General features: G+C 32.1%; 412 protein-coding genes, 1 tRNA gene and 3 riboswitches (1 of these 416 only partly in view). Of the genes, 153 read left to right on the top strand and 260 right to left on the bottom strand.

Going from position 1 to position 461,373, the window contains the following annotated elements:
- From M4I23_RS08095 to M4I23_RS19930, 8 genes are all read left to right on the top strand, one after another.
- A partial coding sequence (locus M4I23_RS08095; protein ID WP_249754501.1) for an IS3 family transposase occupies positions 1 to 120 on the top strand: 120 nt, incomplete at its 5' end.
- A gap of 183 nt (positions 121 to 303) precedes the next feature.
- Positions 304 to 555, top strand: a complete 252-nt coding sequence (locus tag M4I23_RS08100) for a hypothetical protein (RefSeq protein WP_249754064.1) — start codon at positions 304 to 306, stop codon at positions 553 to 555.
- A 129-nt stretch (positions 556 to 684) separates the two neighbouring features.
- Positions 685 to 1,119 (top strand): hypothetical protein, encoded by a 435-nt coding sequence (locus tag M4I23_RS08105; protein WP_249754065.1) that lies wholly within the window; start codon positions 685 to 687, stop codon positions 1,117 to 1,119.
- A 341-nt stretch (positions 1,120 to 1,460) separates the two neighbouring features.
- Positions 1,461 to 1,703: a hypothetical protein gene (locus M4I23_RS08110; RefSeq protein WP_158851280.1), complete on the top strand. Its 243-nt coding sequence runs from the start codon at positions 1,461 to 1,463 to the stop codon at positions 1,701 to 1,703.
- A gap of 78 nt (positions 1,704 to 1,781) precedes the next feature.
- Positions 1,782 to 3,374, top strand: coding sequence for a DUF5060 domain-containing protein (locus M4I23_RS08115; protein ID WP_249754066.1), 1,593 nt, complete (start codon positions 1,782 to 1,784; stop codon positions 3,372 to 3,374).
- 9 nt (positions 3,375 to 3,383) lie between these two features.
- Positions 3,384 to 4,286 (top strand): DUF1080 domain-containing protein, encoded by a 903-nt coding sequence (locus M4I23_RS08120; RefSeq protein ID WP_249754067.1) that lies wholly within the window; start codon positions 3,384 to 3,386, stop codon positions 4,284 to 4,286.
- Positions 4,287 to 4,405: 119 nt separating this feature from the next.
- Positions 4,406 to 5,167 (top strand): hypothetical protein, encoded by a 762-nt coding sequence (locus tag M4I23_RS08125; protein WP_249754068.1) that lies wholly within the window; start codon positions 4,406 to 4,408, stop codon positions 5,165 to 5,167.
- Positions 5,168 to 5,236: 69 nt separating this feature from the next.
- Positions 5,237 to 5,359 (top strand): integrase core domain-containing protein, encoded by a 123-nt coding sequence (locus tag M4I23_RS19930; protein ID WP_368736177.1) that lies wholly within the window; start codon positions 5,237 to 5,239, stop codon positions 5,357 to 5,359.
- Positions 5,360 to 5,641: 282 nt separating this feature from the next.
- On the opposite strand, the gene M4I23_RS08130 is transcribed toward M4I23_RS19930, so the two are convergent.
- The 22 genes from M4I23_RS08130 to M4I23_RS08235 all read right to left on the bottom strand — a co-directional run bounded on the left by M4I23_RS08130 (position 5,642) and on the right by M4I23_RS08235 (position 26,281).
- Positions 5,642 to 6,466, bottom strand: coding sequence for a phosphodiester glycosidase family protein (locus tag M4I23_RS08130; protein WP_249754069.1), 825 nt, complete (start codon positions 6,464 to 6,466; stop codon positions 5,642 to 5,644).
- Between the two features lie 78 nt (positions 6,467 to 6,544).
- Positions 6,545 to 7,648, bottom strand: a complete 1,104-nt coding sequence (locus M4I23_RS08135; RefSeq protein WP_249754070.1) for a toxin-antitoxin system YwqK family antitoxin — start codon at positions 7,646 to 7,648, stop codon at positions 6,545 to 6,547.
- 228 nt (positions 7,649 to 7,876) lie between these two features.
- Positions 7,877 to 8,632, bottom strand: coding sequence for a hypothetical protein (locus M4I23_RS08140; protein WP_249754071.1), 756 nt, complete (start codon positions 8,630 to 8,632; stop codon positions 7,877 to 7,879).
- 365 nt (positions 8,633 to 8,997) lie between these two features.
- A complete protein-coding gene (locus tag M4I23_RS08145; RefSeq protein ID WP_249754072.1) occupies positions 8,998 to 10,074 on the bottom strand; it encodes a hypothetical protein in 1,077 nt (358 codons plus the stop codon).
- A 23-nt stretch (positions 10,075 to 10,097) separates the two neighbouring features.
- Entirely contained in the window at positions 10,098 to 10,871 is a 774-nt protein-coding gene (locus tag M4I23_RS08150; protein WP_249754073.1) for a hypothetical protein, read from the bottom strand.
- A 255-nt stretch (positions 10,872 to 11,126) separates the two neighbouring features.
- Positions 11,127 to 11,615, bottom strand: a complete 489-nt coding sequence (locus tag M4I23_RS08155) for a hypothetical protein (protein ID WP_249754074.1) — start codon at positions 11,613 to 11,615, stop codon at positions 11,127 to 11,129.
- A gap of 53 nt (positions 11,616 to 11,668) precedes the next feature.
- Positions 11,669 to 13,825: a toxin-antitoxin system YwqK family antitoxin gene (locus tag M4I23_RS08160; RefSeq protein WP_249754075.1), complete on the bottom strand. Its 2,157-nt coding sequence runs from the start codon at positions 13,823 to 13,825 to the stop codon at positions 11,669 to 11,671.
- A gap of 182 nt (positions 13,826 to 14,007) precedes the next feature.
- Entirely contained in the window at positions 14,008 to 15,660 is a 1,653-nt protein-coding gene (locus M4I23_RS08165) for a hypothetical protein (protein WP_249754076.1), read from the bottom strand.
- 7 nt (positions 15,661 to 15,667) lie between these two features.
- Positions 15,668 to 16,081: a hypothetical protein gene (locus M4I23_RS08170; RefSeq protein ID WP_158851304.1), complete on the bottom strand. Its 414-nt coding sequence runs from the start codon at positions 16,079 to 16,081 to the stop codon at positions 15,668 to 15,670.
- Positions 16,082 to 16,287: 206 nt separating this feature from the next.
- On the bottom strand, positions 16,288 to 17,022 hold the full coding sequence (locus tag M4I23_RS08175; protein WP_158851306.1) for a LytTR family DNA-binding domain-containing protein: 735 nt from the start codon (positions 17,020 to 17,022) through the stop codon (positions 16,288 to 16,290).
- Positions 17,019 to 18,728: a histidine kinase gene (locus M4I23_RS08180; protein WP_249754077.1), complete on the bottom strand. Its 1,710-nt coding sequence runs from the start codon at positions 18,726 to 18,728 to the stop codon at positions 17,019 to 17,021. The genes M4I23_RS08175 and M4I23_RS08180 overlap by 4 nt, the downstream gene beginning before the upstream one ends.
- Positions 18,697 to 20,025: an ankyrin repeat domain-containing protein gene (locus M4I23_RS08185; protein WP_158851310.1), complete on the bottom strand. Its 1,329-nt coding sequence runs from the start codon at positions 20,023 to 20,025 to the stop codon at positions 18,697 to 18,699. Before M4I23_RS08185 ends, M4I23_RS08180 begins: the two co-directional genes overlap by 32 nt.
- A 27-nt stretch (positions 20,026 to 20,052) precedes the next feature.
- Positions 20,053 to 20,688, bottom strand: a complete 636-nt coding sequence (locus tag M4I23_RS08190) for a hypothetical protein (RefSeq protein ID WP_249754078.1) — start codon at positions 20,686 to 20,688, stop codon at positions 20,053 to 20,055.
- A 218-nt stretch (positions 20,689 to 20,906) separates the two neighbouring features.
- On the bottom strand, positions 20,907 to 21,527 hold the full coding sequence (locus tag M4I23_RS08195; RefSeq protein WP_158851314.1) for a hypothetical protein: 621 nt from the start codon (positions 21,525 to 21,527) through the stop codon (positions 20,907 to 20,909).
- Between the two features lies 1 nt (position 21,528).
- Complete coding sequence (locus M4I23_RS08200) at positions 21,529 to 21,798, bottom strand: hypothetical protein (protein ID WP_158851316.1); 270 nt, start codon at positions 21,796 to 21,798, stop codon at positions 21,529 to 21,531.
- A gap of 410 nt (positions 21,799 to 22,208) precedes the next feature.
- Entirely contained in the window at positions 22,209 to 23,069 is an 861-nt protein-coding gene (locus M4I23_RS08205; protein ID WP_158851318.1) for a hypothetical protein, read from the bottom strand.
- Positions 23,070 to 23,227: 158 nt separating this feature from the next.
- Positions 23,228 to 23,788 (bottom strand): hypothetical protein, encoded by a 561-nt coding sequence (locus M4I23_RS08210; RefSeq protein WP_249754079.1) that lies wholly within the window; start codon positions 23,786 to 23,788, stop codon positions 23,228 to 23,230.
- Positions 23,789 to 23,831: 43 nt separating this feature from the next.
- Positions 23,832 to 24,485: a hypothetical protein gene (locus M4I23_RS08215; RefSeq protein WP_249754080.1), complete on the bottom strand. Its 654-nt coding sequence runs from the start codon at positions 24,483 to 24,485 to the stop codon at positions 23,832 to 23,834.
- 117 nt (positions 24,486 to 24,602) lie between these two features.
- Complete coding sequence (locus M4I23_RS08220) at positions 24,603 to 24,845, bottom strand: hypothetical protein (RefSeq protein ID WP_249754081.1); 243 nt, start codon at positions 24,843 to 24,845, stop codon at positions 24,603 to 24,605.
- Positions 24,846 to 24,878: 33 nt separating this feature from the next.
- Positions 24,879 to 25,148: an immunity 17 family protein gene (locus M4I23_RS08225; protein WP_249754082.1), complete on the bottom strand. Its 270-nt coding sequence runs from the start codon at positions 25,146 to 25,148 to the stop codon at positions 24,879 to 24,881.
- A gap of 56 nt (positions 25,149 to 25,204) precedes the next feature.
- The gene (locus M4I23_RS08230; protein WP_249754083.1) at positions 25,205 to 25,951 is read right to left on the bottom strand and encodes a DUF2185 domain-containing protein; all 747 of its coding nucleotides are present in this window, start codon (positions 25,949 to 25,951) and stop codon (positions 25,205 to 25,207) included.
- A 105-nt stretch (positions 25,952 to 26,056) separates the two neighbouring features.
- The gene (locus M4I23_RS08235; RefSeq protein WP_158851329.1) at positions 26,057 to 26,281 is read right to left on the bottom strand and encodes a hypothetical protein; all 225 of its coding nucleotides are present in this window, start codon (positions 26,279 to 26,281) and stop codon (positions 26,057 to 26,059) included.
- 446 nt (positions 26,282 to 26,727) lie between these two features.
- Here M4I23_RS08235 and M4I23_RS08240 point away from each other — a divergent pair, with 446 nt between their 5' ends.
- From M4I23_RS08240 to M4I23_RS08250, 3 genes are read left to right on the top strand one after another with little or no spacing between them, the layout of a single operon-like run.
- Positions 26,728 to 27,318: a hypothetical protein gene (locus M4I23_RS08240; RefSeq protein WP_158851331.1), complete on the top strand. Its 591-nt coding sequence runs from the start codon at positions 26,728 to 26,730 to the stop codon at positions 27,316 to 27,318.
- Positions 27,319 to 27,361: 43 nt separating this feature from the next.
- Positions 27,362 to 27,994, top strand: coding sequence for a hypothetical protein (locus M4I23_RS08245; protein WP_158851334.1), 633 nt, complete (start codon positions 27,362 to 27,364; stop codon positions 27,992 to 27,994).
- A 33-nt stretch (positions 27,995 to 28,027) separates the two neighbouring features.
- The gene (locus tag M4I23_RS08250; RefSeq protein ID WP_249754084.1) at positions 28,028 to 28,852 is read left to right on the top strand and encodes a hypothetical protein; all 825 of its coding nucleotides are present in this window, start codon (positions 28,028 to 28,030) and stop codon (positions 28,850 to 28,852) included.
- Positions 28,853 to 28,954: 102 nt separating this feature from the next.
- On the opposite strand, the gene mnmE is transcribed toward M4I23_RS08250, so the two are convergent.
- Positions 28,955 to 30,352, bottom strand: coding sequence for a tRNA uridine-5-carboxymethylaminomethyl(34) synthesis GTPase MnmE (mnmE, locus tag M4I23_RS08255; RefSeq protein WP_249754085.1), 1,398 nt, complete (start codon positions 30,350 to 30,352; stop codon positions 28,955 to 28,957).
- A 329-nt stretch (positions 30,353 to 30,681) separates the two neighbouring features.
- Here mnmE and M4I23_RS08260 point away from each other — a divergent pair, with 329 nt between their 5' ends.
- On the top strand, positions 30,682 to 31,110 hold the full coding sequence (locus tag M4I23_RS08260) for a hypothetical protein (protein WP_158851338.1): 429 nt from the start codon (positions 30,682 to 30,684) through the stop codon (positions 31,108 to 31,110).
- Here the strand turns inward: M4I23_RS08260 and M4I23_RS08265 are convergent.
- The 5 genes from M4I23_RS08265 to M4I23_RS08285 all read right to left on the bottom strand — a co-directional run bounded on the left by M4I23_RS08265 (position 31,102) and on the right by M4I23_RS08285 (position 35,859).
- Entirely contained in the window at positions 31,102 to 31,932 is an 831-nt protein-coding gene (locus M4I23_RS08265) for a S1 RNA-binding domain-containing protein (protein ID WP_158851340.1), read from the bottom strand. The genes M4I23_RS08260 and M4I23_RS08265 overlap by 9 nt on opposite strands.
- 143 nt (positions 31,933 to 32,075) lie before the next feature.
- Positions 32,076 to 32,414 (bottom strand): DUF2853 family protein, encoded by a 339-nt coding sequence (locus M4I23_RS08270; protein WP_158851342.1) that lies wholly within the window; start codon positions 32,412 to 32,414, stop codon positions 32,076 to 32,078.
- Between the two features lie 86 nt (positions 32,415 to 32,500).
- The gene (gene menD, locus M4I23_RS08275; RefSeq protein WP_249754086.1) at positions 32,501 to 34,261 is read right to left on the bottom strand and encodes a 2-succinyl-5-enolpyruvyl-6-hydroxy-3-cyclohexene-1-carboxylic-acid synthase; all 1,761 of its coding nucleotides are present in this window, start codon (positions 34,259 to 34,261) and stop codon (positions 32,501 to 32,503) included.
- 51 nt (positions 34,262 to 34,312) lie between these two features.
- Positions 34,313 to 35,434, bottom strand: a complete 1,122-nt coding sequence (locus tag M4I23_RS08280) for a chorismate-binding protein (RefSeq protein WP_249754087.1) — start codon at positions 35,432 to 35,434, stop codon at positions 34,313 to 34,315.
- Between the two features lie 2 nt (positions 35,435 to 35,436).
- Complete coding sequence (locus tag M4I23_RS08285) at positions 35,437 to 35,859, bottom strand: PaaI family thioesterase (protein WP_158851348.1); 423 nt, start codon at positions 35,857 to 35,859, stop codon at positions 35,437 to 35,439.
- A 131-nt stretch (positions 35,860 to 35,990) separates the two neighbouring features.
- On the opposite strand from M4I23_RS08285, the gene M4I23_RS08290 reads away from it, so the two are divergent.
- Positions 35,991 to 36,563, top strand: a complete 573-nt coding sequence (locus M4I23_RS08290; protein ID WP_249754088.1) for a GNAT family N-acetyltransferase — start codon at positions 35,991 to 35,993, stop codon at positions 36,561 to 36,563.
- A gap of 76 nt (positions 36,564 to 36,639) precedes the next feature.
- Here M4I23_RS08290 and M4I23_RS08295 read toward each other — a convergent pair whose 3' ends face one another.
- Positions 36,640 to 37,797 carry a class I SAM-dependent RNA methyltransferase gene (locus M4I23_RS08295; protein ID WP_158851352.1) on the bottom strand — a complete coding sequence of 386 codons (1,158 nt, stop codon included), beginning with the start codon at positions 37,795 to 37,797 and terminating at the stop codon, positions 36,640 to 36,642.
- 245 nt (positions 37,798 to 38,042) lie between these two features.
- Here M4I23_RS08295 and M4I23_RS08300 point away from each other — a divergent pair, with 245 nt between their 5' ends.
- Both M4I23_RS08300 and M4I23_RS08305 read left to right on the top strand, forming a co-directional pair.
- Positions 38,043 to 38,774 carry a bifunctional 2-polyprenyl-6-hydroxyphenol methylase/3-demethylubiquinol 3-O-methyltransferase UbiG gene (locus tag M4I23_RS08300; protein WP_158851354.1) on the top strand — a complete coding sequence of 244 codons (732 nt, stop codon included), beginning with the start codon at positions 38,043 to 38,045 and terminating at the stop codon, positions 38,772 to 38,774.
- Between the two features lie 81 nt (positions 38,775 to 38,855).
- Positions 38,856 to 39,530: a ZIP family metal transporter gene (locus tag M4I23_RS08305; RefSeq protein WP_158851356.1), complete on the top strand. Its 675-nt coding sequence runs from the start codon at positions 38,856 to 38,858 to the stop codon at positions 39,528 to 39,530.
- Between the two features lie 112 nt (positions 39,531 to 39,642).
- Here the strand turns inward: M4I23_RS08305 and rlmF are convergent, their stop codons facing one another.
- Both rlmF and M4I23_RS08315 read right to left on the bottom strand, forming a co-directional pair.
- A complete protein-coding gene (gene rlmF / locus M4I23_RS08310; RefSeq protein WP_368736179.1) occupies positions 39,643 to 40,518 on the bottom strand; it encodes a 23S rRNA (adenine(1618)-N(6))-methyltransferase RlmF in 876 nt (291 codons plus the stop codon).
- A gap of 5 nt (positions 40,519 to 40,523) precedes the next feature.
- Entirely contained in the window at positions 40,524 to 40,949 is a 426-nt protein-coding gene (locus tag M4I23_RS08315) for a DUF3995 domain-containing protein (protein WP_249754090.1), read from the bottom strand.
- 93 nt (positions 40,950 to 41,042) lie between these two features.
- On the opposite strand from M4I23_RS08315, the gene M4I23_RS08320 reads away from it, so the two are divergent.
- On the top strand, positions 41,043 to 41,699 hold the full coding sequence (locus M4I23_RS08320) for an HAD family phosphatase (protein ID WP_249754091.1): 657 nt from the start codon (positions 41,043 to 41,045) through the stop codon (positions 41,697 to 41,699).
- A gap of 315 nt (positions 41,700 to 42,014) precedes the next feature.
- On the top strand, positions 42,015 to 43,163 hold the full coding sequence (locus M4I23_RS08325) for a hypothetical protein (protein ID WP_249754092.1): 1,149 nt from the start codon (positions 42,015 to 42,017) through the stop codon (positions 43,161 to 43,163).
- 144 nt (positions 43,164 to 43,307) lie between these two features.
- Here M4I23_RS08325 and M4I23_RS08330 read toward each other — a convergent pair whose 3' ends face one another.
- The 15 genes from M4I23_RS08330 to M4I23_RS08400 form a co-directional block, all read right to left on the bottom strand.
- Entirely contained in the window at positions 43,308 to 44,132 is an 825-nt protein-coding gene (locus M4I23_RS08330; RefSeq protein WP_249754093.1) for a universal stress protein, read from the bottom strand.
- Positions 44,133 to 44,141: 9 nt separating this feature from the next.
- On the bottom strand, positions 44,142 to 44,531 hold the full coding sequence (locus tag M4I23_RS08335) for a hypothetical protein (RefSeq protein ID WP_249754094.1): 390 nt from the start codon (positions 44,529 to 44,531) through the stop codon (positions 44,142 to 44,144).
- A 29-nt stretch (positions 44,532 to 44,560) separates the two neighbouring features.
- Complete coding sequence (locus M4I23_RS08340) at positions 44,561 to 44,965, bottom strand: hypothetical protein (RefSeq protein WP_249754095.1); 405 nt, start codon at positions 44,963 to 44,965, stop codon at positions 44,561 to 44,563.
- Between the two features lie 11 nt (positions 44,966 to 44,976).
- Positions 44,977 to 45,396, bottom strand: a complete 420-nt coding sequence (locus M4I23_RS08345) for a GreA/GreB family elongation factor (RefSeq protein ID WP_249754096.1) — start codon at positions 45,394 to 45,396, stop codon at positions 44,977 to 44,979.
- Between the two features lie 15 nt (positions 45,397 to 45,411).
- Entirely contained in the window at positions 45,412 to 46,713 is a 1,302-nt protein-coding gene (locus M4I23_RS08350; RefSeq protein WP_249754097.1) for a Glu/Leu/Phe/Val dehydrogenase, read from the bottom strand.
- Positions 46,714 to 46,734: 21 nt separating this feature from the next.
- On the bottom strand, positions 46,735 to 47,097 hold the full coding sequence (locus tag M4I23_RS08355; protein WP_249754098.1) for a hypothetical protein: 363 nt from the start codon (positions 47,095 to 47,097) through the stop codon (positions 46,735 to 46,737).
- An 18-nt stretch (positions 47,098 to 47,115) separates the two neighbouring features.
- Entirely contained in the window at positions 47,116 to 47,301 is a 186-nt protein-coding gene (locus tag M4I23_RS08360) for a hypothetical protein (RefSeq protein ID WP_249754099.1), read from the bottom strand.
- A gap of 184 nt (positions 47,302 to 47,485) precedes the next feature.
- A complete protein-coding gene (locus M4I23_RS08365; protein ID WP_249754100.1) occupies positions 47,486 to 48,814 on the bottom strand; it encodes a sigma-54 dependent transcriptional regulator in 1,329 nt (442 codons plus the stop codon).
- A 3-nt stretch (positions 48,815 to 48,817) separates the two neighbouring features.
- On the bottom strand, positions 48,818 to 49,912 hold the full coding sequence (locus M4I23_RS08370; RefSeq protein WP_249754101.1) for a sensor histidine kinase: 1,095 nt from the start codon (positions 49,910 to 49,912) through the stop codon (positions 48,818 to 48,820).
- 58 nt (positions 49,913 to 49,970) lie between these two features.
- The gene (locus M4I23_RS08375; protein ID WP_249754102.1) at positions 49,971 to 53,624 is read right to left on the bottom strand and encodes an AAA family ATPase; all 3,654 of its coding nucleotides are present in this window, start codon (positions 53,622 to 53,624) and stop codon (positions 49,971 to 49,973) included.
- A 12-nt stretch (positions 53,625 to 53,636) separates the two neighbouring features.
- Positions 53,637 to 54,839 carry an exonuclease subunit SbcD gene (gene sbcD / locus M4I23_RS08380; protein ID WP_249754103.1) on the bottom strand — a complete coding sequence of 401 codons (1,203 nt, stop codon included), beginning with the start codon at positions 54,837 to 54,839 and terminating at the stop codon, positions 53,637 to 53,639.
- A 104-nt stretch (positions 54,840 to 54,943) separates the two neighbouring features.
- The gene (locus tag M4I23_RS08385; RefSeq protein ID WP_158851368.1) at positions 54,944 to 56,398 is read right to left on the bottom strand and encodes a lipopolysaccharide biosynthesis protein; all 1,455 of its coding nucleotides are present in this window, start codon (positions 56,396 to 56,398) and stop codon (positions 54,944 to 54,946) included.
- Positions 56,399 to 56,456: 58 nt separating this feature from the next.
- The gene (locus tag M4I23_RS08390; RefSeq protein WP_249754104.1) at positions 56,457 to 57,746 is read right to left on the bottom strand and encodes a glycosyltransferase family 4 protein; all 1,290 of its coding nucleotides are present in this window, start codon (positions 57,744 to 57,746) and stop codon (positions 56,457 to 56,459) included.
- Between the two features lie 32 nt (positions 57,747 to 57,778).
- Positions 57,779 to 60,199 (bottom strand): YfhO family protein, encoded by a 2,421-nt coding sequence (locus M4I23_RS08395; RefSeq protein ID WP_249754105.1) that lies wholly within the window; start codon positions 60,197 to 60,199, stop codon positions 57,779 to 57,781.
- A 114-nt stretch (positions 60,200 to 60,313) separates the two neighbouring features.
- A complete protein-coding gene (locus tag M4I23_RS08400) occupies positions 60,314 to 60,565 on the bottom strand; it encodes a DUF4834 family protein (protein ID WP_158851374.1) in 252 nt (83 codons plus the stop codon).
- A gap of 169 nt (positions 60,566 to 60,734) precedes the next feature.
- On the opposite strand from M4I23_RS08400, the gene M4I23_RS08405 reads away from it, so the two are divergent.
- Entirely contained in the window at positions 60,735 to 61,742 is a 1,008-nt protein-coding gene (locus tag M4I23_RS08405; RefSeq protein ID WP_158851376.1) for a transporter, read from the top strand.
- Positions 61,743 to 61,767: 25 nt separating this feature from the next.
- Positions 61,768 to 62,886: a GNAT family N-acetyltransferase gene (locus M4I23_RS08410; protein ID WP_249754106.1), complete on the top strand. Its 1,119-nt coding sequence runs from the start codon at positions 61,768 to 61,770 to the stop codon at positions 62,884 to 62,886.
- 65 nt (positions 62,887 to 62,951) lie between these two features.
- Here the strand turns inward: M4I23_RS08410 and M4I23_RS08415 are convergent, their stop codons facing one another.
- The 3 genes from M4I23_RS08415 to M4I23_RS08425 all read right to left on the bottom strand — a co-directional run bounded on the left by M4I23_RS08415 (position 62,952) and on the right by M4I23_RS08425 (position 67,765).
- The gene (locus tag M4I23_RS08415; protein ID WP_158851380.1) at positions 62,952 to 64,211 is read right to left on the bottom strand and encodes an aminotransferase class I/II-fold pyridoxal phosphate-dependent enzyme; all 1,260 of its coding nucleotides are present in this window, start codon (positions 64,209 to 64,211) and stop codon (positions 62,952 to 62,954) included.
- Between the two features lie 299 nt (positions 64,212 to 64,510).
- Entirely contained in the window at positions 64,511 to 65,551 is a 1,041-nt protein-coding gene (locus tag M4I23_RS08420; protein WP_158851382.1) for a PLP-dependent cysteine synthase family protein, read from the bottom strand.
- Between the two features lie 78 nt (positions 65,552 to 65,629).
- Positions 65,630 to 67,765, bottom strand: coding sequence for a S9 family peptidase (locus tag M4I23_RS08425; RefSeq protein WP_158851384.1), 2,136 nt, complete (start codon positions 67,763 to 67,765; stop codon positions 65,630 to 65,632).
- Positions 67,766 to 67,843: 78 nt separating this feature from the next.
- On the opposite strand from M4I23_RS08425, the gene M4I23_RS08430 reads away from it, so the two are divergent.
- Positions 67,844 to 68,167: a YbaB/EbfC family nucleoid-associated protein gene (locus M4I23_RS08430; protein WP_158851387.1), complete on the top strand. Its 324-nt coding sequence runs from the start codon at positions 67,844 to 67,846 to the stop codon at positions 68,165 to 68,167.
- A gap of 2 nt (positions 68,168 to 68,169) precedes the next feature.
- On the opposite strand, the gene M4I23_RS08435 is transcribed toward M4I23_RS08430, so the two are convergent.
- A complete protein-coding gene (locus tag M4I23_RS08435) occupies positions 68,170 to 69,186 on the bottom strand; it encodes a low specificity L-threonine aldolase (RefSeq protein ID WP_249754107.1) in 1,017 nt (338 codons plus the stop codon).
- 94 nt (positions 69,187 to 69,280) lie between these two features.
- Between M4I23_RS08435 and prfB the strand changes: the two genes are divergently transcribed.
- From prfB to M4I23_RS08455, 4 genes are all read left to right on the top strand, one after another.
- A protein-coding gene (gene prfB / locus M4I23_RS08440) for a peptide chain release factor 2 (protein WP_158851391.1) occupies positions 69,281 to 70,391 on the top strand; the annotation gives its coding sequence in 2 pieces (ribosomal slippage) (positions 69,281 to 69,343 and positions 69,345 to 70,391; 1,110 coding nt in all).
- A 73-nt stretch (positions 70,392 to 70,464) separates the two neighbouring features.
- A complete protein-coding gene (gene arsC, locus M4I23_RS08445; protein ID WP_249754108.1) occupies positions 70,465 to 70,806 on the top strand; it encodes an arsenate reductase (glutaredoxin) in 342 nt (113 codons plus the stop codon).
- Between the two features lie 47 nt (positions 70,807 to 70,853).
- Complete coding sequence (locus M4I23_RS08450; RefSeq protein WP_158851395.1) at positions 70,854 to 71,312, top strand: GNAT family N-acetyltransferase; 459 nt, start codon at positions 70,854 to 70,856, stop codon at positions 71,310 to 71,312.
- A gap of 152 nt (positions 71,313 to 71,464) precedes the next feature.
- Positions 71,465 to 73,876: an outer membrane beta-barrel family protein gene (locus tag M4I23_RS08455; protein WP_249754109.1), complete on the top strand. Its 2,412-nt coding sequence runs from the start codon at positions 71,465 to 71,467 to the stop codon at positions 73,874 to 73,876.
- Between the two features lie 139 nt (positions 73,877 to 74,015).
- Here the strand turns inward: M4I23_RS08455 and M4I23_RS08460 are convergent, their stop codons facing one another.
- Entirely contained in the window at positions 74,016 to 74,192 is a 177-nt protein-coding gene (locus M4I23_RS08460; protein ID WP_199269889.1) for a hypothetical protein, read from the bottom strand.
- 93 nt (positions 74,193 to 74,285) lie between these two features.
- Positions 74,286 to 74,927 carry a peroxiredoxin gene (locus M4I23_RS08465; protein WP_249754110.1) on the bottom strand — a complete coding sequence of 214 codons (642 nt, stop codon included), beginning with the start codon at positions 74,925 to 74,927 and terminating at the stop codon, positions 74,286 to 74,288.
- Between the two features lie 182 nt (positions 74,928 to 75,109).
- Between M4I23_RS08465 and fumC the strand changes: the two genes are divergently transcribed.
- Positions 75,110 to 76,507, top strand: a complete 1,398-nt coding sequence (gene fumC, locus M4I23_RS08470) for a class II fumarate hydratase (RefSeq protein ID WP_158851401.1) — start codon at positions 75,110 to 75,112, stop codon at positions 76,505 to 76,507.
- Positions 76,508 to 76,953: 446 nt separating this feature from the next.
- Here the strand turns inward: fumC and M4I23_RS08475 are convergent, their stop codons facing one another.
- Entirely contained in the window at positions 76,954 to 77,805 is an 852-nt protein-coding gene (locus M4I23_RS08475; protein ID WP_158851403.1) for a DUF2911 domain-containing protein, read from the bottom strand.
- A gap of 324 nt (positions 77,806 to 78,129) precedes the next feature.
- On the opposite strand from M4I23_RS08475, the gene M4I23_RS08480 reads away from it, so the two are divergent.
- A complete protein-coding gene (locus M4I23_RS08480; RefSeq protein ID WP_042498369.1) occupies positions 78,130 to 78,345 on the top strand; it encodes a hypothetical protein in 216 nt (71 codons plus the stop codon).
- Positions 78,346 to 78,494: 149 nt separating this feature from the next.
- Here the strand turns inward: M4I23_RS08480 and ccsA are convergent, their stop codons facing one another.
- Together ccsA and M4I23_RS08490 are read right to left on the bottom strand one after the other, a co-directional pair.
- Positions 78,495 to 81,683 (bottom strand): cytochrome c biogenesis protein, encoded by a 3,189-nt coding sequence (gene ccsA, locus M4I23_RS08485; protein WP_158851405.1) that lies wholly within the window; start codon positions 81,681 to 81,683, stop codon positions 78,495 to 78,497.
- Positions 81,684 to 81,882: 199 nt separating this feature from the next.
- Positions 81,883 to 82,272 carry a group III truncated hemoglobin gene (locus M4I23_RS08490; RefSeq protein WP_158851407.1) on the bottom strand — a complete coding sequence of 130 codons (390 nt, stop codon included), beginning with the start codon at positions 82,270 to 82,272 and terminating at the stop codon, positions 81,883 to 81,885.
- A 385-nt stretch (positions 82,273 to 82,657) separates the two neighbouring features.
- Between M4I23_RS08490 and M4I23_RS08495 the strand changes: the two genes are divergently transcribed.
- From M4I23_RS08495 to M4I23_RS08540, 10 genes are all read left to right on the top strand, one after another.
- Positions 82,658 to 83,428 (top strand): Rossmann-like and DUF2520 domain-containing protein, encoded by a 771-nt coding sequence (locus tag M4I23_RS08495; RefSeq protein ID WP_158851409.1) that lies wholly within the window; start codon positions 82,658 to 82,660, stop codon positions 83,426 to 83,428.
- Positions 83,409 to 83,939 carry an HAD family hydrolase gene (locus tag M4I23_RS08500; RefSeq protein WP_158851411.1) on the top strand — a complete coding sequence of 177 codons (531 nt, stop codon included), beginning with the start codon at positions 83,409 to 83,411 and terminating at the stop codon, positions 83,937 to 83,939. The genes M4I23_RS08495 and M4I23_RS08500 overlap by 20 nt, the downstream gene beginning before the upstream one ends.
- 87 nt (positions 83,940 to 84,026) lie before the next feature.
- Positions 84,027 to 84,944, top strand: a complete 918-nt coding sequence (locus M4I23_RS08505; RefSeq protein WP_249754111.1) for a geranylgeranylglycerol-phosphate geranylgeranyltransferase — start codon at positions 84,027 to 84,029, stop codon at positions 84,942 to 84,944.
- Between the two features lie 108 nt (positions 84,945 to 85,052).
- Positions 85,053 to 85,649, top strand: coding sequence for a Maf-like protein (locus tag M4I23_RS08510; protein ID WP_249754112.1), 597 nt, complete (start codon positions 85,053 to 85,055; stop codon positions 85,647 to 85,649).
- A gap of 67 nt (positions 85,650 to 85,716) precedes the next feature.
- Positions 85,717 to 86,262: a mechanosensitive ion channel domain-containing protein gene (locus tag M4I23_RS08515; RefSeq protein WP_158851417.1), complete on the top strand. Its 546-nt coding sequence runs from the start codon at positions 85,717 to 85,719 to the stop codon at positions 86,260 to 86,262.
- A 33-nt stretch (positions 86,263 to 86,295) separates the two neighbouring features.
- On the top strand, positions 86,296 to 87,363 hold the full coding sequence (gene corA, locus M4I23_RS08520) for a magnesium/cobalt transporter CorA (protein ID WP_158851419.1): 1,068 nt from the start codon (positions 86,296 to 86,298) through the stop codon (positions 87,361 to 87,363).
- Positions 87,364 to 87,490: 127 nt separating this feature from the next.
- Positions 87,491 to 90,016 (top strand): PIG-L family deacetylase, encoded by a 2,526-nt coding sequence (locus tag M4I23_RS08525; protein WP_249754113.1) that lies wholly within the window; start codon positions 87,491 to 87,493, stop codon positions 90,014 to 90,016.
- A 116-nt stretch (positions 90,017 to 90,132) separates the two neighbouring features.
- A complete protein-coding gene (locus M4I23_RS08530; RefSeq protein WP_158851423.1) occupies positions 90,133 to 91,845 on the top strand; it encodes a sodium:solute symporter in 1,713 nt (570 codons plus the stop codon).
- Positions 91,823 to 92,809 carry a Gfo/Idh/MocA family protein gene (locus tag M4I23_RS08535; RefSeq protein WP_249754114.1) on the top strand — a complete coding sequence of 329 codons (987 nt, stop codon included), beginning with the start codon at positions 91,823 to 91,825 and terminating at the stop codon, positions 92,807 to 92,809. Before M4I23_RS08530 ends, M4I23_RS08535 begins: the two co-directional genes overlap by 23 nt.
- Before the next feature lie 144 nt (positions 92,810 to 92,953).
- The gene (locus tag M4I23_RS08540; protein ID WP_249754115.1) at positions 92,954 to 93,166 is read left to right on the top strand and encodes a hypothetical protein; all 213 of its coding nucleotides are present in this window, start codon (positions 92,954 to 92,956) and stop codon (positions 93,164 to 93,166) included.
- Positions 93,167 to 93,303: 137 nt separating this feature from the next.
- Here M4I23_RS08540 and M4I23_RS08545 read toward each other — a convergent pair whose 3' ends face one another.
- The 4 genes from M4I23_RS08545 to pdxH all read right to left on the bottom strand — a co-directional run bounded on the left by M4I23_RS08545 (position 93,304) and on the right by pdxH (position 97,044).
- Entirely contained in the window at positions 93,304 to 93,828 is a 525-nt protein-coding gene (locus M4I23_RS08545; RefSeq protein WP_249754116.1) for a hypothetical protein, read from the bottom strand.
- Between the two features lie 163 nt (positions 93,829 to 93,991).
- Positions 93,992 to 95,227 (bottom strand): glycoside hydrolase family 88 protein, encoded by a 1,236-nt coding sequence (locus M4I23_RS08550; protein WP_249754117.1) that lies wholly within the window; start codon positions 95,225 to 95,227, stop codon positions 93,992 to 93,994.
- 501 nt (positions 95,228 to 95,728) lie between these two features.
- The gene (locus tag M4I23_RS08555) at positions 95,729 to 96,223 is read right to left on the bottom strand and encodes a CAP domain-containing protein (RefSeq protein WP_158851433.1); all 495 of its coding nucleotides are present in this window, start codon (positions 96,221 to 96,223) and stop codon (positions 95,729 to 95,731) included.
- 173 nt (positions 96,224 to 96,396) lie between these two features.
- Complete coding sequence (pdxH, locus tag M4I23_RS08560) at positions 96,397 to 97,044, bottom strand: pyridoxamine 5'-phosphate oxidase (RefSeq protein WP_158851435.1); 648 nt, start codon at positions 97,042 to 97,044, stop codon at positions 96,397 to 96,399.
- A gap of 218 nt (positions 97,045 to 97,262) precedes the next feature.
- Here pdxH and M4I23_RS08565 point away from each other — a divergent pair, with 218 nt between their 5' ends.
- Positions 97,263 to 97,448, top strand: a complete 186-nt coding sequence (locus M4I23_RS08565; protein ID WP_249754118.1) for a hypothetical protein — start codon at positions 97,263 to 97,265, stop codon at positions 97,446 to 97,448.
- 83 nt (positions 97,449 to 97,531) lie between these two features.
- Here the strand turns inward: M4I23_RS08565 and M4I23_RS08570 are convergent, their stop codons facing one another.
- The 7 genes from M4I23_RS08570 to M4I23_RS08600 all read right to left on the bottom strand — a co-directional run bounded on the left by M4I23_RS08570 (position 97,532) and on the right by M4I23_RS08600 (position 102,623).
- Positions 97,532 to 98,440 carry a ribonuclease Z gene (locus M4I23_RS08570; RefSeq protein WP_158851439.1) on the bottom strand — a complete coding sequence of 303 codons (909 nt, stop codon included), beginning with the start codon at positions 98,438 to 98,440 and terminating at the stop codon, positions 97,532 to 97,534.
- Between the two features lie 4 nt (positions 98,441 to 98,444).
- Positions 98,445 to 98,915: a DUF3291 domain-containing protein gene (locus M4I23_RS08575; RefSeq protein ID WP_249754119.1), complete on the bottom strand. Its 471-nt coding sequence runs from the start codon at positions 98,913 to 98,915 to the stop codon at positions 98,445 to 98,447.
- Position 98,916: 1 nt separating this feature from the next.
- Positions 98,917 to 99,249 carry a ribonuclease Z gene (locus M4I23_RS08580; RefSeq protein WP_158851443.1) on the bottom strand — a complete coding sequence of 111 codons (333 nt, stop codon included), beginning with the start codon at positions 99,247 to 99,249 and terminating at the stop codon, positions 98,917 to 98,919.
- Positions 99,250 to 99,251: 2 nt separating this feature from the next.
- Positions 99,252 to 100,181 (bottom strand): aspartate carbamoyltransferase catalytic subunit, encoded by a 930-nt coding sequence (locus M4I23_RS08585; RefSeq protein WP_159021004.1) that lies wholly within the window; start codon positions 100,179 to 100,181, stop codon positions 99,252 to 99,254.
- An 80-nt stretch (positions 100,182 to 100,261) separates the two neighbouring features.
- Positions 100,262 to 100,801 (bottom strand): bifunctional pyr operon transcriptional regulator/uracil phosphoribosyltransferase PyrR, encoded by a 540-nt coding sequence (gene pyrR / locus M4I23_RS08590; RefSeq protein WP_158851447.1) that lies wholly within the window; start codon positions 100,799 to 100,801, stop codon positions 100,262 to 100,264.
- A gap of 246 nt (positions 100,802 to 101,047) precedes the next feature.
- A complete protein-coding gene (locus M4I23_RS08595) occupies positions 101,048 to 101,584 on the bottom strand; it encodes a hypothetical protein (protein ID WP_249754120.1) in 537 nt (178 codons plus the stop codon).
- A 154-nt stretch (positions 101,585 to 101,738) separates the two neighbouring features.
- Positions 101,739 to 102,623, bottom strand: a complete 885-nt coding sequence (locus M4I23_RS08600; RefSeq protein ID WP_158851450.1) for a chromosome partitioning protein ParA — start codon at positions 102,621 to 102,623, stop codon at positions 101,739 to 101,741.
- 177 nt (positions 102,624 to 102,800) lie between these two features.
- On the opposite strand from M4I23_RS08600, the gene M4I23_RS08605 reads away from it, so the two are divergent.
- A complete protein-coding gene (locus M4I23_RS08605; RefSeq protein ID WP_158851451.1) occupies positions 102,801 to 103,265 on the top strand; it encodes a GNAT family N-acetyltransferase in 465 nt (154 codons plus the stop codon).
- A gap of 114 nt (positions 103,266 to 103,379) precedes the next feature.
- Positions 103,380 to 103,907 (top strand): hypothetical protein, encoded by a 528-nt coding sequence (locus M4I23_RS08610; protein WP_158851453.1) that lies wholly within the window; start codon positions 103,380 to 103,382, stop codon positions 103,905 to 103,907.
- A 37-nt stretch (positions 103,908 to 103,944) separates the two neighbouring features.
- On the opposite strand, the gene M4I23_RS08615 is transcribed toward M4I23_RS08610, so the two are convergent.
- On the bottom strand, positions 103,945 to 104,322 hold the full coding sequence (locus M4I23_RS08615) for a hypothetical protein (protein WP_158851456.1): 378 nt from the start codon (positions 104,320 to 104,322) through the stop codon (positions 103,945 to 103,947).
- A gap of 229 nt (positions 104,323 to 104,551) precedes the next feature.
- Here M4I23_RS08615 and M4I23_RS08620 point away from each other — a divergent pair, with 229 nt between their 5' ends.
- The gene (locus tag M4I23_RS08620; RefSeq protein ID WP_249754121.1) at positions 104,552 to 105,205 is read left to right on the top strand and encodes a sterol desaturase family protein; all 654 of its coding nucleotides are present in this window, start codon (positions 104,552 to 104,554) and stop codon (positions 105,203 to 105,205) included.
- 315 nt (positions 105,206 to 105,520) lie between these two features.
- On the opposite strand, the gene M4I23_RS08625 is transcribed toward M4I23_RS08620, so the two are convergent.
- A complete protein-coding gene (locus M4I23_RS08625; protein WP_249754122.1) occupies positions 105,521 to 107,416 on the bottom strand; it encodes a peptidase M61 in 1,896 nt (631 codons plus the stop codon).
- Positions 107,417 to 107,608: 192 nt separating this feature from the next.
- Between M4I23_RS08625 and M4I23_RS08630 the strand changes: the two genes are divergently transcribed.
- The 6 genes from M4I23_RS08630 (at position 107,609) to M4I23_RS08655 (ending at position 113,799) form a co-directional block, all read left to right on the top strand.
- Entirely contained in the window at positions 107,609 to 108,616 is a 1,008-nt protein-coding gene (locus tag M4I23_RS08630) for a glycosyltransferase family 2 protein (RefSeq protein ID WP_249754123.1), read from the top strand.
- A gap of 92 nt (positions 108,617 to 108,708) precedes the next feature.
- A complete protein-coding gene (locus tag M4I23_RS08635; RefSeq protein ID WP_249754124.1) occupies positions 108,709 to 110,634 on the top strand; it encodes a BatA domain-containing protein in 1,926 nt (641 codons plus the stop codon).
- On the top strand, positions 110,631 to 111,887 hold the full coding sequence (locus M4I23_RS08640; RefSeq protein WP_158851463.1) for a dihydroorotase family protein: 1,257 nt from the start codon (positions 110,631 to 110,633) through the stop codon (positions 111,885 to 111,887). The genes M4I23_RS08635 and M4I23_RS08640 overlap by 4 nt, the downstream gene beginning before the upstream one ends.
- 5 nt (positions 111,888 to 111,892) lie before the next feature.
- Positions 111,893 to 112,225: a hypothetical protein gene (locus M4I23_RS08645; protein ID WP_158851465.1), complete on the top strand. Its 333-nt coding sequence runs from the start codon at positions 111,893 to 111,895 to the stop codon at positions 112,223 to 112,225.
- Between the two features lie 85 nt (positions 112,226 to 112,310).
- On the top strand, positions 112,311 to 112,964 hold the full coding sequence (locus M4I23_RS08650) for an alpha/beta hydrolase (RefSeq protein ID WP_249754125.1): 654 nt from the start codon (positions 112,311 to 112,313) through the stop codon (positions 112,962 to 112,964).
- A 277-nt stretch (positions 112,965 to 113,241) separates the two neighbouring features.
- Entirely contained in the window at positions 113,242 to 113,799 is a 558-nt protein-coding gene (locus tag M4I23_RS08655) for a hypothetical protein (protein ID WP_249754126.1), read from the top strand.
- A gap of 329 nt (positions 113,800 to 114,128) precedes the next feature.
- Here M4I23_RS08655 and M4I23_RS08660 read toward each other — a convergent pair whose 3' ends face one another.
- From M4I23_RS08660 to M4I23_RS08720, 13 genes are all read right to left on the bottom strand, one after another.
- Entirely contained in the window at positions 114,129 to 114,833 is a 705-nt protein-coding gene (locus tag M4I23_RS08660; RefSeq protein WP_249754127.1) for a response regulator transcription factor, read from the bottom strand.
- 3 nt (positions 114,834 to 114,836) lie between these two features.
- Entirely contained in the window at positions 114,837 to 116,402 is a 1,566-nt protein-coding gene (locus M4I23_RS08665) for a sensor histidine kinase KdpD (RefSeq protein ID WP_249754128.1), read from the bottom strand.
- Between the two features lie 70 nt (positions 116,403 to 116,472).
- Complete coding sequence (coaE, locus tag M4I23_RS08670) at positions 116,473 to 117,066, bottom strand: dephospho-CoA kinase (RefSeq protein ID WP_158851475.1); 594 nt, start codon at positions 117,064 to 117,066, stop codon at positions 116,473 to 116,475.
- Complete coding sequence (locus M4I23_RS08675) at positions 117,063 to 118,019, bottom strand: CdaR family protein (protein WP_249754129.1); 957 nt, start codon at positions 118,017 to 118,019, stop codon at positions 117,063 to 117,065. Before M4I23_RS08675 ends, coaE begins: the two co-directional genes overlap by 4 nt.
- Entirely contained in the window at positions 118,016 to 119,023 is a 1,008-nt protein-coding gene (locus tag M4I23_RS08680; RefSeq protein WP_249754130.1) for a glycosyltransferase family 2 protein, read from the bottom strand. The genes M4I23_RS08675 and M4I23_RS08680 overlap by 4 nt, the downstream gene beginning before the upstream one ends.
- A 66-nt stretch (positions 119,024 to 119,089) precedes the next feature.
- Positions 119,090 to 119,911 carry an enoyl-ACP reductase gene (locus M4I23_RS08685; RefSeq protein WP_158851479.1) on the bottom strand — a complete coding sequence of 274 codons (822 nt, stop codon included), beginning with the start codon at positions 119,909 to 119,911 and terminating at the stop codon, positions 119,090 to 119,092.
- A 167-nt stretch (positions 119,912 to 120,078) separates the two neighbouring features.
- Complete coding sequence (gene recN, locus M4I23_RS08690) at positions 120,079 to 121,731, bottom strand: DNA repair protein RecN (protein ID WP_249754131.1); 1,653 nt, start codon at positions 121,729 to 121,731, stop codon at positions 120,079 to 120,081.
- Between the two features lie 64 nt (positions 121,732 to 121,795).
- Positions 121,796 to 122,683 carry a DUF4835 family protein gene (locus M4I23_RS08695; protein WP_249754132.1) on the bottom strand — a complete coding sequence of 296 codons (888 nt, stop codon included), beginning with the start codon at positions 122,681 to 122,683 and terminating at the stop codon, positions 121,796 to 121,798.
- Entirely contained in the window at positions 122,676 to 123,887 is a 1,212-nt protein-coding gene (gene coaBC / locus M4I23_RS08700) for a bifunctional phosphopantothenoylcysteine decarboxylase/phosphopantothenate--cysteine ligase CoaBC (RefSeq protein WP_158851485.1), read from the bottom strand. The genes M4I23_RS08695 and coaBC overlap by 8 nt, the downstream gene beginning before the upstream one ends.
- Before the next feature lie 105 nt (positions 123,888 to 123,992).
- Positions 123,993 to 124,322, bottom strand: coding sequence for a DNA-directed RNA polymerase subunit omega (locus M4I23_RS08705; RefSeq protein WP_158851487.1), 330 nt, complete (start codon positions 124,320 to 124,322; stop codon positions 123,993 to 123,995).
- Positions 124,323 to 124,336: 14 nt separating this feature from the next.
- A complete protein-coding gene (locus M4I23_RS08710; protein WP_249754133.1) occupies positions 124,337 to 125,137 on the bottom strand; it encodes an outer membrane protein assembly factor BamD in 801 nt (266 codons plus the stop codon).
- A 137-nt stretch (positions 125,138 to 125,274) separates the two neighbouring features.
- Entirely contained in the window at positions 125,275 to 126,153 is an 879-nt protein-coding gene (gene dapA / locus M4I23_RS08715; protein WP_249754134.1) for a 4-hydroxy-tetrahydrodipicolinate synthase, read from the bottom strand.
- Complete coding sequence (locus M4I23_RS08720) at positions 126,146 to 126,673, bottom strand: hypothetical protein (RefSeq protein WP_158851493.1); 528 nt, start codon at positions 126,671 to 126,673, stop codon at positions 126,146 to 126,148. The genes dapA and M4I23_RS08720 overlap by 8 nt, the downstream gene beginning before the upstream one ends.
- A 58-nt stretch (positions 126,674 to 126,731) precedes the next feature.
- Here M4I23_RS08720 and M4I23_RS08725 point away from each other — a divergent pair, with 58 nt between their 5' ends.
- Both M4I23_RS08725 and M4I23_RS08730 read left to right on the top strand, forming a co-directional pair.
- On the top strand, positions 126,732 to 127,490 hold the full coding sequence (locus tag M4I23_RS08725) for a 5'-nucleotidase C-terminal domain-containing protein (RefSeq protein WP_249754135.1): 759 nt from the start codon (positions 126,732 to 126,734) through the stop codon (positions 127,488 to 127,490).
- A 1-nt stretch (position 127,491) separates the two neighbouring features.
- Entirely contained in the window at positions 127,492 to 128,409 is a 918-nt protein-coding gene (locus M4I23_RS08730) for a bifunctional UDP-sugar hydrolase/5'-nucleotidase (RefSeq protein WP_249754136.1), read from the top strand.
- A 154-nt stretch (positions 128,410 to 128,563) separates the two neighbouring features.
- Here the strand turns inward: M4I23_RS08730 and M4I23_RS08735 are convergent, their stop codons facing one another.
- The 4 genes from M4I23_RS08735 to M4I23_RS08750 form a co-directional block, all read right to left on the bottom strand.
- Complete coding sequence (locus M4I23_RS08735) at positions 128,564 to 129,310, bottom strand: hypothetical protein (RefSeq protein ID WP_158851499.1); 747 nt, start codon at positions 129,308 to 129,310, stop codon at positions 128,564 to 128,566.
- Positions 129,311 to 129,387: 77 nt separating this feature from the next.
- A complete protein-coding gene (gene ligA, locus M4I23_RS08740; protein WP_249754137.1) occupies positions 129,388 to 131,391 on the bottom strand; it encodes an NAD-dependent DNA ligase LigA in 2,004 nt (667 codons plus the stop codon).
- 58 nt (positions 131,392 to 131,449) lie between these two features.
- Entirely contained in the window at positions 131,450 to 132,304 is an 855-nt protein-coding gene (gene prmC, locus M4I23_RS08745) for a peptide chain release factor N(5)-glutamine methyltransferase (protein WP_249754138.1), read from the bottom strand.
- Between the two features lie 103 nt (positions 132,305 to 132,407).
- Positions 132,408 to 132,899 (bottom strand): GNAT family N-acetyltransferase, encoded by a 492-nt coding sequence (locus M4I23_RS08750; RefSeq protein WP_249754139.1) that lies wholly within the window; start codon positions 132,897 to 132,899, stop codon positions 132,408 to 132,410.
- Positions 132,900 to 132,952: 53 nt separating this feature from the next.
- Between M4I23_RS08750 and M4I23_RS08755 the strand changes: the two genes are divergently transcribed.
- The 4 genes from M4I23_RS08755 to M4I23_RS08770 are packed head-to-tail and all read left to right on the top strand — an operon-like array spanning position 132,953 to position 135,682.
- Positions 132,953 to 133,408, top strand: a complete 456-nt coding sequence (locus M4I23_RS08755) for an LEA type 2 family protein (RefSeq protein ID WP_158851507.1) — start codon at positions 132,953 to 132,955, stop codon at positions 133,406 to 133,408.
- Between the two features lie 2 nt (positions 133,409 to 133,410).
- Positions 133,411 to 134,463 (top strand): bifunctional diaminohydroxyphosphoribosylaminopyrimidine deaminase/5-amino-6-(5-phosphoribosylamino)uracil reductase RibD, encoded by a 1,053-nt coding sequence (gene ribD / locus M4I23_RS08760; RefSeq protein ID WP_249754140.1) that lies wholly within the window; start codon positions 133,411 to 133,413, stop codon positions 134,461 to 134,463.
- A complete protein-coding gene (locus tag M4I23_RS08765) occupies positions 134,456 to 135,067 on the top strand; it encodes an HAD family phosphatase (protein WP_249754141.1) in 612 nt (203 codons plus the stop codon). The genes ribD and M4I23_RS08765 overlap by 8 nt, the downstream gene beginning before the upstream one ends.
- Before the next feature lie 6 nt (positions 135,068 to 135,073).
- Positions 135,074 to 135,682 carry a YigZ family protein gene (locus tag M4I23_RS08770; protein ID WP_158851513.1) on the top strand — a complete coding sequence of 203 codons (609 nt, stop codon included), beginning with the start codon at positions 135,074 to 135,076 and terminating at the stop codon, positions 135,680 to 135,682.
- Positions 135,683 to 135,699: 17 nt separating this feature from the next.
- Here M4I23_RS08770 and M4I23_RS08775 read toward each other — a convergent pair whose 3' ends face one another.
- Entirely contained in the window at positions 135,700 to 136,104 is a 405-nt protein-coding gene (locus M4I23_RS08775; RefSeq protein ID WP_158851515.1) for a thioesterase family protein, read from the bottom strand.
- A 182-nt stretch (positions 136,105 to 136,286) separates the two neighbouring features.
- On the opposite strand from M4I23_RS08775, the gene dnaA reads away from it, so the two are divergent.
- From dnaA to M4I23_RS08790, 3 genes are read left to right on the top strand one after another with little or no spacing between them, the layout of a single operon-like run.
- Positions 136,287 to 137,714 (top strand): chromosomal replication initiator protein DnaA, encoded by a 1,428-nt coding sequence (dnaA, locus tag M4I23_RS08780; protein WP_158843823.1) that lies wholly within the window; start codon positions 136,287 to 136,289, stop codon positions 137,712 to 137,714.
- 12 nt (positions 137,715 to 137,726) lie between these two features.
- On the top strand, positions 137,727 to 138,182 hold the full coding sequence (locus M4I23_RS08785) for a low molecular weight protein-tyrosine-phosphatase (protein WP_233267580.1): 456 nt from the start codon (positions 137,727 to 137,729) through the stop codon (positions 138,180 to 138,182).
- A gap of 1 nt (position 138,183) precedes the next feature.
- Positions 138,184 to 138,900: an SAM-dependent methyltransferase gene (locus tag M4I23_RS08790; RefSeq protein ID WP_158843825.1), complete on the top strand. Its 717-nt coding sequence runs from the start codon at positions 138,184 to 138,186 to the stop codon at positions 138,898 to 138,900.
- A gap of 14 nt (positions 138,901 to 138,914) precedes the next feature.
- Here the strand turns inward: M4I23_RS08790 and M4I23_RS08795 are convergent, their stop codons facing one another.
- From M4I23_RS08795 to dapF, 5 genes are all read right to left on the bottom strand, one after another.
- Positions 138,915 to 139,577 (bottom strand): peptidoglycan-binding protein LysM, encoded by a 663-nt coding sequence (locus tag M4I23_RS08795; protein ID WP_158843827.1) that lies wholly within the window; start codon positions 139,575 to 139,577, stop codon positions 138,915 to 138,917.
- A 110-nt stretch (positions 139,578 to 139,687) separates the two neighbouring features.
- Positions 139,688 to 140,599 carry a DUF2279 domain-containing protein gene (locus tag M4I23_RS08800; RefSeq protein WP_233267581.1) on the bottom strand — a complete coding sequence of 304 codons (912 nt, stop codon included), beginning with the start codon at positions 140,597 to 140,599 and terminating at the stop codon, positions 139,688 to 139,690.
- On the bottom strand, positions 140,599 to 141,642 hold the full coding sequence (gene mltG / locus M4I23_RS08805) for an endolytic transglycosylase MltG (RefSeq protein ID WP_158843829.1): 1,044 nt from the start codon (positions 141,640 to 141,642) through the stop codon (positions 140,599 to 140,601). The genes M4I23_RS08800 and mltG overlap by 1 nt, the downstream gene beginning before the upstream one ends.
- Positions 141,643 to 142,167, bottom strand: coding sequence for a GNAT family N-acetyltransferase (locus tag M4I23_RS08810; RefSeq protein ID WP_249754142.1), 525 nt, complete (start codon positions 142,165 to 142,167; stop codon positions 141,643 to 141,645).
- Complete coding sequence (dapF, locus tag M4I23_RS08815; protein WP_249754143.1) at positions 142,164 to 142,937, bottom strand: diaminopimelate epimerase; 774 nt, start codon at positions 142,935 to 142,937, stop codon at positions 142,164 to 142,166. The genes M4I23_RS08810 and dapF overlap by 4 nt, the downstream gene beginning before the upstream one ends.
- Positions 142,938 to 143,248: 311 nt before the next feature.
- Here dapF and M4I23_RS08820 point away from each other — a divergent pair, with 311 nt between their 5' ends.
- From M4I23_RS08820 to rplS, 5 genes are all read left to right on the top strand, one after another.
- The gene (locus tag M4I23_RS08820) at positions 143,249 to 144,658 is read left to right on the top strand and encodes a trypsin-like peptidase domain-containing protein (protein ID WP_249754144.1); all 1,410 of its coding nucleotides are present in this window, start codon (positions 143,249 to 143,251) and stop codon (positions 144,656 to 144,658) included.
- A 423-nt stretch (positions 144,659 to 145,081) separates the two neighbouring features.
- On the top strand, positions 145,082 to 145,696 hold the full coding sequence (locus M4I23_RS08825; RefSeq protein WP_158843837.1) for a tRNA (guanine-N1)-methyltransferase: 615 nt from the start codon (positions 145,082 to 145,084) through the stop codon (positions 145,694 to 145,696).
- A gap of 139 nt (positions 145,697 to 145,835) precedes the next feature.
- Positions 145,836 to 146,513, top strand: a complete 678-nt coding sequence (trmD, locus tag M4I23_RS08830) for a tRNA (guanosine(37)-N1)-methyltransferase TrmD (protein ID WP_158843839.1) — start codon at positions 145,836 to 145,838, stop codon at positions 146,511 to 146,513.
- A gap of 111 nt (positions 146,514 to 146,624) precedes the next feature.
- Positions 146,625 to 147,350: a tRNA-uridine aminocarboxypropyltransferase gene (locus M4I23_RS08835; protein WP_262922248.1), complete on the top strand. Its 726-nt coding sequence runs from the start codon at positions 146,625 to 146,627 to the stop codon at positions 147,348 to 147,350.
- Positions 147,351 to 147,695: 345 nt separating this feature from the next.
- The gene (rplS, locus tag M4I23_RS08840; RefSeq protein ID WP_158843843.1) at positions 147,696 to 148,046 is read left to right on the top strand and encodes a 50S ribosomal protein L19; all 351 of its coding nucleotides are present in this window, start codon (positions 147,696 to 147,698) and stop codon (positions 148,044 to 148,046) included.
- 732 nt (positions 148,047 to 148,778) lie between these two features.
- Here rplS and M4I23_RS08845 read toward each other — a convergent pair.
- A complete protein-coding gene (locus M4I23_RS08845; protein WP_249754146.1) occupies positions 148,779 to 152,216 on the bottom strand; it encodes a methylmalonyl-CoA mutase family protein in 3,438 nt (1,145 codons plus the stop codon).
- Between the two features lie 147 nt (positions 152,217 to 152,363).
- Between M4I23_RS08845 and purU the strand changes: the two genes are divergently transcribed.
- The 3 genes from purU (at position 152,364) to M4I23_RS08860 (ending at position 155,438) form a co-directional block, all read left to right on the top strand.
- A complete protein-coding gene (purU, locus tag M4I23_RS08850) occupies positions 152,364 to 153,218 on the top strand; it encodes a formyltetrahydrofolate deformylase (protein ID WP_249754147.1) in 855 nt (284 codons plus the stop codon).
- Positions 153,219 to 153,381: 163 nt separating this feature from the next.
- Complete coding sequence (locus tag M4I23_RS08855; protein WP_158843849.1) at positions 153,382 to 154,476, top strand: OmpA family protein; 1,095 nt, start codon at positions 153,382 to 153,384, stop codon at positions 154,474 to 154,476.
- A 311-nt stretch (positions 154,477 to 154,787) separates the two neighbouring features.
- Positions 154,788 to 155,438: a hypothetical protein gene (locus tag M4I23_RS08860; RefSeq protein ID WP_249754148.1), complete on the top strand. Its 651-nt coding sequence runs from the start codon at positions 154,788 to 154,790 to the stop codon at positions 155,436 to 155,438.
- A 172-nt stretch (positions 155,439 to 155,610) separates the two neighbouring features.
- Here M4I23_RS08860 and M4I23_RS08865 read toward each other — a convergent pair whose 3' ends face one another.
- Entirely contained in the window at positions 155,611 to 156,735 is a 1,125-nt protein-coding gene (locus tag M4I23_RS08865; RefSeq protein ID WP_158843853.1) for a TlpA disulfide reductase family protein, read from the bottom strand.
- Positions 156,736 to 156,877: 142 nt separating this feature from the next.
- Between M4I23_RS08865 and M4I23_RS08870 the strand changes: the two genes are divergently transcribed.
- The gene (locus M4I23_RS08870) at positions 156,878 to 157,585 is read left to right on the top strand and encodes a DUF4197 domain-containing protein (RefSeq protein WP_158843855.1); all 708 of its coding nucleotides are present in this window, start codon (positions 156,878 to 156,880) and stop codon (positions 157,583 to 157,585) included.
- Between the two features lie 187 nt (positions 157,586 to 157,772).
- Positions 157,773 to 157,967 (top strand): Lacal_2735 family protein, encoded by a 195-nt coding sequence (locus M4I23_RS08875; RefSeq protein WP_158843857.1) that lies wholly within the window; start codon positions 157,773 to 157,775, stop codon positions 157,965 to 157,967.
- 63 nt (positions 157,968 to 158,030) lie between these two features.
- Here M4I23_RS08875 and M4I23_RS08880 read toward each other — a convergent pair whose 3' ends face one another.
- The 25 genes from M4I23_RS08880 to M4I23_RS09000 form a co-directional block, all read right to left on the bottom strand.
- Complete coding sequence (locus M4I23_RS08880; RefSeq protein WP_249754149.1) at positions 158,031 to 160,112, bottom strand: T9SS type A sorting domain-containing protein; 2,082 nt, start codon at positions 160,110 to 160,112, stop codon at positions 158,031 to 158,033.
- A 193-nt stretch (positions 160,113 to 160,305) separates the two neighbouring features.
- A complete protein-coding gene (locus tag M4I23_RS08885; RefSeq protein WP_249754150.1) occupies positions 160,306 to 162,252 on the bottom strand; it encodes a hypothetical protein in 1,947 nt (648 codons plus the stop codon).
- Positions 162,253 to 162,260: 8 nt separating this feature from the next.
- Positions 162,261 to 163,091 carry a DUF1080 domain-containing protein gene (locus M4I23_RS08890; protein ID WP_158843861.1) on the bottom strand — a complete coding sequence of 277 codons (831 nt, stop codon included), beginning with the start codon at positions 163,089 to 163,091 and terminating at the stop codon, positions 162,261 to 162,263.
- 66 nt (positions 163,092 to 163,157) lie between these two features.
- Positions 163,158 to 165,710, bottom strand: coding sequence for a beta-glucosidase (locus M4I23_RS08895; RefSeq protein WP_249754151.1), 2,553 nt, complete (start codon positions 165,708 to 165,710; stop codon positions 163,158 to 163,160).
- A 25-nt stretch (positions 165,711 to 165,735) separates the two neighbouring features.
- Positions 165,736 to 166,461 carry a GDSL-type esterase/lipase family protein gene (locus M4I23_RS08900; protein ID WP_158843865.1) on the bottom strand — a complete coding sequence of 242 codons (726 nt, stop codon included), beginning with the start codon at positions 166,459 to 166,461 and terminating at the stop codon, positions 165,736 to 165,738.
- A gap of 12 nt (positions 166,462 to 166,473) precedes the next feature.
- Positions 166,474 to 168,147 (bottom strand): FAD-dependent oxidoreductase, encoded by a 1,674-nt coding sequence (locus M4I23_RS08905; RefSeq protein WP_249754152.1) that lies wholly within the window; start codon positions 168,145 to 168,147, stop codon positions 166,474 to 166,476.
- 9 nt (positions 168,148 to 168,156) lie between these two features.
- Positions 168,157 to 170,457, bottom strand: a complete 2,301-nt coding sequence (locus tag M4I23_RS08910) for a heparinase II/III-family protein (RefSeq protein ID WP_249754153.1) — start codon at positions 170,455 to 170,457, stop codon at positions 168,157 to 168,159.
- A 415-nt stretch (positions 170,458 to 170,872) separates the two neighbouring features.
- The gene (locus M4I23_RS08915; protein ID WP_249754154.1) at positions 170,873 to 171,823 is read right to left on the bottom strand and encodes an SGNH/GDSL hydrolase family protein; all 951 of its coding nucleotides are present in this window, start codon (positions 171,821 to 171,823) and stop codon (positions 170,873 to 170,875) included.
- Positions 171,824 to 171,916: 93 nt separating this feature from the next.
- Positions 171,917 to 173,284 (bottom strand): alpha-L-fucosidase, encoded by a 1,368-nt coding sequence (locus M4I23_RS08920; RefSeq protein ID WP_249754155.1) that lies wholly within the window; start codon positions 173,282 to 173,284, stop codon positions 171,917 to 171,919.
- 6 nt (positions 173,285 to 173,290) lie between these two features.
- Positions 173,291 to 175,657, bottom strand: coding sequence for a PDZ domain-containing protein (locus M4I23_RS08925; RefSeq protein WP_249754156.1), 2,367 nt, complete (start codon positions 175,655 to 175,657; stop codon positions 173,291 to 173,293).
- 1 nt (position 175,658) lies between these two features.
- Complete coding sequence (locus tag M4I23_RS08930; RefSeq protein WP_249754157.1) at positions 175,659 to 176,558, bottom strand: alpha/beta hydrolase; 900 nt, start codon at positions 176,556 to 176,558, stop codon at positions 175,659 to 175,661.
- Entirely contained in the window at positions 176,548 to 179,355 is a 2,808-nt protein-coding gene (locus tag M4I23_RS08935; RefSeq protein ID WP_249754158.1) for a heparinase II/III family protein, read from the bottom strand. The genes M4I23_RS08930 and M4I23_RS08935 overlap by 11 nt, the downstream gene beginning before the upstream one ends.
- A gap of 5 nt (positions 179,356 to 179,360) precedes the next feature.
- The gene (locus M4I23_RS08940; RefSeq protein WP_249754159.1) at positions 179,361 to 182,036 is read right to left on the bottom strand and encodes a hypothetical protein; all 2,676 of its coding nucleotides are present in this window, start codon (positions 182,034 to 182,036) and stop codon (positions 179,361 to 179,363) included.
- A 94-nt stretch (positions 182,037 to 182,130) separates the two neighbouring features.
- Entirely contained in the window at positions 182,131 to 183,804 is a 1,674-nt protein-coding gene (locus M4I23_RS08945; protein ID WP_249754160.1) for a sulfatase, read from the bottom strand.
- 26 nt (positions 183,805 to 183,830) lie between these two features.
- Complete coding sequence (locus M4I23_RS08950) at positions 183,831 to 185,231, bottom strand: hypothetical protein (protein WP_249754161.1); 1,401 nt, start codon at positions 185,229 to 185,231, stop codon at positions 183,831 to 183,833.
- An 85-nt stretch (positions 185,232 to 185,316) separates the two neighbouring features.
- The gene (locus M4I23_RS08955; RefSeq protein ID WP_249754162.1) at positions 185,317 to 186,789 is read right to left on the bottom strand and encodes a right-handed parallel beta-helix repeat-containing protein; all 1,473 of its coding nucleotides are present in this window, start codon (positions 186,787 to 186,789) and stop codon (positions 185,317 to 185,319) included.
- Positions 186,790 to 186,814: 25 nt separating this feature from the next.
- Positions 186,815 to 189,622, bottom strand: coding sequence for a heparinase II/III family protein (locus M4I23_RS08960; RefSeq protein WP_249754163.1), 2,808 nt, complete (start codon positions 189,620 to 189,622; stop codon positions 186,815 to 186,817).
- Between the two features lie 14 nt (positions 189,623 to 189,636).
- Complete coding sequence (locus M4I23_RS08965; protein WP_249754164.1) at positions 189,637 to 191,115, bottom strand: sulfatase-like hydrolase/transferase; 1,479 nt, start codon at positions 191,113 to 191,115, stop codon at positions 189,637 to 189,639.
- 6 nt (positions 191,116 to 191,121) lie between these two features.
- Complete coding sequence (locus M4I23_RS08970) at positions 191,122 to 191,940, bottom strand: alpha/beta hydrolase family protein (RefSeq protein ID WP_249754165.1); 819 nt, start codon at positions 191,938 to 191,940, stop codon at positions 191,122 to 191,124.
- A 13-nt stretch (positions 191,941 to 191,953) separates the two neighbouring features.
- Positions 191,954 to 193,276 carry a sugar porter family MFS transporter gene (locus M4I23_RS08975; protein ID WP_158843897.1) on the bottom strand — a complete coding sequence of 441 codons (1,323 nt, stop codon included), beginning with the start codon at positions 193,274 to 193,276 and terminating at the stop codon, positions 191,954 to 191,956.
- A gap of 39 nt (positions 193,277 to 193,315) precedes the next feature.
- Positions 193,316 to 194,404, bottom strand: coding sequence for a glycoside hydrolase family protein (locus M4I23_RS08980; protein WP_249754166.1), 1,089 nt, complete (start codon positions 194,402 to 194,404; stop codon positions 193,316 to 193,318).
- A 12-nt stretch (positions 194,405 to 194,416) separates the two neighbouring features.
- Positions 194,417 to 196,189, bottom strand: a complete 1,773-nt coding sequence (locus M4I23_RS08985; RefSeq protein WP_249754167.1) for an alpha-L-fucosidase — start codon at positions 196,187 to 196,189, stop codon at positions 194,417 to 194,419.
- A gap of 241 nt (positions 196,190 to 196,430) precedes the next feature.
- Positions 196,431 to 197,291: a S9 family peptidase gene (locus M4I23_RS08990; protein WP_249754168.1), complete on the bottom strand. Its 861-nt coding sequence runs from the start codon at positions 197,289 to 197,291 to the stop codon at positions 196,431 to 196,433.
- A gap of 13 nt (positions 197,292 to 197,304) precedes the next feature.
- Positions 197,305 to 198,171, bottom strand: coding sequence for a hypothetical protein (locus M4I23_RS08995; RefSeq protein ID WP_249754169.1), 867 nt, complete (start codon positions 198,169 to 198,171; stop codon positions 197,305 to 197,307).
- A 17-nt stretch (positions 198,172 to 198,188) separates the two neighbouring features.
- Positions 198,189 to 199,394: a glycoside hydrolase family 88 protein gene (locus tag M4I23_RS09000; RefSeq protein ID WP_249754170.1), complete on the bottom strand. Its 1,206-nt coding sequence runs from the start codon at positions 199,392 to 199,394 to the stop codon at positions 198,189 to 198,191.
- Between the two features lie 490 nt (positions 199,395 to 199,884).
- On the opposite strand from M4I23_RS09000, the gene M4I23_RS09005 reads away from it, so the two are divergent.
- From M4I23_RS09005 to M4I23_RS09020, 4 genes are all read left to right on the top strand, one after another.
- A complete protein-coding gene (locus tag M4I23_RS09005) occupies positions 199,885 to 203,115 on the top strand; it encodes a SusC/RagA family TonB-linked outer membrane protein (protein WP_249754171.1) in 3,231 nt (1,076 codons plus the stop codon).
- Positions 203,116 to 203,159: 44 nt separating this feature from the next.
- Entirely contained in the window at positions 203,160 to 204,911 is a 1,752-nt protein-coding gene (locus M4I23_RS09010) for a RagB/SusD family nutrient uptake outer membrane protein (protein WP_249754172.1), read from the top strand.
- Positions 204,912 to 205,892: 981 nt separating this feature from the next.
- Positions 205,893 to 209,135, top strand: coding sequence for a TonB-dependent receptor (locus M4I23_RS09015; RefSeq protein ID WP_249754173.1), 3,243 nt, complete (start codon positions 205,893 to 205,895; stop codon positions 209,133 to 209,135).
- A gap of 24 nt (positions 209,136 to 209,159) precedes the next feature.
- The gene (locus tag M4I23_RS09020) at positions 209,160 to 211,052 is read left to right on the top strand and encodes a RagB/SusD family nutrient uptake outer membrane protein (RefSeq protein WP_249754174.1); all 1,893 of its coding nucleotides are present in this window, start codon (positions 209,160 to 209,162) and stop codon (positions 211,050 to 211,052) included.
- A 575-nt stretch (positions 211,053 to 211,627) separates the two neighbouring features.
- Here M4I23_RS09020 and M4I23_RS09025 read toward each other — a convergent pair.
- A complete protein-coding gene (locus tag M4I23_RS09025) occupies positions 211,628 to 212,026 on the bottom strand; it encodes an ankyrin repeat domain-containing protein (protein WP_249754175.1) in 399 nt (132 codons plus the stop codon).
- A gap of 253 nt (positions 212,027 to 212,279) precedes the next feature.
- Between M4I23_RS09025 and gpmI the strand changes: the two genes are divergently transcribed.
- The 7 genes from gpmI (at position 212,280) to M4I23_RS09060 (ending at position 217,696) form a co-directional block, all read left to right on the top strand.
- On the top strand, positions 212,280 to 213,791 hold the full coding sequence (gene gpmI, locus M4I23_RS09030) for a 2,3-bisphosphoglycerate-independent phosphoglycerate mutase (protein ID WP_158843917.1): 1,512 nt from the start codon (positions 212,280 to 212,282) through the stop codon (positions 213,789 to 213,791).
- Between the two features lie 44 nt (positions 213,792 to 213,835).
- On the top strand, positions 213,836 to 214,240 hold the full coding sequence (locus M4I23_RS09035; protein WP_158843919.1) for a BT0820 family HAD-type phosphatase: 405 nt from the start codon (positions 213,836 to 213,838) through the stop codon (positions 214,238 to 214,240).
- 81 nt (positions 214,241 to 214,321) lie between these two features.
- Positions 214,322 to 215,140, top strand: coding sequence for a type I methionyl aminopeptidase (map, locus tag M4I23_RS09040; protein WP_158843921.1), 819 nt, complete (start codon positions 214,322 to 214,324; stop codon positions 215,138 to 215,140).
- An 8-nt stretch (positions 215,141 to 215,148) separates the two neighbouring features.
- A complete protein-coding gene (locus M4I23_RS09045; protein WP_249754176.1) occupies positions 215,149 to 215,934 on the top strand; it encodes a DUF3050 domain-containing protein in 786 nt (261 codons plus the stop codon).
- Between the two features lie 6 nt (positions 215,935 to 215,940).
- A complete protein-coding gene (locus tag M4I23_RS09050) occupies positions 215,941 to 216,705 on the top strand; it encodes a class I SAM-dependent methyltransferase (RefSeq protein WP_158843925.1) in 765 nt (254 codons plus the stop codon).
- A gap of 28 nt (positions 216,706 to 216,733) precedes the next feature.
- Positions 216,734 to 217,102 carry a DUF423 domain-containing protein gene (locus M4I23_RS09055; RefSeq protein ID WP_158843927.1) on the top strand — a complete coding sequence of 123 codons (369 nt, stop codon included), beginning with the start codon at positions 216,734 to 216,736 and terminating at the stop codon, positions 217,100 to 217,102.
- Positions 217,103 to 217,189: 87 nt separating this feature from the next.
- Positions 217,190 to 217,696 (top strand): hypothetical protein, encoded by a 507-nt coding sequence (locus M4I23_RS09060; protein ID WP_158843929.1) that lies wholly within the window; start codon positions 217,190 to 217,192, stop codon positions 217,694 to 217,696.
- A gap of 25 nt (positions 217,697 to 217,721) precedes the next feature.
- Here M4I23_RS09060 and M4I23_RS09065 read toward each other — a convergent pair whose 3' ends face one another.
- From M4I23_RS09065 to M4I23_RS09075, 3 genes are all read right to left on the bottom strand, one after another.
- On the bottom strand, positions 217,722 to 218,717 hold the full coding sequence (locus tag M4I23_RS09065) for an FAD:protein FMN transferase (protein ID WP_249754177.1): 996 nt from the start codon (positions 218,715 to 218,717) through the stop codon (positions 217,722 to 217,724).
- Positions 218,718 to 219,095, bottom strand: coding sequence for a Na(+)-translocating NADH-quinone reductase subunit F (locus M4I23_RS09070; RefSeq protein ID WP_158843933.1), 378 nt, complete (start codon positions 219,093 to 219,095; stop codon positions 218,718 to 218,720). It lies immediately after the preceding gene.
- A gap of 65 nt (positions 219,096 to 219,160) precedes the next feature.
- On the bottom strand, positions 219,161 to 220,030 hold the full coding sequence (locus tag M4I23_RS09075; protein WP_249754178.1) for a DUF4846 domain-containing protein: 870 nt from the start codon (positions 220,028 to 220,030) through the stop codon (positions 219,161 to 219,163).
- 109 nt (positions 220,031 to 220,139) lie between these two features.
- On the opposite strand from M4I23_RS09075, the gene M4I23_RS09080 reads away from it, so the two are divergent.
- Positions 220,140 to 220,598 carry a Na(+)-translocating NADH-quinone reductase subunit F gene (locus tag M4I23_RS09080; RefSeq protein WP_249754179.1) on the top strand — a complete coding sequence of 153 codons (459 nt, stop codon included), beginning with the start codon at positions 220,140 to 220,142 and terminating at the stop codon, positions 220,596 to 220,598.
- 13 nt (positions 220,599 to 220,611) lie between these two features.
- Here M4I23_RS09080 and M4I23_RS09085 read toward each other — a convergent pair whose 3' ends face one another.
- The 9 genes from M4I23_RS09085 to M4I23_RS09125 form a co-directional block, all read right to left on the bottom strand.
- A complete protein-coding gene (locus M4I23_RS09085) occupies positions 220,612 to 222,480 on the bottom strand; it encodes a YfiR/HmsC family protein (RefSeq protein ID WP_306799991.1) in 1,869 nt (622 codons plus the stop codon).
- A 184-nt stretch (positions 222,481 to 222,664) separates the two neighbouring features.
- Positions 222,665 to 223,039 carry a response regulator gene (locus tag M4I23_RS09090; protein ID WP_158843947.1) on the bottom strand — a complete coding sequence of 125 codons (375 nt, stop codon included), beginning with the start codon at positions 223,037 to 223,039 and terminating at the stop codon, positions 222,665 to 222,667.
- Positions 223,040 to 223,041: 2 nt separating this feature from the next.
- Positions 223,042 to 223,470 (bottom strand): response regulator, encoded by a 429-nt coding sequence (locus M4I23_RS09095; protein WP_158843949.1) that lies wholly within the window; start codon positions 223,468 to 223,470, stop codon positions 223,042 to 223,044.
- Between the two features lie 231 nt (positions 223,471 to 223,701).
- A complete protein-coding gene (nqrF, locus tag M4I23_RS09100) occupies positions 223,702 to 225,009 on the bottom strand; it encodes an NADH:ubiquinone reductase (Na(+)-transporting) subunit F (protein ID WP_158843951.1) in 1,308 nt (435 codons plus the stop codon).
- A gap of 1 nt (position 225,010) precedes the next feature.
- Positions 225,011 to 225,724 (bottom strand): NADH:ubiquinone reductase (Na(+)-transporting) subunit E, encoded by a 714-nt coding sequence (gene nqrE, locus M4I23_RS09105; RefSeq protein ID WP_158843953.1) that lies wholly within the window; start codon positions 225,722 to 225,724, stop codon positions 225,011 to 225,013.
- A gap of 76 nt (positions 225,725 to 225,800) precedes the next feature.
- Positions 225,801 to 226,448 (bottom strand): NADH:ubiquinone reductase (Na(+)-transporting) subunit D, encoded by a 648-nt coding sequence (locus M4I23_RS09110; RefSeq protein ID WP_158843955.1) that lies wholly within the window; start codon positions 226,446 to 226,448, stop codon positions 225,801 to 225,803.
- 3 nt (positions 226,449 to 226,451) lie between these two features.
- Positions 226,452 to 227,201: a Na(+)-translocating NADH-quinone reductase subunit C gene (locus M4I23_RS09115; RefSeq protein WP_249754181.1), complete on the bottom strand. Its 750-nt coding sequence runs from the start codon at positions 227,199 to 227,201 to the stop codon at positions 226,452 to 226,454.
- Positions 227,202 to 227,203: 2 nt separating this feature from the next.
- Complete coding sequence (locus tag M4I23_RS09120) at positions 227,204 to 228,430, bottom strand: NADH:ubiquinone reductase (Na(+)-transporting) subunit B (protein WP_158843959.1); 1,227 nt, start codon at positions 228,428 to 228,430, stop codon at positions 227,204 to 227,206.
- Entirely contained in the window at positions 228,430 to 229,782 is a 1,353-nt protein-coding gene (locus tag M4I23_RS09125; RefSeq protein ID WP_249754182.1) for a Na(+)-translocating NADH-quinone reductase subunit A, read from the bottom strand. Before M4I23_RS09125 ends, M4I23_RS09120 begins: the two co-directional genes overlap by 1 nt.
- A 167-nt stretch (positions 229,783 to 229,949) precedes the next feature.
- On the opposite strand from M4I23_RS09125, the gene M4I23_RS09130 reads away from it, so the two are divergent.
- Both M4I23_RS09130 and apaG read left to right on the top strand, forming a co-directional pair.
- Positions 229,950 to 231,200 carry a type IX secretion system plug protein domain-containing protein gene (locus tag M4I23_RS09130; protein ID WP_249754183.1) on the top strand — a complete coding sequence of 417 codons (1,251 nt, stop codon included), beginning with the start codon at positions 229,950 to 229,952 and terminating at the stop codon, positions 231,198 to 231,200.
- A gap of 135 nt (positions 231,201 to 231,335) precedes the next feature.
- Positions 231,336 to 231,722 carry a Co2+/Mg2+ efflux protein ApaG gene (apaG, locus tag M4I23_RS09135; protein WP_158843965.1) on the top strand — a complete coding sequence of 129 codons (387 nt, stop codon included), beginning with the start codon at positions 231,336 to 231,338 and terminating at the stop codon, positions 231,720 to 231,722.
- Between the two features lie 200 nt (positions 231,723 to 231,922).
- On the opposite strand, the gene M4I23_RS09140 is transcribed toward apaG, so the two are convergent.
- The gene (locus M4I23_RS09140; RefSeq protein WP_249754184.1) at positions 231,923 to 234,130 is read right to left on the bottom strand and encodes a S41 family peptidase; all 2,208 of its coding nucleotides are present in this window, start codon (positions 234,128 to 234,130) and stop codon (positions 231,923 to 231,925) included.
- 307 nt (positions 234,131 to 234,437) lie between these two features.
- Here M4I23_RS09140 and M4I23_RS09145 point away from each other — a divergent pair, with 307 nt between their 5' ends.
- Complete coding sequence (locus tag M4I23_RS09145; RefSeq protein ID WP_158843968.1) at positions 234,438 to 234,701, top strand: hypothetical protein; 264 nt, start codon at positions 234,438 to 234,440, stop codon at positions 234,699 to 234,701.
- Between the two features lie 77 nt (positions 234,702 to 234,778).
- Here M4I23_RS09145 and M4I23_RS09150 read toward each other — a convergent pair whose 3' ends face one another.
- On the bottom strand, positions 234,779 to 235,963 hold the full coding sequence (locus tag M4I23_RS09150; RefSeq protein ID WP_158843970.1) for a pyridoxal phosphate-dependent aminotransferase: 1,185 nt from the start codon (positions 235,961 to 235,963) through the stop codon (positions 234,779 to 234,781).
- 32 nt (positions 235,964 to 235,995) lie between these two features.
- The gene (locus M4I23_RS09155; protein ID WP_249754185.1) at positions 235,996 to 237,090 is read right to left on the bottom strand and encodes an acyl-CoA desaturase; all 1,095 of its coding nucleotides are present in this window, start codon (positions 237,088 to 237,090) and stop codon (positions 235,996 to 235,998) included.
- A gap of 142 nt (positions 237,091 to 237,232) precedes the next feature.
- On the opposite strand from M4I23_RS09155, the gene rsmG reads away from it, so the two are divergent.
- The gene (gene rsmG, locus M4I23_RS09160; protein ID WP_249754186.1) at positions 237,233 to 237,862 is read left to right on the top strand and encodes a 16S rRNA (guanine(527)-N(7))-methyltransferase RsmG; all 630 of its coding nucleotides are present in this window, start codon (positions 237,233 to 237,235) and stop codon (positions 237,860 to 237,862) included.
- 126 nt (positions 237,863 to 237,988) lie between these two features.
- Here rsmG and M4I23_RS09165 read toward each other — a convergent pair whose 3' ends face one another.
- Complete coding sequence (locus M4I23_RS09165) at positions 237,989 to 239,452, bottom strand: aminoacyl-histidine dipeptidase (RefSeq protein ID WP_249754187.1); 1,464 nt, start codon at positions 239,450 to 239,452, stop codon at positions 237,989 to 237,991.
- Positions 239,453 to 239,694: 242 nt separating this feature from the next.
- Here M4I23_RS09165 and M4I23_RS09170 point away from each other — a divergent pair, with 242 nt between their 5' ends.
- The 3 genes from M4I23_RS09170 to M4I23_RS09180 all read left to right on the top strand — a co-directional run bounded on the left by M4I23_RS09170 (position 239,695) and on the right by M4I23_RS09180 (position 245,141).
- Positions 239,695 to 240,756 carry a DUF3810 domain-containing protein gene (locus M4I23_RS09170; RefSeq protein ID WP_249754188.1) on the top strand — a complete coding sequence of 354 codons (1,062 nt, stop codon included), beginning with the start codon at positions 239,695 to 239,697 and terminating at the stop codon, positions 240,754 to 240,756.
- 91 nt (positions 240,757 to 240,847) lie between these two features.
- Positions 240,848 to 243,829, top strand: coding sequence for an amidohydrolase family protein (locus tag M4I23_RS09175; RefSeq protein ID WP_249754189.1), 2,982 nt, complete (start codon positions 240,848 to 240,850; stop codon positions 243,827 to 243,829).
- A gap of 10 nt (positions 243,830 to 243,839) precedes the next feature.
- On the top strand, positions 243,840 to 245,141 hold the full coding sequence (locus M4I23_RS09180) for an amidohydrolase family protein (protein ID WP_249754190.1): 1,302 nt from the start codon (positions 243,840 to 243,842) through the stop codon (positions 245,139 to 245,141).
- A gap of 64 nt (positions 245,142 to 245,205) precedes the next feature.
- Here M4I23_RS09180 and M4I23_RS09185 read toward each other — a convergent pair whose 3' ends face one another.
- A complete protein-coding gene (locus tag M4I23_RS09185) occupies positions 245,206 to 246,006 on the bottom strand; it encodes a DUF6503 family protein (protein ID WP_249754191.1) in 801 nt (266 codons plus the stop codon).
- Between the two features lie 190 nt (positions 246,007 to 246,196).
- Here M4I23_RS09185 and M4I23_RS09190 point away from each other — a divergent pair, with 190 nt between their 5' ends.
- Positions 246,197 to 247,624: a hypothetical protein gene (locus tag M4I23_RS09190; RefSeq protein WP_249754192.1), complete on the top strand. Its 1,428-nt coding sequence runs from the start codon at positions 246,197 to 246,199 to the stop codon at positions 247,622 to 247,624.
- Here M4I23_RS09190 and M4I23_RS09195 read toward each other — a convergent pair.
- On the bottom strand, positions 247,602 to 248,123 hold the full coding sequence (locus M4I23_RS09195; protein WP_249754193.1) for a hypothetical protein: 522 nt from the start codon (positions 248,121 to 248,123) through the stop codon (positions 247,602 to 247,604). The two genes, M4I23_RS09190 and M4I23_RS09195, sit on opposite strands and share 23 nt — an antisense overlap.
- A gap of 1 nt (position 248,124) precedes the next feature.
- Complete coding sequence (locus M4I23_RS09200; RefSeq protein WP_249754194.1) at positions 248,125 to 249,351, bottom strand: hypothetical protein; 1,227 nt, start codon at positions 249,349 to 249,351, stop codon at positions 248,125 to 248,127.
- Positions 249,352 to 249,551: 200 nt separating this feature from the next.
- Here M4I23_RS09200 and M4I23_RS09205 point away from each other — a divergent pair, with 200 nt between their 5' ends.
- From M4I23_RS09205 to M4I23_RS09235, 7 genes are all read left to right on the top strand, one after another.
- Positions 249,552 to 250,352, top strand: a complete 801-nt coding sequence (locus M4I23_RS09205) for an RNA methyltransferase (RefSeq protein ID WP_249754195.1) — start codon at positions 249,552 to 249,554, stop codon at positions 250,350 to 250,352.
- Positions 250,353 to 250,420: 68 nt separating this feature from the next.
- Positions 250,421 to 251,653: a M48 family metallopeptidase gene (locus tag M4I23_RS09210; protein WP_249754196.1), complete on the top strand. Its 1,233-nt coding sequence runs from the start codon at positions 250,421 to 250,423 to the stop codon at positions 251,651 to 251,653.
- A 28-nt stretch (positions 251,654 to 251,681) separates the two neighbouring features.
- Entirely contained in the window at positions 251,682 to 252,479 is a 798-nt protein-coding gene (locus M4I23_RS09215; protein ID WP_249754197.1) for a hypothetical protein, read from the top strand.
- Positions 252,480 to 252,824: 345 nt separating this feature from the next.
- On the top strand, positions 252,825 to 253,547 hold the full coding sequence (locus M4I23_RS09220; protein WP_249754198.1) for a HEPN domain-containing protein: 723 nt from the start codon (positions 252,825 to 252,827) through the stop codon (positions 253,545 to 253,547).
- Positions 253,548 to 253,903: 356 nt separating this feature from the next.
- On the top strand, positions 253,904 to 255,736 hold the full coding sequence (locus tag M4I23_RS09225; RefSeq protein WP_158843996.1) for a DEAD/DEAH box helicase: 1,833 nt from the start codon (positions 253,904 to 253,906) through the stop codon (positions 255,734 to 255,736).
- A gap of 660 nt (positions 255,737 to 256,396) precedes the next feature.
- Positions 256,397 to 257,176: a carboxypeptidase-like regulatory domain-containing protein gene (locus tag M4I23_RS09230; protein ID WP_158843998.1), complete on the top strand. Its 780-nt coding sequence runs from the start codon at positions 256,397 to 256,399 to the stop codon at positions 257,174 to 257,176.
- Between the two features lie 268 nt (positions 257,177 to 257,444).
- Positions 257,445 to 258,221, top strand: a complete 777-nt coding sequence (locus M4I23_RS09235; RefSeq protein WP_249754199.1) for a hypothetical protein — start codon at positions 257,445 to 257,447, stop codon at positions 258,219 to 258,221.
- Here the strand turns inward: M4I23_RS09235 and M4I23_RS09240 are convergent.
- Positions 258,218 to 258,874: an RNA methyltransferase gene (locus tag M4I23_RS09240; protein WP_158844002.1), complete on the bottom strand. Its 657-nt coding sequence runs from the start codon at positions 258,872 to 258,874 to the stop codon at positions 258,218 to 258,220. The genes M4I23_RS09235 and M4I23_RS09240 overlap by 4 nt on opposite strands.
- Positions 258,875 to 258,999: 125 nt before the next feature.
- Between M4I23_RS09240 and M4I23_RS09245 the strand changes: the two genes are divergently transcribed.
- From M4I23_RS09245 to M4I23_RS09255, 3 genes are all read left to right on the top strand, one after another.
- Positions 259,000 to 259,683, top strand: coding sequence for an NAD-dependent deacylase (locus M4I23_RS09245; protein ID WP_249754200.1), 684 nt, complete (start codon positions 259,000 to 259,002; stop codon positions 259,681 to 259,683).
- A 183-nt stretch (positions 259,684 to 259,866) separates the two neighbouring features.
- Positions 259,867 to 260,655, top strand: coding sequence for a transglutaminase family protein (locus tag M4I23_RS09250; RefSeq protein ID WP_158844006.1), 789 nt, complete (start codon positions 259,867 to 259,869; stop codon positions 260,653 to 260,655).
- A 189-nt stretch (positions 260,656 to 260,844) separates the two neighbouring features.
- Entirely contained in the window at positions 260,845 to 261,291 is a 447-nt protein-coding gene (locus M4I23_RS09255) for a KTSC domain-containing protein (RefSeq protein ID WP_158844008.1), read from the top strand.
- On the opposite strand, the gene M4I23_RS09260 is transcribed toward M4I23_RS09255, so the two are convergent.
- Together M4I23_RS09260 and M4I23_RS09265 are read right to left on the bottom strand one after the other, a co-directional pair.
- Positions 261,288 to 262,523 carry a glycosyltransferase family 4 protein gene (locus M4I23_RS09260; protein ID WP_249754201.1) on the bottom strand — a complete coding sequence of 412 codons (1,236 nt, stop codon included), beginning with the start codon at positions 262,521 to 262,523 and terminating at the stop codon, positions 261,288 to 261,290. The genes M4I23_RS09255 and M4I23_RS09260 overlap by 4 nt on opposite strands.
- A 64-nt stretch (positions 262,524 to 262,587) precedes the next feature.
- The gene (locus tag M4I23_RS09265) at positions 262,588 to 263,061 is read right to left on the bottom strand and encodes a heme-binding domain-containing protein (protein ID WP_249754202.1); all 474 of its coding nucleotides are present in this window, start codon (positions 263,059 to 263,061) and stop codon (positions 262,588 to 262,590) included.
- A 37-nt stretch (positions 263,062 to 263,098) separates the two neighbouring features.
- Between M4I23_RS09265 and M4I23_RS09270 the strand changes: the two genes are divergently transcribed.
- The gene (locus tag M4I23_RS09270; protein ID WP_249754203.1) at positions 263,099 to 263,662 is read left to right on the top strand and encodes an adenylosuccinate lyase; all 564 of its coding nucleotides are present in this window, start codon (positions 263,099 to 263,101) and stop codon (positions 263,660 to 263,662) included.
- On the opposite strand, the gene M4I23_RS09275 is transcribed toward M4I23_RS09270, so the two are convergent.
- A complete protein-coding gene (locus M4I23_RS09275; RefSeq protein ID WP_249754204.1) occupies positions 263,663 to 264,646 on the bottom strand; it encodes a DUF1028 domain-containing protein in 984 nt (327 codons plus the stop codon).
- Positions 264,647 to 264,738: 92 nt separating this feature from the next.
- On the opposite strand from M4I23_RS09275, the gene purB reads away from it, so the two are divergent.
- Positions 264,739 to 266,082 (top strand): adenylosuccinate lyase, encoded by a 1,344-nt coding sequence (purB, locus tag M4I23_RS09280; RefSeq protein ID WP_158844016.1) that lies wholly within the window; start codon positions 264,739 to 264,741, stop codon positions 266,080 to 266,082.
- 257 nt (positions 266,083 to 266,339) lie between these two features.
- On the opposite strand, the gene M4I23_RS09285 is transcribed toward purB, so the two are convergent.
- From M4I23_RS09285 to M4I23_RS09300, 4 genes are all read right to left on the bottom strand, one after another.
- Entirely contained in the window at positions 266,340 to 266,882 is a 543-nt protein-coding gene (locus M4I23_RS09285) for a DUF4252 domain-containing protein (RefSeq protein WP_158844018.1), read from the bottom strand.
- 75 nt (positions 266,883 to 266,957) lie between these two features.
- Entirely contained in the window at positions 266,958 to 267,515 is a 558-nt protein-coding gene (locus tag M4I23_RS09290; protein WP_249754205.1) for a DUF4252 domain-containing protein, read from the bottom strand.
- 43 nt (positions 267,516 to 267,558) lie between these two features.
- Positions 267,559 to 268,050, bottom strand: coding sequence for a hypothetical protein (locus M4I23_RS09295; protein ID WP_249754206.1), 492 nt, complete (start codon positions 268,048 to 268,050; stop codon positions 267,559 to 267,561).
- Positions 268,037 to 268,546, bottom strand: a complete 510-nt coding sequence (locus M4I23_RS09300; protein WP_249754207.1) for an RNA polymerase sigma factor — start codon at positions 268,544 to 268,546, stop codon at positions 268,037 to 268,039. The genes M4I23_RS09295 and M4I23_RS09300 overlap by 14 nt, the downstream gene beginning before the upstream one ends.
- Positions 268,547 to 268,913: 367 nt before the next feature.
- On the opposite strand from M4I23_RS09300, the gene M4I23_RS09305 reads away from it, so the two are divergent.
- Positions 268,914 to 270,401: a S41 family peptidase gene (locus tag M4I23_RS09305; protein WP_249754208.1), complete on the top strand. Its 1,488-nt coding sequence runs from the start codon at positions 268,914 to 268,916 to the stop codon at positions 270,399 to 270,401.
- 356 nt (positions 270,402 to 270,757) lie between these two features.
- Here M4I23_RS09305 and M4I23_RS09310 read toward each other — a convergent pair whose 3' ends face one another.
- From M4I23_RS09310 to M4I23_RS09320, 3 genes are all read right to left on the bottom strand, one after another.
- A complete protein-coding gene (locus M4I23_RS09310) occupies positions 270,758 to 271,729 on the bottom strand; it encodes a T9SS type A sorting domain-containing protein (protein ID WP_249754209.1) in 972 nt (323 codons plus the stop codon).
- A gap of 120 nt (positions 271,730 to 271,849) precedes the next feature.
- Positions 271,850 to 272,905 carry a YncE family protein gene (locus tag M4I23_RS09315; RefSeq protein WP_158844030.1) on the bottom strand — a complete coding sequence of 352 codons (1,056 nt, stop codon included), beginning with the start codon at positions 272,903 to 272,905 and terminating at the stop codon, positions 271,850 to 271,852.
- A 10-nt stretch (positions 272,906 to 272,915) separates the two neighbouring features.
- Entirely contained in the window at positions 272,916 to 274,763 is a 1,848-nt protein-coding gene (locus M4I23_RS09320; RefSeq protein ID WP_249754210.1) for a TonB-dependent siderophore receptor, read from the bottom strand.
- Between the two features lie 30 nt (positions 274,764 to 274,793).
- Positions 274,794 to 275,007, bottom strand: a riboswitch (cobalamin riboswitch).
- A gap of 215 nt (positions 275,008 to 275,222) precedes the next feature.
- Between M4I23_RS09320 and M4I23_RS09325 the strand changes: the two genes are divergently transcribed.
- From M4I23_RS09325 to M4I23_RS09335, 3 genes are read left to right on the top strand one after another with little or no spacing between them, the layout of a single operon-like run.
- Complete coding sequence (locus M4I23_RS09325; protein ID WP_249754211.1) at positions 275,223 to 276,365, top strand: ABC transporter substrate-binding protein; 1,143 nt, start codon at positions 275,223 to 275,225, stop codon at positions 276,363 to 276,365.
- 31 nt (positions 276,366 to 276,396) lie between these two features.
- Positions 276,397 to 277,422: an iron ABC transporter permease gene (locus M4I23_RS09330; RefSeq protein WP_249754212.1), complete on the top strand. Its 1,026-nt coding sequence runs from the start codon at positions 276,397 to 276,399 to the stop codon at positions 277,420 to 277,422.
- A 24-nt stretch (positions 277,423 to 277,446) separates the two neighbouring features.
- Positions 277,447 to 278,241: an ABC transporter ATP-binding protein gene (locus M4I23_RS09335; RefSeq protein WP_249754213.1), complete on the top strand. Its 795-nt coding sequence runs from the start codon at positions 277,447 to 277,449 to the stop codon at positions 278,239 to 278,241.
- A gap of 7 nt (positions 278,242 to 278,248) precedes the next feature.
- On the opposite strand, the gene M4I23_RS09340 is transcribed toward M4I23_RS09335, so the two are convergent.
- Both M4I23_RS09340 and M4I23_RS09345 read right to left on the bottom strand, forming a co-directional pair.
- Positions 278,249 to 278,497 (bottom strand): hypothetical protein, encoded by a 249-nt coding sequence (locus M4I23_RS09340; protein WP_249754214.1) that lies wholly within the window; start codon positions 278,495 to 278,497, stop codon positions 278,249 to 278,251.
- Between the two features lie 117 nt (positions 278,498 to 278,614).
- Positions 278,615 to 278,908: a hypothetical protein gene (locus M4I23_RS09345; protein ID WP_249754215.1), complete on the bottom strand. Its 294-nt coding sequence runs from the start codon at positions 278,906 to 278,908 to the stop codon at positions 278,615 to 278,617.
- A gap of 474 nt (positions 278,909 to 279,382) precedes the next feature.
- Here M4I23_RS09345 and M4I23_RS09350 point away from each other — a divergent pair, with 474 nt between their 5' ends.
- The 3 genes from M4I23_RS09350 to M4I23_RS09360 all read left to right on the top strand — a co-directional run bounded on the left by M4I23_RS09350 (position 279,383) and on the right by M4I23_RS09360 (position 283,082).
- Complete coding sequence (locus tag M4I23_RS09350; RefSeq protein ID WP_249754216.1) at positions 279,383 to 280,891, top strand: reverse transcriptase domain-containing protein; 1,509 nt, start codon at positions 279,383 to 279,385, stop codon at positions 280,889 to 280,891.
- A gap of 57 nt (positions 280,892 to 280,948) precedes the next feature.
- Positions 280,949 to 282,340 carry a DNA recombination protein RmuC gene (gene rmuC, locus M4I23_RS09355; protein WP_249754217.1) on the top strand — a complete coding sequence of 464 codons (1,392 nt, stop codon included), beginning with the start codon at positions 280,949 to 280,951 and terminating at the stop codon, positions 282,338 to 282,340.
- A 205-nt stretch (positions 282,341 to 282,545) separates the two neighbouring features.
- The gene (locus M4I23_RS09360) at positions 282,546 to 283,082 is read left to right on the top strand and encodes an acyl-CoA thioesterase (RefSeq protein ID WP_249754218.1); all 537 of its coding nucleotides are present in this window, start codon (positions 282,546 to 282,548) and stop codon (positions 283,080 to 283,082) included.
- Between the two features lie 102 nt (positions 283,083 to 283,184).
- On the opposite strand, the gene M4I23_RS09365 is transcribed toward M4I23_RS09360, so the two are convergent.
- Entirely contained in the window at positions 283,185 to 284,027 is an 843-nt protein-coding gene (locus M4I23_RS09365; RefSeq protein ID WP_158844044.1) for an SHOCT domain-containing protein, read from the bottom strand.
- 423 nt (positions 284,028 to 284,450) lie between these two features.
- Between M4I23_RS09365 and eno the strand changes: the two genes are divergently transcribed.
- Positions 284,451 to 285,743, top strand: coding sequence for a phosphopyruvate hydratase (eno, locus tag M4I23_RS09370; RefSeq protein ID WP_158844046.1), 1,293 nt, complete (start codon positions 284,451 to 284,453; stop codon positions 285,741 to 285,743).
- 202 nt (positions 285,744 to 285,945) lie between these two features.
- Here the strand turns inward: eno and M4I23_RS09375 are convergent, their stop codons facing one another.
- The 4 genes from M4I23_RS09375 to M4I23_RS09390 are packed head-to-tail and all read right to left on the bottom strand — an operon-like array spanning position 285,946 to position 290,605.
- Complete coding sequence (locus M4I23_RS09375) at positions 285,946 to 286,713, bottom strand: hypothetical protein (protein WP_158844048.1); 768 nt, start codon at positions 286,711 to 286,713, stop codon at positions 285,946 to 285,948.
- 35 nt (positions 286,714 to 286,748) lie between these two features.
- The gene (locus tag M4I23_RS09380; protein WP_249754219.1) at positions 286,749 to 287,486 is read right to left on the bottom strand and encodes an MIP/aquaporin family protein; all 738 of its coding nucleotides are present in this window, start codon (positions 287,484 to 287,486) and stop codon (positions 286,749 to 286,751) included.
- Positions 287,487 to 287,518: 32 nt separating this feature from the next.
- Positions 287,519 to 289,015: a glycerol kinase GlpK gene (gene glpK, locus M4I23_RS09385; protein WP_158844051.1), complete on the bottom strand. Its 1,497-nt coding sequence runs from the start codon at positions 289,013 to 289,015 to the stop codon at positions 287,519 to 287,521.
- 30 nt (positions 289,016 to 289,045) lie between these two features.
- Positions 289,046 to 290,605, bottom strand: a complete 1,560-nt coding sequence (locus M4I23_RS09390) for a glycerol-3-phosphate dehydrogenase/oxidase (RefSeq protein ID WP_249754220.1) — start codon at positions 290,603 to 290,605, stop codon at positions 289,046 to 289,048.
- 307 nt (positions 290,606 to 290,912) lie between these two features.
- Between M4I23_RS09390 and M4I23_RS09395 the strand changes: the two genes are divergently transcribed.
- From M4I23_RS09395 to M4I23_RS09410, 4 genes are all read left to right on the top strand, one after another.
- Complete coding sequence (locus tag M4I23_RS09395) at positions 290,913 to 291,680, top strand: DeoR/GlpR family DNA-binding transcription regulator (RefSeq protein WP_158844055.1); 768 nt, start codon at positions 290,913 to 290,915, stop codon at positions 291,678 to 291,680.
- A gap of 343 nt (positions 291,681 to 292,023) precedes the next feature.
- Entirely contained in the window at positions 292,024 to 292,320 is a 297-nt protein-coding gene (locus tag M4I23_RS09400) for a hypothetical protein (protein ID WP_249754221.1), read from the top strand.
- Positions 292,321 to 292,400: 80 nt separating this feature from the next.
- Positions 292,401 to 293,126 (top strand): hypothetical protein, encoded by a 726-nt coding sequence (locus M4I23_RS09405; protein WP_158844057.1) that lies wholly within the window; start codon positions 292,401 to 292,403, stop codon positions 293,124 to 293,126.
- A gap of 39 nt (positions 293,127 to 293,165) precedes the next feature.
- On the top strand, positions 293,166 to 293,858 hold the full coding sequence (locus tag M4I23_RS09410; protein WP_249754222.1) for a hypothetical protein: 693 nt from the start codon (positions 293,166 to 293,168) through the stop codon (positions 293,856 to 293,858).
- A 393-nt stretch (positions 293,859 to 294,251) separates the two neighbouring features.
- Here M4I23_RS09410 and carB read toward each other — a convergent pair whose 3' ends face one another.
- Both carB and rpmH read right to left on the bottom strand, forming a co-directional pair.
- Positions 294,252 to 297,104 carry a carbamoyl-phosphate synthase large subunit gene (gene carB / locus M4I23_RS09415; RefSeq protein WP_158844061.1) on the bottom strand — a complete coding sequence of 951 codons (2,853 nt, stop codon included), beginning with the start codon at positions 297,102 to 297,104 and terminating at the stop codon, positions 294,252 to 294,254.
- A 113-nt stretch (positions 297,105 to 297,217) separates the two neighbouring features.
- Complete coding sequence (gene rpmH, locus M4I23_RS09420; RefSeq protein ID WP_042495769.1) at positions 297,218 to 297,379, bottom strand: 50S ribosomal protein L34; 162 nt, start codon at positions 297,377 to 297,379, stop codon at positions 297,218 to 297,220.
- A gap of 289 nt (positions 297,380 to 297,668) precedes the next feature.
- Here rpmH and M4I23_RS09425 point away from each other — a divergent pair, with 289 nt between their 5' ends.
- The 8 genes from M4I23_RS09425 (at position 297,669) to M4I23_RS09460 (ending at position 309,454) form a co-directional block, all read left to right on the top strand.
- On the top strand, positions 297,669 to 298,244 hold the full coding sequence (locus M4I23_RS09425; RefSeq protein ID WP_249754223.1) for a DUF2892 domain-containing protein: 576 nt from the start codon (positions 297,669 to 297,671) through the stop codon (positions 298,242 to 298,244).
- 301 nt (positions 298,245 to 298,545) lie between these two features.
- Entirely contained in the window at positions 298,546 to 299,223 is a 678-nt protein-coding gene (gene folE / locus M4I23_RS09430; RefSeq protein WP_158844065.1) for a GTP cyclohydrolase I FolE, read from the top strand.
- A 153-nt stretch (positions 299,224 to 299,376) separates the two neighbouring features.
- Complete coding sequence (gene cysS / locus M4I23_RS09435; RefSeq protein WP_249754224.1) at positions 299,377 to 300,858, top strand: cysteine--tRNA ligase; 1,482 nt, start codon at positions 299,377 to 299,379, stop codon at positions 300,856 to 300,858.
- A 66-nt stretch (positions 300,859 to 300,924) separates the two neighbouring features.
- Positions 300,925 to 301,179 carry a membrane protein insertion efficiency factor YidD gene (gene yidD, locus M4I23_RS09440; protein ID WP_249754225.1) on the top strand — a complete coding sequence of 85 codons (255 nt, stop codon included), beginning with the start codon at positions 300,925 to 300,927 and terminating at the stop codon, positions 301,177 to 301,179.
- 493 nt (positions 301,180 to 301,672) lie between these two features.
- Positions 301,673 to 307,018 carry a CHAT domain-containing protein gene (locus M4I23_RS09445; RefSeq protein ID WP_249754226.1) on the top strand — a complete coding sequence of 1,782 codons (5,346 nt, stop codon included), beginning with the start codon at positions 301,673 to 301,675 and terminating at the stop codon, positions 307,016 to 307,018.
- 5 nt (positions 307,019 to 307,023) lie between these two features.
- Entirely contained in the window at positions 307,024 to 307,374 is a 351-nt protein-coding gene (locus M4I23_RS09450) for a hypothetical protein (protein WP_249754227.1), read from the top strand.
- A 4-nt stretch (positions 307,375 to 307,378) separates the two neighbouring features.
- Positions 307,379 to 309,001: an FAD-linked oxidase gene (locus M4I23_RS09455; RefSeq protein ID WP_249754228.1), complete on the top strand. Its 1,623-nt coding sequence runs from the start codon at positions 307,379 to 307,381 to the stop codon at positions 308,999 to 309,001.
- A gap of 12 nt (positions 309,002 to 309,013) precedes the next feature.
- Positions 309,014 to 309,454 carry a hypothetical protein gene (locus tag M4I23_RS09460; protein WP_158844077.1) on the top strand — a complete coding sequence of 147 codons (441 nt, stop codon included), beginning with the start codon at positions 309,014 to 309,016 and terminating at the stop codon, positions 309,452 to 309,454.
- Between the two features lie 15 nt (positions 309,455 to 309,469).
- Here the strand turns inward: M4I23_RS09460 and M4I23_RS09465 are convergent, their stop codons facing one another.
- The 6 genes from M4I23_RS09465 to M4I23_RS09490 all read right to left on the bottom strand — a co-directional run bounded on the left by M4I23_RS09465 (position 309,470) and on the right by M4I23_RS09490 (position 315,043).
- Complete coding sequence (locus tag M4I23_RS09465) at positions 309,470 to 310,429, bottom strand: tetratricopeptide repeat protein (RefSeq protein ID WP_249754229.1); 960 nt, start codon at positions 310,427 to 310,429, stop codon at positions 309,470 to 309,472.
- A gap of 111 nt (positions 310,430 to 310,540) precedes the next feature.
- Positions 310,541 to 310,882: a VOC family protein gene (locus M4I23_RS09470; RefSeq protein ID WP_249754230.1), complete on the bottom strand. Its 342-nt coding sequence runs from the start codon at positions 310,880 to 310,882 to the stop codon at positions 310,541 to 310,543.
- A 73-nt stretch (positions 310,883 to 310,955) separates the two neighbouring features.
- Positions 310,956 to 312,203 (bottom strand): RNA polymerase sigma factor, encoded by a 1,248-nt coding sequence (locus tag M4I23_RS09475; protein WP_249754231.1) that lies wholly within the window; start codon positions 312,201 to 312,203, stop codon positions 310,956 to 310,958.
- Positions 312,203 to 312,550, bottom strand: coding sequence for a YciI family protein (locus tag M4I23_RS09480; RefSeq protein ID WP_249754232.1), 348 nt, complete (start codon positions 312,548 to 312,550; stop codon positions 312,203 to 312,205). Before M4I23_RS09480 ends, M4I23_RS09475 begins: the two co-directional genes overlap by 1 nt.
- Positions 312,551 to 312,883: 333 nt before the next feature.
- On the bottom strand, positions 312,884 to 314,512 hold the full coding sequence (gene pruA, locus M4I23_RS09485; protein WP_158844087.1) for an L-glutamate gamma-semialdehyde dehydrogenase: 1,629 nt from the start codon (positions 314,510 to 314,512) through the stop codon (positions 312,884 to 312,886).
- Between the two features lie 219 nt (positions 314,513 to 314,731).
- Complete coding sequence (locus M4I23_RS09490; RefSeq protein WP_249754233.1) at positions 314,732 to 315,043, bottom strand: helix-turn-helix domain-containing protein; 312 nt, start codon at positions 315,041 to 315,043, stop codon at positions 314,732 to 314,734.
- A gap of 119 nt (positions 315,044 to 315,162) precedes the next feature.
- Between M4I23_RS09490 and M4I23_RS09495 the strand changes: the two genes are divergently transcribed.
- The 3 genes from M4I23_RS09495 (at position 315,163) to M4I23_RS09505 (ending at position 317,510) form a co-directional block, all read left to right on the top strand.
- Positions 315,163 to 315,675, top strand: a complete 513-nt coding sequence (locus tag M4I23_RS09495; RefSeq protein ID WP_158844091.1) for a lactoylglutathione lyase family protein — start codon at positions 315,163 to 315,165, stop codon at positions 315,673 to 315,675.
- 124 nt (positions 315,676 to 315,799) lie between these two features.
- Entirely contained in the window at positions 315,800 to 316,525 is a 726-nt protein-coding gene (locus M4I23_RS09500; RefSeq protein WP_158844093.1) for an NRDE family protein, read from the top strand.
- Entirely contained in the window at positions 316,518 to 317,510 is a 993-nt protein-coding gene (locus tag M4I23_RS09505) for a DUF6695 family protein (RefSeq protein WP_158844095.1), read from the top strand. Before M4I23_RS09500 ends, M4I23_RS09505 begins: the two co-directional genes overlap by 8 nt.
- Here M4I23_RS09505 and M4I23_RS09510 read toward each other — a convergent pair whose 3' ends face one another.
- The gene (locus M4I23_RS09510) at positions 317,511 to 318,464 is read right to left on the bottom strand and encodes a lipopolysaccharide assembly protein LapB (RefSeq protein WP_249754234.1); all 954 of its coding nucleotides are present in this window, start codon (positions 318,462 to 318,464) and stop codon (positions 317,511 to 317,513) included.
- A 140-nt stretch (positions 318,465 to 318,604) separates the two neighbouring features.
- Between M4I23_RS09510 and M4I23_RS09515 the strand changes: the two genes are divergently transcribed.
- A complete protein-coding gene (locus M4I23_RS09515) occupies positions 318,605 to 324,700 on the top strand; it encodes an alpha-2-macroglobulin (protein WP_249754235.1) in 6,096 nt (2,031 codons plus the stop codon).
- 94 nt (positions 324,701 to 324,794) lie between these two features.
- Here M4I23_RS09515 and M4I23_RS09520 read toward each other — a convergent pair whose 3' ends face one another.
- Both M4I23_RS09520 and pafA read right to left on the bottom strand, forming a co-directional pair.
- On the bottom strand, positions 324,795 to 325,604 hold the full coding sequence (locus M4I23_RS09520; protein ID WP_249754236.1) for a DNA/RNA non-specific endonuclease: 810 nt from the start codon (positions 325,602 to 325,604) through the stop codon (positions 324,795 to 324,797).
- Positions 325,604 to 327,241: an alkaline phosphatase PafA gene (pafA, locus tag M4I23_RS09525; RefSeq protein WP_158844103.1), complete on the bottom strand. Its 1,638-nt coding sequence runs from the start codon at positions 327,239 to 327,241 to the stop codon at positions 325,604 to 325,606. Before pafA ends, M4I23_RS09520 begins: the two co-directional genes overlap by 1 nt.
- A gap of 105 nt (positions 327,242 to 327,346) precedes the next feature.
- Here pafA and M4I23_RS09530 point away from each other — a divergent pair, with 105 nt between their 5' ends.
- Both M4I23_RS09530 and M4I23_RS09535 read left to right on the top strand, forming a co-directional pair.
- Complete coding sequence (locus tag M4I23_RS09530) at positions 327,347 to 328,087, top strand: ABC transporter permease (protein WP_158844105.1); 741 nt, start codon at positions 327,347 to 327,349, stop codon at positions 328,085 to 328,087.
- Positions 328,084 to 328,851 (top strand): ABC transporter ATP-binding protein, encoded by a 768-nt coding sequence (locus M4I23_RS09535; protein ID WP_158844107.1) that lies wholly within the window; start codon positions 328,084 to 328,086, stop codon positions 328,849 to 328,851. Before M4I23_RS09530 ends, M4I23_RS09535 begins: the two co-directional genes overlap by 4 nt.
- A gap of 45 nt (positions 328,852 to 328,896) precedes the next feature.
- Here the strand turns inward: M4I23_RS09535 and M4I23_RS09540 are convergent, their stop codons facing one another.
- The 3 genes from M4I23_RS09540 to M4I23_RS09550 form a co-directional block, all read right to left on the bottom strand.
- Positions 328,897 to 330,354, bottom strand: coding sequence for a DUF389 domain-containing protein (locus M4I23_RS09540; protein ID WP_158844109.1), 1,458 nt, complete (start codon positions 330,352 to 330,354; stop codon positions 328,897 to 328,899).
- Between the two features lie 31 nt (positions 330,355 to 330,385).
- Positions 330,386 to 331,456, bottom strand: coding sequence for a mannose-1-phosphate guanylyltransferase (locus tag M4I23_RS09545; RefSeq protein ID WP_158844111.1), 1,071 nt, complete (start codon positions 331,454 to 331,456; stop codon positions 330,386 to 330,388).
- Between the two features lie 78 nt (positions 331,457 to 331,534).
- The gene (locus tag M4I23_RS09550; protein ID WP_158844113.1) at positions 331,535 to 332,128 is read right to left on the bottom strand and encodes a SprT-like domain-containing protein; all 594 of its coding nucleotides are present in this window, start codon (positions 332,126 to 332,128) and stop codon (positions 331,535 to 331,537) included.
- 360 nt (positions 332,129 to 332,488) lie between these two features.
- Between M4I23_RS09550 and M4I23_RS09555 the strand changes: the two genes are divergently transcribed.
- From M4I23_RS09555 to M4I23_RS09565, 3 genes are read left to right on the top strand one after another with little or no spacing between them, the layout of a single operon-like run.
- Entirely contained in the window at positions 332,489 to 333,931 is a 1,443-nt protein-coding gene (locus M4I23_RS09555) for a circularly permuted type 2 ATP-grasp protein (protein WP_158844115.1), read from the top strand.
- A gap of 21 nt (positions 333,932 to 333,952) precedes the next feature.
- Positions 333,953 to 334,873, top strand: a complete 921-nt coding sequence (locus M4I23_RS09560; RefSeq protein ID WP_158844117.1) for an alpha-E domain-containing protein — start codon at positions 333,953 to 333,955, stop codon at positions 334,871 to 334,873.
- Between the two features lie 19 nt (positions 334,874 to 334,892).
- Entirely contained in the window at positions 334,893 to 335,861 is a 969-nt protein-coding gene (locus M4I23_RS09565) for a transglutaminase family protein (RefSeq protein ID WP_158844119.1), read from the top strand.
- Positions 335,862 to 335,863: 2 nt separating this feature from the next.
- Here the strand turns inward: M4I23_RS09565 and M4I23_RS09570 are convergent, their stop codons facing one another.
- From M4I23_RS09570 to rsgA, 10 genes are all read right to left on the bottom strand, one after another.
- Positions 335,864 to 336,841 (bottom strand): polyprenyl synthetase family protein, encoded by a 978-nt coding sequence (locus tag M4I23_RS09570; RefSeq protein WP_249754237.1) that lies wholly within the window; start codon positions 336,839 to 336,841, stop codon positions 335,864 to 335,866.
- A gap of 111 nt (positions 336,842 to 336,952) precedes the next feature.
- A complete protein-coding gene (rlmN, locus tag M4I23_RS09575; protein WP_158844122.1) occupies positions 336,953 to 337,993 on the bottom strand; it encodes a 23S rRNA (adenine(2503)-C(2))-methyltransferase RlmN in 1,041 nt (346 codons plus the stop codon).
- Positions 337,994 to 338,329: 336 nt separating this feature from the next.
- A complete protein-coding gene (queA, locus tag M4I23_RS09580) occupies positions 338,330 to 339,379 on the bottom strand; it encodes a tRNA preQ1(34) S-adenosylmethionine ribosyltransferase-isomerase QueA (RefSeq protein WP_158844124.1) in 1,050 nt (349 codons plus the stop codon).
- Between the two features lie 111 nt (positions 339,380 to 339,490).
- Entirely contained in the window at positions 339,491 to 340,717 is a 1,227-nt protein-coding gene (locus M4I23_RS09585; protein WP_249754238.1) for a 3-phosphoshikimate 1-carboxyvinyltransferase, read from the bottom strand.
- Between the two features lie 33 nt (positions 340,718 to 340,750).
- Positions 340,751 to 341,077, bottom strand: coding sequence for a nucleotide pyrophosphohydrolase (locus tag M4I23_RS09590; RefSeq protein WP_158844128.1), 327 nt, complete (start codon positions 341,075 to 341,077; stop codon positions 340,751 to 340,753).
- The gene (locus tag M4I23_RS09595) at positions 341,077 to 343,062 is read right to left on the bottom strand and encodes a DUF3857 domain-containing protein (RefSeq protein ID WP_249754239.1); all 1,986 of its coding nucleotides are present in this window, start codon (positions 343,060 to 343,062) and stop codon (positions 341,077 to 341,079) included. Before M4I23_RS09595 ends, M4I23_RS09590 begins: the two co-directional genes overlap by 1 nt.
- 9 nt (positions 343,063 to 343,071) lie before the next feature.
- Positions 343,072 to 344,979, bottom strand: a complete 1,908-nt coding sequence (locus M4I23_RS09600) for a DUF3857 domain-containing transglutaminase family protein (protein ID WP_158844132.1) — start codon at positions 344,977 to 344,979, stop codon at positions 343,072 to 343,074.
- A gap of 64 nt (positions 344,980 to 345,043) precedes the next feature.
- Positions 345,044 to 345,571 (bottom strand): metal-dependent hydrolase, encoded by a 528-nt coding sequence (locus M4I23_RS09605; protein ID WP_249754240.1) that lies wholly within the window; start codon positions 345,569 to 345,571, stop codon positions 345,044 to 345,046.
- Positions 345,571 to 346,023, bottom strand: a complete 453-nt coding sequence (gene dtd, locus M4I23_RS09610; RefSeq protein ID WP_249754241.1) for a D-aminoacyl-tRNA deacylase — start codon at positions 346,021 to 346,023, stop codon at positions 345,571 to 345,573. The genes M4I23_RS09605 and dtd overlap by 1 nt, the downstream gene beginning before the upstream one ends.
- 112 nt (positions 346,024 to 346,135) lie before the next feature.
- Positions 346,136 to 347,080: a ribosome small subunit-dependent GTPase A gene (gene rsgA / locus M4I23_RS09615; RefSeq protein ID WP_158844138.1), complete on the bottom strand. Its 945-nt coding sequence runs from the start codon at positions 347,078 to 347,080 to the stop codon at positions 346,136 to 346,138.
- 86 nt (positions 347,081 to 347,166) lie between these two features.
- Here rsgA and M4I23_RS09620 point away from each other — a divergent pair, with 86 nt between their 5' ends.
- Complete coding sequence (locus M4I23_RS09620) at positions 347,167 to 347,817, top strand: hypothetical protein (RefSeq protein WP_158844140.1); 651 nt, start codon at positions 347,167 to 347,169, stop codon at positions 347,815 to 347,817.
- Positions 347,818 to 347,907: 90 nt separating this feature from the next.
- Here the strand turns inward: M4I23_RS09620 and M4I23_RS09625 are convergent, their stop codons facing one another.
- The 4 genes from M4I23_RS09625 to M4I23_RS09640 all read right to left on the bottom strand — a co-directional run bounded on the left by M4I23_RS09625 (position 347,908) and on the right by M4I23_RS09640 (position 352,016).
- Positions 347,908 to 348,990, bottom strand: a complete 1,083-nt coding sequence (locus M4I23_RS09625) for a bifunctional 3-deoxy-7-phosphoheptulonate synthase/chorismate mutase type II (RefSeq protein ID WP_249754242.1) — start codon at positions 348,988 to 348,990, stop codon at positions 347,908 to 347,910.
- 96 nt (positions 348,991 to 349,086) lie between these two features.
- Positions 349,087 to 349,938, bottom strand: coding sequence for a prephenate dehydrogenase (locus M4I23_RS09630; protein WP_249754243.1), 852 nt, complete (start codon positions 349,936 to 349,938; stop codon positions 349,087 to 349,089).
- A 105-nt stretch (positions 349,939 to 350,043) separates the two neighbouring features.
- Positions 350,044 to 351,192, bottom strand: coding sequence for a pyridoxal phosphate-dependent aminotransferase (locus M4I23_RS09635; protein ID WP_249754244.1), 1,149 nt, complete (start codon positions 351,190 to 351,192; stop codon positions 350,044 to 350,046).
- Positions 351,189 to 352,016, bottom strand: a complete 828-nt coding sequence (locus tag M4I23_RS09640; RefSeq protein ID WP_158844148.1) for a prephenate dehydratase — start codon at positions 352,014 to 352,016, stop codon at positions 351,189 to 351,191. Before M4I23_RS09640 ends, M4I23_RS09635 begins: the two co-directional genes overlap by 4 nt.
- Positions 352,017 to 352,403: 387 nt before the next feature.
- Between M4I23_RS09640 and gldA the strand changes: the two genes are divergently transcribed.
- The 3 genes from gldA to M4I23_RS09655 all read left to right on the top strand — a co-directional run bounded on the left by gldA (position 352,404) and on the right by M4I23_RS09655 (position 356,729).
- On the top strand, positions 352,404 to 353,297 hold the full coding sequence (gene gldA, locus M4I23_RS09645) for a gliding motility-associated ABC transporter ATP-binding subunit GldA (RefSeq protein ID WP_249754245.1): 894 nt from the start codon (positions 352,404 to 352,406) through the stop codon (positions 353,295 to 353,297).
- Positions 353,298 to 353,446: 149 nt separating this feature from the next.
- Positions 353,447 to 355,537 (top strand): phosphate acetyltransferase, encoded by a 2,091-nt coding sequence (gene pta, locus M4I23_RS09650; protein WP_249754246.1) that lies wholly within the window; start codon positions 353,447 to 353,449, stop codon positions 355,535 to 355,537.
- A gap of 4 nt (positions 355,538 to 355,541) precedes the next feature.
- Positions 355,542 to 356,729 carry an acetate/propionate family kinase gene (locus M4I23_RS09655; RefSeq protein ID WP_249754247.1) on the top strand — a complete coding sequence of 396 codons (1,188 nt, stop codon included), beginning with the start codon at positions 355,542 to 355,544 and terminating at the stop codon, positions 356,727 to 356,729.
- Here the strand turns inward: M4I23_RS09655 and M4I23_RS09660 are convergent.
- From M4I23_RS09660 to M4I23_RS09760, 21 genes are all read right to left on the bottom strand, one after another.
- A complete protein-coding gene (locus M4I23_RS09660; RefSeq protein WP_249754248.1) occupies positions 356,715 to 357,461 on the bottom strand; it encodes a head GIN domain-containing protein in 747 nt (248 codons plus the stop codon). The two genes, M4I23_RS09655 and M4I23_RS09660, sit on opposite strands and share 15 nt — an antisense overlap.
- Positions 357,458 to 358,561, bottom strand: coding sequence for an acyloxyacyl hydrolase (locus M4I23_RS09665; protein ID WP_249754502.1), 1,104 nt, complete (start codon positions 358,559 to 358,561; stop codon positions 357,458 to 357,460). Before M4I23_RS09665 ends, M4I23_RS09660 begins: the two co-directional genes overlap by 4 nt.
- A 64-nt stretch (positions 358,562 to 358,625) precedes the next feature.
- Positions 358,626 to 359,582 carry a methylenetetrahydrofolate reductase [NAD(P)H] gene (metF, locus tag M4I23_RS09670; protein WP_158844158.1) on the bottom strand — a complete coding sequence of 319 codons (957 nt, stop codon included), beginning with the start codon at positions 359,580 to 359,582 and terminating at the stop codon, positions 358,626 to 358,628.
- A 159-nt stretch (positions 359,583 to 359,741) separates the two neighbouring features.
- On the bottom strand, positions 359,742 to 362,414 hold the full coding sequence (metH, locus tag M4I23_RS09675; protein WP_158844160.1) for a methionine synthase: 2,673 nt from the start codon (positions 362,412 to 362,414) through the stop codon (positions 359,742 to 359,744).
- Complete coding sequence (locus tag M4I23_RS09680) at positions 362,414 to 362,695, bottom strand: antibiotic biosynthesis monooxygenase (protein ID WP_158851539.1); 282 nt, start codon at positions 362,693 to 362,695, stop codon at positions 362,414 to 362,416. The genes metH and M4I23_RS09680 overlap by 1 nt, the downstream gene beginning before the upstream one ends.
- A 12-nt stretch (positions 362,696 to 362,707) precedes the next feature.
- Positions 362,708 to 363,709, bottom strand: coding sequence for a homocysteine S-methyltransferase family protein (locus tag M4I23_RS09685; RefSeq protein ID WP_158844162.1), 1,002 nt, complete (start codon positions 363,707 to 363,709; stop codon positions 362,708 to 362,710).
- A 154-nt stretch (positions 363,710 to 363,863) separates the two neighbouring features.
- Positions 363,864 to 364,000: riboswitch (SAM riboswitch) on the bottom strand.
- Positions 364,001 to 364,170: 170 nt separating this feature from the next.
- A complete protein-coding gene (cysM, locus tag M4I23_RS09690; RefSeq protein WP_249754249.1) occupies positions 364,171 to 365,061 on the bottom strand; it encodes a cysteine synthase CysM in 891 nt (296 codons plus the stop codon).
- Complete coding sequence (epsC, locus tag M4I23_RS09695) at positions 365,048 to 365,788, bottom strand: serine O-acetyltransferase EpsC (RefSeq protein WP_158844165.1); 741 nt, start codon at positions 365,786 to 365,788, stop codon at positions 365,048 to 365,050. The genes cysM and epsC overlap by 14 nt, the downstream gene beginning before the upstream one ends.
- 180 nt (positions 365,789 to 365,968) lie before the next feature.
- Positions 365,969 to 367,024, bottom strand: coding sequence for an NAD(P)/FAD-dependent oxidoreductase (locus tag M4I23_RS09700; RefSeq protein WP_249754250.1), 1,056 nt, complete (start codon positions 367,022 to 367,024; stop codon positions 365,969 to 365,971).
- Between the two features lie 21 nt (positions 367,025 to 367,045).
- The gene (locus M4I23_RS09705; RefSeq protein WP_249754251.1) at positions 367,046 to 367,627 is read right to left on the bottom strand and encodes a bifunctional precorrin-2 dehydrogenase/sirohydrochlorin ferrochelatase; all 582 of its coding nucleotides are present in this window, start codon (positions 367,625 to 367,627) and stop codon (positions 367,046 to 367,048) included.
- Positions 367,628 to 367,630: 3 nt separating this feature from the next.
- A complete protein-coding gene (gene cobA / locus M4I23_RS09710; protein WP_249754252.1) occupies positions 367,631 to 368,392 on the bottom strand; it encodes a uroporphyrinogen-III C-methyltransferase in 762 nt (253 codons plus the stop codon).
- A gap of 13 nt (positions 368,393 to 368,405) precedes the next feature.
- The gene (locus M4I23_RS09715) at positions 368,406 to 370,496 is read right to left on the bottom strand and encodes a HEPN domain-containing protein (protein WP_249754253.1); all 2,091 of its coding nucleotides are present in this window, start codon (positions 370,494 to 370,496) and stop codon (positions 368,406 to 368,408) included.
- A 47-nt stretch (positions 370,497 to 370,543) separates the two neighbouring features.
- Entirely contained in the window at positions 370,544 to 371,791 is a 1,248-nt protein-coding gene (locus M4I23_RS09720; protein WP_249754254.1) for a sulfate adenylyltransferase subunit 1, read from the bottom strand.
- Positions 371,792 to 371,873: 82 nt separating this feature from the next.
- Entirely contained in the window at positions 371,874 to 372,779 is a 906-nt protein-coding gene (gene cysD / locus M4I23_RS09725; RefSeq protein ID WP_249754255.1) for a sulfate adenylyltransferase subunit CysD, read from the bottom strand.
- Between the two features lie 74 nt (positions 372,780 to 372,853).
- Positions 372,854 to 373,474, bottom strand: a complete 621-nt coding sequence (locus M4I23_RS09730; RefSeq protein ID WP_249754256.1) for a phosphoadenosine phosphosulfate reductase family protein — start codon at positions 373,472 to 373,474, stop codon at positions 372,854 to 372,856.
- A complete protein-coding gene (locus tag M4I23_RS09735) occupies positions 373,474 to 373,731 on the bottom strand; it encodes a DUF2061 domain-containing protein (RefSeq protein ID WP_158844179.1) in 258 nt (85 codons plus the stop codon). The genes M4I23_RS09730 and M4I23_RS09735 overlap by 1 nt, the downstream gene beginning before the upstream one ends.
- 161 nt (positions 373,732 to 373,892) lie before the next feature.
- Positions 373,893 to 374,312: an Rrf2 family transcriptional regulator gene (locus M4I23_RS09740; protein WP_249754257.1), complete on the bottom strand. Its 420-nt coding sequence runs from the start codon at positions 374,310 to 374,312 to the stop codon at positions 373,893 to 373,895.
- Positions 374,313 to 374,369: 57 nt separating this feature from the next.
- Entirely contained in the window at positions 374,370 to 375,575 is a 1,206-nt protein-coding gene (locus tag M4I23_RS09745) for a polysaccharide lyase family 7 protein (protein ID WP_249754258.1), read from the bottom strand.
- Positions 375,576 to 375,648: 73 nt separating this feature from the next.
- Complete coding sequence (locus M4I23_RS09750; protein ID WP_158844185.1) at positions 375,649 to 376,821, bottom strand: PLP-dependent aspartate aminotransferase family protein; 1,173 nt, start codon at positions 376,819 to 376,821, stop codon at positions 375,649 to 375,651.
- Positions 376,822 to 377,085: 264 nt separating this feature from the next.
- Positions 377,086 to 380,484 carry a bifunctional aspartate kinase/homoserine dehydrogenase I gene (gene thrA, locus M4I23_RS09755; RefSeq protein ID WP_249754259.1) on the bottom strand — a complete coding sequence of 1,133 codons (3,399 nt, stop codon included), beginning with the start codon at positions 380,482 to 380,484 and terminating at the stop codon, positions 377,086 to 377,088.
- A gap of 131 nt (positions 380,485 to 380,615) precedes the next feature.
- Positions 380,616 to 381,890, bottom strand: coding sequence for an O-acetylhomoserine aminocarboxypropyltransferase/cysteine synthase family protein (locus M4I23_RS09760; protein WP_249754260.1), 1,275 nt, complete (start codon positions 381,888 to 381,890; stop codon positions 380,616 to 380,618).
- A gap of 132 nt (positions 381,891 to 382,022) precedes the next feature.
- Positions 382,023 to 382,147, bottom strand: a riboswitch (SAM riboswitch).
- A 382-nt stretch (positions 382,148 to 382,529) separates the two neighbouring features.
- On the opposite strand from M4I23_RS09760, the gene M4I23_RS09765 reads away from it, so the two are divergent.
- Positions 382,530 to 382,979, top strand: coding sequence for a hypothetical protein (locus M4I23_RS09765; protein ID WP_249754261.1), 450 nt, complete (start codon positions 382,530 to 382,532; stop codon positions 382,977 to 382,979).
- A gap of 99 nt (positions 382,980 to 383,078) precedes the next feature.
- Here M4I23_RS09765 and M4I23_RS09770 read toward each other — a convergent pair whose 3' ends face one another.
- The 4 genes from M4I23_RS09770 to M4I23_RS09785 all read right to left on the bottom strand — a co-directional run bounded on the left by M4I23_RS09770 (position 383,079) and on the right by M4I23_RS09785 (position 388,395).
- The gene (locus M4I23_RS09770) at positions 383,079 to 384,500 is read right to left on the bottom strand and encodes a sulfatase (RefSeq protein WP_249754262.1); all 1,422 of its coding nucleotides are present in this window, start codon (positions 384,498 to 384,500) and stop codon (positions 383,079 to 383,081) included.
- Between the two features lie 2 nt (positions 384,501 to 384,502).
- Complete coding sequence (locus M4I23_RS09775; protein ID WP_249754263.1) at positions 384,503 to 385,285, bottom strand: sialate O-acetylesterase; 783 nt, start codon at positions 385,283 to 385,285, stop codon at positions 384,503 to 384,505.
- 232 nt (positions 385,286 to 385,517) lie between these two features.
- Positions 385,518 to 386,957: a hypothetical protein gene (locus M4I23_RS09780; RefSeq protein WP_249754264.1), complete on the bottom strand. Its 1,440-nt coding sequence runs from the start codon at positions 386,955 to 386,957 to the stop codon at positions 385,518 to 385,520.
- 16 nt (positions 386,958 to 386,973) lie between these two features.
- Positions 386,974 to 388,395 (bottom strand): sulfatase, encoded by a 1,422-nt coding sequence (locus M4I23_RS09785; RefSeq protein ID WP_262922253.1) that lies wholly within the window; start codon positions 388,393 to 388,395, stop codon positions 386,974 to 386,976.
- Between the two features lie 954 nt (positions 388,396 to 389,349).
- On the opposite strand from M4I23_RS09785, the gene M4I23_RS19935 reads away from it, so the two are divergent.
- Positions 389,350 to 389,433 carry a hypothetical protein gene (locus M4I23_RS19935; RefSeq protein ID WP_368736180.1) on the top strand — a complete coding sequence of 28 codons (84 nt, stop codon included), beginning with the start codon at positions 389,350 to 389,352 and terminating at the stop codon, positions 389,431 to 389,433.
- 131 nt (positions 389,434 to 389,564) lie between these two features.
- Positions 389,565 to 390,095, top strand: coding sequence for a hypothetical protein (locus M4I23_RS09795; RefSeq protein ID WP_249754267.1), 531 nt, complete (start codon positions 389,565 to 389,567; stop codon positions 390,093 to 390,095).
- 289 nt (positions 390,096 to 390,384) lie between these two features.
- On the opposite strand, the gene M4I23_RS09800 is transcribed toward M4I23_RS09795, so the two are convergent.
- Complete coding sequence (locus M4I23_RS09800; protein ID WP_158844203.1) at positions 390,385 to 392,589, bottom strand: ATP-dependent DNA helicase RecQ; 2,205 nt, start codon at positions 392,587 to 392,589, stop codon at positions 390,385 to 390,387.
- A 205-nt stretch (positions 392,590 to 392,794) separates the two neighbouring features.
- Between M4I23_RS09800 and M4I23_RS09805 the strand changes: the two genes are divergently transcribed.
- The 8 genes from M4I23_RS09805 to M4I23_RS09840 all read left to right on the top strand — a co-directional run bounded on the left by M4I23_RS09805 (position 392,795) and on the right by M4I23_RS09840 (position 398,006).
- Positions 392,795 to 393,760 (top strand): SIS domain-containing protein, encoded by a 966-nt coding sequence (locus M4I23_RS09805; RefSeq protein WP_199269897.1) that lies wholly within the window; start codon positions 392,795 to 392,797, stop codon positions 393,758 to 393,760.
- Positions 393,760 to 394,593 carry a twin-arginine translocase subunit TatC gene (gene tatC / locus M4I23_RS09810; protein WP_158844205.1) on the top strand — a complete coding sequence of 278 codons (834 nt, stop codon included), beginning with the start codon at positions 393,760 to 393,762 and terminating at the stop codon, positions 394,591 to 394,593. The genes M4I23_RS09805 and tatC overlap by 1 nt, the downstream gene beginning before the upstream one ends.
- On the top strand, positions 394,577 to 394,933 hold the full coding sequence (locus M4I23_RS09815; RefSeq protein WP_158844207.1) for a carboxymuconolactone decarboxylase family protein: 357 nt from the start codon (positions 394,577 to 394,579) through the stop codon (positions 394,931 to 394,933). The genes tatC and M4I23_RS09815 overlap by 17 nt, the downstream gene beginning before the upstream one ends.
- A 71-nt stretch (positions 394,934 to 395,004) precedes the next feature.
- Entirely contained in the window at positions 395,005 to 395,745 is a 741-nt protein-coding gene (gene lptB, locus M4I23_RS09820) for an LPS export ABC transporter ATP-binding protein (RefSeq protein WP_158844209.1), read from the top strand.
- Positions 395,746 to 395,819: 74 nt separating this feature from the next.
- Positions 395,820 to 396,263 carry a hypothetical protein gene (locus tag M4I23_RS09825; protein WP_249754268.1) on the top strand — a complete coding sequence of 148 codons (444 nt, stop codon included), beginning with the start codon at positions 395,820 to 395,822 and terminating at the stop codon, positions 396,261 to 396,263.
- A 208-nt stretch (positions 396,264 to 396,471) separates the two neighbouring features.
- On the top strand, positions 396,472 to 397,332 hold the full coding sequence (locus M4I23_RS09830) for an SPFH domain-containing protein (protein WP_158844211.1): 861 nt from the start codon (positions 396,472 to 396,474) through the stop codon (positions 397,330 to 397,332).
- A 3-nt stretch (positions 397,333 to 397,335) separates the two neighbouring features.
- Positions 397,336 to 397,830, top strand: a complete 495-nt coding sequence (locus M4I23_RS09835; RefSeq protein WP_249754269.1) for a hypothetical protein — start codon at positions 397,336 to 397,338, stop codon at positions 397,828 to 397,830.
- Positions 397,831 to 397,832: 2 nt separating this feature from the next.
- Positions 397,833 to 398,006, top strand: a complete 174-nt coding sequence (locus tag M4I23_RS09840; protein ID WP_158844213.1) for an Arc family DNA-binding protein — start codon at positions 397,833 to 397,835, stop codon at positions 398,004 to 398,006.
- On the opposite strand, the gene M4I23_RS09845 is transcribed toward M4I23_RS09840, so the two are convergent.
- The 3 genes from M4I23_RS09845 to M4I23_RS09855 are packed head-to-tail and all read right to left on the bottom strand — an operon-like array spanning position 398,007 to position 400,179.
- Positions 398,007 to 398,603, bottom strand: a complete 597-nt coding sequence (locus M4I23_RS09845) for a hypothetical protein (RefSeq protein ID WP_158844215.1) — start codon at positions 398,601 to 398,603, stop codon at positions 398,007 to 398,009.
- Between the two features lie 9 nt (positions 398,604 to 398,612).
- Positions 398,613 to 399,419: a TerC family protein gene (locus tag M4I23_RS09850; RefSeq protein ID WP_158844217.1), complete on the bottom strand. Its 807-nt coding sequence runs from the start codon at positions 399,417 to 399,419 to the stop codon at positions 398,613 to 398,615.
- A gap of 7 nt (positions 399,420 to 399,426) precedes the next feature.
- Positions 399,427 to 400,179 (bottom strand): phosphatidylcholine/phosphatidylserine synthase, encoded by a 753-nt coding sequence (locus M4I23_RS09855; protein WP_249754270.1) that lies wholly within the window; start codon positions 400,177 to 400,179, stop codon positions 399,427 to 399,429.
- A gap of 262 nt (positions 400,180 to 400,441) precedes the next feature.
- Here M4I23_RS09855 and M4I23_RS09860 point away from each other — a divergent pair, with 262 nt between their 5' ends.
- Entirely contained in the window at positions 400,442 to 401,428 is a 987-nt protein-coding gene (locus M4I23_RS09860) for a PorV/PorQ family protein (protein WP_249754503.1), read from the top strand.
- Between the two features lie 12 nt (positions 401,429 to 401,440).
- Complete coding sequence (locus tag M4I23_RS09865; RefSeq protein ID WP_249754271.1) at positions 401,441 to 402,613, top strand: DUF4105 domain-containing protein; 1,173 nt, start codon at positions 401,441 to 401,443, stop codon at positions 402,611 to 402,613.
- A 59-nt stretch (positions 402,614 to 402,672) separates the two neighbouring features.
- Here the strand turns inward: M4I23_RS09865 and M4I23_RS09870 are convergent, their stop codons facing one another.
- The 35 genes from M4I23_RS09870 to M4I23_RS10040 all read right to left on the bottom strand — a co-directional run bounded on the left by M4I23_RS09870 (position 402,673) and on the right by M4I23_RS10040 (position 439,942).
- On the bottom strand, positions 402,673 to 404,064 hold the full coding sequence (locus tag M4I23_RS09870) for a sugar transferase (RefSeq protein ID WP_249754272.1): 1,392 nt from the start codon (positions 404,062 to 404,064) through the stop codon (positions 402,673 to 402,675).
- Positions 404,065 to 404,118: 54 nt separating this feature from the next.
- Positions 404,119 to 405,129, bottom strand: a complete 1,011-nt coding sequence (locus M4I23_RS09875; protein ID WP_249754273.1) for a glycosyltransferase family 4 protein — start codon at positions 405,127 to 405,129, stop codon at positions 404,119 to 404,121.
- Positions 405,083 to 406,438, bottom strand: a complete 1,356-nt coding sequence (locus M4I23_RS09880) for an O-antigen ligase (RefSeq protein WP_249754274.1) — start codon at positions 406,436 to 406,438, stop codon at positions 405,083 to 405,085. The genes M4I23_RS09875 and M4I23_RS09880 overlap by 47 nt, the downstream gene beginning before the upstream one ends.
- Positions 406,435 to 407,517 (bottom strand): glycosyltransferase, encoded by a 1,083-nt coding sequence (locus tag M4I23_RS09885; RefSeq protein ID WP_249754275.1) that lies wholly within the window; start codon positions 407,515 to 407,517, stop codon positions 406,435 to 406,437. The genes M4I23_RS09880 and M4I23_RS09885 overlap by 4 nt, the downstream gene beginning before the upstream one ends.
- Positions 407,518 to 408,639, bottom strand: a complete 1,122-nt coding sequence (locus tag M4I23_RS09890) for a glycosyltransferase (RefSeq protein ID WP_249754276.1) — start codon at positions 408,637 to 408,639, stop codon at positions 407,518 to 407,520. It abuts the gene before it with no gap.
- Positions 408,639 to 409,631, bottom strand: a complete 993-nt coding sequence (locus tag M4I23_RS09895; protein ID WP_249754277.1) for a glycosyltransferase family 2 protein — start codon at positions 409,629 to 409,631, stop codon at positions 408,639 to 408,641. The genes M4I23_RS09890 and M4I23_RS09895 overlap by 1 nt, the downstream gene beginning before the upstream one ends.
- A 1-nt stretch (position 409,632) precedes the next feature.
- Complete coding sequence (locus M4I23_RS09900; RefSeq protein WP_249754278.1) at positions 409,633 to 411,165, bottom strand: glycosyltransferase family 2 protein; 1,533 nt, start codon at positions 411,163 to 411,165, stop codon at positions 409,633 to 409,635.
- Entirely contained in the window at positions 411,146 to 412,306 is a 1,161-nt protein-coding gene (locus M4I23_RS09905) for a glycosyltransferase family 4 protein (RefSeq protein WP_249754279.1), read from the bottom strand. The genes M4I23_RS09900 and M4I23_RS09905 overlap by 20 nt, the downstream gene beginning before the upstream one ends.
- A gap of 45 nt (positions 412,307 to 412,351) precedes the next feature.
- Positions 412,352 to 412,915, bottom strand: coding sequence for a serine O-acetyltransferase (locus M4I23_RS09910; RefSeq protein WP_249754280.1), 564 nt, complete (start codon positions 412,913 to 412,915; stop codon positions 412,352 to 412,354).
- A complete protein-coding gene (locus tag M4I23_RS09915) occupies positions 412,912 to 414,321 on the bottom strand; it encodes a UDP-glycosyltransferase (RefSeq protein WP_249754281.1) in 1,410 nt (469 codons plus the stop codon). Before M4I23_RS09915 ends, M4I23_RS09910 begins: the two co-directional genes overlap by 4 nt.
- A 6-nt stretch (positions 414,322 to 414,327) precedes the next feature.
- Entirely contained in the window at positions 414,328 to 415,161 is an 834-nt protein-coding gene (locus tag M4I23_RS09920; protein WP_249754282.1) for a GNAT family N-acetyltransferase, read from the bottom strand.
- Complete coding sequence (locus tag M4I23_RS19940) at positions 415,158 to 415,502, bottom strand: polysaccharide deacetylase family protein (RefSeq protein ID WP_368736178.1); 345 nt, start codon at positions 415,500 to 415,502, stop codon at positions 415,158 to 415,160. Before M4I23_RS19940 ends, M4I23_RS09920 begins: the two co-directional genes overlap by 4 nt.
- 390 nt (positions 415,503 to 415,892) lie before the next feature.
- Entirely contained in the window at positions 415,893 to 416,072 is a 180-nt protein-coding gene (locus M4I23_RS09930) for a hypothetical protein (RefSeq protein ID WP_249754283.1), read from the bottom strand.
- 3 nt (positions 416,073 to 416,075) lie between these two features.
- Complete coding sequence (gene neuC, locus M4I23_RS09935) at positions 416,076 to 417,203, bottom strand: UDP-N-acetylglucosamine 2-epimerase (RefSeq protein WP_262922255.1); 1,128 nt, start codon at positions 417,201 to 417,203, stop codon at positions 416,076 to 416,078.
- Entirely contained in the window at positions 417,196 to 418,236 is a 1,041-nt protein-coding gene (locus M4I23_RS09940) for an N-acetylneuraminate synthase family protein (protein WP_249754284.1), read from the bottom strand. The genes neuC and M4I23_RS09940 overlap by 8 nt, the downstream gene beginning before the upstream one ends.
- A 22-nt stretch (positions 418,237 to 418,258) precedes the next feature.
- Entirely contained in the window at positions 418,259 to 419,329 is a 1,071-nt protein-coding gene (locus M4I23_RS09945; protein WP_249754285.1) for an acyltransferase, read from the bottom strand.
- A gap of 12 nt (positions 419,330 to 419,341) precedes the next feature.
- A complete protein-coding gene (locus M4I23_RS09950; RefSeq protein WP_249754286.1) occupies positions 419,342 to 420,019 on the bottom strand; it encodes an acylneuraminate cytidylyltransferase family protein in 678 nt (225 codons plus the stop codon).
- A 25-nt stretch (positions 420,020 to 420,044) separates the two neighbouring features.
- The gene (locus tag M4I23_RS09955) at positions 420,045 to 421,328 is read right to left on the bottom strand and encodes a hypothetical protein (RefSeq protein ID WP_249754287.1); all 1,284 of its coding nucleotides are present in this window, start codon (positions 421,326 to 421,328) and stop codon (positions 420,045 to 420,047) included.
- Positions 421,329 to 421,655: a hypothetical protein gene (locus M4I23_RS09960; RefSeq protein WP_249754288.1), complete on the bottom strand. Its 327-nt coding sequence runs from the start codon at positions 421,653 to 421,655 to the stop codon at positions 421,329 to 421,331.
- A gap of 148 nt (positions 421,656 to 421,803) precedes the next feature.
- Positions 421,804 to 422,526 (bottom strand): hypothetical protein, encoded by a 723-nt coding sequence (locus M4I23_RS09965; protein WP_249754289.1) that lies wholly within the window; start codon positions 422,524 to 422,526, stop codon positions 421,804 to 421,806.
- Between the two features lie 50 nt (positions 422,527 to 422,576).
- The gene (locus M4I23_RS09970; RefSeq protein ID WP_249754290.1) at positions 422,577 to 423,830 is read right to left on the bottom strand and encodes a UDP-glycosyltransferase; all 1,254 of its coding nucleotides are present in this window, start codon (positions 423,828 to 423,830) and stop codon (positions 422,577 to 422,579) included.
- A gap of 34 nt (positions 423,831 to 423,864) precedes the next feature.
- On the bottom strand, positions 423,865 to 424,794 hold the full coding sequence (locus M4I23_RS09975) for a glycosyltransferase family 2 protein (protein ID WP_249754291.1): 930 nt from the start codon (positions 424,792 to 424,794) through the stop codon (positions 423,865 to 423,867).
- 131 nt (positions 424,795 to 424,925) lie between these two features.
- Positions 424,926 to 425,894: a hypothetical protein gene (locus M4I23_RS09980; protein WP_249754292.1), complete on the bottom strand. Its 969-nt coding sequence runs from the start codon at positions 425,892 to 425,894 to the stop codon at positions 424,926 to 424,928.
- A 5-nt stretch (positions 425,895 to 425,899) separates the two neighbouring features.
- On the bottom strand, positions 425,900 to 427,354 hold the full coding sequence (locus M4I23_RS09985) for an MBOAT family protein (RefSeq protein ID WP_249754293.1): 1,455 nt from the start codon (positions 427,352 to 427,354) through the stop codon (positions 425,900 to 425,902).
- A gap of 24 nt (positions 427,355 to 427,378) precedes the next feature.
- The gene (locus tag M4I23_RS09990; RefSeq protein WP_249754294.1) at positions 427,379 to 428,302 is read right to left on the bottom strand and encodes a glycosyltransferase family 2 protein; all 924 of its coding nucleotides are present in this window, start codon (positions 428,300 to 428,302) and stop codon (positions 427,379 to 427,381) included.
- A 46-nt stretch (positions 428,303 to 428,348) separates the two neighbouring features.
- Positions 428,349 to 429,194 carry a bifunctional 2-polyprenyl-6-hydroxyphenol methylase/3-demethylubiquinol 3-O-methyltransferase UbiG gene (locus tag M4I23_RS09995; protein ID WP_249754295.1) on the bottom strand — a complete coding sequence of 282 codons (846 nt, stop codon included), beginning with the start codon at positions 429,192 to 429,194 and terminating at the stop codon, positions 428,349 to 428,351.
- Positions 429,195 to 429,253: 59 nt separating this feature from the next.
- Positions 429,254 to 430,093 (bottom strand): glycosyltransferase, encoded by an 840-nt coding sequence (locus M4I23_RS10000; RefSeq protein WP_249754296.1) that lies wholly within the window; start codon positions 430,091 to 430,093, stop codon positions 429,254 to 429,256.
- Positions 430,094 to 430,105: 12 nt separating this feature from the next.
- Positions 430,106 to 431,272, bottom strand: coding sequence for a glycosyltransferase (locus tag M4I23_RS10005; RefSeq protein WP_249754297.1), 1,167 nt, complete (start codon positions 431,270 to 431,272; stop codon positions 430,106 to 430,108).
- 2 nt (positions 431,273 to 431,274) lie between these two features.
- A complete protein-coding gene (locus M4I23_RS10010; protein ID WP_249754298.1) occupies positions 431,275 to 432,279 on the bottom strand; it encodes a glycosyltransferase in 1,005 nt (334 codons plus the stop codon).
- A complete protein-coding gene (locus M4I23_RS10015) occupies positions 432,252 to 433,409 on the bottom strand; it encodes a glycosyltransferase family 4 protein (protein ID WP_249754299.1) in 1,158 nt (385 codons plus the stop codon). Before M4I23_RS10015 ends, M4I23_RS10010 begins: the two co-directional genes overlap by 28 nt.
- Positions 433,399 to 434,652 (bottom strand): polysaccharide ABC transporter ATP-binding protein, encoded by a 1,254-nt coding sequence (locus tag M4I23_RS10020; RefSeq protein WP_249754300.1) that lies wholly within the window; start codon positions 434,650 to 434,652, stop codon positions 433,399 to 433,401. The genes M4I23_RS10015 and M4I23_RS10020 overlap by 11 nt, the downstream gene beginning before the upstream one ends.
- Complete coding sequence (wecB, locus tag M4I23_RS10025) at positions 434,646 to 435,764, bottom strand: non-hydrolyzing UDP-N-acetylglucosamine 2-epimerase (RefSeq protein ID WP_249754301.1); 1,119 nt, start codon at positions 435,762 to 435,764, stop codon at positions 434,646 to 434,648. The genes M4I23_RS10020 and wecB overlap by 7 nt, the downstream gene beginning before the upstream one ends.
- Before the next feature lie 18 nt (positions 435,765 to 435,782).
- Entirely contained in the window at positions 435,783 to 436,649 is an 867-nt protein-coding gene (locus tag M4I23_RS10030) for an ABC transporter permease (RefSeq protein ID WP_249754302.1), read from the bottom strand.
- 62 nt (positions 436,650 to 436,711) lie between these two features.
- A complete protein-coding gene (locus tag M4I23_RS10035) occupies positions 436,712 to 439,147 on the bottom strand; it encodes a polysaccharide biosynthesis tyrosine autokinase (RefSeq protein ID WP_249754303.1) in 2,436 nt (811 codons plus the stop codon).
- Positions 439,148 to 439,150: 3 nt separating this feature from the next.
- A complete protein-coding gene (locus M4I23_RS10040; protein ID WP_249754304.1) occupies positions 439,151 to 439,942 on the bottom strand; it encodes a polysaccharide biosynthesis/export family protein in 792 nt (263 codons plus the stop codon).
- A 105-nt stretch (positions 439,943 to 440,047) separates the two neighbouring features.
- On the opposite strand from M4I23_RS10040, the gene M4I23_RS10045 reads away from it, so the two are divergent.
- A complete protein-coding gene (locus tag M4I23_RS10045) occupies positions 440,048 to 441,913 on the top strand; it encodes an ABC-F family ATP-binding cassette domain-containing protein (RefSeq protein ID WP_249754305.1) in 1,866 nt (621 codons plus the stop codon).
- Between the two features lie 72 nt (positions 441,914 to 441,985).
- Here M4I23_RS10045 and M4I23_RS10050 read toward each other — a convergent pair whose 3' ends face one another.
- Positions 441,986 to 442,591, bottom strand: coding sequence for a DUF1684 domain-containing protein (locus tag M4I23_RS10050; RefSeq protein ID WP_158844288.1), 606 nt, complete (start codon positions 442,589 to 442,591; stop codon positions 441,986 to 441,988).
- Complete coding sequence (locus M4I23_RS10055; protein WP_158844290.1) at positions 442,591 to 443,118, bottom strand: DUF4252 domain-containing protein; 528 nt, start codon at positions 443,116 to 443,118, stop codon at positions 442,591 to 442,593. The genes M4I23_RS10050 and M4I23_RS10055 overlap by 1 nt, the downstream gene beginning before the upstream one ends.
- Positions 443,119 to 443,413: 295 nt before the next feature.
- Here M4I23_RS10055 and M4I23_RS10060 point away from each other — a divergent pair, with 295 nt between their 5' ends.
- Together M4I23_RS10060 and M4I23_RS10065 are read left to right on the top strand one after the other, a co-directional pair.
- Positions 443,414 to 444,631: an MFS transporter gene (locus tag M4I23_RS10060; RefSeq protein ID WP_158844292.1), complete on the top strand. Its 1,218-nt coding sequence runs from the start codon at positions 443,414 to 443,416 to the stop codon at positions 444,629 to 444,631.
- A complete protein-coding gene (locus M4I23_RS10065) occupies positions 444,628 to 445,005 on the top strand; it encodes a VOC family protein (protein ID WP_249754306.1) in 378 nt (125 codons plus the stop codon). The genes M4I23_RS10060 and M4I23_RS10065 overlap by 4 nt, the downstream gene beginning before the upstream one ends.
- Positions 445,006 to 445,010: 5 nt before the next feature.
- Here the strand turns inward: M4I23_RS10065 and M4I23_RS10070 are convergent, their stop codons facing one another.
- Positions 445,011 to 445,451, bottom strand: coding sequence for an Lrp/AsnC family transcriptional regulator (locus M4I23_RS10070; protein WP_158844296.1), 441 nt, complete (start codon positions 445,449 to 445,451; stop codon positions 445,011 to 445,013).
- Positions 445,452 to 445,573: 122 nt separating this feature from the next.
- On the opposite strand from M4I23_RS10070, the gene M4I23_RS10075 reads away from it, so the two are divergent.
- A complete protein-coding gene (locus tag M4I23_RS10075; RefSeq protein ID WP_158844298.1) occupies positions 445,574 to 445,969 on the top strand; it encodes a hypothetical protein in 396 nt (131 codons plus the stop codon).
- A gap of 69 nt (positions 445,970 to 446,038) precedes the next feature.
- Positions 446,039 to 446,124 (top strand) — tRNA-Leu (locus M4I23_RS10080).
- A 23-nt stretch (positions 446,125 to 446,147) separates the two neighbouring features.
- Here M4I23_RS10080 and M4I23_RS10085 read toward each other — a convergent pair.
- Both M4I23_RS10085 and sucC read right to left on the bottom strand, forming a co-directional pair.
- Positions 446,148 to 447,110, bottom strand: a complete 963-nt coding sequence (locus M4I23_RS10085) for a D-2-hydroxyacid dehydrogenase (RefSeq protein WP_249754307.1) — start codon at positions 447,108 to 447,110, stop codon at positions 446,148 to 446,150.
- A 179-nt stretch (positions 447,111 to 447,289) separates the two neighbouring features.
- Positions 447,290 to 448,480: an ADP-forming succinate--CoA ligase subunit beta gene (sucC, locus tag M4I23_RS10090; RefSeq protein ID WP_158844302.1), complete on the bottom strand. Its 1,191-nt coding sequence runs from the start codon at positions 448,478 to 448,480 to the stop codon at positions 447,290 to 447,292.
- Positions 448,481 to 448,673: 193 nt separating this feature from the next.
- On the opposite strand from sucC, the gene lysA reads away from it, so the two are divergent.
- Positions 448,674 to 449,909 (top strand): diaminopimelate decarboxylase, encoded by a 1,236-nt coding sequence (gene lysA, locus M4I23_RS10095; protein ID WP_249754308.1) that lies wholly within the window; start codon positions 448,674 to 448,676, stop codon positions 449,907 to 449,909.
- Positions 449,910 to 450,046: 137 nt separating this feature from the next.
- The gene (locus tag M4I23_RS10100; protein WP_158844306.1) at positions 450,047 to 450,985 is read left to right on the top strand and encodes a sterol desaturase family protein; all 939 of its coding nucleotides are present in this window, start codon (positions 450,047 to 450,049) and stop codon (positions 450,983 to 450,985) included.
- Between the two features lie 38 nt (positions 450,986 to 451,023).
- On the opposite strand, the gene M4I23_RS10105 is transcribed toward M4I23_RS10100, so the two are convergent.
- The 5 genes from M4I23_RS10105 to M4I23_RS10125 form a co-directional block, all read right to left on the bottom strand.
- The gene (locus M4I23_RS10105) at positions 451,024 to 452,034 is read right to left on the bottom strand and encodes a T9SS type A sorting domain-containing protein (RefSeq protein ID WP_249754309.1); all 1,011 of its coding nucleotides are present in this window, start codon (positions 452,032 to 452,034) and stop codon (positions 451,024 to 451,026) included.
- Between the two features lie 164 nt (positions 452,035 to 452,198).
- Positions 452,199 to 452,753, bottom strand: coding sequence for a hypothetical protein (locus M4I23_RS10110; protein ID WP_249754310.1), 555 nt, complete (start codon positions 452,751 to 452,753; stop codon positions 452,199 to 452,201).
- A complete protein-coding gene (locus M4I23_RS10115) occupies positions 452,754 to 453,227 on the bottom strand; it encodes a type II secretion system protein GspG (protein WP_249754311.1) in 474 nt (157 codons plus the stop codon).
- Positions 453,228 to 454,640, bottom strand: coding sequence for a M20/M25/M40 family metallo-hydrolase (locus M4I23_RS10120; RefSeq protein WP_249754312.1), 1,413 nt, complete (start codon positions 454,638 to 454,640; stop codon positions 453,228 to 453,230). It lies immediately after the preceding gene.
- 208 nt (positions 454,641 to 454,848) lie between these two features.
- Positions 454,849 to 455,715 (bottom strand): PPK2 family polyphosphate kinase, encoded by an 867-nt coding sequence (locus M4I23_RS10125; protein ID WP_249754313.1) that lies wholly within the window; start codon positions 455,713 to 455,715, stop codon positions 454,849 to 454,851.
- A gap of 201 nt (positions 455,716 to 455,916) precedes the next feature.
- Here M4I23_RS10125 and M4I23_RS10130 point away from each other — a divergent pair, with 201 nt between their 5' ends.
- The 3 genes from M4I23_RS10130 to M4I23_RS10140 all read left to right on the top strand — a co-directional run bounded on the left by M4I23_RS10130 (position 455,917) and on the right by M4I23_RS10140 (position 459,116).
- A complete protein-coding gene (locus M4I23_RS10130) occupies positions 455,917 to 456,669 on the top strand; it encodes a hypothetical protein (protein ID WP_249754314.1) in 753 nt (250 codons plus the stop codon).
- Between the two features lie 256 nt (positions 456,670 to 456,925).
- Entirely contained in the window at positions 456,926 to 458,539 is a 1,614-nt protein-coding gene (locus M4I23_RS10135) for a M1 family metallopeptidase (protein ID WP_249754506.1), read from the top strand.
- Positions 458,540 to 458,543: 4 nt separating this feature from the next.
- On the top strand, positions 458,544 to 459,116 hold the full coding sequence (locus tag M4I23_RS10140) for a YdeI family protein (protein ID WP_249754315.1): 573 nt from the start codon (positions 458,544 to 458,546) through the stop codon (positions 459,114 to 459,116).
- 14 nt (positions 459,117 to 459,130) lie between these two features.
- Here M4I23_RS10140 and M4I23_RS10145 read toward each other — a convergent pair whose 3' ends face one another.
- Together M4I23_RS10145 and M4I23_RS10150 are read right to left on the bottom strand one after the other, a co-directional pair.
- On the bottom strand, positions 459,131 to 460,411 hold the full coding sequence (locus M4I23_RS10145) for a glycosyltransferase (RefSeq protein ID WP_158844320.1): 1,281 nt from the start codon (positions 460,409 to 460,411) through the stop codon (positions 459,131 to 459,133).
- Positions 460,412 to 460,435: 24 nt separating this feature from the next.
- On the bottom strand, positions 460,436 to 461,373 hold the 3' portion of the coding sequence (locus tag M4I23_RS10150) for an HAD-IIB family hydrolase (protein ID WP_249754316.1). It continues 1,150 nt past the right edge of the window; the window shows 938 of its 2,088 coding nt (coding positions 1,151-2,088); the start codon falls outside the window, past its right edge; the stop codon is at positions 460,436 to 460,438.

The following is a 461,373-nucleotide window of genomic DNA, read 5'->3' on the forward strand; positions in this document are numbered from 1 at the left end:
ATATCTCAGTTAAAAAAAGAGATTAAAGTCTATATAAAATATTATAATAATGAGAGAATTAAACAAAATTTAAATGGTATGAGCCCGATTGAATATCGAGCTAATTATTATCAAAATTAATTATAAATTTGTCTAAACATTTGGGTGCACTTCACTTTTGATTTGGCATTTATAATAGAAAAGATAAAAGCAAAATATTTATATTTAGATAAGTAATAAACCTAAACGATAGTGCTTATCACCTGCATTGCGTTTCTTATACATGAACGTAAAAAAAAGCACCAAATAAAACCCTTTTATAAAATGAAAAAAAATATTTTATTATTAGCTATTTTAATAACAAGCATCTCTTTTATAAATTGCGAAAATGATCCCTGCGATGAAGGCTATACTCAACTCGATAATGGAGTTTGTGTGCCAGATTATATAACAGGAATAGAACAAAAAACCGAATTAGGCAACGTGTTTTTTTATTCAGAACTAGGTGCTGTAACATACAAAAATGGCAGTTGGTTTGATGAAAATAATTCAGTTATCAAGAACATTAATAATTAAAAAAATATAAAAAAAACGCTTACTCTTTTAGCCATTCTATCATTTCTATTTATCAATGCACAATCTAAGAAAGGCACTATTTATTTAAAAGACTCAACAGAATTAAAAGGTTTAGTTAAGGTCAAAATGTTGGGAGGTATTAAATATAAAGCAAATTTAAATTCAGATATTATTCATTATGAAAATAGCCAACTAAATGGTTATGATATAGAAAGAGAAGATAAGAGTGTAGAGCGATATAGATTTAAACTGGTGCAAGGAATTTCTCGTAAAATGAAAATAGTACAATTAGGAAAAATTAATCTATATAGTGTTTTTGTTACAAATTCAGGCTCTGCAATGGGAATGGGAATGGGTGCAGGAATGAGCTTCCCTACATCGTCTGGTTATGTTTATTTTTTAGAAAAAAATAATGTAACAATAAGAACAGGAGCTTGGCTTAAAAAACGAAAATTTAATCTAATTGAAGATTGCCCTACCTTAATAGATAAAATAAAAAAGAAAGAATTTAAGAAAAAGCAGGTGGTTGATATTATCAATTATTATAATAAAGAATGTGTTTAAAACATCGACTCGTTTTAGTTTACCAAATGCGTAACTAAATATATCCAGAACTATTCGTCACAACTCAAAAATGACATTTAAAAGAGACCATCTTGAGAACAAAAAGACTTTTTATACCCTTCTTATATTTGTTGAAGTTGGTTTATATCTCTCATTGTTTTACTTCAAAATTCATTGGATATTTATCTTATTAATATTTCCTTTTTTATTGATTGAAATTATATCAAACATAAGATGTTTAAATCGTCAAAAAAGCTTCATTAAAGCCATAGAATTTAAAGAAAAAGAATTAGTTTGTACTCATTTTAATGGTAAGAAAACTAAAATAAGTTACAACAATCTTGTCTATTTCTTTTAGAGAAATTAAATTTGAAAAAGCCAAGTCGGAAATTGAAATAAAAGAAAAAAAACGAATTAAAAATAAATTAATTGGTCGACTTAATATAAAAGATTGGCAAACCATTTTTGAAATAAAAAACGCATTAGCCGAAAAGAAAATGAAACGAATAGAGTTTCAACCAGAAGGATTCTGGAGCAAGTACGGTTGGTGTTTATCAGAAATTACATTAATTGAAATGCAGTAGATATAAGTAAATTTCAATAATTTAACAGGGAATACATAAACACGGTAAATGAGTTCTAAATAAAACCAGACATAAAAAATGAAAAAGTTATTAGTATGCTCATGCTTCTTTTTATTTATACTGTGCAATTCTTTTGGCCAAAACGGTATCCAAGCTTATAAATGGGAAACGGTAGATTTATCGTTTAAAGTAAAAGGAAACATTGAGAAGCCTTTTCAGGTGGAAATATCTTGTAAGTTTAAAGCACCCAACGGTTCTCAAATTACCGTGCCTGGTTTTTACAATGGTAACAATGAATGGCTTGTACGCTTTAATCCAAATATAGCAGGTACTTGGACTTCTGTAAGCTCTGCTTCACTTAAAAAAATAAACGGTATTACCCATATTATTGAAGTCGCGCCTGCAAAAAAAGGAATTCGCGGTGGTATAACAATAAGCGACAAGGATGCTCAGAAACTTATTTACGAAGATGGCACACCATATAATCTGGTTGCTAACGAGGTGGATTGGTTGTTTGCTCTAGATTATGGCAACCCAGATTTAACAAAAACAAAAAAGTTAATTGAGGCCATTTCTGCTAATGGTTTTAATCAAATTATTATGAATGTTTACGCTTATGATTTGGATTGGAACCAAAGTAAAAACATAGATCCTAAGTGGAATTTTGGATCAAAAAAAGATATATTCCCGTTTTTAGGAGATAATGATAATCCAGATTATTCAGCCTTAAATGTAGAATTCTTTAAGCATTACGATCGCGTTATTAACTTACTTGAGGAACATGGCATTGTTGCTCACATTATGATTTACGTTTGGAACAAAATGGTGAACTGGCCAAAAGCAAATTCGGAGGCCGATAATATGTATTTTGATTATGTGGTAAAAAGATACCAAGCCAAAAGCAACGTAATTTGGGATATTTCGAAAGAAGCGCTACGTTATGGATATGACGATCCGAACTATATTACCGAGCGCATAGACAGGCTAAAAAACCTAGATATGTATAACCGATTGGTAACGGTACACGATTTTGATTATTGCGAAGCCAAACCTGATAAAGTCGATATTATCTCTGCCCAGTTTTGGCATTCTGACATCTACAGTAAAATGCTTAAACTGAAAGAAGAATACCCGAACAAACCCATTATTAATCTAGAAAATGGCGCTTATGAAAAATGCCAGTATGATATTTTTCTGGATAGTAATTATGATGATCCAGTCTCGGGTATAGAAAGAAATTACAAATGTGCTTTTGCCGGCACTTACACCAGCTACTACTGGCAAGGTATGGCGTGGAATATAGTAATTTACGATCCTTTTACTGAAGATGTAACGGTTCAACCCAAATTTGAATACTATAAATACTTTCATGAGTTTCTAAACAATATTAACTTTGATAAACTCCAACCAACTGATCGCCATAGTTCTAGCGGTTATTGTTTGACAAATAATGAAGACGGAGAATACGTATATTACATGCCTAAAGCTAATAGTGCGCTAGCTGTAAAAGGTTTACCTAAAGCTGAAAAACTACAAATACAATGGTTTAATCCGCTTACCGGATTATATACTGAGCCTTACGAAGTAAACTATAAAAGTTGGTTAGTATTGAATCCCGAATTTGAAGGCATTGACAATGTTATTATTGTGAAATTAATTAATAGAATTTAAATTATAAATATGAAATCTAATTTGAAATTAAGAATCTTCCCAATAGCAGTTATTCTACTTTGCCTCTCGCTGAATTCCTGCAATTCGAAAAAATCTACAAACCAAGACTGGGAACCCCTACTAGATATGGAATTAAGCCAATGGGACGAGTTTGTTGGCGCACCTCACTACAGCGTAGCTATTGAAGGTTACGAAAAAGGTAATGGCATGGAAGAAGGAACACCTCTTGGGTTAAACAACGATCCCTTAAACGTTTTTTCGGCTATTGAAATGGATGGAGAACCTGTGTTGAAAATTTCAGGAGAAATCTATGGCGCAGTAACCACAAAAAAAGAATACGAAAACTACCATTTAAGCCTTATGTTTAAGTGGGGCGATAAAAAATATGCGCCTCGTTTAGATAAACCCATGGATAGCGGGATTTTGTATCATGCTATCGGTGAGCAAGGTGCTTTTTGGAACTGTTGGATGCAGTCTCAAGAATTTCAGATTCAAGAAGAAGATTGCGGAGATTACTACACTATTGCTGGTACAGGTGCCGACATAAAAGCTATAAAGAAAGAAAATCCAGATTCGGCTTGGGATATTTTCACCTACAATCCAGACAGTACTTACAAACAATTTAAAACCGGAGAAGACGGCCGATGTAGAAAAAACGTCAACTATGGGAAATTGGAAGGATGGAATCAGATTGATTTGGTTTGTATAGGGGATAAAGCCTACCATATTGTTAATAGAAAAATAGCTCTTGTGGTAGAAAAATCTGTTACTTATGGTAAAAACGACATCGCCAAGCCTTTAACCAAAGGTAAAATCCAACTTCAAAGTGAAGGTGCAGAAGTGTACTATAAGGATGTTAAAATTAGACCTATTAGTGAGCTGCCAGCTGAATTTTCTAGTCAATTAAACTAACGTTTATGCTTATGCCGTATAAAATTAATTGCTTATTTTAGACGTTGCAAAAAACCGCAGTATTCTTAATACATAACCGCTGTGTGTAAGCCAAAATAAACGCCCAAAATTCAAAATAAATGGAAAAAATTAAAGCAACTTTATTAATTATCTCATTATTTATTCTAACAAGCTGTGAAATTGTTCAAGAAACAAAATTTGAATCTGATGGAAGTGGAAAATATAGCTTAGGATTTGACTTATCTGAAATGATGAAAATGGGGCAAGACACTAAAGAAGGAACTAATGAACAGTTAGACACTTTAATTGTTTTTTCTGAATTTTTAGAAATAAAAAAAGACAGTATTTCAAAACTAAGTAAAGAAAAACAAGATAAAATAAAGCAATTAGAAAATTTTAGCTTGTATATAAAAACAGATTCAATATCTAATAAATTTGAAATGAAAATTAATTATGATTTTGACAACTTATCAGAATTAAAATTATTCGGGGAAAAATTAAAAGAACAGGATATTAAAGAATTAGAATTGTTATCTAGCAAAACAAAAGACATGAAAAACGGCGAAGATAATGGCATACCTGATTTTAATAAATCTTACAATACCGTTTTCAATAAAGAACTATTTTCTACAAAAATAAGTTCCGAAGGATTGTTAGAAGCAGAAAAAAATAAAGATACAACGATGACTAAAGATAATCCTATGGCAGATATGATTAGATTTAAAACAAAATATTTTTTTCCATATAAAATCAAAAAAGTAAATAATAAAAATGTTAGAGTTTTACCCGATTTTAAAGGTATTGAAATTACTGGAAATTTATTTGAAATAAATAACGATCCAAAATATTTTGATGTAGATATAGAATTTGAACAAGAGTAAAAAGAAGAAATAGGAACTCCTAAATATGTGAGGTGTGATAATGGCCCAGAGTTTATCTTTAAGACATTTATGAACTGGTGTAAAAAGAATTTTATTAAAATTAAGTATACACAACCTAGTAAACCTATGCAGAACGGATATATAAAAAGATTTAATCATTTCTTTAGAGAAGATATATTAGATGCCTATTAATTTTATGACATTTACCTGCTCCAAAAAATTAGCGATAACTGGAGAGAGGTCTATAATTTTAATCATCCACATAAGTATTTAGGGAACATATCTACTAAAGAATATAAGTCCAGATTTGATGAAGAATTTAAATTCTTCATCAAATCTGGACTTAATAATAATTATTTATCGAATTTTAAGATGTCCTAAAAAAGGGAAGCTTACAATATTTGTTAAAAGTGAACACTTTAATTACAAATATTATTTTTAATTTTTCAACTAAAAATAACGTTCTTCAATCAATTATTTTTTTGAAATTCCAATGACATTCGGGATTCTCCAAAACTGATTGTTGTTATCGTTTTCATTGAAGCCCGTTTCATAACTTCCCATCTTTTCAATGGTTGTTTTGTTATGATTGAGGTAAAAAGAAGCTTCTGGTCCACCTTCTAAATACATTAAATTATGTAGGTTTAATGAAGATTTAGAGAGTATATCAATAAAATCGTGCACCGAATATGGCGATCTAGAAAAGATAAAAAGAACATTATCTTCCTTATCCTTGCCAATAACCACCATACTCCATTTTTTACTTTGCTGACTCCATCTATTTTTCTGGTTGCAATCCATCATCCTAATAGATTGTGAGAATGAATTGTATTGTGTTTTTAAAACCTCCCAATCTTGACATGTTAAATCTATGATTTGAAATTCTGGAACACTATCCGTTTTTCTATTAAAAGCAGCAATGGTGTTATCACTATTTAACCTTCCATTATTAACAACATTAAAATTTTTCATGAAACCAACATTTGTTAAATGATCTGCTCTGTACATGCCTGCATTTATTACTGCAATTTGATTTTCTTGCTTAGACCAATCTTTGGCTGTTTTAGAGCTACCTCCTTTTTCTTTGGCACTCAATAAATTGAAATCGTATAATTTAGAAGAAATTTTTAAAATATCAATTTTACTATCGCTATGACTTGACTTTAAAGGTGAATTGTATTCTGCATAATACAAGCCTTCGTCCATTTTCTTCCAACTTATTTTATCCTCTGGCAATGTATTAGACAACAGAAAACATGCAATTATTGCTACTAGAACTACGAATAAAACATTTTTCATCTTGTTAATTATTTATTATAAAATTCAAACTTATTGCAATCTATTATCAATGTGCTTTTATTCTGAAATTAAGCCCTATTAATTATATTCCTTTTCAGAGATTATTTTATCGTTTTTGTATTCTATCTCTTTTTCAATTTTCCCGTTTAATTTATAGTATTTCCATAAACCAGTTCTTTCATCCTTTGCGTATAAACCTTCACTATAGACATTACCAGCTGCATTGTAACTTTTATAAATACCATTCTTTTTACCATCTACAAAAGTTGTGGTGTTTTGAAGCATTTGGTCGCTTGTATAAGCTGTCCAAACACCAGTTTGATACCCAATTTTATATTGTCCTTCTAAGGTTAAATCGCCTGTTTTAGAATATTTTTTGTAAACACCATCCTTGTAACCATCTTTAGAATCTACAACTTCTTTTTTATTTCCGTTGGCATAAAAATTAGTTTCAGATTTTAAATAACCTTCTGCATATTTCTTTTCACTTAATAAAATGCTTGAAGAATCAAAATACGTACTAACACCATCTAATTTACCATCTTTATAGGTTTCTTCTGATGCTAATTTGCCATTAACATGGTATTCTTTTTTAATGTAGTCTTTTGCTGCTGTGTAATCTTTCTCCCAAATCATACGACCATCTTCAGTCTTCTGTGACCAAGAACCTGTAGGTTTGTTATTTTTGTAAAACGTGGTTTCAATTAATTTTGTTCCTAATCTTGCATCCTTTAAATGCACCACCCATTTTCCTTCTTTTAAATCATTTTTATAAGATTCTGTTCTTTGCAAGTCTCCTTTTTTATTGTAGGTTTTCCATTCGCCTTCCTTTAAACCATCCTTATATTTAAAATCTTCGTTTACGGTTCCGTCAGAATAATAAGTAATGCTTTTTCCGTTAGCTTGTCCCTTGTCATTAAAAGTCATTTCTTGTTCTAGTTTTCCAGACATGTCAAAATCCTTCTTAACACCAATCATTTTACCGTTTTTAAAACTGACTTCGGTATAGGCACCACTGCTTTCTGCTATTTTGTAATCGCCTTCTAAAAATTTATTGTCATTTTTAAATAAAACATCTTTACCAAAACGTTGTGTTTCGACATCGTTCCACATTAAATAGGTTTCTTGAGCACTTAATTTTGATATAGTAATTAAGCAAATTATTACGATTAACTTATACATATTTTATCCGTTTTAAAAATTTATGATTGATACTGATGTAAAGATATATGAGGTATAACAAAAATTAAATGGGCAATCTATATTCGTTAGGGTTGCGTTTATATTAGTAAGATATAATGTAAGTACTTGTTAAATCTAGTTCTTTAATTGCAAAAAACGAGTTCAATAACTAATACTCGGATGGTATAAGGCTATTATTAGCCTAAGGTACTATTAGAGTATAGGTTTTTATTCTGCTGAGACAGTACTTTCTCTATTCTTATTTAAACTGTATTCAACATAAATCATTATAAGATTAAAACCAATAAAAGCAATGGGCTCAAAGTTAAAAGACTTATCATCCATACCGAGAAAATGAATAGACAACATTGTTATGGGCACTAAAGGAACTAATACAAATAATGATGCTATACTTATTGAAAACGATTTTATGACTCTAAATATATTTTCGACTACAAATACATCGGCATATTTAATCATACGATAAGTGACATTTAAAATAAAGAACAACAAAGCAATGTCTATACCTTTAAGGACTAAATTATCTTGTAGAAAATTAGAAAACACCAACCAATCTTTATAAATAAAATATAAAATAACCAAAATACATGCTAACAGCCTTGAATAAAATAAACCTTCATTATTGTTAAGGATACGATGTAACGTTTTATTATTAATGTTACTTTTTACACGCTCCGGAATCCTTAAAAACGGATTTAAAACTCCTATAATACTAAATAGAATAGCAGCATTAAATTGAAAAACTAAATCGTCATAAAAACGATCATAATAAGAGTTATTATATGAGGCTAAGTTAAATTGAGATAGAATGATATTTAATAGTATTAAAACAACTAGAAAAATATGAAAATACATAGGATTGTAAAAAACATTATGACCAGTGGATTGTAATCCACTTTTTCTAGAGTTAAGAATTTTAGTTAATATAGCCTGTGAGCTTCCTAAAATTTTAACTTTTTTCATCAAAAAAACAATACCGATTAGCATGAACACCAAGGCAAACGAAATAAAAACATAAAAGAGCATTATTTTGGGTTCCTGAAATACAATTGAGAGTATAATGACTAAACAAAAACCACCTAATAAGGTATATAAACCTCTACGTATTAAAATTCCTTCATTATTATTTATCTTTTTTTTACTCATAAACACTGCCAAATTCACCAGTTATAATCTGATATATTAAACGGATTATTTTCTAATCCTAAAACATAAACTTTTGTTGATTTACCATAATCATTATTTGAGCATAGCTATGTGCAGTCCAAATTGAAACTAGAAAAAATAAAATGACTCTAAATTTCTTCATAATTATATTCTATACGTTTTTATTTAAACGGCTTAATAATTACCTCTTCCGTAATACTTTCATTCTCTTTGGTATTATAATAAAACAACACCTCTTCTATATCACCATAATAACAATTATTGGTATAATAATCGTATTCAAAGTTAGTATCTGGTAATTGCTTCATCGCTTCCATGAGTTGTTCTTTTGTTGTAATCTCTTCAGTATCTACTTTATTTTGTGTGGTTTTTATAATTTCTATAGTTTCTTTTAACTCTTTCATTGAGCTATCATTAAGTACTGGATGACTAGAACTAGAAATCACTTCTAAATTTTTCTTAGACTTATGTATAGCTCCAATTTGTTGTGAATCATCTAAGCTTAAAAATTCAGTGTTTTTTTGGGGCACTATAATCTGAACTTTATTTTCTTTGAAACGTACTTCAATACTTTCATCTCCTTCCGTTATTTTTTGATAATCTTCAGTTATTTTATAGACTTTGAGTTTTGGGTATTCTATAGTCAAAGTCATTTTTAGCTCTACAATCTCTTTGATTGTATCGATTTCGAAACTTAGGTCATTAAACACGATTTCATCTTGTGAGCTAGAACCATCTTTATATTTAATGTTATGAATTGTAGTTTTAAAAGCTATATTGGAATATTCTTGATTAGCAAATAACATCAGGTTTTCAACATTTAAAATTAGCTGAACTATAGAACCATCCATTCCAAAAGATTGCTGAAAAGAGATATCTTCTGAAATATTAACAATCAATGAGACTGCTTTTGGTTTATCAAATGTAGTCGTCGTCTCAAAACTTTCAGTTGTAAATTTTAGTTCGTCTTGATCATTATCTTCATTACATATAAAACCTCGTTTCAGTGTTTCATTTTCTATAATTGAAGGTGACCTATCTACAAAATCTTTTTGAGTTACTACAAATTCTTCAAAACTACTAGACTTTAAATCATTTATCAACTCTTGTTTAAGTGTTGGTCTTTGTGCATTAATGGTTGTAAAACCAAAGAAAGCGCATATTATACCTAGTTTAACAACATTACTAAAATTGAGGGTTTTATAGACCATGCTGTTTCTGTTTGTATGTTTATTCATATTATTTTTTATTAGTTTTATCTTTATTTTAACTGATGATATGTAATGGTTTCTTTAGATTGGTCACAGCTGTGTTCTTTAATCTCTATGACGTCATTTTCAAATATTTTAGACTGAACACCACAGTAGGCATCACCTTTCATCGTAGAAGAATAAACAAGAATAGGTGCGTCATTTTTATTTAAAATTAAATATGCAAAAAGCCTATGTTCTTTCCAGTTTTGAACAATTACCAATTGTTTATTTCCATTAAAATTATCTGTTATAAAATAATTATCATGCCTATTTTTTGTCGTATAAGTATATGGTATTTTATAAGTACTTAAATCTTCTTTTGTTATTTTTTCAGCCTCATGCATTTCATGCATTATCGTAGGGAAATCTACAGTAAACACATTACATGGACTAAACCTTTGGTTTTCATAATTCTCTAAAAGCTTTTTTAATCGCTTGTTTTCTAATTTTAAATCTTGATGAGCTATATAATCTTCTACTATAATCTTATTTATTTCCTCCATTTTACTGCTGTCTTTATGGAAATCCAAGAATCTTAACTCAACAAGACCTCTGTCTATTAAACTTTTCAGAAAGGGTTGAGCATATTCTGGATTATCTAAAAGTTTAAAATTTTTATGTACATCTTGCAACGTACTTAGCATTTCGCTCTGCCTTTCTGCTTCTAATTCTAGTAATTCTGCTCGTTCTTCAAGTTGATGATTTTTCAAAAAATAAACACCTATTGCTGTGCCTATTAAAACACAAATAGCCAGTATGGTAAATGCTAGTTTATTTTTCATGTTAACAATTGTTTTAAGAGATATAGCTTATATAATTAGGAAACTTTACAGTATGTTGAAAAACCAACTGATTGTTATCTGTAAATAATTTATAAAACGCTGGTGTATGGTAATGGTAACATTCACTTGCGTGCATTGTTACAGTGTATAACAACAAGAATATATATGTGATTTTAAAAATGAACTTCATTTCAATCCTATTTTAAATAAAAATAGTAAAATGATGTTGTGACCTAAAGCGCCAATCTATATTCGCTAGTGTTCATTCTTTTTTTGATGCTTCTTTATGTGATGTAAGAGTTCATTTAAGGTATTTCCTTTTATAAAGTTTTCATTGATACCCATAGTACTGCCATCTAAAAATTTTAGTTTCACCTTTTTAAATCGTAGATAGTTACTCCTTTTAGCATAAATAGCCAAAATAAAAAAGGCTCTATTAGACATTGAAAAATCTACGGATTTTATTTTAAAACTTACCAATGTACTCAATTTACGCTCTTTTGTAATAAGACCTAAAAAACGATGAGTTTTAAAAAAATCATCTTCAATCTCGTAAGTTTTAATATTCCAAAGACCAAAAAAAACAACTATGACACCTAAAAAGCACCACCAAAAACTGATACTTTCTGTTTTAAAGAATTCAATATATAATCCTATGATTAATAAGATAACTCCAAGAATAATAGGCTCCAACTGAACGTTATAATCTATTTTAGTTTTTATATGCGTTTTGGTGACCTTCATTGATTATTTAAACTGGAGTGTTATATAATGATATTCATCGTTTTAAGAGTATACTACTTATACCTCGTTTTCTCTATCACTTTACCCTTTTCGTTATATAACTTCCAAACGCCTTTCTTTTCTCCTTTTTCGTAGAATTTTTCTTGTTTTATGGTTCCGTTTTCAAAATATAATATCCACGCACCATCAGCTTTAGAAAACACAAATTTTCCTGTTTTTTTAACCGTTCCATTTTCGTGATATACTATTAAAGTGGATGTACGTCCTTCTTTATAACTCACACCAATAAAGCTCTCCTTTAAAATATTACTTGGGTAATAATACTCGTACTCCTCAAAAGGACCTCGTGCTTGATCTGTAACGTAATTTTGTTTTTGTTTTAGCTTTCCATCTCTATTATAATAACTCCAAAGCCCCTCTTTTTTATCAACTTTATAATAGCCTTCCACTTCTAATTGACCATTAGAAAAATACCGCTGATAAAGTCCTTCTTTTTTGCCATACTGGCCGTATGTGGTTTTCTTTTCCGTCTTGAACTCTCTTAATTGACCATTTTCGTAAAAATCTTTATCTATAGTAGTACCAAAAAAAGATTCATTTTCATTTAATGGATTTAGTAGTTTATCTTCTTGAATTATTATTGAAGATAGTTGCCCTTCATTTCTATAGTAATAGTCAATTCTTTTTGAAGGAAAACAACAATCACCAGAATAAATATCGTCGCTTACAATTTGTCCGGCTTCATTATACTCTTTCCAATTACCACTTTTAACGCCTTCTTTTCTATAACTAACAGATTCTAATTGTCCGCTTTCGTAATATTCTTTTATCTCTCCATGTAAATTTCCTTTTTTATATGAAGCACTGAATTTTAATTGGCCATTTGGATAATATATTTTTTTAGTACCTTCCTCTCTTAAAGTATTATACTCTGTAATAGACTTTAGGTTTTTACTCTCTTTATAATATTCCTTTTTTGTATTGACATGAGATTCTTCATTGGAAAAATCAACTTTTTTCGTCAGTTTTCCATTTCTATCAAACGTTTGCCAAATACCAGTTTTAATACCATCTTGGTAAGTGCCGGATTGGATAATAATTTTGTTTGAATCCATTTTGCCTAAAGCAACAACCTTTTTATAATCTTGTAAATAGGTTGTAAACTGTCCCGTTAATTCTCCTTGTTCATTGTAACTACCTTCATCTAAGACATAGACTTGTGGATTAGCACCTTCAGTATTATAACCTTCTGGTGTGTATTTAAAAGCGCCTGATTTTTTTCCTTTTACATAATTGTATTCATAAAACAACAAACCATCATCATTAAACTTTGCATGCTTACCGTTTTTTATGCCTTTAGTGTAGTTTATGGTTTCTTTTAATTGACCTTTATAATCATAAAATTCTTGAGCACCTTCTAACGTGTCATTACGTTTGCGCTCTATTCTCTCTATGGTTTCATCATTATGCTTATATGTATTCTCAATAATATCACCTTCTGGAGTTTTTAATATTTTGGTGTCTATATCATTGTAATCACCATCGATTATGGTATACGTTTTCTTTAATTTTCCTGTTTTTAAATCATAACTTTTTAAGGTTCCGTTACCATTTTTTAAAGTTCCGTGATTTAACTTATGACCTTCTTTATCGAAAAATGAAAGTATATTATAAACTTTACCGTCTTTATATGTTGCAGAAGAATGTAATTGACCATTGCTGAAAAAGGTTTTTACATTTCCCGTTTTTTTACCTAATAAATTAGTTCCTTTCTCTAATATTTCACCATTTTCATGGTAATATAAATAGTCGCCATCAGCCTGATCTTCGTTATAATTAATAGTAGCTTTTAATGATCCATTTTTAAAAAAGAAAGACCAAGCACCATTTTTTTTACGCGAAGCACTTCTTCCAAAAAAACCTGTACCATTTGTTCTTATAAAGTTTCCTTTTGAATTTAAATGTCCTTCTGAATCGTAAATTAATATTTCTCCAATTTCTTTGTTTTCTTTAGTAAAAACAGTGTCTAAAGTAAATATTATTTTCTGTCTTAAGACATTATTTTTATAATAGAGTAATTCTTCTTTTGCTGCACCATAAACCTCATGATTAATAACATTTGTTTCTGTACGCTGTGCAAAACTAGCTGAAACACTCATTGCAAACATTAAAATGAAAATTGTACTTTTATTAATTATTTTTAATTTCATGTTCTTTTTTAACTAAAATTATTCACGCGAAAAGTTGTTCTGCAAAAACACCACTAATAAAACCTTCAACAACCATAACGGCAACCAAAACAATTATTGCTTGTAACTAAAGTACAATAGATTAATTTACTACAGAATAGTTATCCCATATTTGTAAGCCTTCAATCTATATTTGAAAAAAATTAGTCTTCCGATTTTTTAAAAGTGATTGTTTTTACCTGTTTTGTTTGTAGTGTTACTAATTTATCGTCTTGATCGTAAATAGCAAATGTACCAGCATCGTTCGTTACCAATAAATCATCCGTATAACGTGAAGCTATAAAATTTGTAAAAGTTTCTTCTGATAATAATTGATTTTTTTCAGTAGATATAAGTTTTAAACCTTCTTCATTTTTAAGCCTAGCAGTAAATATAGAAGGACTTACATAATCTATACGAGAATAAGGAAGTTCTGTAATCCATTGGTTGTCTTGATTTAGGAAATAATATATATTTCTATCATAATCTTCAGTTTTCACATAGAAATATTTATCAGAATAGTTTTGCGTTTTAGAGTTATAAATAAACGAAACTTCTGATGGAAATGACTTAATGACTTTTCCCTTTTTATCTATAAAATCTGTTTTATCATTTAGTTCGTGAACATAAACATTTTTTATAGGTTCAATATTTTTTAGTGTTGGTAAAAGTGTAAGTGTATCTCTTCTATTTTCTAAATACAGCGTAAATGAATCTACATTGCCTTTTAAAACTTTTTTGTTCACTTTTCTAGACCTATCATCCTGATTTTTAAATTTTAAGTCCATATACTTGAATGTAAGAAAAAGATCTTCATAGGTATGTGCATTGTACACATACTCATAAATTTCTTTTTTTAAGTCTAAATATTCCACATAGCTTTCTTCTGGAGTTTCATTGCCACAATTACTAATTCCGAATTCGGTATCTAACACATTTCCTTCTTTATTAAAAAAGATTTCTTCTAAAACGGTGCCTTTATGATAAGGATAGTAATCACTTGGCAACTCATATTCTACATAATTATCTTCCATCTTTAGAAGCTTAATATTACCTTTTTGAACACCAATTTCATCTTTATTAAAATGAACAGAGTCAATCTTTGCTAAATACTTTAGTTTAATTTCTATTTTAAAACTATCTATTGGTTTTATAGTTTCAATTGGAATTGCGTTTAATGGAAACGCATGGACATCTACTGCTACAGCATTATTATCTTGAGTGCCATCATAATAAAAGATGTCCATGATTGTTAAATCCTCTTCAGAATCAAAATTAATGGGATAATAAGGTCTATAGGAACTATTTTCTGTATATCTAAAAGCGGCTGCACCATTATATCTGGTCACTGCTCTTATTGATGATTTGTTGTTTTCAAAATATTGATTAAAATAAACCCCTTTATTGATACTATCTCTAAATGATAAGTGATTATTATTAACTAATTTTTCAAAAACATTTTCTCGAGTATTAAACCTTTCTTCATCTGGTAAATAAGATTTAGTTAGACTTTTAAAATGATTATTTTCATCTTTATCCGCAGCCGTAAAATTGTCAATAATATCCGCTTTATTGTTTAAATAAAATTCATAATTAGTTTTAATTTGATTTTTCACCTCTTCAACACTTGTTGTATCAAGATAAGCTGTAATGTCGGTTTCAAACTGTTTAATCTTATAAGTACTATGACATAAACTTTCTTGTTCTTCAACCATTTTTGGTGTTACAACTTTTAGAGGATCAACCTTCTCAATTTGAGAATTGCAAGACATTAATGAAATACCAGTAATAACTAACCCTATTTTATATTTTCTCATGCTTTATTTACTTAATTGTAATACCACGACCACCATATAAATGAACGGCTAAAAAGCTGAATTCTTCGCCTAATTCTTGCTTTTTTAAATTGTTCCTTTTACTATTTTCTATTATTAGATTTTTTAATTGACTTAATTTAGACATTGCAATACCAGCAATTATAAAAACGGCAAGGATAATTACACCTACTATAGACAACTCCACAGCCATAATAGTATCATAAGTATCTAACTCATAACTATTACCTGCAATAAATATATTATGCACCAAAATAAGTATAAATATAACCGCAAAACATAGTTTAGCATAGGTTTCCATACCTAATGAAACGACATAGAGACTAAGCATTTCTTGAGTTTTATCTGTTGGCACAGCATCTAAAGACTTTAATTCAATTTCTAGTGTTGTATCGTTTTCCATAATTTAGCTATTTTGAATTACTAAAGTAGAATAGATAATAGTAATAAAAACTAGATAATTTATATTCGATAAGGTTGAGTTAATATTCGCGAACTAAATTTGCAACGTTTAATTATAGATTTTGTTCAAAATTACTTTTTTAGAAAAGTTGATGCTGTTTATTGTGGCTGAATTTAAAACTCAGAAAGTGGATCCATAAAAATTTATTAGCCTTTAATCAACTTAGAAACAAAATCGTCTTTTCTTCGTGACGCCACAGGGATTTTTTCGCCGCTCTTTAGATATATATACCCATTTTTATCATATTTATCGATAAAACTCATGTTAACGATAAAAGATTGATGTGTACGGATAAAATTATCTTCTGGTAATTGACCTTCGTATTCTTTAATAGGTTTTGAAGCTAAAAAAGATTTTCCGTTAGATAAGAAAAACGTGGTATAACCCTTATCAGACTTACAATACAACAACTCTTTAAAATCAATAACCTGGTAGCCTTCTTGCAAGCTCAAAACAAGTTTATTTTTATCTTTGTTTATTAACTGATCTTTTACAATTTGAATTTGTTCTTCGAGTACAGACTTGTCTGTAACTAATGCTTTATCTATGGCCTGCTCTAGCTCTTCTATATCTACTGGTTTTAAAATATAATCAATCGCTCCATTTTTTATAGCTTGCAAAGCGTATTGCTCATAAGCGGTTATAAAAACAACTTGAAAATCTAGGCTTCCAACTTGCTCTAAGAAATCGAAAGCATTGCCGTCTCGCAAATTAATATCTAAGAAAATAAGGTCTGGTTTACACGCATTGGCTACGATAACAGCTTCTTTTACAGATTCGCATTCGCCTAAAATTGTAATATCCTTATCTAAACTATTTATCATAGCTAGTAGTCCTTTTCTAATATATAATTCGTCTTCTACTATTAATGCCTTCATCATAATGTTTCTATTTTATATGGAATCATTAGTGTAACTTGAGTTCCTTTTTCATTGTATTTTCCTCTGTCTTCGAGAATAAGATTCGATTCGATTTTAAAATTTTTAGAGAGCATTTTTAAACGCTCTGAAGTAATCTTTGTTGCAAGCGAACTTTTATGACTTTTAGTTGTGCTTTTGGTAGCATTAAGACCAATTCCGTTATCTTTTATAGTACAAATAAGCACATTTTCTTTGCTTGTTAAATGTATCTTAATTTCCGGATTATCTATTTGTTCTTTAAATCCGTGTTCTATAGCATTTTCTATAAAAGGTTGAATTAACATTGGTGGAATAAGGATCTCTTCTACATTTATAGATTCATCAATTTCTACACTATATTTAAACGGTTGTAATCTGCTTAGATTCTGCAATTCCACATAACTTTGCATAGCTAAAAGTTCTTCTTTTACTACCACTAATTTTTCTCTTGAACTTTCTAAAATTAATCGTAATAATTTAGAGAATTTAGACAAATACTTAACTGCTTTTTTATCTTCCTTATTTAATATCATACCCTGAATTACAGACAACGAATTAAAAATAAAATGAGGTGTCATTTGGGAACGTAGAAGTTGTTGCTCTGTGACAGATTGCTCATGAGCAGCCTTTACATTTTTATATTTAAAATAGAAAATAGTACTTATAAAACCTATTAAAGCCAATAACGAAACAATAGCTCCCCAAAGTTTTTGTTTTTCTGATGCTCTAAACTTCTCTTTTAATTGGTCTTCTCTTCTATTGGAAGTCTCTAAAGCATCGATTTCTTCATTGATTTTTGCTCTGTAAATATTTTCGTTTACTTGTGAAATTAATTCTAAATAACGGGCAGCCTTGTCCTGCTTTCCTTGAATTTGATATAATTTAAAATAATTGGTGTAAATTCCTTTTTTTGCTCGTAACGGACTGTCATTATTTAAGACGCTAGCAGCTGAATCTAAATACACTTTTGATTGTTCCCACTTCCCTTGATGCATATAAACAACTGAAATATTAGAGTAGTTAAAATTTAAGCGCTCCGTGTTATTGCTAGACTTATATTGTTTAATCGATTTTTTAAAATAGAATAAAGCTTCGTCCCATTTTTCTAAACCCATAAGGGTTAAAGCGTAATTATTTTTAAATAGATTTAGATTTCTATATTTGGGTAAAGTAATTTTATTGTAGGTTTCGTAAGCTTTTTGATATTGGTCTGTATGGTAATACATCATTCCCCATTTAAAACATAATTTTTGAAATTCGATGGAATCTTGTTCTCTAAAAACTGGGCTTACCTTTTCACAAAATATAAGACCATCATTATAGCCACCAGAATCTATTAAGTTTTCAGCCTTTAAATTAAAGGCTTTTATCAAATTTGTAGTGTCTTTTTCTTTTAAGCTTTTGCCAATCATCTCGTTAGAGTAAATTAAACCATTGGCATATTGTTGGTTACGACCATAAGACTTTGTTAATAAAAAATAGTCGCGTAATGTGAGTGGTTCTTTAGCTTCTTTTTCGCTTAAAATCTCTATAACCTTAGCATATTCTCTATTTGTAAAAAGGTCTTCTACATTATTTTGTCCGCTAAGTTGTGTTGCACAATGCAACATAAAAAAACAGGCTATTAGATATTGTATTTTCACTTTTAAATAGGTTTTAATACCCATATATGTTTTTATTATTCGCATTACTTTTATTAATGTTATCCATCATTCTGCTTGATTTACTAGATTGACTTTCTACAAAGGGTTTTGATTCTTTTGCACCTTGTTCCTTTAAATAATCTATCACTTTTGGGTTAAAGGTAGATTCGGCAATATAGAGCGCATTTTCATTATCTTTATTAGTATAATCAAGGTTGGCATTATTAGCAATTAGTAATTTTACACAAGCCAGACTATTTTCCGCATTTTTATCGGCACTAGTTTCAAAGTTTTTCAAAAATACTGGATTCATAGATATTTGAATACCTCCAATTTCTTGATTCATTATAAGAGGATCGTATAATTTTGATGCTTGCATTAGCGGACTCCTTTTTTTCTCACTTATCTTATTGATATTAGCACCATTTTTTATTAAAAAAGTTAACATATTAACATTTCCACTAATAGCTGCATTATTAATTGCGGCATAACCATATTGCGCTGAAACGGTATTAATATCAATTCCGTTTTTTAATAAATAAGCAGATATAGCAGGATATTTGGTAAATACAAAACCTTCTTTTAACGTCTTTTTTAAAACCCATTTTTGACCTAACCACTGCTCCAAATTAGTTGTTAAACTATCTTGAATAATTGTATTGTAAAGTAAAACATTTTTTTCTTCATTTGAAAAATCATCAAAATACATATTTACTATTTTAGTATTTACAGATTCTAGCGCTAGCATTTTTGCAGTATCGTCATTAACATCTGTAATGGTATCTATTGCATTTTTAGACTTAAAATAAGCTACAAGTTCAGCATTTTCCATTTCAATACTTAAATGCAAAGGTGTACTATTCATTGATCCCGTTTTAGAATTAATATCAGCACCGTTTTCTACCATTCGCTTTACCAAATCATTATTCTCTTTCAAAATAGCATAATGAAATGGTGAATATCCATTATCGTCTAAAATATTTAAATTACTGCCATTGTCCACCAATAATACCGATTTTTCATTATGATCTTCTAGAATTGCTATATGCAAAGCCGTATAACCATAATCGTCTATTGAGTCTTGTAGTTTGCTGTTTTCTATTAAATATTTAGACACTTTTGTTGCGCCTCTTAAAATAGCAACTTGTAAAATATTTCTTCCGTCGTAAAACCTTAATGTATCAATATCTACTTTTTGTAAAAGTTGCTTAACTTTTGCGGTATCATCTTTCCATAAAGCATCTTCTATTGCTTTTTCTGAGTATTTAGTTTCACAGGCCGTAAACAAACAAAAAAGTAAGGTTGCTACTACTATAAAATGTGATTTTTTTACTTTATTCATAATTCATTTATTCATTTATTGAAGTTTTTATTTCTTACTTGTTTTTGTTATTATTTGTTCCTCTAATTTAACTATTTTATTGTCCTCATTAAAAGTTATATTCAATTTAATTAAACTATTATCATCAGTTTCAATAGTGATGACATACTTGTTTTTTAGATTTTCTAAAACTATGTTATTGCATTTTTTAAAGTTTAAAACTACCCTATAGTCATCATTAGAAATAATATTAGTATTCACTTCCCCTCTAACAGTGAGATTATTAAACCCATACAAAACGATGCCATAGTCTAAATAATAACTTTGAGGCGCTCTTTTAATTGACTCTACACGACTAGCCCAAAACTCGCTAGTTTCTTCAATGCTAAGTTCTTTTTCTAAATTTCCTAATGTAAAATCTAATGTTTCACACGTAATTACAACTTCTGTATTATTACCTAAAGCTGCAAAAAAATCTTTGACATTATTAACCTTCTTGATTGTTTTAATTTCACTTGAAAAAACCTGAAAACAATTTAATATTATAAGAATGAAGCCTATCGATTTTTTCATGATTTTATGTGAAGCTGGGTATTTAATTAAGTAAAAAGTGTGCCCATTATCAATTTCAATTTTTAAAATATAAAAACTTTTATTTACCCCTTCATACACATCTAAAGACATTTTACGAGCAGTATCACCGACATACTTTTTAGAATAATGTTAAATCTTTAAAGCCTCGTCTTTTATTTTAAGATTTAAAAAAGATTCACCAATAGTAAGATTATCTATTTCAATTTAGAACTCAGTATATTTTCTTTCGTTGCTTTTTGTCCGTTACACGCAGAAAACAATAAAGTAAAAAGCACTAAAGTGACTATTGATTTTTTCATAAAATAGATTTACATATAAGCATTTATAGTACTTTGTCCTTTTTTGTATTTTTTATAAGTCCAAAAAGCTAACCCAAGTGTTATTGCAGTACCTAATAAGATGGTGTTTAATGTTCCTAAATTTTCTGCTATAGCAAGCATAATTCGCTTTAATCCTCGTCTCCCACCTGAAATAGTAACTCTTTTACCAGCTTCAATATCTTTAGCTGTCATCGTAATTGCCAATGTAAAAATCAAAGACACTAAGGTATAAGCTGCTTGTTTTATCCAAGTAGATATTGACTTACTTTGTATAGTTTGTAATGATAAATGATTGGTCTTAGTTATTATATGTTGAAGTGTTTCTGTATATTCTTCAATAGAATTTAATTCTAAATAAGTTTTCTCTTTTTTCTCTTTTTCAACAAAGAAAAGTTGAATTCCATTTTCGTTTTCAAAAGGCACTATTTTAGTTATTTTAGAATATGCAATAACATGCTGCGTATCTAAAAACCCTTTTTTTTCTGCATTTATCTTTTCTAAAAATACATCTTTTGTTTTGTAATCTTCATCCGACAGTTTTAAACTATCATCCGTAATTAAGATATTCTTTATTAAAGTCGCTTTTGTATTAATTATAAATTTTTCCATTTTAGTTAAGCTTAACAGATTCTTGTTGTTTCAATTTTTCTAAAATCACAAAAGCAACTGTCGCTGATATTAAAACGGCAGGTATCATAACTACTAAGATTCCATCACTGTCTACATCAAAAAACGCAAATGCAATGATGAAAATTAATATTTCAATGGCAAACCAAGATATAAACGTGGCTGCAATCCACTTACCTGGTTTAATACCTTTTTCTGCTGCGATTTTTCTAATTTGCTTGGCAAAATAACCGAGTGCTAATATTTCTAACATAATATTTGATTTGTTTAATACAATGTTACAATACTAATACTGTGTTTTAAAGAGTGAACATTTATTCGTTAGGGAATAGTTAATATCTGTCCTTAATATCTCTACAACTTAGAATGATGTGAATTTAATTGTTAGCCTACGAATTTCATTTCTTAGTGTGTATTCTTTTTTTGTTGCTTTTTTATAATTTCTAGTAGTTGATTAAGTTTATTTCCTTTTATAAAGTTTTCATTAATTTGTATTGTGGAATCGTATATGAATTTTAGTTTCACTTTTCTGAAACGCAGATAGTTGCTTCTTTTGGCGTAAATGGCTAAAATGAAAAGAGCGGAAGGTGAAGATGCCATATCTATTACTTTTATTTTAACTTACCAATGTACTCCTAGCTTTTAATCTAAATTTATTTGGAACTATTTTGACATCAACCTTAATTTTAATTCTATTTTTGTATTCACTTTTTCTTCATTTTTAAAGCCTGCTTCTAACAAATCCTGATTTCCTAAAATACCACGTACTATAGCATCTTCGATATCTTTAGATTCATTGGTTTCTTTTGAAGAAATTTGACGATTATTTTTATAGACATTGTACTTAGCCTTTATATTAACATTACAAATCTTACCTGTTTTATCTATTATAAAATCGATATAAAAACTGGTGTCTTCAGCTACTTTTGAAAAATCAATGTAATAATTAAGCGCAGAATATAATGATGTATAGAGGCAATCAATTAAACAGTTCTCTTCAAATTGAACATTTTTAAATTTAGGTGGTGTATCTAAATCATTCATAGAATAGACTTCTTCATCATCGCATTCTATATTCTTTATTTCTGAAGTTTCAGTATATGTAGCTGGTAGTTTTTTGAGTTTTAATTTAGAATTCTTGTAGTCTTCAATCTTTTCGATTTGAAACATTATGTTGTGCAACAGAAAGAAATAATTATGATCTCTTATTAAAAAATCATAATAGTCGTTATCAATTAAAAGCTCATTTCTATCGGATAAAATGTATTTTTTATTTTCTAAAAAACTGAAGTCTTTTGGCTTGTTGGTTGAAAAGGTTTGATCTTCTTTAAAATTTAAAATTAAATCATTGACATGCTCATTCATTTCTGCTCGTTCATCGTTATTTAAACTTCTCCCTTGCGTTATATAGGTCCAGTCTATTACTTTCCATTTTCCCTCTAGCTTAATATTGCTATCATCTTGAGCTGTGCATGAAAACGTTAGAGATATGCTTAATAACATTAAAAAATTAAAAATTCTCATGGTTTTTATTTTAAATAATTTAACTTTTTTTTTAATGAATTTGGTTTGTGTAAAATGTTATTAATCCAACAATCCTTTAGCTCTATCCCAAAGCCCCTCATCTTCAAAACAACTAAAAATTATTATGGCTAAAAATGCTAAGATTGAATATTTCATAATTATATTTTTTGATGTTGTAGGTTGTAATAAGAATGATTGTCTTTTATGAAACTAAAAAAGTAATAATTTGTGAATTCAATTTTTCTAGAATCAGTAATAACGTTATTATTATTATTGAGCAGGCCAATTCTAAATTTTGAAGAGTGATATTGATTAAGAAGTATTGCTGGTAAAAAATACCCTTTTCTGTTTTGTTCAAAATAACCCTTTTTAATTTTACCTTTAATCAGGTAAGACTTTATATAGGTTTCATTGACATGCAATGTGGCACTAATTCTTTTTTTATTTATGACTTTTAAGGTAATATAGTAACATGGTTTTTCTTCCAATTTCATGTCGTAAATAATCCTAGATTCCTTGCTTTTAAAATATGAACCCCAAAAATAATCTAGGTATCCAGCGCTTTCAGCTTCATTATTCTCATAAGTCCCATCGAGTAAGTGTAAATTTTCTTTCGTTAATTCTATTTTGTTTTCAATAACTTCAGTTTGCTTTAATGTGGCGCAAGAAGACGTTAATAGGATTACACAAGTATATAGTAAAAGCTTATGTAATGGCATTTTAAAATTCATTTTTTGGTTTATGGCTATATGGTTTATAGTACTAGTGAAATAAATCAACCATTACTGTTTTATAAATAGTATGACTAAATACAATAGAACTATTGGATAAAATATTTGAATTTACCAAACCTGTTTGTTGACTATTGAGAGTAATGCTTACATTCTTGATGGTGCTTTCGGAATCCATTAAATAAGATTTTGGTATTTTATATTCACCATGTTTTGTTTTTAACGAATCTATGGTAACACCATCATAGGCATTTGATGTAATATTATCTGCTGGCTTAGGCTTTTCAATGAATTTATTAAATTTTAATTGATGTGAAGTAAGAAGGTTAGTCCATTTTATACGCATACTGTTTGCATCATAAATCGTATCTGGTATTTCAAATTTTGTTAGATTATATGCTTCATTTGGTTTTATAAAAGCCAGTGCATGTTTGGTGCTATCTGGCAATATAATTTCAAAATAGTAGGATGCTTTTTTAGACAAACTATCAGTAGTGTAAAATGATGTTTTGGTGTAATACAAGTCATTATGCACATACAATTCCATAGGTATATTGTTGACCAGGATTTTTACTTCGTCATTAATAATTTGCTTATCTCTATCAGATAGGGAAACTTTAATTTGTCTTAAATCCTCTTTTTTATTATTGGTTTCTATTAGGAGGATCGCTTTATATTTAGACAAGTCATTTGCATCTTTGCCTCCAAGTGTTGAAACATCACAACTACTAAAAATCAGTAATAAAAGTAATAGCTTTAAATTTTTCATTTCTATCTGTATGATGAATAACTGTATTTAATATTAGTAACTATAAACTATTAAACCTATTGCTAAAGCAACTATCATAATTGTAAAATAAATTATAGCTGTTACCATTTTACCAGAGAGTTTATTATTTGTTTTATCTCCTAGTTTTCTTAATACTTTTTTTTCGCCCTTAGAGTATAAAAAATGTTCCTTAAAAAAGCCACTAAACACCAATAGTACCATAAAAACACCAGCAAGTATCTTCTTAATCGGTAGCGTATTTAAAAAATATTCCATAGCTTTTGATCTGTTTAAACAATAAAATTTTAATTAAACATTATACAGTTCTGGGTTATAGGAAAAAAAACCATATACAAAGAGTAATACCACTAAAAACAGTAATAAACCAAATACTATCCGTACCCTTTTACGTCCAAAGACTTCTATAAAATAGGCCATATTAAAATAACCACCACCTGGTTCTAAAACCCAATCCCAATCTAATATAACTCCTAAAATTATAAATAGAAACGCAGCTGCGCCAAATAGGTAACCATATTCTGGATTAAGCTCCATAAAATTTGTAAATTCTTCTACCATTGATTTGTAATTTTTAATGTTACTTCTCTTTAAAATTTCTAAAATTGTACTTTATACTATTTGTTTATTTTCTCTATAGACTTCCAAGTTTCTAAAGCCCATTCAATATCCCTTGCTTCATCAAAGTAGAAAAAGCTTTGTAATACTTCATTATCTATACTACTGAAGGTGCACAATAGATTGTAAGTGTAATCTTTGCGTTCATCATACTCTTTAATGTGATAACCTATTTTATTAAAAGAGTCTTCATGAAACTCGTAGCGTTTTAAAATAGTGTTAGCCTCGTTTCTAGTATCAATATCTTCTTTTTGGGATTTTAAAATTTCAGATTTTATTTTGCCATCGTAATTCCAAATTGCAAGTCGTATCGTTTTATCTCCAGTAGTAAACATCAAATCCTTAGCATCTGCGTTTTTTTCAAATAGATTATTTATGGTTATTCCCCAATTTTTTGAAAGCTGATGTTTTACTTCAAAATCATCCTCTAACGGATAATCAAAAACCTCTTCCCAATCTGCATTTTCTTCTCTTTCCCAAACGCTTCCATATCCTTTGTATAGTAATAATTCTGAAATACTATTATCTACTTCTAAAATTGTTTTGGCATCGTAAAACCCAAAATTATCTGCATTGTTCGAGTACTCATCACTTTCAAAGCCAGAAAACATTCGCCAACCACTATCATTATCATTAGAGGGTTTTTCTCTAAAAATAAAATGTGGTTTCATATCATCTTTAAATAGCATTGAAGAAGCCATTACAGCTCCTATATTAGGAAAGTCTTCAATTTTAATTTTTTTCATATTGCTATACTTTTAATTTATCCTAAACGAGTATTAGAAACCAGATTTTTTCTATTCAAATTCTACACTTCTTTTGCATCAGCCTCAATTTATAAATCTAATAATCTATTGTAAACCTTCTCTATTTTTATATGCCATCACATTTTTATAGAGTAGAAAAATTCTGTAAATATTTTTTCCGTTTCTAATTATTTCATTAAAATCTTCCCCATAAGTAACAGATGACAAAATTAATACGCCTACACATTTAATGTCGTTTCCGTAAGTTAATAAATCTGTGCCTTCGTTATAGTGATTCCTATTTAAAAATGTATTTCTATAATTTATCAATTCATATTTCTGTAAGAATCAATATTAACACTTTATCTAAAGTCTAAAGAACATCAATTAATATTCGTTGGCTGTGAGTTAATATTTGAAAAAAAGGGGATAACACCTCATATTAAAACATTCAAAATAAGCCTATAGCTTTAATAACAAGCTTATTGAACTATTCACATACGCCATAAACGATTACAAAACTGACACATCGTCTATAGATTTAGAAGCATTAAAGTATGCTACTCATATAAAATTCAAATTAATATTATCAAATATAGACTGACAACTAACGAATATAGATTGAGGCTATTATTCTCTTAGCTATTCATGTAATCTTGTACCGAACAAATAAATATTAATGAACAATTATTAAAATACAACCATTTATAGTTCAAAACAAAAACACATTTTTAATTTAATCGCTAATATATTTAGCGAAAAACAAACTAACAATTATGAAAAACATTTTAAAAACCTTTTTAGCCGTTTCAGTATTAACATTATCATCTTGTGGTATGGATTCTTTAGTTCCAAAAAACTTGAATGACGCTGATGACATTGCAGTAATTAAAGCTACCGTTGAAGAAAAACTTGGAGCTGACAAGATGGTTAACAAATTAACCCTTAGAGCAGATGATTATCTATCTAGTCAATTTGAAAGAGCTCAAATAACCTATATGAGAAATGGTAAAGAATATTCCCAAGATTATTTTTTAAAAGTCGTTAACGATCCTAAAAAATCAATGTTTCAAAGAAATTCACATGATGGTGCTATAAAAATATCTGAATTCAATTTTGAGCAGATTCCTCCAAGTTTTAATAAAGCCGTTGAAATGATAAAAGCAGAAACGGATGAATACCATGATTTTGTAATGTACGAATGGGAGTTTGTTGTAGACAAAAACAATGAGGTAACATCTACTTTTGAACTAAATGGTACTAAGAAATCTGAAGGAAGCCATATGGAAGGTAAATCTATAGTAACAAACTATTATGAATTTAAATTTACGTCTGACAAGGATGGTAATCTACAACTTAAAATGTAAGGTTAAACACTGTATACTATAAATTAATCAAAACTAGAATTATATGAAAACTACATTATTAGCCAGTTGCGCATTTCTATTTATTTTTCTTCAATCTTGTGGATCAGGAGGAAGCGATACTTACCTACTAAACAACTCAGAAGGCCTAAAAGGACTGCAAACTAATTTAATAGAAGAATTTGGTGGAGACAGAGCCGTATATGGCTTAGGCTTAACAACAAAAGACCACTTAACAAGTGAATTTGAAATGGCAACCATAACTTACGTAGAAAATGAAAAAGCTTATTCTCAATCTTATATAACGGGTCCATATGGTGTGAAGATAGAACCTACAGAAGTTAAAGATATTGTAAAAAATGAATCATTCTTTAAAGACAAAAAAGGGAAGATAAAGATTAAGGATTTGGATTTGACAGTAATTTTAGAAAACTACAACAAAGCCATTAAAATGATTGAATCTACAACCGACCAGTTTTCTAATTTTCATATGAAAGATTTCAATATCGATGTTATAAATGACAATAAGGTAAAGGTTAGATTTGTTATAGAAGGGGAAAAACCAGATGGTAAAACTACGTATTATGGAGAACGTGTAAGAAATACTAATACTTTTCAATTTGAATTTAAAGCAGATGAAAATAATGTTCTAAAATCTACCGAAGGATTAGAGGGTTAAGAAACAAATAATTACAAACTAAAAAACATAAGTATGGGATTTAAAGACATGTTTTCAAAACTATTAAAAAGCGTAACACCCGAATATGATTTAGAAGAACTCTCTTACGAGAAGTTGAAAAAAATGGAAGGTCAAGGCTTTGACGTTAAAGAACTCCTTGAAAAATACGAGAAAGGTGAGAATAAAAATCAACTTTTGGCTCGTATAAGATTTGAAGATGTTAACATAGATCTGAGCAAAATACCCAATGCTACTGATGTTAGTTTGTTAAAACCTTATATAGATTCTAAACTCGATCCAGATTCCGATTTTATAAAAAAAAGCATGTCTGCTCCATTAATGGGAAAAGATAGCTGGAAACAGAAAGTAAAAGAAGGCGAAGTGATAATAGCTACAGTTATACAATGTGCGCCTCAATTATGGGAAACACACGAAGATGTTGGGTATGGTATGCTAGTTTGTGCGTTGGTTGAAAAAAACGAATACAAAAACAATCCTCTATTTTTAAAATCTATAAGTGAACTACTTAATAACTTTAGAGATGAAGATAATTTGCCTGCAGGTTTATCACAAAGAATGACTAAACTTCATAGTGATTTGGATAATCCGAATTCTACATTCGATATTAATTTAGATCAAAGTTTATTAGATGCTTACGATTTTCAATTTGAAAACAAACGTGTAATGACTTCAGATATTAGAGTTGCAACTATTGGTTTCTCTGATAGCCAAAATGATAAATTGCCAAGAAAAGCAATAGGTTCTGATGGTTTGTTACCATTTATTGCTTTTGATAACAGAAAACAATTTCATGTTAACAACTATAAGGTAGTAAACGGAGAACTTTACAGTATATAAGTATTACTCAATAATAAAAGTTTAAGTCTCATAAAATAAATTTTATGAGACTTTTTTATAACTATAATGTGTGTTTTTTCTGAAAACTATTGGTTTATTAATCTATTTCCCGATACAGAAATTAGCAAAAATATTCCCCAGCAAATCATCATTAGTAATTTCTCCGGTTATTTCACCAAAATAATACAACGCCTGACGAATATCTATCGCCATTAAATCTCCCGATAAACCTATTTCTAAACCTTCTTTTACTTTTCCTATTTCTTCAAAAGCTTTTAAAAGCGAATCGTAATGTCTGGTATTGGTAACAATAGTATCGTTATTTCTCAATGCGCCGGTATTTACAAAGCTTAAAAGTTTATCCTTTAATGCTTCGACACCCGTACCTGTTTTAGCGGAAAGTAGATGGATATTTTCAATTTCGGCCTTAACGATATCTATTTCTTTATCATCAAGCTTATCTACTTTGTTAGCAACAATAAGTAATGGTTTTAACGGATATTTATTTTTAATTTTTTCAATTTCAATTTTAAAAGATTTCAGAAAAGAAGTTTCCTTAAAGTTACTACCATCAGCAAGAAAAACAACTACTTGAGCCTGATCTATTTTTTCAAACGTCTTTTTAATACCAATACTCTCAACAACATCGGTTGTTTCTCGAATACCAGCGGTATCAATAAACCTAAAGCCTATTCCTCCAATAGAAATTTCATCTTCAATAGTATCACGCGTAGTTCCTGCAATTTCAGAAACTATGGCACGTTCTTCATTTAAAAGCGCATTTAACAGCGTAGATTTACCTACGTTTGGCTCTCCAACAATAGCTACAGGAATTCCGTTTTTAATCACATTTCCAACTGCAAAGGAATCAATCAATCGCTTTAATACAAACGTAATACGTTCGGTTAAATCTTTAAACTGAGACCTATCGGCAAACTCCACATCTTCTTCTGCAAAATCGAGTTCTAACTCTATTAACGAAGCAAAATTCATAAGTTCTTCACGAAGCTTTGCTATTTCCGAAGAAAAACCACCTCGCATTTGTTGCATAGCTATTTGGTGAGACGCTTCGTTATCACTAGAAATTAAATCTGCCACAGCTTCTGCCTGACTTAAATCTAATTTTCCGTTTAAAAAAGCACGTAATGTAAACTCTCCAGGCGATGCCATACGGCAACCTTTCCGGATAAATAACTGTATAATTTCTTGTTGAATATAATTAGAGCCATGACACGATATTTCTACCACATTTTCTCCTGTGTAAGAATTCGGGTTTTTAAAAACAGATACTAAAACCTCATCTATAGTCCGTTTATCATCAATAATATGACCTAAATGAATAGTATGTGTTTTTTGTGTTAAAAGTGACTTATTACTCTTAACAGATTTAAAACTTTTATCGGCAATAGTAATGGCTTCTTGTCCAGATAATCGAATTACAGCAATGGCTCCTGCTCCCGAGGGTGTTGCTAATGCTACTATGGTATCGTCATTTATCATTCTGCAAAAATACTAAAATTGTAAAAGGTTATGGCTATAACTTTTGACTCAAATAATAGCTTCAATATTTATTTTTAGTGTTCTATATAAATAAACCATGTTACACTTTTCTGATTACTGTTTTTTAAAATTAAAAAACAGTAATCAGAAATTAAACGAAATGAAAAACGCAATAAAACACATGCAAACATTATGAAAATGCTAAGACTTCTTATCAAAACCCAACAATAATATTGAAAATCTATTAAAAAAATGTGACTATTTAATTTTAAGAGTGTCTTAATAACGAGTCCCTACAGCTCATACTAAACTTTAATCCATTATAAATTATGAAAACTATTGAATCTGAATTCTCAAAGCATATTGTAAAATCTGAACAAATGCCGTTGGGAGATATTCACTTTTTTAACCATATAGCCATTATAGAATTTAAAGAAGGCGTACATGTAGATATTTATAACGTTTCTGGAATTTATAAAGAATTATTGTCCTTCTACGGAATATCGAGACCATTCGGTATTATTGCAAACAGAGTGAATTCTTACTCCATTAACTTATTAGACATAAGTAGTTTTAAGAAAATAATGAAAAATCTTTGCGCTTACAGCGTTGTAAGTCATAATTTAGCAAGTGCTATGAATGCCAAAATTGAAAGTAATTTCTGTTCCCCAGAAAATATTCATTTCGAAGACATTAACGAAGCTGTTAATTATGTTTTCAGTAAGGTAAAAACCAACGTCTCAATTTCCTTAAACTAAATAAATTCCGTCAGGTTTAATTTCAATCAAGCGCTGTCTATAAAGCGTTCCAACGGCCTTTTTAAAATTCTTTTTACTCATTTGTAATTGATCTTTTATAGCTTCCGGGCTAGACTTATCGGTTAAGTTTATAAAGCCACTATTATCATGTAACTCATGCATGATTTTTTCGGCGTTAGGCTCGATATTTCTGTAACCTATTTGCCCTAAAGTAATGTCTAATTTATTTCCAGGACGAATTTTTTTCACAATCCCTTTAAGTCGATCTCCAATACTTAAATCTTTAAATATTTGATCTTTATAAATTAAACCTATATGTTTTTTATTTACAATCACATTCATCCCAATATCCGACGGGTGCGATACAATTAAATCTACCTCATCAAATTCAGCAACAGTTAATTCCGTATTATCTAAAAACCTATTGGTTTTACTAGATGCTACTAAACGTTCTGTTTTTTCATCTAAATAACAATGCACCAAATACCAACCTCCCGGTTTCATTTTAAATGCTTGCTCTTGAAACGGACAAAACAATTCCTTTACCAAGCCCCAATCTAAAAAGGCACCGTAATCGTTAACTTCATTACAACGTAAAAGTGCAAAACCATCACGCATTACATACGGCATATCCGTAGAAGCAACAGGGCGTTCGTCGTTATCTAAATACACAAAAACCTCAAGTTTCTCCCAAATTTTAAATTCCTTCGGAACGTATCTGTTTGGTAACAAAACCTGGTTATCTTCATTATCAATTAAATAAGCACCGTGCTCACTTTCGCGAAGAATTTCTAATGTATTTACTTGTCCTAAATGTATCATGCAGCAAAGGTAATGATATTAGAAAAAAGAATCTAGATTTAAATAATTAGAAAAGATAAAATTTTAGAAGAACATATACTTAATGCAAAAAGGCGCTACATAAATGTAACGCCTTTTAATCTATAGAGTATTATTCTGTAATGTTAGTATACAGATTCTTTACTGAAATGTTTTGTTAATAGGTAATAAACAACAGCCCTGTACTTATTACGATTCGATTTTCCGTATTGCTCTAACACAGCATCGATAGCTGAATCTAATTTAGCATCATCAGCTAATCCTAATTTTTTAATTAAGAAATTGTTTTTTACAGTTGCTAATTCAGATGCGTCTGAACCTGAAACTGTAGAAGAGTCCTTGTTATAAATAGATGGTCCACAACCAATGGTTACTTTTTTTAATAAATCCATGTCTGCTTCTACGCCACATTTTTCTTTTAAATCGGCTGCATACTTTACAATTAATTCGTCTCTTTTACTCATGTTTAGAATGTTTTAAATAGGGTTAATAAATTAAGTTATTAAGATAACTATTTTTAAGACACAAAATAAATCGATAGGTCACATAATTATTTTATTTTCTTGAAATAATTTAATAAAACCTCGTCGTTAATAGCCTTAGGTGTAAACACTTCTAGTAATTTTGGTTGCTCTCCGCTTTCATAAAATGAATTTAACGTCTCCTTTAATTCCAATTTATTTGAGGCTGAGCTATAATCTAAACCATACATTTTACATAAATGCTCCGCAGTAAGGCTGTGCTTTGTTTCAAAATAAGTATCAAAATTCTCAGTATTTTTATGTCCAGGCAATATTCTAAAAATTCCACCACCTTGATTATTCACAATAATTATTCTAAAATTTTTAGGTATATAATTATTCCAAAGTGCATTGCTATCATATAGAAAACTTAAATCTCCTGTGATAAAAACAGTTGGTTTATTATTCGCCACAGCCGAACCTATTGCAGTGCTAGTGCTACCATCGATACCACTTGTGCCACGATTACAAAACACCTCTAACGTTTTATTTAGGTTGAATAACTGCGTATAACGAATGGCAGAACTATTACCAACTTGCAAAATAGAATTATCGGGAATCGATTTTAAAATTTTGCTAAATACTGCAAAATCCGAAAAGGGGATCTCCTTTAAATATTGCTTATGCTTTTCTAATCTGTTTTGTTTTTCGGCAGCCCAAAAACTATTATAATTACTTTTTACATAATGTGTTACTTTCGGTAAAAACTCCGAAAAAAACTGATTTGGAGAAGCTTCAATATGATTATTTAAACTAAAAAAAGTATCGTTCGCATCCTTTTCATCAATATGCCAATGTTGTTTAGGTTTATACTTTCGTAGGAATTGTTTAATCTTTTTCGAAACAATTAAACCTCCAAACGTAACTAATATCCCTGGTTGAAGTTGTTTTTGCTCTTCTTCTGATAAAGGCGCTATTAATTGATCGATACTATTAAAAAAACGAGGATGATGTAAATTTGAAGTGCTTTCGGTTAAAACAATAACACTATCATCTTCCGATAATTCATCCAACCATTTTTGCTCAATAGTATTGGGTTGATTTACACCAACTAAAATCATTTTTTTTGTAGCCGAGTTCCAATCCTCGAAACACGATTTTAAAAGATGTTCTTCAATTTCGGTTTCTTTAAACGGAATTTCTATAACCTTTGGAGAAACACTCAATGTTTCAACCATTTCATAAAGAGGCTCATCAAAAGGAATATTAATATGAACAGGTCCTTTTTTTAATTTTGAAATATTAATGGCCGTATTTATTTCTTCTTCGTTATAAGTTTGAATACCTTTTTGCAAACCTAGTAAACGTTCAAATTTATCCTCTAAATTTTTAAATATTGGAAGTTCTTCGGCGTTAGGCACATTTTTTTCATCCTTTAAATCCAACTTTAAATTAGCTGAATATAAAATGTGATTTTTAAATACATTTTTCTGATTAATAGTCTGTCCATCACCTATACCAATCAAGTGCTTAGGTCTATCGGCCGATAAAACGATCAACGGAATATTACTAAAAAAAGCCTCGGCAACTGCAGGATAATAATTAAGCAATGCACTACCCGAAGTACAAACCACAGCCGTTGGTTCTTGTGTTTTTTGCGCAATTCCTAATGCAAAAAATGCCGCACAACGTTCATCAACAATACTATAACTTTTAAAAAAAGGATTGTGAGAAAAACCAATGGTTAAAGGTGCATTTCTGCTACCTGGAGATAATATTATATGTTTAATTCCTTTAGCTTTACACAACTGAATAACCGTTTGCGCAAGCGGAATTTTTGGATACATCATAAAAATTTAAAATATCCTCAAAAATAAGAATTACTACAAGAAATTAAGTGCTTACAACACCTTTTTAATCACTAAAGATTTAGAAACCGTTTCTTCCCATTCGCTTTCAGGGCAAGAGCTTTCCGTAATTCCACCACCAACATAAATAATGGCGTTGTTTTCTTTTAATTGCATACAACGCAAATTTACGTACAATTGTGTACTTTTTTTAGTTGTAGCATATGCCCTATTTTCAATATTACGTTTTCCAGAACGTGGCGCCAATATTACGTCTAAATTCAATTCTCCTAAAAAACCAGTGTAAAATTCACGATTATAACTTTCATTTTTTAATATGAATTGCTTAGCATCCAATTTTGGTAAACCACATACAGCTGGCGTAGGATGTAAACTGTAAAGTAAATCTTTTAAGCTAATAGCATTTGGCCTTAAAACACCCCAAATCTTAGTTTTTAAATGCAGTAAATTTCCAGCTTTTACCGTTTCAACTGCAGATATTTTTATATTATCAATAGTCGATTTTATATTATTTAAAATAAAATCGGTAACATATTGCTGTTCTTGCAATTCTTTATCTTGCCATTCTACATCAAGGCTCCCATTATAATTTTGTGTACCAGCCAATGCCATAATTGAAAAACGTTGACCTTCAATTTTAACCAAAGTTTCTGGTGTTGCACCCAACCACAGTCCAACTTTTGGATGATACCAACAATACACAAATGCCGAAGCATAATGCTCTAATAGTTTTTTAAAAATAGAAAGTGGATAATTATCAGAAAGTAAAACCGTTTCCGAACGTGACAAAACCACTTTTTTAAACTCATTATTCTTAATAGCTTCTACCCCACTTTTAACGAGGTTAATATGTATTTCCTTTTCGGAATTATTCTGAGTTTTTGGTTCGTTATTCGATGTCACTATATCGCTTAATACCGTATGAGCTGTCTTAAATTTTTCAGAAAACTCCAAAGGCATTAAAACCGATTTTTCGGTATTATCAAAAGGAGAGAATACGAAGCCTTTTTCCGTGAAATCTTGAGTAAATATTAAATCGTCTGTTTTTTGAAGTAACGCATTTATGCTATTTTCATTTGGCTTTCTATAAACAACAAATGGCAATTCTACGTTGTATTGACTTTCAATACGATTAAAAAATTCGTTAAAAGTCATTCTTATCTTTTAGGTAAAGAAATAGTAGATAAACGACAAATAGAAATTAAATTATCATCATCGTCCGTTACTCTTATATCCAATAATTGCGTGGTTCTCCCCTTATGTAAAAAGGTTGCTTTAGCATATACAAATCCGCTTTTCACACTTTTTAAATGGTTTGCTGTAATTTCTAAACCACGAACAAAAAGGTTATCCGTATTAACAAATACGTGCGTTGCAAAACTACCTACACTTTCTGCCAAAGCTGCTGTTGCTCCACCATGTAACACGCCATCTGGTTGGTGCACTCGAGAATCTACAGGCATTCTAGCCGTTAAATAATCATCACCAAAATCTACCATTTCAATGTTTAATGTTTCCATTAATGTATTTTTACAAGCTGTATTAGCTTTTTCTAAAACTGCTTTTTTAGATAATTCCATAAGAAATTGTATTTTTAATCGCGTTTGCAAAAGTACAAAATAATAAGAGTCTTTGTCTCGAGTTTACTCAGGCTTTTTATTGCCTTGAGAACCAAAGAATATTAAAATATTTAAACCGCATTACTTTATATATGAATACACTCATTTTAGAAAACAACCGAGTAAAACTAAGCCTTTTAACTTTAGATAATTATTTTGAAATCCTTAAAATAGGTCAACAAAAAAACTTAGTACAATATTCACCAAGTAAAGTGGCTACACCAGAAGATTTAAAAAATTATGTACAAACGGCCGTTAAAGGGTATCAAAACAAAACCGTTATTCCTTTTTTAATTTTTGATAAAAAAACGAATGCTTATGCTGGCACAACCCGTTTTGCAAATATTGATTCGCATAATAAATTATTACATATTGGTTGGACGTGGATTGGTCACGAATTTCAAGGCACAGGTTTAAATATAAATATGAAATTTTTAATGCTTCAATATGCTTTTGAAACTTTAAAGTTTGATAAAGTAGAATTCCGAGCCGATGAACGTAACATAGCATCTAGAAAAGCTATTGAAAAAATAGGTGGTAAACTAGAAGGTATTCTTCGGAAAGATATGCTGATGCTCGATGGTTTTAAACGAAATTCTTGTTGTTATGGTATTTTAAAGGAAGAATGGCTAGCTATTAAAACTTCCGTTTTTAAAGATTTTTAACATGAATATAAACGAAAAAAACTCAGATATTATCTGAGTTTTTTTCTTAATAATTATAATTTAAACAGCTTAACGGCTATTTCATATATTTTCCTTTTTTACTGCCCTCATACATCACGTATTTTACTAAACGTGATTCTAATTTGGCATTAAAAAGATGAATTTTTCTTGATGGACGTAAACCCACATGTTTTAAAGCCTCGAGGTTAGATGTAATAAACCACGCATCGGTACCAGGATAACTTTGTTTAAGCGTATCTCCAATGTTAGCATAAAACTCCTCCATATCAATATTTAATCGCTCACCGTATGGTGGATTAAAAACCATGTGTAATTTTTCGTCGCCTCCTTTTTGAGTTTTAAAGAAATCTTCATGTTTAATTTCTATAAAATCTTCTAGCTGAGCGTTTATAACGTTTTCTTTAGCTTTAGTTACAGCACTTGGTGCTTTATCGTAACCAATTATTTTATGATGAAAATCGCGAGTCTTTTTAAGTAGCGACTCTTCAATTTTTTCGAATAACTCTACATCCCAATCACTCCAACGCTCGAATGCGAATTCTTTACGCATCAAGTTTGGCGGTATGTTACAAGCAATCATAGCGGCTTCTATTAACATCGTTCCCGAACCACACATTGGGTCCATGAAATCTGTTTGCCCGTCCCATCCAGAAAGCATAATTAATCCTGCTGCTAAAACTTCGTTTATTGGTGCAATGTTTGTTGCTGTTTTATAACCACGTTTATGTAATGAATCTCCAGAAGAATCTAAAGATATGGTACATTTTCTACGATCTATGTGTACGTTTATTTTTAAATCGGGAAATTTTAAATCTACATTTGGACGTACACCTTCGGTATCTCTAAATTTATCGACAACGGCATCTTTCGTTTTTTGAGCAATATAGAGCGAGTGCGTAAATAAATCTGAATGAATAGTAGCATCTACCGCCAAAGTTCCTGTGGCTTTTAGATACTTAGACCAATCCATGGCATAAATTTTATCGTATAATTCTTTTTCGCTGTTTACAGTAAAACTATGAATGGGTTTTAAAATTTTTACGGCAGTACGCAAACCTAAGTTACACTTGTACATAAAACCTTTATCACCTGAGAAAGAGACGTTTCTAATGCCTTTTTTTACGTGATGTGCGCCTAACTGCGTAAGTTCGTCTGCTAATAAATCCTCAAAGCCAAATAAGGTTTTGGCAACCATGTTGAAATTTTCTTCCATTTTTTTCGTCTACGTCTAATAGATTGCAAAAATAACTTAATTTTGCAGAACGCAAGAGATATTAGCGGATAATGGGTTAGGGATTGCAGCGGCATCCTTTTTGCAAAGATTTTAAGACCAAATTTTAAGTTAAACCTTATGTTTTATTGATGTCTGATTCTTTAAATAAATTAAGAACGCTTAGCAAAAAGATATAGCGGAAAGCCCGACCTCGCCTAAAGGCGTGGTAACCTCCAAAAAACAATATGGAAAAACAAGAGACAGAATGGTTTGCTTCGTGGTTCGACACGGTGTATTATCATATTTTATACAAGGATCACGATGATACGGAAGCGCAGGCGTTTATGGAAACGTTGAGCAATTATTTAAACATGCCTGAAGGTGGTAAAATTTTAGATTTAGCTTGCGGAAAAGGTAGGCACTCTCGATATTTGAACAAAATTGGTTTTGATGTTACTGGTGTAGATTTAAGTAAAAACAGTATTAATTACGCGAAACAATTTGAAAACCACAGGTTAAAATTTGAGGTTCACGATATGTGTAACCCTTACCCAGAAACATTTGACGCGGTTTTTAATTTATTTACCAGTTTTGGATATTTTGATGATGAAGCCGATAATTTAAGAACGATAAAAGCTATAAAAGCAGATTTAAATGAATTTGGTTTTGGTGTTATCGATTTTATGAATTCGGAGTTCGTGATTGATAATCTAGTGCCTGAGGAAGTAAAAACGGTAGATGGTATTGATTTTTATTTGAAGCGTTACGTGGAAGATGGTTATATTATTAAAGATATTGCGTTTACTGCGGATGGCAAGGCTTATAAATTTCAGGAGCGTGTACGTGGCTTTACTTTAGCCGATTTTGAAGCACTTTTTGAGCAGGCCGATGTGTATTTATTAGATGTTTTTGGAGATTATAAATTGGGTAAATTTAGTAGAAAATCTTCGGAACGTTTAGTGATGATTTTTAAATAGTCGACTTGTAATCGACATTTATATTTACAGTTGTTTTTTTAATAGAAAACACTTTAACACTCATTTTTGAGCTTATTTTAGATGAATAAATTTATTTTACCCATAATTGCCGTTATAATAGGTGTGCTTATAGCAACCATTACCAAGAGTAATAAATCTTGGAACATGAAGCTTATGCTATCTTTTAGTGGTGCATTTTTATTGGCCTTAACCTTGTTTGAATTACTCCCGGAAGTTTATGAGCATTTACCTTCTAAACAAACGGGATTGTTTATAATGTGCGGAATTTTATTGCAGATTTCTCTGGAGTTATTTTCGAAAGGTGCCGAACATGGGCATGTACATATCCATAAGAACGAAACGGCTTTTCCTTGGTGGTTATTTGTTAGTTTATGCATGCATAGTTTTCTAGAAGGCTTCCCAATACATGAGCATAACGATATGGTTTATGGGGTTTTAGTTCATAAAATTCCGATTGCCACGCTTATAAGTATGTTTTTATTTCAGTCAAGTTTTAGTAAATCTAAAATTGCTATTTTCTTAGTTATTTTTGCTTTAATGACACCGTTAGGAACCTTAATATCGAATACAACAACTTTATCCGAATCGTTTACTCAAAGTATTAATGCCATGGTTATTGGTATATTTTTTCATATTTCGACAACCATTTTATTTGAAAGTAGTGACGGGCATAAATTTAACCTGAGTAAATTTGTAGCTATTATCTTGGGTGTTGGGATTGCTTACTTGATTTAAGAAGCGATAGAAACCTAAATACCAACCACTTAGAATTATGCCTAATTCAAAAAAACACTTTAATGTTTCAATTTGAATTAGACAAAACCTATTTAATACTCTTTATTGATTTTTAAAACCTCCAGGCTAGAATTCGTGATATCTTATTCCCCTGCCCCATACTTATAACTTTAACTTCTGTAGCTCCAAGTTTTTTAAGCGACTTTTGCATCCCTTTTACTAAATCCTTTTTTGAAACTAAGGTTGTAAACCATTCGCAATTTTCTTTATGGAGAGAACTCTCGTATAAATAAGTATGTAAAAATGCTTTTTCGCCTCCTTTATAAGCGAGTTCTGTATTTGTACCCGAAAAATTTCTAACTAATTTATCAGTGCTTTTACCTAAGTTTTTTAATTTTCTTGTAGTCGCTTCATCGGCCTCTTCTTCAGAATTAAAAAATGGTGGATTACAAATGGAAATGGAAAAAGCATCATCTTCCTTTAAAATACCATTAAAAATTTGTGAACTATCTTTCTGATGGCGTAAGACTATAGAATCTTGTAATTTATTTTTATCAATAATTTTTTGCGCATTTTTTAATGATTTTTCATCAATATCTGTAGCAACAAAATTCCAGTTGTACTCAGCATGACCCAAAAGCGGATAAATACAGCTTGCTCCTGTACCAATATCTAATATTTTAATAGCGTCCTTTTCTTTTACTGTTTTTAGTAAATGAACTATATGATGGATATAATCTACACGACCAGGAATTGGTGGACATAAATTCTCCTCTGGAAACTCCCAAAATTTTATACCATAATCTTTAAGTAATAAAGCCGTATTAAGCGCTTTTACCGCTTTTGGTTTAGCGAAATCTATAGTTATAGTTTGATGTCTGTTTTCGAAAACAAATGGTTTTAATTCTGGATATACATTACACAAAGCATCTAAATCGTAACCCGATTTATGTTTGTTTTTTGGGTGAAAGTTTGGAGTAGTTTTGATAATTTTTAATTTAAAGTTTCTATTAAGATACCAACAATACTAATAACTAAGCACAAGGGTGCAAAATAGGCTGTATCCATTTCGCCAAAAGTAGTCTGTTTTACCTTCTTAAAAAAGCCGACATATTTAAAATCTCCAATAGCACGAATAAAAAATAGAATGGAAATAATCCAACCAGTGTATTGCATAATCCAATTAGGCAAATATAGCGCCGTTACAGCCGATTTATAAAAGTAAAAACAGCAAAATGAAAGTAATGCTAAACCAACAATGGCGCTATCTATTTTTTTAGGGTTTAAAACGCGTTCGCCATTTTCTTTTGTTGGTAACGACGCTTCGAAACCAAATTGCCCTCCAAAAAACCAATTAAAATGAATAACCGCGAGCACAAGAAAAACGATACTTAATAGTAAGGAAAAAACAGTTATCATAATTCTTTAATTTAGGGTGCAAACTTAATAATTTCGATCTCGTTTTAATTATTGAAACGATTTCTTTTATCTTCGCCATAAATAAACTTTAAGATGTTAAAAGCTGCAATTTTCGATATGGATGGTGTTATAATAAATAGCGAACCGCTACACCACGCTGCCTACCACAAAATGTTTAGTGATGTTGGTGCTAACATGACTAGTGAACTATACGAATCTTTCACTGGGCAATCTACTTTAAATGTTTGTAAACAAGTTAAAGATCATTTTAACTTGAATGAAAGTCCCGAAACTTTAGTTGCTATAAAACGTAAACATTATGAGTACATTTTTGAAAACGATAAAGATTTCGATTTAATTGATGGCGTTTTAGATTTAATTAAAAATTACCATGCCAATGGCCTTACGCTAGTTTTAGCATCATCAGCTTCTATGCCTAGTATAGAGCGTATTTTTAAACGTTTCGATTTAAACCCATATTTTAAAGCCAAATTAAGTGGTGCCGATTTAAAAGCATCGAAACCTCATCCAGAAATTTTTATAAAAGCAGCCGACGCATCTGGTTTTAAAACTTCGGAATGTATTGTTATTGAAGATTCGACTAACGGTATAACTGCGGCAAATGGCGCCAATATTTTTTGCGTTGGTTATGATAGTGTACATTCAAAAAACCAAGATTACAGTAATGCTAATTTAAAAATTAAAGATTTTACGGCTATCACTTTCGATAAAATCTCAGCTCATTTTTAAGTGTTAACTTATTTATCTTTCTTATTAGGTATAATTATAACCTAAAAATCAATCCTAACATTTCCTTTATTAATATTAGGGATATACTTCTTTGTGCTCTAATGCCAATTATTAAATCTTCATCAATTCTTATCAAATTTTGTATCTATATTTATTATAGCTAACCGTTAAATCTAGCTTATTATAAATTCAAAAAGAGCGTTTCAACTTAAAAAATAAAAATAACTAACTCAATACCAACACACTAAACCCCTTTCGCGTTTTTTGGCACGCTGTTTGCAAATACCTAACTGTATAACATTAAAACATACAGATATGAAAAAGTATATATTCTTATTAGCCGGATTAGTCCTTGCAGGATTCACCGCTAGTGCAGACACAACAACCGCCAACCAAACAAACGAAGCATCAAATATTAACAGAGGTTACGGCAGCTCTTTCATATTTGTTGAAAACGGAATAGAATTTTCGATTTTTGCCGATGGTCAATTCGATTTTAATTTACAACGACAAACATCAAATGTAAATGTATCTTTACATTCTAGAAATCTAGATTTAAGTTTTAACTCTGGATACGATTATAATGCATACGTGCAGTACGATGAGTTTGGTGCAATTATTCAAATAGAAAACACACCTATTTATTACGATTATTACGGTAGAATTTCGCAAGCTGGAAACGTAAACATAAACTACAACAACAATGGTTACATATCTAACGTTGGCGGACTATATGTGCACTACGATCGTTATAACAGATATTCTCACTATACTGGTTTTATAAACGTATATAACCGAGGTTATATTTACCGTCCATGGCACAATTATTACCGCGCGCCATTAGTTAATTTTCGTGTAGTATTTAATCGTCCTTACCGTCAAAATTATGCTCCAGTGCGTTATGTGTACAACCGTCCGTTTTACAACAACCACCGTCCATCATCAGCTATATATAGTCGTCGTGGAAACACTGTTGCCAGAAACCGTAATTACGCTACAGTAAATAGAAGTTCTAGAAACGTTACCAAAATTAACCGTAACACACAAACCAGACGTAATGCAACAACAAATAATAACCGTCGTTACACTACAACATCACCAAATAGAAACTCTAATGCAAAAAGTACAAACCGTAATTATACACAACGCGATAATAGTCGTGTAGCAAGAACAACACCGAACAGAACGGTTACTAAAACAACAACAACAACTACTAGATCTACAAGACCTAGTGCAAACAGCACAAATACTAGAAATGTAAGCCGTGCGAAAATAAATACGGTTTCTAAAAATCCAAAAACATCTAACGCACGTACATATAATAGAAACAGCAATAATACTAGAAGCACGAAACGTGTAGCTACCGTTACTAAAGCACCAAGAACAAGCAATAGTAAAGCCACACAAAGTAGTCGTAAATCTAGCAACAATACAAGATCGACAACCACACGTAGACGATCGTAAAAATTTTGGTTGGTTAGTACGAAAAATCCCTGTGAACCGTTTGCTTCAAAGCAACATCACGGGGTTTTTCATTTTTAATAGTTTGGGGTTGAGATTTGACATAGTTTGATTTTAAACGAAAACGAACTATGCCTAATTATAATTTTATTGATGAATTGTTAAAACTGGATTGCTATGAAGTTTTTCTATAGTTGAAATAATTTTAGATTTACATAAGCCTACCTTTCTAAGTAAATCTGGCTTTTTATCAACCACACACATAATACTACTAAGGTGAGAAATAGCATATTCTTTTAAATTACTTGGCTTTTCGGTAAACTCTAGCCCTACTGATTTATTCGAATAATTTTTTAAATGATTCCTTAACAATTTTATATTTCTACTAGTTTTAACCGTTATAACATCTTTTTTGCCTAGAGCTAAAATATTGATTTCAAAATTGGTGTTTTTAAAGGTTTCTAAAAAAATATCTATTTCTAAAGTTCTTACTGCTTCTTTAAAGGTTGAAGCAATTGTTAGGTTTAGTGTTTTATTAATAGATGCACATGGCGGAACAATTAGTACAGGGCAAGTTCTTATTTCTCCAATAATACTTTGAATATTTTTATTAGGTTTAGCATTACCTTTTAATACTATTAAATCTGCATTTACAGTTTCTATATGTTTTTTAATAGCTTTAACTAAACTTAACCCTTCGGAAATGACATAATATTCATGCTTTGTATTATATCTATTTACGGCATATTCGTCCAGTAAATCACCTAATTGTTGCAAAGAATCTTCTTTAGGTTTTTCAAACCAATCATCATCTGCCTGGAGCATTTCTATAGCGTTTAAACTACCTGTTTCGTAGATATAAACATTAAGAAAATAGAACGAGCAAGCTTCATTCTTGAAGAGTTCTGTTATATAATCTATAGCTTTATAACTATTTTCAGAGAAATCTGTTGGAATTAATATCTTTTTCATCTTTTCTAATTATTTAAGTTTAAACCTCATTAACAATTTATAAATATGCGTTTCGAAAGCTGTACATTCCTGTAATAGGGATTTATACTGTTCTCGCTTTTTTTCATGCAATTTAGATCTTGCTTCATTATATTCTGTTTTGCCATATTCAAATTCATTTTTCAATTCTTGACTGTACTTACAAAATGTACCCATGATTAAAACATTTTTCCGTCGTAATGCTTTAATTAGATTTGAAATAGAAGAACTCTGAATAAGCTGTTTTTCTAATACATTAAAGCAATCTAATTTGTTATTAAATTGCTCTAATGTATAGAGCCAAAGATTTAATTCTCTTAAATCTTTTTGAATGCAAAGTCGCCTTTGATTGTCTATTCTATGTATTAAAATATTATCCAAAAATTATATAAATTAGGTAGTAGGGCTTCTTATAGTGTAAGTCTATCATACATTATACTATAGAGTTCACTTTTTAATCTTCGGTATTTATCAATGTGATATAGATAGCTTCTTCGGTAACTTTCATGCTCTGTGATGTAAACCATATCGCACTGCATATCATCACATTCAATTAAATTAGAACGTACTAAAACATATTTATTCAATGCGTTTAGCAATGTTTCATTTTCTGCCTGTTTTTTAAAAAGCTTATTCAAAATAGAATCGTCCTCAAGTTTTGGGGTTATTACTTTATAAATCCCCGAAAGGTTAACTAATTCTTTTTCAATATAATTTATATGGCAAATCCAATTATCTAACTCGGTTGTGTTAGCCTTGTGAGAGATATCAACATCGGAATCATGATCGTATATTTCTAAATATTGTGCTTTCATTTTTACAGATTTTAAATTACTAGATTTAAACCTTTAACGGTTTCTTCCTGATTTACTCCGGCTATTTTTAAATGATGTTTACCCCCTGGGAAATCCCAAATAATAGTATCACCTTCTGCATAACCAATTAACGCTGCTCCCATTGGAGCTAAAATTGAAATTTTATGCTTTTTAACATCTCTATCGGTAGGGATAACTAATTGTAATGTTTTTTCTAAACCATTCTGGAAAACTAAAGAGACCTTGCTATTAAATCTAATAATATCGATCGGCATATTTTCGTTATCGACTACCTGAGCCTCTTTAAGCTCCTCACTAAGTTTTTGCAAAGAGTTTTGAGTTTCAAAATCTCCTGCGTAACCAGACACATTGAGTATACGTTTTAAATAAACGTATTCCTTTTTCTCTAAAATTAAGCTTCCGTATCTCATTTCATATTTTTTAAATTATGGAAATATTCCTCTTAAAACATAAGCCTTCTCTATACGTTCTATAGCAATACAGTACGCAGCAGTTCTCATGTCCATGGCTTCTCGTTTAGAATATTCATAAACTTTATTAAACGATTCTTTTAATTTTTTATCAAGTTTCACAATAACTTCATCCAATTGCCAAAGCTCGCCATTTCGATTTTGCAACCATTCAAAATAACTCCCAATAACCCCTCCAGAATTACATAAAATATCTGGTATTATAGTCACTCCTTTTTCAATTAAAATTTGCTCACCTTCAACATTTATTGGTCCATTGGCTCCTTCTGCAATAAGGCTTGCTTTTATTTCTGAAGCATTATCTTGTGTGATTTGATTACCCAAGGCAGCAGGAATTAAAATATCGCAATCTATTCCAAAAAAGGTTTCATCTTTAACATAATTAGCTATTGGAAAACCTACAATACTTCCATTATTAGATTTAACGTAACTAAATAAGTTTTCTACTCCAATACCGTTTTTATTTTCTATACTACCAAAAGCGTCTTGCACTGCAACAAGAATGGCTCCCTCCTGCTCTAAAAAATAAGATGCCCAATACCCCACGTTTCCAAAACCTTGCACAATAAACTTTTTGCCTTTTAGTTCTGTTTCATTTTTCTCTGCCCAAAACTTAATAGTTAAAAATACGCCGTAACCTGTTGCCCTATCCCGACCTTCTAAACCACCACTACCTGCAGGTTTTCCAGTAACTACGTGTAAATTAGCCGAACGTTCTGCTGGCGGACGCGTACTCATGTAAGTATCCGAAATCCATGCCATAGTTTGACTATTGGTATTAACATCTGGTGCCGGAATATCATGTTCTGGACCAATATTATCTGCCAAAGCAAAGGTGAAGCGTCTTGTAATACGCTCTAATTCTGTAGTTGAATATTTTGCAGGATCTATCTGAATACCACCTTTACCACCACCGTAAGGCAATCCAGCTAAAGACGTTTTCCAAGTCATCCACATGGCAAGAGCTCTCGCTGCATCAATATCTACAGTTGGATGGTAACGTAAACCTCCTTTATAAGGCCCTAATGCGTTATTATGTTGCACCCGATATCCCGTAAAAATTTCAACCTCGCCATTATCCATTTTTACAGGAAAATGTACAATAATTTCGTTATTGGTTATGCTCAATATTTTTCGAATATTTGGATGTAAATCAATTTTATCTGCCGCACTATTAAACTGATTCATGACATTATCCATCATGCCTCTTAATGGTTTTTTTAGTGCTTTTTCACTTAATTCTGCTACTTCTATCATTATTTTAAATTTTAGGAAGAATTATATTTTTATTTCGTTAGCGGCTAAAGCTTTTTCTAAACTTATAGAAATATTATATACCGTGTTAAAAAATCGCTTACCATCTTTACGCTTTACACTAACTCTTGTATTTCCATCGTTAATTGTTTCCACATCTGTTACAACAACTTCTTCTCCTAAAGCCCCTTTATAATCTGCAACTCCATTTCTTTTTATTATGAAATTTGCTCGTGGAAATTTGATATATTTATACTTACTTGTTGAAGGATTTCCAATCTCAATAACATCGCCTACTTTTAAAGTTACCGATTTACTCATAGCATCTTGAGCATTCATACTTAAGCTACCTAAGGCTATAAAACCTGCTAATACATACTTTTTCATTATTAATTGTTTTTAAAATTAAGCCATCATCAATGGTGATGGATTTTTAGAAGTTTCATCTACATCTCTTTGTAGCATGATAATAGTTTCTGAGTTTTCCTCATCGTACTCACTACAAGACCAAACTTTATCCTTTTGCGCTGTTAATACACAGGTGTTTTGATGTATACAGCTTGGACATATATTAAATCGATTTGCATTCATTTCTATTATGTTTTGTATTACTATTCCATAAAAGGCAACGTTTGTGCCATTAGGATTAATAAAAAACATGTAAATACTTAAAGCCCTTATAAACAAAGAGCTTTATTGATTTTTTTTATAAAAAGTATGATTTTTAATCGGTACAAAATTCCCCAACCGAGAGAAAATGTATCAGTAAGAAATTTTATTCAGATAGCTTTTGACGAATCGTTTTTCTATCTATTTGAAGAATTTGGGCTGCTTTAGTTTTATTATTACCTGTTGCTCGCAACACTTTTTCGATGTGTTTTTTTTCGATAACCTTAAGAGGCTCTAAGGTGTCATCTATTAAATCTAAAGTGTATTTTAAATGCTCTGGCAAATGCTCCAAATCTATAATTTTATCGCACATAATGACAGCACGCTGAATTACGTTTTCTAGCTCTCTAATATTACCAGGCCAATTGTAACGGTTTAAAACAGATAGTGCTTCGGGCGTTATTTTTATAAATCTATCTTTATACTCCACTCCATATTTAAAAAGAAATTTATCTACTAATAAAGGGATATCTTCCTTACGTTCTCGTAACGGAGCAACATGTATTTCAACCACTGTTAATCTATAAAATAAATCTTCTCTAAAGGTTTGTTTCTTTATCATTTCGCGTAAATTGCCATTGGTAGCTGCGACAATTCTAACATCAATTTTTTCAGCCTTTTGGGCACCAACTTTAACAACTTCTTTTTCCTGTAAAACACGCAACAATCTTAACTGAGCTGCAACCGAAGCATTCCCTATTTCATCTAAAAAAATGGTACCACCATTAGCAGCTTGAAAAAAACCATCCCTATTAGCATCAGCACCTGTAAAAGCACCTTTTACATAACCAAACAATTCAGCTTCCAATAGGTTTTCGGGTATAGCACCACAATTCACAACAATAAAAGGTGCTCTAGAAAATTTACCTTCATAGTGTATAGCGCGCGCAACGAGTTCTTTTCCCGTCCCACTTTCGCCATTTATAAAAACGGTAGCTTTATTGTTTTTTACGCGTTCAATAATTTGAATAACATCATTTATTTTTTCCGAATTCCCTATAATATCTCCATACGCTTTGTTTTTTTCTTCGGAAGATTTAATCACTTTTGGATTATAATCTTCAGATGTTGCCATAGATTTATTTATAGCCGTTTTCAGCTCATCCCTAGTGAATGGTTTCGTTAAATAATCTACTACTCCAGATTTTATAAACGACAGCGAATCTTGAACAGAAGGATAACCTGTAACTACTAATTTTGGTAATTTAGGATAATGCTCTGAAACAAATTTTATTAACTCCGCTCCATCTATTTCGGGCATTTTTAAATCTGTTATTAGTAAATCAATCTTTGTATCTCGTAAAATAATTACCGCTTCTTTTACCGAAACTGCTTTATAGGTATGGTAATTCCAAGATTGCAAATGGCGTTGTAATAGTTCTAAAATATCAACATCGTCATCAACAATTAATATGTTTTCTTTACGTAAATGCATGCCTTAAGTTTTTGGTAACGTAATTGTAAATATAGCACCTTTACTCGATCTATTCTCCGCTTTCAGGGTTCCTTTATGAGAAGAAACAATACCATGAACTACACTTAAGCCAAGACCAGACCCATCTTCCATTGACTTTGTAGTGAAAAAAGGTTGAAACACTTTTTCTAATGCTTCGGGGGTAAACCCTGAACCTTCATCTGAAATTCTCAGAATAATATCAGTTTTAGTTTGTAAAGCTTCCATAGTTACCAAACCTTCTTTCGGGGAAAAATAAATAGCATTCATTAATAGGTTGAAAAGAATTTGGGTAAGTTGGATAGGATCTGCTTTAAGCCATAAAGTCTCATCTTCAATTTTCACAAGATATTTAACCTGCTCCTTTCTAAAGGACGCATCTAGTAAATCGATAGCGCTTTTAATAATAGGCACAAGATTAACGCGTTTCATTTCTTGAGGCATTTCGCAAGCAAAAAACATCAACTTTTTTAAAACTTCTCTCGAAAAAATAGCATTATCAATAATTTTATTTAAATCTCCAGAAACTTCTTTATTGCTTTCAAAATTAGATTTTAATAACTCCGCAAACCCCAAAATATTAGCTAAAGGTGTATTTAATTCGTGTGCAATTCCTGCGGTTATTTCTCCAAGTATCCCTAAACGATCGGCATGTTCCATGCGTTTTTTTAAAGCCGCTTCACTATTTTGAATCTCGATGCGTTCAAATAAATCCCCCACCTTTAAGGCTATATTATCGAGTAATAATTGTTCTTCTTTTAAAAAATCTTCATTTTTAAAGATGGTATCGTTTAAAGTGCAAACTATGCTTCCTTTAACTTCATTAAATATTTTAATTTCAGATTTAATTAAAACTCTACTTTCTGTGTGTTTTTTCGTCTGTATGGATAAAGATTTAACCGTGATACAAACTCTTGTTTTTTCAGGATGTAAAAATGCTTTTTGAAGACTTTTTGCAATAACTTTTAAAGTAATCTCGATATCCTCGAAATTTGCATTACTTATACTAGATGAAACCTCGTAGAGACAAGTAAGTTCTTTTATCCGTTCCTTTAATGCTTCATCTGTTGTATTACTCATTTTCTGAAATTTTTATTAAAAAAGAAAACCTCTATCCAATACTATTGTTTAGTAGCTCCTATAATATATCCACCACACTCACTCCATTATTCTTTTTAGTAATTTGAATTTGGGTAGAAATACGCTCTTTTAAATTTTCAACGTGAGATATTATACCAATCATTTTACCCTGCGATTGCAAAGTTTCTAAAGTAGAAATAACCGTTTCTAAAGTGTTTTTATCCAAGGTTCCGAAACCTTCATCAATAAACAACGAATCGATTTTTACGTTTTTACTAGCCAAATCAGACAAACCAAGAGCCAAAGCCAAACTAATAATAAACTTCTCACCACCACTCGATGTATCTACTAATCTAGCCTGATCCGTTTGGTAATGGTCTATTAAATTAAAATTAAGTTCCTCTTTAGGTTTGTAAGCCTCTTCCATTTTTAAAGAATAGCGCTTATTTAATTTAAACAAATGCACATTGGCTAAATCTAGTAAGTGCTTTAAAGTTAAGCGTTGCACATATACGTTAAAGGCATCTTTAGAATTCCCTATAATTTTAAATAGCTCTCTCCAAACGTTACAAACCGTTTCTTGAGCATCTATTTTTTTATAGATTTCTTTATTACGATCTCTAATTTCTTTATCCTTTCTAAATGCTTGTTTAATTTCTCCTTTTTCGGATAAAAAAGCTTTATTTTTAGCGTGTAAACCTTCTAAAGCGAGCTTACTTTCCTCTTCCGATATTTCGAAGTTTTTAGATGTATCTAAATCCGCTTTTGCTTTTTCGTTCGATTCTTTATAAGCTTTTAAACGAAGTTGCTTTTCCTTTATAGCTTCTTTATTTTTTGTGAATCTCACCAGAACCTCTTCTGGCAATAACGCTTGCTGAACAGCCTCACGTTTATCAAAATCACTGTTTTTTAATTGTGTTTCAAAGGCTGAATTTAAAGTTTCAAATTTCTCCTTTAAAACCAATTGCTCTTTATTATTCACTATTTTTAAAGCTTGCTTTTTGTTTTGTAAATCTAAAAACTCTTGTTGTTTTTGCTTACTTACTTCAACTTTTTTAGCTAAAGTTATTCGCTCTGTTTGTAAAAGCTTTCGCTTATGCTCTACGGAAATATTAATAGATAAAAGCGCTTTACGCTGGGTTGTTAATTCCTCTATTTTATCCACACTTAGCGCTATAGTTTTAGTACAATCCTTTTCAGCTTTAAGCTGTACTTCTAACTTTTCCTTACTGTTTTCTAATTTGGTATGTATTACTGTGACCCCCGATTTTAATTCCCCTAAATTCTTCTCCTTTTTATTAAAATTAGCAATTAAATTTTTAAGGTTTTCAATAAACACATTATTATTTTCAAAAGCTGGCAACTTATAACCAAACTTAGATAACTTAGTTGTTAATTCCGTTTCTAATGTATTGCAAGCCGCCTGCAAAACAATAATAAGCTTTTGTTTTTCTACAATATCATTGCTGCTATTTTTGTTCTTTTCAACAAGTGTAACGACACCAGTTTTTATCTTGTTAAGCGCCTCACTTTGTTTTTTAAAAGTGTCGACTAGTTTATTTTTTTCCTCTTGTAATTGTTGAGCTACTTTTAACTTTTCGTCTAATAATAAAATGTCTTGTGTTACTTGTTTAACTTCACTTTCAATTTGAGCGGTATTCGATAACTCACAGTCTATATTTAATTGTTTTGCCGATACTTTTAACGCCTTTATTTCTTCAATAATTAAACCATTTCGTTGCTTTAAACCATCGACAGTTGTAAGTATTGCGACTTCGTTTTTATCTAATTCATTTAATGATAAATTTAAAGTTTGAAGTTTATCTTTTCGTTTATTGAGTTCTAATTGTGATTCTGACACCCCAATAGACTTTAAATTCTCTGTAAACGGATGTTCTAATGAACCGCACAAACCACAAGGTGTTCCTTCAGTTAAACTCTGACGATCAGCTTCATATTTAGAAATACTTTTCTCTAAGTTTAAAATTTTATCCGCATCTGCAACCGACTTTTCTTGAGCTTCAATTTGTTGATTAACCGCTTGTATTTCCTTTTTACTAACCTCTAATGCCTTTGCAAGCGCTTTTTGTTTAGTTAATAAATCGGTTTGTTCTTTTTCAACTTTAAGTATTTGCTCAGAAAGTGTTTTAAACTGTTTCCAGTTTGTTTCTTTAGTAGCTAATTTGGTTTTAGTCGCTAGTAAATCGGTTAAATTATTTTTAGATAATTTTAAAGTGATCTCAGCTAATGACTTTTCTGTTTTTTCAATTTCGGCAGTTTCAACTTTTAGTAATTTATTCCCCTCTTTTAAACGAGCTTCTGTTTTTTCTACCTCTTCTTTTTTAACAGAAACAAAATCTTGAGCTTCTTTTAAACTTTCTTTTTTAGCTTTTAAAGCAGTTAATTCACTTGCCCAATTGGATATTTGTAAATCAACATCCTTCAATAATTTATGCTCAGAAATAAAGCTTTGATCTATTTTTATTTTAGCTTCAGTATCCGCTAAATCTTTATTCAATTTGGTTTGCTCTTCTCTTAAAAGCTTAATTTGTTTGGCTAACGCTTCTAATTCTAAAATTGATTTTTGCTTATTTTCAGCTTCATTTTTAAGTTTACCATCTAAGCTATTTATAGCATCAAATTTTGGTAACCAATCCGCAAACGTTTTGTCTGCCACATTTAGCAAATCCGTTTCTTTTTGAGTTTGTGAACTTAATTTTTCAATCTCTGGTTTTAAGGTTTTAAGTTCAGACTCTAAACGTTCTAATTGTTTAGATTTATCGACAGACTCTTGCTCTGTTCTATTTAAATTCTGAAGTAACTCTTTAAAAGGTGCTGCCTTTTCATTTAAATCTAACTGTTCTAATTCTTGTTTATGCTTTTCAACAAATAAATTTACCTCCTTAGATTCTATTTCTAACTTTTCCGATTCATCAAGTATTTTCTGGAATTTCACATACCATTCTACAATATTTTGAGTGGTTTTTATCTCCTTTTCAATCTTTAAAACTTCGGTATCGAGTGCTTTATCTTTTTGAGTTAAAGCAATGTTAGCTTCTTCTGATAAAACATCATCAGAATTAATTCTAGACTGAATATCTTTAAGCGCATTTTCTTCTTTAGCTTTTCGTTCTTGAATGCCCTGCCCTATTTTTTTATATATTTCTTCGCCTGTGATTTGCTCTAACAACTTCCCTTTCTCCGGGCCTTTAGCTGTTAAAAATGAAGCGAATTCACCTTGAGCCAACATTACAGAACGTAAAAACTGATTGTAATCTAATTGGGTTACTCGAACTACTTCCGATATTAAACTTCTTTTCTGACTGGCTAAAATATCGCCCGTTGTTAAATTCTTTAAACTAACTTCTTCCTTCGGATTCTTATACTTTTTACCAGATTTATCGGCAACCTTCATACCCCAAAAGGCATCGTAAATTACATTATCGTTTTCAAAAGTAATTCTACTAAAAGCATCATGAGCCCCATGACTCACAACATCTATTAATGATCCTTTTGTTCCATTAAACCTTGGTACATTGTGATATAGCGCAATAGTTACAGCATCTAAAATAGTTGTTTTACCCGCTCCAGTAGAACCAGTAATCGCGTATAGACCAACATCTTTAAACTGTTCACTTTCAAAATCTATTACTATAGAAGAATCAGATTTTAAAGAATTTATATTTTGTAATTCAATTTTTAAAATTTTCATATCTGTCTGCTCTTACTGATTTTTAACAGCGTGTAAAATTTCATTAAAAGCATCTTCTACTTCAGGCCTACTTTCTAAATCGAAACCAATTTCTTTACATTTCAACTTGAAAACTTCAGTTGGTAATAATTCTTTAATCGATTTTGTTTCTTCTAACAACTCCTCTATTCCTTTTTGTTTTCGTAGATTTTTTAGAGCTGTTTTTAATATTTCAAAAGGATATTTTTCGGCGGCTTTATTTAGATCTTCAGTATTAACAGTATGTGTTTCATTTAATACAATTTCTACCCAAGGTGTTAATTCATAAGTATTAGAAGTAATACTTGGAAACTCATCAATACATTCAGGTATGCTACCTGTTAGCTTATAAAACTCCCTAAAACGTGGAACTATAACATCTTTAATGGTACTGATTTTATTGCCTTCAACAGTTAAAATAACAATCTTTTTATCATAATTAATTTCACTGAAACTTAAAATATTTGGAGATCCAGAATAGCGTACTTTATCATTCCCACCAATAATTTGGGGTCTGTGTAAGTGTCCTAAAGCTATATAATCGAAATAAACGGGGAAATCCTGAGCACCTATATGGCCCAGTGTTCCTACGTAAATATTTTGCTCACTATCCGAAACCGAGCCTCCTGTTGCAAATAAATGCCCCATAGCTATAACAGGAGCATTACTCATATTTATCAATTTACATTGCTCGGCAGATGCCTTATAATGATTAATTAGTGCTGTTTTGTATTTATCGGTGAGCTCATCGAAAGATTCTCCTGCAACGGCACGCCTAATATCACCATCACGTAAATAAGGAACGGCTCCTATAATTACTTTTTCACCATTAACATCAACTTCAAAAACCTCATCTTCAATATTTTCCGTAGCTTTTCCTACTACTTTTATTGCCAAAGCATTTAATATATGTTTGGGTGCATTTAAAGTACCTGCCGAGTCGTGATTTCCGCCAGTAATAATTATTGATTTGCAACTTGTCGTTTTTAACTTCACTAAAAAACTATAGTACATTTCTAAACTCTGGTTGGATGGTGAACCTGTATCGAAAACATCTCCAGAAATTAAAAGTACATCTATATTTTGTTCAATGATGTACACTTCAATCCAACTTAAAAACAAAGTTTGTTCGGCAACTTGAGATTGTTCATGCAATCTATGTCCTAAATGCCAATCGGCTGTGTGAAGTATTTTCAAATGATTTATATTTTTAGCGTATTCAAAATACTATGATATAAATAATTTCATACCATCGTTATTCAACGAATTTAGAGAAATAAAAACTCAAAATCAAGTTTATTCTAAACCTTCAAATACTTTTGAAGTAACTTAGAAATATCTTCAGAAAATTTAAATTTAAAAACAACAAAGCCATAAAGAACAGCTATTAAAATGGACTTTAATGCAATGTTTAAAATAGGATGAAATGGAAAATCCCAGAAATAAAATATTAAAGTACAAGCACCTATAAACAAACCTATTTGAAGTGTTTTAGCAGAAAATGGTGAGATTTTAAATTTCTTATAAACAAAATATAATTTAATAGAATTGTATAAAAACACAGCTAAAAATGTAGCTAATCCTGCTCCATTAATTCCAAGAACCGGAATAAACAACATATTAAAAACTACCATAACAATTACCAAAATAACACCTAAAACAAGTACCATTCTATAATAATCACTATTAAAAAGAATAGCGTTATTGCTTCCTAAAAGGGAATCGTAAAGTTTTACAACACTAATCATAAAAACCACATAAAGCCCCTCATTAAATTCCTCTGGAATTATTAGATATAACTGATTAATATTTAAAACTATTAATAAAAAAATGAAACCACCAACAATAAATAGGTTTAACGAACTACGTTTATACAAATCTTCTAGAGTATCATAATCGCGTTCATTTAATAACTTAGCCGTCATTGGCATTAATAATTGATGCATAGACCGTTGTGGTACCGCAATAACTGCAGTTATAAAAATAGCTACATTATAATACGCAATTTCTTTAATTTGAATATAGTGGCCGAGCATCACTTTATCAACGTCTAAAAGAGAGGTAGCAATGGCTCCTGCTATAATTATTAATCCAGAATATTTTAAAATCCGGCTTAAATTTTTAATCTTTTTAAAGGTTAATTTTGGAAATTTTAAAGTGAAAGCATACACCTTCATAATCAACATTCTAATAAAATAAATAACAGCCAAACCAGCCATAAATTGCTCTAAATCTATATACTTATAATAAAAAGCAAATAGTAATAACATGCTACCTACACGATGAAAGACTTCTTTCATAAAGTTACCAAAAACAGTTTGCATTTGCACTTTCGCCCATGAAAAAAACAATTCAAAATAAGCTAGTGAAATAGCAATAACAACCGTATGCCATAAATATTTTTTGATTATCGGGTTTTTATTCGCCAATAAATCGCCAATAAAATCATAACCGAAATATGTGAGTAAAACAATAGGAATAATGACCGCAATAGGCATTAACAACATGAGTGTTAAAAAACTATTTAATGATTCTCGTGTTTTAAAAGTAGTATAAAACTTAACCAAAGAATTATACGCACCAAAAGACATTAATGGCATAATAACATAGGCTAAAGAAAGCATATAGCCAACCATACCATAGTTATCGTCGCTTAAAATTTTGGTGTAAAGAAATAAGGTATTTATTGCTCCAATTAAAAACCCCAAATAGGTAGAAACTATATTTTTAAAAGATTGAGAAGCAACTATGCCCATTATTTTTATAAAATTTCAATGTTAAAACTATAAATACCGATGTTTATTATATAGATTCTCAAGGCTTTTTTAAAACCGAAACTAGTTTGGAAGTTAAGTTTTTTCTACTATATTTTTGCAAGCCAATAGCATGCATCTGCAAACTTTTATTTTGATAGCTCTTATAATACGCGAAGATAGTCGATTTTAAGGATTTATAATCTGTGTAATAAAAGTAGTTTCCTGTATTGGTTTCTTTAATGATGCTTTCCACATCTGTATCTTTTGGACCTAAAGCCAAAATTGGACGATTAGAAACCATGTATTCAAACAATTTACCAGGAATAATACATTTTGTTTCTTCGGAATCAATTTCAACTAATAATAAAACCTGTGAACTTTTTTGATAAGTAATTGATTCTTTATGTGATACATAACCAATGTTATTCACGTAATCAGTCAGTCCATTTTTTTCAATAGACTTTAAAACGGTTTCGCTAACGGCTCCAACAAAATTTAACTGAAAATCTTTAGAAAACATTTCGTTCTCATTTACTAATTCTGCTAAAACTTGCCATAAAATTTCAGGATTCCGTTTAGACAATAATGACCCAATATGTGCTATTGTGAATTTAGTATCTAGTGGTTTAGTTTCAGCCGTTTCATAATCGTAACCATTCGTAATGACTTCAATTGGCTTATCTGTTATGCTTTCAAATTCAGTTTTTGTAACCGAACTTGTCACTAAAATATCATCGGCTGTTTTTAAAACCTGTTTTTCTAAAGCCTTATGTTTTAGCTTAGAAGTTTCTGTTAATTTTAATTGCTTGTGATAACCAATAGTTGTCCATGGATCGCGAAAATCTGCAATCCATTTCACACCACATTTCTCTTTTAGTTGCAAACCTATAAGGTGTAAACTATGCGGTGGGCCGGTAGTTATTATAGTCGAAATATTTTCTTTTTCAATATAATCTAAAAGATAGGCTACGGATGGTTTTACCCAACTTTTACGAGCATCGGGAATAAAGAAGTTTCCACGAATATAAAGCATCGATTTTTCAATAAAACTTTGAGTTTTTTGTTCTGGAATAATGCCTTTACTAATGGTATTAGATGATTTTTTTGAAAATAAACTAGCCAATTTATACGGTTCGTTTATAGGCTGTTTTAAAATAGTAATGTCTTTTGAAACTTCCGGAATTAAGCTCTCATCAATTAAAGGATAATTTGGGTTTTCTGGAATATAAACAATAGGCTCAACATCAAATTCTGGCAAGTATTTTACAAACTTTAACCAACGTTGCACTCCTGGCCCACCTGCTGGCGGCCAATAATACGTTATAATGAGTACTTTTAATTTCTTCATTTTTTAGAGTTCCACATAAACGAAAATAAAAACTATTCTTTTTTAAATCCGTAGAAAAGTCCGCCTAGCAATAATAACCCAAATAAAACAGAACTAGCAAGAGCAATGGTACTTCCTGTTTTTACAACATCGGGATCAAATTTAAATATAATTTCATGTTTACCTGCAGGAACTTCTAAACCACGTAAGGTGTAATTTACTCGTATATGCTGCGTTTCTTCTCCATCGATAAATGTTTTCCAACCATTTCCATAATACACTTCAGAAAATACAGCAAAACCGTTATTTGCATTATTAGAGGTATACTTTAAATAATTAGGTTGCTGCTCTACAATTTTAATACTAGCCAAAGAATCGACAGTAAATTGTTTGCTTTCCGTTGGAATTAACACATCGCTTCTTTTAGCAAAAACAGCAATATGTTTATTATCTAAACTATCTAATGCTTTAATCTCTTCGTTTGCAGAATTAACCATTTTCAAATCATTAACAAACCAAGCCGCTCCATTTGCATCTCTATTTGTGTATGGAAATGTTTCTCCTTTTTCACCTTGAGCAATAATATATTTCGTGTTAAACATATTAAGCACATTCATATTGTTCTTCGAAATATAAAAATCGAAAACTTCTCGATACCGTTTTAATTCAGCAGCATTATAACCATTCATAGAATTATGAAAATAGGATGGTTTTGATGGACCCGAAACTAAATCGTAGACACGATAATAACTTTTATCTTGTAAAATAGCTTTATCGACAGCATTTGCCTCAAAAGGTTTATTCATTTTAATTGATGATACAAAATCGTCATTATTTACATACCGTTTATCAACCCCAACTAAATCGAACAATAAAAGCACAGCAAAGGCAACAACCAATAAATTTTCTTTTAGCTTACCTTTTAAATACGCGAAAATTAATCCAGCTGAAAGCAATACTAAAACTAAACTTCTTAAAGTGTCCAATGTAAAAACACTCTTTCTATCCTCTTTTAATGCATCCACAAATTCTGCTCCGTAATTCTGACGATAATAACCATCATTCATACCAACAAAATCAAATAAGGACGATTTCAACATTAAAAACAAAAGAGCTAAACCGCCTGTAATTATTGTGGCATATTTTAACGCCTTTAGCTTTTCATCTTCCTTCTCATATTTATTAAACAAGCGTACTAAACCAAAAACGCCTAAAACAGGAATACACAATTCTAATAAAACTTGTATCGAAGTTACCGCTCTAAACTTGTTGTAAAGTGGTACATAATCAATAAAAAAGTTAGTTAAAAAGCCTAAATTCTTTCCGTAAGACAACAATAAAGAAAATAATGTTCCACCAACAAGCCACCATTTTAAACGCCCTTTTACCAAAAACAAAGCGAATACAAATAGAAATAAAATAACAGCGCCAACATAAGCTGGTGCTTCCACTATGGGTTGATCTCCCCAATATAATGGTGCATGTTTAGCTTCTTCGGCAGCTTGTGTTGTTGTAGCTCCTAATTTTCTAAAAGCTTCATAAGTAGCTGAATCTTTTCCAACATTTTCACCATTACCACCACCCATAAACCGAGGAATAAACAGGTTAAATGTTTCAGCAAAACCATAACTAAACTGCGTGATATAATCTTTATCTAATCCGTTTGAAACTGCTTTTGGAGAACCATCGGCATTAATCGTTAGTTCCGTTTTTCCTCTGGTACTTTCCTTTACATATTCATTTGTAGCCATAACGCTAGTTGCGTTTAAGGCAATAGAAAGAATAACAGCTGCAAACAAAATACCTACGGATTTAAAAAAATGAGGTAATGCTTGTTTCTTATAAGCATCTACTAAATAAGCGAGTCCCAAAATAAGCACCAACAGCATTAAATAATAAGTCATTTGAAAATGATTCGACACAATTTCTAAACCCATTGCCAATACCGTAAGCAAAAAACCTGCTATATATTTCCGCCTAAACGTGAGTATAATACCGCTTAGTACCAAAGGCATGTATGCTATAGCATGTGCTTTACTATTGTGCCCAACTCCCAAAATAATGATTAAATAAGTTGAAAAACCAAAGGCAATAGCTCCAAGCGCAGCGAGCTTAAAATCGACTTTTAGTACTAATAACAAAACGTAAAAACCTAATAAATATAGAAATAAATAATCAGCTGGGCGAGGTAAAAAGCGCAGTGCCAAATCTATTTTTTTAATGTAATTATGTGGGTATTCGGCTCCCAATTGGTACGTTGGCATACCTGCAAAGGCTCCGTTTGTCCAATAGGTTTCTTCTCCAGTTTGTGCTTTAAAATCTTTTTGTTGCTTGCTCATGCCAATAAACTGAACAATATCACTTTGATAGATTTCTTTACCTTGTAAAACAGGACTAAAATAGGCCAATGATAATATTACAAACCCTAAAAGAACTAAGATATGTGGAAGTATGCGTTTAATTGTAAATTGCATGAAAGTATTTTATAACAATGAATGTGAAAATTAGTTATTATTTTCTTAGCATCGAAGTTTATCTTTTATTAAAAAAAATTAACGCTTTCGCGGAAATAAAAAAAAGAATTCACCTTAATCGACTTCTTCATAATCCACGTAATCACCAACATCTTTATTGGATGTTTTTATATTCGGAATTTTATCAATAGTAACCTTCCCTTCCTCTTTAACAGGCTCTTGCTGCTTCTTTTGAAACTGACCACCAAATCGCTCTTCAGCTTTTTTTACGGCAAACTTCATCAAAAAAGGCGCAAATATTCTTGAAAGCACTTTGAATAAATAATAAACTAAAACAATTATAAATATGGTTCTTAATAAACCCATAACTGAAACTTTTGATTAAAACTAACAACAAAAATACAATTCTATACGTTTAAAAAACATTGAAAAATGATAAAAAATATATAAAATATCTATATTTGACAACCCTTTATCATTAGCACATTAAAATATAAAATCCACGCACACTAAGAATGCGTTAAAAATTTCAAATATGAAAGCCATCAAATCGATTTTAATTATCCTACTAAGTTTTGTTTCAACTCAAGCTTTTTGCCAATATACCGATGTTATAAATTCTAATCGACCAGGCGTTTCACGAAGTGCCTTTTCTGTAGGAACAAACGTTGCGCAATTTGAAGTTGGCCCATACATTATTGAAGAAGAACGTACGCCGGCAATTGGTTATAAAGTTTCAGGTTTTGGAGCAGATTTTGCTATACGTTACGGATTATTATGGGAACCATTGGAACTTAATTTTGAAGGAAACTATCAAAGTGATAACAAATCTTTTTCGACAGATTTATCTAATAAAGACCGACGTTCAAATTTTAAATACCTAACACTTGGTGCCAAATATTTAGTATATGATCCTTATAAAAATGCTGAAGAGGACAAGCCTAATTTATTCAGTTGGAAAGCTAACCACAGATTTAAATGGAAGTCTTTAATTCCTGCAATAGCGGTTTATGCTGGTGCAAATTTCGATACGCCAGACAATCCTTACACAGCCGATGCCATAGAAGGAGTTAGCCCTAAAGTGATGATTGCTACCCAAAATAATTTTTCTGGAGGTTGGGTTTTTGTAATGAATTTAATTAAAGATCGTATTGGCACAGAGCAATCGGACTTTCAATATATATTAACCTTAACACATTCTTTTAGTCCGCAGTGGGTTGTTTTTGGAGAAACTCAAGCTATTAAAAGTGATTATTATGCCGATAATTTGTTTAGATTTGGTGGCGCTTATTTGTGGGGCAAAGATTTTCAATTAGATACAGCTTTAACCTTTAATACTAAAGACACACCATCCGTTTTTAGTGTGAATTTTGGAATGTCTTACCGATTAGATTTTCATAAAGACAAAGAAATGGACAATGGCACATCCGTTGAAGATTCCATGAAACGAAAAGGAAGTAAGAAGAAGAAAAAGAGTGGTAAAAAAAGTACTAAAGAAGAAACAAAAAAACAAAAACGTGACGCTATAGATTTTGAAGATTAATCGGAGAAATTTAGTATAAAAGCATATGATTACACTAAAAGAAGTAAAAACTAAAAAAGATCTAAAAGCATTTGTAAAATTCCCTTTTACATTGTACAAAGATTGTGAATACTGGACACCTCCGATAATTAGTCAGGAAGTAAAAACATTTGATAAAAATGAAAACCCTGTTTTCAAAGATGCCGAAGCTCAGTTATTCTTAGCATACAAAAACAATAGTATTGTTGGACGAATAGCTGCAATTACTAACAATTTAGAAATAGAAGATCAAAACATAAAAAAAATGCGTTTTGGTTGGTTCGATTTTATTGACGATTTAGAGGTTTCTAAGATTTTACTTAACAAGGTTTCTGAAATAGGAAAAAGTAAAAATTTAGAATATACTGAAGGTCCTGTTGGATTCTCTAATTTAGATAAAGTAGGTGTTATGACAGAAGGCTTTGAGAGCATCGCTCCTATGGTCACCTGGTATAATCATGCCTATTATGTAAAACATTACGAAGCTGCCGGTTTTGAGATTGAAAAATCTTATTCTGAAAGTCGTTTCCCTTTTGAAAACGTTAAGCCAGAATTCTTTAAAAAAGCACAAGAGCTTATAAAAAGACGTTATCAACTAAAAGCTTTAAAGTTCACTAAAACGAGTGAAGTAATGCCTTATGTTGATAAAATGTTCGATTTATTTAACGAAAGCTACGCTTCATTATCATCGTTTGTTGCGATAAATGATATTCAAAAAGCATATTTTAAGAAGAAATTTATAAGTTTTGTTAATCCAGAATATATCAAATTTGTAGTTGATAAAGATGATAAACTAGTTGGTTTTGCCATTGTAATGCCAGCCTTTGCACAAGCTTTAAAAAAGATGAATGGTAAACTTTTTCCTTTTGGTTTCCGCCATATTTTGAATGCCAAAAAGAATAGTAAAGATGTTATTTTCTATTTAATAGGAATTCATCCAGACTACCAAAACAAAGGTGTACATGCCGTTATTTTTAACGAATATTACGAAACGTTTAAAGAAAAGGGTATTGAGACTTGTTTTAGAACCCCAGAATTAGAAGATAATCATGCCATCCACCAAATATGGAAGCATTTTGATCCTGTGGTTTACAAACGAAGAAAAACGTATAAGAAGCTACTTTAGTTATAAAAATAAAAAAACCGATTCAATTAAAATTGAATCGGTTTTTTTAATATATTTTATTGTAATTATTCGCCCATTGCTGCCATAACAGAAGCAGATAAACGTTTGTACGTTCCATTTTCTAAACGCTCTCTAATAGCATCAAATGCATTTAAAGTCTCAGTTACATCTTCCAAAGTATGTGTTGCCGTAGGAATTAATCTTAATAAAATTAGTCCTTTTGGAATTACAGGATACACTACTATAGAACAGAAAACACCATAGTTTTCACGTAAATCCTTAACTAAAGCCATGGCTTCTGGAATACTTCCTTTTAGATATACTGGCGTTACACAACTTTGCGTTGTACCGATATCGAAACCTCTTGCTTTTAAACCAGATTGTAATGCATTTACATTTTCCCAAAGTTTAGCTTTAAGTTCTGGCATTGTTTTAAGCATATCTAAACGCTTAAGAGCTCCAGCTACTAATTGCATTTGCAAAGATTTTGCAAACATTTGAGAACGTAAATTATATTTTAAATAATCGATTATTTCTTTATCACCGGCAATAAAAGCACCTGTACTAGCTAAAGATTTAGCAAATGTTGCAAAATACACATCAATATCATCTTGCACACCTTGTTCTTCACCTGTTCCTGCTCCTGTTTTCCCTAAAGTTCCAAAACCATGAGCATCATCAACAAATAATCTGAAATTAAATTTCTTTTTAAGAGCTACAATTTCTTTTAAACGACCTTGTTCACCACGCATTCCAAAAACACCTTCAGAAATCACTAAAATTCCTCCGCCTGTTTGTTCTGCCATTTTAGTAGCACGCTCTAAATTTTTCTCTAAACTAGCTACATCATTATGTTTATATGTAAAACGTTTCCCCATGTGTAAACGTACACCATCAATAATACAAGCGTGAGCATCAACATCATAAACAATAATATCATGTTTAGACACTAAAGCATCGATAGTAGATACCATACCTTGATATCCAAAGTTTAATAAATATGCTGCTTCTTTACTTACAAAAGATGCCAATTCATTTTGAAGTTTTTCGTGTAAATCAGTGTGGCCAGACATCATTCTAGCTCCCATTGGATAAGCAGAACCGTATTGTGCAGCTGCCTCAGCATCTACTTTACGTACTTCTGGGTGATTGGCTAAACCTAAGTAGTCATTAATACTCCAAGTGATTACGTCTTTTCCTTGAAACTTCATTCTATTAGAAATTTCACCTTCCAATTTTGGAAACACAAAATAACCTTCAGCCTGAGACGCCCACTTTCCTAGTGGTCCTTTGTCTTTATAAATCTTTTCAAATAAATCCTTCATCTATTATAAATTGGTATTGCTATTAAACTTGAGATATAACTCCAACTAGAATAAAACTGCTTTTTAGGAACACAAACAATATAAGTTGCTTATGAAAGAATAAAGAATGCTTTTGTTTTAGTTAGTAGCTGCAAAATTAAATATTTATATGCATTGAACATAATTTTTTACCATGCATTTACGAAATATAGACAATAAAGTTAAAAAAATCATCTATATCGATTTTTCGAAGCATAAAAAAAGTCCATATTTCACAATTTAGTAAAATATGGACATATAATATGTTATAATATTCTTAATTATTTTATGTATTGTATGCTCTGCGCTGCTGCTTCATTTTGCGAATCGAAAAACCCTTGATCACTCATCCACTTATCGCTATACACTTTACTCATATATCGAGAACCGTGATCCGGATAAATAACAACAATTTTATCTCCTTCTTTAAACTCGCCTTGCTCACCCAATTGCTTAATAGCCTGTGTAGCAGCTCCAGATGTATAACCTACAAACAAACCTTCTGTTCTAGCTATTTCTCTAGCAGTATGAGCACTTTCTTCATCGGTTACTTTTACAAATTCATCTATAATATCGAAATCTGTAGCACCTGGTATTAAATTTTTACCTAAACCTTCTATTCGATAAGGATAAATTTCCTTTTCGTCGAATTCTCTAGTTTCGTGGTATTTTTTAAGTACCGAACCAAAAGCATCAACACCTATCACTTTTATGTTAGGATTTTGCTCTTTTAAGTATTTTGCTGTTCCAGAAATAGTTCCTCCTGTTCCACTACAAGCGACTAAATGCGTTATTTCTCCTTCTGTTTGTTTCCAAATTTCCGGACCTGTAGAATTATAATGTGCATCAATATTTAATTGATTAAAATATTGATTAATGTAAACTGAACCTTTTAATTCTTCATGAATACGTTTTGCAACTTGATAGTAAGATCTTGGATCGTCTGCACTAACATGCGCTGGACAAACATAAACCTTAGCGCCCATGGTACGTAACATATCAATTTTATCTGGAGAAGACTTTGAACTTACCGCCAAAATACATTCGTATCCTTTAATGATACTTACCATCGCAATACTAAAACCGGTGTTTCCAGAGGTTGTTTCTACAATAGTATCGCCTGGTTTTAAAACACCTTCTTTCTCGGCTTGTTCTATAATGTAAAGTGCTATTCTATCTTTTGATGATTGCCCTGGGTTAAAACATTCTACTTTAGCGTAAAAATCTCCTTCGAACTTAGAGGTTATTCTATTTAGCTTTACTAAAGGAGTATTGCCAACTAACTCTAATACATTATCAAATACTTGATTTCTGTGTTTCATAAATTCATTTTACAAGTTGCTCTAATTTTATAAATCAAAACTTCTCAAAACTTGACAAAAATAAGACATTTTTTTTTATTAGCGGTTAATTCCTTCCAAATCTAGCAAAAACGCGTATTCTAGAGCAACTTCTTTAAGACTTTCAAAACGCCCAGAAGCCCCTCCATGCCCCGATTCCATATCCGTTTGAAGCAGTAATTTATTCGTGTCTGTTTTTAATTCTCTAAGCTTCGCAACCCACTTTGCTGGCTCCCAATATTGCACTTGAGAATCGTGTAAACCAGTTGTAACCAACATATTCGGATAGTTTTTAGCCTCTACATTATCATAAGGTGAATACGATTTCATGTAATGGTAATAAGTCTCATTATTTGGGTTTCCCCACTCGTCATACTCTCCAGTAGTTAAAGGTATAGAGTCGTCTAGCATAGTAGTAACCACATCTACAAATGGCACAGCCGCTAAAACACCGTTGTACAATTCTGGATTCATATTAATTATTGCTCCCATTAGCAAACCACCAGCAGAACCGCCGTAAGCATATAAATGTTTGTTTGACGTATAATTTTCTTCAATTAAGAATTTAGAACAATCTATAAAATCTGTAAATGTATTTTTCTTGGTTAGCAGTTTTCCTGTTTCGTACCAATTGCGACCTAAATATTCACCACCTCTAATATGCGAAATAGCATAAACAAAACCTCGATCTAGCAAGCTTAAACGAATGGTAGAAAACGAAGGATCTATGGTTGAACCATAAGAACCGTAAGCATATTGCAATAATGGATTTGTTCCATCCAATTTAATTCCTTTTTTATAAACTAAAGAAATTGGCACTTTTACACCATCGCGAGCGGTTGCCCAAACACGCTTAGATTCGTAGTTTTCCTTATTAAACTTCCCGCCTAAAACCTCTTGTTCTTTTTTAATTTCACTAGTTTTGGTCTTGAAGTTATAATCCATTACCGAACTCGGGTTGGTTAACGAATTAAAACCATAACGCATAACATCACTATCAAAATCTGGATTATTACCAATGTAAGATGTATAAGTTTCAGAATTGAAAGGTAAGTAATAATCTTCACTACCATCCCAGCTTATTATTCGGATGTTGTTTAATCCGTTTTCACGTTCATTAACAACTAAATAATCTTTAAAAATCTCAATATCCTCTAATAAAACATCTTTTCTATGAGGCAGTAAATCTTTCCAATTTTCTTTCTCTGTAGCTGTTTCACTCGTTTTTAATAGCTTGAAGTTTGTAGCACCATCGCAATTAGAAATAATATAAAAAGCATCATCATAATGAGCGATACTATATTCCATATCGTCTGTTCTTTCTTGAAATATTTTGAATGCAGCATCAGGAGTATCGGCACTTAAAATTTGATATTCCGAAGATAATGTACTCGACGAACCAATGATAATATATTTTTTAGATTTAGTTTTATAAACAAAGGTATTAAAGGTCTCATCGGCTTCATGATAAACCTCAACATCATCTGTGGAATCACTACTTAATTTATGCTTAAATATTTTATGAGAACGCAAAGTTATCTCATCCTTCATGGTATAAAACAACGTTTTATTATCGTTTGCCCATGTAGCACTTCCAGTAGTATTTAAAATTTTATCATCTAAAATAGCACCGGTTTCAAGGTTTTTAATTTGAACCGTATATTGCCTTCTACTGACAGTATCGGTAGAAAAAGCTGCCATTTTATTATCTGGACTTATGGAAATACCTCCTAAACTAAAGTATGAATGATCTTTTGCCATTTCATTACAATCGAATAGAATTTCTTCTTTAGCATCTAAACTTTCTTTTTTACGCAAATAAATAGGGTAATCTTTTCCTGTTTCGTAACGCGTAATGTACCAATAGTCGTTTAATTTATATGGTAATGATGAGTCGTCTTCTTTAATTCTCCCCTTCATTTCTTCAAATAAATCCTTCTGAAACCCCTCTGTATGCTTCATTAATGCCTTTGTATAATCATTCTCAGCATTTAAATAATCAATAACCTCAGGATTTTCACGATCGTTTAACCAATAATAATTATCGATTCTAACATCATTATGCATTTCTAATGTTTTCGATATTTTTTTAGCTGAAGGAATAGTTACTTCATTTATAGATTTACTCATATTTATATTTTTACACGAAGCGGCAAAAGTAAAACTTACGCTTAAAAGAATGGTTGCTATTTTCATTTTTCGTTTAAAATACAATAAATTGGCTTAGTATTTGATAAATTTGCATTTACCAACCCCCTTAAAAAATATAAAAATATGTTTGGAGATATGATGGGCATGATGAGCAAACTCAAAGAAGCCAAGAAAAAAGTAGAAGAAACAAAAGAACGTTTAAATACCGTTTTAGTTGATGAAGCTAGTAACGATAATAAACTTAAAATTACTTTAACGGCCAATAGAACTATTAAATCTATTGATATAGACGATGAGTTATTAAAAGATAAGGAACAACTTGAAGATTACCTTGTTTTAACACTAAATAAGGCTATTGAAAAGGCAACCCAAATTAATGAAGCTGAACTTGCTGCAGCTGCAAAAGATGGAATGCCTAATATTCCTGGAATGGATATGTTTAAGTAAATTTAAAATTTTCTTAATTCACTCAAAAGTTTATCGTGCATAACATTGGTGTAATCCAAATGCGTAACCATACGTAATTTATTACCGCCCATACCTATAATATGGATGTTTTTATCGGCTAATTTTTGAGTGAATTCATTTTCGTCCGCTCCACCAATTAGTTCAAATATTACGATATTCGTTTCTATAGGTTCTACAGATTTAACAATTGAAAGATCACCTAAAACAGCTCCAATTTCTTTTGCTTTTTTATGATCTTCAGCCAATCTTTCAATATTATTATCCAAGGCATACAAACCTGCCGCAGCTAAATACCCGGCCTGGCGCATGTTTCCACCAAATATTTTACGGATTCTAATAGCGTTTTGCATAATAACTCCGTCACCAACTAAAACGGAACCAACGGGACAACCTAAACCTTTACTTAAACACACAGAAATGGTATCGAACACTTTTCCATATTGCTCCGTAGTTTCATTTTTTTCAACTAAAGCATGCCATAAACGTGCACCATCTAAATGAAATCCTAGATTATTTTCATCGCAAACTTTTCTAATTTTCTGTATTTCATTAAAATCCCAACATGAACCTCCACGCCTATTTGCCGTATTTTCAATTTCTACTAAACTCGTTTTACTATAATAATAAGCTTCTGGATTTATGGTTGTCAAAACATCACTTGCCGTAAACATGCCGTTATTTATATCTAATAAATTACAAGACACTCCACTATTAAAGGATGCTCCACCAGATTCGTAGTTAAAAATATGAGCATATTTATCGCAAATTACTTGATCTCCAGGATTGGTATGCAATTTTATAGCTGTTTGGTTTGCCATGGTACCACTCGGAAAAAACATTGCAGTTTCCTTACCAAACATTTTTGCAATTCGGCTTTCAAGTTCGTTTACTGTTGGATCTTCTCTAAACACATCATCGCCTACAGATGCTTGCATCATGGCCTCTAACATGGATTTTGATGGCTTTGTAACGGTATCACTTCTTAGATCAATAATCATATCTTTAATTTGTGTATAAAGCTATAAAATTATATTCAGAATTGTTTTCTGCTGGGGTAAAGAAATCTTATTTTTGTTTCAAATAAAATTATACATGATAACTTCCGATCAAATTAAAGATCTAAATACCCGCCTCGATAAACTTAGGCACTATCTTTGACATAGACGCCAAACTGATAGAAATACAAAACGAAGAAGAACAAACTTTCGACCCCAATTTCTGGAACGACTCTAAAGCTGCAGAAATTATAATGAAATCACTTCGTGTGAAGAAAAAATGGGTGGGAGATTACAAAACAGCAAAAACGCGATACGAAGACCTTGAGGTATTATACGAATTCTATAAGGAAGATGAAGCCACGGCCGAAGATGTAGAAACGCAATACAATTTATTAGCAACCCAGCTAGAAGATATTGAGTTTAAAAACATGCTCTCGGAAGAAGGAGATAGCCTTAGTGCTGTACTACAAATTACAGCCGGTGCCGGCGGAACAGAAAGTTGCGACTGGGCAAGTATGCTTATGCGTATGTACTTAATGTATGCAGAAAAAAGTGGTTTTAAGGTGAAGGAACTTAACTTTCAAGAAGGTGATGTTGCTGGTATAAAAACTGTAACTCTAGAAATTGAAGGTGACTTTGCTTTTGGTTGGCTAAAAGGTGAAAATGGCGTACACAGATTAGTACGTATTTCTCCGTTTGATAGTAATGCCAAACGCCATACCAGTTTTGCTTCGGTTTACGTATACCCCCTTGTTGATGATACTATTGAAGTTGAAATAAACCCTGCCGATATCGAGATTACAACGGCACGATCTAGTGGTGCTGGTGGACAAAATGTAAATAAAGTTGAAACCAAAGTTCAGTTGTTGCATAAACCTTCAGGAATTCAAATTCAATGTTCTGAAACACGTTCTCAACACGATAATAGATCGCGTGCTATGCAAATGCTTAAATCGCAATTGTATGAAATTGAACTTCAAAAACAATTGGCACAGCGTGATGATATTGAAGCTGGAAAAATGAAAATTGAATGGGGAAGCCAAATTAGAAACTACGTGATGCATCCTTATAAATTAGTGAAAGATGTACGTACAGCACACGAAACCGGGAATGTAGATGCCGTGATGGATGGTAATATAGACAGCTTTTTAAAGGCCTATTTAATGATGATGGGACAAAAGGTTGAAGATGATGGGCAACTGTAAAATATAATTAAAAAAACCTATTAGGCTTAAAAGCTTGGTAGGTTTAATTTTAAACAAAAAACATTTAATTAAAATGATAAAAATTTATCATAATCCACGTTGCTCAAAATCGAGACAAGGTCTAGAAATTCTAGAAAACTCGGGAAAACCATTCGAGATTGTAAAATATTTGGACGATACCCTTTCCGCGGAAGCGTTAGAAGAAATAATAAGTCTTTTAAAAATAAAACCTATAGAATTAGTTAGAAAAAACGAAGCCATTTGGAAAAGTGATTTTAAAGGTAAAGACTTAACTGATACCGAAGTTATTGATGCCATGGTGCAAAACCCGAAGCTTATTGAACGCCCAATTGTTGTTAATGGAAAGAAGGCTGTTATTGGAAGACCACCAAGCTTGATTGTTGATATTGTTTAGTTAGGATTCACTAAAGATTATATGTGAAATTGTAATAAAATACTAATTTGGAAATCATAGAAGTTCATAAAAACGAATACACCGTTTCAACCGACAAGAATAAACTTGACGTTGCTGTTATTCACAAATTCCTTGCAAACGAAACCGACTGGAGTAACGGGATTCCACTAACCACCTTAAAAACATCTTTTGAAAACTCTTTAAATTTTGGGCTTTATTACAAAAATCAACAAATAGGATATGCTCGAATAATTTCAGACTATTCAACCATTGCATATTTAGGAGATGTTTTTGTTCTAAAGGAATATAGAGGAAAAGGGTTGAGCAAATGGCTTATAAATGAAATCATGAATCACCCAAATCTTCAAGGATTAAGACGATGGATTTTATTAACAGATACAGCAGAATGGCTTTATAAAAAATTTGGATTTACAGAATTACCTAATCCTGAGTTTTATATGGAAAAACATAATCCAAATGTTTACAACGGAATAAAAAAAACATAATATTTTGTCCTGCAGCTTCAATATAAGCTTTAAGCTTTCCTCTTCCGCAGACGTTAATTTTAGTCATGTTAATTAACAAAGCTTTAACTGAAACAAGTTAAACCAACTCATAAATTTGCAGTCTAATTTTTTCAACCAATTAATAGACCTTTATGGTAAAACAATTATTTTTATTTACAATTTTCAGCCTATTTTCATTATTTGTAATCGCACAAAAAGAAGTTACAATTAGTGGAAAAGTAATAGATAAAGAAACCAACCAACCTCTAGAATACGCAACAATAGCTTTCTTCAATAAAAAGGCAAATAAAATGGAAACGGGTGGGATTACCGATTTAAAAGGAAATTTTTCTATCCCAGTTCCTGTTGGTTTTTACAATATTACTATCGAATATATTTCGTTTAAAACGATTACTATTGCTGATAAACAAATTAGTAAATCGGAAAATATTGGATCTTATTCTTTAGAAATCGATACAGAATCTTTAGGTGAAGTTGAAATAATAGCAGAACGTACCACTGTTGAAATTAAGCTCGATAAAAAAATATATAACGTTGGTAAAGATTTAACCGTAAGCGGTGGATCGGTTAGTGATGTTCTTGACAATGTACCATCGGTTTCTGTAGATGCTGAAGGGAGTGTTGCTTTACGCGGAAACGATAATGTACGCATTTTAATAAACGGAAAACCATCGGGACTAGTAGGCTTAAATTCAGCGGAAGCTTTACAACAATTACCTGCTGATGCTATTGAAAAAGTAGAAGTTATAACTTCGCCATCGGCAAGATATGAAGCTGAAGGAACTGGAGGAATTATCAATATTATTTTACGCCGTAGTAAACTCTTAGGTTTTAACGGTTCTATAACTACTAACGTTGGAAATCCTGATGCCGCTGGAATTTCGGGGAATATTAATTATAGAACGGGTAATGTAAATATTTTTAATACCACATCATACAGGTACACAGAAAGTGTTGGTAGGTGGTATAACGATGTGAAAAATTTTGATATTACTAAACCCGATTTAGATGAAAAAAGGAACTGGAATGATACCAGAAAAGGTATTACAACAAACACTGGTATTGAATGGTATATTACCGACTCTGCATCGATAACAAACTCCATTGTTTTTAGCGACAATAGCAGCGAAAACAACTCCGTAAACAACCTTTTATCTCTAAATAAAGAAAACAATACCACTTCAAAAAGTGTAAGGAAAGACCCTGAGAATAGCGATAGTGGTACCTTTCAATATGCTTTAAATTTTACAAAAGATTTTAAAACAGACGGACATAAATTTTCTTTCGATTTTCAATTTGAAAAATCGAATGATGATGAATATTCATTAATTAATAATGATGGTATCGATACCGATATTTTACAAACTTTGGAAGATGAACAACAAGTATTACTGCAAACCGATTATGTTTTACCTTTAGGTGATAATAGCCAGATTGAAATGGGATACCGTGGAGATTTTAGCACTACAGATACAGATTATCAAGTTTCATTACTTAACGATTCTGGTGCATTTGAATTAAACACCAACCTATCTAACGTATTTAATTTTAAACAATATTTAAATGCTGCTTATTTTCAGTTTGGAAGTAAAATTGATGATTTTTCATATTTGTTAGGTCTACGTTTGGAAAACACTAAAACCACGCTAGACCAGCCTACTTCTGGCGATTTTAAAAGAAAAAACTTAACAGGCCTATTTCCTACGGTAAACGTAAGTTATAAGTTTAGCGACGATGAAAGTATGACGATTGGTTATAACCGACGATTACGCAGACCACGTGGTTTTATGCTTAACCCCTTCCCTTCTCGATCAAGTTTAACTAATGTTTTTCAAGGAAATCCAGATTTGAACCCAACGTACTCTAGTGTTTTTGATATTGGATATTTAAATAGATTTGGAAAATTCACTTTAAGCTCATCTATTTATTATTCAAACTCAACAGATGTTATGTCTTTTGTGAGTAGAAAGAATGGAGAAAGTGTTGAGATAAATGGTGAAACATTTGATGTTATTCAGCGAGGCCCTGTTAATTTAGCTACCGATAATCGCTATGGTTTTGAGTTTAACTTAAACTTTAGCCCATCAAGAAAATGGCGTGTAAATACCGATTTTAATATTTACAAATTAGAACGAGATGGTAGCTTTGAGGATATTGACTTAACAGCAAACAATTTAACCTGGAATGCGCGTTTAACAAACAAGCTAACACTTCCATATGCTATAGATTGGCAAACAAACTTAAATTATCGAGGTCCTAGTGAAGACTCACAAAACGATAGACAAGGAAGCGGAACAGTTAACACAGCGCTTAGTAAAGATATTTTAAAAGATAAGGCATCGATAGCCTTTAATGTTAGAGATGTATTTAACTCTGGTGTTCACAGAAATGATATCACCACAGATACTTTTACAGCATACCAAGAAATTCAATTTAGAGGTGGTACAACTTACAATTTATCGTTTACCTACCGTTTTAACCAACAAAAGAAACAAGAACGTTCTGGAGGCCGTGGAGAAGGTGGCGACAGTATGGAAATGTAATATGCATTACTTAAAACCTGATAATAAAAAAACCTCAAAAATTATTTTGAGGTTTTTTTATTTGTAAGAATTAAATAATTCAAACAAAAAAGGTAGCTCGTTGAGCTACCTTTTTTGTAAATATATTTTCAATTAAATTTTAAGCATTTAATCGTTTTGCTTTCTTTTCTTCTTTAATTTCTTTTATTCTTTCAATTAAAGCACCTCCAATCCAGTAAGGGACTACAAAGGTTATTAAGAAAATCATTAACCAAAACCCTAAAGTTAATATTCCTAAAAATGCTAAAAAGCCTAAATATTGATCAAAATCAAACATAATTGTTGGTGTCTTTTATAAATATGCCACAAATATAATATAAACCATTTTGTTTTCCAATAACAATGTTAACATTTATCAACAGGTTATTCACTAATCTAAATTAGGTTGCGGCGTCATACGTAAATAAGGTTTGACTTCCTTAAATCCTTTTGGAAAAACAGAAGGAATATCTGCCGTTGCAATTGCGGGCACAACTACACAATCATCACCATTTTTCCAGTTTGCTGGAGTTGCCACTTTATAATAAGCCGTTAGCTGAAGAGAATCGATAACCCTCAATAATTCGTCAAAATTTCTACCAGTAGAAGCAGGATAAGTAATTATCAATTTCACCTTCTTATTATTATCAATTACAAAAACCGATCGCACGGTAAGCTTACTATCTGAGTTTGGGTGAATCATATCATAAAGTTCAGAAACCTTTCCATCTTCATCTGCAATAATTGGAAAGTTAACAGTTGTATTTTGTGTTTCATTAATATCTTTAATCCATCCTCGGTGAGATTCTAAACCATCTACACTTAATGCTACAACTTTTACATTACGCTTTTGAAACTCATCTGTATATCTTGCAACGGTTCCTAACTCGGTAGTACAAACAGGTGTATAATCTGCTGGATGCGAAAATAGTATTCCCCAACTATCACCTAACCATTCATGAAAATTAATTGTTCCTTCAGATGTTTCTGCTGTAAAATTTGGAGCTTCATCTCCTAATCTAATTGTTGCCATTTCTGTTTTGGTTTAAAATTAATCACTATTTAAATTCATTATAAAGATAATTAATTTTTAACGAGACAAATAATTTAAAATCTTATCAATTTGTTAAAAATTAGGCATAATAACTCATCTTTTAAAAGGATAAAACGGCTAAATAAATTAACTTTGTAATTCATAATTAAATCATTATTGCCATGAGTTACAGAATAGAAAAAGATACTATGGGCGAGGTAAAAGTACCAGCCGATAAACTTTGGGGCGCTCAAACAGAACGCTCAAGAAATAACTTTAAAATTGGACCTTCTGCGTCTATGCCGTTAGAAATTGTTTACGGCTTTGCTTATCTAAAAAAAGCTGCCGCTTATACAAATTGCGAATTAGGTGTTTTAGATATTGAAAAAAGAGATTTAATTGCACAAGTTTGCGATGAAATTTTAGAAGGCAAGCTCGACGACCAATTTCCGTTAGTTATTTGGCAAACGGGTTCTGGTACACAGAGTAATATGAATGCTAACGAAGTAATTGCGAATAGAGCACACCAATTAGCTGGAAAAGTTGTTGGTGAAGGCGAAAAAACGATTCAACCGAATGATGATGTAAACAAATCACAATCATCTAACGATACCTTCCCTACCGGAATGCATATCGCAGCTTATAAAAAAATAGTTGAAACTACTATTCCTGGAGTAAAACAATTAAGAGAAACTTTAAAGAAAAAATCTGAAGCTTTTAAAAGCGTTGTAAAAATTGGACGTACGCATTTAATGGATGCAACACCGTTAACTTTAGGACAAGAAATTTCGGGTTATGTAGCACAATTAGATTACGGCTTAAAAGCTTTAGAAAACACTTTAGCACACTTAAGCGAATTAGCTTTAGGAGGAACAGCGGTTGGAACAGGCTTAAACACTCCAAAGGGTTATAGTAAACGTGTTGCCGAATATATTGCAGATTTTACTGGATTACCTTTTATAACTGCTCCAAATAAATTTGAAGCCTTAGCTGCACATGATGCTATAGTTGAAACACACGGTGCATTAAAACAACTTGCCGTTTCTTTAAATAAGATTGCAAACGATATTAGAATGATGGCTTCTGGTCCTCGTTCAGGTATTGGAGAAATTATAATCCCTGCTAACGAACCAGGAAGTTCTATTATGCCAGGAAAAGTTAACCCAACACAATGTGAGGCCTTAACAATGGTTTGCGCTCAAGTTATAGGTAACGATGTTGCTATTTCTGTTGGAGGTATGCAAGGCCATTATGAGCTAAACGTTTTTAAACCTGTTATGGCTGCAAACTTTTTACAATCGGCACAATTAATTGGCGATGCTTGTAAAAGTTTTGAAGAAAACTGTGCTTCTGGTATTGAACCAAACCAAGAAGTAATTACTAAATTAGTAAACAACTCATTAATGCTTGTTACTGCTTTAAACACAAAAATTGGTTACTACAAATCTGCTGAAATTGCTAATACAGCTCATAAAAACGGAACAACTTTAAAAGAAGAAGCCGTTAATTTAGGTTATGTTACAGCCGAAGATTATGATGCTTGGGTAAAACCAGAAGAAATGGTTGGTAGCTTAAAATAATTACCAGTAATATATAAATTTTAAAACCCTCAAGATTGATTTTCAATTCTGAGGGTTTTTTATTATAAAATTATTTCTGAATTAAAAAAGCAAACTCAACCAGCTACAAAATTAAGCATCTACCCTATTCTCGGTTTTTTCGCTCTTTTCCCTGTATTTAATTTGTAGGTATAACTTAGTATAATGTAACGTCCTAAACTTTCCGAAATGGTTCCTTCAAAATAGTTTTATTAAACTGATATTTTTAAAATTCATGAAGATAATTTTAATGGCTAAAATTGGAAGACTTCATAAATAACAATGACATACCACCAAGATTGTATGCCTAAATAAATTACACACAAAACTTATAGTACATTTTGAAACAAAAAAGCCCAACGATATAACACCGTTGAGCTTTTTTTGTTTCAAAATAGTTGGCTCTAATTAAATATCAATAGAGTTAATTATAGTGCTCCCCATTCTTTTAGAGATTCCGTATTCATTTTGATATAACCATCATTTCCTGCTTCTTTAGAAAGAATTAAAGATTGTTTAGCTGCTTTAATTGCACCTTCCTTATCTCCGTTTGCTGCATGAATTAATGCTTGTCTACGTAAATAATAAAAACGAGGTTTCCCTTTTGTCATATCCACAGCTTTATCAATCCATTCTGTAGCTTGTTTCATGTCTTTCCCTTCAGCTAAGTAGTATGCTGCCGCTGCATAGTAATCTCCTTCGCCTGGACCATTCATTACTTTATCAATACCTGCTAAAACAATTTCTTCAGTAGGAACTGTAAAAGGTAAAGCCGCATAAGAATTCTCCCAAAGAAGTTCTAGAGTTGCTCCATTATTTGTAATATTGTTAATATCAATAGTAAAAGTTTCTACTACAAAAGGAATAGGTTCAACAACTACTTTCGCAGATGCAACAACTTTAGTATCATCCCATTTTTTTGGAGTTCCCCAATTACTTGTGTCATTGTAAAAAAGAAATTCCCATTCTGTTGCTGAAATTAATCGAGTAAATAAGGCATAAGAACCAGCTTTAACTCTTTTACCTGCAATCTTTATATCATCGCTAAAGGTAATTATAGTATTCTCATTAGCACCTGTTCTCCAAATTGTTCCAAAACTTTCCAAGTCTCCAAAAACTTTACGCCCTTTAACACCTGGTCTAGAATACTCGATAGTTACATCTGTTAATCCAACTTTTTGTTCAAACTTAGCTTTTGGACTAGGTTGTGGAGTTTCAATCTGTGCATTTACAGTATAAACTGTAGTAAATGCTAATAAAATTAATAATAGTTTTTTCATTTTAGTTTTAATTATTTATAAGCTATAAAATTACACATCAAAATACTGATTATTGTTAACAAAAGCTTAAAAAAGCGAAGTAATAAAAAACAAGGTAAACAACCGAAAAACGGCAATTATCAAAACATTAAAAAGAATCCTTGTTTTTCATTAAAAACTAAAAAATAACCAAAATCTAACATATAAAGTACTCAATCATTAAAATTTAGCTAAATATTTACTATTAATTCAAGAAATTTATAATATTTTATTATATTGTCGAATTGTGAATAATACACAGCGTGTTTTATTACAAAAAATTTATTAGAAAAACGATTATTACATATGGAACTTATTGAAAAAGCGGTTGAATTTGAACAACGCAAACATACTTTTAAAACTACAAGTGAAAGAATAGAAGCTTCAAGAGAAGTTAAAGACCTTATTTTGAGCCTAAACGACGTATACAAAGTTGACAAAGACCAAGAAATCATGGACTTAATGAAGCGATTGACGGCGGTAAAACAAAAAATAGAAAAAAGATTAAAAGGAAGGCCATAAACCAACCTAACTCCTTATTAGTACTATCATAATAGAAAATGCTAATCAAGGAATAATTTACTTTATAAAAAAAAACAGTATTTCATAATTATGAAATACTGTTTTTTTTATTGGCAAAAATTAAGTTTTTGCTATATATATTCTTCTAATTACTTTTTATAATACTTCACATGTCCTCGATAAGCGAAAGCTCCTAAAACAGCCACAATACCACAAGCAATAACAATAAATTTAACACTCACAATTTGATCACCACTAGCGTAACTATGTAGCCCTGCTAAGTAGAAATTCACTCCAAAATAAGTCATTAATATACTAGCAAAAGCTATTATAGACCATAGGTTAAAGAACCAACGCCCTCTTAATCCTGGCACCAAACGCATGTGTATAACAAAAGCATAAATCATAATACTAATAAGCGCCCAAGTTTCTTTTGGATCCCAGCCCCAATAGCGCCCCCAACTTTCGTTGGCCCACATACCTCCTAAAAAGTTTCCTATGGTTAGCATAACCAAACCTACGGTTAAAGCCATTTCGTTTATTACCGTTAGCTCCTTAATGTTGAGTAACATTTTATCTTTATTATCCTTATTGGTGAAAATCATTAAGAATAAAGATACTACTCCTAAAATCATTCCTAAAGTAAAAGGCCCATAACTCGCTACAATTACCGCAACGTGAATCATTAACCAATAACTATTTAATACGGGTTGTAAATTTGCTATTGCTGGATCCATCCAGTTCCAATGTGCAATCATTAAAATCATTGCTGTTACAAATGCAGTTGACGCCATGGTTAAATCACTTTTTCTACCAAAAAGCAATCCAAATAGCATAGTAGCCCAAGCCACATAAATCATAGATTCGTAAGCATCACTCCATGGTGCATGGCCAGATAAATACCAACGTACAATTAAACCTGCTGTATGCAATATAAACAAACCAATAACTATAAACTTAAAGACTTTAATAGCCGTATTTAAACCTTTACTGTGTGATTTAAATATTTGAATAATTAATAATACAAACATTAACGTACCTGCGTACATATACCAACTAAATAATTTTTTAAAAATATCATATTTGTTATATAATACTTCTGTTTTCACCTTTTGATCACTTAACATAACCGAACCACCGTACCTATGTTGTGTATCTTTAAAAGCTTTTAGCAGTTTTGAAGCTTGAGAGAAATCACCAGATTTTTTAGCTGAATTTAAAGTGTATAAATATGCTAAGAATCCACTTTTTACAAAATTATTGTAAAGTGAATCTTTTATAACCGTTGGATCTTCTTTATAATCGAAATTAGAAATCCATTTATGGTTATCATCATTAGGAATTGGGAATATTTTTAACGAACGTCCTTCAACCGTATTGAATAATAAATTTACACGTTGATCGGCTTCTTTAAATTCTTTCTGAAAACCATTTGGCACTTGCGCTTTGTATGCTTCATCTAAATAAGGTGCTAAAATATACTCTCCCCTTTCGGTGAAAAAATCGGCTAGAGTGGCATATTGTTCATCTAAATCCACACCAATCATATGGCGTATAGAATCTGCCTTTTTAGTTTTTAAGTAAATTATAGGCACATTGTACCATAATTGTGGACTCTCCTGAATTGATAAAAACACTTGGTTGGCATCAAAATTTTCGTAAGAATCATGCTTACTTAACTTTCTCAGCATTTCCGAAGCGTAAGTATTTATAGGCATCATACGCCCGCTTAAATCCTGAATCACCAAATTCCCAAATTCTGATGCATGTGCTTTAGGAGTAATATTAGCTCTTAAAACAGAATCTATTTGTGTTTTTGTAGGTTTGTTATTATGGTTATGCCCGTCGTTTGCCGAATGCTCTTGAGCAAACCCTTGTAATCCAAAACACAGCATAACAACTGCTAAGGTCTTGGCTTTTTTAGCTTTTAACTTTTCGAGTTGCTTTTTTAAATCACCAAAACGAGAATGCTTAGAAAACAAAATCGACATCATTCCAAAATACAGCATAAAATAACCAATATAAGTGATTAACGAGCCCCAATAATCATGATTTACAGAAAGTATAGTTCCTTTTTCATCTGGATCGAAACCTGATTGAAAAAAGCGATAACCACCATGATCTAAAATATTATTCATAAAAATTTTATAATCAAAATCACCTTCTTTTTCATCCAAAACAGTTACTTCACTAGAATAAGCAGAATATCCTCTTTCTGTTCCTGGATAACGTTCAGCTTCAAAATCGTTCAATTTAATTGAAAAAGGCAATTCTAATTTCTTAGAACCGTACTTAAAAGCGAAATCTAATCCACCAACTTTTATTTGTTTAAAACTACTGTTTGATCCTTTTCCTCCAAGTAACCCTACATTTTGAGTTTCACCATTAGCAGTAACTTTTAAAACTAGACCATCTTCATTATTTTTAAGGAATTCTGCTTTTTTAACTACATCAAAAACACCTTTTACAACAGGTTTTGGAAATACAATTTGCATGTTACCAATAGAATACCCAGAACGTAAATGTAAAGGCTGTATGCTATCTTTTACAAGTAAACCTTTAGCACGCGTTGCCATAGTCATGTATTCCCCATCAAAAGGAGAATTAATGGTTAGGTTATCGTTTTCTAAAGTAATATTTATAGCGCCATCGGTTGGTTTATTTAATGCAAATAATACGTTGTGAACACTAGATACTTGACCTACTTTTAAGAAATGATTATGCGGACCACTAGTTCCTGCTTCTACTATTTTTAAATAAGATTCGCCGTTTTCGTCTGGAATAATATCTTCCTCTGCTCCAACAATAAATTTTTCTAGTTGAATATTTATTGGCTTTTTATTGTACTCGCTGTTTATGTTAAAATCATTATCTAAACGTCCAGAGAAATCGACTTCATTTTCCAAAACACGACGTTGAGCAACGCCATCTATTTTAAAATCACCATCAATATATGCCGTTATATATGTTTTTTGAGAAAGAAATGAATTTTCAGTTTCACCTTCACGAATGGCCATCATGCCTTCAAAACTGGCATATCGCGTAATAAATGCACCTAAAAGAATAAAAATGAAAGCTAAATGCAGAATGAAAGTTGCCCATTTTTCTTTTTTGTATAATCTAAAACGAAAAATGTTACCAACAAAGTTAATTACAAAAAACACCATAATGCCCTCGAACCACCAAGTGTTGTAAATTAAATTACGTGTATATGGCGTTGGAGACATGTCTTGTCCGGCATCTAAAAAGGTACCTGTTGCCATGGCTGCGGCAAAAGCAAGAAATAATACAGATGTTAAACGCGTTGAAAAAAGTATGTTAGCTATTTTTTTTTGCATAGTTAGGCCTTTTTAAGGTCGTGCAAATTTAATGATTTAAGTTTATTCTAAAGTGTTAAAACTGTGATAAAAAATTGATAAGAAACCATTGAAATATGATGAGAACTACACACCTAAAAATAAAATATTTCTTACAAAAAAAATTAAGTTTTATCATTAAACTCAAGTAAAACAGAAACATTAAGGTCTTAAAATCGAGCTACTTCCCCATTCTAGCTTCAAACATTTTTAAATATAAGAATGATCCCATTTTTCGGGCTTTAAATTTCGCGTTTTGTGCAAAGTCGCCTTCAAAAAGCTCATCGATGGTTTCTAACCAGAGGTTTAGCCAAAGTCCGAAATGGCGTTCACTAATTTTATTTTTATTATCGGCATCTACTTTTATATGAGTTTCAAGCGGATTACCTGTGTATTTTGTTTTTAGAAATAAAGAGGCCTCCCAGAAAGTTGTAAGACGTTCGAGATGGGCATCCCAATCTTTTATAACGTCGTTAAAAAAAGGCGATAAAACTTTATCTTGCCTCACTTTTTTATAAAATGAAGAAACAAGTAAATATACATCTTCGCGGGTTTCGAGATCTTTTTTCATGTTTCAAATTTACTGCTTATTTTATTATTACTGAAAGGTTGACGGCGCTTACATTGATTTTTTTTGATTTAAAAAGAGGTCTAAATAAAAATAAAAAAGCTCCTTCTTTTTTAATTATGAAAAACTAACGGGTAACTGCTAATAAAAATTAATATATAAACTAAAATTTTGTGGCAAGAACTAAATTTCCGAATACATCTGTAAAGAATTGAACGACCTGTTTGAGATCCCCGACCAAAGGAAGGGAGCGAGTAGTGAAATATTTATATTCATGAGTTCTTTAATTTAAAATAGAAATCAACGAATAAAGTCCGACCCTTGGGGTACGCGCAAATTATTTTGATTTATTAATTTGTTATTGATAATTGGTTAGTATTTTTGCAAGATGATTTCAGTAGTAATTTTAGGGGCTGGCAATGTGGCTAGCCATTTGTATAGAGGATTTCGAGAGGCAGATAATGTAACTGTTTCTCAATGGTATAACAGGAGTTTAGATTCGATTTCGGAGCATAGCAACGAGGTTGATATTACAGACGATTTAACGAATTTAAAGCTTGCCGATGTTTATATTTTGGCAGTTAGTGATGACGCTATTGGTGCGCTATCGGAACAACTTCCCTTTGAAGACCGTGTAGTTGTGCATACTTCGGGTGGTGTTGGTGTTTACGATTTAGATAAAAAACACAGACGTGGCGTGCTGTACCCGCTGCAAAGTTTTACCAAGGGTGCGGAATTGGATTTTGCCGATGTACCAATTTGCATTGAAACGATTGATAAAAAAAGTTTCCCGATGTTAAAGGAATTAGCCTTAAGTTTAGGTGGCCCGATACAGAAGGTTAATAGCGACCAACGGCGTGTGCTACATTTGGCGGCTGTTTTTGTGAATAATTTCACGAATCAGTTATATAGAATTGGCCATGAAATTACAGAAAGTGAAGGAGCAGAATTTGATATCTTGAAACCGTTGATATTAGAAACGGCAAAAAAAATAGAGCATTTATCGCCATTTAGAGCGCAAACTGGACCTGCTATTCGCCGTGATAAAAAAACGATTAAAAAGCACTTGAGAATTTTAGATAATAATATTGAGCATAAAAAGATTTACGAACTACTAACATCGTCAATACAGAAAACACATGGAAGAAAAAAGTTATAAAGAATATTTGGAACACATTACAACCTTTGTTTTTGATGTTGATGGGGTACTTACTGATGGTACCGTTTCAGTTTTAACAAACGGAGAAATGCTAAGAACTATGAATGTTAAAGACGGTTATGCCATTAGAGCTGCTGTTGATAAAGGTTATAACATGTGTATTATTTCTGGAGGTAAAAATGAGGGCGTGCGCAAACGATTAGAAGGTTTAGGTATTAAGGATATTTATTTGGGGGCGCAAAATAAAATTGAGCAATTGAATGATTATTTCACGAAAAATGATATTAAATCGGAAAACGTACTTTTTATGGGTGACGATATTCCAGATTACCCTGTAATGAAAGGGATTGGCTTACCTTGTTGTCCGCAAGATGCCGTACCAGAAATTAAAGGTATCTCTAAATATATTTCGCATAAAAAAGGTGGTAAAGGCGCTGTTCGTGATGTTATTGAACAGGTTTTGAAGGTGCAAGGGAAATGGAGTGGTTTTTTCTCTGCTCAGTTTGACTAAAAAAAGAAGACGATTTTCGGGTATGCTTTCTCTCTAAGACTATTGTTCTGTGCCTTTATTCATTTTAACTATTTATTTAATTGATAGATGCTTAACTTATTAAACCTTATTCGTTGGAAGAATTTATTAATGATTGCTCTAGCTCAATTATTATTAAAATACGCACTTTTAGAGCCTTTTGGAGTAGCGACGAGTTTGGATGGTTTTGGTATTTTTCTTTTAATTTTTGCCACAATTTGCATTGCTGCAGCGGGCAATATTATTAACGACATTTATGATGTGGAGACCGATTTTGTAAACAAACCACATAAACTTATTGTTGGTAATTCAATTTCGGAAAAAACGGCTTACAACCTATTTATTATTTTTAATATTATTGGTGTTGGTGTTGGATTCTATATTTCGCATTTAGTTGGGAAAAGTCCATTTTTTTCACTTTTTGTTATTATTTCTGCTTTGCTTTACGTTTACGCTACTTATTTAAAACGCACGCTTTTAATAGGAAATATTGTTATTTCAATCTTAGTTGGTTTAAGCGTCTTAATTGTTGGGATTTTCGAATTACTACCTGTACTTACTTTAGAAAACAGAGCCATTCAACTCACTTTTTTTAAAATTATTCTAGACTATGCTATGTTTGCATTTCTGCTTAATTTATTGCGAGAAATCGCCAAAGACTTAGAAGATATCGACGGTGACTACAAAGCAGGAATGAATACTTTACCCATTGCTATTGGTAGAGATAGAACCACTAAAGTCTTATTTGTTTTATCGATAATACCGATATTTTTGATAATTTATTATGTTGTAAATTCGTTATATACAGATATTTTTGCTGCTGGTTATTATATATTTTTTATTATAGGCCCCTTAATCTTTACGAGCATTAAATTGTTTAGCGCTAAAACTAAAAAAGATTATCATTTTATTAGTGATTTATTAAAATTGGTTATGTTTTTTGGAGTGCTTTCACTGTTAATTTATTATTTTAATTTGAAAGCTTAACTGTTCTAAATAGTCTACAAGGCCTTTAAAAAACAGGAAAAATACTTTGAATTGAATATAAAATTCATAAGTTAACCCTTTATCATTTCTCAATAACACTATCTAAATATGTTAAAAGAAAAATTAAAAAACTATAATATTATTCTTGCTTCTGGCTCACCACGCAGGCAACAATTTTTTAAAGACTTGGGTTTAGATTTTAAAATTAGACTTAAGCCTGTAAAAGAAGAATATCCAAATCGATTAACTCATTTTGAAATTAGTAATTATTTAGCACAACTAAAAGCACTTCCTTTTAAAGAAGAATTACAAAAAAATGATATTTTAATTACCAGCGATACTATTGTTTGTAACGATAACAAAGCACTTGGAAAGCCTAAAGATGAAGCCGATGCTTTCAATATTTTAAAATCATTAAGTAATAAAACTCACGAAGTGATTACTTCGGTCTGCTTTACCACCAAAACATCCGAAAAAACACTATACTCTATTACTAAAGTTACTTTTAAAGACTTTACAGATGAAGAAATTACTTATTATATAAAAACATCAAAACCTTTTGATAAGGCAGGTGCTTACGGTATTCAAGAATGGATTGGACAAATTGGTGTTACCAAACTAGAAGGCTCTTATTTTAATGTTATGGGTTTGCCAACGCACTTGGTTTACCAAACACTGAATAACATTGCCAATAAACCATTTTAAAAGTAAAATAAAAACACTTGCTGTGCTTTCCAACGTATATTTGCAGCGAATTTTAAAACCTTAAAACATGCAGTTTTTGGATACCTTTCAAAATGAATTAATAAGTACAGCAATTGTACTTATCGTTTTGTTCATTATTAGATATTTAATTCATTTTGCCATTACCAAAATTGGACGTAAAAGCGGTATAAATGACGCCCGAGTTCGCTTAATTCGTCGTTATATTACCGTAACCTTGTTTTTAATAGCAATTTTAATAGAATCTTTTATATTTGGAGCACAAGTCCACGATTTGGCAGTTGTTTTTTCTTCCGTTTTTGCTGTTATTGGTATTGCGCTGTTTGCTATTTGGTCAATTTTAAGCAACATAACTTCTGGTATTATTATGTTTTTCAACTTCCCATATAAAGTGGGTGATAAAATTGAAATTCACGATAAAGATTTCCCTATAAGAGCCATTATTGAAGATATTAGAGCTTTTCAAATTCATTTAAGGTTGGATAATGGCAATTTAGTAACCTACCCTAACAATCTAATGTTACAAAAAGCCGTAACTTTAATTCAAAAAGATGCCATTGATGAGGCTCATGATGACGGCGTAGATGCTATTTAAATAATCTATATCTTTATCTAAATATTTTTCCTAATGGCAAAAACGAGAAAACACAATTATAAAAAAAAGGCAGGCCAAATACCGGGAACAGCTATTTATACCGGTTCAAAATCTTCAGAAAAACTATTTATTGAAGTATTTGATTACAATGAAAAAAGATTTACTGAAAAACATTTAACCGATGTTTCGGAAACCATCCAATACAAAGGAAGTGATTCCATTACTTGGATAAACATAAATGGCTTAAACCATGTTGAAGAAATTGAAAAACTTTCTACGCACTATGAATTTCATCCGCTTGTTTTAGAAGATATTGTAAACATTTCTCAACGCCCAAAAATTGATGAATACGACAATTACTTTTTTATTGTTTTAAAGATGCTTTATTATGATAAGGACGAAAAAATAATCTCGGAGCAAGTCAGTTTTATTTTAGGCAAAGACCATGTATTGTCTTTCCAAGAATCTGAAGGTGATGTTTTTGATGCCGTTAGAGAGCGCATTAGGCATGGAAAAGGAAGAGTTAGAAACATGAATTCCGACTATTTACTTTATGTATTAATAGATGCTGTAGTGGATTATTATTTCAATATTATAGAAATATTAGGCGATAAAATTGAAGATTTTGAAACTGATATTTTTAATGGAAATGCTACGGAAGATGTAAGTCAGAACATTCAAAATTTAAAACGTGAAATTTTAAAAGTGCGCCGCGCCATTTTCCCACTTCGCGAAGTTATAAACCGTATTGAAAAAACAGACAACGAATTAATTTCAAAACAAACTCTAAATTATTACAGAGATGTTTACGACCATTTAATTCAAGTCGCTGAAAACATCGATATTTACCGCGAAATGATTTGGAGTTTAATGGATATGTACATGACTACCATTAGCAATAAAATGAACGAAGTAATGAAAGTACTTACTATTATGGCTTCCATTTTTATTCCGTTAACATTTATTGCAGGCATTTACGGCATGAATTTCGAAAACATTCCTGAGTTACACTACCACAATTCCTATTACATTCTTTGGTGCGTTATGATTGCTATTTTTATTGGAATGATTATCTATTTTAAACGAAAAAAGTGGCTTTAACTTCAATAAACACATATTAAAACCTATTAGCGACAAACACGGAAAAACATAAAGTTAAAGAAACATTAAAACCGTCATATACCCTTTCAATCTTTGTTATATTTGATGCTTAGCTAACTATATATTTATGCAAAGTCCAAAATATTATCTTTTATTACTAGTTTTAACTGTTTCCCTTTCACAGGCACAAAAACCAAAAACACCAGCATCTAACGAGGTTTACGAATCTATCCAAAAACTTAATTTTTTAGGTTCAGTTTTATATGTTGCAGCTCATCCCGATGATGAAAATACAAGATTAATCTCATACCTTTCTAACGAGGTAAAAGCTAGAACAGCCTATCTTTCTTTAACACGTGGCGATGGTGGTCAAAACCTAATTGGCCCAGAAATAAGAGAATTACTAGGCGTTATTAGAACTCAAGAATTATTAGCAGCTAGACGCGTTGATGGTGGAGAACAATTTTTTTCTAGAGCCAATGATTTTGGTTACTCTAAACATCCAAACGAAACTTTACAAATTTGGAATAAAGATCAAGTTTTAAGCGATGTTGTTTTGGCAATCCGCCAGTTTAAACCCGATGTTATTATTAATAGGTTCGATCACAGAACTCCTGGAAGCACGCACGGTCACCATACTAGTTCTGCCATTTTAAGCTTAGAAGCCTTCGATTTAGCAAACAATAGCTCCTCTTATCCAGAACAATTAAAACAAACTTCTTTATGGCAACCAAAACGCATATTTTACAACACGAGTTGGTGGGCTTACGGTAGTGAAGAAAAATTTAATGCAGTCGATAAAAGCAACATGTTAACTTTTGATATTGGCGTATATTATCCGTTAAAAGGTCTGTCTAACAACGAAGTTGCTGCACAAGCTAGAAGCCAGCATTTATGTCAAGGTTTTGGGCGCACATTAGAGCGCGGTTCGCAAACAGAATATATTGAATTTTTAAAAGGAGATCCATTAAGTGAAAACAAAGATATTTTTAATGGAATTGACACCTCATGGAATCGAGTAAAAGGAGGAAAAGCCATTGGTGATATTTTATATGAAGTTGAAAATAATTTCAATTTCAAAAACCCTTCAGAACATATTCCGCAATTAATTGAAGCCTATAAATTACTTCAGAACATAGACGACGACCATTGGAGAGCTCAAAAAACTAAAGAATTAAAATCTATTATAGAAATGTGTGCTGGTTTGTATTTAGAGGCATCGGCAGAAACGCCTTGGGCAACCCAAAACGAAATAGTTAAATTAGATATTGAAGTTTTAAACCGAAGTAATCAAAACATCACTTTAGAAAGTATTAAAAACGCAAACACTATAAATATTGCAAAACATATTGAATTAAAAGAAAACACAAAATTCAACTTCAAAGAAACCTTTAAAATAGGAAGCCATCAACAACCAACAACACCATATTGGCTTACTAAAAAAGGAACTTTAGGTATGTACCAAGTGGATGATACAAATTTAATAGGCTTACCCGAAACACCACGAGTTTACAAAGTGGATTTCAATCTTCTTATTAATAACACACCCATTACATTCACAAAAAATGTGGTGTATCGATTTTCTAAACCAGATAAAGGTGAGTTGTATCGTCCATTTGAAATTATCCCAGAAGTTTCGGCAAAAATCACAGAAAATGTTATTATTCTAAATTCCAATGCCCAGCATGATATTTCAGTAATTGTAAAAGCTGGACGAGATAATTTAGAAGGATCGGTAGAAGTTTGCCATCCTAAAGATTGGAGTATATTTCCAAAAAATCAAAAAATTTCAATTAAAAATAAAGGAGAAGAACAAACTTTAGTATTCACCGTAATTCCTCCTAAAACTCAAAGCGAAGGTATTATTAGCCCTATCGTACATATTGGCGATAAAGATTATACCAAAGAATTAATTTCAATTGATTATGATCACATTCCTTTCCAAACGGTTTTACTACCAAGCGAAAGTAAAATTGTGCGCTTAGATATTAAAAAGAAAGGCGAAAATATTGCTTATATTCAAGGTGCTGGCGATGTGGTTCCTGAGAGTTTGCAACAAATTGGATATAATGTCCGTATTTTAAAACCCGACGAAATTAATGCAGAAACATTAAGCCGTTTTGACGCTATTGTTGTAGGAATTAGAGCTTATAACACCGTTGAAGAATTAAAGTTTAAGCAAGAATTACTGTTTGATTTTGTCGCTCAAGGCGGAAATATGATTGTGCAATACAATACCAATCGTCGTTTAAAAGTTGACAATTTAGCACCATTCAGATTAGAACTTTCTCGTGATAGAGTTACCGATGAAACCGCCGATGTTACTTTTCTAAATCCAGAGCATCCTATTTTAAATTACCCAAATAAAATTACCCAAAATGATTTTGAAGGATGGACGCAAGAACGTGGGCTTTATTTCCCTAATAAATGGGCGCCCGCCTTCACTCCTATTCTATCAATGCATGATAAAGGTGAAACAGACAAAAAAGGAAGCTTACTCGTTGCAAAACATGGTAATGGCTATTTTATTTATACTGGTTTAAGTTTTTTTAGAGAATTTCCGGCAGGAGTTTCTGGAGCTTATAGACTGTTTGCTAATATGCTTTCTATTGGTAAAGAAGATTTAAAACAAGAGGCAAAACTAAACGATTAACTATGGAAGAAAAACAACCAAAAAAACAAGTTTGGCTAAAATTATATTCTTTAGTTCTAATTGCCAACGCTATCTATTTCGTCCTTTTTTACTTAATAACAAAAGCCTTTTAATTTATGCAAACTTTAAATTGGATCGATTGGGTAGTGCTTTGTGTAACTTTAATAGCTATAGTAGCTTACGGCACGTACCAAACCCGAGGTAGCCGTAATGTACAAGATTATTTAAAAGGAGGAAATACATCAAAATGGTGGACCATCGGTCTTTCGGTAATGGCAACCCAAGCCAGTGCCATCACCTTTCTTTCAACACCTGGGCAAGCTTTTAACGACGGTATGGGCTTTGTACAATTCTACTTTGGCTTACCTATTGCCATGGTAGTTATCTGCATGGTTTTCATTCCATTATACCACAGATTAAAAGTTTATACAGCATACGAATTTCTAGAAAACCGCTTCGACTTAAAAACTCGAACATTAACGGCCATTCTGTTTTTAATACAACGTGGCTTGGCAGCAGGAATTACCATTTTTGCACCTGCAATTATTCTTTCCGTAGTTCTTAAATGGGATTTACTGACACTAAATATTGTTATCGGGTTTCTAGTCATTATTTACACCGTTTCCGGAGGAACACGCGCTGTAAACGTAACTCAAAAACACCAAATGGTCGTTATTTTTATCGGGATGCTTGTTGCTTTCTTTTTAATTGTTAGCAAGCTTCCGCAAGATATTACATTCAGTAAAGCACTTGATATTGCTGGAGCTAGTGGTAAAATGGAAGTTTTAGATTTTTCATTCAACTTAAATAATCGTTACACTTTTTGGAGTGGTATTATTGGCGGTACGTTTTTAATGTTATCCTATTTCGGGACCGATCAAAGCCAAGTACAGCGCTACCTTTCTGGCAAATCTGTTAAAGAAATGCAACTTGGTTTAATTTTTAATGGCCTTTTAAAAATACCTATGCAATTCTTTATTTTATTGGTAGGCGTTATGGTTTTCGTGTTTTATCAATTTAATGAAGCTCCTGTAAATTTTAATCCAACAGCAACAGAAGTTGTTTTAAATTCTAAATATGCCGATGAATTTAAAACCCTTCAAAATGAACAAAAAACAATTTTTAACGATAAGCAAAATATCATTAAATCTTTTTTAAATTCTGATAATCCAGAAGCATCAAAACAAATCGCATTAGCCAATGAAGCCAATGATAAATTACGACAAAAAGCTAGAGATTTAATTGATAAAGCTTCGGAAAGTGAAAGTATAAAAATAGAAAGCAACGATAAGGATTATGTTTTTATTCATTTTATTCTGAATAATTTACCACGCGGACTAATCGGTTTACTTTTAGCAGTAATTTTAAGCGCAGCCATGTCGAGTACTGCAAGTGAATTAAACGCTTTAGGTTCTACAACAACCATAGATTTATACAAACGAAATACTAGCGAAAAGACAGAAGAAGAAATGGTAAGAGCCTCACGTTGGTTTACATTTGCTTGGGGAATTATTGCTATAGGTGTAGCTTGTGTTGCCAATTTAGCCGAAAACTTAATTCAGCTTGTAAATATTATTGGATCTATTTTTTATGGCAACGTTTTAGGTGTGTTTTTGTTAGCTTTTTTCTTTAAATTTGTAAAAGGAAATGCCGTATTTATAGGAGCCTTAATAACGCAATTTATTGTAATTGCATTATATCTTTTAGACTTAAACAATCTTATTAACTTGCCATTTTTATGGTTAAATTTTGTGGGTTGTGCTATTGTAATCGCAATTTCATGTATAATTCAAATACTTATTCCAAATGAAAAACCAATCACAAGTTAAAACAATAAACTGGGGTATTATTGGCTTAGGAAGTATTGCTAATAAATTTGCAACAGATTTATTAACTATTCCAGATGCTAAACTTTACGCTGTAGCATCGCGATCACAAGATAAAGCAGATCTTTTTGCTGATAAATATAGCGCTACCAAAGCATATGATAGTTATGAAGCCTTGGCAAACGACAAAAATATAGACGCCATTTACATTGCCACACCTCACGCTTTACATAAAGAAAACACCTTGTTATGCTTAGAAAAAGGCATAGCAGTTTTATGCGAAAAACCTTTTGCTATGGACGCTCAAGAAGTGAGTATTATGATAGCGAAAGCCAAAGAAAAAAACGTGTTGTTAATGGAAGCGCTTTGGACTTACTTTTTACCGCATTATCAGTTTGTTTTAAAGGAATTGAAAAATGAAACTTACGGTAAGCTTTTAAAAGTGGAAACCGATTTTGGTTTTCATCGTGATTTTGATAATTCAGCAAGATTATTTAATAAATCGCTCGGTGGTGGAAGCCTACTCGACATTGGGATTTACTCAATTTTTACAGCCTTATCAACTTTAGGTATTCCAGAAAAAATGGAAGCTGATGCTACGTTTTTTAAAAATGGTGCAGATTCATCTTGCAATATTTCCTTTAGTTATAAAAATGGTAAAACCGCGAAACTAAAAAGCACACTTTTGGAAGATACTCCAACCGAAGCTATTTTTTATTGTGAAAATGGAACTATTAAAATTAATACCATGTTCCACATGCCTACCACGGTAACTGTGATCGCTAATGGAGAAGAAAAAACTTTAGATTTTGGGTATAAAACCATTGGGTATAACTACGAGGCTATTCACTTTAATGAATTGATCCGTGCTGGAAAAACAGAAAGTGATATTATGACTTTCGAGTTTAGTGAAAAACTTATAAATACTCTAGATACCGTTAGAAACCTTATTAAACTAGAATATTAAAATCATATTTTCTTTAATAAATTACAAATCTGTCCGATAAGTTCAAAATTAACTTATCGGACATTTTTATTATATGGCTTAATCAAAACTTAGTGTAAAGCATGATCTTTAACTTGTGTAAACTATATCACTTAACAAACAGCAATGAAACCGAAGTACACATATAAAAAAAATCGAAATTTATTGAAAAATATAAATTTTGAATACTTTGAAACTTATTCTCTTCAGCGAGGAGAAAAGCTTGAGAAGAAAATCAAATCTTTAGAATCTGAATTTGATAAAATTAAATCCAAAACTGACCGAAATGAAACGCTAAAAAATAGATTATCTGAATTTCACTCAAGTAATTGTCAATAAGAAAGGAGAATCTCATTTTTCAGCAATAAATTTCAGAACAAAATAAATAATTTCTATATCTAAACGGGTTGAAAAGAAATATACTTTTCAACCCGTTTATTTTACTTGTATTTAGAGCTAATCCTATTATACTTCAATTAAATACTTTCAATTTTTTTTATGTAAATTCCATTAAAACAATCGTCTGCACAATTTTCATGAACATAACCGCATGTTGAAATTAATCCATCATTTTCAGTTTCAAAATAAACCTTGGAATCATCTCTATCAATCAACCATTCATTTTCGGCTTTATCATAAACTTCATCTAACGTTAAAGCTTCCGCTCCAGCGTATTTGTGATCCCCTATTTCATCCTCATTTTCGGTCCACTCCAATTCTTCATCTGTAATATCTTCAGATAAATCGTCAGTAATAAAATATTCAAAGTGTCTTTTAATTATTACACCATTAGAAACGGTGATAGTAGTCTCCGAATACCAACCAACCCAAGAACTTTTAGTAACAATATACTTATATGAATTATTGTTAGATATTTTAAATTCCTCTAGAACTTGATGACTAACTTCAAAACCATTTTTATGCGAAATATCATCAGATTCACAAGATAACATCAGGTTTCCCAATAAAATTAATGCGATAAGATAAATTTTGTTATTCATACTTTTGAGTTTTATTTTCTAGATACACCTTTTTGAATTTGGTTGCGTAAGAAAACATAAAAAACTAATGTATTAAACAACTTGAAGTAGAATTTATAAAATGATTACGGAGAGTATAAAAAAGGAGATTTTTAGGACTAGCTCAAAAATCTCCTTTACTAAATTATATTTTATGCAAAGGCTCCAATAAAGGAATACCCTCATTTAACTTCTTTAATCTTAATAAAGCTTCAACATAATAGTAATCGGCATAAATAATAGAATAATCAATTTCTGAATTAGCAGGTGCATGACCTGTTGAATGCAATAAACATGCCGTATTAACGTCTTTACTTTGGTAGTTTTTCGACAACTCTTCTAACATCTTCTCTCCCTTTTCTCTATATTCTTTAGCTAAATTTTCATCTTTAGTAAAGGTTGATAATTCTAGGATGGCAGAAGCCACCACAGCGGCCGCAGAAGCATCTCTTTCTACGTTTGGAATATTTGGATCATCGAAGTCCCAATAAGGTATTAAATCCTCAGGTAAACGGTCTAAATACACTTGAGTTACTTTTTGTGCAAAATCTAAATATTTAGGATCTTTTGTTTCTCTATAAACCATAGTGTAACCGTAAATAGCCCACGATTGTCCACGAGCCCACATACTGCTATCACTATAACCTTGGTGTGTTACTGCTTTAATTTTCTCACCTGTATCTTTATCGTAAATCACAACATGATAAGAACTATAGTCTGGTCTAAATTGATTTTCCATAGTTACATCGGCATGACTAACAGCCATGTCATACAACGCTTTATTATCACCATTTTTAGAAGCCCAGAATAGTAATTCTAAGTTAATCATGTTATCCATAATGGTGTTATGCTGCGGCCATTCCATATTAGGCACATCTCTTGGCCATGACAAAATAGTTCCCACATTAGGATTAAACAACGTTGCCAATGTATCTGCCGTTTTTAATATAACATCTTTATATTCTGGATTTTTAGTTAAACGATAACCATTACCGTAACTATTAAATACTTGAAAACCTAAATCGTGATCTAAAGCAGGTGTTACAGAAAGAGGTTTAAGATATTCTGTAAATTTATCTGCAGTTTGCTCCCATGTTTTTTCATTATTAAATTCATATAAATACCAAAGTTCTCCTGGCCAAAAACCGCTAGTCCAATCTTTATAATCTACATAACGCCATTCTTTACTACCTGGTGCAATATTTCTTGGAATATCACCTTCGGCTGGAACCAATTTTAAAGCACTCGAAGCCTGACCAACGCAATATGCTAATTGAGCATCAACATCAAAACTAGTTTCTAGTGCTACTTCACTTTTATTTTTGCCACAATTTATCATTAGAAGTGTTACAAAGAGCGCACCTAAAATTTGTAATTTCATATTCCTCATATTTAATATCTATAATTTTCTTACTTAATTTTTCAAGTTTCGATCATCTAATTATTGCGATTAAATTTCAATCGCAGACTACTTAATTTTATAATTCAATATTAGTAAGAATAAATATTTAACATCATAAATTATAGCGCAATTAGTATAAATTATAGTCGTATTTAATATAAAAGTGCTGTAAAATCAACAGATATCGAATTATCTCTATAAAATTTGACCTATTAAAAACTTACGGCCTGTTATATTTATTAAGCTTACCAAATACTCATAAATGAAAATTTTTAGATTAATAACAACAGAAAAGACACTCAAATATTAACAGGGTATTATTTTAAATTTACGCACAAAAAAATCCCCTGATTAACTCAGAGGATTCTTTTATCTCAAATTAAATAACAACACTTCAATTTGTTATTAATTTACCTGTTTAATTCATTATGGCTATTAATTAGTAAATAAACAAGGTATCATTAAAGTAACTACGTTACTTTATTTTTTTATAAAAATATTGGTATAATACCATCTTCCATTTTCATTTTGTTCTGCAGATATATCAAAGTTTGTAAAATCTCCTTCAATATTATGGCGATGTCCTTCACTCTCTAACCAAGCTGTTACTAATGTTTTAGCCGAACTATAACCATAAGCAACATTTTCTGAGACTCTTTCTGCTCCTGTATGAGATTTTAAATACTCACTTCTTTTAAAAAAATAATCGTGTGAAATTTTATTATTTTCAAGCATATAATCGGTATGGCTATAAGCCACAGATTTTACAATATCCATATCCTCCAAAGGGTTTAATCCTTTAGACAGCCTGTAATCATTAATTAATTCCAAAGTTTCAACTTCAATTGTTTTGGATTCCATGGTAACTTCACTAATCACGATTGTTCCAGAATCATCATCCATACGCTCTGTAGAACAAGAAAAAGCAAACATGGCTATAAAAGCAAATAACGGAAGTTTAAAAAATGATTTCATAAGTAGGTAGGTTAAAAATTGTTGACTTGGTTCAACAAAGTTATACGCCTACTTAAAAGAAAATGTTAACGAAATGTTAAAATCGATAAAAAACAAGCCTTTCATCGATTTTAAATGCTTTTTATCGTTGAAATACATATTTAATAAATCTAAAAATGTATTTCACCGACATTTTAAGAAGATAAGCGATTAACCAACCAATTATAATCCTCTTGAAGTTGATATCGAATTCTATCGTGTAATCTATTAGGTCGTCCTTGCCAAAATTCTATTTCAATAGGTTTTACAATATAACCTCCCCAATATTTAGGTCGCAAAATAGGTTTGCCTTCATATTCCTTTTCTAATTCAGACAGTTTGTTCTCAAGATAAGCACGATCGGGAATAACTTCACTCTGGTGAGAAACTAAAGCTCCTAACTGACTCCCAACTGGACGCGACTCAAAATATCCGTCGCTCATGTTCTCTGCTATTTTTTCAGCTTTACCCTTTATAATAATTTGCCGCTCTGCACCATGCCAAAAAAAAGACAAACAAACATTTGGATTTACTGCAATAGCTTTTCCCTTTTCACTTTCATAATTTGTATAAAAAATAAAACCTTCATAAGTATAGCGTTTTAATAGTACAACCCTATTTTTAGGATAACCATCTAATCCAAAAGTTGAAACCGTCATGGCATTTGTTTCATCTTCAGTAAAATGTAAATCTACCTCATGAAACCATTTTTGAAATAATTCCATTGGGTTTTCGGGCACTTCTTTTAAAAGCAATTCGCCTTTATCATAAGATTTTCTATAGTTACTTAAATCATTTTCCATAGATACAAAATAACAAAAAAAAATAATTCTATAAACTTTTTTAACGTAAGATTTTCCGAATATTAAGAGTGGTAAATAATAAAAAATACAATTCAAAATATTTTAATAACATGATGCATAAGAAAATAAAACTTTCCTTCGGAACATACTATTTTTGTAACAAAATTATAATTTCAGAATTAAATGAAGGCGTACATTTTGATTGAAAAAAAGGCTACATGATGATTAATAAAATCTTAGTGTTTTATGGTGAAGATGCTAAAGTTGGTTTTATATCAAATAAAATAAACAATTACTCTGTAGACCCAAATAATTGGGTGAGAACGCTTACCGAATATAACTTTATGGTTACAAGCGCAATAAAGTACTACACTAGAAAAATACTTTTCTCAAAAAAAAACTAAAACGCTGCTTATATCTAAAAAAAGCCACTACCTAGCTATTAAAATTTAAAAAACTGAAAGTGTAATTATTAAAATTACTACAATTAACCAAAATCGAACACTTTACCATCTGCACTTAACTCCACATTATCAAAAACTTCCTCAGCTTCGGTTTTAAAGCCTTCTAAACCTCCATAGCGCGTAGAAAAATGTCCTAACACCAAAGTACCTACATTGGCCTGCTTAGCAATCCTAGCTGCTTCTTTTGCTGTAGAATGTTTTGTTTTTGGACCTAAGTGTGCGTGTTTTTCCAAAAACGTAGACTCGTGATATAACACATCTACATTTTTTATAATAGGCACAATATCTTCCTTATAGACCGTATCACTACAAAAAGCATAACTTTTAGGTTTTTCGGCAGGACTAGTAACAGATTCATTTCTTATTAAAACACCATCCTCATTTTCAACATCAAAACCTTGTTTTAATTTACGATAATACGCCACATTTATATTGGCTTCTTCAGCTAAATAAGCATTGAGTTTACGTTCGCCTATTTTCTCTTTAAAAAGGTAGCCATTGGTATAAACACGATGTTCTAATGGAATGGTATGTACTTCTACCACATCATCTTCATAAATTAATTCCGATTCTTTGGATGTTAATTCATGGAAATACAAATTATAATTGGTCCAAGAATCGGCCAACTTCATCTGTAATGTTACTATTTCTTTAATACCTTTTGGTCCATAAACATGTAAATCGGCTTCTCGTTTTAGCAGTCTAAAAGTAGAGATTAAACCTACTAATCCAAAAAAATGATCGCCATGCAAATGCGAAATAAACACATGCTTTATACGGTTGAATTTAATTTTATGCCTACGTAAATGTACTTGAGTACCTTCTCCACAATCTATTAAAAACATGTGGTTGTTAATTTCTAAAACCTGTGCTGTTGTGTTCGTTAAAGCTCTTGGAGTTGCGCTATAACAGCCTAAAATTGTGAGCTTCATAAATTTATTTTATTAGTTTGTAATGTAAAGCTTCTTCAACAGAAAATTTACTTTTAAAGGTGAACGCATAAGGCGTTTCGCCATGTATATTTAAGTAATCTAATCGATCTTTAGCGTCTTGAAACGTTGGTATATAACCCTCAGGAATATACCAGAAAGCCATGTGTAGCATTTTCATTTTGCTAAACCATTCTTTTTTACGCTTAAAAACCTCAATATGTCCAGAGCTATAGGTATAATTAAAAAGTGCTTCTCTGCTTTCCCAAACCGATATATTAATGATTAAAGTATCATCTTTAAAAACAAGTACAGCCGCATCCTTATCTTCATCCTTTAAACGCCAAATAAAACCATCACTAACATCCGCAATAGCATTCATTTTATCCACATTATCTACAAAACCTTGCATAACGGGATCACTTAAAGGCGCCAAACATTTAGCTATATTTACTTGAGATAAAAAATACCGACTCATATTAAAGTCCTAAATCGCGCTCCATAACTTCCATTTCAATAAGATCATGAGCTTCTTGCAAAGTTGGCACAATAGCTAACTCCTCTGGAGCTTCGTCTAAATCAATCTTACCCGAAACAATAACAAACGAATGGTTTGCTGCACGATGCGTATTCGAAATTTGTAAAAACTCACTAACCTCAGCCTTACTTATTGCATCTAACGACGTTAAAGCTATAATTATGTTATTGTTTTTAAACTTAGGGTATAAAGCTTGTATTTTTTTTATCAATTCTATACTCGTAGCTTTTACTTGAGTAATAATGGATGTATTTTCTTTTTGATTTATTATCATAATTACTGTTTTATTTTAGATGCCAATAAATAAATTACTGCCATACGCACCGCTACTCCATTCTGCACCTGATCTAAAATAATAGCTTGGTCAGAATCGGCAACATCACTGGTTATTTCAACACCACGATTTATTGGGCCAGGATGCATGATGGTAATTTCCTTATCTAGCGAGTTTAGTAAATCTTTAGTAACACCAAACTGTTGTGTATATTCTCGAGTGGATGGAAAATAACTAATATCCATACGTTCATTTTGCACACGCAACATATTAGCAACATCGCACCAATTTAAGGCTTTTCTTAAATCGGTCTCTACTTTTACTCCTAATTTATCAATATATTTTGGTAACAACGTTTTTGGCCCACAAACCATAACCTCTGCGCCTTGCAATTGTAATGCAAATATGTTAGATAGTGCTACCCTACTATGTAAAATATCGCCAACAATAACCACTTTTTTTCCTTTTACGCCGCCTAGTTTTTCACGAATAGAATACGAATCTAACAAGGCTTGTGTTGGATGCTCATGCGCGCCATCACCAGCATTTATAATACTAGCCTTAACGTGTTTAGATAAAAATACACCAGCGCCAGGGTTTGGGTGTCGCATAACAACCATATCCACTTTCATCGATAAAATATTGTTTACCGTATCGATTAAAGTTTCTCCTTTTTTAACCGATGATTGCGCCGAAGAAAAATTTAAAACATCGGCCGACAAACGTTTTTCTGCCAGCTCGAACGATAACTTTGTTCGTGTAGAATTTTCGAAAAATAGGTTGGCAATCGTAATATCACGCAGCGAAGGCACTTTTTTAATTGGTCGGTTTATCACTTCTTTAAAATGATCGGCCGTTTCAAAAATAAGTTGAATATCCTGTTTGTTCAGGTATTTAATACCTAATAAGTGGTTTACACTTAATTCGCTCATGATTTTACATATTCAGTTGGCCCCAATAGTTGCCAGTTGTTCAAATTGTATATTGTCTAGCTTCTTCTAAAACTAAAAAACTATTTTTCAATTAAATAAACCGCATCTTCACCATCTTGCTCCGTCCAGTTTACTTTTACTTTTTCATTATTAATTACATCAACCTGTCGGCCACGATAATCGGGCTGTATTGGTAAATGCCTACTAAAACGTCTATCTATAAATGTTAAAAGTTCAATTTCTTGAGGTCTCCCAAAAGACTGTATAGCAGTTAAAGCTGCACGAATACTACGTCCTGTATATAAAACATCGTCCACAAAAACGACATTTTTATCTTCAACTAAAAAATTAATTTTAGTAGCATTGGCCTCCAACGGTTTATCGCTTCGTCTAAAATCGTCGCGGTAAAAGGTAATATCCAATCTACCTAGTTTAATATCTTTAATTTTATAATCTTCGGTTAAAATTTTAGCCAATCTACTGGCTAAAAATACGCCACGTGGCTGTAAACCAATTAAAACGGTATTCGAAAAATCGTGATGTCGTTCAATAAGTTGGCAAGCCAATCTGTGAAGAATGATATTTATGGCTTTAGCGTTAAGTAAAACTTTTTGACTCATATGGTGTTCCAAACGTATTTGGTAAACAAAGGTAATGCAAAAAAAGATAAGTAGAAACCCTAGTCAATAACTTTATTTTGGGCGCAACCCTATCGGGTCGGGCTATACGTTGCAAGTCCTCGTAATCCCGATTATCATCGGGCTTACTGTGGGCTTTTCACTACTATCCCTTGCGCATAGTTCGCAGCGGTAGTTTTTAAACTAAAATTCCGTTTTTTTTATCAGCAATTATCAACTAAAGTAAATCTATAATCCTAATATTTTGGCATCTACAAAGAAGGTGGAATTTACATCAATATTATGGTCTTCTGTAATCAATTCATCTGTAACCGTTTCTACTCTTAAAGTATAGGTGTCACTTTTTATATAGTTTTTTAAATCGTCTGAAGTTGTTTCTAAATTCAAAACATTCTCCGAGTTTTCAGGAACTTCATTCAACCAAGCAATAATAACCTCTTCTTCATTTTCAGCAGAAATATAAATCTTAATGGAATTTAAAAAATCAAAATCACCAGTTTCAGGAGCTGTAATATCCAATTCCATAGCAGTTAATTCAATAGATTCTATTAAATCCTTATTCGTATTATTACTTTCAAAAGTAGATTCAGAATTAGAAGTAACTTCGGGTGTTCCTGCATTAAAAGGCAAATTTATAACAGTAGCAGATTCTATTACAATTTCTTCCGTATAGTTTATTTCAAATTTGGTTAATTCATCTAGTGCATCACAGCTAAAAAATAAAATTATTAATACAGCGCTAGCAATTAATTTAATGGTTCTCATAGGTTTAAATTTGGGAATTTAATTATTTTATGTTTTCAAATATAAGATAAAACAACAACTAACCTATTTTAAAAATAACCAGCCTTTTAATAAAACAAAAAAAACTCAAGTTTTTTAAACTTGAGTTTTTTCTATTAAGCATTAATTAACGAGTCTATTTTAACCTAAACTCAGAGCTTGATACTAAATCTTTTTCATTATAAACGTTAACAATATAACGTCCTTTTTCAAATTTCTCTTTTCCTTTAGATGCAACAAACTCACATACATTAAGAGAAGCGTTTTCATAATTAAATTTACTAATCATACTATAGTTCAATATAGTTTCATCAAACTGAACTTGCTCATTTAAACCTAAAGTATGATTTAAAGGATCTATAACTTGTACATAAAGTTCCTGATCGCCACTCTGCACTAAGGTGTTTTTAGCAACCGTGTAACATACTCTTATTTTATCGGTACGGCTAGCACGTTCTGTTGGTATTAATTTTCCAGATGCACGTTCTATAACTCCAAAGCCTTTTAAACCAAAAGCTCCTAAAACAGATGCGCTATTAACCACTTCTGCCAATGCAGTATTTTGTATAAGTAAAGAGTCTGTAAAAATAGTACGTTCCTCTAAACGCACTCTAGTACTATCTAAAGATGTAGCTAAATAAGAGTTTTCAACACGTAATGAATCGTTTTGTGCCATTAACACATCCATTTCTTTCTGTAATGATGTATACTTTTGTTTATATCTCCACAAGCTTTTTACGTTAGTTTCAGATATTTGCAAAGAATCCATTAAACCCTGAATTCTTCCACGAGCATCAATTAAATTTTTATTCGAAATTTGATTTTCACTAATAGCCTCGTCATATTGCTTAGCCATAGTATTAAGGTCATTCATTACCAAACGTTTTTGCTCGGTTAAATCTTTTTCAACTTCGTTACTTTTCTTATTTAGGTTCATAGCATAAAAACCAGTTGCTAAAAACAAAACCAATGCAATGCCTAAAGCAACTTTAAGCCCTGTACTACTACTATTATTTTCCATATTTCTTACTTTTGTGTTTAATTTTAAAATACTAATGTATTCTCGATATTTGCTTTATATACGAACTTCTTTTTATTTTGGACGTATTACATTGTTAAAATAAATATTACGTAATTTAATTACCTATTTAAATTAAGGTGAATATTAAAACATAAATTATTGGTTGCTTTAAATTTTATGAAATTACAAATAATCCCTTTTGAACAGCAATACGCAAAAGATTTTTACAACTTAAACATAGAGTGGTTGCAATCTCTTTTTTATGTTGAACCTTACGATGATGTAGTGCTAAGTAACTCCAAAGAACATATTATAGACCAAGGTGGATATATATTTTTCGCTAAACTTGATAACGATATTATTGGCACGGTGGCTCTAATGAAGACGAAAGATACTGATAATTTTGAATTAACCAAAATGGCCGTTTCCCCAAAACATCGCGGATTAAAAATTGGCCAGAAATTAATGCATCATGTCATAGAGTTTGCGAAAACAAAACAGATTTCTAAACTTATTATTTACTCTAACCGAAAGCTAGAAAATGCTATTTACATTTATGAAAAAAATGGTTTTATTGAAATCCCGTTGGAAGAAAACAACCAATATAACCGAGCAGATATTAAAATGGAATTAGTATTTTGAATATGTAAGATTTTATCTTTTTTTATTGATTAGAATAACTAAAATTTACTTTGATTTTTTCAAAAAAACAATTAACTTCGTTAAGTATTTCTATACCAAATCATTCTGAATCAATTGAGACGAACAAAAATTCATACTACCAAAAAGTTAGAAAAGTTAGTTAAGAAACTTATCTCAACAGACAAAGAAACTGATTGCGGAATTTTAGGAAAATGGAATGCTACAGTGTTTTATGTAGACAGAAAAAAATGTTGGTTAATTACAAACGGATATACTAAATACAATGTAATTTTGACTGATATAAAAGCATCGGAATTAAGCAACATTGAAGAAATTTTTAAGGATGCTCTTTTCGGACAGCTAATTTATGATGGAATAATAATTGACTTTGAAAACCTGAATTCAATTATTGGTAGTCTAGATTTTCTTCCAACCGATAATGACCGAAGCACTACAGGATTCCAAAATCAACGACTTGAACAATTGGATTGGTGGAAAAATGATTTTGGATCTTTAGAAAAAATGCCAATAAAAGATTTAGCCAACCGAATGAACAATAGTCCAATTCACATTGGGAAAAGTAAAAAAATGTCTGATTTTACCTATTCTATTGAAGAAATAAAAAAATTATTAATGGAATAAAAACCTCTATCAACATCAATAGAGATTATTGATATTCTTATGATTCTAATGGTATTTCTGGTAATTTATTTTTAAAACTTGGAGCTGTCTCTCTATAAGAAACAACTTTCTTCTTAGAAATAATCACTAACAAATCTTCACTTAAAGTAAATAGAGTTCCTGTTCTAAAAGATTCCATTAGCAATGTTTCCAATTCGGCAATGGCCTCCTTTAAAGTAAACTGTTTGTAAAGCTCTTCTTCCGTATAACGGTATTTAAATTGAAAAACTTCTTTACCATCAACTACAAATAAACGCATGTATACATTTGATAAACTTTCACTTCGTTTAACAGGTTTACTTAGTGTAAGTTTTACAAACTCATCCTTTATTAGGCTTTGTTGTAATTTTTCGAAATATTCTTTAAATTCACTCATGCTGCAAAGATAAAAAACTATTTATATTTTACTCATAAACTCTAGCACGCAAATATGTTCAAAACCCGAAATTTAGATACTGTTTGATTAAATACTCAAATAAAAAAGCTTTTGACTTTCTAAAACAAAACAGTTAACTTCGTTTTACATTAAAACCCTTTCACAAAAAATCATCAGTAAACATGAAGTACATTAGCCGCTAACTGAAACAAAAAACACTAAATAGAATATGGACTTAAAAAATCCTTTCACATTTTTCCCTTTACTAATAATAACAAATATTGCAGCATATGTACTAACCATTGTTATTAGCAAGCTTTGGAATTACTTCTATAATCATCAAGAAATGCTACCTAGAGAGGAAATAATTGGTTCAATAATTATTTTATGCATAAATATTGTAATAGCGATACCAGGATATTTATTATGGCTTAATGGTATTATTACATTTTCTGAATCTAGTGTTTGGGTCTCTTTTATTAGTGTGTTTTTGTTAATGGATTTTTTAATGTATGTTTTACATTACCTATCTCATAGCTTAGGAATATTAAAGAAAATCCATGCAAAGCATCATGAACATACCGATAGGTTTAACTCGGTTAGTTTATACCATATGTCTCCATGGGAATCTATATTTTTTGGACTTTTACTAACTATGATAACCATATTGTTTCAATTTAATATTTATGGTTTTATTTTATTTCTGTTTTTTAATTGGGTTTATGGTTTAATAACTCATTTAAATGGGAACACTTATAAACCATCTTTATTTATTTTCACGACAAATACATTTCATAAAGCGCACCATAAACTCAACAATAAAAACTTTGGGTTTTACACCTTTTTTTGGGATAAATTATTTAAAACTGAAGTAAAAAATTAAACCTTAAACAGGTTTTTAAAAGCTTAGTAAAAACAAAACGTCTACAAGCTTTCTCTCACACTAGCCTAAAAAAAACCTCTGCAAACACCCGCGTTAGGGATTGATGCGGCATCCTTTTTTGTACTAGCCTTAATATTCTATAAAATAACGAAACTTATGCATTGCCTCTACCTAATTAAGATGCCAAAATAATTGAGTACAAAAAAGATACAGCGGAAAGCCCGACCCATTTTCGGGTAACGCCATAAAAAAAAACGATTGATAAACTTAACAGCTTATCAATCGTTTTTTAAAATTAAATATTTCTTTAAAATATTAGCCTTTTAACCAAGCTTCACGTAATGCTTTTTGAGCATCGGTAGCATCGGCTTTTTCGAAGATACCGTCGCCTATAGTGTAAGATTTTGTGGTTGTGGTGTTGATTTCAATGTCTTTACCATCGCGCTCCAAGGTAACGTGTATATCTGTTCCTGGAGACCACATAAACATTTTTTGCAATAAATCGTTAGCGTTTGCCATAGTGAACAGCTCGCCATCTATGGCTTTTAAAACATCGTTTGCTTGCACACCTTGCTCGTTCCAGAAACTATTGCCTTTTACGGCATCTATAAAAAACACTTGTCCTTTTTCTGGATTAGCACCAAATAAAAGTGTTCCTGCATTATGCACGTAGCTGGTTTCGACTTTTCCTTCGCCAATTTCTAAGCCTACTTTGTTTAAAAACTGGTTGTAGTTAATTGGAATATCCCCAATAACATGATTATCGAAAAAATCGCGTAACGACGGGTAAGTCATGGCTACAATTTCGTCTATTAATTTATCGTCTTCGAAAGGTTTATCCTTTCCGTATTTATTAGAAAGTTCTTTCATTAGTGATAAAATACCGCGATGTCCATTACTTTCTTCTCGCATCATAATATCGATACACATGCCTATTAATGCGCCTTTTTGATACACATTTAGGTATTGATCTTTGTACGGTGCTTTTAATACGTTTTCGCTCATTATGGTAAAGCTCATAGCATCGTTTAGGTTTTTAGATGCTTGTACTTTTTCCATTATTTTATTAAAAAATTCATCTTCTGTAACTAAACCTTCACTAACTTGAAATAAGGTTGCAAAATATTCGGTAACACCTTCGTACATCCATAAATGCTTAGAGAATGTTGGGTTGTTATAATCAAAATAATGAACATCCTCGGAATGCACGCTTAATGGCGTTACAATGTGGAAAAACTCGTGAGATACTACATCTGTCATGCTGCTTGCAAGCATTTCTTCGTCCATGTCTTCTGGTAATACCACTACGGTAGATGTGTGGTGCTCTAATGCGCCAAAACCTTTAGGAGAATCGTCTGCACCATCAGATAAATACAAATAAATATCGTAACGTGGTGTTGTATTTATATCTCCTAAAAAGGCTTTTTGCGCTTCCATCATTTTAAAAATAGTCTCTTTTAATGAAGCTGCGGTATGTACCTTATTTGGAGAATATACGCTTAATACAATTTTAATATCGCCAACCATAAACTCTTCGACATCTAAATCGCCGTACATCATTGGGTTATCGGTAATATCGAAATAACGTGGTGCAAAATAGCTAGTGGTTATGCTTTTACCATCTTCGCTAGTTTTAGAATCTACAGTTTGTAATGCCGAAGTACGAACAAAATCTGCAGGACCTGTAATATCTACTTTATATTGGTTGTTTTTTAAAGTATCGAAATACCCAATAAAACCGTGCAAATTAAGCACATAGTTTTCTGGTTCTATATTTGTTCCAGATGGTGAAAATGGCTCTTCGCCACCTATACCGCCTTTGGTTTCAATATCGAAAGTATCGTTTACCAAATATGTTATTTTATCTAGTTGTTTTGCATTTGCTATAGTCCAAGTATTAGCATCGACCTTAACTACTGGCATGCTTTCTCCTTTATAGTTAATGGCTTTAAAATCGTCTATATATTTCCCGAAATCACTTACCGAATAGGTCCCCTGCACTACTCTTGGCAGCCTATAGGTAACGCTCGATACTGTAAAACGTCCAGGATTAATAATTACTGGTGCTTTATCGTTAGTAACGTTGTTTAAATTAATAGAAGTTTCTATTGGTAAACTTACGGCTAAATCGTTTTTAGCATTTTTTGTAGAACTACAACTTGATAATAAAATCCCCATCATGACAGATGCGGAAAGGAACTTGATATTCATATATTACTTTTAATTTAATTATAGATTGCCATAGATTTAGTGTGGTACAACCTAGATTTATAATTACTTAATTTTAACTAAACACATAGAATGTATAGCAAATTAACGCTAATGGCTTAGTTATAAACAAGTGACGTCGAAAATACTATTATGTTGCATATTAATCTCCTAAGGTTTTGTTAAATTCGCAGCATGCAAAAACCATTAGTTAGCATTTTAATTCCGTTTAAAAACACGGAAATCTATTTAAAACCATGCTTAACCTCTATTATTGAGCAAAGTTATCCCAATTGGGAATTACTTATTATTGACGACGGTTCTACGGACCAAAGTTTCGATATTGTAAATTCTTTCGCTCTAAAAGATAAAAGAATTCAACTTTTTAAAAATTTTGGAAACGGTATCATTGATGCCTTAAAACTGGCTTTTTCTAAAAGTAGCGGTGAACTTATTACCCGCATGGATAGTGATGATATTATGCAACCTAACAAAATTGAGGTTCTAGCAAATAACTTGTTAACCCACGGAAAGCAACATGTTGCCGTTGGCTTGGTGAATTACTTCTCGGAAGATGGCATAAAGGACGGTTATAAAAGTTATGAGGTTTGGTTGAATAACTTAACTGAAAAAGGTTCTAATTTTTCTGAAATTTATAAAGAATGTGTTATTCCCTCGCCTTGTTGGATGCTTTACCGAAGTGATTTAATTGCTTGCAATGCCTTTAACCCAAACTTATATCCTGAAGATTATGATTTAGCTTTTCGGTTTTACAAGCATGGTTTTAAATGCATACCATGTGCTGATGTTTTACACAATTGGCGTGATTATAACAGTAGAACCTCACGCACGCATTTGCATTATGCCGAAAATCATTTTATTGATATTAAACTGAAGTATTTTTTAGAACTCGATTATGATAAAGACAAAACCTTGGTGATTTGGGGTGCTGGAAAAAAAGGTAAAACCATTGCAAAAAAACTGATTGAAAAACAGATAAAATTTGAATGGATTTGCGATAACCCAAATAAAATAGGTCGTGATATTTATGGTGTTATTCTCAAGCCTTTTAGTTATTTAAAAGACGAAGGAAACGCACAAAGCATTATTACTGTTGCCAATAAAATCGAGCAAAAAGAGATTTTAATTTATATGAAGAATTTAAACCTGAAACAGATTGAAGATTATGTTTTTTTCTGTTAATCTTTATTTTTGATATCTATTATTAGAAAAACATGCGGGAAGTTGTGGCAATATTTTTTTCATTCTCTATATTTGTCTAATTATAAAAAAACATGCAGTTTAAACACCCCGAACTTCTTTACGCCTTATTTTTACTGCTTATCCCTATTATTGTTCATTTATTTCAATTACGGAAATTTGAAAAAGTAAACTTTACCAACGTTGCCTTTTTAAAAGAAGCCAAACTTCAAGCCCGGAAAAGTTCTCAGATAAAAAAATGGCTTATTCTCTTTACAAGATTATTACTTTTAGCCTGTATTGTATTGGCTTTTGCACAACCTTTTACAACAAAAACAAATGCTTTTAAATCTAAAAAGGAAACCGTGATTTATTTAGACAATTCCTTTAGTATGCAAGCCAAAGGTAGTCAAGGCCAACTTTTAAAACGTGCCGTACAAGATATTATAGAGCATGTTCCCGAAGATGAAAACATAACCTTTTTAACCAATAATTCGGTTTTTAAGAATACAACGATTAAAACTATAAAAAACGAACTACTGCAACTGGATTATGCCGCTACACCACTTACAACACAAGCTGCATTTTTAAAGAGTAATACTTTTTTTAGTAAAGAAAAAAGTAGTTTAAAAAACTTAATTTATATATCAGATTTTCAGGAAAGCAACAATAGATTTTCAATTGAAAAGGATTCTTTAAAAACAAATTATTTTGTTCAACTAAAACCTGTAAATACTGAAAACGTAGCGATTGATAGTGCTTTTATTTCTGAAAAAACAGCATCCGAAATTCAATTAACCGTGCTTTTAAAGAACAACGGAAAACTTATTGAAAATCTACCAGTTTCTCTTTTTAATAACGATACCTTAATTGCAAAAACATCGGTTAGTATTGAGAAAGCAGCGAATACTACATTCACCTTACCAACAAACAAAATAGTAAACGGTAAAATAACTATAGACGATGCGAGTTTACAGTTTGATAACAGCTTGTTTTTTAATATTAATAATACATCTAAAGTTAATGTTTTAACCATAAATGAAGCGGATGACAATTTTTTAAAACGTATTTACACCGCTGATGAATTTAATTATACAGCTTCGGAATTAAAACAATTAAACTATAATATTTTAGAGGCTCAGAATCTTATTGTTTTAAATGAAATAAATACAATCCCGAGTGCGTTAATTACCGCTTTAAAACAATTCGCAAGTCAAGGTGGTGCATTGGTTATTATTCCTTCTAACAGCATTACAATAACATCTTATAACGATTTGTTGCAAAACTTTCAATCTACTTTTAAAGATTTTAATAAAACCGAAAAACGCATCACGACTATAAATTATGCGCATCCGTTATTTAATAATGGTGTGTTTGAAAAAAAGGTGAGCAATTTTCAATACCCTAAAGTAAACGGGCTTTATAATATTAATGCAGCCAACTCGTCTTCTATTCTTAAATATGAAGATAACAGCCCATTTCTATTTCAAAATAAAAACACGTTTGTGTTTACGTCTGCTTTAAATAGTGATAATTCAAACTTTAAAAATTCGCCCTTAATTGTTCCAACACTTTATAATATTGGAAAGTTTAGTTTTAAAATTCCCGAATTGTATTACACCATCGGGAAAAACAATAGTTTTGAAGTAAACACGCAATTGCAACAAGATGCTGTTTTAACTCTATCTAACACAACTGTAAACATGATTCCCGAACAGCAACTTTTTAATAATAAAGTGCTTATAAAAACTTCGGAAACGCCTAATACTGCGAGTATTTATCAAGTGAAAAACAAAACAGAAATTATTAAAAACGTGAGTTATAATTATGATAGAACGGAAAGTAATTTACTTTACACCAATTTATCGAACACAGAAAACATCAATCTCAACAACTCTGTTGCTCAAGTTTTTGACACCATAAAAAGTGATGCAAAAATTAATGCGCTATGGAAATGGTTTATTATTTTTGCACTAGCGTTTTTACTTACTGAAATGTGCATATTAAAATATTTTAAATGAACATACTTATAAAATCGGCCACGATAATAGATTCTAAAAGCGAGTTTCATAACAGTACTCAAGATATATTAATTGAAAATGGCGTGATTACTTCCATTGCGAAGTCTATTAAAAACCCAAACAAATATCAAGAAATTCAACTTGATAATTTACATATTTCTCAAGGGTGGTTTGATAGTAGCGTCTGTTTTGGAGAACCTGGTTATGAAGAACGTGACACAATAGCAAACGGTTTAAAAACTGCTGCAGCTTCTGGTTTTACAGCCGTAGCAATGAACGCGAATAGTAATCCCGTTATCGACTCGAACTCTAATATTACCTTTGTAAACGCCAAAGCTCAAAACCATGCCGTAAGCTTATTACCTATTGGTGCTTTAACCGTTGGAAGTAAAGGTGAAGATTTAGCCGAATTATTTGATATGACATCTGCCGGAGCAGTTGCTTTTTATGATTATAAAAAACCGATTTCTAATCCCAACTTAATGAAAATTGCGCTGCAATACGCAAGTAATTTTAACGGATTAGTCTGCGCCTTTCCTCAGGAAAATAAAATTGCTGGCCGTGGTGTAATGAATGAAAACGTAACAAGTACAACTCTTGGTTTAAAAGGTATTCCCGCTATTGCGGAAGAATTACAAATAACTCGTGATATATTTCTATTAGAATATACAGGCGGAAAGTTACATATCCCAACTATATCAACAGCTAAATCTGTAGATTTAATTCGTGAAGCGAAAAAGAAAAAATTAGATATTACTTGTAGTGTAGCCATCCATAATTTATACTTTACAGATGCCGCATTAAACGATTTTAACACACATTTTAAAGTATTACCTCCATTACGTATACAAAGTGATGTGGACGCTTTAATTGAAGGTGTAAAAGACGGTACAATAGATATGGTTACCAGCGACCATAACCCTATAGATATTGAGCATAAAAAAATTGAATTCGACCATGCCAAATATGGCACTATTGGTTTAGAGTCTGCTTTTGGCGCGCTTCAATCCTTATTCACCATAAAAAAATCTATTGATATTTTAACCAAAGGAAAATCTAGATTTGGTTTAGAAAACACACCTCTAAACATTGGAAACAAAGCAAATTTATCGTTATTTAATCCTGATACTAAATACACGTTTTCTAAAAACGACATCATATCAAAATCTAAAAATGCCATTTTTGAAGGCGAATCTTTAAAAGGCAAAGCATATGGTATTATTTCTAACAATAAAATTTCTATAAACTCATAATTTAAATGACAACACAAGATATTGAAACCGGCCGTAAAAACGCCATAATTAGCTACCTAACCTTAATTGGAGTTATTATTGCTTATTATTTAAACAATGAAAACAAGAGTGCTTTTGCTAGTTTCCATATCCGCCAATCTTTAGGGTTATGGCTTACTTTTTTTGCATTAGGACGCATAGCGGGAAGTTTTGATAGCTGGTATATAAGCTCTGGTTTTTATTTGTTTTTTGCGGTTTTATTCATTTTTGGTTTTTCTAATGCTATTGGTAAAAAAGCAGAACCAGTTCCTCTTGTTGGTAATTTATATCAAAAACTCTTTGCTAAGCTTGGGATGTAAATAATACGATTATATTAAAATTTCCTAAAAAAATACAAACCTCAAAATATCAAGTTATTTCTTGATGTATTAAATTCTCTTTATAATGAATACGTCTCTTTCTTTAAAACATATTATCCGTAAATCATCGTTAACCGAAAATGCGCCGTTATTAATTTTACTACATGGTTATGGTAGTGATGAAAACGATTTATTTTCGTTCGCGGGTGAATTACCTGAAGAACTTTTTATCATTTCAGTAAGAGCACCATACCCAATGCAACCTTCTGGAAATGCTTGGTACGCTATTAATTTTGATGCTGAAAAAGGAAAATGGAGCGATAATGAACAAGCTATCTTATCCCGTGATTTAATTGCTAAATTTATTGATGAAGCTATTGAAACGTATCCTGTAAATAAAAATAACGTATCGCTTTTAGGTTTTAGTCAAGGTTCTATTTTAAGTTATGCTGTGGCACTTACTTATCCAGAAAAAATTAAAAACATCGTTGCTTTAAGCGGTTATATTAATCCAGATATTTTCCCGAAACCTATTCAAAAAGAAGATTATGCGCATTTAGATTTTTACTGTTCTCATGGTAGCGTAGATCAAGTTATACCTGTAGATTGGGCAAGACAAAACGCACCTTATTTGAGTAAATTAAACATAAAGCATAAATATTCGGAATTCCCTGTTGGGCACGGTGTTGCTCCGCAAAACTTCTTTGAATTAAAAGAATGGTTAACTGCTCGTATCTAAAATTAGGTTATAATAAAATTAATTAACAACTAAACTCTTCATTATGGAGAGTTTTTTTTGTTTTAAAATCGACAACTTAATCGTTAATTTTTAACCATATCGATAAATTAAGATGAAAAAATTTAAGCCATTTGTAAAAAGGCTTTTTATCTCTATTTTTGAAAGAAAAAGCAACTTTTTAGATGAAACTTTTACTCGATAAAATGTACATTTGTACATAATATTTTCATAAAAACATACTTTAATTAAGTAATTTAACCCCTATAGTATAATTATTATGAAACTTAAATCCCCCTTATTTAAAAGCTTACTATTTACAATTTTACTAGTCTGTATTGCCTTAACGTCTTGTGAAGACGATGATACATCTGACGATTGTTTTAAACCCTCCTTCACTACAGAACATACTTCTGGAACCACTTATGTGTTTTCTCCAGAATTTGAAATATTAAATGGAACCGAAATTAAAGAAGGCTATATCTTAAAGTTTTTTGTTGACGGAGAATATAAATATCAAGCCTTAGGAGCTGCATGGGATGAAGGCGAGTTTAGAACTACTTTAGAGCCTGGTAGTCACGAAATTTGTTTTGAATTAACCACAAACGATTGTAGCGAAACGAGAAACAGTTGTGAAACCATTGAAGTTGGAGATTGCTTTAATCCAGATTTTACCATTTCGTTATTTTCTGAAGGTTATTACCAAATAAAACCCGATTTTGAATTATTAAATGGTACAAGTATTAAAGAAGGTTATATCTTAAAATATTACTTAGACAACGAATACAAAGCTACAGCTTGGGGTGAAGCTTGGGATCAAGGAAACTTTTTTGTATAACTAAAGCCCGGAACTTACGAGGTGTGTTATGGACTAATTACCGATGCTTGCCCAGAAGAACAGTTTAGTTGCCAAACTGTAACTGTTCCTGCCTTATAATTCATAAAATAAAAGATTCTGAATACTAAATTTTGTTAGAGCTTAAACAACATAAAAACACCCTCACTAAATTCAAATTTTAGTGAGGGTATTTTCTTTTAAACTTCTTATAAAACCTAATCACAATAACCATTGGGAATCAATTTCCGAAGTAAAACAGAAAACATAAAAAAACCTGTCGAATTTTATAAAAACTGACAGGTTTTAAATATGTTAATTAGGCTGAAATTTTAATTATTCACAACCAATCTGAATCCTTCACCATGTATGTTAAGTATTTCTACTTTCGGATCTAATTTTAAATACTTACGAAGCTTTGCTATGTAAACATCCATACTCCTAGACGTAAAATAATTATCGTCTCTCCATATTTTAGTCAGTGCTAATTCACGAGGCATTAAATCATTTTCATGTAATGCTAATAAACGTAACAATTCGTTTTCTTTTGGTGATAATTTTACAGGATCTGTACCATTATGACTTAAAAAACGAAGTTTAGAGTTTAAATCGAAGCCTCCTATTTTAAATTCAAATTGCTTACTATCAGAAACTGTTTCAGTAGCTTTTCTTTGAATAATAGCCTTAATTTTCATTAATAACACCTCACTATCAAACGGTTTGTTTAAATAGTCGTCTGCTCCTACTTTATAACCTTTAAGAACATCTTCCTTCATGGTTTTAGCAGTTAAGAAAACAATAGGCACATCCGTATTTTTTTCACGTATTTCTTTAGCTAATGTAAAACCATCTTTATAAGGCATCATAACATCTAAAATACACAAATCGAAATCGTCCTTTTTGAATTTTTCAAAACCTTCCATACCATTTTTAGCATGGGTTACGTCATAATCATTCATCATTAAATAATCCTTAAGTACAGTTCCAAAATTTGGATCATCTTCTACTAATAAAATTCTCTTTTTATGCTCTTCCATAATTTACGATATTAACGGAAGCCTTACGGTAAAGGTACTTCCTTTGTCTTTTTCACTTTCTACTGTTATATGACCTTGGTGATCATCTACTATTCGTTTCACGTATGCTAAACCCAGTCCATGGCCTTTAACATTGTGTATATTTCCAGTATGTTCTCTATAAAACTTTTCGAACACACGTTTCACGGCAGCTTTACTCATTCCGCTACCTTGATCTTTAATTTTTAATAAAATGCTGGTTCCAACATTTTCTGTATACACATCTATCTTTGGTGCTTCTGGTGAATATTTTATAGCATTATCCAAAATATTAACTACCACATTTGTAAAATGTGTTTCATTTGCTAAAATACATGTGCTTTCGGCATCAAGATGTGTATGTATATAACCTTCTCTATCTTCAACAATAAGCTGAACATGCGTAATAGCATCTTCAATTAATTCGTGAAAATCAACACGTTCTTTACTTATATTAAGCTCGTTTTTCTCAAGCTTAGAAATACGTAATACATTTTCAACCTGAGCATGCATACGTTTATTTTCTTCTTTAATCATGTTTAGATAACGGATTACCTTATCACGATCCCCAATAATTTTTGGGTTTTTAATAGAGTCTAAAGCCAAATTTATTGTTGCTATTGGCGTTTTAAACTCATGCGTCATGTTATTTATAAAATCGGTTTTAATTTCCGAAATTTTACGCTGTTTCATTAACTGATAAAGTGCGCCTGAATAAGCCATAATTATAATTAACGTAAACACAATAGATAACAAAATCATACCTATTATAGTCGATAAAATAAACTTACCATCTTCCGGAAAATTAACTAATAATTTATACGGACTGCCTGTATTCATATTAGAAAAAATGGGAACAGAAAAAGTCGATTTCTTATCATATTCAAACGAATCACTTTGTATTTTTGTTGCCAAATCATTACTATAAATAGCAAATTCAAATTTGATATTTATAGAATCTTCTTTAAGCTTTCTAGTCAACATATCTTCAATAGTTTCTCGTGAAACTCTTTGATGTATTGGTCGTCTTTGTGCAATATCCTTATAAAGATCTTCAAATAAAATTTTATCGGTTGTAGACATTTTCTCCAAAACCAACAACTTATCATTAGAACTTAAATCAAAATCCGATCCTTTATTGCTATACACTCTCGTTTGGCGTTCATTATAAATGCGTTTTACATTTATAGTATCCAACCCCATGTCAAAAAGCGGTGAGCTCAACTTATAATTTTCCTCTAAAATACCACTGCTATAAACTACAATTTCTTTAGAGTCTGAGTCCTCTTGAATTATATTTAAATTACGAATAGCCGCCGTATCTACAGCAACACCTTGTAAAACTAAATTCTGAAGTTTATATACATACTCCGATTCTTCCTTTGTTTCAATTGTATTCGAAACATAATAAAGTGCCGTTTTAACGCTACTTCTAAAACGCTCCTTTTCGTTCTTAACAGAATTGTTAATATAGTAAGCCTGAATTGAAATTATACCAATTAAGGATAAGCTCATTAACAATATTAAAACAAAAATTATGCGTTTACTCATTAGTCAAAATTAACATTTTAACATTTACTAAAACAGCTTTTAACCTTACATTAACAAAAATGTTAAAATTCTATGATTTCTGTATTTTCTTAAGGATTTGTGCATGCACAGAAGATACCTGATTTTTAGTTTTTTCCAAGTCTACATTTTCAATTACAAAATGTGAAAGTTTCACTTTTTCTGCATCACTCCATTGATTCTTCATGATTGCAATAATTTTTTCTTCGGAAGTATTATCGCGAACCAAAACACGCTTTATTTTAGCATCTTTTGGTGCTGTTACAGCAATTACGTAATCGCAAAGTTTATCACCACCATTTTCAAACAAAATAGCCACTTCCTTTATTACATAAGGCGTATTTTGCTTTTTCGCCCATTTCTCGAAGTGCCTAGCCACTCTAGGATGTATAATAGCATTCATTTGTTTCAGCATATTTTTATCAGTAAAAATAATACTGGCAATAAATGGTTTATTCAAATTATTATCAACATAGGCTTGCTCGCCAAATAATTGGATAAGTTTTCGTTTAATGATTTTAGACTTACGCATTAGCTTTTTGGCTTCATCATCGGCTATATAAACCGGAACGCCTAATGTCAAAAACATTTTCGCCACCGTTGTTTTACCGCTACCAATACCGCCTGTAAGTCCTACTACAATCATTTTGTTATAATAAATTCTATAAGTTGTTGATTAATTTTTGCGTTTTTAACCTGTGCTGGAATCTTTACCAATTCTGGAGTTAAGGTCGATGCTTTTGCTACTTTACTGTAATCGCAAACCACTTTAAAATCCTTTACCGTAACACTATTAAAATTCTTTAAACTCACGTAATAAGATACGTTAATTTCTTTTGGAAAATATTTGATTTTCAAAGAATCGGGGCTATTAATAATTTGAACAGGAACTTTCAATTTCCCTTCAGTAAACTTTTCAACTTTTGCCTTTAAAATAGATGTTTTAGTTGAAAATTTTAAATCAGCCAAATTCGGAAGATTTAATTCTAATTTTTTAGTAATATCAGTTTTAACATCAATTAAATTTACAGGTTTTGTTTCTATAAAATCCAATTTTGAAACTAAAACATTTGGTCCAATTATAGTAATTGAATCTGGTTGTAACTTATAATCTCCAGAAACATCGTAACCTAACGAAAAACTTACTTCCGATTTCAACCTAACAGGTACTTTTTTAACCATATTAACACCATACTTAAAGTAAAGCGTATCTGGAGAGATGTTTAATAATTCCACCTGACTTTCAAATTGCGTATTTGCCAAATATTTAATCGATTTATGCCAAACATAAGCGGAGTCTTTTCTGTAAACATCTTTAGAAAAATCAATTTTAACCTTAGGCGTGCTCATGTAATAATTCAACCATTTAAAACCATGCGTTTTTAAGGTTATAGCCAAAACATTAGTGCTATCGTTTAAGATAACATGCTCTTGTGGCACGTTTTCCATCTCTATATTAAACACCAAAGTATTAGTATATTCTTTAGATAATTTATTAAAAATTAAGATAATAAAAGCCGACACCAAAAAGAGCAGAAAAATATTAATTTTTTTACTTTTTATGGAAGACAATAAATGGGACTTTAATTTTTTTATCATTTCGATTTAAAAAATAATTTAGGAAAATGATTCTCAGGATCTTTATTTAATACTGAAACTGCTATTGTCGATTTTAAAAACCCATAGCCATATCCAAAAAACTGAATAATTATTGCAGGGATTGCCAAAATAGAAACTATAATATTTTTTGTTGAAAATAATGCTAAAATAAACGCTATTCCGAAGTAAAACAAATAAGCATTAAGTGGAAAATTTATATTAACGAAGTTCAACAAAATAGAACCTAAAAATCCTAAACAAAATAAGGTAGGAAACCAATAGGTTATTTTTTTAGTTGAAGGATGCCAGCTATTTAAAATAGGCCGTACCATACCAAATTTATTTACTTGCTTATAAAAATTACTCCAAGAAATTCGGCGTTTATGATACACGAAAGCTTCGGGAATTAAAGTAGTTTTAAAACCCAAATCCCATAAACGAATAGATAAATCGGGATCTTCCCCAGGATGTATACGTCCAAAACCTTGCGAAGCTAAAAAGGCTGCTTTAGAAAGCCCCATATTAAAACTCCTTGGCTGAAAAGCATCTACACTATTTTTATTTCCACGAATTCCTCCTGTTGTTATAAATGAAGTCATCGAAAAATTAATCGCTTTTTGCAAATTAGTAAACGATTCGTGAGCCGCATCTGGCCCGCCAAAACAATCTACATAGTTTGCATCCAATCCTTTTTCAACTTCCGATAAATACTGCTCTGGTAAAATACAATCGGAATCTAAAATAATAAAATAATTACCTTTAGCCTTTTGCATGCCATAATTTCGAGAATCTCCAGGTCCTGAATTTTCTTTAAAGTAGTATGAAATATCTAACTTATTTTGAAACTCCTCTACAATAGTTTTTGATAATAAAGTAGATCCATCTTCAACAATAACTATTTCAAAATCTGTATCCGTTTTTAAGCCCACAAAACTCTCCAAAAGTTCTTGGGTTTCGTCTGGACGGTTATAAACCGGAATTATGAATGAAAACTCTAATTGCATAACACAAAAGTAACAAAAAAGCCACCCTTTTACAGGTGGCTTTTCATAATATAAAAAATATATTTTCTATTTTTCTTGAGCGTCTACAAAAGCACTCATTACCTCGTCACTAACACCCATGTTGCTAAAACCACCATCATGAAATAAGTTTTGAAGCGTTACACGTTTAGTTAAATCACTAAACATAGATATTGTATAGTTTGCACAATCTAACGCCGTAGCATTACCAAGTGGCGACATTTTATCTGCATAAGCAATAAAACCATCAAAACCTTTTACTCCGCTACCTGCAGTAGTTGGTGTTGGCGATTGAGAAATAGTGTTTACACGTACGTTTTTATCTCTTCCAAAGAAATATCCAAAACTACGAGCTACACTTTCTAAATATGCCTTATTATCAGCCATATCATTATAATCAGGAAATACACGTTGTGCAGCCATATAAGTTAAAGCAACAATTGATCCCCACTCATTCATAGCATCTGCTTTGTAAAGCGTTTGCATTACTTTATGAAAAGACATTGCAGAAACATCTGTTCCTTTTTGTGTCCAAGCATAATTCTGGTCGGTATAATGCTTCCCTTTACGTACGTTAATAGACATTCCGATAGAGTGTAAAACAAAATCAATTTTACCTCCAAGAATTTCCATAGATTTCTCTACTAAATTCTGTAAATCTTCTTCCGAAGTAGCATCAGCTGGAATAATTTGAGAACCTGTTTTTTCTGCCAATTCACTAATTTGTCCCATTCTCATGGCAACTGGTGCATTTGTTAAAACAAAAGTTCCGCCTTCTTCATGAACACGTTCTGCTGTTTTCCAAGCAATTGAATTCTCATCTAATGCTCCAAAAATAATTCCTCTTTTTCCTTTTAGTAAATTGTACATATTAATTGGTTTATTTCCCTTATTTAACAAAATCTTAATTCAGATTTTCCTCATTGCTATTCCTTTTTTAGAAATATAATACGGGAAGTATTTTTTAGGTTATTGATTAATTTAACGGCGCAAAAATACTAAACTTTAAACTTTAAAACTTAAAACCTTAAGTTTTTTTAATTCAGTAGCTCCTTAGCGTGTGCTATAGCTGATGATGACATCTCTATTCCACCCAACATTTGTGCAATTTCCACAATACGCTCGTCGTGGTTTAACTTCACTAAATTGGTCCTAGTAACATCGTCCACATCCTCTTTATACACTTTAAAATGCGAATGTCCTTTAGCTGCGACCTGCGGTAAATGGGTTATAGAAAATACTTGCATAGTTTTACTCATATCCTGCATAATATCGCCCATTTTGTTTGAAATCTCACCAGAAACACCAGTGTCAATCTCATCGAACATAATAGTTGGTAATTGAATATAGTTTGATAAAACCGATTTTATAGCTAGCATAATTCGTGATAGCTCACCACCCGATGCTGCTTTTTTAAGTTCATTGAATTGCCCTCCTTTATTTGCAGAAAACAGGAATATTAACTCATCTTGTCCATTTGCAAAAAAGGCCTCTTTAAGATGAACTTCAATTTTAAACTGCGCATTAGGCATACCTAAACTTGCTAAAATAGTTTCTAACTCTTGTTTTAACTGAGGAATTACAGCAATACGTGTTTTATGAATTTCTTTAGAAACTTTATTTATCTGCTTCGTTTTAGAAGAAATTTCATTTTCTTTTTTCTGAATATTTTCATCTAAACTCTCGGTAGCCGAAACTTTTTCTTCTAGTGTATTTTTAATTTGAATAAGCTCTGCTACATCTTCAGCAACATGCTTTTGCATTAAATTATGAATAGTTTTAAGTTTTGCATCTACCACTTCTAATCGTGCAGGATCGGCATCTAGTTCTTCTTGCAAAGCATCTACTTCACTAAAAACATCGTCCATTTCAATGAGACTACTATTAACACGATTAAACAAATCCTCATATTTTGAAGATAATCCAGAAAGCTTTTGAAATACATTTTTTAAGTTCGTTAAACTCCCTAAAACACCTACTTCTTCTTCTGTTAATAATTGATGTGCCTCCGATAATTTTTCTTGAATACCCTCTATATTATTAAGGGTTTCGTATTCTCCTTCTAGTGATTCCACCTCACCATCAACTAAATTAGCTTCAACTAACTCATTCAATAAAAAGGAATTGTAATCATGTTCTTTTATAGCTTCCGCCTGAAAAATTAAAAGTTCTTTTAACTCCTTCTGAAGTTTTTTATATCCTTTTAATCCTAATTTATATTCTTGTAAAACGGAATCGTTATTAGCTAAAGCATCGATAATTTGAAACTGAAAACCATTATCAGTCAACTGCATGGTTTGATGCTGAGAATGAATATCGATTAAACGTTCTCCCAAAACTTGTAAACCTTTTAAATTTACAGGAGAATCGTTTACAAAAGCTCGTGATTTCCCCGAAGGTAATATTTCACGACGAATAATAGTCTGCTCCTCATAATCAAAGTCTTCAGCTTCAAAAAGTCCTTTCAGATTATAATTCGACACACTGAAAACAGCCTCAATAACACACTTTTTCGTAGCTTCTTTCAAACTACTTAAATCGGCACGTTTTCCTAGAATTAAGGATAAACCACCAAGAAGTATAGATTTTCCTGCTCCAGTTTCACCTGTGATTATAGAAAACCCATCGTTAAAATTAACCTGTAAATAATCGATTAATGCGTAATTTTTTATAGAAAGCGATGTTAGCATTTTTTGTAGTCTTTAATTTTAGACTTTAATGTTTAGTTATTAGTATCAAGATCAAGGCGTTATTCTAAAACTTAATGTTATTCCATTTAGTACTATGCATAGGAGCAATACGCTGTAATGTTTCTTTTAAGCTTGCGATATTTACATTTGGACCATCGCTAAAAATTTGTTCTAACTCGTCCGCTTTTGCATCAAAAAAAGTTCGTAATAAAAAAGAATTCGGTCTACGGCTATTCATTTCTTTAAAAGTAGAAAGAGCCGATACTATTTCTTCTTTTCCTTGCTTTGCGTTTTCAGACATTATATCCATACCATTTCTGTGGTACGAATAAATTACAGATCGAAATTCTTTAAATGTTGGCGATAAAATGTTATCAATAAGAACGAAACGGCTTTGTAAACCATCTTCTAATTTCCAACCAATGGAGTTACTTTGCTGAGAATAATTTGTAATAATTTGAGCTTGTTTAAAATGTGGATCGCCACCTTTTTCGGCAAACGAATCGGCATCTAAACCGAGTACCATATATACATGAAATGCTAAAACAGAGACTAAATTAGATTCGTATTGTGAAGGATTATATATTAAATTCTGAAACTCTAAATATCTAAAATTAAAATCTTTATCGTTAAAATTATAAATAGGTGAACTGTATGAAGATCCATAAACAGGACGAGAAGATTGCACTTGCAACGTTGCTTTAAACGATTCGCCACTGTACTCAACAACATTAATAAACATACTACAATCTATACGCTCTTGAGTTGCAAACTTTTGGTTAGTCCATGTGGTTTTGTTTACAAATTCGGTAAGTTGTTTTTCTAAAGTTTTAAAAATAGGAAAATTTTCGTTTCCTGTTTGTTGCGCATTAACAATCACTTTACAATTTAATTCTTGCGAAATACCTGTAAAACTTATTAATACTAATAAAACAACTAATATATTACGCATATATATTTTCAATAATTTTATTTAATAAATCCGACGCTACATCAGTTTTAGATTTCAGACTGTTTTCTGTAATATTTCCAGCTTCATCAATAAAAGTAACTTTATTGGTATCACTTTTAAATCCAGCACCTTTATCGTTTAACGAATTTAAAACAATTAAATTTAAATTCTTTCTTTTTAATTTTCCTTTTGCATTTTCGAGCTCGTTATCGGTTTCTAAAGCAAAACCAACTAAATATTGATTTGTTTTAACCTCGCCTAACGATGCTAAAATATCTTTAGTACGCCCTAACTCTAAAGTTAACGTATCTGACTTCTTTTTTATTTTCTTATTAGAAACTTCTTTTGGTGTAAAATCTGCAACAGCGGCAGAAAGTATGGCTATATCAACATTTTCAAAATGCTCATGAACCGCCTGATACATATCGGCAGCGCTTACAACAGGTACTACATTAATTAAACTATGATTTACTTTTTGATGTGTTGGACCAGTTATTAAAACTACTTCAGCTCCAAGATTTGCAGATGCTTTAGCTATTTCAAAACCCATTTTTCCACTAGAATGATTTCCAATAAAACGAACAGGATCAATAGCTTCATACGTTGGACCTGCTGTGATAAGCACCTTTTTTCCGCGTAAAAGCAATTTCCCTAAAATATCCTGCTCAATGAATGTAACAATATCTTCAGGTTCTGCCATACGTCCCTCTCCTATTAATCCGCTTGCTAACTCTCCACTTCCAGCCGGAATCATAATATTTCCAAATTCCTGAAGCTTCTCAAAAGATTCCATTGAAGATGGATGCTTATACATATCTAAATCCATAGCTGGCGCAAAATAAACGGGACATTTAGCAGATAAATAAGTTGCCAGTAATAAATTATCACTCGTACCGCCCATCATTTTAGATAAAGTGTTTGCTGTAGCTGGAGCAACAACAAAAACATCTGCCCATAGCCCTAAATCAACATGACTGTTCCAAATAGCATTATCATCATCTTCATTTGTAAATGTTGAATATACCGGGTTTTTAGAAAGAGTAGATAAGGTTAAAGGTGTTATAAAATTTTTAGCCGCTGGCGTCATCACAACTTTTACATCCGATCCGGATTTAACAAATAGCCTAACTAACTCGGCCGTTTTATAAGCAGCAATACCACCTGTAATACCTAATAGTACATTTTTACCTTTTAGAATACTCATAAAAAATGTGTGTGTTTTTTTTATATTTACCTAATAACCTAAGAAACTCCAAGCCTATTGTTATAATTGGTTTGGAGTTTAAATATTGTAAAGAAATTAAAGAATTTACTCTTGAGAATCTTCCTCTGTATTTCTAAAATAAATTTTATCTGTTAACCATTCTTGGACAGCTAAAGAATGAGGTTTTGGTAATTTTTCGTAAAATTTAGATACCTCAATTTGCTCTTTATTTTCAAAGATCTCTTCAAGACTATCGTTATAAGTAGCAAATTCTTCTAACTTATCAATTAATTCTTTTTTAATCTCTGTATTAATTTGCTCCGCACGTCTTGCTATGATTGAAATTGACTCATAGATGTTCTCTGTAGGCTCATCTATTTGATTTCTATCATACGTAATCGTATTAACGGGAGCATTGGTTTTCTTTAAATCCATTTTGATCTTGTTATTTAACTTTTTTTGCTATAATTTTCTAAAGCGCCATCTAATTCAACTGCCATATTATCAACTTCTGAAATATACTCAGAATTCACATAAGATTTTTTAAAACTTTCGTAATAATCTTTGGCTTGTTTTAAACGCACTTCTTTTTTTCGTTCTACACTATTCATTGCTAATTGATATGCAGAATCTAATCTGTAAAACAAAGCTTTTTCACGTAAAGATGATCCTGGGAAATCGAAAATAAAATTATCAAATGATTTTATCGATGCCTCAAAATCTGATATTGTATTGTATTGCTTCGCTATACTATATGCTTTATTCTCTAATTTATAATCTAAAGCTTGAACCAATGTATTAGCATCAGCAACATATTTAGAATCGGGGAATACATTAATAAACGTTTGCAACTTCTCAATAGCTTCAATTGTTTGTTTTTGATCTTTAGTGTAAGCAGGGGAAAGCATTGAATAACTTTTCGCAGATAAAAACGAAGCTTCTTCTTGCTTTTCACTATTTGGATAACTAGATGCAAAACGTTCAAACTGATAACCTGCAACATAATAATCTCCCATTTCATAGAAAGAATTAGAATACAAATACATCAATTTTTCCGCTTGCGGTTTACCTCTATAATTGGGTACAATTTGCGCAAACAATCTATTCGCTTTTGCAAACTTACCTTCGTTATATAAATCTTCACCCATTTTAAACTTCGACGCAATATCTTCAGCTTTCAAAACCTTTTGATACTCGCTACAACTACTTAAAACAGTGAATACTAATAAAATGTAAAAAAACTTTTTCATAAATATAAAAGAGGATGCAAAATTAGGTTAATAATATGGATATTAAAAATATTATTTTCAATCCAAACTTTTGCTAAAATAGAGGCTTAAACCCAGTAATCATAAGGTTTAAGTAATATTTAACACTGAAAAAATAATTAATAAGCTTCTACAAAATCTTTTATTTTTTGCTTTAAAGCATCTGTTGCGGGCACTAATGGCAACCTCACAGTATCTTCACATAGATTTAAAACTTGAAAAACGGCTTTAATTCCCGATGGGTTATTTTCTTCAAAAATATAATTGGTAACATCCATTAATTTAAAATGAAGTTTATATGCCGCTTTGTTATCTCCTTTTAATCCCAAACGAATCATTTCAGAGAAATCTTTAGGAAAAGCTTGGCCAATTACAGAAATAACACCAGATCCACCAGCTAAAACAATAGATAAAGCTAAATCGTCGTCACCAGAAATCACTAAAAAATCTTCCGGTTTATTCTTTATTAACTGTAAATACTGAGCGACGTTGTTCCCTGCTTCTTTTACGGCTATAATATTTTTAAAATCGTTTGCCAATCTTAAAGTGGTATTTACATCCATATTTTTGGATGTTCTTCCTGGTACATTATAAAGAATAATATCAATTGGTGAAGCTTCTGAAATAGCTTTAAAATGCTGATAAATCCCTTCTTGCGTTGGCTTACTATAATAAGGAGAAACTGATAAAACAGCGTCTATACCGCTTAAATCTGTTGTTTTTATTTCTTCAACAACTTGCATAGTATTATTTCCGCCAATACCTAAAACCAATGGTACACGCCCGTTATTTGCTTTAGAAATGGTTTCAACAATCGCTTTCTTTTCATCTTTAGTAATGGTTACACTCTCAGCAGTTGTACCGCTAATTACCAAATATTCTGTACCATTATCTATATTGAAGTTAACAATATTGGTTAATGCTTCATAATTCACCGTTAAATCGGCATTAAAAGGCGTTACCAATGCCACTCCAGTTCCTAGAAACTTACTATTCATCCTTAATTTTATTTAATATTTTTAAGTATTTAAAAGTTTCAGTTTTAAATAAACCGAACTCTTTTAAGCTTGTTTTTATAATTAGATCGTTTATTCTTTCGTCACTTTGCAATATCCCAACTTTAAATTTTGCCTTAGATTTTGCCGTTATTAGTTTCAACTCTAATATATCGGTATCGTAATAACTTACTAAAACATCAAATTCAGTCTTTAAAAACTCCTGTAATTCGGGGTTTTTAATTTTGCCCCTCCAACCAAAATCTTTAGGGTTATAGCAATCATCCCAAGTATTCAAATCTTCTTTTTTACTTTGAGAAAACGCTATGATTTTCAATCTATTAGACTTCACTTTTAAAAGTTTAGCTAATGAATTAAATAATTCAAAATCGTCTATTTCATCTATATTTAAGATAACACCTAAACTATTAACATCGCTATCAGTAACCGCCATCTGGCGCTCCGACAACAATTTGTTTAAGTATTTTTTATTAGATTTTTCTTTAAAACCCTTTAAAATCATTTACCTTTATCGTTTGCGCAAAGGTAGCAAAAGTACATTCAAAAAATTAGTTTAATATATGAGGATTACATATTTATTTATTTTGTTAAATATTTTTGTCTTTTCAGGATGTAAAGAGCATAACTTACATCTTACAAAAATAGAAGGAAAACAAATTGCTATTACCGATTCTATTGAGGCAAACAAAGAAATTGATGCCTATATAAAACCGTTTCGTGATAGAATTGAAAGGGATTTAGATAGTGTTTTAGCTTACTCGGTAGATACTTATTCTAAAAATGATGGAGAATACAATTCAGCAGTTGGGAATTTTATGGCCGACGCTGTTTTTAGTGAATCCAATCCTATTTTTAAAAGCCGAACAGGTAAAGATATTGATGTAGTTTTACTAAACTATGGTGGTATCCGTTCTATTTTATCTAAAGGAAATGTGACTAAAAGAACCGCTTTTGGATTAATGCCTTTTGAAAACAGCATTGTTGTAACCGCTTTAAAAGGAGTACAGATGGATAGTATGATAAATTATTTATCTCGCGCAAAAAAAGCACATCCTATTTCCGGTCTAAAAATAAAACTAGACAAAAACTATAAAATTCTTGAGGCAAAAGTAAATGGTAAAAACATTGAAAACGATAGAACCTATTACGTTGCGACTAACGATTATTTATACAATGGAGGTGATAACATGTCCTTTTTCAAAACAAACGACAGTCTTTATATTTTAGACTACAAAATAAGAAATGCGCTAATTGATAAGTTTATAAAGTTGGATACCATTAATCCTGTTATAGACGATAGATTCACACAAATTAAATAATATGAAACGCAGAGATTTTATACAACAAGCCACAGCTGGAACAGCTTTAGTTACACTTGGCAGCATGGGACTTCAATCGTTTACTACTCTTGGAAAAACATCAAAAATAACTATTCTACATACTAATGACGTACATAGCCACATTGATGCTTTTGGCCCAGAAGATGGAAGAAACGCCAACAAAGGCGGTGTAGCTCGAAGAGCAACCTTAGTTGATAGGCTGAGAAAAGAAAACCCGAACACCTTATTATTAGATGCTGGTGATATTTTTCAAGGCACACCTTACTTTAATTATTATGGGGGTGAATTAGAGTTTAAATTAATGAGTAAATTAAAATATGATGCCGCTACTATTGGAAATCATGATTTTGATAATGGCATAGACGGCCTATACGCACAATTACCACATGCCGATTTTCAGTTTATTACCGCAAATTACGATTTCTCTAACACCGTAATGGATACACATACCAAACCTTATAAAACATTTATAAAAGATGGTATTAAAATTGGAGTTTTTGGTTTAGGTATTGAACTTTCTGGCCTAGTAGACAAAGGTATGTTTAAAGAAACAAAGTATTTAGATCCTATTGAAATGAGTCAAGAAATGACACGTATTTTAAAAGAAGACGAACACTGCGATTTAATTATTTGCCTATCACATTTGGGATATCACTACAAAAACAATCCGAACAAAATAGACGATTTAAAATTAGCTGAAGCCACAAAAAATATTGATTTAATTATTGGAGGACATACCCATACATTTTTAAAGAAACCTACTATTGTTAAAAATGCTGAAGGAAAAAACACGCTAGTTAACCAAGTAGGATGCTATGGCATAAACTTAGGGAAAATTGATTTTTATTTTGATTCTGATAAAAACAAATCGGCTAACGGAACCTCTATTATAGTTTAATTCCAGAAACCCCAACGACACTATAATTTAAAAAAATCTAATAAGAGTAAAATATTTTAGATACCAAGGAAAACGTTGAACCTATAAATAGCAACTATTAGATCTTTAGCTACTGGAATTATAAATATTACGGTTTAGATATAAAGCAAAATGATTACTTAAGGCTTAAGTCGGGATAATTGAGATCGTCCCGATGGCTAATATTAGATAATTTTGATTGCTCGTAGAAAAAGTAGAAAGCCCCTAAAACCAATGTTGTTGAAAGAAAATTCAATAAACTGCTTTCAGAAATGAAGATATTAGCAACGTCTATTATTTCGGAAAAAACTAAACATAGAACTCCAAAAAATAAGAAAAGCGATTTTTCATTATCACGATAAAAATAGTTTAATAATGAAATTGCCAACACCATTAAAATAACGATATTATATGCATTCTCTAAATAATAATCGATAGACGTACCAACTTCTGGCTTTTCAATGGTGTGTAAAACATAAATTAAATAAGAGTTCAAAATAGCTAAAATAAATAAATGAATCTTCAAGTTCTTTAATATATATCTAAAATTAATCGACTTACAAATCCTAACAAACAAGATAGTATATGCTAAAATATACAAGCAATTACCAATGTAATACACGTATTCATAGTAGATAGAGTTTTCATCTAAATAAACAAATTTATCTATAACACCCAATAAATCAGATAGCCCAAAAAACACTAAGAACAATAAGAACAACTTGTTTTTAGGTTTTACAAAAATTAAATAACGAACAACTACCAATGGCACTATTAGCGACTCAAAATAAAGTGCTAATTTAGAGTTTCCACTAAATTCGAAAACAACAAATAGCACATAAACCGCCACTATTAATACTACAAAAAATTTTGATTTGTACATATTTACCACTAAAACAGAGGCAAATATAAACAAATAACACAATTAAACAGGATTAAAATGTATTTAATCGATATTCATTACCCCATACTTACCATTTGCAAGAATTCAGCCTCGGTTATTAAATCAATATTTAATTTTTCAGCTTTCTCTTTTTTACTTGGCCCCATTTTATCACCTGCTACAATAAAACTAGTTTTAGAAGAAATAGAACTACTTACCTTACCTCCATTATCTTCGATAAGTTTTTTTAACTCATTTCTAGAAATCGTTTCAAAAACACCTGTTACTACAATAGACTGCCCTTGAAGCAAAATTGTTTTACCCACCAATTCCTCTGCCGACATTTCTAACTGAACACCAAAGGATTTTAAACGATTTATAGTCTCATTATTTTCTTCGGAAGTAAAAAATAAACAAACGCTTTCTGCTATCTTAATTCCAATTTCATCAACATTTTCTAACTGTTCTTGTGTAGCTTCACGAATAGCATCAATACTTTTATAATGTCTTGCTAATTTTTTAGCAACGGTTTCACCAACATAACGAATACCCAAAGCAAAAAGCACACGCTCGAAAGGGATGTTTTTAGATTGTTCAATGCCTTCTATTAATTTTTCAGCACTTTTTTCTGCCATACGCTCCAAAGGAATCACTTGCTCTTTTGTCAATTCATATAAATCAGAATAATTAGTAATTAGTCCTTCATTAACCAAAAGCGCAACCGTTTCACCTCCTAAACCATCAATATCCATCGCTTTTCTGGAAATGTAATGTTGAATTCTCCCTATAATTTGCGGATTACAACCATTATAGTTCGGACAATAATGCTGTGCTTCTCCTTCTTTACGCTCTAATAAGGTATTACATTCGGGACAATGCGTAATATATTCGGTTGGTTTAGAGTTTTCTGGTCGCTCACTTAAATCTACACCTAAAATTTTAGGAATAATCTCACCGCCTTTTTCCACATAAACCATATCGCTAACCCGGATATCAAGTCTTTCTATTTGATCTGCGTTATGCAAGGAGGCTCGTTTAACAGTAGTTCCTGCCAACTCTACAGGCTCTAAATTAGCGACAGGCGTAATCGCTCCTGTTCGGCCAACTTGATACGTTATACTATTTAAACGAGTTGAAACCTGCTCGGCCTTAAACTTATATGCCATAGCCCAGCGAGGTGCCTTGGAAGTAAACCCCAATTCTTCCTGCTGTTGCAGATCGTTAACTTTTACAACCACACCATCTGTTTCAAACGGTAAATTGTGTCGGTGTATATCCCAATAATTTATGAATTCTAAAACCTCGTCAATAGAATTTGCTAATTTCGCAACTTCTGGAACTTTAAATCCCCATTCACGAGCTTTCTCTAAACTTTCAAATTGACTAGTAACACCTAAATTCGTGCCCGTTAAATTATACAATAGACATTCTAATGGGCGTTTAGCAACCTCTGCGCTATCTTGTAGTTTCAAACTTCCGGATGCCGTATTTCTCGGATTCCTATATGGTTCTTCACCTATTTCAATCCTATCTTCATTCATTTTATTAAACCCATCGAAAGGCAAAACAATTTCTCCACGAATATCAAATGTTTCTGGATAATCACCTTTTAATTGCAATGGCACAGATTTAATTGTTTTAACATTAGCAGTTACATTATCGCCCTGAAAACCATCGCCTCGTGTTACAGCTTTAATCAACTTACCATGCTCGTAAGTTAAACTAATAGATGCGCCATCATATTTTAACTCGCAGGTAAATTGCACATCACCATCTATTAACTTCTCAATTCTGGTTTCCCAATCAAGTAGATCTTCTTTAGAATAGGAATTCTCAAGAGAGTACATTCGATAGGCATGCTTAATCGTTTCAAAATTTTTAGTTACCGTTCCTCCTACCCGCTGGGATGGTGAATTAGCGTCAAAAAATTCTGGATGTTTAGCCTCTAATTCTTGAAGTTCTTTGAGTTTTATATCAAAGTCATAATCAGAAATAGTTGCACTATCAAGCACATAATAATTATGATTATGCGTTCTTAACTCGCTTCTTAATGCTTCTATATGTTCTTGAATATTGCTCATGTATCTTTTTATTCTTGACTAGAATTTATTTTTTAGTTGAAAAAAAATCTTCCAATTATTAATTAAAAGTTCCTTTTATCATTCTATCTTTTTTGAAAACATCTTGTTTCAATTGAATATTTTTAAAATTATTCGACTTTAAAAGCTGAATCATTTCACTACCTAAATATTCATTAATTTCAAAAAACAAAACACCTTTTTCTGTTAAGTTTTTAACTGCGAATTCAGTTATGGCTTTATAAAATTTTAATGGATCTTCATCATCAACAAACAATGCCAAGTGTGGCTCGTTTTCTAAAACATTCGGTTGCATTAATTGTTTTTCTTTATTTCGAACATATGGCGGATTCGAAACAATAATATTAAATTTAAAGTTTTTATCAAATTTAGAATTACAAACAGATAGAATATCTTGATTTATAAATTTAATTTCAACTTCGTTTAATTCGGCATTTTGCTTTGCCATTTCCAGAGCTCCTATACTTACATCTAAAGCATACACATTAGCATTTGGTAAGTGTTTTGCAATAGAAATAGCTATACAACCACTTCCTGTACCAATATCTAAAATATTTATTTTTTCGGTTTTAGATTTCATTTTTAAAACCCAATTCACCAATTCTTCAGTTTCTGGCCGTGGTATTAAGGTGTTTTCATTAACCTTAAACTCTAAACCGTAAAATTCAGTTTCACCTAATATGTACTGGATAGGTTTTTGATCTTTTAGTAATTGCAATGCATCTAAAATTAGTGCTTCATTTTCAACCTCCAAGCTAGAATCCATTGCTAAATTCAATCTTGAAATCTTATAATAAGCTTCAATCAACATATAAAAAAAACTATCCACTTCCTCTAAAGGGAATAAATTGTCCAATTCTTGATGGAATTTATTTTTAATATCTTTCAATTTCATTTAGCAAATTTATATTTTTTAGCTACGAATACACAAATTATTACTCAGAAATACAATGTTTAAAAAAGCTTAAAACAGTAAACCAATTAATATCTCATTGTTTTTATAAATCCTTTAACATCCAAACACCACAAGAAAAGTGACCTGTATCACCCAAAGCCCTTTCTAAATGTTTAAACCCATTAATTTCGTAAATATGTATTGCTGCTTTTAATTGCGTAGCCGATTCAATATAACACTGCTTATAGCCTAATATTTTAGCTGTTTCTAAACATTTTTGAAATAATAGCTTACCATAACCTTTACCTCTAATTTTTGGAGAAAAGTACATTTTCTGAATTTCACAAACCGAACTTTCAAAATCCTTCAAAGGCTTTACTCCACCGCCACCTAAAATTTCACCATTTACATCAATAACAAAATATGCATCGTTTTCATTTTGGTAAGCCTCAAACAATTGTTTAGTTTCTGGGTCGGTATAAGCCGTACCTTCCAACGGGATTTTAAATTCATGAAAGCACCCACGGATAACTTGTTCCATTTCTGGGTTATCTTCACATCTAATTTCTCGAATAACTATAGTATCTTTGCTCATAATTAATCATCTTTTTAGATAGGTGAAGATACAGTAAATCATAAATATCATTAATGAAGAAACTCATAATTTTATCAACACTCCTTATCTCATTTTTGAGTTGTACCGTTACAGAAAAACCTACTTTCGTTGGTGTACAAAATATTAAAGTTATAGAAAGCACCTCTAGAAACATAACATTTGTGGCCGACGCTTTATTTTTGAACCCAAATGATATTGGTGGAGAATTGCAAACCGACGGTATTAAGATTTTTGTAAACAATAATGAAATGGGACATGTCTCCGCAGATAATTTTGATGTTCCAGCAAAAAAAGAATTTACAATTCCTTTAAAAGCTATTATTCCAACCGATAGTATTTTTAGTAATAAGAATCTAAGCAGTTTACTTGGTAGCTTATTCAGTAAAAAAGTAAAAGTGCAATATACAGGTGAAATAAATTATAAGGTTTTTGGTTTTTCGCATAGCTATACCGTTAACGAAACTGAAGATGTTAAAATAAAATTATAGTATTGAACACCCACGAAACATATATTAAACGTTGTTTAGAAATCGCTAAAAACGGCTTAGGATCAACACAACCAAATCCCATGGTTGGTAGTATTATTGTATTAAACAATAAAATTATAGGCGAAGGTTTTACCAGTAAATACGGTGGAAACCACGCAGAGGTTAACGCTATTAATTCTGTTAAAGATAAAAGCCTTTTAAACAAATCTACTATTTACGTCACGCTAGAACCTTGCTCGCATTATGGAAAAACACCTCCTTGCAGCGATCTTATTATTAAACACAAAATACAGAAAGTAGTGATTGGCTGCGTTGACGATTACGAAAAAGTTGCAGGCCAAGGTATTAAAAAGTTAAGAAGTTCTGGCGCCGAAGTTATTGTTGGAGTTTTAGAAAAGGAATGCAAAGCACACCACAAACGGTTCTTTACATTTCATAATAAAAAACGCCCTTATATTATTTTAAAATGGGCACAATCTGCCGATGGATTCATTGCGCCAACAACAAAAAACGAACAAAAACCTGTTTGGATTACAAATACCTTTTCCAGACAATTAGTTCATAAATGGCGTGCTGAGGAACAAGCTATTTTAGTAGGAACAAATACTGTACTAGCAGATAACCCAACACTTACAAGTCGTGATTTTGTTGGTAAAAACCCTATTCGGGTTGTTTTAGATAAAACTAGTAAATTATCAAATAACCTTGCTGTTTTTAATAATGAAGCCAAGACTATTATCATTTGTGAAAATGATGAACTTAAGCTAACTGAGGTTGAAAACAAGAAACAAGAAACAATCAACTGGAATTTAAAATCCAAAATTGCACAGCAAATAGCTTCTGTTTTATTCAATAACAACATAAATTCTGTAATTATAGAAGGTGGAGCACAAACACTTCAAACTTTTATAGATGAAAACCTTTGGGACGAAGCTAGGATTTTTACAGGAAAAACGCAATTTAAAACAGGCGTGAAAGCACCAAGATTTTCAGGTTGTTTAATTTCCGAAGAAAACATTTTAACAGATACATTAAAAATTTACAACAATGATTAAAACCTTGATTTTCGATTTCGGAAACGTATTTATAAATCTTGATATTGAAGGCGCTGCAAAATATGCTTTTGAAACTTTAGAAATAGATTCCTTTTCGGAAGAAATGACTGCTTTTAATAGTTTTTATGAGCAAGGGTTAATTTCAACCGATGAGTTTTTAGAGTTTTATGCCGAAAATTTCCCTAAACTTTCAAAAGAAGAACTTATCTATACATGGAATTACATGTTGAAACATTTTCCTAAAACTAGGTTAGAATTCATAAAAGAACTAAAAACTTCATCTAAATACAAACTTATTTTATTGAGTAACACCAATGAGCTTCATATTGATTCAATAAAAGAAAGCATTTCATTTTTCGAAGAATTTAAAAATTGTTTTGACGCATTTTATCTTTCTCACGAGATTAACTTAAGAAAACCAAATGATGATATTTTTGAGTTCCTTCTAAAAGAAAATAATTTAAAGGCCGAGGAATGCCTTTTTATAGACGACAATAAAGATAATATTGAAACTGCCAATAATTTGAATTTTAAAACCTGGCATATTAATCCAGAAACTGAAGATGTTTGTACTTTATTTGAAACCAAAAGCAGCTTATTTTAAATACGTTTGATAGAAAAAGATACATATAGAACTATTGATGTAGCTCCAGAGCCAGTCTTATTCAAAGATAAAAACAGTAAATTTTTCGGCTACACCTTTCCCGTTTTTAATGAAGATGATGTGAAAACTCATTTAGAATTATTAAAAAAGGAACATCATTCTGCGCGTCATTGGTGCTATGCTTATCAATTTGGAACAGAAACCATAAGTTATCGTGCAAACGATGATGGCGAACCAAATAATAGTGCAGGCATGCCAATTTATGGTCAAATTCAATCCTTCGATGTTACTAACATCTTAATCGTGGTTGTTCGATATTTTGGTGGCGTAAAATTAGGTGTCGGCGGTTTAATAAATGCTTATAAAACCACTGCCCTATTAAGTCTTGAAGCATCTAAAATATTAGAAAAAACGATAAACATTGATTATCTAATCACTTTCGATTACAAAAACATGAATAAAGTGATGCGAGTAATCAAAGAACGGAACTTAAATATTACCAATCAAAAACTAGAACTAGATTGCCAAATTACAATTTCCGTTCGAAAAAAAGATTCAGAAGCTGTTTTTGAAACTTTTAATCATCTTTTTGAAATACACATCAAGCAAATTTAATACGAACATAAAAAAAATTAAGCTTCAAGTATATCTAAAATATATTGTGGCGCTTTTGTTGGTCGTTTGGTTTTCATGTCTACAAATACCAAAATTGTACTTGCTGTAGATAAAAGTTCTCCTTTCTGATTTGTGATTTCATACTCAAATTCTATTTTGGCAGTGGGTCTTTTTTTGAGTTGTGTTTTCACATTAATTAAATCATCATAACCCGCTGGCTTTTTATAATTTACATTCAAAGAAACGACGGGTAACATAACCCCATTTTCTTCCATAGTTTTATAAGAAACACCAAGTTTACGTAGCCACTCAATACGTCCCATTTCTAAATATAACGCATAATTCCCGTGATACACAACCCCCATTTGGTCTGTTTCACCGTATCTCACTCTTATTTGTATTTCATCGGATTTCGGAAGCATATTTCAATATTTTTTTGTAGTTTCGACAAGTGCTTAAACTTGAGGAAAAAATTCTAATTATTCAATAGTAAATGATTTTTTTTTTAAGAATTTTGTTCACATCTTTGCCGAACGCAAAATGGAGGGATATGGAAAATTCGTTTTTCATCCATAATAATTAACAAACAACAAGAGTATTTAAAATGAGTATAACTGCGCAAACGGTATGGAATAGTTGTCTAAAATTCATAAAGGATAATATCCAGCCGCAAGCCTATAAAACATGGTTTGAACCAATAATAGCAGTTAAACTAGCTGATAACGCTTTAAGCATTCAGGTACCTAGTAAATTCTTTTACGAATGGCTAGAAGAACATTATGTTAAAATATTAAAAGTATCCCTAACTAAAGAATTAGGAGAAAAAGCCAAACTAGTTTACATTATTAAAATGGAAAACACTTATGGCAATAAACAACCTTTTACCGAAAAAATCCCGAGTTCAAACAGAAGTGGTTTAAAATCACAAGATGTTGATATTCCTTTAAACAATAAAAATCCAGAATTACGTAATCCATTTGTAATTCCAGGAATTAGAAATGTTAAAATTGAATCGCAATTAAACCCAAATTATAGTTTTGAAAACTTTTTAGAAGGCGACTCTAACCGTTTAGCTAGAAGTGCAGGATTAGCTGTTGCCGCTAAGCCCGGTGGAACATCTTTTAATCCATTATTAATCTTTGGAGGTGTTGGTCTAGGTAAAACACATTTAGCGCACGCTATTGGTGTTGATATTAAAGATAAATATCCTGAAAAAACCGTTTTATATATTTCAGCTGAAAAATTTACGCAGCAATATATAGATTCTGTTAAGAAAAATAATAGAAACGATTTTATTCATTTCTATCAAATTATAGATGTTTTAATTATTGATGATGTGCAATTCCTAACAGGAAAAACAGGAACTCAAGATGTTTTCTTCCACATTTTTAATCATTTACATCAAAATGGAAAACAAGTTATATTAACAAGTGATAAAGCACCTGTTGATATGCAAGATATTGAACAACGCTTATTATCTCGTTTTAAATGGGGACTTTCAGCAGAGTTACAACATCCTGACTTTGAAACTCGAGTTTCTATTTTAAAGAATAAATTATATCGTGATGGTGTTGAAATGCCAGAGGACATTATTGAGTATGTTGCTAAAAACATAAAAACAAATGTTCGAGAATTGGAAGGTGCTATTATTTCATTAATTGCACAGTCTTCTTTCAACAAAAAAGAAATCACTATTGATTTAGCTCGCACTATTGTTGAGAAATTTGTAAAAAACACAAAACGCGAAGTTTCTATAGATTATATTCAAAAAGTAGTATCAGATTATTTCCAAATGGACATCGATACACTTCAATCTAAAACTAGAAAACGCCATATTGTACAAGCTAGACAATTAGCCATGTTTTTTGCTAAAAAACTAACAAAGGCATCTTTAGCCAGTATTGGTTCTCAAATAGGTAAACGTGATCACGCCACGGTTTTACACGCTTGTAAAACGGTAGACAATTTATCCTCAACAGACAAACAATTTAGAAAATACGTTGAAGATATCACTAAAAAACTTTCTGTTTAAAACTGTTTTAAAATGACTAAAATTCTGATGGTATGCTTGGGAAACATTTGCCGTTCTCCACTTGCCGAAGGTATTTTAAAATCTAAACTATCCAACAACTTCATTGTTGATTCTGCCGGAACAGCAAATTACCATACAGGTAACTCGCCAGATTCGCGATCTATTGCGGTGGCTAAAAAATATGGTCTAAATATTTCAAATCTAAAAGGAAGACAATTTTTAGTTTCCGATTTTGATACATTTGACATCATTTACGTGATGGATGATTCTAATTTCAAAAATGTAATCAAACTTGCCAGAAACAATCAAGATATCTCTAAAGTTAACTTTATTTTAAATGAAGTTTATCCCAACAAGAATTTTAATGTACCAGACCCCTATTACGGTGGTAACGATGGTTTTGAGAACATATATAACATGCTAGATGAAGCATGTACTATTATTGCAAATAATTTAACTTCGGAATAAAATGACATCAGCTAAAGGCCAACTTTTTTTAATACCAACTACTTTAGGCGATAATAATCCGCTAGATGTTTTACCTATAACTGTAAAAAATACCATAGATAAAATTGATGTTTTTATTGTTGAAAACGAAAAAACAGCACGCCGTTTCATAAAAAAGATTTGTCCAGAAAAAGCACAACCTTCACTACAGTTATTTACTTTAAACAAACGAACAGAAGCTAGTGAATTACCCGCTTTTTTAAACCCGTGTTTAAATGGAATTAACGTTGGACTTCTATCTGAAGCTGGCTGTCCAGGCGTTGCGGACCCTGGAGCCGATGTTGTAAAAATAGCACATGAGAAAAACATAAAAGTAATCCCTCTTGTAGGACCATCATCTATTTTAATGGCTATGATGAGTTCTGGAATGAATGGGCAAAGTTTTGCATTTAATGGCTACTTACCTATTGATAAAGGAGAAAGAAAAACAGAAATAAAGCGATTAGAGCGCTTATCTTTTGAGCATAACCAATCGCAACTTTTTATTGAAACACCTTACCGGAACAATAAAATGCTAGAAGATTTAAGTACCGTTTTAGAAAACAACACCGATATCTGTGTAGCCTGTGATATTACTTTAGAAACTGAATTTATAAAAACAAAGAGCGCCAAAGCATGGCAAAAAAATAGCGTTGACCTTCATAAAAGACCAACGCTATTTATTATACATAAAAGCTAATTTTAAAACCCCTTTTAGATTGCCTTAGCACGCCTATCTGGTTTTACAAATGAAGTGTCATAACCAGAAAAACGTTTCATATAATATCCAACTGTGGTTCCAAAACCATCAGCAAAATTATCTAAACCGTAGCTTCTTAAATACGTTTTCACACTGCCAGGACCTGCTAAATGTGCTGCTGCCAAAATACCAGATTCTGTTACAACCACACCATTAATACGTCGTCCTACAAAATTTTTAATGTCGCGACGTAAAATCCATTTATTTCTTGCGGCATTAGCAATAAACGCTTTTTCTTGTAGCTTAGGACTCTTTAAAAACTGAGCTGGATTATTAATCCCAATCATTTTTAACGTTTCTCTCCCAAACTGATATTTGCCTAAATAACCAAAAGTGTTTACTGTTGTGTAATTACCTCTCGATTCCTTAAAGCCTATAGCTTCTTTAAATCCTACAAATGATTTTCCCAAATATGGAGAAAATACATTGTTCTCGTCATTCGACACTAAAACATCTTCTTTGATGTCTTCGTCGAGGCTTACAGTATAATCTAACTCTAAACCTGCTGTTGAATACTTACTTAAATCTTCTATCGAATTTTTTGATGAAAACGACACACTTAACATAATTACTGTTAAAAGTGCTAAGACTAAATAACTTGCAATATTCTTTGTCATAATTTCTAAATTCTTCAGTGAATTTACAATTAAAAATCACTTGAAATTTTGAGCGTGCAAAGATACTCAATATTATAACACCAACAAAATTAATCGATTAACTACACTAATCAAATGTAGAATGGATGAAAAACACACCCTTTTTTATTAAATTCGAGAGTCGGAAACGGTATTTTTATCATACTAAAAACACTAAAAATCGTTTTCAGAAAAGGCGAATTTGTTTTTATTTTATCCAAATTAACATCGAAACTAAGAAACATTTGCCTGTAAGGCGAGTTATTTATTAACATTTGGTTATCAACACTTTCCACTCCTCTAAGCATACCTTCCCCACCATAACCAACAGCAATATTGAGCCATTTAGGGATTTTACTTTTCTTAAAAAAAGATTGCAAATTTGCGCTTAACCAGTAAGTTTGTCCGTTGTAATCCTTTAACACCTCTTCTAAAATACCATTCCCGAGCTTATCAGGGTTCCGTTTGGCGTATTTTGTTTGATGAAAACTATACTTTAAAGCAATTCTTTGTTCCTTCCACAATAATTCTTGCCCAATATACAAACTTGTACCTGATGCATTAGCCAAAATATCACCCCAGGAAAAACCCCATTCTTCAGAATAACCGTCTAAAATTTCAACAGCAGAAAGGAAACCAAATCCCAATGTAGCTCCATAAATAAGTTGATCCTTTTCACCTACACCACTCCAGTTTAAAACTTGCGCACCATGTTTCCCTATTTGATAAGCAGAAAACGCATGCCCAAACTTATCCATTTGCAACCATTCATTATTATCATTTAAAGTATGCAATTTAGAACGCTCGTAATCCGCATACCATAATTGGTTTAAACCAACTAAAGTTATGCCTGCAAGTGCAGCTTCAGAAATAACAACAGTATTACGTCTTGAAATATTTAAAGAATCACTAGGTATAAAAAATGAATTGAACTTCGTTTGAGAAAAAGCTAGCGACGAAACCAAAATTAGAAACAACGCATATTTCACTCTAAAACCATCCACTATTTATTAATGCCTTGAGCAGAAAGATAACGCTGATATTCACGTGCGTTTACATTATGCTGTGCTAAAGTTTTAGCAAAATTATGATACCCCATTTTTTTAGCATTCGCAGCAAAATAAAGATATTTATGCTTTTCAAAATTTAGAACCGCATCGATAGCAGAGATATCTGGCATAGCAATTAATCCAGGAGGTAAGCCTCTATTTTTATAAGTATTGTAAGGAGATACAATATCTTTATGCACATTTAAAACACGCTTAATAATGGTGTTTTTATATTTTGGTAGTTGGTAAGCAGCAAATTTTAAGGTAGGATCTGCTTGTAATGGCATACCTATTCTTAATCTATTCATATAAACACCAGCTATCCTTGGTTGTTCGCTAGCTTGTTTAGATTCTTCGTAAACTATAGATGCTAATGCAATAACTTGATTTTGAGATAAACCAATAGCTTCCGCTTTTTTAGTTCTTGTATCATTCCAAAAACGATTGTATTCTATTAGCATACGGTCTCTAAAACCTTCAGCATCGGTGTTCCAGAAAAACTCATAACTATTAGGTAAATACATTCCTAAAGCGGTTGCTTCACTAAATTTATTTTCAGCTAAAAAAGTTTTTTCTGTCATGGCTTTCAATAGAGACAAACTATCGGCTTCAATTTCTTTTGAAATGCGCCCCGCCAACTTTTCTAAAGTCGACTGGTTGTTAAACGACACTTTTATAGGCACATTACCACTTCGTATAGAATTGATAATATCGTTATTTGTCATTCCCTTTTTAATAGCATACTTACCTCCCTTAATGTTAGAGGTATATTTTTTACGGTCAGCTAAATCATCAAACGAACCTATATCATCCAACAGCGGCTCTAATTGACTTCTCACTTCATCATAATCAGCCTTAGACGAAATATAAACATAAGCCGTTTCATTATTAAAGGCTGTATTAGGCCTCAGCATAGCTTTGTAAACAAAATTGGCAAAAAATCCGGCAACAACAAGTCCGATTACTAAAATGGCAAGAAGTATTTTTTTTATATACATTTAATTTTTAATAAGCTGAAATAAATATTCGTTTTTATAAGAACCATTTACATAGTTCCAATCTTTTTTAAGTCCAATTTGTTTAAAACCTTGATTTGTAAACAGCTTGATACTAATAGTGTTTTCTTCGGAAATATTACAATACAGTTGATGTAAATCTAAATGTGTAAAACTATAATTCACTAACAAAGACAAGGCTTCTTTACCTGCTCCTTTACTTCTATCAACTTCATCTTTAACTAAAACACCAATACCTGCTCTTCCGTTTTTAACATCAAAATCGAACAAATCTATGAGCCCAATGGCTTCATCTTGATGATTAGAAATCACTAATCTTAGTTGCTTTACGTCGTAAATATCACGGTGAGCTTCCTCTAAATACTGCTTAATTAAAAACTTAGAATATGGAGTTTGCGTGTTACTAATTTCCCAAACAGCTTCATCGTTTTCAATGGCATGAATAAATTCTAGATCTTCAGGCTCTAAAGCGCGCAAATAGATATGTTCGCCTTTTAAAGTAATCATATCTCGCCTTTAAACACAAATTTAGCTGGCCCAATAAGCCAAACATTTTTGTAAGTACCGTTTTCAATATCAAAACTCACATTTAATTTTCCGCCTTGAACATTTAATTTTATTAAAGTTTCAGGCGTTTCATTAATAGCGTGCATAGCAATTGCAACAGCAGTAACTCCAGTTCCACAAGATAAGGTTTCATCTTCAACACCACGTTCGTAAGTTCTAACTCTAAAAACTTCGTCGTTTACTTTTTTAACGAAATTTACGTTTGTACCTTCATTAAAATATGGTTCACCATTTCTAATTTTAGATCCTTTATCTTTTATATCGAAATACTCAATAGCATCTTCAAATTGCACATGATGAGGAGATCCTGTATTTAAAAACACGTGATCGTCAAACTTTTCAACAACATCAACATCCTGCATTTGAAGTTTCACAATATCTGCTTCAATTTCAGCATGATGTAAACCATCTATTGCTTCAAAAACTGCTTTATCGTCAATAACACCTAATTGTTTTGCAAAAGCCACTAAACAGCGACCTCCATTTCCACACATGGTACTCTCGTTTCCATCAGCATTGAAATACACCATTTTAAAATCTAATGTATCATGATTTTCAAGAAGAATAAGCCCATCTGCTCCTATTCCAAAACGTCTATCGCATAAAAAAGCAATGCGTTTGGTGTCTCTTTTATTGAACGTTTGCTCACGGTTATCAACCATTACAAAATCGTTACCTGTTCCTTGGTATTTATAAAAAGTCTGTTGCATAATATGCTGGCAAATATATGAATAAAGAATCTAATTTTCTGTCCACAAATACAGGAATTAATCTATAAAAACATCAAATCTAGTACATCAATAATAAGATCTTACAAACCTTATCATTTTAACACAAAACACTAACAAACATAGCTTTAATTATTCAATAACAATAAAACAAGACGTTTGCACCCTCTGTTAAATAGGAGTTAAAGTGCACGTTAAAAATCGTTAAAAGTAAATTTAATGTTCAATAAATATCTAATTTTAATCATTAAATAGATTGAAATAAATTTTAAACTCTCAAAACAATATATAATATGAAAAAGATTTTAACCTTAGTAATGGTATCCATATTAGGAGGTGTTATAACGCTTGGCTCTTATAAACTCTTTTTAGAAAAAGACAATACTGTCGTAGTTGCAACAAGTAATGAAAAGCCTACTTTTCTACCAACAAATAATTTAAACATGGCATTGAATGCTGCCGAAAACACAGATTTTACAACGGCTGCAGATAATGCAGTACATGCAGTAGTTCACGTTAAAAACGTAACTATTAGTTCTGGACAAATGACATTACAAGATTTCTTTTCTGGAAGAAGCCCGCAACGTGCACAAATGGGCACAGGCTCTGGCGTAATTATTAATGCCGATGGTTATATTATCACCAATAACCACGTAATAAAAAACGCTAGCGAACTTTCAGTAACCTTAAACAACAACAAAACCTATACTGCTGAAGTAGTTGGAACCGATCCAAAAACCGATATCGCTTTACTAAAAATTGATGCCGATGAAGATTTACCCTATGTTACTTTTGGAGATTCCGATAGCGTACAAATTGGCGAATGGGTATTGGCCGTTGGTAACCCTTTTAATTTAACATCTACCGTAACGGCGGGAATTATAAGTGCAAAATCTAGAGATTTAACAGGGCAAAGTTCGCAATCCTTTTTACAAACGGATGCTGCTGTAAACCCTGGGAACTCAGGTGGTGCATTAGTAAACACCAATGGAGAATTAATTGGTATTAATACGGCTATATCATCGCAAACAGGATCTTATGTTGGATATTCCTTTGCTGTACCGAGTAATATTGCTCGAAAAGTTATTGAAGATATTATGGAATTTGGTAACGTACAAAATGGTGTTTTAGGTATCCAAGGAGGCACGCTTAATAGCGCTGTAGCGGAAGAAATGGGTGTTAATTATGCCGAAGGTGTATATGTTGCCGAAGTTGTTAAAAGTTCCGGAGCTGAAAAAGCTGGTATTAAAAAAGGAGATATTATTAAGAAATTAGACAATATCGAAATATCGAAATTTGAAGATTTAAGTGGTTATATTAAAACAAAACGCCCTAATGATGTTGTGAATGTAGAACTATTTAGAGATAATGATATAAAATTGGTTTCTGTAACACTTACAAAAACAGAGCTGTTTACTGTTAATTTCATGAAAATGGAATTACAAGATTTATCAGATTCTTTTAAAGAAAAGTATCAAATTAATTATGGAGTAATTGTTAAGAAAACAGAAAACGAATGGTTATACTCTAATTTAGGTATTTCTGAAGGTTATATTATTACTGGAATTAACGATAGTAAAATTGAAAGTATCTCGGATATTTCAAAATTAAAAGAAAAATACGGTGAAGATATTTTAGATCATATTAAAAAATTAGAATACATAAACACTCGAAAAGAGAAAAAAGAAGTTCTTTTCAAATAATTATTGTTTGAATTTGTGTTAGTGAACCCTTTAAAGTTAAAAACTTTAAAGGGTTTGTTTTTTTACATTAGCTATACCGAACAAAACATTAAAAACTATATTTCGTGATTTTAGCAGAAAAACATAAGCGCTATTCATTGTGTTCAATGCAATAATAACAAGATAACTTTCCTCAGAAAATAACCAAAATACTCGACTATATATATGGTCCAATAATAAATATAACGATAGCTATTAGCTTATTAAGTTAATGAAATATGCTTCTAAAACGAGCATTTTACTTATTACAAAATAAAAACATCTAAAATAAAATGTTACCCGTATATAAATTAGCCTCATTTTAAAGAGGCTTTATAACTAATTATAATCATATTTTCTTAACTTCGTCAACCGAATTCAACCAATTAAAAATTATTTTTAGAAATGAATTTTACTAAACAACTGTTTTTCATAGCATGTGCGTTTTTATTTACGCTTACTTCTTTTTCTCAAACCAATGCAACACAAGAAGAAGATAAATTATCATTAAACAGCGGCTCAATAGATAACCAATTTGAATTTGTTATCAGACGTTCGAACAGCTGGCAAGATTATAAAACCGTAAAAAAGACATGGCTTTACGCGCTTAAAGCACATACTTTAGATTCTTTAAAGGCGGTACATAAAGATCTAGCCGACACACAAGTAGTTGTTAAAAACCAAGGAAAAGAAATTTCTGACTTAAAATTAAACTTATCTAATACGCAAACCGATTTAGACAAAACCAACACTGAAAAAAACAACATGTCTTTGTTTGGTTTACAAATGAGTAAATCGAGCTACAATGTACTTATGTGGTCTATTATTGGGGGATTATTAGTGTTATTACTTTTCTTTATTTATAAATTCAATAATAGCAATGCGATAACTCGTGCTGCAAAGAAGAGTTTAGCCGAAACTGAAGAAGAGTTTGAAGAACACCGAAAAACAGCACTAGAACGCGAACAAAAAGTGCGCAGACAATTGCAAGACGAAATTAATAAACAGAAAAAAGCTTAAAAACTGCTCTTTATAATATTAAAAAATCCGCAATGTTTATTGCTGATTTTTTTTGTTGTTAACCGAACGAAACACTTGGTAAATCTTAATTAAAAATACCGAACAATTAATTTATCTTTGTAGCAGATAAAAACAAGCCATGCGTATAGATATTATTACCGTTTTACCAGAATTATTAAAAAGTCCGTTTGAGGCTTCTATTTTAAAACGTGCTATTGAAGCCGGTTTGGTTGAAGTTCATTTTCATAATTTACGCGATTATACTACCGATAACTATAAATCTATTGATGATACTCAGTTTGGTGGTGGAGCAGGCATGGTAATGATGGTAGAACCTATTGATAAATGTATAACCGATTTGAAATCGCAACGTGAGTACGATGAAGTTATTTATATGACGCCCGATGGTGAAACCTTAAAACAAGGTATTGCAAATCAATTATCGATGCATGAAAATATAATAATTTTATGCGGACATTATAAAGGTGTGGATCAACGGGTGCGCGATCAATTTATTACGCGCGAAATTTCTATTGGAGATTATGTGCTTTCGGGTGGCGAATTGGGTGCAGCTGTGCTTTGTGATGCGATAATTAGATTAATACCAGGGGTTTTGGGTAATGAAACTTCGGCCCTAACCGATTCTTTTCAAGATAATTTATTAGCGCCTCCTATTTATACAAAACCTAGAGAATATAAAGGATGGAAAGTTCCTGAATTACTATTTAGTGGTAATTTCCCTGAAATTGAAAAATGGAGAGAAGAACAAGCTTACCAGCGTACTAAAAAATTGAGACCAGATTTATTGGATGAATAAAAAGGTTGTGGTGCGTACTTTAGTTGTGACTTGTGAGTAAAAAAAACATATAAGAAGTAGTTAGACAATTCGATCAATTTTAAAAATTGAAAAACAAAAACGATTCCCATATTGCAATCAGAAATAACAAACCCAAGAATAACATGTTACAAATGCATGAGACCCTCAAGTACATGTGTTTGCGAGCACATTAGTCCTTTAAAGACTAAAACTCGTTTTATTATCCTTATGCATCCTAAGGAATACAAAAAAGAAAAAAACGGAACGGGACATATAACGAATCTTCAACTTGAAAATTCCGAAATTATAGTTGGTGTTGATTTCACCAATAATAAGCGTGTAAACGACATACTGGCTAAAGAAAACAGTTCTTCTTTTTTACTTTACCCAGGGAAAGATAATTTCAACTTATCGATAAGAGAAAGTTCAGAAATAAATTCTTTTATGGGCAATAATGCAAACCTATTTCTTATTGATGGCACCTGGCCTTGCGCTCGTAAAATGCTTAAACTAAGCAGGAACTTGCAGAAATTAAAAAGAGTGAGTTTTGATAATACAATAAAATCAAAATTTATTATCAAGCAACAACCAGAATCTCTTTGCCTTAGTACTATTGAGTCGGTTTACACAGTCTTAAATTTACTTAAAGATGGTGATTTAGAAGAATGCGACACAAAGGACTTTCTTATTCCTTTTGAAAAAATGATTGAGTATCAACTGGAATACATGTTAAACCCAAATAATAAGAACTATTGTTCTACTATGAACAGAGCAATTACTCCTAAGACGATGTATAAGAAGAATACTGAAAGGAATATTATTTTTGAACAAGAATAGATGTAATTTCTATATAGATGGTTTTATGCCTTCTGGAGATCTAAATGTTGGCAGATGGTTGTGTTAAGGATAGCAGCGGCATCCTTTTTGAGAAACTTAAAAGAGACTTAGTCTATAATATTACTTGTAAAAAGAAGAAAACCACAACAACACAGCTAAAAACTTCGCAAAAAGATATAGCGAATAGCCTGACCCGCAGGGAAACACCATAATAAGTGGTGTAAAAATTTATTATTTTAATTGTGAGTTTTAAATTATTAAGTATCTTTGCACCCAATTTCGGGTTAACCTCTGGCGAAAATCGTGAATGTTGTTCTGAATTAATAATTTAATAAATATAAAGATATGCAATCTTTAATAAAATTTGTTCAAGACGAGTTTGTAACAAAAAAAGATTTTCCAGAATTTGGAGCTGGAGATACAATTACTGTATTCTACGAAATTAAAGAGGGTGCTAAAACACGTACTCAGTTTTTTAGAGGAGTAGTAATTCAAAGAAGAGGGTCAGCTTCAACTGAAACTTTTACAATTAGAAAAATGTCGGGTACTATTGGTGTGGAACGTATTTTCCCTGTTAATTTACCTGCATTACAAAAAATAGAAGTTAACAAACGTGGTAAAGTACGTAGAGCTAGAATCTACTACTTTAGAGGTTTAACTGGTAAAAAAGCCAGAATTACTGAACGTAGACGTTAATTACAAAACACTGTTTTACAGTAAGTTAAAAGCCTTGAGATATATCTCAAGGCTTTTTTTATTAACAAAAGTTAATAACTACAGTTCATAAGATGTTGATAACTAGATTCTTAAATATTTCGAAAATAGACATTCTGGTTGTATCTTAGCTGTAAGGATAATGACAACGAAAGTTGGTTTCACTTCAACACTGAATTTACATTTTATTCTAAATAAGATAACGTTCTTACAAATTATTGTTTTTTAAGATTTTGTTACTTCAGGTGTATGCGTGAGTAGCAAAAAACAAGGGCATTTTAAAGTATTAAAAGATGAAAATTTTGATATCTTAATAATGAACTACTTATAAAGTATATAAAAACGAAAGTTTAAGTAAATTTTATAAGTTCTGCTAATTGTGGAATATAAGCGAAAGCAAATATTAAAAACATTAGCATCAAGAAAAACAATTACCACGATATATTAGTGTAATAGGTCAATACATTTTGAAAATTACAGTAGTATGTCAATTGAAATAGCAGACTTGAATTGAAAAGGTTTTGATGAAAATTCGAATCGACTTAGTAAATTTTACTAAATTCAAGAAACAAGAAAAACTATTTCAAAAAAGCCATATCAAAGGAGATTAAGTTCTGCAGTGATATGGCTTTTGTTTTTTATAAATGTTTGATTGAATCAAGGCCAAAAGTGGTTGGGTTCTAAAATATCCCAAAACCCGTTAGAATAAATAGCCTACATGTTTCGGCGATACTGCCCTCCTACTTCAAACAACGCGTGCGTAATTTGACCTAGAGAACACACTTTACAAACTTCCATTAAGGCTTCAAATATATTTTCGTTATTCACTGCTTTATACTGAAGTTCCTTTAATAAAACCTCTGAACTATTTGCTGCATGCAGATTTTCTAATGTATTAATCTGAAATTGCTTCTCTTCTTCGGTAGCACGAATAACTTCCGCAGGTAAAACCGTTGGAGAACCTTGGCTACTCAAAAAGGTATTAACTCCAATTATTGGAAAATCGCCATTATGCTTTAAAGTTTCGTAATACAAGCTTTCTTCTTGTATTTTACTCCGCTGGTACATGGTTTCCATAGCTCCTAAAACACCTCCACGCTCCGTTATTCTATCGAACTCTAGTAAGACGGCTTCTTCTACTAAATCGGTTAATTCTTCAATAATAAACGAGCCTTGAATTGGGTTTTCGTTTTTATTTAAACCTAACTCTTTATTAATGATAAGCTGAATAGCCATAGCACGACGAACAGACTCCTCTGTTGGTGTTGTAATTGCTTCATCGTAAGCATTAGTGTGTAACGAATTACAATTATCATAAATAGCATATAAGGCTTGAAGTGTAGTACGGATATCATTAAAATCGATTTCCTGAGCATGTAAACTTCTCCCAGACGTTTGAATATGATATTTAAGCATTTGCGCTCTTGCGTTGGCTCCATACTTGTGCTTCATCGCTTTTGCCCAAATTTTTCGGGCTACACGACCAATAACTGCATATTCTGGATCAATTCCGTTGGAAAAGAAGAATGACAAGTTTGGCCCAAACTTATTAATATCCATACCACGGCTTAAATAATATTCCACGTAAGTGAAACCATTAGATAAAGTCAATGCTAATTGTGTAATTGGGTTCGCTCCTGCTTCGGCAATATGATATCCAGAAATAGAAACCGAATAAAAATTACGCACATTATTATCAATAAAATATTCTTGCACATCGCCCATAAGTCGCAATGCGAACTCCGTTGAAAATATACAGGTGTTTTGTGCTTGATCTTCCTTTAAAATATCGGCTTGTACCGTACCACGAACTTGTGAAATAGTACTCTTCTTGATATCTTGGTAAACATCTGCAGGTAAAACCTGATCTCCGGTTACACCTAAAAGCATTAAACCTAAACCATTATTACTTTCGGGTAAATCACCATTATATTGTGGACGTTCTTTTCCTTTATAAATTTCTGCTATTTTAGCTTCAACTTCATTTTCTATTTTATGTTCTTTAATATAAATTTCGCATTGCTGATCGATAGCTGCATTCATAAAAAAACCTAACAACATTGGTGCTGGCCCATTAATCGTCATACTAACCGATGTCATCACATGTGCTAAATCGAAACCAGAATATAATTTTTTAGCATCGTCTAAACAACAAATAGAAACCCCTGCATTTCCGATTTTCCCGTAAATATCTGGACGTAAATCTGGGTCATTTCCATATAGCGTTACACTATCAAAAGCGGTAGATAAACGCTTGGCGGGCAATCCTGCACTTACGTAATGAAACCTTTTATTAGTCCGTTCTGGCCCTCCTTCTCCCGCAAACATTCTCGCAGGGTCTTCACCTGTTCTTTTAAAAGGATACAAACCTGCAGTGTATGGAAATTCTCCTGGTACGTTTTCTTGTAGACACCATTTTAAAACATCTCCCCAAGCTTGATACTTTGGTAAAGCGATTTTCGGAATCTGTAAATGCGATAAAGATTCTGAATGTGTTTCAATTTTTATTTCCTTGTCTCTTACTTTAAAGCTATAAATAGGGTTTTTATATTTATTAATTTTTTCGTCCCAAGTGGTAATAATTTCCCAATTATAAGGATCTAGGTTTAATTTTACACGATTAAATTCTTTTACCAAAAGGTTTAAAAACTCCTTATCCGTATCGTTTTGAGCTTCCCCAAGAATTTGCTCCTCCTCTAACCCAAATTTCCCCAGATGAGATTTCTCATTTTCGTTCGAAATTACCGCCACAGAACAAATGGTTTTATAAATTCCGTATAATTTCTGAGCCACCTCAAACTGTTCTAAGCCTTTTTTATCGTAAGCACGGTTGTTTTCAGCAATTTCAGATAAGTAACGTGTTCTATTTGGTGGGATAACAAAAATCTTTTCACTCATCTCGTTCGAAATTATGAAAGTCGATTTCAAATCGGCACCAACTTTTTCAACCAAAGTATCCATAATTGCTTTGTAAAGCGTATTCATACCTGGATCGTTAAACTGCGAAGCTATAGTTCCAAAAACAGGTAAATCGTCTTGATGCGTATCCCACAAATTATTATTACGCATGTATTGTTTTTTCACATCACGCAAAGCATCTAGTGATCCCCGTTTATCAAACTTATTAATGGCTACCAGATCGGCAAAATCGAGCATATCAATTTTTTCAAGTTGGGTTGCAGCACCAAATTCAGGCGTCATAACATATAAGGATACATCGGAATGTTCGATAATTTCGGTATCACTCTGCCCAATTCCCGAAGTTTCTAATATAATAAGGTCGAATTCTGCAGCCTTTAAAACCTCTACAGCTTGGTTCACATGTTTTGAAAGTGCTAAGTTAGACTGCCTTGTTGCTAAACTACGCATATAAACGCGGGAATTATTAATGGCATTCATACGGATTCTATCTCCCAAAAGAGCACCTCCCGTTTTTCGTTTTGAAGGATCTACAGAAATAATACCAACAGTTTTCTCAGGGAAATCTATTAAAAACCGACGCACTAACTCATCTACCAAACTAGATTTTCCTGCTCCACCAGTACCAGTAATTCCTAAAACACGTGTTTTTGAATCTTTATTTTTAATATGAATTTCATCTAAAATCGATTTTGAAACCTCAGGAAAATTCTCTGCCGAAGAAATAACTCTTGCTATAGCTTTAGAATTTTTATCTTTTAATGCATTCACATCAACATCAATTTGGTCACCAATGGCAAAATCTGATTTTTCAACCAAATCATTAATCATTCCTTGTAGTCCCATTTCGCGACCATCATCGGGCGAATAGATTCTACAAATACCATAATCCATCAATTCTTTTATTTCAGAAGGTAAAATAACACCGCCGCCGCCGCCAAAAATTTTAATATGTTCGCCACCTCGTTCCTTTAATAAATCGAACATGTATTTAAAATATTCATTATGTCCACCTTGATACGATGTTAAACAAATAGCATTAACATCTTCTTGTATAGCTGTATTTACAACCTCTTCTACACTTCTATCATGTCCTAAATGAATCACTTCCACGCCCGTAGATTGAATAATTCGGCGCATTATATTAATTGAGGCGTCGTGACCATCAAAAAGTGATGCTGCGGTCACTATTCTTACTTTATACTTAGGTTTATAGGAAGAAATTTGTTTCATTCTTAAAAAATATTAGGATTACAGGTGCGAATTTACATAATATTCAAAAAACCATGCTGTTTTCAAAAAATAATCTATTTTTAAAATACAAATCTTAATTTATCTAATTTTAACTTACTTTTAACAAAAATTAAGAAGTCCATTTAAATGAATAAAATAACCCTCCTCATTCACTGTAAAGATTTACCTGGTATTATTGCATCGGTAACCAACTTTATTACTGAAAAACAAGGTAATGTTATTTACTTAGATCAACATGTAGATCGGGAACAGAACATATTTTTCATGCGTTTAGAAAGTGATTTTCAAAACGTTAATTTTTCAACAGAAACCTTTAAAGATTGTTTTAAAACTGATATTGCTGAAAAGTTTAACATGAAGTGGCGCATTTATTCTTCTGAAAAGAAACCTAAAATGGCACTTTTTGTTTCTAAATACGACCATTGCCTGTATGATTTACTAGGTCGTTACAATTCTGGGGAACTTAATTTAGAAATTCCATTCATTATAAGTAATCATAATGATTTAAAACCTATTGCCGATAGTTTTAAGATACCATTCTACCATATTCCAGTAACTAAAGACACTAAGGTAGAGGCAGAAGCCAAACAATTGGAATTGTTAGAAACCCATAATATCGATTTTATTGTGTTAGCACGCTATATGCAAATAATATCTGGCACATTAATTAATAAGTATCCAAATAAAATAATAAATATACATCATTCCTTTTTACCTGCTTTTGTGGGAGCCAAACCTTATCATTCCGCTTACAAACGTGGTGTTAAAATTATTGGAGCTACAAGTCACTACGTAACCGAGGAATTAGATGCAGGACCAATTATTGAGCAAGACGTAGCACATGTAACACACACATATACTATAGATGCGCTTATTGCCAAAGGACGAGATTTAGAGAAAATAGTTTTAGCAAACGCCATAAAAGCACATTCAAACCGAAAAGTAATGGTTTATAAAAATAAAACTATAATTTTTTCATAACCTCATAAACCACTAAAAATCAGCGTTTATAAACAACAAATTACATTTATAAACACTAGCAACGAGAACTTTTTTAATATTTTTACAAATAACTTGTGACTTATCAGTTTTTCCAGTGTCTTAATAGTGTGGAAAAATAACCATTAACTAAATTTTAATTTTTATGAAAACAAATTTATTTTTAAGCCTAGCTTTAATTTTCGGAATCGGATTTACTCAAGCTCAAAACTTACCTGCAAATCCTGATCCAGGAAAATGCTACGTAAAATGTATTACAAAAGATGAGTTCAAAGACATCGAAGAAACTATCGAAGTATATCCTGCATATACAGTATTAGAAGTTGTTCCTGCAACTTACAGAACAGTAGAAGATCGCGTATTAGTGAAAGAAGCTGCTAAGAAGTACACGTACGTTCCTGCAACTTACGAAACTGTAGAAGTACCTTACGTAAAGAAAGAAGGAAGAACGGATTTAAACATCAATCCTGCTACTTTCGGTTCTAGTTCAAGAACTTTTGAAACATATCCTAAAACATCAGGATGGGAATACAAAGATACTGCTTGTGATTCTCCTAACAAGGAAGATTGTGTAGTTGCATGTTTTGTTGAATACCCTGCTCAATCTAGAGATGTAAGCTTTACAACTTTAGCTACAGATGCTTCAACTAGCCAAGTGCCTGTTACAGAATTAAACACTGTATACAAAAAACGTGTTGTTAAAACTCCAGCAAGAATGGACGAAATTGAAATTCCTGCAGAATACTCAACTATCAAACGTCAAGTTGTTGCAACTCCTGCATCTACAAGAAACGTAACTGTACCTGCAAAAATGCAAACTGTTACAAGAACTATTTTAGCTAAAAAAGGTGGAATTACTACTTGGGAAGAAGTTGATTGTGGATTATTAAAATCTAACGTATTACCAATTTTTTACGAAACAGGTAGCGCACGTATCACTCCAGCATCTAAGAAAACTATCGACGAAACTTTATTACCTTTATTAAACAGCAAACCAGTAAGCATTGAATTAATGTCTCATACTGATGCAAGAGGAAATGATGATTTCAACATGTCTTTATCTCAACAACGTGCTAACTCTGTAGTTAACTACTTAGTATCTAAAGGAATCTCTAGAAGCCGTTTAACTGCAAAAGGATATGGTGAAAGTAGATTAGTAAACAAATGTGCTAATGGTGTAGAATGCTCAGACGCTCAACACCAACAAAACAGACGTACAGAATTTAGAGTTATTCAATAAAATGAGTAAATTCTATTATTAAACTGAGGGGTTAGTTTAATTATCGAAAAAGGCATCTTTTAATTAAGGTGCCTTTTTTATTTTATAATATTTTGGGCGTTACCACAAGGGTCGGGCTTTCCGTTGCAAATCCTCACGCCACCGATTTCCATCGGCACCGCTGTGGGTTTTACTCTGCAATCCCTAACGCACAAATCTATTATCTTCAGTGCATATCAAAATAGCATACCGCCTTGCTTAAAGGATTATTGAAAAAAAACATATACCGTATCTTAAAACTATTTATATTTATTCAATCTATAAAAACAATAATGAAAAAAGCAATTCTATTTCATATAATTATATTATTATTTACTTCTAAACTAGTAAGCCAAAATAACGAAAAGAATGGCACTACAAAGGAAACAAGTTATTTAACCCACGATTATAAAGATATGAAAGCTCTTTTTAACTTGAGCCCATTATCAATATTTAATGAAACTACCGAAGGCATAACCCTTTCCGAAAAAAAAGAATTACTCAAAAAAGGAGAATCAACTTCTTGGAAAATCACCAATAAAAATAAGACAAAGCTAACCATACAAAACAAAAACCTTTCAAGCCAGGTTACCCTATATTTTTTAAAGAATAAAGATAATTTGGATGGTGTATTATTTACTGAAATAGAAAATGGGAGAAACAACAATATTCATTCTTGGAAGTATATCAATAAAAGTGAAACCCTTCAAAAGATTAACATATTAAAAAAATATAGTGCAAATGATTTTGTTCGTAAAGAAGAAAAATTACCCGATTCATACCAACCTCTATTGTATTATCTTTTTATTGATGATCAAACAATAGAGGTATCCCTTCATACTTTTATGGAAAAAGAGTTTGAAACCCGTGAAATCATTAATAAAATATTTTTAAAATGGAATGGGGAAAATTTTGTAGAGAAAATCGAAAGAATTAAGGAATAAGAGCAAAATAAAACAATAACTAACATACATCAAGTTTTTGATACTTACCCAAAAATAAAGCTAAAACCCAGAACTTGACCCAAGCGCAAAACTAAAAACTAACTACTTTTAATCTATGCACTAACCATAATTGAGACGTTTTGTTTTTTAATGATAGCGAAAAACTCTTCGCCTACCTCTTATTATAAACATATTCAGGGTAAGCCATCACTTTCTTTTCAACTTTTATACCGTATTCCCCAAGATTAGAAGCCATAAACTCAAAATATTTATAGTGAATTTGCCAATCGTGCAATTCTTCATTTTTAAATTTCTTATCAAAAACAATAGGTGTTTCTAATAAAAAAGATAATTGATACGCAATATCACTTACCGAAGTATTATCTGCTTGTATATCCGAATCGCCAATTAAATATTTAGGATTATTTATTCCCCAATCTATTTGGGTAGTATCCCAAAACTTAGCATTATCAATATTTAGGACCAATACATCACCCTCTTTCTCATATTCTTTACGGCGTAACTTTAAAGCTTTCGCAATACTATTTTCCTTATTTTCAAAGGCTTTAGATCCTTCTGAAAAATACATTTTATAATATTTATTTACTGCTTCAGGAATTTTAATTTGCGATTTATTACTATGTAACGCATAAGCCATGATATCTTGCAAACGCCCTTCAATCTCTAAATAACCATTTCTATTTACAGCTTGAATTCCAGAATTGATACCATGATCTTCTTGAATTTCTAAAAAATCGAAATCTTTTCTTCTCTTTATAGGATTCTCTATAGCGACTTCTTGCTTATATTCTTCAAGTTTTAAAAAATCATCTACCGAAATCGTTTTTTGATTTCTAGCTAAAAATCCACCAATTTTATAAGCTTTTAAATCGGCAGCATGCCCTTCCCACAGTTTTATACCATCGGCATTAAACAAAATTCCATAAGGTAAACTTGCTATATTATTTTCAGCAAAGGTTTCACCTTCATAATCTGTAGCTACGGCTAATCCTGTGTTATGCTTAATCATAAATTTATTTACAACCTCCGCACTTTCCTGTGTTAAAGACACTATATAAAAGTTTTTAGGAAACTGTTGTTGTAACGATTCTAAATATTTAGAAACATGAATACAAGGGCCGCACCAAGTTGCCCAAAAATCTACAAAATACAGCGCATTCTCATCTGTCGTTGCAATCGAAGATTTTTTAATATTCTTTGAAATATGTATCTGCCCGAAAAACAAGGTCGAACTTAAAACACATATCAAACAAAGTACTAATTTTCTTATTTTCATTATAATACAGCTTAATATCTAGTCAATTTAATAATATATTGTTATACATAACAATAATTGTGCTAAAATAGTATTTTAAAAAATAGAATGCTTTTTCATTTGTAAAATATATCTTTGTGCTTTAATTAAAAACCCAAAAAACATGATACGTAAAGGTCTCGCTTTCTTATTAATATTTAATTTAACCGCTTGTGCGGAACTTCAGCAAGTAGTTGATAACTTACCGCAAACAAGTAGTGTACTTGGCAATACCGAAATAGCATCTGGCCTGCGTGAAGCATTAGAATTAGGTATAGACAAACAAGTAACAAAACTTACACAAACCGATGGTTTCTTTAAAAATGATTTGGTTAAAATTTTACTACCAGAAGAATTACAAAAAGTAGATAAAGCACTTAGAGACATAGGCTTAAGTAGTCTTGCTGACGAAGGTTTAAAAGTTCTAAACAGAGCAGCTGAGGATGCTGTAAAAGAATCTACACCAATTTTTATTGATGCTGTAAAAGATATTACGTTTGCTGATGCTAAAGATATTTTATTAGGAAGTAATGATGCTGCTACACAATATTTAACATCGAAAACAGAAACGGCTCTTTACGCTAAATTTAACCCGGTAATCAAAAGCTCTTTTAGCAAAGTTGGTGCCGATGAAATTTGGAGCAATTTAATTAACAAATACAATGCTTTACCATTTACAAGTGATGTAAACCCAGATTTAACAGACTACGTAACTGGAGAAGCTTTAAAAGGTGTTTTTACTATGATTGCAGTTGAAGAAACTGAAATTAGAACAAAAACAGCATCTAGATCTACAGACTTATTAAAAAAGGTTTTTGCTTTGCAGGACTAACTTTTATAAACATATTAAAAAGCCGAATACAGTTTTGAATTGTATTCGGCTTTTTTATGCTATTATTTTTAATAATAATGTATTTCTTACAAAATAAAACCTACTTACCTGAAAATCAAAACAAAAGCACTTACTTTATTCAACAAAAAAATGTATATTTAGGTTTCCTTAATTCACTATAACTGATATGAATCGAACTGATAGTATTAAAATTAACCAGTACAGGTTAAGCCAACGCTATAAAGAACTTATAGAACAAGCTTATAATTTCCGACAAACAGACTCTGCTTTAAGTGATATTTCTGAATATAAAGCTATAAAACTTCTCAATAAATTGAATCGATTAAAATACCTCGCTAGGGAAACAACACATCACATATAATTTTTTCAACTAATATTTTATAATAAAAAAAGTTCAGTTATTACGCCGAGCTTTTGTATCTAATTATAATTTCACAATCTTTCGAGTGATGGTAACATTATTATCACTAATACTTAAAAGGTATAGACCGCTGTTTAAATGTGACAGGTTCAATTTAATCTCATTTAAATTTTCTGATTTGGTTTCCAAAACCTTCTGACCATTAATATTATATAAAGTGATTTTTGTTTTATCCACATTTAAATTAGTATTAACTAAAGAAATTTTAAGATCGTTCAAAACAGGATTAGGATATAAGCTTATAGGATTAATTACATCATTAATAGATAAAGCTGTTGAAAACACTTGTACTTCAGCCAAGGATAAAGCCACTGTATTATCTAATTGAACTATTTTCACTGTTTTCCCTAGTACTCCGCCAGCATCAATAGTTTTTGAAGGGTTTGGAGGATTGTTCGTAAATGTTTGCTTAAACATTTCTGTTCCGCTAGCATCATAGACATAAACGGCAAAATCCGAAAGTCTGTCTATATAGCTTTGCTTTCCTGTTCTATTGAAAATAACAATATCTCCTATAGCTTGCTCTGAAGATAAATTTACTAGCCACCAAGTTGGAGTATCTGAGGGATCAGTATGCGTTACAGAGTTATTTGAAAAACTCCCATTAGTATTACCGTCAATAGCACGACTTCCTATGCCTCCGTAAGCTGTTGAAGATTGAATGGCTGCTCCTGTTAATGCTAAGTTATCCGAATCACAATCTATAGTTGCAATAGTATTATTATTTCCATTATCTGTTATATTACCCGTGTCGCAGGCCCGAACAATAATGTTTTCACTATCAGAATGTAAAAGCAAAGGGAAATTAGTTAGATTTCGGATACTAATATCAGTCGATGTTAAATTATTTTGATTTGGGTTTGCACCATTAATCATTCTAAGATTTTGTAATTCACCTGATACCATTATTTTTAAATCACTTGGAAAGTCTACAATATCTGAACGAAAAGTTAAATCGTGATTACTTCCTCCAACATAAGCTACAGCTTTATGCCCATTATAATAAGCACCACTTGGAGGTAAAATAGTAATATCGGCATTATAACCGTTATCACTACTATATGTACTTTGAAAAACAGGTCCGTAAATAGCATCTGCTCCACAGTTAATAACCGTACCGTTACCTATAGAATATCCGTTTTCACTACCTAATACCGTACAGCCTTCAACATATTTTTTACCAGAGGCATGAGCTAAGGTAACACCTGTTCTAGCATTCTTTACTGTACAATTTAACACCGTAGGATTATCTGTACCTCGTTCAATCTCTACCCCATCGATATAGGTTGTTCCTGCATTATAGGCTCGTATCCCTGCTTCTTGCAAACTCATCATATAACCTGCTGGGAGCGTGTAACCCCATACAGTCATAAAGTCTTTATCAAAAGCTGGACCAGATGTTTCAGCTAACATATCATCAGTTTTACGCATTTCACCTTCTATATAACAGCCTTCAATTATTGGATAACTAGCAGCTTGCATAAAAACAATATGCCCGTAAGAGCGTGAAATAATGGTACAATCTTTAAGGTGATTTCGTAAACCTCTCACTAAAATCCCCGAGTGTTTCCTATGGCTTATAACAGACCCACCTCCTTTACCAAAGGCATCACCATATCCATAAGGGTAAGATCCACGTATGGTTAAATGCCAACCTTCTATCCTATTATCCCTACCATCTATAACAATACTTTGGGCTCTTTTACGAGGCGGCGTATCTCCAGTATCTTCCATCGTTAAATTTCTAAGGACATTCTCATTTCCCAATATTTGCATTTGGTTAACATCTACATTACCAAAAGCCGTAAGCACATCGGTTTCTATCTTTATAGTAACTCCTGTAAAATCGTAGGTACTATTAGATCCTTCAAAAAGAAATAGTGGATTACTAAATTTTCCATCAGCTATATCCTGAGCAGTTATAGTATATGTTCCTGCCGCAAGCTTAATATCTGCGCCGTTATCATCTAAATAAGGCAACAAATCTGCCAATGAGGTTACCGTAGTTTGTTGGGCTTGTATAAATTGGACACAAAATAAGGCCAGTAATAATAAATGTAGATTAGTTTTGTAAAGTTTAGTCATCAATGTTTATTTTAAAGTTTAATTAAAACAAAAGAAACATTTATTATAGAGATATATGATAAGCTATCGGTAAAAACCTATAACTTATAACTCTTTAAGGAGTTATAAAACAAGAATTTACTTTATTATAAAAAAGGAACAATCTAAAGTCTAGATTATTCCTTTTCAGTAAAAAAAACAATAAAATATATTTTTAAAATATTGGTGTGTACTTAACTTTTATGTGTCCACTACTTACAGGTTTAATAAAATCGACACCAATTCTAATGGCACCTTTACCTTCTCGCAATGCTTTTACAGGTACAGGTTCTGGGGTTATTTTAATAGCGCCACCTTCACTGGTAATTTCAACCTTTAATTTTTCGTTTTTATTGGTTAAAATTAAAGTGTGGGCATCTACAATCTCATACTTAGAATACGTCATGATAGTTGTTCCAAAACTAACAGGTTTTGTAGTTTTAAAATCGTCTTGAATCGTTATAACTCCCTGTCCCGACTTTGCATTTACCATCGTTCTTTTCAAGGTTTCTAATTCTGAAATTTCATAAGCCGGTTTTAAATCCATAACCACTTTATCCATATTTTCTTGAAAATCGGTTTCCAAAATAACACCTTTAAACTCCCTTCCATTAGATTGTAGTGTATTATTTATTCTTGGTACCGGATGTCCCCAAGAGCTGCGAGCAGGGTTCGTTTTAGAGAAAGATCCCGCGGTATATGATGGCGCTCCAATATCACCAGAAATTAAATCTTTATTTAAAACAATAATATAAGTCCCCACATCACTATGGTTATGATTCTCTGCATTGTGTCCCGCTTTTATGGCTATTGAAAAAGGCACCTTTTGTTTACCACGCGATATAACCATTCCAAAATCGTCGAAATACGTATGTCCCTCTAAATCTGAATTTTGTTTTTCATTTGAGCTATTCACACTAAAAAGTTCTGGATTATTCCAAGCAATAAGTTGTTCTACAGCTTCCTCCATTCTAATTTCCGAAGGTTTTATAGCTCCATAATATTTTGATGATAACACTTCTGCAAAATTACTTCCGCTACTCGATGTATGAGACACACCATCGGCAAAGGGTGCACAGGTTCCTTTTTGTATTTCGAAATGCTCTGGAAAATTCCCGACTCTTTTTAATTTTTCAGGATTATCAAAATTAAATAAATTAATTTTTTCATCCGAATAATCATATAGCATTTGAGCTATATATAAATAATGATTAAAACCATAACCCCAATAGCCTAAACCTTCCGAACAATATCCATCATCTCCAAAACCGCTTATATAATATTTCATACTATTTATTGAAGACCCAACCGCTGCTAAACGCTCCTCATAACTTCCAGAATTGGTAATAGAAACTAACAAAGCTCCACTTGTACATACCGAATTCCAGTTACTAGTGCCATCAATCCAATGATTATTTCTATCAGAAATTTTACAACTTTTTAAATAGGTATCCGTAATACGCCATTGCAATTGTTTTTTAATTTCAGTACGTAATTCCTCCGAAATGGTTTGATCTAAAAGTGATTCTGCTAAAGCCAAAACACCACCAAATTTACGTGCTCCTAAATCTATTGAAACTCTTTTTCCTTCTAAAACACTGTTATTGTTATCATCATGATTAGGATGCATCCACGATTTCATATCCATAATAGCTTGTATATAGGTATTTATTTGAGGTAAAAAACGTCCTTTATTTTCTAAACATTCCGCTAGAATAAAACGTTCTAATCGATCCATAGTACGGTAATATCGAGGTTTATAAATACCCCGATTGCCTTCCTTATTGGCGCGTTTATAAATCTCGTCGGAAATTGGCACTTCTGGTTCTTTATCTAATTCTGCATTTGCTTTTTCAAGATAATCTTGAGCCGATTTTGTAGCAGCGACCTTATCCCAATACACTCTATCAGATATTTTTGGAGCAGGTTGATAAGCTTCAACTGGCATCACGGTTTTAAGTAGTTCTATTTGTGCTTCCGATGGATAAATTTGATCTCCATCAGCCTGTTTTAAATAGGCTATTATATCTAACTGCTCTGTTTTTAATTCTTGCTTTTCATTACAACCTATCAAGGATAATGACAGAAACAAAAAACTATACTTTAAAAGATTTTTTATCATTGCATTTTTTATTTTTCTATAAAAGCTTCTATAGGAATTACTTCATCAAATTCTTTAATTTTTATATTTCTATAATAAATCTCGGCAGTTTCCGATTGAAACCCAATAATACCCTCACTTGGTTTTAAATTAAAAGCCATGTTTACAATCTCTCCGTTTAGTTTATGAATGGTATATTCTCCTCCCATTACAATAATTTCGCATACATTCCACTTATTATTTAAGGCATTAAAATTGGTTGTTGGAGACGCTAAATGCATCCAATCGCGTTTAATTTCCGGCACACCACCGTTCTCCGGACTTAAAAAACTTTTACCATCTTTAGTACAATACCAATCATAATCTGCTCCCGACGGACGAATTAAATCACCAGTATGATTCAAGCCTGTTTTATGATTGTAACGAATTTGATATTCAATACCAATAGGCCAAACTTTATCGTCTGTAACGTGGTAATAAACACCTGCATCGTATTGCCAACGATCAAAATTATTCGTTATTTTTTCACCCCATTTATATTCAAATCTAAGAATGTATTTACTATATTTTTTGTTGGTATAAAAAAGTCCGTGTGTTGCGTTTTCACCTGTATTAAGATTTAAACTATCGGGCATATCTTTAAAAACATGCACGCCTTTTTTTTCAATGGCATATACTTGTTTAGCCATTTCTGCATCGCCATTTTTTAATTTAAGATGCCACCCCTCCCAATTTTTACCATTAAAAATTTTATGGAATCCTTTCTTTGATAACGGGTTCGGTTGCGCATTTGTAACTCCAGTAATTAAAGTTAGTATTACCCCTATAAGCATTGACTTTAGTGCTGTTTTTATGTTCATTTAGTTTAAATTTGGTGATTACAGTTTATTTAAAATCCCTTTTAACAGGAGCTTCTTTTTATCGGTTTATTTTATAGTTATAATCTGCTTCGCTACAATTTCTGCTGAAGACTTCCCTATTTGAATTTCATAACGTCCAGGATTCATTACATATTTTTGTTTTTTAACATCCCACCATGTCATATCATCCATTGAAAAATTCAATGCAACTTTTTTAGTTTTCCCTTTTTCAATAGAAACTCTTTTAAAAGCTTTTAGTTGACGAATGGGTTGATAAACTTCAGAATCCAGATTGCTAACGTATAACTGAACCACATCATCGCCATCCATAGCTCCAGTATTCTTTACATCGAGTACAGCTGTTACTTGTTTTTTATCCTGTGTCACCTTTAATTCTGAATAATCAAACAATGTATAGCTTAAGCCATAACCAAAGGGATAGGTCACATTATCCTTCATATACATATAGGTTCTTCCTTTACTAATTTCGTAGTCTTCAAAATCTGGTAATTTATCGGGATCTGTATAAAATGTAATTGGAAGATGCCCAGAAGGATTTACTTTACCAGTAATTAATTCGGCCAAAGCATAACCACCTTCTTGCCCGGGAAACCACTGTAAAAGAATAGAAGGCACCAGCTCATTAAGCTCAGACAACTGCACTACCGTACCACCATTAAGCACCACCACCATATTAGGATAAATTGCGGCCAATGCTTTAATTTCTTTCATTTGATCTTCTGGCATAATAGAATTCATTCTATCATGAGATTCTTTGGACATTCTCCAAGTTAAACCACCCACATAAATTAATAACTTATCTTCTGGATTTTCTATATTAACTTCCTCTTGTGGTTCAATCCACTTTAATAATGCACGAGCAGGCTCTACCTCATCATTGTAATATTCCACCTTTAAATCCACTGATTTTCCAGCTTCTAAATACAGCCCTTTGGACTCTATAGTATTAGAAGCTTTACTGTGCCAATTATCAAGTACTTTTTCTTCATTTATCCAAACACGCGCTCCACTTAAAGCTGTCATTGAGAAATAATGAATTCCTGTACGATTTGGAGTTAATTGAGCCGTCCAACGTGCGGAAAAAGTTGGTTGTGGAATTTCGGGATCAATATGTGCCAATGGTTTTGGTAAATCTAAATTAACAGAGCGATCTGTTCTCACAGAAATAGGTTCACCTGCAAGTTTTTTACCTGCAAAATATTCCCCTTTTACACCTTTAGTATTTGGTTTTCCTGGTACATTTAAATTCCCTTCAGGGATAAATAACCACTTTCCGCCTAACTGACTTTTAATTTCATAACGATCCCCTGCTAAGACTTTCATTCCTAACATAGGCGTTGCAGCAATACCTGCAGCATTTCCGCTATAAGCCCCAAAAGGCGCATCGTTCACATAAGGTCCGGCAAAAAGAATAGATTTATATTTTTCCGGTGAAGCAGGAAGTACATTTTTTTTATTTTGTAATAGCACGGCGCCTTCACGAGCTATTTGTCTGGCAATTGCGAGATGATGCTCTGACCCAATAACATCTGTTGATATTTTAGTATAAGGATTATCTTCATCCGAACGTAAAAGTCCTAATTTAATACGGCTTGCTAGATTACGAATTATTGCTTGATCTAAATCCGATTCTTTCATCAAACCTTGTTGAACCGCTTGCTTAGACCATTCCCTCTCGTTTACTTCCGAAGCTCTATCCGAGCCTGAATACAAATCGACACCAGCAGTAATCATCATCATAGCAGCTTCTGCCCCATCTTTAGCATATTTATGTTTTTCAACCATATGCCCAGGCACTCCAACATCGGTTACCACCGTACCATTAAAGCCCCACTCATTACGTAAAACATCTGTTAACAACCATTTATTAGCCGAACAAGGCACGCCATTTAAACCATTATACGAAGACATTATGGATTCTACATCTTCTCGTGCAATGACATCTCGATAGGCCGGAAAATAATATTCACGCAATGCACGTTCTGATACATCTGGACGCACATGCAAACGATTATGCTCTGTGTTATTCACTACAAAATGCTTAATAGTTGCTACAGTTTTTAAATAATTTGGATCATTTCCTTGCAAACCATCTACAAATGAACACGCTAACTCAGTGGTTAAAAAGGGGTCTTCACCATAGGTTTCTTCGGTACGTCCCCAACGCGGATCCCGCGCCATATTAATAACAGGGCTCCACAAAGTTAAACCGTGGTAACGTTTTGTTTTATCGGCTGTCGAATCGGCATTATTTAATGCGCGAGCTTCATCACTAATTGCCGTAGTCATGTCTTTAATCAAATTAGGATTCCAACCAGAAGCCATAGAAAGCGGCACAGGAAACTGAGTAGCTTCTCCACGACGCGCTACCCCATGTAAAGCTTCATTCCACCAATTATAGCCTGGAATATCTAGACGCTCTATAGGCAAACTATTCATTTCAATTAACTTGACTTTCTCTTCTAAAGTCATCTGCTTTACTAGTTTTTTTGCTTGCTTAGTTGCACTAGCATGGAGTGCTGTTCGATCTTGAGCCACAACGGACTTTACGACAAACATAGCAACACAATAGACTACCATCAGAATATATTTTCTCATAACTATTTTATTTATAATACTTTTATCATTTCCTAATATTTGCATCAATAAGACTTTGGAGCACTCCTGGGTATGCCTGCACTTTGTCTTTTACACCACTCCCATTTGTAATAGAATCTCCTAAACAAATAATTTTATTATAGGCCTCTAAAAGACTATTCTTTTTTAAATATTGAAAAACCAATTCAGCTATAAAGTGATACCCTAATACTGTAGGATGTACACCATCTCTCGCGCCACTATTCATAGCGTTTCTAAAGAATAGGTCTTTATTATGTTTTGGCACATTTAAATTAACAAAAGCCTGATAAACGTCTAAAAAATAGACTTGTTTATCCAATGCTATTTTAGAAACAATACCTCTAATTTTATTTAATTTCTCGTTTGGAGATTCCTTAAATATTTCTTTATTATGACGTTCAAAAAGGTACACTGAATCTGCAGGTGGTGATGACATTAAAAGTACATCACTTCCAGATTTCTTAATTTTATCAACGAGCACCTTCATATTTTTGCGATACGTTTTATAAGAAATCATTTTTTTTGAATTCAACATATCGTTTGTTCCAACCATTAAAATCACCAAATCGGGCTTCTCATTTAAAACATCTTTTTCTAATCGTTTTAAAATGTTTGTTGTTGCGTTTCCTCCAACACCAGCATTTATAACAACCTGAGCATTAACAATAAAATTCGGTATAATACAAAAAACACTATATAGTATAACTTTAAAAATTTTCGTTTTTATCATTTGCACTTTCGATTAATAACTTAACACTTGCCCGTCGGCGATTAGTTTCTCTTTCAATTCATCATAAGACACTTCGTGAATATCTATATCTTCATCAAGAGCTAACGCAGCCAACGTTCCCGCGCTTTGACCTAAAATCATGAAAACAGGTTCCATACGAATAGAACCAAATGCAATATGTGAACTCGATACTGCTAATGGTACAATTAGATTTTTACATTCCTTTTGTTTTGGCAAAATGGTTCCTAAATGAATTTGATATGGTTCTTCGGCATCGACACCTAAATCTCCTTCGTTTTGAACATAACCATCTTTAGTAATATAACGTTGCACATTATGGGAGTCCATGGTATAAGACCCCATACCTATAGGTTTATCGACTTTACTTCTTCCTAAAATTTCATTTTCCGTCATTACAAAATCCCCAATCATACGTCTAGCTTCTCGCACATAAATTTGATACGGCCAATGATTATTATCCTGAAATTCATCTTTAGCAAGCCCCCATTTTTTAATGCTTTTTCTAAAGCGTTCTGGCACACTCTCATCATGTCCCCAGAAGTAAAGTAACCCTTTATGATAGTTAATATGCTCTTCCAAAATTACTTTACGTTCTTCATAGGATGCTTCTGGATATTCATAATTCATACCAATATTATCTGAACTAAAAGGGCCTACATTATTAACATCTCGTTTATGATTTGGAATTTCACCTCCACCAAACATAGAATAGCGTCCCCCTTTAAACACACGCCTTAGTAGTTCGTATTCTGCTGGATCGTAATCCTTCGGTTTTTCAAAAGGAACAACATTTCCTTCTGCATTTGTTGTACATAATCTGTAATTATAAGCTTGTACTCGGTTATCTCCAGAACCTTGTTCTCCCGGAGGAGCTGTTGAAATACGCGGTAAAACACCACTTGTGGAGTCTCCTGGAATAACATAAGGGCTAATGTTTAACTCTTGAAAATTATGACTGTGATGATACACACCTTTCTGCACACCATTCCAAGTTTCATTATAAACACTATTAGCCTCCCGACCTACATGGTAATTTACATTAGCGGCAGCCATTAAATCACCTTCGTAAGTACCATCTACAAATATTTTACCTGTATATTTTTCACCTGTCAACATCGTGATGGACACTATTTTTCCATCTAATAATTCCACACCATTATCACGATCCAACCATTTATTTCTAATAACTTTAATATCATTATCGGTAACCATTTTTTCGAAAATATTCTCAGCTACGTGTGGTTCAAAAGTCCACATAGTTTTTAAATCATCATCAATAGCTGTTGTCCCTTGTCCTTCGTTTCCATATTCATTTCTAGGTTGCCAGTTCCACGCTGCTTCATCTTGATAATGGTTATAAACGCTTGTATAAAATTCTTTTGAAATACCACCAATCACTTCTTTATTTCCAAGATCGGTAAAACCTAAACCACTTGAAGATAGTCCGCCGATATGCTTTTCCGGACAAACAATTAATACAGATTTATGCATACGCTTTAATTGCACTGCTGTTGTTATCGCGGCCGAAGTTCCACCGTAGATAATAACATCGGCATCATATTCTTGTTTTTCTTCGGAAGACCCACAACTTACTTGAATTAAACTCACAACTAACATGAGTAAAAGCACTATTTTATTCCTATTCTTTACATTAAAATTGATCATAATTTCTTCCTATTTATTATCTCTAATTAATAATTTGATTGTCTTTTTAGAATCATTATAATCTCCATTTTTATTAGCATCATTTAACTTTAAGCTATTGATGTTTTTTGGACTATAAAGATTAACGGTTGCATTGGGTTGTCCTTGAAAAATTAAATTAGGTTGCGCTCCAAAGTTTTCAACTAAGGCGGTATATTTAGATAACGCATGAATTAGCACTTGCCCATCACGACGCAAATAACTACCATGACCGATAAAGACTTCATTAACATTATTTATATTTGTTTTATCTGCACCTTCATCAAATTTTAAAACGGTGATATAAGCATCGGTTTCCCAGCCATCGATATTAATTAAGCTGTTTCTATGTTTTAAACTTCCATCTGCTAATAAATTAAAATATACTTCGGTCGTCTCACCTTTTTGAGTGATGGATACTTTTAAATAATCTTTGGTTTCATCTCGGGTAATCACCGGTAGATTATTTTCATTGTCATCATTCTCTAAAATAATGGCAGAAATAAATTTAGTTCTTGCTGTTTCTTCAAAATGACTGATAGACCAAAAAGGTTTTTCTTCTTCAGGGTGATGATCTTCATGCCCTATTTTTTGCGTTAATAACATGTGCTCAGGAAAATCGTGAGGACGTTCGCCTCCTGGAGGAAACGTATTTGGAAAAAGCGGACGTACTCTTATTTTAGCATCTTCATCTTTAATGGTTAAATCAATACCTCCTTTTAAGGTAGATTCCCCATTGTAATGTAAAAACCATTCAAATTTCCCAGGTTCAAAAGCTAATAAATCGTCTATCACTAATATCACATCGCCTACCCAAATAAAATTTCGATAATTACGAGTTAAAATGTGTGAATAAGGTCCTGTAGCGTTTGCTAATAAGTATTTAAAATTATCGCCTTCAACTAAATTGTGCAACGACCCAGGATTAACATTTCCGAAATATGGATCCTTTCTGTTTTGCGCTTTTCCGTTGAAAAAAATCACATTATGAGCCTCACTTTGGCAATAAAACTCGGTATACAATGGACTTAAATAACTAGCACCACCAGAATCTATTATTAAATTTTTACCATTATGAAATAAAATATACGATCCAGCATCGGCATGTGCGTGGTTCCAAGTAAATCCAGATTTCACGGCTAACATAGTCGCATTATCATCCCAAGAATTTCTCATGGTTGCCCAGCCCATATCTTTATATAGATGAGATTTAGGACGGTTTTTTGAAAAACTTAAATTGTTAGATTTAAAATCGGGATTTAAAATTAAAGCTTCAGCCGAACTCGAATCTCTATTCTCACCGTTACTTATATGATTCATGTAATATTGATACCCTTCATTTTGATATCCTAAATTCCAAAGTAATCGCACTATTCTATCTCCAGTAGCAATAAGCCCAGAGTCCCCAAAATTAACAGCAAGATCTTCCCCACTTTTGACATAATAGGTTGTATTGATGAAAAAATCACCAATTTTATCAAGTATTGGAGATTTATATATAGGGGTATTTGGCCACACATTTTGATAAGCAGATAAAAACAACAAATATTGCGAAGCTGCATACGAAGCATAATTTATACTTTCATAAAAGCCGCCATCTTGATCAAAAGTGGGTGGTTTATTTTGCAATACACTTCCTGTATAATTAATCCACTCTATAGCCGATTCCTGAATTTCTTCGGCCCATTTTGTAGCCTCAGGAATTTCATTACGTACCGATAAAGACGTTAATCCAGTCATATAAACACAGGCACTCCACCAGTTATGCCCCATAGTATCGTAGGTATGCATATTTTTTTCTGGCTCTAACCAATCCTCTCTTGCAGGTGTTATCCCCAAGCGCACAATATCTTTCGCGATGTCTTGCCGTTCTGTTTCCGATAGATAATTATAAATACAATCGAACCCCATAGCGATATCATAACTGGTATGCGAGGTTCCTAAACCAGCTTTCCATGCTGGTGTTCTTTTTAGCAACGTAGCGCCTTCCCAAGTTTTTCTGGAGGTATAACTAAGAAGTATTTCTTTTAATTTACTAGCAAATTTTTCTTCACCAGTCATTCTATAAACTAAGCCTAATAAAAGGCCATCCTTTGACTTTAATTTATCTTTTTTAAGTAAATCTTTGGCCTTTTTATACTGTGTATTCCAATGGTCCTTTACAGACTTATCATTAGAAATTTGATTTTTTAGTTTAGAAATATTGCTATCTGTGTACAATAAATAATTTCTTTCTTGAGCTGTTATACCAATAGTTAAAAAGTACAAAAAAATTAAAAGGAGTTTTCTCATTTGTTTGAAAAGAATATATTATTAAAATTTAATTTGATATTCAATAATACATAAAATGAAAAACAAACTCTATAAACCATTATCCATACACTATAAATTATGATTGATTATCGGAAGATAACTTTAAAACGAAATTTACACAAGCCAATCTCTTGCTCCGATTTCTTTAACTAACCAATAACATCACTTAACTTTTAGTTAATAACTATCTCCTATTTATCTAATGTTATTTATTAGTTTTAGAGAAATATGAAAACTATTACCCACTGAATTGAGATCATAAACCATTCGGGTAGATTTCGATGTTATTACTCATTAAATTGCATAAAAAAAGTCAAGATGTACTAAAAGTGATTTTAGTACATCTTGACTTAATATTAAAACTTACGAGCTAAAACAGAACTTGTTATTGCTTCTATAAAGCTTTTTTTATGGCTGCATTTACCAAAGGCTCCATAATATCGTAACCATCACCATTGGGATGTACAGTATCTCTACCTAATTCCATCTTCAAACCTTTATCTTCATTAACCATTGGCGTGTAATAATCTAAATAAATAATCTTATTCTTTTTAGCATAGGCTTTTATAAGTTTATTTAATTCCACAATTTTATCTGCTGGTTCAATGGATGGACTCCAAGAATAACTAGAAGCTGGTAACACAGAAGCTAAAATAACTTTTATATTATTTGCTTTCGCCAATTCTGCCATAGAAAATATATTTGCAGCAATACGCTCTAGACTGATATAACCTCTATTACCAGCAATATCATTAGTTCCTGCGGAAATCACAACAACTTTTGGTTGTAACTCAATAACATCTGGTTTAAACCTTAACAGCATTTGCGCACTAGTTTGACCGCTAATTCCTCTATTTACATAGGTAGGGTTCGCCTCAAAAAATGATCCGTGATCTCTTGTCCAATTATCTGTAATAGAATTCCCTATAAACACCACTCTTTTTTCATTTTTAATGGGTGCTCTTAATTCGGCATTAGCCTTTCTATATCGTTTTAAGTTTGCCCAATCTTCTGTAGGTATTAATTGTATTCTCACAACTGAAACCTGTGCATCAGGAGCATTCTCAGGTAATAAAACAGTTAATTTACCATCAATTAATTTTATTTTTATTTTTTTATCTGGTTCAGAAAGCAATCTTGCCTCTCTTGGTTTAATCGTTCTGTCTATAACCAATTTACCATCTTCTGGCCAATTAACAACATGTGCCAATAAAAAACCTTCTTCTCCTTCTGTATAGGCTCCCCATTCTGGTTTTTCATAAGGAATTGTTTGAGAAAACCCTATACCAATATTTAAAACAAAAGCAATTGTAAAAATTATTAGTTTCTTGTAAACATTCATCATTTTCTATATTTAATATTACTTTAGATTAAACAGCCAAACACTCCAAAAGCTCTTTGTCTGTTCATTCCTTTTTTTAATCAATCAATTCTATAATTAATTTGCTAACTCTATCTTTACAACAGAAACAGGAAGATCTGGTGCCAACATAGGCACTTCAACTATTACTTCTCTAGATGTTCCTAATGCTTTTAATTCTGTATCAGGATCAGTTAATAAAGTTACTTTTTTAAACTTAATATCTTTGTTAAGCTTTAACAATCCATCTTTTGGCCAGTCGAAAACATGAGCATAAACCACTCCATCTTTTTGAGTATAACGTCCCCATTTTGGTTTTGCGTATGGACTTGCTGAAGCGCCATAAATAGCTTCACCATTTTTCTTAGTCCACTGCCCCATTGCGTCTAAACGACGAATACTTTCAGCTGGAAATCTTCCGAAACCATCAGGTCCAATATTCAATAAAAAGTTACCTCCTTTAGAAACAATATCCACTAATTTTTCAATAAGATCTTCGCTACTCTTCCAGTTATTATCAGATGGCTTGTATCCCCAAGTTCCATTCATAGTCATACAAGCTTCCCAATCCGTATCAATACCTGTATCAGGAATTTCTTGTTCCGGTGTTCCAAAATCTCCTGCAAACTTTCCTGGGTGATTGTTCATACCATCCATTCCAGTTCTTCCTTTATCAACTCTATTATTTACAATAGTATTAGGTTGAATATCACGAATATATTTATAAAGATCCTTACCCATTTCTGTAGTATAATCAGAAATCCAATCGCCATCAAACCAAACCACACCAATATCGCCGTAATTTTTTAATAATTCACCTACTTGAGGTTTCATATAGTTTTCATAATATTCAGGAAATTCCGGATTTACAACCGATGGATCATCATGTTGCGAAATGTTGTAATTAGGGTATAAATTCCCTTGTGCTTGTGGATGATGCCAATCTACAATAGAGTAATATAAACAAAACTTAATACCTTGTTTTTTACAAGCTTCAGATAATTCTTTAACAATATCACGTTTAAAAGGAGAGGTATCCATAACATCATAATCAGATACTTTTGAATCCCATAGAGCAAAACCTTCATGATGCTTAGACGTTAATACAATATACTTCATCCCAGCATTTTTAGCCATAGACACCCAAGCATCTGCATCAAATAATTGAGGATTAAACATTTCAGGAAACTTCTCATAATCCTCAATCGTATAATCTAATTTATCCATCGCCCATTCGGCACCACCTCCGGCAATTTTAGTACCGCGTTCACCTCCAATTATAGAGTAAGCCCCCCAGTGAATAAACATCCCGAATTTAGAATCGCGCCACCATTCCATACGCTCGTCATCAGATAATTTTTTCTTACTGGAACTTTGAGCAAAACCTACATTGGTGTTTAACGCAACCACCAATGCTAGCAATAGTATTTTGTTTAAATTTTTCATTTTCTTTTATTTAGTGTTTATAGTTATTTTTTGTTCCGACTGATTACGCATGATAACCAAGTCTAATTTATCCGTTTTATTTTCAACATTAATTTGAAAAAAATCTTTTACCGTTTTTACTTTCTTACCAGCAGCCTCAAGAATCACATCGCCTTTTTTAAGTCCGTTATTTTTAACAGCAGGGCTACCCGACCAAACTTTTAAAAGAATAACGCCTTCTGGAGTATTTAATCCGTAAGCCGATTGTTCTTGTTCAGATTCTACACTTTTCAATTCGTTACGCAACCAAGCCAAAACAAGAGCTCCTTTTTTATTTTCTTCGGAAGGATCTCTCATCACTGGAATTTCTGGTGTTTTAGCTATTTTCTTCAACTCAGCATTCTGCACTCCAAATTGATCCATTGGAAAGTTTTTGAAACCTATTTTTAATGCAGGAGAATTTTCAGCAACCGAAAAATCTAATGATGAAGGATCTTTAAACATGGGATCACCAAAGGCACTATGTAAATCTCTATCGTAAATTTGAGATTTCAACATCGATTCTTCATTCGGAAAAAAGTTGTAATCCATCTCTTTTCCCCAACCAGATAATCGTACATCTTGATAGCCTTTCTGAACGATATTGTGTTTAAAAACATCTTCACTTTTAGCAAACCAAACATGTGGATGTAAAGAATTATTTACCATAATATTATTTTCGGCAACACGATTAAAACCTTCACGCAGTTTTAATCCGTTATTTAATAATAAATTATTATAAATATGATAATTCGATGAACCATCGTCTAAATCGATATCCCAACCATGATCGCAACGAAAACGGTTATTTCTAATAATGGTTGTTTTTATCGCATCCCATTTTGGCATATCTGGATTTGCCGTAGTTAAGCTATCCATAATACGACGGTTTGGGTGCCAAAAGCGATCTCTTCCCCAAGAATTAAACGAGCCATGATCACTAGTTTCTAAAACAGTATTGAATACATCATTAAATTCTAAAATATGTCCGCCCCAAGTACCATCTCCAATATTAATACCTGCTCTCGGTACATCGTAAATACTATTATGTCGAACCATAATATCCATCGCCATTGAAATTTGAACACCTGCCGTTTGCTTTTCAACACGGCCAATACGGTGAATTAAATTATTTTCAACCAAACATTCTCGCGGATACAATTCACCTTTTGGTCCCGAAACCGTATCCATTTCTGCTACTGGAACAAACTCTCTATAAGTTAAAGCCGGCGATCTTACAGCCGAAACATCTCCCACTAATGAAACAGCACTTGCTCCACAATCGTGAATATAATTATCTTTAATTTCTAACCCTTTATTGTATCTACTAGCCATAATAACGTTTCCACCCAAATTGGTGAATTCACTATGTTCAACTTTACAATTTTCTGTACCTTCAAAGAAGACAACAGCTCCACGATAAATAGTCCAATCACTACGCAATAACGGCTCGAAATCTTCCATAAATGTACGTGTAGTATTTTCGAATTTAATACCTGATATAGTTACGTTTTTTACAGGATTTTCTAAAGTTCCAACCACTTGTATTAAATCTTTTAATACTGAAACTTCAAAGTTTAAATCATTAATAGCACTTATACTTTCTGGCCAATAATATAATTTGTTTCTTTTTTTATCCAAAAACCACTCGCCTGCACTATCAAGCTCTTCAAACACATTTTCTACCATACGGTATTCTTCGTGCGGTTTTGAACCTCTATTGTTTTGTTGTCCTCCACTTAAAATGGGTGTTCCATCATCATTAACTCCTGTTATTTCAAAATGAAAACCGCCCCATCTTCCGTTGTGTAATGCATTAAAAATTGCACCTTCAGGATTTGCCCAAGTTGCAACGCGCTCTTTAGAAATAGCATCGGCAGCATAGCCTTGCCAATATTGAGCACTCTCATCATAATTTGGATAACGTGCTAAAATTTGTGGTTTTCCGTTTACTAAAAACTGATCGAAATCTAAACCTGCAGGAACATTAGTTACAAAAACATTATTGCTAAAAGTTTTCCATTTAGCCTCTAAAACCTGAGATCCTTTTATACTAACTTCCGAAGCATTAGTTCCTTTTATAGTTAAACCACTTAACGATGCTGGTATTTTTATAGCTTCGGATAAATGATATTGCCCTGGTAAAATATTGACAACAACCTCAGCGTCCGCATTGGTCGATTTTATTTCAATCGCTTTTTTTATAGCTTCAGAAATATTAAAAAAAGGCGCTTCTTTACTTCCATCTGCATTTGCTACTTCATTTTGAGAAACATAAATTTCTATAATGTCTGTTGCTGAAGAACAGGACGCCAATAACACAAAAAACACAATAATTACACTTAGTTTTTTCATCTTAGATTTTAGTTTTGGTTATAGTTGCTTTTCCTTTTAAATACCCTAGAGACTGTAAAAACAAATCGGCTTCATAAACGGTTTCATAATAGTATTTACCTTTGTTTTTAGACTTATTAAAAAAACCATGCTCTTGCCCTTCATATATAAAAAGGTCGCATCGACTTCCTACCGCTTCCATTCTAGACTTATATTCCTTTCCTGTAGCCACCGGTATGTGTTTATCATTATCTCCTAAAAAGAAAATAGTTGGTGGTGCGCCTTTTGTAATATTATGCATTGGTGAAATTTCCATATAACGATCGCCAATACGCTCGTAACCATAACCGCCTTCTCCATTATCTATTACGGGGTTAAACAAGATTAACGCACTCGCTTTTGGACTTACCGCAAGATCATCCGTAGATTCGTTTAAACCAGGAAGCAATGTTGTTGCAGCCGCTAAATGTCCTCCTGCAGACCCTCCAGAAGCAACCATTTTATTTGTATCGATTCCGAAGTCTTTGGCATGAATTTTTAAATAACGCATAGCCGACTTCGCATCTTTTACAGCTTCAAAAGGCGATGTTTTATTACGGTTTTTTATACGATAATCTACAACAACGGTAACCATACCTCGAGATGAAAAATATTTAGATTGATCTTCAAACTGACTAATAGATCCACTATTCCATCCGCCTCCAAAGAAGAAAACTATGGTCGGGTATTTTTTTCTTTTTTTAAATTTTTCGGGAAAATAAACACGAAGCATTAATGAGTCGTTATTAACCACTTTATAGATAACATCTTTAGATACTGGCTCCCACTTTTCTTGACCATAAGATGATACAAAAACAAGTAAACCTAATACTGTAAATATTATTTTTTTAAACATACTGCCTAATATTTTTCTATTTTCCATTCAATATAATTTCAGCTTTATCGTACCCTTTCTCTATTTTAAAGACTAACTGGGCATCATTATTTCTGTTTGTTGTTCCTTTTCGGCTAGCAACCAATTTACCACTTTCATAAAGTCTTAATTCAGCTGGCTTATCACCTTTAATAAAAGGCATATTTATTGTAATTGCCTCGTCTGTTTCAAATGTAAACCCTTCTTTTATTTTTTCAATTGAAAAAGTAAAAGGATTCCCTGAAGATACAATATCCCAACCATCATTTTCATATTTATACATCCCTGAAAGGAATAAAAAATCGAGCGTTTCATTTTCTAATGCCTGCCTTTTTATTGAAAGTAAGCCTTTTTGATAAAAGTTCTCATTTTTAGCAATATCAACATCGGAAGCATTAACTACAATATGATCGCTAGTTATTTTATCACTTAATAAAACATCAATAACCTGCGTACTTGGATATTTTTCGAATGATTTATACGAAACATTAGTAATAGGATTTTCTCCGCCTTCAAAATATGGATTGAAAACAACTGCAAATGGGTTTTGCCAAGCGGCAGCATTTCTCTTTAAAATTAAAGTTGGCGTAGGTTTTTTAAGAATTTCTAATGGAGCTGTTCCTTTTGAAATTGCATTAGATGCTGGTGAATTCACTTTATAAATTGTTTGACTCTCGCTCCCTTTTACCCACAATTTCATTAAATTATCAGGATTATTTTCAGTTTTTAATGTAAAAACAGCCTGAACAGCACCAGATGTTTGTGCTTTAAATTTATCGGTAAAATAATTATAACCTTTTAAATCTCCTTTCTTAGAACTTAAATCTGAAGTTTTATCAAGTTTTAAAACGGTATTCTTAGAATCTGTAATTTCTAACGACTGTCCTAAATTATGATAAATATACTCGTGTTTCTGTGGTCCGGCTTCTTGTTTTTTAGACCTAAATACATCGATAATATAATTTTTAGCTGTATTCGATTTTATAATAGCGGTAAAGCGTTGCTGATTGGAAACCGTTGCAGGCTCTAAAAACACCACTTTAGAAAACGTGATTTTATCAAAACTTGGTGTTTCTCCCGTTTTTGGATAACTATTTTCTAATTGATATGGATTAAACGAACGCATGGCACTATAATCAGATTTACCATCGACAATAACCGTGTTATGCGCAGGAAATCTCGAATTGAATTCACGATGCGTTGGATGCCAATAACTCGGCCCTTTTCCCATATCTGGTCCTAATGCATAATTGTTTGCAAAAAGTTCCATAGAAACACCGTTAGCATGTGCATGATTACCGTAAGACCCAACTGTAGATACCATTACAGCATTATCCTTATCACCCATTCGCTGGTTAAACATACTCACATTAGACGCATAAAATGTAGGAGATGTTAAGTTTTTAATACTCGGAGACACTTCGTTTTTATTCAATTTTAATTCATCTGCATAAAAGAAAAGTTGAAAGAAATCAGATGCTTTTCGAGTATATAAATCATCGGAAATCATTTTAGAAAGGATTCCAGAAATTAATACTTCTTTCTCTGTCTTATCATATTTTTGATAATTAGAAATTAAAAGCTCGAAGTTTTCAGGTGGTAAAATTTTATGATTGGCATCTCCAAAACCTATAGTATATCCATTTGGAAATAAATATTGAAATGATGCCAAAGCAGCTTTTTCAACTATGGGATAATTTAAAAACTCGTCTTTATTAGTTGAGTTATCTAAAAGTGTAAAAATGCGTAAGAGCGTGGTAATTACGTGTACAGAATACGATGGCGATTCTGGCCAAATACCATTTTTATGATCGTAAACTAATAAAGATTCCTTTATCGCCAACTGTCTATCCGTTGATGTTTCGAAAGTGTGATCTAAATAATATTCGCGTCCTTTTCCATTTTTATAAGTTGAATCACTTTCTAAAACTAAACCGATATAAGTTAAAAAACGCGCTTGGAATAAATTCCAATTATTATCTGGAATTCCGTTTTTTATAATTTGATCTCCCCATTTCTGAAACACAGCAACCGAATGATCTAAATTCGTTTCATTAGCTTCAAAATAGTTATACATAAAATCGTAAACCGTTACTAGAGATACTACTATTCCTTCATGAATAACCTCGAAAGTGGCTAAACCAGATATTTTTTGTTGAATAGTTTTCTTTAAATCGATTGGCGCATCACGATAAAACATACCATCCATATAAGTCAAAAAAACAGGTGCAGCAAAATCTGCATATTTTTTATCATTTGTTAACCAATACAAAAATGCAGCATCTTCTGCCAATGCCATAATTTGTTCATTCACTTTCTCTATAGCAAAACCAGCTTTAGACGGATGAATCCATTCCATTTTCTTGGTTTTCTTATTCTCTAAATACAAACCTTTAGGATCGTCTAAATAAGGAATTACATCTTCCAATTTAGGTCTATTATAATCTGTAGCCCAATCTCGAGTTCCCGAATATCTAACAGTTGCAACTGGAGCAGAACCTTCGGAATGAGAAAAATCGCCAGCGTTCAAATAGACTTTATCATGTTTTGTTTTCCAGTTCATTTGTAGCCGTGAAACTAACCAACTTGGATCTTTTTCAACATATTCAAGATATTTCTCTAGGTTTTTCTTTTTCTTTTCAACTAGATCTTTCTTCCAAGAAACCTCTTCTAAAGTTTTTAGAAAAGCGTCTTTAGATTCATTGTTGGTATAAATTCTTGGATGTTTTACACTTTGTCCTAAAACGGAAAGCGACACCATCAATAAACAAATCGATATATAATTTTTTACTGCTCCTTTTATCATTTTAATTATTTAATTTCAATATTATAACCCGCTGGAAATTGTTTTGCTTTCATTGTTTTAGTTTGAATGAAAACAGGTTTATCAGAAGAATAAAAATAACTTCCGTTATCAAACTTTAACTCTGCGGAAACGGCTTCTTTTACTGCTTCAATTTTAAAATCACCTTTTTGAAGGCTTTTCCCCTTTCCTAAATATAGATATTCAAATTCATTATTTTTTTCTGAAACAATTCCAAAAACTCCTTGAAATTTTAAACCCCTAATAGGCTCGTATAGCTTATTATCAATAGCATTACAGATATATTGCTTACTATTTTTAGAAGTAACGGAGATGCTAACAAAGTTATCAGATGCTTTTAATTTTGAAATATTATATATAGATTTATCACCTGTTTCATACGTTTCAAAAACAGAAACAAATGGATATTTTTTTCCGTTAATATCATTTTGACGTACAATTAATGTTGGTGTAGTTTCAGGACTTTTGTTTACCAACCCAGGTGTTATATCTGCTCTTAAAGTTGTTGGAGGCGCATCTACCACATACAACTCGCGATTATTTTGTCCCATCATCCACAGATTAACATGCAATGCAGGAGATACCGCTGTTGTGGTCCAATTCGCATTAAAATCTTTTGAATAATCTATTTTTCTTTGATTTTTAAAAAACGAATAACTTTTATCATACTTCACTCCTAAATCATTCACGTTCTCTAAACTCAAAAGTGTATTTAATTCACTTTTAAGTATTACTGAATTCCCTAAATTATGATGAACATAATCATTATCTGATTGATCCGATCTAAAAACATCAACATAATAGCCAGTAGTTTCAGAGGTTCGAACCATAGCTACCAAACGACGTTTTTCGTCTGCAGACACATCTGAGAATGATACCTTTTCGGAAGTTTCGGAAGCATTATAAAACCCTATATTGGTATCTACTACAGGATCCATGGCATTTATAACAATATCTCCACTGCTATATCCTGGTAAAATGGTATTCGACCCTGTAATTCCTCTATGATAAGGAGCATCTTTAGACCAATAAGATTCGTATGCAGAAGCATCCGGAGCCATAGCCCAACCCTTTCCGTAGAATTGCATAGCTAAACCATTTGCTGTTAAATGAGATTTATGTTTTCCGCCGTACAGTGTGAACATCATACCATTATTTTCATCGTTTCCATTTCTCATAATAATATGTTTATGAAATGGAGAATATGCCGCTTTATGAAATGGCAAATCACTTCCCGAACCTAACAAAGGTTGGTTAAAAATAATGCCTTGCCAATCTGATGCGTTTCTGTCATACTGTCCCGAAGCGATATTTTTACGAATTACCGTAGCCATTTTTTTTGCTGTTTCGGTATCTCCTTCCCAAGTAGAATAGGTTAATAAAGACTCGAAAGACGATATATTTGCCGGTCCGCCCCGCATATCGCCAAAAACTACTAAGTTCCCACGAGCATCTAACCAACCTAAATTTGCTAATGCTGCTTTAGTAATAATTGGGTTTCCAGCTAACGTATTCACACCAGATTTATACAATTTTACGCCCATATCTAAAACCAAAGGAATCATGCCTGACGCATAACCCGGAGATTCCGGCCACAAACCTGTTGTTTTGTTATAATAGTCCATGATTACAGGTAATCCTGCAAAATATTCGGACGGTTTATCTTTCGTATAAAACGGAATATAATATTCTCGTCCTTTTCCATCTTCATAAAAATCGTTAGATTCTAAAACAAGCATGCTATTCAATATATTTTTATAACGATTCACATTCCAGTTTCCTACTTTACCACCTCTTATTAAATCGATTTCTATAAAACGTTTAAACACATCTCCAGCAACTTCTGTTGTGGTTTTGCTTAATGCTTTTAAGTGTGGATGCGGATGCGCATTTAAATAATCATACAAAAAATCGTAAGCAGCAGCAGCAGGAATTTGTCTGTCGTCATGAATAACTTCATAATCATAAAACCCCATAATACCACCAGGTTCGTAGCCTCCAGCTCCTTTAGTAGACTTATTAGGATCTAATGGTGGCTCCATATAATAGGTTCCTAACATCCAAGTCCATAAAATATCTGAAGAAAATTTCGCATACTTTTCATCTTCAGTTACAAAATATGCAAAAGCGGCTTTTTCGGCTAGCTTTAAAATCTCCATGTTGTTAGCACGAATCATGTGTCCTGTTTCTTTATAAGGAATTAATACAGGCGTTTTATCGGCACTCGATCTACTAATACCTAATAAATCTCCAGATTCACTATAAGGAATTCTATCTTCTAATGGCACATTTAAATAATCGTTCCAAGTACGCATACCTGGTAATCTAACGGTTGGTACAGGTGCATTACCTTCCCCATAATCCCAATTTTGATTTTTAATATAGCATTGTGTAAAATGCGCCCCTTCTTTCCAATACATTGCCAATCTAGAAACAATCCATTCTGGATCGGTGATATGACGCGTTACGTACGGATTAATTTCTTCTTGTAATGCATTCCAAGAAGCTTTAGCCCAAGCTTCATTTTCAATTTTAGATAAAACCTCTTGCCTATCAGATTTATTTACAAATACTTGAGGATGACTTCCTTCTTTTTGCCCATAAATAGGGCTTTCTATTAAAAATAAAACGATTAATAATGGTACTAATTTTGATAATTTCATCTGAATAAAAAACTATTTTATGACTATGATTCTTATATAAGAATGTCTAAATTTCAATTTAAAACAAAAACTCAGACGTAATTTTAATTACTTTTTAATGAAGCGGAACAGTTTCAATATCTGGGTTGTTTTTGGCTTCAAGGTATTTTCTAAGCACTTCTTGATCTAGCTCCGAACTATCTCCATAAAACTTACGCATATCTTTAAGTTGTTGTTTTAACTTCACAACTATATCTGCATAGGCAGGATCATCTATAACATTAGTCATTTCTTGAGGATCTTTTTTACGATCGTATAATTCCCATTCATCTACATCGTAATAAAAATGCGCCAATTTATATTCTTGAGTAATAATAGCATAATGCCTTTTTACCATGTGAATTCCTGGGTATTCGTAATAATGGTAATACACGGCATCTCTAGTCCATTCTTCGTCGTTTCCTAATAACAAAGGAATTAGACTTTCACCTTGCATATCAGAAGGCGGAACAATGTGTGCTGCTTCTAAAATAGTTTGAGCAAAATCTAAATTCTGAACCATTTCGGTATTTGTAGTTCCAGGTGTAATTACATTTGGCCATTTAATTAAAAGCGGTGTTTTAAAAGATTCATCGTAAACAAAACGTTTATCGAACCAACCGTGTTCTCCTAAATAAAATCCTTGATCGGAGGTGTAAATAATAATGGTATTTTCATCCAACCCGGTATCTTCTAAATAATCTAACAAACGTCCTACATTTTCATCAACAGCAGCAATACATCCTAAGTAATCTTGCATGTATCTTTGGTAGCGCCATTTCATTAATTCGGTGTCGTTCATTTTTGGGTATTGCTTTTTAAAGTCTTCCATCATTGGTCTGTAAACCGAATCCCAAACGGCTCTTTGCTCAGCATTCATAGCACCAACTTCACGTTCAAAAGCTTCTAAATCCCATCCAGATTTATCTTTAATGCCTAATTCTGCCATCATTTCAGGATATAACTTAGAATCTCCAGCCCAGTTCATGTGAGTTAATAAATTCATTTCTGCCGTTTTAGCTGCGGTTCCGCGTCCTTCGTAATTATCAAATAAAGTTTCTGGCTCTACAAAGGTTTTCTTGGTGTATTCCTTAAAATGGCGAGGAGCTGGTAACCACTCTCTATGAGGTGCTTTTTGCATTGAGAATAACATAAATGGCTGTTCGTCATTCTTATTTTCTTCTAACCAATCTAAGGTCATATCCATAATAATATCGGTTACATAACCTTCAACCGTAATTTGTCCGTCATTGGTATCAAAAATAGGATTGTAATAGCGACCCTGACCTGGTAAAATTTTGAATTCATCAACACCTTTTGGATTGTTACCGAAGTGTAATTTCCCAAACATGGCTGTTTTATATCCAGCTTGTTGCATTAACTGCGGAAAGGTAACTTGCGATTCATCGAAAGGAAATACGTTATCTACTTTACCATGAATATGGCAGTGTTTACCGGTTAAAATAGTTGCTCTTGACGGTGCACAAATGGAATTAGATACACAGGCGTTTGTAAACTTAATACCTTCGTCTGCTATACGATCTATATTTGGAGTTTCAATTAAATGATTACTATACGCACTAATAGCCTGATACGCATGATCATCGGACATCATAAAAATAATGTTTGGTCGCTTTACAGGCAATTCTTTTTTAACAACAGCAACCTCCTTGTTTTCTTTCGATTTACACGACACCATGCCTATTAAAAAGAAAACAGTTAACAATTTTAAAATAGTTAGATTTTTCATAATTGTATTATAATGATAATTTTTAATTAGATATTTAAAATGACAACAGCTAATGAATTACTTGGAATTTCAACTTTTATGCCTTCGCCATTTTCTATTTGACATTCGTAAGCCTGCGCTTCATCTTTAGTGTTTTGAATAAGTACATAAATTTTTCCTTCATGCTTTATTGAAATTAAATCGGCTCTAGAAAAGTTAGCAATTCGTTTAGCTCCTGGCACCAAATACTGACTCATAAAACCAATAACCGCATAATCTGGATTATAAGTTACTTGTTTTGTATTTCGATCTATATTAATAAGTGAATTTTGTTTCCAATCCCAACCACTTTCGGTAGTTTCATTTAAAATCATGTTCCAATAACAATAATTTGGTACACCTCTATTAATATAGTTAGCAATCTCTCTTAATCTGTTTGATGCTTGTCCCCAATTATTTTTTCCATCATCGCAGTTTCCTTCTGTGTGCATTAAGTTTACTTCTGGATAAACATCTTTGGTTTGTTGAATATAAATTCCACTGGTATATTGAATTCCTATACCATCATACAAGTTCCTATAGTCCTCGTTAGCTGCAATTTCAATGGCATCTAAACGCCCGTAGGTTCTAAAAGTTCCTGCCCAAATTTCAGTGTCGATATTATCTTTTTCAAACTGTGGACGTAAATAAGATTTTACTAATTTATTCATTTGAGCCACCGACATATCATTAGACGGATATTTAGTATTGGCATCATTTTCATTTTGAATAATTAACCTATCCACAGTAATGCCTTTTTTCACGTAAGCTTGAATGTATTTAGAAAAGTACAACGCATAAGCTTTATAGATTTTAGGTTCATCTTTTAGTTGGTTCTTCTCAGGAAACTCTTCACCTCTATCCATTAAACCAGAATATTTCATCCATGCTGGCGGGCTCCACGGTGAAGCAAATAATTTTAAGTCTGGATTTGCTTTAAATGCTTTTTGAAGATAAGGAATAACCGTAGTTTCTTCTCTTTCTATTGAAAAATGCTTCATCTTATAATCGTCTACTTTTTCAGCATAACTATACGCATCAATTCCAAAATCGCTAGCACCAACAGCAGTTCTATTAAACACAAGTTTCGCCCCTAGATCTAAGCTAAAAAGGTTCGCTATAACTTGATCTTGTAATTCCGATGGTAATGACATTAAGGCTTCTCCTCCTATTTCATTAAAAGCACCACCAAAACCTTCAAGCGTTTGAAACTCAACGTTTGGATATAATTTTATTTTATTCTTTCGGTTAATAGGCGTTTCCACATCTTTTCCTACGGATTTATTTACAATAATTTCTCCATTCGGTATTTCTCCTGATAATTTAATAGCATGCACTTCTACATTATTTTGAGACCATACAGTTATCATAGATAAAAGACAGAAAAGTAGCGGCGTTAACTTTTTCATATTTATTTAGTTTTTGTTATTTGAATAGCAAAACCATTGTTACTATTACTCTTTGTATTTATTTGAATTAACCTGTTTGAAATGATTAATTTATAATATTCGATTCCCCTTCATCTACAACCTCACCCACACTTGTAATAATACTTGTTTTTGAATATGTCCCTAATAGTACTGGATTATTAGTCTCGTTATTCAATTCAATACTGGTAGCACTATAAGTGTTTTTTAAATCTTCCTCAGTACGTTCGTCATTATCTCCCCAATCTTCTGCAACTCCAATCCAAATAGGGCGTAAGTTTTCATTTGGTTTTGTTCCCTTATAAGTGAATTTAACCTGATGTCCACTTCCCGTAATTTGTGCAAAAGGATGATTGCCCATAGTAACTTCAGAATCTATCAATTCCAATTCAATATCAGAATTTTTCTTATGATCATAAGGTAACATCAATAACGGACCAAAGGCTGTATTACCTTTACAGTTTTTAACAACAGCATTAGAAGGAAAGCTATAAGCATGTTCGCAATTTACTACTGTATTGTTTGATACATTAGAAGCTCCAGAACCAATAGATAAGGTAATTCCACCACGCATTTTATCTACAAAACAATTTTCGACTGTAATATCTCCTGTTCTACGATTAACACCATTAACATCATCACCATCTAAATAAGCTCTTATTCCATCTTCTGTTAAACTAATCATCTCTCCTTTTCGAATAGGCAAACCTCTTTCCAATTCTGGGAAATATATTTTAAAACCATAATCATAAGCAGGACCAGAAGTTTCTTCATAAATTTCGTCTGTAAGTCGTCTAGCTCCTTCCATAGTAACGTTACGTATTATGGTGTTTTGCGATCCATGAATATGAATTCCGTGTCCAAAAGAAAACACTTTAAAATCGCATCCATCTACCAAAACATCATCACCTAAAATAGACATTGCGGAATGTTTATACAGCCCTACATAATGATCTGAACCTTTACCATACAAATCACCATAGCCATAAGGCGCCGACCCTTTTATAATAAAATTACAACCAAGAAAAGAGATGTCATTACCGTGTACCTCAAATTCTGCAAGGCTTTTATAAGGTCGTTCCTCTCCTGTATTTTCAAAATTCCCTCCATTAAAAACAAGATTGCTACCGTCTATTCGATACGTAGCAAATTCATGCGTATTTCCAGGCCCCATATTTCGTAAAACACTGGTTGGGATTATAATAGTTACTCCTTCAAAATTAAATACGTTATTAGATCCACTAAAATGAAAAATAGTTTTCGGGTCTTCAGGCATGGTACCAGATACAACATATTCCCCGGCTTTCATATTAATGGTTTTACCAGATAATTGAACCGCTTTTCTTAATTCGTCAATTGTAGAAATAGCAAGCACATCATCGTCATAATTAAGTACAACTTCCTCCTCTATAACTTCTTCCTCTTTTTCGATAATGGTATCATCTTTTTCCTCCCCACTATCACAGGATGTAATAAAGCATAAGGAGAATAAAATAATTAAACCGAAAAGGTATTTAGGTAATAATTTTAGTTGTTTCATGGTTATTTAGTTTTAGTTTATCTTCCTATTTTAAACCTATAACAATGTCTTGAAAAGGCATTGGTGGCACTTTAAAGGTTATTAGTTTTTTTCCGTTTACTATATGGCGATCCCCATTTAACTGTTTAAACCCAAAGCTCATAACGACGTTTCCTTTACCATAAACATCCGGAACCGTTAGTAAAATTGGATCATCGCAAGTCAATTGCATTTGTTCACCATAAACTAAAGTCGCTGTTCCATATTTTTTACCTAAAATTTCGATATTATATCCGTTTTCTTCAAGCCTTTTTCCGGAACCTAGAAAAAGAGTTATTTTACCTTTTTCGGTAGTTACTACCCCAAAAGCACCGTCAAATCTTATATTCTGAAACCCATAAGTCCCGAATGTATCAGATGAAAACACATAATCTATTCTATCCGAAAGACTTTCTATTTTTAAGCCAACAAAGCTTTTATTTGAAGCCGCATCAAAAGTCTCAATATGTTTTATTCTTGAAGGTTCACTAGTTGTTGAAGGTTCATAAACCGCCACAAACGGACGATTCCATGCTTCACCAGTTTGGCGTACTACAATAGTAGGCTGTAATGCCTTAGCTATTTCTTCGGGAACCATAGCTTCTCTCATAGCCTCAGAACGTAGTGATTTTACTTTGAATATTTCACGATTTTTATTCCCGCTCATCCACATATTCATGCTAACTTTTTCTTCTCCTTTAATAGATAAATTAAAAATGGCGTTAAAATCTGAATCTGTTTTTACTGAAGTTTCATCTGTGATATAATCGTAAGCCTTAATATTACCTGCTTTTGAAGTTAATTTAGAACTCGTGTCTAATTTTAGAGTTTGATTGTTTTTGGTTGAAATATTTAACTCTTGACCTAAATTATGATAGAAATAATCATGATATCCATCCTTTCCGTCTTTTTGCTTAGAACGAAAAATATCTACATAATATCCAGAAGTTTCACCGGTACGTACAATACTCATCACTCTATTTTGATCGGAATTTGTACTCGGTTCATTAAAATAAACATCAGAAAAATTGATATTTGGATAATAGCCTGATTTTCTTTCCGAAGTTGGATACAATGCATTCACCTGAAAAGGATAGTAACTACGCATTTTATTGTACTGTGATTTTCCATTTACAGAAACCGTATTATGTGCAGGGAATTGCGAATAATACTCACGATAATCTGGCTGAAAATAACTCGATCCACGTCCCCCTTCCGGAGCTAAAACATAATTTTTACCATACAATTCCATAGCAATACCATTGGAATGAGCATGATTCCCTAAAGACCCAACTTGAGAAATCATTAAACCATGTTTTGCATCCAACCCATTTCTCATAGCTACCCAACTCACTGTTGGCGCGTAAAAAGAACTCGTCATGTAATCACTCTTAATTGCAGGAGCAATAGTTTCATCTAAAAGAACTGTAGAATCATGTAAAAAGTTGGAAAATGCATTTTTCTTATTTCCTTTCGTATTCTGCACTTTTTCACCTTCTATTAAATATAGTAATCCAGTAAATTTTTCTTCTTGTTCTCTATTATTAAACTGCTGTGCATTACTAATTAAATCGTAATACGGGTTAGATTTCAACGGTCCATAATGCGAATCACCAAAAGCAACAATGTTATTATTAGGATATAAATACTGAGGCATAACCGCCACAGCTTCTGGAATTACTGGCATAAATTGCATAACATCTACACCCAATGAGTTTTGAACAACTCTTGCCAAATGCGTGTACCCTTCGGCCACGCTTAAAGCATAACTTGAACTCTCATTCCAAACACCATTTTTTTGATCGTAACCATAATCTAAAACATCTTTAACAGACCATTGTCGAACTTCCGATTCGTTAAATACACGGTTTAAATAATACTGACAGCCTTTGCCGTCGTCGTACATTTTATCTTCATCTAAAACCAAAGCAATTTGAATTACAAAATTGGCTTGATGTAGATTCCAGTTATTATCTGCTACACCATTTTTTATAATTATTTCTGCTAATTTCTTTAAAGATGTGGCATAAATTTGATTTTCCTTTTTATGTTTTTTTTGAATATAATCGTAAAGAAAGTCGTAACACTCAGCCAATTCATCTACAATATTTTCTTTAATAACTTGAAAAGAAGTTAGTCCAATTATATTTTGAACATTTCCTTTTTTCATGTCTATAGGTTCGTTTCTATAATACAAACCCTGCATATACACATCGAACAAATGTGCTGCTAATTTTGCGTAATCGGCATCACCTTCAACATAATAAACCAACGCTGCATCACGAGCAATTCTCATAATATTTTCGTTAGTATTTTCTATTATCCTTCCTGTTTTAGCAGGATTTACCCACTCCCATTTATCGGTTTTTTTATTCTGAAGAAATAAACCACGCGAATCTTCTAAATATGGCTTTGCATCTTTTAAACTTGGCATTTTATAATCTGTAACATAATCCCGTTGCCCTGTAAAACGTACCGTTGGCACAGGCGCATAACCTTTGGCATGATCGTAAAACTCCCCTTTCACAAAAATATCTGTAGCATGAGATTTCCAATACATTTGATATCTTGATGATAACCATTCGGGTTCAGTTTTATACTGCTCGACGTATTTTGAAATTTTACTTTTTATAGCTTTATAAGATTGCTGAACATCATTTGAAGTTTCTATTTTTTGAAGAATATCTTCTTTAGAAACTTTAGACGATATTAAACGCGGATGTACTCGTTCAATATTCTTAGGAAATACAAATTGTGCATAAGTCAACTTTCCAAAAAACAAACTAAAAGTAATTAAAAAAACTATTTTCTTCATCCTTTTCATATCTCCTATTCATTACGCACCCAAATATGGCTTCCGTCTAAAAGTTTTTTATATTGAATTTCGAATTCCGTTTTTATCTTCTTAAAAACTTCTGGTTCTTTTAAAGCTAAATTTTCAGATTCACTGATGTCGTTTTTCAAATTAAACAATACAAAGTCGGTCAATTTTGCACTTTTTACAAACTCTTCATTTCCATCATATAGATTATGAATATGTGGTAATTCTTCATTGTTGACATCTAATCTCCCCATAATTTTCCAATCGCCACTCCTCATAGCCACTCGACGTTCGTTAATAGCATCATAAAAAGCCCAAATCAACGGTTTTTCACGTGTTAATTTACCCGAATCTAAAAAGCTTTTAATGGATTGTCCATCTAAGGTTCTTTTTGGTAATTCTGCCCCTGCTAATTCGGTAAATGTGGGTAGAAAATCTAATGCTGAAACCACTTGATCCGAGGTTCCTGAAAAAGTTTCTTTCCCCATCCAATTTACAATACACGGTACTCTAAAACCAGCTTCGTTAGTCCATAACTTCATCCCTTTTAAGGCACCTGGTGTACCATAAGAATGCTTGGCTCTACTATAACGCATAAAGGTTTCTGGCCCATTATCGGAAGTGAAAACGATTAATGTATTCTCACTATTATGTTTTTCTAAATAAGCTACTAAACGGCCTACTGCAATATCTACATTTTCAACATTAGCAAAATATTCTGCTTGCTGACGGTTTTCTGCCAATGGTAAATATTTTTGAACTAAATCTTCTGGTGAAGCAATAGGTTCGTGTGGTTCATGAAAAGCTACTTCAAGAAAAAATGGTTTATCATCTTTTTTGGTTTTCAACCAACTAATAGCTTCATCGACAACAATTTGACTACTAAAACCTTCTATCTCACCAACCTTTTCACCATTACGAATAAAATTATTCGGGTTATGATGGCTAGGCGCTGCATTGTTATGTGTAGCAAACCAATGGTCAAAACCAAAATCATTTGGTTGAGGTTGTGCTGCATTATTAAAACGAGAATTACAATGCCATTTACCAGATAAACATGTGGCATATCCAGCAGATTTTAAAATAGCAGGAATGGTAACCTCATCGGCTTGAAGATGCACTAAATCTCGATTATCTTCACTTTTTTTATACCCCGGAATAAAATCGTAAACACCCGCTCGGTTTGGACTCCTCCCTGTTAACAACCCAACTCTTGAAGGTGAACAAACTGGAGCTGTGGAATAAAAATTGGTGAGTTTAATTCCGGTTTTTGCCAGTTTATCCAAATTATCTGTTTTAATAATAGGATGCCCAAATGCTGCTAGATCTCCATAACCTAAATCATCACATAACATAACAACAATATTAGGCTGTGACGATTTTTCAGTTTGAACAGTATCTTCTTTTAATAAAGAATTTTCTTTTGATTTACATGAAATGCCTAATAAGACAACCACGCATAACATATATTTTATTACTTGGATCATTTTAATCTATTTTGATTTATTAAAAAAGTCGCTAAAATAAAGCATGTGGTATTTTATAGAATTACTCCAGTATTTATTGGTATGCCCACCTGGACGTTCAATATAATCGTGTGGAATATTGCGTTCCACTAATTTATCATGAAGACGAACATTAGCATCGTGAAAAAAATCGTCTACACCACAATCAAATAAGAAATTTAGATTTTCACCATCTAGTAAATACACTAAATTAATTACACTGTTTTTTTTCCAGATTTCAGGATTTTCGGCATAAACACCTAATCTTTTAGAAATATCCCAACGCAATGGAAATGGCCTAATATCGACACCTCCACTCATACTTGCTGCTACTCCCCAAATATCATTATGTTTAAAAGCCAAATACAATGCTCCATGGCCGCCCATACTGTAACCAGAAATGGCACGGTTTTTATTATTAGCTTTTGTATTGTACGTTTTATCAATTTTAGAAACTAATTCTTTCGAAATATAAGTTTCATACTTCATGGTTTCATCAATTGGACTATCAAAATACCAACTTGTTTTAGTACCATCAGGACACACAATAATTACATTATATTGGTCGGCATAAGCTTTAATCTTAGGAGCTTTTCCTAACCATGCTTTGTGGTCGCCTCCTGCTCCATGCAGCAAATAAACTACAGACAAAGCTTCTCCATTTTTTTTATAAGAATCGGGAGTAATTATTACATTTTTTATGTCTTTATTCATACTATTACTATGCACAACTAGCGTATCAATTTTTGACGCATAAAGTGATAATGACAAACAAAAAACGAGTAAAAACCCAACTAACTTTTTCATATAAACTGATTTATTATTTTTTCTTTAACATGATATCTTCTAATTCTTCTAATGTTTTCCCTTTAGTTTCTGGCATCATAAACGCAACAAATAATAATTGAAAAACCATCATTACGGCAAACACAAGAAAAACAACTCCTCCTCCAACTAGTTTTAATAAGAAAGGAAATAATGAAGGAATAAGTGCTGCTAAAACCCAGTGGGTTGAACTACCGAAAGCTTGACCGGAGGCACGTAAATGATTCGGGAAAATTTCTGAAATAAACACCCAAATTACTGCACCTTGGCCTACTGCATGAGCTCCAATAAATAAAAACAAGAAAATTGGTACCGCCATACCTGTCCATTCTAATAAGAAAGCAGCAGCTAAAAGTCCTAATGAAACAATATACCCTACAGAACCAATATACATTAACGTTTTTCTTCCTAATTTATCAATTAAGAACACCCCTAATAATGTAAAAACAAGATTAGTAACACCTAAGCCTATACTATTTAATAATGCTGAATTTTCTCCTAATCCTGCCTCTTCAAAAATACGTGGCGCATAATATAATACTGCATTAATTCCTGAAAACTGGTTAAAAAAGGCTATAAAAAAGGCTAACATTAACGGAAATCTATATTTTTTAATGAAGATAGTTTCAGATTTATCACTTTTTTCTGCATGCGAATTAAACTCTCTTATTTGCTCTTCAACATCAGCCTCAGGCTCTATTATTTTTAAGACCTCTCTCGCTTCATCCTCTCTAGATTGAGATAATAACCAACGTGGGCTTTTAGGTAATTTTAAAGCGAATAAAATATATAACACTGCAGGAATAGCTTCTACACCAAGCATCCAACGCCATGCATTGTCACCAATATCACTTAATAAGTAATTAGATAGATAAGCTATCATGATACCAAAAACTATATTAAATTGGTACATAGCAACCAAACGGCCTCTATCTTTTGCTGGTGCAATTTCAGAAATATAAGCTGGAGCTGCAATAGTAGATGCACCTACTCCTAATCCTCCAATAAAGCGAGCAAAGGCAAATACATACGGATCATTCGACAAAGCCGAACCTATGGCTGAGACAGCAAATAAAACCCCAATAACTATTAGGGTATTTTTACGTCCGTATTTATTAGTTGGAATACCTCCAAAAATAGCACCTACAACAGTTCCCCAAAGTGCCATTCCCATAACTACTGCGCCATGAAAAGCTTCTGAAGACCCCCATAATGCTTGTAATTTTTTATCGGCACCAGAAATTACGACAACATCAAATCCAAATAAAAAACCTGCAAGTGCTGCGGTAATGGACCATAATAATATTTTTTTGTTCATGTTATGTTTGTATTAGTTTTATTAAAATATTTAATTGTATTATTTTTTTAGAGGAATAACCATATTCCATGTTTTTGTTCCATTGCCAAAACCACCAGGACCATCCATGGTGGCGAAAAATATATGAGTTGGTTTTCCGTCTTCAACTAAAACAAAAGGACGTTCTAACTGTCCTTGTTTAATAGTTTTTCCGTTATTCCATTTTACCATTTTGGTATATGCTCTCGGGTTATCATCTACCACCCAATTTATCCCATCTGTAGAATGTGCTAAAAGCCCATCTCCATGTCCGCCAGTAATAGCTCCTCGTTGGTCTTTAGCAATCATGTGATATCCTTTAGCGTCTCCCCATAAATGCGGATCTTCAACTTCACCAAAATGTTCTATTGAAAATAAAGGTTTATCACCAATTACAGTATATTCTCCATCGAAAGTAGGCGCCGTAGCTACGCCAATACTCATATCACTATGTGTAATCCCGTCTTCTTTATACGACCGGCCTTTAAATAATAAAACTACCGAGCCATCTTCTTTTATTAACGGAGAAGGATTAGAGGTTAAAAAACTGTAATACGAATTTGGTTTCACATCTAAAACAGGAGCGTCTCGTCGTTTCCATGGTCCATTCGGACTCTTTGAAGTTGCTATCCCAACACGTTTTCCCCAACGGGCTGCAATACACCATTTACTAGATAAATTGAATTGGTCTACATTACCTTCTGTAACATCCTCAAATGGATGGGTAGACCCCATATAATAAAGAATATAGGTGTCTTTATATTTTACAATTTTTGGATTGTGACAAGATTTCCCATCCCAATACTGCGTTCCACGATTACCTAAAGCAACATCTTTAAATTGATACGGACCATCTGCCGTTTTAGAAGTAGCATGTACAATTTCCGATTGAATCATCCAACCTGGATGAAACGGTAAATATTTTGGCCAACGTGATGCATACATGTGATATAAACCATCTTCGCCTTTAATTACAGAACTTCCCCAAACCCAATAATCGTCCATTTGTAGTCCGCCATTAATTGGTGCTTCTTCTAAATTATCGAAAATGGCATTCTGTGCATTAGTACACGCGATAACCCCAATAAATAAAAGAATAAAATATTTCATCTAAAAAAGTATTTAGTTTTTGTTTGGTTTTAAGGTTACATCTTTCAAGTTAATAGCATTCCATTTTCCTGCTACAGGCATTATAGAAAACTGATACTTCCCAGCTTTTTCAACTTTGAAATTACTTAAATCTGTTGTTTTAAATCGTTTAGGATTAGACCCTGTTTTTGGGATTTTAACGGTTTTGGTTTCTCCGTTAAATGTTATTGAAATTTCGGAATCTTCTGCTGCAGAATACCCTAAAATCCCATTAAAACTGCCTGGTTTATCTATTTGAAAAGACCAATATACTCTAGCCGTTTCACTATCCCAATTAGAAATACAATCCCATTCCTCTTTATATAACGCGCCTGGACCTTGTAAGTTTTCATATTGCGCTCTAAATGCAGATAAGACCGCAACTCCAGCTTCATCCTGTCCTAATGGTTTTACAGGTAAAGCATTTGGCTTTTCTTTCAGCTTTAAAACAATTACAGAAGCAATACTATCTGGTGCTTCTCCTGTTAATTTTACTTGAATACCATCGTCTACCGTTTCCGTTTTAAATGTTCTATTTTTATCAGTTAATAAATAACAAGATTCTACACTGTTTTTTAATCGGATAGGTAATGATGCGCCATCTTCCCAGTTGTAAACGTGTAAATAAAGCAAGCCTTTATCGTCAACCGTTTTCATAGTAATACGTCCCCAATCTGGCTCGGTACTCGTTGGGCTAGCTTGTGTTCCGTATATAGCTTCGGAATTTTTAGACATCCAAGCGCCAATAGCTTTCATACGTTCTACCGCTTCAGGTTTTAAAATCCCTTCACTAGTTGGACTCACATTTAATAAATAATTCCCGCCTTTACTACTTTGGTCTATCAAATTATGGATTAAAGTAGGAATCGATTTGAATTTGTTATCATCGCTACGATAGCCCCAACTTCCACTAACGGGTTGGCATAATTCCCAATATTTTGCTTCAGGTTGATGTCTAGGTCCGTTTCTTTCAAAAGTTTTATGATCTCCAGGATAATCGTCGCCCAAACGGTCGTTTGTAATTATTCGTGGTTGTAATGCTGTTGTGATGTGGTGTAAACTATCTACTACCGATTTTGTCATTTCTCTAGGCGTATCCCACCAAAAGATAGCGATTGGCCCGTATTCTGTTAGCAATTGTTTTACTTCAGGCAATGCTTTTTCGTAAACATACGCGTCGCTACTAACACGTTTTAAATCTTTATCCCAAGTATTTCCTAAACCACCTGGATGATGCCAATCTTGAGCTTGTGAGTAATAAAACCCAAATTTTATGCCTTGAGCCTGACATTCTTTAGCTAATTCTTTTAAAACATCGCGTTTAAATGGCGTGGCATCTACAATATTATAATCGGTTGCTTTAGAATCGAACATTGAAAATCCATCATGATGTTTGGCTGTTATCACCATATATTTCATTCCAGCTTCTTTGGCTAAAGACACAAACTCTTTGGCGTTGAATTTTGTTGGATTAAACTCGTCTGCAAATTTTTCGTATTCGACAATTGGAATCTGCCCTTTATTCATAATCCATTCGGCACTATTAGAAATTTCTTTGCCTTTATAAAACCCTGCAGGAACAGTGTAAATCCCCCAGTGAATAAACATACCAAAACGGGCTTCTTCCCACCATTGCATGCGTTCTTCATCTGATATATTTTTCGAATCGATATTCTCGTTAGTAACTATAGACTTTTCTGCTTTAGTTCCACATGCTGTTCCTAAAATAAAAACAAACAACATTGCCCAAACACCTAATTTTCTCATCCTTGTTTTTTTATTATTTATTCTAAAAAAGTATAACATATACAATAATAAAAATTATAGAGTTTTTACGGTATAAATCATGAGCCTTTCCATATAAACTATAGCTTATTTATGCGCTATATTAATAAAATAGGCTATTAACAAATAATTGGACGATTACAAACACGAATAAAACCCCTCAATTTACATGAGAATCTGTAAACTATTTTAAGACATATTTATAGTGAAAAACGAGATTAAATTAATGGCTAGTTTCCTTTAAAATAAAATCCACAATTGGTTTTGGATCTTTTAAAGAATGAGGATGATGCCCTACTTCTGGCTTGCGAATCATGTTTAATTCCCAACCCAAACTATTTAGTCGTTGCTCTAATAACGCGCTATTTTCTGCAACAGGAACCACCTTATCGGCATCACCAACAATAATTAAAATAGGCACTTTTTGAACAGCGATATATTCCATATGATTTATTGGATTTCCTGAAAATTGAGTTGCAATTTCTTCAGAAAAACCATAACTCACTAAGCAGGCTTGCCATGCTTTTTTAGAGCCATCGCCAGTACCTTGCCCAGCAGGCCAACTTTTAAAATCACAAACCGGAGCATCTGCATAAATACAAGCTACTTTTTCGGCATTTTGGTTGGCCCAATTAAAGATAATTAAACCACCTCTACTCATACCTTCTAATACAACTTTAGGATTCAATTTATATTTTTTTATAATGAATTTGTAAAAACCATCCCAGATTTTCACAGCCTTTGGACTTCCGAATAAATTAGCGACTTCAATATACACCACATGAAAACCTGCGTTTAAAAGTGCAATATCGGTTTGTGGCTCGTGACCCCAAAATCGGGCGCGCCAAATCCAGTTTTTACTTGCATTCGCTTTTTTAGGAAACACCACTTTATAAGCCACGCCATTTAAGGTCGCTTCCTTTATTTTAAAACCATTCCATTCCTTTTTTACGGCTTCGTTTTCTTTGGAAATATCTCTAATTGAAGTTTCAATATTAACGTTTGCTTCCGCAGAAATTATTTCAGAAGGAAAACAGTAAAAACTGTAAAATAGGATAATAAGTAAACTTAAATTTCTTTTCATTTTTTAATATAGTTTAATGTATTGGGTTTTCGATAATTTCTCTTGCATCTTCAGGGCTCGTTTTTTCGTTTCCGGTTAGCAAATAAATAACCATACCAGCATCCGATGGATCGAAATCACCTTTTTTAACACAAGTTAATTGCCTTTGATACAACCAATCTAATTGGCTTTTAGCTTCTTCGGAAGTATTTCTTATTGGCGAGGTTTTTATCCAATCGAACATGGCTTTTGGAGCTTTCATACCTTCGTAATCTTTCCCTCCATTTTGATCGGTTATTCTATCGCAAATAAGTCCGAAGGACTCAAAATTCGCTTTAATTTCGTTCCAAGTCCAACCAGAATGATCTTCCCAATCGTAAGGTTTATCAGAATGTTTATCGTTCCAATTAGAATGAGAAATAATTCTAACATATTTCAACTTTTCTTTTTTAGATTGTGAAATTGCAGATCCCACAACATGCATTGGTCCAGCGGCCACAATAGTTAATGGATTACTTGCCTTAGATTTATTAATTTCTTTTACAATGGCATTAATAGCTTTTGTAGAATCGGCAACCGCTTCTAAGAAATTACTTTTTTTAAAATTATATATTTTTTGCCCTTCTAAAGCACTGATTAACATTTCGGCTTTTCCCTTTTTCATTTGGTGATCACTGCCCCAAATATGATCGCTAAAAGTATAAACCGTAAGTTTATCTTGAAGTCCGCTTGCAGCCAACAGCGCTAACGAAAAAGGTGTTGCCGCCCAATCGTCGTGATCATGCTCATTACCATCAGAACTCACCACAATACGTCCAATAGAATACGGTATGATCTGCGCGAAAAGATGAGAACTCAAAGTTAATGTTATACAAATAAGAACAAAACGAAGTTTTTTCATTTTAAATGTGGTGTTTGTTAAATATTTTCTAGTTTCTTTAATCGCAATAAGGCTTCCATATAATAGTAATCGGCATAAATAATTGGTACGTCCATTTCTTTATTCTTAGGGTGATTCCCTGTGGAATGCAATAGCAAGGCATCATTTTTAGCATGACTCAAATAAGCACTAGATGATAGATTTTCAACCAATGTTTTACCTGCGTTGAAATATTTAGATTTTAACTTTTCATCTTGAACCAAACCCGATAATTCCATTAAGCCACATGCTGCAACTGCTGCCGCAGAAGCATCTTTTGGTACATTAGGAATTTTAGGATCGTCGAAATCCCAAAACGGAATACCATCTTCCGGTAAACGCTCTAAAAATTTATCTGAAAGTTTTATGGCAGTATTCAAAAAATTAGAATCACCAGTTTCACGATATGCCATTGCAAAACCATAAATTCCCCAACCTTGCCCTCGCGCCCACATGGATTCGTTAGCATAACCTTGATGTGTATAACCTTGTAAAAACGCTCCTGTTTCTATATCAAAAGATCCAACATGAAATGCAGAACCGTCTTCCCTAACCAAATGCTTCATAGTTTGTTCTGCATGACTTTTAGCTATATTGTACAAACTTTTATCTCCACCATTTTTAGCTGCCCAAAAAAGCAACTCTAAATTCATCATATTATCTATAATGGTGTTGTGCTTGTATCGCTTAATTTGAGAAGGCCAAGATAAAATACTACCAACTTTCGGGTTGTATAATGTTGCCAATGTATCGGCAGCGGCCAACAAAACCTCTTTGTAATTTTGGTTTCCTGTTAATCTATACCCATTACCATAACTACAATATAACTGAAAACCGATATCGTGATTTCTCGCAGAACTGTATGCAATAACCTTAAGTGGTTCTGTGAAATTTACAGCCTGTTTCTTTAACCCCTCATCTCCTGAATATTCGTAAGCATACCACAACATACCTGGATAAAAGCCGCTACACCAATCTGTAGTTTTAACAAAACTCCATTGGGTATTGTTTTTATTAACGTGTCTCGGAAAACTATCAAAACGTGTATAAGTTTGTGCTACTGTTTTTATTTTTTCAACATTATTTTTTAGTATATTCTCTATATTAAACTTAGAGACTTCATTTAACGACCTTTCTTTTTTTGCAGAATTACAAGCAAAAACTAAACTCAACACTAAAAATGACACTAACTTAACCACACGCATTCTTTTTCGGTTTTAAAATATTCAACATAACGTTTTCAACAATCTGGCAAAACTTATTCCATTGCAAGTTATTATTTATTGATTTTATGATCGTTAAATTATCAATCAAAAGCTATAAATTATTGCTTAATTAAAGAGATAATTTCAATCTTACTAAAAAACAACGTTTTTATACTTGTAATTTCCTTATTCATCTGAACAAAAATGTTCCTAACCTTCAATTTAAATATTAAAAACTGATTAAGAACACTTTAATTAACTTCAAATTGAAAACACCTACTATACCTTAATTCTTTTATAAGGCAATTTATTTCGGAAAATAAGTCATAATTTATAATGTTGAAGCGATAAATTATACACATTGGTCTAAAATATAAATAACATTGTTAAGACTAAAACCACTTTAAGTACCTTTTTATTAAATATGTTTTAAAACATCAACTTCAAAACATTTTAAAACGGGTATTTAAAATTAACAAACTAAACTTTTATGATGAAAAAAACCAAACCTCAGACAAGTCTGAAAAAACCAGCAAATCTATTTTGGCTTATAGGCCTTCTAGTTTGCTGCATGACTACATTAGGGCATGCAAGTGCAAATCCTATTATTGAACAAAACAAAACTATTACAGGAACTGTTGTTAGTGCCGAAGATAACATGGGTATTCCCGGCGTAAACGTTATCGTGAAAGGTACTTCTATAGGAGCTGTAACAGATTTTGATGGAAATTACAGTATTACAGTACCTAACAACAATTCAACTCTTGTGTTTTCTTACATCGGTTATGTTTCTCAAGAATTGAATACGGGAAATAAATCGACTATTAACGTATCTTTAGAATCTGATGTTTCTGCCTTAGACGAGGTTATTGTTGTAGGTTATGGTACTGCTAAAAAAGAAACATTAACAGGTGCTATCGAACAAGTAGATTCAGAAGTATTTCAAGATCGAGCAGTAACTAATGTAGCATTAGCATTACAAGGACAATCACCTGGTCTAGTTGTTAACAGAAACACAGCAAGACCTGGTAATGAAAATGTCAACTTACAAATTAGGGGAGCTACTTCAGTTAATGGAGGAAGTCCATTAATTGTAATAGATGGTGCACCAGCATTTGATGATAATGAGTTTTTTCAAATGAATCCAGATGATATTGAATCAATAAGTGTTCTTAAGGATGGGGCTGCTTCAATATATGGTTCTAGAGCTGCCAATGGTGTGATTTTAGTTACAACAAAAAAGGGTAAAGGGAAAATGAAAGTTGAATTTAATTCTATGATTAGAACCAATTTTATTGGTCTAAACCCTCCTGTTCCAACAATGCAACAATATGGGCAATTATGGCTAGATGCAGGAGAACAAGACACCACTCCTAATTATTGGAATTGGACGGAAGATACTGTACGTGGCTTTGCTGCAGGAGAATCTAGATTTTATCAAACCACTCCTCCTGGATGGGGCTATGACGGACTTACCTACATGGCACCTGCAAATAGGTTAGATGAATTGTATGGAACGAATACCGGTCATCAAGAAAGTTTAAGTCTTTCTGGAAGTTCTGAGCAAGCAAGATACAGATTATCTATGGGGTTGTCTGAATCTGAAGGTGCTTTAAAAACAGCTTATGATGGTATAAAACAATATTCTATTAGATTAAATACGGATTTTGATATTTCAGAAAAATTAAACTTGGGCGCTAATGTTTCCCTACAAAAAAATATTACATCTAGTCCATCATCATCATTTGGACAAGCACTTCTTTCTCAAGATGCCCCAGTATTCCCTTCAAAAAACCCACAAGGGCAATGGTACGCAAATTTTGGCGTAGGAAACACAAATTCTATAGCTGGTACTCAAGATGGAGGTAGAGATAATACTGAAGAAAACATTGTTAAAGTTGCTCTAAACTTAAATTATGACATAGGCCATGGATTTAGTACAAATGCAACAGCAACTTATAACCATGTAAATAGCAGACAAGACCTTACAATGATAGAAGTTCCTCTTTATAACTGGAACGGTGAATTAGAAAACTCAATAAATAATAACCCAAGTATTGAAACCGAACATATTACAAAATCATATCAAACATACGGTGCTTTTTTAAACTATGAAAAGAACTTAGACGTTCATAATTTTAAAGCAATGGTTGGTTTAACTGCTGAAAAGAGTGAATTTCAAGGCTTATGGGCAAAAAGATTAGGTTTTGTAGATGAAGGTGTATATGATATACTCGTTGCTACTGGTACTCAGACAAATGGAGGAACAGGAAATAATAATACAAAAGGACAAGAACATGAAGGACTATATTCTTATTTAGCAAGGATTAATTATGACTACAGTGAGAAATACTTACTTGAGGTAGTTGGCAGACGCGATGGTTCTTCAAGGTTTGCTCCTGGATTTAAATTTAATAATTACGGAAGTGTATCTGTTGGTTGGAATATTCATAAAGAAAGCTTTTTGGAAAACTTTGATGTTTTAAACAATTTAAAAGTTAGAGCTAGTATTGGTACTAGTGGTAATCAAGTAGGTATTGGACCTTACGATTATGTATCTACAATAGGAACAGGCACCGAACTTTTTGGTGAAGGAGGAACATTAAGTCCAACATCTTACATTAATGGATTAACGACAACTACGCGTTCTTGGGAAAATGTTGAAATGAAGAATATTGGAGTTGATTTTAGTTTTTTCAATAGCAAGCTTTCTGGTACTTTTGAAACCTACGAAAGAAAGAACAACGGTATGCTTGTATCTGTAACATATCCTGAAATTCTGGGTGCTACTGCTCCAGAAACTAATTCTGGAAACTTACTAACGACAGGCTGGGAAGCGATGTTAAACTGGAAAGATCAAAAAGGTGATTTCTCATACAACATTGGGCTAAACATGAGTGATAGCAATAACACTTTAGTTAATCTAGAAGGAGGAAATGCTATACAAGCAGGTTTACGTGAAACTGTTGAAGGTTATCCTCTAAATTCTTATTTCGTTTGGAAAACAGATGGACTGTTCCAGACACAAGAAGAAGTAGATGCTTATAATGCAGAATATGTTGGTTCAGGATCGGAAGTTCCAACAGGTGCATCAGCTATCCGTATAGGAGACACTAAAAAAGTAGATTTAGACGGTAATGGCGTTATTAATGACCAAAATGCAGACAATGATAAAGGTCAAGGTGATGTTAAATTTGCAGGAGATGCACAAGCACATTATACTTTTGGTATAAACCTAGGAGCAAAATATAAAGGGTTCGATTTTACCGCTTTTTTTCAAGGCCACCTAGAACAAACACTTATTAGATCTGGGGTTGATGCTTATCCTTTTTTTAATCCTTGGCCTAACCAAACTATTGCCTATAATGGCCTAACATACACTCCTGAGAACACTGGAGCAACATACCCAAGATTAACCGCTCAAAGAAATTTAGCACGTTGGAACTGGGGTGATACAGACGTATTTGCACAAAACAATAAATATATTCGACTTAAAACACTAGTTATAGGCTATTCATTACCTTCTGATGTTCTAGAAAAATTAAATATGACTAAAATACGGGTTTATATGTCTGGAAATGACCTTTTTGAACTCAGCTCTTTAGTCGATGGTTTTGATCCTGAATCGGCAAAGACCTTAGCGGAGAGTGATGCTAATACGCAAAGATCCGTATATCCATTTCAACGTACTATTGCTTTTGGAATTAATTTGGCGTTTTAGTCAATATGAAAAAGCCATCTTTTATTAACGAAAAAAATATAAAAATGAAAAAAATAATTATTCTATTTACTATAGGCTTATGCTTGGTAGGCTGTGAGGATAAATTTCTAGACTTAAATGATTTAGATAGTATTACAGAACAAGTGTATTTTGACGAACCACAAAATTTCATAGATGCCTCTAACCGTTTTTACAGAACGCTGCATTCACCTGCCGGCACTAGTGGTGATGGTTTTGCGGAAATTTCAGATTACGGAACAGAATTTAGTGGGTACTTACAAGATTATGGACAAGGAACCAACAATGCTACCGATACCGATATTTATTGGAATAACCCATATACGTATCTTAGAGAAGTAAACATTTTGATTAAAAAAGCAGACGAGTATGTAGCCAATGGTGGTAGCATGTCTGACATAAGCGAATCAGTAGCAGCGGCCTATTTCTTTAGAGCCTATAACCACTTTAGGCTATTAAAACGATTTGGAGGCGTGCCTATTGTGACAGATATAACTAATGTAGACTCAGATGTTCTCTTTGCTCCTAGAAACAGTAGATATGAAGTAGTAGAACAAATTCTTGCAGATTTAGATTTAGCCATTGCAGGCTTACCAGAAACAGCAACAGGAGCTGATTTAGGAAAAATGTCTAGCGCTGCTGCATTAGCATATAAAGCACGTGTACTTTTATTTGAAGGTACTTGGGAAAAGTATGTAGGTACAGCGACTGATTTTGAAGGATCTGGAACTGGAAATAATTCAGCAGAGTATATTGCTCAAGCCGTTATAGTAGCAAAAGCTGTAATGGATATTGGTCAATATGAAATTTGGAATAAAAACGACGATCCTCTTATGGAAAACAATTCTTATAAATGGTTGTTTTCTATAGAAGGTGCAGATTCAAACCCTGGAGGTTACACTAAATCTTCAAATAAAGAATTCATTATACAGACCATATTTGACTTTGATTCAGGAAATAGAATAGGAAACCTATTTACTCAAATAAACGCCGGTAGAAATGCTCCTACGCAAATAGCATTGGATATTTACTCATGTTTAGATGGATTACCTATAGCCAAATCTACTCAATTTGAAGGCTACGCTACTCAAGATGTTCAGTTTATAAATAGAGACCGAAGAATGTGGGCCAATTATGGTAGACAGGTAATCGAGAATGGATCACGTCCAATACTTCCTATTTCAGCCGTAAATAACTCAAATTTAGAGAATGGGAAATTTAAAACTTGGAATGATTACAGATCTGTAAATGAAGAATCTTATAATTATTCACATCTTAGATATGGTGAAGTTTTACTTACATATGCAGAAGCTTTATATGAGCGTGATGGTTCAATTTCAGATAATGATTTAAATATATCTGTTAACCTACTTAGAGATAGAGCAAGTATTGCTCCTTTAACAAATACTTTAGCTAATGATAATAACCTTGATATGCTAGAAGAAATAAGAAGAGAAAGAACAGTAGAGCTCTATATGGAAGATAATAATCACTGGAATGATATACGTCGCTGGAATACAGCCGTAGATTTACTTAACGCAGATATAGTTGGATACGTCATAGAAGGTACTGAGTATGATACTGATATTAATCTTTTTGACCCATCAATTGCTATTTATGGTTTTGATGATGATTACCCATCTGGAGTAGGACCTGTAAAGGCCTTGATTATTGATTCTAAAGAAAACAGACCCTTTAATCTAAAAAATTACTTATGGCCATTACCAATTAATGAAACTGTAATAAATACAAGTTTAAAGCAAAACCCTGGCTGGTAACTATAGCTAGTTAATTTTAAATAATATCTAAAACTGCAAATCGAAAATTCGATTTGCAGTTTTTTTATTCCACATTGAAATAATTGATATATCATTCCCCATTAAATTCAATTAAAGGTATAGAATTGTTTTTAACAAGAGCAATTCGATAATAAATCTAATTATGACAAAAAACTATAATTTCATCTTAAACATCCTAAAATAAATGATAATTTATACATATTGAATCATAAATTATATCCAATTTATTTAAAATACTATAATATTGTAAGAGGAAGCCTGGAACATTTGTTTTAGAGAAAATGTATTTTATGGCAACCTATTTTCATATTAGTTACAAATATATTTATAGTTTAAGTTAGTTTTTTTTAAATTAAAAAAAAGCAGTTATAATTTTATAACTGCTTTTTTTATGTCTATAAATAATTTCACTTCATATTAAAACACAAAATATCACCATTAACGACGGACTTTCACAGAGAGACGGACTAAAAACAATTATATATGCTAATAATTATTTTTCCGTTTTTGTAACTGAAATTCCATTTTAATATATAAGTAGTAGTAGTAGTGTCATGAATTTTAGTATAATTAGCAGCTGTCATTTTTTTAGAATTTTTCGTTTTAAAAGCTGCTCCATGTTTAATCAAAAATTCCAAAATTTTAGTCTTGCAAAAAACAACGTCTATATACTTAAAATTTCATTTTTTACCTTAAAAAAGATCTTAAATACTGATTAATAGACCTTAATATATTTTGAGCTCAAAACACCTCTTTTCCTTAATTATTATTGAAGGCAATTTATGACAAAAAATGAATCATAATTTATCATTTTGAAGTGATAAATTACACTAAATTATCTAAAATATAAATAACATTGTAAGACTAAAAATCACTTTAAAAATTTCTTAATTGAAAACGTTTTAAAAGTTCAATTAAGAAGTTTTTTAGAGGGAAATATTATAGAACAAACAAAATTTTATGATGAAAAAAACAAAAACTCAGACAGGTCTGAAAAAAACAGCAAATCTATTTTGGCGTATAAGCCTTTTAGTTTGCTTCATGACTACAATGGGGTATGCAAGTGCAAATCCTATTATTGAACAAAACAAAACGATTACAGGAACGGTTATAAGTGCCGAAGATAACATGGGGATTCCCGGAGTAAATGTTATCGTGAAAGGTACTTCTACAGGAGCTGTAACAGATTTTGATGGAAATTATAGTGTTAAAGTACCTAACAACAATTCAACTCTTGTATTTTCTTACGTAGGTTTTATGACACAAGAATTAATTGTAGGAAACAGTTCTACTATAAATGTATCACTAAAAGCCGATGTTGCCGCTTTAGACGAAATTATTGTTGTTGGTTTCGGTACACAAAAAAAAGCTACGCTTACGGGATCTGTAGCACAAGTAAAAGGGGACGATGTTGTAAAAGGTAAGGGTACTTCTAGTGCCGTTTTAGCTTTACAAGGTGAGGTTCCTGGTTTAGTTGTTACACGTACATCTACCCGTCCTGGTGTAGAAGGAACATCTATTAATATTCGTGGAGATATTTCTGTAAATAGTATAAGTCCGCTTATTTTATTAGATGGTGTTGAAATTTCACAAAGTGATTTGGCTGCTATTAATGCAAACGATATTGAAACGTATTCTGTTTTAAAGGATGCGTCTGCTGCAATTTTTGGTACTAAAGCTGCAGGAGGTGTTATTTTAGTCACTACTAAAAAAGGTAAATCTGGTAAAATGAAAATCTCTTATAAAGGTGAAACACAATTAAACTTTGTAAAAGACTTTCCCGTAGCTAATATGAAAGAGTTTGCAGAGGCTTGGTTGGTCGCTGGAAGAAATGATGCTATTGACTTTGTAGATGGGACCGGAAATCAACAAACAGCAGCAACAAGTTTTAGATTTTTTACTGAAGATGAATTTATGAATATGGCCAATGGCACATTGCCTACAGCTCCAGATTCTTATTATTGGGCAGGAAAAGATAATTATTTTTCTGACACAAGCCAATTTGATGCCGTTTACGGCACAACTATTACAGAAAGACACGATTTTTCACTTTCTGGAGGTAATGAAAATGCAACCTATAGAACATCTTTTGGATATGCCAACGAGCGTTCTCCTATATCAGTAGTATACGATGGGCAAAAACGTTACAACTTCCGTACAAATGTGGGGTATAAGGTTAGTGATTTAGTAAAAACAGATTTTAATATATCATACAATAGTAATATAATTGATACTCCAACTCAAGGTATTGGATATGGGATTCAAGATATGAATATATTCCCATTGTATAATCCAGATGGACAGTTTTACGATAATTTCGGAGGAAACAATCCACTAGCATATTTAAAAGAAGGTGGTCGTGTAAAAAATAGAACTAATGTGTTTCGCTTAGGAGGTAAAGTTACATTAGACTTAGATAAGTATGTTGAAGGTTTATCTTTCTCTTACTTTGGAAACATAGCAATGACACAAAGTAGAAAAAATAAAACATGGAAACCTGTAACCATGTACGATTGGCAAGGTATTGAAACAAGTACTCCAACAACTTTAGGAAATGCTAAACTAGAAGTAACTGAAGCCGATTACGTATTCCAAAACCATATTTTCCAAGCAAATTATAATCGTTCTTTCGGAAAACATAATTTAGGAATTATGGTTGGATATACCGCAGAACAATCAGAAACAGACAAGTATTTCATGTCTCGTTCTAATTTAGTTGATGCCTCTTTAAACGATTTAAATGCTTTTGACGCTACTACGCAAACAAATAGTGGTGGTAGTAATGTTGTTGGTTTAGTATCTTACCTAGGAAAAATAAATTACGATTATAATGGTATTTATTTATTAGAAGTATTAGGTCGTCGAGATGGATCTTCTCGTTTACACCCAGATTACAGATGGAAAAACTTCCTTGGTGCATCTGGAGGTATTGTATTTTCAGAAATGTCATTTATGGATGATAGTACTATTAATCTATTAAAATTACGTGCTTCTTATGGAGAAACAGGATCGGTAACAGGTATCGGTGCTTACGATTATTACTCTAGCATTGGTAATGGCACTGTATTATTTGGTAGTACTCCACAATTAGCTGTAACATCGAATATTAGTGGAATGACTTCTTTTCAACGTTCTTGGGAACGTGTATCAACAAGTAACATTGCATTAGATTTTGGATTATTAAATAATAGATTAACAGGTACTGCAGAATATTTTATTCGTAAAAATGACGATATGTTAATTAATATAACATATCCCCAAATATTAGGTGCTACGGCTCCAAAAACGAATAGTGGTAATTTTGAAACTAAAGGTTACGAATTGTCTTTAAACTGGAGAGATCGTATAGGAGACGATTTTACATATCGTGTAGGACTTGCATTTTGGGATAACGATAGTGAAGTTACCAAAATGGAAGGTAAAAGCACTATTGCTTTGGGTACAAACGATATTCTTGAAGGGAAACCATTAAATGCAATATATGCGTATAAAACAGATGGCATATTATCTTCAGAAAGCGAAGTGTTAGAATACTATAATCAATATGGATTTGCAGATCCTGCAGACCAAACAAACATGAAAAATGGTACAAAATTGCCAAATTATAGAAGTGCAGATCGTTTAGTTCCAGGAACCGTTAATCGTGTAGATGTTAGTGGAGATGGTGTTATTGATGAAGATGATTTAGTGTACATAGGCGATGCAAATCCACATAAAAGTTTTGGTGTTAATTTAGGGTTCTCTTATAAAAACTTCGATTTTAGTGCGTTCTTCCAAGGAGTTGCAGAAGTAAATATCGTTAGAACGGGATCTCTTTCTTATCCATTTATGCAATGGTGGACAAACCAAAACCCAATTTTCACAAACAAGACCTGGACAGAAGATAATCAAGATGCTGAATATCCTGCAGCTTTCGTTAATGGAGCTAGAAAAAAATGGAATTATGGAGATTTAAACGATAGAAATGTTATTAAAGCCTCTTATTTAAGAGCTAAAACAATATCTGTAGGATACAGGTTACCAGAAACTGTTTTAGATAGAATGGGAATGGACAAAGTACGTTTCTCTCTAACAGGTAGCGATTTATTTACAATTTCGAACATAAAAGATGGGTTAGATCCTGAATTTGGTGAAGGAACTAGACAAGGGAATATGGTGCCTTTTTCATCTGCATTGACCTTTGGAGTTGAACTAGCATTTTAATTAAGAACTTTTAATTTAAAGAATATGAAAAATATACATTATAATATAAAACGAATAGGGCTAACAGCCGTAGTTTCAGTATTCATGTTTACTGGGTGCTCAGATTATTTAGATCAGGAACCACTGGATTCTGTTACCGAAGCAGTGTATTTTAACACTGCAGAACAGTTTGAAAATGCTGCAAATTATTTTTACCGTGCATCTTTAGGATATGATGCCGGAGATGAATCTTCAGATTTATCAGGAAATCTTGCCACTTCTCCGTCTTATGGACAAGGACAATCATCTATTCCTGTTACAGATGCTGTTTGGTCAAGTAATTATGGTCAATTAAGAGAACCAAATCAATTAATTGAAAAAGCCGCAGAATACAATGGAAATCAATCAGAAATTGCTGGATCTGTTGCTACAGCTTACTTCTTTAGAGCTTGGTGTCATTACAATTTATTACAACGTTTTGGAGGTGTACCAATAGTTACACGTTCTTTAGATGTAGATTCAGAAGAATTATATGAAACAAGAAACAGTCGTTACGAAGTGGTAGATCAAATTCTTAGCGATTTAGACGTAGCAATAGCAGATTTACCTTCAGAAAATAGTATTCCAGATTCAGGAAAAGGTAAACTTTCAACAGAAGCGGCTAGAGCATTTAAAGCACGTGTTTTATTATACGAAGCAACTTGGGAAAAATACGTAGGTACAACTACAGATGGTGACGGCATTAGCACAGGTGCTGGGTCTAATAAACCAGCAAATTATCCTAGTGTAGACGAAATGTTTACAGAAGCAAAAGAACAATCTTTGGCAGTAATTAATAGTGGAGCTTATGAATTATGGGATCACCGTGATGAATTTGGCGATAGAAACTTATTTTATCTATTTAATTTAGAAGATGAGGGATCTAATCCTGCTGGCTTATCTAAAGCAAATAATAAAGAATTTATAATTCAAACCGTTTATGATTATACATTAAGAAGTATAAATAAAAACCTAACACACTCTAAAACTCATACTCCATCTCGTAAATTAATGGATATGTACTTATGTACAGATGGTTTACCTGTTCAACATTCTTCAGTATTTGAAGGCTATGATTTAATGAATTCAGAATTTCAAAATCGTGATTATCGTTTAACTAGTTTTGTTAGCGAACCTCTAAAAGAATACTGGGGTTGGGGAAATAGCGTAGAAGGTGGAGGAGCACAATATGGTGTAGACTTCGCAGACGCAGGTACTAATTATGATTATAGATATGTGCCGGAATTAACAAGCCCAGGAGCCGGACGTAATATTGGTTATAGAGGTGTTAAGCTTACCACTGAATATAAATTAAGAGAAACCAAAGATGAAGCTTTTAATTATCCACATTTACGTTATGCTGAAGTACTATTAACATATGCTGAAGCAGCTGTAGAATTAGGAGGAGGAACAATTTCAGATGGTGATTTAAATATCTCTATCAACAAAATTAGAGAACGTTCTAATGTAGCTCCTTTAACCAATGCTTTAATTGCACCATTTTCAGACTTAACTATGTTAGGTGAAATACGTAGAGAGCGTGCTATCGAGTTATTTGGTGAAAATCAACGTTTCAACGATTTAAAACGTTGGGGTATCGCAGAAGAAGAGCTTGGTCATACTGTAGCAACCACTTATGTAGATGGTACAGAGTTTGAAACAGCTACCAATCCAAAGAATCCAACCTCTACAATTTATCTTCCAAGTGCGTTTTCTTATGGAACAACAACCTCAGAAGAATCTGTATCTTCTTATTCAGGTATTGCAACAACAAAACCAGGAGCTTTAATTTTAGATATTGCAGGAAATAGAAATTTCTCTATAGATAATTATGTAGATCCTATTCCTTCCGGTCAAATAGATCAAAATTCAAACTTATTACAAAACCCAGGTTGGTAATACTAAAAACATTTTTTTTAAATTAGTTGTTTTACAAACTGCGGATTGATTTTATCAGTCTGCAGTTTTTTTTATGCTTAAATACAACTATTTAGATTGAAGACCGTATTTATTTAATATGAGTAAATTGGACATCTTTTTATTCAGTTGGAAACCATCAAGATCTATTTTCTAATACATTGCATCAAAAAAACACTAATAAAATACTGTTTTCATATAAAAATTAAAAAACAGATATTTTTTACGAGGCAAAAACCCCTAAAATAACTGATAATTTATAGTAATAGAACCATAAATTATATCCAATTTCTTCAAAATACTATAATATTGTACAAGGAAGTCTTAGAGATTTGTTTTGGAGAAAATAAATGTTATGGCAACCAATTTTCATATTAGTTACAAATATATTATAGTTTGAGTTAGTTTTTTTTTAATTAAAAAAAAGCAGTTATACATTTATAACTGCTTTTTTTACGTCTATAAGAATTTCACTTCTTGTTTAAAAACAAAAAAGCCACCATTAACGGCAGCTTTTTACAGAGTGACTAACTCAAAATAATTATATATGTTAATAATTATTTTTTCTTTTTCTCAGCTAAAGTTTCTTTTATTATAACTGCTGCATCGGTAGCGCCATGAATTTTAGCATATTTAGCAGCTGTCATTTTTTTTGAATTTTTCGCTTTTAAATCTGCTCCATGTATAATTAAAAGTTCCAAAATTTCAGTTCTGTTAAACTTAGCGGCATACATAGCCGGCGTCATCCCATTAGAAACCTGATTAACATCTTCACCCAAAGATAACAACTTCATTACAGTATCAATATCACCTAAAGCGATAGATACACAAAAGGAGTTTACTTTAAAATACCGAACATTTACTAAAGTGTAATCGGTTGAAGTTACAGGTGTAGCATTTACAGTTCCTAATGAAAAGCATAATGCGATTGCGGAAATAATGATTGATTTTTTCATGATGAAAGATTTTTGATTTGATTAAATTGATTATGTTTTTTGATATACTTAAAAGACGATGGAATCTTAAAAATGTTACAGAGAAAATAAAAATTATCAAGATTTTAGTATTTAATTTTGATATAATTAAAGAAAACCTACATTTTCAAACAAATTATCAACCCCCTTATAAAACCCTATTTTCAAGCTAATTTTAATGGTCACTTAGACCAAGTTATGTATCTTTGTAATGATTATTAAAATTTTCAAAAAAATGAATAAAAAAGTCATCTTAATGATTCTAGACGGTTGGGGAAACTCTCCAGACCCAAAAGTTTCTGCTATCGATCATGCAAACACACCTTTCATAGATTCACTATATAAAAAATATCCATTCGCGACATTAAGGACCGACGGTTTACATGTTGGTTTACCAGAAGGGCAAATGGGAAATAGTGAAGTTGGCCACATGAATTTAGGTGCCGGTAGAATTGTGTATCAAGATTTAGCTAAAATTAACTTAGCGATTGAAAAAGATACTTTAAAAGACGAAAAAGTATTAATTGATGCTTTAAAATATGCATCGGATAATAATAAAAAAGTACACTTTTTAGGTTTATTAAGTAATGGTGGTGTTCATGCACATACTAGCCATTTAAAAGGGTTTATTGATGCAGCCAACAAAGCTGGTGTAAACTCTTATGTCCATGCATTTACAGATGGTCGTGATGTTGATCCAAAATCTGGTAAAGGTTATGTTGAAGATTTACAAAAATATATTGAAGGCACAAAAGCAAAAATAGCAACTATTACTGGTCGTTATTACGCCATGGATAGAGATAAGCGCTGGGAACGGGTAAAACTAGCTTACGATGCTATTGTAAACAATGTGGGAACTAAAACAGATAACCCAGTTGCCGAAATTCAGGCTAATTATGATAATGATGTTACCGATGAGTTCATCAAACCTTTAATTATTACTGAAAATAATGAAGCCATAGCTAAAGTAGAAAAAGATGATGTTCTTATCTTTTTTAATTTTAGAACAGATAGAGGTCGTGAGTTAACAGAAATGTTAAACCAAAAAGATTTTCCAGAATACAATACTAAAAAATTAGACTTATACTATGTAACCATCACAAACTACAGCGATGCTTTTAAAGGTATAAAAGTTATTTTTAATAAAGATAATATAACCGAAACCTTAGGTGAAGTTTTATCTAAAAACGGTAAAAAACAAATTAGAATTGCCGAGACAGAAAAATACCCACACGTAACATTTTTCTTTTCAGGAGGGCAAGAAACCCCATTTGAAGGTGAATCTCGAATTTTGAAAAACTCGCCTAAAGTAGCGACTTACGATTTGAAACCAGAAATGAGTGCTTTTGAATTAACAGAAGCGTTAGTTCCTGAATTACAAAAAGGAGAAGCAGATTTTGTTTGCTTAAACTTTGCCAATGGCGATATGGTTGGACATACAGGTGTTATGGAAGCAGCAATTAAAGCTTGTGAAGCTGTTGATACTTGCGTGAAAGAAGTTGTTACTACAGGTTTAGCAAATGGGTACACTACCCTATTAATTGCCGATCACGGTAATTGTGAAACTATGATTAATCCAGATGGTTCGCCAAATACAGCACACACAACAAACCCTGTGCCTGTTATTTTAATAGACAACGAATTAAAAAGTATTAAAGATGGTGTTTTAGGAGATATGGCTCCAACCATTTTAAAACTTATAGGTGTAGAACAACCAAAAGCAATGACGCAACACCCTTTGGTTTAAAATCTAATACTCTAGCTTAGGTTTTATAAGCTACCGTTAATAAGATGAATTTTAACAACACAAAAATAATTGCTGTCGATTTTGATGGCACAATCGTAGAAGATGCTTACCCAAAAATAGGGAAGCCTATGATATTTGCTTTCGAAACATTAAAAAAACTTCAAGAAGAAGGGCATCGTTTAATTTTATGGACCTACAGATGTGGTAGTAGATTAGACGAAGCCGTTACTTTTTGTGAAGAAAATGGTATTAGCTTTTACGCTGTGAATAACAGTTTTGCAGGTGAAGAATACACAACAGATATTAGTCGTAAAATAAATGCAGATTTATTTATAGACGATAGAAATATTGGCGGTTTTATTGGTTGGGGTAAAGTTTATCAAATACTTACAAATGAAACACCAGTAATACCCAAACAAAAAAAAGGTTTTTTTAGTTTCTTAAAATAGGTTAAATCTTGAGTAGCTTTATTTTAAGCAAAAGCAAAGACTTCTAATTAAAGCATCTTTGCCATTATTTTTTTTATAATTATGATAGTAATAAAAACAAAAGAAGAAATAGAATTGATGCGTGAAAGTGCATTAATAGTATCTAAAACATTAGGCGAAGTTGCCAAAGCAATTAAGCCAGGCGTTACTACGCTTCAACTTGATAAAATTGCAGAAGAACATATTAGAGACCATGGTGCTATTCCTGGTTTTTTAGGCCTTTACGATTTCCCAAACACCCTTTGCATGAGTCCGAATACGCAAGTAGTACACGGTATTCCTAATAATACACCTTTAGTTGAAGGCGATATCATTTCTATAGATTGTGGTGCATTAAAAAACGGATTTTATGGAGATCACGCTTATACATTTGCAGTAGGTGAGATTGATCCAGAAACTGAAAAATTACTTCAAGTTACCAAAGAATCTTTATACGTTGGTATCCGTGAGTTTAAAGCGAACAACCGTGTTGGCGATGTTGGTTATGCCATTCAAAAATATTGTGAAGATCATGGTTATGGCGTGGTTCGTGAGCTAGTTGGTCATGGATTAGGCAGCAAAATGCATGAAGATCCAGAAATGCCAAACTACGGAAAACGTGGTAGAGGCAAGAAATTTATTGACGGTATGGTGGTTGCCATTGAGCCAATGATTAACTTAGGGACACACCGTATAAAACAACACAGAGACGGTTGGACAATTACAACTTTAGACAATAAACCATCTGCACATTTTGAGCACGATGTGGCTTTAGTTGATGGAAAACCTGAGTTGCTTTCAACCTTTGCGTATGTATATGATGCTTTAGGAATTAAAAGTAATGAAGAAGATGAATTTCGTCAACAAGCATTAGTTCTCTAAAACAACGCATGAATACATCTATTGAATCTATAGAACTCGCGTTAAAACCATTACGCGCAGAACTTAATTCTCATAAACTATATAGCAACTTAGCATCGGTTAAAGACATAAAAACCTTTATGGAGCAACATGTGTTTGCCGTTTGGGATTTTATGAGTTTGCTAAAAGCGCTTCAAAATCATTTAACTAATACTTCTGTGCCCTGGATTCCTGTTAAACATCCTTCTACAGCTCGTTTTATTAATGAAATTGTTTTAGGAGAAGAAAGTGATATTAATGAATTGGGAGAACCTAATAGTCACTTTGAAATGTACTTAGATGCTATGCACCAAATTGGAGCAAGTACAACTAATATAGAAAAATTTATAATACAAATAGAAAAAGGTATTTCAGTTTCCGAAGCGATGACGGCTTTAAACTTACCTAAAGCAACTAGAGATTTTGTAGACTTTTCATTTAAAATAATAGCAACCAATGCATCGCATAAAATAGCATCTGCATTTACTTTTGGCAGAGAAGATGTAATTCCTGATATGTTTTTTCAAATTATTAAACAATCGGAACAAAACAATAAAGCATCTTATAGTAAGTTAACTTATTATTTAGAACGCCATATTGAATTGGATGGAGATGAACATGGCCCACTGTCACTAAAAATGGTTGAAGAATTATGTGGAAACGACCAAACTAAATGGAATGACGTATTAGAAACAGCCAAAGATGCATTAAAATATAGGATTGCGCTTTGGGATGGTATTTCAACTTTAATTTTATCGAATACGGTATTAGCCTAGCAAAATTTGAAAAAGCTCTTTAAACTCATATTAAACACCATTCCAAGACCTTTGTTAATAAGGTTAAGCTATGTTATTCGTCCGGTTTTAGCTTTCTTTTTAAAAGGCGACACTTTTACCGACCCTATAGATGGAAAAAGCTTTAAAAGTTTTCTCCCTTATGGTTATGGCAATCAGCGTAACAACGTATTATCACCTTCTACTTTAAGTTTAGAGCGCCACCGATTACTTTGGTTGTATCTTAAAAATGAAACCGATTTTTTTACAGCACCAAAAAAAGTACTTCATTTTGCTCCCGAACAATGTTTTTTAAAACGTTTTAGAAATCTTAAAAACTTAGATTACACTACAACCGATTTACTTTCTCCTATTGCAGACGTAAAAGCAGATATTTGCGATTTACCTTTTGAAGATAATAGTTACGATATTATTTTTTGTAATCATGTTTTAGAACATATTCCTGATGATACCAAAGCGATGCAGGAATTATATCGTGTTTTAAAACCTGGTGGTATGGGTGTTTTTCAAATTCCCCAAGATTTATCTAGAGCAACCACTTTTGAAGATGATTCGATTACCGATAAAGTTGAACGCGCTAAAATATTCGGACAATACGATCATGTTCGTGTTTATGGCCAAGATTATTTTGACAAGCTTCGAGGTATAGGTTTTAAAGTAAAGGAGGTTGATTATACCGCAAATCTTTCCGCGGAAGCGATAGAAAAATACTGTTTAGCCAAAGGTGAAATTATTCCGGTAGTTTATAAATAAAAATTTCAAACTAAATATTTATTGAATCATGACACAACAAGTTATAATTGCTACTGGTGCTATTTTTGGGATGTTATCCGTTATTTTTGGTGCTTTTGGAGCACATGCTTTGAAGAAAATCTTATCTAACGACCAATTGCATAGTTTTGAAGTTGGTGTAAAATATCAAATGTATCATGCCATTGTTTTGGTAGCACTCGGTTTAAATTTTAAATATATAACGATACCTATTTACTGGTGCTTTACCTTGGGTATTATCTTGTTTTCTTTCAGTATTTATGGTTTAATTTTATCTGATGCAAAAGGAAGTAAGTTGAAATTTTTAGGCCCTATAACTCCGCTAGGTGGCTTGCTTTTTGTTATTGGCTGGTTACTTTTGTTAATTAATGTTTTATAGAAAGAATTTACGCTTATCTATTTTCTATTGTATCTAATTTGACGCAACCTAATTAGATATTTATCATCTAACAATAAACTAGAAAACATGAGGCATTTTATTTTTACATCTATAATGATTCTAACCTTCTTTTCTTCTTGTAAAAGCGACGAAAATGAAAACGATTGTTATCCCGAAATGATAATATCAAATTGGGTTTCTGAAAAGGAAATAATAGTTGAATTCGATACTCAGTTTAAAAGAAATAATTATAATATAATTAATGGAAATAAAATATTGTTTAAATACAATCTTAACGGAGCGCAATGTGATAATATAATAGATGATGAATGGGGAGAAAACTTAATTTTTCAAATCGAAAACAATAATACTGACTTTGAATTTATAGATAATGAAATCCTTTCAACAAACTGCTTTTACCAACAGTATGGGGCTTGGGTAGCTCATAACAAATATGAAGTAAAAAATGGTATAATAAAAGGGGAGAAAATATCAAAGACCGAGTGGGAAATAACTGTAAATATTGAAACAACGCCTATATTTGAAAATGAACCATCTAAAAATATTATTTTTACAGAAATATTTAAAGAATAAAAACAACAGATACCAAACCTATAAATTACTCACCAAAACCATTAAAAGTTAAAGTTTCAAACTCCTTTTCATCATTTTCAAAAATCAGGAAAACTTTTAATTCTGAATGATTTTCTAAAAAAATTTTTACTTTTTCTATTCCCATAGCCTTAAAAGCTGTTGCGTAAGCATCTGCCGTCATACAATTATCAGCAATTACAGAAATGCTTAATAAGTTAGTTTTACTAGGATAACCTGTTTTAGTATCGATAATATGTGCATAGCGATTTCCATTTTCGTCAACCTTAAATTTTCGATATGTTCCTGATGTTGCCATGGACTTATCTTTAAGAAAAAGCACTTTATTTATAGATTGCGTTCCATTAAAATTTGGGTTCTCTACACCTACTGTCCAAACCTTTCCACTGGCTTTATTAGAACCTCTTGCACGTAGTTCTCCTCCTATATTTATTAAATAGTTTTTAACGTTTTTACTTTCCAAAAATCTACCTACAACATCAACCCCATAACCTTTTGCGATAGCGTTAAAATCCAAAAACGTTCCTTTTGGTTTTATAATTTTAGAATTAACCAATTCAACTTTATTTAAACCTACGGATTGCATTAAATTATTAATCTTAAGGCTATCTAAGTCAATTATTTTTCCCTCCGGGCCAAAATCCCATGCGTTAACAACCGCTCCAATTGTAGGGTCGAAAGCACCATTGGTAGCTTTGTAAATAGCTTCGGAATTTTCGAAAACGGTTTTAAAATGGTTATCAATATCAATAATTTCATTTCTGTTTAATTTCGAAATATCAGAATCAGGAATATACGTTGACATCGACTTATTAATTACAAAAAACAAACTATCGAGCTGTTTTTCATAATTCACATCTGTACCGTAAGTAACTTGATAAAAGGTTCCAAAAACAGAACCTTCGAGTCGTGTATTTTCAGGATTAATTATTTCTTTACTTGAAGCTGATTGCTTGCATGCAGCAAACATCAAGCATAATATCACAAATTTAAGCTTATTCATTTAGTTCAAATTTGTTTCTAAAACCTGAATTCCGTTATATTCTAATAAGTATTCTTCGTTTAAATAAAGAGGTTCTTTTTCACCATTAACACTACCTACTCCAACACCTGCATACAATACTTTAGCATCATTTTCTCTAGCGTGCTTTTTAAAGCTTTCCATCCAAACTACATCGTAATTATTAGGGTTTTCTGGTAAAATTACGGCACGAACAATTACAAAAAAGTACTGCTTTGTTTTATCCATACAAACAAATTGGGGATGTTTTTTAAGTTTACTATTTATGGCTATAAAATCGAAACCACGATTTTCTAAATCTTTCCCAACGTGGTTCATGGCCAAATTGTGAAGTTCTTGTTTTGATAATGCTTTACTCATATTGCAAAAATACAATATTACTCGTATTTTAAAAACTAGATTATAACAAAGTACTTGACAAAAAGTTATTTAAAACGAACAAATTTGGAATTATTAAAGGTATAATTTGAAACAGGTATAACAACATCTTGCTCCAGTTTATACCACGGAGAAATTACGCTATTCTCAAGATTTTTAACCAAATGCACACTTTGCGCAGGCGTATTTCCTTGAAACAGTAAAAATAGTTTTTCACCATTTTCATTTATCACTTCATCACAAAGCATAACAATATGCCCTGGAGAACCACCTCTTATAAGCATATCTCCAATTTTCAAATCTTTTGAAGATGTTATTTTTGGTAATTCATTGTATAATGACAATGTGCCTGAATACATGTAAATAAGATTCAAATATTTATAAAAATTTTCTTTTGAATAATTCTTCCCCGCGGTTTTATAAAAAGAGACTTTATTGCCTTTAATTTTAGGCCGATATCCTTCAGCATATTTAAGCCAAGAACAGTAATGTCCACTTGTGAAATTAAACCCTATTTCTGATTTTCTACCGGTTTCCCATAAGTATTCGCTACGTATTCTAATTAATGCATCGGCACATTGTTGTAATCCGTTTTTAGGAACAGGAATTTCTAAAATTGCTATGTGGCCACCTTGCCAAAAATATTCAGAATTATCATAATTAATAATTTTACTTCCAAAAGCTTTCAATTTATAATTCCGAAGATAATTTTGAAAAGTTCTTTCAGAATAATTTACACGTTTATAGCCATCAGGAACATTTACTCTTGAAACAATAGTAAAACTATCTTTATCAATTAGGTTTACTTTATCGGTAGCTCTAACACTGTTTTTTAAATTCTTATGAGAAGATGTTATCTGAAAGAATAAAACAGCAACAACGCCGGTGAAAATGGTTAAAACGATAGTTTTTTTCATGTTTTTATAACGAAGAAACATATAGTTTGGTATAAATAGAATTGGTAAAGAAAGTCCATTTTAAAGAAACTGCTTTTTTTTTCGTAATTTAATATCAAAATTAACCGATATGCAAACTACTCCACGATTAGAAGCCGCTATAAATAAACTATATATTGCTTTTCATAATAACAAATTGAATCCCGAATGTTGCAAACAATGTGCGGTTGGAAATATTTTAGACCAAATGGATAGTTGGAAACATCTTTCTGACCATCATGGGGCAACAGCGCTTAATTATGTTGGCAAAGTACATCAAAATTTAGAACGAAAATTTAATGGATATTCCCCTTTAGAATTACTTCAAATAGAAGCAACTTTTTTGAAGTCTTGCGGATACAAATTACCACTTCATTATAAAAATGAAAAACCTACAAATCCAACAGATAAAGATATTTTATTTAAAGGGTTGTCTGAAGTGATAAAACTTTTGTGCGATTTAGACAAAATCGATAATGTTATGGATTATACCAAATTATTTGAATTTAAAAACGATAAATCTAAAGTAGAATTACATCTTTTTAGTTGAAAAACAAATAAGTTTAAGCTTTCACTGGAATAGAAAAAGAAAAAGTTGTTCCGGCGCCTTCTGATGATGTAAACCATATTTTACCAGAATGAGACTCCACAATTTTTTTGCAATGTGCTAAGCCTATTCCCGAACCTTCATAGTCTAATCTTGAGTTCAACCTTTGAAATATAGCAAAAACACGATCTTGATATTCTTGAGCTATACCAATGCCATTATCTGCAACAGAGAACTGCCAGAATTTTTGTTCTTCAACATCGCCTTCTTCTATTTTGGAAATTTCGGTACAATAAATATCTATTTTAGGCTTAACTCCAGGTTTTGTAAATTTAATCCCATTAGTTATCAGGTTTTGGAAAAGTAATCTTAATTCTACCTCATTACCTTTTATTTTTGGCAAATCTTTATAATTAACAACGGCTTCACTGCGGTTTATGACACTTTGTAAATCTCCTGTCAATACATTTAATAACGGCATACAGTCAACATCATCAATTATTTTTGTTCTTCCTAACCTAGAATATTGTAAAAGTGCATCGATTAACTTTTTCATTCTCACACTACCTTCTTTTATAAAACCAAGCATTTGTTTTCCATCATCATCAAAACTACTGTTGTACTCAGAATCTATAACATCTATAAAACTAGATATGGTATTAAGAGGTTCTTGTAAATCATGGCTTGCGATATAAACAAATTGTTCTAATTCTTTATTTTTTGAAACCAATTGTTTAGACTGGTGGTTAATTTCAACATGCTGTGCCTTTAAGCGAAAATTTAATTTTTTATTCTTAATATAAGCCACTAGCAATGATATACTCACTATGAATAATAAACAAGACAAAATGGATAATAATATATTGTATTGTCTTTGTGTACTTATTATTATATTTTTTTCTGCAAGAATATCTTCCTTTTCTTTTATATGAATGTTTTGGACCGTTAAAACCTTTTGTTGATTTTGAATTTCAAGATTAACAGAATCTATTTCTAATTGTTGCGCATTTATTTTATATAACTGTTTTTCAAGCTTTTCTTCTAATTCTAGCTCGAATACAAGACTTTCTTCTAGCCTCTTGTTTTTCAATTCACTTTCACGAGACAAATTAGTTATAGAATGTTCTTTATCTATAATAACTTTATCTTTTTTATTAATATCATCTATTTGACTTCCAATTGTTTTTATATGAGTTTCTATAATTTTTTTCTGCTCAGCTTTTTCCCTATTGGCTATATATAAGTTTTGCTCTACTTTTTTATATAATTTATCTTTTATTTCTTTTGAAGTTACAGCATAACTAGCTAATACTGGAGTAATTTTAAGATTAGCTTCTCTAATAAACTGCCTATTGATATCATATTCATAAGTATCACCAACCTGCACCATATTAATCATTGAGCTGTGCGTTGGATACCCTTCTGTTATTATCAGAATCTCCTTCCCCTTTGTACTATTTAAAATTGCTTTTATTAAATATTCATAGGTGCTATTTACATAAACCACATTGCAATATTGAATATCATCAACACTGTTTATTCTTTTAACTTCAATAAGTTTATCATATATGCGTCTATTATTTGAAATATCAAAAAGACTCTTTTTAATAGTATCTGGCCCCATAACTCCTATTTTCAAGGTAGTCATTTGTTTTATTTTGGGCCACTTAACTTGTTCACACAAATTAAAAACCATTATTGCGCGTTGCTCCAGTATAGAAGATTCTCTGTTTTTCTCTGAATTCTGGCTAAAAGACAGATTAGAGTACAAGGAAAATACAACTAATAATATTAAGGTTTTTAAATTTAAACACTTTGAATTATAAGTCAGTATAATTTTCTTAAGCACAGATTTACTTAGATCCCTATATGATATATTTCCCATTTTTAAACAACTCTATTAAACAGCATATAACCCTAAGAACAGTGTTCTAATGGTTTATTTATCTGTTTAGACATAAAAGATATTATATATCTTTAGTTTATTATTAAATTTAGAGGGAATGAATGGATTATTTTACAATTAACCTAAAGCAAAAAATTAAGCTCTTATCGTTAACTAATACTTACTAGATATTTACATAATTATTAATATATTCTACTGTTAGCATTTTTCCTTTTTTAATCTCAACTTTACGAACGGCAGTTAACCTTTCAAATTTTTCTTCTGATAAATCTACACTTATCATAGCATATACCACGACTTTATCAAATTTATCATTAGAACATTTTTGGACTTCTTCTAAAAATTGAATACCATCCATAACAGGCATATTTATATCTAAAAAAATAATATCTGGAACATCAATATTTTTCAAATAATTAAGTGCTTTTAAGCCATTCTCCAGCATTACTATTTCACAATTGATAGCACTTTTTTTAAAAATATAATGATTATAAAAATTGGTCGCTTCATCATCATCAACTAAAAGTATTTTTTTCATAATTAATATGATGAAGTATTATTCTTAACTTTCATTAATGCAGAATTAAACACCTGTTTATCTAGAGGCTTCCTTATAAAATCTAAAAGTGTATCATAATTATTGAATTTTGTTAAATCTTTTGGATCATTAGATGACGAAAGAATAATAACGTTAATATCATCGACTAAATCCTTACCCAATGCATAAAAATTTTCTAAAAACTCCCAACCATTCATGGCTGGCATATTAATATCTAAAAAGACTATATTGGGTTTTTCTTCTTCGTTTTTTAAACAATTCTTAATATAAGAGATTCCTTCAAAACCACTATCTAATAACACTATAGAACTAATATTATCATTATTTTTAGCGATATGTTTATTTAAAAAATTAGTTGCTTTATCATCATCAATGAATAAAACTTTTAGATTCTTTTCTTTATCAACCATTATAGAGCGATTATATTATAATAATGAAAGGTTTTATCTACGCTTATTGTTGCAATTTAATTATTTTATCGATATAATAACACATTTTTACGACATAATACATTGTGTATTTCTAATTCAACAAAAAAATATTAAAATAAAAACTTTATATTTTAATATTTAATAAAAATTAGAAGCTAAAAAAGCCCAACACTTTCGTATTGGGTTTTTTATATATTTCAAATTTAGAGACTATCCTCCAAAATCATCAAATCGAATGTGTTCATCTGGGATACCAAAATCTTCACCCATTTTTTGAACAGCTTTATTCATTAATGGAGGTCCACAGAAGTATAATTCTATATCTTCTGGAGACTCATGTAATGACAAATAATTATCGATAACACAGTTGTGAATGAAACCTACAAAACCATCACCTGGGGCATCAATATTTTCTTTTACTTTCCAGTTATCTTCTTCCATTGGTTCAGATAATGCTAAGTAAAATTTAAAATTAGGAAAATCTTTCTCTAACTCACGGAAATGCTCTAAATAGAATAACTCACGTTTAGAACGTCCACCATACCAATAAGTCACTTTTCTTCCAGTCTTTAAAGTTCTGAATAAATGATATAAATGAGAACGCATTGGAGCCATACCTGCACCACCACCTACGTATAGCATTTCGCTATCAGATTCATTAATAAAGAATTCACCGTAAGGTCCTGAAATTGTTACTTTATCTCCTGGTTTTTGGTTGAATATGTAAGACGAAGCTATACCTGGATTTACATCCATCCAACCACCTTTGGCGCGATCAAACGGCGGGCAAGCCACACGTACGTTTAACATAATCTCACGTCCTTCAGCAGGGTAAGAAGCCATAGAATAGGCTCTTTCAATTGTTTCCGTATTCTTCATGACCAATGGCCATAATTTAAATTTTTCCCATTCTGCTTGAAACTTATCTGGCGTTTCATGTTCTTCAGGATGCGCTGTAATATCCATATCAGAATACTTTACTTCACATGGAGGAATTTCAATTTGAATATATCCACCTGCTTTGTAACCCATATCTTCCGGGATCTCAACTACAAATTCTTTAATGAAAGATGCCACGTTATAGTTACGCACTACAACAGCTTCCCATTTCTTAATTCCAAATACTTCTTCTGGAATAGTGATATCCATGTCTTGTTTCACTTTAACTTGACAAGCTAAACGAACACCATGTTGTAATTCCTTTCTTGTAAAGTGAGGCACTTCGGTTGGTAAAGCTTCACCTCCACCAGAATTTACGTGACATTCACATTGAATACAAGTTCCACCACCACCACAGGCAGATGGTAAAAATATTTTAGCATTCCCTAACGTGGTAAGTAAACTAGCTCCAGAAGCTACTTCTATTTCCTTTTCACCATTAATCGTTATTTTTACTGGTCCTGATGGTGATAGTTTTTGTTTTACAACTAATAATAAACCAACTAGTAAAAGCGTAATAATTAAAAAAGCAATTACTGTTACTACTATTGTTCCTGTTGTACTTGCGGCTAATATCATATTACTCGTTTACTTTTATGTTGTTAGCTAACACTTCTTTGTTATCCTTTGTAGAATCTACTTTTGCAGTTTTTTCTTCTTTTGGTGCTTCTTCATCACCTCCAGTTAACATTCCTCCAAAACTCATGAATCCAATCGCCATTAAACCAGTAATGATGAATGTAATTCCTAAACCTCTTAATGCTGGTGGCACGTTAGAATATCTAATTTTTTCACGAATAGCGGCTATCGCTAAAATCGCTAAAAACCATCCAATTCCAGAACCTACACCGTAAACAGTTGCTAATCCTAAAGTTGGTATTTCACGAGATTGCATAAATAATGAACCTCCTAAAATGGCACAGTTTACAGCAATTAATGGTAAAAATATACCTAATGAATTGTACAATGATGGAGAGAATTTCTCGACCACTATTTCTACTAATTGTACCATGGTTGCAATAGTTGCAATAAACATGATAAACGATAGGAAACTTAAATCGTAACTTGCATACTCCTCACCTAACCAAGATAAAGCACCTGGTTGCAATAAATACTGATCTAATAACCAGTTTAAAGGCACGGTAATAGCCAATACAAAAATTACGGCTGCTCCTAAACCTACAGCTGTACTCACTTTTTTAGATACCGCAAGGTAAGAACACATTCCTAAGAACGTGGCAAATACCATGTTATCGATAAATATTGATTTAAAAAATAACTCTATATGTTCCATATTTCTTTAGTTATTGGTTATTTAATAATTGTTACTTGTTATAAAAAAACCCGTCACAACCACTAATAACCAAATTTTAATGATCTTCTACTAATGCTGTATTTCTACTACGTTGAATCCAAATAATAATACCAACTACAATTAAAGCCATTGGAGATAATAACATAAAACCGTTATTCTCGTAACCTAAAGCATATAATCCTGTTTTTTCGATTGGATCTCCTAAAACTTTAAATCCTAATAGTGTTCCAGAACCTAAAAGTTCTCTAAAGAATCCTACTAGAATAAGAATTAAACCGTAACCAGCTGCATTACCAATACCATCAAGGAAAGATCTCCAAGGTTTATTTGCCAGAGCAAAAGCCTCAAAACGTCCCATAATAATACAGTTTGTAATAATTAATCCAACAAATACCGAAAGCGTTTTACTTAACTCGTAAGCAAATGCCTTTAATACTTGATCTACTATAATTACCAAAGCTGCAACAACAACCAATTGTACAATAATTCTAATTTTTGAAGGAATAATATTTCTCATTAAAGAAATAACAACGTTCCCAATAGCTAACACGGCCATTACTGAAACAGCCATTACAATAGATGCTTTTAACTCAGCAGTAATTGCTAAAGCAGAACAAATACCAAGAACTTGAATAGTAATTGGGTTATTATCCGCTAATGGATCTGTGATTAACTTGGCGTCTTTTTTTGATAAAAGTCCCATAAATTAATTGTTTTTTAAGTTTTTGAAGAACGGTACGTAAAGCTTTAAATCGCTTTTTATCATTGCTGAAACACCATTACCTGTAATAGTAGCCCCTGCAATAGCATCGACTTCGTTATCTGTTTTATCCTCGTTTTTTGGATCGGCATTACTTTTAGAAACATCAATACCTTTAAAACGATCTGAGTTATCTAACAAATGCTCACCAATAAAATCGTCCATAAAAAAACGTTGCTTAATATTAGCTCCTAAACCAGGCGTTTCTCCTTTGTGATCAAAATAAGCACCTTGTATTACCATGTTTTCGTCCATAGCAACGTAAGCCCAAATAGCATCCCAAAGACCTTTACCACGAATTGGCGCAATGTAAAATGTTTTACCATCCTTTACACCTTCTAATAAAGGTAACCGTCTAGCAATACCAGCTTTCGCATTGGTTTGTTCTTTTTTAACATCAATTAAATAAGCTTCATCATCCTCGGTAACTTTACCATCTTGAATAACCAATTGTTTTTTAATGTATTTTTTAAACAAGTCTGGCGCTTTATCTGTTGATACAAAATTAGCACTAGTTTCATCATTCTCATTTACGCCCATAGCATACAAAATATTTTGTTGCTTTTCTAGACGTTTGTTTTCATCAATATTAGGTTTTAAAGATGATGCTGTAAATGCTAATAATGAACCTACAACCAACACCATAACAACGGCGAAAATTATAGTATATGAATTTTTATCTGTTCTATTTTCCATCGTTATGCAACTTTAGCTTTTAAACGTTTCATTCTTTTCTTCACATTTCCTTGAACCACATAATGGTCAATAGTTGGAGCAAACACATTCATTAATAGAATAGCTAACATCACACCTTCTGGATATGCTGGATTGAATACACGAATCATAATAGAAAGAAACCCTATTAAGAAACCATAAATCCATTTTCCTTTATTGGTTTGCGACGCCGTAACTGGGTCGGTAGCCATAAACACGGTACCAAAAGCAAAACCACCAATAAGTAAGTGATGCCAAAATTCAGTACTCATTAATCCATAAAACTTACTTGTTTCAGTAATCCAACCAGAACTTACAACACCATTAAAAATTAAGCCCATAACTAATGCGCCAACACATGATGATAACATAATTTTCCAGCTTCCAATTTTAGAAAACACTAAAAACAAACCACCTAAAATAATAAGTAGTGTTGAAGTTTCTCCAACTGAACCAGGGATAAAACCAAAGAACATATCGGCAACAGAATGCGTAACCGCTTTCCCTTGTGCTAAAGTCCCCAAAATAGTTTCTCCAGAAATGGCATCTAAATTAGCTCCAGCAGCAATTTCTTTTGTTCTTTCAACTGCACCTTCAACCCAAACTTTATCTCCAGACATCCAAGTAGGATATGCAAAGAATAAAAAGGCTCTAATTGTTAATGCTGGATTTAAGATATTCATCCCAGTACCACCAAAAACTTCTTTTCCGATAACAACACCAAAGATAACAGCAACGGCCAACATCCATAAAGGAATATCAATTGGCACAATTAATGGCACTAACATACCTGTTACTAAATAACCTTCTTCAACTTCGTGATTTTTTATTACCGCGAATAAGAATTCAATTCCTAAACCAACACCGTAAGAAACAATTACTAAAGGAATGATTTTCCAAAAACCAATAATAAAGTTATCAAAAGCCCAAAATTCTGGACTAAAGAAACCTGCCGTTACAGCTTGAACTTCTCCAACCTGTAAGTTATGTTGATAACCAGCGTTAAACATACCAAACAATAAACATGGCACCATAGCCATAATTACTGTATTCATAGTACGCTTTAAATCGTCGGCTGCTTTTATATGAGTTCCATTATGTGTGGTCTCATTTGGTAAGTATAAAAAGGTATGGATTGCATTAAATGCAGGTGCCATTTTTGTCCCTTTATACTTTTGCTTTAATTTATGTAAATTATTTTTTAAACCCATTATCCTATTTCTTTAAGCATTAAGTCTAAACCTTCTCTAATAATTTTTTGATGCGGTTGTTTAGATACACATACAAACTCGGTTAAGGCGAAATCTTCAGGTGCAACTTCGTACATTCCTAAAACTTCCATTTCATCTAAATCTTTATACATACAAGCTTTTAAAATTTGCATTGGATAAATATCTAAAGGAAAAACCTCTTCGTAAACACCTGTAGTAACAAAAGCACGATGCTCACCATTAGTGTTGGTGTTTAAATCGTATTTTTTTGTTTTACTTAACCAAGAAAATGTTAAGGCTCTTGACGTAGAAATTTTATTGAAGACAGGTTTAGTCCATCCAAAAAACTCATAATCATCACCTTCAGGAATAACAGATATTACATTACTGTAATAGTCTAAATTTCCGTCTGGTTGAATTTGTTTTCCTGATAACACATTTCCAGAAATAACACGATCGTTACCTTCTTTAGAAACACCTTTATCGTAAATAATGGTAGAAATTTCACTACCAATAATAGTTTTAAAATATCTTGGTTTTTCAACCGAAGAGCCAGCTAAAGCTACAATACGTTCTGCATTAAACTTACCAGTTAATAAAAGTTCCCCAATAATAACCAAGTCTTGAGCGTTTACCGTCCAAACCACTTCGCCTTTATTTACAGGATCCACTTTATTAATTAGTGTACCAACATTCCCAGATGGGTGTGGTCCAGAAACTTTATGAGTAGTAACACCTGTTAAACCAGCAAGAGGTGAACTAGAGGTGCCAACTGAAATATGCACAGCACCTTCCGTTAGCTTACCTAAAGCAGTTACCGCAGCTTGCAATTCAGCTTCTTTACCTTTTAAAGTAAAGTCTAAATCGGCAGCTAATGGCGCACTTGCATAACCCGAAATAAATATCGCTTTTGGCGATTTATTTGGATTTGCAATAACATCATAAGGGCGTTGTTTTACAAACGGCCAGCATCCTGATGCTAACAAATGTGCTTTTACAGATTCCGCTGTGGCACTACTTAAATCAAATTTCCCTAAATCTGCAAAAACTTGCGATTTATCAGCTTCAATTTTAATAGCATCTATGCGTCGTTTTGGTCCACGCTGTACTTCAATCACTTTCCCTGAAACTGGCGATAAAAACATTACCGAGTCTTGAGATTTATCGAAAAACAAAGTATCCCCAGCTTTTACTGAAGTACCTTCTTTTGCAACAAGTTTTGGAATTACGCCGTGAAAATCCTCTGGCCTTATAGTGTAGTAGTTACTAATAATCGCTTGTTCAACGGTTTTATCAGCTTCACCTATAAGTTTAATGTCCAGACCTTTTTTAATACGAATGTCGTTTGACATATTTATTTTTATTGAAATTAGTTGTCTAAAAATCGGTGCAAAAATACAAATAAATACCTAAAATCTTCATCAAAAAAAAGCATATCATTTATTTATATCGATTCTAAATAAACAGATTTAATTAGGCATAGATTTTGTTTATATTTACACATAAAATTATAGCAAATATGAAATCTAAGGTAATAAAAACATTTCTTATAGCACTCCTCCCCTGTCTTATTTTTTCTCAAGTTGAAGAAGTAAGTCCTCCTGATTTCATTAAAACCATCAATTTTAAAAGTAACACACCCGAAACCCAATTACCTATTTTAAAACTAGGCGAATATGTTGTTTTAGAATTCGACGCCTTAAATGGCGAAGAGGCAGACTACTACTATAAAATTGAACATTACAATTTCGACTGGACACCTTCCAACCTTATAAAATCTGAATTCTTAAATGGTTTCGATAATCAGCGTATTCGTGATTACGAAAATTCACTTAACACCTATCAAATATTTTCACATTACAAACTCACCATCCCAAACCAATTTACAAAAGGACTAAAAATTTCTGGGAATTATATGATTTCTATTTTTAATGACGACGACGAATTACTATTCTCTAGAAAATTCATGATTTATGAAGACAAAACCGCCGTTGGTGTAAGCGTAAAACGATCAAGAAATATTGAATTCATTGAAGAAAAACAACGAATAGAACTCCTAATTACCTCAAACAACATCCAGCTAAATAACCCAACACAAACTGTAAAAGCCGTCATTATTCAAAATAATAATTTAAACAACGTAATCGCGAATATTAAACCACAATACACCATTGGCAGCAAGCTTATATATAAATATGATAACGAAACTAGCTTTTGGGCCGGCAATGAATTTCTCTTTTTCGAAAATAAAGATGTTCGCGCAGCCAACACCGGTATTCAGTTTATAGACCTTAAAGATATTTACCATAATTACCTTTACACCAACATGGAACGCGCCAGTAAACCATACACATATAACCCAGATATTAACGGAAATTACTTAATAACCAATGTTGATGCAGATGACGCTAGCATTGAGTCAGATTACGTTTGGATGCATTTTTCACTATTAGGCGACGACTTTTTAACCAATAAGAACGTACATATATATGGAAACTTTAATAATTACGCGATAAACGATAGCACACGTATGATTTTCGATGAAGCAAATAACCGTTTTACAAACACCATGCTACTAAAGCAAGGGTTTTATAACTACAAATATATTGTTGTCAACGATGACGGTACAATAAATGAAGGTGCCGTAAGCGGTAATTTCTGGCAAACCGAAAACAATTACAAAGTTCTAGTGTATTATCGCGATTTAGGCGCTCGATACGATAAAATCATTGGTTTAGGAGAAGCCAGCTCAGTGAACATCACAAATTAATACGCTAATTTTAGAAATTCAGCAAAATATAGGGTAAGAAATGCATTTCAACTAATTTATCAATCAAACCTGTTAAAATCGCTCACTAACTCTTTAATATTTATTATTTTAGCAACGTAAATTGCTTAATCACATATGGTACAACAAGTTACATGCGGCATAAAAATTTCGGTAGTTACAAACTTCGAAGGCTCATTTTATAAAAACTATAAAATGCAATATGCCTTTGCCTATACCGTAACCATAGAAAACCAAAGTAAAGATTCCGTACAACTTTTTGCCCGCCACTGGGAGATTCTAGATGCCTTAAATAATGTAGAAACCGTAATTGGCGAAGGTGTAATAGGTAAAAAACCTGTTTTAAAACCAGGAGAATCACACACGTACACATCTGGCTGTTTGCTTAAATCGCCTTTTGGCGCTATGCAAGGGCACTACAACATGGTCAATTTTACAACTACAAAAAAATTCCAAGTAACCATCCCTACATTTAAGTTGAGTGCTACTTTTGCTATCAATTAATTTCTGAATTTATCTTATTTTGGCGTTACCCAAAAGGGTCAGGCTTTCCGCTATATCTTTATTTGTGCTATATTAATTACAGCTTTTAATAAACAAGCGTTAAAACCCCAATTATATTCCTTTCAGCAAAACAAAAGCTTAGCACAAAAAAGGATGCCGCATCAATCCCTAACGCAGGTTTCCACAGTGGTTTAATTATATTAATAATTTAATATTTCAATTGCTTTTTCCAATACTTCATCTCTCCCCTTTTTAATTCCTTCAACAGTTGGCCTAATCACCACATCGGGAACAATACCAATTCTTTGAGTTTCTGCACCATCTGGATAATAAATACCATTTCCAGAAATTCTAGTTAATAATCCTCCTGGTAAATATATATCAGAAACACTACCATCTGCTCCAGCTGTAGTACTTCCAACAATAGTAGTGTTCTCTCCTGCTCTAAATGCCATAGCAGTAAATTCCGATTGACTTTGCGAATATTCATTAACCAAAACAACCAACTTGCCTTTATATGTTATAGTATCGTTTTCGAGATTCAAAGGTTCCGAAAAATTAAATTCCCCAGGGTTATCTTTATTAAATTTAGCTATTTTAACAAAAGGGGTTCTTGACGAAACAAAATAAGAACCTAATTTATAAGGCACAAAAGCCGAAGGATAGTTTCTTATATCAATAATAATACCTTTTGTGTTTTCAAAAGTTTCTTTTAATATCGGTATGTCCTCAGTTTTTATCGATTTTAAAGTTACATAGCCAATATTATTTTCTAATAATTTATAACTTTTTTCACCCGTCCATTTATACCACTTCGTATTCAATTGCTCCAAAGGATAAAACGATATAAACTCGTGCTTTTTGATTTCATTAGAAATAAAATCAATATCAATATTTTTTTTATTGAAACGTAAAAGATCTTTAGAAATATCTCTCATTTTCGCAGCGCCATTTGATGCTGGATAATAAGGACTAATACTATCCACAATAAACTCAACAGATTTATTATTAATATGTGTAATCACGTCCCCAACTTCAACCTTCGAAGTTTCTTTTAACTCAGGATTATAATAATCTGTAACTACTAATTTATCTTCGACAAATTCAACTTTAAAAGGTGGGTAAAACTCACCTCGTTTTTTAGTTACATTATTAAAACCAACTGAAGTTGTTGCATGAGTATCATTAATGTCACTTATTAATAAAATACATTTTTTTTCGTATTCTAATTTACCCTCTGATTTTATAAACTCTGGAATATATTCTTTTAAAACTTTACTCCAGTCTTTATCTGTTAAATGTTTATAAGGAAAAAAATAATGAATCATATTCCAATATCGATAAAGAGCTAATAATTTAAATCCATCATCATTATACAACATGGAATAGTAATATTTTTCATTTACAAAATTCGGATTCCCAGTAGGACCTTTATCAATATAATAATGCTTTCCTTGAAATCTATTTTTATAAATATAATTTATTTTATTTTTTAATTCTGAACTCAAACTAAACCCTTCCAACCATAACATATCAGGCTTTACAAAACTAACAGCTTTAGTATCTATACATTTTGCACACGCATCAATTTCTCCGTATTTTTTAATCCATTCGAGAATCACCTTATCTCTTTCTAAGTTACCTTTAACTTTTAAAAAGTTTGGTAATATTCTAAAAAGCTCAAAATCCCAATTATAATTTCCTTTACCTACCTCCGGATGATTGTATTTCAAAAACCCCCAAACTTTACCTAATAATTCTAAATTACTAACAAGTTCTTCATTAAGCTCAGGGAATTCAATCTTAGAGTTCAAGTCAAATTCATTATCTAAAGTTGCTTTATAAACGGGTTGTTCTATTTCTTTTAAAGTTTGAACATCCTGGCCATCTATAGTTAAAACAAATTCGTCAAACCATGCCTCACCTGTGCCACTCATTATCCCCGCCACAATAATATTTTCAGCATTTTCGGGATATGTTAACGTTACAGTGTATTTTTGCCAATCTTTTGTACCATGGATATTTTGTTTTTCCATATTATCGCCCGCTAATATTTTTTTACCACCATCTATTCTCAGCATAAGACCTGCATACCCTTTTTCAATATTTTTGGTTTTCATGTAGCCTTCAAGTTTAATAGACTCTCCCTTATAATTAGCAGGAATACGGTAAGCAATACAACCAAAAGAATTGGCAACATTTTCTTTAGAAGTTATTTTGGATGCATATCTGCCTGAATGCACATTAACACTATCTACATTTAAGCTATAATCTCCCCATTCAAACCATTTCTCCGGAAATAATAGTAATGAATCATAAGTTTCAAAATCTAAATTAAATCTCTTTTTTGTTTGAGATGTACAGGTTATATAAAAAAGCGATACAATAACTAAAACCGTGTATTTCATTAGTTTCATTTTTTATAAAAATATCTATTTAATATAACAGAGACGACAACCTTTTCTTAAGGCTCCAAACAAAGTTAATAAAAAACTGATAATGTTTACATTAACTCTTAAATAGCACTACTTAATCTTCACAATTCAGAATATATTCTATCAACTAAATATAAAACCATCAAAATGTAACATTTCAACAAAAAACGACACCTATATATAAAGTAGCTACTTTTCATTTACAAAGATTTAGATCAAGTAATCTTTCACACTCTTGTTGACTATTTCAACAGAGTTTCACTAAAAACATTCAGAAATTATGGGAGGAGAAGGCTCAATGATGGCTGCTAACCTGTCGTTAAAAAACAACAGAAGTATAGCGTCAAAACGAAGAGAAAACAGCGCTTTATCTGGTAGCTACTCAAAAATTAAATTAAAAAAATTTCCTAAAGCCACACCAGAACAACTAAAAGAAATAAAGGAGAAAACAATAAGAGAAAACAGAAAAACGCTATTAATAAATATTGGCTTATTTATAGTAACATGCATTGGCTTATTTGTTGCCATCCAATATTTATTCTAAAAAAAAAGATCCTTCAGATTTAAAAAACCTGAAGGATCTAATATTATATAAAGTTTACTATTTAAACGTAAATCTATCTAGCTCACTACTTCTTTAATACGCTTAATAGCTTCAATAATTTGTTCTTGCGAAGCTGCATAAGAAATACGAATACAATTAGGATTACCAAAAGCAGCACCTGTAACGGTTGCAACTAAAGCTTCTTCTAATAAATATAAAGAAAAATCAGTAGCATTATTTATTTTTGTACCTCTTAATGTTTTTCCGAAGTAATAAGATACATCTGGAAATACGTAAAAAGCACCTTCTGGCGTGTTTGAGTTAAAACCTTTAACATCGCTCAATAAATCTAAAACTAAATCACGACGCACTTTAAACTCGTCGATCATATATTTAACAGCACTCGGCTCTGCTTGTAACGCTGTAATTACTGCACGTTGTGCAATACAGTTAGCACCACTAGTAATTTGACCTTGCATTTTATTACATGCACGAGCAATTTTTTCTGGAGCACCAATAAAACCAATACGCCATCCCGTCATAGCGAAAGCTTTCGATACACCGTTTACCGTAATTGTATTATTGTACATATCATCAAATTCTGCAATACTTGAATGACCAGAACCGTAGTTAATATGCTCATAAATTTCATCTGAAACCACATAGATATTAGGATATTTAACCAATACATCGGCTAAAGCTCTTAATTCTTCTCTACTGTAAACAGATCCACTTGGGTTACAAGGTGAACTAAACCACATCATTTTGGTTTTTGGCGTAATAGCCGCTTCCAATTGTGCAGGAGTCATTTTAAAATCTGTATCAATAGATGTTGCAACCTCTACTGGCACACCATCGTTTAATTTTACAATATCAGAATAACTTACCCAATAAGGACAAGGTAAAATAACCTCATCTCCTTTATTCAACATAACGCTAGCAATATTTGCCAATGATTGTTTAGCTCCTGTAGAAACAACAACTTGAGGTAAAGTATACGTTAAGTTATTATCGCGTTTAAATTTCGCAATAACTGCCTCTTTTAAATCTACATAACCATCTACTGGAGAGTACGAATTGTAATTATCATTTACAGCTTGAATGGCTGCATCTTTAATAAAATCTGGTGTGTTAAAATCTGGTTCCCCAAGACTTAAACCAATAATGTCTTTGCCTTCGCCTCTTAATTCGCGCGCTTTGGCAGCCATAGCTAACGTTGCCGATGTAGCCATGTTTAAAATTCTATCAGATAGTAATTGCATGAAATGTGTTTATAAGTAAATATATAGTTAGTTTATGCTAAATCAGGATTTTTCCCAAGCACTTTTAATTGATTATAATGTTCTGAAACTGCTTTCCAAAATGTGTTGTATTCATTATATGGTAAACTGAACTCGCTTGCTGTTTCTTTAACTATTTTCGCTATTTTACTATAATGCACGTGGCTAATATTAGCAAATAAATGGTGCTCTACTTGTCGGTTTAAACCTCCAGTATAAAATTCAGCTAACCAGCTTTTAGGTGAAAAATTACAAGTTGTAAATAATTGGTGAATAGCCCAAGTGTTTTTCATATTACCATCCTCATCAGGCAAAGGCATAACAGTGCTAGGAACCACGTGTGCCAATTGAAAAACAACACTTAAGATTATTCCAGCTGTGTAATGCATAATTAAGAACCCTATTAATACTTGCCACCAAGCAAAACCTAAAATTAATGGTAAGGCCACCCAAAGAGAATAATACACAATTTTACCAATAATAAGTTTAGTCCATTGTGTTGCAGGACTTGGTAACTTACCATAAGCTAATTTACGTTTTAGGTATTTATAGGTTTGTATAAAATCTGTTGTAATAGCCCAGTTTGCAGTTAACAGTCCGTATAAAAAGAATGCATAATACTTTTGGTATTGATGAATTTTAAACCATTTTGAATGTTTTGAAAAACGGATAATTCTACCCGCATCAATATCTTCATCATGTCCTTGAATATTGGTATATGTATGGTGCAATACATTATGTTGTACTTTCCAATTGTAGTCATTTCCAGCTAAAATGTAAATACTACTTCCCATTAATTTGTTCACCCATTTTTTACTGGAGAATGAACCATGGTTAGCATCGTGCATCACATTCATGCCTACTCCTGCCATACCAATACCAACAACTACCATGCATAAAGCTTGTAGCCATCCAGACATGGGTACTGTTAAAATTAATACTGCTGGAACAATTAGTAAAGCAAACATTATGATGGCTTTATTATATAATTTCCAGTTTCCTGTGCGTTTAATATCGTTCTCCTTAAAGTAATCATTAACACGTTTATTCAACGTTTTAAAGAACTTAGCAGGGTCTTTTCTCGAAAATGAGACGGTTTGTTTAGTCATGCAATAAATTTTAATATGATTTCTAAAATATTTTTTTGATCATACCTAACTGCAAAGATATGAATAAAGCTATTTAAGTTATCCCAATTTTTTGTAAAATTATGCGCCTAAAAAGTATATTTTTGTTGAAAATTTAACAGAAATGAAACTGCTTTTAAAATATTTCCCCGACTTAACGGAAGACCAAATTGAAAAATTCACCCAATTAGAAACCTTATATCAAGATTGGAATTTAAAAATAAATGTAGTTTCTCGAAAAGATATCGATGAGCTTTATTTAAGACATGTATTACATTCTTTAGGAATAGCTAAAATAATCCAATTTAAAGATGGTAGCCATATTCTAGATGTTGGAACAGGTGGTGGATTTCCAGGAATCCCTTTAGCTATAATGTTTCCCGAATGTTCATTTCATTTAGTAGATAGTATTGCTAAAAAACTAAAAGTGGTTAACGAAGTTGTTGAAGGCTTGGGTTTAACCAACGTAAAAACAACACATAGCCGCGTTGAAGAAACCAAAGGGAATTACGATTTTATTGTAAGCCGTGCCGTTGCTGCTATGCCTACTTTTGTACATTGGGTAAAAGGAAAAATTGCAAAAGAGCAAAACCACGAACTAAAAAATGGTATTCTATATTTAAAAGGTGGCGATCTAACCGAAGAGCTAAAAGATTACAAAACCACTACTATTTTTGATTTATCTGACTATTTTGATGAAGATTTCTACGAAACAAAAAAAATAGTACACTTACCTTTAAAGTATCGCGGGTAATTTATAACGGATTATAAGAAAAGTAAAAGCCATTAAAAATCATAATTATGATTTTTAATGGCTTTTACTTTTCTTAATTGTAATTTTTTCTAGCTTAAAAACAACAATCTTTACTATGACTAGAACCTAAGCCTTCTCAGGAATTTGCTTTAAAATTTCTAATACAAAGTTCCAATATTTTTGAGCAGATGAAATTTGAGCACGTTCATCTGGAGAGTGCGCTCCTTTTATAGTTGGACCAAAACTAATCATGTCCATTTCTGGATAATTTGTTCCAAGAATCCCGCATTCTAAACCAGCATGACATGCCGCTACGTGTGGTTTTTCGTTATTTAATTCTTCGTAAAGTTTCTCCATTATTTTTAAAATAGTAGAATCCATATTTGGTGTCCACCCTGGATAATCGCCTGTACACTCTACTTCGCAACCCGTTAATTCGAAAACAGAACGTAAAGTGTTTGCTAAATCCCATTTAGAACTCTCTACAGAAGAACGTGTTAAACAACCAATTTTTACATGGCCATCTTTAATAATAACTCTAGCAATATTATTTGATGTTTCTACTAATTCAGGAATATCTGCACTCATACGATACACACCATTCCATGCGGCATAAATAGCTCGTGTTAATCCTTCTTGAACTCCTAAATCCATTATTTTTTCTGGAGTTTCAACTTTAGAAACTACAACTTCTAAATTAGGCTCCATCGTTTTTAATTCCGTCTTTAAAACTTCTTCTTGCTGTTTTATCTCTAAAAGAAAAGCTTCTTCATGAATAGCATCGATTGCAACAATAGCATTACTTTCTCGAGGAATAGCGTTACGTAAACTTCCTCCGTCGATTTCCGAAATGCGTAAACCAAAATTCTCAAAACCATCAAAAAGCACACGGTTCATTATTTTATTCGCATTACCTAATCCTTCATGAATTTGCATTCCTGAATGACCACCTTGTAATCCTTTTACTGTAATTTTATAACCTATTTTGAATTCTGGAGTTTCCTCTTCCTCATATGTTCTCGTTGCTGTTACATCGATACCACCGGCACAACCAACACCAATTTCATCATCTTCTTCAGTATCTAAATTTAAAAGAATTCCGCCAGTAAGTAAGCCACCTTTTAATCCTTCCGCTCCTGTCATCCCTGTTTCTTCATCTATAGTAAACAAAGCTTCAATCGCTGGATGCGGTATATCTGTACTTTCTAGAATAGCCATAATAGTGGCAACTCCTAACCCATTATCGGCTCCTAACGTAGTGCCTCTTGCACGAACCCAATCCCCTTCTACATACATTTCTATACCTTGTGTATCGAAATCGAATTCTGTATCATTATTTTTTTGATGAACCATATCTAAATGCGACTGCATCACGATAGTCGTTCTATTTTCCATACCTGCTGTTGCTGGTTTTTTGATAATAACATTACCAACCTCATCTTCGATAGTTTCAAAACCAAGGTTCTTACCAAAGTCTTTCATAAATGCGATAACACGTTCCTCCTTTTTAGATGGACGTGGTACGGCGTTTAAATCGGCAAATTTATTCCAAAGTTCTTTAGGCTCTAGGTTTCTTATTTCTTGACTCATGTCTTTTTATATTTTAATGCAAAGTTAGTAAAAATACACAGATATTGGCAGCTACTCCTGATTGATGTGGCATCCTTTTTTTGTTGTTAAATAGTTTGCAAAAAGTCTAAACGATTATAATTAAGTTTAACTTTACTTTATACTGAAACAAGTATATCAAAAAAAAGATATAACGGAAAGCAGGAAGAAACCTTTATAAATATACCCGACCTTTGGGTACAAATTTTTACTATTTTTGATTTATGTTGAAAGATAAAAAAACGATTATTGCGCTGCTGTTGATTCCGCAGTATTTTTTCGTGAAGTTTTTAGGGAATTATCCAGAATTTGTAGATGCGTATTACAGTAATGGGCTCTATATATATGTATCGAAAATGTTTCGGTTTTGTTTAGGGTGGTTGCCATTTTCATTTGGAGATTTGGTCTATGCTGTTGGATTAATTTATATAATTAGATGGTTTTTTAAAAATTGGAAACGTTTAAAAACGGATACAAAGCAGTGGTTTGCTGATGTGTTTTCTGCCGTTTCGGTGCTTTATTTTGCATTTCATTTATTTTGGGGTTTTAACTATTACCGATTACCGCTGTATAAAAGTTTGAATTTGAATCCTGAATATTCTACAGAGCAACTTGTAAAGGTGACAGAACAGCTTATTTTTAAAGCGAATGCATTGCATTTGGAAATCGCGAAAAATGATTCATTAAAAGTAGAGATTCCGTTATCTAAAAATGAAATTTTAAAGCTTGCGCCAGACGGTTATTTAGGGCTGAAGCAGGTGTTTCCTAATTTGGAATATTCGCCACAGAGTGTAAAAAAATCGTTGTTTAGTTATCCGCTAACTTATATGGGTTTTAGTGGTTATTTGAATCCGTTAACCAATGAAGCGCAGGTTGATGGATTGATTCCGAAGTTTAAATTTGCGACCACAACAACGCACGAAATAGCACATCAATTAGGCTTTGCAGCAGAAAATGAAGCAAATTTTATTGGTTGCTTGGCAGCTATAAATCATGAGAATATTTATTTTAGATATTGCGGTTATACTTTTGGTTTACGCTATTGTTTAAATGAAATTTACCGAAGAGACGAAGCACTTTACGAGGAAGTTGTTAAAAACCTAAATATCGGTATTTTAAAGAATTACGAGGAAGTTCGTGTGTTTTGGGAGGCTCACCAAAACCCAACTGAGCCTTTATTTAAAAGTTTTTATAGTGGTTTTTTAAAAGCTAACAAACAAACTAAAGGCATGGAAAGTTATAGTTACGTTGTTGCTCTATTGGTAAATTATTTTGAAGAAAAATGAGAAATTCTTAAAGATTACAACTTTATATGTAAAGGAACTTTGATTCTAGATAGATATCCGTATTTTTAGCTAAAACTAACAGATTGTATCTATGATTAAAAAATGTATTGGAATCCTGAGCTTCTTTTGCTGCAGTTGCTTATTTAGCCAAGATTATTTTCCAAAAAATGATGGTGTTAAAACTACAAACACCAACTACACAGCATTCACGAATGCAAAAATCCATGTTTCTAGCGGAAAAATTATTAACAAAGGCACCTTGTTAATACATAATGGAAAGGTAATTTCTACCGGAACAAATGTTTCGATTCCAAAAAACACTAAAATTATTAATATTGAAGGTAAAAGCATTTACCCTTCTTTTATTGATATGTATTCCGATTTTGGTATTGAAAAACCAAAAGCCCAAGCAAGAAGCAGAAGTCAGGCTCCCCAATACGATGCTAGCAGAACGGGATATTATTGGAACGACCATGTGATGCCAGAAAACGAGGCGCTTACTAAATTTAGCTACGATTCTAAAAAAGCTAAAGAATTACTAAATGCCGGGTTTGGCGTTGTAAACACACACATACAAGACGGTATCCATAGAGGAACCGGTACTTTAGTGGCTCTTAATAATAAAGAAGGTAATGAAACACGTATACTAAAAGAGAACTCTGCACAATACTTATCTTTTGATAGAAGCGCCTTATCTCGACAAGCTTACCCAAATTCTATAATGGGTAGTATTGCTTTGTTACGTCAATTATATAATGATGCGGCATGGTATAAAAAAGGACTTAGTAAAACGAAAGATTTATCTATTGAAGCCTTAAACAGAAATCAAGATTTAGTTCAAATTTTTGAAGCTGGAAGTAAAGCCAATGCACTAAGAGCCGATAAAATTGGAGATCAATTTGGTATTCAATATGTAATTTTAGGTGGTGGTGATGAGTACGAGCGTATTGATGAGATAAAAAACACGAATGCTGCATTTATACTACCCATTAACTTTCAAGATGCTTATGATGTTGAAAATAGTTTTTTAACAAGTTCATTAGCACTTAGCGATATGCGTGCATGGAGCCAAGAACCAACAAACCCAAAGGTTTTAGCCGATAACAACATCCATTTTGCATTAACGACACACGCTTTAAAATCGCCAAGTGAATTTAAAGGCAAATTAATGCAAGCTATTAAAAACGGACTTTCTAAAGAGAAGGCTCTAGAAGCATTAACGCTTATTCCTGCACAATTACTTGGGCAATCTACAGCAATAGGAACACTTAACAATGGTGCTTATGCTAACTTTTTAATTACCTCGGGCGATATTTTTGAAAAGAAAACCAAGCTTTACGAAAACTGGGTACAAGGCCAGCAACATATTGTTACCAACATGAACACTATAGATATTGTTGGTGATTATGAGTTTAGCGTATATAATACGGCTTATAAAATGACTGTAGAGGGCGACATTAAAAAACTGAAATCTAAAATTACAAGCGAGACTAAAACCTTAGGTTCAAAAATTAGTTATACTAATGACTGGGTTCAAATCTCGATGACTACAAAAGATTCTACGTCGCAAGATTTTATTCGTATTGTAGCTCATGTTGAAAACGACGCTGCTTTAAAAGGGAAAGCTACTTTACCTAATGGTAATGAAATTCCATTTTCAGCCAAAAAGAGTACAAAAGCCGAAGACGATTCCGAAGAAAAAGATAAAAAAGACGATGATTCTAAAAACAACATAGCCTCTATCTCCTACCCTAACACTGCTTACGGATTTAAAACACTACCAAAACAGGAAACGCTTCTGTTTAAAAACGCAACGGTTTGGACTAACGAAGCCGATGGTATTTTAGAAAACACAGACGTGCTTATTAAAAACGGTAAAATAATTAAAATCGGTAAAAACTTGAGCGACGGAAAAGCTCAAATTATTGATGCAACCGGCAAACATTTAACGGCTGGCATTATAGACGAGCATTCGCACATTGCAACAGCTTCGGTTAACGAAGGCGGGCAAAACTCGTCTGCAGAAGTAAGCATCGAAGATGTTATCGATAATGAAGATATTGGCATTTACCGCAACCTTGCTGGTGGTGTAACCTCAATACAAGTATTGCACGGTTCGGCCAACCCAATTGGTGGACGTTCGGCTATTATAAAATTAAAATGGGGCGAATCTGCCGATAATTTAATTTATAACGATTCACCTAAATTTATAAAATTTGCTTTAGGCGAAAATGTAAAACAAACCAGATATTCTAATGGTGTGCGTTTTCCACAAACCAGAATGGGTGTCGAGCAAGTTTACATCGATTATTTTACACGCGCTAAAGAATACGATGCTTTAAAGAAAAGTGGTAAACCTTATAGAAAAGACGTCGAAATGGACGTGCTTGCTGAAATTTTAAACAAAGAGCGTTTTATTTCTTGTCACTCTTACGTTCAAAGTGAAATTAATATGCTTATGAAGGTTGCAGAACAATTCGACTTCAATATTAATACATTCACTCACATTTTAGAAGGTTATAAAGTAGCCGATAAAATGGTTGAACATGGTGTTGGTGGTTCTACCTTTAGCGATTGGTGGGCTTACAAATATGAGGTTAACGATGCCATTCCATACAATGCTGCCATTATGCACAATGCAGGCGTTACGGTTGCTATAAATAGTGACGATCCAGAAATGTCTAGACGTTTAAATCAAGAAGCTGCAAAAACTATTAAATACGGCGGTATTAGCGAAGAAGAGGCTTGGAAGTTTGTTACTCTAAACCCTGCTAAACTTTTACACATCGATAACCGTGTGGGAAGTATAAAAGTTGGTAAAGATGCCGATGTTGTTTTATGGACCGATCACCCAATGTCTATTTATGCTAAAGCAGAAAAAACAATTATTGAAGGTGTCACTTATTTCGATTTAGAACGTGATACTATGCTGCGTTCGGAAATTAAAGAAGAAAAAAACGAGCTTATCAACCAAATGCTAAAAGCTAAAAACAAAGGCTTAAAAACGCAACCTATTAAGAAAAAGGAAAAAGTAGATATGCATTGCGATTTTATTGGCAATCAAATTAACTAAAACATAGAAAATGAAATATTTCAATTTATATATAGCGTGTGCCTGTCTCCTATTTTTCGGATCCATACACGCCCAACAAACTCCAGCAGACAAACAAAGCAAAGCCATATCTATAGAAGGTGCCACGGCGCATTTAGGTACAGGTGAAGTTATTGAAAATGCCCTTATTATGTTTAATGAAGGTAAAATCACTTTCGTAGGAAGTGCTAATATGAAAATTGCGCGAATTGGGGACGTTATCGACGGTAAAGGTAAACACGTCTACCCTGGTTTTATTATTCCGAATTCAACTTTAGGCTTAGTTGAAATTGATGCTGTAAAGGCCACTGATGATGATTCTGAAATAGGAACATGGAACCCAAACATTAGAAGTATTATTGCCTATAACGCGGAATCTAAAGTTGTAGAATCTATGAGACCAAACGGGGTTTTACTCGGGCAAATTACGCCACGAGGCGGTCGTATTTCAGGAACCTCATCTGTAGTACAATTTGATGCTTGGAACTGGGAAGATGCTGCTGTAAAAACCGATGACGGGATTCATATCAATTGGCCAAGCAACTTCAAAAGAGGACGCTACTGGTTAGGCGAAGATCCTTCATTAAAAGTGAATAAAGAATACGGCAACCAAATTACAGAAATAGAAGATTATTTTAATAACGCTAAAGCCTATTTAAAAGCAAGCCCTTCTATCACCAACCTATCTTATAAAGCATTAGAAGGTATTTTCAATGGTTCTAAAAAACTTTACATTAATGTAGATGATGAAAAAGGCATTATCGATGCTGTAAATTTCATAAAGAAAAACGCCATTCCAAACATGGTTGTTGTTGGCGGAGCGGAAGCTTATAAAGTAACCGATATTTTAAAATCGAATAACATATCTGTAGTTTTAAACCGTATACACTCGCAACCAAGCCAAACTGATGACGATTACGATTTACCATATAAATCGGCAAAATTATTAGTAGATAATGGCATTACAGTAGCCTTACAAGCTAACGGACAAATGGAACGCATGAATTCTAGAAACTTACCATTTTACGCAGGTACAACCGTAGCTCATGGATTAACAAAGGCACAAGCACTACAACTAATTACTCTAAACCCAGCAAAAATATTAGGTATCGATGCGCAGTATGGATCTTTAGAAACTGGTAAAAGCGCTACCTTGTTTATAAGTGAAGGTGATGCCTTAGATATGCGTACCAACATTATTTCTCATGCTTTTATAGACGGACGCTTAATTAGTCTAGAAACGCACCAAACAGAATTATGGAAACGCTATTCCAAAAAATATCAATCCAATTAATACCAACAAAAAAAAGGAAGCCAATAGGCTTCCTTTTTAATTTAATATATTTTCTATATCTAATTTACTTTGCAATTGTAGCGCCTTCAGGAACATCAAAAAGTGTAGCATCAGGAATCTCTTTAGATAGTTTTACATTTACAAAAGTATCTTCTCTACTCATTTTTGTTGGTACATTATTCTCCGTGGCGTAACCTGCCATAGTTGCTGGTAATTGCAAACCGCTTACATCTTGCCAATTTTGATAACGTCTAAAATGTAAATCTTTACTTTTTTCTTTAGAAAAATAAGTTACCGTATAAGCCAACCATTCCATTTTATAAGTTTCAGGGTTGTAATAAAGTACATATTCATCTCCAGACGATTCACCTACACCATATTCATAAGAAATTTTAATTCCAGGATATGTTTTCCCTTCAAACACTAAAGGATCGGCATCACCATAAATAATACCATCATCTGCCAATATAAAAGGCATAGAGTAAAAGTAAAACATTAAATTATAGAAAAACTTTGGTTTTCCTTTATAAGCTTCCTCTCCTTTATTCTTTAACCAAATATCTTTGCCATTAGAACCAATAGCATACTTAGGCATATCTACCAAAATTTTTCTATTTTTTAAGTTGGTAGTTGTAACATCGTTCCCGCCTTCTTTTACCTGAGCAAATGTTAATGAGTTCATACTATTCCAAGTATCTAAACCACCATGTGCATCAAAAATTTTAACTAAGGTTTCTGGGTAATGTTTTTTATTTTCAACTTGCTTTTCTACAGATGGTTCTGGGGATTTTACTGTTTCATTTTTTGTTTCATTCTTACAAGAAAGAATTGAAATTGTAATAAATAAAAATAGAATATTTCTCATGGTAAATTTTTAATTTACCATGAAGTCGTAATTATCTACTTAAAATTACAATATTTAAATTATTAATAAATAAAACAGTTCGTTCAACTAAAATAAAAAATGCGATAACGTATTATAAACCAATTGGATTTAATAAGTTTGAAACTTAGAGTCCAGAAAAAAAACCATTTTAACAAAATTAAGATAATAAATGAATTCAAATTTCACTGTGTCAACAAATAAGGTGTTTTTAAAAATTCCTTTATTCATATTAATTTTAACTGTTCTGCATATCTTTAGGTTTATTGTTTATGAATACACACCAGATACCGCACTGTATATTTTAGTTTGGAAACTTGTAATTGCAAGCATTACGGGCTTTTTTTTTAGTTGGTATTTTTATCTGAATAAAAAATGGACCTTAGGTATTATTACACATTTACTATTCATTCTTTTTGCATTTCAAACTAATTTATCAAATTTAATAGATTATTATTTTAGCATTGATAACAGTAGCTCCATAAGGACCTCTTTACAAACTATTCTGTTTCTAGTATCTGCTTCGTGGTTTGCTTTTGGATTTTTTAAAACTGAAAAGGTAAGGCCAAAGAAAAAAGCATTTGCAAAAGTTTTCCTTTTAGTAATTGCAACCTATTTTGTTCTTGCTAGTGGATTAGGAAAACTTAGCGAACTCTTTCAACAAATAATTAGTAGCGATTCTAGTTTTTTCGAATATCTAGTTCAACTACTCGTTATATTAACGCGTGTACTTAAATGTTTTGTATTATTAATTGGGTTTTACTACCTATTATCTAAAATTATAAATACAAACAAGCAAAGTAATATTTTAGCACCTCAATATATTTCTAAATCGTTTTTCAGTAAAGGTTTTGCCATTTCATACACATTAATTTTCCTTGTATTTTTTAGTGTTTTAGAAAATATTGTCGCATTTGTTCTGTTCAGTTTTTTCTCTAGAAACTCTTTTGATTTTTACGAAAACATTCAATTACTATCTAATTTCGCCTATCTACTTTATGCTGTTTGCTTTTTAGGCCAACTTATGCAATACAGAAGTTATTCTTTGAAACATTTTTATGGCATATTTTCGGCTGTAGCCTTATTTCCAATATTAAATACGGTATCACTATTTGTTCTTAGACACAAAAGAAAAGTAAAATCTGTATCCGATTTTATAAAAAACGCACCTAAACAAAGAAACATTCATCTTAGTATTTATGCTGTTTTAATGATTGCTTTTATCCTTTTTATAAATAAAGATGAGTTAACCAATGAAGATGAGTTAGCTTGGATTTTCGCAGGTATTATTCTGCATTGCATTTGTTTATTTATCGTTTCATTAAACAAAAAATACGTTTATATCGCACCTGCTATAATTACGCTTTTATGGATTATTAAAAATTACAGCTCCTTTTCTTTTATAGAAACTATTACAGAACATGTATTTGATATCAGTATACTATCTCAAGGCATTTTTATTATAACCATTTACTATTTAACCTATTATTTATTGTTTTACATCTACCATAAAGCCTTTTATGTTAACACAAATGAAGAACAAATAAAAGTAGAGTTAGACTCCCATTTCTCTGCTACTAACGAGTCCGAAGTTTTATAGAGAAGCGTCCTCTTGAATAAAAACTTATATTATCTTTTGAGTATAGTTTAAAACTAAAACTATAGTTCCCATCTTCTGGAACTACATAAACTCCAGACTCGGCCTCATACTCACTTGTTACACGTGTAATATCGACTTCTTCCTCTTCGTTGTCGTCATTGTATCTTGTTTCTGTATCCGATTCTTCTTCTTTTGAAGATTTAATAAAATGAGAAAAAACCAATGGCAAATACCGATCTACCAACATCGAGTCCTTATCTTTTTCTATGTAATACTTTATAGAATAATCGTCAAGGTCTGGAGATTCGTATGTTTTATATTCTAAGCTAGATTTTGTCCAAATTACAACCTCTTCTCCTTTTTTCAAAGACACATTATCTATAGTAGAAATTGAGGAAGTCGATAAGCCTACTTCTTTTTCTAAATCATTACCAACAACATTACAGGAATGTAACATCCCTAAAAATACTAAACAATAAAAATATTTTATATACCGCATTTTATTCAATCATTAAAGTGTTATGTTCCATTTGATAATCAAGCATTTTTTTATAAAAATCTGCCGAGTTTTTATCCACGCCCTCTTTTCTAAAATAAAATACTTTATTGTGCTTTTCTATTCGATAGTAAAAATGATCTGCATAACTAGTTTCACCATCATAATTTTTGCTATCTTTAGTAATTACATAGGCGTTGCCTTCATGCTTTACATTAACCATAAAACCATCACTTCTAAATGTTCGCCTTCTAAACTCCCACTCGGTCTTACCATCATTTACCTGTTTCACAAGGTTTTTATCGAGCATAGCTCCTTTTTTCAGGGAATTAATAATATTTAAAAATGACGTGTCGAATTTTTTAGAAGCATAATAAAAATCGAAAGTTTTATAATTATATAAACTTCTTAAATCAATTTCTTCATTTTCTTCCATAAAAACTCTCATCTCTTTATCGATATCTTTAAGAGCAAAATTATAGGCTTTTATAGTAACAGCAGGATACGTATCTATATAGTCTGCCCAAGACTTAACAGCTAAATCTTCATTATTTTTAGGTTCCTTAGTTAAATTCTTAGCCATACCTAAAGAAAAAAGAGCCATTTCAAAATTCTCTTTTCTATTTAAGTCCATCATATCGATTACAGCTTCATAAACAATAAAATACTCGTGTATCTCATCATATTCAAAATACACAACATTAAAACCATCTCTTTCGGAATAAATAACGCTGTTTGCATCTTGATACTCTACAATTAAATCTTCCCAAACTTTATCTTCGGCATCACTTATATTTTTTTTAATTTTCTCAAAAGTAATCGCATCTTTATCTTTAGATGGTAAGAGTACAATACCCTCAGAAATCCCATAAGCATCATAATCCTCTCCACTTTCAATATCAATTGCTACAGCTCTGTCTTCTCGTATTGTTAAATCTCCCCAAATATATTCTTCATAATCACTGGCCTCATAATCTTCAAAAGCATCCTCAACTGTAATATCATACTCATAACCAACTGGTAACGAAATCTGTGGATATAGTGTGCTATCGTTTAAATATTGAATTGAAAGAAGATCTATTTGCCTATTTAAAATAGACGCTATTCGTTCTTTAGATAACAGTTCTTTTGGTGTATCTACAATTTCAATCTGATTGCTTTCCTCTTTTTCCTGACATGAAAAAAGAGTAAGAAAAACGCAAAAAAATGTTTTCACTAAATATTTCATCATTATTTATTTAAAAATTCTAAAATACTCAAAATTAAAACGGTTTTAGAGTTCAATTCCATTTTTTAAAAACAGACTACAAATTAAAAAACCTAATTATAGAATTCCCGAAAGTAAAAAGAAGAAGCACAAGAATAAAGCATCTCCTGCTTATTGTATATAAAAGTGTAAATTTGCAGCTATAGATTTTGCCATAAAGCGATATGAATTACAAAGAAATATCTAGTACACAAAACCCATATATTAAACAACTTGTTTTATTAAAAGACAAATCGCGTGAACGTAAAAAGTCAGGTTTATTTTTAATTGAAGGCGTTCGCGAAATAGAATTAGCCATAAAAGGTGGTTATGTATTAGACACCGTTTTATTCTACCCAGGACTCTTTTCTGAAAACGAACTCGAAGCGTTAACTACAAGCCAGAATACAACTATTGAAATATCTAAAGACGTTTACGAAAAACTCGCTTACCGAAGCACTACAGAAGGTGTTCTAGCGGTTGCCAAACCAAAAAGCCACCTAATAAGTGATTTAAAATTTGACACCCAAACACCACTAATCTTAATTGCTGAAGCTCCAGAAAAGCCAGGTAATATTGGCGCCATTTTACGTACTGCCGATGCTGCCAATGCCGATGCTGTAATTATTGCCAATCCAAAAGGCGATTTATACAACCCAAATATTATTCGTTCTAGCGTAGGTTGTGTATTTACCAATACTATTGCAACAGGTTCTACTACCGAAATTATAGAGTTTCTAAAATCGAAAAACATTGATATTTATTGCGCTATTTTACAATCTGCTATTCACTATCACGAGCAAGATTTCACCAAAGCAACCGCTATTGTTGTTGGTACAGAAGCTACAGGCTTAAGCGAAGAATGGCGCGTAAGCTCAACTCAAAATATAATAATCCCGATGCAAGGCGAAATAGATTCTATGAATGTTTCTGTTGCTGCCGGAATTCTTATTTTTGAAGCCAAACGCCAACGTAATTTTAAATAAACGTAAATTACAAAAAACGAGTTCCCCAAAGAACAACAGTCCGTTTCGGATTTGAAACTTAACACACTATGAACGCAAACACTCTTTTTTACATTATAATTGGCATTATTATTATCAGTTTTATAGTTGATAAAGTCTTAGACGCCCTAAATGCAAAACACTTTAACGACGTACTTCCTGAAGATTTAAAAGATGTTTATGATGACGAAGCATATAAAAAATCGCAAAATTATAAAGCGACAAATTATAAATTCGGATTACTAACCTCTACTTTTTCCGTAATTTTAACATTAGCCTTTCTTTGGTTCGATGGTTTCGAATTTATTGATAATATTGCACGCAGCTACAGTGAAAACCCAATATTTGTTGCTCTTATTTTCTTCGGAATTATCATGATTGGTAGCGATATTTTAACAACCCCATTTTCTTATTATAGCACTTTTGTAATTGAGGAAAAATTTGGTTTTAATAAAACAACCATTAAAACGTTCTTTTTAGATAAAATAAAAGGCTGGTTTATGATGGCTATTGTTGGCGGTGCCATTCTATCTTTAATTATTTGGTTTTATGAAGCAACAGGCAATCAGTTTTGGCTTTACGCTTGGGCATTAGTTGCTGTGTTTAGTTTATTCATGAATATATTTTACTCTAAACTTATTGTGCCACTTTTTAATAAACAAACACCTTTAGAAGCCGGAAGTTTACGTGATAACATTTCGGAATACGCAAAAACAGTTGGCTTTAAATTAGATAAAATCTTTGTTATCGATGGTTCTAAACGCAGCACAAAAGCCAATGCTTATTTTTCTGGTTTTGGTAGCGAAAAACGCGTTACGCTTTACGATACTTTAATTAACGATTTGGATGAAGATGAAATTGTTGCTGTACTTGCTCACGAGGTTGGTCATTATAAAAAGAAGCATATTATTTTTAATTTAGCGACTTCAATTCTATTAACTGGATTTACACTTTTTATTTTATCGCTATTTATTTCGAACCCTATATTATCACAAGCTTTAGGTGTTGAAATCCCTAGTTTTCATATCGGGTTAATTGCTTTTGGAATGCTCTACGCTCCTATTTCGGAAATTACAGGTTTAATAATGAATCTCTTTTCTAGAAAATTTGAATACCAAGCCGATGATTACGCTAAAAACACCTATAAAGCAGAACCTTTAATTACATCCTTAAAGAAACTGTCTAAAAACAGTTTAAGCAATTTAACACCACATCCGGCTTATGTTTTTATGCATTACTCGCATCCTACGCTTTTGGAACGTATTGGAAATTTGAGGCAGTAACAATTTTAACTTTAAAACCACAAACCCCATGAACTGGAAAAACACCTACCTACTATCAATAGCAACAATAATTACTACGTTAGTAATAGCAATAATAACCAGCTTCCAATATGGCTTTGCCTATAATATTATTGGCAATATATTTACTTTAGGTAAACTTTTTGTCTTTTTTAGTTTTATAAACATCTTAGACAAATCTATAAAAGCCAAAACCATACAAAAAAACTTAAAAACTTTTGAGTACATATTATATGCTGTTATTGCTCTTAATGGTATAGCTGTTATTTCAATAACTATTCAGTTAATAACGCACCCCGCGATATTTGCGCATTCCCAAATAATTATAAGTTTAGTATCGCTAATTTTAACAATTTACTTAGCTATTAATGCTTTTTACTTAAGAAAAAAAATATTAGGAAAATACAATGGCGTACAAAAAATAACCTATACGCCTACCGATGTTAATGCTTTAAAAACTAAAACCTACAACACCATTGGTGATAGATTGAGCCTTTGTAAAAGATGTGTAAATAAAGCATTTGACTCTAAAACTGGGTTAATTTGCAGTTTAGATAATGCTAAACCAAGTTTTGATACATATTGCACAGATTTTATAGTTAACGAAGCAGAGACAGAAAGAATAGACAAAACCGAAGCTATTGAAAAACCAGGATTTTTTGGTAGTTGGAAAGGCGCTTTAGTGATGTCGATTCTTGGTTTTGCACGATTTGCGATGCGCGGACTAGATGATCCTTTTGGTGTAGTCTTTCTTGCTCTTGGTATAGGCTGGCTTGTAATTGTATTAACTAGCAGAAAGAGTAAATAATTTATCCAAACTTTATTGATAAACTTCTATTTATCAATAAAAAAACAATTATGAAAATTTCGATTTATAGGTGGTGATTACACTAAAACCAACTATAAAACCGAACCATTAATTACCTTAAAGAAGCTTTCCAAAAACAGTTTAAGCATTTTACACCACATAAGCTTACGCCTTTATACATTAATCACACCCCAAACTTTTACAGCATATCAGTAATTAAAAATATACCCCACTCTCCATTTTTTTTTGTCATTTCGACGCTAAGAGAAATCGCATAATATTATCTGGGATAAGTTGTTAATTCTGATGGATTTTACTTAATTTATTCAACTAAATTTATTGCAAATGAAAACTTATAAAAGTAAAACAACTTTACCCATAATAGAAGCCAAGGATATAATTGGCTATTTATCAGAATCTTATAGAGATTACTTAGCCGCGAGGATCTTATTTAATAACAACCAGCTAATTCAAGCATGTAGTTTAGCCAATACAACTATTGAAAAATTTCTCAAAGCACTAATTTCTACAAGTAAAAAAAAGGTTAAATGGAGACATAATCTCTCTGAATTATTAATTGATATTAAAGAATATGACCTTGATTTATATCACTCCTTAAATACAGACTTCCTTAATGTTCTAACCAAAATATATTCTAGCAGGTACATAGGGTCGTGCGATACCGGCTACAATATGGTTATATTAAGAAATAAGTTTCTTGCCGAACTGGATTATACATATTCACTGCTTGAACCTAAGATCCAAGTGCAGGAAGCAAACCAAACTACAAAAAAAATCACTAGATACGATAGAGATATTAGCATAAAAGAAGCCGCTTTACTTACAAATAACTATGTCCTACTAGGAATAGATAAGACTAAATTTATAGAACAATTAGATTTTGTTTTTGAGTTAAGAATTCATAATCATCAAATTATGGAAGTTTCTTATTCAACCATTGAATCTAAAAACGACGGCAAATTTAGTTTTGATTCATTGGTACCTAAAGGAACTGAAAATCGAAGTTTTCAAATGTGCTACAAAGCATATGAAGAAGATAATAAATAAATAATTATTTAACTTTTTAACAATCCTTAAGCCCCAGCCCAACCCCGCGTTAACGATTGCAGCGGCATCCTTTTTAAAATTTAAGCAACCAAAAACCTTGGTATTTCTACAAACATTCTAGATAAACACTACTATGCTGAAAGCTATAAGTTTTTAAAAAGATATAGTGGAAAGCGTGTTAAAACGTCCAAAAAATTGAATATCCAAAAATTTGATTACCTTTGCACCTTGAAACTCAGAAAATAATGAGTTTATATTCCTCAGAGAGAGGATGTGTTACTGGAAGTTTAAGGTTAAGTATGTCGATTCGCTTTCTTATGTAACACCACATAACAAAATCGAATACTTATACAAGAATGAGCACATTCCAAGAATTAGGTCTTAATGAAGATCTATTGAAAGCAATTACAGATTTAGGATTTGAAAAGCCTAGTGAAGTTCAAGAAAAAGCAATCCCTATTTTATTAAATTCTGAAACCGATTTAGTGGCACTAGCCCAAACCGGAACAGGAAAAACGGCGGCGTTTGGTTTCCCTATGTTAGAGAAAATTGACGTTGATAGCCGCACGACTCAAGGTTTAATTTTAAGCCCAACGCGTGAACTTTGTTTACAAATTACCAACGAAATGAAACAATACGGTAAGTATTGTAAAGGTTTAAATGTGGTTGCCATTTATGGTGGATCTAGCATTACAGACCAAGCTCGTGACGTTAAACGTGGTGCACAGATTATTGTGGCTACGCCTGGTAGAATGAAAGATATGATTAGCCGTAGATTGGTTGATATTTCTAAAATCCAATACGCGGTTTTAGATGAGGCTGATGAGATGCTAAACATGGGTTTCAAGGAAGATATTACTGATATTTTATCACACACTCCAGATGAAAAAAACACATGGTTATTTTCTGCAACTATGCCAAGAGAAGTGGCAACTATTGCGAAAAAATTCATGGACAACCCACAGGAAATTACGGTTGGAAATAAAAATGAAAGTACAAGTACCGTATCTCACGAATACTATTTAGTTAATTCTAGAGACCGTTACCAAGCCTTGAAACGTTTGGCAGATGCAAATCCAGATATTTTTTCTGTAGTATTTTGTAGAACAAAACGTGATACTCAAAAAGTTGCCGAGCAACTTATTGAGGATGGTTATAGCGCTGGTGCTTTGCACGGTGATTTAAGCCAAAACCAACGTGATTTAGTAATGCAATCGTTTAGAAAAAACCAAATACAAATGCTTGTTGCAACAGATGTTGCTGCTCGTGGTATTGATGTTGACGATATTACTCACGTTATAAATTACCAATTACCTGACGAAATTGAAACGTATACTCACCGTTCTGGTCGTACCGGACGTGCTGGTAAAAACGGTATTTCTATGGTTATTGTTTCGAAAAGTGAGGTTCGAAAAATAAAAAGTATTGAACGCATTATTAAACGTGAGTTTGAGAAAAAAGAAGTGCCAGATGGTATGGAAATTTGCGAAGTGCAATTAATGTCTTTAGCTAATAAAATCCATAACACGGAAGTTAACGACGAAATTGAAAAATACCTAACAAGCATTAATGAAATGTTTGAGGATACAACGAAAGATGAATTGATTAAAAAATTCTTCTCGGTTGAATTTACACGTTTTTATAACTATTACCAAAAATCTAAAAACTTAAATGTTGCTGAAGGTTCTAGAGATGGAGGACGTGAAGGTGGTCGTGATCGTGATTTTGGTGGAAAATCTAATTCTACAAGATACTTTATTAATGTTGGTGAAAAAGATGGTTTCGATTGGATGAAATTGAAAGATTTCTTAAAAGACCAATTACAACTTGGTAGAGACGATGTTTTTAAAGTGGAAGTTAAAGAGAGTTTCTCTTTCTTTAATACTGAAAACGAAACTAAGGATAAAGTTTTAGCTTTCTTTACAGACTTTAAACATGAAGGACGTTTTGTAAATGTTGAAGTTTCGGAAAACCGAGGCGGTGGCGGAAGACGCAATGATAGACGTAGTAGTGGTGGCGGAAGACGCGACGATAAACGTGGCGGCGGAAGACGTGGTGATGACAGAAAAGGTGGTTCTGGAAGCAGAAGTGACCGCAGACGTAGTAGTGAAGGAGGTTCTAAACCAAGACGTTCGGATTCGGACTCTGGTGGAGGGAATTTTTCTGGAGCTAGACGTTCTAGAAGATAAAATTTATATTTTATAACATACAAAAGCTGACTGAAAGTAAAATTACTTTTTAGTCAGCTTTTTTTATGCCTTGTATTTAGCGTTTTAATGTAAAATGGCCATGATACTGTGTGTTATTACTCGGCCTATTAATAACAAACTAATAATCTGAAGTTGATAGCGGATAGCCGTTTAAAGTGCCATCCCATCCTTTTTGAATAGAGATTTAATTGAATGATTAATTTACCGTAACGATCGAAAATATTGATTTCGCTAATACAGAGTTGAATTGATAGCCAATAATCTACACCATTATTTAGACTCTCTACGTCATTATTTTCAAAATTAATACCTACACTAATCAAAAAAACCAATTAGCTGCTTAATCTTGAGCATCAGTAATATTTGAAAATAAAAAAAACACTAAAACCCACAATAAAACAATGCATATTAAACAGTTAGCCACCTTAATTTTATAGTTAAAAATAAATTTCAGAAAGGTTTAGTAATTTCTTATGAAAATAGATTTATGTAATAATATTCTTAATAAAAACCACTTAAATATTTACAAAAACCTCGTTATTGTGTTCAAATCCGCATTAATAGAGCACTTCTAAGTTAAATTATATTAAAATATATGGTTATATTTAATTCTTTAGTACTTTTATAAAAAATTCGTTGATGAGAAAAAATTTAATTTTCCTTTTTATATTTACTTTATTGGTAGGGCAAACATACGCGCAAGACAGCGAAAAAGCAGAAGGAGTTGTGCTTAACGCATCAACATCTACAGCTCTAGAAGGCGTAAATATTGTAAACCTAAACCAAGTAAAAGGAACTACAACAAACCAAAAAGGCGAATTTAAAATTACAGCAAAAGTTAACGATACTTTACATTTTTCTTATTTAGGATTCAAATCTATAAAAGTTAGAGTAACTAATGATTGGTTAAAATACGGTAGTTCCAACATTGAACTTACCGAACTCGCCCTAGCATTAGAAGAAGTTGTGGTAAGCCAATTAAAACTAACCGGTTTTTTAGAAGTCGATATAAAGCAAGTTCCCGCTGTTAACAGTAATTATCGCTATAATATTTCTGGATTAGAAGGCACGGGTTATGAGGCCGATAAAAAATCTGGACTCACCAAAGTAATAGGGTCTATATTTAATCCAGCCGATTTTCTACATCGTATGTTTGGTAAAAAACAAAACGAACTTAGAAAGTTAAAAAAGATGAAGGAAGACGATGAAATTAGAAATCTTCTAGCAACTAAATTCGACCGCGAAATGCTAACCGTTTTACTTCAAGTAGATCGTGTTGATTTAGACGAAATTGTAAGCCAATGCAACTATTCCAAAGGTTTTATACAAAAAGCAAACGACCTTCAAATCCTCGATGCCATTAGCGAATGTTACGAAGAATACAAGGTATTAAGCCGAGGAAGAACTCGTAAAATTTAAAATATTTATTTGGGCGTTACCACAAGGGTCGGGCTTTCCGCTATATCTTTTGGCAAAACACCTCTATCTATTTAAACCTCTTACTTTATTAAAAAACCTGCTTTATCCAAAGTTAGAGAAATTAATTTTTGCAAAAAGGATGTCGCATCAATCCCTAACGCGACCATCTGTAAAGACCTTTTCTCTTCTATAAAACAGTTAAAAATTTACTAATTAACATGTTAAAAACTATTAAAGAAACAACATCATAAACAAAAAATGATGTATTTTGGTACAGCAACTATCAAAACAAACCATGCACTATAAAAAAGCGTTACTCTTCTTTTTAATGCCACTCACCATGATTTCTCAGAATATAACAGGGAAAATTTACGATTCAGAATCTACAGTACAAGGCGCCAAAATTTTTAATAAAACAAAAAACAGCGTTACATTTTCTGATGAGAAAGGAAGCTTCAACCTTATTGCTACTCGTAATGATAGCTTAGTAATAACATCACTCTTCCATCAAACAAAATATGTAAAAATTGATGCGTTTTATTTAGAAAACACAATAGTTGTAGAACTCACAAAACAAGTAAACAATTTACCCGAAGTATTACTTGCAGAAAATGCCAACCAATCTGGATTAAAAGCTCTCGAAACTAATAGTGATTTGGGAACAGAATTAGCATCCGACTTAAAAAATAATTCTGAAACTTGGTATAAAAACATGCCAAAATCGGGCATAGATTTTGTTGCCATTGCATCACTTGTGGCTAAGCTTTTAAAAAGTAAAAAAGCCAAACCACAACTTATAACAACAATAGAATATAAAACTTTAGATTCTCTTTTTTCTTCATCACATAAATTGTTCAATAAATCATTGCTAATCAATGATTTTAAAATACCTGATGAGTATATACCTCTATTTTTTGATTATTGCGATTCTCAATCTATAAACTCTAATTTATTACTAGAAAAAAATGATTTTATGCTTCTAGATAAACTTCTTAAAAGTAGTAATGACTTTTTAGAAATGCTTAAAACTACTGAGCAAAATTAATCTGTTTCATAAAAACGTTCGGTAATTTTCTCGTAACTTTTTATTGTTTTTGTACACCAATCTAAACGCTTTTCTAGAATTTCATCTTCGGTTAAATGCCATTCCAAATCAGATTGTCTTAATTTAGACGTTGCTTGCTGTAAAATAATAGCCGCGGAAACAGAAATATTTAAACTCTCGGTAAAACCAACCATTGGTATTTTCAAATAACAATCCGCTTCATCTAAAACCGCTTGAGATAAACCTTCCGTCTCTCTTCCGAAGAAAAAACAAGATTTTTTAGTGACATCGAAGTCCTTTATATCACAATCATTAGCATGCGGTGTGGTAGCAACAATTTGATATCCTTTACTTTTCATATCCGCAATACAATCCTTAACATGATTATAGCGATTTAGATCTACCCATTTTTGTGCGCCCATGGCTATTTCTCTGTCAATATCTTTAGAGTTTTGTTCCTCAACAATATTAAGTTCTTGAATCCCGAAAACATCGCAAGTTCTCATAACAGCACTGGTATTATGAAGTTGATAAACATCTTCTGTGGCAACCGTAAAATGTTTGGTGCGCTGTGCTAAAACTTTGGTAAATTTCTCCTTTCGTGATGGTGTAAGGAATGTTTCCAAGTGCTCTAATAGTTTTAAATCAATCATGCGTCAAAAATATAAAAGAATTTTAAATCGCAACGTAGTCCACTTAGAAGATTTTTCATTAAAAATAAATACAATTTAAAATCTAAGTCTGTTCCAATTGATTTAAAATTTATATTTTTAACACTATGAAACATATTGTTGTATTAACAGGAGCTGGCATAAGTGCCGAAAGTGGTATTAAAACATTTCGTGATGCCGATGGTTTATGGGAAGGCCATGATGTTATGGAAGTCGCTACGCCACAAGGTTTTGCCGCTAATCCCAAATTAGTTTTAGACTTTTACAACCAACGCCGTGCAGAACTTAGCACTGTAAAACCAAATAAAGCACATATTGGTTTGGCAAAACTTGAAAAACATTATAAAGTAAGTATAATTACCCAAAATGTAGATGATTTACACGAGCGAGCTGGTAGCACAAACGTAACGCATTTGCACGGCGAATTGCTAAAAGCAAGATGTACAGTTGATAAAAATGATATTAAAACTTGGAAAAACGACATAAATTTAGGCGATCTATCTGATAAAGGATACCAAATGCGGCCGCATATTGTATGGTTTGGTGAAGATGTCCCGATGATGGATAAAGCCATTGAAATTTGTGAAACTGCAGATATTTTAATAATTATTGGCACCTCTATGCAAGTATATCCAGCTGCTGGTTTAATGAATTATGTACCGCAAAACACACCAACATACTTTATAGATCCAAAACCTAATATGAAAAGCAGTAAAAATTTAACGGTAATTACAGAACCTGCAACCATAGGTTTAAGTTTGGTTGAAAAACTTTTGGAAAGCGACGTTTAATTTTAACAAAACTGAGTTTATAGCGTTATTTAGCTAATTCTCTATTTTATGTTTTTATTTTATGTTTTTCTACGTTTCTTAGGTATTCTTTTACAAATAACCACAACTAGATTAAAGCAAATTTTATTTAAAATTGGCTATTTTTGAGTTAGTTCACTTTATATCTCTCACTAAACCATATATATGCTTTTACGCGTTAGTTGCAAATTGGAATTTCAAATAGAAACACCAACTCCTTTTATTTTAATGTTACGCCCTCGTAGTGGTGCTCAACAATGGGTAGAACGGGATGAATATAAAATACCTAAAAATGTAGCTATAAGTGAATTTACAGACAATTATGGTAATCTGTGCCAACGCCTTGTTGCTCCAAGTGGTAAATTCTCGATATATACTACGGCAGATGTAAAAGTTTCAGATTATATGGACGTTGCCTTTGGAGCTCCTTTTATAGAAGTTCAAAATTTGCCAAACGAGATACTTGGCTATTTATTACCAAGTAGATATTGTGAGTCTGAAAGATTTCATGATTTAGCAAAATCTATTACTGAAAATGCTCTACCAGGTTACGACCAAGTTGCTGCCATTGAAAATTGGTTACGAAATACTATTAGTTTTATTCCTGGTAGTAGCGACTTTCCTATTTCGGCAGCAGAGGTTAACATGAAACAATCTGGAGTTTGCAGAGATTTTGCGCATTTAGGAATTGCATTGTGTAGAAGTTTAAGTATTCCGGCACGTATGGTGGTTGGGTATTTGTACGAATTAAAACCAATGGATATGCATGCTTGGTTTGAGGCCTATATTGGCGGACGATGGTATTCTTTTGATGCTACTCAAAGCGGAATAAAAGGTGGTTATGTTACCGTTGGTTATGGTCTAGATGCTGCCGATGTTGCCGTATATAATCAATTTGGTCCTTCCGTTACTCCTATTCAGCAATTAATTACTGTAGAACAAATTGAAAGTTAAACTTAGATATTAATTTTCCTTTTCTCAGCAATTTCATTATTAATAAACTCGACATATTATATACAATTATGCTATAATACTTTTACGAAATAACCTTAGGTTTTATAAAATTATTTGGAAAATATCAGATAATGAAACAGATACCTCATTAAAAAGTTTATCTTCGCGCAAAATTTAGAATTGCTTTTTATGAAACGTATTAATGAATACAAGAAATTATTTGGTGCTGAACAAGATATGAGTTTAAAAGCTTTAAAATCTTCTTACAGAAATTTAGTAAAAGAATGGCACCCTGATAAATTCCAAGCTGGAGACGAAAAAGCTATTGAAGCTGAATTAAAAAGTAGACAAATTATTGATGCTTACCATTTTTTAGTGAGCATTGCTCCAGAAACAAAGGAAGCGAATTTAGAAGATTTCAACCAAACTATTGCTTCCCCAATTATGGATTGGCAACATAAAGGTTTACTTTTAGAAGTTACCTTTTTAGACGGAAATACATACGAATTTTTTGGAGTAAACAAAGCTGTGTATATCAAATTCTCACAATCTGATAAACAAACACGTTTTGGTAAACGAAACATTTTTAACACGTATACCTACAGAAAAATTAAGAAAAGTGAAGTAGAAGCTTAGGCTTTATTCTTCTCCTCTATCCATCGGCTCATAAATTTGGTGCTCTGCATGCTATGATGATGTAGCATTTGCCCCATAAAATTATTTTGACGATGCGTATATAAATTATCTACAATCGATTCAATTCGCGATAAGAACATCTTTTTATGTTTTTGCGCATTGAATCGATTGTTTATTACAGCAAATCCGTATTCCTGTTTTTCTTCCCAAACCCTTTCATTATTATAAAGTTGAACAGCTTGATTTGCAAAATTGTTCGGGATATCCTCAACAAACCCATTCGGTTCCAAATCGCCAAACATACCCTCTGCTCCAATTGTTGACGTTACCATGGGTGTACCATTTTGCATAGCATCTATTAATTTACCTTTTAAACCTGCTCCAAACCGAATTGGAGCTAAACATACTTTAGCTTGCTGCATTACCGTATTTACATCTTCGGCAAAACCTTTTATTAAAAAACCTTGTTTCCCGTTGTGTAACTGGTTTACTTTTTGCGACGCATAAGCTCCATAAATATGTAATTCTACTTTTGGTAATTGCTTTCTAATTAATGGCCAAATGGTATCTTTTAAATATAAAACTGCATTGTAATTAGGTTCGTGAAGAAAATTTCCGATGGTAATAAAATGTTCTCGATCTTCAAAAGATGGTAGATTTCCAATTATTTCTTTTGAAATTTCATCTAACATAAAAGGCAAATAAAGCAGTAAATCTTCATTAACTTTAAAATCATTTTTTAGAATTTCCATTTCAGCCTCTGAAATAATTAAGGTTAAATCGCAACGGTGAATACAAGCTATTTCTCGTTTTGCTGTATCATTAAACAAATATGCTTTATCAAATAATTTTTCATCTTTAAATGCTTGATGTCTACCTTTTCGTAAACTGTGTAAATCTTCGGTATCTAAAATTTTAATGGCATTCGGGCAGTTTTCAGTAACACGCCATCCAAACTGTTCTTCCATCATAAAACGATCGAAAAGTACAATATCAGGATTTAATCCTTTTACAAAATCGTCAAAACTACCGTTATTCAATTCAATTGTAGTTTGCAACACACCAATACTTTCAAGGTTAAAAGCATTATCACTTTTTGCACAAGGGCTAGCAAAAGTAATGTTGTAATTTTGTGTTTGAAAAGTTTCAATTAACTGCATCATCCTACTGCCTGCAGCAGAACTTCTAGGTTCTGGCCAAACAAAACCGATTATTAATAATCTTTTATTCACCTAAATTAATTGATATTAAAACTTAATTCCGTTAGAACCCTTTCCAAGTTGATTGTGACTAAATTTACTCAGGTTTAGCTTCCAAACTATATTTTATACGCACCAATTTCGCCCAATCTACAACAGCTTTAATTTGCGCATCACTAAGTTTAGCTTCTGTATGTGTAATGGTATAAGATTCTAAAGGCATTTCTTTCTCTTCAACCATTTCAATAATTTCTTCAAACTTATGGTCTTTTCGTTTTACAGAATTCCCTATCCAATTAGAAAGATTCAACTCTTCCTTTCCTTCCTCGACATGATGTGCCATCCAGAAATTTACTGGCGTTATATTATTGTACCAAGGATATCGCGTTACATCGCTATGGCAATCGTAGCAAGTTTCTTTTAAAATAAGCCTTACATCTTCAGGCGGATTTGTTTCAGCCAAAAAGGCATCAATTGAAGCCAAATCACCTTCATTTTTTTCTGGTCCAAAAAACTGACCAATTACAAATGCGATTAATAATAACAACAATATTTTTTTTACTATCTTCATTTTAATTAAATTTAAAGCATAAAAATACGCAATCCATTTGACTACCGAGCAACTGTACAACGAATTAAATTACGTAAACCATTCTAGAGAAAAGCGGTTGTTTTATGCCAATATGATGATTAACCATCCGGAGTTAATCCCTAAATTGTTAGACATCCTTTTTAGGGTAGATGATAAAATTTCTCCACGTGCTGCTTGGGTTTTAGAGTTTATGTGTAGTAAAGATATTGAAACTATAATTCCCTATTTAGATCGCTTTACAGAAAACATATATAAAGTTCATTTAGATCCTGCTGTGCGTCCCGTTGCTAAAATTTGTGAACTTTTAGCTAAGTATTATAACTCCAGAGAAGATAACCGAATTAAGACCGAGTTAACAAAAGTGCACCAAGAACGTATTATTGAAACTTGCTTCGATTATATGATTAACGATGAAAAAGTAGCACCAAAAGCATACGGAATGGTTGCTCTTTTTCTATTCGGAAAACACTTTGATTGGGTGCATCCCGAATTAAAAATAATTTTAGATCGTGATTACCCTAAACAAAGTCCAGCTTTTAAAGCACGAGCCCGACAAATTTTAAAAAAGATAAAAAAGTAATTATAACTCTATAACATTTTTAAGTTCTTTATCTGAAATAACTAATAATTTACTCTTTACAAGTCTTTTAGTTAATTCTCTCCAATTTCCATCTTCATCAAAAATAGTTTTTAAAATAGGGTGCGCCTTTTTAAACTCTTTATTGTTTAAAAGATTAATAGCGTACCAAAATTTCATTTCTAAATTTTCTGGGAACAACTTTTGTGCTTCTAAGTAGAATGTTTCAGCAGCTTTTGTGTCACCTTTTTCCATTGCCAAATCACCATTATTCATAAAATCATATGCTTTATGAATTTTAATTAAGCGTTCTAATTCTTGTATTGGGTTTTCGTTATCTTCAACCCTTAAATCCATAATAGTATCTTCCCAGATGTTACCTGTAGAAGTAGGTTTTACAATTAAAATGGCAGCACTTTGACTTCCTCGAATATCTCCTTTTTCATTTTGTGCGGCTTTCATTGCAGCTAAAATACGCTCACTAAGCGAACCCGCAGTATTTTCAAATGCTACAGCCATGGCATCCCAAACTGTATTATTAAGCATCATATTTGCCTGAACAGAAAAGTTATCACCTTGCCTATGCCCTGCATTTTCAATACAAAGACTTCCCGTATGCGTGGCAACATGCCCTTTTACATCTAGAAAAGCAACCTGTCTAAACATCTCTCCTTCATCTTCGCCTAACAAAGAATCCAAAGCTTTTTGTGGAGGCACTCCTTTTTTCATTAAAGCAAGACCTTTTGGTCCATAACTTGGGTTTATAAAAGATTGGGTTGCAACTACACCTACTCCAGCTTCACCATAAGTTACAATACTACCAACACTAAACCAATGGCTTTGTACGGCGACCCCCATTTCTCCAGTTTCTGCATCGCGAGCAACAATAGAATAGGTATGAGCAAAAGGTTCTGACTTTTTATAATTTTGAGCCATAATGGTTTGTGTTAAAAACAGGATTAACAATAGATTGTATATTTTTTTCATTTTCAAAAAAATTAAGATTAAAGATAGGTAATTTCTAATAGAGTTTTATTGTATAATAACTATATTTACAGCTTCAAAAAATCAAATAAACTATGTCATTATCAGCATTAAACGCCATATCGCCAATAGATGGTCGTTATAGAAGTAAAGTAAACGAATTAGCGCCATATTTTTCGGAAGAAGCCTTAATAAAATATCGTGTTTTAGTTGAAATTGAATATTTTATCGCACTTTGCGAAATTCCGCTACCTCAATTAGAATCTGTTGATAAAGCTATTTTTGAAGATTTAAGAGGTATTTACAAGAATTTTTCTTCGGAAGATGCGCTTGCTATCAAAAAAATTGAAAGCGTTACCAATCACGATGTAAAAGCAGTTGAGTATTTTATAAAAGATAAGTTTGATGCTTTAAATCTTTCAGCATACAAGGAGTTTATCCACTTTGGGTTAACATCTCAAGATATAAACAATACAGCCATTCCTTTAAGTATTAAGGAAGCAATGAATGATGTTTATGTTCCTGAATATCTTATAGTTTTAGAAAAAATTAAAAAACTATCTAAAGATTGGGCACATATCCCCATGTTAGCGCGTACACATGGGCAACCAGCTTCGCCTACTCGTTTAGGAAAAGAAATTGAAGTTTTTGTTGTGCGTTTGCAAGAGCAATTTAACTTATTGAACGATATACCTAGCTCAGCCAAATTTGGTGGAGCAACTGGTAATTTTAACGCACACCACGTAGCTTACCCTAATATTGATTGGAAAGCTTTTGGAAGCAAGTTTGTTCAAGAAAAATTAGGTTTACAGCACTCTTTCCCTACTACACAAATTGAGCATTACGACCATATGGCGGCTTTATTTGATAATTTAAAGCGTATAAATACCATTATCCTAGATTTAGATCGCGATATTTGGACTTACGTTTCTATGGATTATTTTAAACAAAAAATTAAAGCTGGTGAAGTAGGTAGTTCTGCTATGCCACATAAAGTAAACCCTATAGATTTTGAAAACTCTGAAGGAAATTTAGGAATTGCTAATGCTATTTTCGAGCATCTATCAGCTAAATTACCTGTTTCTAGACTACAACGTGATTTAACAGATAGTACCGTTTTACGTAACGTTGGTGTACCTTTCGGGCACACATTAATCGCTTTTAAATCTACAGTAAAAGGTTTAGACAAATTACTTTTAAACGAAAGTAAGTTTGCACAAGATTTAGAAAATAATTGGGCAGTTGTTGCCGAGGCAATACAAACTATATTACGTCGCGAGGCATATCCAAATCCTTATGAAGCTTTAAAAGGTTTAACACGTACTAATGAGAAAATAAACCAAACCTCTATTTCTAACTTCATTGATACTTTAGAAGTAAGTGATGTTATAAAAGCAGAATTAAAACAAATTACACCAAGTAATTACACAGGAATATAAATATGTTTGATGATAAGACTTCTATAATACTTTGTGGCGTTCTAGTAGCGATTATTTTTTGCACAGGTGTTTTAAAAATTCTTGATAATTATATTGTTTTAACCGTTATTTCAGTTTTGTTTTTAACCATTGTTTACAATATTATTTATACCAAGCAAAACTCTAAATAGTTAAAATACACACATAAAAAAAAGGGACACTTCGGCAAAAGTGTCCCTTTTTACATTAACATTTAACTGTAATCCTTACGAGTTAAATTATTTAAAAAAGTTTTGAATATCTTCAAGTTGGCTTTTATCAAAATCGGCTTGTTTTAGTGCGCTAACTAAAGTTCCCATTTTCGACGGATTCATATCGTTACCTAAAACACGTACAATACCAAAACCATATTCCTTAGAGCTTCCGAAAATAACAACCTCATCAGCTTCATCATCAGTTCCTATATATTTTACAGCAATCTTATTTCCTTTATCGCTAAACTCAATAAGCTCGTTGTATTTCTCATCCTTTAGAATCTCTTTAACCGTAGCTATTTCTGCTTTTATAGCCTCTGTATTACTTTCATTAGCCTTATAACCAATAAAGTTTAAGCGGCTTACAGAGTTAAAAGCCTCTGTTTGCTCTTCCGTAAAACTAGACTTATCCATTTTCAACATAGAAATTGGTAAATCTTGCGAAATAAAATTTGGCGCCTCTTGGTGGTCTACAAAATAAGTTTGTAAAGTTGGCCCGCTGCTACAGCTAACTAAAATAGCTGTAGCAAAAAGACCTAATAACAAGTGATTAATAGCTCGTTTCATGATTGATGGTATTAATTTGATTGATGAAATTATTTTTATATTTAAGTAAAACATCTGTTAAACAGTATTAAACTATTACTTTTTATCTAAATGCTTCCCTCCTGGGATATTCATTTTATCGGTAAGTTTAGAAATTTCGTTTAAGTCAATATCACCAGTTAACGATACTACAACGGTTTCAATTTTACGTTCCTGTCCGCCAACTTCAATACCTTCTTCCATAAACTTATCAACGCCGTTTACAAAAATTAAAAGTTCCCTAACGTGGTCGGCATCTTTACCTTCTTTTACGTAAAAATTCACATTAGTACCATCGTCTTTCACTTCCATTAATTCCTCTAAAGCACTAGAGCGAGATTTTACCCACTTAGCAAGATCTGCTGCTATCGCTTTATTATCGGTAATCATGGTTTTAAAACTTGTAATACTTTTTACCATATCCATATAAGCCTTAGCTTCTTCATCTTCCACATTAATTCCCATTTTGGCAATCATTTGAAACATTTTTGGTTTTATCGATACATAAGTCACATCAGAGTTGTCACTATATTTCTCAAAAACATCCTTTTGTGCCATTCCTGTTAAGGGTAATAACATCACGGCCATTACGAATACTATTAATCTATTTCTCATTGTATTTGATTTTAATTTATTTGAATTCTTCATTTTTTCTTTATTAGTTTTTAAAAATTATTCCTGTAGCATTATCAATTTCGTTTAGATATCCAAGGGTTGCTTTACCTTTCTCCAATTCGTCTAAATAATTTACTGTAGACACACCTTTATTAAAATTTTGCGAAATCATTTCTAAAGATCGTGTTACTTCTACTAAAGCCAACTCTGGATCTTCATAAGTTCCTAAATCATCATTATTTAGCGAACTACTTCCAAAATAAAACCCAATCATTAAAACTGCTACTGCTGCAACCGAAAGCCATTTGTAATTAAAATTACGTTTCGTTGCCTTTGCTTCAGTATCAAAAGGGATCTCCTTATTAAATTGCTCCTGCTTGCTTACCAAAAAATAGCCAAACATGGGTTTATACATTTCTAAATGGGGAGCAACATTGTCTCCTGCAAAATAGTTTTTTAACAGTTGCTCTTCCTTTAGGCTTGTTTCGCCGTTCTCGTACTTTTCTAGTAAATTTTCTATATTATTTAATACCATAATTATGTGTATTAGTCAGTTTTTCTCTTATTGTTTTTCTTGCTCTCGATAAGTTTACGCGTACTGCTGTATTATTCATATCCAGCATTTTTGCAATCTCATCCAAATCATACTCTTCTATATCTCGTAGCTGAATTATTGTTTTCTGTAACTCCGGCAAATCCTTAATAATTTTAGATACCCAGTTTACGCTATCATTTAATTCAACTTGCTTTTGTAAAGCCGTTTGTTTATCCTCGTAATTTGTATGAACAATTTTAAGATTCTGCGCCTGCTTCGATTTCAACTTATCGAAACAAAAATTCTTAGTCATCGTCATCGAAAAAGCCTCCACGTTTTTATACTCGGCAATCTTTTTCCTATTGTTCCACAACTTTAGTAAAACCTCTTGGGTCGCATCTTCGGCTTCTTCCGTCGAAACTAGCAAGCGTTTCGCTAACCGAAACACTTTATCCTTAAAAGGCATTACAACATTTAAAAACTCCGTTTGAGTCATTTTGAATTGGTTTTATTAAAACGGCTTGGTTACGGCTATTTAAGTTACGACGACCACATTTCTCATTTGTTACATCGAATAAAAATATTTTTTAAAATAATTTGGGCGTAACCCTTTTCCGCTAAAGCTACAAATGGTCGGGCTATACGCTCCAAGTCCTCGCAATCCCGATTATCATCGGGCTTACTGTGGGCTATCCGCTGCTATCCCTTACGTAAGGTCTGCCTCTAAAAACAGTCTAAACTAAAAACAATATCGTTAAACGCGGCATAATGTTTGATTTTTAAACCGTAACAATATTTTTTATTACACAATAATGTACCTAAATTTAGAGTTTCAAAATACAAGCTCTACTAATTAATAAGACATGAAAAACATAAAAGCCTTACTACTTCTTACATTAATATCCTTAGCTGCAACAAGTTGCTTTAAAGATGAAGATGATATTATTGTCTCTGAAAACGAAAAAACAGAAGAAATAAACGATTTTGTATGGAAAGCAATGAATTCTTGGTACAACTGGCAAGCAGAAGTTCCAGATCTAGACGACTCTAAAGACGATAATAACGAAAGTTATACAGCTTACTTAAATGAATATTCTACTCCAGAAAATTTATTTAACAGTCTTATATATCAAACCGATGTAGTAGATCGTTTTTCATGGTTTATAGAAGATTATATTGAGCAAGAAAAAGCATTTCAAGGTATAACCACATCTTTTGGTTTACGTTTTGAAGGTGTTCGAATAAATACAGATGACGATGTTATTATATATGTACGCCACGTTGCCGACGATTCTCCAGCTAGTGCAGCCAACATTAAACGTGGCGATATTATAAACGCCATTAATGGTACCGTTTTAACAGCGACAAATTACAATTCTGCAATAAGTGGCTTATATCAAGATCAGGTCACCTTATCTTTTGTATCAGAAAGTGACGGAACGCTAACAGCTATAGAAGACAAAACCATTACCGCAACCGTAGTCTCAGAAAACCCAGTGTATTTTACAAAAGTATTTTCTGATATCGACGGAAAAAAAGTAGGCTATTTATTATATAATGGTTTCCGATCTTCATACAACGATGAACTAAACGATGCTTTTGGTTTCTTTAAAGATGAAAATATAAGTGAACTTGTTTTAGATTTAAGGCTTAATGGTGGTGGATCTGTAGAAACATCTGCCTATTTAGCCAGTATGATTTATGCTAATGCAGAAACAGGACGTTTCGCTGAATTAGTTTTCAACAGCAAACAACAGGACGAAAATGACTATTACAACTTTACAAACACTCTAAATGTGTATAATAGCAATAGTGAAAAAACGGGAACAGAAGCTATTAACCGCCTAAGTACAATAAATCAATTATATGTGTTAACGTCTGGTAACACGGCATCGGCTAGTGAAATGATTATAAACGGATTATCACCATATATTCCGGTAAAACTTATAGGAACTACAACTTATGGAAAAAATGTAGGTTCTATTACATTGTATGATTCTCCAGATTCTGACTTTTTATCTAGAAACTCAGCAAATTCAACGCATTTAAATGCTTTACAGCCTATTGTGTTTAAAATATTCAATAAAAATGGAGAAAGTGATTATGCCGATGGTTTTGAACCAAACGTTACCGAAATAAACGAATACGATTATTGGAACAACACCTTACCATTTGGTGACGAAAACGAAGCTATTTTAAAAGCGGCTTTAGATAATATTAGAGGTATTTCTGGTAGAAGCACTACTACTAAACAAAGTAACAACTCAACACGTTTAGAAACACCATACACCAATAATAAGTTCGAAAACGAAATGTATATTAATGCCGATTTTTTATCTAACACCAAATAAGTTTTAGATTTAGGTTTTAAAACTTTTGTCGCTAGACCCAATTCCAAATATTTTGACACCGATTTTGCAGGAACTATTATAGATTAAAATTTTATAGACAGCTTACCAAAAGGCGTTGCCCCTTGTAGAGAACATAGCGAGTTACAAACGTTTTCTTTCGATGGTTCTATCTTCAAAAAACCTATTTCATTTACCATTAACGAAAAGGGATATCGCGAATATGATGCACAAAAAACCGATGACGATTCTGTTTGTACGGCATTTGGTATTGCGATTTAATACAAAACTCAACAACATAAAAAATGCCACCATAATTGGTGGCATTTCTTCATATAAAAACACATTACGTTTTCTATTTATTTCTTTATTAGTTTCTGAGTAAACAAACCAACTTCAGTTGTTAATTTCACTATATAAACACCAGGTTTTAATCTATCTATTGAAACTGGAGTTTCCTTATTACTTACCAACTGCTTTAGAACTAAACTTCCCGTAATCGAATAAATGGCTATAGTTCCTGCTCTTGAAACATACAGTTTAGATACAGCAGGATTAGGATATAATGACAGTGCATTTGCCTTATTTACGGCATCCAAACTTAATCCTGTAGCTTCGTTAATAACACCAACAGCATCTAAATCGAAACCAGAAGAGCCAAATGGTGTTGCGTATGGATCGTTAACAATATTCCCGTAACTATCGTAAGTTGCGTATGCAGGATCAATGGTGCCAATAACATCAATAATTTTTACATGCGTAATAGCACTTTTATCTAATAAAACATTATCAGTAATATTATCTAAATCGAAAGGCGTTCCATAACTACCTCTGTACTTCCCTGCTAAATTATTAATATAAGTAGCGTCAAGATTACCAAAACTAGCAACTTGAGTTTCTGTTTGAGTTTGGCTATGCGATGGAAACCTAAAAAAGGTTACACCATCGGAACTTACTTCAACAAAACCTAATTCTAAAAAAAGACCATCAAAACTGTTCTCAAAAACTGCAAAATCGAAACCAGCGTTATTAACTATTGGAATACTGAAAGTTAAAATGGCTGTTCCGCCATCACCAAGGCTTACTATTTGATCATTAGATTTATCGATTGCATTTTCTGGAACTCCAAAATTCGCTAAATCCCCTGTTGGATTTGTAATATTTTGAGGGCCTCGAACTACAGTAACTCCAGTGGCCCAAGATTTAAAAACATCAGAATCTCTATGGATAGCTGTTGTGCCATCTGCACTTGCACTTGGCGCGTAAGACTGCCCATAAATAGCGAGATTTACTAGTGAAAAAAGTACTGCAAAAAAGTAATTTTGTTTCATGATTTCTTAAATTGGGTATAAAAAATAGCTAAACAAGGTAACTGTTCTTAATATCTTATCGTTTTTCTCTAAAAATCTACTAATACATTAGAAAGTACCAAAGCCAATATAACTGTTTTATTAGTTAAAATAGATTTTAGAAGCTCCACTACCAACATTAAAAGTATGAATTAAAGCAGAGCTATCTAAATCGTAAATTAACAACTCACTTTGTGCCGTAAAACTTGCGTTCGTTACATAAACCTTATCATCATTAACAGAAAGCCCGTAAAGATAAATATCGGCTATTTCCAAAATAGACGTTGTTGGTAAAGTAGACTCATCATCATCCAACTCGTATATTTTATTATTCATAGCGTAATAAACCTCGTCATCATCATGTGCCATTTGGCTTGGGTGTAAACCTGCTGCAAACTCAAGTGTTTCAATAACAGTATCTGTAGTTGTATTTATTCGTGTAATAGACGCTGCTGTTTCTACATAATTAGCTGCCCAATCTCTGTTATCACCACTACATAAAACAACTAAATTCCCATTAGAATCGAAAGCCATTTCATCTGGAGCATCATTAACTGTAATGGTTTCAATACTGTCGTCCGTAGTATCAATTACCGAAACAATGTTATTAATATTATAACCACCTTTATGCGATATATATAAATTATCACCTTTAGCTAATATTTGTTCTGGACCTTCAGCTATAGCTATAGTGCCCGTTACTGTGTTCGTATTTAAATCTATTTCTGCAATAAAATCATCTGTAGTATCAGTTCCATCTCCCCAGTTTGTTACATACCCTTTACCGTTTAAAAAAGTAATGTATCTTGGAGTTAATAATCCTGTTGAAATTTCAGCTTGTTTTATAAACGTATATCTATTTACTACGATAATAGTGTTAGCGGTATCAGAAATTATGTAAGCTAAATCGCCATTAAAACCAATAGATTGTAAATACACACCTAAAATCTCTGTATTTACATTGTAATAAATTTCATTTTCTACTGCCATGTAATCATCTGAAATATAAGATACAGATGCTGACTGACCACCTTCCGCACTAACTAAAATACCATTATCATAATCGCCTAGTGGTAATTGAGTGTCGTCATCATCATTATTAGAACACGAAAAAACTAAAAGTGATACTGATAAAACTGATAAAATAATTTTCTTCATTTTTGATTTATTAGAATTTATAGTTGATTTGAATATTAAAATTTCTATTCGGCATAGGCCTAAAAGCTACGTTTTCGTAAACTTCATTAAATATATTTTTCAGAGTAATCCCTGTTTCTAGTTCGTTTTTTGTGTTCTTAAAAAAAGTATAATTACACCCCATATTCCCCACATCATAACCGTTTAAAGAAGTAAAACGTCCTTCTAGATTATCTGCTGTAGTAAAAACATCTCCATTAAACATGTGCTGATAAAACACTGTAACAGCCTTATAATTGTAGGCCAAGGCTAAATTTCCTTTATGAAACGGCACATAAATAAGTTGTTTATTGGTTTCTAAATCTTCAGAAACGGTGTAAGAATAATGCCCAGAGACATTAAATTGATGCTCATTAATGTTGTAATGCAATTTCACCTCTACTTCGGCACCGTAACTTGCTACTTCACCAATATTTATAGGCGACCATAGGCCAGTACTGTTAGGCTGCCATTGTATCATATCTTTTGTATTAATATAATAACCATTAAATTTTACATTAAAATTAGGATAATTAAAGTTTTGCCCTAAATCTATTTGGTAAGACGATTCTGGAACCAAATCTAAATTACCACCTGGTTGCCAATACAAATCGTTAAAAGTAGGAATACGGTAGTTTTTAGAACCGTTTATTTGAATCTGATAATGTTCAAATAAATCAAAACCCGCATCAACTGAAAATACAAAGGGTCTCTCACCTCCTGTTATAAAATCTTGTCTTAGGTTAATGCCATAACTTAATAAGTTATTAGGTTTGTGATTAAGTAACGCTGTTGCAGAAAATGCGTTTCTTACCGGCTCCTCAAAACTATCTCCGTTTCCTATTGAATTTGAATATTCTAAAATGGTTTTAAATTGAAGTTTCTCATTAAAACGCACATTAAAATTATGATTAATTAATAATGTATTTACTTTTCCTAAACTGTAATTATCCTTGTCTTTATTTTCAAAATATTTAAACATTTCGTGCAAATGAACCACTTTAAATTTTGAACTAAATTCCCCGGAAATTCGTGACCATTCTAGCATAGTTCTAAAATTTTCATCCTCGTATTTACTTCTAGAGGGTCCTATTAAAGTGCCCGAAAAATTACGCTCGCCAATATAACTTTGATGGTATAGTTTTAAAATATCCTTATCGGAAATAAAAACGCCCAAATTCACGTTCATGTTTAAATTATTGAACTCGCCATTCTCGTTAACCTCATCCGTTCCAAGATATTTATAATCGTTATCGGAATCCACATAAGTTACTCCAACATTAGCTGTCCATAGCTCACTTCCGAAGGAAGAATTAAAACCTAAATTTTTAGAATTAAAGCTTCCGTAGCCTGTTTTAATAGTAGTATTAAAATGATCACTAAAATTTAAATCATTATTTAGATGAATACTACCTCCAATAGAACCGCTGCCATACTGCACACTACCACCACCACTTCTAATATCTATAGAACTATAGTTTGAAGTATTTACGGTATTAAAGTCCGTTTGGCCGTTTAGTTGTGAATTAATATTAATACCATTCCAAATAACGGCTGTTTGCGATGCTGTTGTCCCTCTAAATGAAGGCGACGACACCATACCTGCACCATTTTCTTTAAAGTAAATATTAGAATTAAACGCGAGTAAATTTGTTAATGACATCGCATTTTTACTTAAAACAGAATCTGTAAGTTTTTCTATTTTTATGCCTGAAGCATAGTTCTTTAACTTGCTATCACTTAAAATTACAACATCTAATTTTTGGACAGTATTAATCTGTGCTTGCATACTGCTGCAAACGCCAAAACTTAAAAATAATAAAGTAAAAACCTGTTTCATAAATCTTTGAAACTCTTTACCCGAGAGTTATTTTTAGATGATGAAAATGGCAGGTCTCCTGACTTGTTTTATGTTATCTTACCTTCCCAGTTTTACCACCAGTGGTTTTTTTGAGTTAATAACACCTTAATAAATAAGTACCGAAATATTTCGGTAAAAACGTACAGTTGCGGGAACAGTCCTAGATTTTAACTAGATTCCCTTTTAATTGATATATCTGTAATCCTTAACTTGTTTTAGGATACAAATAATGGTCAAACCAAATTCTTTACAAAAATAGATTCTTTTTTAAATGCAAACTAATCAAATTCATTTTTTCTTATTCAATTTATAAACAAGATATATAAAACCAATTAAAAAATGTAATATTATAATACCTCCTACTATATATAGTGTTAAATTTGAACCGTTTCTCATAATAGAAATTTTGTATAAATTTAAAAAACTTAATCTATCTAAATGTCACTATTGTTACAAAAAAAGTATTTATCCTTCTCTCTGTTTTTTATTTTAATAAGCTTTATTTCTTGTAAAAAAGAAAAAGAAACAACGAATAATATTACTACAGGAAAAGAAATAAAGCTAAAATACGCCAAAGGTTTTTCAATAAAAGATTTAGGCATGTACAAAACTTTAGAAATTAAAACACCATGGCCAAATGCTGAAAGTAGTTTTAGATACGTTTTAGCTAATTATGGAGATAATAAACAAGCAGATAACACTATTTCTTTACCAATAAAAAAAATTGTAGTAACATCTACTACACACCTTCCGGCTTTAGAGCTTTTAGGAGTAGAACAAACTTTAGTTGGTTTCCCTGGCACAAAGTATATTTCTTCAAAAAAAATAAGATCTAGAGTTGATAATGGAGACATTAGAGAACTTGGTAAAAATGAAGGTATAAACACCGAAGTCCTTTTAGAATTGGATCCAGATTTAGTTGTTGGTTTTGGAATTGACGGTAACAACAAATCTTTAGACCTTATTGAAAAAGCAGGAATCCCTGTAATTTACAATGGAGATTGGGTAGAGACTTCTCCGCTTGCAAAAGCTGAATGGATTAAATTTTTTGGCGTACTATATAACAAAGAAAAAGAAGCCGATTCTATCTTTAACACCATTGAAAAAGAATACTTAAATGCTAAAAAAATAGCGAAAAATGTAAAGAACAAACCAACTGTTTTAAGTGGAGCTATGCATAATGATATTTGGTACTTACCCAATGGAACAAGTACCGAAGCGCAATTATTAAAAGACGCCAACACAAGTTACTTATGGAACGACTCTAAAGGCACAGGAAGTTTACAACTTAATTTTGAATCGGTTTTTATGAAGGCTCAAAATGCCGACATCTGGTTAAGTCCATCTAATTACTCAAGTTTAGAAAAACTAAAAAATGCGAGTGCACATAATGCAGAATTTAAAGCCTTTAAAGATAAAAACATCTATTCTTTTAATAATACAACAGGAGATACTGGCGGTGTTTTATATTTTGAATTAGGTATGAGTCGCCCAGATTTAGTACTCAAAGATTTAATAAAAATTTGCCATCCCGAATTACTGCCAGATTATAATCTTTACTTTTTTGAACGTTTAGAATAAAAACAAAATCTATTAGTTTTAAAAACAAAAAATGAGCAAAACTTACAAATATTCTTTTCTAGCCTTAACACTTACTTTAGTGTTCTGTTTTTTCATGAATATTAGTTTGGGGTCTGTTTCTATTCCCTTTAAAGCCATTTTTAATAGTTTAATAAACAGCAACGTAGAACACGAAAGTTGGCAACATATTATTATAAATTACCGCTTACCAAAAGCTATAACCGCCATAATTGTAGGCTCGGGTTTAGGTATTTCAGGCTTATTAATGCAAACATTATTTAGAAACCCATTAGCTGGTCCTTTTGTGCTCGGTATAAGTTCTGGTGCTAGTTTGGGCGTTGCAATCGTTATTTTAGGCTCGGGCTTGTTTGGAGGTGTTTTCGCGACCCTTTTTGTTTCAAAATGGGGTATTGTAATTGCCGCAAGTTTAGGTAGTTTTTTGGTGTTACTAGCCGTTTTAATGGTTTCCATTAGAGTTCGAGACACCATGGCTATACTTATTATTGGCCTTATGTTTGCGAGTATTACAGCGGCAATTGTTAGTGTACTGTCTTATTTTGGATCGGCAGAACAATTACAACAATATGTATTTTGGGGTTTTGGTAGTTTAGGAAATTTATCATGGAACGATCTCGGTATCCTTTTATTAATTTATACCATAGGGATTCTGGCAAGTATGTTTTCCATTAAATCACTAAACACCTTACTTTTAGGTGAAAATTATGCCAAAAGTTTGGGCTTAGATATTAAGAGAAGTCGATTAACAATCATTATTGCCACGAGTTTACTTGCTGGAACTATTACCGCTTTTACAGGGCCAATTGCTTTTATTGGGTTGGCTATTCCGCATTTAACACGTCAGATTTTCAACACCTCAAATCATAAAATATTATTACCAGCCGTATTTCTACTTGGCGGTATTGTTATGCTCATTTGCGACAGTATTGCTCAGCTACCAAATAGCGATTACACTTTACCTATTAATGCCATTACCGCTTTAATTGGTGCTCCTGTAGTTATTTGGCTATTGGTTAGAAAACGTGGAATGGTATTTTAATAAATAAAAAGGATAGAAAATAGCATGAACAACAAGACCTCACATATCATTTTAAAAACCGAAGATTTATCTATTGGTTATGCTTCCAAAAAGGCTGAAACGGTTGTGGCTTCTCAAATTAATATTGAATTAAAAAAAGGAGAATTAATTGGGCTTGTAGGTGCCAATGGTATCGGGAAATCGACACTTTTACGAACATTAACAAACGTTCAAAAATCACTATCTGGCACTGTTTTTATTAATGAAAAATCAATTTTAAATTATAACCCTTTAGATTTAGCAAAAGTATTAAGCTTGGTTTTAACCGAAAAAATAGCTTCCAGAAATTTATCGGTTTTTGAACTTATTGCTTTAGGCAGACAGCCATATACCAATTGGGTTGGTAATTTATCAAAACACGATACAACCATTGTAAAAAATGCTATTCTTCAAACTAATATAGAAGATTTACAACATAAAAAATGCTTCGAATTAAGCGATGGTCAACTACAAAAAGTTATGATTGCTCGCGCCTTGGCTCAAGATACCGATTTAATTATTCTAGATGAACCAACGTCTCATCTAGATATGTATCACAAGGCCTATATTCTGAAATTACTCCAAAAATTAGCTAAAGAAACAGGTAAGACTATTCTATTTTCTTCACATGAAATAGATTTAGCCATCCAACTTTGCGATACTTTAATTGTAATGAATGCGGGAACTGTAGTTACAAATCAACCTTGTAAACTTATAGAACAAGGTGTTTTTGAAACGCTTTTCCCTAAAGATTTAATTGCTTTTGATAAAAACACGGGGAGTTTTAGGGTGAAGAAGTAAAAACTGACTAAAGTTCTAAACCTTCAACAAAAAATTCCTTAGGTAAATATTCTTCACTAAACTTTTGCTGTAAATGATTAAACCACATCACTTTGTATGATTGACTACTAATATTTTTTTTAGGCTTACCGTCTGAATTAAACAAATCTTTTTGTTCTTCATTCTTTATTCCCGATAAGATAAAGTCTGGTGACTGAAAAGATGTGCCAGGTATTTTTTCTAGAACATGTCCATCATAAGATTTTCTGTGTTCCAATTTTTTCGTTTTAAACTGCACACGTTTTCCAAACTCATAGTCAAAATTATTTTTATATTTCAAAACTTCTGAAATTAAATCAACATTTGAAGACTTACCATTACTTTCTTCTTTTCTCTAATATTTAAGATCTAAATAACTTTGAACTAAAGAATGGTAAATAGTTTTCTCCACAAATTCACTTTTGCTTGCATTAAAAAAAACACAAACATATTTAACTAAATCTGCTATTTTCGCACCTTCAATTACATCACTATACAATACTTTTTTATCTTCTTTTTCATAAATAACTTCCTTTATCAGCATTAATGGCGGTACCTGAGCTGGAAATTCATTAATTTTCTTATGAGTAGAACTAAATAATGGATGTGATTTAAGCGTTATAATCTCCCCTATTTTAAATACAGTCATATTCCTTGTTTATTTTTTACTAAATATAAGAATAATAGTATATTTACAATCAAAGTAAGGAAGTTCTTTAGTTAAAAGGAATAGAACATTTGTTGAACTACTGTATTGATTTTTAATCAATCACTTAATCCGACTTTTTTTGAGTAAAAAGGATAATAAATATGGAGATTAAGCAAACAGTATAATTCTTCAGATAAACAAACATTTATCGATAAATATTTGTTTATCCTCAGAAAGAATAGTATAACTTCAGTTAATTTATGAAACTTTAGGGGCTTTCCCTTGAAGTATGTGATTATTTGAATCATATATATTATTATTTGTATTAAAGCTAACACCTGTCCATTCATCTGGTAAGGTACGTAAAACCGCAACGTGAGTCGAGAACTCGGCTAATGGTTCAATCCTTTTTCAAGGTGTAAGTTTTATTCTGTTATAAATACGTGCGAGAGCTTCCCTTACTTTTATTAAAATATGAAAGCACAAAAAGATTGGTTTAAAGACAGAAGGTACCCACATTTTACTAATAAGACTCCAATGTCTATTAGAAAAAATATTGAACGCTATATTCTCAATGAAAAAAAAGTAGCACAGCATTCCTTCTCTCCTCTTATTTTTAAAGAAATTAAACAAAGACGGTATAAATTATCTAAATTTAATGATGTAAAAAGGCGCTCGCATAAAAAGTTAAAGCATGGTAAAATTATATCTAACACTAAAATTAGAGAAATACTTTACGCAACACATATAGATGCGCATATCTATTCATATTATACCCAACAAATAATTACACCAAAATACGAAGCTTACCTAGAGCAAAACGCTTTACTTTCAAATTCAATAACGGCATACCGGCAAATAGAAACAGACGATAAGCTGAAATATAAAAATAACGTCCATTTTGCAAAAGATGTATTTGATGAAATTAAACGAAGAGAAAACTGTGTTGCACTTGTTTTAGATATAGAAAACTTTTTCCCAAGTCTAAATCATAAAAAACTAAAATTAGCTTGGGCAAAAACATTAGGCTATAAAACGCTTCCGAAAGATCACTTCAACCTTTTTAAAGCGACTACAAAGTTTTCTTATGTAAAGTTGAAAGACCTAAAAACTAAAAATGGTCATTTTGATGAAAAAGAATTATCTAAACATAGAAAAACTGGTAAACACACTTTTTTTGAAAGTATAAAAGACCTCATTGATTCTGATGTTATAATTCATAAAAACCAAAAACATGATGACGATAAAAACCTAATGGGAATACCACAAGGCTTACCTATTAGTGCTTTATTAGCAAACATCTACATGTTAGATTTTGATGAAGCTGTTATAAAAGAATTAACTTTAAAGCACGATGTCTTTTATAGACGCTATTCCGATGATATTGTCGTGATTTGCAAAGAGCATCAAATAGCATTAATTGAAGAATTTGTCAAAAATGAAATGGCAAAAAACAAATTAACGGTATCCTTAGAGAAAACAGAAAAAACACTTTTCAAAATAAATAATGGTCGTTTACAATGTTATAAAATTAAGAAAAACGGTAACTTAAAAGAAAACGTTCCGTTAAATTACTTAGGTTTTGAATTTTATGGTTATCAGACATTAATTAAGTCTAAAAATCTAGCTAAGTTTTATAGAGAAATGAAACAAACTATAAAACGTAAGCATAAACGAGTTGAGACAATAAAAGAAAAACACCTTTTAGATGAAGCTCCAATATTTAAAAGAAAGCTATACAGACTTTTTAGTTTTAAAGGTGAAAAATCTAGAATGTTACCAGCAAAACGAACCAACTATATTGACGGTAAAGCACAAACTGATTATTTTGATAGAAAATTTCGAGGTAATTATTTAAGATATGCTTACAGAGCATCTGATGATTTAGAAGCCCCAGAAATAAAAAGACAGCTACGTAATCATTGGAAAATACTTCAGAAAACGATGAAAAAATATGATTTTTCGAATGTGAAGAAAGACTAAAGAGTTTAAATTACAACGCTTTTAATTTCTTACTTTTACCACATACAACTTAATAAAATGAACGACAGTCTCATCTTAATCCTCGCTATTATTATTTCCGCTGTTATTGGTGGTTATTTAGGCATGCTTTTTACTAAACTTAAAAGTAAAAGCGAAAACAGTACACTCGAAGAACGCAATAGTAATTTGCAACAACAATTCGACGATTTTAAGCAATACACACAAAGCGAAAGCGAGAAACAAAACAACATTAACACTACTCAAGTATCGGAATTAAAAGAAACCATTTCAAAAATTGAAAACGACCGCGAAAATATCCGTCGTGAAAAAGATTTTTTAAATGCTGAATTAGCTCGTAGAAACACAGAATTCGAAAACCTGCAAGCTTTAAACCTAAAACGCGATGCCGAACTGGAAGAACGCCAAGAGCAACTACGCAAAGATTTTGAGCTTCTTGCAACGAAAATCCTAGATGAAAAATCGGAGAAATTCACCCTTCAGAATAAAGAAAACATCACTAATATCTTAAATCCGCTTCAAGAAAAAATTAAAGTTTTTGAACAAAAAGTCGATTTAACTCAAAAGGAAAGCATTAGTATGCATTCTGCTTTAAAAGAGCAATTGTTAGGCTTAAAAGATTTGAACCAACAAATGACCAAAGAAACAACTAACCTAACGCGTGCGCTAAAAGGAGATAGCAAAATGCAAGGAAATTGGGGTGAATTGGTTTTGGAGCGCGTTCTGGAAAAATCGGGATTAGAGAAAGATCGCGAATATTTTGTACAGCAAAGTTTTACTCTAGAAGATGGCTCTCGCGTGTTACCCGATGTGGTTTTGAACTTGCCCGACGGCAAAAAGATGATTATTGACAGTAAAGTATCCTTAACCGATTACGAGCGGTTTGTAAATGCTGAACTTGAAGACCAACCGCAGTTTTTAAAAGCGCACATTAACTCGATTAAACGCCATATAGATCAACTTTCTGATAAAAATTATCAAGATTTGTATGATATAGAATCTCCCGATTTTGTATTGCTTTTTATCCCAATAGAACCTGCTTTTGCCGTTGTTGTAAATGAAGATAACTCTATTTACAACAAGGCTTTCGAGAAAAACATTGTTATTGTTACGCCTTCCACCCTATTGGCAACGCTTCGAACTATTGATAGTATGTGGAACAATGAAAAACAACAACAAAATGCTATCGAAATTGCACGACAAGCTGGAGCTCTTTATGATAAATTTGAAGGTTTGATAAAGGATTTAACCAACGTTGGAAAGAAAATTGATGCTGCAAAAACCGACTATTCATCTGCGATGAATAAACTTGTTGACGGCCGAGGAAACATAATTACTAGCGTAGAAAAACTTAAAAAAATGGGAGCAAAAGCGAAAAAGGCTTTACCTGAAGCTATTATTAAACGCGCTCAAGAAGATGAATTACTTTAATACTATTCTATATCTTTACTTTAAGTGTAATTAAAACCTGAAATTTTAGCATTATAAAAATCAATACATTGCGAAAACAATTTTTTAAAAGTCTCTTTCCTTAAAACTTCCTAAAAATTAAATACATTTAGGAAATACATTTTATATATTCATATTTTAGAATATATTTAAATGCTACTAATTATAATTTAAGGCCATACATTTTATGTTTAAACATCCAAAAGACTCGCAAATATCAATATCTCACCTTATGTTACCATCGAATTCCAATTTTAGCGGAAAAATTCATGGTGGTTATATTCTTAATTTAATGGATCAAATTGCATTTGCATGCGCATCAAAACATTCACGTAATTATTGCGTTACAGCTTCTGTTAATAAAGTAGATTTTTTAAATCCTATTGATGTTGGAGAACTTGTTACTCTTAAAGCTTCTATAAACTATACAGGAAGAACGTCTATGGTTGTTGGTGTTCGCGTAGAATCGGAAAATATTCAATCTGGATTAACAAAACATTGCAATTCAAGCTATTTTACAATGGTAGCAAAAGATGAAAAAGGGAATAACGCTGTGGTTCCAGGAATTATTTTAGATGATGAGCAAAGTGTGCGTCGTTTTGCTAGAAGTATGAAAAGACAAGAACAATCGCGTTCTAGAAGTAATAATTTTAAATCATCGGAATTTATAATTGCAGACCATTTAGAATTTGTAAAAACTCAAAATGCAAAGATTACGTTTTAAATCTGATCGGATTCCTGATATATTTCTCAGAATTTATTCAAAAAAAAAAGTTCAATTAACTAAGTTTAGTTAATTGAACTTTTAAATAAATAGCAGGTAATATTACAATCTGCTTAATAATTCAGCTTTCTTCTTTTCAAACTCATCTACTGAAAGAATATCCTTGTTTTTTAAATTAGCTAACTTTTCTATTTTCATAAAAATATCTTCCTCCAAAGCACTATTGTTATTATTAGTGTTCGAATTATTGTTATTGTCATTAGTGTTTACAGGAGCCTGTTCCATAATTATTGGTTCTGGCTGATTCTGCATTGCATTATTATTATTATTATTATTATTAACTTGTTCTGGCTGTTGTGGTTTAGGTTTATTTTCTCCACCCGAAACAATAGGCAAAGTATTTAAATCTACCGTACCATATTGGCTTGTAAATGTAACTGAATAATTCCCACCTTGTTGTTGCCCTACACCACCTATATGGTTATCAAGCGTATCAAATACGGTTACTTTTCCATTCTGTTGAATCGCTAAACGCCCAATGTTAGAAAAAATAGCATAACTCGTTCCGTTTTGACTACCTGTAGAATTAGGAAAACCTAAATCTCCCCACCAGTTCCCAGATCCTGATTGAAATCCGTTTTGGTTTTGTGTTTTCGGTAAAGGTTTATATTGTATTCCTCCTTGATTTATTAAGTTTGATAACTCGTTGCACAACCCATCTACTGTAGATTTAAGTTGGTTGTTAAACATATCGCCAACCATAGTCATGCCACCTTGCATCCACTGACCTCCGCCACCAAGCTCGGAAATATTAAATTGGGCCATTGTACCATTACTTCTCATAAGTGCTTGCGTTAAATCTGTAACAGCATTAACACTTACACCATAACGGTTTGCTACATTCGTCATATTCTGAAAACTAGCATCTGTGAATATTGCATTCATAATTATATCTTTCTTTTTTTAGTTAAAAATGTTAACCTAACAATTTTGCCGCAAAGGTAGACTATAGAAATATGAATAACCATCTTTTACACAGAAGTTTAGCATATATTTCACATTATTTTTGAATGAATATTCTTTCCGAAGAATTACTTATTACTTTCTCATGAAGCCGCCGTTAAAAAAAGGTTAATTAAGCCAAATTATTTGGTCATTATTTACTTTACTTTCAACCACCAATAAACTGTTTTTAAATAAGTTAACCTTCATTTTTTTAATAGAAAATTATTAACTTTGATTAATATCTTAGATTAAAAAATTAAGCCGATTTCCTGTTTATATCGCTCCATGTAACGATAAGAAAACTCTTCCCGAAATCAATTAATTTTAATAAAACAATAAATTTAAATATAACACATTTAGGTTATGAAAATTCAAAAAGTTGAAGCAATCGAAATACTCGATTCAAGAGGAAACCCCACAGTAGAAGTAAACTTAAGATTAGAAGATGGAACAATCGCGAGAGCCATGGTGCCGAGTGGAGCATCGACAGGAGAACGAGAAGCTACAGAGTTAAGGGATGGTGATAAAAATAGATATGGAGGTAAAGGCGTATTAAAAGCGGTTAATAACGTAAACACCGTAATAGCCAAAGCTATTGAAAACAAACATTTTATAAACCAACGTGAATTAGATTATTTTTTAATAGACCTAGATGGCACAAAGAATAAATCGAAATTAGGTGCCAATGCCATACTTGGTGTTTCTATGGCTTTTGCACGTGCCAAGGCATTAAGTTCACGCATGCCACTATACCAATATTTAGGAGGTAGCAATGCTCACGTTATGCCTGTGCCTTGTATGAATGTTATTAACGGTGGAAGACATGCTGACAATACGATAGATTTTCAAGAATTTATGATTGCGCCTCACAATGCGCCATCCTTTAAAGAATCTATAAGAATGGGTGAAGAAGTTTTTCATTCGTTAAAAACAGTATTAAAATCTAAAGGCTTTAGTACTGGCGTTGGAGATGAAGGTGGTTTTGCTCCCGATTTAAAATCGAACGAACAGGCCGTTGAAATGATTTTAGAAGGTATCACCAAAGCAGGTTACACACCAGGAAAAGATGTTGGCATTTGTGTAGACCCTGCAACAAGTGAAATGTGGGAAGATGGCAAGTATAAATTTTTTAAAAGTTCTCAAAAACTAGTTTCAAGTGACGACATGATTAAGCTATGGGAAAGCTGGGTAAACCAATACCCTATTGTTCTATTAGAAGATGGTTTATCTGAAAATGATTGGGAAGGCTGGAAAAACATGACAGATACTATTGGTAAAAAAATTGAAGTTGTAGGTGACGATTTGTTCTGCACAAATAAATCTATTCTAGCAGAAGGCATTAGTAAAGGTGTTGCAAATTCAATTTTAATTAAACTTAACCAAATAGGAACTGTAACAGAAACACTAGAAACCATAGAGCTTGCCAATAAAAACTCTTATAATTGTTTTGTTTCTCACAGAAGTGGTGAAACTGTAGATAGTTTTATTGCAGATTTAACGGTTGGTATTAATGCTGGACATTTAAAAACTGGTAGTGGTTGCCGTGGTGAACGTATAGAAAAATTCAATCAACTTATGCGAATTGAAAATGAATTAGGAAGTGCTTCAAATTTTGCAGGAATTAAAGCTTTTAAAAACGCTGGATTACTACAATAGAGATAAATAAAATAACAACACAGAATTAAAAAAAGCCCTTAATAAGAGCTTTTTTTAATTATTTATATTTTCTTTTGAAAAAGATAAATCATACTTTTTAAATATTAAAAGAATAAAATTTATCTATAAAAAAAAAGCTACTTCCCCCTTAACATAAAATAAAAGTCAAAGGGAAGCAGCTTTCGCTATATAAATATATTATTTAAAATAAGCTAATTGCTAACTGCACTCTAGCTATTCTTAATGAAGGATTCCACATGGTTGTTGCAGACACAGGGAAACTTAAATCTGAAAACTTAAGTATTTTAGTTGCTGTTAAACCAACATTAACCAAATCGAAGTTTTGATCGCCATCACCATATAAATGAGTATCACCATCAAAAGAGAAACCTGCTCCTACAAAACCTTTTAAATTAACTTTAGTATCGCGAATTATAGGGTAAGATGCTTCTACGTAAGTAGAATAACGTTGATCTCTATCTCCATCGCTATTAAGTTGAGAATCTCCACTACCGTATAATAATACATCAGCTTCTAAACGTAATGGGAAGTTATCATCAAATTGATAAGACGTTCTTAAATCAATTAAATGCGTTGTTGTGTTTTTATCATAATTCCACACATCTGGAACTGCTACACTACGTGTGTTAAATAAATCCCATATACCTATAGATAAACCGTTTTTAGCATATTGAGCATAGTAATTTATTTCTTTATAAGATGTTCCGTCACTTTCATTTGAAAAAGCCATCCCTCCCCAAAAACCAGTAGTAAAACTACCTGATTTATTTAATTTTAATTTTGAAAAAACAGCTACCATCGGCTTATCTGTAATAACCAAACCCCTCCATAGATGGTTAGTTTTTACATCTACATTAAAATCGATAGGACTATCTTTTAATTCAGTTTCTTGGGAAAACCCCATTTGCACTGCTATAAGTGCTACAAATACTATTAATATATTTTTCATTTTATTTTGATATAATTTGATATGATAAGATTACCCTACATTAAATACATATATAAATAAGCTGCGATTACACAACCAATAATAGGACCTACTATAGGAACCCAAGCATAACCCCAATCACTTTTACCTTTTATAGGTAAAATAGAGTGCATAATTCTCGGACCTAAATCTCTAGCCGGATTAATGGCATATCCTGTAGTACCACCTAAAGACAAACCAATTACCCAAACAAGGAAAGCTACAGGTATTGCTCCAATAGATCCCAAACCAATAAGAGCTTCAGGATTTCCTTCTATCCCCAAATCAAGACTTGGACCTGCTATATAAAATATAACAAAGATCAAAACGAAAGTTCCTATAATCTCACTCATTAAATTTGAAAAGGTATTTTTAATTGCTGGTCCTGTACTAAAACAAGCTAATTTACCCTCATCATCATCAGTTATTTTAAAGTGATCTTTATAAAATAACCACACTAAAAATGCGCCTATCATGGCTCCTATCATTTCCCCTGCAAGATATTCTGGAACTAAAGCCCAAGAAACTTTACCTGCCACGGCCAAACCAATAGTTACCGCTGGATTTAAATGTGCACCACTATAAGGCCCTGCTACTATAACACCTACAAACACAGCCAACGCCCATGCTGTAGTAATTTCGATCCATCCTGCACCACCAGCCTTTGTATCTTTTAAGACTACATTAGCTACAACACCATTACCTAATAGAATCATTAGCATGGTTCCTAATATTTCTGCTACTAAAATTGACATAATTTTCTATTTTTATGATTATTGATAAGTATTTATTCTTCGATCCAATGTTGAGCGCACTTAACAGCTTTATGCCAGTAATGCAACATATCTTCAACTTTGTCTTTAGCAGCTTTTGGAAAGAACTCCTTATCAATACTCCATTGCGATTGAATATCATCTACACTATCCCAATAACCAACAGCTAAACCTGCCAAATAAGCTGCCCCCATCGCAGTGGTCTCTAAGGTTTTAGGTCTTATAATTTTAAATCCAAATAAATCAGATTGTATCTGCATTAATAAATCACTTGCTGCAGCACCACCATCTACTCTTAATTCTATACTTTCTTCTCCTGCATCGGCTTCCATGGCTTTCACAATATCGTATACTTGAAAAGCAATCCCCTCTAAGGTAGCGCGTGCAATATGTGCATCTGTAGTACCTCTAGTAATACCAAGCATAGCTCCACGAGCATATTGATCCCAATAAGGTGCTCCTAAACCTGTTAATGCTGGTACAAAATATACACCACCGTTATCTTTAACTGTTTCAGCTAAATAATTAATTCCTGGTGCTGTTTTCACCATTTTTGCTCCATCACGTAACCATTGTATAGCGGCTCCACCAACAAATACACTTCCTTCTAGAGCGTAGGTTGTTTTTCCATTAATTTTCCAAGCAACTGTTGTCAGTAAATTATTTTTTGAATACACCGCTTTATCTCCCGTATTCATTAATAAGAAACATCCTGTGCCGTAAGTATTTTTAACCATTCCAGGTTTTGTACACATTTGGCCAAATAAAGCCGCTTGTTGATCTCCTGCAATACCCGCAATAGGAATTTTAGATGAAAATAAAGTAGTCGCTGTACTTCCGTAAATTTCACTACTTTCCTTAACTTCTGGCAACATAGCTTTAGGAATATTGAACAAAGCCATCAACTCTTCATCCCAAGCCATGGTATGAATATTGAATAACATCGTTCTACTTGCATTAGAAACATCTGTAATAAACATTTTACCCCGAGTAAGCTTCCAAACAACCCAAGTATCTACCGTACCAAAACATAGTTTTCCTGCTTCGGCTTTTTCTCTAGCACCTTCTACATTATCAAGAATCCATTTTAATTTAGTTGCAGAAAAATAAGCATCGATTACTAAGCCCGTTTTCTTTTTAATCATATCCACATGACCAGCATCCTTAAGACTATCGCAATATTTAGCCGTTCTTCTATCTTGCCAGACTATTGCGTTGTAAATTGGTTCACTGGTTTCACGATCCCAAACAATAACGGTTTCCCTTTGATTAGTAATCCCTATGGCTGCAATATCATCCCCAGAAACACCTTCTTGAGCAACAACCTCGGCTGCTACAGATATTTGCGAAGACCAAATATCATTCGGGTTATGCTCTACCCATCCTGGCTTAGGAAAAATTTGTTCAAACGCTTTCTGAGAAACTCTTACAATTTCTCCATCGTGATTAAATAAAATTGCTCGGGATGATGTTGTCCCTTGGTCGAATGCTAAAATTAATTTACTTTTCATGTCTAATTTAATTTAGTGGTTTTTAGTTGTTTATAAAATATAATTTGATGTCACTTTTTCATAATCTGAAACTTGTTTTGCTTGCCAAGCTTCATCTTTACCTAATTCCTTAGCCATTATTTCTGCTACTTTTGGAGCCATTTCAACACTTTCTTTTGCATTTAATAACTGACAACGAACTCTACGAGCAAGAAAATCTTCAACATTAAGAGCCATTTCATATCTTACAGCCCAAACTACTTGCGCTTGTATAACCCCCATAGATGTACTTAACGATTCATTCCATCCATTTTCCTTAGATAATTGCATTACTTTTTCTTCATCACTACCATAAAAATATAATGGATCATCATGATTTACATTTTCTTTGTAACCGTGTATTTTAAGATGTCTTGTTTTTGTTGGAATATGTTTCCATTCGTGATTTTTCTCGGCTTTATCAACCAAATGTTGACCCATTCTTCTAAAAGTGGTCCATTTACCACCTACAATAGTTAATAGTCCTGAATCTGATGTATAAATTTTATGGCTTCGAGAGATCTCTTTCGTTTTGCTTCCTTCTTTTTTTGGAGCAGCCAAAGGACGTAAACCAGCAAACACACTTAACACATCGCTTCTTTTAGGAGCTTTTGTTAAATATCTACCAGCAGTCGCTAGAATAAACCCTATTTCTTCTTCTAGAGCAACTGGTTCTAAAGATTCTGTTTTAAGAGGTGTATCTGTTGTTCCAACAATAACACGGTTATGCCATGGTACTAAAAACAATACACGACCATCATCTGTTTTAGGTATAGTAATAGCGTCATCACCAGGTAAAAAAGATTTATCTAACATTAAGTGAACACCTTGGCTAGGTGCAATAGTTTTTTCGGCCCCTGGAGAATCCATTTGCAATACATCATCTGCAAATACACCTGTAGCGTTCACAATTTGCTTTCCTTTTATTTCGAATGATGCACCATCCATTTCATCATGCACTTTAACTCCTGTAATCTTTCCATTTGAATCTTTAAGCAATCCATCTACAGAACAATAATTAACAACTCGAGCACCTAATCCAACAGCTGTTTGTAACGTATTTATAGCCATACGAGAATCATCAAACTGACCATCATAATAAACAACACCTGCTGAAATTTTATCTGGATTTATAAGAGAAATACGTTTTAACGTCTCTTTTTTCGAGATACGTTTAGATCTTCCAAGACTCAGTCCTCCTGCTAACAAATCGTAAAAAGTTAAACCAACAGTATACAATATTTCATCATACAGACCATGAGTAGGTATTATAAACGACTGGCTTTTAGTTATATGAGGAGCGTTTTTAAGCATCAACCCTCTTTCTACAACAGCCTCTCTAACTAAACCTATATCACCTTGTGCTAAATATCTAACACCACCATGCACTAATTTTGTAGCTTTACTTGATGTAGATTTAGTAAAATCAGATTTCTCAAGCAAAGCAACAGAATAACCTCTTGCAGATGCCTCGAGAGCTATACCAATACCGGTTGCTCCACCTCCTATAATTACGAAATCATAAGTTTTAGAATCACTTCTCAACTTACTCATTATTTCTTTTCTGTCCATGACCTTTTATTTTAGTTTTTAGTATTATTTTTTTATTTCGATATAAAACTACAACAAAACGAAACAAAACAAAAGCTATTTTTTATTTTTTTTGATTATTTTTTCAGTTTCATGATATATATCATAAAAAAAGCAGTCAAGAAACTCGAAAAAAGCAAATTTTACCGTGTATTCTGATTATTCAACATTTATTTTTATTAAAAAAATAGAAAATAAGGTTTCGTTTTATTCCAAATATTCCATAAAAGTGCCATTTCAGCTTCATTTTAATTACGATATCATGTACCTTTGTATAAAACGAAACAAGATGCCACTAAATATAATTGATCGCCACAAACAGATTTTAAAGAAACTGGAAGAGAATGGCTTTGTAAATGTCAATGAGCTAAGTATTGAGTTTAATGTTTCATTAGTAACTATCCGTAAAGACTTAAAACTACTCGAAGAAAGAAAACTACTGTTTAGATCGCATGGAAAAGCTATTCCGGCAAATCCTTACATCACCGAACATCCCGTAAATTTTAAGAAAAAGCTAAACGCCAAAGAAAAAAAGAAAATAGCAACAGCCGCCGCATCAACACTAGAACCTTTTGACACTATTATAATAGCCTCAGGAACCTCTGTAATTGAATTAGCTAGACAAATTAAGCCTATAGAAGGATTAACAGTACTAACCGCTTCTTTAAATGCAGCTATTATATTAGCAGAGCATAAACAAATAGACATCATGCAATTAGGAGGTATGCTTAGATCAAGCTCTTCTTCTGTTGTTGGATCTATTGCTGAAAAAATGTTGGCAGAATTTACATTTACAAAATTGTTTTTAGGCGTCGATGGCATTGACCTGGAATATGGGCTTACAACCACAAATTCGATGGAAGCTTCTTTAAATAAAGAAATGATTAAAGCAGCACAAAAAATAATTGTATTGGCAGATTCTTCTAAATTTAGCAAAAAGGGATTTGGAAGAATTTGCGGACTTGATGAAATCGATCAAATAATAACCGATTCTGGCATTGACAATAAAACCAAAAACAGACTAATTGAATTAGGCATTGAGCTTACTATTGTATAAACAAATAATCCCAAAAAAACTCTAAGCGCCAAAATTAAAAAGTACTTGATTTTTGGTGAAAAACAGATAAATCCATTTAACACAAAGAAGTTCACCGCTTTACATCAAATTTAAGATATAAGACAGCTATTATGAATTTGAAAAAAAGAAAGTCTCGTGTTTTATTGAGACAACATGACACAAGCAGATGTTACAATAATAGCACTATTGAATTCTTACAACCAAACCGGAATCAATTCTAAGAAACACCATAAACTAACACCTAATTAGCCCAATGCCCTTTTAGAAAGATTCCAATAGCACGATAATGATAAATTTAGGACGAATTAATATATTTAATATTATGTCGATCCTTAATTACATAGAATACAGGTTTGGAGTCTATTTTTCTAAGTTTGAAAAGCAAAACGAAAAACTTAGTCCTGCTGAATTCTCTAAACGTAATTATCCTTTTAGCGATATAGATCAATTTTTAATAATTTTATGTACTTTCAATTTAATACCAACAGAATTTTTGGATAGGTTTAATGCTCATGAATTTGAATGGCTATCTAGTTTTAAACACAACGACTTTAACTTACTAGAAAAAACTGAGGCTTATTTAAAAAGGACTCAATTTAGAGAAATACCTAATGTGTAATACTTTTCATAGTTACTCGCTAGTTGTAAAATAATTTAAAAATTAAGGAAACTAATTAACACTCTACACAAAAATATACTATGAGTAAATTACTCAACTTGGCAATAATTATTTTACTACTTTTAAACAATCAACCTGTCTCATCTCAGGAATGGATAAACCTAAAAGCTTATAAAAAAACTACTGGACAGCATGTTCTTCCGGATGGTTCGTGGTTAAAAAAAGACAGAACGAGAAACACAACTTCTTGGCAGCAAGCCAACAAATACAACCTATCCATAGATAACGGAAACCTGAAATATAAAACCATTTCTCAAATACGAGATTTCTATCTGTGGTTTGATGATGAACGAACAAAAAAAGGACATGAAATAAACGAAATTGGTGTGGCAGCCTTAGTTGCAGGACAACTTTCTAAGTTTGATAATTATTTTATTAGAACATGCATTGTTAGAAACAAAGAAGTAGTTTGGTTTGCGAACGAAGGTGCTAAAAAAGTATTAGAATTTAATTTCCCTTTACTTAAAAAAGTTTATTTCTCAAATAAAATATTGAAACAGCAAGAAGCAAAAGATTGGGATATATATAATGGAAAAACAGAACAATGTGACATTTTAGAAGCTCTTTATATTGAATTATCGCCAAAAGCAATTTGGAAATTAGACCGGATGGCGAAAGGAAAAGGCATTTACAATTTAGGCGTTAAAAAGGAACTAAAATTTGAGGGAGACATCACAGATTGTAAAACAAGATATGAACATGCCCTTTCTAAGCTTACCTCTTATTATTTAAATAAAAAAAAGTAAATTAAGAAACACATCTCACAAAACAACACCAACGGAACTATGAAGCTTATTATTTTATTTTTCAGTCTATTAATAATCTCCTGCGGTTCTAAAGAAAAAACCTCAAGAAAGGATGATTATACAGGCACCTCAGAAAAGACAATTTCGCAGAATAATACGCTAATTAATTCGAAACTATCTTTTGAAAAAACTCAAGACAGCTTAAGAAAAACTCTTCTAAACTCTAAACCAAACGAGAATCTAAAATCTAGTATTTTACAAGAATTATATATTAGAGGACTTGTAAACCAAGTAGATGATAAAATTAAATTTAACCTTCCTTTTAATCTTCATGGGCTTGATTGCGGAACTCCCGATTGCTATTCAACCGATATCTTGTTTGAAATTACAGCCAAAAACCCCATTATCTTTCCAGAAATAATCAATTTTAAATTATTAGAACACGGATGCGATATTGAACAAGAGATAACCGAAAGCGGAGTATTTAAGCTTGTGGAGCAATCATCAAAATACGTTAATTATTATTCGGAAAATCAGAAAAGCAACTTAATTATTCTTAACGAAAAAAGAGCGCTCTATTATTTTACAGACGTTAAACCGAATATCATAAAAATAAATTTATTAGATAAAATATTTGACGAATACAGCGAACTTAATTTAAACGCTCTTACACCTTACCAATCGACCATAATGACGACAAATGAATATGAGAATTTTATAGAAGGAGAATAAATCTCTTTAGGTTTATCTTCAAATCTTATTTTTGTTCTACAAACTGTTTATTCTGACAAGTTAAAATCTTGATTTTATCAAAAACAGCTATTAACCATCCTTAACAACTCCTCTGCTAAAAATTCTCTTTAAAAAGCACCATAAATCCTAAAAAACAATACACTGCATAAATCGCGTTAGGGATAGAACGGCATGTTTGAAATCCTTTTTTCGAAAATATTAAAACTACATTTTTCGAGACAACTTAACTTTAATAATATACAACAACCTTAAAACAAGCCTAGAGCCCTTCGCAAAAAGATTGAGTAGTGATAGCCCGACCCTTTTCGGGTAACGCCCAAAAACAAAAAAACCTCACATAAATGCGAGGTTTTTGATATTTTAAATACTTGATTATTTACTCAAATACATTTTTCTGCGTGCGTATAAATCGTAAAAAGCATCATCTTTTAAACCGTCTATAAACAGTATACTTTCGCCTGTACTTTTCATTTCTGGTCCTAGTTTTTTATTCACATTATGAAACTTATCAAACGAAAATACTGGTTGTTTTATAGCATAACCTTTAAGTTTTGGTTGGAAATTGAAGTCTTTTACTTTCTTCTCTCCCAACATCACTTTTGTTGCGTAATTTACGTAAGGTTCATTATAAGCCTTTGCGATAAATGGCACGGTTCTAGAAGCTCTTGGGTTGGCTTCAATAATATAAACCTTGTCGTCTTTTATGGCGAATTGAATATTTATTAAACCAACTGTATTAAGCGCCAATGCGATTTTATTGGTATGATCGATAATTTGCTGCATTACTAAATCGCCTAAATTAAACGGTGGCAATAAGGAGTTACTATCGCCCGAGTGAATTCCACAAGGTTCGATATGCTCCATAATCCCGATGATGTAAACATCTTCGCCATCGCAAATTGCATCGGCTTCGGCCTCAATTGCTCCATCTAAATAATGATCTAGAAGTAATTGATTACCTGGCATCCTGCTAAGCAAATCTACTACGTGCTTTTCTAACTCTTCTTTATTGATTACAATTTTCATTCCCTGACCTCCAAGAACATATGATGGACGAACTAAAATTGGGAAATCTAACACATCGGCAATAGCAGCAGCTTCGTCGGCTGTAGTTGCAATATCGAATTCTGGATAAGGAATATTGTTTTCTTTTAACATATTTGAAAACAAACCACGATCTTCGGCTAAATCTAAAGCCTCAAAGCTGGTTCCTAAAATTTTAATACCGTATTTGGTGAGTTTTTCGGCTAACTTTAAAGCTGTTTGCCCACCTAATTGCACAATTACGCCTACTGGCTTTTCGTGTTTAATAATGTCGTAAATATGCTCCCAAAACACAGGCTCAAAATACAATTTATCGGCTGTATCAAAGTCGGTTGAAACCGTTTCTGGATTACAGTTAATCATGATAGTTTCGTAACCACATTCTGCAGCTGCTAAAACCCCGTGAACACAACAATAATCGAACTCGATACCTTGCCCTATTCTGTTTGGTCCAGACCCTAAAACAATTACTTTTTTCTTATCGGTAACAATAGATTCGTTGTCTGCATAACGTTTACCGTCTGCCGTTTCCATATCACTTTCAAAAGTTGAATAGTAATATGGTGTTTTAGCTTCAAACTCGGCCGCACAGGTATCTACTAATTTGTAAACACGGTTTACACCTAATTCTTCACGTTTATTATAAACTTGACTTTCTAAACAGCCCAACATGTGTGCTATTTGGCGATCGCCATATCCTTTTTGTTTTGCTTCTAACAATAAATCTTTTTCAATGGTATCGATTTTAAAAGTAGAAATTTCGTTTTTAATAACGTGTAATTCCTCGTATTGCTTAAGGAACCACATATCAATTTTGGTGATCTCGTGAATTCTACTTAATGGAATACCCATTTCGATTGCATCGTAAATTATAAAAACACGATCCCAAGAGGCATACGTTAGTTTTTCAATAATTTGCGCGTAATTTTTATTCTCTTTACCATCAGCTCCTAGTCCGTTACGACTAATTTCTAGAGATTGCGCTGCTTTGTGTAAGGCTTCTTGAAAAGAACGCCCAATCCCCATAACTTCACCTACGGATTTCATTTGAAGCCCTAAAGTTCTATCAGAACCTTCGAATTTATCAAAGTTCCAACGTGGTATTTTTACAATTACATAATCTAGTGTTGGCTCGAAAAGTGCTGACGTAGATTTTGTAATTTGATTTTTTAATTCATCTAAATGATACCCTAATGCCAATTTTGCAGCAATTTTCGCAATTGGATAACCGGTTGCTTTACTTGCTAATGCAGAAGAACGTGATACACGTGGATTAATCTCGATAGCAATAATATCTTCATTCACATCTGGAGATACAGCGAACTGTACGTTACACCCTCCTGCGAAATCACCGATACTACGCATCATATGGATAGCCATATCACGCATTTTTTGGAAAGTTCTATCACTTAACGTCATTGCTGGCGCTACAGTAATTGAATCTCCAGTATGAATCCCAATAGGGTCCATATTTTCTATAGAACAGATGATAACTACATTATCATTTGAGTCCCTAAGTAACTCAAGCTCATATTCTTTCCAACCTATTAAAGCTTTATCAATCATTACTTCGTGGATTGGAGAAATCTCTAATCCGCGTGTTAATAACTCATCAAAATCTTCTTCTTTATGAACGAAAGATGCACCTGCACCTCCTAAAGTAAAAGAAGCTCTAATAATTAATGGAAAACCAAATTCCTGAGCAATTTCTTTACCTTTTAAGTAAGATGTAGCCGTAGCCTGAGGCGCCATTGGCACTCCTATTTTAAGCATCAACTCTCTAAACTGCTCTCTATCTTCAGTAATATTAATAGCATCAATATCGACACCTATAATTTCTACATCAAAATCTTTCCAAATTCCTTTTTCATCAGCCTCAATACATAAATTTAATGCCGTTTGCCCACCCATTGTTGGTAAAACAGCATCTATTTGAGGATGCTCTTTTAAAATCTGAATAATTGATTTTGTTGTTAAAGGAAGCAAGTAAACATGATCGGCCATAGAGGGATCGGTCATGATAGTCGCTGGGTTAGAGTTGATTAAGACGGTTTCAATTCCATCTTCTCTAAGTGATCGCAAAGCTTGGGTTCCCGAATAGTCAAATTCGCAAGCTTGTCCAATTACAATTGGCCCTGAGCCAATAATTAATATCGATTTTAGTTTTGGATTTTTTGGCATTTTTACTCGTTATTTATTGTCACTTAATGAATTGCAAAAATAGTAATCAGTTGACATAAAAAAAGGCGTTACACTTAAGTAACACCTTTAATTTATCAACAATTGTTAATCATTTATTTCTTATGTCTAGTTTCAGTAGAAACAGATAATTTTTTTCTTCCTTTAGCTCTTCTACGTGCTAATACTTTTCTACCATTAGCAGAAGCCATTCTTTCTCTAAAACCGTGCTTGTTTCTTCTTTTTCTTTTAGAAGGCTGAAATGTTCTTTTACTCATTATCTTGTATCTTTAAAACTGAATTGTATGTTTAAACTTTGGCTTTGGTAATTCTCCAAAACTGACGGCAAATATACGAAGAGTTTTCACTTTGACAAATGTTATTAGAAAAAAAAATATAATATTTTTATTCTAAACAAAAACAATGACAAAACCGCAATATATTTGACTTCGTTGGTCACTTTTATGATAAAGGTATCATTTGTTTTTCATAAAAATTTAGTTTCTTTGCACAATTAATAGTTAAATAGGAGGAAATTTTCTTCTAATTTCATACCAAAACTCAACCATGTACAATAAAATCATAAAACTTATTATCGCTGCCGGAATTATCGCTTTTGCTGTTTATCAATTTACAGAAAGCTATATAGGTAACGGTATTATGCTTATTTTGCTATCTCTTATATTTATTTTCTTATATTTTAAAAATGAATTTATTTTACTAGCGTTTTTAAAATTAAGAAAACAAGATTTTGAAGGCGCAACAAGATGGCTGAATAAAATTAAAAACCCAGAAATAGCTTTAGTAAAGAAGCAACAAGGGTATTACAACTATTTACATGGTATTATGGTATCTCAAACTAATATGAACGAGGCCGAAAAATATTTTAAAAAAGCACTAACATTAGGTTTATCTATGGATCACGATTTAGCGATGGCTAAATTAAACTTAGCTGGTATTGCTTTTTCTAAGAAACGAAAAATAGAAGCTCAAAAATTACTTACCGAAGCTACTAAATTGGATAAACAAGGTATGCTAACCGAACAGATTAAAATGATGAAGGATAACATGAAACGTGCCGTTGGACCTAACCAACACTATGGTGCTGGAGGTTCTGTAAGATCTCAAAAACGTAGAGGATAAATATATTTACATCGTCTTAAATAATCAATTTATAGATTATTAAAAAATTAATTAAACCTGAACAATAGCTTTATTGTTCAGGTTTTTTTTGATTTATCTATTTTATTTGAGTGCATCGCTATTTCCTAGCGAAACACGAGAAAACTCTTTAACCACAAAAAGTTTAATCTTTTTTTATTTTAATTGTAATATTTAAAGAAAAAAGCAGACAAATTGTAAACAACAATTATATGTTAAGATAAAACATAACAAAACGGAATTACTTATCTTTGCAGACTTAAAAATAAGATTTTTTTCGCAAATGAAAATGGATAATAACATAGAAGAACACGATGCTTTAGGCGAAGATCATGTTGGAACATCATCGAACACGCCTTTAAGAAATGATGCTTTTAAGCTTTCTGATTCAGAAAAAATAGACATTATTAAAGACGATGTCCGTCATATTATGGAAACGTTAGGGTTAGATTTAACCGACGATAGTTTAAACGGCACTCCAAATCGCGTTGCCAAAATGTTTGTAAACGAAATTTTTAGCGGTCTAGATCCAAAGAAAAAACCAAAAGCTTCAACTTTCGATAATAAGTACAAGTACGGCGAAATGCTTGTTGAAAAGAATATTACGGTATATTCAACTTGTGAGCACCATTTATTACCAATTGTAGGAAGAGCACATATTGCTTATATTTCTAACGGTACCGTAGTTGGTTTATCTAAAATGAACCGTGTTGTAGATTATTACGCAAAACGTCCGCAAGTACAAGAACGTTTAACCATTCAAGTTGTAAAAGCACTTCAAGAGGTTTTAAATACAGACGATGTTGCTTGCATTATAGATGCCAAACATTTATGTGTAAACTCTAGAGGTATTCGCGATATTGAAAGCAGTACTGTAACATCTGAATTTGGTGGTAAATTTAAAGAAGAAGCAACTAGAAGAGAGCTTTTAGAATATATTAAATTGGAGACTAAGTTTTAGAAATATTTGTTGTTTGGGTGAAGTATATACTATAAAACAGACACATTTAGAAGTCATTTTCTAAATATGACATTATATAAGAACTTAACAACATAATAACTAAACAGTAAATAGTATTTCAAATTAACAACAACCCATTAACAACATACAACAATGCAACTTTTCGAGCATAACCCTATAAAAATATACAATACACTTACAGGAAAAAAAGAAACCTTTAAATCTATTGAGCCAGGTTATGTTGGCATGTATGTTTGCGGCCCAACGGTTTACAGCAATGTACACTTGGGAAATGTAAGAACATTTATGTCGTTCGATATGGTGTTTCGCTACTTAAAGCATTTAGGATATAAAGTGCGCTATGTACGTAATATTACCGATGCTGGACATTTAGAAAATGATGCTGATGCTGGTGAAGATAAAATTACAAAAAAAGCAAGATTAGAGCAAATAGAGCCTATGGAAGTAGTACAACGCTACACCGTAGATTTTCATAATATATTAAATACGTTCAATTTTTTACCGCCAAGTATTGAACCTACAGCGACGGGACATATTATTGAACAAATTGAATTAATTTCGACTATAATTGATAACGGTTTTGGATACGTAGTGAACGGATCTGTATATTTTGATGTTCATAAATTTAACAAAACTCACGAATACGGTATATTAAGTAAACGTAAGTTAGAAGATTTAATACACAACACTCGCGAACTCGAAGGACAAAGCGATAAAAAAAATCCACAAGATTTTGCGCTTTGGAAAAAAGCCGAACCTCAGCACATTATGCGCTGGCCTTCTCCTTGGAGTGATGGTTTTCCTGGCTGGCACCTAGAATGTACTGCGATGAGTACAAAATATTTAGGTGACCAATTTGATATTCACGGTGGTGGAATGGATTTAAAATTCCCGCATCATGAATGTGAAATAGCTCAAAATGAAGCAGCTAAAGGCAAATCTCCTGTAAATTATTGGATGCATGCAAACATGTTGGAGTTAAACGGACAACGCATGTCTAAATCTACTGGAAACACCGTGAATCCAGATGAATTACTTTCTGGAAACAACCAGTTTTTCAGTAAAGCCTATGCGCCAAGTGTCATTCGTTTTTTTATTGCTCAATCTTCCTATAGAAGCGTTCTAGATTTAACTAATGATGGTTTATTAGCCAGTGAAAAAGGATTTTATAGATTAATGGATGCTGTTAATTTATTAGATAAATTAGAAGCTTCAAAAACATCTTCTATTGATATCAATGCTTGGAAACAATCTTGCTACGATGCCATGAATGACGATTTTAATTCACCTATTTTAATTGCAAATTTATTTGAAGCGGCAAAATACATTAACCAAATAAAAGAAGGTACTGAAACCGTTTCTGCTGAAGATTTAAACATATTAAAAGAAACCGTAAACATTTTTGTTTTTGATGTTTTAGGTTTGGAAAATTCAGCTAAAAATGATTCAGGAACTGATAAATTATCTGGAGCTGTAAGTGTTTTAATAAAATTAAGACAAGATGCTCGTGCTAACAAAGATTTTGCTTTATCTGATAAAATACGCGATGAATTAGCCGAAGTTGGCATTGTATTAAAAGATGGTAAAGATGGTACAACGTATTCGGTTAACTAATATGTTGTCTTTATTCGTTTAAAGCGGAATCCAATTTAGATTTTAAGACTTTTGAATCTATATATTATGCTGAAAAAACTCTTAGTAGCACCATTTATATTCATAATAAAGGTCTATCAAAAACTGATATCACCATTAACGCCAGCAACCTGTAGATTTCATCCTACTTGTTCACAATACTCAAAAGAAGCTTTAGAAAAACACGGCTTAATTAAAGGCGGCTGGTTAGCTATAAAACGAATTTTTAGTTGCCATCCTTGGGGTGGTTCAGGTTATGATCCCGTTCCAGAGAAGGATGATAAACAGAAAAAAACTCACTAATACTATTTCAGGTTTTTAAAAACGCAACAAATTGATCTTGATTTCCATAAGAAATCACAACCTCCTAGTATCAAAAATCAACTTTACAAAAGTCTTCTTCTTCTAAAAAAAACATTAAAAGAGTTTGAATTCTTACAAACACGAGTTTTTATTCCTTCAAAAAAATAACCAAATAATTACATAACTATTTGATTATTAGTAGTTATTTTATTATTTTTATTAAATCTCTAATAAATAATTTCATTTTAAAGAGACTCTCCAATAATTTTTTTAATAGCAAAAGTGATGTCTACCTCCTATTTTAATTGAAGTAGATCGTCATTATGGTTTCATATTTCTAAGAAATCAAACAATTGATATTTTGAGCTATAAATAACTAATTTAATATGAAAATTGCAAGCAAAAAACAAAATGAACTATAGTCTTTTTTAGTTCTTAACACTAATTCACCTCGTTTTTGCTTTCACTTTCTGTTAATGCTATTAAAAAAAAAATGACTAAAAAAGCTAAAATTGTAGGCATTGCACACGACGTGAAAACGGTAAACTTCGTTATGCCAAATACCTTAACCAAAAAGTATGAACTAAAATCGTACATCGAAGTATCGGAAACCCGCTCTAGCAATAACATTAACACCATCGATTTAGATATAAACGACTTGGTTGCTATTCAATTTACAGACCAAACGGAATGGATTGGCCATCCAGCAGATGTTCAGGAAATTTACGACAAAAAAACATTAAACCAACGCTCGATTAATAGCAACGACTATGTTTTCGACACTCAAATATCGCATGAGGATGTTAGTCGTGGCTATATAAAACGTGCTCTGGTAAAAGTGTTTAGCGTATTTACACCTTCTACCAAAGTAGAAGAAGTTGCTATAACGGTTTTAGCTGAAGCATATGATAAAAAAACGCAACCTCATCCTGGAATTTATCAATTAGACGCTAGTTTCAATAAATCGAAATATAAAATCCCTACGGATACTTCCTTACCTTTTTTACTATTAATTCACGGCACATTATCTACAACTCTTGATGCTTTTAGTCAATTAAATAAAAACACCGAAACTTGGAATTCCATCCACAGTATTTACGGCAATCATATAATTGCTTTAGAACATTATACCCTTTCGGTTAGCCCGTTACAAAATGCATTAGATTTTCTAGAAGCTTGTCCAAACTCGATTACTATTGATATTTTAAGCCATTCTAGAGGTGGTTTAGTTGCCGATATTTTAGCAAAATGCGATTTCAGAAATAAAATTAAAGGTTTTAGCACATTAGAGATAGGTATTTTAAAAGGTGATGAAGAAAAAGAGAATAGAGTTTTAATGGAGGCAATTAATGTAATTGTTCAACGTAAAAAAATCACTATTAATAAAGTGATACGTGTAGCTTCTCCTGCTAGTGGAACAACTATTTTATCAAGAAGAATTGATCATTATTTTAATTTAGTTTTGAATGCGGTTTCTCTTGCCTTCGGTGTTACCAATCCGTTATATCATTCGGTAAAAGCTTTTCTTTTAGAACTTGTAAGCCAAAAAGAGAATCCCGAAGTTTTACCCGGGTTAAACAGTATGATGCCAGAATCGTTATTTCAGAAAATGCTAAATATTTCGGACACCACCGTAGCTAGCGATTTATACAATATTGCTGGTGATGCTGAAATTGGTGGCATAAATTTTAATTCTCTTAAAGTTATTCTTGCCAATTTATTTTATTTAGAAGCAAATGATTTGGTCGTGGATACACGCCGTATGGAACATGGGGTGATTAGAAATGATGGTATCTACAAATTCATATCTAAAAACAGTGAAACTAATCACTTTAATTACTTTTCTGAAAGAGAATCTAGAGCAGCTATTTTAGATGCCATAAAAGCTTCTGAAGGTTCACCTGCACTTTTATTTACAAAAGAAGTTTATAGCGAAGGTAAACGCGGAATTTTACTCGATAAACTTTCCATGGAAGGCATTAGTATCCGTCCAGAAATTATCACGCGCGACGTTGTTATTTTAATTCCGGGTATTATGGGGTCTACCCTTTCTAGAAGCAACGAAAACCAATGGGTTGACATGCGAAAGCTAAACCAAGGTGGCATACCCAAAAACTTAAATATTAGCGCTACAAATGTTGATGCTAGCGGTGTAATTATTAAATATTATAATGAACTAGCCAACCATTTATTAGATCAATATGATGTTATAACGCTTGAATTTGATTGGAGAAAATCTGTAAAAGAAGCAGCCAAGGTTTTAAAAACTGAAATTGAAAACATCATTAATCATCATAAAGTTAAAATTCATATTATAGCACATTCCATGGGCGGTTTAGTTGCTCGCCAATGTATGATGAGTCATGCCGATACATGGGCGCAATTCAAACAAAATCAAGCCAACAGGTTTATTATGTTAGGCACACCATGGCTAGGTTCTTATTTAATTATGGAAGTACTTACTGGGCATAGTGGTCGTGTTAAACAATTGGCTGCTATCGATTTTAAAAATGATAGAAGCGATTTATTAAGAGTGTTTTGGAAATTCCCAGGAATATTTGAATTACTGCCAATAGAAAAAGAATCTGATAGACATTTTTGGGAAGAAGATTTTTGGGAAAAATTAGATGATAGTGCTAATTTAAAACACATGCCAAAACCTTCTAGTAACACAAAATCTTTAAGTGAGTTTGAAACTTATCGAGATGATGTTATCAGCTTTTTGGATAATTTAAATGATTCTGATTTTAACAATATCTTTTATATCTGCGGTCAAGCCGATAAAACGGTTTTCGACTATACATTAAAAGATCGTTTTCTTTCAAGAGATAAAAAATTAGTTTATAAAGCAACATCGCACGGTGATGGTAGCGTTACTTGGGCCACAGGCATACCAAAACAATTACTAAACAGTAACAACTTATACTATTCGCAAACCACACATGGCGATTTAGCGAATGAAGATTACATTTTTCAAGGCATAACAGATATTTTATCTACAGGAAGCACTAATGCGCTTAGTACACAAAAACCAAGTAATAGAGGAAGTGAAATTATTTCGGAAGTTTATGAATCGGTAGAACCAATCTTTGATTCCGAAGCTGTAGTAAACGCCATTTTCGATGTTAAAAAACAAATAAAAATAGAAACAGAATCCTTTAACGTAAAGGTTATTCATGGCGATTTAAAAGTAGCCTCCTACCCTGTTATGGTTGGGCATTTCTTTATGGATTTAATTTTAAGTTCGGAAAAAGCCTTAGACGATTATTTAAACAGCAGATTATCGCAACGTATGGGAATTGGTTATTACCCCGGCCAAGTTGGAGAAAGCGAAGTGTTTTTTAATTTAAATACACAACCTAAAGGCGCCGTTGTTTGTGGTTTAGGAAGTCCAGATGCACTTACATCATTCCTACTTGCTAAATCCGTTAAACAAGCCGTATTGAAATACGCTATGTTTATGCGAGATAATTACACCTTGCCTAGAGCTAAAAAATATGCAAAAGGCATCTCGCTAGTATTAATGGGTATTGGTTATGGACAATTACCTGTAGAAGAATCTATTAAGGGCATACTTTTAGGTATTGCCAATGCAAACAAACAAATTAAAGAAACTGAAGAAGGCTTACAATGTATTAAAAATATTGAAATTGTAAATTACTATGAGTCAGTAGCCAGCGAAGCTTATTTCAGTCTATCTAGATTGCAAAACAATGATGACCGCTTAAAATTTAGATTAGAAAAAGGAATAACCAAACGTACTGGTGCTAAAAAACGAAACATATTCCACAATGACGAATACGAACGTTGGTTCAACCTTCATATTGATAGTGTTAAAAATGACAATCTAATCTGTGAAAATAATGAAGGAATTACAGGTTTTAAATATTATTCCTCAACGGGACTAGCACGTGTTGAACAAGAAATGGTAGGCATTGGTTTACATAAAATAAATCATTTAATAAAAGAAATGTCTACCAGTTCTACCTGGGATACACGATTATCAAAATCCTTGTTCGAAATGCTTGTACCTAACGAGTTTAAAAACACCTTTAGAAATCAGAACAATTTAATATTAAAATTAGATAAATACGCAGCCCAATTACCTTGGGAATTACTTCACGATAGCCATACTACAGATGTACCTGGCTCGGTAACCTCAAGTTTTATTAGGCAATTAATAACTAACGACTCGGTGCGTTTTAATCAAGTATCTTTAAATAATATTGAGGCTTTTGTTGTTGGAGACCCTATGTATTACCAAAACGATTTACCCCAATTACCAGCTGCTAAAGTAGAAGCCGAATGGGTTGCAAATACACTAAAAAATGCATCATATAATGTTAATGCCCTAATAAATTCAACGGCAAAAAATATTATGATGGAGTTATTTAGTAAGCCATACAAAATGATGCACTTTGCCGGACATGGCATTTACGATCCAGAAAATTGCAATGTTGGCATCGCTATAGGAAATGGTATTTGCATAGATCCAGCCATGATAAACCAAATTGGTTATGTACCCGAATTTGTATTCATAAATTGCTGTTACTCGGGAACTTTAAACGCAAAAGATGATGCCTACAGCAAAAACAGATATCGTTTGGCAGCTAACATTGGCACACAACTTATAGAAATGGGTGTAAAAGCTATAATTATTTCGGGTTGGGCTGTTAATGATGGAGCTGCAAAAGTATTTTCGGAAACCTTTTACGAAAAAATGTTCAAAGGCTATGCTTTCGGTACAGCTGTGCAAAAAGCGCGTTTAGAATGCTTTCAAAAATATAGAAATTCTAATACTTGGGGAGCTTATCAATGTTATGGAAATCAATATTATAAATTTCAAAACCAATTAAAATCTAACCATCATACACACGAATATGTAGTTGCTTCACAGGTTTACACCGATTTAGATAATCTCTTTATTACCATTAGAGATAAAAAGGAAGATCATTCATCGGCTCTTAGAAAGCTGGACCAATTTATTGATCGTGCCGAGGCATCTAATTTACTAGACGCGGTAGTTTTAGAAAAAGAAGCTATGATTTATGATGAATTGGGCATGTCTGGCGTGGCTTATCAAAAATATAAAGACCTTTTCGAATTTGATAACGGCAACTATTCAATTAAAGCATTAGAACAATATTGTTCCGTACAATCCTATCGCTTAGGAGAAGATGTTAAATTGGCTAAAAAAGATAACAAAAGTCAAACAATTCCAGAAATTATTTCAACCTATTTAAATGAAATAAAACTTCTAACACTCGCTGGAAAAAACCCAAGCCGATTAAATATAATTGCCAATGCTTACAAAAATTCTGCTATTCATTTAGAACCTAAAGAACGTATTGATCAGTTAAAAATGGCATATAGCTTTTATAAAGATGCACTAATAATTTCTAAAGACCAACACAGCGGTCAATATCTAGATGCCATTTCTAACATGATATATATTGGGCGATTTTTAGAACAACTAGGCGATAAAAAATTAATGGTTCGTTTTAAAGAAAATAAGACTTTCTCTAAGATTAAAAACCTTGAAAAATACTTAACGGATTTTTATGCTGAACTAGATGACTACGATAAAGCCGATCTAGATGTTTCTGTACTTATAGGTATGACCGAGATAAGCTATACCTTAATTTTAATTAACTCGAAAAACATCAATAAAGAGGAACAAAATATATTAAAGTGGTACCGAAAAATATTCAGCCAATTGTACAGTCCGCGCTATATAAACATTGAAGTTTCTCAAATCGATTTCTTTCTAGGTTATGTTGAAGATCCAAAAACCCGTAAAAGCCTAAATTACATTAAAAGTGAATTGAATAAATACTAAAAATCATGAAAAACTCCTCAAAAATTATCGTTTTAATAAGCTTATGTTGCTTTCTAACATCATGCTATTCTGTGCGTTTACGCAGTATTAATGGAGCTTACCAACCCGACCCGCTTTCCACAAGGACCGATTATTATCGCAATATGGCGGTTACAGAATTAGACACCGTAATTAAAATAGATATCTCCTCTAAGGATTTCACCCTTCTTATAAAAGAAACTGAAAGATGTAAAACAGGTAAACTACATACTGTAGAATTTCGAAATACTTTTGGTGGTTCTTTACTTAGTATGGTCACTTTTGGCCGAAAACGTAAAATGAAAATTAAATACGTATGCATGCAACCAACAAACTAAAACTATGGCTACTACAAAAACACATACATTAAAAAAATGGGACACACTGCATAACAACGGCCCATTCGATATAAAAAAACTATACGCAACCGAACTAGAAGGTGATGGGAACATGCCAAAAAAACTTGATCGATACAACGATGCAGCAAAAGAAATAAGAAGGTTAATTAAAGAATCTCACGATGCTAATCACGGTTTTAGAGCTTACGGATCTGCTTGGTCCATGAATAATATTGCCAGCCATAAAGACCGAATGCATTACAATGGGTTTATGAATATACATATTCCGATAGAACCTAAAAATTGTCATCCTGATACTGATTTCGATGCTTCAAATTTATTTTTATTTGAATGTGGCACAACAATAAAACGTGTTTCCGAAGTATTATCAGCACACGGAAAATCACTAAAAACAACAGGAGCAAGTAATGGGCAAACACTTGCTGGATGTATTTCTACTGGTGTTCATGGTTCTGCATTACATGTTGGTTCCGTTCAAGATTATGTAGTTGGCTTAAACTTAATTATTGGGTCAAACCCAGAGGATATTGTGTATTTGGAACGCCATACAAAGCCTGCTTTAAACAACGCTTTCGCGGAAAACATAAGCAAAAGAGTAATTCGAAACGATGGTTTATTTAATGCAGCTCTTGTAGGGCTGGGTGCTTTCGGGTTTATTCACGGTATTGTTATTGAAGCCGAACCGCGCTTCTTATTAAAACGCTATGTGAAAAAAATTGATAAAGGTTTAGCTTTAGAACTGGCCGAAACTTTAGATTTTAAAAACTCTACTTTTAAAATCCCTGAAGAAACAACCGACGATGGTTTAGGCAACACACCATATCATTATAAAGTTTTCATAAATCAATACAGTAAAGAGGATAAATATGTAGTAGAATTAATGTATAAAAAGCCGTACCAAACCAATTATAAAGATCCTTTTCCTATAATAAAACAATCTTTATATCGCGATTTAATATACTTATTCACTAAAATGGCAGAGAATTTCCCTAAAAGCATTCCTTGGCTAGTAAAACGTTTACGCAAATCCATTTTACCAAAAGTAGACGAAGAATTAACAGGGACTTTACCCGAAATATTTTGGGATGCACCTTATCAAGGTCCTGCATTTGCTTGCTCTTTTGGAGTAAACCATACCGATTCTCCAAAAGCATTAAAACTCCTAGCCGATTTAACAAATAACGAAGGTCCTATTCCTGGAATTTTTGCTATGCGCTTTGTTAAACAAACTAAAGCTACTCTTGGTTTTACAAAATTCCCAGTAACCTGTATGTTAGAAATTGACGGCGTTCTATGGAAAAAAACTAAAAAAATAATAAGCTTAACGGAGTACTCTAAAAGGATGATTGAAGTTTTAAAAGAAAACAACATTCCATTTACCATTCATTGGGGAAAAAGCAACGATTGGGCTTTTCCTAATTTGGTAAAACATATGTATGGAAACGAAGCTGTTAAAACATGGAAACAATATAGGCACGCTTTACTTTCTGAGGAGATGGCCCAGTTGTTTTCCAATACATTTTTAGAAAACGCAGACTTAGCAGAATTAAATATCGATCCTACCGAAACCCCAATTACAGGCGACGACTTAATAGCTTCACTATAAAAACAAGACACTATGCCTAACGAAACAACATCCCATTTCCCTTATAAAACTTTAATTTGGGCCCTATTAGCTGCATTAACACTATTTATTTTTAAACCTCAAATAGAAATGTTACTAACCGATGCGGAACATATTGTTGTGTTTGGCATAGAAATAAAAACTAACAAGGAACAAGCCAACAAATTAACGGATAGTATTCAACAATTTGAAACCCAAATTAACAGCTTATCAGGCCAAATTACAACACAGCAAAATCAAATAAAAACTTTAGATAGGCTTAGAGCAAAACTTGAAAACGATTTAAAAAAATGTCCAGATGCGCAAGAGAATGTAAAAGAATACAGCCTGCAATTAAACCAAATATTTAAAGCCAACACCGAATTAAAAACTAAATCGGATGTTTTAAAAGACGTTAAAATTTTACAAAGAAGTGAACTCGTTAAAAAACCATAAGCCTAAGCTTATAGACTATAACGCTCCTAATTCCTTATGAATTTCATTAAAGAAATAAAACTGGTTCTTATACCAGAATGTGTTTTCAAATAACAGAATATCCAATTTGGTACTTCCGTTACTTTGTAAAATATTTTTTGCTTTATCGAAATATAGCTTTGTATTTGGTACATCTTTCAATTTATAATACGTCATGGAAAGCCCCAGCATAGCATCAAAATCTAAGGCATCAAATTTTAGCGCCGTTTCAAAATCGGTAATAGCATTTTTATATTTTCCTAAAAGCAAATATGAAGTTCCTCTATAGAAATAAGCAAACCCATTATTTTTATTTAACCTAATAGTTGTAGAAAAATCGTTTTTCGCTTTCTTATAATAATTAATACTTAACAGAAATACACCTCGATTATAGTAAGTATCTGCCGAAGGATCCATAAGTACCGCAACGGTATAATCTTTTAAAGCCTGTTTATAATTTTCAAGATTCTCAAACGATAAAGCTCTCAAACCATAAGCCTTAGCATAATATGGTTCTTTTGTTAATAATTGATTAAAAACAGCAATAGCCTCGGTATAATCACCTAAATCAAAATTAGCACAACCCAAACTGTAAATCGCATCTAGAAAATCCGGATCCATCTTGGTCGCATACTTATAATCCTCTCTAGCACCTTCAAAATCCTCTAAACTATATCTGGCATTTCCACGATTAAAATAACTATCGGCATCGGGTTGCGATATTATAATTTTAGAATAATCAATAATAGCACCCGAGTAATCGCCCAACTCATTTTTAGCTATGGCACGATAAAAATACGCATCTAACTTATCAGATTCTAAAGCAATTACTTGTGTTAAAAGCTCTATTCTCTCATTTAAATCTTCTGTTTTTAAAGCTTGGCGAAACAATTTATTTGCTTGCCCAAATATTAATATTGGCAATGCAACTAAGATTAAGGTGAAGTATTTTTTCATATTATATTAATTCAACAATTAATATGCCGTTTTTAATGGCTTCAACAATTTTTTATTAAAGGTAATTATTTTTTACATAATTATAGGTATTAAACATTCAACAAAACCCTCTTAATTAGAACACCAAACAGCCAATTCATTTCCCGAAGGATCTAAAAATTGAAATCGACTTCCGCCTGGGAACATAAAAACATCTTTTGTAATTGTTCCTCCTGCCGCTTCTATTTTAGCTTTAATTTCTAATAAATTTGCATGATACAAAACCACAAGCGATCCGTTAATTATTTTGGCATCGGTATATTCGAAACCGCCTTCTAAACCACTATTTTTAAATGCAATGTAGTCTGGCCCATAATCGGTAAATTCCCAATTAAAACATTTTTGATAAAACCTTTTGATGGATTCTAAGTTATTAGCATATAACTCAATGTAATTTATATGATTGTTTTCCATAAAATATTATTTAAGACGATTAAAAAATGACTAGCAACTAAGTTATTAAAAGAATAATAACTTCATCAAAATATTACTTCATTTTATCCAAAATATCCTTTTTCTTACTTTCCAAATAATGGCGCTCCAAATCATTATTCACAGCATTAAGCGCCAAATCAATTTGATTAATAGCTTTTCTAAAATCATTAGTCGCTATAAAATATTCTGCTACTGTACCATAAAACAAATAACTACGCTGTTCAAAATCGTGAGAATTCAAACTATCCAAATATAATTTTGTTAACTTAAAATCTTCTTTTTGAATACAAATAACGGCCATGCTTAATACATGTATATCCATAGGTTGTAAAGTGTGCAAGCATTGATACCAATAATGAATTTTATCCCAATTAGTATCTTCAAACCGCGCTACTTTTAAATGCTCGGCAGCAATAGCGGCTTCATAATGATAACACGAAAACGTTTTACATTGAACCGCTTTGTGCATCATGGCATTCCCAACTTCTATTAGCGGAAAATACCACAAACTTCTATCCTGCATTTTTAAACTAAGTAGCTCATTCTCTAGATTAGTTTTCGCATCTAACCGTGCCGAATGAAAACACATTAATGCACACAACGCATAACTTTCTGGTGTTCGAGTATGTTTATTCTTTAAAAGCATCTGACAGAGCCTTAGTGCCTCGCCACATAACTCTTCCCTAATTAAAATTTCTTTTTTATTAGAATGAAAACCTTCATTAAAAATTAAGTACAATACTTCCATCACACTTTCTAAACGTTCCGGCAAAGCTTTTCCTTGAGGGATTTGGAATTTTAAATCAGACGCCAAGATAGCTTTCTTAGCTCTTGCCAATCGTTTTTTTATAGTATCTTCTTTAGTTAATAATGCCGATGAAATTTCTTTTATACTAAACCCAGAAACCGTTTTTAAAGCAAACGAAATGCGATCTCTAGGATCCAGTTTTGGGTGGCAAGCCGAAAAAATCATTCGTAATTGAGCATCGGCGATCTCTGTATCTAAAAAAAGATCATTTACAGCAATGGTATCCGTTCCCAAATTAAAATCAAGAATATGTTTTTGATGTGTTTTTAGACTTCTAAAGATATCTAAAACTCGATTTTTAGCCGCTTGCGTAAGCCACGCCTCTGGATTCTCTGGCGGATTATTTCTCCAAGCTAAACTTGCTTTAATAAAAGTATCTTGCACAGCATCTTCAATACTTTCAAGATGTTTCAATCCAAAAATCCGAGTTAAAACAGAAACCATCTTTCCGCTGTGATGGCGAAAAAGATGGTCTATGAGTTTACTTCCCATTAATGGTCGAAAACCATAATTTCACGAATCTCTACCGTACCTCCTAAATCAAAATCAGGATAATCTTGAGCTATTTTTTCAACTGCATCAAAACCTTCAGCTTCAACTAAATAATAACCACCCACAATTTCTTTAACCTCTGCCGACGTTAAATCTGTAACCGTTCGATTTTCACCAACAACACGTCTAATTTGTGGTGTTAAAGCCTCGCCTCCTCTCAATACTCCAGCGCTTTCCATTTTATTCCCCCAAGCAAACCATTTGCCCATTCTCGTTTGTAACTCTTCTGGAGATAAGCCTAAATCGGCATAATCGGCACCAACGAAAATCATCATAAAATTTTTCATATTATATATTTTTAAGGTTTATATAATTAAGACGTTTACCAAAATGTAAAAGGGGACCGTTTTTCAAAATAAATTATAACTTTTTAAAAACTGCTTCAATTTTAATTTGGGCGTTTCCCTCTGGGGCAGGCTTTCACTACTCGCTCCCTCCTATCGTCGGGGAGCTCAAACAGGCCGTTCAATCCTTAACGCGAGTGTAGGCTTAAAGTTATTTTTTAACTTTTAATTTAACGAATATAACCCAAAATCCATTCAAACTCAAAACTTCATAAAACAAAAAAAAAGACCACCTGGGAATTTCAGATGGTCTCTTTAAAAATATATTTTAAACTCTTATTCTCCTAAAAATGGGTAACGGTAATCTTTAGGTGTAACAAAAGTTTCTTTTATCATTCTAGGCGATACCCAACGTAATAAGTTTTGAGCGCTTCCGGCTTTATCATTTGTTCCAGATGCTCTAGCACCTCCAAATGGTTGTTGCCCAACAACAGCTCCTGTTGGTTTATCGTTAATATAGAAATTACCAGCACAATTTTGTAAAGCTTCTGTAGCTTGTGTTACAGCATATCTATCGGTAGATAAAATAGCTCCCGTTAATGCATAATCACTAGTTTCATCAACTAACTTCAACGTTTCCGCGTAAGCGTCATCCTCATACACATAAATAGTAATTACAGGGCCAAATAACTCTGTAGACATGGTTGTGTATTTAGGGTTTGTTGTAAGTATAACAGTTGGTTCAATAAAGTATCCTTTGCTTTTATCGTAACCACCACCAACAATAATTTCTGCATCAGCATCCGCTTTTGCTTGGTCTATATATTTAGCTAATTTATCGAAAGAACCTTCGTGAATAACCGCTGTAATAAAGTTGCTCATATCTTCTGGAGAACCCATTTTAAAAGAATTCACATCTTCGATTACAAATTTCTTTACATCATTCCATAAACTTTGAGGAACATAAGCACGAGATGCCGCACTACATTTTTGACCTTGAAATTCGAAAGCTCCACGAACAATAGCTGTTGCTACTTGCTTAGCATTTGCAGATTTGTGAGCTACAATAAAATCTTTTCCTCCTGTTTCCCCAACAATTTTTGGGTATGTTTTATAGTTATGAATGTTATTTCCTATTTGTTTCCAAAGTTCCTTGAAAATAAAAGTAGACCCTGTAAAGTGTAATCCAGAAAAATCTGGGCTAGCTAATACTGTATCTGTAATCATTACTGGATCGCCAAAAACAACATTAATAACACCTGCAGGAACTCCTGCTTCTTCAAAAACATCCATAATAACTTTAGCAGAATATACTTGGCTATCACTTGGTTTCCATACTACAACATTACCCATTAACGCCATACAAGCTGGTAAATTTCCAGCAATTGCGGTAAAGTTAAATGGTGTTACAGCATAAGTAAAACCCTCTAATGGACGATACTCTACACGGTTCCAAGCATCACTTGTACTTTTTGGTTGCTCCATGTAAATGTCTGACATAAACTGGACATTAAAACGTAAGAAATCAATAAGCTCACAAGCCGCGTCAATTTCTGCTTGGTATATGTTTTTAGACTGCGCAATCATGGTTGCAGCATTAATTTTAGCTCGGTATGGACCTGCAATTAACTCAGCAGCCTTTAAAAATATCCCTGCTCGTTGCTCCCATGGCATTAAACTCCATGATTTTCTTGCTTCTAAAGCTGTAGAAATAGCATCCTCAATATGTTTTTGCTCTGCTACATGATACGTTCCAACCACATGTTTGTGATCGTGAGGAGGAGACATTGTTCTGGTATTTCCAGTTTCAACATCTTGACCATTAATATATAGTGGCACATCTACTTTGCTATTAAACATTGCTTTGTAAGTTTCTAAAACAGCAGTACGCTCAGGTGATCCTGGAGCATAAGATTTAACTGGTTCGTTTACAGCAACTGGCACATTAAAAAAGCCTTTTCCCATGATTTTCTATTTTTTTGTTATTGAATATTCAGTAAATACAGCACAAATTTAAGAATTTTTAAATGATATATTTGATTGGAATACTATTAAAAGGTTGTTAATTTAACATAAAACACACATATCATTACTAATTTTAAAAATAGCAGTAAAAATTTAAACTCTTTTAAACCTAAATCCTAAAAAAATGTAAGTTTAGAACAATATAAAGAAGCATCAAAATTAGCTATTTAAATCGTTAGCACCCCATTGGTCTAGACTTCTTAAAATACCTTCGAGAGATTTGCCTCGTGTACTTAATTTGTACTCGACTTTGGGAGGAACCACAGCATATACTTTTCTAACAACTAAACCATCTTTTTCTAGTTCTCTAACCGTTTGTGTGAACATTTTGTTAGAAATACCAATAATTTGTTTCTGTAAAATCCCCGAACGCAAAGCTCCTTCTAAAAGATGAAACAGAATTAAAGGTTTCCATTTTGTACCAATTAACGTCATGGTATAATTAAGCGGGCAATAATTATTTTTATTCATTTTTAAACATAATACATTAATAATCAACAATTAACTCGTTTAAGTAACTATAATACTTTTTAGTAAGTTATTGCCAAGATGACTAATATAAGTTAAGTTTGTAATATAAAACTTGAATTATGACTAAAAATAAAAATTATCCAAAATCTTTTTCACATATCGGAATTACAGTTCCTGATATTAAAAAAGCCGTGAAATTCTATTCTGAAGTAATGGGATGGTATGTTATAATGGAACCTTCCGAAATAAAAAAAGAAAATGACACTGCCATAGGGCAAATGTGTATTGATGTTTTTGGTGAAGACTGGGAAACCTTTGAAATTGCACACTTATCAACATCTGATGGTATTGGAATTGAATTATTCTGTTTCCCTCACGGCGTTAAAGAAGCACCAGAATTCAACCCGTTTAATACTGGTCTTTTCCATTTTTGCATTCAAGACCCTGATATTGAAACATTAGTTGACAAAGTAGTAGCAAACGGAGGTAAACAAAGAATGCCTATTAGAGAATATTATCCAGATGATAAACCATATAGAATGTGTTATGTAGAAGATCCATTCGGAATTATTTTTGAAATCTATACACATAGCTACGAATTAACATATTCTTCTGGCGCTTACACAAAATAAGAGCAAGAAAAACAGTAGAATACAAACCTATTGTAGTCTATAAATTTTATTTTTGCCTTTCAAAATTTTAAAATTTGAAACATTTTTTCGTAAGTTGCCAATCTGTTTATAGACTATAGTTTTTATGTGTACAGTAACTATTTTCCCAACAACCGATAACGGTTTTGTTTTAACCTCGAATAGAGATGAAGCACCAAATCGAATTTCTCTTGAGCCCAATTTATATAACATAGAAAATACAAACCTACTATTTCCTAAAGATAAATTAGCAGGTGGCACTTGGATTGGAGTTAGCGAAAAAAACAGACTTATTTGTGTGCTTAATGGCGGATTTAAAAACCACCAAAAACAAGATAAATATAGACTTAGCCGAGGTGTTATTGCTAAAGACTTTCTTATTACCGATAATATTGAAGCGTGCATTGAGAATTATAATTTAGAAGATATTGAACCTTTTACTATTGTAATTTCAGATTGGAATTCTCAGTTGAAATTCTACGAATTAGTTTGGGATGGTAGCAATAAACATTTCACAAAACTACCCTTAGAACCTAAAATTTGGTCGTCTTCTACTTTATACAACGCAGACATGAAAACAGAGCGTTTACAATGGTTTGAAAACTATAAACAAGAAAACAAATTAACAGCAAAATCTATTTTAAAATTTCATAAAACTGCAGGTGCCGATAATGATAATTTTGGTGTTATTATGAATCGAGGCTCTATAAAAACTACAAGTATAACTCAAGTTGAAAAAATAAATAATAGTGTAAACATGCGTTATGAAAGTTTACACAACCAAAGCATTTCTAACAAAACATTAAAAACGCCACAAATAGTTAATGGATAATACCGGAATTATTATAACACTCGCCTATCCTGACACTATTGTATTAGTTTCTAAAGAATGGTTTTCTCCATTTTTAAGGTTTATAGGTGTTGGAAAAAAAGATTATTTACGTGCTGGCCACGCCGCTTTAGTTTTAATTGACAAAGAAACAGGGGTTTTAGAATATCACGATTTTGGTCGCTACATAACACCAGAACCAGATGGTCGTGTACGTGGCAGGTATACTGATAACGAATTACATTTTCCTATAAAAGCTGAAATCAAAAATGGGAAAATCGAAAATTTAGATAGAATTTTAGAATTTTTAGCAACAAACCCAAAAATAACACATGGTGAAGGCAAATTAGTGGCTTCAGTTTGTAATGTTATAGACTATAAAAAGGCTAGAAAGCATATAACCATGATGCAAAACAAGCATTTTATTCGTTATGCTGCCTTTATTAAAAATGCTAGTAATTGCGCACGCTTTGTTTCCGATGTTTTAATCGCTTCGGTTACAAAACCCGATATGAAAAAAAACATTGAAAACTCAAAATGGTTTACACCAAGTACGGTTGGAAATGTACTACTTTCCAATACTGAAGAACATCCTTTTGAAGTTTCCGAAACTGGAGAAATTTCAAAATTCACAGGTTCTCAAAAAAGCGAGAATTTACGATGTTTTTTAGATAAACTTAAAAATCACGAAGTTAATCTAGTTGGAACTTTAATACCAAAACCTGTAGAAAACCTACATAAAAATGCACAGTGGCTATCAGGTATTGCAGCTGGAGCTTGGTTTGAACTTCACAAAACAGACGAAGTTTCAAAATACAGATTTCGACGTGTTTCTCCTTACGGGAATATAGATGTTGATGCTTTTTTTAAAATTGAAAATAACGCTTTTAATCATGATAAAACGTTTCAATTTATTCCATATTCAAATTGTCAATTCTTTCATGTAAAACAAAATGAAACTGTATTTAAGTTCGAAAGAATTTATTAATTAAAGACTCAAAACAATTTCCTTTTGTTCTTTAAAAACTCCAATTTCAGGCAATTCAGTAATTGCTAAATCAATATACCTTAAAGCTTTTTCTTTGTTCTTTTGATGCGTCTCAATCTGGGCCAATCTATAATATGCCCAAGCTTTTGGTACGCCATCTTTAGCCGAGTAATTTTCTAAATATCTATTTAAGCAAGCTTCTCCTTTACCGAGTTCAATGTTATATTCAGCAGCAACTTTTCCTATTTGATAATGCAACGCGTTTCTCTTAAGTTTACCTTCGGCTTCTTCAATGTTTTTTATGGCATCTTTTGGTCGATTTTCTTTTTCATAAAAAGCCGTAAGTTTATTAAAACAAGTTAAAGAACCACCTTCAACTATAGCCATTTTATAAAACTTCTCAGCAAGTTCTGGGGCATCATCATACTCATAAACATAACCTTTAGCTAAGTAACCATCTACTTTAGAAAGTATCTCAAGTTCCTCCGCATATTTTAAAGATTTATTTTTACTTCCTCCTAAAACGCCCGGTAACTGCATATACAATTCTACCAAAGCCCAACGTGTATCAATGTGGTTTGCATCTAATTCAGCCGCTTTTAAAAACGCACTTTTTATATCTCCAATTAATCCAAGCGCAGTAAACTTACTTACGGAGAGTGCTTTCATCCCTAAAACACCTCCATATTTATAATGATAATTGGCTGTATTAGGTTTATATTCAACTAATTTTTTATAATTTCCAATAGCTTCATCCCATTTTTTTTGATAGCCAAAAGTATCGCCCAACAACTCGGTTGCTTTCAGATTATTCGGATTATTTTCTAAATATTTAATAAGTAAAGGCTCAACTTCTTGGTATTGCTTATTATCTATCATCGTTTCAAAATCTTGAATAGACGATTGACAAAAAGCCCAAATAGGTAACAAAAGAAAAATTAAAAATTTATTCATATAAATTAGTTCGAAAACGCAAAGTTAAACTTTCTACTTTACTCTAAAAATGGTTAACTTCACTCAATGAACGAAACCGTTTACCAATTAGTACTTTTTGGAACGGCTTTTGTTTATATTTTTGAGACAAATTTAGCGCAATGAAAAATTCCATATCTATTTTAATGATTATACTATTTTCAAACTTTTCTTCAGCTCAAAACCATGATTACGAGACGTTATGGAAAGAAGTTAATAAATTTGAAGCTGAAGGTTTACCTAAATCGGCATTAAAAGTTGTTGAAAACATAGAAAAGCTTGCTAAAACTAGCGAAAACTATCCACAAACTATAAAAACAATGCTTTTTAAAAGCAAGTTTGCAATGGTTTTAGAAGAGGACGCTCAACTCGATATTATTAATGATTTTAAATCTAAAATTTCCAAAAGTAAATTTCCTACTAAAAATGTTTTGGAGAATATTTTAGCAAATTTATATTGGCAATATTTTAAACAAAACCGGTGGAAATTTTATAACAGAACTAAAACTAGCGAAAAAGTAGATACCAACGATTTTAGAACTTGGGATTTACAAACACTTTTTAATGAAACACATTTGCATTTTCAGAATTCGTTAAAAAACGGATTAATGCTACAACAAGAAGGTTTAGAACAATATGACGCTTTATTAAATAATCAAATCGAATCCAAGCTTTATAGACCAACACTTTTTGATTTTTTAAATCACAGTGCTTTAGATTTTTATAAAACTAATGAAACACATATTACCAAGCCTGCGTACAAATTTGATATTGATAGTACAGCGTATTTAAGCGAAGCCAAACCATTTTCGGAACTAAAAATAACATCAAAAGATTCTACTTCACTTCAATTAAACGCTTTAAAAATTTATAAAGATTTAATACGGTTTCATTTAAAAGATGCGTCGCCTTTCGCTTTAGCTGATGTAAATATAGAACGCTTAAAATTTGTAAATGAACATGCTACTTTTGATAATCATGAAGCCTTATTACTAGATGCATTAGAAAATAAAAACAAACGCTTAAAAGCACATGAAGTATCTGGTTTATATGCCTTTGAAACTGCACAAATTTTTAATCAGCAAAGTCAAGAATACCAAACAAAAACTAAAGAAACTAACCGTTGGAAAGCTAAAGAAGCTATTGAAATTTGTAATACTGTTATTTCTAAATTTTCAAAAAGTAAAGCTGCTGAAAAATGTAGGGTTTTAAAAACTATTATTGAACGCGCTCAACTTCAAATTACTGCAGAAAGTTTTTTACCTGTTCAACAAGATACTCGCATTTTAGTTAGGTACAAAAACTTAAATCAACTTCAATTTAAAACCTATAAAGTAAGTGATAAGCAGCTTGAGAAATTCAACGCACTTTATAATCAAGAAGATCAATGGGAGTTTATTGAAAAATTAACATCTTATAAAACTTGGGAAAGCACATTAAAAAATGAAAAAGATTACCAAAACCATAGCACAGAAATACTAGTACCAAAATTAGATAATGGCCAATACATTATTGTAGCATCAACCTTAAAAAACAGCAAAAAAAACTTCGCATTTACCAACATACAAGTTACAAATACGGCTTTAGTTGAAACGCAAACACCACAACACAATATTTTTCAATGTATTGACCGAAATAATGGCGCTCCCATTGCCAATGCCGAAATTGAATTCAACTACAATGTAAACTATACAAAAGAAACAAAAACCGAGTATTTCACTACAAACAGTTTAGGAGAATTTAAAATTGAAAAGAAAAGGAATAATTGGTATCGTAATGTGCGATTAAAGATTAAAACCACTAATGATTTGGCCTACTTTGGTGAATATTACATTAATAGAAGCTATACTCAAAATGAAGAAAAAGTAACATACAAATCATTTTTATTTACAGACAGAAGCATTTACAGACCAGCTCAAACGGTTTATTTTAAAGGCATCGCCATGAAAACAGAAGATAACAAATCTGAAGTTTTAGATAATCAAGACGTAGAAGTTGTTCTATATAATACTAATCACGAAAAAGTAAAAGAACTACAATTAAAGACAAACGATTTTGGGTCTGTTTCTGGAGAATTCATTCTACCAAACTCCGGTCTAAATGGCGCTTATTTTATAGATATCAAATCCCGTTCTGGTAATATTGACATAAGAAGCACTGCTTATTTTTCGGTTGAAGAATATAAGCGTCCAAAGTTTGAAACTAAATTCACCCCTGTTACAGACACTTATAAAATTAACGATTTAATAAACGCTAAAGGTAAAGCCTTAGCGTTCGCAGGCAGTAATATTACCGATGCTAAGGTGGTTTATCGTGTGCAACGAAAAGTACAATACCCGAACTGGTATTATTGGTATCGTCCGTATTTTAATAGCGAACCACAAGAAATAACGCATGGAGAAACAACCACCAATGATAAAGGTGAATTTGAAATTAAATTTAAAGCACAACCAGATCAAAGTATAGATAAATCGAGCTTACCCGTTTTTAAGTATGAAATTACAGCCGATGTAACAGATTTAAATGGAGAAACTAGAAGTGCAACAACGGTTATCAATGTTGGATACCATGCCTTAATAGCGACTTTGAGTGTTGATTCTGTTTTAGATAAAACTGAAAAAGATCATCTTATTAATATTGACACAAAAAACCTTAACGGTGAATTTATTGATGCTAAAGGTTCTATCAAAATTTATAAGCTGAAGTCACCAAATTCAGTATTAAGAACACGTCCTTGGGAAGTACCCGATTATCAAGATATGTCTTCAGAAGCATTTAAAACCTTATTTCCACACGATGCTTTTCAAGATGAAGACAATTCGAAAAACTGGAAAAAGGGTGACTTAGTTTTTCAAAAAGACTTTAATACTAAAACGGCTAAAACCCTTCCGTTAGGAACTATTAAAAAATGGCAGTCGGGTCAATATTTAATTACTTTAGAAAGTGAAGATAAATTTGGACAACCTGTAAAGGATGAAATTAAAACAACATTATTCAGTTATTCTGATAAAACTTTGGCAGACCATCAATTATTTAGTGTTTCGACAGACAAAGATCAATACAGTATTGGAGAAAAAACTAAATTAACGTTCGCTTCTGCAGCTGAAAATATTAACGTTACAGTGTCTATTGAAAAGGATGGAGAAATTACTAAATCTGAAATTATTCAACTTAATAACAATAAAAAAAGCATAACGATTCCTGTTACAAAAAACGACTTAGGCGGTTTTACTGTAAACTATAGCTTTGCCGCATTTAATAGTTATCAATCTGGTTCGGTCGCGATTTCCGTGCCATACCCAAAATCTAATTTAGAAATTGAAACGGTAACTTTTAGAGATAAACTGCAACCAGGAATAGAAGAAAATTGGCAATTTAAAATTAAAGGTCCACAAGGGGAGAAAGTAAGTGCAGAGATTTTAGCGAGTATGTATGATGCTTCTCTAGACCAGTTTAAACGACATGCTTGGAATTTCAACCCAATTCAAAACCCAATATATTACACCCAAAATAATAGTCGAGCGCAAACAAGTTTTGGTACGAGTCATTTTAGAGTTTATAATGACTACATAAATGCAAGATATCCTGAACAATATTATGACCAATTGGATTGGTTTGGTTTTAATTTTGGTAGACAAAACCAGAACATCATGATTCGTGGTATGGCAAGCGTAGCTAAAAAACTAAGTGGCCGTGTTGCAGGTGTGCAATTAAATAGAGAAAAAATGCCTGCTCCCGAAATGGTAATGGAAAGCGAAATGTCTAATTTAGATGACACTGTAATTGTTGGCTATGGAACTGAGAGGAAAAGTGATATTACAGGAGCCGTAACAGAAGTAAATTCAGATACTCTTTCAGAAAAAAACGAAAATTTCGACACAGTACAAATCCGTAAAAACCTCCAAGAAACGGCTTTCTTTTTTCCACAGCTAAAAACTGATGAAGATGGAAATATAAGTTTCAGTTTCAATACACCCGAAGCTTTAACCCAATGGAAATTGCAATTGCTAGCACACACAAAAACATTAGAAAGCACCACAAAAACATTAACTACAGTTACCCAAAAGGAACTAATGATTACACCAAATGCGCCACGCTTTTTACGTGAAGGTGATAAAATTTCAATTAGCACAAAAATTTCAAATCTTACAGAAAAAGAACTTTCTGGTCAGGCTAAATTATTTTTAACAGATGCTTTAACAGGAAAAGATATTAATACCGATTTAGGAATTGCTGATGCTCGCAAAAACTTCAAAGTCGATGCTGCAGGAAACACGCAAGTAACGTGGAGTTTAACCATTCCAGAAAATGTGCAAGCTGTTCAATATAAAATTGTAGCAAAATCTGGAGATTATAGCGATGGTGAACAAAATGCTTTGCCAGTATTAAGCAACCGTATATTGGTTACCGAAACATTACCAATGTGGGTAAGAAGCAATGAAACTAAAACATTCACATTAGATAAGTTGAAAAACAATAACTCTACCACTTTAAAAAACCATAAACTAACTTTAGAAGTAACCTCCAACCCGGCTTGGTATGCTGTACAAGCACTACCCTACTTAATGGAATATCCATACGATTGTAACGAGCAAACTTTTAGCCGTTATTATGCGAATGCTTTGGCGAGCCACATTGCAAACTCAAACCCAAGAATTCAAGACGTTTTTAATCAATGGAGAAATACCGATGCCTTACTTTCTAACTTAGAAAAAAATGAAGATTTAAAATCTATTCTAATTCAAGAAACGCCTTGGTTACGTGATGCGCAAAACGAAACGGAACAGAAAAAACGTATTGCTTTATTATTCGATTTAAATAAAATGAATAACGAGTTGCAATCGGCTATTAATAAACTAGAAGTCAATCAAATGAATTCTGGTGCTTGGGCTTGGTTTAAAGGCGGTCGCGAAAATCGATACATTACACAACATATTATTACAGGTTTTGGCCATTTAAAACAACTTTCTGTTGTAGACCCTAGCGGAAAAACTTCTGAAATGATTTTAAAAGCCATTAGTTATTTAGATGATGAATTTGTTCAGGAATATAATGACATCAGAAAATATGATAAGAACATGGATCTAAACTTAGACCATTTAAGTTATACACAATTGCATTATTTATACATGCGAAGCTTCTACCCTAACATTAAAAAATCTAAAGAAGTTGAAACAATTATCAAATATTATGGAACACAAATTGAGAAATATTGGTTAAGTCGCTCGCTTTATGCTAAAGGCCTAATGTCTCTTATTTCTCATAGAAATAATGCTCCCGTTATGGCTTCCAAAATTATAAAATCGCTAAAAGAAACGAGTATTACTTCGGAAGAATTAGGCATGTATTGGAAAGCAAACACCAATTCATGGTTTTGGTATCAAGCACCAATTGAAACACAGGCTTTATTAATTGAAGCCTTTTCGGAAATAGAAAACGATACAGAAACAATTGATAATTTAAAAATCTGGTTACTTAAAAACAAGCAAACCAATCGTTGGAAAACTACCAAATCTACAACCGATGCCGTGTATGCTTTATTACTGCAAGGTAGCGATTGGTTAAGTGTAACCGATGCTGTCGACATTGTTTTAGGCGGACAAAAAATTGAACCATCAAAACTAGAAGATGTTAAAGTTGAAGCCGGAACGGGTTACTATAAAACATCTTGGAATACTTCGGAAATTAAACCGGAAATGGGAGAAGTTAGTATTTCTAAAAAAGGAGCAGGTATTGCCTGGGGTAGTTTATACTGGCAATATTTCGAAGATTTAGATAAAATTACTTCTGCTGAAACACCTCTTAAATTGAATAAAAAACTATTCTTAAAAACGAATACTGATACTGGTGAAGAAATTTCTGAAATTAACAAAAACACACATTTAAAAGTTGGAGATTTAGTTCGTGTTCGAATAGAACTTAGAAGCGACCGAGCGATGGAATTTATACATATGAAAGATATGCGTGCCGCCGGTTTTGAACCTATAAATGTAATCTCAACTTACAAATGGCAAGATGGTTTAGGCTATTATGAAAGTACTAAAGATGCCAGTACAAACTTCTTTTTCGATTATTTACCAAAAGGTGTTTACGTTTTTGAATATGATTTGCGCGTCAATAACGCCGGAAATATGAGCAATGGCATCACAACGATACAAAGTATGTATGCTCCAGAATTTAGCAGCCATAGTGAGGGTGTACGAGTTGTGGTAGAGTAAGAAACTTAATAAAAAATAAAAATCCCCTTCAAATTTAAAATTTGAAGGGGATTTTTATTTTATGAGATTTCTGTTATAACAAATACTCAACACTTTAATTAAAACTCCAGTTCTTATAACTACTAGAAGCTTCTAATTTATTTTCTAAACTATCTTCTAACTCTGGAAAGAAATCAATTCCTGTAAGTTTTTCAACTTCATCTACAGATACAACAAACTTATATAAAGGTTGTTTAGACTCTACGCTAGGCATTAAAAATGCTATCATTTTAGTTTTACCCGAATTATTATCGATTAAAACTTTATAAAACTGATTTGGAACAGCAACATGCTCGTCACCAATGGTTTTCATGTCCCCTTTTAAAACACCTCCAGTAACAACAAAAATACCATTGTATTTACTTGCCCAATAACGCACTTTTTGTTCTAGAGTATTCCAAATTCCTGCGTTAAAGTCATGTTTCTGCGGACTAATATTACTTGTTAAAAAAGTCTCATCGTAAGCTTCTTTAGTATAACGTCTATCTCCCGCAGGACAAAGATGCCCACGATCGTAACCCGATTTTTTATAATTACGCCAATCTGCCGCTCCTGTATTTACCGCTTTATCAATTTCAAAATACGGTCGTTTAAAATCGTTTTTAGATAAGTGTGATTTCTTTAACTCGTAAGCCACCCATTCTGCTTGTTCAAAAGGCTCACTATATGAAAGTGAATACCCATCATGATGCACAATTTGCCCTGTAGTACTTGTTGGTAAAAAATACTCGTTGGTATCCGATTTAGACTGCCTGCCTTCGGTTATAATTTCGGTTTTCTCTTCTTCATTTAAAAAATGCTCATAACCATAAATTACTACAAGAATAATAGCGGCAGCGATAGATAATAACTTCCTTTTATTCATTATTCTAAAACAAATTCTAAAGGTTCACCAATTGTAAAATTAGGGGCATTAATATCTAGTAATGCTGAAATGGTTGGTGCAATATCTGTAATTTCAGTTTTCTTAACTGTTTTTCCATGTTTTATACCTTTTCCGAAGAATAAAAGAGGCACATGTGTATCATAATTTAAACCACTACCATGTGTAGAACCCGTTTTTCCGTAGGAAATATAAGCCGGATCTTGAAGAACTAAAACATCACCAGATCGTTTTTGATTATATCCATTTTGAAGTAATTTTTCAATCCCTACAGTAAATGAAGCTTTCCCCATTGTTGTTGCTGTGTATGCTTTATAAACATTAGTATAATTAATTATTTCATTAACTACAACATCTTGAACATCTTCTAAATTTAAGTTTAAGCTTTTAATTTTTTCACGGTTCAAAAATATTTGATTGTTACTTATGTTTTCAATTAAATCTCCAGAGTTAAAAGTTGTTTTCATAAATGCTTCCAACTTTGTTCTCATCGCTTTATTATTCAAATATCCAGCTGGAATTTTTTTAGATTTCATATAAGCGGGTACATTAATAGCACCGTGATCTGCGGTTAAAAATACCGTATAATTTCCTTTACCAACTTCTGCATCCAATCCTTTAAAGAAACGCTCTAAATCTTTATCTAAACGTAAATACGTGTCTTCAATTTCTTTAGAATTAACACCAAAATTATGACCAACATAATCGGTACTAGAAAAACTAACTGTTAAAACATCTGTAAATTCATCTTTTCCTAAATCTTCGCCTTTTAGGGCTGCTAAGGCAAAATCTGCTATTAAACTATTTCCATAAGCTGTTGCTTTCAAAATATCATAACCTCCGTTTGTCTTTTTTAACTCATCTAAATCATAAGGAAATGTTGCTGTTTCTTTTCCTTTAAATCCGCCTTCAAAATCGTTTAAATCATTTCCACTTTCAGCATAAGTATCAATATCATATAAAGTATTCCATGTTTTAAGATATGATTTTGCACTACCTGATGAATTAAATTTTGTTACCCATTTTGGTAATTCATTCATATAAAATGTACTAGAAATAAAATTCCCTTCATTTTTTCCTTGAAACCAATATGCAGCATTCGCTGTATGTCCTGCAGGTAAAATGGCTCCACGATCTTTAATTGAAATACCGATAGTTTTTCCTCGCATTTGCGTGAACAATCTATTTTCATCAGCAAATGTTGTTGTTTTCATACGTTGCGAAGACATTTTTCCCGCATCCGTTTTGGTGCCTACGGATTCCATTGAATCGTCTTGAGCGCAATACACCATAGTTTTCAATTCCTTATCAAACCAATTATTTGCAATAATACCGTGATATTTTGGTGTAGTTCCAGTATAGATTGAAGCGTGACCAGGACCTGTATAAGTTGGTACATAATTAAAATGATTGTTTTTACAATTAAAGCCTTCATTCATCATACGCTTAAAACCTCCTTCGCCGTACCTATTAGCAAATCTTGTTAAATAATCGTAACGCATTTGATCTACCACGATTCCAACTACTAGTTTTGGATTAGACTCATCAGATTTGTTTTGTGCTTTAGTCGACAAGCCCAACACAAGGACTACAGCTAAAAGAAAAATGTTTTTATTCATTATAATAGGTTTAAGGCTCAAAAATACATATTTTAAAAACATGTTAATTTAAAATAATCGTTAAATCCGAGTAACTTTTTTTACTTTAGCACTTCAAATTTAGATATGACGTACCTACATAATATAGGAGCTTATTTTTTAATGATTGTCGAAATGTTTCGCAAGCCAACAAAATGGGCTGTAATGAAGCAATTAATATTAAAAGATATTGACGACTTGATCATTGGATCGCTTGGCATTGTTGCCTTTATTGCCTTTTTTGTTGGTGGTGTTGTTACCATACAAACGGCTTTAAATATTGATAATCCATTAATCCCAAAATATTTAGTTGGCTTTGCAACAAGACAATCTATTATATTAGAATTTGCACCAACATTTATTTCGATAATTATGGCTGGTAAAGTAGGATCTTTTATTACATCCAGCATTGGAACCATGCGAGTTACCGAACAAATCGACGCCTTAGAAGTTATGGGTATAAACTCATTAAACTACTTAGTTTTTCCTAAGTTTATTTCTTTAATGCTATATCCTTTTTTAATATCAATTGCTATGTTTTTAGGTATTCTTGGTGGAATGGCAGCTTGCGTTTTTGGAGGTTTTAGTTCCTTGGAAGATTATACTACTGGAATACAAATGGATTTTATACCGTTTCATATTACTTATGCTTTTATAAAAACGTTTGTGTTTGCTTTTTTACTAGCAACGATTCCTTCTTTTCATGGATATTATATGAAAGGTGGTGCTTTGGAAGTTGGAAAAGCAAGTACCACATCGTTTGTTTGGACTAGTGTTGCCATAATTCTTTTAAATTATTTACTAACCCAAATGCTGTTAAGCTCATGATTGAAGTCAAAGATTTACATAAATCGTTTGGAGACGCGCATATTTTAAAAGGGATTTCCACCACTTTTGAAAAAGGAAAAACCAACCTTATTATTGGGCAAAGTGGATCGGGTAAAACCGTATTTTTAAAATGTTTATTGGGTTTATTTGATTATGAAGAAGGCTGTATTGCCTACGATGGCCAAATATTTGCTCAACTTACAGAGGATGAAAAGCGAAATATGCGCGCAAAAATTGGTATGGTCTTTCAAGGAAGCGCCTTGTTTGATTCTATGACAATTGCCGAGAACGTTATGTTCCCACTACAAATGTTTACCAAACAAAGTAAAAGCGAAATGGAAGATCGTGTAGATTTTGTTTTAAAACGTGTAAACCTAGATGATGCGCATAAAAAAATGCCAAGTCAAGCTTCAGGCGGTATGCAAAAACGTGTCGCAATTGCTCGTGCTATTGTTAACAAACCTAGGTATTTATTTTGTGATGAACCTAACTCGGGATTAGACCCAAAGACAGCTATTGTAATTGATAATTTAATTCAAGAAATTACAGATGAATACCAAATAACAACCGTAATAAATTCGCATGATATGAATTCGGTTATGGAAATTGGTGAAAAAATCGTATTTTTAAAAGATGGTTTAAAAGCTTGGGAAGGCTCTAAGGATAACATTTTTAGAACCGATAACGAGGTAGTTACCGATTTTGTGTATTCATCAAACTTATTTAAAAAAGTTCGTAAAATGTACTTAGAAGAGAATAGTTGAAAATTGTAATCATCCTATTCTACTTCTAAAAACAGTTAATATTAATTAATTTCGTTTTATAATTACAACCTTTGTTTTAAGCTCTTGTTTTAACCAATCTCCAAGTTGTTTTTCTTTTATAATTACCAAGCTATCATTTAGTGATTCGCTCCACTTTACAGTAGCAACATCTAAAGTATCTGTATTTATAAAATCTTTAGATTCAAGAGTTTTTGCGTAACTAAAATACTGTAAATCGTTGAACCTAACTTTTGCATCGCGCGAAAGATTAGTAAAAGACACCGTGTTTTTCTCTGCATTTACAACACGAAGTTCTTCTCGTATCACATCAATTTCTGCTCTTAAACTAGAAATAACATGATCTTTTTCATCTAAATCCTCAATAGCTCTATCGTAAGCATCAGATATTTTATCAAAACTTCTATTTTTATTACCAAAAATCACTAATTCAAAATCACTAATTTTTGAGTAACTTTTAACTTCATTTCTCAAATCGGATTCTGTTGCATCCGTTATTTCACCATTAAAATAAAGTGTTATCTTTTTTTCGTTTGAATCTAATGTTCCATTTTGAAACCATAATTCTCGATTCATTTTAATTTCATTTGAAATAAAATTGTTGTAATCATTCTCATAACCACTACTCTTCAATACTCTTAAAAAAGTTATGGTTGGATAAATCATGACAACCAACGCTACCAACAACGCAAATCTAGCCGTTCGTCTTCTTTTGGCAGAATTAGCATATTTAAGCATAGGAAACCTTAATACTTTAAGTACAAGAAATGTTGCCAAAGCAATAAAAATAGTATTGATGGTAAACAAATTCATGGCTCCTAAAAAGTAGGTAAAATTACCATGAGCTAAGCCATAACCAGCTGTACACAAAGGTGGCATTAATGCTGTAGCAATAGCAACACCAAAGATTACCGAAGCAATGGTTCCTTTTTTAGTACGCGCAATAATTAACGCCAAACCACCAAAAAAAGCAATAAGTACATCACGAATATCGGGTTTTACACGACCTAATAATTCTGAAGTTTCTTGATTTCCTAACGGGAAAAACTTAAAAAACAAAAATGCCGTTAATAAACTTAGCACAATCATGGTTGCTAGGTTTATTAACGATTTTTTTAAGGTATCAATATCGTTTATGGCAATGGATAAACCTATTCCCAAAATAGGCCCCATAAGAGGAGAAATTAACATGGCTCCAATTACAACAGCGGTTGAATCGGCATTTAACCCAATAGAAGCGACAAAAATAGAACAAATTAAAATCCATGCCGTAGCGCCCTTAAAAGGAATATCGGCTTTAATAGCTTCAATTGTTGCATCCCGGTCTGTATCTTCACGGAAATCTAACAATTCTTTAAAAAACACCTTAATGCTCTTAAATAATCCTTCTGCGTCTTTCTTTACAGCTTTTTTAGATTCCTCAACATCTTGATTTTTTTTTGCTTGAATCTCTTCTTCAGAAAAATTGAATTTATGTTCTTCCATGGTTTATTAATTTGCAAAAAACTTTTAAATTTTAGTTGCCATGCTTTTCGTTAAGCCTTTTTAAAACTAGTTTTATATCTTGTTCTTTACTTTTAGGGTAAATTAATAAAGCATCATCATTATCCACTATTATATAGTTGTCCAAACCATCGATAATCACCTTTTTACCAAGTTTAGTTCTTATCATATTACCTTTAGCATTTTCTACTAAACTTTTAGAATTTAAAATAGCATTATCATCCTCATCCTTATCAAGTTTATCGTATAAACTTCCCCAAGTTCCTAAATCGTTCCAATCAAATTCTGCCCCTATCACGTAAACATTTTTAGATTTCTCCATGATAGCATAATCTACCGATACGTTTTCTGCTTTCGGGTAATTTTCCTTTATAAAATCCTCTTCCAATTCGGTATTATAAACTGGAATTCCAGATTCAAATAACTGATATAATTCTGGCTGATTATTTTTAAATGCTTTTAAAACACTCTTTGCACTCCACATAAAAATACCTGCGTTCCATAAAAAATTACCTTGGGCAATAAATGCTTTGGCCGTTTCATAATCTGGTTTTTCTCTAAATTGATTTACTGGTTTAATAACTTTAGTTGAATCTTTATCGAATTCAATATAACCAAAACCTGTATTTGGAAATGTAGGTTGAATTCCTAACGTCATTAACGCATCATTTTCTGAGCAATAATTAAAAGCTTCTTCTACATTTTTTGAAAACGTTTGTTCATCTTCAATCCAGTGATCACTTGGAGCTACAATCATTAAAGCATCCGGATTCTCTTTTTGAATTTTTAAAGATGCATATAAAATACAAGGTGCTGTATTTCTCATGGCTGGCTCTAAAACTACTTGTTTTTGAGTTACTTCTGGAAGCTGTTCTAAAACCAAATCGTTATAGCGCTCGTTTGTTAATATGTATATGTTTTCCTTAGGAATTAATCGTGATAGACGCTGAAATGTTTTTTGAATAAGTGTATCACCAGTTCCGAGCATATCGTGAAATTGTTTTGGAAAATCACTTGTACTAACAGGCCAAAACCTAGATCCAACTCCGCCTGCCATCAATATGGCATAATAATTTTTATTCATTTTCTACTTTATTTGTGCTAGAAACTCAAATGAAATTCTAGCTTATTAATATTATTACTTTATTTCTTTTTTTAGAAATTAAATTAGTTCAACCTCTGCATTTGGATTAAACAAATATAACCTTCCTGTTTTAATTTCAACACACTCAAATCGTTTTACCCGTTTTTGTCCCATTTTAAATACGCGACCATTATATAATTTAAAGGTTACTCCTAAGGGTATTTCAAACACATAAGTTTTATCGTTTGGCTCGTCAAATTGCTTTAAAGCAAACGCTAATTTAATATCTGTATCACTAGAGGCTTTTGGATTTTTAAAATGCTGCGCTAAAAGTGGCAATAGATTATTTGGGAAAATATTTGGGTTTAAAAATGGTAACATTAAATGCTGAAAAGTGTGCTTCCACTCTAAACCATGGGGTTTTATATATTTACCATAAGCTTTATAGGTTTCAAAATGGGCTATTTCATGAATAAGCGTTATTAAAAACCGGTATTCATTTAAATTCGAATTTATTGTTATTTGATGTTTTCCGTTTGGCAATTGCATATAATCTCCATGGCGCGTTTTACGTTCGTTTTTTATTTTAACAGAAAGGTTATCATGTGCTAAAAGATTTAAAACTTGAACTAAAGAATTGCTCGGAATATAATTTTTGAGTAGGTTCTGCATTAAGACAAAAATAATAATTGTTGAAACAACACACTTATTTTTTAAGAGAAAAAAAATAAAAACTTGAAAAACTATTATTAAAAATCTGACGAATCATAAAATATATTTTTAGTGTTTCCTATATATTAAGATTGCTTTAAATCTTATAAAGATTGCTAATAATTCATAAATATTGGCTAACTTATATTTTTTTAAAATTATTTAACTCGTAAATAAATCATCATAAAAAAACAATTACAGTTAAAAAACTATATTTTTTTTAACAAATATTAATAAACCATATGCTTTATTTACTTAAATTCACAAAACATTAATTATTTTTCAACAAATACTTATATTTGAGCATAACACTTGGAGCTTATGAAAGACAATAACCTATTCTCACATTATGAGAAACTTGCTAGTACTTGGGACGAAATGTATAACGACAATGCCGAATTCAGGAAGCAATATGAAGGTTTTATTAAATATTTAGAAAACACATCGCCTGAAAAGCTTACAACGAAAGAGGACCTTGCTAAACAGCTCTTTATGAGTCAAGGTGTTACTTTTACGGTGTATAACGACAATGAAGGTATTGAAAAAATATTTCCGTTCGATATTGTTCCAAGAATTATAACGGCTGACGAATGGCAAAAAATAGAAGCAGGTATTAAACAGCGCCTTAAAGCATTAAATCTCTTTATTAAAGATATTTATAATGAGCAGTTTATTATAAAAGATGGTATAATCCCTGGTGAACTAATTTATTCTTGTCCTAGTTTTTTACGCGAAATGAAAGGTGTAAAAGTACCGCATGATGTTTATGTTCATATTTCTGGTGTTGATTTAATTAGAAATAATGATGGAGAGTTTTACGTTCTTGAAGATAATTTAAGAACACCTTCAGGAGTGAGTTATATGCTAGAAAACAGAGAGATCTCAAAACGTTTGTTTCCTGGTATTTTACCAAAAAACAATGTTAGATCGGTATCTGACTATCCAAACTTATTATATAAAAAACTTAAAGAACTTTCAAAAATAACAAATCCAAACATTGTTCTACTTACTCCGGGAATCTATAATTCCGCGTATTACGAGCATACTACTCTAGCTAGATTAATGGGTATTGAATTGGTTGAAGGTAGCGATTTGGTTGTTAAAAACCATTTTGTTTACATGAAAACAACCAACGGATTAAAACAAGTTGATGTTATCTATAGACGTGTGGACGATGATTATTTAGACCCGCTAGAATTTAATGAAAAAAGTGTTTTAGGTGTTGCTGGAATTATGGCAGCATACAGAAAAGGAAACGTAAATATTGTAAATGCACCAGGAACAGGAATTGCCGATGATAAAGCCGTTTACATTTATGTCCCAGACATGATTAAGTATTATTTAGACGAAGAACCTATTCTAAAAAATATTGAAACCTACCAATTAGGAAGACCAGATGAACTTGCGTATGTTACAAAAAACGTAAAAGAAATGGTTATCAAAAAAACCGATGGTAGTGGCGGTTATGGCATGCTTATGGGCCATGAAGCTTCCGATGACGAAATTAAAGATTACTTAGATAACGTTAGTAAAAAACCAGAAAACTTTATAGCACAACCTATTTTAAGACTATCAACTGCACCGTGTTACATAGACGGCAAATTATCGCCGAGATGTATAGATTTAAGACCTTTTGCTCTTTCTGGACGCGATGGTATAGATATTTGTCCTGGAGGGTTAACACGAGTGGCACTAAAAAAAGGCTCCTTAGTAGTTAACAGCTCACAAGGAGGAGGAAGTAAAGACACTTGGATTTTAGAATAATTTCATAAAAAATAAACATGTATGTTAAGTAGAGTAGCAAATAATCTTATTTGGTTAGATAGGTATATGGAACGCGGAAACGGTATTTTAAGTTTACTAAAAGTAAATTTATCTACCAATCAAGACTCTCCAGAATTATTTTCTTGGACACCAATTATTAAAAATTACACCGCATATGATAACGAATACCATACAGAAGATGCTTTAGAATGTATCGACTTTATGGTCTTTAATACAGACAACTCCAACTCTATTCTTAATCTTGTTACAAAAGCAAGAGAAAATGCACGTAGTGTACAAGAGCACATTTCTAGAGAACTTTGGTTATGTGTTAATAATTACTATCTATTTCTTACAAATAAAGATTTACGAAAAAAACTAGGAGAGGAAGATCTTGCGCAGTTTTTAGAAGATTTACGCAAACATCATCTTATCTATAACGGAACAACCGATGTTACTCAAGAGCGTGGTACGTCTTATTATTTTATGAATATTGGTAAATTCTTAGAACGTGTTAATCTAATAGCCGATTTTACTTCGCTTAAACTTACCGAAATTGGAAATACTTCTGATAATTTAGAAAAAAGTTTTTATTGGAAAAACCTGCTTCTGTCTATTGGAGGTTACCAATTATACTTAAAAACACATAAATCTTCTTTTAACGAAGACCATATTATCGAAATGGTATTTCAAGATAAATTATTTCCAAGATCTGTTTATTACTGTGTTAATAAATTAAGTAGAGCTATTACTCGTTTAATTGAAACCAATGAACTAGAAAAAAGCAACTTAGAATTTCTAATTGGTAAACTTGAAAGTTCTATAAAGTATACTACTATTGAAAATATTAATGACCAAGGATTAAATAATTTCATACAAAGCATTAAAGAGGATATAAGTAATATCTCTAGTAATATCAATGCTGTTTACAACTCTAAATAACTGATTAACAATCGCAATCATGGCTACATTTTTCATCAAACATATAACAAAATATAATTATAGCGCTCCCGTAATTGATGGCGCAACTTTAACGAGGTTACACCCAATAAACGATAATTTTCAAAAAGTACTTTCACACCTAATTTCAATAACAAACAATCCTTTTATTGAAACGTTTACAGACTTTTATAATAATCGTGTGGGTACCTTCATGCTCATTGAACCACATGATGAATTAAGTGTTATATCTGAAATCGAAGTTGTTACATCTCCCAAATTAATCCCAGATGATAGCGTTGATAAAACAGCACAATGGGAAGAATTAAAAAGAATAAAAAACACAATAGAGTTTATTGATTTTACAAAGTATAAACCCTTCAGCGGAAGCAAAGAAGTTTCAGATGTTATTTTAGATCTCATGTTGAAAACTAAATCGCCTTTTCAAGCTGTTCTTGCACTTTGTGAATACGTACATACTAATTTCGATTATAAGCCTGGTGTTACAAATGTAAAAACACCCCTAGACGAAGCTTGGAAATTAAAAGAAGGCGTTTGTCAAGATTTCACCAATGTAATGCTACAAATGGTTAAAATGCTTGGTATTCCAGCCCGTTACGTAAGTGGTTATATTTGTCCTAATGAAGAAATGACAAGAGGTGAAGGAGCCACACACGCTTGGATAGAAGCATATATTCCATTTTATGGTTGGTTAGGAATAGACCCGACAAACCATGCCATTGCTAACGAAAACCATGTACGCTTAGCTATTGGAAGAAATTATAGCGATTGCGCACCTGTTAAAGGTGTTTTTAAAGGCAATGTAGAATCTGAAATGAGCGTTAAGGTTACTGTTAAAACTGATAAAAACGAAGATAAACCAAGTGCACCTGCTATAAATACAAAAGAACCTGCTAACAGTTATAAACGAAGTTTAGTAGTTAAAAAGGAACAAAATCAAAACCAGCAACAGCAGCAACAGCAGCAATAGACTTATTTCTTTCTATCGATAACATAATTAACCATTAATTCTAATGATTTTTTATATTCCGAATCTGGATACTTTTGAAGTAATTCTAAAGCTTCCATTTGAAATTCTGTCATTTTAAAAACCGCATAATCTAAACCACCATTATTTTTAACAAAAGCGATAACTTCCTTAACACGTTTGGTGTCTTTATTATGATTTTTAATAGAATTGATAAGCCATTTCTTATCCTTTTTAGAGGCACCATTTAACACGTTAATTAAAGGCAAAGTCATTTTTTGCTCCTTAATATCAATACCTGTTGGTTTCCCTATTTGTGTATCTCCATAATCGAACAAATCATCTTTTATCTGGAAAGCCATACCAATAAGCTCACCAAATTTACGCATGGTTTCTACATGTTCAGATTCTGGTTTTACCGATGCTGCACCTAAACTGCAACAAGCGGCAATTAATGTTGCCGTTTTCTGGCGAATAATTTCGTAATATATATCTTCTGTAATGTCTAGTTTTCGTGCTTTTTCTATTTGAAGAAGTTCACCCTCGCTCATTTCGCGAACGGCAATCGAAATAATTTTAAGTAAATCGAAATCGTTATTATCTATAGACAATAACAAACCCTTTGATAATAAAAAATCACCAATTAAAACAGCTATTTTATTTTTCCAAAGTGCATTTACAGAAAAGAAACCACGACGACGATTACTATCGTCTACCACATCATCATGCACTAAGGTTGCCGTATGGATAAGTTCTATAACAGATGCTCCACGATAGGTACGCTCGCAAACTTCGCCATTTGAGACCATTTTGGAAACCAAAAAAACGAACATAGGGCGCATTTGCTTTCCCTTTCGGTTAACGATATAATGTGTAATACGATTAAGCAGAGCCACTTTGCTAGACATTGAAAGCAGGAACTTTTGTTCAAAAAGATCCATTTCGTAAGCTATAGGTTGCTTTATTTGTTCTACTATTTTCAAGCTCAGATATTAAAGAAAATCAAATATAAGATTTACAAGTTTATATACTAAATGATTTATGATTTTATATGAATTGCCGAATACTTTCAGCTTTAAATTAGTTATAAAAGATTAACTTTTATTAGCCAGTTGTCCACAAGCTGCATCAATATCTTTTCCACGACTACGGCGCACGTTTACAACAATTCTGTTTTTTTCGAGCGTACTAATGTAGTTCTCTAAAGCTTCATTTGTTGCTTGTTGAAATTCGCCATCGTCAATTGGGTTGTATTCTATAATATTCACCTTACATGGTACATATTTACAAAACTGAACAAAGGCATCAATATCTTTTTGGCTATCGTTTATACCCTTCCAAACCACGTATTCGTAACTGATTTTACGATTTGTCTTTAAGTACCAGTATTCCAAAGATTCTTTTAGATCTTTTAAAGGAAAAGTTTCATTGAATGGCATTATTTTAGTTCTCACCTCATCTATAGCGGAGTGTAATGATACTGCCAAGTTGAATTTCACTTCATCATCGGCCATTTTTCGAATCATTTTTGGTACTCCAGATGTGGAAACTGTAATTCGTTTTGGAGACATGCCTAAACCATCGGTAGATGTAATTTTATCAATAGCTTTAATAACATTATTATAGTTCATAAGCGGTTCGCCCATGCCCATAAATACAATGTTACTTAATGGACGGTTGTGATACAAACGGCTTTCTTTATCTATCGCAACAACTTGATCGAAAATCTCGTCGGGATTTAAGTTCCGCATACGTTTTAAACGTGAAGTTGCGCAAAACAAGCAATCTAAACTACAACCAACTTGGCTAGAAACACAGGCTGTGGTTCTCGTTTTTGTTGGTATTAAAACAGACTCTACTATTAATCCGTCGTGTAAACGTACTGCATTTTTTACCGTGCCATCGTTACTACGTTGCATGGTATCTACTTCTATATGATTAATTACAAAATTGTCCTCAAGCATTTGGCGAGTTTCCTTAGATACGTTTGTCATATCCTCGAAAGTATGTGCCGATTTTTGCCAAAGCCATTCGTAAACTTGGTTACCGCGAAAGGCTTTATCGCCATTTTCTACAAAGAAATCCCGAAGTTGTTCTTTGGTTAAGGCGCGTATATCTTTTTTATTATCTTTCATTTGGTTGCAAAAATAGTGAAAGCTTTTTCTTTTATAGCACTTGTTTTTATAAAGTCGTACTAATTTTAGGGTATACACTAAATTTAGCACATGGTTGCATTAGGGATTGTAGCGGCATCCTTTTTTGTGCTAAACTAATTATTTTAGGAGGATATCAACTTCGATTTAGAACTAAATTTAAAAGTATTAAAACAAATTCCACACAAAAAAGATATAGCAAAAAGCCCGACCTGAAAGGGAATGCCCAAATTTTAAAACTACGAAATAGCCTTAAAAATTGATAAAAAAAAGCCTCATCGTTTATATGGATGAGGCTTAAGTTTTATTTTGATGGGATTAGATGATTAACATCGCATCGCCATAACTGTAGAATTTATATTTTTCTTTTACAGCTTCTTCGTATGCTTTTTTAGCAAAATCGTGTCCTGCAAATGCCGAAATCATCATTAAAAGTGTTGATTTTGGTGTATGAAAGTTAGTAATCATACAGTTTGCAATACTGAATTCGTATGGAGGGAAAATAAATTTATTTGTCCATCCCTCTACTTCGTTTAGTTTCCCGCTTGAAGATACCGCACTTTCTATGGCACGCATAGCTGTTGTTCCAACGGCACAAATACGACGTTTTTCGGCAAGTGCTGTGTTTACAATTTCTACGGCTTCTGCGTTGATTTTCAACTCTTCGCTATCCATTTTATGTTTAGATAAATCTTCTACTTCTACTGGGTTAAATGTCCCTAAACCTACGTGTAACGTAACCTCAGCAAATTTAACGCCTTTAATTTCTAAACGCTTTAATAAGTGTCTAGAAAAGTGAAGTCCTGCTGTTGGCGCTGCTACGGCTCCTTCAGTTTTTGCATAAATAGTTTGGTAACGATCTTGATCTTCTGGTTCTACATCACGTTTAATGTATTTTGGAAGTGGTGTTTCTCCTAGTTCGTTTAATTTCTTACGAAATTCAGTATAAGATCCATCATATAAAAAACGTAATGTACGCCCTCTTGATGTTGTATTATCTATAACTTCGGCTACTAACGTTTCGTCGTCACCAAAATATAATTTATTTCCTATCCTTATTTTACGTGCTGGATCTACTAAAACATCCCAAAGGCGTTGCTCTTCATTTAATTCTCTTAATAAGAAAACTTCGATTCTTGCTCCTGTTTTTTCCTTATTTCCGTATAAACGGGCAGGAAAAACTTTAGTATCATTTAAAATTAAAACATCGTCTTCCTTAAAATAGTCGATAATGTCTTTAAACATTTTGTGTTCTATGGTCTGCTCTTTTCTGTTAAGCACCATTAAACGTGATTCATCTCTGTTTTCAGCTGGATATTCTGCTAATAATTCTTCTGGTAAGTTGAAACCAAAATGTGATAATTTCATTCAAAAAGGTTTTAAATTAATGTGTTATTATTTCTGAGCTTCCTCAAAAAAAATCTAACAACTGCAAATATACAATCTCAGGATAGGGGTTGTCAAGTAAATGCGTGTTTATTATTCTGTTATTTTAAACCCAATGGCTCTTAAATCTTCCCAAAACGTTGGATACGATTTTGATACCACAGCGGCATGTTCTATAATTATTGGTGTTTTTAGTGCTAAAGGTGCAAATGCCATAGCCATACGGTGATCGTTATAGGTTGCAATTGGCACTAACTCTTTTATTTTAGTAGATGGTGCAAGGTGTAATGATTTATCGGTAATTTTTACTTCGCCACCTAATTTTTCAATTTCGGTTTTTAAAGCTACTAATCTATCTGTTTCTTTAATTTTTAAGGTGTGTAATCCTATTAAATCGCAAGGCATACCTAAAGCAAAGCATGTTACTGCAATGGTTTGAGCTATATCTGGTGCGTTTTTTAAATCTAAACTTAATGTTGATTCGCTAGGCTTTTCTTTTTTTAATGTGATAGAATTGCCGTTGAACGTGCTACTTACTCCAAAATGCTTATAAATTTCGACCAATACAGAATCGCCTTGTAAAGAGTTCTCTTTGTATGATGATAATGTAATTTCTGTTCCGATTTCGGCAATGGCCGCAATACTGAAATAGTATGATGCTGAAGACCAATCGGACTCTACAACCAATGTTTTTGGCGTTAATTGTTTTGTGTTTGATTTTACAGTAATAACATTACCACTAAATGATGACTCTACTCCTATTTCGTCTAATAAACTCAACGTCATTTTTATATATGGAACCGATGTAATTTCACCTTCTAAGGTTAATTCTAACCCGTTTTCTAACTTTGAAGCAATCAATAATAAGGCAGAAATATACTGGCTACTTACATTTGCTTTTAGAGATACTTTATGATTTGATAGTTTTTTTCCTGTAATTTTTATTGGAGGAAAACCATCGTTATCTACATAACTTATTTCAGCTCCAAGATCTTGAAGGGCTTCAACTAATATTTTAATTGGTCGCTCGGTCATCCGTTTAGAACCTGTAAGCGTTACCGTTCTTCCTTCTTGAATTGAAAAATATGCAGTTAAAAACCGCATAGCCGTTCCTGCGTGATGAATATCTACAACACTAGACTTCGAGCTTAATGCATTCGTCATTAAATTACTATCGTCCGAATTTGAAACATTTTCAACTTTAAATTCCGGATAAAGCGCTTGTAATAATAACAAACGGTTAGATTCACTTTTTGAACCTGTAATTGTAACTGCCGATTTTTGGTTTTCTAGTTTGGATTTATGAAGGGTAATATTCATTATAAAATTCTATACGGATTAAAGCCTGCTAATTTACTTTAATTTTTCGTTATTATGGTGCCTATCATGGTCACGTTTTCCTTTCTTGTACATTCTTTCATCGAATGCTTTTTGTAAATCGACTCCGGTTTGATTGGCTAAGCATAATACAACGAATAAAACATCGGCTAATTCTTCACCTAAATCTTTGTTTTTATCACTTTCTTTTTCGCTTTGCTCTCCGTATCTACGGGCAATTATTCTAGCGACCTCGCCTACTTCTTCTGTAAGTTGAGCCATATTGGTAAGCTCGTTAAAATAGCGAACACCGTGTTCTTTTATCCAATGGTCAACTTCTTTTTGTGCGTTTTGTATATTCATTATATTCTACTTAAAACTATTTGTTCGTTTTCTTTTTCTATCATTTGTGCAAAATAAGCTTTTAAAGCTTCGTAATATTCTGGAGTAATTATTGCTGAGCTTATCTCAGATGTTAGAGACAATTGTATTTTACCTTCTTCACCTTGAATACGGTAAACAAACTTCCCTAAATTATTAGGTAATGCATAAGCCACCGATTCCGGCACACTTTCTATTTTATAACCTTCTGGTATGCTTATATTAATCTTACTAGATGTTTTAGATGGATAACCAAAATCTACAGGAAACTCTCTTTCGCTTAGTTTAAAGGGGTTATCTGTAGTTTTCAGGAAAAATAATGGCGAAAAATACATTTTATCACCAATAATATCTGCTTGGCTTTCTTTTACAAATTTATAAGATTCTACAATAGGCTTGCCCAGATCTAATCCGTTTTTAACCTCGTAATCCGAAATTTCAAGTCCATCGTACTTATTTTCTAATTTCTCAATAAAATCATCACGATCAACATCAATAAATTTTTCTCTAAACGATAGCGCTTTATGATTCTTTTTTATACTTCTATACCCACCAGATAAATCACCATTTTTAGTTAAACTTCCCATGAAAAAAACTGAGTTCTTAGAGATTTGTTTAGGATATAAATCCACTAAAGTAGAACCACCAGCTTCTGCTATAACACGTCCTTGCCAGTTTAATGTTCTAAAAGGTAAAACATTAGGAGTACTAAACTTACTTGTGGCATCTAAGAGCATATTACCTTCAATTAATTTAACATAACTCACTACATAATTATATCCTTCTAAGGTTGGAAATAATGGCACACCGTGTTCTCTAGTACTTACTAAAACCGGGTAAGCTCTAAGTCCTGCATGTTGCAACATAGCAGTAAGCATTAAATTAATTTCGGCAACATTACCCACTTGTTCTTTGTATGCTTTTTTAACACCATCGTCCGTTCCATAACCGTAATAACCATTCCATTTTACTTTGTTTTTTACATAGTTAAATATTAACGCTGTGCGTTGCAATGGATCGGAAACTGTTGCTATTAGTGCATCAATATCGTCTTCAAAATAACCTTTTTTATTTAATTCTTGACCAAAATTTGAGTTATCGTAAATAGTATTTACTACATCGGGCCAGGATGTGGTATATGACTTTATAGGTGCATCTGGATACTTAGTGTAGGATAGCTCGTATTTTACAGAAGATCTGTAATTATCAATATTATTAACATAAGGTTCATCCTTTAGGGGCGGTACATTCTCTATATCATACTCTGTAATATGCTTTGTAAAGTTTAAATCTTCTGAATAAAACGATCTATCTTCTGTTCTACCCGTAAATGTTATTTTATCTGACTGAGCACTCTTTTTAGGCATAACCCTTAAATACCCTCTCACGTTCACTTTAAAGCTAAAATATTCTGGAGCCTCAAATCGAGCTTCTATTTTTTTAACAGGAATATCATGTTGAAATACAAATTCGTCTACATTGTATATAAACGGTGAATTAATTCTGTATTTATACTCTACAATACTACCTGCCTTTATATTAGGCATGGTAAACTTATACTCATTACTGTATTTTGATAGTTCCGTTTTAAAAATACCATCTTTAGATAGTTTAGTTTCAACAATTTTACCATCTACTAAACTATAAGTATACGCTTTTAAGTTTCGAATTTCCTCATCGCTCCCTCCACTTACACTCAATCTATTTGATTTCGTTGCATAATCGAATCCTTCTTGATTATAAATCTTAATGCGCTCGTGCACTTCAGTTATCAGAGTAAACCCATTTTGCTCATCATACTGATAAAAAGATTTTCGATATTTATATAAATACGTTGCACTTGCTGAAGAATCTAAAGGATTAAACTTTTCTTGCAATTCTTCTTTAGATACTTTTCCAAAATGGTAATCTTGGGCAAATACGGTTAATGAAAAACAAAAGGTTACTAATAGTGAGGTTAGTTTCATAGTATCATTTTACTTTTTAATTAATGCTACTTTAGCATTATCGAGTTTTGATATTTCTTTATAAAAGGTTCTAAACGCAGCGTAATCTTCTTTAGGGAATTCGCCATCGTTTATAATAAATGTTCGTTTATATTTTATTTTAGAATTATCAATAGCCGAAATTTCAGTAATATAGCTACCGAAATCTGTTTCGAGCACCTGCCCTTTTGGTAATGATTCTATATTATAGTCCGTTGGTAAACTAATTTCTACCTCATCTACATCTTTAAAACCTCTATTTATTTTTAATGGAAGTTTTCTACTTCTATATCTGTCTGGAATATGCTGGTTTCTATTTAACACATTCAAATTAACCAGCATACGGTTCCCCACTTTTTTAGTATAATTATTCGCCTGAAAATCTATGTTTTCAACTAATTCTACGGTCTGTTTATCATTTTCAATATCTATGCTATTTATAGACATATTATTTATGTATTTCCAACGTTTTTTGTAATACACATCTAAATCACGTTCTGGTTCGGTTTCTAACCAATATTTATCGTTGTATTGAATACCTTTTGAGTTTACACTTACTTTAGCGTCGAGAGATCCATCGTTTAATATAGTACACAAACCATTTATAGTTTGTAAACTTTCATCCGGATTATATTTTTTGGTATGCTCTATTTTCCCTCCTTCTGATGAAATTACCAAAACATCTCTATCATCTGTAAAATCGCCAATAAAACCGAAAGGTAATTTCTGGCTCGTACATTCTAACCAAATATTTTCATTTTTATTTGGTATGTTTAGAATAACGTGATTACCCTGCATACCAGCAAAATCTTTCTCTAAGCTACGTTGTGAATCGCCTGCAAAAACTACGGAATAATTAGATTCTATACCTACCGCTTTAAGTAATGCTAACGTATAATTGGTAAGTGCTTTACAATCTCCATAACCTAATCTATCTACTTCCGAAGCATTAAAAGGTTTCCACCCACCTATACCTACTTGCACACTTATGTAGCGTACTTTATTTTGAACGTATTCGTATATCTTTTTTGCTTTTGCTACATCATCTGGCTCATTTTTAACTAATGCCTGAACCATCATTATTGTTCCTGCCGATAAATCGTGTGTGTTCTTAATTAAATCATGATACATCCAAGTTCCAAATTCATTCCAGTTTTCAACCACAGAACTCACACCTTCTAAAGTAAACTGTTTTGAAGCAAACATTACTTTTGGGATAACATCCGAAAAATTAGGACTATACTCTTCTGGCTTAATTGCCAAAATATCTTTTATTTCGTAATATATTTTAGTCGAAGAAACATCTTTATTAACCTTAAAACCTTCAATATTTTTCTCTTTTTTTCTAATTGAAAGTTCTTCAGGAAAACTTAACGTATAACTACTATTTTCTATACTTAAAAAATATTCATTCACAGGTGAAAACGAATTTATAAAAGCCGTGTTATTAGTTTCGTATTCCGAATTAAATTCAATGGTATACGGATATTTAATCGCTGTATATTCTAGATATTTTACACGAGAATCGGAATACAGTGTTCCTCCAGATACGGCGCTTACATCTCTAAAATCTTTTTCTTTTATTTTCTTAATCACTTTTCCGAAGTTATTATAAACCAGAACTTCTAATGTTTTAATGTTTACATTTTTATCGTAATACAAATAAGCATTAATAGCATCGTTCCCTTCTTTATTAAGTACGGTTACTATACGTTTTTCGGTAACCAACATGTTTCGAGAAGATTCTAAAACGATATCGGTATTATTTAACCTAACAACAGCATTTGCATGCTGTTTTAAGTTATCAGCTATACTAAAACTGGTGTATAAATTTTCTTGGGAAAAACTAAAAAGAGTTATAAATAAAAATAGTGTATTTAAAATACGTTTTAAAATCATGAAATGAGGTTAAGTTTATTTTATAGATAGGGAGTTTAGCTTTTTTTAAACAAAGTAAAACGGGCTAATCCTTATTTTTACTAAATTTAAAAACCAAAAACCTGATAGCTAATATAATAAAACACGGCATAAATATGTACTTAAATTCGCTAAAAATAACCTGAACACCGCGTTCTGATATAAATTTACCAATACCAATCGGTGAAACACGAATATCTTGAAATGGAAAGAAAAACCGGTCGTTATTAAAAGGAATAAAAAAGCCAACACCTTTTCCTCCAGAAGTCATTGCATCTAAAAGCCCATGAGACATTGTTGAAACGAAAATCACTAAAAACCAAATAACTTTATTACTTCGTCCTAAAGTAAACATTAAAAGTATTGCCCATAATAAAGCAAACACAATAGAATGTGTAAAGCCACGATGCCCTAAAGGAGAACTGTAAGCAACTCCAAAATTAAAACCAATAACATCAAAATCGGGTAAAATAGTTGAAAAAATTGCGGCAAGTAATAACCATTTTAAGTTTTGCTTATTAGCTACTTTCACTAAAGTATAACCAACTATACCGTGACCAAAAACAGATGCCATTATGCTTTATTTTTTGTATCTATAATTATAGTTACTGGGCCATCGTTAAGTAATTCGACTTTCATGTCTGCACCAAATTGTCCTTTTTGTATTGGTTTCCCCAAATCGGATTCTATTTGTTTTATAAAATCTTCATATAAAGGAATAGCAACATCGGGTTTTGCTGCTTTTATATAACTCGGTCGATTGCCTTTTTTAGTTGAAGCTTGAAGCGTAAATTGACTTACTATGATAACATCGCCATTTGTATCTTTCAGAGATTGATTCATCACACCATCTTCATCTGAAAAAATTCGAAGATTTACAATTTTGTTTGATAACCAATTAATATCAGTCTGTTCGTCTTCATTCACAATTCCTAAAAGGATTAAAAGTCCGTTTTGTATGTTGGCTACTTTTTCGCCCTTTATAGTAACGCTTGCTTTTGTAACGCGCTGAATAACTGCTTTCATTTTTTAATTGAATATTGAAAACCTTGTCGGTCTTAAAAAACCTTCTAACAAGTGTTTTTTAAATCTAAATTTATCCCTTACGGGGAAATGTCTCAACAATGAATAAAGAAGACTAATCCCAAATATCTGTTCGATAATGCTCATCTTCACCCTCAACAAGCTGTATATAACTTCTATAACGAGAATATTCAATATCACCTTTATCTAAAGCTTCTTTTACAGCGCACTTAGGTTCTTTAATGTGTAAGCAATTGTTAAACTTACAATCTTGTTTTAATGCGAAAAACTCAGGAAAATAATCTCCTATTTCTTCTTTTTCCATATCCACAACACCAAAACCTTTAATTCCTGGTGTATCTATAATTTGAGCACCAAAACTTAAATCGAACATTTCGGCAAAAGTTGTAGTATGTTGCCCTTGCATGTGTTGGGTTGAAATTGCTTTAGTCTTTATATTTAATGTTGGCTCAATGGCATTTACTAACGTTGATTTTCCAACGCCGGAATGACCAGAAAACAAACTTACTTTACCAGCCATCAAGGCTTTTACTTTATCTACATTTTTACCAGTAACGGCAGAAACTCCAATACACTCATAACCTATTTTACGATAAATATGAGCTAAATATTTTACTTCATCTAATGTATCTTGATCGAAAGTATCCGTTTTGTTGAATAATAAAACTGTTTTAATTGAATAAGCGTTTGCCGTAACTAAAAAGCGATCGATAAAACTGGTTAATGTTGGTGGATTATTAATGGTAATCATTAAAAAAACCTGATCGATATTTGCCGCAAGTATATGAGTTTGCTTTGAAAGGTTAACTGATTTACGGACAATATAATTGAATCGATCATGAATATTATGAATTATTCCCGACTCCTGATTGTTATCGGTTTCCAATTCAAAATCTACTATATCGCCCACAGCAATTGGGTTGGTACTTTTAATACCTTTAATTCTAAATTTCCCTTTTATTCGGCATTCGTAAGTATCACCCAATTCGGTTTTTACGGTATACCAACTTCCTGTAGATTTATAAACGCGTCCTGTCATATTCTCCAAAAATAATCTAAAAAAATTATTTAATGATTAAGACTAAACATATATTAGTAACTTAATTTTAAACAACCCAAAAAACAATGAAAAAACTATTATTTTCAATCTTATTCTTAACCATTACTATTGGTGCAACTTCTCAAACAAATCTTTATGAAAACCCTGAGTTTGATGAAATTGCTAAATCTCACAAAATTATTGCCGTTGTTCCTTTCAAAACACAAGTAAAACTGAGACCTAAACAAATGAAAGACATGAGCAACGAGCAGTTGCATAAGCTAGAAAAAGCAGAAGGCGAAGGCATACAAACAGCCATGTATTCTTGGTTTTTAAAAAGAAAGAAACGAGGTAAATTACTTTCTTTAGAAGTGCAAGATCCAAAAGTAACAACTGCTTTATTAAAAAGAAATGAAATAGACTACGATAATGTTTTAGACTACACTCCAAAAGAATTAGCTGATATATTAGAAGTAGATGCCGTAATATCTGGCGATTTTGAAACTAACAAACCGATGTCTGAAGGTGCAAGCGTAGCTTTAGGTGTGCTTTTTGGAGCTTGGGGAAGCACAAACAATGCAATAATAAACATGTCTGTACATAATGCCTTAGATGGTGTTTTACTTTGGAATTACAACAAAAAAGTAAGAGGAAGCATAGGTAGCTCTCCAGAAGATTTAATTAACATTTTAATGAGAAAAGCGTCTAGACGTTTAGCTTATACTAAAAACGATTAATCTTTTTATAGTCCTACTATATATTAGATTTGAATCCATAAAAAAAGCCTCGCTATGCGAGGCTTTTTTATATATCTAAATTAATAGTTACTATCCGTTAATCACTTTTTCTTGGTGATTAATAGATTCTTGGTGTACTGCTTTAAACATTTTTAAGATAAATTCTTCACTTAAACCATATTGCTCACCTTCTAAAACCATTTTACCTAAAATTTCGTTCCAACGTTTAGATTGCAAAACTGCAACGTTTTTCTGTTTTTTAAGCGCTCCGATACCATCAGAAGTTTTCATACGTTTTCCTAATAATTCAAGAATTTGATTATCAACTACGTCAATTTGTGCTCTTAAATTATCTAAAGAACTGTTGTACTCTTCTTCAGTATTAGATTCTTTTCTAATTTTCAAATCTCTCATAATTTGAACCAAAGTAGATGGTGTTACTTGTTGTGCAGCATCACTCCATGCTTTTTCTGGATCGTAATGCGTTTCAATCATTAATCCATCAAAGTTTAAATCCAAAGCGGTTTGAGATACATCAAAAATCATATCTCTATTTCCTGTAATATGCGATGGATCGTTTATTAATGGAATATCTGGATATTTGTTTTGAAATTCAATAGCTAATTGCCATTCTGGAGTATTTCTATATTTAGTTTTTTCGTAAGTAGAAAATCCTCTATGGATTGCTCCAATATTCTTAACACCAGATTTGTAAATTCTTTCGATACCACCTAACCATAAAGCTAAATCTGGATTTACTGGGTTTTTAATTAATACAGGCTTATCTGTTCCTTGTAAAGCATCTGCAATTTCTTGCATGATAAAAGGACTTACTGTAGAACGTGCACCAATCCATAACAAATCGATATCATGCTCTAAAGCTAATTTTACGTGAGCTGCATTAGCAACCTCCGTACAAACTTTCATACCAGTTTCAGCTTTTACTTTTTGTAACCATTTTAAACCTAAAGCTCCAACACCTTCAAACATTCCTGGGCGTGTTCTTGGTTTCCAAATACCAGCTCTAAAATAGCTTACATCGGTATCTTTTAGCTCATGCGCTATTTTTAATACTTGTTCTTCTGTTTCAGCACTGCAAGGTCCCGCAATTACTAATGGATGATCTAACTTTAAATCATCTAACCAAGTTCTCATTTCTTTCGTGTTTTCCATAATCTTAATCAAATTTCAAAATGAAATTCCAATTTCCAAACTTTGTTTTAATGTTTCGTATTGTGTTGAAATTGGAGATTTATTTTTTTTCTAGGTTTAATGTATTCCGTTTAAAATATCTTTTATATAATTTGTACTTTCCATCTCTTTATAAATAGCTTCGAAATCGTCTTGTTCCATAAGCTCTTTAAAGTGAGATAAATTACTAATATACTCGTCTAATGTTTCAATAACATTGGTTTTATTTTGTTTAAAAATTGGTGTCCACATGGCTGGCGAACTTTTTGCTAAACGCACCGTCGATGCAAAACCACTGCCCGCCATATCGAAAATATCGCGCTCGTTTCGTTCTTTATCAATTACGGTTTTACCTAACATGAATGCGCTAATGTGCGATAAATGCGATACGTAAGCAATATGTTTATCGTGTGCTTCCGGATTCATATAGCGAATACGCATTCCAATATCACTAAACAGTTTTAATGCCTTTTCTTGTAGTTTGAAAGTTGTTTTTTCAACCTCACAAACAATATTCGTTTTTCCCTGAAACAATCCACTAATAGCAGCTCCTGGCCCAGAATGCTCTGTTCCTGCAATAGGATGCATGGCTAAAAAATTTCTACGTTTAGGATGGTTTTCAACCACTTTACAAATATCAACTTTAGTTGAACCTGCATCGACAACCAAACCTGTTTCTGGAATTAAATCCAAAATAGTTGGCAACAATTTTACGGTAGCATCTACGGGTATAGAAATAATTACTAAATCTGCATTTTTAAGATCGTCTAAAGTTGCTTTCTTATCAATTAAATTAAGTGCCAGCGCTTCATCTAGCGTGCTTTCCTTTCTGCTAATACCATGGATAATAACATCTGGTCTAAGTGCTTTGATATCCTTAGCCAAACTTCCTCCTATTAAACCTATGCCTATTGAATATATATTTTTCATTCTTCTCCCGAACTTTCTCCATAAGAGAACGAACTGTTACGGGTTTTACTTTATTACTATTTACTCCTTTTTATTACTTTTACTTACTTTTAGACTATAACGAAACTACGAACTCACGCGTCTAATAGCTTCGTGTAAATCTTCAGTTTGTGCACATAATGAAAACCTAATATAACCTTCACCTTGCGATCCAAAAATAGTTCCCGGCGTTAAGAATATACTCTTCTCTTTCAATATTAAATCTATATATTCTTCGGCTTTTATATGTAAAGGCAATTTTGCCCAAACAAAAAGCCCTGTTGCATTTTCATCATACGTACAATTTAATGCTTCGGCCAGTTTCCAAACTAAATCACGACGCTCTCTGTACACATTATTTAAGGTTGCAAACCACATGCTAGAACATTTTAAAGCTTCAATAGCTCCTTTTTGAATGCCGTAAAACATCCCAGAATCCATATTACTTTTTACTTTTAAGATATCATTTATATACTTATTATCACCAACAACCATCCCAACACGCCATCCGGCCATATTAAAAGTTTTACTTAATGAATTAAGCTCTAAACAAACATCTTTTGCGCCCTCCACATTTAAAATACTCGCTGGGTTATCATTTAAAATGAAACTATATGGATTATCGTTTATAACTAAAATATTATGTTTTTTGGCAAAAGCAACCAACTCTTCAAACAACGATGCTGAAGGTTGTGTTCCTGTTGGCATATGCGGATAATTTACCCACATTAATTTCACTTTAGTCAAATCTAATCGCTCTAAATCTTCAAAATCTGGTTGCCAATTATTTGCTGCATCTAATTCATAAAACACAGGTTTTGCTTCCATCAATTTTGTTACAGATTGATAGGTTGGATATCCTGGATTCGGAATTAGAACTTCATCACCTTTATTTAAATAGGCCATTGAAATATGCATAATACCTTCTTTACTTCCCATTAATGGAAGCACTTCCGTATTCGGACTTAAATTAACATCATAATGTGTTTTATAAAACCCTGAAATTGCTTGACGTAATTCTGGCAAGCCCTGATAACTTTGATATTTATGAGCATTCGGACTTAACAATCCTTCCGTTAAAGCTTCAACAACTTTCTGTGGTGGTTGCAAATCTGGACTACCAATACCTAAATTAATTACAGGTTTCCCACTCGCTATTAACAAGTTTACCTCTTTCAATTTTCGCGAGAAGTAGTATTCTTCAACACTATGCAATCTATCGGCTACTTCAATCATATTTTCGCATTTTTATATTCACCTAAAACTTTAAAATCTTCGCCCATTATTTCAATAAGAGATTGTGCTTTTTTAAAATCGGCATAATCATCAAAAGTAACATCAACAAAAAAGGCATATTTCCATGGCGTTTCTACTATTGGTAAAGATTGTATTTTAGTTAAATTTAACTTACAATCGCTCATTACATTCAAAATAGTTGCTAAACTTCCACGCTTATGGTTAGCTTCAAACTTAATAGAAGCTTTATTTATTTCGGTTTCCAAAACTTTAGAATCCTCACGTTTTACAATTACAAAACGAGTTTCATTATGTTTTATAGTTTGAATACTATTTGCTAAAATATCTAACTCAAAAAGTTCGGCTGCCAAAGCACTTGCAATTGCTGCAACACCTTTTAATTTATGTTTTTGAATACGCTCTGCAACTTCGGCCGTATCCTTATCTTCAACTAATTTAATATGCGGATATAATTTAAAAAATGCCTTACATTGTAACAATGCCATAGGGTGTGAGTACACCTCTTTTATATCTGCAATAGTTTGGTTTGGTAATGCCATTAAATTATGCTGAATATCCAAATAATGCTCTCCTATAATATGAAGGTTATATTTATCAATCAACGCATAATTAGGAATAATAGAACCTGCAATAGAATTTTCTAAAGCCATAATTCCAGCATCACATTCTTTAGAAATTAACACATCAACTACCCTATCGAATGTTAAACAATCGATGGTTTCCACAGGATTTTCAAAAAATTGTTTCGACACAATATGATGATATGATCCTTTTACACCTTGTATTGCTACTGTTTTTATCAAGTTTCTATTATTTATTAAGTTTTCAATCAAGTGTTAAACAAAAAAAGTCTCGATTTTCATCGAGACTCATATTAAATTTATTGTTATAAATTATACATACAATGCCTCGTTCTTCTCGCTAAAAAAGAAATAAAACCAGTTGTTAAAATATGTATAATATACTGTCATACTCATAATTGAGTGGCTAAAGTAATTAAATAATTAAGAAATCAAAATACAATAAAAACTTTTTTTAGTATTTGTTGCTAGTTTTAATGAATTTACAGTAAATCTTCCATATTATTACGCTATATCGAATAATATATAGATTTTACAATAACATCTTAAAAGCGATTATTATCCTATTATATACCTTATAATTATTATTTTTGAACAAACTATTAAATTATGTCGATAGAAGTCGCTGGAATATCAAAAATTTACGGAACACAAAAGGCTTTAAATAATGTTTCATTCAAAGTGAATAAACCCGAAATCGTTGGTTTTCTAGGCCCAAACGGCGCTGGGAAATCGACCATGATGAAGATTTTAACCACATATATTCAACCTTCTGAAGGCACTGCTAAAGTAAACGGTTACCACATAAACGAAGCAAAGCAATTAGTACAGCAAAGTGTGGGTTATTTACCAGAACACAACCCGTTGTATTTAGATATGTTTGTAAAAGAATATCTAAAATTTAATGCAAACATTTATAAGGTTGATAAAAAACGCATTGATGATGTTATCGAACTTACAGGCTTAGCTCCCGAAATGCATAAAAAAATAGGGCAACTCTCTAAAGGGTATCGCCAGCGTGTTGGCTTAGCAAATGCTCTACTTCATGATCCTGAAGTCTTAATTTTAGATGAGCCTACAACTGGTTTAGACCCGAACCAATTAGTCGAAATAAGAAATCTAATTAAAAACATTGGTAAAACAAAAACCGTTTTTCTATCTACGCACATTATGCAAGAGGTAGAAGCTATGTGCGACCGTGTGATTATTATAAACAAAGGAGAGATTGTTGCCGACAAAAAACTTACCGAACTACGAGACGAAAAGGAACAGATTGTAATTGTAGAATTCGATTTTAGAGTTGAAGATGCTTTTCTGCTAAGATTACCAAAAGTAAACAGCGTAAAAAACACGTATGGTTTTGTTTATGAAATAACTTTTATTACTTCGGAAGATATGCGTGCTCATGTTTTTGATTTTGCACATGATAACGAATTAAAAATTCTTCAACTCAATCAAAAAAATGCAAGTTTAGAATCCCTTTTTAGAGATTTAACAGCATAATCCTTCTTTTTAAATTGCAAAGCATGACAAAAATCATCTTTAGCAACATCCAAACCTAATAAATTTGCAATCATAACTAGATAAAAATAGATTATTCCTATTTAAAACAGGTAAAATCTTTATATTTATAACGTAACAAATACATTACGATGAGCAAAGGAATTTATGTAGCAACGATTGAACCTAACAGTGGAAAATCTGTAATTGTTTTAGGTTTAATGAGAATGCTTTTAGGCAAAACAGCTAAGGTTGGATATTTTAGACCAATTATTGAAGACCTCGAAGAAGGTGAAATGGACAATCATATTAGTACCGTTCTTTCACATTTCGAAATAGATATTAATTATAAAAACACTTATGCTTTCACTAGAAATGAAGTGGTCGATTTATATAATCAAGGTAAATCGGGAAAGGTTATTGATGAAGTTATTAAAAAATATAAATATTTAGAAAGCCGTTTCGATTTTGTTTTAGTTGAAGGAACCGACTTTTCTCATGAAAACTCGAGCTTAGAATTAGATATTAATATCTTAATTTCTAAAAACCTTAGTATTCCTGTTATTATTGTTTCTCAAGGTGATAAAAAAGACGTTAAGTCTATTTTGGATAGTGTACAATTGGCACATGATACATATAAAGAAGAAGTAGATGTCATATCTATTGTGACTAATAAAGTAGATATAGATCAAATTTCTGTTTTAAAAGAACAATTAAAAAAGCGTATAAAAACAAATGCCGATATTACGGTAATACCAAAAATAAAAAATCTATCAAGCCCAACCATTAAAGAAATTGTAAAAACCCTAAATGGTACTATTCTTTTTGGTAAAGACATGGTTAATAACCAAGCCGAAAACTTTAATGTTGGTTCAATGCAATTACGGAATTACCTAACACATTTAAAAGAAAATGCGCTTGTTATTACACCTGGTGATCGCGCTGATATTATTCTTGGTGCTCTGCAAGCCCATATTTCTAAAAATTACCCAAAACTCTCTGGTATTGTATTAACGGGTGGTTTAATTCCAGAAGATTCTATTTTAAAACTAATAGAAGGCCTATCAAGTGTTATCCCGATTGTAAGTGTTAAAGCTGGTACTTTTGCTGTTACAAATACTGTTGGAAAAATAAAATCTAAAATTTATCCGGATAATAAGGAAAAAATAGAAACATCTATAGCAACTTTCGAAAAGTACGTTGATACCGATAAATTATCAAATGATTTAATCACTTTCAAATCAGAAATATTTACGCCAAGAATGTTTCAATACAATCTTTTACAACGTGCTTTAAGTAATAAAAAACATATTGTTTTACCCGAAGGGAAAGACGAACGTGTATTGCGAGCTGCAGTACGATTATTGGATGCTCAGGTTGTAGAATTAACTTTAATAGGAGACGAAGATCAAATTAAAGAGCGCCTTATCACTCTTGATATTCCGCTAGATACTAGTAAACTTAATATTGTATCGCCTACAAAATCACCTTATTTTGATGATTATGTAAACACGCTTTATGAGCTAAGAAAACATAAAAATGTAAACCTAGAAATGGCTAAAGATATGATAACAGATGTATCATATTTTGGCACCATGATGATTTACAAAGGCCATGCCGATGGTATGGTTTCTGGAGCTGCACATACCACACAACACACACTAAGACCTGCACTTCAATTTATTAAAACAAAACCAGATGTAAATATTGTATCCTCTGTTTTCTTTATGTGTTTAGAAGATCGAATTTCTGTTTTTGGAGATTGTGCTATTAATCCAAACCCAAATGCAGAACAATTAGCCGAAATAGCAATTTCATCTGCCGAGACTGCTAAAAACTTTGGAATAGAACCTAAAGTAGCTATGCTCTCTTACTCTTCTGGAGCTTCTGGGAAAGGTGTCGATGTAGAAAAAGTACGTGAAGCTACCGAATTAGTGAAAAAAATAGCACCAAATATTAAAATTGAAGGTCCAATACAATATGATGCCGCTGTAGATATGCGTATTGGTAAAAGTAAATTACCAGACTCTGAAGTTGCAGGACGTGCAAGTGTTTTAATTTTCCCAGATTTAAATACAGGAAACAACACTTATAAAGCCGTACAAAGAGAAACTGGAGCATTGGCCATTGGCCCTGTTCTTCAAGGACTTAACAAACCTGTAAATGATTTAAGCCGTGGCTGTACTGCCGACGATATTTACAGCACAGTAATCATTACCGCAATTCAAGCACAAGACCTATAAAAATATGCAAGTACTCGTTTTAAACTCTGGAAGTTCATCTTTAAAATTTCAATTATTCTCAATGCCAGCAGAAACTATTTTGTGCTCTGGCCTTATTGAACGTATTGGAATGGATGACGCGAAATTTATTTACAAAACTGAAAAAGATACCATAGAACACATTACTGCTATTTACAGCCATAAACAAGGTTTAGAATTACTAGCACATCAACTTTTAGATAGTGAAACTGGTATTATAAAATCTGCGGAAGACATTGATATTGTTGGACATCGTGTAGTACAAGGTGGTTCTCGATTTAAAAAAACAACAGAAATTACACAATTAGCAAAAGAAAGCATAAAAGACCTTTTTAGCTTAGCACCTTTACATAATCCTGCAAATTATGAAGGTATTGAGGTTGCCGAAGCAATTTTCCCTTCCGCTAAACAAGTTGCCGTTTTCGATACAGCATTCCACCAATCTATTCCAGAGCACGCTTATAGATACGCCATACCAAACGAACTTTTAACCGAACATAGAATAAGATTATATGGTTTTCACGGTACAAGTCATAAATACGTTTCAGAACAAGCCATCGATTATTTAGGTGAAAAAGAATCAAAAATTATTTCAATTCACTTAGGAAATGGTTGCAGTATTACAGCGATAAAAGATGGAAAAAGTGTAGATCATTCTATGGGATTAACGCCTTTAGGTGGTTTAATCATGGGAACACGAAGTGGTGATATTGATCCTTCAGTGATTTTTCATTTAGCTCATAAATTAGATTATACAATAGATGAGATTAATACACTTTTATTAAAGAAAAGTGGCATGTTAGGCTTAACAGGATTTAGCGATTTAAGAGAAATTGAAGCAGAAGCTGCTAAAGGAAACAAAGATTGTTTGTTAGCTTTGCAAATGAATGCTTACCGCATAAAAAAATATATTGGTAGTTATGCTGCTATACTAAATGGAATAGACGCCATTGTATTTACAGCAGGAATTGGTGAAAACTCCGAACTTATTAGAAAAATGGTATGCGAAGATTTAGATTTCTTAGGAATCGAAATGGATATCGATAAAAACAAAGGGAGAGCTAGTCATTTAAGAGCAGTACATACCGATGAATCTAACGTTAAAATATTAATTATTCCAACAAACGAAGAATTAGAAATAGCGAAACAATCTGTTGAGTTATTCGAAAATTAATCGACCTTTATAAATCTCTTCAACATCAATAACTGGTGGTGTATTAACAGAAATAACATCACCAGTACCAGAAATTTTCCCCGTAAGGGATAGTTGCGGATTTACAATCATATCATTAGAACTACGGTTCCATATATTAATATTTTGAGCTACTAAATCACCTCCTTCAAAACGAGATGTTCCTGCCGCAAAAACAACACTTAAGTTTGTTGTTTTTCCAGAAATAAAACAGTTTGAAAGATTATTAAAAACCAAACTAAAAGAATCATTATCAATTTGCAAATTGAAATTACCATTTGTAAAAGTATCGGGCTCATTAAAATCTTCTGCTAAAACAGTTAAACTTGGGTAAGTTAAAATCCCATCAGAACTTACGTCATATTGTGTAGAACTTCTTATTTCTGTAATATTTGGCGAAGTAACATACACTTTAGTAACACCATAATCACGAACATAGTTACAACTATTGTTATCGGTTAAAACTAACCTCCCATCAGTGACTACGGCCTCAACATCATTCATCAAGTTTTTACCTGTTTCAATAATTATTTGTTGAGAAGCTCCATCCTTTATAACAACTTCTACATCGCGGTTAACTAGTATTTTAGTAAACGTACCTACAGTAACTTCCTGCTGAATAATAGTTCCCGCTTTCTGAAAACAATCGCCTGTATTCTCGCTATCACATGCAAAAACCAGACTTAAAACTAGTATATAAATTAACTTTTTCATAATCGAACACCTATTCCAAATTCAACAGCTTCTGCTTTTGCACCATGTGATTTTAACGTCATAGTTCCAAACCACTTTCTACTTTTACCAACATATCTTTTTAAACCAATTCTTAAATAGGTTTGGCCTTCAAAATCGTATGGATAATACACATAATACCCAAACTGAGTAACTAACGATGTTCTATTAATAAACAATTCGTGACCCACAAAAACACCAACGCGCTTATAATCTTCATCTCCCGAAACATTTTCTTCAGGAAAAGAAACACTTCTAAAATAAATAAGTTCTTTTAAAAAGTTAGAAAAAAATACATCGGCACCAAATTGCAAAGCACTTTTTCTATTGATTCGTTTATCTGCATAGGCCGAAAAAACATAAAATGGAAATTGTCCACTTCCTACAATATCACTCTCATTAATTCCCGATCTAAAGGCTAAATTATATTTTACAGATTCGGTAAACTTCATATAATTATCCGTTAAGGTATGCTGATATTCTAATTCCTCACGATCTAAATTATAAGTTACCCCTATATTTAACGCCACAGTATTTGTACTTGCGTTAGGAGCCTTAACATTAGCATTAGAATAATGAATTAATGAAAACCCAGCCTGCACTCCAAAACGATCAAAAATGCGTTCCTTCTTGTAGTTTAACATCACCATAGTACTGCTCATCAACTTACTACCGTACGCTATATTTCTATAGTTATCAACCTTATCATATGGGGTTTCGGTATATCCCAAACCTTGCCCAATTCTAAACATTAAATTCCGGTTCAAAAAATAAAAATTAAAATGCGCATATAGGGAAGTAACACCTCCCAAAACATCATTTTTCATGTTTTGGTAAGCATAAGTTACCCCATAATCGGGATAATTAAAACGTTGTTCCCAATCGTTAAAACCATAAGTTTTTTTATTCCAACTTAAAATATAACCTTCAGGGTGCCCTTTAATTAAATGAAGAATATCGTTATTATGTAACGCAATATTACCCTTAAAATAGTTTAAGTCTAGGTATGAGGTATGTTTTTTATCTTGCGAAAAACCGCTAAAAAAAATAATACAAAAAATGCAGGTATAAAGTAATTTCATCATTGGGATATGTGCGGCAAATGTACTTAAATTTCAAAACTTAAGTACACAGCCCATATTTATATTAAAACAATGCCTCGGCAATCGCCTTAACATTATCACTTTTACCCATAGAATAATAGTGTAATACAGGAACACCGGCCGCTTTCAACTCTTTAGATTGTTGAATAGCAAACTCAATTCCCGCCTGTCTTACTGCCTTATTGTCTTTACAACCTTCAACCGTTTCAATTAAATCTTGAGGTAAATCAATTTTAAAAACCTGAGGTAAAATCTGTAAATGTCTTTTTACAGCAATCGGTTTAATTCCCGGAATTATAGGCACATTAATACCAGCTGCTCTAGCTTTATCAACAAATTCAAAATACTTATTATTATCAAAAAACATTTGTGTAACCACGTAATCTGCACCAGCATCTACCTTTTCTTTTAGACGACGTAAATCGGTAATTAATGAAGGTGCTTCCATGTGTTTCTCTGGGTAACCAGCTACTCCAATACAAAAATCAGAATTATGTTCCACCTCAAAATCATCATGCAAATATTGTCCACGATTTAAATTCGTAATCTGACTAACCAAATCTGCAGCAAATGCATTTCCTCCCTTTACAGGTTTAAAATACGGTTCATCCTTCATCGAGTCGCCACGCAAAGCCATTACATTATCCAAACCTAAATAATGGCAATCTACTAAAACGTATTCCGTTTCCTCTTTAGTAAAACCACCACACAATAAATGCGGAATGGCATCTACCTGATATTTATGCATAATTGAAGCACAAATTCCAACCGTTCCAGGGCGCATACGTGTAATTCGCTTATCCAACAAACCATTACCTTTATCAATATACACATACTCCTCTCTCGAAGTCGTAACATCAATAAACGGCGGATTAAACTCCATTAATGGGTCAATATTATTGTATAAATCCTGAATATTTGTTCCCTTTTTTGGTGGAATCACCTCGAATGAAAACAATGTTTTACCATTTGCGTTTTTAATATGATCTGTAACTTTCATTATCTGCTCAATTTATTAATGCCGAATTTATTTCAACACTCAATATCTATTTAGTTTAATTTTATTTGGGCGTTACCACAAGGGTCGCGCTTTCCGCTATATCTTTTTTTGCCATTGGTGGCAACAAAAAAAGGATGCCGCATCAATCGCTAACGCAGTCTAATCTGCAATGTTAGCGTGCAACCACTTTCTTGCTTTCGCTTTTGTAATGCCTTTTCTTTCAGAATAGTCTGTAACCTGATCGTCGGTAATTTTACCTAACCCAAAATATTTAGCCTCTGGATTTCCAAAATAATATCCAGAAACTGCAGCCGCTGGCCACATTGCTAAACTCTCGGTAAGTGTTACTCCTATAAGTTTTTCAACCTCTAACAAATCCCAAATCGTTTCTTTTTCTAAGTGATCTGGGCATGCCGGATAACCTGGCGCTGGACGAATCCCTTTGTAAGTTTCTTTAATTAAATCAAGAGTTGTTAAATCTTCATCGGCAGCGTAACCCCAATGTTTTGTTCTAATCTGTTTGTGTAAATATTCGGCGAAAGCCTCAGCAAACCTATCGGCAATAGCCTGTGCCATAATACCGTTATAATCATCGTCTTTAGCTCTATAACTATCGGCCAATTCTTGTGCTCCAAAAATACCAACGCAAAAAGCTCCCATATAATCCGATTTACCACTATCTTTTGGCGCGATAAAATCCGATAATGCATGATTAGGAATACCTTCTCTCTTTTTAAGTTGTTGTCGCAAAGTCCTGAAAACAGCTATTTCCTTTCCACTTTTCTGAATAGAAATATCGTCGTCATTAATCGAATTTGCTTCAAATAAACCAAAAACAGCTTTAGGCTTTAAAAGTTGCTTGGCAATAATTTCTTTAATCATTTCCTGAGCTTCAGCATACATAATTGTTGCTTGCTCTCCAACAACCTCATCGGTTAAAATATCTGGAAATTTACCATGTAAATCCCAACTTCTAAAAAACGGACTCCAATCTATAAAAGGTTCTAGTTCCTTTAAACTTAAAATCTTCAAAATCTGAACACCTAATTCTTTAGGTTTTACAATTTCCGAAGTATTCCAATCAATTTTATATTTTCGTTTTCGAGCTTCTTCTATAGAAATATAAGATTTCTCTTTACCGCGTTTTAAAAACTTGGTTCGAAATTCATCATAATCAGCTTTCATCTTGGCTACATACTCATGCGATGTTTTCTTATTCAGCAAATCACCAACAACCGTTACCGCTCTTGACGCATCATTTACATGCACCACCGCATTTTTGTATTGCGTATCAATTTTTACAGCCGTATGTGCTTTTGATGTGGTTGCTCCTCCTATAAGTAAAGGCACCTCAAAATTTTGACGTTGCATTTCCTTTGCTAAATACACCATTTCATCAAGCGAAGGTGTAATTAATCCAGATAGTCCAATAGCATCAACACGTTCGCTTATTGCCATCTCTATAATTTTTTCTGGCGCCACCATAACACCTAAATCTACAATTTCATAATTGTTACAAGCTAAAACGACACTCACAATATTTTTACCAATATCATGTACATCACCTTTTACGGTGGCCATTAAAATTTTACCAACAGGTTCTTGCTTATCTCCTTTTTCTTCTTCTATAAATGGATTTAAATAACCTACGGCTTTTTTCATTACTCGAGCAGATTTCACCACTTGCGGTAAAAACATTTTTCCTGCACCAAATAAATCACCAACCACATTCATTCCTGCCATTAAATTACCTTCAATAACTTCAATAGGTTTATCGGCTTCCTGTCTGGCTTGCTCTACATCTTCAATAATAAAAGCATCAATCCCTTTTACTAAAGCGTGTGTTATTCTATCTTGTAATGGGTTTTCACGCCACGATAAATCTAATCCTTTTTCAACTTTAGAACCTTTTACCGTTTCGGCAAAATCTAATAAACGCTCTGTAGCATCTTCTCTTCTATCTAAAATAACATCTTCTACATGCTCCAGTAAGTCTTTTGGAATATCATCGTAAACCTCCAATAATGCTGGGTTTACAATTCCCATATTCATTCCTGCCTGAATAGCATAATATAAAAACACAGAATGCATGGCTTCACGAACACCATCATTCCCACGGAATGAAAACGATACGTTACTTACACCTCCACTAACACTTACATTTTCTAGATTTTGGCGAACCCAACGTGTAGCTTCAATAAAATCTATAGCATTTCTTCGGTGTTCGTCCATTCCTGTTGCTACAGGAAATATGTTTAAATCGAAAATAATATCTTCGGAGGCAAAACCTACTTTATTAACTAAAACATCGTAAGATCGTTGCGCAATTTCTATTCTTCGCTCGTAAGTATCTGCTTGGCCATCTTCATCAAAAGCCATAACAATTACAGCTGCTCCGTAACGTTTTATTTGTTTAGCTTGCCAAATAAAGTTTTCTTCACCTTCTTTTAATGAAATAGAATTTACGACACATTTACCTTGAACAACTTGCAAACCAGCATCGATAATTTCCCATTTAGAACTATCTATCATAATTGGTACACGGCAAATATCTGGTTCGGCAGCAATAAGGTTTAAAAACCGTATCATAGACTCTTTACCATCAATTAAACCATCATCAAAATTGATATCGATAATTTGTGCACCACCATCTACTTGATGACGTGCAATATCTAAAGCCTCATCAAATTTCTCTTCTTTAATAAGTCTTAAAAACTTTCTAGACCCTGCAACATTCGTTCGTTCTCCTACATTTATAAAATTGCTGTTTTCGTTTAAAACCAAAGGTTCTAAACCAGATAATTTCATGTATTTAGTTTGTTTTATTTTCATTACTTATAATGTTCTACTGTTGGGAAAGGTTCGTAAAAATGATGCAACAATACTTTCCATTCCTGATATTTTTGTGATTGTCGAAATCCTACTTCATGATCTTCAATCGTTTCCCAGTTCACTAATAATAAATACTTATCCTCTTGCTCAATACACTTTTTTAAATCGTGCGATATGTAACCTTTCATTGATGAAATGATATTTTGAGCAATTTGAAAAGCATCTTCAAAGTCTTTTGATAATCCTTTTTTAATATTCAATGTGGCTACTTCTAAAATCATATTCAATATTAATTAAACCAACTCACCAAAAGGCCTTGGTTTATATTTTGCCGCAATCTTTGCAATAACACTAATATGCTCTGGACTTGTACCACAACAACCGCCAATAATATTAATTAAATCTCTTTTTAAATATTCTTCTATCTGCTCTCCCATTTCCTCAGGGCTTTCATCATATTCACCAAAAGCATTAGGTAATCCTGCATTTGGATGTGCTGATACTGCAAAATCTGTTTTAGACGCAATAGCTTCTAAATGCGGTTGCAATAAATTAGCTCCTAAAGCACAATTAAAACCAACTGATAATAATGGAATATGAGATACAGAAATTAAAAAAGCTTCGGCTGTTTGTCCAGATAAAGTTCTACCAGAAGCATCGGTAATAGTTCCGCTTAACATGGTAGGCATATCAATATTGCGTTCGTCTTTAACTTCCTCAATAGCAAATAATGCTGCTTTAGCATTTAAAGTATCAAACACCGTTTCTACCAATAGTAAATCGACGCCACCATCTATTAACGCTTCTACTTGTTGTTTATAAGCAATACGTAACTCATCGAACGTTACAGCTCTGTATCCTGGATCGTTAACATCGGGAGACATACTAGCTGTTCGGTTTGTTGGTCCTATTGATCCTGCTACAAAACGAGGTTTGTGTGGTTCTTTTGCCGTAAACGCATCTGCTACTTCTTTGGCTATTTTAGCCGATTCGTAGTTTAGTTCGTATACCAAATTTTCCATTTGGTAATCTGCCATAGCAATAGTAGTTCCCGAGAAAGTGTTGGTTTCTACAATATCTGCTCCTGCTTCAAAATACTTTCCGTGAATTGTTTTTATCGCCTCTGGCTGTGTTAAAGACAATAAATCGTTATTTCCTTGAAGTGAGGTTGGATAATCCTTAAAACGTTCTCCTCTAAAATCTTCTTCTTGAAATTTATAGGCTTGAAGCATGGTTCCCATAGCTCCATCTAAAACTAAAATGCGTTCTTTTAATGCTTGATATATATTCGACATTTTTATTTCTTTTTACAGATTGGTTCAAAATTTTCATTTTCGTTATTTTTAGAACCTCTTTTTATTGGGGTATTATCTAACGAAACACGAAGTTTTAAACTTTGTATTTTTATATAATTTTATTCTTTATCAAGAAAAGTAATTGAAACACTTTTCGTTATCTTTCTAATAATTTTAAAAACTATTAAGTAGAATTTAGCACCTTCTTTAAGATTCTGAAAAGTCATCAGAATTCCCAAAGGGTTGCCAAGGTTTCAACGGGTCTATTCCCTCTGCCTTTCTTGATAACACTAATACGTTTATGAACGGCTTCCAATTATGGAAATGCGTTTGCAAAAATAACAACTATATTTTTGTTATCCTTATTATATTGGGAAAATTGTAGTCGTATTAAAAACAATCTTATACTTATACCTATCAGGTTTTAAAAACTTAATACGTTTTTCTAGAGATAATTAATTCTACTCAAACAAAGTCGATGATAAATAACGATCGCCACGATCGCAAATAATTGCAACAATAACACCTTTATCTATAGTTTTGGCAATTTCCAAAGCACAAAAAACAGAACCACCACTACTCATACCTGCAAAAACGCCTTCTTCTTTTGCTAAGCGTTGGGTTATATTTTTGGCATTTTCTTCCGTTACATCTATAACAACATCTACTTTAGAGCGATCAAAAAACTTAGGCACATATTCTGGCGACCATTTTCTAATCCCGGGTATTCTTGCGCCATCAGCAGGTTGCGCACCAACTATTGTTATCTCTGGATTCTTTTCTTTAAGGAATGTAGACGTTCCCATAATAGTTCCCGTAGTCCCCATTGTGGCAACAAAATGTGTTATTTGGCCTTCAGTATCTCTCCAAATTTCTGGACCGGTTGTTTTATAATGTGCTTTCCAATTATCATCATTTTCAAACTGATTTAAAACAGTATACCCTTTTTCATCTCGCAGTTTGAAAGCTATATCTCTTGAACCCTCTATACCAACATCGGCTGGTGTTAAAATAACCTCAGCTCCATAAGCACGCATACTTTTAACACGTTCTATAGTTGAGTTCTCAGGCATAATAAGCACCATGTTTAATCCTAAAAGTTGAGCAATAAATGCTAGAGCTATTCCTGTATTTCCACTGGTAGCTTCAACTAAAGTACCTCCTTTTTTAATATCACCTCGTTTTAAAGCTTCAGAAATCATATTGAAAGCCGCTCGATCTTTTACGCTTCCGCCAGGATTATTTCCTTCTAACTTTAAAAATAAGCGCACTCCTTTTTTATTAATTAAGTGCGTTGCTTCGACTAAAGGCGTATTTCCTATTTCGTCTAATATTGTTTTACCGTATGCCATTTTTCTTCGGTCTAATTTTAATTTCTGTTTGATAGGTTACCAATGAATCTTCGGGTACCGATTGAGTAATCCAAACATTAGCTCCAATAATGCTGTTTTTACCAATTACAATATCGCCTCCTAAAATGGTTGCGTTGGCATAAATGGTAACATTATCGTCTATGGTTGGGTGCCTTTTAGTCGATGCTAAATCTTTCGATACTTGTATACCTCCTAAAGTTACGCCTTGATATATTTTTACTTGCTCACCAATTATTGAACTTTCGCCAATTACAATTCCTGTACCATGATCGATATAAAACGATTCGCCAATAGTAGCACCTGGATGAATATCGATACCTGTAATACCGTGAATATATTCACTCATCATTCTTGGTAAAATATAAACTCCTAATTTATACAACTCATGACTTAATCTATATATTGAAATAGCGTGAAAGCCAGGATATGCCATATAAATTTCGGCCAAACAATGGGATGCAGGATCATTACTCTCAAAAGCAATTGCATCTAAATCGAGTTTTCTTCTAATTGTGGGAAGTTCAGATTTAAAAGTCTCCCAAAGACTAGAACCGTTCTCAATCTCTAATGTCGTTAATATTTTTAAGAATGTTTCTTCTAAATGTTTAGCGTGTATTGTTTCGTGATCGCAATCAAACAGCGAGTAAAACAGTTTTTTCGTAAATGTTTTAACGGTATCTTTTAAACAAACATTATAACTTTTCATTGGCTATATCTGTAATTGATTTATTCTATATTAAAGTTTATAAAAATAAAACTAATCCTTTTAAAAAGCTTCCTTTTTGAAACATTAAATCCTGCAAGATTTTGGAAACCTTGCAGGATAGTCATGCCTTGTGTTTAGTTTAGACCCTTTTAGTAAAATACTAAAAAGATTTATCGTTTACTAAGTAATAGCTTGAACTACGGCTTTAGGAGCTTCTTTACGAGTACCATCAAAACCATCTACACCAGAAACTGTAGTATATTTTAAAACATTTTTCTTTCCTGGATGTATAATTTTATATGCCGCTTGGCACATTATAGTCGCTTCATGAAAACCACAAAGAATTAATTTTAATTTACCTGGATAGAAATTACCATCACCAATAGCAAAAATACCTGGGATATTAGTTTGATAATCTAATGCATTATTAACTTTTACTGCATTTTTTTCAATTTCTAATCCCCAATTAGCTATAGGTCCTAATTTAGGTGAAAGCCCAAATAAAGGTATAAAATGATCGGTTTCTAAATTAAAAGGTTCTTCGTCCTTTCTTGTTATTTCTATAGCTTCAACCTTACCGTCTCCTAAAATATTAGTGACTTCTGCAGGCGTTATAAGGTTTATTTTACCAGCATCTTTTAATTCTTGAACTTTTTCAACTGAATCTAAATGTCCTCTAAATTCATTACGTCTATGTATTAGTGTTACGCTTTTTGCTATATCGGCTAAAAAGATAGACCAATCTAAAGCAGAATCTCCACCACCAGCAATGATAACGTTTTTATCGCGATACACTTCTGGTTCTTTTATCATATACTCAACACCTTTATCTTCATATTTAGAAAGATTTTCAAGTTGCGGTTTTCTAGGCTCAAAACTACCTAAACCACTAGCTATAGCTACAACTGGTGCTTGATGCTTTGTCCCCTTATTTGTTGTCACTATAAATGTACCATCTTCCTGCTTTTCAACAGTATCTGCACGTTCACCTAAAGTAAAACCAGGTTCAAATTGTTTTGCTTGTTCTAATAAGTTTTTTGTTAAATCTCCTGCTAAAATCTCAGGAAATCCCGGAATATCATAAATTGGTTTTTTAGGATACAATTCTGAACACTGCCCACCAGGCTGTGGCAACGCGTCAATTAAATGACATTTCAATTTTAATAATCCAGCTTCGAATACTGTAAATAAACCTGTTGGCCCCGCGCCAATTATTAGTATATCTGTTTTAATCATTTTACTATGCTTTATATATAATTACTCTTTTTTTTCTATTAGTCCTTTTGTGAATTCGTTTAACGTTTCCACTTTTTGTTCAAAATCACCTTTAATGGTTTTTCTAAACTCGTTTAAATTTTTCACTAAATCGTCTACATTTTCAGGAATAACATCCTCAAAAAATTGACGCAAACGTTTTGCTGTAGTTGGAGATTTTCCGTTAGTAGAAATTGCAACCTTCACGTTTCCTTTCGTTACAATACCACCCATATAAAAATCGCAATATGGCGGATTATCGGCAACGTTAACTAATTTAGCTTCTGCTCTACAATCTTTCCAAACTTGCACATTTACTTCCGGTATATCTGTCGTAGCAACAACCATATGCTTGCCAATAATATATTTTTTTTTGTAAACGTCTTCAACTAATGTTACACAACCTGTTTTTGCAAGTACCTTAGTTCCTTCTCGAAACATTGGCGATACCATAGTTACATGCGCATCTGGACTCGATTTTAATAAGAACGTTAATTTTTCTTCAGCGACATTTCCTCCACCAACAATAAGGACATTCAAGCTTTTTGCTTTCAAAAAAATAGGATATAAATTATTTCTTTCCATAATTTATTTCTTATTGACCTCTTTAAAAACAGTACTTAGAACAGCTCGTTCTTTAACCACATCGCCAATAACAATAATGGCTGGATTAGCAAGTTGTTTTTCTGCAACAATTTGTTCTATAGTCCCTATGGTTCCTATACCAACATTTTCGTTATCTCTTGTTCCGTTTTGAATAATGGCAACAGACATATCTTGCTTATTTTCTTCTGAAAAAACCTTAACGATTTCTCCAAGCTTACCCATACCCATTAAAATAACAACCGTTGCTGATGATTTTGCCGCTAAAGCAACATCACTAGATAATTGATGCTTTTTTGTTGTACCAGTAATTACCCAAAAACTTTCGGCAGCACCTCTTTTTGTAACAGGAATACCTTGATACGCTGGCACCGCCATAGAAGATGAAATACCAGGTACTACAAATGTTTCTACGCCAAATTCTCTAACGTAATCAATCTCTTCTGCACCACGTCCAAAAATAAAAGGATCACCTCCTTTTAAACGTACTACATGTCCTTTTTCTTTAGCTTTAGAAACTATAAGTTCATTAATTTGTTCTTGTTGAAAAGCGTAGCACCCCTTGCGTTTACCTACAAAAATAAGCTCCGCATTTTCGGATGCATATTTAAGTAAAGTCTCATTAATAAGCGCTTCATAAAGCACCACATCTGCAGATTCTATCGCTTTAATTGCTTTAAGCGTAATTAAATCTTCATCTCCTGGTCCTGCACCTACTATGGTTAACATCGGGGTTTTTAAACTCATTTGTAATTTTAAATTACGCCTCTTGTTCGGCTGTTCTAAACGCTCTTACAGCTGCTAAAAATTTATTTGCGCTATCAATATAGTTTACAGCAAAATCTTTAGTTGGTGCGTTTTTATTAATTTGGTATATCAATTCTGAAAATGAAGTACCTAATTCAATTTTTCCGCTTTCAACAAAAACTTCATCAAACTGAGAAATAATTCCGGCGTGTGTATTCGTCTTTTTATTCTCTGCTAATAATAACGCTTTTGCGGAATTAACTAGAGATGTATAAGCATAATAAATAGCACTTGAATATACCCCATTTTCAAAAGACGTTTTAGCATTTTCAATTTTCTCTTCACTTTCAAAGAACAATGTAGCAATTAAATCAATAACGACACCTGCACATTCACCAATACCTATTTCTTTTACGTATTTTTCTTCTTCACCCCAATCGATAAAATCTTCTTGAGTTAAATTAGTAACGTCTTGCAAATCGTTTAGTAAGTCGTAAAAATAACGTTCTCCAGTTACTTTATAATAATCTACAAAAGACTTTCCTTCTGCATTTGCTTCAAAATCATTTAAAATTCTACGTAAAGCTTCAGGACCTCTTTTACTTGGTACTTTTACTACCTTATCAGCAAAAAGAGCATTTCCGTTACCTAAATTTCCTCCACCTAACAATACTTGTAATGCTGGTGCTACTAATTTATCTGGTGTTCTCACAGTCATACCCTGAAAACCAATATTTGCCATATTGTGTTGTCCACAAGCATTCATACAACCACTAATTTTAATAACTAGATCTTGATTTTTTAAATATTGTGGATATTCAGCTTTAATTAAACGTTCTAATTCTACTGAAATACCAGTACTACTTGCTATACCTAAGTTACAAGTATCTGTTCCTGGACAAGCTGTAATATCTACGGCTTTATTATACCCAGCTTCTACAAAGCCTAATTTTTCTAATTCCGTATAGAAAAATGGTACTAATTCACGTTTTACAAACGGAATTACAATATTTTGACGTAACGTTAAACGAACTTCTCCAGCTCCGTATTTATCAACTAAATCGGCTAATAATCTTGCTTTATCTGTATAGAAATCACCTAATAATACTTTAACGCCAATCGCAACAAAACCTTCTTGTTTTTGTGGAATTAAGTTAGTCGATTTCCAAGTTTCAAATGTTTGTTGATCTTTAATTTCAGCTAAAGGAATATCTTCTATTTCTACAGGTATAGCTTCTTTGTAATCATCTGCATTAATAACAACACTTTTAAATTCAATTGCTTCTTGTTCTTCAGCAATTAAAGCTTTAAAAGCATCTAAACCTATATCTTTTAGCAAGAATTTCATACGTGCTTTAGCTCTACTTTTACGTTCACCGTAACGATCGAAAACTCTTAAAACACCTTCCATTACTGGAATAATTTTATCCGATGGTAAAAAACTGTAAAGTTCTTCTGCATGACGGGGCTGTGAACCTAATCCACCAGCGACCATAACTTTAAAGCCACGAACACCATTTTCTACTTTCGCAATAAAACCAATATCATGTAAGTACGATAATCCGGTATCTTCATCAGTATTCGAGAAAGACACTTTAAATTTACGTCCCATTTCTTGACAAATTGGGTTACGTAAAAAGAATTTAAAAATTGCATCGGCATAAGGCGACACATCGAAAAGTTCATCAACATCAATACCTGCTGTTTCCGAAGCCGTTACGTTTCTCACAACGTTTCCGCAGGCCTCACGTACCGTAACATCATCTTTTTCAAGTTCTGCCCAAAGCTCTGGTGTTCTTTGTAAATCTACATAGTGAATTTGGATATCTTGACGGGTTGTAATGTGTAAACGACCACGAGAATATTCATCTGAAACATCAGCGATTCTACGTAATTGATTACTTTTCATTTTCCCGTAAGGAATCTTGATACGAATCATTTGAACACCTTCTTGACGTTGACCATAAACGCCACGTGCCAAACGAAGACTTCTAAATTTCTCTTCATCAATTTTACCATTGTTAAATAGCTCAATTTTATTAGCTAATTCAATGATATCCTTTTGTACTATTGGATTTTCTATTTCTGTTTCAAAACTTTGCATGATATACCTGACCTTTTTCTTATTAGAAAAATATTTTTTGTTATTTGTTACTGAATAAAACCAGCTCCAACCGTATTGTTAGATTGCGGATCTATTAAAATAAACGAACCGTTTGTTCTATGGTTTTTGAATTGATCAAAAAAGATAGGTTTGTTTAATTTAAACGTAACCGACGCAATATCATTAACACCTAAAGATGTTGCTTCTTTATCTATTCCCGAATAATCAGGATTAATTTTGTGGTTAATTTTATCAACCTTAGCTAATACTTTATTAACTCCATGTTGGACAATGTATTTACCCCCAACGGTTAAGTTTTCAGAATCCATCCAACATACATTAGCTGTAAATTGCTTGTCGATTGTTGGCAAATCGTCTGCTTTAACAATCATATCTCCACGAGATACATTAATATCATTTTCTAAAGTAATCGTTACCGAAGAACGTCTTGATGCCGTTTCATACTTTTCATCGTAGAAATAGATATCCTTAATTTTAGATTTTGTTTTAGATGGTAAAACAACAATATCATCTCCAACACTTAAGTTACCTCCATAAACTTTTCCTGCATATCCTCTAAAATCATGAAAATCTTCAGTTTTAGGACGAATTACATACTGCACAGGGAATCGTGGTGTACCAACATTATATATATCCTTTTTATCTAAATCTTCTAAATGCTGTAATAAAGCATTACCTGTATACCAAGGCATTTTATCAGATTTATTAACAACATTATCACCCTGTAACGCACTTACAGGAATGAATGTTATTTTTTGATCTTGGTAATCTCTTTTGCTCATTAATTCAGAAAAATCAGCTTTAATTTTATTATAAATTTCTTCTGAATAATCAACTAAATCCATTTTATTAATAGCTACTACAACGTCTTTAATTCTCAATAAATTATTGATAAAAAAGTGACGATTGGTTTGCTCAATAACACCTTTTCTAGCATCAATTAAAACGATAGAAGCCTGAGATGTTGAAGCACCTGTAACCATGTTACGCGTATATTCTACGTGACCAGGAGTATCTGCTATAATGTAACTTTTCTTTTTAGTTGAAAAATATATATGTGCTACATCAATAGTAATACCTTGTTCTCTTTCGGCCATTAAACCATCTGTCGCTAATGAAAAATCTAGGTAATCATACCCTAGTTGTTCACTTTTATCTTCAATCGCTTTTAACTTATCTGAAGTTAATGATTTTGTATCGTAAAGAATGCGACCGATTAAGGTACTTTTACCGTCATCTACACTTCCTGCTGTTGCAATTTTTAATACTTCCATTGTTATTATAATGTTGGCTAAAAGCCTAATTTGTATTCATTTTAAAAGATTCCGTTTTCACGGAAATGACAAAATTGATATTCTAGAAATACCCTTGTTGTTTACGTTTTTCCATAGCGCCCTCAGATCGCTTATCATCGATTCTAGCACCACGTTCAGAAATAGTAGAGTCTCTAATTTCTTCCACTACTTTCGAAATAGATACCGCATCAGAATATACAGCTGCAGTACAACTCATATCTCCAACAGTTCTAAAACGAACCATTTTTTCTAATACCTCTTCATTCTCATCTCTGTAAACAACTTCATCTTCTGCAGACCAAATCATGCCGTCTCTTAAGAATACTTTACGTTTGTGAGCAAAATATATTGAAGGAATCTCAATATTTTCTTTCTCTATATAAGACCATACATCTAATTCTGTCCAGTTAGAAATAGGAAATACACGTACGTTTTGTCCGTGCTCAATATCACCATTCAACATATCAAATAACTCAGGACGTTGGTTTTTCTCATCCCATTGACCGAAATCGTCACGAACAGAAAAAATACGTTCTTTAGCTCTAGCTTTTTCTTCATCACGACGCGCACCACCTATTGCTGCATCAAACTTAAATTCTTCAAGCGCATCAAGAAGCGTAGTAGTTTGCAACATATTTCTACTTGCATAACGACCAGATTCTTCTTTTACCTTACCTTCATCAATAGAATCTTGAACGTTACGTACAATAAGCTCTAAGCCTAATTCTTTACATAAACGATCTCTAAATTCGATAGTTTCAGGAAAATTATGCCCTGTATCTATATGCATTAAAGGAAAAGGTATTTTTGCTGGGTAAAAAGCTTTAACAGCCAATCTAACCAAAGTAATTGAATCTTTTCCTCCAGAAAACAACAACACAGGCTTTTCAAATTGTGCTGCCACTTCTCTCATAATGTATATAGCCTCGTTTTCTAACGAATTTATACTTGATGTGTCTTTATTCATAATCTTATTTATTATTTCGCTTTCGCGGAATATATTCTTTATTTCTATTTACTACAACTGTAATGTGTTACTTTTTATCCGTGCAAACCACATTCTCTGTTTTCTAATGCTTTGGTTGGATCGAAATATTTAAATTCGTTTGGCAAGTTATTTTCTTCCAAATACGTATCTAATTTTTCATCGCTCCAAAAATAAAACGGGCTCACCTTTAAAACACCAGCTTTACTAACACTAAAAATGCCAATGCTATCTCTAAAAGCTGTTTGTCCTTGGCGTAAATTTGTAAACCAAACTTTCGGTTTGTGCTCTGCCATAGCTCTTGCAAAAGGCTCTAACTTTACTTGTTCTGTAAACAAAGCATGTTCTGGAGCATCTACACTTGGAATCCCCATAACCACATCTCTATGAGATGATGTTTGTTTTGGCACATATAAAAACACATTTAAATCTAAGTCTTTTATAACCTGCTCTGCATGCTTATATGTTTGTGGCGTATTGTAACCGGTATCGCACCAAACTACTGCCGTTTTAGCTTTAACCGTATTTACAGCGTGTAAAATAGCAGCCTCATAAGGTCTAAAGTTTGTAGTCACTACAGCTTCGTTGCTTAACTCGAAAGCTTTAGCTATTATTTCTGCTGGTGAAGCATTTTTAAAAGCTTCATTTAATGTATTTAATTCTGATTGTTCTATCATTATTTTCCCCATTTAACTGAATTCCAAATACGCTCGTGAAAAAAGTACAGTATCATTTTTGTTACAAAATCTACCGATGCGATAGATGCTGCTACTGAAAGTTCTCCTGTTAAAAAATAAGAAACTATTAAAGTATCTAACGTTCCAATAAGTCTCCAGCTTAAAGCTTTTGCTACACTTCTAATTGGTTTTTCACCAACTGCATCTTCTTGATAAGTAGACTTTTCTTTATTTTTTAATAACATTTGCGCTATCATTTTCTTAATCTTATATTAATCCTACCGTTTTAGTAGGAGTTACAAATGTAATACATTTTTGCACATAACAAATAGGTTTTAGGATTTTTTTAGGATAATGAAATATTTTCGGGTTAAATTGAAGAAAATCTATAGAAAACCGAAAATTTCTCATGATTTTATCAAGATTTAATATTTGATAAATCGGCTAATGTATTGTTTCGGAGCACTTCCAACGTATTATCGCGTATCATAATCATGAGTTTATTCACACTACATTGATGTTCATCTGGACAGTCGTCACACTTTTCGTAAAAATTAAGACTAACACACGGCACCATAGCAATAGGACCTTCAAGAACCCTCATAACATCGGTCATTTTAATCTCCGAAGCCTCTTGTCTTAAATAGTAACCGCCATGCTTTCCTTTCTTAGACCCCAAAATACCGGCTTTTCTTAAAGTCAACAAAATACCTTCTAAAAATTTCTGAGGAATATTTTCACTTTTCGCTATTTCACCAACAGGAACAGGCGCATCACCTTCACTTCTAGCTATAAAAGTTAATGCCTTTAATCCGTATTTTGTTTTTTTAGATAACATGTGGTAAATATAGTTATTTAAAACACTTTGCTAATATAATTATTCCTTCTAAGTTTTCTAATTAGTTGTATGCGATTTTTGTAAAGCATAAAAAGTAGCTTGTACATAATCATCTGCATCTCCCGAATTATTTTGATTATAAACACCTGCCTTAAAATACATATACTGTCCACCAACATCATAACCACTATTAGCCATATCAACAGTTTTTATAACATCATCTTTTCCTTCTCTAGAAATAGTAACCGTTAAAGCATTACTTACTACTTTTATATTATAGGAGAATTTTTCGTCTAAAGCAATGCCATCACTTGGGTTAGAAGCACTGTTACTTCTAGAGCCAATTAAATCATACCATTGTTCACTACCATATCCATCCCTAGGTTCGTGAGCAAAATATATAGATCCCAAAGCATTATCTTTTAATTTTCTATAATAAAGACGAATAGGCTCATCATCATTGGCATGGATTTGTCCTACAATAACACGACCAACTTGGCTATCATCTCCAGTTGTTGTTACATAGTTTACAGCAACCGTAGCACTCATTTCTCCATCAAAACTAGCGGCATTCGTTTTATCTGTTGTTGGTGCAGATCCAAAAACCCAATTATTTTTATTTACACCTTGCGTGCTAATACTTGTATTAGTACCTCGCAGCATTTCGCGTAACTCAACTCGCGTATAACTAGTATTTACAGACGTTTTAAAACCAGCTATAGGACATTTAAAAACCATACCTCCATCTGTAGCTGTATAAAAATAGGTGCTATTTTCGTAATCTGCATTAATTTGAGCAACAGTAATAGTCAAAGCGGTACCATTACCTTTATTTTCTGGAATACTTAAATTCCAAGTCGATAAATCAAAATTACCAGATGGCGTTGCATTAGCATCTAAAGCTCCCGTATTTTCAGCTTTTGCCGCCTGAGTAATTGTTAAATTTCTTGAAATATCGCCTCCAATAACACTTACGGAACCTGTACGCACAGTGGAGTTTGGGTTTGCTGTTACAGAGATATTTATAGAACCATTATTAATTCCACTTGTTGGAGACAAAGTAATCCAATCATTATTATTAGCTGTGTACCAATATAAATTAGCCGTTACTGTTATTGATTTTGTTTCTTCACTTGCAGAAAACTCCGAAACGGTAGATATTTCTAAGCTATCCACCTGCTCTTCTTCTCCAGAATCACTTGAACTACAATTAAAGGCAACAGTTAAGACTAAAAACGCACAAACAATATTTAATAATTTCATTATGTAAATAATTTTTATAAAAATAGCACCTTAAATTATGAGAAACTAAAAAATAATGGCTTTTAAGTAAAATCTAAGCAAGTGCCTGCTCTATATCGGCAATAATATCATCAATATGTTCTAAACCTAAAGAACAACGCACCATACCATCTGTAATACCTGCAGCCGCTTTTACACTAGCCTCAACTTTAGCATGCGTTGTACTTGCTGGGTGTGTTACAATAGTTCTAGTATCTCCTAAATTAGCCGATAGCGAACACATTTTTATACTATCAAAAAAGGATTTACCACCTTCTATGCCACCTTCAACTTCAAAAGCCACAATACTTCCTCCCATTTTCATTTGCTTTTTAGCAATGTCATGTTTAGGATGCGACTTTAAAAACGGATATTTCACCCATTTTACTTTAGGGTGTGCTTCTAAAAATGTAGCCAACTTTAATGCATTTTCACAATGTCTTTCAACTCTAATCGCTAGAGTTTCTAAAGATTTAGATAATACCCAAGCATTAAACGGACTCATAGACGGTCCTGTTAATCTCGAAAATAAGTAAATTTCTCTAATCAATTCCTTTTTACCAACCGTTACCCCACCTAACACACGACCTTGACCATCCATTAGCTTAGTAGCAGAATGAATTACTAAATCTGCTCCAAATTTTATAGGTTGCTGTAAATACGGCGTTGCAAAACAGTTATCGATAACAAGCAGTAAATTATGCTTTTTACAAATAGCACTTAAAAACTCTAAATCCAACACATCAACACCTGGGTTTGTAGGCGTTTCAGCATAAATAAACTTCGTATTTGGCTGTATTAAACTTTCTATGGTTTCAACTTCATTGATATTGAAATATGAACATTCTATATTCCATTTCGGAAAATACTTAGTAAACAAACCATGCGTAGCACCAAAAACAGAACTGCAAGACACCACATGGTCTCCAGCATCCAACAACGTTGCAAATGTAGAAAACACAGCAGCCATACCACTTGCAAAAGCAAAACCAGCCTCTGCACCTTCCATTTTACAAACCTTATCTACAAATTCGTTTACATTAGGATTGCTATATCTACTATATAAATCACGTTGTTTCTCTTCCGCGAAAGACGCGCGCATCTCCTCAGAATCTTCAAACACAAATCCAGACGTTAAGTACAAAGGTACCGAATGCTCCGAAAATTGTGTATTTTCACTCTGTGTGCGTATCGCTTCTGTTTCAAAATGTTTTTTCTTCTCGCTCATTGTATTTTCACTATTCAATAAAGGTAAAAACCCTCAAAGATTTATTTTTAATATTTTTATTTAGGCATTTCCCTATCGGGTCGGGCTTTCCGCTATATCTTTTTTGAGAAAAACAAAAAAGGATGCCGCATCAATCCCTAATGCACTTACCTGCTATGGTTGTTTTAAAACCGACAGGGTTTTGGTTTTCTTCCAAAGACCTATTAGATTTTAAAAACCTGACAAATCTGAGATTTCCGCCTTCGCGGAAATAGAAAAACAATATTAATTGATATGCTTAGATAATCGTAAAATATCGCCAAACACACCACGCGCTGTAACCTCTGCTCCAGCACCTGCACCTTGGATCACGATAGGTTGCTCACCATAACTCTCAGTAAATATTTCAAAAATAGCATCCGAACCTTTTATTTGCCCCAACGTACTATCATTTGGTATAGATACGAGTTTCACCTCTAAAACGCCTTTATCTTGAGATAAATCTCCCGATAAATCACCAATGTAGCGTAACACGTGTCCTGGCGCTTGTTTATCCTTTATAGCTTGATATTGTTCATTTAAAACATCTAATTGTCCTAAAAATGATTCCACAGATATATTTTGATACGCTTCTGGAATTAAATTCTGTACCGAAACATCTTCAAATTCATTATGCAAATCTAACTCTCTCGCTAGAATTAATAACTTTCTAGCTACATCATTTCCAGAAAAATCTTCTCTCGGATCTGGTTCTGTAAAACCTTTGTCGATAGTTTCCTGAATAATTTCACTAAAAGGTTTATTTTCGACAGAAAAATTATTGAATAAATAACTTAACGTTCCCGAAAACACACCACGGATTCTTGTAATATTCTCACCAGATTCGTGTAATAACTTAATAGTATCAATTAAAGGTAAACCTGCGCCAACCGTAGTTTCATATAAATATTGTTTGTTATTTTCTTTTAACTGAACACGTAAATCTTTATAAAATTTATGAGAAATGGTGTTTGCAATTTTATTAGAAGATACCAAATCGAAACCAGCCTCTATTAAAGGGATGTAGTTTTCATAAAAATTTGGACTCGCCGTATTATCCACTGCAATTAAATTTTCTAAATGATTTTCTCTTGCAAAAGCAATAATATCCTCAATAGAACTTTCTGTTTCTACCGTTTTAATAGCATCCTCCCAATTAGCATCAACACCATTTTTACTTAAAAGTTGCTTTTTAGAATTCGCAATAGCAAATACATTTAAGTTAATGGCTTTACGTTTTTCAATATCGCTTCTCGATTTTAAAATCTGATTAATCAATGCGCCTCCAACACCTCCGTGTCCGAAAATAGCAATGTTTATTTTTTTAGAAATTCCGAAAATCTCACCATGAATCACGTTCATAGCTTTATGTAATTGCGATTTTTTAAGCACTAAACTTATATTTCTTCCGGTAACGGTATTGTTAAATAACAACGGCGTAATCTGGTTTTTGATAAGCGCATTAAATGGTTTGTGAAACGAACTTAACTCGATACCAATAATAGAGATTACCGATACATCGTCTACCACATGGATTTTATTTACATCCTGAGAATAAAAATCGTTTTCAAACTCACGCTCTAACGCAATGACTGCTTGTGTCGCTTCGCTCGCATTAATAATTAAACCAATACCACGCTCTGATGAACCTTGAGAAATAATACTCACACTAATATCATGAATACTTAACGCTCTAAAAATTCGAGCATCTACTCCACTTTTACCTAACAAACCACGACCTTCAAGGTTTAGCAACGCTACGTTATCTAAAACAGAAAGCGATGTTACTTCTTTAGCACTTGGTTTTGCCGTAATTAATGTGCCTTCATCCTCAGGATTAAAGGTATTTAAAATACGTAAGTTGATATTTTTTTCAACTAAAGGAATAATGGTTTTGGCATGTAAAATGGTAGTTCCAAAGTTCGCCAACTCATTCGCTTCACTAAACGATAATTCTCTAATTTTTTGAGCATCGGCAACCAAGTCTGGGTTTGCCGTATATATACCGTTTACGTGTGTATAATTTTGTAACTCTTCAGCATCTAAATAATTCGCAATCAATGCTGCCGTATAATTACTTCCATTTCTACCTAAAGTTGTGGTTTCATCTTTTAAATTTGAAGCAATAAAACCAGTGACCACATTCACCGCATCTTTATGAGCTTTAAAAAAGGCCGTTACATTATCTTTAGATACTTTGGCAATAGGAATAGCATTCCCAAAGTTTTCATCGGTTTTTATTAAAGTTCGAGAATCAACAGCGTTGGATTTTATTTGCTTCTGATTAAGTAATTCTGAAACCATTTTAATAGCCAACAATTCGCCTTGAGCTAAAATGGTATCTTTAATCTTTCCGCTGTAATCTCCAAGTAAACTAACACCTTCAAATAATTTATCAAGCAAGGTGAACTCATCTGTAAAATCGATGGTTTTTAAAGGTTCTTTTTGGTAGTTTTTAAAAGTCCCTAATTGTGCTTTATAATCTATGCCCTTTGCAGCAAGATTTAAAAGCGCTTCTAATTCATCGGTAGCATTACCACGCGCTGAAACGACAACCGATATTTTATCGCCATTATTAATTTTATTTTCAATAATGGTTATTACATTATTCAATCCTTCGCCATTGCCTAAAGATTTGCCTCCAAACTTTAATACTTTCATTCTTTTCTTTTTTGAATCTGGCACAAAAATGCCTTCTATAATTTTTTCTAACTGCTCGTATTCCATTAAAAACGCATCGTGCCCATGTACCGAATGAATTTCGTTATACGTAACATTTGGGTTGGTTAATGCTAATTGTTTGTGCGTTTCTCTGTTTTCTTCGGCTGTGAAAAACAAATCAGAATCGACACCTACAATATGAATATTAGCTTCAATATTTTCTAAGACATTAAAGTCTTCTGGTCTATTTTTGGTAACATCAATTGTTCTAAGCAACTGATTCATTAACTTATAAGCTGAAAGCTGAAAACGTTCTTGCAACTTTTTACCGTGATGCAACAACCAACTTTCTACATTAAATATCTCTAAATCTACATTTTTAGAACGATGAAAACGCTCTTTAAAAGATTCTGGAGTTCGGTAACATAACATGGCGTGCATTCGCGCATCGTGCACCGGGTTTTTAGAATTGATTAAAAACTGCTCTTGAATCTGGCAGTTTGCTATAAGCCAATCTGTAGATTTCCAATCGGTTGCGATAACTACCAAGTTTTCGGTAAAATCAGGTTGTAAAACGGCCATTTCCCATGCAATTCCACCTCCTAAAGAACCTCCAACGGCTGCAAAAAGTTTTCCTATTTTTAATTCTTTTAAACCTAGTAAAAATATTTTTGCGACATCGCGTGCTATAAAATCCTTGTAATTATCAATAGCAAAGCCATCATAACTGTTTCCTGGAATATTAAATGCTAAAATGCTGTATAGTTTCGTGTCGATTACTTTATCATCGCCAACCAAATCTAACCACCAGCCATCTTCCCCAGCCACATCACTGTTTCCTGTTAAAGCATGATTGATTAACACAATAGGTGCGCTTCCAAGCGGTTTTCCAAACACTTGATAACTTAAATTAATTTCAGCATTAAGCACATCGCTTTCCGTGCGATAATTTTTAATGGTAATATGTTGCAATGGATGCTTCAATGGTTTGTGTATTTATATTAGACCTGCTCCATTAAAAAAACCGAGCAGGTCTTAGAAAATCAAATTTTAAAATATCACTTTCGTGAGAATAGTAAATTTAATAATTAGCCTCGAATTTACGAGTGTTATTATTAAATGGTTGCAAAAGCCGCCGTTAAATCTGCTTTTAAATCGTCTATATCTTCAAGACCAATAGATAAACGCACTAAATCGCTGGACACTCCAGCAGCTTCTTGCGCTGTTTCATCTAACTGTTGGTGTGTTGTACTTGCTGGATGAATAATTAAAGATTTAGTATCTCCAATATTAGCAAGTAATGAAAACAACTTGGTATTATCGGCAATTTTCTTAGCAGCTTCAAAACCACCTTTATGTCCAAAAGTAACTAAACCACTTTGTCCTTTAGGTAAATATTTATCAGCTAAAGTTTTATATTTACTACTTTCTAAACCAGGATAGTTTACCCATGCAATATCATCTTGAGACTCTAACCATTTAGCAATTTCCAAAGCATTAGCACTGTGTTGTTTTATTCTTACCGGTAATGTTTCTAAACCTTGAATAATTTGAAATGCGTTAAACGGACTTAAAGCACCACCAAAATCACGTAAACCTTCTAATATTAATTTAAAAACATAAGATGCAGCACCTAAAGTTTCGTAGTATTTTAATCCGTGGTAACCTGCAGAAGGCTCAGTAAATTCAGGGAATTTTCCGTTAGCCCAATTAAAAGTTCCACCGTCAACAATAGCACCGCCTAAAGACGTTCCTTGCCCACCAATATATTTAGTTAAAGAATGAATAACAATATCTGCTCCGTGTTTTAAAGGATTTAATAATACTGGCGTAGCCACTGTATTATCTACAATAAAAGGCACTCCTGCTGCTTTAGAATGTACAGCAATAGCTTCTAGATCTAAAACATCTAATTTTGGGTTCCCTAAAGATTCTACAAAAAAGGCTCTTGTATTATCTTGCACTGCTGCTTTAAAATTCTCTGGGTTAGAAGCATCTACAAAGGTAGTTGTAATACCAAAACGAGGTAAAGTTACATTCAATAAATTATACGTACCACCATATAAACTGCTAGAAGCTACAATATGGTCTCCTGATTTTAAAAGCGTTAATAAACCTGTAGAAATAGCCGCAGTACCCGATGCAAAAACAACAGCGCCAACACCTCCTTCTACAGCCGCTAAACGATCTTGTAAAATTTGATTAGTTGGGTTGTTTAAACGTGTATAGATAAAACCTAGCTCTTTTAAAGAAAATAAGTTTGCTGCATGACCTGAATCGTTAAAAACATATGATGATGTTTGGTAAATTGGCACGGCTTGTGTTCCTCCGTTTGCTTTAACGTCGTGTCCTGCGTGTAATGCGTTTGTTGATAATTTGTGATTGCTCATTTTTCTTATTTTTTTAGTTAATTGGTTGCCGCTTTTTTTGCGATTAAATAAAAAGTCAAATTCACTTTAAAAAAGTGTACTTAATAGAAAAATGTTATAAGAAGATTTAAAATTGCAGAAAGCAATTCTTGTTAGTTATCTATCCAAACACCAATAAATGAATTGGTAATTTAAGTAGAATTTAGCACCTTCATTACTAATTGTAAAGGGTTGCTAAGGCTTCAGCGGGTCTATCCCTCCACCTTTCTTGATAACATTTCAGTAAGTTTATTGAACTTTGTGAATGCAAATATTCAATTAATAAACGCTAATATCCAAATTTTTAACAGGAATTTTTAAAGTTTTACCAATATCGCAATGTTTTATTGTTTTAAGGCTTGGCTTTTCTAGAATGTTAAAAATCATAGAATTTACTTATAATAAAACTGAACTTAGCCAGCCCGTCCTTTTTTACTTTTAACTCCTAGACTAATGGCAGCCAAACATTATCAAATATTAAAACTAATAAGTTTTTTTTGGAAATTTATTTTTTCTTCTAAAATACTCGTACGCAAAACCGAGGTACTCCAACACACCAAAACTATCAAAGATTTAAGAGCAACCTTTTAATGTTTACAGCATCTATAAAATAAAAATCAAATGAAAAAAATCTATTTAATTCTATTACTATGTGCTATAAGTCTACAAAGTTGTAATGATGACGACTGTAATCAAAGTTGTTTTACACCACCTGAAAGTTTTAGTTTTGAAATAATAGACAAAACAAATGATGAAAATTTATTTACAAATGGAACCTATCATTCTCAGCAAATTACAATAACAAACACCTTAAATAATTCTCCTTTAGAATTTACTTTCATATCAGAAAACAATATCAACCTTATTCAGATTGGTTCTATAGGATGGGAAACAGAAATTGTAAATTTAAAAATTGATATTTCGAATATACATATCTTTGATTTCTACGTTGATTCTGAAAGAAAAACTGAAGATTGTTGCCCTCATACTGAATACAAAGAAATATTAATAAGTAACTCTGAATTTGAATTGAATAGCCAAACTGGAATTTATAAAATTCTTGTAAAATAAAACAATTTATCAATATTATATATAAAAACTACTGATTCTCAAAAGAATAAATATGACATTTGTTTCTTAGTCTTGTTAAACAAATTATTTTACCCTAAATTATTTTGGTATTTTATTTATTGAAAAAACATCGCCTGTTTTAGCGATCCATTCTCTAAGCATTTGTCTATGCTCCTCAATTTTTTTTTGATATTTTTTTGAATTAATTAAAGATTTTAATTCACCAGGATCATTCTTCAAGTCGAAAAACTGTTCTGGGTATTCACCACCATCAAAAACAAAATATTTATACCGTTCTGTAACAACCATACGCCCCACAAACACTTTTCCTTTAGGTTTGTTTTTTTCTTTTTGTTTTAATTCTGAAACTACATATTCTCTTTTCTCCTTAGGTTTCTTTGTGTTTTTTAAGAAATATGGACTCAAATTTTCACCATATAATTCCGTAGAAAATGTAGCGTTTCCTATCCCGCAAATAGTTGGATACAAATCTAAACCATTTGAGGACAAAACTTTAGAATCAATAATTCCCGATTTGGTATGCCCTTTCCATGAAACAACAAGAGGCACGTTGATAGATTCTTCATAAAAATTCATTTTTTGATTCCATTCGTGTGCTGAATGTCCATCTCCATGATCGGAAGTATAAAAAATAATAGTATTCTCAAGCTCTCCTTTTTCATCTAAAGCATCTATAATACTTAATATATGATTATCCATTTTCTCAACCAATCTATCATATCCGTATAAATATTGTCTCCACTCTTTTTCTTTCCAATACTTTACAGGGTGTTTTCCAAAATTAACTCTATCCGTTGTATCGGGAGTTCTCCTTGTATAAAATCCTTCGGCCTCTTTTAATGGAATATTAAAATTTTCTGGTAACGGCGGACATTCTTCTATAGCCATATCTTCTGCCACAGCACCATCGTGATAATCATCTTCTAGATCCGAAATATTACGAGCCAATTCACAACAATCATGAGGGTTTAATAAGGACGTAACCATAAAGAAAGGTTTGTCTCGTTCTTCATTTATAAAATCGATTGATAATTTAGCTGTTTTGGTATCATTATATTCACGTTTATACGATTCGAAACCATGCCATTCTGAAACATTTTTTATTTTCGAATTAGAAACATGCCACTTACCATAATATGCTGTATTATAGCCCGCATCTTTCAATGTTTTTCCTATAGAATTATATTCCATAAGGTTGGGGCCACTTTTACTAGGCATTACTCCTGTCATTAAAGAAGCTCTAGAAGACATACATACAGGATAAGTACAATAGCTTCGTGTAAAGGTAACGCCGTATTCGGCTAATTTATCTATTCCCGGAGTTGTAACATACTCGTAGCCTGTTTGGGTCATGATTCTACCCGAATGCTGATCGGATATAATTAGTAAAATATTTGGTCTGCTTTGATTTTCTGGAATATTTTTTCCGCTTTGAGCAAAACCATTTTGAAAGCTTAGCATCAACAAAACAGCATAAACTTTTACAACTTCAATATTCATGTTTATTTTATTTTATTTGAAATTAGCTTTAACATTTCCTCAGCATATCGTTTACCTAAAAGTCGCTGACTTGCACTATCGAAATGAGTATCATCAATAGTTAATGTATTTTCAGTAGTTATAACTCCCGTATTTCCAACAGTATTAGGAAGCTCTAAAATCATGATATTAAAATTATTTCGCTTAGGCTTATCTGGTGATAATTGTCCTGCAACAAACGGTAAGTTAGGAGTATTTAAATCTGCCCGTAAAGACTCAATTAAAGTTATTATTTTTGGCATATATTTATCATACCTTCCTGCATTTGTTTCACCTTGATGCCAGATAACACCTTTCAAAACACCGTATTCCATTGCTTTTCTCACCTGTTTGATTGCTTGATTATAAAGCGTACCTCTAGGTTTCCACTCCTCAATAGAAGTGCCCCCTTTCGCATTTACTATAAGGCCTATTTTCTTATTAGGCATGGCATTAACCATTTCTTTTGCAAAACCGTAACTCGGTCCTAATTTTTGCATTTTAATTCCTTTCCTAACTGTAGAATATTTATTCAAAGGATTTGCCGCTTTTTCCCATGGTTCATCTTCTTTTCCAGTAAACAAGAACACATTTTGAATACTGTCTTTATCTTGCTCCTCAATAGTTGCTCTTCCAGCCATATTAGACTGGCCAATGCACAAATAAAGGTCCATTGAATTGGTTTCCTTTTTTGATAAGTTATTTACAGATTTACATTGATACAAGAATCCAATGCAAATAAAAACAAGTACTTTATAATATTTCATTTAATTATTTTGAATTGACCAATTTAGTTAATGTATTAATTTAAAAACTTATAAATAATCCAAAGATCCATTTATATCCTCACCTAAACGCTCTTCAAAAACTATCCATTTCGGGATAAATAACAGGATTAATTTCAGAACGAGAAAAAGTATCTTCGTTTATTTCTTTTATACTAGAAGAAGACACACAAACTATTTCTAAAAAAATAGAAAACTAATGATATAGAATAATTTATTTTTCTCTAATATCAAAATAATCAAGTAAATTATACACGTTAATATTTAGGTTTTTCATTTTTTCCATCATAGGTTTCCATACTTCATACTCGTTACTTACAATACCTTTATTAGCGTCAACATTTGAAGGATCTACGCCTTTTGCCGTAGGATCGTTATCTTGATATTTAAAGTAATGCCAACCTACACAGTTTTTCGATTTTAATAAGGTTAAATTATAATTCTGATAAAAAAGACCTCTATCTTTTTGCGTTCTCACTATCCAACCTGCTCCACTGGTATTGCCCATACCAGAATCTTCTCCTTTTACATAATATTCAGTTACAATAAAAGGTTTACCCGACCAAGTTGCCCAATTATTCAAGTCTTCAGTATCAGGTGTCCAATGATTATAATAATTATTAGAAATAACATCTAAATACTTACCTGCGACTTTCATAAATGCAGGGTGATTTTTTTCTTCACTATAAAAACGAGCTCCAATATACATATGGTTTGGATCGTATTTCTTTATAGCTTTTGAAACTACAGAAAAATACTTATCTCCAACAAAAGCCATAAATAATTCGCGATACTCATCGGTAATTTCTTCTTTACTTATCCCTTGTTTCTCCAGCCATTGCTTTGCGGCTAAATAACCATAATCATCTGTTGGTAATTTTAAATAATTATCTAAAGCCTTAAATTTGAAAGGCATTTCATTATCAGAAAAGTATCCGAATAAATTTGGATCATCTTTATATTCTAATAATTGCCTAGCATGAGTGTCACAAAATGTTTCAAAATTAGGATCGAACACAAAAATAGCATCATTAGGATAACCTGTATGCCCAGGTTGTTGATGCGTACCTCCTCGTTTACGCCCATAACTACTCATAAAATTCCAATTAACAGTATAAGGAAATGGTTTTTTGAGTGTTTTATTAACGGCAACAATTACCTCAACATCAGACCATGATCCCGCACAATTAAAACCATTTTCTCGAAGCATTTCTATGGTTTCATTAATCCATTTTTCTTTAGTTTGAAACTTTTTTACAAAAGCCGCTTGGGTTCTTTTTGATTTTCCTGTATTGATACTATTCAATGCTATATTGAAGTATCTATAGCCTAACGGATCAATACCCCACCAACGGTCTTCTATTTTTTTTACATGAAAAAAACCTGTAATATCATTAGTTTGGTATTCTAAATCCCCACCGTATTTACTAAGCTTAGCTATAGTTTTTGATCCTTTAAAGTCTGAAAGAAATTCTAAAGTTCGTGTTTTAAAAGGCTGATAATCTTTATAACTTCTTGTGCCATCTTTATTATAAGTTTTCACCTTCGCATCAACCAAAATATAATCTTGTTTTGAGCCATTTACACCTTGCTTCGTTGCACTTTTACATCCTAAAAAAAGCAGAACTACAGCAATACAGATTATTTTTTTCATCTTACTCTTTTTAAATCTACCACTTATAATCTTTACCCTCTCTACTCAATCTCCACGATTCTTTCACTTCTTCCAACCCAGTCATCATTGTTTTCAATAATTCTGGTTTTTTGGCAGCTAAATCATGAGTCTCGCCAGGATCTTTCTTTAAATTGAAAAGCATCATTTCTTTTCCTTTATTCGGAATACAAATCTTGTAATCCCCACTTATATATGCATATAACTCAGTCCCATTATACAAACGTTGATAGCCTGAAGCTATTGGTACTGTTCTTTCTTCAAAATTACTGTTTAAAACCACAGACTTTAAGCTAACGCCATCTAATGGAATCTTCTTGTTTGGAGAAATGTTTAGGATATCTAATATTGTTGGTAAGTAATCGACGGTTGAAGACTGGTAGTTTGAAACTTGATCTGCTTTAATATGTTCTGGCCATACTACTAACGATGGCACACGTAAACCACCTTCCCACATTTGGTGTTTATGCCCTCTAAAAGGACCAGCAGATGCAATTCCTTTTTTAGTCAACGGATCGGCTGGGCCGTTATCGCTACAGAAAAAGATAATGGTATTATCATCGACTTTATGTTTCTTTAAAAAATCATTTAACCGACCTATTTGTTCATCCATGGCAGTAATTGCACCATAATAATGTTTTTGACCAATTGGTAAATCAGGATATTTAGCTAAATATTCTGGACCTGCCACTACAGGCTCATGCGGTGTATGAAACCAAATGGTAGCAAAAAAAGGTTTTTCATCTAAAATTGATTTTTCTATAAAAGGAATCGCTCTATCCATAATAATACGACTGTCATCACCATCTAAATTTTCTGTTACAGGTTTTCCGTTTTGCACATAAATTGATCCTCCCCAAGAACCATCATCCATTGATCCCCAGCTGTTCCAACGTTCAGGAGTTTTTGTAGGATCCCATGTTGGCACGGCACTTTTTGTAGCAAAAGTTTCATCGTAGCCATGATGCCATGGAGGTGAGTACATGCCTCTAGACTCTACTTTGTCTGGTTCTACCCAACCTAAATGCCATTTCCCAAAAAAACCTGTAGAATAATCTACTTTTTTTAATACTTCAGCAATTGTGGTTTCGGCTGGTCTCATACCTCCTGTATGCGCTGCAAAAACACCTTGACGAAATGGGCTTCTACCCGTTAAAACACTAGCTCTAGTTGGTGAACATAATGGTGCCGCGGCATAAAAACGGGTAAACTTGATACCATCTTTAGACATCTTATCCAAATACGGTGTTATCACTTTATCATTTCCATTAAAACCGACATCACCGTAACCAAGATCATCCGCCATAATAAGTATTATGTTTGGTTTTTTAGGCTTCAAATTATCCTGTGAATAACAATTACTAATTATAAAGCTAAAACTAGTAAATAATGCTAATTGATAAAAAAAATGAGTTCTCATATATTATTTTTTCTTTTATTCATAAAGGCTACAGCTACAAGCAAATAAATTTCTACTAGTCTAACAATCATCTTATTATTCTAATCAAACACAATTGGATCAACATATTCCTTTTTTCTAATATATAACCAAAGCCTGTTATTTTCTAAATTGCCATAATCTGAATAACCTATAGATTCCTGTCTAACAACCTCAAAAATAGTTGCTCCAACATCAATAGGATAAATGTAATTATTTTTTACTCAATATTCTGAGAATCTATCATCAAAAGACTCGAAGTAATTGAACACTAAATCGATAATTGAACAAAGTATAACGAATACAAAATCTAGTGAAGATATTTTAGCGAATACCGATGCCTCCGAGGTATTCAAAAAATGAATACAATAACTATTCCTATGGATTTTATTAAAGAGAATTTAAAGTTCAGATACGGAACTCATTGAAATTCAAAACAAGATTAAACTAAAAACAATAATAAATAATTAAGTACGAACTTATTCTGATTTATAAGATTTTTCTATTAAAAATAAATAACTTCGCTTTGCGTATTGGTATGAAAAATTGAAATTATAACAAACTTATATGAATGAAATTTGGATTGAAAAGAATAATTCAATCTCTAATTCTAATGGAAACAAAACTTATGTATCTAGAAGTTTATGCAATTGATAAGAAAAAAAAATCAGAAAAGTAAACATTTAAGATCTTGAAAATTAAAAAAAGATAGGAAAACAAACTTTTATCGAAACTTATTCTTCTGCAAACAACGAAGAAAATCTAACCGAATATTTAAGAGAAAAATTTTCTACGGAAGCACTTAAGACTGAACTGAATGATAAAAATTCTGAATTTTATTTTAATGAATTTAACGAATAAGCAAATGGATATTTAAAAGTAAACACAAGACAAAACCTTTTCGAAAAAGTAATAAAATTAGCGAAAGAGAAAAATGTGGGATTTGTTTGGTTATCCGTTTGGGAGCAAAACCCAAGAGCAATTCGGTTTTATCAAAAAAAATGGATTTGTGCTATTTGACAAGCATATTTTAAAACTTAGCAATGATGAACAATATGATATTATGATAAAATTAGAACTCAATAAAGAAGAACAAGTAGCTAACGCTAACATAGTATAACAATAATAAAAACTCTTTACCAAAGAATAAAATGAAAAACACATTAATAACATTTTTGCTTTTATGTCCAATATTTTTATGGGCCGATCCATGGGACAATTTAACCTTACAGCAAGCCAATCAAGTTTGTGAATTTTTAAAAACAGATCCATATATTCTGGATTATTGCGATTGCTGTGACTATGAAGGTGAATATGCCACAAAAATCTACCTAATGAAAGTGAAATCGACAGAAATTATTACTTGCGACTGGAATTCGGAATACTATAGTGTAAGAACAGATGTTGATGTTTTGGCTGAAATTCCATATGTAAAAGAGGGACCCGACATTAATTCTGCCCATCGATACAAATCAAAACAAGAGCTAATAATAACCATGAATTATACATGGGCATACAACAAACAAAAAGAAAAGGCTGCGCCCATATACACAATTACTCCCTATGATATCTACGGAGAAAGTAACCCCAACTCTGGTTATTGTAGAGCGTTTATAAATTTCCCAAATCCAAAATATATAAAAAATAGAAAATATAAAAAGTGGTATAATAAAAGATTTTAAATTTAAGAAACACGATTGTTAACGCTTTATATATTAAACACAACATTTTTGATCTAATACAAACTCAAAAGCCTATAAACTTCTTACTTAACATAAACGAACCATTAACGAACACCCTAAACCCAGCAATAACTAGTATTAGGGATTGAACGGTTTGTTTGAAATCCTGTTTGTTTTTCCTTAAAAAAAATAAACAGATTGAGTAGGGAGATATTTATATTCATGAGTTCCTTAATTTAAAATAGAAACCCACGAATAAAGCCCACACCTTTTGGGTAACGCCCAAGTTCTAATTGGCTACTTCACTAATAAATTTAATTCGGTATAATCGTAGTTCATCATCGTCGTAATCACCATCGAATTCCTCTATGGCATCTGTAATACTATCGGTATTCGACTCCATGAAATACTCGTGAATTTCTTCTTGTTGATCTTCGTCGAGAATATCATCTATCCAGTAAGTGATATTCAATTTAGTTCCCGAATACACAATGGCTTCCATTTCTTTAATGAAATCGCCCATAGACATACCTTTGGATGATGCAATATCATCTAGTGGTAATTTTCTATCAACATTTTGAATAATATATAGCTTGTTTGCAGAATTACTTCCTGTAGATTTTACAACTAAATCGTCGGGACGCGTGATGTCGTTATCTTCTACATATTGCGCTATAAGCGCCACGAAATCCTTACCATATTTTTTAGCTTTCCCATCTCCTACACCGTGTACATTACCAAGTTCTACAATGGTTACAGGGTATTTAAGCGCCATATCTTCTAGCGATGGATCTTGAAAAACCACAAATGGTGGCACGCCGAGTTTTTTGGCATTCTTTTTTCGTAAATCTTTAAGCATACGCATTAAAACGGCATCGGCAACGGCATTTGCGCCTTTTGCAGCTGTAATTATAGAACCATCTTCTTGTGCGCCATCAAAAATATGATCTTCCGTCATCATGAAAGATACTGGGTTTTGTATAAAATCACGACCAGAATCTTTTAATTTTATAACGCCATAGGTTTCAATATCCTTTTTAAGAAATCCAGCAACTAATACTTGGCGTAAAAGTGCCATCCAATATTTGGTATCTTTCTCTTTTCCTTTTCCAAAAAAGACTTGCTCATTAGTTTTATGAGAATTTATAAGTGCGTTTTCTTTGCCCGTAAGTACGTTTACTAAATCTTTAGATTTGTACTTTTCGTTTGTATTAGAAATGGTTTCTAGTAATAATTTAACTTGTTCCTTAGCTTCACCTTTCTTTTTAGGATGTCTAACGTTATCATCCATTTCGCCTCCATCGCCTGTCTCGTTATCAAATTCTTCACCAAAATAATGAAGAATAAATTTACGCCGTGACATAGATGTTTCTGCGAAAGCAACCACTTCTTGCAATAAGGCATGACCAATTTCTTGCTCTGCCACAGGTTTGCCAGACATAAATTTTTCTAGCTTTTCAATATCTTTATAAGCGTAATAAGCCAAACAATGTCCTTCGCCACCATCTCTACCTGCTCTACCTGTTTCTTGGTAATAACTTTCTATACTTTTTGGAATATCGTGATGGATTACAAAACGCACATCGGGTTTATCTATCCCCATTCCAAAAGCAATAGTGGCTACAATAACATCGCAATCTTCCATTAAGAATTTGTCTTGATGGCTAGATCTTGTTTTAGCATCTAAACCTGCGTGATACGGTAAAGCATTTACACCGTTTACTTGCAGTACTTGGGCTAACTCTTCTACGCGCTTGCGACTTAAACAATATATAATTCCAGATTTACCATCGTTTTGTTTTACAAAACGAATAATATCGGCATCTACATTTTTAGTTTTTGAGCGTACCTCGTAATATAAATTTGGCCTATTAAAGGATGCTTTAAAAGTTGTTGCTCCAGAAATCCCTAAGTTTTTAATAATATCTTCTTGAACTTTTGGAGTTGCTGTTGCGGTTAGGCCAATAATTGGAATATTATCACCAATACGGCCTATTATATGTCTTAAGTTTCTGTATTCTGGTCTAAAATCATGTCCCCACTCACTTATACAGTGTGCCTCATCTACGGCCATGAACGATATTTTTACAGTACGTAAAAACTCAACATTTTCCTCTTTTGTTAACGATTCTGGGGCTACATATAGTAATTTAGTTACACCATTTACGATATCTTCCTTTACGCGTTTAACTTCGGTTTTATTTAAAGATGAATTTAAAACGTGTGCAACGCCTTCCTCATCCGAAATCCCTCGAATAGCATCCACTTGGTTTTTCATTAATGCAATTAAAGGAGATACAATTATTGCTGTTCCCTCTTGCATTAATGCAGGCAATTGGTAACATAGCGATTTACCTCCACCCGTTGGCATAATCACAAATGTGTGATTACCTGTAATAATACTTGTTACTACATCTTCTTGTAGGCCTTTGAATTTATTGAATCCAAAATATTTTTTTAAGGCACTATGTATTTCTTTTTTAACTGTCAACATGAATTGTATGAATTATTTTTCACCTGTAAAGAGTAAACACACAAAGCCTATTAATTGCTATCAATTTCATTGTGTATTTAGAGAGTCTCAATCTTTTTTTCGTTAGTTTTGCAACGAAAAAACAAGTAAAAAATAAAATTAATTTAATTATCAAGTTTAAAGATAATAAAATCTTTAATGCTTCAACCATAAAAAATAATAAATTTTGAGTACAGAAAATTCTATTATTGAAACTGCTAAGCAAACAATTGAAATGGAAAGCAAAGCCATTTTAAACTTATCTAGCTTAGTAACAAAAGATTTTGCAGCTGCTGTAAATCTAATTTATAACTCCAAAGGACGTGTTATTATTACAGGTATTGGTAAAAGTGCCATTATTGGAAATAAAATTGTTGCTACTTTAAACTCCACCGGAACTCCTGCTATTTTCATGCATGCTGCCGATGCCATACACGGTGATTTGGGTTTGATTTTAAACGATGATGTGGTAATCTGTTTATCAAAAAGTGGTAACACTCCAGAAATTAAAGTGATAATTCCATTAATAAAACGTGCTAATAATAAAATGATTGCCATAACAGGAAATGTAAATTCCTTTTTAGCGCAACATGCTGATTATGTTTTAAATGCATACGTTGAAAAAGAAGCATGCCCAAACAATTTAGCTCCAACAACAAGTACTACAGCACAATTAGTAATTGGTGATGCTCTTGCAGTTTGCTTATTAAACTTACGCGGATTTTCGAGTACAGATTTCGCAAAATACCACCCAGGTGGCGCACTTGGTAAAAAACTATATTTAAGGGTTGAAGATATCTCTTCTACCAACGAAAAACCTGCAGTAAATGGCGATGCTAGCATCAAAGAGGTTATTGTAGAAATTACAGCAAAAATGCTTGGTGTAACCGCCGTTGTAGAAAACAACGAAATTATTGGTATAATTACAGACGGTGATTTACGTAGAATGTTAACTAAGGTTGACGATTTCTCTAAACTAATTGCTAAAGATATTATGGGTGCCAACCCTAAACGCATACAGTCTAACGCTATGGCCATAGAAGCTTTAGAGGTTATGGAAGCTAACGATATTTCTCAGCTTTTAGTTGAAGAAAACGGAAAGTATGCAGGCGTGGTTCACTTACACGATTTAATTAAAGAAGGCATTATATAATGGCGAAGAAGGATATTAATGAGATGTCTTTTTTAGACCATCTTGAGGATTTACGTTGGCACTTAATTAGAATTTGCTCGGCCGTAATGATTGTGGCAACGTTAGCATATATTTTTAGTCGTTTTATTTTCGACGAAATTATTTTCGCGCCACTACATATGGATTTCCCTACATACGATTTTCTATGTAAAGCAGCACAATTCCTAGGTGTAACTACCACATTTTGCGCCGATAAAATCCCTCTAATATTACAAAACCGGACCATGGCTGGGCAGTTTTCTGCCGATATTTGGACTGCTATTTTGGGTGGTTTCATAATTTCGTTCCCTTACGTTATTTACCAATTGTGGAGTTTTATTAGTCCAGGTTTACATAGTAAAGAACGTAAACATTCACGTGGTTTTATCATTATTTGCTCACTCTTATTCTTTTTAGGTGTGCTTTTTGGCTACTATATTATTACACCACTATCTATTAACTTTTTGGCAAATTATAGTATTTCCGCCATGGTGGATAACCAAATTGATATTAGCTCATATATCGCTTTAGTTCGTGCTTCGGCATTAGCGTCTGGCCTAATTTTCGAATTACCAATCATCATTTATTTTTTAACCAAAATAGGTTTGGTTACTCCAGAGTTCTTGAAAAAATATCGAAAATATGCTATGGTAATCGTATTAATTCTGTCGGCCATAATTACACCTCCAGATATTGCTAGTCAAGTTATTGTGGCTATTCCTATTATAATTTTATATCAAGTAAGTATTACTATTTCTAAAATAGTGATTAGAAATCAAAAACGAAAAGAGAAAAAAAATGTCAGAGTCAGTTAAAGAATTCAACGATTACCGTTCCAAAATGAACGATAAAATTTTAGGTGATAATAATAAGATTATAAAACGCATTTTTAACTTAGATACTAACGCTTTCGCGGAAGGAGCTCTCGATGTTAAAACCAAAGAATTACTTGGCTTGGTAGCTTCGGCTGTTCTACGCTGCGACGATTGCGTGAAATACCACCTAGAAACCAGTTATAAAATTGGGTTAAAAAAAGAAGAAGTTGTAGAAGCTTTGGGTATTGCAACACTAGTTGGCGGAACTATTGTAATTCCGCATTTACGAAGAGCTTATGAGTTTTGGGATGCTTTAGAAGAAGATAGCAAAACCCAATAAAAACATAAAAAACCAACAACTGTTAAAAAAGTGTATATGATTTCACTATTTTTAACGTTCATTATAAAGATATGATTTTAAAAGCCGAAAATTTAATGAAGTCCTACAGCGGACGAAAAGTTGTAAAAGATATTTCTCTTGAAGTTAATCAAGGTGAAATTGTTGGACTTTTAGGCCCTAATGGTGCCGGAAAAACAACTTCTTTTTACATGATTGTAGGTTTGGTAAAACCTAACGGCGGACATATTTTTCTTGATAATAAAGAAATTACCAACTACCCGATGTACAAACGTGCACAGCATGGTATTGGTTATTTAGCACAAGAAGCTTCGGTTTTTAGAAAATTAAGTATTGAAGATAATATTTTAAGTGTGTTGCAACTTACTAAACTGAGTAAAAAAGAGCAAGTATACAAAATGGAATCGCTTATTGAAGAGTTTGGTTTAGGACATATTAGAAAATCTCGAGGCGATTTATTATCTGGTGGAGAACGTCGAAGAACAGAAATTGCTCGTGCTCTTGCAACCGACCCTAGTTTTATTTTATTAGATGAACCTTTTGCAGGTGTAGATCCTGTGGCTGTTGAGGATATTCAACGTATTGTAGCACAACTTACCAAAAAAAATATTGGAATCTTAATTACCGATCATAACGTACAAGAAACCCTTGCCATTACCGATAGAACATACTTAATGTTTGAAGGTAGTATTTTAAAAGCCGGTGAACCCGAAGAACTTGCTAGTGACGAAATGGTGCGTAAGGTATATTTAGGTCAGAATTTCGAGTTACGTAAAAAGAAAATTCGTGATTAAAGCTTAACTACTTTTTCATTATTCCATGTTTTTTTTGTCATTCCGCGTTTAATGCGGAATCCACTCTTTTTAAAATGACGCTTTCCGAAGTTTACTTTTATATGCTTATTATATTTATTCAGTTATTCACACTGTTAATTATAACAACATCGGAAGATTTAAAACAAAACAAACGTTACATAACGTATTTAAAAATTACGCTGATACTTGTTTTTTCTGGTATTATTATGGAGCTATTGGACTGGAACCACTTATGCCCTTTTCAATGTATTCTTCTAACCTCCTCTCCATTTATCACTTTAAATTTAGCAAAAGGAACTACTTGTCTTTTTAAAAAACTATTTAAAAAAGAACCTTTTCAAACCATTCGCAGAAAATTAAGTGATGGTATTTGGGTAGATAATAAAGGGGACATTAAACAAATTGATTATTATATTTTTTATTCATTTGTTTTATCAGCATTACCACTCATTATAATTGTTGGTTTATTTATAATTCTCAACAACACGATGTGTTAATTTATTTCATATTAAAAAATTAATCTATTTCATTAGAGAACCATTCACTTTAGGTTTTATGGTTTCGAACTCCCCATTTATAATTATACCTAAAATATTTTCTTTTATACAAACCAGACCTATTTTAAAATACATTTGGAAAGTTTAAAAATTATTTCATATCTTTATGATATCAAAATAATATCATTTTAAACTTAACATATCAATCATGAAAGAAGAAAAAATTATTGTTCCTGCAAACGGTTATCTTATTCTATTTTTAACGGCTCTTCTTTTTTGCGGAAGTATATTTCTAGCTATTTTCACAAAAGAATCTTCTTTTTTCACCATAACACTTACCGTCTTTTTCTTTATTCCAGGATTTTTAATGGTGCAACCAAACAACGCAAGAGTATTATTGCTCTTCGGAAAATATGTGGGAACCGTTAAAAAGAATGGTCTGTTTTGGGTATTACCTTTTTATACTAAGAAGAAAATTTCCTTACGTGCTAGAAATTTTGATAGTGAGCGTTTAAAAGTAAACGACAAACTAGGTAACCCAATTATGATTAGCACCATTTTAGTTTGGCGCGTAAAAGACACATATAAAGCTGCTTTTGACGTGGACGATTTTGAAAATTTTGTACGTGTACAAACCGATGCTGCTGTTAGAAAACTTGCAAGTATGTATCCGTATGATAATTTTGCAGATGAAGGTTTAACCGAAGACATTACACTAAGATCGAGCGTGAATGAAGTTAGCGAAGCTTTAGAAAAGGAAATAGAAGAACGCTTATCTATTGCAGGAATTGAAGTTTTAGAGGCTAGAATTGGTTATTTAGCCTATGCGCAAGAAATTGCAAATGCTATGCTAAAACGCCAACAAGCCACAGCTATTGTTGCCGCCAGACATAAAATTGTTGAAGGTGCCGTTAGCATGGTTGAAATGGCTCTTGCAGAATTAGGTAAAAAACAAATTGTAGATTTAGATGAGGATCGCAAAGCCGCCATGGTTAGTAACTTAATGGTGATACTTTGTGGTGATAAGGATGCCTCTCCCGTGTTGAACACAGGAACTTTAAATCAATAAAAAATGCGTGTTTTTAAGGAAGAACAACGGTTTACACAAACTTGGATTATTACGCTACTAACCATTCAAGCTGTTATTGCAATAATCTTTGTTTCTAATGAGTTTTTAAAATCAAGAAACAGAGATATCACAGAATACTTCGGAACGTTAGCCATCATTTTAGCTGCCACCGGATTAATATTCCTATTTAAACTTAGAACCCGAATTGACGAGGTTGGTATACATTATCAGTTTTTTCCTTTTCATTTAAAATTGAAAACCATATTTTGGCGAGATATTGAAACTGCAAAAACTCGAAATTATAATGCTTTTTCAGAATATGGCGGCTATGGCGTAAAAGGTACTTTCTTTGGAAAAAAAATTAGAGGTATCGCTATAAATGTTAGTGGAAACACTGGCATTCAGCTCAAGCTTAAAAATGGTAAAAAGATATTAATTGGTACTTTAAAGAAAAACGATGCCAACACTGTTATAAACAGATATTTTAATAAAAATTAATTATGGCTAAAAAAAAGGCTTTTGCATTACGTATTAATGAGGATATGCTGAAGGCTATTGAGAAATGGGCTGCGGATGAGTTCCGCAGCACTAATGGACAGTTGGAATGGATGCTTAATGAAAGTTTAAAAAAAGCTAAGCGCAACCCAAAACCTAAAAATAATTCCTCGGATTAATTATCCTTTTCTTCTTTCTAATAATACCATCATCATTAAACCTAAAACAATGCGGTATTCATCATCTGCATCAATAGTTTCCAATTTAGATACACTAAATTTTCTTCCAAAAAACGAACCTTCTTTTTTAAGTTTAACTATTGGTTTTTTATTCAAATCAAGCACACTATAACTCGGATTGAAAAAATAACCAGTAAAAAGGCCGAGAATAGGAATTTCCCCAAACATAGAATCAAACACCTTTATCCAAGCATTATCCTCACGAATATGGTATTGCAATTTCTGATTTTGATCTATAAGTTCATATTCAGCTTTCCAAATGGATCTCCATCCTTTTCTTGCTATTTTACCAAGTTCTGTACCCTTTTTATCTTTCATACTGTAGGCAGCAGAAAAATCGATCCAACGATCGGCATTAATTCTATAATTTACTTCAGTCTTATTTTCATTGTCATAAATAAGAATATCTTCTTTAAGCTTAAACATTTTTTGTTTTACATAGGCAACTGTAGATCCCGAAGCATCTGTAGCTACAAAATCGTTTGCAAACGTTGAAATGTTAAACTTAAAATTTAAAGGAAATGTTATATTTTTCATCTAGATAAATTATTTGTTCTTTGATGCTTGTTCTTTTAATAATTTCTTTTGATAACGCCCTTGTACTACATCTACAATAACCAAAACGGCTAATACAAAATAGAAAGTGGTTTTACTCATTGGTTCAATATTTTCACCAAATATATTAATGTGTGCTAAATGACCTCCCTCGGTAACTAACATAATCCCAACTATAAACAGAATAAACAAACCAAGCACTTCGTACATACGATTTTTTGCCAAAAATGAAGAAATTTTATCGGCCATAACGAGCATTAACAATCCGCTTACCACAATAGCAATTGCCATTATAATAAATGCTGTTGTACTACTCTCTAAATGACTAGTAAGCCCAATTGCTGCCAAAATAGAATCGAATGAAAACACTAAATTCATAATTACAATACTCGTAATTACGGCGTTGGCAGATTTTAAACGTTTACCACCTCCTTCTACATTATGCGTTAAATCGTGATTAGAAATCATATGCCAAATTTCCTTTATTGCCGTATAAATTATGAATCCGCCACCGACTAAAACAATAATACTGTGACCATTAAATGCAAAATGAAGAATATCTGCTATACCGCCTGTTAAGAATGAAAACGGTTCTTTAAAAAACCCAATAATTGAAACTAATACAAATAAAAGTACGATTCTTAAAACAATGGCAATTAAAATCCCCACTTTACGAACACGTTTTTGTTCTGTTTCTGGGGCTTTTTTACTTTCTAAAGAAATGTATAATAAGTTATCGAATCCTAAAACGGCTTGTAAAAGAATTAGCATTAATAGCGTGAAAATGTTTTCTAACATTGGTAAATTATTTGGAGTTTAAATTATCTAAAACAGACAAAATTATATAAAGTATTATTATTAATGGTATAGCTGCAAATTGTAAAACAATTAAAAGTACCACGCACAAAATTAGAAAAACATAGCGCACTACATTATCCTTAAAACCATAGTTTTTAAATTTTAAGGCGAAAAGTTTTATGTTAGCATTTAATATGTAGCAACTAAGTAAAGTAAGCGCGATTAAAAACCACTTATTTAAAATAATAGAATTTATAATATCGTTATTCTGAAATTCAAGAATAAGAGGTAATGATAGAATTAATAACGCATTTGCTGGCGTTGGCAAGCCTTTAAAGTACGTTTGTTGATCTTCATCTATATTAAATTTAGCTAATCGATATGCCGATGCTAAAGTAATTAATAAGCCCATTAGTGGCAGGACTTGTAAGTTAGTCCCAATCCAACTGGAATGTTCTTGCCAATGCGAAGCTTCAGAGTAATCTACAAAATTACCACTTGCTAATAATAACAGCTTATACATAATAATTCCCGGTACCAAGCCACTAGTTACCATATCTGCCAATGAATCTAACTGCAAACCTAACGGACTAGAAACGTTTAACTTTCTAGCTGCAAAACCATCAAAAAAATCAAAAAATATACCTAAGAACACAAATAATGCCGCCGCAACAAAATCATCATTTACTGCTAAAATAACGGCTATACAGCCACTTAACAAATTTAAAAGGGTAATAGCATTAGGAATGTGTTTCTTCATATTTAATGATTTAATTTTGTAAAAATAGCAAACAATTTTCGTCTAAAACAATATCTATAGTAAATTCAAGTTTTATAGTCTTAAATAATACGCCATTTGGCATTAAATAAGTTGAAGTTTCAATTTGAAATTTTATGATTAAATAGCTATTATGTGCATCTTTGTAAAAAATTTTCGATTGAAACTTAACTTTGCTACTTTATTCTTTGTAATCTCTATTTCGGTATTCGGCCAAACGGTTAGGAAATATTCGAACGAATTCATGAATATTGGCGTGGACGCAGCTGCTCTTGGTATGAGTAGCGCAGTAACTTCGCATTCTGCAGATGTTAATTCCGGGTATTGGAATCCTGCTGGGCTTTTAAAATTAGAAGACAATCAGCTTTCATTAATGCATTCTAGCTATTTTGCAAATATTGCAAATTACGATTATGCTGCTTTTGCTATGCCTTTAGATGATAGAAGTGCTATTGGAATCTCCCTAATTCGTTTTGCTGTTGATGATATTTTGAACACTACACAACTTATAGACGATCAAGGAAATATTAATTACGATAGGATTAGTTTATTTTCCACGGCCGATTATGGTTTAACATTCTCGTACGCAAGAGCATTACCTGTACAAGGTTTAAATTACGGAATAAATGCCAAAGTTATTCGCCGTATTATTGGTGACTTTGCGTCTTCTTGGGGTTTTGGTTTCGATTTAGGTATTCAGTTTGAAACAGATAACGATTGGAAGTTTGGTATTATGGCTCGTGATATCACCACAACTTTTAATGCTTGGGCCATTGATGAGGAAGAATTTGCAACTGTACAAGATGCTGTTGAAGGACAAAACCAAGAACTACCTGAAACTACCGAAATTACCATTCCTAAAATACAAATAGGAATTTCTAAACTTGTTGATTTTAATTATGATTATACATTATTAACTGCTGTTAATTTAAACGTGAGGTTTGAAGAAAATAATGATCTTATTTCAACATCGGTTGCTAGTATTAACCCTGCTTTAGGTTTCGAATTTGGGTATATTGACATGGTTTATTTACGTGCCGGAATGGGCAATTTCCAAAATGAACTACAGCTTGATAACACAGAACAACTTAGCTTTCAACCTAGTTTTGGTGTTGGTTTTAAATATAATGGCATTCAAATAGATTACGCTTTTACCGATATTGGAGACCAAAGTGTGGCTCTATATTCTAATGTTTTTTCCTTAAAGATAGATTTAAGTGCCTTTAGATAATATTCAATGTTTATGAAAAAAATATTCTTTTTACTTCTTCTTTTATTTTCATTTGAAATCATACAAGCTCAAGATGTTTTACTATCTAACAATGCTGAAATAAGCGTGCTTACCGTAGGCCCAGGTACAGAATTAAACGATGCCTTTGGGCATAGTGGATTTAGAATAAAAGACACTTCTAGAGGTTTAGATGTAGTTTATGGCTATGGAGAATACGATTTTGACTCTCCTAATTTTTATTTGAAATTTGCTCAAGGAAAATTGAATTATTTAATTAGTAAAACTGAATTTAATCGATTTTATCAAGTTTATATTTATTATAACCGAAGTATAAAAGCACAAGTTTTAAATTTATCTCAAGCTGAAAAACAAAAACTTTACGACTTTTTAGTTAATAATTACAAACCTAAAAATAGAAGGTATTTGTACGAATTCTTTTTTGATAATTGTGCCACTAAAATTAAAGATGTTACCAATTTAGCGGTTAATAATACCATAACATTCAATAAACCAAAAGATTTTAAAGATGCAACTTTCAGAACTTTAATTTATGGTAAAGTAAACAAAAATTCTTGGGGCAGTTTTGGGATTGATTTGGCTTTAGGTTCTGTAATTGATAGGCAAGCAACACCCGAGGAACACATGTTTCTTCCAGAAAACATCTATAAATTCTTTGAAGTAGCAACTATAGGTAACGGAAACAAGCCTTTAGTAAAGCAAAACCATCTTTTGTATAATCGAAAAAAAATAATTAAGTCCGAATCATTTACTACAAGTCCTATTTTTGTTTTTAGCCTTATTGGTTTGTTCATCCTTTTTATAACGTTTAAAGACTACAAAAATAATACACGAAGTAATTGGATAGATGTTACGCTATTTATCACAACGGGACTTCTTGGCGTTCTTATTTTACTACTTTGGTTTGCTACGGACCATACAGGAACGCATCAAAATTACAATCTCCTTTGGGCTTTTGTTCTTAATATTTTTGTGATCGGACAACTTTTTAAGAAAACTCCTAGTGCATGGTTTGTGAAATACTTAAAGCTTTTAGTGATTCTATTGTGCTTGCTAACCTTGCATTGGCTTATTGGTGTTCAAGTATTCTCTATTGCATTAATACCGTTATTAGTAGCGCTATTTATTAGGTATGTGTTTTTGATAAAGTATTTTAATAGAAGTTAATACTTAATAAACAACGAGATCACACTTGTAAACACAATAAATTAAAACAGAAGAATCATTTATTGTCCCCTAAAGAAAATCATGGTACTTATTGTTTTTACAACAATATTAAGATCTAAGAAAAAACTACGGTGTTTTATATAATATAAATCGTATTGAAGTTTTAATAAGCTATCATCAACAGAGCTACCATACCTTATTTTTACTTGAGCCCAACCTGTAAGTCCTGGTTTTACAATATGTCGAGTTTCGTAAAAGGGCAATAAATCAGAAAGTTCTGCAACAAAACGAGGACGTTCTGGCCTAGGACCAATTAAACTCATTTCTCCTTTTAAAATATTTATAAACTGAGGGATTTCATCTAACCTAGAATGCCTTAGAAACTTACCAAACGGTGTAATTCTTATATCATTTTTCTGAGCCCAAACAGCACCATCTTTTTCAGCATTTTCAATCATACTTCTGTATTTTATAATCTGAAAAGGCCTACCATTTTTACCTATTCGCTTTTGTGTATAAAAAAGTGCTCCTCTATTTCCTATTAAATTTCCTACTAAAATTAAAGGAAGAAAAACTAAACTTATTAATAAACCAATGATTGAAATAGCAATATCAAACACTCTTCGGAAAAATAAATATAACTTATTATGATTGCTTCGGCTAAAGGGAAAATACTTGTAAAAATCTTTACCAACAAATTGTACAGGTACACGTTGAGTCATTTCCTCATAAGCCTGAGTATATTCCTTAATAGGAAAACCGTTTTCCAATAATGTTATTAAATCGCGATAAATACTCGGTGTTATGGTCTCGGAATTATAACTTGCTATAACAATTTCGGATATATTCTCTTGTTTGATAACTTGATGAATTTCCTTTGGACTAAATTCTTTCGCCCCATTAAATTTTATACTTTCACCTTTTTCCGTTTCACAATTAATAAAACCTACAATTTGATAATTAGGATCGGAATTTCTAAAAGCATCTACAATAGATTGAATACTCGAAATTTCCCCGACTATTAACGCTTTTTTATAAAACCGAGGAGACGTAATAAATGTAACATAAACCCATCGCCAAATGAATAATGCTGAGACTATAGAACAATAAAAATATAGTATTTGTAATCTATTATCAGGTAGAACAGGGGTTAAAATTGGAGTTAAAAAATAAAACAAAACGGTTGTAGAAGCTGTAAAAACAATATTTGCGAACGTTTTATCTATTTTACTAGATTTTTGCAAATCGTATAGTTCAAAAATAGTTCCGAATACGGATATATATAAAATGAGGATAAATACCCATTTCCAGTTCTCTTTGTTGATAATAAAATAATTGAAATCAAAAATATTACTAACCACATATAACACAACTAGCACAGATAGAATATCTATGATACGCAAAAGAACCTTGCGTTCTGAAATATCAAAATGTATACCGTTATTAAACATTTTTTTGCTAGTTTAGAAGTGTAAAGATATAAAAGTAAACAAGACAGCCCTTGTTTAACTCAAGAGATTACGCCATTGAAGTTTAACTTTTTCCCAATCATAGTCCTCTACTTTTTTCCTTGCTTCATTTGATATTTCATTAGCTTTTACGGGGTTAAAAGCTATTTCCTTTATGGCAGACAAAAATGCTTTAGTATTATTTGATTCAACTAGTATACCTTCCTTGTTATTTTTAATTAAAAAAGGCATCCCTCCAACATTTGTAGATATCACTGGCAAGCCTAATGCCATAGCTTCTATAACACTTACAGGCGCATTATCAATAGTTGTTGTGTTTATAAAAACATTGTAATCTTTAGCTTTTTTATGCCATTCCTGTTTTGATAATCGCCCAGTAAATTCAACTTCAATTTTTAATTTTTCTGCTAATAATTTGGACGCTTCCAAACTACCATCTTTTTCGGGGCCAATCATACATAACTTAACTTCGATATTTTCATCTTTTAAAGCTTTTAAAATTTTAATCGCTAATGATGGATTGTATATTTTAGAAAAAGACCGTACCCATAATAAGTTAACAGATTCATAGGTTCTTAGTTGAAATTTATAACCTCCAATCTTAATAGAATTTGGTATGAATACTAAATTATTAAAATTATTTGCTTCAAAATGCGACTTTAAGTATTGAGAAGGCGCTACATTCTTGTAAGCATGTTTAAATAAGGCTTGAGATAATCTAGGTGATTTCTTTAACCTTTTCGGTAATTCACCTCCATGTAAAATAGGAACATATTTTAATTTAAAGTAGTGGCATAATTGACTTACAGTATAAGCATAATAAAAATTTAACGTGCTATAGGTGTCTATTAACACATAATCGGTTGTTTTTCTATGTTTGAAAACAGCCCAAAGCATATCGAGAAACCGGAGAATCATGTTTGAATAGGTTGACGCATACGTTACATTGAAACCTAAGCTTGATAGCCCTTTTCCTAAGGTATCAATAGTAGATTCGGTTTTACCCTTTTCCGATAATTTGTTTCCTATGTACAGGATCTTTTTCATTTACAACTTGTAATAAACTTAATGCATATATAAATGCAGGTGCTGCAATACGCATGGCCGAATGGTTTATAGTGAGCAACCAAAATAGATAAAATGAATAAAAAAGTACATTACTTCTATTTCCCATTCTAAAAAATAGAGGAGCCAATAATAAAATTAAAAAAGCGAGAACTCCGAATAAACCATGTTCTGCAATAATACGACTTACTTCATTATGAGATGCTGCGTGAATTCCTGTTTTTTGAAATCTAATTTCTTTAGCTCTACCAACACCTATACCAAAAAAAGGATTATTTTTAAATTCTTCAAATTCAAATAAAAACAAATCGCCTCGCCCTGTAGTAACATCATCTTTCTCTTGGCCTACAGCATTTTGATTGGCATATCTTTTTTCAATAAAACCATTAGTTTGAATCGTTGAAAAACCCCAAGTTATAGTGGCTATTGTCATAAAAAGAAATACAGAAATCAACATTCCTCGTTTATCTTTTTTATTCATAGTTCTATATTGGATAAATATAAAAACAAAAATCATAAGAATAGCTGTTATGACCCCACCTCTACTAAACGTTACAATAGCTCTAAATGAAAACAAAAAAAGCAGTAATAAGTCCAAATACTTAAGCCATTTGGTTTTACTAAAATAGAAAAAGCGAACCGCAACTAAAAACAGACCTAAACCCAAAATGGTTGCCACTTGATTAGGACCAAAACCTCCAGAAGAAGCAAAATTAGATCCAGTACCAGTTGAAACTGCAGAGACATCAGGGTTATATAAAAAAATATAAACTAACGTACTTACAAGTGGATATATAGTAAAATTCACAATAGTCTCTAATTGTGATTTGCTTATTTTAACACCAAAACAAAACAAAGCAGATAAACCTAAACAAACAGGGCCACTTAAATTAAAAGCAATAGCTTTTCTTATATTGCTTCCAGTATCTAACAATTCTAAAGACACATATACACTGGGTATTAGCAAAATAAGATACAACAAATAGATTGTCGCTTTTTTATTAAAACCTCGATACATAAGCCCCATAACAACAAACATAATTACCAAATACTTGATCGCCTCATAAAATAAAATACCTCCAGACATTCTAAGAATAACCTCTGATCCTAAAACATAAGTGCATGCCTTTATTATTTCAATAGTTTTTAACTTTTGGGGAGCACTTATTATTTTTATAACAAAATAAATAACTATCCCGAATAAAAAAAGATTACCATACCCACGTAAGAGATATACAATGATACCTAACAAAATATGTAAGCCTAGTGTTTTTAAATAGGTGTTTTTCATTTGTTTTTTAAAGCATCTTTATAAATGGCAACAACTCTTTGGATATTTTTTTCTTCTGAAAAGTTTTTTTCTATATGATTTTTTAGAGCTTTTCCCATAAGAATAGCATCTTCCCTATTTCCAATAACTGATAAAAGCCCTGAATATAATTGTTTTTCGTTTTCCGACTTCACAAGAATTCCTAACGACTCATTCTTAATAACTTTAGAACAATCGCCCACATCAGTAGTAACTACAGTTAAACCAGCTAAACCATATTCTAATAAGGCCAAAGGTAAGCCTTCCGATTTTGAAGACAAAACGCCTATCTGTACCTGACTTAATATATTTGAGATATCTGGACAACTACCATATAAAAAGACATTTTTTGTAAGTTCTAATTTTTTTATGAGTTCTTTTAAGCTAACTGAATATTCATCATAATTATCTTTACCTACTAAGTGCAATGTCCAATCAGGATATAAATTTCTTATTTCATTAAATGTTTTGATCAAAAACCCATGATTTTTATCTGGTCTTAGGTTTGCTAAACATACTATTCTTTTTTCTTTTTCACCTTTAAGCAATGTAGCTTCTTCACCTAGGTTTTGTTGAGGATAATTTTGAACATAAGTTACCCTATTTACTATCAATTTTTTATTTGCCCATATCTTTAAATCATTACTAACTACTAAAACACTAGAAAAAAATAATGAACATATTTTTAAAATAAAAATATGGTTAAAGGAATCATTAACCCTGTTACCATAATGATCATGCCAAATCAATTTTAGTTTTGGATTTAAAATTTTAATAATTGTTCCCAAAAAAAATGACGACGAATGTGCATGAATAATATCAATTTTATTTTTTCTAATAAATTCATTTAAAAATTTGATTGCTTTAATATCAATGGTTGACTTCTTATTTAAAAACAAATAACCTGCAGTATTACTTAGACCAAACTTTAAAACACCTTCCGCTCTTGTTGCGCACAAATAACTACCATCCAAATAATTCACTAAACCATTTGCATAATTAACTGCAACGCGTTCTGCTCCTCCTGCTTCTAAGCTATCAATTAGTTGAAGTACTTTCATTTACGTAACTATTAATTTTTGAATTTCAGAATTAAGCAAATCTAAAGTATAATATTGCGACCATTCTGATGCTTGTATCGACATGTCTTTTAAACGATTTTTATTAGATAGTGTATCTTCAATCTTAACAAGAGCATCATTTATATTAGGTTCTATTAGAATCCCTCTATTCTCATTATCTAACATATTGGGAACACAAGATATTGCTGTTGCGATTGGTATAACACCAAAAAACATGGCTTCTGCTAAAGCTTTTGGCCAGCCTTCAGACTTTGAAGCTAATATTGTAAAGTGAGAAGTTTTTAAAGCCTTCTTAATAGTTTCACTAGTTTGGTTTCCGTGTAAAACGATGTAATTCCCTAAATTATTTTGGTCTATATATTGTTGTAGTTTAACTTTTAAAATACCATTACCAAATAATTTCAGATAACTCGGAATCCCTTTTTTAATTAATTCCTCAACAATTTGTATAGCTAACAATGGACGTTTTCCTTCAACTAAACTACCAACGAATGTAAAGTTTAAATCAGCCGAATAGTCTCTTAAATTAATCGCTTCTCTGTCTATATTTTTAAAAGTTGCCGTGAAAAATGATTTGATATTTTTAGTTTGATTTTCCCACTCACCATAAACCAAAGCAGTCATGTTTTTAGTCCAAGATGTATTTGAAAGTATTTTTTTTTGAAGGTTATAACTTAATGGTTGTTGTGCATTTGGATCCCAATTACCTGCATACTTAGCTGTTTTTATTTTCTTAGGAAAAAATAGCTGCACAAAACACCCTAATAAGCCAATGTTTCCTGGACATCTTAAATGAATATGGTCTGCACGACGACATGCTTGAAATAATCTTAATAGAATAAATGGTATGACCAATAATGACTTTAAACCACTACTGAAATTAATAAAAGCTACAGATGGTATGTGCGTGAATTTAATCTTGTTATGCCTATAAGCTATATCTATTTCTGAAATTGGAGTATCTTCTGCTATTGGAGCAACAATTTCAACCTCATCCACATGTTTTAACCACAAATTCATCTCACGTACATAAGGTGCATAGGCAAACCATTGCTGAACTTTTGGTTTATGAAAAACATGAGTAATAATTAAAAAGCGCATTATTTAATATTGGGTTTGTTAAATATAAGCGAAAACAGGCCAAAAACACGACCTAAAGTTTCTGTTAATGCTTTTTTTCGTTCCGAAGTCGTAATAATATTAGTCGCCCTAATTAAGGTTAACAATATCGACGTAGCATAAAACTTCAACTTAGCTTTTAATAAAGGACTAGAATATTTAACTCTCCAAACATACCAGCCATTTCTAATAACCATTTTCCCATAACTAAACTTGTTAGGTCTGCCTGAAGGCTCATGATGATGTGCTAATTGTGCTGCAGTATTAATATATAACATCCCTTGTTTAGCTATACGTAAAGAGAAATCGGCATCTTCATACAAACCGTAACCTTCAAAATATGTTGAAAAATTTAAGGTTTCAAATACCTCCTTTTTATAAGATGACACACCACCCATTATTTGTTCTACTGGATACACTTTACCCGAAGGGGGTAAAAAACTGACTGACCGCCCATTTGAAAAAGCAGGCATAAACCCTGGAGGCACATCAGGCAAAACTCCAAACAACCTCCTTATTTTAAAACGTAAAGGTTCTTTGCGTTGCCAACCATCATAATAAAAATAGTTTGTATCGTTTTCTGTAGTTTGTTTTTGCCAATCTATCTCATTAGTTATATAACCACCAACTGCTAATGCTTCTGGATGCGTTTTATATGTAGATAATAATTGTTCAAAATAATGAGGTTCTAAAACGACATCATCATCTAAAAAACAAACGATATCTATTGTATTTCCAACATGAGTAATTCCGAAATTACGTTGTTTTGTTAAACCTCTATTATCTGCTTCAACTTTATAATAACTTAGATTTTTAAACGCTTTGTCTTTTAAAATTATTTCGGTATCCCTATTTGTGGAACCATCAATAATTATGATGTCATTTGGATAAAGAGTTTGTTTGTTTACCGATTCCAAAAGCTTAATTATTGCTTTTGGACGCATATAAGTACAAATTAGTAGAGAAAAATTCATATTAAACAGCCTTATTTTTCAAATTATTAGCCCAATCTTGACTTATTTCCCAACGTTTTTTAAACACGCGATAGTATATAAATGGATTTTTTATAGCTTGCTTTTTATAAAACTTAAAAAATAATGTTAGTTTATAACTATTTAACTGTTGTACAGTTTTATATTTTAAATTGTAAAGCATGACCGTTGGTGATGGTTTAGGCGTTACTTTTTCATTATCCCAAGCATGGATATATGTTGTTCTAAAACCGCCAATAGGTGCTTTTAGATGCTTTAATTGTACATAAGGCAAATAGATAACATCAATACCTTTATTTCTGAGCTGCATTCCAAAATCTGTATCCTCTCCAAAACCATGTTCGAAAGCCATATCGAATTTCAAATTTCTTAAAACACTTGTTTTTACGATACTACAACCAGATCCAAAAGCCGCCCATTGTATCGGTATTTTACGTTTTTCGGTTTCATTCTCTCTTAAACAACTTAGAGTAATCGCATTAAAATCGTGTGCTTGCATAAATACCAAGGCTTCATTTATTGTGTTTTTATTAAACCGAATATCATCATCTGCCATAAAAACATAATCTGATGTCACCAATTGCAAACCTATATTTCTAGCATTACAAGCTCCTGTTTGAGGTATAAGTCTATGCTCTATTTTAAATGGCCAATCTTCAGATGTTATATAATTAAGTTCAGATTTTGCAATTTCGCTATCGTCTTGCTCTATAATTATAATTTCAGTAGGCATTACTGTTTGTTTTGCTAAATCCTTTAACACATCGTATAAATATTTTGCTCTTCCTAATGTTGGTATTAAAACCGAAACTGATGTGTTTACTTTTAACTCTTCAGTAATGGCTTCTGAAGTTATAAACTTATTAAAGGTCTTCTGCTTAAATAACAGACTTTTTATTAAAGGAAATAATAAAATTTTCTTTTCAAAAATCATTAAATATAAAAATAATAACAACGTCCAACGTGCTCTAAAATGTTCTTTTACAAACTGAAACAACTCTGTTTCACTTGCTTTTTCATCTAAATAGACTTCTTTATTATCTTTTATAATTTCTGAAGAAAAATAACAAAGCAAACCATTCTTCATTCCAAGTTTTGCTATACTATTTAGGTTATAATCTAAACTGTTACTATTACTTACGCATTCTTTAAACATTAAAAGTTTTTCACCATAAATTGCGCCACAATTACTAGACATTAGCCAAGTAGCAAACTTTGTTTTTCTATTCACATTAATAAACAGTGAATCTTCAACATAACCAATGGCATCGGTTAAATAGCTAGAGTTCCCATGAGACACCATAACAGTATTTGATGTAAAACAAGATTGTAATACTTCTATATTAATGCTTTTCTTATTTAAAATATGACACCAAGCAATAATAGAATTACTATACTTTGACGCTAAAACAAACAATGCCTTTGTAGGTTCTTTTTCTTCAATTACTATAACCTTATTAGTTATAGTGTCGAGAACCTCAACAACGGTATTGTTTTTATGAAAAAGAATAAGCATCTATAGTTTTTTTATAAAATTCGACAGATTGCTTTGCAACAATTTCTGAACTAAATTTTGATATAATCTTCTTTCTTGCTGCAATTGAAAATTCCTTTCTTAAAGTTTCATTATCTAAAAGTTCATTGATTTTATTTGCGTAAGTTCCGTGTGCTTCTGGATGCACTAAAAAACCATCTTCGCCATCGTCAACAATTTCTTTTGCCCAACCCACATTTGATGCCACTATAGGCTTTTTTAAGGCCATTGCTTCTAACCAAGATACTGGTAATGCTTCCGCGAAAGTAGGAAAAACACACAACGTTGCTTTCTCTATATGTGCTCTCATTTCAGAATATGGCACTGCGCCCACGTAATTTACTCTTTTAATCGCTGCTTCTGTAAATAACGGTTGCATTAATTGCCAAGTCGATTGCGTTTGCGTTTTAATATCTGGGCTGTCTTTACCAACTAAGATAAGTACTGCATGTGGATACTTCTCGTTAACTTTATTAAAAATATAAGGTAACTCTAGAAGTCCTTTTTTTCTTATTAGTGTACCAAAGTATAATATGGTCTGATTTTTTTCTTCTGAAAGACTATCTGTAGGCTCAAAGTCTTCAATATTAACAGCATTTGGAATTACGGTAAATGGTTTGTTTAAATTGAAAAGCTTATTTGTTAACTCACCTGTAAATTGACTTACCGAAATAATACCATCTACAGATTTTAAAGCCTGCTTTTCATGACAGCGATTAATGGCTTTAACCGGTCTGTGATCTAAATGACAGAAATAAGTATCGGACCCATTTTCCCTTATTATCAATGGGCAATTAATATTAATAAACGAGGCTATACCTGTCCAATCTGGAGCTTCTACTATGTCTATTTTTTGCGCTTTATGTAATCTATTTATTAGCTTTTGAATTTTCTTACGTGTTAAAAACCACGACAATCCCTTCAATTTAACGTTTTTTATTTTAAAAAACTGAATATTGTCCGATACAAATGTTGCATCTTCTTTTTGGCCATAGATAAGTAATGACACCTCATGTCCTTGTCTTTGCAAAGCAACTGCTAAATGTTTAATACTTGTTCCAATACCACCAGAATGACCAATACGCTCATGAGGATACTCTGGAGTTAAAAATGCGATTTTCATAGATTTAATGTATTAAAGACTTAAGCACTTATTAAATTCAAAATATTATACATAGTGTTTTGAACCTTTGTAAGATGTAATTTGTGAAGGTGACGGCGCCACTACAGCATTAGCTTCTACATCAAAATTAACCAAGCTATTAGCACCAATTAGAACATCATTTTCAATTACAATACCTCCAACAATAACGGCATTTGGACCGATAAAAACACTATTGCCAATTTTAGGCACACCTTTATTTTTTCCACGATTTAAAACACCTATTGTTATGCCTTGAGAAATATTACAATACTCGCCAATAATAGAATCACCATGAATTACCACTCCTCCAAAATGCCCAATATATAAACCTTTACCTATGTTTGTGCGATACGATATATCAAAACCATATTTATATTTTACCCTTCTTAAATACAAGAAAAAGAAGTAAAATAGCAGTTTGTTTTTTTTTCTATAGTGCTGGCAATTTCTGAAAACAATAGAAAATTTAACACCAGGAGCACCATTAAATAAAAGCTGTTTTAAATTTCTAAAAAAGGAAGGCTTAGTATTAATACCATAGCGCTTTAAATCTTCTCCCAGAATATGTTTTAAACTTGAATGACTCATGACAAATTTTTATTTTTAGAACTAATTAGTGCTATGGCCTCTAAAATTCTATCTGTAGATTTTTCTTGTGGTGATTGACAAATGGTATCAAACCATGAGTTTGCTTGTTCTATAGTATTAGTTGTATTTTGTAAAACACTTATAATTTTAGATTCGATGTCTTCAGCACTGTTTAAGTAAATCACAGCCCCTTCTGGCATTGAGCGAAAATGAATATATTTATAACACACGTGGATATCCCATGCACTATCTAACTGCTCCTCTTGATTATAATTAAAATAGCCACAAGCTTTATTAAAAGCAGCATAATCAAAAATCATAGATGAACCTAAATTTACAACAAACAAGGTATGTGCGATAGTATTAGATAATAAGATATTATCCTCTTTAGTAGGAAACATCGTATTCCAAGTATTATTTACATTCTGCCATTTAGGTGCGACTTCAACAATTATATCTTTGTATTTATCGATAATTGGGTTATATCTTCCTGAAAAATCTACTGGACTTCTTCTTAGTAAAATACCAAGTTTATATCCTCTTGTATTTAATACAGAAATGGCTTTTGCAAAGTCATCTAAATACTTTGGATCATCCGGAGAAGTTGTAATATCATCGCCAGAAAAACAAATATAATTTTTATCAGGATTTAGATTATACTCAGTATAAAATGCGTCTTTAGATTTAATTATTGCACTATTAAAATGAGATTCAAATTGAGGTGTTCCTGTAATTACAATCTGGTCAGATTTAATTCGAGGATAATATTTATGCAATTCTTTTTTCATAAAATCACTCCAAACAAAATAGAAATCTGTATTTACAACAAGTGTTGCTTTTGGTAAATTATCCCAAGAAAAAATGAATGTGGCAGTCGGAATTTTCAAATCTTGTGCAGCTAATAAAGGCGCTATAGCGGTACCAATTCTCTGATTACTGCAAAATAAAAAGTCTGGTTTTTCTTTTTGTAGCGTTTTAATACACGATTGGTAATACGCTGTCGTACGTTCTTTCTTATTAATTATATTTTTTACTTTCTCAAGCCCTTTTTCTGAGGAATATAATAATATAAAAGTCTTGGTTATTGCATTTTTTATAAACTTCTTTAATGTATTATTCTTAGCAGGAAACCGATATGCATTATAGATTGTATCTCCTGTGTTTTTAATATTTAAATTTAGCTCTATTTGTTTTCTAGCATTCTTTAAAATATCTGTTAACCAATGTGTTTTAATATTAGTTAATTTTACTTCGTTATATCCCATTTCTGCAACAGAAAATGGCGTACTATTCCAATATGTAATATCGAGATTTTTTGTTTTTGCTACATCATTAAAGCTTGTAAAAGCAAAATTACGAAGCGCAATACCTGAAGGTAACAAAACAAATATTTTTTTGTTTTTCATATAATTTTATAGACTACCTATTCTGCCATGATCTGAATAATTTCTTTGTACGATAAACTCATTATTTAAAGGTTTTTCTGAAAGAAATGTAATATCGCAAAAATAGTTTTCTTCAATTGGATTTAGACGCCAAGGTACTATATTTTTAAAATCTAAAGTCCAACTATTCTTTTCAAGTTTTTTAACTTCTAAGTTATTCCAAGAAGTAATATAATCAATCCAATTATAGCCTAATGCCCAAGCTTCTGCTTCAAAAATAGCAAGATTTAAAATTTTAACAGCTCTTAATCCTCCTACATCTTCTTGACTAACAGCCTCCGAGCCATCGTTAAACAGTAGACCATTAACTCCTGGTTGTTGAAAATAATGAGATTTAGTATCTATTAAAGGACTATAATTAACGTCAACTTTATGACAAACAGATTGGAAAGACTTATCCTTTAATGATGGATTAACTTTAACGTAGCGAACCAAATCATGATAACGAATCCATCTCATATTTCTATACAAACCTAAACCTGCTTCATTTACCGCGGTTGCTGCTAATGGATAGTAACTTCTTACTAAAGCATGAAGCTTCCCTAAAATGCCTTGACCTCTATATTCGCCATCTAAATACAAATTAATAATCCAAGCTAAACCGCCTTGAAAATTTGCTCCTACATGACCTACAACTTCTTCTTTATCATTCATGCAAATAAATGAACGTCCAAACTTAGGATTACCATATTGCCATTCCCAAAATTCTTTTTTGTGTAAAGGATGATTGACTCTATATATTTTAGTAAAAAAAACGAGTAGATTATCCCAATCGTCTATAGTAGCTTCTCTTGTTATCATAAATTATAATTTTTACCTCCCACAACATCATTACAATCAAATCTATTTAAAAGCAGCTTGTCCATTATATTAGAATTTGTACCTCGTTTTGTCGTAAAACCAAATTTATACCCAGCAGCAGATGCTAGTTTTGAAACCGCAGTAGTGCAAGCTTCATCTGTTCCGTATGGATAAGCAACGGTTTCTATTTTAGATTGTGTAATAGTTTCAAAATAGGTTTTTGATTGTTTTAATTCTTCAATTATATGGTCAGTTTCTAATAAACCTAATGGATAGTGACTATGTGTATGACTTCCTAAATACTTTAAATTTGCTAATTCTTGTAGTTGATTCTTTGTCATATACAAATCATTAAGTATTTCAGATTCATCAAAATAATTAGAAAACAACTCTTCTATCACTACTTCTTGCTCTTTGTAATTTAATACAAAGTTTAAAATATATTTTAAAACAGCACTTTTTTCATCATCATAAAAGTAAATGGATTTTATTTTAGCTGTATCTAAATGCCTTAGTTTACTTTTATATTTACTTTCAATGCTCTTTAATACTAATTCAGAATCTATTATTGATCTTAATAAATGTATTTTATGAACCGTTGAAACTTTTTTCTCTAAATAGTTTATTGAGTTGGCAAAAAATACTGCTGGAATATCAAGCGCATTTAAAATAGAAAACCCAAAGTCAAATTGCTCTTTTAAACCATCGTCAAAAGTGATTAAAATGTAATTTTATTTACTTGAAAGGATTTGTTCAGCATTATCTAATAAATCTTTTGAAGCTATAAATTCACCTTGATTTTGAAGCAATAGCAACTGCTTTTTAAAGGCTAAAGGTGTGACTCCAAAAATACTTGGGTATTTAGTTTTAAAATCTTCTCTAATATAATGGTAATTACTAACTGTTAGCATAAGTTAAATATCCATAAATTGTTTTTGATAGTTGGTTTCCCAAAAATCATCTATTAATAACGTTTTTAGGAAAGCTTCAGCACTATTCCCTCCACCAAAGACTTCTGCTTTCTCTAAGCCCGTTTCCTTTTCTATGTCAATAGCATTTAATATGTCTTTAGTATTATAACTAATGTTTATTATTGAGACTAAAGACACTCTATTGGCTTGTCTTGTTCCAATATTTATTGTTGGAATACCGTAATATGGTGCTTCACGCACACCAGCACTGCTATTACCTATTATAAACTGAGATTTCTTTAATAAGGTTAAAAAATATTCAAATCTAATGGAAGGGAATATTCTAAAATTGGAGTGTTGCTTTAATTTTTGATAAGCTTCAATTATTATTTTACTCCCTAAATCGTTATTAGGAAAAATAACAACATAGTTTTTTTTGCTAGTAATTAAAGCTTCAACAAATTGTTTGGCATACAATTCCATTTGATCATGCTCTGTTGTTACCGGATGAAACATGGCAACTGCATAATTTTCAAAATCGATATTGTAATACTCTTTTACAACACCAAGACTAGGCAAATTATCTGAAAACATAATATCGACATCTGGAGATCCAATAGTATAAATAGACTCTGGTAATTCGCCCATTTGTTCTAAACGCTCTTTGGCTCTCTTATTTGCTACAAAATGGATATGACTCATTTTACTTGTCGCATGACGTATAAGCTCGTCTATTGTACCAGATAGCTCTCCTCCTTCTATGTGAGCAACTAATATATTATTTAAACTTCCAACTATGGCACCAGCTAAAGCCTCTACACGATCACCATGGATAACAATCAAATCTGGATTCACTATTTTTATAAATTCTGAAAATCCTGAAATTGTTTTAGCCAATGTTAAATCCATTGTAGCTTCATGGGTATGATTATTAAATGTTGAAATGTTTTTAAAACCACAACGTTCAACTTCAATAAGCGTATAACCATATTCTTCTAGCATATGCATACCAGTAACGAACACGTGAGCTTCAAAATCGAGTTCAGATTCTACACTTTGTATAAGTGTTTTTATCTTACCAAAATCTGCTCTTGTTCCTGTTAAAAATGCTATTTTTTTAATATTACTCAATGTTTTCCCATGTTAATTGCACGTCATTATCAATAGTATTTGCTGCTTTTTTGCCAAGAATAGAATCAAACTTATCTGCTAATATTTTTCCTGTTCCTGGTCTCTTTACCCAAATATTATCTTTTGTGAAAATGTCACCTTTACTTATAGGCTTTATAGTACATACTGTTGCAAATGCAAAATCTATTGTTACTTGCTCTTCTTTTGCAGGTTCTTTTGTTCCGCCTCGCATTAATGCCATTTCTGCACTATTTACAATTAGCGCTTTACAAGCTTGCTCATCCATACTGCAAACAATATCTGGTCCTGTTCGTTGCATGTGATCTGTAAAGTGACGTTCTAAAATAGAACCACCAAGAGCTACCGCACCTAAACACGCATTATTGTTTAATGTGTGATCGCTTAAACCAAAGACTTTTTCTGGAAATGCTTCATGTAATTCCATCATGGCACCAAAGCGCACTAGATGTATTGGTGTTGGATATAAGTTAGTAGTATGTAATAAGGCGATTGGCACTTTATATTTATCGAAAATAGCGACTGCTTTACTTACACTTTCTATGGTATTCATTCCTGTACTTAATATTACAGGCTTACCAAACTGTGCAATATGCTCTAAAAGCGGATAGTTATTACACTCACCAGATCCTATTTTATAAGCTGGTATATCGAACTTTTTTAAACGTTCTGCTGCTGCTCGAGAGAAAGGTGTAGAAATAAAAATCATGCCTTTAGACTCTACATAATTTTTAAGTGCAAGCTCATCTTCTTCGTTAAGCGAACAACGTTCCATAATATCATAAATAGAAACATCCGCATTACCAGGAATCACCTGTTTTGCAGCACCACTCATCTCATCTTCCACAATATGTGTTTGGTGTTTTACAACCTCTACACCTGCTCTTTTTGCGGCATCTACCATTTGTTTAGCGACTTGTAATGAGCCTTCATGGTTTATTCCTATTTCTGCAATAACAAGTGGTGGAAAATCTTGTCCAATTTTTCTACCTGCTATTTCTATATATGGATTCATATATTTTTATTCTAATTTAAAATTAATTTATGTGTTGCTTTTTTCTATTAGCGTAACTTTTTATTTTGTTTCTAATTGGTGTTTCAATATACAAATAACTCAATGCTGAAATCCCAACAAGTATCGCTAACCTTAAAAAGAAGCAAAATAAGAAATCTTCTGCTTTATCTAAACCAAAATATTTATTCAATCTATAATCGCTAATGTATCCCCAAACAACAAATTGAAGTATGTATAAGCCATAACTTATTTCTCCTAAAAAAATAAAAGCTTTTTTATTAAATAACTTGGTAATAAATCCATTATTAAGTGAAATCAATATAATTAATGGAATAAATAGTACAGCTAATAATCCATTATGAAAATTAAGTCCTATTGGAAATTTTAAGGCTAATAATACTAAAGCTACTAGACTGAATATAAATATATCATAGTTTTTTATTTTATTGCTATTATTAATAAAATAAAGCCCTGCTAAATTCCCTATTAAAAATTCATTGAGATGAAATACAGGATGATACTTCAGGTCTTCGGTACTATAAAACAAAATTGGATAACTTTCTTGAAAAAACAAATAATGAAATAGTATTTGGCTGATAAACCAAAATAAAACTATGGGTACAATTAATTTTTTATAATTAATTTTTGTATAAAATCGATTGTATAATAACGGAAATAAAACATAAAAAAACAACTCTACTGATAGTGACCAAGCTGCATTATTAAAGACCAAAGCTTTACTTGGCACCCAGGTTTGAACCATAAATAAATTTAAAACAAAATCAACATAACTCACTTGATTTGATATCACAAAAAGAGCCAGTAGTGATAATAAAGCTAATAAATATACTGGATAAATTCTAGCAAATCGATTACGCATATAATCCATAAAATTTACATGCATTTTTTTGTGATATGCAATAATCATTACAAATCCTGATAGGATAAAAAAGTAACTTACCCCAACATTTGCTTGCTTAAACAAAAATCTTGTGTACTCATTTGTAAAATGCATTTTCCCAGTTCCAAAATGATGAAAAACAATTAGTACTGCTGCAACAAATCTAGTAAATGTAAGTTGTTCTATTCTCATTTAAAGTGTACCTTATTTCTTTTCAGAATTAGATGTCTTATTTAAAACATATTGGGCGTAATCAAAATCTGCTTGCGTATCAATATCTATATTTTCAAATAGATCGTTCATTTTATATGGAAATGCATTAGTGGTAATTATATCGTCTTTTAACACACTTTTTGATTTGACAATATATAGCAAACCATTTTCAAAATACAACGGTTCTAAATCTTGACTTCGTTGACCTGGCTTATAATTAAAAGGCTTAAACACATCATTCTGTATTCTGCCTAATTTATGCTCATTTTGTGATACTGTAAATAAACTGTCACATTTTTTTTCGTTATAAACTTTAAAACAACTCTCTAATAACGTTTTAGGTCTTAATGGATTTGTTGGTTGAAGAAGTACTACTGTTTTAACCTCTTCTACAATAGATTCTAAAACATGTTTAACAGCAGTAATTGTTGGCTCAAAATCGCCAGAAATAGCTGCTGGTCTATCAATAACATTTACGTTATAGGAAAGCGCAATTTTTTTAATAGCAGCATCATCTGTAGTCACATAAATGGCATCAATTAAATGGTTATTTGCTTTAGCATACAAAATACTGTGTGCTATTAAAGGTAAATCACCTAACATTAAAATGTTTTTATTTGGTAATCGTTTTGATCCTCCACGTGCGGGAATGACTGCAATTGTTTTCAATTTTAAAATTATTTAATTTATTATATCAAGGCCAATTTAATTGTTTTGGTGCTTGTATCGTTTCTTGTTGTTCTTTATAAAAACGTTGGTAAGCAAACGTTGTTATTAAATTTGTTGCATCTGCAATATAGTCTTCAGATATTTTATCGAGTGCGTTTGTGCGCTGATTATAAAATGTACTTAACCAATCTTCATTATTAATGTTTGCCACAAATAATTTCATTTTGTTAAAAATATCGTCTTCTATATTTTGATAAGCAGAAACACTTCCGTAAGTTTTAACTACTTTATCCATTATCGAATCTTGATACGTTACCGCAAATACTGGAACGCCAAATGATAAGGCCTCTACTAGTTTTCCTTTTAGTAATTCGCTGTGTAAAATAGAATCTACAACAAACATACAGTCTGCTTTTTTTACGAGTTCAAGCACTTCTTCTCGCTCTAATTTAAATTTTAAGGTACCGTTAGGAATTGATTCTTTTAGCCAAGTAACGGATTCATCATCAAATTGAGACAATACAAATGTAAAGTTTACAACTTTTGCGCAGTCTAACTTATTAAAAGCGATTAAACTGTTCTTAAATTCGTCAGTAAATGCACTTTTATAAAACGTACCTGTGTATAAAAAATTAACGGTGATTTTCTCTATATTTCTTTTATAAAGGTTTTCAACTTTTCGCATTGCGTGTGGTATTACAAAGCAACGTTGTCTATCTAAATTATAATTAATAGCCATTCTATCTGCTAATTTAGAAGAAGGAAACGTCCATGCTTGCGCAATATCTTTAGTCTGAAAAAAAAGACGTTGATCTCTATCTAAATTATTCATATTAAAACCACTCGCGTTTATTGGATCGTTTACATTTACAATAAATGGGAAAGGTCTTTTGTTATACACATTTAATATTGGAACTATTGAAAGGGTTGGCAGTATTCTTGACCAAACAACATCTTCCTGAGTGATAATATCATTTAATATCTTAGCTTGTTTTTTTACCCAAACGGTCTCTAAAAAAGTATAATTAGATCTAAACACCATCTTATATAACGTATTTAACACCTTATAAGCTAAACTTCCTAAACCTTTGTTTTGTTTAGATGTTTTATAGAGTAGTGCATTTGTTTTATGTTTTTTTATTCGCTTAATTACTCCTGCTTTAAAACTATAATTATTGAATGCAGAAATCACATACAAAACACTTCCTTTTTTAGATAAAATATCCAACCAATTTTTATTAACGATAGCTTCGCTAGATTTTTGATCTGGATGTACAGCATAAGCAACAACAATAATTGGATTAGTCATCTATTCTGCTTTTACACTATTATAGTTATTAATTATTTGCTTTGGTAATTGTTTCCAAACATAAAATACTTTTGAAAAACGCTTACTTAAAATAAGTTTATACATCAATTTGTTTTTTATAAAATAGCATAAGCTATTTATTCTAGTCTTTTTAGGGAAACCTGAAATAACCTCATCGTTATTTACATCAGTATTGGGCTGTTTTAACATCCAATCTTCTAAAACATTACTTATATAAAAAACATAATTCTCTAGCATTGCTAATCTACAATAGTCAAAATCTAATGGGTGCTTATCTAAATATGCTTCTAGTAAGTCCGTAAGCACTCCGACTTTATCACAATGTATATTTTAACGAAAAAATTTAACCTAATAAGAGCGAGTTGCAAATCAATCTTAATACTTTCAAAAATAGTTAATAAAAACGCTCTCTGCTAATGTCACTAATTTAGATACTCTTAAAATTAAATAGAACCTACAAGCTTAAAGCCATTTTATAAGACTTTGTTACAATTACCAATTGACTTTTACTACCCGAATAACATTTATAATTTACGTCAATGCTCTTCTCTTTTAAAACTTGCAATAAACTTTCTGCTGTTTCTTTTTCTCCTGCTCTATTATAATCATCTATAATAATAATGAACTCTTTATCCTGAGTAAACATTTTTGCAAGTTCAACAATATCATATCTTGAATAACTAGAACTACCAAAAGGACCATCTATGATATATAATGAAAAATTATTTTGCAACTTTTTTATGTCTTGATATCCTAAATATTTTTGATTTAACACGTCTTTATCTATAGCTTTAAAATGTTTTATTTCAGAACTACCAGACAATTCAAATTCTTTATTAAATTTTTTAATCCATTCTTTATCATGCTCAATAATTATATGAGAAGACTGTAAAATATTATTGCTAACTAGTGTGGATACAAATTTAGAACTTTCTCCCAAACCTAACTCTAATATGCTTTCTGGTTTAAGGTCAAACAAAATCCGTTTTAAAATATAAAAAAAAGAATAATTACCAGCCCAACGTCCTATGTTAATGGATAAATTATTTAAACATGCGACACCTCTAATACTATCATGATAAACATTTGCCCAAATTAATTCGTTGGTTAATGCTTCTGTACGTTTGTGCCTAGATTTATTATCTTTTACTGTATTAATAATTTTTTTTAATATCATTCTTTTTTTTTTAAAATTAAGACTTCCAATATATATTAACAAAAGTAAATTTAAACACTTTCGATTATAGTTTTAAAATAATCTGTACTCAAATAGTGCTCTAAATCTGGACGATTTAAATTCGCTTCTTTATTTTGTAACCAATTTAAATAAAGCAATTCTATTTTTTCTGCTATTTCTTCGACATCATCAACTTGGCAAGCATAAGGATAACTAGCTCCTAATAAGTGTCTAACCTCGCTTTTCTTCGGACTTAATGCTAAAATTGGTTTATTAGCATAAACACAATGCGGAAATTTACCAGGCAAAAACGGACTGATTTCTGCTTTAGATTCTATTATTATATTAACAGATGCTTTATTCTGTAAAGTATTAACAACACTAAAAGGAACATTTTTTAAGTGTAATTGCAATTGCGGAAGCGTTTGTGCCTCAAACTCTAAACCTTTACGGTGATAACTTGCATACCCGATTAACACCAATTTTGAATCTTCTTTTGCACTTGGATTATTCTCTAAAAACTTTCTGAAAGCATTAACTAAATCAAAAGGTGGACGCTGTTTCATTAAATAACCAGCATGAAGTAAAGTAAATTTACCATCATGGGAAAGCCCATTATATTCTTCTAAATCTTTTAAAACATCGATTTTTAATTGTTGGTGAGGAATTATTAAACCTGATGATTTAAAATTAGGGAAAAACTGACTCATCCATTCTTTCAATAACTGACTTGGAAATGCAGAGTATTTAGCGCTTTCGGAAACTTTACTGAAAAAATTTTCTTTTTGTTTATATCCTGCTTCCTCCCAACTGTAAGGTTCTGGATATAAATGAAACGGGTAAGGATCATGTACATAAGCCAGCCATTTATTGTATAATTGTGGTGTTCTTAAAAGTGCATGATGTGGTCTAAAACTAGCTCCTTGACTTAAAGTAATAATTAAATCATAAGTTAAAGGATTTGTTTTAAGTACTGCTTTAGAGATACTCTTAGAATCATTTAAAAAAATAAATGAATGACCAAAAATGCGTTCTAGTGGTTTGGATATATTTATTTTAGTTATACGCTGAAAGACCCGTTGTGATCTACTTAAAATATAATTTACATTTGCTTTTCTCTCTCTTATGCCAAAACAATCTGTTTTATCTACAGTTACTTTTTTTCGTGTATAATGCAACACAGTAACACTATAATTGCAACTTACAAGAGAATTAATAAATCCTAAATTAGCTTTTGCGCCACTGGAAGCGTTAACGTCTAATGTTTCTGCTACAACTAATATTTTTTTTAATTTACTATCCATTTTTTATTTAAAAAATCACTTATAAACAAGTAACCTACTTTAACAAAACATCTCCTTTTCCTAATATTTTATAACTTAAACTCGCTAATAAAAACTTAGTAATCCATTTATAATATTGAACATCTAATAGTGGTTTTTTTAAAACAAAAAACATAATATTTAAAGTCTTACATCGTAAATATCTGTAATTTTTAAATAATTGTACGTACATAAACAATAGTGTTTTATTTGAAACACCATAATCTACTAAAAAATTTATTCTCTCTATTAAATTATTATGAATACTCAAAGCAACAGCTTGAGAAAATGTGTTTGTAATCGTTTTATTGTGATGTCTGTAATAGGTTAAATATAAGTCAACAAATTTGATATTTATTTTTGGATTTTGAAGCATTCTAATATGAAAATCTCTATCCTGGCCTTTCAACAATTGTAGAGAAAACAGGTTGTTATTTTTTAAAATACTTTTTTTCCACATTGGATCACAAACATACCAACTTCTCTTTAAGGTTATAAAATCTTCTAATAAATTTGGGCTATTAAAAGTTCTAATTTCTTTACCAATTGTTTTTTTAATTGTCCCTGTAAATGACTGTGTTTTAGAGATTACACAATTAATATTATTATCAAATGCATCTAACTTAATTTTTATAAAATCAGGATGCATAATATCGTCACTGTCAAACCAATTTACATACGCTCCTTTAGAGACTTCAAACCCATAGTTTCTACAACTATTACCACCCTTAGGTAAGGTATCTGGCCTACTATACACTTTAATTCTTGCATCTTTTATTATAAATGCTTCTAAAATGGATACTGTCGCGTCTGTGCTGCCATCATCCACTATAATACACTCCCAATTTTGATAAGTTTGAGAAATGACAGAGTCTAGAGTTATTGATATTAAATCTTCTCTATTATAAACAGGAATTAGTATTGAAACTAGTGCAGAAGGACTCATATGCTCTTTTAGGAGGGGTTAAAAAATATTTTAGCTGTTTGAATTTCTTTACAGATAAATAAAACAATTTATCGTGCTAGCATCAATAGGTATTATAATTACTGATATTTTATTTAGCACAACCATTACTTTTACAAAACGTTAATCATTCGCGCTTTTATTTCACTATCTATAAATATTTGTTTATCCTGTTTTTCTAATAACCCTTTTTTATTTATCATAGTATCAAACCATTCTGAATATACTTTTGCCCCTTTATGATTAAGGTGGTTTAAATCACCAAATTCACTATTTTTCAATGGAAAATTCTTAAAGTCTAAAAATTCGACATTTGATAATCTTGTGTCAATAATATTTATAAAATCAGATTCGTTATGCAAACCAGGATATTTAGGATGTAAAGGACTACGTATTAAATATAACTGTACTTTACTCTTTTTACAAAACTCAATAATCTTCAAAAGATACGTTAAATTGGTAGAAGCTAACTTATCTGTCTGTTGAAATTTTAATAGGTTTTCTGAAGAAAGAACGGTAAGTAATGAGTCTGTTTTATCTCTTTTAAGATAGTAGTATCCTCCCCAATTAATAGTTTTCGGGAAATTCTTTTTAGACCTAAATATAAAATTTGCATTATTCATAAATGAAGTTGATTGAGCGCTTACAACTTCCTTCATATTCTTTTTAGCAATCATTAATAAATCAGAGGTCTCGATAACAGGAGCATATTTCGGATAATTCCTGGAGATTATATTATCACCCCAAGTATATAGATTGTCCCAATCATCATCTATCTCATAATTTGTAAATTCTAAAAAAACGGTACGCACTTGGTTATTTACTTCTACTATTTTTTTTAGTTTGGAGTATGTATAAAAATAAGATTCTGCTGATTGTGCAAAGTTTTCAAAGTTCTGAATTATGGAATCATTATACGCGCATTCAGGATGCGAGTGTCCAAAAACTAACTGATTACTGTTTTGTTTTATTTTAAAATTATTACCGCTTTCAATAATTTTCTTAGGCATCAAAAGTATTAACACAATGAATAACGAAGAAGCAAATAGAAAAATACACGTTTTGAATATAAATTTTTTCATGGTAGTTAAAATTGAAAATATATAAATTCTTGTTGTTTTCCACTAAAATGAAAATAGAAAACACAAAATAGAATTACACAATAAAAAGCCCATCTAAATGATCTAAACCATTTTAACCCTAAATTAGCTAATGCGTGTTGTTGCCCTCTCCCTAACCACTCTATAATAATAAAAACAAATAACAACACCACTATTGGCTTGACTAAGCTGTCTTGTTGGAATGATGGATATATAAAAAGTGACTTAGAAAATATTTCAGAAACATAACTTAGCGCATGCTCAATGTTTTCTGCCCTAAAGAATATCCAAGCAAACACAGTTAATCCGAAAGTAAATAGCATTAATACTGTTTCTTTTATTGTTGGTAAATAGCTTCCTTTTGCTACAACGTCAAAATACTTACGGTTATTTTTAAAAATATAAACAGGTAAAAAATAAAACGCATTTAAGGCACCCCAAATAATAAAAGTCCAATTGGCTCCATGCCAAAAACCACTTACAATAAAAATTATAAATATATTTCTAATACTAATCAAAGTCCCCCCTCTACTCCCTCCTAAAGGGATATACAAATAATCTCTAAACCAAGTTGATAATGAAATATGCCAACGCCTCCAAAACTCAGCAATGTTTCTGGAAAAATATGGGAATGCAAAATTTTGTTGCAGGTTGAATCCAAATAAACGTGATGTACCTATAGCTATGTCAGAATAGCCTGAAAAATCACCATAAATTTGAAATGTAAAGAAGACAGCACCAATGATTAATGTACTACCGTTATAATCTGTAGAGTTATTAAAAATCTCATTAGCATGTAAAGCACAATTATCAGCTATGACAATTTTTTTAAATAAGCCCCAAAGTATTTGTCTTAGACCATCAACTCCATTACTATAATCAAACGTCCTTTTTCTAAAAAACTGAGGTAGTAAATTAGTTGCCCGCTCAATAGGTCCAGCTACTAGCTGCGGAAAGAAACTTACAAAGGCTAAAAATGCAACAAAATCTTTTGTTGGTTCAAGTTTCCTTTTATAAACATCAATGGTATAACTTAATGTTTGAAATGTATAAAAACTGATACCAACAGGTAAAATAATATTGAGAGTATTTGGTTTTATTTCTGTTCCAAAAAACGAAAAGGCGGACACAAAATTCTCTATAAAAAAATTATAATATTTAAAAAAACATAGAAATCCAAGATTTGCTATAATGCTAATCCAAAGGAGCGTTTTTCTCTTGGTTAGATTTTCTTGTTTTGACAGACTTATACCAACTAAATAATCAATAATACTACTTAAAAATATCAAGAATAAAAAACGCCAATCCCACCAGCCATAAAAGGTATAGCTTGCTAATACAATTAATGCGTTTTGTAACTTTAAATTTTTATTGGTAACAAACCAATATAAAATAAAAACAATTGGCAAGAATATAGCAAAGTCAATAGAGTTAAATAGCATACTTTTATTCTAATTTTTTTAATATTAGTGTTTGTTTTTTAATAATCTATAAAAGAATAAACGCATTGGTAAATGAAAATAAAACAGTTTCCATTTATTTTTTTTATAATATGAATAATCTAAAGTTGTTAAAATTCTATCAAACAAATTATATTTTCTATAATCAAGAGATACCTGAATAAAATATCTTAAAATCTCATCATTAAGCAATTTCTTATTATTTAAATCACTGACTACTAAGTGTATTGCATCTGCGTAAGATTTAAGACTCGCTTCATTCTTATTATTAAAATCGCCGGTTATTGACTCTTCATGTTTCCTTCCATAATAAAGCGACTTATTTACTGATACACCTTTTTTAACAGAGGTTATTATTCTTGAATACACTTCCCACTCTTCCGCATATTTTAAATGTTCGGTATAGCGATGCTCAACATAGCACTCTTTTGACCACATGACTGCACATGAATTAAATTGAAGTTCATTTTTAAGAATTTTATTAATATCACTTTTGTCAATATAGAAATGTTTGTACTCTTTTGATAAATCAAAATTATATTTAAAATCACCTCTAAAAGCTTCTCTTATATAGCGACAAAATGAAATATCATCTTTAGAAAATTCATCTAAACAAATTTCTAAATTTTGAGGATGTGCAATATCATCATCATCAAAAAATATAATATAATCACCTTTAGCTAAATCTAAACCATAATTTCTTGAACCTGGTAAACCCTTAGTATAGTCATCTGTTCGCTTTAAATAAGAGAAGCGTTTGTCTTGTTGTAATATAGGCGCCAACACATCTGGTGTATTATCAGTCCCACCATCATCAATAATCAGGCATTCCCAATTTTGAAATGTTTGTGCTTGAATAGATTTAATAGATTCCACAATATATCGTGATCTATTATAAGTTGCCATTATTATAGTTACTATTGGTTTCATTTTACGCTTTTATATCCTTATTCGCTTATTAAAAAATATGAGGTCTTTATTTCTTTGGGTTTTTATATTCCACTAATTGGCTTCTAGTTAAAAATAAATTGAGTCCTTTAGGGATATATCGTTCAATTTTAAACGCCATACGTCTAAATTTTGTACTGTACTTTTTTGGAAGTAATCTATGAAATCTTTCGATAGTGCCAATAGGTGTAATATTAACATCGTTAAAATATGTATTCCCTATTTTTTTATAGCTCTTTGAAGAATTATCTCGGTCTGGATGTGGGTCATTCTCTTTCCAGATAGCAAATTTATCTTTTTGAAACTTTGAGGGCCTTCCCGGAACTGGCGTATGCCACCTCAACTCGTCTAAAACTTTACTATTAACAGCAGGCTCAAAATATCTTACCATACCATTAGGCTTTAAAACTTTTACTATTTTTTCTGTAAACTCTATTTCTTGCTCATGCGTTAAGTGATGCACAAAAGCCTTTCCTACTACAATATCATAATAATCTAGTGATAATTCAGATTTAAGAAAATCTCCATATATAAATTTAAGAGGAACTTCAAAATTATAATTATCGTTTAATTTTTTAATAATATCACCTGAATATTGAGAAATATCATTGGCATGTACCTCTGCACCCAAAGCTGCCATAACCGCAGCATTTGTACAATCTCCACATCCCAATTCTAACACTTTTTTACCTTTTAATTGTGCTTGGAAATTATTGTGATATAAACCTACCCAACTTGTATGGATTTGTGTCGCTGAAGTTATAAATATATTAACGTTAGTTATTTTGTTTAAAATAGATTCTACATTAATGTTATTGTATTGTTTATCATAATGCTTTTCATTTTTAATTGTATTCTTTTCTGAAGTATCCATTCCTTTTTTACTTATTAACTTTTACAATTAGTCACCTTTTTTTATTCCCTCTTGATATTTTAATCAAACTTTGCCTTTATCCATCTTAATGGCGATAATATTAAAGTTCCAATTGTATACTCTAGACGTTTAGTTATTTTTATTTTTTCACGATCTTCCTTTTCCAATTTCAATAACAAATCATCAATTATAAATTCAGAATTTATATTGACTAGATCTTGGTGTTTAGAATAAATATATCTAATAAGCTGATGTTTAACTTTATTTGCTCTTGATGTTGTTGTCCCTTCTCTTTTTCTATAATTATATAAAGCCTCCGGAATCACAGCAGCTTGGCCATCTCTTTTTAAAAGATTAATATTAAATTCCCAATCTTCAAATCCATTAGTCATAGATTCATCATATCCACCGCATTGTAACCAATCTATTTTTTTAAACAAAGCCGACCCTAAAGCATTGTTTGAAATCAAAAAGCTTTTTACATTTCCACCTTGAGGTTTATATATGTAATTATTTTTTGTTGTTTTAAAAATCAAATTCGCAAAACAGGTTACAATTTTTATATTGCTATTAGTGTTGATTAAGTTAATAGCCTTTTCGCAAAATGTATTTTCGAAATAATCATCACTATCTAAAGTTAAAATAAGATCCCCTTTAGCTTGACTAATGCCATTATTACGAGCATTACTTTGTCCTGCATTTTCTTGAGTAATAAGTCTATCTATTTTTGGTAATAAAGTTTTCAAAACTGCTTTAGTCTCTTTATTTGATCCATCATCAACTACTATAATTTCTTTATTTAAATAGGTTTGATTGATTACAGAGTCTATTGCTTGCTCAATAAATTCGGCATCATTATAACAAGGTATAATTATTGAAATTAAATGACTACTTTTCATTAAAGAGCTGTTTTAAACATATTGATTCATTATTTCCGTTAACTTCTCCACATAGCCCGATTTTGTATATGAAACTATTAATTCCTTATTTTTATTTCCTTCTTTTACTCTTTCTTCTTTAGACAACGCTAATCTTGATAAGGCTCTCTGTAATTGTTTTTTATTGTTTTCAATTAAAAAAGGAGTCTCTTTTAACAAGCCCTGACAACCAGGGTGATTTGTAGCCACTACTGGTAACCCATAAAGCATGTACTCCATAACAGCGTTAGGAACGCCTTCAATTCTAGAAACTAACACGCCAATATCCAAAACTGACAGCACTTTTTCTACTTCAATACCTGAAAGCAAAAGCACATTCTCTTCAAGTCTGTACTCTTTAATTTTATCAAATAAACTATCATATTTATTTAACGTTTGCTCTGAATTATTTTTATTACCTACAAACACCAATTTTGAATTAGGAAATTCTAATATAAAATTTTTAAAAGTTTCTAATAGTAAATCTTGAAATTTTTCTGGTCTATAATGCGCAATCATACCAATGATTAACTCGTCATCTTTGATGTTTAATTTCTCTTTGATAGAAACACTATCGTAAGCCTTGTATTGCATTGTTAAATATTGTGGTAATATATGGGCTCTATTTTCTGCTAGTTTATAATCCACTTTAAATAACTCCAAACCATTACTTGCATTGGCTATTACACAAGGCATATTATTTGCAGCTATTGTTTCAAAAACATCACCACTCTGACTGTCTAAACCTAATTGATGCCAAAACGTAAATTTTACTGTAGGTAATAATTTATATAAGTAATAAGCTACTTTTGAAGGGAAATTTAAAAATGGTATTATAATATCAAACTTATATGGCTTTAGTTCTTTTCGCATTTTCAAAAAACTTTTAGCAGACCATACAAACCTTTTTATATTTTTTACACTTAATTCTTTTTTCAACACTAAATAAGGTCTCCCAAAATGAAAGACTTTTTTTATACCTGATTTGGCTAAATAATCATCAAATTCTTTAGTAGTTTTTGCAGAATGCGTCAATAATAAATAAACATTACAATTATAGTTTTTAGAAAGAAATTCACCAAGACCAAGACACTGTCTTTCGGCGCCTCCTAAGCCACCTTCATGTTGTACTAATAAAATATTTTTATTATAAAAATCCATAATTATTTTAATCTAAAACATAATTTAATCCAAACTTTATAGTTTTTATAAGTCATCAATGCATAGTTTGTTTTTAAAAAACTTAAACAACTATAAAAATTAACGTCTTTATTTATGGATCGTAATAATCGCAGTTGTAATTGTATTATTGTAAATAACCACGCTTTTTTATTCTTTTTTGAAAGATTTAGTTTTTCACTACAAACATTAACCACCCTTTTTAAATCAAAAATCTCTTTACTACTTTTTATTGAATAAGGCGCTATGTGCAGTTTTGTGAATAGTTTTGCACAGTAATTTACATCTAAATCAAAGCTTGAGAAAAACTTTGTATAACTAACTTCTATATTTTTAACAAAAAGCTGATTACGCTCACTATCAACCTGAATACTTTGGGTTAATGACCCATTATGTACTCTATAATGATATAAGACTTTATCTAAATGATAAAATTTATATTTTTTTAGAGACTGTAACCAAAAATCATAATCTTCAACTAAAAATAAAGATTCGTCATACTTTTCTGAATTTTTATAAACTTGATGGTTATACAAAAAACAAGCTCCGATACAGTTTAATTGCAACAAATTATAAAAATCCAATAATTTAACAACAGTATCCTTATTTCCGCTTATCATGTTATAATTAGCATAGACAATATCTGTTTTCTCTTTCAGTATTACGTTTACCATTGTTTCAATTGCTGATAAATCATAATAGTTATCATCACTTGTCCAAGTGATATATGTACCCTTAGCCTGATCGTGTCCAATATTTAAGCTAGCAGGTAATTTTTTGTTTATGACGTTATTTATTACTCTTACTCTATTATCTATAGCTAAATACTGGTTTGCTATTTTTAAAGTAGTATCCGTTGAACAGTCATTAACTATAATAAGCTCAATATTGCTATAGGTTTGATTTAAACAACTCTCTATAGATTGACCAAAGTATTTTTCGCCATTATAAACCGGAAGGATTATAGATACGAGAGGAGCTTTTTCCATATTCTTTTTGGCAGTTTAATGACTCTTTTCACTTTGTGTTTAAAATCCTTATTATAATAATATTTAATATACCAGATTTTATAATCTATATTCTTCTTCTGATAACTTACACTTTTATAATAACCTACTTCTCGTTCTGCTATAATTTTTTTATCAAAATTTTTAATAATTAAATCTCTAGTGTCATTATTAGAAAGATTACTATTTGCTAATTCAAGAATTGCCTGAGCAATTATCTTAGGATCTTCATATTTATCTACCAAAATATTCATAACCTTATCGTTTAGCAAATACGCGTTCATTGGCGCTATGTTTGACGTTACAATTTTTGTTTTACAGCTAGCAGCTTCTGCAAAAACTAACCCAAAACCTTCCCATCTACTTGGTACACACAATACTTTGGCTATATTATACCATTTTACAAGCGCTTCATTTTCAACTTTTTCTATAACATGTAATCTATCTTCAACCTTATGTTCTTTTGCTATTGTTATATAAGACTGTACATCTCCTTTTCCTATTAAAACCAATACGTAATCATCCTCTAAAAACACCAATGACTTAACAACGGTTTCTATATTTTTTTCGAAAGATTTTCTTCCAATATGAAGTATTACTTTCTTATTCTTAAATTGTTCTGCTAACGGGTTGCTTGATTCTTCTAGTTTATTAAATTTAGCAGTATCAACTCTATTACCTAAAACTTTAGCATTCTTAATATTTAATTCTTTAACCAAAACCTTATTAATAACAGTACTCATAGTAAAAACCTCATCAGAAAATTTTAAACTTTCATGAAGTAATTTTACATTAGTATCGTGTACACTAGACACAACCGGTATATTAGCAACACGATTATAGTTAGCGTAAGTTGTTGCCCAATATCCTCCATAAGCTCTTACACATAAAGGATTAATGCTTTTTAAATGCCTTTTATATTCCTCTGGGTTTTTACAAGGGATTATCTTTAAACCATAAACGTCTCTTGCTTCTTTTTCTAAAGGTGATAGCACATATACTTCATCAAAAAAAGAATTAGGGTTGTAATACTCCTCTAACCAAGAAGAGGTCCCTTTTTCTTCGTAGGCCTGTATTGGATCTGATGGTATTACAACTAACTTATGCTTCATTTAAAGTCCATTTAGAATTAAAAACAACATCACCTTGCTTTTTATTTAATGATAAACCATTATTAAAATAATTATTATCTATAACATCAAAAAATAGAGCATCATATATTACCTCCATATTTTGTCTAGGTAGGTTTGTTCCAATAGCAATCAATGCCTTGTAACTTCCTTTAGTAATATTTAATGAATCAATTACACAGGTTAAACTATCATTAGGATTAAAAGGTTTACTAAAACTATTATCCAAATGTGTTCCAATTGAAAAAACTCGTCTTTGATCTTCATTCTCTACACCTATAAAGCAATAGTTGATTTTTTCTTTATAGTTTCCTTTAAATGTAATTTTGATTTTAAATTCTTTTCCTATTTCAATGGGATTATTAAGTAGTTCTACTTTTTGTATAAATTTGGATTTAAGCACATTATCATCTGTGGTTCTCATCGACTCTTTTAAGTATTCTTGTATCACTTCATCCGTTTCTCCTATCATAGAAACAGTTCCGTTTTTTAACATTATAGTGTTAGAACAAAGATTACGAATAGCAGTCATATCATGACTTACAAAAATGACTGTTCTACCATCTGAGGTGCTAATATCCTTCATTTTACCAATTGCTTTCCTTTGAAACTCGGCATCTCCAACAGCTAAAACCTCATCAATAACCAATATTTCAGGCTCCAAAAATGCTGCTACTGCAAAGGCTAATCGTACGGTCATACCAGAACTATAGCGTTTTACAGGGGTATCTATATAACGTTGACAACCAGAAAACTCGATAATTTCGTCGATTTTAGACGTAATCTCCTTTTTGGTCATTCCTAAAATAGCACCATTAAGATAGATGTTTTCTCGTCCAGTCATTTCACTATGAAACCCTGTACCAACCTCTAATAAAGAGGCGATTCGTCCTCTTGTTTTAATTTCTCCAGTGGTAGGTCCTGTTACTTTAGATAGTATTTTTAAAAGGGTAGATTTACCCGCTCCATTTTTTCCAATAATACCTAAAACCTCTCCTCTTTTAACTTCAAAATTAATATCCTTAAGTGCCCAAACATACTCACTAGAACCTTTTGTACTGCGATCGTTGGATTCTCCTACTTTTAAATATGGATCTTCTTTCCCTCTAACCCGGCTCCACCAACGATTTAAATCGTGACTTAGAGTACCGGTTCCAACAAGTCCTAAGCGGTATTGTTTAGAAATATTTTCTGCTTTTAAGATAATATCCACTTTACCTACCATGATGTGTTTTTTAAAAAATCTATAATTTTTTGAGAAGCATCACCATCACCATAAGGGTTAATAACGGTATTTATCTGCTTAGTTTTAGATAAAATTTGTTGTGCTTTACTTACAATAAGGTCTTGATCGGTGCCTACTAAAAACGAACAACCTGCATCCACCCCTTCTTGTCTTTCCGTAACCGACCTAGTCACTAAAACAGGGACTCCAAAAGTTGGCGCCTCTTCTTGAACACCTCCTGAATCTGAAATAATTAAGTGTGCTTTTTTCATTAACCATATAAATGTTGGATAGTCTAATGGTGCTACTAAATGCACATTTGATACATTAGACAGTCTTTTATAAACCACTTCTTGCACGTTAGGATTAAGGTGTACTGGAAAAACAATCTCGACACCATTATCCTTAGATATTTCAACTAAGGCATTGCATATAGATTCAAAACCTTCTCCAAAATTTTCTCTTCTATGTCCCGTTACTAAAACTATTTTTTTATCAAAATTGACAGCTTCTTTTAAACTTTCAATTACCGGTGTATTAAACCCTTGATCTAAGATCTCTCCAGTCATTTTTAAAGCATCAATAACAGTATTACCCGTAACTAGTATTGTATTTGAAGCCACTCCTTCTTTTAAAAGGTTTTGACTAGCACTTCTCCCAGGGGCAAAATGAAAATCGGCTAACCTACCGGTTAATTGCCTATTCATTTCTTCAGGAAAAGGAGACCATTTATTATACGTTCTTAATCCTGCTTCTACATGTGCTACCTTAATTTTTCGATTAAAAGCAGCTAATGCAATAACACTAGATGTTGTAGTGTCGCCATGTACTAAAACAAGATCAATTTTATGTTCTATAAAAATTTTATCAATCTCTTCTAGAATTCTTGAACTTAATTTATTTAATGTCTGATTAGGCGTCATTAAGTTTAAATCAAAATCTGGTTTCATTTTAAAGAACTCCAATACTTGATCCAATAAATCTCGATGTTGTGCTGTCACGCAAAGTTTTGTATTGTAGCCTGATTTTAAAAACTTAAAATATACTGGAGCCATTTTTATAGCTTCAGGTCTTGTTCCTATACAAATTAAAACATTTTTATTGTCGTTCATATTTTCAAAATAGCTTATCTAAACCGTATCAATAAACGTTTTTTCCGTTTTATTAAAAATTATTAATCCTAATAAAAATACGATTACACTTATACTTCCAGCATATATAAAATTAGTTATTGAAAATGCGCCAACACCTAAAGTCATATATCTAAACAACTCTATAATAGTAGTCATAGGATTATATTCTACTAACCAAGCATACTCTGGTACTTTTTCTTTAAAATAAGATAATGGATACATCACTGCCGAGCCATACATTAATAACTGTACTCCAAAACTAACTAAGAAAGTTAAGTCACGATATTTGGTAGTCAATGATGATAAAATCATTCCAAAACCTAAACCAAACAAGCCCATAAATACTATTAGTAAAGGAAGAAACACTATTGCTAATTGTGGTGACACGGTTACAACTTGATCCGTAAAAAACACATAATAGATATAAAACACTACTAATACCAATAACTGAATACTAAACTTTAATAAATTTGAAAACACCACAGATAATGGGGTAATCACTCTAGGAAAGTAGACTTTACCAAAAATGCCTTGATTGGCTTTAAACGTATTACTAGTACCTGTTAAACACGCACTAAAATAGTTCCAAGACGTTATTCCTGCCAAATTAAACAAAAAGGGAGGCACTCCTTCTCCTGTTGGAATAGCTGCTAAATTGTTAAATATTAGGGTAAAAATTACAGACGTAAACAAGGGCTGAATAAAAAACCACAAAGGCCCTAATATGGTTTGTTTATAAACCGTTATAATATCACGCTTGACAAATAAAAACAACAAATCACGATAGCTCCAAATTTCTTTAAGATTTAGATCTATTATTTTCTTCTTAGGTGAAATTGTATAAAGCCAGTCGTTATTTTCCACTTTCTAATTAAATTATGTTATTAAGAGCTTAAATTAGAAATATTCACTAATTAAATATTAGTCTACTTTTTAAATTTAGAGATAAGATTGTTGAAAAAACTTTTTTTCTCAACTTTATCATGATAACCATTCGCATAATCTCCATAACCATAACCGTAGCCGTAACCATATTTCCCTTTTAAATTATAAAAATTATAGATAAAGCTAATATTTTTTACAACTCCATTTTTATGTTTCTCATTTATTAAGGTCAACATATCTTTTTGCGTATAATCTTGACGAACTACGTAAAGCGAAGCATCTGCATACTCTAAAAGTTCTAAGGCATCGGCTACTAAACCTACAGGAGGTGTATCTAAAATGATATAATCATATTTTGTTTTTAATTCTGCTATGAGATTATCCATAGTTGCACTAATTAATAACTCGGAAGGGTTTGGAGGTATTGGTCCAGACGTTATAATATCTAAGTTTTCAACTTTTGTATGCTGTACAATTTCGCTTAATGATTTTTGACCTATTAAATGATTAACAACTCCTATTTCATTTTTCAATTCAAAATCATCAAAAATTTTAGGCTTTCTTAAATCTAAACCAACTAAAACTGTCCGTTTACCGCTTAAAGCAAAAACTGATGCTATATTAATAGCCGTAAAGGTTTTTCCTTCTCCACTAATAGACGATGTAACTAATACCGTTTTACTACCTTCTAAATCATGTTTTTTGTACATAAATTGCAAACTAGAACGTATAGCCCTAAATGCTTCTGCCATGGCCGACTGAGACTTATTAAAAACAGCTAAGTTATTAGGTGTATCATTTTGCCCAATAACCCCTAACAAAGGTATGCTACTTAATTTTTCTAAATCTCCTGGAGCATGAAGTTTATTATCAAAAAATGTTACAATAAATGCCACTAAAAAAACAGGAATCAACACTGTGAAAAATGCAAAAACATATCTTATATTAAGGTTAACTGCATTTCTACCTTGGCCAGTGTCTTTTGCTGGTTCTATTAAAACAATATCCGATACGTTGGATGCTTTAATTAAATCGGCCTCTCCACGTTTGGCTAAATATAAATCATAAGTACTCTGACTTAACAAATACTCACGTTCTATAGCTCTTAATCTTTGTTGACTTTCTGGAATTGTAGAAAACTCACGTTCAGAATTATAAATCTTAGAATTTAGAGCCTTTAACTGCGATTGGATATTAAATTTTTCCGAAGCAATATTTTCTAGAACAACCAATTTTAAGGCTCCTATTTGTCGATTTAAATCATCAAAAACCGAAACATTATTTCTTACAGAATAAGCTAATTTTGACTTCTCGGCCGATAACAAAACAATCTTAGATACATTTACTCCAATATTCCCTTCCGAAATACCAGTAGTTGATGGTACTTGTAAATCACTATAATCATTATTAGTATTTAGATAGTTTTTTAATAAATCTAAAGCCAAAAGCTGTTCGTTAAAAAGTTCTTTCTCATCTTTATATTCTTCAATTTTAGCTGTAAGCAAAGCACTTTCACTTTCTATATCGAATATTTTATTGGTTCGCATAAAATCGTTAAGAGAATCAGCTTTTTTGGTTAATTCCCCTTTAACTCTAGACAACTGTTTATCAATAAATTCAATAGTATTTATAGCATACTGATTTTTACGTTGCAATTGATCTCTATCTAAAATAAAAATAGAAGTATTTATATAATCAACAATTTTAGGTTTATTCTTATTAGTTAATCTTACTGTTAATAATGGTGAATTAGATTCGTTCCTAACAATATATGATTGAATAAAACTAGAAACAGTACTATCAAAATTATTAAACCTAATAAAATATTCCGATTGTGAAACAATTTTAGATTGCTCTCTTTTAATTATGCGTCCTTTTAAAAAAGGCAAATCAATGTAATCACCAAAATTGTATGTTTCAGAAAGAATTCCTTCCGATAGGTTAACCGTCTTAACGTCTTTGCTTTGAAAATTTTGTAATACAACCTCTTCTAGTTCACCAAAATCATATGAAATCTGAAATGAGTTTTCATTTAAAAAAGTGATTTTTATGGCATGTCCAATAATCTGATAACTTTCAATCTTGCCCTCAAATTCAAACGGAGCTTGTTTATAAATATCAGTTTTATAAAAACGGCCTTGTTTTAAATATGTTATATATAGCTTTAAACTATCCACAACTTTTTCATGATGCTTTCTGGACGTTAAGTTTAATAAAACCTCCTGTACCTTTCCAGATATACCACCATAATTAAACACCAAACTAGTAGTAGCGGTAAATAAGGGGTTTTTATCATCTTGCACCGTTATCGATGCTCCAAGCGTATAAGGAAACTCACGTCTTATATTTTGATAATAAACAACATAAAACACAATGCATAAGCCCAGTAAAAACCATTTCCAATAACTTAAAGCTCTGAAAACAAATTCTTTAAAATCAAAGTTCTGTCCGTTTTGAAAATCAAATCCATCTTCCATAATTTACAGATTCTTTACTAAAAAATAAGTGGTAACAAGAACCGAAAACAAACTTGCTATTGTTGTAAAAGTTTGTGATGCTGTCTCGCCAGCACCTAAAGCCTTACGTTTTAATGGTTTTACCATGATAATATCATTTGGTTGTATATAATAAAACTCGGACTTCATTGCTGTAATATCGGTTAAATCTATATGATGTATTTTTTGACCATCAGGATATTGCCTTACAATTAAAACATCTGTTCTATCTCCAGTCTGAAGAATATCACCTGCATTGGCAACCGCTTCAATGATATTAACGCGCTCTTGATATATAACTTGTACACCACTACTTGAAATTTCACCTACGGTAGTATATTTAAGCCCAGCGAGTTTTACCGTTACAAATATTTGAGCCGTTTCTTTAAAATACTGCTGTAAAAGTTCGCGCTTTACTTTGTCTTCAATTTCCTCTACAGTAAAACCTAGAACATTTATTTCTCCTAAAATGGGAAACTCAATATTACCATGTAAATCCACTGTAAAGCCTGTGAAATAAAGTGCTTGCTGCGTATTACCAATAGCACTTGTTGTTGGGTTAAAAATTTCAACCAACTCTTTATCCAAGGCCTTAACATCAATACTTAAAACATCATCTATTTGAACACGATAAGGCTTAGCCAAAGCTTGTATTTGTAGCGAATCGCTTAACACTGTTCCCTTGTCTTGTAAATACACAACATCTTTATTTGTGATACAGGAAGTACAAACTACCGTAACCACAACAAGAACTAAAAGGGCAAATTGTTTTAACATATAGGTTAATAGATTAACCACAAATATAAGTTTTCGCCGTGAAGAATAAAACTTATACCCTTTTTTTTGGTTTTTTAGACGTTCTTTGCAAGAAAACAAATAGCCTTGAATTATTTAACAGTAGAAAATATATCGAAATCTTACGGAGAACTTACACTCTTTGAAGATGTTTCATTCAGTGTACACAAAGACCAAAAAATAGCTTTCGTAGCTAAAAATGGTACAGGAAAAACATCTATCTTAAATATTCTTTCCGGAGAAGATGAAGCAGGTTCTGGCAGCGTAACTTTCCGAAAAGGAATAGCTGTTTCATTTTTATCTCAGGACCCGAAGTTTGATGGAAACTTAACGATTGAAGAAACTATTTTCGCTAGTGAAAACCCCATTTTAAAAGTAATTTCAAATTACGAAAAATCGCTTTTAAACCCTGATGACATAGACGCTTACCAAGCTGCCTTCGATGCTATGGAACGTCATCAAGCTTGGGATTTTGAAACGCTTTATAAGCAAATACTTTTCAAACTTAAACTTGAAGATTTATCACAAAAAGTAAGCGTACTTTCTGGCGGACAAATAAAACGTTTAGCTCTAGCAAATGCACTTATAAATAAACCCGATTTACTAATTCTAGATGAGCCAACCAACCATTTAGATTTAGAAATGATTGAATGGTTAGAATCCTTTTTTTCTAAAGAAAACATCACCCTTTTTATGGTGACTCACGACCGCTATTTTTTAGAGCGTGTCTGTAATGAAATTATAGAGTTAGACGAAGGGCAAATCCACAACTACAAAGGAAATTACTCTTATTACCTAGAAAAAAGAGAAGCGCGCATAGAAAATGAAGCTATAGAAACAGGCAAAGCGAAGCAACTTTTTAAGAAAGAGCTTACTTGGATGCGCCGTCAACCAAAGGCACGTACAACAAAATCGAAATCTAGAATTAACGATTTTGCAGATATTAAACATCGCGCACACCAACGTAGAAACGATCACGAAGTTCAATTAGAACTTAATATGGAACGTTTAGGTAGTAAAATCTTAGAATTTCATAAAGTTTCAAAAAGCTTTAAAGACAAAACTATTCTTGATAATTTCAACTACATGTTTCAAAAAGGTGAACGTGTTGGCATAATTGGAAAAAATGGCACAGGAAAAACTACTTTTTTAAATATTTTAACCCAAATAGCAGAACCAGATTCGGGTAAAGTTACTAAAGGTGAAACGGTAAAATTTGGCTATTACACCCAAAACGGGATCACTATAAAACCAGAACAAAAAGTTATAGATGTAATTCGGGAATTTGGTGATTATATTCCGTTAAAAAAAGGGAAGCAAATTTCTGCTCAGCAACTTTTAGAACGCTTTTTATTCAGTAGAAAAAAACAATACGATTTTGTTGAAAAACTTAGTGGTGGCGAACGTAAACGTCTTTATTTATGTACCGTTTTAATACAGAATCCTAACTTTTTAATTCTCGATGAGCCTACTAACGATTTAGATATTGTAACTTTAAATGTCCTTGAAAGTTTTCTATTAGATTTCCCTGGCTGTGTTATTGTGGTAACGCATGATAGGTATTTTATGGATAAAGTAATCGATCACTTATTTGTTTTTAAAGGTGAAGGTGAAATTGAAGATTTCCCAGGAAACTATACCGATTATCGTATTTATGAAGATAGCCAAGATGTTGTTTCAATAGGTGACACAGAAGATAAAAAAGAAAAAAATGCTTGGAAAAAGAAAGAACCGAACAAATTATCATACAACGAAGAAAAGGAGCTAAAAAATATTGAAAGCAAATTAAAATCTTTAACTTTTGATAAAAAGGAATTAGAAGACAAATTTCATAATCCAGATTTAACACCAGATGAAATTAATACGCTTTCCGAAAAGCTTCAAGCTATTATTGAAACTATGGACGAAAAAGAAGAGCGTTGGCTTGAGCTTTCAGCAAAACTTGAGGATTAAAACTTATATAAAACCTACATGCATAAATATTATTAACTTATGCATGTAGATTAACACATTACTTAAATAATATTAATGTTCCCCAAATGCTTTTACCCCAGCGTTAACTCGTGTTTTTAAATAATTAATACGAGGTGTAATTGGGCAAGAATACTTGTCGTTATAAGCGCAATAAGGATTATAGGCTTTATTAAAATCAATTATCAATCTATCAGAATCTGGGATTTTCAAATCAATATAGCGTCCACCACCATAACTTTCTAATCCATTAGTTTCATCTAAAAAGGGTAAAAACAAATAATCTTCAAAACCCTCTTCCTGCATTAATTCTTGACCTTGATACACATTCAAATTAAATTCTTGTCCTTTCAATTCAAAACTTAAAACACCAAAAACCCGTTCTTTAGACACTCTATCTGTTGTTGTTTTCATATTAAACCATTCTGCATTTTTCACACGTTTTAATCGTGCTTCAACCACAAAAGTAGAATCGAATTTAAAAAACTCAAGGCTTTCAAATTCCTTTCTATCTTTATCTTTTAAAGGAGAAGTAGATACGTCTTTATACTCCGCATTTATCGTTTTTTGAAACTCAGTTTCACCTTGAATAGGGCGTTTATTTTGTCCGCAACTAAAAACAGAGATCAATATTACTGCGGTTAAAATTAGATTTTTCATTATTTCTCGGGGTTAAAAGATGGAGTTGTATTTGTTTGATAGGATTGCATTAAACTATTAGAAAACTCGTTAAAAACATTTTGATTTGCAAACGACTTAATTTTTTCCGGATCAAAATTACCTTGTAAATAATAGGCCGTTGTTTCATTTTCAGTACTATTAAAAATAATAGCATCGGTTACTACTGCACCAAGTTCTTTAACAGAAATTATACGTGTATTACTCACATCATTTTTTCTAAAAACATCTGTATAACCGCCATTTGTAATCGCATTCATTTCTGCAATTAAGCTTTCTCTTTTAAATTTATTAAGCGCATCGAATTTTATGAATTTCAAGTCTGAAATATTTCCGATAGTATTGTTAAGTTCCGGAGAAATCTGACTTAAAACAGACTTCATAAAGTTAGGAACCTGAAATGATGTTGTCCCCATATCGGCTTTATGGTTATTATAAAATCCTTGAAAACTACTCCCGCAAGAAAACAACAAAAAGCATAAACTAAAACCTATATATATTTTCTTCATTTCTAAATTATTTCGTTTCAAAAATACAACTTAAGAAAATTTTAAATACATTTGACGAAATAAATTATCAATAATGCAAAACAACGTCACTATTTATAGAAAGTTATATACCTCTTGCTCTAAGCGAAAAGGTTGGACTTGCTATTTGTTGCGGTGATATAAAAATATATTATTTCAGTATTTTAAAAAGTCCGACTTCACAGTCGGGCTTTTTTTGTTTAACTAATTTCCAAATTTCAATATAACCACATATTACTAGAAGTTTTCTTTGAAGAGAAAACTAAAAATCACAAAAATGAAAACGCTATTTAACAATTACATCAACACATTTAAAGGTTTATCTCAAGAGGTGTGGTGGCTAGCATTAATAACGCTAATTAACAGAGCCGGCACCATGGTAATCCCCTTTTTATCGCTTTACTTAACCGAAGATCTAGATTTTACATTGAAAGATGTAGGATGGATTATGAGTGCCTTTGGCCTTGGATCTGTAGTGGGCTCTTGGCTTGGCGGACGATTAACCGATAAAATAGGCTACTACAAAGTAATGGTTAGAAGTTTAATTTCGACAGGAGTTCTATTTATTGCGCTTCAGTTTTTAGATACCTTCGAAGGTTTCTGCATTGGTATATTTTTAGTTATGCTAGTAGCAGATATGTTCCGTCCAGCAATGTTTGTAGCTCTTAGTGCATACAGCAAACCGGAAAACAAAACACGTTCAGTAACATTAATTAGACTAGCTATAAACCTAGGTTTTTCAGTTGGGCCAGCTATTGGTGGCATTATAATTACAACACTAAGCTATGGCGGTCTATTTTGGATCGATGGCATAACTTGTATATTAGCAACCATAGTTCTTATTCAAGTATTACACCCTAAAAAAGCAAAAGTTTTAGATGAAGTAAAAATTAAGAATCCTAAATCGGCATATCACGACAAAGCTTTTTTTATATTTTTAATTGCCATGGTACTGTTCGGTATTGTATTTTTACAATATTTCTCGACTATGCCTTTGTACTACAAAGATGTACACCACTTAACTGAATTTGATATTGGTATTCTTTTAGGTATGAATGGATTTGTGATTTTTTTGTTAGAAATGCCACTGATAAAATGGTTAGAGTCTACACGCTTTACAAAATCTAGTTTAATGATTTTTGGAACAATACTTCTTGCTATGAGTATTTTAGTTTTAAACCTAACCTCATGGATTGGCGTTTTAATAATAGGTATGCTATTTATGAGTTTAGGCGAGATGATTACCTTTCCATTCTCAAATGCCTTTGCTTTAGATCGCGCAAAAAAAGGTAATCAAGGTGAATATATGGCATTGTATTCTATAGCTTTTTCTATAGCACATATTTTTGCACATAATGCTGGCATGCATATGGTTGACGATTTAGGATTCGATAACACTTGGTATATTTTTACGATGTTAGCTGGCTTTTGTGTACTTTTATTGTTCTCTTTAAGTCAATATTTAAATACTCAAAAAAAGAAGAAAATTCGATGAATTTAAACCAAATAACCATACCATCAATTAACGTTGAAAAAGCTGTAGAATTTTATAAAATTTTGGGATTAAAACTTATTGTAGATTCAATCCCGAGATATGTTCGTTTTGAATGCCCAGATGGAGATGCAACCTTTTCAATACATAACGCAGAAGAATTACCAAAAGGAAACGGTATTACCATTTATTTTGAAGATGAAGATTTAGATAATTGGGTCGCAAAACTTCAGCAAAAAGGTGTCATTTTTTCTGAATTACCAAACGATAAACCTTGGCTTTGGCGGGAAGCTCATTTAAAAGATCCCGACGGGAATAATCTTATTTTATTTGATGCCGGAAAAAACAGAAAAAACCCAGCTTGGCGGATAAATTAAGTCAATTAAATTGGCTTAATTTCCTTCTGCTTAATAACGCGAGAAAGTACAATATTCGTTTTAGATTCTCCATAACTTATAAGCTGATCGATGAACGTTTCTAAATGTTTATGATTTTTTAAAACCACTTCCATTACAATATTTTCATCGCCCGTAATACGGTAACAATTTACTACTTCATCATAGGTTTTAACCTTATCTAAAAAGGGTTTTAGTTTCCCCATAAAAGCACGAAGTGTAATGATAGCTTTTAGTTGGTATCCAATTTCGAAAGGAGAAACAATAGCTTTATAAGCTTCAATAACCCCCAAGTCTTCCATTTTTTTTATACGCTCGGAAACCGCAGGAGAAGTTACACCAACCTGCCTGCCTATTTCGGCATTAGACATACGTGCATTTTGCTGTAAACACTTTAAAATCTTAGTATTAAGCGCATCTAGTTTCATTTAAAAGAATTTTAACTATAAAAAATTAATATCTAAAGCAAATATACGTTTTTACTTTAAAATCTAAAGTGAAATGTAATTTCTTGTCGCTAAATTTGATAAAATTGCTAGAGATAAAAATAATGAACCCGAATACCCCATCAAATCTATCGGAATTACCGGTTTATAAAAAAGCCATTGAGATTTTATCCTTATCTCAAAACATTTCCATGTATTTAAATCATGATTTATCTGGTTTAAGAGCTGATGGTACGGAAGATGCAGATATTTATTTTTCTGGTGATATTGTTCAGCAATCGGTATCACTTGTTCCTGAAATTGTAAATGTTGAGTTAGAACGCTATTCCGAAAGAAAGTATAAGCATATTGCATCTTTAAGACGATTAACAAATATGCTTTATAAAAACTCGTACCGTTTGGAAAAATCTAACAGTAATGGGAAAGATTTTCTACCCATTCTACGTAGCGAATTAAAGAAATTTAAAAAACTTCAACGCAGTTGGTTACTTACTTTGTAATTATTTGCTTTTTATATTTTTAGTTCACATAGACATCATTATATTTACGCCCGATTTAAAACCTTAAATGCGCACGTGGCGGAATTGGTAGACGCGCTGGCTTGAGGGGCCAGTATCCGTTTTAGGATGTGGAAGTTCGAATCTTCTCGTGCGCACTTTATATTTTCTACCTAAATTTTCAATTCACCACATTAATTGGATTTCCTTGCAAAAAGGCCTTAATATTTTCAACAGTAGTTTGCATTAATCTCGCCCTTGCTTCTTTTGAAGCCCAAGCGATATGAGGTGTAATTATAATGTTTTCAGCTTTTAATAATGGATTATCGGCTTTAATGGGTTCACTAGAAACAACATCTACAGCTGCTCCTGCTAATTTCCCGGAGTTGAGCGCATTTTTCAAATCTTCTTCAACTATTAATCCGCCTCTAGATGTATTTATCAAGAAGGCACTAGATTTCATTTTAGAAATAGACTTCGTATTTATTAATCCTTCGGTACTTTCTGTTAACGGACAATGTAAACTCACAAAATCAGATTTTTCAAGAAGTTCATCTAATTCTACATATTTTAAAGTTTCGGATTCTAATCTTAAATCTTTACTTCGGTTATAAGCCAATATATTTAATCCAAAAGCTTGAGCTATTCTAGCCATAGACTGCCCTATTTTTCCTAAACCAACAATACCAAGGTTTTTTCCAGAAAGCTCTATAAGTGGGGTATTCCAAAAACAAAAATCTTTAGAATTTGTCCAATCGCCATTTTTAACAGCTGTATTATGATTACCAACATGGTGACACAATTCCAACATTAATGCCATTGTAAATTGCCCTACAGCCTGTGTACCGTAAATAGGAACATTACTCACAACCATTCCTAAATTTTTAGCAGTTACAACATCAACTACATTGTAGCCCGTAGCTAAAACACCTATATATTTAAGATTTGATGCTTTTACAAGAACTTCTTTTGGTAATGGTGTCTTGTTTGTTAAAACCATTTCGGCATCACCTATATTTTTAATTATGGTTTCATTATCAAAATCCGTTCTTTCATATACTTTTACTGCTCCGAATGCTTCAACAGCTTTCCAACTTAAATCTCCAGGGTTTAATGTATATCCGTCTAAAACTACTATTTTCATTTCCTTATGTTTTATTATGGTTCTTTAACCTCTATTAAAGTAAGTTCTATAAATATAATATTTTTTAGCTTTGTTAAACCTCTTCTTCATAATTGAAAACACATAGTTTTCAATATTTACCAAAAAAAAAGAGCAATGCTTTCACATTACTCTTTTTTAAAATATATTTTAATAAAGGCTTAACCTAAAACTTCTTGTACTTTATCTGCAGCTTCTTGGAATTCTGTTGCACTCATAACATCTAAACCAGAATTATCGATTAATTCTTTAGCGATATCAGCATTGGTACCTTGTAAACGTACAATAATTGGTACATTAATAGTTCCCATGTTTTTGTAAGCATCTATAACACCTTGAGCTACTCTATCACAACGAACAATACCTCCAAAAATATTAATCAAAATTGCTTTTACAGCAGGATCTTTCAAAATAATTTTAAAAGCCGCTTCTACACGAGCTGCATCTGCAGTACCACCAACATCTAAAAAGTTAGCAGGTTCTCCACCAGCTTGCTTAATTAAATCCATAGTTGCCATTGCTAAACCAGCACCATTAACCATACAACCAACGTTTCCTTCAAGGTCAACATAGTTTAAACCTAATTCGCCTGCTTCTACTTCAATAGCACTTTCTTCACGTGTATCACGTAAAGCTAAGTAATCTTTATGTCTGTAAAGTGCATTATCATCGATAGTCACTTTAGCATCAACTGCCATAATTAAATTATCGCTTGTTTTTAAAACAGGGTTAATTTCGAATAAAGACGAGTCAGATTTTACGTAAGCCGTATATAAAGCAGTTACAAATTTTGTCATTTCTTTAAATGCCAAACCAGATAATCCTAAATTGAAAGCGATACGACGTGCTTGAAAAGGTAATAATCCAGCACTTGGATCTACTTCTTCATGAAAAATTAAATGAGGAGTTTCTTCAGCAACCGTTTCAATATCCATTCCACCTTCAGTAGAATACATAATCATGTTACGTCCTGTTCCTCTATTTAATAAAACCGACATATAAAACTCGTTAGTTTCAGATTCCCCAGGATAGTAAACATCTTCGGCAATTAAAACTTGGTGAACTCTTTTACCAGCAGCAGAAGTTTGAGGTGTTACTAAGTCCATCCCAATTATTTGTCCTGCAATTTCTTCAACTTCTTTAAGGCTTTTGGCAATTTTTACTCCGCCACCTTTTCCACGACCACCTGCATGAACCTGTGCTTTAATCACGTGCCAGCTAGTTCCTGTTTCCGAAGTTAATTGTTTTGCGGCAGCAACTGCCTCCTGTGCATTTTGAGCAACAATACCACGTTGGATACGTACCCCAAAGCTGCTTAATATTTCTTTACCTTGATATTCGTGTAAATTCATAATCTGCTTGATAGTTTTAAGTGCAACAAATGTAAATAATCGTCGGTAATTACACTAATTATTTTATGCGGAAATTAGCAATTACCGCTTTTTCGGTGTTAAATAATTAACAAAATGTTTAATTTGTACAATTTTTACTTTATTTATTTTTTATTGAAGCAAAAAAAATATCTTTGACAAAAATTAAAAAACCATGCAAGAGAGTCAATTGCTTAAAATTGCCAACGAATTTGGCAGCCCTGTATATGTTTATGATGGTCATAAAATTGAGAGCCAATACAAGCGCCTAACGGATGCTTTTAAAGATGTTAAGAAATTAAAAATTAATTATGCAGTAAAAGCATTATCGAATATTTCGGTTTTAAAACTTTTACACAGCTTAGGCTCTGGCATTGATACGGTATCTATACAAGAGGTGCAATTAGGTTTAGCTGCAGGTTTTAAACCTGAGCAAATTATTTTTACACCAAACGGAGTTTCTTTAAATGAAATTGAAGAAGCAGCCAAATTAGGTGTTGAAATTAATATTGACAACCTTTCTATTCTTGAGCAATTTGGAACAAAACACCCTAACACACCGGTTTGTATTCGTATAAACCCACATGTTATGGCTGGTGGAAATGCTAATATTTCTGTAGGACATATTGATTCTAAATTTGGAATATCTATTCACCAAATTCCTCATATTTTACGTATTGTAGAAAATACTAAAATGAATATTAATGGTATCCACATGCACACAGGAAGTGATATTTTAGATATTGAAGTGTTCCTTTATGCTAGTGAAATTTTGTTTGAAACGGCAAAACAATTTAAAAATTTAGAATTTATAGATTTTGGTTCTGGATTTAAGGTGCCTTATAAAATAGGAGATATTGAAACTAATATTGAAGAATTAGGTAAAAAATTATCTAAACGATTCAACGATTTCTGTAAAGATTACGGTAAAGAATTAACTCTAGCCTTTGAGCCAGGAAAGTTTTTAGTAAGCGAATCGGGATACTTTTTAGCCCAAGTAAATGCGGTTAAACAAACAACCTCAACCGTTTTTGCACAGGTCGATTCTGGTTTCAACCACTTAATCCGCCCTATGTTTTATGGGTCGCATCATGAAATCACTAATATATCGAACATTAAAGGTCGTGAACGTTTTTATACTGTAGTAGGGTATATTTGCGAAACGGATACTTTTGGAAATAATAGAAGAATAAAAGAAATTAACGAAGGTGATATTTTAGCATTTAAAAATGCAGGTGCTTATTGCTTCTCTATGGCGAGTAACTACAACTCTCGTTTGCGCCCTGCGGAGGTTTTATGGTATAATGAAAAAGCACACTTAATAAGAAAAAGAGAAACTTTTGATGATATTTTACACAATCAAATAGCTGTCGATTTTTCAACAAAAAAGAAAAGTATAGCCGCTAAGTAGTCTACTTTTTTCGTAAAAATATAAATCCGTTTTAAGGTAATATTATCTTAAAACGGATTTTTTTATTCAAAAAAACTATTTTTATTAAGGTTTTCGAGTAAAATCAAGCTATTTTTGGAGATAATAAAATATTTTTAATGGATTTTACAAACCCTTTAGTATATGGAGCTCCTTGCTTTTTAGGACTTATACTATTAGAACTCTCATACAGCAAGCATCGTAAAGAAGAACGAAGTCAGAAATTATACAACTGGAAAGATCTAGGTGCTAGCCTTACCATGGGTATTGGCTCCGCTATACTAGCTCCTCTTACAAAAACTATTGCTGCTATTGTACTTTTTAATTTTGTGTATGACATTTTTAACCCTTTAGTAGAAGGTGTTCGTACCAATATTATGGGTTACGAATCTTTTGGATATGCATGGTACATTTGGATAATTTGCCAATTACTAGATGATTTTAGTTATTATTGGTTTCACCGCCAAAACCACAATATCCGCTTTTTGTGGGCTGCACATATTGTACATCATTCTTCCGATAACTTTAATTTAGGGACTGCCGTAAGAAACGGTTGGTTTACTATTTTATACAAGCCGTTTTTCTATATGTGGATTACCGCGATTGGTTTCCCGCCAGAAATGTTAGTAGTTTGCTTAGGTATTGAAGCACTTTGGCAATTTCAATTACATTCTGTTTATGTACCTAAATTAGGTTTTATAGAAAAGTTTATGAATACGCACACCATGCACCAAGTACATCATGCTCAAAACTTTGAATACATGGATAAAAACCATGGTGGATTTCTAAATATTTTTGATAGGGTTTTTGGTACTTGGAAAGAGTTAGACGAAAATATAGAAATAAAATATGGTGTTACACACGCTCCGGATTCATACAATCCTCTCGTTATTTTAACCCATGAGTATAAAGATATTTGGACCGATATGAAAAAATCGAAAAACTGGTATCACAAATTTATGTATGCTTTTGCAGCTCCCGGTTGGAGCCATGATGGTAGCTCACTTACCATAAAGCAACAACGAAAACTATTAGAAAAACAAAACCTGAAAATTTAATTTTCAGGTTTTTTATTTTTATTAAAATTTATATTGAATTACTTCTTTACAAATTTTCGAGAGAAAGCACCTTTATTTGTTATAATATTTACAATATACAAACCAGATTTTAATTGATTTACAGCTAATACTTTTTCATTAGTTTTTACTTTTAAAACTTGACGTCCTGAAAGATCTACTATTGAAATCGATTCGATATCTGCCTGAACACCTATATTAAGTTCATTATTTACTGGGTTTGGCAAAATAGTAAAATCTACTTGATTTAATTTTTGATCGTCTATACCGAGGGAACTAGTTGTTAGACTTTCTATAAAGGTTGAAGATGAATCTGTAATTAGCGATCCTGTAATATCAATAGTTGATGTTCTAAAAACGAGGTCTCCATTTGCAGCATAGTAATAATAAGATATCTGATCGACCGATACTGCGTTTGTAAATATGGAGTAGCTCAAAATAACACTTTGAAAAACTTTCAACCTAGTCACACTTTTACTAAAATTTCCTGAAGCCAAACCATTAATATCTACATTTAAAATACCATAACCATCAACTTCGGTCGATAAGTTTCCTGAAAAAAAACCATTATAAGTTGTTCCATCATTATCAAAAACATAATTTCCTGAAATAGCATCTGTGTGAGAATCCGAGAAACTTAATGGAAAGTTACCTAGAACACCAGGGTCGGTATAAATTAATTTAAGCCCATTACTTTCTGCACCAACAAACTCAACAATATTTCCAGATTTCTTTAAAAAAAGTTGACCAACTGATTCTGTTGAATTACTAGTTGTTAATACATTTGTAGCTCCGGGGTAATTTGCTACTTCTTGAGTTGTTGCTATTGTTAACTCATCAGAAGTACTATAATTATTATATGCAAGATTAAATGTCCATGTAGTGTTTGTTCCTACAGAACCTTGGTTTATTTCTGGCGACGATGTTACAACAGCATACTCTGAACCTGCTGCGCTCTCAAATTTAGCAATGGAAGATTGAGAATATCCCCAACTTGTAATGAGAAATAATAAAAGTAATTTTAGTTTCATAGCAATTATAATTTTATTGGATTAATTATAACACAAACTTACGAAAAAACCATTCCCGTAAATCGATGAAAAACAGCCTTTCACGGGAATTAAAACTATTTTTTCACTAAAAAATCAAATTATTATTATTTCATTAGAAACTAAAAGCTTTAAAAAACAAAATCTTATTCTCGAACTTTACCACTTAACAAACCTACTTTAGAATTAAACGGGTTTCCAGATGCACGCCGCATCATTACCAATTGTCCACAATGCCAGATGGCATCGCTAATTGGACCGTTTATAATGTTCCAAAATGGAAGCCTAGATGAATCATATTGAGAAATATTCTTAGTTTCTCTTAAAATATCCGACGTTTTTTTTAAGTTAAACAAAGTTTGTTTTCTTTGTTCTTCGAATGATAAAATTTCCTTAGTAGACTTTTTAGCATCTTTTGAAATTGAATTCAATATAAATTGAGACAAACCAAAAATGTGCTCATTTGTTTCTGCACTAGTTCTTCCAGATTCACTTGCTTTATACTCCAAATCTACATCACGTAAACCTTCACTAGCCCAATAATACCGAAACCCTAAGGCATCTATCATTCTAGCTGCTACGCTACCTGCCGTGTAATCTTCGGTTGGATCTTCTAATTCATAATATGGTAACTCTTGTTCTTGTGCCATTACGCCTAAATTGATTATTAAAAATGAAATAAGAAGTTTAAATTTTATCATTTATTCTTTTAATTTAATATCGTCATTTGTATTTAATTCTCCGTCTGGCCCTAAGGATTGCAACCTAAACTCAGTATTGTTATTTAACAATTCATAATGAAACTCATGTTTCCAACGATCTAAAACAAGCCCCTTCCGTAATGGATTGTTTCGTATAATTACATTAAGTTTTTCAGGGTAACAACCAATATCTTCCTTTTCTTGCTTAAGAATACCAGTTATTTCAATCAATTGGTTTTGGGTAGAGTCGTCAGATCCTCTTATCGAGAAAAGAAGCAAACCACCTGCACTAAACAATACGATAATACCAACAAATACTTTAAGTCGAATTTCTACCGAAGGACGCATCATAACCGATTTAGGCAGACCATGCTCCTTTTCAAACTTACGACGCTTTCTTTTTTTCAACCAAAACTTAAAATCTTGAAACCATAGCAGTATATCTGCTATGAAGCCAGCCAAATACCAATCCATTTATCTCTTAATAACTTTAGAAGTATTTATTGGGTTAATTCCGTATTTATCAAATAAGTACACTAAAGACGTCATAGTTGCTGCTCCTAATTCTAATTCACGCTTGTTAATAGCATCGAAGGTATCATTACTTGCGTGATGATGATCGAAATAACGTTGAGAATCTGGGCGTAAACCTGCTAAGACATTGGTTTCCGTTTTTAATGGACCAACATCTGCTCCACTTCCACCCTTTTCAAAATAATGAATTAAGTAAGGTTTAAATAAGGGCTCCCAACTTAAAACTTGACTAAAACTAGCATCGGTACAATCAAAACTAAAACCTCTTGGTGTAAAGCCACCAGAATCACTTTCTAAAGCAAATACATGGTTTTCATTTTTTTGTTTAGCAACTTCTGCATATTTTTTTCCGCCACGTAAACCATTCTCTTCATTCATAAAAAGAACGACTCTAATACTACGTTTTGGTGTTATACCAGATTCTTTTAACAATCTTAAAACATCCATAGACTGTACAACTCCTGCTCCATCATCATGAGAACCATCACCTAAATCCCAAGAATCTAAATGCCCACCAACTACCATATATTCATTTGGAAATTCACTACCAGTAATTTGTCCGATAACGTTATAAGATTGTACATCTTTTAACTGTTTACAACTTTGCTTAAAATAGAATTTTATATTTTTATTAAGTTGTAACATGGTACTTAATAAATTGGCATCGTTAGTACTAATGGCTGCCGATGGAATACGTTCATCAACTGGTAAATCCCCATAAGTCATGCTTCCTGTGTGTGGAAAATCGTCTTGTCTTAAATTCATAGAACGTACAATTACAGCAATTGCTCCATATTTAGCAGCTTCAACTGCGCCTTTATATCGCTGATTTACACAACCACCATAAGCTTCGAAGGTGCTAATTAAATCGGCCTGCATTGGGCGATTATAAAACACAATTTTTCCCTCAACTTGAGATTTTCCCAAAGCTTCTAATTCTTCAAAATTTTTAACCTCGACTATATTAGCTTTCAATCCTAAACCAGGTGTAGCAACCGAACCTCCCAAAGCACATATATTCACGGTATTAGTTTTACCCGGTTCTGTCTCTACAAAGGCATATTCTTTTGCTCCGCGCACCCAACGTGGCACCATTACAGGTTGCAACCAAACTTTATCTAAACCTAATTTATCGAGTTCTTCTTTTGTATAAGCAACCGCTCTTTCTGCTCCTAATGATCCAGATAAACGACTACCAATTTGATTGGACAAATGGTTTAACCAATTGTAACTTTGCCCATTTGTTAAGGATTGTTTGTAGATGTTTTTAAGTACTTCTTGATCGGTTTGGGCAACTAGTACAACAGAACTTAAGACCATTGCAATAGTTATAACTCTTTTCAATTTTATCATTGGTAGTAATCTTTGGTGCTTGTTAAAGCGAGGTTAGTCTTTATAATTCGCTAAAGATACTATTTCACAAAAATAGAGCACTTTTGAAAATTATAACTTTTTGTTAATTAAACAACTGTAGCCGCGTTAACGATTGAACGGCTTGTTTGAGCTCCCCGACCTAAGGAGGGAGCGAGTAGTGAAAGCGTGTTAAAACGCCCAAAAAGAATTACTCATTATTAAGCTGCTCTATATAATCGTCTAAATTTTCTAAAATTTTATTATTTAATTTTGGCTCCGAAATATCGGTATATTTAATTAAGGTATCGTGTAAAATTTTTGCAACTAAAAGTCGAGCTGTTGGTTTATCGTCTGCCGGAATGGTATACCAAGGCGCATGTGGTTTTGATGTTCTATTTATGGCATCTTCATAACAATCTTGATATTTATCCCAAAGTTTACGTTCCTTAAGATCGTCTGGAGAAAATTTCCAGTTTTTTTCTGGCTTGTCTAAGCGACGTAATAATCGGCTTTTCTGCTCTTCTTTAGATAGGTTTAAAAAGAACTTAAAAATAATTGTTCCATTATCTACTAGATGCTTTTCGAAGTTATTAATTTGCTCGAAACGCTTTTCCCAAAAAGCTTCGTCTATATCGGCTACCGAATTAATATCTGGAAGGTTTTCTCCCATAATATATTCCGGGTGCACTCTGGTAACCAGTACGTTTTCATAATGTGTGCGGTTAAAAACGCCAAACTTACCACGTTGTGGAAGTACTAGATAATGACGCCATAAATAGTCGTGTCCGCGCTCTAAATCTGTTGGCACTTTAAAACTATGGCATTCAATACCACGCACATTAAATTCCTTAAAAACCTCACGCACCAAACTATCTTTTCCCGATGTATCCATACCCTGCAAACACACTAAAACGGCATGTTTATCGTGGGCATACATGATATTTTGCCAGTCCCCTAGTTTTTTACGAATGCTTTTTAATTCACTTTTAGCATCTTTGATAATAAACTTTGTTTCTGAGTTTTTTAAGGTAATATTAGACGTTACTTTATACTTATCTATTTTAATATTTTTCATATTATAATTTTCGTAGAATTAATTTCTATAAATATAATAAAGAATTTATTAAACCAACCTTTGCCAAATTAAGAAATATGTAATACACACCATTTAGTATGTTAATACTCTATATTATTCATATTTTCGATAAACGGCAAGCCTTACCAGATTGTTTTTAATACTTTTGTTCAACCAAATCCCCTTAAAACACCTACTTATATGAAAACTTTTTTATTATTACCCATTCTATTTCTTTCTTATCTCATTCATGGTCAAGGCAATTGTGAGGATGCCAGCGCATACCTTGTTAATGCTTACTCGCATGTTAAGGACGCGTACGATTCTAATAATATTAGCCATTTAAAATACTATGCCAACCGATCTGTAGAATCGATAAAACTATCTAAGCAAACCTTAGAAGACTGCAACTGTAAAAAAGCACTTGATTTAGCTAACAAAAGTTTAGATTTATTAGTGCAAGTAGAAGCCGTAACAACGAATGACGATGGACGATTTTACGTGAAACGCGCCAGAGATTTAAGTAAAGAAAGCGTTATTGAAATTGATAAATGTTCTTATAGTAATGCGGATGATGAAGTTGCCGAAACCTCAACAGAAGATAATGCCCTTGCCAATTTACAAAAAGAACAAGAACAACTAAAACAACAGCAAGAGGCTTTGCAATTAAAAGCTGCAGAAATAAAGCAGAAACTAGCGCAACAAAAAGACGAGGCTCTAACGCTTAAAAAGAAACAATTGATAAGTGAGTATAAACTTGTTATGAACTCGAATATTAAAAGCTATAATGAAACGTTAAAGTTATGTAATGCCAATGATAAACTGATAACAACTTCAGATCCTGATAAAGATTTATCTAGCGAAAGTATCGAAGCGATTAAAACCTATTATATTTCAAACCTGAAAAATTTAGCTTCCAATTATGTTGCTAAATTGGATTTGTGCGAAAACTAAAAACACAGTCTAGTGTCATTCAACATATATATAACGCTTCGAATTAATTTTCGAGGCGTTTTTTTTTTCGACTTATTGCTTATCTAAGTTAAAAAGAAAATAAAAAAGTGACTTTTACAATATATTTGGTTTGAAAGATAAAAAATAATACTATTGTATAAGCACATAATAGAATAAAGACCTAATACCCTAAACAATGTTTAATACCAACCTGAAAATGTTTAACAAGAAATTTAAATGGCCTGTTTTGGCTTTAATGTTTCTATTTTCTTTATCGTTATTCTCGCAAGGTTTAACGCAAGAAAAGCACAACTTTACAAGACAAGATACGCTGCGCGGAAGTATAACTCCAGAGCGAGAATGGTGGGATTTAACGTATTATCATTTGGATATAAAAGTAAACCCTGATGATAAATTTATTTCAGGTAAAAACACCATTCAATATAAAGTATTGAAAACAGATTCTGTAATGCAAATCGATTTGCAATCGCCTTTAAAAATAACTAAAGTTATTCAAGATAATGTAGAGCTTACTGTTAAACATGACGGAAATGCCCACTTTATAAAACTTAAAGAAAACCAACCATTAAATGCTGTAAAAAGCCTAGATGTGTATTATGAAGGTAATCCAAAAGAAGCTGTTAACGCACCATGGGATGGCGGTATTTCTTGGAAAAAAGACAATAACGGCAATCCCTTTATTGCATCCTCTTGTCAAGGTTTAGGAGCCAGTGTTTGGTGGCCATGTAAAGACCATATGTACGACGAAGTAGATAGTATGCTTATTAGTGTTAACGTACCGAAAGATTTAATGAATGTTTCTAACGGAAGGTTACGACTTGTAGAACGAATTGGTGAGACCAAAACTTATAGTTGGTTTGTAAAAAACCCAATAAATAATTATGGTGTAAATATAAACATTGGCGATTATACTCATTTTTCTGAAGTTTATGATGGACAAGGTGGCAATATAGATATGGATTATTATGTTTTAAAGGACAATCTAGAAAAAGCTAAAGAACAATTTAAGGATGCTCCAAGAATGATGAAAGCCTTTGAGCATTGGTTTGGTCAATACCCATTTTATGTCGATGGTTATAAACTTGTAGAGGCGCCGTATTTAGGTATGGAACATCAAAGTTCGGTAACTTATGGTAATAAGTATCAAAACGGTTATTTAGGTCGTGATTTATCTGGAACAGGCTGGGGTTTAAAATTCGATTTTATCATTATTCACGAATCTGGGCACGAGTGGTTTGCTAACAATATAACCAACAAAGATATTGCCGATATGTGGATTCACGAGAGTTTTACAGCGTATTCTGAAAGTTTATTTTTAGATTATTACTATGGCAAACAAGCTGCATCGGAATATGTAATTGGCACAAGAAAAAGTATTAAAAACGATCGCCCAATTATTGGAGTATACAACGTAAACAATGAAGGTTCTGGCGATATGTATTATAAAGGCGCCAATATGTTACACACCTTGCGCCAACTTATTGAAGATGACGAGAAATGGCGACAAATACTTCGTAAAATGAATATTACCTTTTATCACCAAACGGTAACGACGAAGCAAATTGAAGATTATTTATCTGAAGAAACAGGCATCGATTTAACTGCATTTTTTAATCAATATTTAAGATCTGTAAAAAACCCTACTTTAGAATATTCTATTGACAAGAAAGTATTAAAATACAGATGGATAAATATTGTTGAAGGATTTGATATGCCTGTACAGGTTTTAATAGATGATGTAGAATCTTGGATACAACCTACTTCTGAATGGAACACTTTAGAATTAAATTCGAAACCCTCTACTTTTGAAATAGATCCCGATTTTTATATTGAAGCCCATAAATTATAATCCTTTGGAAACTCCTGAACTATACTTTAAAACAGATACAGCATGGCGCGAATGGCTCCACGACAATCATAAAGATTTTAAAGGTGTATATTTAATTTTTTTTAAAGTTGAAAATAATGAAGCTTCCATGCGTTGGGAAGAAGCTGTAAAAGTTGCTATTTGCTATGGTTGGATAGACTCTACAGTAAAAAGTTTGGGCAACGGAAAGCGACGACAATATTTTTCTCCAAGAAACAAAAAAAGTGTTTGGAGTGCTTTAAATAAAAAACACATTAAAACCCTTACAGAAGAAGGCTTAATACACCAATCAGGACTAGAAATTATTAAAATTGGTAAACAAAACGGTAGCTGGACGGCACTTAACCCTGTTGAGAAAGGTATTATACCAGAAGCCTTAAAAAAGGCCTTTGATGAAAACCCCGAAGCTTTTAAAAATTACAAAAACTTTGCTCCTTCATATAAAAAACATTATTTATTTTGGCTGCATAGTGCTAAACGTGATGCTACAAAAACAAAACGCATAACCGAAATTATTCGATTATGCGCTAATAATATTAAAAGTAGAGATACTTGGTAATTTAAGAGTCTCTGTTAATAAAACAGATTAGATTCCATGGTATTTTGATTAATAGAACTTGTAAATACTTGTAACATACGCTTTGCAATACCTGTCCAACCAAAATTACGTCTAGCAAAACGTGCGCCTTCCACAGATAATTCATTACGCATTTTAGGATACAGTAAAGGCATAGCCATCATAGCTCCAAATTCCGTAGGTCTATGTGGGTCTGCAAATAATGCTTGATTTCCAAAATCTATTAAATCGTACAATCCGCCATGTACAGTAACTACACTTGGTGTTCCACAAGCCATAGCCTCGATTGCTACCATACCAAAAGGTTCATAACGTGAAGGCATCACAAAAATATTAGCCGCTCGATAAACGTTGGCTAAATCTTCATCGGCTATATAATTTTTCCATGTTATTCTATCTAAAACCCCTAATTCCTTGGCTAATTTTTTTAAACCTGCAACCCCTTTATCATCTTGCTCAGACTGGTCGCCACCAATGGCTGCAACTAATCGAGCTTCCGGACAAAGTTCAAAAACCGTAGGAAGTGCTTTAATCAATAAATCGTAGCCTTTATTGTGTGCCATTCTACCTAAAGCAAGAATATCTGTAGGTTGTATATCGTATTTAGCTCTAATTTTATCATTCTCTTTGGAAGGCACTGGATAAAACCGATTTTCATCAATGCCAGGCGGAATCATAGTACAGTTCTTAGAAAGTACATCGTATTGTTGAGTCAATAAATCTACTTGTGGTAATGTTGTAGCTACAATATGGTTACACATTTGATACACGAAGTACTCCTTTCTAATACGTTCTTTAAAACGATACGTTTTTTCCATTTCCGCTTCATCCATATCACTCCCCATACTGTGTTGCTTCCACCAACCTAAAGAATGTGGTGTATGAACATGAGATATACCAAGTTCCTCAGCTATTTTTTGACCTGCCCAACCAGCATCCCAATAATGCGAGTAAACCACATCATATTTCTTATTCTCTTTTTTTATTGCGGCTAAAGTATTAGTAACAAAACCTTTTAGATGGTCATGCATATCTTCTTTCCTGATGAATTTTTTGCCTCCAAAAGGAATACGCCATACACTATAATTTTCGTGAACATCGTCGTACTCTGGCTGATCTTCAAACTGTCGTGTTACTAAATCCACTCGTTTACCTAATCTACTAAATCGTTCTGCAAGTTCTAAAACATAAACTACTTGTCCTCCTGTATCTGGTTTACCTAATTCCGGATTCGCTCCTACATAGCCATGTAAAGAGATCATTAATATTGATTTCATAATTTTACGGTTTAGTTGTTTTTATTATTTATTAATTATTTTTAAATCATTACAAGCAGATATATATTGAGCAGCAGACCAAGCTTGATATGCTTTCCCCATAGCTTTTCCTGTTATACCGTGCGCCCATTCATTAAATTCCCATTCATCATTTAAACCTTCCTTATTAATTAAGGCTAGTTTATGCAATTCGGAAATAGCCATGTCTCTAAAACCAAGTTTACCAATAAATTTCACCCAAAACCCGCCTACAAAAGGCCATATACCACCATTGTGATAATGGTTTGGCAAATTCAATAAATTAACGGTGTAATATGGTTTCCAATCTGGATCTCCTGGCGTTACTACCGGATAAACGTTAGATACAGGAAAAGGATCGTTGACCCCAACTCCTAGCATAAATTTAAAGGTTTGATGTGCTTTTTCAGCATCGACTGTACCAAACAAAAAGGCGAGCACGTTTCCGAAGACATCGCAACGCCAACTAAAATCGAAAGGTGTAGTTTGTTGAATTAAATAAGGGGTATCGCCTAGTGTAAACTGACGCTCTGCAAACGATACTGATTGAAATAATTTTTGCTGCGTAGATGGCCAAAAATTCTGTAATATTTCCTTTTTTATAACTTGCGACCATCGAATATATTCGCCTGCTTCATCATAATCGCCTAACATTTCTAACATTCTACCAAAGCATACATTAGAACGGTACCAGAGAATTTCATCATATAAAATATTATAACTTCCTCCAAACAAATCTGTCCAGTCTCCAGCCTCGGGTATTTCTAATAAGGCATCATTATTACTATCGTGAGCGCCAAGCCAACGCATAGTCTCTTTAATATCCGAAATATATTTTCGTAAAAATTTAATATCCTTTGTAACGTTTACATATTCGTAAAATGCAATTACAACCCATATACCACTATCTATAGAGCAAATACCACCTACTCCAGAATAATCTG

The sequence above is a fragment of the Algibacter sp. L4_22 genome, from assembly GCF_023473045.1.
Classification (GTDB): domain Bacteria; phylum Bacteroidota; class Bacteroidia; order Flavobacteriales; family Flavobacteriaceae; genus Algibacter.

Excerpts from the sequence above, each read along its gene's own strand:
- M4I23_RS08100 (WP_249754064.1), top strand. The coding sequence starts at position 304 with ATGAAAAAAAATATTTTATTATTAGCTATTTTAATAACAAGCATCTCT.
- M4I23_RS08115 (WP_249754066.1), top strand. The coding sequence starts at position 1,782 with ATGAAAAAGTTATTAGTATGCTCATGCTTCTTTTTATTTATACTGTGC.
- M4I23_RS08120 (WP_249754067.1), top strand. The coding sequence starts at position 3,384 with ATGAAATCTAATTTGAAATTAAGAATCTTCCCAATAGCAGTTATTCTA.
- M4I23_RS08125 (WP_249754068.1), top strand. The coding sequence starts at position 4,406 with ATGGAAAAAATTAAAGCAACTTTATTAATTATCTCATTATTTATTCTA.
- M4I23_RS19930 (WP_368736177.1), top strand. The coding sequence starts at position 5,237 with ATGAACTGGTGTAAAAAGAATTTTATTAAAATTAAGTATACACAACCT.
- M4I23_RS08130 (WP_249754069.1), bottom strand. The coding sequence starts at position 6,466 with ATGAAAAATGTTTTATTCGTAGTTCTAGTAGCAATAATTGCATGTTTT.
- M4I23_RS08135 (WP_249754070.1), bottom strand. The coding sequence starts at position 7,648 with ATGTATAAGTTAATCGTAATAATTTGCTTAATTACTATATCAAAATTA.
- M4I23_RS08140 (WP_249754071.1), bottom strand. The coding sequence starts at position 8,632 with ATGAAAAAAGTTAAAATTTTAGGAAGCTCACAGGCTATATTAACTAAA.
- M4I23_RS08145 (WP_249754072.1), bottom strand. The coding sequence starts at position 10,074 with ATGAATAAACATACAAACAGAAACAGCATGGTCTATAAAACCCTCAAT.
- M4I23_RS08150 (WP_249754073.1), bottom strand. The coding sequence starts at position 10,871 with ATGAAAAATAAACTAGCATTTACCATACTGGCTATTTGTGTTTTAATA.
- M4I23_RS08155 (WP_249754074.1), bottom strand. The coding sequence starts at position 11,615 with ATGAAGGTCACCAAAACGCATATAAAAACTAAAATAGATTATAACGTT.
- M4I23_RS08160 (WP_249754075.1), bottom strand. The coding sequence starts at position 13,825 with ATGAAATTAAAAATAATTAATAAAAGTACAATTTTCATTTTAATGTTT.
- M4I23_RS08165 (WP_249754076.1), bottom strand. The coding sequence starts at position 15,660 with ATGAGAAAATATAAAATAGGGTTAGTTATTACTGGTATTTCATTAATG.
- M4I23_RS08170 (WP_158851304.1), bottom strand. The coding sequence starts at position 16,081 with ATGGAAAACGATACAACACTAGAAATTGAATTAAAGTCTTTAGATGCT.
- M4I23_RS08175 (WP_158851306.1), bottom strand. The coding sequence starts at position 17,022 with ATGATGAAGGCATTAATAGTAGAAGACGAATTATATATTAGAAAAGGA.
- M4I23_RS08180 (WP_249754077.1), bottom strand. The coding sequence starts at position 18,728 with ATGCGAATAATAAAAACATATATGGGTATTAAAACCTATTTAAAAGTG.
- M4I23_RS08185 (WP_158851310.1), bottom strand. The coding sequence starts at position 20,025 with ATGAATAAAGTAAAAAAATCACATTTTATAGTAGTAGCAACCTTACTT.
- M4I23_RS08190 (WP_249754078.1), bottom strand. The coding sequence starts at position 20,688 with ATGTCTTTAGATGTGTATGAAGGGGTAAATAAAAGTTTTTATATTTTA.
- M4I23_RS08195 (WP_158851314.1), bottom strand. The coding sequence starts at position 21,527 with ATGGAAAAATTTATAATTAATACAAAAGCGACTTTAATAAAGAATATC.
- M4I23_RS08200 (WP_158851316.1), bottom strand. The coding sequence starts at position 21,798 with ATGTTAGAAATATTAGCACTCGGTTATTTTGCCAAGCAAATTAGAAAA.
- M4I23_RS08205 (WP_158851318.1), bottom strand. The coding sequence starts at position 23,069 with ATGAGAATTTTTAATTTTTTAATGTTATTAAGCATATCTCTAACGTTT.
- M4I23_RS08210 (WP_249754079.1), bottom strand. The coding sequence starts at position 23,788 with ATGCCATTACATAAGCTTTTACTATATACTTGTGTAATCCTATTAACG.
- M4I23_RS08220 (WP_249754081.1), bottom strand. The coding sequence starts at position 24,845 with ATGGAATATTTTTTAAATACGCTACCGATTAAGAAGATACTTGCTGGT.
- M4I23_RS08225 (WP_249754082.1), bottom strand. The coding sequence starts at position 25,148 with ATGGTAGAAGAATTTACAAATTTTATGGAGCTTAATCCAGAATATGGT.
- M4I23_RS08230 (WP_249754083.1), bottom strand. The coding sequence starts at position 25,951 with ATGAAAAAAATTAAAATTGAAGACTTTCCTAATATAGGAGCTGTAATG.
- M4I23_RS08240 (WP_158851331.1), top strand. The coding sequence starts at position 26,728 with ATGAAAAACATTTTAAAAACCTTTTTAGCCGTTTCAGTATTAACATTA.
- M4I23_RS08245 (WP_158851334.1), top strand. The coding sequence starts at position 27,362 with ATGAAAACTACATTATTAGCCAGTTGCGCATTTCTATTTATTTTTCTT.
- M4I23_RS08250 (WP_249754084.1), top strand. The coding sequence starts at position 28,028 with ATGGGATTTAAAGACATGTTTTCAAAACTATTAAAAAGCGTAACACCC.
- mnmE (WP_249754085.1), bottom strand. The coding sequence starts at position 30,352 with ATGATAAATGACGATACCATAGTAGCATTAGCAACACCCTCGGGAGCA.
- M4I23_RS08260 (WP_158851338.1), top strand. The coding sequence starts at position 30,682 with ATGAAAACTATTGAATCTGAATTCTCAAAGCATATTGTAAAATCTGAA.
- M4I23_RS08265 (WP_158851340.1), bottom strand. The coding sequence starts at position 31,932 with ATGATACATTTAGGACAAGTAAATACATTAGAAATTCTTCGCGAAAGT.
- M4I23_RS08270 (WP_158851342.1), bottom strand. The coding sequence starts at position 32,414 with ATGAGTAAAAGAGACGAATTAATTGTAAAGTATGCAGCCGATTTAAAA.
- menD (WP_249754086.1), bottom strand. The coding sequence starts at position 34,261 with ATGATGTATCCAAAAATTCCGCTTGCGCAAACGGTTATTCAGTTGTGT.
- M4I23_RS08280 (WP_249754087.1), bottom strand. The coding sequence starts at position 35,434 with ATGACTTTTAACGAATTTTTTAATCGTATTGAAAGTCAATACAACGTA.
- M4I23_RS08285 (WP_158851348.1), bottom strand. The coding sequence starts at position 35,859 with ATGGAATTATCTAAAAAAGCAGTTTTAGAAAAAGCTAATACAGCTTGT.
- M4I23_RS08290 (WP_249754088.1), top strand. The coding sequence starts at position 35,991 with ATGAATACACTCATTTTAGAAAACAACCGAGTAAAACTAAGCCTTTTA.
- M4I23_RS08295 (WP_158851352.1), bottom strand. The coding sequence starts at position 37,797 with ATGGAAGAAAATTTCAACATGGTTGCCAAAACCTTATTTGGCTTTGAG.
- M4I23_RS08300 (WP_158851354.1), top strand. The coding sequence starts at position 38,043 with ATGGAAAAACAAGAGACAGAATGGTTTGCTTCGTGGTTCGACACGGTG.
- M4I23_RS08305 (WP_158851356.1), top strand. The coding sequence starts at position 38,856 with ATGAATAAATTTATTTTACCCATAATTGCCGTTATAATAGGTGTGCTT.
- M4I23_RS08315 (WP_249754090.1), bottom strand. The coding sequence starts at position 40,949 with ATGATAACTGTTTTTTCCTTACTATTAAGTATCGTTTTTCTTGTGCTC.
- M4I23_RS08320 (WP_249754091.1), top strand. The coding sequence starts at position 41,043 with ATGTTAAAAGCTGCAATTTTCGATATGGATGGTGTTATAATAAATAGC.
- M4I23_RS08325 (WP_249754092.1), top strand. The coding sequence starts at position 42,015 with ATGAAAAAGTATATATTCTTATTAGCCGGATTAGTCCTTGCAGGATTC.
- M4I23_RS08330 (WP_249754093.1), bottom strand. The coding sequence starts at position 44,132 with ATGAAAAAGATATTAATTCCAACAGATTTCTCTGAAAATAGTTATAAA.
- M4I23_RS08340 (WP_249754095.1), bottom strand. The coding sequence starts at position 44,965 with ATGAAAGCACAATATTTAGAAATATACGATCATGATTCCGATGTTGAT.
- M4I23_RS08345 (WP_249754096.1), bottom strand. The coding sequence starts at position 45,396 with ATGAGATACGGAAGCTTAATTTTAGAGAAAAAGGAATACGTTTATTTA.
- M4I23_RS08350 (WP_249754097.1), bottom strand. The coding sequence starts at position 46,713 with ATGATAGAAGTAGCAGAATTAAGTGAAAAAGCACTAAAAAAACCATTA.
- M4I23_RS08355 (WP_249754098.1), bottom strand. The coding sequence starts at position 47,097 with ATGAAAAAGTATGTATTAGCAGGTTTTATAGCCTTAGGTAGCTTAAGT.
- M4I23_RS08360 (WP_249754099.1), bottom strand. The coding sequence starts at position 47,301 with ATGAATGCAAATCGATTTAATATATGTCCAAGCTGTATACATCAAAAC.
- M4I23_RS08365 (WP_249754100.1), bottom strand. The coding sequence starts at position 48,814 with ATGCATTTACGTAAAGAAAACATATTAATTGTTGATGACGATGTTGAT.
- M4I23_RS08370 (WP_249754101.1), bottom strand. The coding sequence starts at position 49,912 with ATGAGTAATACAACAGATGAAGCATTAAAGGAACGGATAAAAGAACTT.
- M4I23_RS08375 (WP_249754102.1), bottom strand. The coding sequence starts at position 53,624 with ATGAAAATTTTAAAAATTGAATTACAAAATATAAATTCTTTAAAATCT.
- M4I23_RS08385 (WP_158851368.1), bottom strand. The coding sequence starts at position 56,398 with ATGGGCATAGTTGCTTCTCAATCTTTTAAAAATATAGTTTCTACCTAT.
- M4I23_RS08390 (WP_249754104.1), bottom strand. The coding sequence starts at position 57,746 with ATGAAGAAATTAAAAGTACTCATTATAACGTATTATTGGCCGCCAGCA.
- M4I23_RS08395 (WP_249754105.1), bottom strand. The coding sequence starts at position 60,199 with ATGCAATTTACAATTAAACGCATACTTCCACATATCTTAGTTCTTTTA.
- M4I23_RS08400 (WP_158851374.1), bottom strand. The coding sequence starts at position 60,565 with ATGGGTTTATTAAGAACCATATTTATAATTGTTTTAGTTTATTATTTA.
- M4I23_RS08405 (WP_158851376.1), top strand. The coding sequence starts at position 60,735 with ATGAAAGCCATCAAATCGATTTTAATTATCCTACTAAGTTTTGTTTCA.
- M4I23_RS08410 (WP_249754106.1), top strand. The coding sequence starts at position 61,768 with ATGATTACACTAAAAGAAGTAAAAACTAAAAAAGATCTAAAAGCATTT.
- M4I23_RS08415 (WP_158851380.1), bottom strand. The coding sequence starts at position 64,211 with ATGAAGGATTTATTTGAAAAGATTTATAAAGACAAAGGACCACTAGGA.
- M4I23_RS08420 (WP_158851382.1), bottom strand. The coding sequence starts at position 65,551 with ATGAAACACAGAAATCAAGTATTTGATAATGTATTAGAGTTAGTTGGC.
- M4I23_RS08425 (WP_158851384.1), bottom strand. The coding sequence starts at position 67,765 with ATGAAAATAGCAACCATTCTTTTAAGCGTAAGTTTTACTTTTGCCGCT.
- M4I23_RS08430 (WP_158851387.1), top strand. The coding sequence starts at position 67,844 with ATGTTTGGAGATATGATGGGCATGATGAGCAAACTCAAAGAAGCCAAG.
- M4I23_RS08435 (WP_249754107.1), bottom strand. The coding sequence starts at position 69,186 with ATGATTATTGATCTAAGAAGTGATACCGTTACAAAGCCATCAAAATCC.
- arsC (WP_249754108.1), top strand. The coding sequence starts at position 70,465 with ATGATAAAAATTTATCATAATCCACGTTGCTCAAAATCGAGACAAGGT.
- M4I23_RS08455 (WP_249754109.1), top strand. The coding sequence starts at position 71,465 with ATGGTAAAACAATTATTTTTATTTACAATTTTCAGCCTATTTTCATTA.
- M4I23_RS08460 (WP_199269889.1), bottom strand. The coding sequence starts at position 74,192 with ATGTTTGATTTTGATCAATATTTAGGCTTTTTAGCATTTTTAGGAATA.
- M4I23_RS08465 (WP_249754110.1), bottom strand. The coding sequence starts at position 74,927 with ATGGCAACAATTAGATTAGGAGATGAAGCTCCAAATTTTACAGCAGAA.
- fumC (WP_158851401.1), top strand. The coding sequence starts at position 75,110 with ATGAGTTACAGAATAGAAAAAGATACTATGGGCGAGGTAAAAGTACCA.
- M4I23_RS08475 (WP_158851403.1), bottom strand. The coding sequence starts at position 77,805 with ATGAAAAAACTATTATTAATTTTATTAGCATTTACTACAGTTTATACT.
- M4I23_RS08480 (WP_042498369.1), top strand. The coding sequence starts at position 78,130 with ATGGAACTTATTGAAAAAGCGGTTGAATTTGAACAACGCAAACATACT.
- ccsA (WP_158851405.1), bottom strand. The coding sequence starts at position 81,683 with ATGCAAAAAAAAATAGCTAACATACTTTTTTCAACGCGTTTAACATCT.
- M4I23_RS08490 (WP_158851407.1), bottom strand. The coding sequence starts at position 82,272 with ATGAAAAAAGATCTCGAAACCCGCGAAGATGTATATTTACTTGTTTCT.
- M4I23_RS08495 (WP_158851409.1), top strand. The coding sequence starts at position 82,658 with ATGATTTCAGTAGTAATTTTAGGGGCTGGCAATGTGGCTAGCCATTTG.
- M4I23_RS08500 (WP_158851411.1), top strand. The coding sequence starts at position 83,409 with ATGGAAGAAAAAAGTTATAAAGAATATTTGGAACACATTACAACCTTT.
- M4I23_RS08505 (WP_249754111.1), top strand. The coding sequence starts at position 84,027 with ATGCTTAACTTATTAAACCTTATTCGTTGGAAGAATTTATTAATGATT.
- M4I23_RS08510 (WP_249754112.1), top strand. The coding sequence starts at position 85,053 with ATGTTAAAAGAAAAATTAAAAAACTATAATATTATTCTTGCTTCTGGC.
- M4I23_RS08515 (WP_158851417.1), top strand. The coding sequence starts at position 85,717 with ATGCAGTTTTTGGATACCTTTCAAAATGAATTAATAAGTACAGCAATT.
- corA (WP_158851419.1), top strand. The coding sequence starts at position 86,296 with ATGGCAAAAACGAGAAAACACAATTATAAAAAAAAGGCAGGCCAAATA.
- M4I23_RS08525 (WP_249754113.1), top strand. The coding sequence starts at position 87,491 with ATGCAAAGTCCAAAATATTATCTTTTATTACTAGTTTTAACTGTTTCC.
- M4I23_RS08530 (WP_158851423.1), top strand. The coding sequence starts at position 90,133 with ATGCAAACTTTAAATTGGATCGATTGGGTAGTGCTTTGTGTAACTTTA.
- M4I23_RS08535 (WP_249754114.1), top strand. The coding sequence starts at position 91,823 with ATGAAAAACCAATCACAAGTTAAAACAATAAACTGGGGTATTATTGGC.
- M4I23_RS08540 (WP_249754115.1), top strand. The coding sequence starts at position 92,954 with ATGAAACCGAAGTACACATATAAAAAAAATCGAAATTTATTGAAAAAT.
- M4I23_RS08545 (WP_249754116.1), bottom strand. The coding sequence starts at position 93,828 with ATGAATAACAAAATTTATCTTATCGCATTAATTTTATTGGGAAACCTG.
- M4I23_RS08550 (WP_249754117.1), bottom strand. The coding sequence starts at position 95,227 with ATGAAATTACAAATTTTAGGTGCGCTCTTTGTAACACTTCTAATGATA.
- M4I23_RS08555 (WP_158851433.1), bottom strand. The coding sequence starts at position 96,223 with ATGAAATCATTTTTTAAACTTCCGTTATTTGCTTTTATAGCCATGTTT.
- pdxH (WP_158851435.1), bottom strand. The coding sequence starts at position 97,044 with ATGGAAAATGATTTAAGTAACTATAGAAAATCTTATGATAAAGGCGAA.
- M4I23_RS08565 (WP_249754118.1), top strand. The coding sequence starts at position 97,263 with ATGATGATTAATAAAATCTTAGTGTTTTATGGTGAAGATGCTAAAGTT.
- M4I23_RS08570 (WP_158851439.1), bottom strand. The coding sequence starts at position 98,440 with ATGAAGCTCACAATTTTAGGCTGTTATAGCGCAACTCCAAGAGCTTTA.
- M4I23_RS08575 (WP_249754119.1), bottom strand. The coding sequence starts at position 98,915 with ATGAGTCGGTATTTTTTATCTCAAGTAAATATAGCTAAATGTTTGGCG.
- M4I23_RS08580 (WP_158851443.1), bottom strand. The coding sequence starts at position 99,249 with ATGATAATAAATCAAAAAGAAAATACATCCATTATTACTCAAGTAAAA.
- M4I23_RS08585 (WP_159021004.1), bottom strand. The coding sequence starts at position 100,181 with ATGAGCGAATTAAGTGTAAACCACTTATTAGGTATTAAATACCTGAAC.
- pyrR (WP_158851447.1), bottom strand. The coding sequence starts at position 100,801 with ATGAGTCAAAAAGTTTTACTTAACGCTAAAGCCATAAATATCATTCTT.
- M4I23_RS08595 (WP_249754120.1), bottom strand. The coding sequence starts at position 101,584 with ATGAGAACCATTAAATTAATTGCTAGCGCTGTATTAATAATTTTATTT.
- M4I23_RS08600 (WP_158851450.1), bottom strand. The coding sequence starts at position 102,623 with ATGGAAAATAATAGTAGTAGTACAGGGCTTAAAGTTGCTTTAGGCATT.
- M4I23_RS08605 (WP_158851451.1), top strand. The coding sequence starts at position 102,801 with ATGAAATTACAAATAATCCCTTTTGAACAGCAATACGCAAAAGATTTT.
- M4I23_RS08615 (WP_158851456.1), bottom strand. The coding sequence starts at position 104,322 with ATGAGTGAATTTAAAGAATATTTCGAAAAATTACAACAAAGCCTAATA.
- M4I23_RS08620 (WP_249754121.1), top strand. The coding sequence starts at position 104,552 with ATGGACTTAAAAAATCCTTTCACATTTTTCCCTTTACTAATAATAACA.
- M4I23_RS08625 (WP_249754122.1), bottom strand. The coding sequence starts at position 107,416 with ATGAATATCAAGTTCCTTTCCGCATCTGTCATGATGGGGATTTTATTA.
- M4I23_RS08630 (WP_249754123.1), top strand. The coding sequence starts at position 107,609 with ATGCAAAAACCATTAGTTAGCATTTTAATTCCGTTTAAAAACACGGAA.
- M4I23_RS08635 (WP_249754124.1), top strand. The coding sequence starts at position 108,709 with ATGCAGTTTAAACACCCCGAACTTCTTTACGCCTTATTTTTACTGCTT.
- M4I23_RS08640 (WP_158851463.1), top strand. The coding sequence starts at position 110,631 with ATGAACATACTTATAAAATCGGCCACGATAATAGATTCTAAAAGCGAG.
- M4I23_RS08645 (WP_158851465.1), top strand. The coding sequence starts at position 111,893 with ATGACAACACAAGATATTGAAACCGGCCGTAAAAACGCCATAATTAGC.
- M4I23_RS08650 (WP_249754125.1), top strand. The coding sequence starts at position 112,311 with ATGAATACGTCTCTTTCTTTAAAACATATTATCCGTAAATCATCGTTA.
- M4I23_RS08655 (WP_249754126.1), top strand. The coding sequence starts at position 113,242 with ATGAAACTTAAATCCCCCTTATTTAAAAGCTTACTATTTACAATTTTA.
- M4I23_RS08660 (WP_249754127.1), bottom strand. The coding sequence starts at position 114,833 with ATGGAAGAGCATAAAAAGAGAATTTTATTAGTAGAAGATGATCCAAAT.
- M4I23_RS08665 (WP_249754128.1), bottom strand. The coding sequence starts at position 116,402 with ATGAGTAAACGCATAATTTTTGTTTTAATATTGTTAATGAGCTTATCC.
- coaE (WP_158851475.1), bottom strand. The coding sequence starts at position 117,066 with ATGATTGTAGTAGGACTTACAGGCGGTATTGGTAGCGGTAAAACAACG.
- M4I23_RS08675 (WP_249754129.1), bottom strand. The coding sequence starts at position 118,019 with ATGATAAAAAAATTAAAGTCCCATTTATTGTCTTCCATAAAAAGTAAA.
- M4I23_RS08680 (WP_249754130.1), bottom strand. The coding sequence starts at position 119,023 with ATGCAATTAGAGTTTTCATTCATAATTCCGGTTTATAACCGTCCAGAC.
- M4I23_RS08685 (WP_158851479.1), bottom strand. The coding sequence starts at position 119,911 with ATGTACAATTTACTAAAAGGAAAAAGAGGAATTATTTTTGGAGCATTA.
- recN (WP_249754131.1), bottom strand. The coding sequence starts at position 121,731 with ATGCTAACATCGCTTTCTATAAAAAATTACGCATTAATCGATTATTTA.
- M4I23_RS08695 (WP_249754132.1), bottom strand. The coding sequence starts at position 122,683 with ATGCGTAATATATTAGTTGTTTTATTAGTATTAATAAGTTTTACAGGT.
- coaBC (WP_158851485.1), bottom strand. The coding sequence starts at position 123,887 with ATGAGTATTCTAAAAGGTAAAAATGTACTATTAGGTATTACAGGTGGT.
- M4I23_RS08705 (WP_158851487.1), bottom strand. The coding sequence starts at position 124,322 with ATGGATTTAAAGAAAACCAATGCTCCCGTTAATACGATTACGTATGAT.
- M4I23_RS08710 (WP_249754133.1), bottom strand. The coding sequence starts at position 125,137 with ATGAAAAAGTTTTTTTACATTTTATTAGTATTCACTGTTTTAAGTAGT.
- dapA (WP_249754134.1), bottom strand. The coding sequence starts at position 126,153 with ATGAATAGTAAGTTTCTAGGAACTGGAGTGGCATTGGTAACGCCTTTT.
- M4I23_RS08720 (WP_158851493.1), bottom strand. The coding sequence starts at position 126,673 with ATGATTTTAAAGGGTTTTAAAGAAAAATCTAATAAAAAATACTTAAAC.
- M4I23_RS08725 (WP_249754135.1), top strand. The coding sequence starts at position 126,732 with ATGAGGATTACATATTTATTTATTTTGTTAAATATTTTTGTCTTTTCA.
- M4I23_RS08730 (WP_249754136.1), top strand. The coding sequence starts at position 127,492 with ATGAAACGCAGAGATTTTATACAACAAGCCACAGCTGGAACAGCTTTA.
- M4I23_RS08735 (WP_158851499.1), bottom strand. The coding sequence starts at position 129,310 with ATGTACAAATCAAAATTTTTTGTAGTATTAATAGTGGCGGTTTATGTG.
- ligA (WP_249754137.1), bottom strand. The coding sequence starts at position 131,391 with ATGAGCAATATTCAAGAACATATAGAAGCATTAAGAAGCGAGTTAAGA.
- prmC (WP_249754138.1), bottom strand. The coding sequence starts at position 132,304 with ATGAAATTGAAAGATATTAAAAATAAATTCCATCAAGAATTGGACAAT.
- M4I23_RS08750 (WP_249754139.1), bottom strand. The coding sequence starts at position 132,899 with ATGAGCAAAGATACTATAGTTATTCGAGAAATTAGATGTGAAGATAAC.
- M4I23_RS08755 (WP_158851507.1), top strand. The coding sequence starts at position 132,953 with ATGAAGAAACTCATAATTTTATCAACACTCCTTATCTCATTTTTGAGT.
- M4I23_RS08765 (WP_249754141.1), top strand. The coding sequence starts at position 134,456 with ATGATTAAAACCTTGATTTTCGATTTCGGAAACGTATTTATAAATCTT.
- M4I23_RS08775 (WP_158851515.1), bottom strand. The coding sequence starts at position 136,104 with ATGCTTCCGAAATCCGATGAAATACAAATAAGAGTGAGATACGGTGAA.
- dnaA (WP_158843823.1), top strand. The coding sequence starts at position 136,287 with ATGAGTATAACTGCGCAAACGGTATGGAATAGTTGTCTAAAATTCATA.
- M4I23_RS08785 (WP_233267580.1), top strand. The coding sequence starts at position 137,727 with ATGACTAAAATTCTGATGGTATGCTTGGGAAACATTTGCCGTTCTCCA.
- M4I23_RS08790 (WP_158843825.1), top strand. The coding sequence starts at position 138,184 with ATGACATCAGCTAAAGGCCAACTTTTTTTAATACCAACTACTTTAGGC.
- M4I23_RS08795 (WP_158843827.1), bottom strand. The coding sequence starts at position 139,577 with ATGACAAAGAATATTGCAAGTTATTTAGTCTTAGCACTTTTAACAGTA.
- mltG (WP_158843829.1), bottom strand. The coding sequence starts at position 141,642 with ATGTATATAAAAAAAATACTTCTTGCCATTTTAGTAATCGGACTTGTT.
- M4I23_RS08810 (WP_249754142.1), bottom strand. The coding sequence starts at position 142,167 with ATGATTACTTTAAAAGGCGAACATATCTATTTGCGCGCTTTAGAGCCT.
- dapF (WP_249754143.1), bottom strand. The coding sequence starts at position 142,937 with ATGCAACAGACTTTTTATAAATACCAAGGAACAGGTAACGATTTTGTA.
- M4I23_RS08820 (WP_249754144.1), top strand. The coding sequence starts at position 143,249 with ATGAAAAAGATTTTAACCTTAGTAATGGTATCCATATTAGGAGGTGTT.
- M4I23_RS08825 (WP_158843837.1), top strand. The coding sequence starts at position 145,082 with ATGAATTTTACTAAACAACTGTTTTTCATAGCATGTGCGTTTTTATTT.
- trmD (WP_158843839.1), top strand. The coding sequence starts at position 145,836 with ATGCGTATAGATATTATTACCGTTTTACCAGAATTATTAAAAAGTCCG.
- rplS (WP_158843843.1), top strand. The coding sequence starts at position 147,696 with ATGCAATCTTTAATAAAATTTGTTCAAGACGAGTTTGTAACAAAAAAA.
- M4I23_RS08845 (WP_249754146.1), bottom strand. The coding sequence starts at position 152,216 with ATGAAACAAATTTCTTCCTATAAACCTAAGTATAAAGTAAGAATAGTG.
- purU (WP_249754147.1), top strand. The coding sequence starts at position 152,364 with ATGAATAAAATAACCCTCCTCATTCACTGTAAAGATTTACCTGGTATT.
- M4I23_RS08855 (WP_158843849.1), top strand. The coding sequence starts at position 153,382 with ATGAAAACAAATTTATTTTTAAGCCTAGCTTTAATTTTCGGAATCGGA.
- M4I23_RS08860 (WP_249754148.1), top strand. The coding sequence starts at position 154,788 with ATGAAAAAAGCAATTCTATTTCATATAATTATATTATTATTTACTTCT.
- M4I23_RS08865 (WP_158843853.1), bottom strand. The coding sequence starts at position 156,735 with ATGAAAATAAGAAAATTAGTACTTTGTTTGATATGTGTTTTAAGTTCG.
- M4I23_RS08870 (WP_158843855.1), top strand. The coding sequence starts at position 156,878 with ATGATACGTAAAGGTCTCGCTTTCTTATTAATATTTAATTTAACCGCT.
- M4I23_RS08875 (WP_158843857.1), top strand. The coding sequence starts at position 157,773 with ATGAATCGAACTGATAGTATTAAAATTAACCAGTACAGGTTAAGCCAA.
- M4I23_RS08880 (WP_249754149.1), bottom strand. The coding sequence starts at position 160,112 with ATGACTAAACTTTACAAAACTAATCTACATTTATTATTACTGGCCTTA.
- M4I23_RS08885 (WP_249754150.1), bottom strand. The coding sequence starts at position 162,252 with ATGATAAAAAATCTTTTAAAGTATAGTTTTTTGTTTCTGTCATTATCC.
- M4I23_RS08890 (WP_158843861.1), bottom strand. The coding sequence starts at position 163,091 with ATGAACATAAAAACAGCACTAAAGTCAATGCTTATAGGGGTAATACTA.
- M4I23_RS08895 (WP_249754151.1), bottom strand. The coding sequence starts at position 165,710 with ATGAGAAAATATATTCTGATGGTAGTCTATTGTGTTGCTATGTTTGTC.
- M4I23_RS08900 (WP_158843865.1), bottom strand. The coding sequence starts at position 166,461 with ATGATAAAAACGAAAATTTTTAAAGTTATACTATATAGTGTTTTTTGT.
- M4I23_RS08905 (WP_249754152.1), bottom strand. The coding sequence starts at position 168,147 with ATGATCAATTTTAATGTAAAGAATAGGAATAAAATAGTGCTTTTACTC.
- M4I23_RS08910 (WP_249754153.1), bottom strand. The coding sequence starts at position 170,457 with ATGAGAAAACTCCTTTTAATTTTTTTGTACTTTTTAACTATTGGTATA.
- M4I23_RS08915 (WP_249754154.1), bottom strand. The coding sequence starts at position 171,823 with ATGATGAATGTTTACAAGAAACTAATAATTTTTACAATTGCTTTTGTT.
- M4I23_RS08920 (WP_249754155.1), bottom strand. The coding sequence starts at position 173,284 with ATGAAAAATTTAAACAAAATACTATTGCTAGCATTGGTGGTTGCGTTA.
- M4I23_RS08925 (WP_249754156.1), bottom strand. The coding sequence starts at position 175,657 with ATGAAAAAACTAAGTGTAATTATTGTGTTTTTTGTGTTATTGGCGTCC.
- M4I23_RS08930 (WP_249754157.1), bottom strand. The coding sequence starts at position 176,558 with ATGGAAAATAGAAAAATATTAGGCAGTATGTTTAAAAAAATAATATTT.
- M4I23_RS08935 (WP_249754158.1), bottom strand. The coding sequence starts at position 179,355 with ATGATAAAAGGAGCAGTAAAAAATTATATATCGATTTGTTTATTGATG.
- M4I23_RS08940 (WP_249754159.1), bottom strand. The coding sequence starts at position 182,036 with ATGAAATTATCAAAATTAGTACCATTATTAATCGTTTTATTTTTAATA.
- M4I23_RS08945 (WP_249754160.1), bottom strand. The coding sequence starts at position 183,804 with ATGAAAAATCTAACTATTTTAAAATTGTTAACTGTTTTCTTTTTAATA.
- M4I23_RS08950 (WP_249754161.1), bottom strand. The coding sequence starts at position 185,231 with ATGAAAAAGTTAACGCCGCTACTTTTCTGTCTTTTATCTATGATAACT.
- M4I23_RS08955 (WP_249754162.1), bottom strand. The coding sequence starts at position 186,789 with ATGAAACAACTAAAATTATTACCTAAATACCTTTTCGGTTTAATTATT.
- M4I23_RS08960 (WP_249754163.1), bottom strand. The coding sequence starts at position 189,622 with ATGAAGAAAATAGTTTTTTTAATTACTTTTAGTTTGTTTTTTGGAAAG.
- M4I23_RS08965 (WP_249754164.1), bottom strand. The coding sequence starts at position 191,115 with ATGATCCAAGTAATAAAATATATGTTATGCGTGGTTGTCTTATTAGGC.
- M4I23_RS08970 (WP_249754165.1), bottom strand. The coding sequence starts at position 191,940 with ATGAAAAAGTTAGTTGGGTTTTTACTCGTTTTTTGTTTGTCATTATCA.
- M4I23_RS08975 (WP_158843897.1), bottom strand. The coding sequence starts at position 193,276 with ATGAACAAAAAAATATTATTATGGTCCATTACCGCAGCACTTGCAGGT.
- M4I23_RS08980 (WP_249754166.1), bottom strand. The coding sequence starts at position 194,404 with ATGAAATATTTTATTCTTTTATTTATTGGGGTTATCGCGTGTACTAAT.
- M4I23_RS08985 (WP_249754167.1), bottom strand. The coding sequence starts at position 196,189 with ATGAGAAAATTAGGTGTTTGGGCAATGTTGTTTGTTTTTATTTTAGGA.
- M4I23_RS08990 (WP_249754168.1), bottom strand. The coding sequence starts at position 197,291 with ATGAAAAGAAATTTAAGTTTACTTATTATCCTATTTTACAGTTTTTAC.
- M4I23_RS08995 (WP_249754169.1), bottom strand. The coding sequence starts at position 198,171 with ATGAAAAAACTTCGTTTTGTTCTTATTTGTATAACATTAACTTTGAGT.
- M4I23_RS09000 (WP_249754170.1), bottom strand. The coding sequence starts at position 199,394 with ATGCGTGTGGTTAAGTTAGTGTCATTTTTAGTGTTGAGTTTAGTTTTT.
- M4I23_RS09005 (WP_249754171.1), top strand. The coding sequence starts at position 199,885 with ATGATGAAAAAAACCAAACCTCAGACAAGTCTGAAAAAACCAGCAAAT.
- M4I23_RS09010 (WP_249754172.1), top strand. The coding sequence starts at position 203,160 with ATGAAAAAAATAATTATTCTATTTACTATAGGCTTATGCTTGGTAGGC.
- M4I23_RS09015 (WP_249754173.1), top strand. The coding sequence starts at position 205,893 with ATGATGAAAAAAACAAAAACTCAGACAGGTCTGAAAAAAACAGCAAAT.
- M4I23_RS09020 (WP_249754174.1), top strand. The coding sequence starts at position 209,160 with ATGAAAAATATACATTATAATATAAAACGAATAGGGCTAACAGCCGTA.
- M4I23_RS09025 (WP_249754175.1), bottom strand. The coding sequence starts at position 212,026 with ATGAAAAAATCAATCATTATTTCCGCAATCGCATTATGCTTTTCATTA.
- gpmI (WP_158843917.1), top strand. The coding sequence starts at position 212,280 with ATGAATAAAAAAGTCATCTTAATGATTCTAGACGGTTGGGGAAACTCT.
- M4I23_RS09035 (WP_158843919.1), top strand. The coding sequence starts at position 213,836 with ATGAATTTTAACAACACAAAAATAATTGCTGTCGATTTTGATGGCACA.
- map (WP_158843921.1), top strand. The coding sequence starts at position 214,322 with ATGATAGTAATAAAAACAAAAGAAGAAATAGAATTGATGCGTGAAAGT.
- M4I23_RS09045 (WP_249754176.1), top strand. The coding sequence starts at position 215,149 with ATGAATACATCTATTGAATCTATAGAACTCGCGTTAAAACCATTACGC.
- M4I23_RS09055 (WP_158843927.1), top strand. The coding sequence starts at position 216,734 with ATGACACAACAAGTTATAATTGCTACTGGTGCTATTTTTGGGATGTTA.
- M4I23_RS09060 (WP_158843929.1), top strand. The coding sequence starts at position 217,190 with ATGAGGCATTTTATTTTTACATCTATAATGATTCTAACCTTCTTTTCT.
- M4I23_RS09065 (WP_249754177.1), bottom strand. The coding sequence starts at position 218,717 with ATGAATAAGCTTAAATTTGTGATATTATGCTTGATGTTTGCTGCATGC.
- M4I23_RS09070 (WP_158843933.1), bottom strand. The coding sequence starts at position 219,095 with ATGAGTAAAGCATTATCAAAACAAGAACTTCACAATTTGGCCATGAAC.
- M4I23_RS09075 (WP_249754178.1), bottom strand. The coding sequence starts at position 220,030 with ATGAAAAAAACTATCGTTTTAACCATTTTCACCGGCGTTGTTGCTGTT.
- M4I23_RS09080 (WP_249754179.1), top strand. The coding sequence starts at position 220,140 with ATGCAAACTACTCCACGATTAGAAGCCGCTATAAATAAACTATATATT.
- M4I23_RS09085 (WP_306799991.1), bottom strand. The coding sequence starts at position 222,480 with ATGGGAAATATATCATATAGGGATCTAAGTAAATCTGTGCTTAAGAAA.
- M4I23_RS09090 (WP_158843947.1), bottom strand. The coding sequence starts at position 223,039 with ATGAAAAAAATACTTTTAGTTGATGATGATGAAGCGACCAATTTTTAT.
- M4I23_RS09095 (WP_158843949.1), bottom strand. The coding sequence starts at position 223,470 with ATGGTTGATAAAGAAAAGAATCTAAAAGTTTTATTCATTGATGATGAT.
- nqrF (WP_158843951.1), bottom strand. The coding sequence starts at position 225,009 with ATGATATTAGCCGCAAGTACAACAGGAACAATAGTAGTAACAGTAATT.
- nqrE (WP_158843953.1), bottom strand. The coding sequence starts at position 225,724 with ATGGAACATATAGAGTTATTTTTTAAATCAATATTTATCGATAACATG.
- M4I23_RS09110 (WP_158843955.1), bottom strand. The coding sequence starts at position 226,448 with ATGGGACTTTTATCAAAAAAAGACGCCAAGTTAATCACAGATCCATTA.
- M4I23_RS09115 (WP_249754181.1), bottom strand. The coding sequence starts at position 227,201 with ATGGAAAATAGAACAGATAAAAATTCATATACTATAATTTTCGCCGTT.
- M4I23_RS09120 (WP_158843959.1), bottom strand. The coding sequence starts at position 228,430 with ATGGGTTTAAAAAATAATTTACATAAATTAAAGCAAAAGTATAAAGGG.
- M4I23_RS09125 (WP_249754182.1), bottom strand. The coding sequence starts at position 229,782 with ATGTCAAACGACATTCGTATTAAAAAAGGTCTGGACATTAAACTTATA.
- M4I23_RS09130 (WP_249754183.1), top strand. The coding sequence starts at position 229,950 with ATGAAATCTAAGGTAATAAAAACATTTCTTATAGCACTCCTCCCCTGT.
- apaG (WP_158843965.1), top strand. The coding sequence starts at position 231,336 with ATGGTACAACAAGTTACATGCGGCATAAAAATTTCGGTAGTTACAAAC.
- M4I23_RS09140 (WP_249754184.1), bottom strand. The coding sequence starts at position 234,130 with ATGAAATACACGGTTTTAGTTATTGTATCGCTTTTTTATATAACCTGT.
- M4I23_RS09145 (WP_158843968.1), top strand. The coding sequence starts at position 234,438 with ATGGGAGGAGAAGGCTCAATGATGGCTGCTAACCTGTCGTTAAAAAAC.
- M4I23_RS09150 (WP_158843970.1), bottom strand. The coding sequence starts at position 235,963 with ATGCAATTACTATCTGATAGAATTTTAAACATGGCTACATCGGCAACG.
- M4I23_RS09155 (WP_249754185.1), bottom strand. The coding sequence starts at position 237,090 with ATGACTAAACAAACCGTCTCATTTTCGAGAAAAGACCCTGCTAAGTTC.
- rsmG (WP_249754186.1), top strand. The coding sequence starts at position 237,233 with ATGAAACTGCTTTTAAAATATTTCCCCGACTTAACGGAAGACCAAATT.
- M4I23_RS09165 (WP_249754187.1), bottom strand. The coding sequence starts at position 239,452 with ATGAGTCAAGAAATAAGAAACCTAGAGCCTAAAGAACTTTGGAATAAA.
- M4I23_RS09170 (WP_249754188.1), top strand. The coding sequence starts at position 239,695 with ATGTTGAAAGATAAAAAAACGATTATTGCGCTGCTGTTGATTCCGCAG.
- M4I23_RS09175 (WP_249754189.1), top strand. The coding sequence starts at position 240,848 with ATGATTAAAAAATGTATTGGAATCCTGAGCTTCTTTTGCTGCAGTTGC.
- M4I23_RS09180 (WP_249754190.1), top strand. The coding sequence starts at position 243,840 with ATGAAATATTTCAATTTATATATAGCGTGTGCCTGTCTCCTATTTTTC.
- M4I23_RS09185 (WP_249754191.1), bottom strand. The coding sequence starts at position 246,006 with ATGAGAAATATTCTATTTTTATTTATTACAATTTCAATTCTTTCTTGT.
- M4I23_RS09190 (WP_249754192.1), top strand. The coding sequence starts at position 246,197 with ATGAATTCAAATTTCACTGTGTCAACAAATAAGGTGTTTTTAAAAATT.
- M4I23_RS09195 (WP_249754193.1), bottom strand. The coding sequence starts at position 248,123 with ATGCGGTATATAAAATATTTTTATTGTTTAGTATTTTTAGGGATGTTA.
- M4I23_RS09200 (WP_249754194.1), bottom strand. The coding sequence starts at position 249,351 with ATGATGAAATATTTAGTGAAAACATTTTTTTGCGTTTTTCTTACTCTT.
- M4I23_RS09205 (WP_249754195.1), top strand. The coding sequence starts at position 249,552 with ATGAATTACAAAGAAATATCTAGTACACAAAACCCATATATTAAACAA.
- M4I23_RS09210 (WP_249754196.1), top strand. The coding sequence starts at position 250,421 with ATGAACGCAAACACTCTTTTTTACATTATAATTGGCATTATTATTATC.
- M4I23_RS09215 (WP_249754197.1), top strand. The coding sequence starts at position 251,682 with ATGAACTGGAAAAACACCTACCTACTATCAATAGCAACAATAATTACT.
- M4I23_RS09220 (WP_249754198.1), top strand. The coding sequence starts at position 252,825 with ATGAAAACTTATAAAAGTAAAACAACTTTACCCATAATAGAAGCCAAG.
- M4I23_RS09225 (WP_158843996.1), top strand. The coding sequence starts at position 253,904 with ATGAGCACATTCCAAGAATTAGGTCTTAATGAAGATCTATTGAAAGCA.
- M4I23_RS09230 (WP_158843998.1), top strand. The coding sequence starts at position 256,397 with ATGAGAAAAAATTTAATTTTCCTTTTTATATTTACTTTATTGGTAGGG.
- M4I23_RS09240 (WP_158844002.1), bottom strand. The coding sequence starts at position 258,874 with ATGATTGATTTAAAACTATTAGAGCACTTGGAAACATTCCTTACACCA.
- M4I23_RS09245 (WP_249754200.1), top strand. The coding sequence starts at position 259,000 with ATGAAACATATTGTTGTATTAACAGGAGCTGGCATAAGTGCCGAAAGT.
- M4I23_RS09250 (WP_158844006.1), top strand. The coding sequence starts at position 259,867 with ATGCTTTTACGCGTTAGTTGCAAATTGGAATTTCAAATAGAAACACCA.
- M4I23_RS09255 (WP_158844008.1), top strand. The coding sequence starts at position 260,845 with ATGAAACGTATTAATGAATACAAGAAATTATTTGGTGCTGAACAAGAT.
- M4I23_RS09265 (WP_249754202.1), bottom strand. The coding sequence starts at position 263,061 with ATGAAGATAGTAAAAAAAATATTGTTGTTATTATTAATCGCATTTGTA.
- M4I23_RS09275 (WP_249754204.1), bottom strand. The coding sequence starts at position 264,646 with ATGAAAAAAATATACAATCTATTGTTAATCCTGTTTTTAACACAAACC.
- purB (WP_158844016.1), top strand. The coding sequence starts at position 264,739 with ATGTCATTATCAGCATTAAACGCCATATCGCCAATAGATGGTCGTTAT.
- M4I23_RS09285 (WP_158844018.1), bottom strand. The coding sequence starts at position 266,882 with ATGAAACGAGCTATTAATCACTTGTTATTAGGTCTTTTTGCTACAGCT.
- M4I23_RS09290 (WP_249754205.1), bottom strand. The coding sequence starts at position 267,515 with ATGAGAAATAGATTAATAGTATTCGTAATGGCCGTGATGTTATTACCC.
- M4I23_RS09295 (WP_249754206.1), bottom strand. The coding sequence starts at position 268,050 with ATGGTATTAAATAATATAGAAAATTTACTAGAAAAGTACGAGAACGGC.
- M4I23_RS09300 (WP_249754207.1), bottom strand. The coding sequence starts at position 268,546 with ATGACTCAAACGGAGTTTTTAAATGTTGTAATGCCTTTTAAGGATAAA.
- M4I23_RS09305 (WP_249754208.1), top strand. The coding sequence starts at position 268,914 with ATGAAAAACATAAAAGCCTTACTACTTCTTACATTAATATCCTTAGCT.
- M4I23_RS09310 (WP_249754209.1), bottom strand. The coding sequence starts at position 271,729 with ATGAAACAAAATTACTTTTTTGCAGTACTTTTTTCACTAGTAAATCTC.
- M4I23_RS09315 (WP_158844030.1), bottom strand. The coding sequence starts at position 272,905 with ATGAAGAAAATTATTTTATCAGTTTTATCAGTATCACTTTTAGTTTTT.
- M4I23_RS09320 (WP_249754210.1), bottom strand. The coding sequence starts at position 274,763 with ATGAAACAGGTTTTTACTTTATTATTTTTAAGTTTTGGCGTTTGCAGC.
- M4I23_RS09325 (WP_249754211.1), top strand. The coding sequence starts at position 275,223 with ATGTCACTATTGTTACAAAAAAAGTATTTATCCTTCTCTCTGTTTTTT.
- M4I23_RS09330 (WP_249754212.1), top strand. The coding sequence starts at position 276,397 with ATGAGCAAAACTTACAAATATTCTTTTCTAGCCTTAACACTTACTTTA.
- M4I23_RS09335 (WP_249754213.1), top strand. The coding sequence starts at position 277,447 with ATGAACAACAAGACCTCACATATCATTTTAAAAACCGAAGATTTATCT.
- M4I23_RS09345 (WP_249754215.1), bottom strand. The coding sequence starts at position 278,908 with ATGACTGTATTTAAAATAGGGGAGATTATAACGCTTAAATCACATCCA.
- M4I23_RS09350 (WP_249754216.1), top strand. The coding sequence starts at position 279,383 with ATGAAAGCACAAAAAGATTGGTTTAAAGACAGAAGGTACCCACATTTT.
- rmuC (WP_249754217.1), top strand. The coding sequence starts at position 280,949 with ATGAACGACAGTCTCATCTTAATCCTCGCTATTATTATTTCCGCTGTT.
- M4I23_RS09360 (WP_249754218.1), top strand. The coding sequence starts at position 282,546 with ATGTTTAAACATCCAAAAGACTCGCAAATATCAATATCTCACCTTATG.
- M4I23_RS09365 (WP_158844044.1), bottom strand. The coding sequence starts at position 284,027 with ATGAATGCAATATTCACAGATGCTAGTTTTCAGAATATGACGAATGTA.
- eno (WP_158844046.1), top strand. The coding sequence starts at position 284,451 with ATGAAAATTCAAAAAGTTGAAGCAATCGAAATACTCGATTCAAGAGGA.
- M4I23_RS09375 (WP_158844048.1), bottom strand. The coding sequence starts at position 286,713 with ATGAAAAATATATTAATAGTATTTGTAGCACTTATAGCAGTGCAAATG.
- M4I23_RS09380 (WP_249754219.1), bottom strand. The coding sequence starts at position 287,486 with ATGTCAATTTTAGTAGCAGAAATATTAGGAACCATGCTAATGATTCTA.
- glpK (WP_158844051.1), bottom strand. The coding sequence starts at position 289,015 with ATGAAAAGTAAATTAATTTTAGCATTCGACCAAGGGACAACATCATCC.
- M4I23_RS09390 (WP_249754220.1), bottom strand. The coding sequence starts at position 290,605 with ATGGACAGAAAAGAAATAATGAGTAAGTTGAGAAGTGATTCTAAAACT.
- M4I23_RS09395 (WP_158844055.1), top strand. The coding sequence starts at position 290,913 with ATGCCACTAAATATAATTGATCGCCACAAACAGATTTTAAAGAAACTG.
- M4I23_RS09400 (WP_249754221.1), top strand. The coding sequence starts at position 292,024 with ATGTCGATCCTTAATTACATAGAATACAGGTTTGGAGTCTATTTTTCT.
- M4I23_RS09405 (WP_158844057.1), top strand. The coding sequence starts at position 292,401 with ATGAGTAAATTACTCAACTTGGCAATAATTATTTTACTACTTTTAAAC.
- M4I23_RS09410 (WP_249754222.1), top strand. The coding sequence starts at position 293,166 with ATGAAGCTTATTATTTTATTTTTCAGTCTATTAATAATCTCCTGCGGT.
- carB (WP_158844061.1), bottom strand. The coding sequence starts at position 297,104 with ATGCCAAAAAATCCAAAACTAAAATCGATATTAATTATTGGCTCAGGG.
- rpmH (WP_042495769.1), bottom strand. The coding sequence starts at position 297,379 with ATGAGTAAAAGAACATTTCAGCCTTCTAAAAGAAAAAGAAGAAACAAG.
- M4I23_RS09425 (WP_249754223.1), top strand. The coding sequence starts at position 297,669 with ATGTACAATAAAATCATAAAACTTATTATCGCTGCCGGAATTATCGCT.
- folE (WP_158844065.1), top strand. The coding sequence starts at position 298,546 with ATGAAAATGGATAATAACATAGAAGAACACGATGCTTTAGGCGAAGAT.
- cysS (WP_249754224.1), top strand. The coding sequence starts at position 299,377 with ATGCAACTTTTCGAGCATAACCCTATAAAAATATACAATACACTTACA.
- yidD (WP_249754225.1), top strand. The coding sequence starts at position 300,925 with ATGCTGAAAAAACTCTTAGTAGCACCATTTATATTCATAATAAAGGTC.
- M4I23_RS09445 (WP_249754226.1), top strand. The coding sequence starts at position 301,673 with ATGACTAAAAAAGCTAAAATTGTAGGCATTGCACACGACGTGAAAACG.
- M4I23_RS09450 (WP_249754227.1), top strand. The coding sequence starts at position 307,024 with ATGAAAAACTCCTCAAAAATTATCGTTTTAATAAGCTTATGTTGCTTT.
- M4I23_RS09455 (WP_249754228.1), top strand. The coding sequence starts at position 307,379 with ATGGCTACTACAAAAACACATACATTAAAAAAATGGGACACACTGCAT.
- M4I23_RS09460 (WP_158844077.1), top strand. The coding sequence starts at position 309,014 with ATGCCTAACGAAACAACATCCCATTTCCCTTATAAAACTTTAATTTGG.
- M4I23_RS09465 (WP_249754229.1), bottom strand. The coding sequence starts at position 310,429 with ATGAAAAAATACTTCACCTTAATCTTAGTTGCATTGCCAATATTAATA.
- M4I23_RS09470 (WP_249754230.1), bottom strand. The coding sequence starts at position 310,882 with ATGGAAAACAATCATATAAATTACATTGAGTTATATGCTAATAACTTA.
- M4I23_RS09475 (WP_249754231.1), bottom strand. The coding sequence starts at position 312,203 with ATGGGAAGTAAACTCATAGACCATCTTTTTCGCCATCACAGCGGAAAG.
- M4I23_RS09480 (WP_249754232.1), bottom strand. The coding sequence starts at position 312,550 with ATGAAAAATTTTATGATGATTTTCGTTGGTGCCGATTATGCCGATTTA.
- pruA (WP_158844087.1), bottom strand. The coding sequence starts at position 314,512 with ATGGGAAAAGGCTTTTTTAATGTGCCAGTTGCTGTAAACGAACCAGTT.
- M4I23_RS09490 (WP_249754233.1), bottom strand. The coding sequence starts at position 315,043 with ATGAATAAAAATAATTATTGCCCGCTTAATTATACCATGACGTTAATT.
- M4I23_RS09495 (WP_158844091.1), top strand. The coding sequence starts at position 315,163 with ATGACTAAAAATAAAAATTATCCAAAATCTTTTTCACATATCGGAATT.
- M4I23_RS09500 (WP_158844093.1), top strand. The coding sequence starts at position 315,800 with ATGTGTACAGTAACTATTTTCCCAACAACCGATAACGGTTTTGTTTTA.
- M4I23_RS09505 (WP_158844095.1), top strand. The coding sequence starts at position 316,518 with ATGGATAATACCGGAATTATTATAACACTCGCCTATCCTGACACTATT.
- M4I23_RS09510 (WP_249754234.1), bottom strand. The coding sequence starts at position 318,464 with ATGAATAAATTTTTAATTTTTCTTTTGTTACCTATTTGGGCTTTTTGT.
- M4I23_RS09515 (WP_249754235.1), top strand. The coding sequence starts at position 318,605 with ATGAAAAATTCCATATCTATTTTAATGATTATACTATTTTCAAACTTT.
- M4I23_RS09520 (WP_249754236.1), bottom strand. The coding sequence starts at position 325,604 with ATGAATAAAAGGAAGTTATTATCTATCGCTGCCGCTATTATTCTTGTA.
- pafA (WP_158844103.1), bottom strand. The coding sequence starts at position 327,241 with ATGAATAAAAACATTTTTCTTTTAGCTGTAGTCCTTGTGTTGGGCTTG.
- M4I23_RS09530 (WP_158844105.1), top strand. The coding sequence starts at position 327,347 with ATGACGTACCTACATAATATAGGAGCTTATTTTTTAATGATTGTCGAA.
- M4I23_RS09535 (WP_158844107.1), top strand. The coding sequence starts at position 328,084 with ATGATTGAAGTCAAAGATTTACATAAATCGTTTGGAGACGCGCATATT.
- M4I23_RS09540 (WP_158844109.1), bottom strand. The coding sequence starts at position 330,354 with ATGGAAGAACATAAATTCAATTTTTCTGAAGAAGAGATTCAAGCAAAA.
- M4I23_RS09545 (WP_158844111.1), bottom strand. The coding sequence starts at position 331,456 with ATGAATAAAAATTATTATGCCATATTGATGGCAGGCGGAGTTGGATCT.
- M4I23_RS09550 (WP_158844113.1), bottom strand. The coding sequence starts at position 332,128 with ATGCAGAACCTACTCAAAAATTATATTCCGAGCAATTCTTTAGTTCAA.
- M4I23_RS09555 (WP_158844115.1), top strand. The coding sequence starts at position 332,489 with ATGAAAGACAATAACCTATTCTCACATTATGAGAAACTTGCTAGTACT.
- M4I23_RS09560 (WP_158844117.1), top strand. The coding sequence starts at position 333,953 with ATGTTAAGTAGAGTAGCAAATAATCTTATTTGGTTAGATAGGTATATG.
- M4I23_RS09565 (WP_158844119.1), top strand. The coding sequence starts at position 334,893 with ATGGCTACATTTTTCATCAAACATATAACAAAATATAATTATAGCGCT.
- rlmN (WP_158844122.1), bottom strand. The coding sequence starts at position 337,993 with ATGAAAGATAATAAAAAAGATATACGCGCCTTAACCAAAGAACAACTT.
- queA (WP_158844124.1), bottom strand. The coding sequence starts at position 339,379 with ATGAAATTATCACATTTTGGTTTCAACTTACCAGAAGAATTATTAGCA.
- M4I23_RS09585 (WP_249754238.1), bottom strand. The coding sequence starts at position 340,717 with ATGAATATTACCCTTCATAAATCCAAACTAGAAAACCAAAAATCGGCA.
- M4I23_RS09590 (WP_158844128.1), bottom strand. The coding sequence starts at position 341,077 with ATGAATATACAAAACGCACAAAAAGAAGTTGACCATTGGATAAAAGAA.
- M4I23_RS09595 (WP_249754239.1), bottom strand. The coding sequence starts at position 343,062 with ATGAAACTAACCTCACTATTAGTAACCTTTTGTTTTTCATTAACCGTA.
- M4I23_RS09600 (WP_158844132.1), bottom strand. The coding sequence starts at position 344,979 with ATGATTTTAAAACGTATTTTAAATACACTATTTTTATTTATAACTCTT.
- M4I23_RS09605 (WP_249754240.1), bottom strand. The coding sequence starts at position 345,571 with ATGGCATCTGTTTTTGGTCACGGTATAGTTGGTTATACTTTAGTGAAA.
- dtd (WP_249754241.1), bottom strand. The coding sequence starts at position 346,023 with ATGAAAGCAGTTATTCAGCGCGTTACAAAAGCAAGCGTTACTATAAAG.
- rsgA (WP_158844138.1), bottom strand. The coding sequence starts at position 347,080 with ATGACAGGACGCGTTTATAAATCTACAGGAAGTTGGTATACCGTAAAA.
- M4I23_RS09620 (WP_158844140.1), top strand. The coding sequence starts at position 347,167 with ATGAAAAAACTATTATTTTCAATCTTATTCTTAACCATTACTATTGGT.
- M4I23_RS09625 (WP_249754242.1), bottom strand. The coding sequence starts at position 348,990 with ATGGAAAACACGAAAGAAATGAGAACTTGGTTAGATGATTTAAAGTTA.
- M4I23_RS09630 (WP_249754243.1), bottom strand. The coding sequence starts at position 349,938 with ATGAAAAATATATATTCAATAGGCATAGGTTTAATAGGAGGAAGTTTG.
- M4I23_RS09635 (WP_249754244.1), bottom strand. The coding sequence starts at position 351,192 with ATGATTGAAGTAGCCGATAGATTGCATAGTGTTGAAGAATACTACTTC.
- gldA (WP_249754245.1), top strand. The coding sequence starts at position 352,404 with ATGTCGATAGAAGTCGCTGGAATATCAAAAATTTACGGAACACAAAAG.
- pta (WP_249754246.1), top strand. The coding sequence starts at position 353,447 with ATGAGCAAAGGAATTTATGTAGCAACGATTGAACCTAACAGTGGAAAA.
- M4I23_RS09655 (WP_249754247.1), top strand. The coding sequence starts at position 355,542 with ATGCAAGTACTCGTTTTAAACTCTGGAAGTTCATCTTTAAAATTTCAA.
- M4I23_RS09660 (WP_249754248.1), bottom strand. The coding sequence starts at position 357,461 with ATGAAAAAGTTAATTTATATACTAGTTTTAAGTCTGGTTTTTGCATGT.
- M4I23_RS09665 (WP_249754502.1), bottom strand. The coding sequence starts at position 358,561 with ATGAAATTACTTTATACCTGCATTTTTTGTATTATTTTTTTTAGCGGT.
- metF (WP_158844158.1), bottom strand. The coding sequence starts at position 359,582 with ATGAAAGTTACAGATCATATTAAAAACGCAAATGGTAAAACATTGTTT.
- metH (WP_158844160.1), bottom strand. The coding sequence starts at position 362,414 with ATGAAAATAAAACAAACTAAATACATGAAATTATCTGGTTTAGAACCT.
- M4I23_RS09680 (WP_158851539.1), bottom strand. The coding sequence starts at position 362,695 with ATGATTTTAGAAGTAGCCACATTGAATATTAAAAAAGGATTATCAAAA.
- M4I23_RS09685 (WP_158844162.1), bottom strand. The coding sequence starts at position 363,709 with ATGTCGAATATATATCAAGCATTAAAAGAACGCATTTTAGTTTTAGAT.
- cysM (WP_249754249.1), bottom strand. The coding sequence starts at position 365,061 with ATGGCATACGGTAAAACAATATTAGACGAAATAGGAAATACGCCTTTA.
- epsC (WP_158844165.1), bottom strand. The coding sequence starts at position 365,788 with ATGAAAAGTTATAATGTTTGTTTAAAAGATACCGTTAAAACATTTACG.
- M4I23_RS09700 (WP_249754250.1), bottom strand. The coding sequence starts at position 367,024 with ATGATTAAAACAGATATACTAATAATTGGCGCGGGGCCAACAGGTTTA.
- M4I23_RS09705 (WP_249754251.1), bottom strand. The coding sequence starts at position 367,627 with ATGGAAAGAAATAATTTATATCCTATTTTTTTGAAAGCAAAAAGCTTG.
- cobA (WP_249754252.1), bottom strand. The coding sequence starts at position 368,392 with ATGAGTTTAAAAACCCCGATGTTAACCATAGTAGGTGCAGGACCAGGA.
- M4I23_RS09715 (WP_249754253.1), bottom strand. The coding sequence starts at position 370,496 with ATGCAAAGTTTTGAAACAGAAATAGAAAATCCAATAGTACAAAAGGAT.
- M4I23_RS09720 (WP_249754254.1), bottom strand. The coding sequence starts at position 371,791 with ATGGAAGTATTAAAAATTGCAACAGCAGGAAGTGTAGATGACGGTAAA.
- cysD (WP_249754255.1), bottom strand. The coding sequence starts at position 372,779 with ATGAATAAAGACACATCAAGTATAAATTCGTTAGAAAACGAGGCTATA.
- M4I23_RS09730 (WP_249754256.1), bottom strand. The coding sequence starts at position 373,474 with ATGATAGAACAATCAGAATTAAATACATTAAATGAAGCTTTTAAAAAT.
- M4I23_RS09735 (WP_158844179.1), bottom strand. The coding sequence starts at position 373,731 with ATGATAGCGCAAATGTTATTAAAAAATAAAGAAAAGTCTACTTATCAA.
- M4I23_RS09740 (WP_249754257.1), bottom strand. The coding sequence starts at position 374,312 with ATGTTATCTAAAAAAACAAAATACGGATTAAAGGCATTAACTTTTATA.
- M4I23_RS09745 (WP_249754258.1), bottom strand. The coding sequence starts at position 375,575 with ATGAAATTATTAAATATTGTTTGTGCGTTTTTAGTCTTAACTGTTGCC.
- M4I23_RS09750 (WP_158844185.1), bottom strand. The coding sequence starts at position 376,821 with ATGAGCGAGAAGAAAAAACATTTTGAAACAGAAGCGATACGCACACAG.
- M4I23_RS09760 (WP_249754260.1), bottom strand. The coding sequence starts at position 381,890 with ATGAGCAATCACAAATTATCAACAAACGCATTACACGCAGGACACGAC.
- M4I23_RS09765 (WP_249754261.1), top strand. The coding sequence starts at position 382,530 with ATGAAAAAAATCTATTTAATTCTATTACTATGTGCTATAAGTCTACAA.
- M4I23_RS09770 (WP_249754262.1), bottom strand. The coding sequence starts at position 384,500 with ATGAATATTGAAGTTGTAAAAGTTTATGCTGTTTTGTTGATGCTAAGC.
- M4I23_RS09775 (WP_249754263.1), bottom strand. The coding sequence starts at position 385,285 with ATGAAATATTATAAAGTACTTGTTTTTATTTGCATTGGATTCTTGTAT.
- M4I23_RS09780 (WP_249754264.1), bottom strand. The coding sequence starts at position 386,957 with ATGAAAAAAATAATCTGTATTGCTGTAGTTCTGCTTTTTTTAGGATGT.
- M4I23_RS09785 (WP_262922253.1), bottom strand. The coding sequence starts at position 388,395 with ATGAGAACTCATTTTTTTTATCAATTAGCATTATTTACTAGTTTTAGC.
- M4I23_RS09795 (WP_249754267.1), top strand. The coding sequence starts at position 389,565 with ATGAAAAACACATTAATAACATTTTTGCTTTTATGTCCAATATTTTTA.
- M4I23_RS09800 (WP_158844203.1), bottom strand. The coding sequence starts at position 392,589 with ATGTTGACAGTTAAAAAAGAAATACATAGTGCCTTAAAAAAATATTTT.
- tatC (WP_158844205.1), top strand. The coding sequence starts at position 393,760 with ATGGCGAAGAAGGATATTAATGAGATGTCTTTTTTAGACCATCTTGAG.
- M4I23_RS09815 (WP_158844207.1), top strand. The coding sequence starts at position 394,577 with ATGTCAGAGTCAGTTAAAGAATTCAACGATTACCGTTCCAAAATGAAC.
- lptB (WP_158844209.1), top strand. The coding sequence starts at position 395,005 with ATGATTTTAAAAGCCGAAAATTTAATGAAGTCCTACAGCGGACGAAAA.
- M4I23_RS09825 (WP_249754268.1), top strand. The coding sequence starts at position 395,820 with ATGACGCTTTCCGAAGTTTACTTTTATATGCTTATTATATTTATTCAG.
- M4I23_RS09830 (WP_158844211.1), top strand. The coding sequence starts at position 396,472 with ATGAAAGAAGAAAAAATTATTGTTCCTGCAAACGGTTATCTTATTCTA.
- M4I23_RS09835 (WP_249754269.1), top strand. The coding sequence starts at position 397,336 with ATGCGTGTTTTTAAGGAAGAACAACGGTTTACACAAACTTGGATTATT.
- M4I23_RS09840 (WP_158844213.1), top strand. The coding sequence starts at position 397,833 with ATGGCTAAAAAAAAGGCTTTTGCATTACGTATTAATGAGGATATGCTG.
- M4I23_RS09845 (WP_158844215.1), bottom strand. The coding sequence starts at position 398,603 with ATGAAAAATATAACATTTCCTTTAAATTTTAAGTTTAACATTTCAACG.
- M4I23_RS09850 (WP_158844217.1), bottom strand. The coding sequence starts at position 399,419 with ATGTTAGAAAACATTTTCACGCTATTAATGCTAATTCTTTTACAAGCC.
- M4I23_RS09855 (WP_249754270.1), bottom strand. The coding sequence starts at position 400,179 with ATGAAGAAACACATTCCTAATGCTATTACCCTTTTAAATTTGTTAAGT.
- M4I23_RS09860 (WP_249754503.1), top strand. The coding sequence starts at position 400,442 with ATGAATATTGGCGTGGACGCAGCTGCTCTTGGTATGAGTAGCGCAGTA.
- M4I23_RS09865 (WP_249754271.1), top strand. The coding sequence starts at position 401,441 with ATGAAAAAAATATTCTTTTTACTTCTTCTTTTATTTTCATTTGAAATC.
- M4I23_RS09870 (WP_249754272.1), bottom strand. The coding sequence starts at position 404,064 with ATGTTTAATAACGGTATACATTTTGATATTTCAGAACGCAAGGTTCTT.
- M4I23_RS09875 (WP_249754273.1), bottom strand. The coding sequence starts at position 405,129 with ATGAAAAAGATCCTGTACATAGGAAACAAATTATCGGAAAAGGGTAAA.
- M4I23_RS09880 (WP_249754274.1), bottom strand. The coding sequence starts at position 406,438 with ATGAAAAACACCTATTTAAAAACACTAGGCTTACATATTTTGTTAGGT.
- M4I23_RS09885 (WP_249754275.1), bottom strand. The coding sequence starts at position 407,517 with ATGAAAGTACTTCAACTAATTGATAGCTTAGAAGCAGGAGGAGCAGAA.
- M4I23_RS09890 (WP_249754276.1), bottom strand. The coding sequence starts at position 408,639 with ATGCGCTTTTTAATTATTACTCATGTTTTTCATAAACCAAAAGTTCAG.
- M4I23_RS09895 (WP_249754277.1), bottom strand. The coding sequence starts at position 409,631 with ATGAATTTTTCTCTACTAATTTGTACTTATATGCGTCCAAAAGCAATA.
- M4I23_RS09900 (WP_249754278.1), bottom strand. The coding sequence starts at position 411,165 with ATGCTTATTCTTTTTCATAAAAACAATACCGTTGTTGAGGTTCTCGAC.
- M4I23_RS09905 (WP_249754279.1), bottom strand. The coding sequence starts at position 412,306 with ATGAAAATCGCATTTTTAACTCCAGAGTATCCTCATGAGCGTATTGGT.
- M4I23_RS09910 (WP_249754280.1), bottom strand. The coding sequence starts at position 412,915 with ATGAGTCATTCAAGTTTAAAACATATTCTGGGAGAAGATTTAAAGCGC.
- M4I23_RS09915 (WP_249754281.1), bottom strand. The coding sequence starts at position 414,321 with ATGAAAAACAAAAAAATATTTGTTTTGTTACCTTCAGGTATTGCGCTT.
- M4I23_RS09920 (WP_249754282.1), bottom strand. The coding sequence starts at position 415,161 with ATGATAACAAGAGAAGCTACTATAGACGATTGGGATAATCTACTCGTT.
- M4I23_RS19940 (WP_368736178.1), bottom strand. The coding sequence starts at position 415,502 with ATGACAAAGAATCAACTACAAGAATTAGCAAATTTAAAGTATTTAGGA.
- M4I23_RS09930 (WP_249754283.1), bottom strand. The coding sequence starts at position 416,072 with ATGCTAACAGTTAGTAATTACCATTATATTAGAGAAGATTTTAAAACT.
- M4I23_RS09940 (WP_249754284.1), bottom strand. The coding sequence starts at position 418,236 with ATGAATCCATATATAGAAATAGCAGGTAGAAAAATTGGACAAGATTTT.
- M4I23_RS09945 (WP_249754285.1), bottom strand. The coding sequence starts at position 419,329 with ATGAGAATAGAACAACTTACATTTACTAGATTTGTTGCAGCAGTACTA.
- M4I23_RS09955 (WP_249754287.1), bottom strand. The coding sequence starts at position 421,328 with ATGACTAATCCAATTATTGTTGTTGCTTATGCTGTACATCCAGATCAA.
- M4I23_RS09965 (WP_249754289.1), bottom strand. The coding sequence starts at position 422,526 with ATGATATTAAAAAAAATTATTAATACAGTAAAAGATAATAAATCTAGG.
- M4I23_RS09970 (WP_249754290.1), bottom strand. The coding sequence starts at position 423,830 with ATGGATAGTAAATTAAAAAAAATATTAGTTGTAGCAGAAACATTAGAC.
- M4I23_RS09975 (WP_249754291.1), bottom strand. The coding sequence starts at position 424,794 with ATGAGTCCTTCTGCACTAGTTTCAATACTAATTCCTGTTTATAATAGA.
- M4I23_RS09980 (WP_249754292.1), bottom strand. The coding sequence starts at position 425,894 with ATGAAAAAATTTATATTCAAAACGTGTATTTTTCTATTTGCTTCTTCG.
- M4I23_RS09985 (WP_249754293.1), bottom strand. The coding sequence starts at position 427,354 with ATGCTATTTAACTCTATTGACTTTGCTATATTCTTGCCAATTGTTTTT.
- M4I23_RS09990 (WP_249754294.1), bottom strand. The coding sequence starts at position 428,302 with ATGAAACCAATAGTAACTATAATAATGGCAACTTATAATAGATCACGA.
- M4I23_RS09995 (WP_249754295.1), bottom strand. The coding sequence starts at position 429,194 with ATGGATACTTCAGAAAAGAATACAATTAAAAATGAAAAGCATTATGAT.
- M4I23_RS10000 (WP_249754296.1), bottom strand. The coding sequence starts at position 430,093 with ATGAAAAGTAGTCATTTAATTTCAATAATTATACCTTGTTATAATGAT.
- M4I23_RS10005 (WP_249754297.1), bottom strand. The coding sequence starts at position 431,272 with ATGGATTTTTATAATAAAAATATTTTATTAGTACAACATGAAGGTGGC.
- M4I23_RS10010 (WP_249754298.1), bottom strand. The coding sequence starts at position 432,279 with ATGGAAAAAGCTCCTCTCGTATCTATAATCCTTCCGGTTTATAATGGC.
- M4I23_RS10015 (WP_249754299.1), bottom strand. The coding sequence starts at position 433,409 with ATGAAGCATAAGTTAGTTGTAATACCATCAGATCCAATACAGGCCTAC.
- M4I23_RS10020 (WP_249754300.1), bottom strand. The coding sequence starts at position 434,652 with ATGGTAGGTAAAGTGGATATTATCTTAAAAGCAGAAAATATTTCTAAA.
- wecB (WP_249754301.1), bottom strand. The coding sequence starts at position 435,764 with ATGAACGACAATAAAAATGTTTTAATTTGTATAGGAACAAGACCTGAA.
- M4I23_RS10035 (WP_249754303.1), bottom strand. The coding sequence starts at position 439,147 with ATGGAAGATGGATTTGATTTTCAAAACGGACAGAACTTTGATTTTAAA.
- M4I23_RS10040 (WP_249754304.1), bottom strand. The coding sequence starts at position 439,942 with ATGTTAAAACAATTTGCCCTTTTAGTTCTTGTTGTGGTTACGGTAGTT.
- M4I23_RS10050 (WP_158844288.1), bottom strand. The coding sequence starts at position 442,591 with ATGAAAAATCTAATTTTAACCGCAGTAATATTGATCTCTGTTTTTAGT.
- M4I23_RS10055 (WP_158844290.1), bottom strand. The coding sequence starts at position 443,118 with ATGAAGAAAATATATATAGGTTTTAGTTTATGCTTTTTGTTGTTTTCT.
- M4I23_RS10060 (WP_158844292.1), top strand. The coding sequence starts at position 443,414 with ATGAAAACGCTATTTAACAATTACATCAACACATTTAAAGGTTTATCT.
- M4I23_RS10065 (WP_249754306.1), top strand. The coding sequence starts at position 444,628 with ATGAATTTAAACCAAATAACCATACCATCAATTAACGTTGAAAAAGCT.
- M4I23_RS10070 (WP_158844296.1), bottom strand. The coding sequence starts at position 445,451 with ATGAAACTAGATGCGCTTAATACTAAGATTTTAAAGTGTTTACAGCAA.
- M4I23_RS10075 (WP_158844298.1), top strand. The coding sequence starts at position 445,574 with ATGAACCCGAATACCCCATCAAATCTATCGGAATTACCGGTTTATAAA.
- M4I23_RS10085 (WP_249754307.1), bottom strand. The coding sequence starts at position 447,110 with ATGAAAATAGTAGTTTTAGACGGATATACATTAAACCCTGGAGATTTA.
- sucC (WP_158844302.1), bottom strand. The coding sequence starts at position 448,480 with ATGAATTTACACGAATATCAAGGTAAAGAAATATTAAGCAGCTTTGGG.
- lysA (WP_249754308.1), top strand. The coding sequence starts at position 448,674 with ATGCAAGAGAGTCAATTGCTTAAAATTGCCAACGAATTTGGCAGCCCT.
- M4I23_RS10100 (WP_158844306.1), top strand. The coding sequence starts at position 450,047 with ATGGATTTTACAAACCCTTTAGTATATGGAGCTCCTTGCTTTTTAGGA.
- M4I23_RS10105 (WP_249754309.1), bottom strand. The coding sequence starts at position 452,034 with ATGAAACTAAAATTACTTTTATTATTTCTCATTACAAGTTGGGGATAT.
- M4I23_RS10110 (WP_249754310.1), bottom strand. The coding sequence starts at position 452,753 with ATGATAAAATTTAAACTTCTTATTTCATTTTTAATAATCAATTTAGGC.
- M4I23_RS10115 (WP_249754311.1), bottom strand. The coding sequence starts at position 453,227 with ATGGATTGGTATTTGGCTGGCTTCATAGCAGATATACTGCTATGGTTT.
- M4I23_RS10120 (WP_249754312.1), bottom strand. The coding sequence starts at position 454,640 with ATGATAAAATTGAAAAGAGTTATAACTATTGCAATGGTCTTAAGTTCT.
- M4I23_RS10125 (WP_249754313.1), bottom strand. The coding sequence starts at position 455,715 with ATGAAAAATATTAAAATAGATAAGTATAAAGTAACGTCTAATATTACC.
- M4I23_RS10130 (WP_249754314.1), top strand. The coding sequence starts at position 455,917 with ATGAAAACTTTTTTATTATTACCCATTCTATTTCTTTCTTATCTCATT.
- M4I23_RS10135 (WP_249754506.1), top strand. The coding sequence starts at position 456,926 with ATGTTTCTATTTTCTTTATCGTTATTCTCGCAAGGTTTAACGCAAGAA.
- M4I23_RS10145 (WP_158844320.1), bottom strand. The coding sequence starts at position 460,411 with ATGAAATCAATATTAATGATCTCTTTACATGGCTATGTAGGAGCGAAT.